Origin of the sequence: Nocardiopsis oceanisediminis (genome assembly GCF_048595525.1) — a bacterium.
GTDB classification, from domain to species: Bacteria; Actinomycetota; Actinomycetes; order Streptosporangiales; family Streptosporangiaceae; genus Nocardiopsis_A; species Nocardiopsis_A oceanisediminis.
Genome location: NZ_JAFMZJ010000001.1, coordinates 2,376,199 through 2,837,571 on the forward strand (window position 1 = coordinate 2,376,199; position 461,373 = coordinate 2,837,571).

The 461,373-nt window shown below is 75.4% G+C and carries 374 protein-coding genes, 8 tRNA genes, 4 pseudogenes and 3 riboswitches (2 of these 389 cut by a window edge); of the genes and pseudogenes, 229 read left to right on the plus strand and 157 right to left on the minus strand.

The window, feature by feature from the left end; genetic code table 11:
* From J0910_RS10640 to J0910_RS10675, 8 genes and pseudogenes are all read right to left on the minus strand, one after another.
* A protein-coding gene (locus J0910_RS10640) for an ATP-grasp domain-containing protein (protein ID WP_420161952.1) crosses the window boundary here: on the minus strand, positions 1-603 show its 5' portion. The gene continues 411 nt to the left of window position 1, outside the view; only the first 603 of its 1,014 coding nucleotides appear in the window; the start codon lies at positions 601-603; its stop codon lies beyond the left edge, outside the window.
* Between the two features lie 418 nt (positions 604-1,021).
* Positions 1,022-1,663: an HAD family hydrolase gene (locus J0910_RS10645; protein ID WP_420158346.1), complete on the minus strand. Its 642-nt coding sequence runs from the start codon at positions 1,661-1,663 to the stop codon at positions 1,022-1,024.
* A gap of 156 nt (positions 1,664-1,819) precedes the next feature.
* A complete protein-coding gene (locus J0910_RS10650) occupies positions 1,820-2,356 on the minus strand; it encodes a YbhB/YbcL family Raf kinase inhibitor-like protein (protein ID WP_420158347.1) in 537 nt (178 codons plus the stop codon).
* A gap of 148 nt (positions 2,357-2,504) precedes the next feature.
* On the minus strand, positions 2,505-3,224 hold the full coding sequence (locus J0910_RS10655; protein ID WP_420158348.1) for a PIG-L deacetylase family protein: 720 nt from the start codon (positions 3,222-3,224) through the stop codon (positions 2,505-2,507).
* Between the two features lie 223 nt (positions 3,225-3,447).
* Positions 3,448-4,740 (minus strand): cytochrome P450, encoded by a 1,293-nt coding sequence (locus J0910_RS10660; RefSeq protein ID WP_420158349.1) that lies wholly within the window; start codon positions 4,738-4,740, stop codon positions 3,448-3,450.
* A gap of 36 nt (positions 4,741-4,776) precedes the next feature.
* Positions 4,777-5,340, minus strand: a complete 564-nt coding sequence (locus tag J0910_RS10665) for a TetR/AcrR family transcriptional regulator (protein ID WP_420158350.1) — start codon at positions 5,338-5,340, stop codon at positions 4,777-4,779.
* Positions 5,341-5,451: 111 nt separating this feature from the next.
* Positions 5,452-5,832 carry a Clp protease/crotonase-like domain-containing protein gene (locus J0910_RS10670; RefSeq protein ID WP_420158351.1) on the minus strand — a complete coding sequence of 127 codons (381 nt, stop codon included), beginning with the start codon at positions 5,830-5,832 and terminating at the stop codon, positions 5,452-5,454.
* Between the two features lie 235 nt (positions 5,833-6,067).
* Positions 6,068-7,003, minus strand: a pseudogene (locus J0910_RS10675) (GlxA family transcriptional regulator); the annotation flags it as partial.
* 395 nt (positions 7,004-7,398) lie between these two features.
* On the opposite strand from J0910_RS10675, the gene J0910_RS10680 reads away from it, so the two are divergent.
* Together J0910_RS10680 and J0910_RS10685 are read left to right on the plus strand one after the other, a co-directional pair.
* Positions 7,399-7,866 carry a DUF2269 family protein gene (locus J0910_RS10680; protein WP_420158352.1) on the plus strand — a complete coding sequence of 156 codons (468 nt, stop codon included), beginning with the start codon at positions 7,399-7,401 and terminating at the stop codon, positions 7,864-7,866.
* Positions 7,867-7,868: 2 nt separating this feature from the next.
* Entirely contained in the window at positions 7,869-8,150 is a 282-nt protein-coding gene (locus J0910_RS10685; protein WP_420158353.1) for a hypothetical protein, read from the plus strand.
* 17 nt (positions 8,151-8,167) lie between these two features.
* Here J0910_RS10685 and J0910_RS10690 read toward each other — a convergent pair whose 3' ends face one another.
* The 4 genes from J0910_RS10690 to J0910_RS10705 all read right to left on the minus strand — a co-directional run bounded on the left by J0910_RS10690 (position 8,168) and on the right by J0910_RS10705 (position 9,523).
* Positions 8,168-8,980: an SAM-dependent methyltransferase gene (locus J0910_RS10690; RefSeq protein ID WP_420158354.1), complete on the minus strand. Its 813-nt coding sequence runs from the start codon at positions 8,978-8,980 to the stop codon at positions 8,168-8,170.
* Between the two features lie 268 nt (positions 8,981-9,248).
* Positions 9,249-9,325, minus strand: a tRNA-Val gene (locus tag J0910_RS10695).
* Positions 9,326-9,340: 15 nt separating this feature from the next.
* Positions 9,341-9,411 (minus strand) — tRNA-Cys (locus tag J0910_RS10700).
* Between the two features lie 39 nt (positions 9,412-9,450).
* Positions 9,451-9,523, minus strand: a tRNA-Gly gene (locus J0910_RS10705).
* A gap of 287 nt (positions 9,524-9,810) precedes the next feature.
* Here J0910_RS10705 and J0910_RS10710 point away from each other — a divergent pair.
* Both J0910_RS10710 and J0910_RS10715 read left to right on the plus strand, forming a co-directional pair.
* Positions 9,811-11,022, plus strand: a complete 1,212-nt coding sequence (locus J0910_RS10710) for a molybdopterin molybdotransferase MoeA (protein ID WP_420158355.1) — start codon at positions 9,811-9,813, stop codon at positions 11,020-11,022.
* Positions 11,023-11,148: 126 nt separating this feature from the next.
* Entirely contained in the window at positions 11,149-11,868 is a 720-nt protein-coding gene (locus J0910_RS10715; protein ID WP_420161953.1) for a GntR family transcriptional regulator, read from the plus strand.
* Between the two features lie 575 nt (positions 11,869-12,443).
* Here J0910_RS10715 and J0910_RS10720 read toward each other — a convergent pair.
* Entirely contained in the window at positions 12,444-14,030 is a 1,587-nt protein-coding gene (locus J0910_RS10720) for an MFS transporter (protein WP_420158356.1), read from the minus strand.
* A gap of 185 nt (positions 14,031-14,215) precedes the next feature.
* Here J0910_RS10720 and J0910_RS10725 point away from each other — a divergent pair, with 185 nt between their 5' ends.
* A complete protein-coding gene (locus J0910_RS10725) occupies positions 14,216-14,779 on the plus strand; it encodes a TetR/AcrR family transcriptional regulator (protein ID WP_420158357.1) in 564 nt (187 codons plus the stop codon).
* Here J0910_RS10725 and J0910_RS10730 read toward each other — a convergent pair.
* Complete coding sequence (locus tag J0910_RS10730; RefSeq protein WP_420158358.1) at positions 14,730-15,920, minus strand: helix-turn-helix domain-containing protein; 1,191 nt, start codon at positions 15,918-15,920, stop codon at positions 14,730-14,732. The two genes, J0910_RS10725 and J0910_RS10730, sit on opposite strands and share 50 nt — an antisense overlap.
* Positions 15,921-16,059: 139 nt before the next feature.
* Between J0910_RS10730 and J0910_RS10735 the strand changes: the two genes are divergently transcribed.
* Together J0910_RS10735 and J0910_RS10740 are read left to right on the plus strand one after the other, a co-directional pair.
* Positions 16,060-17,706, plus strand: a complete 1,647-nt coding sequence (locus J0910_RS10735; RefSeq protein ID WP_420158359.1) for an amidohydrolase — start codon at positions 16,060-16,062, stop codon at positions 17,704-17,706.
* Between the two features lie 590 nt (positions 17,707-18,296).
* On the plus strand, positions 18,297-19,631 hold the full coding sequence (locus J0910_RS10740; protein WP_420158360.1) for an MFS transporter: 1,335 nt from the start codon (positions 18,297-18,299) through the stop codon (positions 19,629-19,631).
* A gap of 447 nt (positions 19,632-20,078) precedes the next feature.
* Here J0910_RS10740 and J0910_RS10745 read toward each other — a convergent pair whose 3' ends face one another.
* Together J0910_RS10745 and J0910_RS10750 are read right to left on the minus strand one after the other, a co-directional pair.
* Positions 20,079-20,801 (minus strand): response regulator, encoded by a 723-nt coding sequence (locus J0910_RS10745; protein WP_420158361.1) that lies wholly within the window; start codon positions 20,799-20,801, stop codon positions 20,079-20,081.
* Positions 20,798-22,114, minus strand: coding sequence for a sensor histidine kinase (locus J0910_RS10750; RefSeq protein WP_420158362.1), 1,317 nt, complete (start codon positions 22,112-22,114; stop codon positions 20,798-20,800). Before J0910_RS10750 ends, J0910_RS10745 begins: the two co-directional genes overlap by 4 nt.
* Before the next feature lie 587 nt (positions 22,115-22,701).
* On the opposite strand from J0910_RS10750, the gene J0910_RS10755 reads away from it, so the two are divergent.
* Complete coding sequence (locus J0910_RS10755) at positions 22,702-23,706, plus strand: CPBP family intramembrane glutamic endopeptidase (protein WP_420158363.1); 1,005 nt, start codon at positions 22,702-22,704, stop codon at positions 23,704-23,706.
* A 48-nt stretch (positions 23,707-23,754) separates the two neighbouring features.
* Here J0910_RS10755 and J0910_RS10760 read toward each other — a convergent pair whose 3' ends face one another.
* The 3 genes from J0910_RS10760 to J0910_RS10770 all read right to left on the minus strand — a co-directional run bounded on the left by J0910_RS10760 (position 23,755) and on the right by J0910_RS10770 (position 25,878).
* Positions 23,755-24,255, minus strand: a complete 501-nt coding sequence (locus J0910_RS10760; RefSeq protein ID WP_420158364.1) for a GNAT family N-acetyltransferase — start codon at positions 24,253-24,255, stop codon at positions 23,755-23,757.
* A gap of 79 nt (positions 24,256-24,334) precedes the next feature.
* A complete protein-coding gene (locus J0910_RS10765) occupies positions 24,335-25,348 on the minus strand; it encodes a methylenetetrahydrofolate reductase (protein WP_420158365.1) in 1,014 nt (337 codons plus the stop codon).
* Entirely contained in the window at positions 25,345-25,878 is a 534-nt protein-coding gene (locus tag J0910_RS10770; RefSeq protein WP_420158366.1) for a methylenetetrahydrofolate reductase C-terminal domain-containing protein, read from the minus strand. The genes J0910_RS10765 and J0910_RS10770 overlap by 4 nt, the downstream gene beginning before the upstream one ends.
* A 330-nt stretch (positions 25,879-26,208) precedes the next feature.
* Here J0910_RS10770 and J0910_RS10775 point away from each other — a divergent pair, with 330 nt between their 5' ends.
* From J0910_RS10775 to J0910_RS10805, 7 genes are all read left to right on the plus strand, one after another.
* Positions 26,209-27,411, plus strand: a complete 1,203-nt coding sequence (locus J0910_RS10775; protein ID WP_420158367.1) for a glycine cleavage T C-terminal barrel domain-containing protein — start codon at positions 26,209-26,211, stop codon at positions 27,409-27,411.
* Between the two features lie 167 nt (positions 27,412-27,578).
* A complete protein-coding gene (locus tag J0910_RS10780) occupies positions 27,579-30,083 on the plus strand; it encodes a GcvT family protein (RefSeq protein ID WP_420158368.1) in 2,505 nt (834 codons plus the stop codon).
* A gap of 94 nt (positions 30,084-30,177) precedes the next feature.
* Positions 30,178-31,392 (plus strand): sarcosine oxidase subunit beta family protein, encoded by a 1,215-nt coding sequence (locus J0910_RS10785; RefSeq protein ID WP_420158369.1) that lies wholly within the window; start codon positions 30,178-30,180, stop codon positions 31,390-31,392.
* Between the two features lie 49 nt (positions 31,393-31,441).
* Positions 31,442-31,726, plus strand: coding sequence for a sarcosine oxidase subunit delta (locus J0910_RS10790; RefSeq protein ID WP_420158370.1), 285 nt, complete (start codon positions 31,442-31,444; stop codon positions 31,724-31,726).
* Positions 31,720-34,788 (plus strand): FAD-dependent oxidoreductase, encoded by a 3,069-nt coding sequence (locus tag J0910_RS10795; RefSeq protein WP_420158371.1) that lies wholly within the window; start codon positions 31,720-31,722, stop codon positions 34,786-34,788. Before J0910_RS10790 ends, J0910_RS10795 begins: the two co-directional genes overlap by 7 nt.
* Complete coding sequence (locus tag J0910_RS10800; RefSeq protein ID WP_420158372.1) at positions 34,781-35,461, plus strand: sarcosine oxidase subunit gamma; 681 nt, start codon at positions 34,781-34,783, stop codon at positions 35,459-35,461. The genes J0910_RS10795 and J0910_RS10800 overlap by 8 nt, the downstream gene beginning before the upstream one ends.
* A gap of 240 nt (positions 35,462-35,701) precedes the next feature.
* On the plus strand, positions 35,702-36,451 hold the full coding sequence (locus J0910_RS10805) for an IclR family transcriptional regulator (protein WP_420158373.1): 750 nt from the start codon (positions 35,702-35,704) through the stop codon (positions 36,449-36,451).
* A 20-nt stretch (positions 36,452-36,471) separates the two neighbouring features.
* Here J0910_RS10805 and J0910_RS10810 read toward each other — a convergent pair whose 3' ends face one another.
* Complete coding sequence (locus tag J0910_RS10810; protein WP_420158374.1) at positions 36,472-37,008, minus strand: gluconokinase; 537 nt, start codon at positions 37,006-37,008, stop codon at positions 36,472-36,474.
* A 130-nt stretch (positions 37,009-37,138) separates the two neighbouring features.
* Here J0910_RS10810 and J0910_RS10815 point away from each other — a divergent pair, with 130 nt between their 5' ends.
* Positions 37,139-37,876, plus strand: coding sequence for a FadR/GntR family transcriptional regulator (locus J0910_RS10815; protein WP_420158375.1), 738 nt, complete (start codon positions 37,139-37,141; stop codon positions 37,874-37,876).
* Here J0910_RS10815 and J0910_RS10820 read toward each other — a convergent pair.
* Entirely contained in the window at positions 37,860-39,239 is a 1,380-nt protein-coding gene (locus tag J0910_RS10820) for a GntP family permease (RefSeq protein WP_420158376.1), read from the minus strand. The two genes, J0910_RS10815 and J0910_RS10820, sit on opposite strands and share 17 nt — an antisense overlap.
* Positions 39,240-39,824: 585 nt before the next feature.
* Between J0910_RS10820 and manA the strand changes: the two genes are divergently transcribed.
* Together manA and J0910_RS10830 are read left to right on the plus strand one after the other, a co-directional pair.
* The gene (manA, locus tag J0910_RS10825) at positions 39,825-41,003 is read left to right on the plus strand and encodes a mannose-6-phosphate isomerase, class I (protein ID WP_420158377.1); all 1,179 of its coding nucleotides are present in this window, start codon (positions 39,825-39,827) and stop codon (positions 41,001-41,003) included.
* A 79-nt stretch (positions 41,004-41,082) separates the two neighbouring features.
* Positions 41,083-41,457: an FKBP-type peptidyl-prolyl cis-trans isomerase gene (locus J0910_RS10830; protein WP_420158378.1), complete on the plus strand. Its 375-nt coding sequence runs from the start codon at positions 41,083-41,085 to the stop codon at positions 41,455-41,457.
* Between the two features lie 150 nt (positions 41,458-41,607).
* Here J0910_RS10830 and J0910_RS10835 read toward each other — a convergent pair whose 3' ends face one another.
* Positions 41,608-42,783, minus strand: coding sequence for an acyl-CoA dehydrogenase family protein (locus tag J0910_RS10835; protein ID WP_420158379.1), 1,176 nt, complete (start codon positions 42,781-42,783; stop codon positions 41,608-41,610).
* Between the two features lie 234 nt (positions 42,784-43,017).
* Between J0910_RS10835 and J0910_RS10840 the strand changes: the two genes are divergently transcribed.
* The 11 genes from J0910_RS10840 to J0910_RS10890 all read left to right on the plus strand — a co-directional run bounded on the left by J0910_RS10840 (position 43,018) and on the right by J0910_RS10890 (position 68,337).
* Entirely contained in the window at positions 43,018-43,665 is a 648-nt protein-coding gene (locus J0910_RS10840) for a TetR/AcrR family transcriptional regulator (RefSeq protein ID WP_420158380.1), read from the plus strand.
* A 105-nt stretch (positions 43,666-43,770) separates the two neighbouring features.
* Entirely contained in the window at positions 43,771-44,844 is a 1,074-nt protein-coding gene (locus tag J0910_RS10845) for a choice-of-anchor A family protein (RefSeq protein ID WP_420158381.1), read from the plus strand.
* A 766-nt stretch (positions 44,845-45,610) separates the two neighbouring features.
* Positions 45,611-46,969 (plus strand): sensor histidine kinase, encoded by a 1,359-nt coding sequence (locus tag J0910_RS10850; RefSeq protein ID WP_420158382.1) that lies wholly within the window; start codon positions 45,611-45,613, stop codon positions 46,967-46,969.
* A gap of 106 nt (positions 46,970-47,075) precedes the next feature.
* The gene (locus J0910_RS10855) at positions 47,076-47,501 is read left to right on the plus strand and encodes a roadblock/LC7 domain-containing protein (protein WP_026119912.1); all 426 of its coding nucleotides are present in this window, start codon (positions 47,076-47,078) and stop codon (positions 47,499-47,501) included.
* Between the two features lie 90 nt (positions 47,502-47,591).
* On the plus strand, positions 47,592-47,954 hold the full coding sequence (locus tag J0910_RS10860; protein WP_017590933.1) for a DUF742 domain-containing protein: 363 nt from the start codon (positions 47,592-47,594) through the stop codon (positions 47,952-47,954).
* Positions 47,955-47,967: 13 nt separating this feature from the next.
* Positions 47,968-48,525 carry a GTP-binding protein gene (locus J0910_RS10865; protein ID WP_017590934.1) on the plus strand — a complete coding sequence of 186 codons (558 nt, stop codon included), beginning with the start codon at positions 47,968-47,970 and terminating at the stop codon, positions 48,523-48,525.
* 85 nt (positions 48,526-48,610) lie between these two features.
* Positions 48,611-49,864 (plus strand): styrene monooxygenase/indole monooxygenase family protein, encoded by a 1,254-nt coding sequence (locus J0910_RS10870; RefSeq protein WP_420158383.1) that lies wholly within the window; start codon positions 48,611-48,613, stop codon positions 49,862-49,864.
* Between the two features lie 352 nt (positions 49,865-50,216).
* Complete coding sequence (locus J0910_RS10875) at positions 50,217-57,800, plus strand: SDR family NAD(P)-dependent oxidoreductase (protein ID WP_420158384.1); 7,584 nt, start codon at positions 50,217-50,219, stop codon at positions 57,798-57,800.
* A 113-nt stretch (positions 57,801-57,913) separates the two neighbouring features.
* Complete coding sequence (locus tag J0910_RS10880; RefSeq protein WP_420158385.1) at positions 57,914-65,533, plus strand: SDR family NAD(P)-dependent oxidoreductase; 7,620 nt, start codon at positions 57,914-57,916, stop codon at positions 65,531-65,533.
* Positions 65,534-66,330: 797 nt separating this feature from the next.
* Positions 66,331-67,617: a haloacid dehalogenase-like hydrolase gene (locus J0910_RS10885; RefSeq protein ID WP_420158386.1), complete on the plus strand. Its 1,287-nt coding sequence runs from the start codon at positions 66,331-66,333 to the stop codon at positions 67,615-67,617.
* A 126-nt stretch (positions 67,618-67,743) separates the two neighbouring features.
* Entirely contained in the window at positions 67,744-68,337 is a 594-nt protein-coding gene (locus tag J0910_RS10890; RefSeq protein ID WP_420158387.1) for a hypothetical protein, read from the plus strand.
* A 132-nt stretch (positions 68,338-68,469) separates the two neighbouring features.
* Here J0910_RS10890 and J0910_RS10895 read toward each other — a convergent pair.
* From J0910_RS10895 to J0910_RS10915, 5 genes are all read right to left on the minus strand, one after another.
* Positions 68,470-68,543 (minus strand) — tRNA-Val (locus J0910_RS10895).
* A gap of 21 nt (positions 68,544-68,564) precedes the next feature.
* Positions 68,565-68,639: transfer RNA gene (locus J0910_RS10900), tRNA-Cys, on the minus strand.
* Positions 68,640-68,672: 33 nt separating this feature from the next.
* Positions 68,673-68,745, minus strand: a tRNA-Gly gene (locus J0910_RS10905).
* A 61-nt stretch (positions 68,746-68,806) separates the two neighbouring features.
* Positions 68,807-68,879, minus strand: a tRNA-Gly gene (locus J0910_RS10910).
* A gap of 132 nt (positions 68,880-69,011) precedes the next feature.
* Complete coding sequence (locus tag J0910_RS10915; RefSeq protein ID WP_420158388.1) at positions 69,012-69,443, minus strand: roadblock/LC7 domain-containing protein; 432 nt, start codon at positions 69,441-69,443, stop codon at positions 69,012-69,014.
* 442 nt (positions 69,444-69,885) lie between these two features.
* Here J0910_RS10915 and J0910_RS10920 point away from each other — a divergent pair, with 442 nt between their 5' ends.
* Positions 69,886-70,728: an aminotransferase class IV gene (locus J0910_RS10920; RefSeq protein WP_420161954.1), complete on the plus strand. Its 843-nt coding sequence runs from the start codon at positions 69,886-69,888 to the stop codon at positions 70,726-70,728.
* A 230-nt stretch (positions 70,729-70,958) separates the two neighbouring features.
* Here J0910_RS10920 and J0910_RS10925 read toward each other — a convergent pair whose 3' ends face one another.
* Complete coding sequence (locus J0910_RS10925) at positions 70,959-71,375, minus strand: SsgA family sporulation/cell division regulator (RefSeq protein WP_184398388.1); 417 nt, start codon at positions 71,373-71,375, stop codon at positions 70,959-70,961.
* A 437-nt stretch (positions 71,376-71,812) separates the two neighbouring features.
* On the opposite strand from J0910_RS10925, the gene J0910_RS10930 reads away from it, so the two are divergent.
* A tRNA-Val gene (locus J0910_RS10930) sits at positions 71,813-71,886 on the plus strand.
* Between the two features lie 311 nt (positions 71,887-72,197).
* Here J0910_RS10930 and J0910_RS10935 read toward each other — a convergent pair.
* Together J0910_RS10935 and J0910_RS10940 are read right to left on the minus strand one after the other, a co-directional pair.
* Positions 72,198-72,593: a PGPGW domain-containing protein gene (locus J0910_RS10935; protein WP_420158389.1), complete on the minus strand. Its 396-nt coding sequence runs from the start codon at positions 72,591-72,593 to the stop codon at positions 72,198-72,200.
* 96 nt (positions 72,594-72,689) lie between these two features.
* On the minus strand, positions 72,690-73,880 hold the full coding sequence (locus tag J0910_RS10940) for an FAD-dependent monooxygenase (protein ID WP_420158390.1): 1,191 nt from the start codon (positions 73,878-73,880) through the stop codon (positions 72,690-72,692).
* 221 nt (positions 73,881-74,101) lie between these two features.
* Between J0910_RS10940 and thrS the strand changes: the two genes are divergently transcribed.
* The 4 genes from thrS to J0910_RS10960 all read left to right on the plus strand — a co-directional run bounded on the left by thrS (position 74,102) and on the right by J0910_RS10960 (position 79,745).
* Positions 74,102-76,072 carry a threonine--tRNA ligase gene (gene thrS / locus J0910_RS10945; RefSeq protein ID WP_420158391.1) on the plus strand — a complete coding sequence of 657 codons (1,971 nt, stop codon included), beginning with the start codon at positions 74,102-74,104 and terminating at the stop codon, positions 76,070-76,072.
* Between the two features lie 162 nt (positions 76,073-76,234).
* Positions 76,235-77,473: a phospholipase D-like domain-containing protein gene (locus tag J0910_RS10950; RefSeq protein ID WP_420158392.1), complete on the plus strand. Its 1,239-nt coding sequence runs from the start codon at positions 76,235-76,237 to the stop codon at positions 77,471-77,473.
* A gap of 158 nt (positions 77,474-77,631) precedes the next feature.
* Positions 77,632-78,540, plus strand: coding sequence for an SDR family oxidoreductase (locus J0910_RS10955; RefSeq protein WP_420158393.1), 909 nt, complete (start codon positions 77,632-77,634; stop codon positions 78,538-78,540).
* Positions 78,541-78,959: 419 nt separating this feature from the next.
* Entirely contained in the window at positions 78,960-79,745 is a 786-nt protein-coding gene (locus tag J0910_RS10960) for a class I SAM-dependent DNA methyltransferase (RefSeq protein WP_420158394.1), read from the plus strand.
* Here the strand turns inward: J0910_RS10960 and J0910_RS10965 are convergent.
* On the minus strand, positions 79,729-80,373 hold the full coding sequence (locus J0910_RS10965) for a TetR/AcrR family transcriptional regulator (protein ID WP_420158395.1): 645 nt from the start codon (positions 80,371-80,373) through the stop codon (positions 79,729-79,731). The two genes, J0910_RS10960 and J0910_RS10965, sit on opposite strands and share 17 nt — an antisense overlap.
* Before the next feature lie 227 nt (positions 80,374-80,600).
* Here J0910_RS10965 and J0910_RS10970 point away from each other — a divergent pair, with 227 nt between their 5' ends.
* From J0910_RS10970 to J0910_RS10985, 4 genes are all read left to right on the plus strand, one after another.
* Positions 80,601-82,208 carry an amidohydrolase gene (locus tag J0910_RS10970; RefSeq protein WP_420158396.1) on the plus strand — a complete coding sequence of 536 codons (1,608 nt, stop codon included), beginning with the start codon at positions 80,601-80,603 and terminating at the stop codon, positions 82,206-82,208.
* Between the two features lie 153 nt (positions 82,209-82,361).
* Positions 82,362-83,423 (plus strand): ATP-binding protein, encoded by a 1,062-nt coding sequence (locus J0910_RS10975; RefSeq protein ID WP_420158397.1) that lies wholly within the window; start codon positions 82,362-82,364, stop codon positions 83,421-83,423.
* Positions 83,420-85,222 carry a vWA domain-containing protein gene (locus tag J0910_RS10980; protein ID WP_420158398.1) on the plus strand — a complete coding sequence of 601 codons (1,803 nt, stop codon included), beginning with the start codon at positions 83,420-83,422 and terminating at the stop codon, positions 85,220-85,222. The genes J0910_RS10975 and J0910_RS10980 overlap by 4 nt, the downstream gene beginning before the upstream one ends.
* A 43-nt stretch (positions 85,223-85,265) precedes the next feature.
* The gene (locus J0910_RS10985) at positions 85,266-85,754 is read left to right on the plus strand and encodes a GNAT family N-acetyltransferase (protein WP_420158399.1); all 489 of its coding nucleotides are present in this window, start codon (positions 85,266-85,268) and stop codon (positions 85,752-85,754) included.
* Positions 85,755-85,796: 42 nt separating this feature from the next.
* On the opposite strand, the gene J0910_RS10990 is transcribed toward J0910_RS10985, so the two are convergent.
* The 6 genes from J0910_RS10990 to J0910_RS11015 all read right to left on the minus strand — a co-directional run bounded on the left by J0910_RS10990 (position 85,797) and on the right by J0910_RS11015 (position 93,219).
* Positions 85,797-85,928, minus strand: coding sequence for a hypothetical protein (locus tag J0910_RS10990; protein ID WP_420158400.1), 132 nt, complete (start codon positions 85,926-85,928; stop codon positions 85,797-85,799).
* Positions 85,929-86,033: 105 nt separating this feature from the next.
* Positions 86,034-86,921: a hypothetical protein gene (locus tag J0910_RS10995; RefSeq protein WP_420158401.1), complete on the minus strand. Its 888-nt coding sequence runs from the start codon at positions 86,919-86,921 to the stop codon at positions 86,034-86,036.
* Between the two features lie 84 nt (positions 86,922-87,005).
* On the minus strand, positions 87,006-87,866 hold the full coding sequence (locus tag J0910_RS11000; protein WP_420158402.1) for an alpha/beta fold hydrolase: 861 nt from the start codon (positions 87,864-87,866) through the stop codon (positions 87,006-87,008).
* A gap of 332 nt (positions 87,867-88,198) precedes the next feature.
* Entirely contained in the window at positions 88,199-89,368 is a 1,170-nt protein-coding gene (locus J0910_RS11005) for an acyl-CoA dehydrogenase family protein (protein ID WP_420158403.1), read from the minus strand.
* Entirely contained in the window at positions 89,365-91,566 is a 2,202-nt protein-coding gene (locus tag J0910_RS11010; RefSeq protein WP_420158404.1) for an ATP-binding protein, read from the minus strand. Before J0910_RS11010 ends, J0910_RS11005 begins: the two co-directional genes overlap by 4 nt.
* Positions 91,567-91,593: 27 nt before the next feature.
* Positions 91,594-93,219 carry a carboxyl transferase domain-containing protein gene (locus J0910_RS11015; protein ID WP_420158405.1) on the minus strand — a complete coding sequence of 542 codons (1,626 nt, stop codon included), beginning with the start codon at positions 93,217-93,219 and terminating at the stop codon, positions 91,594-91,596.
* Between the two features lie 158 nt (positions 93,220-93,377).
* Here J0910_RS11015 and J0910_RS11020 point away from each other — a divergent pair, with 158 nt between their 5' ends.
* Positions 93,378-93,968, plus strand: coding sequence for an SACE_7040 family transcriptional regulator (locus J0910_RS11020; protein ID WP_420158406.1), 591 nt, complete (start codon positions 93,378-93,380; stop codon positions 93,966-93,968).
* A 96-nt stretch (positions 93,969-94,064) separates the two neighbouring features.
* Here J0910_RS11020 and J0910_RS11025 read toward each other — a convergent pair whose 3' ends face one another.
* The gene (locus J0910_RS11025) at positions 94,065-94,580 is read right to left on the minus strand and encodes a hypothetical protein (RefSeq protein ID WP_420158407.1); all 516 of its coding nucleotides are present in this window, start codon (positions 94,578-94,580) and stop codon (positions 94,065-94,067) included.
* A gap of 358 nt (positions 94,581-94,938) precedes the next feature.
* Here J0910_RS11025 and J0910_RS11030 point away from each other — a divergent pair, with 358 nt between their 5' ends.
* Positions 94,939-96,306 carry an NAD(P)/FAD-dependent oxidoreductase gene (locus J0910_RS11030; protein ID WP_420158408.1) on the plus strand — a complete coding sequence of 456 codons (1,368 nt, stop codon included), beginning with the start codon at positions 94,939-94,941 and terminating at the stop codon, positions 96,304-96,306.
* 210 nt (positions 96,307-96,516) lie between these two features.
* On the opposite strand, the gene J0910_RS11035 is transcribed toward J0910_RS11030, so the two are convergent.
* The 6 genes from J0910_RS11035 to J0910_RS11060 all read right to left on the minus strand — a co-directional run bounded on the left by J0910_RS11035 (position 96,517) and on the right by J0910_RS11060 (position 101,877).
* Positions 96,517-96,723: a heavy-metal-associated domain-containing protein gene (locus tag J0910_RS11035; protein WP_420158409.1), complete on the minus strand. Its 207-nt coding sequence runs from the start codon at positions 96,721-96,723 to the stop codon at positions 96,517-96,519.
* Positions 96,724-96,772: 49 nt separating this feature from the next.
* Positions 96,773-97,060, minus strand: coding sequence for a metal-sensitive transcriptional regulator (locus tag J0910_RS11040; protein ID WP_420161955.1), 288 nt, complete (start codon positions 97,058-97,060; stop codon positions 96,773-96,775).
* A 188-nt stretch (positions 97,061-97,248) separates the two neighbouring features.
* Positions 97,249-97,908 carry a class II aldolase/adducin family protein gene (locus J0910_RS11045; RefSeq protein ID WP_420158410.1) on the minus strand — a complete coding sequence of 220 codons (660 nt, stop codon included), beginning with the start codon at positions 97,906-97,908 and terminating at the stop codon, positions 97,249-97,251.
* A gap of 83 nt (positions 97,909-97,991) precedes the next feature.
* On the minus strand, positions 97,992-99,437 hold the full coding sequence (locus tag J0910_RS11050) for an FGGY family carbohydrate kinase (protein ID WP_420158411.1): 1,446 nt from the start codon (positions 99,435-99,437) through the stop codon (positions 97,992-97,994).
* A gap of 314 nt (positions 99,438-99,751) precedes the next feature.
* The gene (locus tag J0910_RS11055) at positions 99,752-100,384 is read right to left on the minus strand and encodes a histidine phosphatase family protein (RefSeq protein WP_420158412.1); all 633 of its coding nucleotides are present in this window, start codon (positions 100,382-100,384) and stop codon (positions 99,752-99,754) included.
* A complete protein-coding gene (locus J0910_RS11060; protein WP_420158413.1) occupies positions 100,381-101,877 on the minus strand; it encodes an FGGY-family carbohydrate kinase in 1,497 nt (498 codons plus the stop codon). Before J0910_RS11060 ends, J0910_RS11055 begins: the two co-directional genes overlap by 4 nt.
* A 215-nt stretch (positions 101,878-102,092) precedes the next feature.
* Between J0910_RS11060 and J0910_RS11065 the strand changes: the two genes are divergently transcribed.
* Both J0910_RS11065 and J0910_RS11070 read left to right on the plus strand, forming a co-directional pair.
* Positions 102,093-102,347 carry a DUF2630 family protein gene (locus tag J0910_RS11065; RefSeq protein WP_420158414.1) on the plus strand — a complete coding sequence of 85 codons (255 nt, stop codon included), beginning with the start codon at positions 102,093-102,095 and terminating at the stop codon, positions 102,345-102,347.
* A 675-nt stretch (positions 102,348-103,022) separates the two neighbouring features.
* Complete coding sequence (locus J0910_RS11070) at positions 103,023-103,643, plus strand: DUF4126 domain-containing protein (RefSeq protein WP_420158415.1); 621 nt, start codon at positions 103,023-103,025, stop codon at positions 103,641-103,643.
* 162 nt (positions 103,644-103,805) lie between these two features.
* Here J0910_RS11070 and J0910_RS11075 read toward each other — a convergent pair whose 3' ends face one another.
* Entirely contained in the window at positions 103,806-105,791 is a 1,986-nt protein-coding gene (locus J0910_RS11075; protein ID WP_420158416.1) for a Xaa-Pro dipeptidyl-peptidase, read from the minus strand.
* Between the two features lie 148 nt (positions 105,792-105,939).
* On the opposite strand from J0910_RS11075, the gene J0910_RS11080 reads away from it, so the two are divergent.
* A complete protein-coding gene (locus J0910_RS11080; RefSeq protein WP_420158417.1) occupies positions 105,940-106,614 on the plus strand; it encodes an HAD family hydrolase in 675 nt (224 codons plus the stop codon).
* A 105-nt stretch (positions 106,615-106,719) separates the two neighbouring features.
* On the opposite strand, the gene J0910_RS11085 is transcribed toward J0910_RS11080, so the two are convergent.
* From J0910_RS11085 to J0910_RS11135, 11 genes are all read right to left on the minus strand, one after another.
* The gene (locus J0910_RS11085; protein ID WP_017590973.1) at positions 106,720-107,334 is read right to left on the minus strand and encodes a superoxide dismutase; all 615 of its coding nucleotides are present in this window, start codon (positions 107,332-107,334) and stop codon (positions 106,720-106,722) included.
* A 340-nt stretch (positions 107,335-107,674) separates the two neighbouring features.
* Positions 107,675-111,832, minus strand: a complete 4,158-nt coding sequence (locus J0910_RS11090; protein ID WP_420158418.1) for a TIGR02680 family protein — start codon at positions 111,830-111,832, stop codon at positions 107,675-107,677.
* Between the two features lie 157 nt (positions 111,833-111,989).
* Entirely contained in the window at positions 111,990-113,249 is a 1,260-nt protein-coding gene (locus J0910_RS11095) for a TIGR02678 family protein (RefSeq protein WP_420158419.1), read from the minus strand.
* Between the two features lie 170 nt (positions 113,250-113,419).
* Positions 113,420-114,997, minus strand: a complete 1,578-nt coding sequence (locus J0910_RS11100) for a DUF2397 domain-containing protein (RefSeq protein WP_420158420.1) — start codon at positions 114,995-114,997, stop codon at positions 113,420-113,422.
* 119 nt (positions 114,998-115,116) lie between these two features.
* Positions 115,117-117,114: an NAD(P)-binding protein gene (locus J0910_RS11105; RefSeq protein ID WP_420158421.1), complete on the minus strand. Its 1,998-nt coding sequence runs from the start codon at positions 117,112-117,114 to the stop codon at positions 115,117-115,119.
* Positions 117,115-117,409: 295 nt separating this feature from the next.
* Complete coding sequence (locus J0910_RS11110) at positions 117,410-117,865, minus strand: MaoC family dehydratase (RefSeq protein WP_420158422.1); 456 nt, start codon at positions 117,863-117,865, stop codon at positions 117,410-117,412.
* 296 nt (positions 117,866-118,161) lie between these two features.
* Positions 118,162-118,590, minus strand: a complete 429-nt coding sequence (locus tag J0910_RS11115) for a hypothetical protein (RefSeq protein ID WP_420158423.1) — start codon at positions 118,588-118,590, stop codon at positions 118,162-118,164.
* Positions 118,591-118,763: 173 nt separating this feature from the next.
* Positions 118,764-119,921 (minus strand): enolase C-terminal domain-like protein, encoded by a 1,158-nt coding sequence (locus J0910_RS11120; protein ID WP_420158424.1) that lies wholly within the window; start codon positions 119,919-119,921, stop codon positions 118,764-118,766.
* A gap of 96 nt (positions 119,922-120,017) precedes the next feature.
* Positions 120,018-120,617: a class I SAM-dependent methyltransferase gene (locus J0910_RS11125; RefSeq protein ID WP_420158425.1), complete on the minus strand. Its 600-nt coding sequence runs from the start codon at positions 120,615-120,617 to the stop codon at positions 120,018-120,020.
* A gap of 141 nt (positions 120,618-120,758) precedes the next feature.
* Positions 120,759-121,880 carry an alanine dehydrogenase gene (ald, locus tag J0910_RS11130; protein ID WP_420158426.1) on the minus strand — a complete coding sequence of 374 codons (1,122 nt, stop codon included), beginning with the start codon at positions 121,878-121,880 and terminating at the stop codon, positions 120,759-120,761.
* A 129-nt stretch (positions 121,881-122,009) separates the two neighbouring features.
* Positions 122,010-123,266: an amidohydrolase family protein gene (locus tag J0910_RS11135; protein ID WP_420158427.1), complete on the minus strand. Its 1,257-nt coding sequence runs from the start codon at positions 123,264-123,266 to the stop codon at positions 122,010-122,012.
* 620 nt (positions 123,267-123,886) lie between these two features.
* On the opposite strand from J0910_RS11135, the gene J0910_RS11140 reads away from it, so the two are divergent.
* A complete protein-coding gene (locus J0910_RS11140; RefSeq protein ID WP_420158428.1) occupies positions 123,887-125,923 on the plus strand; it encodes a bifunctional copper resistance protein CopD/cytochrome c oxidase assembly protein in 2,037 nt (678 codons plus the stop codon).
* Between the two features lie 75 nt (positions 125,924-125,998).
* The gene (locus tag J0910_RS11145; protein ID WP_420158429.1) at positions 125,999-126,916 is read left to right on the plus strand and encodes a TIGR03621 family F420-dependent LLM class oxidoreductase; all 918 of its coding nucleotides are present in this window, start codon (positions 125,999-126,001) and stop codon (positions 126,914-126,916) included.
* A gap of 18 nt (positions 126,917-126,934) precedes the next feature.
* On the opposite strand, the gene J0910_RS11150 is transcribed toward J0910_RS11145, so the two are convergent.
* The 6 genes from J0910_RS11150 to J0910_RS11175 form a co-directional block, all read right to left on the minus strand.
* Positions 126,935-127,348: a hypothetical protein gene (locus J0910_RS11150; protein WP_420158430.1), complete on the minus strand. Its 414-nt coding sequence runs from the start codon at positions 127,346-127,348 to the stop codon at positions 126,935-126,937.
* Positions 127,345-128,166 (minus strand): AAA family ATPase, encoded by an 822-nt coding sequence (locus J0910_RS11155; RefSeq protein ID WP_420158431.1) that lies wholly within the window; start codon positions 128,164-128,166, stop codon positions 127,345-127,347. The genes J0910_RS11150 and J0910_RS11155 overlap by 4 nt, the downstream gene beginning before the upstream one ends.
* 319 nt (positions 128,167-128,485) lie before the next feature.
* Positions 128,486-131,503 (minus strand): AAA family ATPase, encoded by a 3,018-nt coding sequence (locus J0910_RS11160; RefSeq protein ID WP_420158432.1) that lies wholly within the window; start codon positions 131,501-131,503, stop codon positions 128,486-128,488.
* The gene (locus tag J0910_RS11165; RefSeq protein ID WP_420158433.1) at positions 131,503-132,651 is read right to left on the minus strand and encodes an exonuclease SbcCD subunit D; all 1,149 of its coding nucleotides are present in this window, start codon (positions 132,649-132,651) and stop codon (positions 131,503-131,505) included. The genes J0910_RS11160 and J0910_RS11165 overlap by 1 nt, the downstream gene beginning before the upstream one ends.
* Positions 132,652-132,764: 113 nt before the next feature.
* The gene (locus J0910_RS11170; protein ID WP_420158434.1) at positions 132,765-133,430 is read right to left on the minus strand and encodes an O-methyltransferase; all 666 of its coding nucleotides are present in this window, start codon (positions 133,428-133,430) and stop codon (positions 132,765-132,767) included.
* Positions 133,431-133,494: 64 nt separating this feature from the next.
* Entirely contained in the window at positions 133,495-134,208 is a 714-nt protein-coding gene (locus J0910_RS11175) for a metal-dependent hydrolase (RefSeq protein WP_420158435.1), read from the minus strand.
* A 260-nt stretch (positions 134,209-134,468) separates the two neighbouring features.
* Between J0910_RS11175 and J0910_RS11180 the strand changes: the two genes are divergently transcribed.
* The 5 genes from J0910_RS11180 (at position 134,469) to J0910_RS11200 (ending at position 140,524) form a co-directional block, all read left to right on the plus strand.
* Entirely contained in the window at positions 134,469-136,340 is a 1,872-nt protein-coding gene (locus J0910_RS11180) for an ABC transporter substrate-binding protein (protein ID WP_420158436.1), read from the plus strand.
* Positions 136,341-136,421: 81 nt separating this feature from the next.
* Positions 136,422-137,471 (plus strand): ABC transporter permease, encoded by a 1,050-nt coding sequence (locus J0910_RS11185; protein ID WP_420158437.1) that lies wholly within the window; start codon positions 136,422-136,424, stop codon positions 137,469-137,471.
* Positions 137,468-138,373 carry an ABC transporter permease gene (locus tag J0910_RS11190; protein ID WP_420158438.1) on the plus strand — a complete coding sequence of 302 codons (906 nt, stop codon included), beginning with the start codon at positions 137,468-137,470 and terminating at the stop codon, positions 138,371-138,373. Before J0910_RS11185 ends, J0910_RS11190 begins: the two co-directional genes overlap by 4 nt.
* Entirely contained in the window at positions 138,370-139,341 is a 972-nt protein-coding gene (locus J0910_RS11195; protein WP_420158439.1) for an ABC transporter ATP-binding protein, read from the plus strand. Before J0910_RS11190 ends, J0910_RS11195 begins: the two co-directional genes overlap by 4 nt.
* Positions 139,342-139,483: 142 nt before the next feature.
* Complete coding sequence (locus J0910_RS11200; RefSeq protein WP_420158440.1) at positions 139,484-140,524, plus strand: ABC transporter ATP-binding protein; 1,041 nt, start codon at positions 139,484-139,486, stop codon at positions 140,522-140,524.
* A 307-nt stretch (positions 140,525-140,831) separates the two neighbouring features.
* Here the strand turns inward: J0910_RS11200 and J0910_RS11205 are convergent, their stop codons facing one another.
* A complete protein-coding gene (locus tag J0910_RS11205; RefSeq protein ID WP_420158441.1) occupies positions 140,832-141,713 on the minus strand; it encodes a diacylglycerol/lipid kinase family protein in 882 nt (293 codons plus the stop codon).
* 162 nt (positions 141,714-141,875) lie between these two features.
* Here J0910_RS11205 and J0910_RS11210 point away from each other — a divergent pair, with 162 nt between their 5' ends.
* A complete protein-coding gene (locus J0910_RS11210; protein WP_420158442.1) occupies positions 141,876-142,115 on the plus strand; it encodes a FitA-like ribbon-helix-helix domain-containing protein in 240 nt (79 codons plus the stop codon).
* Positions 142,112-142,579: a type II toxin-antitoxin system VapC family toxin gene (locus tag J0910_RS11215; protein WP_420158443.1), complete on the plus strand. Its 468-nt coding sequence runs from the start codon at positions 142,112-142,114 to the stop codon at positions 142,577-142,579. The genes J0910_RS11210 and J0910_RS11215 overlap by 4 nt, the downstream gene beginning before the upstream one ends.
* On the opposite strand, the gene J0910_RS11220 is transcribed toward J0910_RS11215, so the two are convergent.
* The gene (locus tag J0910_RS11220; protein ID WP_420158444.1) at positions 142,542-143,018 is read right to left on the minus strand and encodes a MarR family winged helix-turn-helix transcriptional regulator; all 477 of its coding nucleotides are present in this window, start codon (positions 143,016-143,018) and stop codon (positions 142,542-142,544) included. The genes J0910_RS11215 and J0910_RS11220 overlap by 38 nt on opposite strands.
* Positions 143,019-143,116: 98 nt before the next feature.
* On the opposite strand from J0910_RS11220, the gene J0910_RS11225 reads away from it, so the two are divergent.
* Positions 143,117-143,773 (plus strand): class I SAM-dependent methyltransferase, encoded by a 657-nt coding sequence (locus J0910_RS11225; RefSeq protein WP_420158445.1) that lies wholly within the window; start codon positions 143,117-143,119, stop codon positions 143,771-143,773.
* Positions 143,774-143,938: 165 nt separating this feature from the next.
* Here J0910_RS11225 and J0910_RS11230 read toward each other — a convergent pair whose 3' ends face one another.
* Positions 143,939-145,741 (minus strand): endonuclease/exonuclease/phosphatase family protein, encoded by a 1,803-nt coding sequence (locus J0910_RS11230; protein ID WP_420161956.1) that lies wholly within the window; start codon positions 145,739-145,741, stop codon positions 143,939-143,941.
* A gap of 678 nt (positions 145,742-146,419) precedes the next feature.
* Between J0910_RS11230 and J0910_RS11235 the strand changes: the two genes are divergently transcribed.
* Both J0910_RS11235 and J0910_RS11240 read left to right on the plus strand, forming a co-directional pair.
* The gene (locus tag J0910_RS11235; RefSeq protein WP_420158446.1) at positions 146,420-147,280 is read left to right on the plus strand and encodes an alpha/beta hydrolase; all 861 of its coding nucleotides are present in this window, start codon (positions 146,420-146,422) and stop codon (positions 147,278-147,280) included.
* Positions 147,281-147,381: 101 nt separating this feature from the next.
* The gene (locus J0910_RS11240; protein ID WP_420158447.1) at positions 147,382-147,981 is read left to right on the plus strand and encodes a hypothetical protein; all 600 of its coding nucleotides are present in this window, start codon (positions 147,382-147,384) and stop codon (positions 147,979-147,981) included.
* A gap of 41 nt (positions 147,982-148,022) precedes the next feature.
* On the opposite strand, the gene J0910_RS11245 is transcribed toward J0910_RS11240, so the two are convergent.
* Positions 148,023-148,235, minus strand: a complete 213-nt coding sequence (locus J0910_RS11245) for a hypothetical protein (protein ID WP_420158448.1) — start codon at positions 148,233-148,235, stop codon at positions 148,023-148,025.
* 146 nt (positions 148,236-148,381) lie between these two features.
* On the opposite strand from J0910_RS11245, the gene map reads away from it, so the two are divergent.
* The 10 genes from map (at position 148,382) to J0910_RS11295 (ending at position 160,413) form a co-directional block, all read left to right on the plus strand.
* The gene (gene map, locus J0910_RS11250) at positions 148,382-149,233 is read left to right on the plus strand and encodes a type I methionyl aminopeptidase (protein ID WP_420158449.1); all 852 of its coding nucleotides are present in this window, start codon (positions 148,382-148,384) and stop codon (positions 149,231-149,233) included.
* Positions 149,234-149,368: 135 nt separating this feature from the next.
* Positions 149,369-150,202 (plus strand): M55 family metallopeptidase, encoded by an 834-nt coding sequence (locus J0910_RS11255; protein WP_420158450.1) that lies wholly within the window; start codon positions 149,369-149,371, stop codon positions 150,200-150,202.
* A gap of 81 nt (positions 150,203-150,283) precedes the next feature.
* Positions 150,284-151,639: a M20/M25/M40 family metallo-hydrolase gene (locus J0910_RS11260; RefSeq protein WP_420158451.1), complete on the plus strand. Its 1,356-nt coding sequence runs from the start codon at positions 150,284-150,286 to the stop codon at positions 151,637-151,639.
* 48 nt (positions 151,640-151,687) lie between these two features.
* The gene (locus J0910_RS11265; protein ID WP_420158452.1) at positions 151,688-153,694 is read left to right on the plus strand and encodes a S9 family peptidase; all 2,007 of its coding nucleotides are present in this window, start codon (positions 151,688-151,690) and stop codon (positions 153,692-153,694) included.
* A complete protein-coding gene (locus J0910_RS11270) occupies positions 153,691-154,632 on the plus strand; it encodes a S66 peptidase family protein (RefSeq protein WP_420158453.1) in 942 nt (313 codons plus the stop codon). Before J0910_RS11265 ends, J0910_RS11270 begins: the two co-directional genes overlap by 4 nt.
* A 199-nt stretch (positions 154,633-154,831) precedes the next feature.
* Positions 154,832-155,185, plus strand: a complete 354-nt coding sequence (locus J0910_RS11275; RefSeq protein WP_420158454.1) for a hypothetical protein — start codon at positions 154,832-154,834, stop codon at positions 155,183-155,185.
* 673 nt (positions 155,186-155,858) lie between these two features.
* Positions 155,859-156,545 (plus strand): NADPH-dependent F420 reductase, encoded by a 687-nt coding sequence (npdG, locus tag J0910_RS11280; RefSeq protein WP_420158455.1) that lies wholly within the window; start codon positions 155,859-155,861, stop codon positions 156,543-156,545.
* 511 nt (positions 156,546-157,056) lie between these two features.
* Positions 157,057-157,824, plus strand: coding sequence for an SGNH/GDSL hydrolase family protein (locus J0910_RS11285; RefSeq protein ID WP_420161957.1), 768 nt, complete (start codon positions 157,057-157,059; stop codon positions 157,822-157,824).
* A 247-nt stretch (positions 157,825-158,071) separates the two neighbouring features.
* Positions 158,072-159,457, plus strand: a complete 1,386-nt coding sequence (gene dctA / locus J0910_RS11290) for a C4-dicarboxylate transporter DctA (RefSeq protein WP_420158456.1) — start codon at positions 158,072-158,074, stop codon at positions 159,455-159,457.
* Between the two features lie 176 nt (positions 159,458-159,633).
* Positions 159,634-160,413: an SDR family NAD(P)-dependent oxidoreductase gene (locus tag J0910_RS11295; protein ID WP_420158457.1), complete on the plus strand. Its 780-nt coding sequence runs from the start codon at positions 159,634-159,636 to the stop codon at positions 160,411-160,413.
* A gap of 37 nt (positions 160,414-160,450) precedes the next feature.
* Here the strand turns inward: J0910_RS11295 and J0910_RS11300 are convergent, their stop codons facing one another.
* Positions 160,451-161,068: an ATP-binding protein gene (locus J0910_RS11300; protein WP_420158458.1), complete on the minus strand. Its 618-nt coding sequence runs from the start codon at positions 161,066-161,068 to the stop codon at positions 160,451-160,453.
* A gap of 217 nt (positions 161,069-161,285) precedes the next feature.
* Here J0910_RS11300 and J0910_RS11305 point away from each other — a divergent pair, with 217 nt between their 5' ends.
* Positions 161,286-162,158 carry a helix-turn-helix domain-containing protein gene (locus J0910_RS11305; RefSeq protein ID WP_420158459.1) on the plus strand — a complete coding sequence of 291 codons (873 nt, stop codon included), beginning with the start codon at positions 161,286-161,288 and terminating at the stop codon, positions 162,156-162,158.
* Positions 162,155-162,448 carry a DUF397 domain-containing protein gene (locus tag J0910_RS11310; RefSeq protein ID WP_420158460.1) on the plus strand — a complete coding sequence of 98 codons (294 nt, stop codon included), beginning with the start codon at positions 162,155-162,157 and terminating at the stop codon, positions 162,446-162,448. Before J0910_RS11305 ends, J0910_RS11310 begins: the two co-directional genes overlap by 4 nt.
* Here the strand turns inward: J0910_RS11310 and J0910_RS11315 are convergent.
* The 4 genes from J0910_RS11315 to J0910_RS11330 form a co-directional block, all read right to left on the minus strand.
* On the minus strand, positions 162,420-163,136 hold the full coding sequence (locus tag J0910_RS11315; RefSeq protein ID WP_420158461.1) for a gamma-glutamyl-gamma-aminobutyrate hydrolase family protein: 717 nt from the start codon (positions 163,134-163,136) through the stop codon (positions 162,420-162,422). The genes J0910_RS11310 and J0910_RS11315 overlap by 29 nt on opposite strands.
* A gap of 151 nt (positions 163,137-163,287) precedes the next feature.
* On the minus strand, positions 163,288-164,052 hold the full coding sequence (locus tag J0910_RS11320) for a 3-oxoacyl-ACP reductase (protein ID WP_420158462.1): 765 nt from the start codon (positions 164,050-164,052) through the stop codon (positions 163,288-163,290).
* 131 nt (positions 164,053-164,183) lie between these two features.
* Positions 164,184-165,566, minus strand: a complete 1,383-nt coding sequence (locus J0910_RS11325; RefSeq protein ID WP_420158463.1) for an aldehyde dehydrogenase family protein — start codon at positions 165,564-165,566, stop codon at positions 164,184-164,186.
* Positions 165,567-165,650: 84 nt separating this feature from the next.
* Positions 165,651-167,024, minus strand: a complete 1,374-nt coding sequence (locus tag J0910_RS11330) for a glutamine synthetase family protein (RefSeq protein WP_420158464.1) — start codon at positions 167,022-167,024, stop codon at positions 165,651-165,653.
* 312 nt (positions 167,025-167,336) lie between these two features.
* Between J0910_RS11330 and eat the strand changes: the two genes are divergently transcribed.
* On the plus strand, positions 167,337-168,788 hold the full coding sequence (gene eat / locus J0910_RS11335; RefSeq protein WP_420158465.1) for an ethanolamine permease: 1,452 nt from the start codon (positions 167,337-167,339) through the stop codon (positions 168,786-168,788).
* A 54-nt stretch (positions 168,789-168,842) separates the two neighbouring features.
* On the opposite strand, the gene J0910_RS11340 is transcribed toward eat, so the two are convergent.
* A complete protein-coding gene (locus J0910_RS11340) occupies positions 168,843-169,598 on the minus strand; it encodes a FadR/GntR family transcriptional regulator (protein ID WP_420158466.1) in 756 nt (251 codons plus the stop codon).
* 297 nt (positions 169,599-169,895) lie between these two features.
* Here J0910_RS11340 and J0910_RS11345 point away from each other — a divergent pair, with 297 nt between their 5' ends.
* The gene (locus tag J0910_RS11345; RefSeq protein ID WP_420158467.1) at positions 169,896-170,297 is read left to right on the plus strand and encodes a DoxX family protein; all 402 of its coding nucleotides are present in this window, start codon (positions 169,896-169,898) and stop codon (positions 170,295-170,297) included.
* 243 nt (positions 170,298-170,540) lie between these two features.
* On the opposite strand, the gene J0910_RS11350 is transcribed toward J0910_RS11345, so the two are convergent.
* The gene (locus J0910_RS11350; RefSeq protein WP_420158468.1) at positions 170,541-171,578 is read right to left on the minus strand and encodes an LLM class F420-dependent oxidoreductase; all 1,038 of its coding nucleotides are present in this window, start codon (positions 171,576-171,578) and stop codon (positions 170,541-170,543) included.
* Between the two features lie 204 nt (positions 171,579-171,782).
* Positions 171,783-172,625 (minus strand): 3-methyl-2-oxobutanoate hydroxymethyltransferase, encoded by an 843-nt coding sequence (panB, locus tag J0910_RS11355; protein ID WP_420161958.1) that lies wholly within the window; start codon positions 172,623-172,625, stop codon positions 171,783-171,785.
* 337 nt (positions 172,626-172,962) lie between these two features.
* Here panB and J0910_RS11360 point away from each other — a divergent pair, with 337 nt between their 5' ends.
* The 3 genes from J0910_RS11360 to J0910_RS11370 all read left to right on the plus strand — a co-directional run bounded on the left by J0910_RS11360 (position 172,963) and on the right by J0910_RS11370 (position 177,154).
* Positions 172,963-173,145, plus strand: a complete 183-nt coding sequence (locus J0910_RS11360) for a hypothetical protein (RefSeq protein WP_420158469.1) — start codon at positions 172,963-172,965, stop codon at positions 173,143-173,145.
* Positions 173,146-173,209: 64 nt separating this feature from the next.
* On the plus strand, positions 173,210-176,182 hold the full coding sequence (locus J0910_RS11365; RefSeq protein ID WP_420158470.1) for a helix-turn-helix transcriptional regulator: 2,973 nt from the start codon (positions 173,210-173,212) through the stop codon (positions 176,180-176,182).
* Between the two features lie 234 nt (positions 176,183-176,416).
* On the plus strand, positions 176,417-177,154 hold the full coding sequence (locus J0910_RS11370; RefSeq protein ID WP_420158471.1) for a response regulator: 738 nt from the start codon (positions 176,417-176,419) through the stop codon (positions 177,152-177,154).
* A gap of 81 nt (positions 177,155-177,235) precedes the next feature.
* Here the strand turns inward: J0910_RS11370 and J0910_RS11375 are convergent, their stop codons facing one another.
* The gene (locus J0910_RS11375) at positions 177,236-178,597 is read right to left on the minus strand and encodes a glutamine synthetase family protein (RefSeq protein WP_420158472.1); all 1,362 of its coding nucleotides are present in this window, start codon (positions 178,595-178,597) and stop codon (positions 177,236-177,238) included.
* Positions 178,598-178,816: 219 nt separating this feature from the next.
* Between J0910_RS11375 and J0910_RS11380 the strand changes: the two genes are divergently transcribed.
* On the plus strand, positions 178,817-180,571 hold the full coding sequence (locus tag J0910_RS11380; protein WP_420158473.1) for an NAD+ synthase: 1,755 nt from the start codon (positions 178,817-178,819) through the stop codon (positions 180,569-180,571).
* A 60-nt stretch (positions 180,572-180,631) separates the two neighbouring features.
* On the plus strand, positions 180,632-181,357 hold the full coding sequence (locus tag J0910_RS11385) for a TIGR03086 family metal-binding protein (protein ID WP_420158474.1): 726 nt from the start codon (positions 180,632-180,634) through the stop codon (positions 181,355-181,357).
* A gap of 155 nt (positions 181,358-181,512) precedes the next feature.
* On the opposite strand, the gene J0910_RS11390 is transcribed toward J0910_RS11385, so the two are convergent.
* Together J0910_RS11390 and J0910_RS11395 are read right to left on the minus strand one after the other, a co-directional pair.
* Entirely contained in the window at positions 181,513-184,548 is a 3,036-nt protein-coding gene (locus J0910_RS11390) for a helix-turn-helix transcriptional regulator (protein ID WP_420158475.1), read from the minus strand.
* 188 nt (positions 184,549-184,736) lie between these two features.
* The gene (locus J0910_RS11395) at positions 184,737-184,955 is read right to left on the minus strand and encodes a hypothetical protein (protein WP_420158476.1); all 219 of its coding nucleotides are present in this window, start codon (positions 184,953-184,955) and stop codon (positions 184,737-184,739) included.
* A 418-nt stretch (positions 184,956-185,373) separates the two neighbouring features.
* On the opposite strand from J0910_RS11395, the gene J0910_RS11400 reads away from it, so the two are divergent.
* Both J0910_RS11400 and J0910_RS11405 read left to right on the plus strand, forming a co-directional pair.
* The gene (locus J0910_RS11400; protein WP_420158477.1) at positions 185,374-186,003 is read left to right on the plus strand and encodes a hypothetical protein; all 630 of its coding nucleotides are present in this window, start codon (positions 185,374-185,376) and stop codon (positions 186,001-186,003) included.
* Positions 186,004-186,237: 234 nt separating this feature from the next.
* Entirely contained in the window at positions 186,238-186,576 is a 339-nt protein-coding gene (locus J0910_RS11405) for a hypothetical protein (RefSeq protein ID WP_420158478.1), read from the plus strand.
* Between the two features lie 145 nt (positions 186,577-186,721).
* On the opposite strand, the gene J0910_RS11410 is transcribed toward J0910_RS11405, so the two are convergent.
* Positions 186,722-189,736 (minus strand): bifunctional [glutamine synthetase] adenylyltransferase/[glutamine synthetase]-adenylyl-L-tyrosine phosphorylase, encoded by a 3,015-nt coding sequence (locus tag J0910_RS11410; protein ID WP_420158479.1) that lies wholly within the window; start codon positions 189,734-189,736, stop codon positions 186,722-186,724.
* Positions 189,737-189,941: 205 nt separating this feature from the next.
* Between J0910_RS11410 and J0910_RS11415 the strand changes: the two genes are divergently transcribed.
* The 5 genes from J0910_RS11415 to J0910_RS11435 all read left to right on the plus strand — a co-directional run bounded on the left by J0910_RS11415 (position 189,942) and on the right by J0910_RS11435 (position 193,043).
* Positions 189,942-190,268, plus strand: a complete 327-nt coding sequence (locus J0910_RS11415) for a DMT family transporter (protein WP_420158480.1) — start codon at positions 189,942-189,944, stop codon at positions 190,266-190,268.
* Complete coding sequence (locus tag J0910_RS11420) at positions 190,265-190,855, plus strand: TetR/AcrR family transcriptional regulator (RefSeq protein ID WP_420161959.1); 591 nt, start codon at positions 190,265-190,267, stop codon at positions 190,853-190,855. The genes J0910_RS11415 and J0910_RS11420 overlap by 4 nt, the downstream gene beginning before the upstream one ends.
* A 389-nt stretch (positions 190,856-191,244) precedes the next feature.
* Positions 191,245-191,841: a hypothetical protein gene (locus J0910_RS11425; RefSeq protein WP_420158481.1), complete on the plus strand. Its 597-nt coding sequence runs from the start codon at positions 191,245-191,247 to the stop codon at positions 191,839-191,841.
* Between the two features lie 81 nt (positions 191,842-191,922).
* Positions 191,923-192,546 (plus strand): SCO family protein, encoded by a 624-nt coding sequence (locus J0910_RS11430; protein ID WP_420158482.1) that lies wholly within the window; start codon positions 191,923-191,925, stop codon positions 192,544-192,546.
* Positions 192,546-193,043 carry a copper chaperone PCu(A)C gene (locus J0910_RS11435; RefSeq protein ID WP_420158483.1) on the plus strand — a complete coding sequence of 166 codons (498 nt, stop codon included), beginning with the start codon at positions 192,546-192,548 and terminating at the stop codon, positions 193,041-193,043. The genes J0910_RS11430 and J0910_RS11435 overlap by 1 nt, the downstream gene beginning before the upstream one ends.
* 492 nt (positions 193,044-193,535) lie before the next feature.
* Here J0910_RS11435 and J0910_RS11440 read toward each other — a convergent pair whose 3' ends face one another.
* Both J0910_RS11440 and J0910_RS11445 read right to left on the minus strand, forming a co-directional pair.
* Complete coding sequence (locus tag J0910_RS11440; RefSeq protein ID WP_420158484.1) at positions 193,536-193,967, minus strand: hypothetical protein; 432 nt, start codon at positions 193,965-193,967, stop codon at positions 193,536-193,538.
* Positions 193,968-194,167: 200 nt separating this feature from the next.
* Positions 194,168-195,070, minus strand: a complete 903-nt coding sequence (locus J0910_RS11445; protein WP_420158485.1) for a TIGR03619 family F420-dependent LLM class oxidoreductase — start codon at positions 195,068-195,070, stop codon at positions 194,168-194,170.
* Positions 195,071-195,371: 301 nt separating this feature from the next.
* Here J0910_RS11445 and J0910_RS11450 point away from each other — a divergent pair, with 301 nt between their 5' ends.
* A complete protein-coding gene (locus J0910_RS11450; RefSeq protein ID WP_420158486.1) occupies positions 195,372-196,325 on the plus strand; it encodes a hypothetical protein in 954 nt (317 codons plus the stop codon).
* Between the two features lie 157 nt (positions 196,326-196,482).
* Here J0910_RS11450 and glnA read toward each other — a convergent pair whose 3' ends face one another.
* Positions 196,483-197,907, minus strand: coding sequence for a type I glutamate--ammonia ligase (glnA, locus tag J0910_RS11455; protein WP_420158487.1), 1,425 nt, complete (start codon positions 197,905-197,907; stop codon positions 196,483-196,485).
* 291 nt (positions 197,908-198,198) lie between these two features.
* Between glnA and J0910_RS11460 the strand changes: the two genes are divergently transcribed.
* On the plus strand, positions 198,199-198,633 hold the full coding sequence (locus tag J0910_RS11460) for an RDD family protein (protein ID WP_420158488.1): 435 nt from the start codon (positions 198,199-198,201) through the stop codon (positions 198,631-198,633).
* Positions 198,634-198,733: 100 nt separating this feature from the next.
* Here J0910_RS11460 and J0910_RS11465 read toward each other — a convergent pair whose 3' ends face one another.
* The 3 genes from J0910_RS11465 to lipB form a co-directional block, all read right to left on the minus strand.
* The gene (locus J0910_RS11465; RefSeq protein WP_420158489.1) at positions 198,734-199,459 is read right to left on the minus strand and encodes a DUF4191 domain-containing protein; all 726 of its coding nucleotides are present in this window, start codon (positions 199,457-199,459) and stop codon (positions 198,734-198,736) included.
* A gap of 157 nt (positions 199,460-199,616) precedes the next feature.
* Entirely contained in the window at positions 199,617-200,561 is a 945-nt protein-coding gene (lipA, locus tag J0910_RS11470) for a lipoyl synthase (RefSeq protein ID WP_017591052.1), read from the minus strand.
* A gap of 70 nt (positions 200,562-200,631) precedes the next feature.
* Complete coding sequence (lipB, locus tag J0910_RS11475; RefSeq protein ID WP_420158490.1) at positions 200,632-201,360, minus strand: lipoyl(octanoyl) transferase LipB; 729 nt, start codon at positions 201,358-201,360, stop codon at positions 200,632-200,634.
* A 207-nt stretch (positions 201,361-201,567) separates the two neighbouring features.
* On the opposite strand from lipB, the gene J0910_RS11480 reads away from it, so the two are divergent.
* A complete protein-coding gene (locus J0910_RS11480) occupies positions 201,568-202,203 on the plus strand; it encodes a hypothetical protein (protein WP_420158491.1) in 636 nt (211 codons plus the stop codon).
* Positions 202,200-202,805 (plus strand): hypothetical protein, encoded by a 606-nt coding sequence (locus J0910_RS11485; RefSeq protein WP_420158492.1) that lies wholly within the window; start codon positions 202,200-202,202, stop codon positions 202,803-202,805. The genes J0910_RS11480 and J0910_RS11485 overlap by 4 nt, the downstream gene beginning before the upstream one ends.
* A 342-nt stretch (positions 202,806-203,147) precedes the next feature.
* On the opposite strand, the gene J0910_RS11490 is transcribed toward J0910_RS11485, so the two are convergent.
* The 7 genes from J0910_RS11490 to J0910_RS11520 form a co-directional block, all read right to left on the minus strand.
* Positions 203,148-204,038 carry a TIGR01777 family oxidoreductase gene (locus tag J0910_RS11490; protein WP_420158493.1) on the minus strand — a complete coding sequence of 297 codons (891 nt, stop codon included), beginning with the start codon at positions 204,036-204,038 and terminating at the stop codon, positions 203,148-203,150.
* A 53-nt stretch (positions 204,039-204,091) separates the two neighbouring features.
* Positions 204,092-204,664, minus strand: a complete 573-nt coding sequence (locus J0910_RS11495; protein ID WP_420158494.1) for a 3'-5' exonuclease — start codon at positions 204,662-204,664, stop codon at positions 204,092-204,094.
* Between the two features lie 261 nt (positions 204,665-204,925).
* The gene (sucB, locus tag J0910_RS11500) at positions 204,926-206,326 is read right to left on the minus strand and encodes a 2-oxoglutarate dehydrogenase, E2 component, dihydrolipoamide succinyltransferase (RefSeq protein ID WP_420158495.1); all 1,401 of its coding nucleotides are present in this window, start codon (positions 206,324-206,326) and stop codon (positions 204,926-204,928) included.
* 198 nt (positions 206,327-206,524) lie between these two features.
* A complete protein-coding gene (gene lpdA / locus J0910_RS11505) occupies positions 206,525-207,901 on the minus strand; it encodes a dihydrolipoyl dehydrogenase (protein WP_017591059.1) in 1,377 nt (458 codons plus the stop codon).
* 99 nt (positions 207,902-208,000) lie between these two features.
* Positions 208,001-209,503, minus strand: coding sequence for a leucyl aminopeptidase (locus tag J0910_RS11510; protein ID WP_420158496.1), 1,503 nt, complete (start codon positions 209,501-209,503; stop codon positions 208,001-208,003).
* Between the two features lie 321 nt (positions 209,504-209,824).
* Complete coding sequence (locus J0910_RS11515) at positions 209,825-210,577, minus strand: adenosylcobinamide-GDP ribazoletransferase (protein WP_420161960.1); 753 nt, start codon at positions 210,575-210,577, stop codon at positions 209,825-209,827.
* Positions 210,578-211,032: 455 nt separating this feature from the next.
* A complete protein-coding gene (locus J0910_RS11520) occupies positions 211,033-212,130 on the minus strand; it encodes a bifunctional adenosylcobinamide kinase/adenosylcobinamide-phosphate guanylyltransferase (protein WP_420158497.1) in 1,098 nt (365 codons plus the stop codon).
* Positions 212,131-212,686: 556 nt separating this feature from the next.
* Between J0910_RS11520 and J0910_RS11525 the strand changes: the two genes are divergently transcribed.
* Both J0910_RS11525 and J0910_RS11530 read left to right on the plus strand, forming a co-directional pair.
* Positions 212,687-212,893: a hypothetical protein gene (locus J0910_RS11525; protein ID WP_420158498.1), complete on the plus strand. Its 207-nt coding sequence runs from the start codon at positions 212,687-212,689 to the stop codon at positions 212,891-212,893.
* 3 nt (positions 212,894-212,896) lie between these two features.
* Positions 212,897-213,070: a hypothetical protein gene (locus J0910_RS11530; RefSeq protein WP_420158499.1), complete on the plus strand. Its 174-nt coding sequence runs from the start codon at positions 212,897-212,899 to the stop codon at positions 213,068-213,070.
* 249 nt (positions 213,071-213,319) lie between these two features.
* On the opposite strand, the gene J0910_RS11535 is transcribed toward J0910_RS11530, so the two are convergent.
* Positions 213,320-214,324: an aldo/keto reductase family protein gene (locus J0910_RS11535; RefSeq protein ID WP_420158500.1), complete on the minus strand. Its 1,005-nt coding sequence runs from the start codon at positions 214,322-214,324 to the stop codon at positions 213,320-213,322.
* 101 nt (positions 214,325-214,425) lie between these two features.
* Complete coding sequence (locus tag J0910_RS11540; RefSeq protein WP_420158501.1) at positions 214,426-215,064, minus strand: DUF3043 domain-containing protein; 639 nt, start codon at positions 215,062-215,064, stop codon at positions 214,426-214,428.
* A 119-nt stretch (positions 215,065-215,183) separates the two neighbouring features.
* Between J0910_RS11540 and J0910_RS11545 the strand changes: the two genes are divergently transcribed.
* From J0910_RS11545 to rpsD, 8 genes are all read left to right on the plus strand, one after another.
* Positions 215,184-215,975: a PspA/IM30 family protein gene (locus J0910_RS11545; RefSeq protein WP_420158502.1), complete on the plus strand. Its 792-nt coding sequence runs from the start codon at positions 215,184-215,186 to the stop codon at positions 215,973-215,975.
* On the plus strand, positions 215,972-216,256 hold the full coding sequence (pspAA, locus tag J0910_RS11550; RefSeq protein ID WP_420158503.1) for a PspA-associated protein PspAA: 285 nt from the start codon (positions 215,972-215,974) through the stop codon (positions 216,254-216,256). Before J0910_RS11545 ends, pspAA begins: the two co-directional genes overlap by 4 nt.
* Positions 216,257-216,497: 241 nt before the next feature.
* Entirely contained in the window at positions 216,498-217,418 is a 921-nt protein-coding gene (gene htpX / locus J0910_RS11555; RefSeq protein WP_420158504.1) for a zinc metalloprotease HtpX, read from the plus strand.
* 60 nt (positions 217,419-217,478) lie between these two features.
* Entirely contained in the window at positions 217,479-218,051 is a 573-nt protein-coding gene (gene pspAB / locus J0910_RS11560) for a PspA-associated protein PspAB (RefSeq protein WP_420158505.1), read from the plus strand.
* A 114-nt stretch (positions 218,052-218,165) separates the two neighbouring features.
* Positions 218,166-219,278 (plus strand): glycerate kinase family protein, encoded by a 1,113-nt coding sequence (locus J0910_RS11565; protein WP_420158506.1) that lies wholly within the window; start codon positions 218,166-218,168, stop codon positions 219,276-219,278.
* A gap of 160 nt (positions 219,279-219,438) precedes the next feature.
* A complete protein-coding gene (locus J0910_RS11570; protein ID WP_017591072.1) occupies positions 219,439-219,792 on the plus strand; it encodes a HesB/IscA family protein in 354 nt (117 codons plus the stop codon).
* A 166-nt stretch (positions 219,793-219,958) separates the two neighbouring features.
* Positions 219,959-220,927 carry a carbohydrate kinase family protein gene (locus J0910_RS11575; protein ID WP_420158507.1) on the plus strand — a complete coding sequence of 323 codons (969 nt, stop codon included), beginning with the start codon at positions 219,959-219,961 and terminating at the stop codon, positions 220,925-220,927.
* Positions 220,928-221,308: 381 nt separating this feature from the next.
* Positions 221,309-221,920 carry a 30S ribosomal protein S4 gene (gene rpsD / locus J0910_RS11580; protein WP_420158508.1) on the plus strand — a complete coding sequence of 204 codons (612 nt, stop codon included), beginning with the start codon at positions 221,309-221,311 and terminating at the stop codon, positions 221,918-221,920.
* A gap of 158 nt (positions 221,921-222,078) precedes the next feature.
* On the opposite strand, the gene J0910_RS11585 is transcribed toward rpsD, so the two are convergent.
* On the minus strand, positions 222,079-222,342 hold the full coding sequence (locus J0910_RS11585) for a sulfurtransferase TusA family protein (RefSeq protein WP_420158509.1): 264 nt from the start codon (positions 222,340-222,342) through the stop codon (positions 222,079-222,081).
* 420 nt (positions 222,343-222,762) lie between these two features.
* Here J0910_RS11585 and ctaC point away from each other — a divergent pair, with 420 nt between their 5' ends.
* From ctaC to J0910_RS11605, 4 genes are all read left to right on the plus strand, one after another.
* Positions 222,763-223,860 carry an aa3-type cytochrome oxidase subunit II gene (gene ctaC / locus J0910_RS11590; protein ID WP_474646591.1) on the plus strand — a complete coding sequence of 366 codons (1,098 nt, stop codon included), beginning with the start codon at positions 222,763-222,765 and terminating at the stop codon, positions 223,858-223,860.
* Positions 223,860-225,536: an aa3-type cytochrome oxidase subunit I gene (gene ctaD / locus J0910_RS11595; RefSeq protein ID WP_420158511.1), complete on the plus strand. Its 1,677-nt coding sequence runs from the start codon at positions 223,860-223,862 to the stop codon at positions 225,534-225,536. Before ctaC ends, ctaD begins: the two co-directional genes overlap by 1 nt.
* A gap of 10 nt (positions 225,537-225,546) precedes the next feature.
* A complete protein-coding gene (locus J0910_RS11600; RefSeq protein WP_420158512.1) occupies positions 225,547-225,972 on the plus strand; it encodes a cytochrome c oxidase subunit 4 in 426 nt (141 codons plus the stop codon).
* Positions 225,973-226,196: 224 nt separating this feature from the next.
* Positions 226,197-227,492: a L,D-transpeptidase gene (locus J0910_RS11605; RefSeq protein WP_420158513.1), complete on the plus strand. Its 1,296-nt coding sequence runs from the start codon at positions 226,197-226,199 to the stop codon at positions 227,490-227,492.
* Positions 227,493-227,902: 410 nt separating this feature from the next.
* Here the strand turns inward: J0910_RS11605 and qcrB are convergent, their stop codons facing one another.
* Genes qcrB through ctaE form a run of 4 tightly spaced genes read right to left on the minus strand, consistent with a single transcriptional unit; the run spans position 227,903 to position 232,246 of the window.
* The gene (qcrB, locus tag J0910_RS11610) at positions 227,903-229,570 is read right to left on the minus strand and encodes a cytochrome bc1 complex cytochrome b subunit (protein WP_420158514.1); all 1,668 of its coding nucleotides are present in this window, start codon (positions 229,568-229,570) and stop codon (positions 227,903-227,905) included.
* A 3-nt stretch (positions 229,571-229,573) separates the two neighbouring features.
* Positions 229,574-230,695, minus strand: coding sequence for a cytochrome bc1 complex Rieske iron-sulfur subunit (qcrA, locus tag J0910_RS11615; protein ID WP_420158515.1), 1,122 nt, complete (start codon positions 230,693-230,695; stop codon positions 229,574-229,576).
* Entirely contained in the window at positions 230,688-231,602 is a 915-nt protein-coding gene (gene qcrC / locus J0910_RS11620) for a cytochrome bc1 complex diheme cytochrome c subunit (RefSeq protein ID WP_420158516.1), read from the minus strand. Before qcrC ends, qcrA begins: the two co-directional genes overlap by 8 nt.
* A 17-nt stretch (positions 231,603-231,619) precedes the next feature.
* Positions 231,620-232,246, minus strand: coding sequence for an aa3-type cytochrome oxidase subunit III (gene ctaE / locus J0910_RS11625; protein ID WP_169558442.1), 627 nt, complete (start codon positions 232,244-232,246; stop codon positions 231,620-231,622).
* A gap of 333 nt (positions 232,247-232,579) precedes the next feature.
* On the opposite strand from ctaE, the gene J0910_RS11630 reads away from it, so the two are divergent.
* Both J0910_RS11630 and trpD read left to right on the plus strand, forming a co-directional pair.
* Positions 232,580-233,050, plus strand: coding sequence for a DNA-binding transcriptional response regulator (locus tag J0910_RS11630; RefSeq protein ID WP_420158517.1), 471 nt, complete (start codon positions 232,580-232,582; stop codon positions 233,048-233,050).
* 318 nt (positions 233,051-233,368) lie between these two features.
* A complete protein-coding gene (gene trpD / locus J0910_RS11635; RefSeq protein ID WP_420158518.1) occupies positions 233,369-234,433 on the plus strand; it encodes an anthranilate phosphoribosyltransferase in 1,065 nt (354 codons plus the stop codon).
* A gap of 130 nt (positions 234,434-234,563) precedes the next feature.
* On the opposite strand, the gene J0910_RS11640 is transcribed toward trpD, so the two are convergent.
* The 3 genes from J0910_RS11640 to J0910_RS11650 form a co-directional block, all read right to left on the minus strand.
* Positions 234,564-234,839 carry an Lrp/AsnC ligand binding domain-containing protein gene (locus J0910_RS11640; protein WP_017591087.1) on the minus strand — a complete coding sequence of 92 codons (276 nt, stop codon included), beginning with the start codon at positions 234,837-234,839 and terminating at the stop codon, positions 234,564-234,566.
* Positions 234,840-234,944: 105 nt separating this feature from the next.
* A complete protein-coding gene (locus J0910_RS11645; RefSeq protein ID WP_420158519.1) occupies positions 234,945-235,700 on the minus strand; it encodes a rhomboid family intramembrane serine protease in 756 nt (251 codons plus the stop codon).
* Between the two features lie 24 nt (positions 235,701-235,724).
* Positions 235,725-237,488: a DEDD exonuclease domain-containing protein gene (locus tag J0910_RS11650; protein ID WP_420158520.1), complete on the minus strand. Its 1,764-nt coding sequence runs from the start codon at positions 237,486-237,488 to the stop codon at positions 235,725-235,727.
* Between the two features lie 152 nt (positions 237,489-237,640).
* Here J0910_RS11650 and J0910_RS11655 point away from each other — a divergent pair, with 152 nt between their 5' ends.
* From J0910_RS11655 to J0910_RS11675, 5 genes are all read left to right on the plus strand, one after another.
* A complete protein-coding gene (locus J0910_RS11655; RefSeq protein WP_420158521.1) occupies positions 237,641-237,895 on the plus strand; it encodes a hypothetical protein in 255 nt (84 codons plus the stop codon).
* Entirely contained in the window at positions 237,895-239,259 is a 1,365-nt protein-coding gene (locus J0910_RS11660) for an NYN domain-containing protein (protein WP_420158522.1), read from the plus strand. The genes J0910_RS11655 and J0910_RS11660 overlap by 1 nt, the downstream gene beginning before the upstream one ends.
* A 553-nt stretch (positions 239,260-239,812) precedes the next feature.
* Positions 239,813-240,811, plus strand: coding sequence for a C40 family peptidase (locus J0910_RS11665; RefSeq protein ID WP_420158523.1), 999 nt, complete (start codon positions 239,813-239,815; stop codon positions 240,809-240,811).
* Between the two features lie 404 nt (positions 240,812-241,215).
* Positions 241,216-242,271, plus strand: a complete 1,056-nt coding sequence (locus J0910_RS11670) for a C40 family peptidase (protein ID WP_420158524.1) — start codon at positions 241,216-241,218, stop codon at positions 242,269-242,271.
* Positions 242,272-242,411: 140 nt separating this feature from the next.
* Entirely contained in the window at positions 242,412-243,560 is a 1,149-nt protein-coding gene (locus J0910_RS11675) for a glycosyltransferase family 4 protein (RefSeq protein ID WP_420158525.1), read from the plus strand.
* A 97-nt stretch (positions 243,561-243,657) separates the two neighbouring features.
* Here J0910_RS11675 and J0910_RS11680 read toward each other — a convergent pair whose 3' ends face one another.
* Positions 243,658-245,460 (minus strand): AMP-dependent synthetase/ligase, encoded by a 1,803-nt coding sequence (locus J0910_RS11680; protein ID WP_420158526.1) that lies wholly within the window; start codon positions 245,458-245,460, stop codon positions 243,658-243,660.
* Between the two features lie 299 nt (positions 245,461-245,759).
* Here J0910_RS11680 and J0910_RS11685 point away from each other — a divergent pair, with 299 nt between their 5' ends.
* The 3 genes from J0910_RS11685 to J0910_RS11695 all read left to right on the plus strand — a co-directional run bounded on the left by J0910_RS11685 (position 245,760) and on the right by J0910_RS11695 (position 248,029).
* A complete protein-coding gene (locus J0910_RS11685) occupies positions 245,760-246,218 on the plus strand; it encodes a hypothetical protein (RefSeq protein WP_420158527.1) in 459 nt (152 codons plus the stop codon).
* A gap of 105 nt (positions 246,219-246,323) precedes the next feature.
* Positions 246,324-247,274 carry an ROK family glucokinase gene (locus J0910_RS11690; RefSeq protein ID WP_420158528.1) on the plus strand — a complete coding sequence of 317 codons (951 nt, stop codon included), beginning with the start codon at positions 246,324-246,326 and terminating at the stop codon, positions 247,272-247,274.
* A 50-nt stretch (positions 247,275-247,324) separates the two neighbouring features.
* Positions 247,325-248,029: an endonuclease/exonuclease/phosphatase family protein gene (locus J0910_RS11695; RefSeq protein WP_420158529.1), complete on the plus strand. Its 705-nt coding sequence runs from the start codon at positions 247,325-247,327 to the stop codon at positions 248,027-248,029.
* 93 nt (positions 248,030-248,122) lie between these two features.
* Here J0910_RS11695 and J0910_RS11700 read toward each other — a convergent pair whose 3' ends face one another.
* The gene (locus J0910_RS11700; protein WP_420158530.1) at positions 248,123-248,926 is read right to left on the minus strand and encodes a lysophospholipid acyltransferase family protein; all 804 of its coding nucleotides are present in this window, start codon (positions 248,924-248,926) and stop codon (positions 248,123-248,125) included.
* Positions 248,927-249,176: 250 nt separating this feature from the next.
* Here J0910_RS11700 and J0910_RS11705 point away from each other — a divergent pair, with 250 nt between their 5' ends.
* The 13 genes from J0910_RS11705 (at position 249,177) to J0910_RS11765 (ending at position 264,351) form a co-directional block, all read left to right on the plus strand.
* Complete coding sequence (locus tag J0910_RS11705; protein ID WP_420158531.1) at positions 249,177-249,944, plus strand: alpha/beta hydrolase; 768 nt, start codon at positions 249,177-249,179, stop codon at positions 249,942-249,944.
* The gene (locus J0910_RS11710; RefSeq protein ID WP_420158532.1) at positions 249,941-250,759 is read left to right on the plus strand and encodes a hypothetical protein; all 819 of its coding nucleotides are present in this window, start codon (positions 249,941-249,943) and stop codon (positions 250,757-250,759) included. Before J0910_RS11705 ends, J0910_RS11710 begins: the two co-directional genes overlap by 4 nt.
* A 765-nt stretch (positions 250,760-251,524) precedes the next feature.
* On the plus strand, positions 251,525-252,727 hold the full coding sequence (gene macS / locus J0910_RS11715) for a MacS family sensor histidine kinase (protein WP_420158533.1): 1,203 nt from the start codon (positions 251,525-251,527) through the stop codon (positions 252,725-252,727).
* Between the two features lie 77 nt (positions 252,728-252,804).
* Positions 252,805-253,419, plus strand: coding sequence for a hypothetical protein (locus tag J0910_RS11720; protein WP_420158534.1), 615 nt, complete (start codon positions 252,805-252,807; stop codon positions 253,417-253,419).
* Positions 253,416-254,204 carry a hypothetical protein gene (locus J0910_RS11725; protein ID WP_420158535.1) on the plus strand — a complete coding sequence of 263 codons (789 nt, stop codon included), beginning with the start codon at positions 253,416-253,418 and terminating at the stop codon, positions 254,202-254,204. Before J0910_RS11720 ends, J0910_RS11725 begins: the two co-directional genes overlap by 4 nt.
* Before the next feature lie 33 nt (positions 254,205-254,237).
* Positions 254,238-255,095 carry an ABC transporter ATP-binding protein gene (locus J0910_RS11730; RefSeq protein WP_420158536.1) on the plus strand — a complete coding sequence of 286 codons (858 nt, stop codon included), beginning with the start codon at positions 254,238-254,240 and terminating at the stop codon, positions 255,093-255,095.
* Positions 255,096-255,725: 630 nt separating this feature from the next.
* Positions 255,726-255,905, plus strand: coding sequence for a gallidermin family lantibiotic (locus J0910_RS11735; RefSeq protein ID WP_420158537.1), 180 nt, complete (start codon positions 255,726-255,728; stop codon positions 255,903-255,905).
* A gap of 210 nt (positions 255,906-256,115) precedes the next feature.
* Positions 256,116-258,104, plus strand: coding sequence for a lantibiotic dehydratase family protein (locus J0910_RS11740; RefSeq protein ID WP_420158538.1), 1,989 nt, complete (start codon positions 256,116-256,118; stop codon positions 258,102-258,104).
* 81 nt (positions 258,105-258,185) lie between these two features.
* The gene (locus J0910_RS11745) at positions 258,186-259,184 is read left to right on the plus strand and encodes a thiopeptide-type bacteriocin biosynthesis protein (protein ID WP_420158539.1); all 999 of its coding nucleotides are present in this window, start codon (positions 258,186-258,188) and stop codon (positions 259,182-259,184) included.
* Entirely contained in the window at positions 259,181-260,596 is a 1,416-nt protein-coding gene (locus J0910_RS11750) for a lanthionine synthetase C family protein (protein WP_420158540.1), read from the plus strand. Before J0910_RS11745 ends, J0910_RS11750 begins: the two co-directional genes overlap by 4 nt.
* 39 nt (positions 260,597-260,635) lie before the next feature.
* Positions 260,636-261,217 carry a flavoprotein gene (locus J0910_RS11755; protein ID WP_420158541.1) on the plus strand — a complete coding sequence of 194 codons (582 nt, stop codon included), beginning with the start codon at positions 260,636-260,638 and terminating at the stop codon, positions 261,215-261,217.
* On the plus strand, positions 261,214-262,113 hold the full coding sequence (locus J0910_RS11760) for a DUF6895 family protein (protein ID WP_420158542.1): 900 nt from the start codon (positions 261,214-261,216) through the stop codon (positions 262,111-262,113). The genes J0910_RS11755 and J0910_RS11760 overlap by 4 nt, the downstream gene beginning before the upstream one ends.
* 555 nt (positions 262,114-262,668) lie before the next feature.
* Complete coding sequence (locus J0910_RS11765) at positions 262,669-264,351, plus strand: ABC transporter ATP-binding protein (RefSeq protein WP_420158543.1); 1,683 nt, start codon at positions 262,669-262,671, stop codon at positions 264,349-264,351.
* A gap of 32 nt (positions 264,352-264,383) precedes the next feature.
* Here the strand turns inward: J0910_RS11765 and J0910_RS11770 are convergent, their stop codons facing one another.
* From J0910_RS11770 to J0910_RS11805, 8 genes are all read right to left on the minus strand, one after another.
* Entirely contained in the window at positions 264,384-265,100 is a 717-nt protein-coding gene (locus J0910_RS11770; protein WP_420158544.1) for an ABC transporter ATP-binding protein, read from the minus strand.
* On the minus strand, positions 265,097-265,903 hold the full coding sequence (locus J0910_RS11775) for a hypothetical protein (RefSeq protein WP_420158545.1): 807 nt from the start codon (positions 265,901-265,903) through the stop codon (positions 265,097-265,099). The genes J0910_RS11770 and J0910_RS11775 overlap by 4 nt, the downstream gene beginning before the upstream one ends.
* Positions 265,900-266,913: an LLM class flavin-dependent oxidoreductase gene (locus tag J0910_RS11780; protein WP_420158546.1), complete on the minus strand. Its 1,014-nt coding sequence runs from the start codon at positions 266,911-266,913 to the stop codon at positions 265,900-265,902. The genes J0910_RS11775 and J0910_RS11780 overlap by 4 nt, the downstream gene beginning before the upstream one ends.
* Before the next feature lie 4 nt (positions 266,914-266,917).
* Positions 266,918-267,721 (minus strand): ABC-2 family transporter permease, encoded by an 804-nt coding sequence (locus J0910_RS11785; protein WP_420158547.1) that lies wholly within the window; start codon positions 267,719-267,721, stop codon positions 266,918-266,920.
* A gap of 182 nt (positions 267,722-267,903) precedes the next feature.
* Positions 267,904-268,761: an ATP-binding cassette domain-containing protein gene (locus J0910_RS11790; protein WP_420158548.1), complete on the minus strand. Its 858-nt coding sequence runs from the start codon at positions 268,759-268,761 to the stop codon at positions 267,904-267,906.
* A gap of 42 nt (positions 268,762-268,803) precedes the next feature.
* Complete coding sequence (locus J0910_RS11795; protein ID WP_420158549.1) at positions 268,804-269,712, minus strand: anti-sigma factor family protein; 909 nt, start codon at positions 269,710-269,712, stop codon at positions 268,804-268,806.
* Positions 269,713-270,261, minus strand: coding sequence for an RNA polymerase sigma factor (locus J0910_RS11800; RefSeq protein WP_420158550.1), 549 nt, complete (start codon positions 270,259-270,261; stop codon positions 269,713-269,715).
* Positions 270,262-270,321: 60 nt separating this feature from the next.
* Positions 270,322-270,924: a molybdopterin-dependent oxidoreductase gene (locus J0910_RS11805; RefSeq protein WP_420158551.1), complete on the minus strand. Its 603-nt coding sequence runs from the start codon at positions 270,922-270,924 to the stop codon at positions 270,322-270,324.
* Positions 270,925-271,232: 308 nt separating this feature from the next.
* On the opposite strand from J0910_RS11805, the gene aroF reads away from it, so the two are divergent.
* A complete protein-coding gene (gene aroF / locus J0910_RS11810) occupies positions 271,233-272,273 on the plus strand; it encodes a 3-deoxy-7-phosphoheptulonate synthase (RefSeq protein ID WP_420158552.1) in 1,041 nt (346 codons plus the stop codon).
* 72 nt (positions 272,274-272,345) lie between these two features.
* Here the strand turns inward: aroF and thiI are convergent, their stop codons facing one another.
* Both thiI and J0910_RS11820 read right to left on the minus strand, forming a co-directional pair.
* Positions 272,346-273,626: a tRNA uracil 4-sulfurtransferase ThiI gene (thiI, locus tag J0910_RS11815; protein WP_420158553.1), complete on the minus strand. Its 1,281-nt coding sequence runs from the start codon at positions 273,624-273,626 to the stop codon at positions 272,346-272,348.
* Positions 273,627-273,879: 253 nt separating this feature from the next.
* Positions 273,880-274,905, minus strand: a complete 1,026-nt coding sequence (locus J0910_RS11820; RefSeq protein ID WP_420158554.1) for a 6-phosphofructokinase — start codon at positions 274,903-274,905, stop codon at positions 273,880-273,882.
* Positions 274,906-275,203: 298 nt separating this feature from the next.
* Between J0910_RS11820 and glpK the strand changes: the two genes are divergently transcribed.
* On the plus strand, positions 275,204-276,682 hold the full coding sequence (glpK, locus tag J0910_RS11825; protein WP_420158555.1) for a glycerol kinase GlpK: 1,479 nt from the start codon (positions 275,204-275,206) through the stop codon (positions 276,680-276,682).
* Between the two features lie 54 nt (positions 276,683-276,736).
* On the opposite strand, the gene J0910_RS11830 is transcribed toward glpK, so the two are convergent.
* From J0910_RS11830 to thiO, 6 genes are all read right to left on the minus strand, one after another.
* Entirely contained in the window at positions 276,737-277,318 is a 582-nt protein-coding gene (locus tag J0910_RS11830) for a Uma2 family endonuclease (RefSeq protein WP_420158556.1), read from the minus strand.
* A 57-nt stretch (positions 277,319-277,375) separates the two neighbouring features.
* On the minus strand, positions 277,376-278,014 hold the full coding sequence (locus tag J0910_RS11835; RefSeq protein WP_420161961.1) for a response regulator: 639 nt from the start codon (positions 278,012-278,014) through the stop codon (positions 277,376-277,378).
* A 107-nt stretch (positions 278,015-278,121) separates the two neighbouring features.
* On the minus strand, positions 278,122-280,059 hold the full coding sequence (gene pknB, locus J0910_RS11840; RefSeq protein ID WP_420158557.1) for a Stk1 family PASTA domain-containing Ser/Thr kinase: 1,938 nt from the start codon (positions 280,057-280,059) through the stop codon (positions 278,122-278,124).
* 11 nt (positions 280,060-280,070) lie between these two features.
* Positions 280,071-280,892, minus strand: coding sequence for a thiazole synthase (locus J0910_RS11845; protein WP_420158558.1), 822 nt, complete (start codon positions 280,890-280,892; stop codon positions 280,071-280,073).
* A gap of 4 nt (positions 280,893-280,896) precedes the next feature.
* Complete coding sequence (thiS, locus tag J0910_RS11850; protein WP_420158559.1) at positions 280,897-281,097, minus strand: sulfur carrier protein ThiS; 201 nt, start codon at positions 281,095-281,097, stop codon at positions 280,897-280,899.
* Positions 281,098-281,120: 23 nt separating this feature from the next.
* Entirely contained in the window at positions 281,121-282,302 is a 1,182-nt protein-coding gene (gene thiO, locus J0910_RS11855; RefSeq protein ID WP_420158560.1) for a glycine oxidase ThiO, read from the minus strand.
* Positions 282,300-282,411: riboswitch (TPP riboswitch) on the minus strand. (Overlaps the previous gene by 3 nt.)
* A 148-nt stretch (positions 282,412-282,559) precedes the next feature.
* On the opposite strand from thiO, the gene J0910_RS11860 reads away from it, so the two are divergent.
* Positions 282,560-282,919: an Rv2175c family DNA-binding protein gene (locus J0910_RS11860; protein WP_420158561.1), complete on the plus strand. Its 360-nt coding sequence runs from the start codon at positions 282,560-282,562 to the stop codon at positions 282,917-282,919.
* An 89-nt stretch (positions 282,920-283,008) separates the two neighbouring features.
* Here the strand turns inward: J0910_RS11860 and J0910_RS11865 are convergent, their stop codons facing one another.
* Complete coding sequence (locus tag J0910_RS11865) at positions 283,009-284,211, minus strand: MFS transporter (RefSeq protein ID WP_420158562.1); 1,203 nt, start codon at positions 284,209-284,211, stop codon at positions 283,009-283,011.
* A 100-nt stretch (positions 284,212-284,311) separates the two neighbouring features.
* Here J0910_RS11865 and J0910_RS11870 point away from each other — a divergent pair, with 100 nt between their 5' ends.
* From J0910_RS11870 to J0910_RS11880, 3 genes are all read left to right on the plus strand, one after another.
* Positions 284,312-284,704: an ArsR/SmtB family transcription factor gene (locus J0910_RS11870; RefSeq protein ID WP_420158563.1), complete on the plus strand. Its 393-nt coding sequence runs from the start codon at positions 284,312-284,314 to the stop codon at positions 284,702-284,704.
* A complete protein-coding gene (thiE, locus tag J0910_RS11875; protein ID WP_420158564.1) occupies positions 284,701-285,375 on the plus strand; it encodes a thiamine phosphate synthase in 675 nt (224 codons plus the stop codon). Before J0910_RS11870 ends, thiE begins: the two co-directional genes overlap by 4 nt.
* 326 nt (positions 285,376-285,701) lie before the next feature.
* On the plus strand, positions 285,702-287,327 hold the full coding sequence (locus J0910_RS11880; protein WP_420158565.1) for a long-chain fatty acid--CoA ligase: 1,626 nt from the start codon (positions 285,702-285,704) through the stop codon (positions 287,325-287,327).
* A gap of 233 nt (positions 287,328-287,560) precedes the next feature.
* Here J0910_RS11880 and J0910_RS11885 read toward each other — a convergent pair whose 3' ends face one another.
* From J0910_RS11885 to J0910_RS11895, 3 genes are all read right to left on the minus strand, one after another.
* A complete protein-coding gene (locus tag J0910_RS11885; protein WP_420158566.1) occupies positions 287,561-288,445 on the minus strand; it encodes an SDR family oxidoreductase in 885 nt (294 codons plus the stop codon).
* Positions 288,446-288,638: 193 nt separating this feature from the next.
* Positions 288,639-289,901: a DUF418 domain-containing protein gene (locus J0910_RS11890; protein ID WP_420158567.1), complete on the minus strand. Its 1,263-nt coding sequence runs from the start codon at positions 289,899-289,901 to the stop codon at positions 288,639-288,641.
* 381 nt (positions 289,902-290,282) lie between these two features.
* Positions 290,283-291,353: a polyprenyl synthetase family protein gene (locus J0910_RS11895; protein ID WP_420158568.1), complete on the minus strand. Its 1,071-nt coding sequence runs from the start codon at positions 291,351-291,353 to the stop codon at positions 290,283-290,285.
* A 99-nt stretch (positions 291,354-291,452) separates the two neighbouring features.
* On the opposite strand from J0910_RS11895, the gene metF reads away from it, so the two are divergent.
* Positions 291,453-292,403 (plus strand): methylenetetrahydrofolate reductase [NAD(P)H], encoded by a 951-nt coding sequence (gene metF, locus J0910_RS11900; RefSeq protein WP_420158569.1) that lies wholly within the window; start codon positions 291,453-291,455, stop codon positions 292,401-292,403.
* Here the strand turns inward: metF and J0910_RS11905 are convergent.
* Both J0910_RS11905 and bldD read right to left on the minus strand, forming a co-directional pair.
* On the minus strand, positions 292,324-292,929 hold the full coding sequence (locus tag J0910_RS11905) for a GNAT family N-acetyltransferase (RefSeq protein WP_420158570.1): 606 nt from the start codon (positions 292,927-292,929) through the stop codon (positions 292,324-292,326). The genes metF and J0910_RS11905 overlap by 80 nt on opposite strands.
* 425 nt (positions 292,930-293,354) lie before the next feature.
* Positions 293,355-293,849: a transcriptional regulator BldD gene (gene bldD / locus J0910_RS11910; RefSeq protein WP_017591133.1), complete on the minus strand. Its 495-nt coding sequence runs from the start codon at positions 293,847-293,849 to the stop codon at positions 293,355-293,357.
* Positions 293,850-294,426: 577 nt separating this feature from the next.
* On the opposite strand from bldD, the gene pyrR reads away from it, so the two are divergent.
* From pyrR to metK, 13 genes and pseudogenes are all read left to right on the plus strand, one after another.
* Positions 294,427-295,032 carry a bifunctional pyr operon transcriptional regulator/uracil phosphoribosyltransferase PyrR gene (gene pyrR / locus J0910_RS11915; RefSeq protein WP_420161962.1) on the plus strand — a complete coding sequence of 202 codons (606 nt, stop codon included), beginning with the start codon at positions 294,427-294,429 and terminating at the stop codon, positions 295,030-295,032.
* Positions 295,029-295,958 carry an aspartate carbamoyltransferase catalytic subunit gene (locus tag J0910_RS11920; protein WP_420158571.1) on the plus strand — a complete coding sequence of 310 codons (930 nt, stop codon included), beginning with the start codon at positions 295,029-295,031 and terminating at the stop codon, positions 295,956-295,958. The genes pyrR and J0910_RS11920 overlap by 4 nt, the downstream gene beginning before the upstream one ends.
* Positions 295,959-296,064: 106 nt before the next feature.
* On the plus strand, positions 296,065-297,384 hold the full coding sequence (locus J0910_RS11925; RefSeq protein ID WP_420158572.1) for a dihydroorotase: 1,320 nt from the start codon (positions 296,065-296,067) through the stop codon (positions 297,382-297,384).
* On the plus strand, positions 297,381-298,559 hold the full coding sequence (carA, locus tag J0910_RS11930; RefSeq protein WP_420158573.1) for a glutamine-hydrolyzing carbamoyl-phosphate synthase small subunit: 1,179 nt from the start codon (positions 297,381-297,383) through the stop codon (positions 298,557-298,559). Before J0910_RS11925 ends, carA begins: the two co-directional genes overlap by 4 nt.
* A gap of 11 nt (positions 298,560-298,570) precedes the next feature.
* Positions 298,571-301,870 (plus strand): annotated as a pseudogene (gene carB / locus J0910_RS11935) (carbamoyl-phosphate synthase large subunit); the annotation flags it as partial.
* Positions 301,871-301,907: 37 nt separating this feature from the next.
* The gene (locus J0910_RS11940) at positions 301,908-302,807 is read left to right on the plus strand and encodes a dihydroorotate dehydrogenase electron transfer subunit (RefSeq protein WP_420161963.1); all 900 of its coding nucleotides are present in this window, start codon (positions 301,908-301,910) and stop codon (positions 302,805-302,807) included.
* 41 nt (positions 302,808-302,848) lie between these two features.
* Positions 302,849-303,814, plus strand: coding sequence for a dihydroorotate dehydrogenase (locus J0910_RS11945; protein ID WP_420161964.1), 966 nt, complete (start codon positions 302,849-302,851; stop codon positions 303,812-303,814).
* 298 nt (positions 303,815-304,112) lie between these two features.
* Entirely contained in the window at positions 304,113-304,817 is a 705-nt protein-coding gene (gene pyrF, locus J0910_RS11950) for an orotidine-5'-phosphate decarboxylase (protein WP_420158574.1), read from the plus strand.
* 411 nt (positions 304,818-305,228) lie between these two features.
* Entirely contained in the window at positions 305,229-305,549 is a 321-nt protein-coding gene (mihF, locus tag J0910_RS11955; protein ID WP_017591142.1) for an integration host factor, actinobacterial type, read from the plus strand.
* Positions 305,550-305,857: 308 nt separating this feature from the next.
* Positions 305,858-306,469: a guanylate kinase gene (gene gmk / locus J0910_RS11960; RefSeq protein WP_420158575.1), complete on the plus strand. Its 612-nt coding sequence runs from the start codon at positions 305,858-305,860 to the stop codon at positions 306,467-306,469.
* Between the two features lie 167 nt (positions 306,470-306,636).
* Positions 306,637-306,903, plus strand: coding sequence for a DNA-directed RNA polymerase subunit omega (gene rpoZ / locus J0910_RS11965; RefSeq protein ID WP_017591144.1), 267 nt, complete (start codon positions 306,637-306,639; stop codon positions 306,901-306,903).
* A gap of 122 nt (positions 306,904-307,025) precedes the next feature.
* Positions 307,026-308,216: a bifunctional phosphopantothenoylcysteine decarboxylase/phosphopantothenate--cysteine ligase CoaBC gene (gene coaBC, locus J0910_RS11970; protein WP_420161965.1), complete on the plus strand. Its 1,191-nt coding sequence runs from the start codon at positions 307,026-307,028 to the stop codon at positions 308,214-308,216.
* 364 nt (positions 308,217-308,580) lie between these two features.
* Complete coding sequence (metK, locus tag J0910_RS11975; protein WP_420158576.1) at positions 308,581-309,774, plus strand: methionine adenosyltransferase; 1,194 nt, start codon at positions 308,581-308,583, stop codon at positions 309,772-309,774.
* A 428-nt stretch (positions 309,775-310,202) separates the two neighbouring features.
* Here the strand turns inward: metK and J0910_RS11980 are convergent, their stop codons facing one another.
* The 5 genes from J0910_RS11980 to J0910_RS12000 form a co-directional block, all read right to left on the minus strand.
* Positions 310,203-311,471, minus strand: coding sequence for a DUF418 domain-containing protein (locus J0910_RS11980; RefSeq protein WP_420158577.1), 1,269 nt, complete (start codon positions 311,469-311,471; stop codon positions 310,203-310,205).
* A gap of 283 nt (positions 311,472-311,754) precedes the next feature.
* The gene (locus J0910_RS11985; protein ID WP_420158578.1) at positions 311,755-312,219 is read right to left on the minus strand and encodes a nitroreductase/quinone reductase family protein; all 465 of its coding nucleotides are present in this window, start codon (positions 312,217-312,219) and stop codon (positions 311,755-311,757) included.
* A gap of 66 nt (positions 312,220-312,285) precedes the next feature.
* Positions 312,286-313,476 carry an acyl-CoA dehydrogenase family protein gene (locus J0910_RS11990; protein WP_420158579.1) on the minus strand — a complete coding sequence of 397 codons (1,191 nt, stop codon included), beginning with the start codon at positions 313,474-313,476 and terminating at the stop codon, positions 312,286-312,288.
* 88 nt (positions 313,477-313,564) lie between these two features.
* Positions 313,565-314,863, minus strand: coding sequence for a CaiB/BaiF CoA transferase family protein (locus J0910_RS11995; protein ID WP_420158580.1), 1,299 nt, complete (start codon positions 314,861-314,863; stop codon positions 313,565-313,567).
* Between the two features lie 18 nt (positions 314,864-314,881).
* Entirely contained in the window at positions 314,882-315,262 is a 381-nt protein-coding gene (locus J0910_RS12000; protein ID WP_420158581.1) for a DUF3870 domain-containing protein, read from the minus strand.
* Positions 315,263-315,610: 348 nt separating this feature from the next.
* Positions 315,611-315,739, plus strand: a riboswitch (SAM riboswitch).
* An 89-nt stretch (positions 315,740-315,828) separates the two neighbouring features.
* Between J0910_RS12000 and J0910_RS12005 the strand changes: the two genes are divergently transcribed.
* Complete coding sequence (locus J0910_RS12005) at positions 315,829-317,145, plus strand: aminotransferase class V-fold PLP-dependent enzyme (RefSeq protein WP_420158582.1); 1,317 nt, start codon at positions 315,829-315,831, stop codon at positions 317,143-317,145.
* Between the two features lie 526 nt (positions 317,146-317,671).
* The gene (locus J0910_RS12010) at positions 317,672-318,424 is read left to right on the plus strand and encodes an SAM-dependent methyltransferase (protein WP_420158583.1); all 753 of its coding nucleotides are present in this window, start codon (positions 317,672-317,674) and stop codon (positions 318,422-318,424) included.
* Between the two features lie 703 nt (positions 318,425-319,127).
* Here the strand turns inward: J0910_RS12010 and J0910_RS12015 are convergent.
* Positions 319,128-319,916, minus strand: a complete 789-nt coding sequence (locus tag J0910_RS12015; protein WP_420158584.1) for a nucleotidyltransferase domain-containing protein — start codon at positions 319,914-319,916, stop codon at positions 319,128-319,130.
* Between the two features lie 857 nt (positions 319,917-320,773).
* A complete protein-coding gene (locus tag J0910_RS12020; RefSeq protein ID WP_420158585.1) occupies positions 320,774-323,329 on the minus strand; it encodes a primosomal protein N' in 2,556 nt (851 codons plus the stop codon).
* Positions 323,330-323,556: 227 nt separating this feature from the next.
* Between J0910_RS12020 and fmt the strand changes: the two genes are divergently transcribed.
* The 14 genes from fmt (at position 323,557) to J0910_RS12090 (ending at position 338,629) form a co-directional block, all read left to right on the plus strand.
* On the plus strand, positions 323,557-324,495 hold the full coding sequence (gene fmt, locus J0910_RS12025) for a methionyl-tRNA formyltransferase (RefSeq protein ID WP_420158586.1): 939 nt from the start codon (positions 323,557-323,559) through the stop codon (positions 324,493-324,495).
* Positions 324,496-324,911: 416 nt separating this feature from the next.
* The gene (locus J0910_RS12030) at positions 324,912-326,369 is read left to right on the plus strand and encodes an RsmB/NOP family class I SAM-dependent RNA methyltransferase (protein WP_420158587.1); all 1,458 of its coding nucleotides are present in this window, start codon (positions 324,912-324,914) and stop codon (positions 326,367-326,369) included.
* A 617-nt stretch (positions 326,370-326,986) separates the two neighbouring features.
* Complete coding sequence (gene rpe / locus J0910_RS12035; RefSeq protein WP_420158588.1) at positions 326,987-327,655, plus strand: ribulose-phosphate 3-epimerase; 669 nt, start codon at positions 326,987-326,989, stop codon at positions 327,653-327,655.
* A gap of 263 nt (positions 327,656-327,918) precedes the next feature.
* On the plus strand, positions 327,919-328,908 hold the full coding sequence (locus J0910_RS12040) for a phosphatase PAP2 family protein (RefSeq protein ID WP_420158589.1): 990 nt from the start codon (positions 327,919-327,921) through the stop codon (positions 328,906-328,908).
* 176 nt (positions 328,909-329,084) lie between these two features.
* A riboswitch (FMN riboswitch) is annotated at positions 329,085-329,215 on the plus strand.
* 122 nt (positions 329,216-329,337) lie between these two features.
* Positions 329,338-329,964 (plus strand): riboflavin synthase, encoded by a 627-nt coding sequence (locus tag J0910_RS12045; RefSeq protein ID WP_420158590.1) that lies wholly within the window; start codon positions 329,338-329,340, stop codon positions 329,962-329,964.
* Positions 329,964-330,632 (plus strand): nicotinamide riboside transporter PnuC, encoded by a 669-nt coding sequence (gene pnuC, locus J0910_RS12050; protein ID WP_420158591.1) that lies wholly within the window; start codon positions 329,964-329,966, stop codon positions 330,630-330,632. Before J0910_RS12045 ends, pnuC begins: the two co-directional genes overlap by 1 nt.
* A 62-nt stretch (positions 330,633-330,694) precedes the next feature.
* Positions 330,695-331,993 (plus strand): bifunctional 3,4-dihydroxy-2-butanone-4-phosphate synthase/GTP cyclohydrolase II, encoded by a 1,299-nt coding sequence (locus J0910_RS12055; protein ID WP_420161966.1) that lies wholly within the window; start codon positions 330,695-330,697, stop codon positions 331,991-331,993.
* A gap of 95 nt (positions 331,994-332,088) precedes the next feature.
* Positions 332,089-332,589 carry a 6,7-dimethyl-8-ribityllumazine synthase gene (ribH, locus tag J0910_RS12060; protein WP_420158592.1) on the plus strand — a complete coding sequence of 167 codons (501 nt, stop codon included), beginning with the start codon at positions 332,089-332,091 and terminating at the stop codon, positions 332,587-332,589.
* A 41-nt stretch (positions 332,590-332,630) separates the two neighbouring features.
* A complete protein-coding gene (locus J0910_RS12065; RefSeq protein WP_420158593.1) occupies positions 332,631-333,125 on the plus strand; it encodes a PH domain-containing protein in 495 nt (164 codons plus the stop codon).
* Between the two features lie 76 nt (positions 333,126-333,201).
* Positions 333,202-333,324 (plus strand): hypothetical protein, encoded by a 123-nt coding sequence (locus tag J0910_RS12070; protein WP_420158594.1) that lies wholly within the window; start codon positions 333,202-333,204, stop codon positions 333,322-333,324.
* A gap of 945 nt (positions 333,325-334,269) precedes the next feature.
* Positions 334,270-335,310 (plus strand): AAA family ATPase, encoded by a 1,041-nt coding sequence (locus J0910_RS12075; protein WP_420158595.1) that lies wholly within the window; start codon positions 334,270-334,272, stop codon positions 335,308-335,310.
* Positions 335,311-335,371: 61 nt separating this feature from the next.
* Positions 335,372-336,520: a vWA domain-containing protein gene (locus J0910_RS12080; protein WP_420158596.1), complete on the plus strand. Its 1,149-nt coding sequence runs from the start codon at positions 335,372-335,374 to the stop codon at positions 336,518-336,520.
* Entirely contained in the window at positions 336,513-337,655 is a 1,143-nt protein-coding gene (locus J0910_RS12085) for an XdhC family protein (RefSeq protein ID WP_420158597.1), read from the plus strand. The genes J0910_RS12080 and J0910_RS12085 overlap by 8 nt, the downstream gene beginning before the upstream one ends.
* 335 nt (positions 337,656-337,990) lie before the next feature.
* Positions 337,991-338,629 carry a nucleotidyltransferase family protein gene (locus J0910_RS12090; RefSeq protein ID WP_420158598.1) on the plus strand — a complete coding sequence of 213 codons (639 nt, stop codon included), beginning with the start codon at positions 337,991-337,993 and terminating at the stop codon, positions 338,627-338,629.
* A 1,155-nt stretch (positions 338,630-339,784) separates the two neighbouring features.
* Here the strand turns inward: J0910_RS12090 and J0910_RS12095 are convergent.
* From J0910_RS12095 to J0910_RS12105, 3 genes are all read right to left on the minus strand, one after another.
* Entirely contained in the window at positions 339,785-342,436 is a 2,652-nt protein-coding gene (locus J0910_RS12095) for a protein kinase domain-containing protein (protein ID WP_420158599.1), read from the minus strand.
* Positions 342,437-342,631: 195 nt separating this feature from the next.
* Positions 342,632-342,901 carry a DUF2470 domain-containing protein gene (locus tag J0910_RS12100; protein ID WP_420161967.1) on the minus strand — a complete coding sequence of 90 codons (270 nt, stop codon included), beginning with the start codon at positions 342,899-342,901 and terminating at the stop codon, positions 342,632-342,634.
* A 181-nt stretch (positions 342,902-343,082) separates the two neighbouring features.
* Positions 343,083-343,637: a YceI family protein gene (locus tag J0910_RS12105; protein ID WP_420158600.1), complete on the minus strand. Its 555-nt coding sequence runs from the start codon at positions 343,635-343,637 to the stop codon at positions 343,083-343,085.
* A gap of 284 nt (positions 343,638-343,921) precedes the next feature.
* Here J0910_RS12105 and J0910_RS12110 point away from each other — a divergent pair, with 284 nt between their 5' ends.
* From J0910_RS12110 to J0910_RS12155, 10 genes are all read left to right on the plus strand, one after another.
* Positions 343,922-344,626 (plus strand): SseB family protein, encoded by a 705-nt coding sequence (locus J0910_RS12110; protein WP_420158601.1) that lies wholly within the window; start codon positions 343,922-343,924, stop codon positions 344,624-344,626.
* Between the two features lie 90 nt (positions 344,627-344,716).
* Positions 344,717-345,544: a prepilin peptidase gene (locus J0910_RS12115; RefSeq protein ID WP_420158602.1), complete on the plus strand. Its 828-nt coding sequence runs from the start codon at positions 344,717-344,719 to the stop codon at positions 345,542-345,544.
* A 62-nt stretch (positions 345,545-345,606) separates the two neighbouring features.
* Positions 345,607-346,785 (plus strand): chorismate synthase, encoded by a 1,179-nt coding sequence (gene aroC, locus J0910_RS12120; protein ID WP_420158603.1) that lies wholly within the window; start codon positions 345,607-345,609, stop codon positions 346,783-346,785.
* Positions 346,786-346,831: 46 nt separating this feature from the next.
* Positions 346,832-347,356 carry a shikimate kinase gene (locus tag J0910_RS12125; RefSeq protein ID WP_420158604.1) on the plus strand — a complete coding sequence of 175 codons (525 nt, stop codon included), beginning with the start codon at positions 346,832-346,834 and terminating at the stop codon, positions 347,354-347,356.
* A complete protein-coding gene (gene aroB / locus J0910_RS12130) occupies positions 347,353-348,438 on the plus strand; it encodes a 3-dehydroquinate synthase (RefSeq protein ID WP_420158605.1) in 1,086 nt (361 codons plus the stop codon). Before J0910_RS12125 ends, aroB begins: the two co-directional genes overlap by 4 nt.
* 189 nt (positions 348,439-348,627) lie before the next feature.
* A complete protein-coding gene (efp, locus tag J0910_RS12135) occupies positions 348,628-349,191 on the plus strand; it encodes an elongation factor P (protein WP_420158606.1) in 564 nt (187 codons plus the stop codon).
* Between the two features lie 43 nt (positions 349,192-349,234).
* On the plus strand, positions 349,235-349,648 hold the full coding sequence (gene nusB, locus J0910_RS12140) for a transcription antitermination factor NusB (RefSeq protein ID WP_420158607.1): 414 nt from the start codon (positions 349,235-349,237) through the stop codon (positions 349,646-349,648).
* A 205-nt stretch (positions 349,649-349,853) separates the two neighbouring features.
* A complete protein-coding gene (locus J0910_RS12145; RefSeq protein ID WP_420158608.1) occupies positions 349,854-350,645 on the plus strand; it encodes a methyltransferase domain-containing protein in 792 nt (263 codons plus the stop codon).
* 58 nt (positions 350,646-350,703) lie between these two features.
* Positions 350,704-352,029: a DNA polymerase IV gene (locus J0910_RS12150; protein ID WP_420158609.1), complete on the plus strand. Its 1,326-nt coding sequence runs from the start codon at positions 350,704-350,706 to the stop codon at positions 352,027-352,029.
* Positions 352,030-352,364: 335 nt separating this feature from the next.
* Positions 352,365-352,751, plus strand: a complete 387-nt coding sequence (locus tag J0910_RS12155) for a DUF3040 domain-containing protein (RefSeq protein ID WP_420158610.1) — start codon at positions 352,365-352,367, stop codon at positions 352,749-352,751.
* Between the two features lie 410 nt (positions 352,752-353,161).
* On the opposite strand, the gene J0910_RS12160 is transcribed toward J0910_RS12155, so the two are convergent.
* From J0910_RS12160 to J0910_RS12170, 3 genes are all read right to left on the minus strand, one after another.
* The gene (locus J0910_RS12160) at positions 353,162-355,498 is read right to left on the minus strand and encodes a transglutaminase TgpA family protein (RefSeq protein WP_420158611.1); all 2,337 of its coding nucleotides are present in this window, start codon (positions 355,496-355,498) and stop codon (positions 353,162-353,164) included.
* The gene (locus J0910_RS12165; RefSeq protein WP_420158612.1) at positions 355,495-356,682 is read right to left on the minus strand and encodes a DUF58 domain-containing protein; all 1,188 of its coding nucleotides are present in this window, start codon (positions 356,680-356,682) and stop codon (positions 355,495-355,497) included. Before J0910_RS12165 ends, J0910_RS12160 begins: the two co-directional genes overlap by 4 nt.
* Positions 356,683-356,758: 76 nt before the next feature.
* The gene (locus tag J0910_RS12170) at positions 356,759-357,751 is read right to left on the minus strand and encodes an AAA family ATPase (RefSeq protein ID WP_420158613.1); all 993 of its coding nucleotides are present in this window, start codon (positions 357,749-357,751) and stop codon (positions 356,759-356,761) included.
* Positions 357,752-358,125: 374 nt separating this feature from the next.
* Here J0910_RS12170 and mraZ point away from each other — a divergent pair, with 374 nt between their 5' ends.
* From mraZ to J0910_RS12270, 20 genes and pseudogenes are all read left to right on the plus strand, one after another.
* On the plus strand, positions 358,126-358,557 hold the full coding sequence (gene mraZ, locus J0910_RS12175) for a division/cell wall cluster transcriptional repressor MraZ (RefSeq protein WP_420161968.1): 432 nt from the start codon (positions 358,126-358,128) through the stop codon (positions 358,555-358,557).
* A 214-nt stretch (positions 358,558-358,771) separates the two neighbouring features.
* Complete coding sequence (rsmH, locus tag J0910_RS12180; protein ID WP_420161969.1) at positions 358,772-359,758, plus strand: 16S rRNA (cytosine(1402)-N(4))-methyltransferase RsmH; 987 nt, start codon at positions 358,772-358,774, stop codon at positions 359,756-359,758.
* A 35-nt stretch (positions 359,759-359,793) separates the two neighbouring features.
* Entirely contained in the window at positions 359,794-360,231 is a 438-nt protein-coding gene (gene ftsL, locus J0910_RS12185) for a cell division protein FtsL (protein WP_420158614.1), read from the plus strand.
* An 82-nt stretch (positions 360,232-360,313) separates the two neighbouring features.
* Entirely contained in the window at positions 360,314-362,245 is a 1,932-nt protein-coding gene (locus J0910_RS12190) for a peptidoglycan D,D-transpeptidase FtsI family protein (RefSeq protein ID WP_420158615.1), read from the plus strand.
* Between the two features lie 102 nt (positions 362,246-362,347).
* Positions 362,348-363,997, plus strand: coding sequence for a UDP-N-acetylmuramoyl-L-alanyl-D-glutamate--2,6-diaminopimelate ligase (locus tag J0910_RS12195; protein ID WP_420161970.1), 1,650 nt, complete (start codon positions 362,348-362,350; stop codon positions 363,995-363,997).
* A gap of 1,256 nt (positions 363,998-365,253) precedes the next feature.
* Positions 365,254-366,690 (plus strand): UDP-N-acetylmuramoyl-tripeptide--D-alanyl-D-alanine ligase, encoded by a 1,437-nt coding sequence (locus J0910_RS12200; RefSeq protein WP_420158616.1) that lies wholly within the window; start codon positions 365,254-365,256, stop codon positions 366,688-366,690.
* A 50-nt stretch (positions 366,691-366,740) separates the two neighbouring features.
* Positions 366,741-367,745 carry a phospho-N-acetylmuramoyl-pentapeptide-transferase gene (gene mraY / locus J0910_RS12205; RefSeq protein ID WP_420161971.1) on the plus strand — a complete coding sequence of 335 codons (1,005 nt, stop codon included), beginning with the start codon at positions 366,741-366,743 and terminating at the stop codon, positions 367,743-367,745.
* 70 nt (positions 367,746-367,815) lie between these two features.
* On the plus strand, positions 367,816-369,273 hold the full coding sequence (murD, locus tag J0910_RS12210; RefSeq protein WP_420158617.1) for a UDP-N-acetylmuramoyl-L-alanine--D-glutamate ligase: 1,458 nt from the start codon (positions 367,816-367,818) through the stop codon (positions 369,271-369,273).
* 194 nt (positions 369,274-369,467) lie between these two features.
* Positions 369,468-370,907 carry a putative lipid II flippase FtsW gene (gene ftsW / locus J0910_RS12215; RefSeq protein WP_420158618.1) on the plus strand — a complete coding sequence of 480 codons (1,440 nt, stop codon included), beginning with the start codon at positions 369,468-369,470 and terminating at the stop codon, positions 370,905-370,907.
* Positions 370,904-372,067, plus strand: a complete 1,164-nt coding sequence (murG, locus tag J0910_RS12220) for an undecaprenyldiphospho-muramoylpentapeptide beta-N-acetylglucosaminyltransferase (protein ID WP_420158619.1) — start codon at positions 370,904-370,906, stop codon at positions 372,065-372,067. Before ftsW ends, murG begins: the two co-directional genes overlap by 4 nt.
* On the plus strand, positions 372,064-373,494 hold the full coding sequence (murC, locus tag J0910_RS12225; RefSeq protein ID WP_420158620.1) for a UDP-N-acetylmuramate--L-alanine ligase: 1,431 nt from the start codon (positions 372,064-372,066) through the stop codon (positions 373,492-373,494). The genes murG and murC overlap by 4 nt, the downstream gene beginning before the upstream one ends.
* 40 nt (positions 373,495-373,534) lie before the next feature.
* Positions 373,535-374,344: a cell division protein FtsQ/DivIB gene (locus J0910_RS12230; protein ID WP_420158621.1), complete on the plus strand. Its 810-nt coding sequence runs from the start codon at positions 373,535-373,537 to the stop codon at positions 374,342-374,344.
* 419 nt (positions 374,345-374,763) lie between these two features.
* A complete protein-coding gene (gene ftsZ, locus J0910_RS12235) occupies positions 374,764-376,215 on the plus strand; it encodes a cell division protein FtsZ (RefSeq protein WP_420158622.1) in 1,452 nt (483 codons plus the stop codon).
* A 126-nt stretch (positions 376,216-376,341) separates the two neighbouring features.
* Complete coding sequence (gene pgeF / locus J0910_RS12240) at positions 376,342-377,067, plus strand: peptidoglycan editing factor PgeF (RefSeq protein WP_420158623.1); 726 nt, start codon at positions 376,342-376,344, stop codon at positions 377,065-377,067.
* 46 nt (positions 377,068-377,113) lie between these two features.
* Positions 377,114-377,854, plus strand: a complete 741-nt coding sequence (locus J0910_RS12245; protein WP_420158624.1) for a YggS family pyridoxal phosphate-dependent enzyme — start codon at positions 377,114-377,116, stop codon at positions 377,852-377,854.
* Positions 377,855-377,978: 124 nt separating this feature from the next.
* A complete protein-coding gene (locus J0910_RS12250; protein ID WP_420158625.1) occupies positions 377,979-378,500 on the plus strand; it encodes a cell division protein SepF in 522 nt (173 codons plus the stop codon).
* A gap of 36 nt (positions 378,501-378,536) precedes the next feature.
* Entirely contained in the window at positions 378,537-378,836 is a 300-nt protein-coding gene (locus J0910_RS12255; protein WP_420158626.1) for a YggT family protein, read from the plus strand.
* 129 nt (positions 378,837-378,965) lie between these two features.
* Positions 378,966-379,850: a DivIVA domain-containing protein gene (locus J0910_RS12260; RefSeq protein ID WP_420158627.1), complete on the plus strand. Its 885-nt coding sequence runs from the start codon at positions 378,966-378,968 to the stop codon at positions 379,848-379,850.
* Between the two features lie 52 nt (positions 379,851-379,902).
* On the plus strand, positions 379,903-381,504 hold the full coding sequence (locus J0910_RS12265) for a hypothetical protein (protein WP_420158628.1): 1,602 nt from the start codon (positions 379,903-379,905) through the stop codon (positions 381,502-381,504).
* Positions 381,505-381,631: 127 nt separating this feature from the next.
* Positions 381,632-381,907: pseudogene (locus J0910_RS12270) on the plus strand (leucine zipper domain-containing protein); the annotation flags it as partial.
* A gap of 399 nt (positions 381,908-382,306) precedes the next feature.
* Here J0910_RS12270 and ileS read toward each other — a convergent pair.
* Positions 382,307-385,483: an isoleucine--tRNA ligase gene (gene ileS, locus J0910_RS12275; RefSeq protein WP_420158629.1), complete on the minus strand. Its 3,177-nt coding sequence runs from the start codon at positions 385,481-385,483 to the stop codon at positions 382,307-382,309.
* Between the two features lie 411 nt (positions 385,484-385,894).
* Between ileS and J0910_RS12280 the strand changes: the two genes are divergently transcribed.
* From J0910_RS12280 to J0910_RS12295, 4 genes are all read left to right on the plus strand, one after another.
* Positions 385,895-386,152, plus strand: a complete 258-nt coding sequence (locus tag J0910_RS12280) for a hypothetical protein (protein WP_420158630.1) — start codon at positions 385,895-385,897, stop codon at positions 386,150-386,152.
* Between the two features lie 339 nt (positions 386,153-386,491).
* Positions 386,492-386,887, plus strand: a complete 396-nt coding sequence (locus J0910_RS12285) for a TraR/DksA family transcriptional regulator (protein WP_420161972.1) — start codon at positions 386,492-386,494, stop codon at positions 386,885-386,887.
* A gap of 86 nt (positions 386,888-386,973) precedes the next feature.
* Complete coding sequence (gene lspA / locus J0910_RS12290; RefSeq protein WP_420158631.1) at positions 386,974-387,501, plus strand: signal peptidase II; 528 nt, start codon at positions 386,974-386,976, stop codon at positions 387,499-387,501.
* Positions 387,498-388,424, plus strand: coding sequence for an RluA family pseudouridine synthase (locus J0910_RS12295; protein WP_420158632.1), 927 nt, complete (start codon positions 387,498-387,500; stop codon positions 388,422-388,424). The genes lspA and J0910_RS12295 overlap by 4 nt, the downstream gene beginning before the upstream one ends.
* A gap of 112 nt (positions 388,425-388,536) precedes the next feature.
* Here the strand turns inward: J0910_RS12295 and J0910_RS12300 are convergent, their stop codons facing one another.
* Entirely contained in the window at positions 388,537-389,559 is a 1,023-nt protein-coding gene (locus J0910_RS12300) for a DMT family transporter (RefSeq protein ID WP_420158633.1), read from the minus strand.
* 73 nt (positions 389,560-389,632) lie between these two features.
* Between J0910_RS12300 and J0910_RS12305 the strand changes: the two genes are divergently transcribed.
* The gene (locus J0910_RS12305) at positions 389,633-390,556 is read left to right on the plus strand and encodes a LysR family transcriptional regulator (RefSeq protein ID WP_420158634.1); all 924 of its coding nucleotides are present in this window, start codon (positions 389,633-389,635) and stop codon (positions 390,554-390,556) included.
* Between the two features lie 176 nt (positions 390,557-390,732).
* On the opposite strand, the gene J0910_RS12310 is transcribed toward J0910_RS12305, so the two are convergent.
* The 3 genes from J0910_RS12310 to J0910_RS12320 all read right to left on the minus strand — a co-directional run bounded on the left by J0910_RS12310 (position 390,733) and on the right by J0910_RS12320 (position 394,580).
* Entirely contained in the window at positions 390,733-392,430 is a 1,698-nt protein-coding gene (locus J0910_RS12310; RefSeq protein WP_420158635.1) for a thiamine pyrophosphate-dependent enzyme, read from the minus strand.
* Between the two features lie 1,074 nt (positions 392,431-393,504).
* Positions 393,505-393,822 carry an AzlD domain-containing protein gene (locus J0910_RS12315; RefSeq protein ID WP_420158636.1) on the minus strand — a complete coding sequence of 106 codons (318 nt, stop codon included), beginning with the start codon at positions 393,820-393,822 and terminating at the stop codon, positions 393,505-393,507.
* The gene (locus tag J0910_RS12320; protein ID WP_420161973.1) at positions 393,819-394,580 is read right to left on the minus strand and encodes an AzlC family ABC transporter permease; all 762 of its coding nucleotides are present in this window, start codon (positions 394,578-394,580) and stop codon (positions 393,819-393,821) included. Before J0910_RS12320 ends, J0910_RS12315 begins: the two co-directional genes overlap by 4 nt.
* A 280-nt stretch (positions 394,581-394,860) precedes the next feature.
* Here J0910_RS12320 and J0910_RS12325 point away from each other — a divergent pair, with 280 nt between their 5' ends.
* Positions 394,861-397,449, plus strand: coding sequence for a hypothetical protein (locus tag J0910_RS12325; RefSeq protein ID WP_420158637.1), 2,589 nt, complete (start codon positions 394,861-394,863; stop codon positions 397,447-397,449).
* 22 nt (positions 397,450-397,471) lie between these two features.
* Here J0910_RS12325 and J0910_RS12330 read toward each other — a convergent pair.
* A pseudogene (locus tag J0910_RS12330) lies at positions 397,472-397,966 on the minus strand (leucine zipper domain-containing protein); the annotation flags it as partial.
* 116 nt (positions 397,967-398,082) lie between these two features.
* Here J0910_RS12330 and J0910_RS12335 point away from each other — a divergent pair.
* The 3 genes from J0910_RS12335 (at position 398,083) to J0910_RS12345 (ending at position 401,391) form a co-directional block, all read left to right on the plus strand.
* Entirely contained in the window at positions 398,083-398,550 is a 468-nt protein-coding gene (locus J0910_RS12335; protein ID WP_420158638.1) for a GNAT family N-acetyltransferase, read from the plus strand.
* A 228-nt stretch (positions 398,551-398,778) separates the two neighbouring features.
* A complete protein-coding gene (locus tag J0910_RS12340) occupies positions 398,779-399,441 on the plus strand; it encodes a PaaI family thioesterase (protein ID WP_420158639.1) in 663 nt (220 codons plus the stop codon).
* Positions 399,442-399,558: 117 nt separating this feature from the next.
* Positions 399,559-401,391 (plus strand): AMP-dependent synthetase/ligase, encoded by a 1,833-nt coding sequence (locus tag J0910_RS12345; RefSeq protein ID WP_420158640.1) that lies wholly within the window; start codon positions 399,559-399,561, stop codon positions 401,389-401,391.
* A 70-nt stretch (positions 401,392-401,461) separates the two neighbouring features.
* Here J0910_RS12345 and J0910_RS12350 read toward each other — a convergent pair whose 3' ends face one another.
* Positions 401,462-401,788 (minus strand): CU044_2847 family protein, encoded by a 327-nt coding sequence (locus J0910_RS12350; RefSeq protein ID WP_420158641.1) that lies wholly within the window; start codon positions 401,786-401,788, stop codon positions 401,462-401,464.
* A 230-nt stretch (positions 401,789-402,018) separates the two neighbouring features.
* On the opposite strand from J0910_RS12350, the gene J0910_RS12355 reads away from it, so the two are divergent.
* Entirely contained in the window at positions 402,019-402,327 is a 309-nt protein-coding gene (locus J0910_RS12355; RefSeq protein WP_420158642.1) for a DUF397 domain-containing protein, read from the plus strand.
* A 15-nt stretch (positions 402,328-402,342) separates the two neighbouring features.
* Here the strand turns inward: J0910_RS12355 and fxsT are convergent, their stop codons facing one another.
* From fxsT to J0910_RS12375, 4 genes are all read right to left on the minus strand, one after another.
* On the minus strand, positions 402,343-406,872 hold the full coding sequence (gene fxsT, locus J0910_RS12360; protein WP_420158643.1) for an FxSxx-COOH system tetratricopeptide repeat protein: 4,530 nt from the start codon (positions 406,870-406,872) through the stop codon (positions 402,343-402,345).
* Positions 406,869-407,984 carry an AAA family ATPase gene (locus tag J0910_RS12365; RefSeq protein WP_420158644.1) on the minus strand — a complete coding sequence of 372 codons (1,116 nt, stop codon included), beginning with the start codon at positions 407,982-407,984 and terminating at the stop codon, positions 406,869-406,871. Before J0910_RS12365 ends, fxsT begins: the two co-directional genes overlap by 4 nt.
* Before the next feature lie 13 nt (positions 407,985-407,997).
* Positions 407,998-409,989: a VMAP-C domain-containing protein gene (locus J0910_RS12370; RefSeq protein ID WP_420158645.1), complete on the minus strand. Its 1,992-nt coding sequence runs from the start codon at positions 409,987-409,989 to the stop codon at positions 407,998-408,000.
* A gap of 521 nt (positions 409,990-410,510) precedes the next feature.
* Positions 410,511-411,947: an aldehyde dehydrogenase gene (locus J0910_RS12375; protein ID WP_420158646.1), complete on the minus strand. Its 1,437-nt coding sequence runs from the start codon at positions 411,945-411,947 to the stop codon at positions 410,511-410,513.
* 246 nt (positions 411,948-412,193) lie between these two features.
* Here J0910_RS12375 and dnaE point away from each other — a divergent pair, with 246 nt between their 5' ends.
* Positions 412,194-415,718 carry a DNA polymerase III subunit alpha gene (dnaE, locus tag J0910_RS12380; RefSeq protein WP_420158647.1) on the plus strand — a complete coding sequence of 1,175 codons (3,525 nt, stop codon included), beginning with the start codon at positions 412,194-412,196 and terminating at the stop codon, positions 415,716-415,718.
* Positions 415,719-415,769: 51 nt separating this feature from the next.
* On the opposite strand, the gene J0910_RS12385 is transcribed toward dnaE, so the two are convergent.
* A complete protein-coding gene (locus J0910_RS12385) occupies positions 415,770-416,222 on the minus strand; it encodes a mycothiol transferase (RefSeq protein WP_420161974.1) in 453 nt (150 codons plus the stop codon).
* A 204-nt stretch (positions 416,223-416,426) separates the two neighbouring features.
* On the opposite strand from J0910_RS12385, the gene J0910_RS12390 reads away from it, so the two are divergent.
* A complete protein-coding gene (locus J0910_RS12390) occupies positions 416,427-417,107 on the plus strand; it encodes a hypothetical protein (RefSeq protein WP_420158648.1) in 681 nt (226 codons plus the stop codon).
* Between the two features lie 914 nt (positions 417,108-418,021).
* Here J0910_RS12390 and J0910_RS12395 read toward each other — a convergent pair.
* The 3 genes from J0910_RS12395 to J0910_RS12405 all read right to left on the minus strand — a co-directional run bounded on the left by J0910_RS12395 (position 418,022) and on the right by J0910_RS12405 (position 421,786).
* The gene (locus J0910_RS12395; RefSeq protein ID WP_420158649.1) at positions 418,022-419,128 is read right to left on the minus strand and encodes a TIGR04222 domain-containing membrane protein; all 1,107 of its coding nucleotides are present in this window, start codon (positions 419,126-419,128) and stop codon (positions 418,022-418,024) included.
* A gap of 1,462 nt (positions 419,129-420,590) precedes the next feature.
* On the minus strand, positions 420,591-421,103 hold the full coding sequence (ybaK, locus tag J0910_RS12400) for a Cys-tRNA(Pro) deacylase (protein ID WP_420158650.1): 513 nt from the start codon (positions 421,101-421,103) through the stop codon (positions 420,591-420,593).
* Positions 421,104-421,216: 113 nt separating this feature from the next.
* Positions 421,217-421,786: a ferritin gene (locus J0910_RS12405; RefSeq protein WP_420158651.1), complete on the minus strand. Its 570-nt coding sequence runs from the start codon at positions 421,784-421,786 to the stop codon at positions 421,217-421,219.
* 307 nt (positions 421,787-422,093) lie between these two features.
* Between J0910_RS12405 and hisD the strand changes: the two genes are divergently transcribed.
* From hisD to hisF, 7 genes are all read left to right on the plus strand, one after another.
* Positions 422,094-423,404, plus strand: a complete 1,311-nt coding sequence (gene hisD, locus J0910_RS12410) for a histidinol dehydrogenase (RefSeq protein WP_420158652.1) — start codon at positions 422,094-422,096, stop codon at positions 423,402-423,404.
* A gap of 65 nt (positions 423,405-423,469) precedes the next feature.
* Positions 423,470-424,552, plus strand: coding sequence for a histidinol-phosphate transaminase (locus J0910_RS12415; protein WP_420158653.1), 1,083 nt, complete (start codon positions 423,470-423,472; stop codon positions 424,550-424,552).
* 104 nt (positions 424,553-424,656) lie between these two features.
* Positions 424,657-425,250 (plus strand): imidazoleglycerol-phosphate dehydratase HisB, encoded by a 594-nt coding sequence (gene hisB, locus J0910_RS12420; RefSeq protein WP_420158654.1) that lies wholly within the window; start codon positions 424,657-424,659, stop codon positions 425,248-425,250.
* Positions 425,250-425,414 (plus strand): hypothetical protein, encoded by a 165-nt coding sequence (locus J0910_RS12425; RefSeq protein WP_017591234.1) that lies wholly within the window; start codon positions 425,250-425,252, stop codon positions 425,412-425,414. Before hisB ends, J0910_RS12425 begins: the two co-directional genes overlap by 1 nt.
* Positions 425,415-425,464: 50 nt before the next feature.
* Entirely contained in the window at positions 425,465-426,100 is a 636-nt protein-coding gene (gene hisH / locus J0910_RS12430) for an imidazole glycerol phosphate synthase subunit HisH (protein WP_420158655.1), read from the plus strand.
* Positions 426,101-426,179: 79 nt separating this feature from the next.
* A complete protein-coding gene (priA, locus tag J0910_RS12435; RefSeq protein WP_420158656.1) occupies positions 426,180-426,920 on the plus strand; it encodes a bifunctional 1-(5-phosphoribosyl)-5-((5-phosphoribosylamino)methylideneamino)imidazole-4-carboxamide isomerase/phosphoribosylanthranilate isomerase PriA in 741 nt (246 codons plus the stop codon).
* The gene (gene hisF / locus J0910_RS12440; RefSeq protein ID WP_420158657.1) at positions 426,917-427,684 is read left to right on the plus strand and encodes an imidazole glycerol phosphate synthase subunit HisF; all 768 of its coding nucleotides are present in this window, start codon (positions 426,917-426,919) and stop codon (positions 427,682-427,684) included. The genes priA and hisF overlap by 4 nt, the downstream gene beginning before the upstream one ends.
* A 666-nt stretch (positions 427,685-428,350) precedes the next feature.
* Here hisF and J0910_RS12445 read toward each other — a convergent pair.
* Positions 428,351-430,219, minus strand: coding sequence for a glycosyltransferase family 4 protein (locus J0910_RS12445; protein ID WP_420158658.1), 1,869 nt, complete (start codon positions 430,217-430,219; stop codon positions 428,351-428,353).
* Between the two features lie 314 nt (positions 430,220-430,533).
* Between J0910_RS12445 and J0910_RS12450 the strand changes: the two genes are divergently transcribed.
* The 3 genes from J0910_RS12450 (at position 430,534) to J0910_RS12460 (ending at position 435,204) form a co-directional block, all read left to right on the plus strand.
* Positions 430,534-431,112, plus strand: coding sequence for a peptidoglycan-binding domain-containing protein (locus J0910_RS12450; RefSeq protein WP_420158659.1), 579 nt, complete (start codon positions 430,534-430,536; stop codon positions 431,110-431,112).
* A 325-nt stretch (positions 431,113-431,437) separates the two neighbouring features.
* Positions 431,438-433,360 (plus strand): ABC transporter ATP-binding protein, encoded by a 1,923-nt coding sequence (locus J0910_RS12455; RefSeq protein ID WP_420158660.1) that lies wholly within the window; start codon positions 431,438-431,440, stop codon positions 433,358-433,360.
* On the plus strand, positions 433,357-435,204 hold the full coding sequence (locus J0910_RS12460; protein ID WP_420158661.1) for an ABC transporter ATP-binding protein: 1,848 nt from the start codon (positions 433,357-433,359) through the stop codon (positions 435,202-435,204). The genes J0910_RS12455 and J0910_RS12460 overlap by 4 nt, the downstream gene beginning before the upstream one ends.
* Before the next feature lie 52 nt (positions 435,205-435,256).
* Here J0910_RS12460 and J0910_RS12465 read toward each other — a convergent pair whose 3' ends face one another.
* Entirely contained in the window at positions 435,257-436,246 is a 990-nt protein-coding gene (locus J0910_RS12465; RefSeq protein WP_420158662.1) for a sugar isomerase, read from the minus strand.
* A 175-nt stretch (positions 436,247-436,421) separates the two neighbouring features.
* On the opposite strand from J0910_RS12465, the gene hisI reads away from it, so the two are divergent.
* The 13 genes from hisI to J0910_RS12530 all read left to right on the plus strand — a co-directional run bounded on the left by hisI (position 436,422) and on the right by J0910_RS12530 (position 448,197).
* Positions 436,422-436,820 carry a phosphoribosyl-AMP cyclohydrolase gene (gene hisI / locus J0910_RS12470; RefSeq protein ID WP_420158663.1) on the plus strand — a complete coding sequence of 133 codons (399 nt, stop codon included), beginning with the start codon at positions 436,422-436,424 and terminating at the stop codon, positions 436,818-436,820.
* Complete coding sequence (locus tag J0910_RS12475) at positions 436,817-437,524, plus strand: Trp biosynthesis-associated membrane protein (protein ID WP_420158664.1); 708 nt, start codon at positions 436,817-436,819, stop codon at positions 437,522-437,524. The genes hisI and J0910_RS12475 overlap by 4 nt, the downstream gene beginning before the upstream one ends.
* Positions 437,524-437,847, plus strand: a complete 324-nt coding sequence (locus J0910_RS12480) for an HGxxPAAW family protein (RefSeq protein ID WP_420158665.1) — start codon at positions 437,524-437,526, stop codon at positions 437,845-437,847. Before J0910_RS12475 ends, J0910_RS12480 begins: the two co-directional genes overlap by 1 nt.
* Positions 437,848-438,207: 360 nt before the next feature.
* Positions 438,208-438,621: a CD225/dispanin family protein gene (locus J0910_RS12485; RefSeq protein ID WP_420158666.1), complete on the plus strand. Its 414-nt coding sequence runs from the start codon at positions 438,208-438,210 to the stop codon at positions 438,619-438,621.
* 143 nt (positions 438,622-438,764) lie between these two features.
* Positions 438,765-439,301, plus strand: a complete 537-nt coding sequence (locus J0910_RS12490; RefSeq protein ID WP_420158667.1) for a DUF2752 domain-containing protein — start codon at positions 438,765-438,767, stop codon at positions 439,299-439,301.
* A gap of 215 nt (positions 439,302-439,516) precedes the next feature.
* Positions 439,517-440,323: an indole-3-glycerol phosphate synthase TrpC gene (gene trpC, locus J0910_RS12495; protein WP_420158668.1), complete on the plus strand. Its 807-nt coding sequence runs from the start codon at positions 439,517-439,519 to the stop codon at positions 440,321-440,323.
* A gap of 154 nt (positions 440,324-440,477) precedes the next feature.
* On the plus strand, positions 440,478-441,716 hold the full coding sequence (gene trpB / locus J0910_RS12500; protein ID WP_420158669.1) for a tryptophan synthase subunit beta: 1,239 nt from the start codon (positions 440,478-440,480) through the stop codon (positions 441,714-441,716).
* Positions 441,713-442,540 (plus strand): tryptophan synthase subunit alpha, encoded by an 828-nt coding sequence (trpA, locus tag J0910_RS12505; protein ID WP_420158670.1) that lies wholly within the window; start codon positions 441,713-441,715, stop codon positions 442,538-442,540. The genes trpB and trpA overlap by 4 nt, the downstream gene beginning before the upstream one ends.
* 249 nt (positions 442,541-442,789) lie before the next feature.
* The gene (locus J0910_RS12510; RefSeq protein ID WP_420158671.1) at positions 442,790-443,326 is read left to right on the plus strand and encodes a MauE/DoxX family redox-associated membrane protein; all 537 of its coding nucleotides are present in this window, start codon (positions 442,790-442,792) and stop codon (positions 443,324-443,326) included.
* A gap of 113 nt (positions 443,327-443,439) precedes the next feature.
* A complete protein-coding gene (locus J0910_RS12515; protein ID WP_420158672.1) occupies positions 443,440-444,492 on the plus strand; it encodes a DsbA family protein in 1,053 nt (350 codons plus the stop codon).
* 9 nt (positions 444,493-444,501) lie between these two features.
* Positions 444,502-445,713 carry a prolipoprotein diacylglyceryl transferase gene (gene lgt / locus J0910_RS12520; RefSeq protein ID WP_420158673.1) on the plus strand — a complete coding sequence of 404 codons (1,212 nt, stop codon included), beginning with the start codon at positions 444,502-444,504 and terminating at the stop codon, positions 445,711-445,713.
* Between the two features lie 68 nt (positions 445,714-445,781).
* Positions 445,782-447,050, plus strand: a complete 1,269-nt coding sequence (locus tag J0910_RS12525) for a hypothetical protein (RefSeq protein ID WP_420158674.1) — start codon at positions 445,782-445,784, stop codon at positions 447,048-447,050.
* Between the two features lie 115 nt (positions 447,051-447,165).
* A complete protein-coding gene (locus J0910_RS12530; protein WP_420158675.1) occupies positions 447,166-448,197 on the plus strand; it encodes a hypothetical protein in 1,032 nt (343 codons plus the stop codon).
* Positions 448,198-448,338: 141 nt separating this feature from the next.
* Here the strand turns inward: J0910_RS12530 and J0910_RS12535 are convergent, their stop codons facing one another.
* Positions 448,339-449,973, minus strand: a complete 1,635-nt coding sequence (locus J0910_RS12535; RefSeq protein WP_420158676.1) for a bis-aminopropyl spermidine synthase family protein — start codon at positions 449,971-449,973, stop codon at positions 448,339-448,341.
* Between the two features lie 651 nt (positions 449,974-450,624).
* On the opposite strand from J0910_RS12535, the gene gltB reads away from it, so the two are divergent.
* From gltB to pyk, 5 genes are all read left to right on the plus strand, one after another.
* The gene (gene gltB / locus J0910_RS12540) at positions 450,625-455,220 is read left to right on the plus strand and encodes a glutamate synthase large subunit (protein ID WP_420158677.1); all 4,596 of its coding nucleotides are present in this window, start codon (positions 450,625-450,627) and stop codon (positions 455,218-455,220) included.
* A 30-nt stretch (positions 455,221-455,250) separates the two neighbouring features.
* Positions 455,251-456,711, plus strand: a complete 1,461-nt coding sequence (locus J0910_RS12545; RefSeq protein WP_420158678.1) for a glutamate synthase subunit beta — start codon at positions 455,251-455,253, stop codon at positions 456,709-456,711.
* Positions 456,712-456,892: 181 nt separating this feature from the next.
* Positions 456,893-457,303 (plus strand): DUF2784 domain-containing protein, encoded by a 411-nt coding sequence (locus J0910_RS12550; RefSeq protein WP_420158679.1) that lies wholly within the window; start codon positions 456,893-456,895, stop codon positions 457,301-457,303.
* 123 nt (positions 457,304-457,426) lie between these two features.
* Positions 457,427-458,320, plus strand: a complete 894-nt coding sequence (locus J0910_RS12555; RefSeq protein WP_420158680.1) for a prenyltransferase — start codon at positions 457,427-457,429, stop codon at positions 458,318-458,320.
* 273 nt (positions 458,321-458,593) lie between these two features.
* The gene (gene pyk, locus J0910_RS12560) at positions 458,594-460,024 is read left to right on the plus strand and encodes a pyruvate kinase (protein WP_420158681.1); all 1,431 of its coding nucleotides are present in this window, start codon (positions 458,594-458,596) and stop codon (positions 460,022-460,024) included.
* Positions 460,025-460,542: 518 nt separating this feature from the next.
* Here the strand turns inward: pyk and J0910_RS12565 are convergent.
* Positions 460,543-461,373, minus strand: partial view of a DUF1266 domain-containing protein gene (locus J0910_RS12565; protein WP_420158682.1) — the 3' portion only. The gene runs 210 nt beyond the window's last position; 831 of the gene's 1,041 nt are visible here — the last part of the coding sequence; its start codon lies off the right edge, out of view — the gene reads right to left on this strand; it ends in the stop codon at positions 460,543-460,545.

Here is a 461,373-nt window from a genome sequence, read left to right on the forward strand (position 1 = left end):
CTCCTTGGGCACCACCGCCTGCACCTCGCCGTCGCGCCAGACCACCACGGAGACGGTGAACTCCTTGCCGGGAACGCGCTCCTGGACGATCAGGTCCTCGGAGGCGTAGCCGCTCTCGGTGAGCAGCCCGCCCAGCTCCTCGGTGGAGGCGCACACCGACACCCCGCGGCTGCCCCTCCCGGAGCGCGGCTTGACCACCACCGGCGCCTCCGGGGCGCCGGTCCACTCAGCGGCCAGCGCGGTCTGCGGGACCGGCAGGCCCGCTTCGGCCAGGCGCCGCATCAGCGCGTACTTGTCCAGGCAGGTCGCGATGAACTCGGTGCGCGGCAGCAGCACGTGCAGCCCTTCCAGGGCGAGTTCGCTGGCGGCCAGCAGCTCCTCGTCGACCAGGGGGACCAGCGCGATCGCGTTCTCCTTGGCGCAGATGCCGCGGAGCTCGGGCACGAACTCGGGGCTGGTCCCCGGGGGCACCAGATGGCACTCGTCGGCGAGGTACAGCCCCGGCGCGGTGGCGTCGATATCGGTCGCGATGACCCGGTACCCCAGGCGCCGCAGGTGGATGATGGTGCCGGATGTCGCCGCCGATCCCGCGGTCGTTATCACCACGGTCGGCCGCTCGGAAGACTGTGCAGCGGTCACCGATGAACCTCTCCGCTCGGTATGGGTGTTGTGATCGGCACGGAACCGGCGTGGTGTTCGATCGGGACCGCGGCGGTTCCTCCTCGCGAAGGGCCGAAGCGGCGGGCCCGGTCCAAAGGGGATGGTCGATGTCCGTCCCTCAACGAGCGTAGGACGCCACCGGGCGCCATGCCCGCACTTGGCCGGTTCCGGTTTCCAGGACAACCGGAGACCCGGCGTGGGCGTGCTCCCCGCGCCCGCGCGCGCGGGCCGGCCCCGGAACCCCGGCGAGGCGCTCTCCTCCCTTCCACTGCGGCATCCGGGCCGGGCGCCCGCGCGCCCGGGCCCCGGATCCGCCCGCCCCCAACACTGTCCGTTCCCAGTTCAGAACGGTGCGAGACCACTAAGGTTCGGCGTGTCGGCCCGGCTCCGCGCCGAGCCGCTCCGCCAGGAACGCCCGGAACGCCGCGAAACCGGTGTAGTGGTGGGCGTCGATGCCGTGCTCCGCGGCGGCGAGCACGTTCTCCTTCCGGTCGTCGACGAACACGGTCTCGGCAGGGGCGGAGCCGAGCGCCTCCAGCACGTGCCGGTAGACGCCCGGTTCGGGCTTGCAGGCGCCCAGGTCGCAGCTGAAGAAGAGGTGCTCCATGGCGGCCAGGGCGGGGGAGTGCCGCAGCGCCCCCGCGATGTCGGCGGGGGCGTTGGAGAGCAGGGCGGTGCGCACGCCCCGCCCGGCCAGCTCGGCCAGCAGGTCCGCGACCCGGGGGTCGGGGCGCAGCCAGGAGGCCACGTCGGCCGCCCACAGCCGCTGCGTCCGGGCGGCGTCCCAGTCGGCCCCCGCCCGCAGGGCGACGCGGCCCCAGTACTCGGCGGCGGTCAGGCCGCGGTCGTACTCGCGGCGCTCGCCCCAGTAGGCCTCCCAGAACGCCCCGGCGTCCGTGCCGGACAGGCCCTCGAGGGCGGCGCGGTCCTCCGCGGAGGGCGGGAGGGAGACGACCTCGCCGTAGTCGAAGACGATGACGGGGCCGGAACATTCGATGGTCATGTTCGTACGCACCTTTCTTCTGTTCGATTCTCTTCCTTCGTGACGGATGATATGTGCGATCCCGGTGCGGGGGAACGCGAAGGGGCGGCCGGCACCGGACGTCCGGTGCCGGCCGCCCCTTCGGAGCGGTCCGCCGCCCGCGGGCGGCGGGCGGCCTCACTTCTGCTCGTAGACCGGGGTGACCACGGCGCGCGCCAGCGTGTTGAAGAACAGGTTGAACCCGAGGAACGCCGGGCTCGCCGAGGAGTCCACCTCCAGGGCCGGGACGCCGACCGCGTGCACCGCGAAGATGTAGCGGTGCGGGCCGTGCCCGGCGGGCGGCGCCGCGCCGATGTAGCGGTGCCCCCCGGCGTCGTTGCGCACCGTCACGGCGCCCTCGGGCAGCCCGGGGCCGCCCTCGCCGCCGGCCCCGGCCGGCAGCGACACCACGCCGGCGGGGATGTTGCAGACCGCCCAGTGCCAGAAGCCGCTGCCGGTGGGCGCGTCGGGGTCGAAGCAGGTGACGGCGAAGCTCCGCGTCCCCTCGGGGAAGCCGCTCCAGGACAGCTGCGGCGAGACGTCCTGGCCGCCCGCCCCCATGATCCCGCTGACCTGGGCCGCGGACAGGGTGACCCCGTCCGCGACGTCGTCGCTGGTGACGGTGAAGGACGGGACCTCGGGCAGGAAGTCGTAGGGAGATGGCGGCTTGGCCACGGAGTGCCTCCTCGTGATCGTGGGACGGAGCGGGGCGCGCCCGGACCGGACCGGCGGGCGGCCGTGCTCCGCGCCGCCCCTCGCGCGCCTCCGCCCGTGTCTATCGTGTCCGCCCGGCCCGTGGCCAACCGGCGCCCGGCGCAGGGGGTCAGCGGGTGTCGACGTACCGGAAGGCCTCGGCGAGCCGGCCCTCGGGGAGGCCGGCGCGGGCGGCGGTGGCGGAGAGCCACGAGCGCAGCCCCTGCTCCAGGGCCGCGGGGTCGGGGATCTGGCTCCCGTGCGCGGAGAGGGCGGCCATCTTCTGCGCGAAGACCTCGGTGACGTCGGGGAACCGGTCCGGGTCCGGGCCGCCGGTGAGCCACACCTCGGGCACCGTCCACGGGGCCAGGCCCTCGTCGCGCAGCAGCTCGGGGTGGGCGTGCGGGTTGCGGGCGTCGGGGAAGACCGCGCAGATCGCGGCCTCGCCGACGGCGAGGTGGTCGGGGTGGCTGGGGTGGATGCGCGTCCAGTCCCGCTCCGGGCTGGGGATGACCATCCGCTCCGGGCGCACCCGCCGGATCACCCGGGCGATGTCCCGGCGCAGCTCCAGCGAGGCCGTCACCCGGCCGTCGGGGCGGCCCAGGAAGCGCACGTCGTGCACGCCGACCGCCTCGGCGGCGCGGCGCTGCTCGGCGCGGCGCAGCTCGGCCGTCTCCGCCGCGCCCGCGGTCCGGTCGTCCCCGCCGGCCTCGCCGTCGGTGACCAGCAGGTAGGTGACGGCCGTCCCGGCCCGGGTCCACAGCGCCACCGTCCCGGCGCATCCGAAGTCGGCGTCGTCGGGGTGGGCCATCACGACCAGGGCCCGCTCCACGGTCTCCTCGACCGGCATCGCGCGCTCTCCTCTCCGCTCGGTTCCCGGGGCGGGTCCGCACGCCGGATCCGCCCGGGGACGGCGTTCCCCGGTGCGCCCGGCGGGAACCGCCGCATCCGCCGCGGCGGTGCGGGCGCGGTGGCCTCGGCCGTATCGGGAGGCGGCGGGGGAGGAGCGGGCCAGGGGACGCGGAGGCGCCCCCGGGTCGGCCGACCGGCGCCCGCGGGCGCGGCGGGCCCGCTCAGCGCGGGGTCCGGTGCAGGACGCGGACCGGGAGGCCGCCGCGGGGGCGCATCGTGGTCAGGCCCGAGGGGGCCGGCGGCGGGCCGGCCGGGCGCAGGTCGGTGCGGAGGGCCAGGCGGGCGAGCATCACGGCCAGCTCGGTGGTGGCCAGCGCGGAGCCGATGCAGCGGTGGGCGCCCCCGCCGAACGGCAGGAACTCGTCGGGGGCCGGCCGCCGGCCGTCCGACCAGCGCTCCGGGCGGAAGGCCGCCGGATCCTCCCAGACCCCGGGCAGCCGGTGCGTGGCGTAGGGGCTGTAGACGACCAGGGCGCCGGCGGGGACGCGCCGCCCGGCGAAGGAGAACCCCTCGTTCGCCCGGCGGGCGCTGATGGGCGCCGGCGGGTGCAGCCGGAGCGTCTCCTGCACGACGCCGTTCAGGTAGGGCATCCCGGCCAGGGCCGCGGCGGTGGGCGGGCCGGCCGCCGCGGCCTCGGCCCGGACCGCCTCCCAGGCCCCCTCGGTGCGGATGAGCCGGTGCACCGCCCAGGCCATCGCCGCGCCGGTCGTCTCGTAGCCCGCCGCGATCAGGGTGATCGCCTGGTCGCGGACCTCCTCGTCGGTCAGTCCGGTGCCGTCCTCGCCGCGCCCGTGCACCAGGGCGGCCAGGATGTGGCCGTCCTCCTCCGCGGGGCCGGCGCGCAGCCGGTCGATCTCGGCGAAGATCCGCGCGTCCGCGTCGGCCTTGGCCGCCATCGCCCTGCGCCAGGCGGGCGTGCCCAGCCTGCGGTGCAGCCGGACCAGCTGCGGCAGCCGGTCGATCAGGTCGAGCATGGGCTGCAGCCGGGCGCCGAAGAAGTCCGCGTCGGCGGCCAGCCTCGGGCCGAACAGCGACCGCACGGTGCTGCGCCGGACGGCGGCGCGGAAGACCTGGTAGGCGTCGGCCGTCCCGCCGGCCGGCAGCGCGTCCACGGCGGCGTCGGCCTCCTCGGCGATGGTCCGCACGTACCCGGCGACCTGCCGGCGGTGCAGGGCGGGGCGGACCAGCCGCCTCCGCCGGGTGTGCTCGGCGCCCTCGCTGACCAGCAGCGAGGTGGGGCCGTCGATGGCGGCGAGGGAGTCGAAGACGTCGCGGGTGCCGAACAGGTGGCCGTTGGCGAAGATGAACCGGTTCGCCTCCGGGCCGATCAGGTAGACGTACCGGTGCCGCCCGGCCCCCAGGGAGAAGACCGGGCCGTGGCGCCGGTGGAGGGTGATCAGTGCGTCGTAGCGGTGGCGCGCCAGTTCGGCGGCGATCGCGGCCTGCTGAAGCATCCGGCCTCCAGGTTGCTACATCCGTAGCGCCCTATGCTACAGGCGTAGCGAGGCGAGGGCGGCGGAGACCGCGCCGCGCAGCCAGGCGCGGTCCGCGGGGCCGTAGAAGGGGCGCGCGACCGCGTCGAAGACCACCCCGTCGAGCTGGGCGATGAGCAGCCGCGCCGCGCTTTCCGGATCCGGGGCCCCCGCGGCGGCCAGCCCGTCCCGGGCCCGGTGCAGGAAGCGCAGGCTCGCCTCCTCCAGGTGCGGGCGGAGCTCGGGGTTGCGGGCGGCGTCCAGGTACAGCTCCATCCGGGCCCGGGTGCGCTCGCGGGCCGGGCCGGTCCAGTGCTCCAGCAGGGCGGTCAGCGCCTCCAGGGCGGCCTCGGCGTCCCCTGCGGGGAAGGCGAACCCGGCCAGCGCCGCCTCGTCCAGCTCGGCGATCCGGTCCAGCGCGGCCCGCTGCAGCGCCAGCCGGGTCCGGTAGCAGCTGCTGGTGCTCCCCGGCGGCAGCCCGGCCCGCGCGTCCACCGCTCGGTGCGTCAGCGCCCGCAGCCCGCCCTCCGCGATCACCTCGACGGCGGCCTCCGCCGCGCGCGCCTTGCGTGGTCTGGTCATACGCCCAACCATGCCAGCCCGCCGGAGCCGGGCGCCCGCCGCCGGGCGCCCGCCGCCGGGCGCCCCCGGCGGCCTCTTCGGCCTCTTCGGCCGCCGCCCCGGCCCCGAGGGTCAGCGGCCGGTCCACTCCGGGCGGGCGCCGGTGCCGAAGGCGCGGACCGTGGTGGCGAAGTCGGCGCTGCCGAAGGCGGCCTCGACCACGTCGGAGTCCTCGGGCAGGCCCGAGCGGCGCAGCCGCCGGGTGATCTCCTTGGCCGCCCACATCGTGACCGGCGCCTGGGAGAGGAACCGGCGCACGGTGTCGGCCACCGCCTCCTCCAGCTCCTCCGGAGCGGTGACCGCGGAGACGAAGCCGGCGGCGCGGGCGTCCTCGGCGCCCAGGAAGTCGGCGCGGAGCAGCAGGTCCAGGGTGCGCGCCGCGCCCAGCCGCTGGTGCAGCAGGGACATGGTGTCGGCGGAGAGGCAGTTGCCCAGGGTGCGGGCGATGGGCACGCCGAACCGGGCGGCCGCGTGCGCCGGCGGGTCAGCGGGGGGCGGGTCAGTGGGCGGCGGCCGCCGGGATGCGGCCGTAGGCGGCGAACGGGTCGGCCCCGGCGGTGCCCGCGCGGGTGGCCGCGGTGCTCCCGGAGGCTCCGAGGGGGCCGGCGGCGCTGAGCGTCCCGTCGCCGGCCCGGCCGGGCCGGTCCGCGGAGGCCGTGACCAGCGTGTGCGGACCGGGGCGGCCGCTGCGGAAGGAGGCCCGGTAGGCCCGGGGCGCCACCCCGACGACGCGCCGGAACCGCTCCCGGAAAGCGGCCGGCGAACCGAAGCCGGCCCGCACCGCGATCCGCTCGACGCCCTCGTCGGTCGTCTCCAGCAGGAGCTGGGCGCGGCGCACCCGGGCGCGCAGCAGCCACTGCAGCGGCGTGGTCCCGGTCTGCTCCCGGAACCTGCGGCCGAAGGTCCGCTCGCTCATGCCGCAGCGCGCGGCCATCGCCGCCAGGGTCAGCTCCGCGTCCAGGTTCTCCTCGATCCAGGAGAGCACCGGCTCCAGCTCGGACCCGGCGGGCACCGGCGGCCGCGCCTGCGCGACGAACTGCGCCTGCCCGCCCTCCCGCTCCAGCGGCACCACCATCGTCCGCGCCGATTCGGCGGCCACCGCCGAGCCCAGGTCCCGCCGGATCATGTGCAGGCACAGGTCGATCCCGGCGGCCGCGCCGGCCGAGGTCAGCACCGGCCCGTTGTCCACGTAGAGCACGTCCGGGCGCACGTCGACCCGCGGGTACAGCTCGGCCAGCCGGTCGGCGGCCAGCCAGTGGGTGGTCGCGCTCAGCCCGTCCAGCAGCCCCGCCTCGGCCAGCACGAACGCGCCGACGCAGACCGAGGCGATCCGGGCGCCGGCCGCCGCGGCGGCGCGCAGCGCGTCGAGCACCGGCTCCGCCGGGGGAGCGGCGTGCGGCGCGCACCCGGGGACGACGACGGTGTCCGCCCGCCGCAGCGCGTCCAGGCCGTACGGCGCGGTCAGCGCGACGGCGTCCCCCGCCACCTGCGGTGACGCCGCGCACACCTGGACCCGGTACGGCCGGCCGCCGTCCGCCAGCCGGACGCGCCCGAACGCGTCGATCGGGATCGCCAGGTCGGAAACGACCACATGGTCCAGGGCCAGGACCGCCACCGTGTGCATGCCGCCACGGTAGAGCAGGCCGCGCCGGACCGGTCCGCGGGGCCGGGAACGCGCCGGGGCACCGGATGGCGGGAATCCGTTGGAAAACGTCGTTTTCGCCTCTGGGAGCCGGTGCCGCACCGCCCTAGCGTTTCCTACCGTGCCGGTCCGGCGCACGGCCGCGAGGCGCGCCGCGCACGCCCACCGGGACGGCGGGACGCCCGCCCCCGGACCGGGCCGCCGCGGCGACCGCGGCCGGGTCCTCGGGCGCGGCCCCGCCGCCGTCCGGCGGAGCCCCCGGCGCACGCGAAGGAACCCAGAGGAGAGAGCACGACCGCTATGCCCACCACCGAGACCACCCGTCCCCCGATCCCCGCGGCCCTGCCGGCCGCCCGCTCCGAAAGGAGGAGCGGGTGATGGCGAAGCTCCTGCTCTCCCTGCACGTACTGGCGGCGGTCATCGCCGTCGGTCCGGTCACCGTGGCCGGCAGCATGTTCCCGGCGGCAGCCCGCCGGGCCGCGGCGGCCGGGCCGGACGCCGCGGCCCTGGCCCCGGTCCGGCTGCTGCACCGGATCTGCCGCGTCTACGCCTTCGTCGGCATCGCCGTCCCGGTCTTCGGCTTCGCCACCGCGAGCGCCATGGGCGTCCTCACCGACGCCTGGCTGCTGGTCTCGATCGGGCTCACCGCCGCCGCGGCCGGCGTCCTGGCGCTGCTGGTCCTGCCCGGCCAGCAGGCGATGCTGGACCGGCTGGACGGCGGAGAGGGCGGGGCGGAGCGCCGCACCACCGCGCGGCTGGCCATGCTGACCGGCGTCTTCAACCTGCTCTGGGCGGTGGTGACGGTGCTGATGATCGTCCGCCCCGGCTCCACCACGGGGGCCTGACCGTGGACCCCGCCGGAAGAGCGCTGCGCGTCGCCGCCGCCGTCGAGCTGGGCTCGCTCGCCGTGCTGCTGGCCAACCTGGCCACGCTGCACCTGCCCGGGGTCGCGTCCCTGGCCGGCCCGGTGCACGGCTGCGCCTACCTGTTCGTCATCGGCGCCGCCGCCCGCCACCCGCACCGCCGCCCCGCGGCCCTCCTCCAGGCCCTGGTCCCGGGCATCGGCGGCCTGCTGGCCGTACGCACCCTGGGCCGGGCCCGCCCGCCGGAACCGGCCCCGGGCGGCTGAGCGGGCTCCGCCCGGGATCAGCCGATCCGGCCGACGCCGCCGAACAGGTAGACCTCGGGCGGGAGCCCCGGGCCGGAGGGCTCGGGGCGCCAGCGGGAGCAGGAGACCACGCCCGGGTCGAGCAGCTCGGTCCCGTCGAAGTAGCGCTCGATCTCGGTGCGGGTCCGCGCCGTGATGGGGGTGCCGCCGCGCTCGTTCATCTCGCGCATCGCCTCCAGCATCGGCTCGCCGTGCACCTCGGCGGTGGAGTGGGTCAGCACCAGGAAGCTCCCGGCCGGCAGGGCGCCGGTGAGCCGGGACACGGCCGCGCGGGACTCCTCGGTGTCCAGGATGTGGTTGACCACGCCGAGCAGCATCAGCCCGACGGGGCGGCCGAAGTCCAGCGTCTTCGCACTCTCGGCCAGGATGGCCTCAGGGTCGCGCAGGTCGGCCTCGACGTAGGCGGTCGCGCCTTCGGCGGTGCCGGTCAGCAGCGCCCGGGCGTGCACCATGACGAGCGGGTCGTTGTCCACGTAGACGATGCGGGCCCCGGGCGCCAGGCGCTGCGCCACCTCGTGGGTGTTGTCCATGGTGGGCAGGCCGGTGCCGATGTCCAGGAACTGCCGGACCCCGGCCTCCTGCACGAGGTGGCGGACGGCCCGGACCAGGAAGGCCCGCTCGGCTCGGGCCCCCGCCGGGATGTCGGGGATGCGGGCCGACACCGCGTCGCCGGCCTCCCGGTCGGCCGGGTAGTTGTCCTTGCCGCCCAGCCAGTGGTTCCACACCCGGGCCGAGTGCGGCACCGTCGGGTCGATCGCGTGCGGGGAGGGACGGCTCACGGCGGGCTCCATGCTGTCGGGGATCGCGGACCCCGACGATTCCGCGTGGCCCGGCCGCGGTCAACCCCGCCGCCGCGCACCGGCCCCCTCGGCGGGCGCCCGGGCCGCGTCGCAGGCCATGGCGGTGCACAGGGGCGGTGTGCACCGGAGCGGCCCCGGGCGGAGTGCGCTGCGGCCGGAGTCCCCCCGGGAACGAGGAAAGCGGGCCCCCGGGGGAGCCCGCTGAGAAGGCGGCCGAAGCCGAACGGGCCGGAGATGATCCTCCGGCCCGCGGTGATACTGGTGGGCGATACAGGATTCGAACCTGTGACCTCTACCGTGTCAAGGTAGCGCTCTAACCAACTGAGCTAACCGCCCGTGTTCCCTCATGAGAGGTGGAGACGGGATTCGAACCCGTGTTGACGGCTTTGCAGGCCGCTGCCTCGCCTCTCGGCCACTCCACCGGACTCAGGCCCCGGTGCGCCAGGCGCCCCGGTTCTCCGAGCGGACGACGGGATTCGAACCCGCGACCCTCACCTTGGCAAGGTGATGCTCTACCAGCTGAGCCACGTCCGCGTGCCGCTCCGGCCCCGTTCCCCCCGGCTTCCCGGTGGGCCCTGCGCCGTGCTGCGGTTAGAACTTTAGCGGAATCTCCGCAGGTGGCAAATCGACCGGGAAGCGGCGGGCGGGAGACCCTTCCGCCCATTTCGTATTCTGTATACGATCAAGGGCGGCGGATAGGCTCGGAGCAGCGGGCGAGTCGGGGCCTGCGCCCGCGGAGGCGCGGATATACAGGTCCTGTGCGAGCAGAGCCTGTGCGAGCAGAGGTGGCGGCCGGGGCCGCAGCGGCGCGAGGAGCGGTGATGGGCCGAGGGGAACGGACGCCGGCGCCGTGGGAGCGGGCCCGCTCCGCGGCGCGGGCGCTGGGGGAGAGGTGCGGGCCGCCCGCCGCCCGGACCGTCCCGCTGGCCGAAGCGCTCGGCGCCACCCTCGCCGCCGACGTCCCCGCGCTGGTCGGCATCCCGGACTGCGACACCTCGGCGATGGACGGCTACGCGGTGGCGGGCCCCGGGCCGTGGACCGTCGCCGGGCGGGTGCTGGCCGGCGCCGCGCCCCGCACCGCCCCGCTCGCCGCCGGCACGGCGGTGGAGATCGCCACCGGGGCGCCGGTCCCGCCCGGGGCCGACGCGGTGCTCCCGCTGGAGCAGGCGGTGCGCACCGCGGAGGGCGCCGTCGCCGCGGCCGCCGGGCCGCCCGCCCCCGGAAGGCACATCCGCCGGGCGGGGGAGGACACCCGCCCCGGCGACATCGTGGTCAAGCAGGGATCCCCGGTCGCCCCCGCGGTGCTCGGCCTGGCCGCCGCGCTCGGCCACGACACGCTCTCGGTCCGCCGGCCGCGGGTCGCGGTGCTGGTCACCGGGGACGAGGTGGTCCCTTCCGGGGTGCCGGCCCCCGGTGCGGTCCGGGACGCGATCGGCCCGATGCTCCCCGGGGTCGCCGCCTGGGCCGGAGCCCGGGCCGACCCGCCGGTGCGGGTGCGGGACCGGCTCGACGGCACGGTGGGCGCGCTGCGCGCGGCGGCCGCGTCCGGGGCCGACGCCATCGCGGTGTGCGGCGCCTCCTCCAAGGGGCCCGCCGACCACCTGCGCGCGGCCCTGGCCGCGCTCGGCGCCGAGGTCGTCGTGGACGGCGTGGCGTGCCGCCCCGGCCACCCGCAGCTCCTCGCACACCTCGGCCCGCCCTCCGCGCCGGGCCCCGCCGTGGTCGGCCTGCCCGGCAACCCCAACGCGGCCCTGGCCGCCGCGCTCACCCTGCTCGTCCCGGTGCTGGCGGCGATCGGCGGGCGGCCGGATCCGGCCGCGGCGGAGCCGGCCCGCGCCGAAGTGCTGGACGAGATCGACCCGCACCCCCGGGACACCCGGCTGGTCGCGGTCCGGGCGGGCGCGGACGGAGTCCGCCTGATCGGCCACGACCGGCCGGGAAGCCTGCGCTCCCCGGCCGCCGCCGACGCCTACGCGGTGATCCCGCCGGGGTGGCGCGGGCCCGAGGCGGAGCTGCTCCGCCTGCCGCGCTGAACCTCCGCGGCTCCGCCGGAGTGCGGCCCCGAGGGGGCGGCGCCGATTACACTGCTGGCACCAGGAGGGCCGATCCCGCCCAGGCATCGCCGACACCGCCGCGACGAAGACGGAACCCGATTGACGATGGCGCCAAGCCCGCTCGACAAGAACCTGCTCACCACTCCGGTCCGGCGTCCCGTGCCGCTGCGCGAGAGCGTCTACGAGACGCTCCTGGAGCTCATCACCGTGCGCAGGCTGCCTCCCGGGCAGCATCTGGTGGAGAACGAGCTCGCCGAGCGGCTGGGCGTGTCCCGCCAGCCCATCCGGGAGGCGCTGCAGCGGCTCAGCAACGAGGGCTGGGTCGACCTGCGCCCGGGATACGGCGCCTTCGTGCACCACCCCGGCGAGGACGAGGCCGAGCAGCTGCTGGCGGTGCGCGGGCTGCTGGAGGGCGAGGCGGCCCGGCTCGCCGCGGGGAACGCCGGCGCCGCCGGGGTCGCCCGGCTGCGCGCGCTGTGCGCCGAGGGCGAGGCCTGCCTGGAGCAGGGCGACGCGGAGCGGACCGTCGCGCTCAACGCCGACCTGCACCGGCTGGTCACCGAGCTGTCCGGGAACGAGGTCCTGGCCGGGCTGGCGGCCCAGGTCGCCCGGCGGGTGCGCTGGTACCACGGCCTGGTCGCGGTCCGCCGGGGCCGCGACTCCTGGCGGGAGCACGCCCGGATCATCGACGCGATCGAGGCCGGCGACGGCGGGGAGGCCGCCCGGCTGATGCGCGAGCACACCGACACCACCCGCCGGATGTACCACGAGATCTCCGCCGAGCAGGAGGCCGAGCGGTCGGAGGAGCCGCCGGAGGGGCGGTAGCCCGCTGCGGCGCCCCCTCGGAGCGGAGCCTGCCCGGTTCCGCGCGCCGCGCTCTGCCGGGGCCGCTGCTCCCTCCCGTCCCCGCGTCGCGCGGCGGAGCGGGTTCTCCGGTGCCGCCGCCTCCGCCGGCGGGAAAAGCCGGGGAGGGCGGTTCCCCGGGGCGCGGCGGCCGGAGGGGACCCCCGACGGCGAGCCCGGACGCCCTGCGCGGCCGGGCGGGCCGCGCTCCCGGCCGGGCTCCCGGACCGCCGCCGTGCGCGGGGAGGGGGCCGGCCGCCCGGTCCCCGGGACCGGCGGAGCGGGTCCGGCGGAGGAAAAGGCGCGCGATGTCTGGCGCGCGGGGGAGGCAGCGGCCAGAATGTGTGACCGGCCTCTCTTTCGGGGCCGGCGGGCGCACCCGCTGAACCCCTGTGGTCGGCTCGACCGCGCCCGTCCGCTCCGGGGCCGGATCACCCCTGGGTCCGGTCCCGGAGCCCGTTCCGCCCCGCGCCGCGCCGAGAACGCGGCGGGGCGCCCCCGGGATCCGGAGGCGCCCCTGCTCAGCGCGGTCGCCGTGTCCGCTCCGCTCGGCGCGGTCAGTGCGAGGCGGTCGCCTTCTCCGGCTCCGCGGCGGCGGTCGCGGCGGCCGGGGTCCGCTCCCGGCGGAGCAGGAACCAGGCCTGGGCCGCGGCGGCCAGCACGATCGCCGTGGCGATGGCGCTGGTCAGGTGCATGCCGTCGGTGAAGGCCGCCTGGGCGGCGTGCAGCAGCGCACCGCCGGCCTCGGCGGGCAGCCCCTCGGCGACGGTCGCCGCGCCGCCCAGGGTGTCCCGGGCCGCCTCCATCTCCGGGCCGGGCACCGACGGGACGTCGCCCAGCCCGACCCGGTAGGCCGCGGTGAGCAGGCTGCCGAGCAGCGCCACGCCCAGCGCGCCGCCGAGCTCGTAGGCGGTCTCGGAGATGGCGGACGCGGCGCCGGCGCGGGCCGGCGGGGCGGCGCTGAGGATCGCGTCGTTGGTCAGCGTCTCGGCCAGGCCGATGCCGGTCCCGATGAGGACGAACGCCACCGCGATCGCGACCGCGCCCTGATCCGCGGAGGCCAGGGTGACGGAGGCGAACCCGGCCGCCACCAGAAGCAGGCCGATGACCAGGGCGGCCGCCAGGCTCAGCCGGCGCGCCGCGGCCACCGCCGCGAAGCTGGCGGCGACCGACAGGACCAGGCCGGGCACCAGGACGAAGCCGGCGCGGATCGGGCTCATGCCCAGCACCAGCTGGAGGTACTGGGTGAGGAAGAACAGCGACGCCACCATCGAGAAGACCAGCATCAGGTTGGTGGCCACGGCCACGCTGAACCGGCGGATCCGGAACAGCCGGATGTCGATCAGCGGGTGCTCCAGGCGGAGCTGGCGGCGGACGAACAGCGCCCCCATCAGCAGGCCGAAGAAGAGCAGCGCCAGCGGCAGCGGCTGCGGCCCGTACTCGGCGGTCTTCTTGATGCCGTAGACGGCGGGCAGCATCGCGGCCATCGACAGCAGCACGCTCAGCGGGTCCAGGCGGCCCGGGTTCGGGTCGCGGGACTCCTTGACCAGCCACGGGAGCAGCACCAGCAGCACCGCCAGGACCGGCAGGTTGATCAGGAAGACCGAGCCCCAGTGGAAGTGCTCCAGCAGCCAGCCGCCGACGATCGGGCCGAGCGCGCTTCCGGCGGAGAAGCCGGAGGCCCACACCGCGATCGCCATCATCCGCTGCCGGTCGTCCAGGAACAGGTTGCGCAGCAGCGACAGGGTCGACGGCATCAGGGTGGCGCCGGCCAGGCCGAGCAGGGCGCGCGCGGCGATCAGCATCTCGGGCGTGGTGGAGAAGGCGGCCAGCAGCGAGGCGCCGCCGAAGCCCAGCGCGCCGATCATCAGCAGCCGGCGGCGGCCGATCCGGTCTCCCAGCGAACCCATGGTGACCAGCAGTCCGGCCAGCATGAAGCCGTAGATGTCGATGATCCACAGCAGCTGGCCGCCGGTGGGCCGGAGGTCCTCGGTGAGGTAGGGCACGGCGAAGCCGAGCACCGTCATGTCGATGGCGATCAGCAGCACCGGCAGGACCAGCACGGCCAGGCCGAGCCACTCGCGGGCTCCGGCCTTGGGGACAGTGCGGCCGGTCGGCTGCCGGCCGGTCACTGCGGAAGTCATGTTCCCTCTACTTCGTCGTCGGCTTTCGGGCGGGTGCGGGGAGTCGCGGAGGTCCGGGGCGGCCCGGAGCGGGCCGGAGCGGGCCGCGCACCTGGAGGCAACGGGTCATCGGATGAATCGATTCCCGTCCGCCATTCTGAACCGTCCAGACGGTACAGTACCGTCCAGCCGGTACAGTGTCAAAGGTGAGTGCAACCACAACGCGCGACCGCATCCTCGACGCGCTTCAGGACATCCTGATCGAGCAGGGCTTCTCCGCCGTGACCCTGGAAGGGGTCGCCGCGGCGGCCGGGGTCTCCAAGGGCGGGCTGCTCTACCACTTCCCGAGCAAGGCGGCCATGATGGAGGGCCTCATCCGGCGCCTCTCCGACCTGGCGGAGTCGGAGTTCCGCGAGGCGGTGGAGAGCGGCGAGGGGGTGGTCCGGGTCTTCCTGCGCACCTCCCTCCCGCAGTCCGCGGAGGAGGCCGACGCCTACGGGGCCATCCTCGCCGCCCTGCGCAGCAAGGAGGGCATGTCGGAGGCCTCCCGGGAGCTGGTCCGGCACTTCTTCGAGGAGTGGTCCCGCCTGCTCCACCGGGAGCTGGACGACCCGGTGCTGGCCGAGACCATCCGGCTGGTCGGCGACGGGCTGTACCTGTCCGCGGTGGTCGGCCTGCCCCAGCCCGAGCCCGAGGTGCTCCAGGCGGTGATGGACCGCCTCATCGAGCAGGCGGACGCGGTCCGGAACCGCACTCCAGAGCAAGGATGAGCGCCGCCGCCTCGGCCGGCCGGGTCGGCCTGCACCCGGTCAGCTCGGCCAGCCGGGCCAGCCGGTTGAGCACCGTGTTCCGGTGGCAGAACAGCTCCCGGGCGGTCTCGCCGACCGACCCGGTCGCGGCGTAGCGGCGGAACGTCTGCACCAGCCGGTCCCGCTCGTGCACGGGCAGCGCGCGCACCCCCTCCACCAGCGCGTCGGCCAGCACCGGCGCCAGCTCGCCGAGCCGGGCCGCGGCCACCGGCGCCCAGGCGTCGGCCAGCGGGACCGGCCGCTCCGCGTCGGCCGGGAGCACCGCGGCGACCGCGGCGGCCACCCGCAGCGACGCGGGCACCCGGTCCAGCCCCCCGGCGACCGGGCCGAGCGCGCACGGCACGCCCTCCAGCCAGCCGGGAACCGCCCGCTGCCCCCGGGGCAGCTGCGCCACCAGGACGGTCCACCCGTCGTGCTCCTGCACATGCGCCGGGCCGGCCGCCGCGGCCGCGGCGGCGCGCAGCCGCTCCCGCCCCCCGGCCGGCGCCGCGGCCACCGCGAACCGCGCCTCGGGGGAGAACCGCAGCGCCGTCGCGGCCTGCTCGACCAGCCGCCGGTCGTTGCCGTCCGAGGCGAGCAGCCGGCCCAGCAGCACGGCGCGCTGCTGCTCGCGCTCGCGGGCCAGCACAGCGGTCTCGTTCAGATACCCGGTGTGCACGCGCACCGTGTGGAACTCCACCGATTCCCAGAGCCGCACCGCCTCCCGGGTCAGCTCGGGCAGCTCCGCGGCGGTCACCCGGTCCAGCAGCGCCGTCCACAGCAGCCGGAAGTCCAGCCGCACCGCCTGCACCAGCTCCTCCAGCGGAACCCCCTGGTGGACGCGGCGGCGGCCGAGCTCCTCGGAGATCCCCTGCAGCCGGTCGGGCACCGGAAGCCCGCCGATGATCCTGAGCAGCAGCTCCAGCGAGGCGTGCGCGGTGGCGCGCAGGTCGTCCAGGGGGACGGTGTCCCGGTAGCCGCCGAACCCGGCCACCTCGGCGGAGTAGACGCCGACCAGGTCGTCCAGGTCGTCCAGGCATTCGCGTACGGCGCGGCGGAGGGCCTCGGACGGCGGCGGCAGGTGCAGCGGGCCGGCTTCCCCGCCAGGAACGGAGCTGTGCATATGCCCATTATCCGCCGCCGACTTCGCTGCGAATCGTCATTGTGTCCCAGGTCGCTCCGGCTGCACGCTGGACCGGACGCCCGCCGCCCCGCCGGCCGGGCCGCACCGAACGCGAGACCACCGAGGGAACCACCGCCCGATGCTGGACCTGAAACTGACCAACGCGCGGATCCGCACGGTCGACGACGACCGCCCCGCCGCCACCGCGCTCGGCGTGTTCGCCGGCCGCATCGCCGGGCTCGACGGCGACATCGCCGACCTGCCCGCCCGCACCACCGTGGACTGCGGGGGAGCGGTGGTCGTGCCCGGGTTCGGCGACGCGCACAACCACATGGCGTGGTTCGGCCAGTCGCTGTCGGAGGTGGCCCTGGAAGAGGCCGCCACCCTGGACGAGGTCTACGCCGCGGTCGCCCGCCGCGCCGCCGAGACCCCGGACGGCGCCTGGATCGTCGGCTCCGGCTACGACGACACGGTGCTCGGCGCGCACCCCGACCGGGCCGGCCTGGACCGCGCCTCCGGCGGCCGCCCGGTCTGGCTCAAGCACCGCTCCGGGCACATGTGCGCGGTGAGCAGCGCGGTGCTGGAGGAGGCCGGCGCCGCCACCGCGGCGGTGCCCGACCCCGAGGGCGGCGTGATCGTCCGCGACCCCGCCGGGACCCCCACCGGGCTGCTCCAGGAGCGGGCCCAGGAGCTGGTCACCGCCCTGGTCATGCCCTACCCGGCGGCGGAGCTGGCCGAGGCCGTCGGCCGCGCCTCGCAGGTGTACGCGGCGGAAGGGCTCACCCACGTCACCGAGGCCGGGATCGGCCGCGGGCTGATCGGCCGCACCCCGGTCGAGGCCGCCGCCTACCAGCTGGCCCGCGAGCGCGGCCTGCTGCGCACCCGGGTCCAGCTGATGGTCGCCGCGGACAACATGCACCCGCTGCACGGCCACCCCGAGGACGGCATCGAGACCGGCATCGACCTGGGGCTGCGCACCGGCTTCGGGGACGACGTGCTGAGCCTGGGGCCGATGAAGATCTGGCTGGACGGGTCGCTGATCGGCCGCACCGCCGCGGTCACCGAGCCGTTCTGCGACCACGGCCACGGCACCGGCGTCTACCAGAACGACCCGGAGGAGATGCGCGCCCTGGTCGTCGCCGCGCACCGGGCCGGCTGGCGGGTCGCCGCGCACGCCATCGGCGACGACGCGGTCGACCTGGCCCTGGACGCCTTCGAGGAGGCCCAGCGCGCGCTGCCCCGGCCCGGTGCGCGGCACCGCATCGAGCACGCCGGGGTGGTCCGCCCGGACCAGCTGCCCCGGCTGGCCGCGGCCGGCGCGGTCCCGGTTCCGCAGCCGCACTTCCTGTACACCGTCGGCGACACCATGGCCGCCGCGCTCGGCCCCGCCCGCCGGGACTGGCTCTACCGGCACCGCTCCTTCCTCGACCACGGGCTGCGCGTCCCCGGCAGCTCCGACCGGCCGGTCGCCCCGGGCGCGCCGCTGCTCGGCATGGAGTCCATGGTGGAGCGGGTCAGCAGCGGCGGCACCGTGCTCTCCCCGGACGAGCGGGTCCCCGCCGAGACCGCGCTGCGCGCCTACACCCTGGACGCGGCCTGGGCCGCCCGCGACGAGCACCGCCGCGGCAGCCTGACCCCGGGAAAGCTCGCCGACCTGGTGGTACTGGACCGGGACCCGGTCACCGAGGGGCCGATCGGCTCCGCCCGGGTGCTCGCCACCCTGGTCGGCGGCGCGTGCGTGCACGGCGCGGGCGCCCTGCCCGGCCTGGAGGCCGCCGCGGGCTGACCGCCCCGAGCGGACCGCCGGATGCGCCGGCGATCGCGCGGTCCGGTGGGCGGGGCGCCCGCGCCGCCGCCCCGGCCGGGAGGCGGCCGCCGGAACCGTGCGGGCGCTCCCGCCGGTCTCCGCGCCGCGCGGCCGCGGCGAGGGCACTCCACCCGCCCGGCACGGCCGGGTGCGTATCCGTCGGTCTCCCGGCCGGAGAGAGAGGAGGACCTTCCGATGAGCGTGCCGAGCCGCCCCCGGGCGGCCGGTGCGGATCCCGGCCGCCGAGCGGCGGCCCCGCTTCGGCCCGCCCGCCCTCCGGCCGGGGCGGCGGCACCGCGTGCGGGCGCCGGCCCCGGCACCGGCCCGGGGCAGAGGCCCGGCGCGCCGGACCGTACCGCCGCGGCCGCCGGACCTTCCGGCGCCTTCTGCTGCGCCGCTCCGCGCGACCGCCTGTTTCCGCAGGTCGAATAGGAAGGGAGGAACGAGACCCGGTGCGGCCGCAGTGCCGCGCCCGCACCGCGGGACCGCGCCTCCCGCTCCGCAGTACCCGCATCCCCCGAAAGTCCCGCGTCCCTGCCGGCGCGGGCGGCGAATAGGAGAACGACGACATGAGTGATCTCGACCCGGCGGCCCCCGGCGCGCGCTCCGCGCCGGAGGCACCGGTGGTGAGCGGACGGGAGTCCGGACGGATCGCCTTCGCCGCGTTCGTCGGCACGGCGCTGGAGTGGTACGACTACTTCCTCTTCGGCACCGCCGCGGCGCTGGTGTTCAACCGGCTCTACTTCACCACCCTCGACGCGACCGCGGCCACGCTCGCCGCGTTCGCCACCTTCGGCGTCGGGTTCGTGGCCCGCCCGATCGGCGCCGTGCTCTTCGGCTGGATGGGCGACCGGATCGGGCGGCGCCCGGCGCTGCTCCTCACCGTGGTGGCGATCGGCGCGGCCACCGGCCTGATCGGCCTGCTGCCGGACTTCGCGAGCATCGGGATCGCCGCACCGCTGCTGCTGGCGCTGCTCCGGCTGGTGCAGGGCGTGGCGGTCGGCGGCGAGTGGGGCGGCGCGGTGACGCTGGCCGTCGAGCACGCCCCGCCGGAGAAGCGCGGCCGCTACGCCGCCCTGCCGCAGATCGGCTCCCCGGTGGGCACCCTGCTCTCCTCGGGCGCCTTCGCCCTGGTGCTGCTGATGCCGGCCGAGCAGTTCGACTCCTGGGGCTGGCGCCTGCCGTTCCTCGCCGCGTTCCCGCTGCTCCTGGTCGCGGTCTACATCCGCCGCAAGGTCGAGGAGTCGCCGATCTTCGAGGAGCTGGAGAAGCGCGAGGAGCGCTCCAAGGTCCCCGCGGTCGACGTGTTCCGCCAGGCATGGGGCCGGCTGCTGGTCGCGGTGGCCTCCGCGCTGCTGGGCGTCGGCGGGTTCTACATCATGACGACCTTCGCCATCAGCTACGGCGCCGACACCCTCGGCATGTCGCGGAGCCTGATGGTCAACTCCACCCTGGCCGCCGCGGTGGTGCAGATCGGCGTGATCGTGGTCGCCGGCCGGCTCGCCGAGCGGCTCGGCCCCGGCCGGATGACCATGTGGGGCGGGCTGGCGACCGCCGCCGTCGCCTTCCCGGTGTTCTGGATGATCGACACCACCTCCCCGGTGCCGGTGGTGCTCGCGGTCGCCGCGGGCGTGGGCGTCCTGTCCATCGCCTACGCGGTCTCCGGGGCGCTGCTCACCGAGCTGTTCCCGGCCCACCTGCGGTACAGCGGCGTCGCCCTGGCCTACAACATCGCGGGCGCGCTCAGCGGGTTCCTGCCGTTCATCGCCACCGCCCTGATGGACGGCGCCGACGGCGCCTCCTGGGTGGCGTCGCTGCTGCTCGCCGGGGTCGCCCTGATCACCGCCCTCGGCGGGTTCTACGGCGAGCGGCTGCGGGTGCGGGACAACGTGGTCGTGCGCTGACCGCCCCGGCGCACACCCGGGCCCCGGCGGTTCACCCGCCGGGGCCCGCGCCGCTCCGCGGCCCGGCCCGCATCGGCCCCGGCCCGCGGGCGGCCGGGGCCGGGACGTCCCCGCCCGGCCCCGGAAGGGGCGCCGCCCCGCTCCGCCCCCGCGAAGGGGAGGAGCGGGGCCGGGGAAGGGCGGCCGGTCGTGCGCGGCGTTCCGCCGGACGCGGGGCGGGGGGACCCGCGGACGGGGCGCCCGTGCGGTCCGCGTGCCGTTCGCGGTGTCGGGCGGGGCGGAGGCGCCGCCCCTGGAGGCGTTTCCGGGGCGGGCGTCCGGGGCCGCGCGGAGGACAAGCCGCTCGGCCGGTCCGCGGTGCCGCCCGCGGCGCCGGGCAGGGCGCAGGGTTCCGTCCTCGGAGGTGTTGCCGGAACGGGGCGCTCGGGCCTGCGCGGGGGCGCGGGGTCAGGACGGGCGGTCGGGCGGGGCGGTCAGGCCGGAGCGGCCGACCCAGACGGCGAGCTGGGTGCGGTCGCGCAGGCCGAGTTTGCGCAGGATGCTGGAGATATGGTTCTTGGCGGTGCCCTCGGTGATGAACAGGCGGCGGGCGATCTGCCGGTTGGTGGCGCCCTCGCCGACCAGGCGGGCGACCTCGGCCTCCCGCTCGGAGAGCGGGGAGGCCGGCGGCTCGGGGGCGGCCGGCGCGGGCTGCGCGGCCGGGGGCGCCGGAGGCGCCGAACCGGGGGAGCGGACCAGCTCCACCAGCCGGGCGGCGGCCGCGTCGCCGAGCACCGTCTCCCCGCGAGCGGCCCGGTGCAGCGCGGACACCAGTTCCTCCGGCGGGGTGTCCTTGAGCAGGTAGCCCTTGGCGCCGGCGCGCAGCCCGCCGAAGATGTAGTCGTCATCGTCGAAGGTGGTCAGCACGACGGCGGCCACCCGCGGGTGCTCGGCGGCCATCCGGGCGATCAGCTCGACCCCGTCCATCCTCGGCATCCGGGCGTCGACCAGGGCCACGTCGGGGCCGGGGTCGGTCCGGGAGAGCAGGTCCAGGGCGGCCACCCCGTCGGCGGCGTCTCCGACCACTTCGACGCTCTCCTCGATCTCCAGCAGTTTGCGCAGGCCCTGGCGCATCAGCACCTGGTCGTCCACGATCAGCACCCGCACCGGGCGCGGCCCGCCGCCGCTCATCGGGCCGCCTCCGCCCGTGCGGCCCCGCCGCGCGGTCCGGCCGCGCCGGGGCGGACCGGCAGCACCGCGCGGAGCTCGAAGCCGCCGCCGGCCCCGTCGCCGGCCTCCAGGGCCCCGCCGACCGCCTGCACCCGCTCGCGCAGGCCGCGCAGGCCGAACCCGCCGCTCCCGGAGCGCTCCGGGTCGCCGCCCACCCCGTCGTCGGCCACCGACAGCTCGATCCGCTCCCCGGTGCAGGCCAGCCGGACCCCGATGTGCGCGGCCGCCGCGTGCCGGGCCGCGTTGGTCAGGCCCTCCTGGACGACCCGGTAGCAGACCAGCTCGGCCTCCTCGCCGGGGTCGGGCCAGTCGCCCTCCTGGGTGAAGGAGACCTCGGGGTCGTCCTTGCTCCCGGAGAAGGCCGAGGCCAGGGCGCGCATCGCGTCCGGTCCGGCGCGGCCCTCCAGGCGCAGCGGCCGCAGCGCGCGCACCCACCGCCGGGTGTCGGCGAGCGCCTCCTGGGTGAGCAGCCGGGCGTCGCGCACCTCGTCCCAGGCCGCCTCGGGGCGCGCCCGGCGGAACCGCTCCGCGTTGGCCAGGCCCATGTTGATCACGGTCAGGTAGTGGCCGACCGAGTCGTGCATCTCCCGCGCCATCCGGGCCCGCTCCTCGGCGACGGTCAGCTCCCGGGTGCGCTCGGCATAGCGGCGCAGCTCCGCGTGGGCCTCCTCCAGCTCGGTGAGGAGGGAGCGGGTCCGCTCCGCCTGCCGCCGCGCGGAGATCAGACCGCTGAACACCAGGATCATCATCACGCCGAGGAAGAGCACGATGCCGGCCTCGAACACGCCGCGCAGCACCGGCCCCCCGGTCAGCGCGAACAGGGGGACGGGGGTGAGCGTGGCCAGCAGGGTGCAGGCCACCGCCGCGCGGGTGCCCAGCACCAGCACCACGTTGCCGATCGCGATGCTGGACATCACGAACACCAGCGAGCCGCCCGAGGTGAGCATCAGCAGGTGCACCGCGGTGAAGAAGACGACGCTCAGCACCGCCGCCCGGCGCGGCAGCGGCTGCGGCGCCCAGTACAGGAACGGCCAGCACAGCGCGGCGACCGGCAGGGCGGCCAGGTGCGCCAGGCCGAGCAGGCCGGCCACCGGGTCCGGGGGCGGCGGCGGGGCGAAGGCGGCGTAGAACGCCACCGCCCCGGCGTCGAGGAGGAAGACGCCCCAGAACATCAGCGCCAGCACCAGCGGCGCCCGCCCGCGCCCGTCCAGCGCCACCCATCTGCCCAGGTCTCGCACGCCGCCTCGCTCTTTGTCCGGTTCGTCCCTGCTCATGCGCAGAAGCTAGCACCGCTCCGGCGCACCCCGGCCGCGCAGCGGGTCATGGAGGGGTCATGTCCGGACCCATGACCAGAGGCATGGTGGAGCCCCGCATCCGGCCCGGGGCCCGCCCGGGGCGGCCCCTCTTCCTCCCCGCCGGCCCCGGGGCCGCCGGGTCGGGGTAGAGCGGCGGCCGAGTGGGGAGCACGGCCGGCGCCTTGGCGGAGCGGCAGGTCCGGGAGGCCGGCCGGGGCCGCCCGAGCACCCGGCGGCCGCTCTTCCCCCTCTTCTTTTTCCTCCTCTTCCCTCCTGCGGGCCTCGGGCCGCCGGTCCTGATCTGCGGGCCCGCACCGGCCTGCGGGTCCGGAGGGAGCGGCGGCCCCGGGTGCTCGGCCGGGGCGCCCGGGCACCCGCCGACCCCTCCTCGGATCGCCGGTGGGGGCGGCCGCCGCAGGACGACGGCGGGGAACGGGGGTTCTCCGGTGCTCGCCTCTTCTTCGCGCCGCCGGTATCGGCTGCCGCCGCGCGCCTCCGGCGGAGGTGACCGTCATGTGCCCGCAGGGCGATGCCCGGGCCCGGGGCGCGGCCGTAGCTTCCTCGGCATGGCTACCACCACCGAGCGCCGCCGCACCCCCGGCGACGCCTTCATCGCGGCGGGCGCATCGGGCGCCCGCACCACCCACCCGCTCGCCACGGTCCCGCTGACCCAGGTCTTCTACCTGATCGGCCTGGTGCCGGCGGTGTTCCTCCTCGCCCCCGCCCTGGAGCGGCTCTCCGCCGGGAACGAGGCCCTGGCCGGGATGGCCAACGTGCTGGCGGTGCCGTTCAACTACGCCTTCCCCTACGTGGTGCTCTGGCTGTGGCTCCGCTACTACGAGCGGCGCTCCTTCTTCGCCTCGACCGGGTTCGGCTTCGGCCGGCGCACCCTGCCCGGCCTGGGGTGGGGGACGCTGCTCGCCGTCGGCTACATCCTGGCCTGGATCGGCGTCTCGCTGGCCGCCGGGACCGCGCGCTTCGACCGCGCCCTCGACTTCGAGGGCGGCGGCGGGGCTGCGGGCGTGCTGCTGATCGGCACGCTGGTCCTGGTCATGCGGGTGGTCATGGTCGGCATCGAGGAGCAGCTGTTCCGCGGCTGGATGCTGCAGGCCGTCGGCGCCCGCTGGGGCAGGACCGCGGCGGTGCTGCTCTCCTCCGCCTGCTTCGCGCTGTTCCACTTCTTCTTCATCGGCAACCTCGTGCTGCCCGGGACGACGCCGCACGAGCCGCACTGGGTGCTGATGCTCAACATCTTCCTCTGGGCGGTGTTCGCGGCCCTGCTCACCCTGCGCACCGGAAACCTGTGGGCGGCCACCGCCTTCCACGCCGCCGTGCTGATCCTGCCCGGGTTCCTGCTCACCGTCGCGCTGCCCGAGGGCGCCGGCCGGGGCTGGCCCGCCACCGGCGACGCCTTCGGCCTGCTCATCGTCACCGTCACCGACCCCTCGCACTACACCGGCGGGGCGGGTTTCGCGGGCCTGTTCGAGGGGCTGCCGGCCACCGCGGTGCTCGCCGCGCTGATCGCCGCCGCCTGGCTGCGGCTGCGCCGGGCGGAGCGCACCGCGGCCTGAGCACGGCGGACGCGCGGGGCGGACGGACGGGCCGCCCCGCGCCTCCCGCTACACCCGGTCCTCGAAGACCTGGACCGCGGTGCCGCGGACCGGGACCCGCTCGGTCGGGGTGAAGCCCCGGGACCGGTAGTACTCGACGAGCGCGCCGTCGCCGCCGGCCCAGCAGTCCACCCGGAGCAGCGCGACGCCGCGCTCCCGGGCCCGCTCCCGGGCGAAGCCGAGCAGCCGGCCGCCGATGTCCTGCCCGGCGAACCGGCGGTCGGTGACCAGCAGGTCGATGTAGAGCTCCGGTTCGGGCGCCGGGGCGACGTAGGGCAGCGGCTCCCCGCCCAGCCCCAGCGCCCCGGCCGAGGCGCCCCCGGCCTCGGCGATCCACAGCCGGCCGCCGTCGGCCCGCTCCCGGATCATCCGCACCCGCTCCGGGATCTCCGACCAGGGGACGCTTCCCCACTGGTCGGACCGGCCCCGGGCGGCGAGCCAGCGCACCGCGCCGTCCAGCATCGCCATGACCGCGGGGACGTCGCCGGCCCCGCCCTTCCTGATCCGCATCGCGTTCCTCCTCGGAGGAAGTCGACCACGGACCGGCCGGGGTTTCCACCCCTGGCGCCTCCGGGCCGCGGGAGCCGGCTCACCGGGCCAGGGAGTTCTCCCCCGGGGCGGCCCGGCCCGCGGGCAGCCCCAGGTCGGCGGCGAGCCGGGCGACGGAGGCGTCGTGCCGGAAATCGGCCAGGTGCAGGCCGCGGACCCCCGGCTGGGCCAGCGCGTGCCGGGCCTGCTCCAGGGCCAGCAGGTAGGCGGCCTCGCGCTGGTCGGAGGCGCCCTCCACCCGGTCGACGGTCTCCTCGGGCACCGCGATGCCGGGCACGTGGGCGTCCATGAAGCGCAGCGCGCGGGCCCCCTTCACCAGCGCGATGGTGGGCAGCAGCGCGGTGCGGCGGGTCAGCCCGGAGGCCTCGGCCAGTGAGCAGAACGCCTCCAGGTGCTCGGCCCGGTAGCAGATCTGGAGCTGGAGGAAGCGGGCGCCGGCCGCGGCCTTCTTCAGCGCGCGCCGGACCCGGTACTCGTACGGCGGTGCCGCGGGGTTCTCCGCCGCGCCGATGAGCAGCGGGAGCGGCGGGTCCAGCGGCCGGCCGGAGAGGAACCGCCCGTGCGCCAGCGAGGCGGCGGCGCGGATCAGCTGCGGCCCGTCCAGGTCGAACACGCGGCGGGCCTCGGGCTCGTCGCCGGCGGTGACGTCGTCCCCGGTCATGCAGGAGACCGCGGTGACGCCGTGCAGCGCGGCGCCGACGATGTCGGACTGCAGGGCGAGCCGGTTCTTGTCCCGGCAGACCACTTGGAGGATCGGCTCCACGCCCAGCCCCTTCAGCGCGATCGCGATGGCGACGTTGGAGGCGTGCGCGTGCGCGGCCGGGTTGTCGGTGGCGTTCAGCGCGTCCACGTAGGGCGCCAGCCGGGCGACGCGCTCCGCGAGCGCGGCGACGCCGCCGGTGTCGACCACCGGGCACTCGGCGGTGAGCACCGGGCGGGCCGGGTCCGCCGCGGTGAGCAGTTCGGCCAGGGGCGAGACCGGGCGCGGGGCCGGCGCGGGCGGTTCCGCGCCGGAGCGGCCGGGAGGGGCGCCGGGGCGGGGCGGGGCCGTCATCGGACGGCCTCCGCCGCGCCGCCGGCGCCGTCCTCGGTCTCCTGGAACTCCGGGTCCCCGGGGCCGGGCGCGGCCGGGACGCCCAGGCTCAGGGTGCGCAGCTCGTCCTCCTCCGGGTCGGTGCCGGCGGCGGGCGCCTCCGGCGGCGGGGCCTGGCCGGCCCCCTCCGGGTCCCCGGCCGGCCAGCCGGCCGGGACCGCCCGGTCCCGCCCGGTCAGCAGGTTGGCCCAGGAGGAGGTGCCTTCGAGCCGCTTGTCGACCGGGGCGCGCATCTCGTCGATGCCGGTGCGGAGCGGGCCGGGGAGGCGGTCGGCGCGGGTGCAGGCCTTGAGCCAGACGCAGCGCATGGACGGGTCGACCTCGCAGGAGCCGTCCTCGCGGACCCCGCCGCAGGGGCCGTTGCGCAGGTTCTTCGGGCAGGTCATCGGGCAGGTGAAGCCGGTGGAGTGCAGGACGCACTGGCCGCACATCCGGCAGCCCCAGACGGGCTTCTTGACGGCGTGTTCGATGGTGGCGAGAACCGTGGCCATGGTCAGCCTCGTTCCGTGAGCCGGTCGGCGGCCGCCCGCCGGGACGGGCCGCGCGGCCGCCGGGGACCGCGGGGCGGGGCCGGTGCGGTCCGTCGGAGCGGGCCCGGGACACCACCGGCGATCGAGTTGCTCTATGTGCAACAAGGCGCATATCAGGGAACATCTTCAGATGAGCACAGCGTAGAATCGGCCGATTCGTTGCGTCAATGGATCCTCGTTGCGAAAGGCGGAACGAATCCGCCCGCGCACTCCTTGACAGCCCCCGAGGCGCCGGGGGACGCTCTGTTGCGCATGGCGATCCTCGTTGCGCATCGAGTGGTGGAGGTCCAGATGCCCGTTAACGAGAGCCCGGAGATCCTGCTCTACCCGCGGATCAGGAAGTCGCCGTTCTTCTACGCCTCGCGCAGGCACGGCGTCGCCAAGTACAGCGTCTACAACCGCACCTACCACCCCCGCCACTACGGCGACCCGGTCGCCGAGTACTGGCACCTCCTCAACGGCGTGACCCTGTGGGACGTCGGGGTGGAGCGGCAGGTCGAGATCACCGGACCGGACGCCTTCGCGTTCACCGACATGCTGGTCCCGCGCGACCTGAACAAGTGCGCGGTGGGGCAGTGCAAGTACGTGTTCGTCACCGCGCCCGACGGCGGAATCGTCAACGACCCGGTCCTGCTCCGCCTGGGGGAGAACCACTTCTGGCTCTCCCTGGCCGACAGCGACGTGCTGCTGTGGGCCCAGGGGCTGGCGCACGGCAGCGGCATGGACGTCACCGTCCGCGAACCCGACGTGGGCCCGGTCCAGGTGCAGGGCCCGCTCTCCCGCGAGGTCATGAAGGACCTGTTCGGCCCCTCCGTGCTGGACATCGGCTACTACCGGTGCGCCGAGTACGGGCTGGACGGCATGGACGTCGTCGTCTCGCGCACCGGCTACACCTCCGAGATCGGCTTCGAGATCTACCTGCGCAACGCCTCGCGCGACGGCGTGCGGCTGTGGGAGACCGTGCTGGAGGCCGGCCGGCCGCACGGCATCGAGGTCATCGGGCCCTGCCACATCCGCCGCATCGAGGGCGGCATCCTCGCCTGGGGCAGCGACATCGGCCTGGACACCAACCCGTTCGAGGTGGGCTACGGCTACGAGGTCAGCTGGATGGTCGACCTCGACCAGGAGGCCGACTTCATCGGCAAGGCCGCGCTCACCCGGATCCGCGACGAGGGCGTCCGGCGCAAGCTGGTCGGGGTGGAGATCGGCGGCTCCCGGCTGGGCAGCTACAACGACGGGTCGATGATCGACGCCTTCCCGGTCTACGCGCCCGGCGGCGACGCGCCGATCGGCAAGGTCACCTCGGCCTGCCACTCGCCCCGGCTGGACCGCAACATCGGGTTCGCCATGGTCCCGATCGGCTCCGCGGAGATCGGCACCGAGCTCCGCGTCGGCCGCCCCGGCGGGACGGTCCCCGCCACGGTGGTGGAGAAGCCCTTCGTCGACCCGCGGAAGACGCTGCCCAAGCAGGACCTGCGCGCCCCGGTCGGGTGAGGCGCCGCCCCCGGCCCCCGGTCCGCGACCGGCACCGGCGGGCCGGCGCCCGCCCCGCTCCGAGGGGCGGGGCGCTCCCTTGACAGCACGGAACGCACGGCGGACCCTGTTGCGTGAAACGCCGAGCGTTGCGCAGAACGAAACGACGAGGCGAAGGCAGGGCTGCCATGGCCGCTTCTCCGACCGTCCCCCGCACCCGGTCCGGGAGGCCGCCCCGGATCGTGGTCATCGGCGCCGGCATCGTCGGGTGCGCGCTGGCCGACGAGCTCACCGCCCGCGGCCGCACCGACGTCACCGTCGTCGACCAGGGGGACCTCTACCGCACCGGAGGGTCCACCTCGCACGCGCCCGGCCTGGTCTTCCAGACCAACCCGGCCAAGGCCATGGCCGACTTCGCCGCCTACACCGCCGCCAAGTACGCCCGGCTCCGGGTGGACGGCCGGCCCTGCTTCTCCGCGGTGGGCGGCCTGGAGCTCGCCACCGCCCCCGACCGCCTGGACGAGCTGCACCGGCGGTGCGGCTGGGCCCGCTCCTGGGGGATCCCGGCCCGGGTGGTCGGCCCCGAGGAGTGCGCCGCCGCCCACCCGCTGGTCCGCGCCGACCGGGTGCTGGGCGGCCTGCACACCCCCACCGACGGGCTGGCCGACGCGCTCGGCGCCGCCCGCGCCCAGGCCGAGGCGGCCCTCTGGCGCGGCGCCCGCTTCCTGGCCCGGCACGAGGTCACCGGGATCGAGGTGGAGGGCGGGCCCGGGGCGGCCGGCCGCCGGGTCACCGGGGTCCGCACCGACCAGGGGCGGATCCCCGCCGACATCGCGGTGCTGTGCGCCGGGATGTGGGGGCCGCGGCTCGCCGCGATGGCCGGGGAGGCGCTGCCGCTGCTGCCGCTGGCCCACCAGTTCGGCCGGACCGGGCCGACCGCGGCACTGGCCGGCAACGGGCCGGACGCCGCCCCGCACCCGATCCTCCGCCACCAGGGCCGCGACCTGTACTACCGGGAGTACGGCGACCGCGTCGGCGTGGGCTACTACGGGCACCGCCCGATGCCGGTCCCCGCCGACGAGATCGGCACCCCCGACGGAACGCCCGACCTGCCCATGCCGTCCATGCGCCCGTTCACCCCGGAGGACTTCGCCCCGGCCTGGACCGACACCCTCGCCCTCCTGCCCGACCTCGCCGACACCAAGATCGAGGACGCCTTCAACGGGCTGTTCTCCTTCACCACCGACACCATGCCGCTGCTCGGGGAGTTCGCCGGAACCCCCGGCCTGTGGGCGGCCGAGGCGGTGTGGATCACCCACTCGGCGGGCGCGGCGCGCGCCGTCGCCGAACTGATCACCGAGGGCGCGTCAACCGTCGACCTGCACGCCTGCGACGTCAACCGGTTCCAGGAGCACCAGCTCGCCCCGGCGTTCGTCGCCGAGCGCGCCTGCCGGAACTTCATCGAGGTCTACGACGCGATCCACCCGCAGCAGCCGATCGAGCGGCCGCGCCCGATGCGCGTCGCCCCGTTCCACGTCCGCCAGCGCGAGCTCGGCGCGTTCTTCCTGGAGGCCTCCGGCTGGGAGCGCCCCTACCACTACGCCGCCAACGCCGAGCTCCCCGAGGCGCAGGGGGCGCCGCGCCCCGGGCCGTGGGCGTCCCGCTACTGGTCCCCGGCGATCGCCGCCGAGGCGCGCGCCACCCGGGAGCGGGTCGCGCTGTACGACATGTCCTCGCTGATGCGGCTGGAGGTCGCCGGCCCCGGGGCGGGGGAGTTCCTGGACCGCGTCACCACCGCCCGCGCCGGGCGCCCGCCCGGCGCCGTCTCCTACAGCCTGATGCTCGACGGCCGCGGCCGGCTGCTCGGCGACATCACCGTCGCCCGGGTCGCCGACGAGCTCTTCCAGCTCGGCGTGAACAGCCGGCTGGACCTGGCCCGGCTGGCCGGGCTGGCGCCGCCCGGGGTGGCGGTCCGCGACATCACCGGCCAGACCGCCTGCATCGGGGTGTGGGGGCCGCGCGCCCGCGACCTGGTGCAGCCGCTCACCGGCCACGACCTGGGCAACGGCGGCCTGGACTACTTCCACTGCGCCCGGATGCACATCGGCGAGGTCCCGGTGCTGGCGATGCGCGTCTCCTACGTCGGCGAGCTCGGCTGGGAGCTGTACACCAGCCCCGAGCTGGGGCTGCGGCTCTGGGACACGCTCTGGGAGGCCGGCCGCGGCCTCGGCGTGCTCGCCGCGGGCCGGGGCGCCTTCGACAGCCTCCGGCTGGAGAAGGGCTACCGCGCCTTCGGCGCCGACATGACCGCCGAGCACGACCCCTACCAGGCCGGCCTCGGGTTCGCGCTGCGGCTGCGCACCAAGGGCGGGTTCACCGGCCGGTCCGCCGTCGAGGCGCTCGACCCGGAGAACCCGGGGATCCGGCTGACCTGCCTGACCACCGGCCCGCCGGAGAACACCGTGCTCGGCGGCGAACCCGTCCACCCGCCCGGCTCCGACACCGCCGCCGGGTACGTCACCAGCGCCGCCTACGGCTACACCGTCGGCACCGGCATCGCCTACGCCTGGCTCCCCGCCGGGCTCTCCGCCCCGGGGACCCCGGTGGAGATCGGCTACTTCGACCGGCGGGTGCCGGCCACCGCCGCCGCCGAGCCGCTGTTCGACCCCGGCATGGAGCGGGTGAGGTCATGACCGGACGCCCCGCCCGGCGCACCGGCGGCGGGCACCGCACCCCCGGGCCGCGGCCCGCCCGGGTCCGCTCCGCGGCGGAGGAGGCCGATCCGCGATGAACCCCGACCACCGGGACACCGGCCGGCTGTGGCGCTCGCCCGAGCCGCGCGCCGGATACGACGCGGTCATCGTCGGCTCCGGCGGCCACGGCCTGGCCACCGCCTACTACCTGGCCGCCGAGCACGGCATGACCGACATCGCGGTGCTGGAGCGGAGCTGGCTGGCCGGCGGCAACATGGCCCGCAACACCGCGATCATCCGCTCCAACTACCTCTGGCCGGCCAGCGCCGCGATCTACGAGCACGCGCTGCGCCTGTGGGAGGGGCTGGAGGAGGAGCTCGGCCGCGACCTGCACTTCAGCCGGCGCGGCGTGCTCAACCTGGCCCAGTCCACCCACGAGGTGCGCGAATCGGTGCGCCGGGTCGACGCCGACCGGCTCAGCGGGATCGACGCCGAATGGCTGGAGCCCGAGCAGGTCGCCGAGCTCGTCCCGATCCTGGACACCGGGCCGCACGTGCGCCACCCGGTGCTGGGCGCCACCTACCAGCCGCGCGCCGGCATCGCCGACCACGACCTGGTGGCCTGGGCGTTCGCCGCCGAGGCCGACCGGCTCGGCGTCGACCTGGTCCAGGACTGCGAGGTCACCGGGTTCCTCCGGGACGGCGGCCGGGTCACCGGGGTGCGCACCTCCCGGGGGGACATCGAGGCGCCCCGGGTCGCGCTGTGCGCCGCCGGCCGCACCTCCCGGCTCGCCGCCGAGCTGGGCCTGCGCCTGCCGCTGCAGAGCCACCCGCTGCAGGCGCTCGTCTCCCAGCTGCTGGAACCGGTGCTGGACACCGTGGTGATGTCCAGCGCCACGCACGTCTACGTCAGCCAGGCGCCCAAGGGCGAACTGGTGCTCGGGGCGGGCATCGACGCCTACAACGGCTACGGCCGGCGCGGCTCGTTCCGCACGGTGGAGGACCAGGTCGCCGCCGCCGTCGAGCTGTACCCGGTGTTCGCGCACGCCGACGTGGTCCGCACCTGGGCCGGGATCGTCGACGTCACCCCGGACGCCTCGCCGGTCATCGGCCCGGCCCCGGTCGAGGGGGTCTACCTCAACTGCGGCTGGGGCACCGGCGGCTACAAGGCCACCCCCGGTGCCGGTCAGGTGCTCGCCGACACCGTCGCCCGGGGCCGGGCGCACCCGCTGGCCGAGCCGTTCGGCCTGGACCGGTTCACCACCGGCGCCCTGGTCGACGAGCACGGCGCGGCCGCGGTGGCGCACTGAGCGGGCCGGGCGGCCCGGAGGAGCGGAGAAGACGGGAGGAGGAACCGCGATGCTGCTCATCCCGTGCCCCTGGTGCGGGCCCCGGGACGAGTGCGAGTTCCGCTACGGCGGCCAGTCGCACATCGCCCACCCGGCCGCGCCGGCGTCGCTCACCGACGCCGAATGGGCCGACTACCTGTTCTTCCGGGACAACCCGGAGGGGCTGTTCACCGAGCGCTGGTTCCACGCGGCGGGCTGCCGCCGCTGGTGCGACGTGGTCCGGCACACCGCCGACTACCGGGTGCTCACCTCCGCCCCCTGCCGGGGCGGCCCGTCCGGGGGAGGCGAGTGGTGACAGGGCGGCGGATCAGCGGAGAGCCGGACACCTCGGTGCTCTTCGGCGGGCGCGAGCTGCCCGCGGTGCGCGGGGAGCCGCTCTCCGCGGCGCTGCTCGCCGCCGGGGTGCGCACCGCCGCCGCGGGCGTGCGCACCGGCCGGCCGCGCGGGGTGGTCGGCATCGGCACCGCCGAACCCGGCGCCCAGGTCCGGGTGGAGGCCCCGGAGTTCCGGGCGCTGGCGCCCGCCACCGGGGTGGAGGTCCGGGACGGCCTGGCCGCCGCCCCCGCGGCGGGACTCGGCCGCCTGCCCGTCGCCCGCCGCCCCCGGCCGGGGCTCCCCGTGCCCCCCGGCCGCACCCCGCCCCGGGGCGACGCGCGCTGGGCCCACTGCGATGTGCTCGTGGTCGGTGCCGGGCCGGCCGGCCTGGCCGCCGCCGCGGCCGCCGCGCGGCAGGGCGCCCGGGTGATCCTCGCCGACGAGGCGCCCCGGCCGGGCGGCGACGCGCGCGGCCTGGACCCGGCGACCGACCGGTGGATCGCCGGGACCGCCGCCCGGCTGGCCGGCGCCCCCGAGGTCCGGCTGCTCACCCGGACCACCGCCACCGGCCACTACGACCACGGCGAGCTGGTCGCGCTGGAGCGCCGCCCGGACGGAACGCACCTGCTCTGGCGGATCCGCGCCCGGCGCACCGTGCTCGCGTCCGGCTCCGTCGAGCGGCCGTTCGCCTTCGCCGGGAACGACCTGCCCGGGGTGATGCTCGCCGGCGCGGCCGCGGCCTACCTCCGCCGGCACGGCGTGCTGCCCGGGGAGCGGATCGCGGTCTCGGGCTGCCACGACGAGGCGCTGCTGGCCGCCGCCGCGCTGCACGACGCCGGCGCGGACGTCGCCGCGGTCGCCGACGCCCGCCCGGAGCCCGGCGCGGACGCGCTGGCGGAACTGGCCCGGCGCGGCATCGCGGTGCGCACCGGGACCGCGGCCGCCGGGACGGTCCCCGACGGCCGCGGCGAACTGGCCGCGGCCCTGCTCGCCCCGGTCGCGGCGGACGGGGCGGTGACCGGCCCCGCCGAGCGGGTCGACTGCGACCTGCTCGCGGTCTCCGGGGGCCACGACCCCGCGGCCGCCCTGGCGGTGCAGGCGGGCGGCCGGCTCCGCTGGTCGGAGGGGAGCGCCGCGTTCCTGCCCGAAGGGCTCCCGGCGACCACCGCCTGCGCCGGGGCGCTGACCGGGGTCCGCTCCGTGCGCGCCGCCGCCGAGCAGGGGGACCGGGCCGGCCGCGCCGCGGCGGCCGCGGCCCTGGCCGAGGGGGACGTTCCGGCCGCGATGTCGGCCCGCGGCGCCCCGGCCGCCGGCGCCGCTCCGGAGTCCGATGCCGCCTCGGACGCGGGCGCCCCTTCGGGCACCGATGCCGCCTGGGAGGCCGGCGCCGTCCCGGATGCGAGCGCCTCTTCGGGCGCGGGTGCCCTCTCGGGCGCCGGCGCCGCCTCGGACGCCGGCACCGGCCCCGGGGGCCTGCCGCCCGTGGGGCGGCCGGGCGTCGCGGGCGCTCGGACGGCGCCGCCGATGGCGCTGTTCACCGCGGTGCGGCCGGAGGCCGATGCCGCCGAGGTCTTCATCGACCTGCAGCGGGACGCGGCGCTGGACGGCGTCCGGGACGCCGTCGCCGCCGGGATGCGCTCGATCGAGCACATCAAGCGGTACACCACCGCCGGGACCGGCCCGGACCAGGGCCGGACCTCGGCCACCGTGCTGATCGGGGCCGTCGCCGGCCTGCTCGGCCGGGGTATGGACGAGGTCGGCGGGACCGCCCCGCGGCCGCCCTGCACACCGGTCCCGTTCTCCGCCCTCGCCGGGCGGGCCCGCGGCGAGCTGCTGGAACCCCTCCGGCGCACCCCGATGAACGCCTGGCACGAGGAGCACGGGGCGGTCTTCGAGGACGTCGGCCAGTGGCGCCGGGCCCGCTACTACCCCCGGGACGGGGAGGACATGCGCGCCGCGGTGCTCCGCGAGTGCGCCGCGGCCCGCGGCTCGGTCGGGATGCTGGACGCCTCCACGCTCGGCGCGATCACCGTCGCCGGCCGGGACGCCGGCGCCTTCCTGGACCGGATCTGCACCGGCACCCTCTCCACCCTGCGCCCGGGGCGCTGCCGGTACGGCGTGATCTGCACGGCCGACGGCATGGTGCTCGACGACGGGGTCGCCACCCGGATCTCGGAGGAGGAGTACCTGGTCAGCACCACCACCGGCAACGCGGAGCGGGTGCTGGAGTGGATGGAGGAGTGGGCGCAGACCGAGTGGCCGCACCTGTGCGTGCACCTGTTCAACGCCACCGACCACTGGGCGGTGGCGAGCCTGGTCGGGCCCGCCTCCCGGGACGTCATGCGGGAGCTGGCCCCGGACATGGACGTCTCGGCCGAGGGGTTCCGGTTCATGTCGGCGCGCGAGGGGACGGTGGCCGGGATCCCGGCGCGGGTGCTGCGGGTCAGCTTCACCGGCGAGCTGACCTACGAGGTCAACGTGCCCGCCTGGCACGGTCTCGCGCTGTGGGAGGCGGCGATGGAGGCCGGCCTGCGGCACGGCATCACCCCCTACGGCACCGAGGCGATGCACGTGCTCCGCGCGGAGAAGGGGCTCATCGTGGTGGGGCACGAGACCGACGGCGCGGTGACCCCGCTCGACCTCGGCATGGACTGGGCGGTCGCCAAGCACAAGGAGTTCGTCGGGAAGCGCTCGCTGACCCGGCCGGACACCGCCCGGCCCGACCGGGAGCAGCTGGTCGGCCTGCTCCCGGAGGACCCCGGGCTGCTCCTCACCGAGGGGGCCCAGCTGGTCGCGGAGGATCCGGGGCCCTCCGGAGCGGGTAGGAGAGGAGCCGGGGAGCGGACCGCCGCGCCGATCGGCCGGGTGACCTCCGCCTACGACAGCGCGGCGCTGGGCCGGACCTTCGCGCTCGGCCTGCTGCGCTCCGGGCGGGAGCGGCACGGCGAGCGGCTGTACGCGGTGCACATGGGGGAGGCGGTCCCGGTCCGGGTCGCCGATCCGGTCTTCTACGACAGGGAAGGGAGTCGGCGCGATGGCTGACCCGGAGGGTCCGGCGGAAGGCGGCGGGGGCGCGCCGGTGCGCGTGCCGGGGCAGCGGCCGGGGCGGCGCAGCCCCGCCGCCCACTTGGAGCGGCTGATGGCGGAGGCGGGGTCGCCCGGCACCGCGGTGCTGCGCGAGCTTCCGTTCCTGGCGCAGGTGGAGATCAGGGTCGATGAGGAGGAGACCGCCGCGGCGTCGCGGATGGCCGAGGGGTTCCTCGGCTGCGCGCTGCCCGCGCCGGGCCGCTCCTCGGGCACCGGCAGCCCGTACGTGCTGCACTGCGGACCGGGCTGGTACCTGGTGGTGGACGCCGAGGCGACCGGGCCGGGCCTGGCGGCCGGGCTGCGCGCCGCGCTCGGCGGGGAGTACGGCGGGCCGTGCGCCGCGGTCGCCGACCTGTCGGCGCAGCGGGCCGTCTTCGAGCTGCGCGGCCCGCAGGCGGCGGAGGTGATCGCCCGGGGGTGCCCGCTGGACCTGCACCCCCGGGCGTTCGGCACCGGGGGCTACGCCCAGTCGCTGCTGGGCCGGGCCGCGGTGGGGGTGCACCGGACCGGCCCGGAGGGCGGGGTGCCGGAATTCCGGCTGCTGGTCCGCGCCTCCTTCGCCGAGTACCTGGCGCGGTTCCTGGCCGACGCGCTGCACGGCGCGGCCCCGCCGCACCGGGTCGGCTGAGCGGCGCCCCGGCCCGGCCGTCTTTCAGGGCCGCCGGGCCCGGGGTGAGCTGCGAGGACACCGGAGCGGCCGCGCCCCGCCCGGGGCGGCGGAGGATACGGCGTTATCTTTGTGGGCATGGCTTCCAACGACCACCGCGCAGTAAAGAGTCGGAGCACCACGGCAACGGAACGGACGGAGCGGGGGTCGAGTGGTGGAGAGGGGCCGGTGAAGTCCGGCCCCGGGAAGGACGGTGCACCCGTGCAGTCGGTCGATCGCGCCATCACCGTGCTGGAGATCCTCGCCCAGCACAAGGAGGCCGGGGTCACCGAGATCGCCGCGGAACTGGGCGTGCACAAGTCCACTGCATTCCGACTGGTCGGCGCGCTGGAGCGGCGGGGCCTGGTGGAGCAGCCGGGACTGCGCGGCAAGTACCGGCTGGGGTTCGGGGTCATCCGGCTGGCCGGGACCATGGCGGCCGGCCTCGACCTCACCCAGCAGAGCCGCAGGGTCTGCGAGGACCTCGCCTCCGACCTGGGCGAGACGGTGAACATCGCCATCCCCAGCGGGGACATGGTGGTCAACATCGACCAGGTCCGCGGCTCCTCGGCGGTGGTGAGCCAGAACTGGATCGGCCGGCAGAACCCGATCCACTCCACCTCCAGCGGCAAGGTCCTCCTCGCCCACATGCGGCCCAACGACCAGAAGCGCATCCTCCGCGGCAGGCTGGAGGAGGTCACCCCGGCCACCGTCACCGACCCCGAGGAGCTGCGGGCCGAGTTCCAGGAGATCCTGGACCGCGGCTTCGCCACCGCGGTGGAGGAGCTGGAACCCGGGCTGAACGCGGTCGCCGCGCCGATCCGCGGGCTCACCGGCGAGGTCATCGCGGCGATCAGCGCCTCCGGCCCCTCCTACCGGATGGAGGAGGAGAAGCTGGACGGCATCGGCGAGGCCGTGGCCGAGGCGGGGATCGAGATCTCCACCCGGATGGGCCACATGGACCAGCACTGAGCCGCCCCCGCGCGCCGGGGTCAGCGCAGCGCGGTGGGCGCCGCGCCGCCCTGCCCGGCCAGCGCGGCGCGGACCAGGCCGACCGCCTCCTCGACCAGCTCCTCCACCGGGGCGGACACGTCGAGGACCGACCCGGCCTCATCGGCGCCGAGCGGCTCCAGCGCGGCGCGCTGCGAGGCGAGCAGCCCGGCCGGCATGAAGTGGCCGGTGCGCCGCGCCAGCCGCTCGGCGATCACCTCGTCCGGGCCGTCGGCGTGCAGGAACCGCACGTCCGGGGCGCCGCCGCGGAGCAGGTCGCGGTAGGAGCGCTTCAGCGCCGAGCAGGCCATCGCGCTGTGCCGCCCGGCCCGCTCCCGCTCGGCGATCCACTCCGCCAGCGCGAGCAGCCAGGGCCGCCGGTCCTCGTCGGACAGCGGGACGCCGGCCGACATCTTCGCGATGTTGGCCTCCGGGTGGAAGGCGTCGGCTTCGGCGAAGGGCAGCCCGAGCCGCTCGGCCACCGGCCGGGCGATGCTGCTCTTGCCCGAGCCCGAAACGCCCATGAAGACGAAGTGCATGTACTGTTTCCCTCCCCGTGGCGCGGCGCCGGAGCACATCGGCCCGGCCCCGCGGAACAATAGTGTTATCAATGAGGCGGAGCGGCACCGGGGCGGCCCCCGGCCGCCCGCCGCAGCGCCGAGGAGCCCGATGACCGCCGACGCCGACCACCGCACCCTGCACAACCGGGTCCTCGCGGAGCTCGGACCGGCGATCGCGGCCGGCGACTACGGCCCCGGGCACGTCTTCACCCTGGAGAGCCTGGCCCGCGACTTCGGCGTCTCGCGGACCGTGGCCCGCGAGGCGGTCCGCGTCCTGGAATCGATGCGGCTGGTCCTCAGCCGCCCCCGCACCGGGATCACCGTCCGCCCCGCGGCCGAGTGGAGCGTCTACGACCCCCAGCTCATCCGGTGGCGGCTGGCCGGGCCGGGCCGGATGGCCCAGCTGCGCACCCTCACCGAGCTGCGCGCCGCCGTCGAGCCGCCGGCCGCGGCCGCCGCCGCCCGGCGGGCCACCCCCGCCCAGCGCAGGGCGCTGTCCGAGCTGAACGAGGTGATGGCAGAGACCGGGCGCCGCGGCGACCTGGACCGGTTCCTCGCCCTCGACACCGAGTTCCACCGGCGCATCCTGGAGCTGTCCGGCAACGAGATGTTCGCCGGGCTGTCCGGGGTGGTCGCCGAGGTCCTCGCCGGCCGCACCCAGCACCGGCTGATGCCGGTCCGGCCCCGGCCCGAGGCGCTCTGCCTCCACGCCCACGTGGCGTCGGCCATCGAGGGCGGCCTCCCCGAGGTGGCGGAGGCCGCGATGCGCTCGATCGTGCGCGAGGTGGTCGAGGCGCTGGACGAGGCCGGCGGCCACGGCCCGCCCGGTGCTACAGCAGCAGGCTGATCCCGAAGGCCAGCGCGAAGCCGACCAGGCCGATCAGCGTCTCCATCACGGTCCAGGTGCGCAGCGTGGTCGCCACGTCCATCCGGAGGAACCGGCCGACCAGCCAGAACCCCGAGTCGTTGACGTGCGAGAGCACGGTGGAGCCGCAGGCGATCGCGATGACCACCAGTGCCAGTTCCACCCCGCCCATGTCCGGGGAGGCCTCCACCGCCGGGGCGACCAGCGCGGCGGCCGTGGTCAGCGCCACCGTGGCCGAGCCCTGCGCGACGCGGAGCGCCGCGGCGATCGCGAAGGCGGCCACGATCACCGGCAGGCCGGTGGACTCCAGGGAGGAGGCCAGCGCCTCGCCGATGCCGCTGGCGCGCAGCACCCCGCCGAACATGCCGCCCGCACCGGTGATCAGGATGATCGAGCAGACCGGGCCGAGCGCCCCGTCGACGAGCCGCTGGACCCTGTCCTTGGAGAACCGGCCCCGGCCCAGCACCGCCATCGCGACCAGGGCGGTGGCCAGCAGCGCGACCGGCGCCTGGCCGATCAGCTGGAGGGCCTGCACCCAGGCCGCGCCGCCGTCCAGCACGCCCGCGGTGGCCAGGGTGGCGGTGCCGGTGTTGAGGAAGACCATCGCCATCGGCATGAGCAGCAGGCCCACCACGGTGAGCAGGTGCGGCGGGCGCTCCGGGCCGTCCTCGGCGGCGGCAGAGGCGCCGTCGTCGGGGACCGGCAGCTCGAACCGGCGCCCCGCGTACACCGAGTACAGGTAGCTGCCGATGTACCAGGTGGGGATGGCCAGCACGGTGCCGACCAGCAGCGTGGTGCCCATCGGCGCGCCGAGCATGTCGGCGGCGGTGACCGGCCCGGGGTGCGGCGGCACGAAGGCGTGCATGACCGCGAAGGCGCCCGCGGAGGGCAGCGCGTAGTACAGCACCGACCCGCCGAGCCGGCGGGCCACGCTGAACACGATCGGCAGCATCACGATGAGCCCGGCGTCGAAGAAGATCGGGAAGGCGAACAGCAGCGAGGCGACGCCCAGCGCCAGCGGGGCGCGCTTCTCGCCGAACGCCCGCACCAGCGCGTCGGCCAGCACCGCGGCGCCGCCGGTGACCTCCAGCATCCGGCCGATCATCACGCCCAGGCCGACCAGCAGGGCGACGTTGGCCAGGGTCGAGCCGAAGCCGTCCAGCAGGGTCGGCATGATGTCGGCGGCGGGGATGCCGGTGGCCAGCGCGACCAGCAGGCTGACCAGGATCAGCGCGACGAACGCGTGCAGCCGCACCTTCATGACCAGGAAGAGCAGCACGGCGATCGCGCCGGCCGCGATCCCCAGCAGCGGCCCTGTGCCGTAGGCGGGTTCGATGGTTTCCACGGGGCCTCCGGACGGGAGAGAGCACGGCCCGGCCGCGCCCTTCGGCGTGGCCGGGGTAACATTCAGGCAATGGTAATACCATTTGTGAGGTTCTGTTGGCACCCCCGTAAAGAGCTGTGAACCCGGCGGAGACCCCCGCGCCCGCTGCGGCCGGGCGGGTGTGAAGATCCGAAGGCCCCGCACATGTGACCCGATCGATACCGGCCCCGCGCCCGCTCCGCCCGCCCCCGGGCGGGGGCCGCCCCGCGGAGGGCCGGCCCCGGGCCCCCGGGCCGGACCCCTTCTCCCCGGGGCCGCTCCGGACGCCGGCCCCCGCCCGCGCCGCGGCCCGGCCGCCCCCGCCCTCCGAGCGGCCCGCCGCCCCCGCCGGCCGGCGGCCGGGATCCGGGGCGGCCCAGGCTGGACAGGATCGGGGGATCCATGTAAACCAATCGGTAACTTCGTGGCGCCGGGGTCCGGCGGCGGGGCAGGGTAGGGCCCGCACCACCCGTGCAGGTAGGGATCGCAGTGCAGACGGACCGGGGCCGCCTCCGGGAGACTGGGGGGCGACGGCGCGGCGGACGGGAACGGGAAGAAGCAGGGCGGATGCACAGGCTGATCAACCAGGTACGCCCCTACGCCTGGGGAGACACGGCGGCGATACCCCGGCTGCTCGGCGTCGAGCCCGACGGCACCCCGCAGGCGGAGCTCTGGATGGGCGCCCACCAGGCCGCCCCCAGCTCGCTCGCCACCGACGAGGGGCCGCTCGGCTTCGAGGAGTACATCGCCGCGGCGCCCAAGGAGGCGCTCGGCCGGCGGACCGTGGACCGCTTCGGCGAGCGGCTGCCCTTCCTGCTCAAGGTGCTCGCCGCGGACGCCCCGCTCTCCCTGCAGGCCCACCCGGACGAGGCGCGGGCGCGCGCGGGCTTCCTCGCCGAGGAGGAGGCCGGCATCCCGATCGACGCCGGGCACCGCAACTACCGGGACCCCTTCCACAAGCCCGAGCTGGTGCTGGCGCTGGAGCCGTTCGAGGCGCTGTGCGGCTTCCGCGACCCGGTCTCCGCCCTCGGCGACCTGGCCGGGATCCGCTGCGAGCTGGCCCGGCTGATCCGCGCCGACCTGGCCGCCGCCGACCCGCACCTGGCGCTGCGCTCCGCGATGACGCACCTGCTCACCCTGGACGAGGCCGACCGCCCCCGGCTGCTCGGCGAGTTCATCGGGGAATGGGCCGAGCGGGGCGGGGGCGGCCACCACGCCACCGTGCTGGAGCTGTACCACCGCTACCCCGGCGACCCGGGCGCCGTCGCCGCCCTGCTGCTCAACCGGATCACCCTGCGCCCCGGCGAGGCGCTCTTCCTGCCCGCCGGCAACGTCCACGCCTACCTGCGCGGCACCGCCGTGGAGGTGATGGCCAGCTCGGACAACGTGCTGCGGGCCGGCCTGACCGGCAAGCACGTCGACGTGGCCGAGCTGCTCGCGGTGGTCGACTTCTCGGTGCTGCCCATCCCCTACACCCGGCCGGTGCCGGTGCAGGGGCGGCGCGAGTACCGCCCCGGGGTGGAGGACTTCGCGCTGTCGGTGCTGGGGCCCGGGAGGGTCTCGGCCGAGCTGCCCGGCGGGGCGCCCTCGGTGGTGCTCGCCCTGGAGGGCGGGGCGGAGCTGAGCGCGGAGTGCGGCGCCCGGGTGGCGCTGCGCCGCGGGGAGTCGGTCTTCGTCCCGGCGCGCAGCGGGGCCGTCGCGGTCGAGGGGGAGGGGCACCTGGTCGCGGCGACCGTCGGCCTCTGAACCCTCGGAGATATCTCCCCAAGAGTGCCGATACGCTGGTGCACCGTTGCCTGGAACCGCTTACGGGGAGAACGAAGAGATGGCGCTCGAACGTCCCGAGATCGACTTCATCGGCGGCCCGCCGCCGGCCGAGCTGCAGGTCGAGGACATCACCATCGGCGAGGGCGCGCAGGCCGTGCACCGCTCGCGGCTGGCCATGCACTACGTCGGGGTCGCGCACTCCAGCGGGGAGGAGTTCGACGCCTCCTGGAACCGGGGCGAGCCGCTCCGCTTCCAGCTCGGCGTCGGCCAGGTCATCCCCGGCTGGGACCAGGGCGTCCTGGGCATGCGGGTGGGCGGCCGCCGCAGGCTGGTCATCCCGCCGCACCTGGCCTACGGCGACCGCGGCGCCGGCGGCGTGATCAAGCCGGGGGAGACCCTGGTCTTCGTCATCGACCTGGTCGAGGTCGGCTGACCGGTCCCGGAGTGCTCTGCACCGTGCTCCGCACCGGCGGAGCGGCGGGGCGCGGCGTCCGCCCGGGCGCCGCGCCCCCGCCTTTCCCGGGCCTCCCGGGATCCCCTCGGCCCCGGGAGGCCCCGCGCACCGGGCGGTGCGCGGCCGGGGTCAGTCCAGCGAGGAGCCGACCTTCACCCGGCCGGTGAGCAGGTCGCGGGCGATGGTCCGGCGCTGGATCTCGTCGGTCCCCTCGTAGATGCGGAGCAGCCGCAGGTCCCGGTACCAGCGCTCGATGGGCAGCTCGCGGGTGTAGCCCATGCCGCCGTGGATCTGCATGACGCGGTCGACGATCTCGTTGGCCTTCTGGCCGCCGTAGAGCTTGGCGATGGACTGGTGGTGCCGGGAGTCGAGCCCCCGGTCGACCTGCCAGGCGGCGCGGAGGACCAGCAGCCGCAGCGCCTCGGTCTCCATCTCGGAGTCGGCGATCATCCACTGGACGGCCTGGCGGTCGGCGATCGGGGCGCCGAAGGTGCTGCGCTCGTTCGCGTAGCGGACCGCCATCTCCAGCAGCCGCTCGCAGGCGCCGATCGCGCGGGCGGGCAGCAGGTAGCGGCCCTTGCCGATCCACTGCATGGCCAGGGCGAAGCCCTTGCCCTCCTCGCCGAGCACGGCGGAGTGCGGCACCCGCACGTCGGAGAAGACCAGCGAGGCGGGGCGGCGCTCGCCCATGGTGTCGATCGGCTCGGAGGTCCAGCCCGCCTCCCGGTCCACGATGAAGCAGGTGACGCCGGCGTCCGCGCCCTTGTCCGGGTCGGTCACCGCGAACACCAGCGCGAAGTCGGCCTCGTCGCCGCCGGTGATGAAGGTCTTCTCGCCGTTGATCACCCAGTGGCCGCCGTCGCGGACCGCGCGGGTCCGGATCGCCTTGGCGTCGGAGCCGGCCCCGGGCTCGGTGATGGCGAAGCAGGACCTGCGGGTGCCCTCGATCGTGGGGACCAGGTACTCCTCGCGCTGCTCCGGGTCGGCATGGAAGAGGATGTTGTCCGCCTCGCCGCCGAACTTGAAGGTGATGAAGGTGCGGCCGAGCTCGGCCTCGATGACGGCCGCGGTGACCGCGTCCAGCCCCATGCCGCCGTACTCGACCGGCGTCTGCACCCCCCAGAAGCCGGACGTGCGGGCCAGCGCGCGCAGCTCGCGGTTCTCCTCGGCGGTCAGCCCCGGGGCGGCGCCGTCCCGCTCGCGGCGGAGCACCTCGTTCTCCAGGGGCATGATCTCGCGCTCGACGAAGGTGCGCACCCAGTCCCGGACGTCCTTCTGCTCCTCGGTCAGTGCGAAGTCCACCATGCTGTCGGCTCCGTTCCGCGTTCCGCTCCCGGCCGCCCCGGCGGGGGCGGTGCCCGGACCTGGAACCTAACGTTGTTCGGTTAATGTGACCATAGGCCGCCCCGGCCCCGGCCGCAAGAGGGCCCTGCGAACCCCGGCGGAGCGTGGTTAGATCGCCTCACGGCCGGAGCGCCCGGAGCCGCCGCGGCTCGGCGGGCGCGCCGGCGGAGCAGCAGTCGGAGCAGAGAGGCAGCCGTGGCCCGTCCCAAGACCCCGATCCTGAACCGGCGGGGGATCCGCGCCGCCGCGCTCGCGCTGGTGGACCGGGACGGCCTGGAGGGGCTGTCCATGCGCAAGCTCGCCCAGGAGCTGGAGGTGCAGGCCGCCTCGCTCTACAGCCACTACCGGACCAAGGACGAGCTGCTCGCCGACATCGCCAACGAGATCATGGCCGACGTGGACGTCTCCGGCTTCGCCGGCGGCGACTGGCGGCACGGCCTGGTCGCCTGGGCGCGCTCCTACCGTGCCGCGCTGGCCGCCCACCCCAACCTGGTCCCGGTCATCGCGGTCGGCCCCGGCCTGCGCGACCAGGCCCTGCGGCGGGCCGACGCGATCCACGGCGGCCTGGTCGCGGCCGGCTGGCCGCCCCGGCACGCCACCATGATCGGCGCCTCCACCAAGTACCTGGTGGTCGGCGCCGCGATCAACTCCTTCTCCCGCGGCTTCTCCGACGACGTCCAGGTCTACCGGGACCGCTACCCCAACCTCTTCCAGGCCCACCGGCTCGCCGAGCACGCCGCCGAGATCGACGCGGAGAGCTTCGAGCTCGCCCTGGAGTCCTTCCTGGCCGGCCTGGACCTGCTCTACGAGAAGGTCCGCGAGGAGCCCGCCGGGCAGGGGTGAGCCGGGCCCGGCCGGGCCCGCGGCCCCGGGGTCTGTAGGGAGCGTTTACCGGGCGTTGGCGCTTCGCACTCGATTTCGGAGCGTGACCGGTGTGATGCTCTCGGTATGGAAACGAAGGGTGGGTTCACACGGAGCCGGCCGCGCCGGCGGCCCGGTGCGCTGGCCGCCTGCGGGGCCGCGGGGGCGCTCGCGCTGGCGGGGCTGTGCGCGGGGGCCGGAGCGGCGGAGTCCCGGAGCGACCGGCCCGGATGCCGGGCCGAGTCCTGCGCCGGCGACTCCGCGCAGAAGGGGAGCCACCCCGTCGCGGTCCAGGACGACGGGGTCAACGTGTTCGTCGGCGGCGACTTCCGGGTGCGCGAGGGCGCGGCCGGGGCCGAGGGCAAGGTGATCGTCCTCGGCGGCTTCGACATGGACAAGGGGGGCGAGGGCCGCCGGGACGCCTACCGGGTGGGCGGGGCCGGGCCGAACTCGCGGTACCGGCCCGAGGCCGGATCGGACTTCATGACCGTCGGCGCCGACGTCGCGGTCGCCGACGGGCAGCGCCTCCTCGCCGAGCAGGACGAGGTGCGCGGCGTGGTGCGCTACGCCGGCGCGCTGGCCGGCGCGGTCTCGCCGAGCGCGGTGCACGACCCGGAGGCGGCCGCCCCGTTCCGCGGGCTCCTCGGGCGGGTGGAGGAGGCCAGCGCCTGCTACGCCTACCCGGAGGGGCGGCTGCGCGAGCCCACCGGGACCGCCCTCGACGCCGGCGCGGCCACGGTCTTCACCGGCGACGGGGCCTCCCGGCTGCAGGTGTTCAACGTCGACTTCGACCTCTCCGACACCGGCGGGCGCCCGCAGCGCATCGTGTTCCGGGAGATCCCGCCGGAGGCGACCGTCCTGGTCAACGTGGTCGGCGAGGACCCGGTCGTGGACACCTACAGCGGCTCGCTCCCCGGCGGCCTGCGCGGCAGGCTGCTGTGGAACTTCCCGGACGCCTCGGCGCTCCGGCTCAAGGGCAGCGGGCAGTTCCAGGGGAGCGTGATGGTCGGCGAGCGGGACAGCGTCACCCGCCTCTCCCTCCCCGGCACGAGCGGCCGGCTGTTCACCGCCGGGTCCCTGGTCCACGCCTCCGAGGGCGGGGGCGGCGGCCAGCGCATCCACGCCCACCCGTTCGAGGGCGACCTGCCCGACTGCCGCTGAGCCCCGCCGGGTCCGGCCTCCGGCCGGGCCCGGCGGAGCCCTCCGGGCGGCGGGCCCGGCCCCCGCCCGCCTCTTTTCCCGCCCCCGTGCGCCCGCGCCCCTTTCGCCCTCCCCTCCGCCCTCCGGGCGGGCGGCTGGGCGGTACATATCAGAGCGGTCCCCCGCGATTCCGCTGAAACCCCCACTGAGCGGCTTATTCCTAAAATGCTTAGTAGGGAATGCGCGGCCCCGGTCTGCTTTGCGAGCTGCGCCGGGGAGGCGTTCCGGAAAAACCGGGCATTCTTCTCTACTGTCCCTCTGGTCCCCTCTGGCCTGGGGTTTTGCAAGGTTCCACTGAATTCGTCGGTTTTCCTGAGCGGCGATTGTCGCTTTGCTAGTGTGGGCCATCGAATCGGTGGAACATCGACGGTTCGACCGAAACGCCGAGTTCACCGTGGAGATAAAAGCCCATGCGATCGGAGGCTCTATTCCCGCCCGGGGTGAGCGGTGAACCCCAGAAAGGGGCGCCGGGACCACAGGCCGCGCAGACCCCTGAGAAGCAGGACGGGGCCGGCGGCGGATCCGCGCCGGAGCGCGGGTTCCGGCCGGAGCACCGGGCGCGCCGCGCTCCGGTGGCCGGAACCGAGGTCGCCGTCCGTCCCCCACCCGATCAAGGAGACGTGTTGTGGCACACGCGCCGTCACCGCCAGGTCGCGATGGAAGCCCGTTAGCGCACATGATGACGAACGAGAACGCACGCCACCGGCAGCCCGGAAGACTCCGGCGAATGATGTCCCGGATCGGCCTCGCCCGCCGGAGCCCGGAGACCGCTCCCCGAACCCCCGCCCCCCAGGAGCAGGAGCCCGCTCCGCACGCCCCGGAGGGGCACGGGCAGGACCCCCGGCAGGGCGACCGCGCCGCCGGGCCCGCGGCGCCCGGCCGCGATCCGCACGGCCCGCAGCACGGACCGCCCCCGGGAGGGGCGGGGCAGGCGCCCCCGGCGCAGCCCTCCCCCTACGCCCGCCCGCAGTCCCCGCCGCACCGCTCCGGCCAGCCCGAGGCCCGGGTCGCCGCGCCCGCCGGCCAGCACGCCGGCGGCGAGGCCCCGCGCCGCCAGGACCGGGTGCTGATGACCGACGTCGTGGCCGGAATGGCCATGCGCGACCTCAACCTGGTCGACGCCCTGCTGGGCACGGTCGAGGAGCTGGAGGACAGCGCGGACGACCCGGCCCTGATGGACAAGCTCTTCGAGATCGACAACCTGGCCACCCGGATGCGGCGGCACAGCGAGAACCTGCTGCTGCTCACCGAGCAGAGCGCCACCGACCCGGACGAGGAGCCGGTGCCGGTGCTCGACGTGGCCCGCGCGGCGATCTCCGAGATCAAGGACTACGCCCGGATCCAGGTGGGCCGGCTGCCCAACGGCTACGTGCTCGGCACCGCGGCCGACGACATCAGCCACCTCCTCGCCGAGCTGCTGGACAACGCCACCGAGCACTCCCCGGAGCACGCCCAGGTGGTGATCAGCGCCCAGCCGATGGCCGACGGCGGCCTGCTCTACGTGGTCGAGGACGAGGGGATCGGCATCCCCCGGGAGGAGATCGCCGACCTCAACGCCCGGCTCAGCGGCCCGCCGGTGCTCGACCAGCGCGCGCTGCGGCACATGGGGCTCTACGTCGCCAGCCGGATCGCCTACCGGCACGGGCTGACCGTGCAGCTGGAGGCGCGGGCCTTCCGCGGGGTGAGCGCCTACGCGGTGGTTCCGGCCCGGCTGCTCACCGACCGCGGGCCGCGGCCGGAGCGCGGGCGCGGCGGCATGTCCGCGAGCCGGAACACCCCGTCGCTGCCGCCCAAGCCGCTGCACCCGCCGGCGCCGCCCGTCCCGCCGCCGTCGGCGCCGCTCTCCCCGGGGGCGGCGGTCACCGCGGCGGGGCTGCCCCGGCGCAGCGCCCACCGGGACCCGGCGAAGGCGGCGCTGCTCGCCCAGATCAGCCAGGACCTGGCCGCGGAGGACGAGTCCCGGTCCGGCCGGGGCCGCCGCGCCCCGGAGGCGAACGGCTCGGTCGAGGACCGCGCCGCCACGATCCGCGACGAGCTCGGCGGCTTCCTCGAGGGCGAGCGGGCCGCCGGCCGGGAGTTCGAGTGAAGGGGCGGGTGCCCGCGGGGCACGCACCGCCCAGGGCTCCGGCCCCCGGCGGCCCGCCCGCGCAGGACCTCCCCCACACCACCGCTAGCAAGAGGCTGGTAGATCCATGAACGAGCAGTTGAATGTGACCGCCGATGATTTCTCCTGGCTCGTCTCCAACTTCGTCCGGGACGTGCACGGAGCCGAGCACGCGATCGTCGTGTCATCGGACGGGTTGCTGCTGACCGCCTCCCGGGACTTCCCCGAGGAGCACGCGGAGCAGCTCGCGGCCATCGCCAGCGGCCTGCAGAGCCTCGCGCTGGGCGGCGCGAAGCTGTTCGGCAAGGGGGAGTGCCAGTCGCTCATCATCCGGATGCGCCAGGGGCACCTCATCGTCATGGCGATCAGCGACGGCTCCTCCCTCGCCGTGCTGAGCGACAAGCGGGCCGACATGAAGGTCGTCGCCTACGAGATGACACGCCTGGTGGAGCGCGTCGCGCACGCTCTCACCCCGCAGCTCCGGTCCGAGCTGCGCGAGGTGATCGGGAAATGAGCCCGCGGTCCGCCGCCCCGCTCCGGCCCGGGCCGACCGGATCATTCGGATCATCCGAGTCATTCGGATAGTGAAGAGGACGCCACAGTTATGAGCTACCGCAGGCGCAGGAGCAGCACGCGTATCCGGTCCTTCACCTTCACCGGTGGGCGGACCCGGTCGCGGCACCCGCTCATGGTGCAGACCCTGGTCTCCACCGCGGACCCGGGCCACGACCCGCCCGAGAACCTGATGCCGGAGTCCCAGGACATCTACCTGCTGTGCCGCGAGACGCGCTCCGTCGCCGAGGTCTCCGCCGAGCTGAAGATCCCGCTGGGGGTCACCCAGGTGCTGCTCAGCGACCTGGCCGAGCTGGGCCTCGTCTACATCCACCCGACCATCACGGGTAACAGCCCGTCGGAAAACCAGGTTCTGGAGAGGGCTCTTCGTGGTCTCGAACGACTTTTCCAGTGACGCCCAGACGAAGATGTCGACCAAGATCGTCGTGGCCGGCGGTTTCGGCGCCGGAAAGACGACCCTGGTCGGCGCCGTCAGCGAGATCCCTCCGGTGACCACCGAGGCGGTGATGACCGAGGCCAGCCTCCCGCACGACGACACCAGCGTGACGCCGACCAAGGTCACCACCACCGTGGCCATGGACTTCGGCCGCATCACCGTGGATCAGCAGCTGGTCATGTACATGTTCGGAACCCCGGGGCAGTCCCGGTTCTGGTTCATGTGGGACGACCTGATCCGCGGCGCGGTGGGCGCCGTGGTCGTGGTCGACTGCCGGCGGCTCGCGGACAGCTTCGACGCGGTCGACTACTTCGAGACGAACCGGAGGATCCCCTACATCGTCGCGCTGAACCGGTTCGACGGCCGGCTGGAGTACACCTCCGAGCAGGTGCGCGAGGCGCTGGAGGTCGGCGCGACGGTGCCGATCATCGACTTCGACGCCCGGGACCGCACCTCAGGCGGAACGGTGCTCAAGACGCTGCTCCGCTACTCCCTGCAGGCCGGGGCCGAGGCCGAGCCGGTCGGCTGACGGCGGTCCGGGCCGGCGTGCCGCCCCGCCGAGCCGGCGGCGCGGGCGCCGGGCCCGCCGACCTTTCGAGAAGGAAACACTTCAGATGCGCAAGATCCTCATCGTAGGAGCGGGGCACTCGGGCCTCCAGCTCGCCCACGGCCTGCTGAACAACGGCTACGACGTCACCGTGATCACCGGTCAGACGTCCATCGAGATCCGCACCAACCGGCCCGCCATCACCCAGCTCACCATGCCCACCGCCCTGGAGCTCGAACGCGAGCTGCACCTGGACTTCTGGAGCGCCCAGGCGCCCAGGATCGAGAAGTTCAAGATCGGGCTGTTCCCGCCCGGAGCGCCGCAGACCATCATGGCGAGCAGCTTCGAGGACGGCGGCTACGGCATCGCGATCGACCGCCGGGTGAAGATCGCCGACTGGCTGGAGTACTTCGAGGACTGCGGCGGCAAGGTGGTCATCCACGGGGTGACCGTCAGCGACCTCGACTACTTCTCGCGCATGTTCGACCTCATCGTCATCGCCGTGGGCCACGGCGAGCTGGGGGCGCTGTTCGACCACGACACCAGCCGGTTCAGCGCGGCGCGCAAGCGGGCGCTGGCCCAGGCCAACATCTTCGACGTCGCGGTCGACCCGGGGGAGAAGGAGAGCGTGGGCTGGGCCGGGACCGCCCCCGACCTGGGCTGCTTCTTCCTGGTCCCGTTCCTCACCCGGGAGGGGCCCTGCCACGCGCTGTTCATGAGCGACCGGCCGGGCGGCTCGATGGGGGCCTGGCCGGCCCGGCCGCGCCCGGACGACCAGTTCGCCTGGATGCAGGAGCTGCTCCGCAAGTACGCGCCGCCCTACTACGAGCGGGTGAAGGACGCCGAGCTGGTCGACGGGCGGAGCACCATCGCCGGGATGCTCCAGCCGCAGGTGCGCAATCCGGTCGGGGTGCTGCCCTCCGGCGGGCTGGTTCTGGGCATCTCCGACGTGGTCATCTCGATGGACCCTTACGTCCTGCAGGGGTGGAACCACTCCGCACGGTGTGCGAAGAGCTACCTGGAGAGCATCCTGGCGCACGGGGACAAGCCCTTCGACCGGGACTTCCTGGAGCGCACCTTCGAGGACTTCTGGGAGTACGGGCACACCGCGCAGCACTGGTCGGAATGGGTCTCCACGATGTGGGAGCAGCGGCTGCCGGACTGGGTGCAGGAGATCTTCGGGATGATGGCGGAGGTCCCCGGCGTCGGAGACCGGCTGCTCAAGGGGTGGAATTACCCGCCTGACTTCTTCACCTGGCTCTACGACGAGCAGGGCGGAAAGAAGTGGTTGGAAGAACTGAAGGCGGCCCGCGGCCGCTGACCGGGGGCGGTGCGCGCGGGGCGCCGCATACCGACAACATACGCAAAACGGATGCCATGGGGTCCGGATGTCGAAACAGTCGACATCCGGACCTTTTTCGTTCTCCGTATCGGAGGAGTGGCGTTCGGTGCCTCGTGTTGCCCGTGTTCTTATGCGAAGAAGGTGAGAGTCCGAAACGAACCTGCATATTGCCGTGCTTATGCATGGGAGTTAGGATCGCCGCACGTCGTCACGAGGGGGGCAATTGTGTCGATTCATGTCGAATGGGCTTTTTGACGGGTCGCTTTCCCGGTTCTCCCTCGCCTTGAACGGCTGATCAGCGACGGACGGCGCGATCCTGGAGTGATTCCCGATGCGGTCGACGGTTCGGCTTTCCGATGTCCACCTCGATGAGGCGATCGCCGTGGTCGGCGTGGCGTGCCGCTTCCCGGGGGCGGCGGGGCCGAGAGCCTTCCGCGGACTCCTCACCGGGGGTCGGCAGGCCGTCACCGGTGTCCCGGCCGACCGGCTCTTCGCCGGCGACCCGGCCGCCGGCCCGGCCGGCCGGTACGGGGCGTTCATCGACGGGGCCGACCTGTTCGACGCGGACCTGTTCGGGTTCTCCCCGCGCGAGGCCGCCGAGACCGACCCGCGCCAGCGCCTCATGCTGGAGCTCGGCCGGGAGGTCCTGGAGGACGCCCGGATCCCGGCCGACGCGCTCCGGTCCACCTCCACCGGGGTGTTCGTCGGCGCCTCCGGCGACGACTACGCGCTGCTCCGGCAGACCCGCGGCGGCCCGCCGGCCCACCACACCATGACCGGCCTGCACCGCACCATGATCGCCAACCGGCTCTCCTACACGCTGGGCGCGCACGGCCCCAGCGCGGTGCTGGACACCGGCCAGTCGTCGTCGCTGGCCGCGGTGGTCCAGGCGGTGCAGAGCCTGCGCGCCGGGGCCTGCGGCGCGGCGATCGCGGGCGGGGTCCACCTCAACCTCGCGCCGCACGCGGCCGCCGCCGAGGCCGGGTTCGGCGGCCTCTCCCCGGACGGCCGCTGCTTCGCCTTCGACCGGCGGGCCAACGGCTACGTGCGCGGCGAGGGCGGCGGCGCGGTGCTGCTCAAGCGGCTGGCCGATGCACTGGCCGACGGCGACCGGGTGCAGGCGCTGATCCTCGGCGGCGCGGTCACCGGCGACGGCGCCACCCCCGCGCCGGCCTTCCCCGGCCGGGAGGGGCAGGAGCGCGCGCTCCGCGCGGCCTGCGCCGACGCCCGGATCGCGCCCGGGCGGCTGGACCACGTCGAGCTGCACGGCACCGGGACCCCGGTCGGCGACCCGGTCGAGGCGGCCGCGCTGGGCGCGGTGCACGGCGCCGCCCGCCCCGCCGGCCGGCCGCTGCCGGTCGGCTCGGTCAAGACCAACATCGGCCACCTCTCCGCCGCCGCGGGCATCGCGGGCCTGATCAAGACGGTGCTCGGGCTCTCCTCCCGGGAGCTGTTCCCCAGCCTGAACTTCACCGCACCGCCCGAGGAGATCCCACTGGAGCGGCTGGGCCTGCGGGTCCAGACCGAGACCGCGCCCTGGCCGTCCGGCGGGCACCCGGTGGCGGGGGTCTCCTCCTTCGGCATGGGCGGCACCGACTGCCACGTGGTCCTGGCCGCCGCACCGCCGACCGCGCAGCCGCAGGCCTCACCCGGCACACCGTCGAAGGCGCCGAGGACCACGACGTCGGGCACGCCGCCGGGAGAGCAGCCGGGCACGCCGCCGGAGGGATTGGGAGCCGCGCCGTCGGCCGCGCCGCCGGGGGGCCGGTCGGGCGCGCCGCCGTCCGCGCCGCCGAGGATCCCGCCGGGCACATCGCCGGAGGCGCCGTCGGCCGCGCCGCCGGGTGGACCGCGGACCGCGCCGCCGACCGGCCGGAGGCTGTGCTGGATCGTCTCCGCGGCCTCCGCCGAGGCGCTGCGCGCGCAGTGCGCCCGTCTCCGCGCGCACGTCGAGGCGGACCCGGCGGCCGACCCGGCCGACATCGCGCACTCCCTGGCGACCACCCGGGAGCGGCTGCCCTACCGGATCCACCTGTACGGGAGAGGCCGGGAAGAGCTGCTCCGCGGGCTGGCCGCGGCCGAACGCGGCGACGGGCCCACCGGCGCCGTCCGCACCGGCCCGGACCGCCCCGGCACCGCCGAACCGCCCGACCCCGGCCCGATCCCCGGGGCGCGCACCGTCGACCTGCCCGGCTACGCCTTCCAGCGGAGCCGGCACTGGTTCACCGAACGGGCCGGAGCGGACGCGGCGCCGCCCGCCGCCCCGAACGCACCGGTGCCCGGGTCCCCCGGCACGGCGGCGCCGGCCGCATCCGTGCCCGCTGATCCGGCCGCGCCGGCGTCCACCGCCCCGGATGCGCCGGCGCCCTCCGCCCCTCCCGGTGCGGGGGCCGGGGACGCCCGTCCCGCCCCGCGGCTGTCGGCCGGCGGTGCGCTGGACCTGGTCCGCGGGCACGCGGCCGAGGTGCTCGGCCATTCCGGACCCGACCGGGTCCGGGCCGAGCGGACCTTCCGCGACCTGGGGTTCGACTCGGTGATGGGGACCGAGCTGCGCACCCGGCTGGAGCGGGCCACCGGGCGGCGGCTCCCCGCCGGCCTGGTCTACGACCACCCGACGCCGGCGCTGCTCGCCCGCGCCCTGGAGCGCGGCCCGGAGGCGGACCGGGGGGCGGCGGAGGCGCCGCCGGCCCCGGGAGGGCCGGCCGAGCCGGTCGCGATCACCGCGATGGCCTGCCGGTTCCCGGGCGGAGCGGACGGCCCCGAGGCGCTCTGGCGGCTGCTGGAGGAGGGGGCCGACACGGTCTCCGGGTTCCCGGTGGACCGGGGCTGGGAAGGCGGTTCCGGCGGGGTGCGGCTGGGCGGGTTCCTGTACGGCGCCGCGGACTTCGACGCCGGCTTCTTCGGGATCTCCCCGCGCGAGGCGGCCGCCATGGACCCCCAGCAGCGGATCCTGCTGGAGCTGGCCTGGGAGGCCGCCGAACGCGCGGGCATCGCCCCCGACCGGCTGGCCGGCACCCGCACCGGGGTGTTCATCGGCGCCACCGCGTCCGGTTACGGCGGACCGGGCCCGTTCCGGAGGGACGGCCACGAGGGCTACCTGATGACCGGGGCGGCGCCGAGCGTCGCCTCCGGCCGGATCGCCTACCTCCTCGGACTCGGCGGGCCCGCGCTCACCGTGGACACCGCCTGCTCCTCCTCCCTGGTCGCGGTGGACCGGGCGGTCCGCTCGCTGCAGCGCGGCGAATGCTCGGCGGCGCTGGCCGGCGGGGTGTGCGTGCTGGCCACCCCGGAGATGTTCACCGAGTTCGGCGCGCAGGGCGGGCTGGCCCCGGACGGCCGGTGCAAGCCGTTCGCCGCCGCGGCGGACGGCACCGCCTGGGCCGAGGGGGCGGGCCTGCTGCTGCTGGAGCGGCTGAGCGACGCGCGGCGCAGCGGCCACCCGGTGCTGGCGGTGATCCGCGGTTCGGCGGTCAACTCCGACGGGGCGTCCAACGGGCTGACCGCGCCCAGCGGCCCGGCGCAGCAGAGGGTGATCCGGGCGGCGCTGGCCGACGCGGGGCTGGAGCCGGGCGAGGTGGACGCGGTGGAGGCGCACGGGACCGGCACCCGGCTGGGCGACCCGATCGAGGCCGGGGCGCTGAGCGCGGTCTACGGCGCGGACCGGGACCGGCCGCTCCGGGTGGGGGCGCTCAAATCCGTCATCGGCCACACCCAGGCCGCGGCGGGGGTGGCCGGGGTGATCAAGACCGTGCTCGCGCTCGGGCACGGGGTGCTGCCGGCATCGCGCAACCTCGACGAGCCCACCCCGGAGGTGGACTGGGCGCGCAGCGGGCTGGCCCTGCTGCCCGCCGCCGAGCCGTGGACGCGGGGGGAGCGGCCGCGCCGGGCCGGGGTCTCCTCGTTCGGGATCAGCGGCACCAACGCCCACCTCATCCTGGAAGAGGCCCCGGAGGAGCCGGTCCGGGCCGCCCCGCCTGCGGCGCGCCGCCCGGCCGGGCACGGCCCGTCCGGTGCTTCGGCGGAGCGGCCGCTTGCGCAGGGCTCTCCCGGGGAAGCGGACCGGGAGGACTCGGCCGCCCGCCCGAGCACGGAGGAGCGGGCCGGGGGCGTCCCGTCCGGTTCCCCGGCGGTCCGGCCGCCTTCGCCGGGATCCGCTGCGGAGGCGGATCGGGGCGGTCCGGATCCGGTCGCCCGCCTGACCGGGGGAGAGGCCGAAGAAGAACGGTCCGGGGCGGCTTCGGCCGAGGGGCGCACTCCCGCCGCGCGCGGCCGGTCCGATGCCTCGGCGGGGCGGCCGTCCGGGCAGGGCCCTGCTGCGGCGGACCGGGACGAGCCGGGCCCGCTGCTGCCCTTCGTGCTCTCCGCCGCCTCCCCGGAGGCCCTCCGGGACCAGGCGCTGCGGCTCACCGACCACCTGGAGCGGGACGAGGGCACCCCGATCGCCGAGGTGGCCCGCGCCCTGGCCACCACCCGGGCGGTGCTGGAGCACCGCGCCGTGGTGCTGGCCGCCGACCGCCCCGCCCTGCTCACCGGGCTCGCCGGCGTCGCGGAGGGCGGCACCCGGGTCTTCGGCGCCCCCGGGAGCGGGGCGGAACCGCCCGGCCCGGCCGGACGGGGGAGGGGGGCGCCCGCACCGCCCCCGGCGGCCGACCCGGACGGGCCGGTGTTCGTCTTCCCCGGGCAGGGCACCCAGTGGCCGGGGATGGCCGCCGAGCTGATGCGCGGCTCGGAGGCGTTCCGCCGCACCGCCGCCGAGTGCGCCGAGGCGCTGCGCCCGCACGTCGGCTGGGACCCGCTGGCGGTGCTCCGCGGAGACCCCGGAGCAGCCCCGCTGAGCAGGGTCGACGTCGTCCAGCCGGTGCTGTGGGCGGTGATGGTGGCGCTCGCCGAGACCTGGCGCTCGTACGGGGTGCGGCCGTCCGCGGTGGTCGGCCACTCCCAGGGCGAGATCGCCGCCGCCTGCGTCTCCGGGGCGCTGACCATCGCGGACGGGGCCGCGGTCGCCGCGCTGCGCAGCGCCGCGATCACCGGGATCGCCGGCAGCGGCGCGATGGCCGCGGTCGCGCTCGGCGAGGCCGAGACGGCCGAGCGGATCGCCGCCCTCGGCGGGGACGTGCACGTCGCCGCGGTCAACGGCCCCTCCTCCACGGTGGTGTCCGGCGCACCGGAGGCGGTGCGCGCACTGGTGGAGCGCTGCCAGGCGGAGGGCGCCGACGCCCGCCGGGTGGACGTGGACTACGCCTCGCACTCCCCGCACGTCGAAGCGGTGCGGGAGCGGGTGCTGACCGCCCTCGCCGGGGTGGCGCCGGCCGAACCGGCGGTCCCGTTCCACTCCACGCTGCTCGGCGGACCGCTCGGCGGGACGCCGCTGGACGCCGGCTACTGGTACGCCAACCTGCGCTCGACGGTGCGCTTCGCCCCCGTGGTGCAGGCCCTCGCCGAAGCGGGCCACCGAACGTTCATCGAGGTCAGCCCGCACCCGGCGCTGACCGCGGCGGTCACCGCCGCGATCGGGCGGGCCGGTGCGGAGGGCACCGCGACCGGTACCCTGCGCCGCGGGGCGGGCGGGCCGGAGCGGATGGCGGAGGCGCTCGGCGAGGCCCTGGCCCACGGCGGCCTCGGCCTGGACGGGGCCTCCGGGCCCCTGCTGGCCGCCGCGGCCCGCGCGTTCACCGAGGGCGCCCCGGTCGACTGGCGCGGCCGGTTCGCGGACCGGCCCGGCGCGGGCCCCCCGGCCGCCCTGCCCACCTACCCGTTCCAGCGCCGCCGGTACTGGCTGGACGCCCCCGCCGCGCCGGCCGTCCCGGACACCGCGGAGGACGATCCCGCCCTCTGGTCGGCGGTGGAGGCCGGCGACGCCGGCCGGGCCGCCGCCGAACTCGGCGTGGACCGCGCGGAACTCGCCCCCGTCCTGCCCGCCCTCGCCGAGCGGCGCCGCCGCCGGCGCGCGGACGCCGAGGCCGACCGGCTCCGCTACCGCGAGACCTGGGTGCGGGTTCCGGCCCCGGACCGCCCCCGGCTCACCGGAACCTGGCTGCTGGTCGCCGGCGGGGACGGGGGGACCGGGGCGCTCGCCGCGGCGGCCGCCCGCCGGATGGCCGCCTGCGGGGCCCGGGTCGTCCCCGTCGCCGCCCCGCCGGGGGCCGACCGGGCGGCGCTCACCGCGGCGCTGTCCGCCGCGGCCGCGCCCGGGGAGCCCGCCACCGGGGTGCTCTCCCTGCTGGCCTGCGCGGACGCCGAACCGCTCGGGCCGGACACGCCGTCGGTGCCGCGCCCCCTCGCCGAGACGGCGGCGCTGGTGCAGGCGCTCGGCGACGCCGGCGTCGGCGCCCCGCTGTGGTGCGCCACCCGGGGCGCGGTCGCCGCGGTCCCGGAGGACGCGGTCACCGACCCGCGCCGGGCCGCGGTCTGCGGGCTGGCCCGGGTGGCCGCCCAGGAGCACCCGGCGCGCTGGGGCGGCACGGTGGACCTCCCGCCCGAGCCGGGCGAACGGGACCTGGGGCTGCTCTGCGCGGCGCTCGGCGCCCCCGGAGGAGAGGACCAGACGGCGGTCCGGGCGCACGGGCTGCTGGCCCGGCGGCTGGAGCGGGCCCCGCTGGGCGGTGCGCCCGCGCGGCACCGGATCCGCCCGGGAACGGTGCTGGTCACCGGCGGTACCGGTGCGCTGGGGGCGCAGGTCGCCCGGCGGCTCGCCGCCGAGCCCGAGCCGCCGCACCTGCTGCTCGCCGGGCGGCGCGGCATGGCGGCGCCCGGCGCCCCCGCCCTCGTCGAGGAGCTGCACCGGGCCGGGGCGGAGGTCACCGTCGCCGCCTGCGACGCCGCCGACCACGGCGCACTGCGCGGGCTGCTCGATTCCGTCCCCGCCGACCGGCCGCTGCGCGCGGTGCTGCACGCCGCGGCCGCACTGGACGACGCCCCGGTGCACGCGCTCACCCCCGCCCGGATGGAGCGCGCCCTGCGCGCCAAGGCCACTGCGGCGCTCCACCTGCACGAACTCACCCTCGACGCCGACCTCGACGCGTTCGTGCTGTTCTCCTCGGCGGCCGGGCTGGTCGGGGTGGCCGGGCAGGGCAACTACGCCCCGGGCAACGCCGTCCTGGACGCGCTGGCCCGGCACCGCCGCGCCCTCGGCCTGGAGGCCACCTCCGTCGCCTGGGGCGCCTGGGCCGGCCCGGGCATGGCCGCCGAGGCGGCCGGCGACCGGCTGGCCCGGCACGGCCTGCCCGGAATGGACCCGGGCACCGCGGCCGAGGCGCTGCTCCGCGCCGTGCGGAACCGCGACACCGCGGTGGTGCTGGCCCGGTTCGACTGGTCCCGCTTCCCCGCCGCCTTCACCGCGGTCCGCCCCGGCACCCTGCTCGACCGGATCCCCGAGGCGGTTCCGGACCCCGCCGCCGGGGCCGCCCCGGCGGCGCCGGCCGCCGGAGAGGACCGCGGCCGGGCCCTGCTCGACCTGGTGCGCCGGGAGACCGCCGCGGTCCTCGGCCACGCCTCGGCCGACGGGGTCGCCGACGGCCGCGCCTTCAAGGAGCAGGGCCTCGACTCGGTCACCGCCCTGGAGCTGCGCAACCGGCTCGCCGCCGTGCTGCGGCTGAAGCTGCCGGCCTCGGCCGCCTTCGACCACCCCACCCCGGCCGCGCTCGCCGCGCACTTGGAGGCCGCGACCGGCCCGAAGGGGCCCGCCGGGCCGGCGGAACCCACCGCGGAGGAGCGGCTGGACACCGCCCTGGCCCAGGTCGAGGCCGCACTCTCCGCCGCGGGCCCGGCCGCGCTGGAGCGGAGCGGCGCGGTCGGGCGGATCCGCGCCCTGCTCGGCGGGGAGGAGCACGGGCGACCATCGGGCGACGCCGAGGTCGACGACGCGACCCCCGAGGAGCTGCTCGCCCTCATCGATGCGGAGCTCGGCGGGGCCTGACCTCCGACCTCCGGCACATCCGCGGTGCCGCTCCCCAGGCACCGGACGGGGCCCGACCGCAGGGCCCGATCGGCACCATCGCCGGACACTCGCCCCCTGACAGAGAGGCCGTGATGGCGGACGACCGGAAACTCCTCGATTACCTCAAACGCACCACCGCCGACCTGCGCCGGATACGCGCCCGGCTGCGGGAGGCCGAAGCAGCCCGCCGGGAGCCGGTCGCCGTCGTGGCGATGGGCTGCCGGTTCCCCGGCGGCGCGGACACCCCGGACCGGCTCTGGGACCTGCTCGCCGGGGAGACCGACGCCGTCTCCGGATGGCCGTCCGACCGGGGCTGGGACACCGAGCGGCTCTACCACCCGGAGCGCGGGCGGGCCGGCACCTCCTCCACCCGGGAGGGCGGGTTCCTGTACGGCGCCGCGGACTTCGACGCCGGCTTCTTCGGGATCTCCCCGCGCGAGGCGGCCGCCATGGACCCCCAGCAGCGGATCCTGCTGGAGCTGGCCTGGGAGACCGCGGAACGGGCCGGGATCGACCCGGCTGCGCTGGCCGGCACCCGCACCGGGGTGTTCGCCGGGATCGGCAACCACGACTACGCGGCCGACGCGCTCGGCGCCACCGAGGAGGCCGGCGGGTTCTGGACCACCGGCACCTCCGGCGCCGTCGCCTCCGGCCGGATCGCCTACGCCCTGGGCCTGCGCGGCCCGGCCGTCACGGTCGACACCGCCTGCTCCTCCTCCCTGGTCGCGCTCCACCTGGCGGTGCGCAGCCTGCGCGGCGGCGAATGCACGCTCGCGCTGGCCGGAGGGGCCGCGGTGATGGCCACCCCCGCCCTGTTCGTCGAGTTCTCCCGGCAGCAGGGGCTCTCCTCCGACGGCCGGTGCCGGGCGTTCGACGCCGGCGCCGACGGCACCGGCTTCGCCGAAGGGGCGGGCCTGCTGCTGCTGGAGCGGCTGGACGACGCGCGGCGCAGCGGGCACCCGGTGCTGGCGGTGATCCGGGGGTCGGCGGTCAACTCCGACGGGGCGTCCAACGGGCTGACCGCGCCCAGCGGCCCGGCGCAGCAGGCGGTGATCCGCGCGGCGCTCGCCGACGCCGGGCTGGAACCCGGAGACGTGGACGCCGTGGAGGCGCACGGCACCGGCACCCGGCTGGGCGACCCGATCGAGGCCGAGGCGCTGAACGCGGTCTACGGTGAGGGCCGGGACCGGCCGCTGCCGATCGGCTCGGTCAAGTCCAACATCGGCCACACCCAGGCCGCGGCGGGGGTGGCCGGGGTGATCAAGACCGTGCTCGCACTCCGGCACCGGCTGCTCCCCGCGTCGCTGCACATCACCCGGCCGACCCCGCACGTCGACTGGGACGGTTCGGCGCTCCGGCCGCTCAGCGCCGCCGAACCCTGGACGCGGGGGGAGCGGCCGCGCCGGGCCGGGGTCTCCTCGTTCGGGATCAGCGGCACCAACGCCCACCTCGTCCTGGAGGAGCCGGCCGCCGCCGGACCGGCCGCGGACGGCGCCCCGGAGGCCCCCGCCGCGGGGCGGGCCGCACCGGCCGAGCGCCCCTTCGCCCCCGGAGGCCCGGTGCCCTGGACCGTCGCCGGGCGCACCCCGGAGGACGTCCCGGCGCAGGCCCGCGCGCTCGCGGAGTACCTGGACGGCCACTCCGCCGAACCGGGCGTGCTGGAGGGCGCCGGGCGCGCGCTGGCCGGGCCCCGCGCCCGGCTGGGGCACCGCGCCGCAGTTCTGGCCCGCACCCCCGGCGCCCTCGCCGACGGGCTGCGCGGCCTCGCCGGAGGGCGCGCCGGCGCCGCGCACGGGCCGGCCGACCGGGTGCGGATCGTGCCGCCCCGGCACGCCCGCCCGCTGGAGCAGACCGTGTTCGTCTTCCCCGGGCAGGGCTCCCAGTGGGCGGGCATGGGCGCCGCGCTGCTGGAGGAGTCCCCGGTGTTCGCGGCGCGGGCGGCCGAGTGCGAGGCGGCGCTGCGGCCGCACGTCGACTGGTCCCTGACCGACGTGCTGCGCGGCTGCGGCGGCCCCGGACTGGACCGGGTCGACGTGGTGCAGCCGGCGCTGTTCGCGATGATGGTCTCGCTGGCCGCCGTCTGGCAGGCCTGCGGGGTCCGCCCCACGGCGGTGGTCGGCCACTCCCAGGGCGAGATCGCCGCCGCCGCGGTGGCCGGGGCGCTCACCCTGGAGGACGCGGCCCGGCTGGTCGCGGTGCGCAGCAGGGCCGCGCTGCCGCTGGCCGGCCGGGGCGCCCTGGTCTCGGTCGGGGCGCCGGCCGAGCGGCTGGACGCCTGGCTGGCCGGCGCGGACCGGGGCCTCACCGTCGCGGCCCGCAACGGCCCGGCCGCAGCGGTGGTCGCCGGGGCCCCGGACGCGCTGGCCGAGCTGGAGGCGTGGTGCGCGGCCGAGGGGCACCCGGCGCGGCGGGTACCGGTGTCCTACCCCGCGCACAGCCCCGCCGTCGACGGGATCCGCGCGGACTTCCTGGCCGCGCTGGGCACCGTGCACCCCGGACCGGAGCAGGTCCCGATCCACTCCACGGTCACCGGGGCCCCGGTGCGCGGCACCGGACTGGACGCCGGCCACTGGTTCGACAACCTGCGCAGGCCGGTGCTGTTCGAACCGGTCATCCGCGACCTGGCGCGGCGCGGGCGCACCGCGTTCATCGAGGTCAGCCCGCACCCGGTGGTCACGGACGGGATCGAGGCGACGCTGGAGGCGGCGGTCGGCACCCCCGCCGACCCGGGCGGCGCCGTCCTGTCCACCCTGCACCGGGGCGACGGCGGGCGGGACCGCTTCACCGAGGCGCTCGCCGAGGCGCTCGCCTCCGGCGTCGCCTACGACCGGGACCGGGTCTTCGGCCCCGGCGCCGCCCACCCGGCGGACCCGCCGGTCTACGCCTTCCAGCGGGAGCGGTACTGGCTCGTGCCGCGCCGCCGCGCCGGGAGCGACGCGCCCGCCGCCGCCCACCCGCTGCTCGGTGCGGAGCTCCCCCGGCCGGACGGCGCGGGGCCGCTGCTCACCGGGCGGCTCTCCCTGGCCGAGGAGCCCTGGCTGGCCGACCACGCCACCGACTCCACCGCCCTGCTCGCCGGGACCGCCCTGCTCGACCTCGCGCTGCACGCGGGGACCCGCTGCGGCCGCCCCGTCCTGGAAGGGCTGGAGATGCTCGCCCCGCTGGAGCTCCCCCCCGACCGGGACCTGCGGATCCAGCTCACCGTGGACGCCCCCGGGCCGGGCGGCGGCCGCGCGCTGCGCATCCACTCCCGCCCGGCCGAACCGCGCGGGGCGCGCGCCGAGCACACCGGCGGCGGGTGGACCCTGCACGCGGAGGGGGTGCTGGCCGAGCCCGGCCCCGCCGGGGAGCCGGCCGGGCCGCGCGCGTGGCCGCCCCCGGGCGCCGAACCGGTCCCGCTGGACGGCGTCTACGGGCGGCTGGCCGACCGGGGCTACCGGTACGGGCCGGCGTTCCAGGGGCTGCGCGCGGCATGGCGCACCGCGGACGCGGTCCACGCCGAGGTGGAGCTCCCCGAGGAGAGCCCGGACGGCGGCGGGTTCGGCCTCCACCCGGCGCTGCTCGACGCCGCCCTGCACGCGATGCTCGTCGACGGCGCCGGGGAGCCCCGGCCCGGGCTGCGGATGGCCTTCGCCTGGGAGGGGGTGCGGCTGCACCGCGCGGGCGCGTCCCGGCTGCGGGTCTCGCTCACCCGGACCGGCGGCGCGGAAGAGGAGGTCTACCGGGTCGAGGCGGCCCTGCCCGACGGCGCCCCGGTGCTCACCGCCGACGCGCTCACCGTGCGCGAGGCCACCGGACCCGGGGGCGGGGCGGGCCGGTCGCTGTACCGGCTCGACTGGGTGCAGACCGGGCCGCGGCCCGCCGGCCCGCCGCCGTCCGGCCGGTGGGCGCTGATCGGCGCCGACCCCGCGGCCGGAACCCTCGACGCCCTCCCCGCCCACCCCTCTCCGGCCGGCCTGGCCGAGGCGGTGGCGGCGGGCGCCCCCGCCCCCGAACTCGCGGTCGCCGCGGTGCCCGGCGCCGGGGAGGGCGCCGGGCCCGGGGCCGCCCGGGAGGCGGTCCGCGCCGCCCTGGACCTGGTGCAGCGCTGGCTCGCCGAGGACCGGCTGGCCGGCTCCCGGCTGGTGCTGGTCACCCGCGGCGCGGTGGCGACCCGGGCCGGGGAGGGCGTCGCCGACCCGGCCGGCGCCGCGGTCTGGGGGCTGCTCCGGTCGGTGCAGACCGAGCACCCGGGGCGGTTCCGCGCCGTCGACCTCGGCCCCGGTGAGGAGCGCCTGCTGCCGTGGGCGCTGGCCTCGGACGAGCCCCAGGCGGCGATCCGGCACGGCGAGCCGCTCGCGCCGCGGCTGGTCCCCGAGCGCGCCGACCCCGGGGCGCTCGCCGACCGGGGCTGGCGGCTGGAGCCGGACGGCAGCGGCCGCATCGACGGCCTGGCCCGGGTGCCGCACCCGGACGCCTCCCGCCCGCTGGGCGAGGGGGAGGTCCGGGTGGACGTGCGGGCGGTCGGCCTGAACTTCCGCGACCTGCTGCTCACCCTCGGCGCCTACCCGGGCAGCGCGAAGGTCGGATCCGAGGCCGCCGGGGTGGTCACCGAGACCGGCCCGGGGGTGCCCGGGCTGGCCCCCGGCGACCGGGTGATGGGCCTGCTCAGCGCGGCCGTCGGACCGGTCGGGGTGGCCGACCGGCGGCTGCTGGCGCCGATCCCGCCGGGCTGGGGCTTCGCCCGCGCCGCCACCGCCACCGGCGTCTACCTCACCGCCTACCGGGCCCTGGTGGACGTCGCCGGGCTGAGCCCCGGGGAGCGGCTGCTGGTGCACGCCGGAACCGGCGGCGTGGGGATGGCCGCCGTGCACCTGGCCCGGCACCTGGGGGCGGAGGTCTTCGCCACGGCGAGCCGGGAGAAGCGGCCGGTGCTGCTCCGGATGGGGCTGCCCGAGGAGAACGTCTCCGATTCCCGCTCCGCCGCCTTCGAGGACGACGTGCTGCGCGCCACCGGCGGCACCGGCGTCGACGTGGTGCTCAACTCGCTGACCGGGCCGCTGGTCGACGCCTCGCTGCGGCTGCTGGTGCGCGGCGGCCGGTTCGTCGAGCTCGGCAAGACCGACCAGCGCGACCCGGACCGGGTCGCCGCGGAGCACCCCGGCGCCGTCTACCACCCGTTCGAACTGCAGCAGGCCGGGCCGGACCGGACCGCCGAGATGCTCACCGAGATCATGGCCCTGTTCGACAAGGGGACGCTGCCCCTGCCGCCGCTCTCCTGCCTGCCGGTGGGGGCGGCGGGGGAGGGGCTGCACCGGCTCCAGCGCGGCCGCAACACCGGCAAGATCGCGCTGACCGTGCCCCGGCCCCTGGACCCCGGCGGCACCGTGCTGATCACCGGCGGAACCGGCGCGCTCGGCGGGCGGCTCGCCCGGCACCTGGCCGCCGAGCACGGGGTGCGCAGCCTGCTGCTGCTGAGCAGGCAGGGCCCCCGGGCCCCGGGTGCCGGCCGGCTCCGCGCCGACCTGGCCGCACTGGGCGCCGAGGCCGCCGTCCTGGCCTGCGACGCCGCCGACCCGGAGGACCTGGACCGGGCGCTGCGGGCGGTCCCCGAGGACCGGCCGCTGACCGCGGTGGTGCACGCGGCCGCCGTCATCGACGACGGGACCGCCGCCTCGCTCACCGCCGAGCGGGTCGACGCGGTGATGCGGGCCAAGGCGGACGCCGCCTGGGCGCTGCACGAGCGCACCCTCGACGCCGACCTGGCGGCGTTCGTGCTGTTCTCCTCGGCGGCGGGCGTGCTGGGCACGGCCGGCCAGGCCGGGTACGCGGCGGCCAACGCCTACCTGGACGCGCTCGCCGAGCACCGCGCCGCCCTCGGGCTGCCCGCCGCCTCGCTCTCCTGGGGGCTGTGGGAGGTCCGGGGCGCCGCGGCGCAGGAGCTGACCGGGACCGACCTGGCCCGGATGGGCCGGGCCGGGCTGCGCGCCATGCCGGTCCGGCTGGGCCTGGAGCTGTTCGACGCGGCCCTGGCCTCCGGCCGCCCGCACCTGGTGCCGGCCGCGCTCGACCTGCCGGGCCTGCGCGCCGCGGACGCCCGCGACGCCGCGCCGGTGCTGCGCGGCCTGGCCGGCGCCCCGGGCCGGGGCGACCGCGCCCCCGCCGCCGAGGTCGACCGGTCCGACCTGCTCACCCTGGTCCGGACCCGGGCCGCGGAGGTCCTCGGGCACAGCGGGGCGGGGGCGGTCCCGCCCGACGCCTCCTTCCTGGAGCTGGGCTTCGACTCGCTCACCGCGGTCGAGCTCCGCAACCGCCTCGGCACCGACCTCGGCACCCGCCTCGCCTCCGGCGCGGTCTTCGCCCACCCCACCCCGCGCCGCCTGGCCGGGCACCTGGAGGCGGCGGCCCCCGCCGCACCGACGGCGGGCCCGGAGCCGGGAACCGCCCCGGCGGAGCCGTCCTCCACCCTGCCCTCCACCGCTTCCGAGGCGCCCGCCGCACCGGGCGCGGAGGCGGGAACCGCTCCGGCGGCCCCCTCCTCCATCCCGCCCTCCACCGTCCCCGAACGGCCCGCCGCACCGGGTACGGGCGCAGAGCCGGAGGCCGCCCCGGAGATCCCGCCCTCCGTCGCCCCCGCGGGGCCCGCCGGATCGGGCGCGGGTGTGGAACCGGGCGGATCCGCCCCTGGTGCGGCCCCGCCTTCCACCGCCCCCGAAGGGCCTGCCGCCCCGGTCGGTGCCGGGGCGGCCACCGGGGGAGCGGCCCCCGCACCGGAGGCCGGGGCGCCCGCCTCCGGCGCGGCCGCGCCCTCCGCTCCGCCCTCCACCGCGCCCGACCCCGCGGACGGCGGCCTGGTCGGCCTCTTCCTGGAGGCCTGCCGCACCGGGCGGGCCGCGGAGGGGGCCGCGATGCTGCGCGCGGCGTCCGTGCTGCGGCCGGTGTTCAGGTCGGCCGCGGAGCGCGGGGAGCCGGTGCGCCCGGTCCGGCTGGCCCAGGGCGCCCCGCCGGACGGGCGGGCCCTGCTGGTCTGCTTCCCCTCCCTGGTGATGGCGGCCGGGCCGCACGAGTACGCCCGGTTCGCCGCGGAGCTGCGCGGGAAGCGGGACGTCGCGGCCCTCCCGCACCCGGGCTTCGAACGCGGGGAGGCGCTGCCGGCGGGCCTCGGCGCGCTGGCGGAGGTGCACGCGCGCGCGGTCCTGGAGTACGCGGCGGGGCGGCCGTTCGCCCTGCTCGGCCGCTCCTCCGGCGGGTGGGCGGCGCACGCGGCCGCCAAGCGCCTCGAAGAGCGGGGGGCGCGCCCCGAGGCGCTCTTCCTGCTGGACACGCCGGCCCCCGGGGACGACCGGACGCTCGACGTGGTGGGTGCGGGGATCGCCGCGCGCGAGGCGGAACTCGGCCTGACCGACCCGGTCCGGGCCACGGCCGGCGGCGGCTACCTGCGGCTCTTCTGGGAGTGGACGCCGCCGGAGGTCGCCGCGCCCGCCGTCTTCCTCCGCCCGGAGGAGCCGCTGCCGGGCCTGGACGGGGCGCCGATGCCCGCGGAGGAGTGCCGCTTCGACTGGCCGCTCCCGCACACCGAGGAGCGGGTCCCCGGCGACCACCTCACCATGCTGGAGGAGCACGCCGCAGCGGCGGCGCGGGCCGTGCACGCCCGGCTGGCGGGCACGGAGGCGGCCCGGCCCCCCGCCCCGGTCCCGGCCCAGTGCGGGAGGGGGGAGCGGGAGCACGCATGACCCCGCCGGGGCCGGAGGAGACCGCCGGCCCCGCCCGTCCCCGGAGGGAACAGGGCGCGCCGTGCCGCACTGCGCCGCGCCGTGCCGGGGCGCTCGGCGTCCGGGACCGCGGCTCCCGGGACGCCTGGGGAAGGGCGAGCCCGACGCCGGCATCGCCGGGCGGCCCTTCCCCGCCGGGGCCGCTCGCCGACCGGCCCGTCAGGCGGTGAACTCGCCGTTCTCCATGATCTGGGCCAGGCCGGGGGCCCGTGGCCGTCCACCGCGGCCGCGCCGATCTCCTCCGGCGGCCGGTACCGCCGCTCGTAGAGGGCGCAGGAGCCCTCGGGGCCTGGCGCGTACCGGAGGTGGATCGCCTTGACCGCGGCCCGCTCGCCGCGCCTGCCGAGCGCCCCGTGGACCGCGCCCATGCCGCCCGTGCCGATCCGGCCCGCCACCTGGAACGGGCCGATCCCCCCGGGGGGCGCCGGGCGCAGCGGGGCGGAGCCGCCGGGGAGCCGCGGGCCGCCCGAGGGGCAGGGGGTGCTGCATCGGGATCCTCCACGGGGAGGGAGCGGGGCCGGGCAAGGGAGGGGTACCGGCCGGCGTCGTGCCGCTCCGGAGAGCGGACCAGGGGCGGCCGCCCGGCCCGGGCGGCCGGTCCGCACCGTTCCGCGCCGATCGGGTCCGCGCCGCCGTCCACAGATCGGAGCACGGGTCGGCGCGGGCCGGCGCCGCCGGTGTATGTTGCGTTCTGATCACGGGTGGACGCACAGGGTGATCGGTCCCGGGAGCGCCACCGCCGAGTGACGGAGGAGCACATGCGCATCCCAGCACGGATCGGTGCGGCGGCCCTGGCCGCCGCGATCGCCTGCGCGGGGCCCGGGGCCGCCGCCGCGGAGGCCGGGCGGGCCGCGAACGGCCGCTGCCCGACCCTCTCGGAGGACCTGGAGTGGTACGGCGACAACCGCGCCGAACTGCAGCGGGTCATCGACGAGCTGGGCATCTGCGGTGAGAGCGGCGAGGGCGGCGGACGCGGCGGCGAACGGCCGGTGGCCGCCTTCGACTGGGACGGCACGGTCACCAAGAACGACGTCACCGACGCGACGCTGGTCTGGGCGCTGCAGCACGACGAGATCCTCCGCCCGGCCGACTGGAGCGGCGTCAGCCCGTGGCTGACCCCGGCGGCCGACCGGGCGCTGACCGAGGCGTGCGGGACGGACGTGCCGGTCGGCGAGCCGCTGCCCACCTCCACCGAGGCCGACTGCGCCGACGAGATCTTCTCCGTCCGCAGCGAGGCGCGGACGATGAGCGGCGAGCGCGCCTTCGAGGGCCGGTGGAACCACCGCCGCACGGTCCCGGAGTACGCCTGGGTCCCGCAGCTGTTCGCCGGGCGCACCCCGGCAGAGGTCCGCCGGATCACCCTGGCGGCGCGGAAGCGCGCCCTCGCCGCCCCGGTCGGCGCCGTGCAGCGGGTCGGCACGCACACCGTCCCCGGCTACGTCCGCTACTACCCGCAGCAGCGCGACCTGATCCGCACCCTGCGCCGGGCCGGGTTCGACGTCCACGTCGTCTCGGCCGGCTTCGAGCCGATCACCGAGACCTGGGCGGCCGGCGTCGGCGTCCCGCCGTCGCACACCATCGCGATCCGGAGCGTCCTGGACGGCGGCCGGATCACCACCCGCAACGAAGGGTGCGGCGGCACCGAGGGCGGCCGGGGCGAGGCCATCCCCTACATCGAGGGCAAGCGCTGCTGGGTCAACCAGGAGATCTTCGGCGTCGAGGGCCCCGAGGCCTGGGAGCGCCAGGACGCCGGCCGCCGCATCGCCCTGGCCTCCGGCGACTCCGACACCGACGTCTCCTTCGTCTCCGACGCGACCCACGCCCGCCTGGTCGTCAACCGCAACCGCACCGAGGCCATGTGCCGCGCCTACGACGACGCCGACGGCGCCTGGCTGGTCAACCCGATGTTCATCGACCCGCTCCCACGGCGGACCGACCCCTACCCCTGCTCCACCACCGGATACACCCGCCCCAACGGCACCACCGCCCCGGTCCTCCGCGACGACGGCACCCCCATCCCGGACCAGCGGGACACCGCCTTCTGACCCGGGTCCCCGGCGGACCGGGGAGAGGGGACCGGGCGCCCCGGCTCCGCTCGACCGCCTTCCGTCACCACCGGCCGCTACATTCGGTGTTCGAACCTTCCCTGAACGTGACAGGAAAGAGGGAGAATGTCCTACAAACCCGTGGTCGTCGCGGTGCATCGGAACCGAGAAGTGGCACTGGAGCGGCAGCTGGACCTGGTCATGGCGCCCTTTCTGCACGGTTCCCGTCCTCCGGACGGCGGAGCCCAGTGCGATGAATGGTGGATCGGCGGATACTGGGCCGGCCGCTACCTGAGCACCGCCGACGGTCACCCCGACCTGATCGCTCCGCACAGGTTCCCCGCGGACAGCCCGCTGGCCGGCTGCGTCGCTTGCGACGGAGGCCCCAAACACCTGCTCGACCTGGGACGCTTGCGAGCGGCAGCGGCGGAGCAGGCCTGGCGGCGGTGGCCCGGCTTCCTCGCCGAGAACCGCGGCGGGAGCGGCCTGCGGCCCCCGGAGGAGAGGTCACCCGAGGCCCTCCGCGCGGCCTTCGACGAGCTGGTCCGAGCAGAGCGCGGACGGGCCGCCGCCGGCCCCAACCTGCTCACCTTGGACGGCGAATGGCTCGATGAATCCGACGTGGGCCCGGACCGCACCCCCCACTTCCGCCGCATCGGCGACTACGTCGACGCCCTGCCCGGCGACGCCTGGCTCGTCTGCCTCACGGTCCACTTCTGATCGGGGGCGCGAGACGGCGGAGCTGAGCGGTACGGACAGGGGATGAGGAGAGCCCCGGTCCCGAGTGGCGGTGCCCTCAGGGAGAAAAGAGAACGGCAGGCCAGAGGTGATCTCTGACCTGCCGTCGAGGTGTGGGCGATACAGGATTCGAACCTGTGACCTCTACCGTGTCAAGGTAGCGCTCTAACCAACTGAGCTAACCGCCCGGGTCTCCCCGGAACAAGGGGTGGAGGCGGAGACGGGAATCGAACCCGTGTACAGGGATTTGCAGTCCCTTGCCTGAGCCACTCGGCCACTCCGCCGCGAGCCTGTGGCCTCGCGCATGTCCCTCTCCGAGCGGACGACGGGATTCGAACCCGCGACCCTCACCTTGGCAAGGTGATGCTCTACCAGCTGAGCCACGTCCGCGTGATACGCAGGGGCGGACCCCTCGTACCCTGTCTTTGCTGCGAGCCGCCTGGCGGCTCAGAGCGGACGACGGGATTCGAACCCGCGACCCTCACCTTGGCAAGGTGATGCTCTACCAGCTGAGCCACGTCCGCACCGCTGTGAGGTCCTGGGCCGGTCTCCCGGCCGCCGCCCTCGCTGCGATGTGTTGAACTCTAGCGGACTTTCGGCGCGAGCGCGAAATCAAATCGCCCGCGGGGCCGCCGGGCGGGCCGGCCCGCCCGGCCTCACCGCTCGACGCGGGTCGGGGAGACCGGCATGTCCGGCCGGGGAGGGGCGGACAGGTACTGGCCGACCCGCTGGATCACCTTGTTCATCTCGTAGGCGATCAGGCCGACGTCGCTGTCGGTGTCGGAGAGCAGCGCCATGCACGCCCCCTCGCCCGCCGCGGCCACGAAGAGGAAGGCCCCGTCCATCTCGATGATGCTCTGGCGGATCTCTCCGGCGTTGAACTGGCGGCTGGCGCCGGCGGCCAGGCTGTGCAGGCCGGAGGCGATCGCGGCGAGGTGCTCCGCGGCGGACCGGTCCAGCCGGCTCGACGAGGCCATCAGCAGGCCGTCGGTGGACAGCACGATGGCGTGCTGTGTTCCTTGAGCCCGGGTGAGGAGGTCGTCCAGCAGCCAGCTCAGTTCGCCAGGGGCGGTGCTCCGAATGGTCATGACTCTCAAGATCTGTCGTGGGGTGGGGCGGGATCGATCGTCTGGCACGGGTTGCCGCGCCGGAGGGGGCGATCCCCGTAAGCGTTGCCCAGATGATAGCCATTCGTAACCCATGTAGCCGGATTTCCGGCCGGTGTCGGGGCGGCGGACGGGTGTCCGCAGCGCCCGGCGGCGCCGGTCACCTGTGCATACGGTGGCCGAGAAGAAGACCGGAAACCGCGGCGCGGCCACTGCCGGACACGGGGCTTGCGCGGCGCGCGGCGCGCCTCTAGGCCCCTCCGGGCCGCCCGGCGGAGGGCCGGGGAGCGCGCGGCGCCGGTCGGGCCGGTGCGGCCGCCGTTCCGCAGCGCTCCGCGCGGCAGGGCCGGTCGGCCCGCGCCGAGGCGGTCCGCGTGGCAGGATCGGTGCCAGATCGGAACCGTCGAATGGTGAGGTGAGAGCGATGCGGGTGTGGATCGCGGGCGCAGGGTACGGCCGCGGGGCGGTCGTGGACGCCGCGGAGGCCCGGATCCCGGCCCTGGACCACGGGATCACCGTGGGCGACGGGGTCTTCGAGACCGTCAAGGGGGTCGGCGGCCAGCCCTTCGCGCTCTCCCGGCACCTGCGCCGGCTCGCCCGCTCGGCGGCCGGCATCGGCCTGCCCGAGCCCGACCTGGAGCTGCTCGCCGACGGGGTGCGCCGCGCCCTGGACGCCGCCCCCGAGGTCCAGGCGGCGCGGATCCGGATCACCATGACCGGCGGCCCCGGGCCGCTCGGCTCCGAGCGCGGCGACGCGGAGCCGACCTACATCGTCGCGGCCGCCCCGATGCCGCCGATGGCGCCGTCCACCGGGGTCGCCGTGGTGCCCTGGACGCGGAACGAGAACGGCGAGCTGGCCGGGCTGAAGACGACCTCCTACGCCGGCAACGTGCGGGCGCTCGCCTACGCCAAGGAGCGGGGCGGCAGCGAGGCGATCTTCGCCAACACCGCGGGGAACCTCTGCGAGGGCACCGGCAGCAACATCTTCCTGGTGGTGCGGGGGCACCTGGTGACCCCGCCGCTCTCCGCCGGGCCGCTGGCCGGCATCACCCGCGAGCTGGTGCTGGAGTGGGCCGGCGGGGAGGAGACCGACCTGCCGATGTCCGCGCTGGAGGAGGCCTCCGAGGCCTTCCTCACCTCCACCGGCCGCGACGTGCAGCCGATCAGCGCGGTCGACGGCCGCGCGCTGCCCGCCGCGCCGGGCCCGGTGACCCGCAAGACGATGGAGGTGTTCGCGGAGCGCTCCGCCTCCGACATGGACCCCTGATCCCCGGCCCCGGAGGACACGGGGCCCGGGAAACGGCGAGTGCCGCGACTCGAATGGAGTCGCGGCACTCGTCCGTTTCCCGAGGGGGTCGGGGGATATGTCGCTGATGCGGTTTGTGCCGTGGAGTGCCGGGGTAAACCACCGGTGGTCCGTGCATGCTCAGCCGCCCCAGGCCGCGCAGCGGTGCGCCGGGGCCGCTCCCGTAGGCCCCGTGCCGGCGCGCGGGCGGGTCAGGAGAGGTGGCGCTCGATCTCGCTGTCCAGATCGATGTGGTCGGCCTCTTCGCCGGCCGGGACGATCTCGTAGGTGCGGTGCAGGAACTCGGCGAGCGGCGCCACCGGCGCGTCGAACTGGGCCTGGCCGAACGGCGAGGAGAGCGCGATGTTGACGGTGCGCTCGTCGCCGCCCTTGGAGGGCCACACCTGGACGTCGCCCTCGCCGACCGGGCGGACGATGCCGACGGTCAGCAGCTCGCGAGCGAAGATCCACTCGACCGGCTCGTCCTCGCCGGTGTGGAAGGCGACCTTGATCGCGTAGGGGTCGTCAGCGGTGTAGTCGAGCCGCGCGACCAGGGGGACCGAGGTGCGCTCCGGGACCAGGAGCTGCAGGCCCAGCTCGGCGCTGGCAGTGGTGCCGCTACTGTTCATGTTCGCCAAACCTTTTCTCGTCCGGCCCCGCGGCGCGGAACCGTATGCCGTCTCACCCGCTCCAACGCGGCCGTCCGCGATCTATGACGCGATGATCGCGGGACTTTTCGCTACCGGATCGCCAAGGGGTGTCCAAGTACGGCCTCTGCGATCCTCGGTCACTGTAATGAGCTGCGGAAACCAGGAATTTCCGGATCATGTGTGTGCCCCGTCACCCATCTGCGGGGGCTCCGGTGGCCTCGCCGCCGCCCGCCGTTCACATCCCCTTTGCCGAGGGGCTTTCACGTTTTACGCGTCTTTGAACGAACGGGGCCGGTCGGTGCTGAGACCTCGGTCACACCCTGTGCGGTCCTGCGGGGACGCGGGTTGCGCGAGCACCCCGTCGGATGCGCTAGAGTTCTCATTGTTCACCCCGCCGAGCAGGCGGGGAGGGACCAGGGCGATTAGCTCAGTTGGCTAGAGCGCGTCGTTCACACCGACGAGGTCACTGGTTCGAGTCCAGTATCGCCCACCTCTCGACAAGGTCGGCTCCGATCAACCGGAGTCGGCTTTTTTCGTTGGGGTTTCGGCCGGGCCCCGCCGCCGGGGCGGCACCCGGCGCCGGCCCCCGCCCGGGACCGGTGCCCTGCGCCGCCCGGCCGGAGCGCCCCGCTTTCTCCCCGTGCACCCTCTCGGACCAGTCCGGAAGGCGGAAGGTTCGGGCGCGCCGGGGTGAGCTGCACGACACCGCCGGGCCGCCGGGCCCGCGCATTCAGGGCGCGGTACGGCCGGTAAGAGGCGGTCCGATACCGGAACGCGGGGACAGGGCCCCGAGGCGGAGGCTCAGCGCCGGCCGGCCCTCTTCCGCCGCCGGCGCTCGCGCCGCCGCCGCTCCGCGGCGATCGCGGACTCCTTGGCCCGTACCGCGTGCGTCCGGGCCCGGCGGAGCAGGCCGTTCGCCCAGCCGAACTCGCTGGACAGGATCGCCAGGCCGAGGACGATCCCGGCGATCCCGGGGCCGGGGGTGACGCACATGACGAGACCCATGGTGAGCACGGCACCGCCGACCACGGCGACCACCGTTCGCCAGGTGACATGGAGAAGCGGATGGGACCGCATCCTCATCCGCCAGATGCGCATGCGGACCCGGATGCGGCGCCAGTACCGCTTGCGCGCGGGCGTGGCTCTGGATCCCGCCGGGTCCGGCCCTTCAGTGCCGGTCAGTGGGGTCTGAGTCATGGTGCACACAATATCGGGCGGATCAAGGTCGGGTATACGGGCGGAAACAGGGACGTCAACACCGGCATCGGGCGCCGCCCGGCGGCGGGCCCCGGGTCACCCGGGGCGGTGCAGCCTGCGCGCCCGGCGCGCGGCGTCCGCGCCGGCGTCGTGCCCGAAGATCCACTCGCTCTCGGCCCGCTCCAGATCGCCCAGGAGCGCGGGGCGGTCCTCCGGGGCGCCCTCGGCGCGCGGGGTGAACGCGCGCAGCGCCCGGCGCCCCAGCGCGTGGATCCGCTCCGTGCGCTCCCGGCGCGCCTCGGCGTACCCGGCCAGCGCCCGGCCGGCGCTGAGCGCGTCGGCGTGTCGGAGGAACTCGGCCAGCACCATCGCGTCCTCCACCGCTTGGTCGGCCCCCTGGGCGAAGTAGGGCAGCATCGGGTGCGCGGCGTCCCCGACGAGGACCACCCGGCCGGTGGTCCAGGCGGGGACCGGATCGTGCTCGCTCAGCTCCCACAGGCCCACCCAGTCGGCTTCGGGGACCTCTTCGAGCAGCCGAGGGTCCCAGTCGGTGAAGGCGCTCCCCAGGGCGGCGATCCGCCCCTCGGTGGTCCACGCCCCGGAGCCCGGGGGAGTGCTGGGCAGGGTCGCCGAGAAGCTGAGCCGGCCGCCCGAGACCGGGTAGTCGGTGAAGTTCCGGTCGGCCCCCACCCAGATCCGGATGCGCGGCTCGGCCTCGGCCCCGAGGCGCCGCTCCGCGGGCACCACCCCGCGGTAGACCGCCTGCCCCGAGGAGCGGTGCCGCTCGGGGCGGAGCAGGGCGCGCAGCGAGGAGTGCACGCCGTCGGCGCCGACCGCGACGTCGCCGTGGAACTCCCGGCCGTCGGAGCAGCGCAGCGTCACCTCGTCGCTGTTCTCCAGGACGTCGGTGATGTACCGCCCGGGGAGCACGGTCCCCTCGGGCACCGCGTCCAGCAGGATGCGGTGCAGGTCGGAGCGGAGCAGGGTGAGCAGCGGCGCGCCGTACCGCTTCTCCGCCTCCCCGCCCAGCGGGGTGCTGTGCAGCAGGCGGCCGTCGTCCCAGCGGAGGATGTCGCGGCGGAGCGGCCGGGAGGAGGCCGCGGTGAGCGCCGGGCCCAGGCCCAGGGCGGTGAGGAGGCGGGTCGCGTTGGGGGCGAGGCGGATGCCGGAGCCGACCGGGGAGAAGTCCTGGGCCTGCTCGACGATGACGCACCGGCGCCCCGCCCTGGCCAGCGCCGCGGCCAGGGTCAGCCCGGCGATCCCCGCCCCCACGATCACGATCCGCACCTGCAGTCCCCGTCCCCTCGCCCTCGTCCGGCCCCCGCGTTGTGCATACCCGTGTGGCCGAACGGTACCCGGCGGGCAGGGGAGGCGGAGGCGGTCCGGGAGACCCGCTCACCCGATAGCATCGGTGCAGGGAGGCCCGTCCGCCGCGCGGTCCGCCGGAGTGCGGACGCCCGCAGGGCGGTGTCCTCCGGACGATCCCGGAGAAGATTTGAGGAGTCACCGTGTCCGCCCAGCCTGAGCTGCACATCACCGTCGCAGGAACCGAGCGTGCGGTGGCGGCCGGCACTACGGCGGGCCAGGCGCTGGAGGCCGACGGCCGCACGGTCGTCGCCGCGAGGGTCGGCGGAGAGCTCCGCGACCTCTACCGGGAGCTGGCCGACGGCGACGTCGTGGAGCCGGTCGAGGTCGGCTCCGAGGACGGCCGCGCCATCCTGCGCCACTCCACCGCGCACATCCTGGCCCAGGCGGTCCAGGAGCTGTTCCCCGAGGCCAAGCTGGGCATCGGCCCGCCGGTGGAGAACGGCTTCTACTACGACTTCGACGTCGCCGAGCCGTTCACCCCCGCCGATCTCAAGGCCATCGAGAAGAAGATGCAGGAGATCGTCAAGCAGGGGCAGCGCTTCCAGCGCCGCGACGTCTCCGACGAGGACGCCCGCGCCGAGCTGGCCACCGAGCCCTACAAGCTGGAGCTGATCGGGCTGAAGGGCGGCGCCTCCGACGCCGAGGGCGCCTCGGTCGAGGTCGGCGCCGGCGGCCTGACCGTCTACGACAACATCCACCCGCGCACCGGCGAGCTCTGCTGGAAGGACCTCTGCCGCGGGCCGCACCTGCCCACCACCAAGGCCGTCCCGGCGTTCAAGCTGATGCGCACCGCCGCGGCCTACTGGCGCGGCAAGGAGACCAACCCGCAGCTGCAGCGGATCTACGGCACCGCCTGGGAGACCAAGGACGCGCTCAAGGAGTACCTGGCCTTCCTGGAGGAGGCGGAGAAGCGCGACCACCGCAGGCTCGGCGCTGAGCTGGACCTGTTCTCCATCCCGGACGAGATCGGCTCCGGGCTGGCGGTCTTCCACCCCAAGGGCGGCGTCGTCCGGCGGGAGATGGAGGAGTACTCGCGCAAGCGGCACGAGGAGGCGGGGTACGAGTTCGTCTACACCCCGCACGCCACCAAGGGGAAGCTGTTCGAGAAGTCGGGCCACCTCGACTGGTACGCGGACGGCATGTACCCGCCCATGCAGCTGGACGGCGGCATCGACTACTACCTCAAGCCGATGAACTGCCCGATGCACAACCTGGTCTTCGGCGCGCGCGGCCGGTCCTACCGGGAGCTGCCGCTGCGCATGTTCGAGTTCGGCACCGTGTACCGGTACGAGAAGTCGGGCGTGGTGCACGGCCTGACCCGGGCCCGCGGCTTCACCCAGGACGACGCGCACATCTACTGCACCAAGGAGCAGATGGCCGATGAGCTGGACTCGCTGCTCACCTTCGTGCTGGACCTGCTCCGCGACTACGGCCTGAACGACTTCTACCTGGAGCTGTCCACCAAGGACCCGGAGAAGTCCATCGGCTCCGACGAGGTGTGGGCCGAGGCCACCGAGACGCTGCGCCAGGCGGCCGGGAAGCAGGGCCTGGAACTGGTCATGGACCCGGGCGGCGCGGCGTTCTACGGGCCGAAGATCTCGGTGCAGGCCCGGGACGCGATCGGCCGGACCTGGCAGATGTCCACCATCCAGGTCGACTTCAACCTGCCGGAGCGCTTCGACCTGGAGTACACCGCCGCGGACGGCACCCGGCAGCGCCCGGTGATGATCCACCGCGCGCTGTTCGGCTCGATCGAGCGGTTCTTCGCGGTGCTGCTGGAGCACTACGCGGGCGCGTTCCCGGCGTGGCTGGCCCCGGTGCAGGCGGTGGGCATCCCGATCGCCGCCGAGCACGTCCCGCACCTGGACGGGGTCGCGCGGCGGCTGCGCGCCGAGGGCATCCGGGTCGAGGTGGACGCCGGCGACGACCGGATGCAGAAGAAGATCCGCAACGCCCAGAAGCAGAAGGTCCCGTTCATGCTGCTGGCCGGGGACGACGACGTGAGCAAGGGCGCCGTCTCCTTCCGGTACCGCGACGGGTCGCAGAACAACGGCGTCCCGATCGACGAGGCCGTGCGCGAGATCGCCGAGGCGGTCCGCGAGCGGAAGTAGCCCCGCACCCGGCTCCGGCCCGGAGCCGGCCCCGCCCGCGCCCCCTCCGCCCCGCGGCGGGGGCGCCGCCGTGTCGCACCGTACGGCGCCGGGGGCGCGCGGAGGGTAGCGTGGGGGGCCGTCCGGCACGGGTCGGGCGGTCCGCGGACCGGAGACGACGGAATGCTTCGAAGAACGACCATCATCACCGCCGTCAAGCGCCTGATCATCGGCCTCTTCACCGCTCAGGCGGCCGCGATCATCGGCCTGATCGGCATCGACCTGTGGCGCAAGCGGGTCCGCCCCAAGCGCGCCCGCTTCCCGCGGACCGCGCCCAAGGAGCTGCCGGTCGGCGAGAACCTCGTCACCACCTACACCTACGGCGAGGACCTCTTCTCCGACATGCTGGACGCGATCAGGGGGGCGCGCCGGCGCATCCTGTTCGAGTCCTACATCGTCAAGGGCGACCAGACCGGGCGGGAGTTCAAGCGCGAGCTGATCGCCGCCGCCGAGCGCGGCGTGGAGGTCCACGTCGTCTACGACGGCTTCGCCAACCTGGTGGTGCCGCGCTCCTTCTTCCGCTTCCCGCCCTCGGTGAGCGTGCTGCGCTTCCCGGTGGTGCACCCCGGTGTGCTGCTGCTGGACGTCCGCAAGATCGGCCGGGACCACCGCAAGATCCTCACCGTGGACGGCGAGGCCGGCTTCGTCGGCGGCTACAACGTCGGCAAGGCCTACGCCACCGAGTGGCGCGACACCCACCTGGGCATCTCCGGGCCGGCCGTGTGGGAGCTGGAGAACGCCTTCTGCGAGTTCTGGAACCGGCACCGCCGGGCGGGCCAGCCCCGGCTCACCGCGATCGGCGAAGCGCAGTGGACGCCCGCGATCAAGGCCCAGCGCAACATGCCTGACCTGCTCGTCTACCCGATCCGCGGGATGTACCTGGACGCGATCGACCGGGCCCGGGAGCACATCTACATCACCCAGGCCTACTTCATCCCGGACCGGGAGATCGTCGAGGCGCTGGTGGCCGCCGCCCAGCGCGGGGTGGACGTGCGGGTGCTGGTGCCGGCCGAGTCCAACCACATCGTCGCGGACTGGATGTCGCGCGGGCTGTACGGCGCGCTGCTGCGCGGCGGGGTCACCCTGTGGCGGTTCCGCGGCGCGATGGTGCACGCCAAGACCGCCACCATCGACGGCCGCTGGTCCACGGTGGGCACCGCCAACGTGGACCGGCTCAGCCTCACCGGGAACTACGAGATCAACGTCGAGATCTACGACGACGGCGTGGCCGCCCACCTGGAGGAGGTCTTCGCCAACGACAGCACCAACGCGGTGCCGCTGACCGAGGCGGAGTGGCGCGGCAGGCCGCTGCTGGCCAAGCTCACCGAGCGCGTCATCGGGCCGCTCCGGCCGCTGTTCTGAGCCGCCGGCCGCGCGGCCGGAGCGGCCCCGGGCCCTTACGTTCCGCCCAAGCGTTTGTTAGAAAAAGGGGATACCGGGCGGGTCCGGTGTGCGGCCGGTGCGGGACGGGACCGGCCGCACACCGGGCCCCGGAGCGCGCGGGCGGACCGGGAGGCGGAATGGGCGGGATCTGCGAAGGCCGGGTGGCGCTGGTGACCGGCGCCGGCCGGGGGCTGGGCCGGGCCCACGCCCTGGAGTTCGCCCGGCAGGGCGCCCGGGTCGTGGTCAACGACGTCGGGGTGGAGCTGGACGGCGCCGGCGGTTCCGCGGCCCCGGCCGAGGAGGTCGCGGCGGAGATCCGCGCGGCCGGCGGCGAGGCGGCCACCGCCACCGGCGACATCGCCACCGCCGCCGGTGCGGCCGAGGCGGTGGACACCGCGCTGCGGGCCTTCGGCCGGCTGGACACCCTGGTGAACAACGCCGGGTTCCTGCGCGACCGGATGCTGGTCAACCTCTCCGAGGAGGAGTGGGACGCGGTGCTGCGGGTGCACCTCAAGGGGCACTTCCTGGTGCTGAGGCAGGCCGGCGCGCACTGGCGGGCGGAGGCGAAGGCGGGCCGGCCGCCGGTCGCGCGGGTGGTCAACACCTCCTCGGGGGCGGGGCTGCTGGGCAGCGTGGGCCAGGCCAACTACTCCGCGGCCAAGGCGGGGATCATCGGCCTCACCCTGGTCGCCGCGGCCGAGCTGGGCCGGTACGGGGTGGCGGTGAACGCGATCGCCCCGGCGGCGCGCACCCGGATGACCGAGGGGGCGTTCGCGGCGGAGATGGCCCGCCCCGGCGGCGCCGCGTTCGACGCGATGGACCCGGCCAACGTCTCGCCCCTGGTGGTCTGGCTGGGGTCGGCGGAGTGCGCCGGGGTCACCGGCAGGGTCTTCGAGGCCGAGGGCGGCCGGATCTGCCTGATGGACGGCTTCCGGCACGGCCCGGTCGCGGACCGGGGCGCCCGCTGGGACCCGGCCGACGTCGGCGCCGCCGTGCGCGGGCTGCTCCGCGGCGCCCCGGAGCCGGAGCCGGCCTACGGGGCCTGATCCCGCCTCCGGGCGCCGGGCCCCGCCGCCCGCTCTTCCCGGGGCCGCCGCTCCCGGTGCGGCGGTACGGCCGGAACCGGCCGGGCGCCCCGCGGCCGCCGGACCCGGGCGCGGACCGCCCCCGCCCGGGGAGCACCGTCCCCGGCGGGACCGGTCCCCCGGCACCGGTCGCCGCCGCTGCTCGGCGCGGCGGCCGGCGGCCCCGGGGCGGTGCGGGGCCGGAGCGGCCGCGGCAGGAGGCGATGCGCCGCCGGCGCCGGAGGGCCGGGACACGCGTACACCTTCCCGTCGCCGGATTCCTCACCTCCCGTCCGGAAGAAGTACCCTCGCGTCACCGGCGCGTGATGCCATTGCGCCTTCGATCGCCGGGCTCGCACCCCGGTCCCGGCGGAACGATCCCGAAACGGAAGAACCGAGCGATGCCGAAGAAGACGACCGCCTCGTTGAACGCGAACCGCTCCTCGCTGCCGCACAAGGTGCGCTACGCGCTGCGCAACCCGGGGAGGATCCTGCCCTACGTGCAGCGCTCCGCACGGGACCTGAAGTTCCGCCTGCTCCACCGGGACCACGTCTCCTACTACCGGGCGGTGATGGCCTCCGACGCGGCGCGGGACCCCAAGTCGGCGGTCGGCAGCCGGAACGAGGCGCGGTGGCTCGCGCTCGGCAAGATGCAGTTCGACTACCTGGTCGAGCACGGGCTCAAACCGGACCGGAGGATGCTCGACATCGGCTGCGGCAACCTGCGGGCGGGCTGGCGGTTCATCGACTACCTGGACGAGGGCAACTACTACGGCATCGACATCTCCCCGGACATCCTGATCGCGGCCAAGAAGGTGCTGGCCGAGCGCGGCCTGCAGGACAAGCTGCCGCACCTGACCATCACCCAGGACCTCACCTTCGACTTCCTGCCGGACGGCCGGTTCGACGTGGTGCACGCGCACAGCGTCTTCTCGCACTCGCCCATCGAGGTCATCGACGAGTGCCTGGCGCATGTGGGGCGGATCCTGGCGCCCGGCGGCTTCTTCGACTTCACCTTCGACCGGACCGAGGGCGCCGAGCACCACGTGCTGCGCGAGGACTTCTACTACCGGACGGGGACGCTCATCGCCCTCGCCGAGAAGCACGGCCTGCAGGCGCGGTTCATGGACGACTGGGAGAAGCGCCCGCACGGCCAGTCCAAGATCCGGGTCACCGCGGGGCCGTGACGCCCCCGCCGGCCTCCGCCGCGCCCTCAGCGGAGGGCGGTCCCAGCACCCCCTCGGCGTAGGAGAGGAGCAGGGAGAGCGCGCGCTCGCGGGTCAGCGACGCGTTCCCGCCGACGATGTGCACCCCGTAGGCGTCCTCCAGGGCGACCAGGTGCTCGGCGGCGGTCCCCGCGGGCAGGAGGGGGCGGAACACCCCGGCCCGGGCACCGCGCTCGATCAGCCGGGTGTACATCCCCACCTGGCGCAGCCAGAACTCCGTGGACAGCCGGGCGTGCCGCTCCTCGCGCCGGGCCGCGCCGAACAGCTGCGCGATCGCGCTGACCAGCAGGTCGTCCGGGCCGCTGGGCAGCCCGGCGGCGAGCAGCAGGGGCAGCGCCTCGGCGGGATCGGCGCACTCCTCGGCGATCCGCTCCCGGCCGACGCAGAACCGCCGCACCGCGTCGCCGCGGACCGCCGCGACCAGGTCGTCCATCTGCGGGAAGTAGTAGATGACCGCGGCCGGGGAGAGCCCCGCCCGCGCCGCCACCTGCCGCGCCGTCACACCGGAGGGGCCGGCGTCGGCGATCACCGCCATGGTCGCGTCGATCAGCGCCCGCCGCCGCCGCTCCTGGTCCTTGCGCCGGCCCATCGCCTCGGACTCAGCCCCCTCCCGGGTCCGCGCCGCGCGCCCTCCGCGCCGGCGGTGGCCAGTCTCTCGCACCGGGCCGGGCGGGGGGAGGCCGCGGGGCTCCTCCGGGAAGCCGCGCGGGCATTGTCCGGAGGGTCGCACCTCTGTACTCTGAACAACCGTTCAGGGAACGTCGATGGCGGGATCGCCGGAGACCGCCGGCGGTCACCGCGGTGCGGGAGGCGGCTGTGCGGGACGTGACGGTCTGGACCGGGGGAACCGTATGGACCGGTGAGGGCGGCGCCGGCGCGCTCGCCGCGGCGCACGGGCGGATCGTCGCCGTCGGCGCCGAGGCCGAGGCGCTCACCGGGGCGGCGGCCGAGGTCGTCGACCTGGACGGCGGCCTGCTCATGCCGGCCTTCGGCGACGGCCACGCCCACCCGCTCTTCGGCGGGCTGGAGGCGCAGGGCCCGCCCGTCCGCGACCTGGCCGACCCGGAGGCGGTGGCGGCCGCGGTGGGGCGCTGGGCCGCCGAGAACCCCGGGGCCGAGTGGATCGTCGGCGGCAGCTACGACCCCGCGATCGCGCCGCGCGGCGAGTTCGACGCCCGGGTGCTCGACGCCGCCGTGCCCGACCGCCCGGTCGTGCTGCACGCCTACGACTACCACACCGTCTGGGTCAACTCCGAGGCGCTGCGCCGGGCCGGCGTCACCGCCGGGACCCCCGACCCGGACGGCGGGACCATCGTCCGCCGCGCCGACGGCACGCCCATGGGCACGCTGCGCGAATGGGGCGCCGTCGACCTGGTCCTGGACCTGGTCCCCGAGGAGGCCGCCGGCGACCGGGTGCGCGCCCTCGCCGACGCCGGGCGGCGCTACCTGCGCTCGGGCATCACCTGGTACCAGGACGCCTGGGCCGACCCGCCGACCGTCGCCGCCTACCTGGAGGCCGCCCGGCGCGGCTCCCTGCTCACCCGGGCCGACCTGGCCCTGCGCGCCGACCCCGGCGAGTGGCGCGACCAGCTCTCCGCCTTCCCGGAACTGCGCGAGGAGGTCGGCGCCGAGCCCGCCGCGGCCGGGCTGCTCACCGTGCGCACCGTCAAGTTCTTCGCCGACGGGGTGATCGAGGGCGGTACGGCCGCCCTGCTGGAGCCCTACACCGACTGCCCGCACTCGCGCGGCATGCCGGTGTGGCCCGGGGCGGCACTGGCCGAGGCGGTGGCCGCCTTCGACCGGCTCGGCTTCGAGGTGCACATCCACGCCATCGGCGACGCCGGCGTCCACAGCGCCCTGGACGCGCTGGAGCGGACGGCCCGCACCAACCCGCCCCGGCCGCGCCGCCCGGTCATCGCGCACACCCAGCTCGTCGACCCGGCCGACCTGGAGCGGTTCGCCCGGGTCGGGGCGGTCGCCAACTTCGAGCCGTACTGGGCCCAGCTCGACCCGCTCCAGGTGGACCTGACCATCCCGCGCCTGGGCGAGGGCCGCGCCGCGCTGCAGTACCCGATGGCGACCCTGCTCCGCGGCGGCACCCGGCTGAGCTTCGGCAGCGACTGGCCGGTCAGCACCGAGCGCCCGCTGGACGGGATCCAGGTGGCCGTCACCCGCCGCACCTTCGACGGCGCCCCCGCCGAGGGCTGGATCCCCGAGGAGCGGCTCACCGCGGAGCAGGCCCTCACCGCCTACACCGCCGGCTCCGCCTACCAGGCCGGCGCCGAGCACCGCCGCGGCACCCTCCGCCCCGGCGCCGACGCCGACCTGGTCTGGCTGGACCGCGACCCGCGCGCGGTCGACCCGATGGAGATCGCCTCGATCGCCGAGCGCGGCACCTGGCTGGCCGGCCGCCGCGCCGCCTGACCCCGCACCGCGCGCCGGCCCGGTGCGGGCGGGACCGGGGGCCGGGGCGGGGGAAAACGGGTTGCCGCTCTTCTCCCCGCTCCGGCACCCTTGCAGGGAAACGGACAAAGCGCCCCTGCGCGCCCGTCCTCCCGACCCCGAAGGAGCCGTTGCGTGCAGGCAGCCGTCGCCGTGACCCCCGCCCGTGTCCCCGAGCTGCTGCTCGGGCTGGCCACCGTCCGCCCCGTCTTCCTCTGGGGCGCCCCCGGGATCGGGAAGTCGTCGCTGGTGCGGCGGTTCGCGGAGTCGCTGGGCCTGGAGTGCGTGAGCCTGCTGGGCACCCAGCTCGCCCCCGAGGACCTCATCGGGGTGCCGCAGATCCGCGACGGGCGGTCGGTGTTCTGCCCGCCGGAGGCCATCGCCCGGGACGAGCCCTACTGCCTCTTCCTGGACGAGCTCAACGCCGCCTCCCCGGACGTGCAGAAGGCGTTCTACTCGCTCATCCTGGACCGCCGCATCGGCGGCTACGAGCTGCCCGCGGGCAGCATCGTGATCGGCGCGGGCAACCGCGCCACCGACGGCGCGCTCGCCCGGCCCATGGCGTCCGCGCTGGTCAACCGGCTCACCCACGTGCACCTGCAGGCATCGGCCACCGACTGGCTCGCCTGGGCCGCCGACGGCGGCATCCACCCCTGGGTCACCGACTACATCACCGACCGGCCCGACCACCTCTGGTCGGCACCGCCCAAGACCGAGGAGCCGTTCTCCACGCCGCGCTCCTGGCACATGCTCTCCGACGCGCTGCACTCCTTCGGCCCCGGCGTGGACGAGGAGACCCTCGCCGCCATCGCGCACGGCACCCTCACCCCGGCGCACGCCACCGCCTTCTGCGGCTACGCCAAGGTGGTGCGCAGCCGGTACGGCCTGGAGGCCGTCATCAAGGGCGACGCCCGCTGGCCGCACCGCCCCGAGGACCGCGACCTGCTCTACTTCCTCGCCGACGCGTTCCGCGGCCGCCTGGTCAAGGAGCTCCCCGCGAGCAAGGAGCACGCCTCCCCGGCGGTGCTGCAGACCGTGCACCGCTCCAAGGCGCTGCTGGTCCAGCTCGCCGAGGTCTCGGTGGAGGTGGCGCGCTCGGTCATCGCCGACGGCCCCGACGGCGAACCGGTGCTGCCCTCCTGGTTCCTGGTCGAGGCGGCCCGGGACATGCCCCGGCTGGTCGAGGCGCGCCGGTGAGCCGGGGCGGGAAGCGCGGAAAGGGCAAGCGGCCCGACCCGGCCCGGGAGGCCTTCGAGCGGGGGGCCGCCGCGGCCGCGGCCCACCCGGTGCTCGCCGGCATCGAGGTGCGCTACTGCGCGGAGGAGTGCACGGAGGTCGCGCCGGGCGGAATGGCCGCGGTCGACTCCAACGGCACCGTGCACATCGACGCCTCCCGGCGGGCCGAGCCGGCCGAGTGGGCGTGGGCCATCGCGCACTGCGTGCTCCACCTGGGCTTCGGTCACGCGCCCGCGGCCGCCGGGGAACCGGAGCAGCCGGACGCCGCCCTGGCCGCGGCCAGGTGCGCCGCGGTCGCCCGGTTCCAGGCGGCCCTCGGCGGGCCCGGCACCCCGCCCGCGCACGTCCCCCCGGACTTCCCCGGAACCGACGAGGAGGCCCTCGCCGCGCGGTGGCGCCGCGACGGCGTCCCCGAGGAGTACGCCCACTGCGGCCCCGGCGGGTCCGGCCCCGACCACCGGCTGCTCCGCTGGCAGGGCTTCCAGCGGCCGCCGGACTGGCAGCGGGCGTTCGCGCACGGGCTGACCCGGACCATGTCCGCGGCGATGGAGCAGGCCGGCGGCAGGCCCCTGGGGCCGGACGGCCGCGTCCGGGAGAGGCGCCCCTGGGAGCGGGCGCTGGAGTGGTTCATCTCCTCCTACCCGCTGCTCGGCGGCATCGCCGCCGGGATGGAAACGGTCGCCGACCCGGACCTGGCCCGGACGCACGGCATCGCGATCGCCGCGGTGGACGCCTCCGCCGGCGAGATCTACCTCAACCCGTTCGCCTCGCACACCGACGAGGAGTGGCGGTTCATCCTCGCCCACGAGATGCTGCACGCCGCGCTCCGCCACGGGGACCGGTGCGGCCCGCGCGACCCCTACCTGTTCAACGTCGCCGCCGACTACGTGATCAACGGCTGGCTGCGCGAGATGGAGGTGGGCGCGATGCCGCACGGGGTGCTGCACGATCCGCGGCTGGCCGGCCTCTCCGCCGAGGAGGTCTACGACCGCATCGCCGCGGACGCGCGCCGGATCCGCCGGCTGTCCACCCTGCGCGGCAAGGGGGCCGGCGACGTCCTCGGCGAGCCCCTGCCCCGGCCGCCCAAGGACTACGTCGACCTGGACGGGTTCTACCGGCGCGGCCTGGTCCGCGGCCTGGAGCTGCACGACCGCGGGGAGCGCGGGCTGCTCCCGGCCGGCCTGGTGGAGGAGATCCGGGCGCTGGCCCACCCGCCGCCGCCCTGGGACGTCCGGCTGGCCCGCTGGTTCGACGAGTTCGTGCCCCGCCCGCAGGCGGTCCGCTCCTACGCGCGCCCGTCCCGGCGCCAGGCGTCCACCCCGGACATCCCGCGCGCAGGCCGCCACTTCCCGCCGGAGGAGGTGGAGCGGTGCACCTTCGGGGTCGTGCTGGACACCTCCGGCTCGATGGACGCCCGGCTGCTCGGCAAGGCCCTGGGCGCCATCGCCTCCTACGCCGAGGCCCGCGACGTCCCCGCCGCCCGGGTGGTCTTCTGCGACGCCGCCCCCTACGACGCCGGCTACCTCGCCCCCGCCGAGATCGCCGACCGGGTACGGGTCCGGGGCCGCGGCGGAACGGTGCTCCAGCCCGGCATCGACCTGCTGCACCGCGCCGGCGACTTCCCGGCCGCGGCGCCGCTGCTGGTCATCACCGACGGCCGGTGCGACACCCTGCGGGTCCGCCGCGAGCACGCCTACCTCCTGCCGCGCGGCGACCGGCTCCCGTTCCGCCCGGCCGGCCCGGTCTTCGAGATCCACTGACCCCGGCCGGGCGGCCGTCACCGGCGGGTGCTCGAATGGGGCCATGATCGTTCGCGACATGCTCCCCGAGGAGGCCGCCGAGGTCGGAGAGCTGCGGGTCGCCGCCTACCGGGCCGAGGACCTGCTCTCCGTGCACCCGCCCTACGCCGAGGTGCTGCGCCGCCTCGGGACGGGCGGCAAGGGCGAGATCCTGGTGGCCGCCGGCCCCGGCGGGGCGCCCGCGCTGCTCGGCACCGTCATGATCGAGCCCTGGACGCCCGGCAGCGAGGTCGCCCGCGGAGCGCACGAGGCGGAGGTCCGCGCCCTGGCGGTCTCCCCGGAGGCCCGCGGCCGCGGCGTCGCGCGGGCCCTCATGGCCGAGCTGGAGAAGCGCGCCGCCGCCCGCGGCGCCGACCGGGTCGTGCTCTCCACCCAGCCCGCGATGGCGGCGGCGCAGCGCCTCTACGCCTCCCTCGGCTTCACCCGCCTGCCGGATCGGGACTGGAGCCCGGTCCCCGGCTTCACCCTGCTGGCCTACGGCAAAGACCTCTGACCGCCCCGCGCCACCGGCACGGGGCGGCCGGATCCGAGCGGATCACCCGAACAGTTCGTCCGCGGTGTCGACGGTGGGGGCCCGGCGGATCCAGGTCTCCAGGATTTTGCGGTCGGCGCAGGAGGTGATGTGCTTGCGGGCCTGTTCGCCGACGGGGATGCCGCGTGCCTCCAAGAACGCGATGATGGCGCGCGCCTCACCCTCGGTGAGGCCTCTTCCGTGGTGCCTGCGGGCGAATTCGGTCCTGAAGGTGCTTCCGCTCTCCGCCATCAGCGCCTCTCAGTCGAACAGTTCGTCCGCGGTGTCGATGGTGGCGGCCCGGCGGATCCAGGTCTCCAGGGCCGTGCGGTCGGTGCAGGAGGTGATGCGCTTGCGGGCCTGTTCGCCGACGGGGATGCCGCGTGCCTCCAGGACCACGATGACGGCGCGCGCCTCGCCTTCGGTGAGGCCCTCGGCGCGGCCTTCGGCGCGGCCTCTTCCGTGGTGCCTGCGGGCGAATTCGGTCTTGAGGGCGCTTCCGCTCTCTGCCATCAGTGCCTCCCAGTGGGTCCGGGCCGCCGCCGAGAACTCGGCGAGCACGTAGTCATGGTAAACGGCGAAGCGATCGTCGGACACGGAACGCAGCGCCTCGGCGAAGGCGCGGAGCGTCTTCTCCTGATTCTCCTGATCGGAGCCGTGCGCGAGGGCCGAGAGGGCGGCCAGCTCCGGGTCGGCGCGGGCCTCCTCGGCCGAGGTGACCACCGGTATCTCGGCGGGGCCGAGGACGATGGGGCGCAGTACCCACTCCGGGTGCCCGATGTCGATCGGGGAGCGGGCCCAGCGGGCGGTCCGCTCGGTCCAGCAGATCACCAGGAGGAGCGCCGGGCATTCCAGCCGGGCCCGCACCGTGGCGAGGTAGACCGGCCAGCTGAACCTCTTGCGCTCGTCCCGGCCGCGCTGGACCTCCACCACGATGCCGAACCTGTTCTCCCCGGAGCCGTCCGCGAGGGCGACCACGGTGTCTCCCCGGTACTCCTTCGGCTGGAGGTCGTTGCAGTCGGACGAGGCGGCTCTCGCGGAGGCGTACTCCGGAAGCGGGTGGTCGAATACGGATTCGAGGAGGAAGGGGGCGAGTTCCGGCCGGTTCCGGAAGAACTCGGTCCGGAGCTCGTGCTCAGGGCTGGGCATGCTGGGACGGTAGCGGCGAAGTCTCCGCAACCGGGGGAGAAGCAGGGAAAACCGCGTCTGCTGGAATTCCAGGTCGCGGAGGGGTCAGCCGGCGGCGAGGCGCTCGGCCGCGGCGGCGGTGCGGGCGATCTCGGCGGCGACCAGGCGCGGGGCGTCGGCCATCGGGATGTGGCCGCAGCCGAGCAGGGTGACCAGGCGGGCGTGCGGGATGCGGCGCAGCGCGCGCGGTGCGCCGGACGGGGGGAGGAGCCGGTCGCGGTCGCCCCAGGCGATGGTCACCGGGCAGGGGACCGGGGAGCCGAACCGGTAGGACGCGATCCGCGGGACCAGCCGGACGAACGGGGAGTCCGCGCTGACCAGGGTCGCGTCGAAGGCGAGGTGCGCGGCGGCGGGGGAGGCCGGGTCGCCGCGCAGCACCCGGCGGGCGATGGCGCGGGCCGGCGGGCTGGTCGCGGCGGCCACCCGGACCGGCTCGGGGACCCGGCCGGCCGCGCGGGCGCCCGCGGCCAGCAGCCGCAGCCCGGCGTGCGTGGCGGCCGGGGCGAACCCGGCGGGGGAGAAGGCGGTGACCGAGGCGGCGAACCCGCGCGCGCCCAGCTCCAGCGCGAGCGCCCCGCCCAGCGAGTTGCCGGCCAGGTGCGGCCGCTCGAAGCCGAGCTCGGAGCAGATCCGCTGCACCGTGTCGGCCAGCGAGGCGACGTCGTAGCGGGCGCCGGGCGGCGGGGCGTCGGAGGCGCCGAACCCGGGCAGGTCCGGTGCGAGCAGCCGGTGCGCCCCGGCCAGCTCCCGCATCACCGGGTACCAGGTCTGCCGCCGGTGCCCCAGGCCGTGCAGCAGCACCACCGGGGTGCCCGATCCGGCGAGGTCGTAGACGACCGCCCCGCGGCCCTCCGGCGCGGGGACGGCCGCCCTTCTCCGGCGGCGGGTCGGCGTCGGCGCGCTCACCTCGGTCCTCCCCGGGGTCGTTCGCGGTCCGGTCGGGACAACGGTACCGGCCGCCCGGGAAGCGTCCGCGGCCGGAGCCCTTCCCGCGCCGGTGCCGGGGGCTCCGATGGCCGGTGCGGGCAGGGCGCCGCCTTCTCCGCGGACGGAGGCGGAACGGCGCCCGTCCCGGTGGAGCCCCCTCCGGCGATCTCATGGCGGGCGCTCCGCGGCCGCCGCCCCCAGGCCTCCGCGCCGGCCGGGAGGGCGGCGGCTCGGGCAGGGGCGGCCCGCCGGCCGGAGCGGCTCGGCGGGCCCGGGGCCCTGTCCGGAGGGGAGCAGCCGGACCGCGCGGGTCAGGCGGGCAGGCCCAGCTCCCGGGCGATGAGCATCTTCTGCACCTCGGAGGTGCCCTCGCCGATCTCCAGGATCTTGGCGTCCCGGTAGAACCGGCCGACCGGGTACTCGTTCATGAACCCGTAGCCGCCGAAGACCTGGGTGGCGTCCCGGCTGTTGTCCATGGCGGCGTTGGACGCCACCAGCTTGGCGATCGCCGCCTCCTTCTTGAACGGCTCCCCGGCCAGCATCCGGGCGGCGGCGTCGTAGTAGGCCAGCCGGGCGGTGTGCGTGCGGGCCTCCATCTCCGCGATCTTGAACTGGATCGCCTGGTAGCCGCCGATCGCGGAGCCGAACGCCTCGCGCTCGGCCGCGTAGCGCAGGCTCTCGTCCACGCAGCCCTGGGCCAGTCCGACGGAGAGCGCGGCGATGGCGATCCGGCCCTCGTCCAGGATGCGCAGGAACTGGGCGTAGCCGCGCCCGCGCTCGCCGACCAGGTTGGCCTCGGGCACCCGGACGTCGTCGAAGGAGAGCTCGCGGGTGTCCGAGGCGTTCCAGCCGACCTTGGAGTACTTCCTGCCGACGGTGAAGCCGGGGGTGCCGGAGGGGATGAGGATCGCGGAGATCTCCGGGCGGCCGTCCGGGCGCTCCCCGGTCACCGCGGTCACCGTCACCAGTGAGGTGATGTCGGTTCCGGAGTTGGTGATGAAGCACTTCGACCCGTTCACCACCCACGCGCCGCCCTCCAGCCGGGCGGTGGTCCGGGTGGCGCCCGCGTCGGAGCCGCCGCCCGGCTCGGTCAGGCCGAAGGCGCCCAGCGCCTCGCCCGAGCAGAGCCGGGGCAGCCAGGTCTTCTTCTGCTCCTCCGAACCGAACCGGTGGATCGGCATGGCGCCCAGCGACACCCCGGCCTCCAGGGTGATCGCCACCGAGGAATCGACCCGGGCCAGCTCCTCCAGGGCCAGGCAGAGTGCGAAGTAGTCGCCGCCCATGCCGCCGTGCTCCTCCGGGAACGGCAGCCCGAACAGGCCCATCCGGCCCATCTTGGCGACGATGTCGTAGGGGAACTCCCCGCGCTCGTAGAGGTCGCCGATGACCGGCGCCACCTCCTCGCGGGCGAACGCCTCGACGGTGGCCCGCAGCTCCTCGTGCTCGGCGGACAGGGCGGTGGATCGGGTCATCGCGGTCATTCCTGCTCCTCGGCGGGTTCGTCCGGTGCGGGCTGGTCGGGGGCGGCGGATCCGGCGCCGCCCGGCGGGGCCGGGGCGGGGGTGTCCGCGCCGGCGGGGGCGATGGTGGCCAGGACCGCGTCCATGGCCACCGCGTCTCCGGGGCGCACCGCCAGGTGGGCGACGGTCCCGTCGACGGGGGAGGCGACCGAGTGCTCCATCTTCATCGCCTCGACGACGACGACCGGCGCCCCGGCCCGGACCTCGTCGCCGACCGCGACCGGCACCGCGAGCACGGTCCCGGGCATCGGGCTGCGCAGCGGCCCGTCGTCGGCGGCGGCCGGGCCGCGCATCGGGGCCACCGACGGGGCGTCGGAGAACGACCAGGCCGCGCCGGCCAGGCCGAGCCAGAGCTCGCCGCCGCGGGCGGCCCGGGCGTAGCGCTCGGTGCGCCCGGCCAGGGCCACGGTCAGGGTGCGGCCGTCGGCGGAGCGCGCGGCGGAGGCCTCGGCCGGCTCCGCCCCCTCGACCCGGACCCGGTAGCGCCGGGCGCCGCCGGCAGCCGCACCGGGCTCGGCCGGGCCGAGCCGGTGCACGTCCACCGCGACCGGGTCCCGGCCCGGCGCCCGCAGCCGCCAGGTGGTCCACTCCCGGCCGCCGACCCGCCACCCGCTGGGCACCTCGAACGGGTCGGCTCCGGCGCCCTCCGGCTCCAGGCCCAGCTGGTGGTCGAGGGCGGCCGCGGCGTACACCTCCTCGGGCACCGCGCGCTCCGGGGAGGGGACCAGCTCCGGCCGGACCTGCTCGGTCAGGTCGGTGCTCAGGTCGCCGGCGGCGACCGCCGGGTGCGCCAGCAGCCGGCGCAGGAACGCGACGTTGGTGCCGCAGCCGAGCAGGGTGTAGCCGGACAGCGCGGCCGAGGCCCGGTGCAGCGCGGAGGCCCGGTCCGGCGCCCAGGCGACCACCTTGGCGAGCATCGGGTCGTAGGCGGAGGTGACCTCGGTGCCCTCGTCCAGCCCGGAGTCGACCCGGACGTGCTCGCCGGCCGGCTCGTCCAAGCGCAGCACGGTCCCGCCGGTGGGCAGGAAGTCGCGGGCGGGGTCCTCGGCGTAGACCCGGCACTCCACCGCGTGCCCGGTCAGCTCCACGTCGGCCTGGCCGAACGGCAGCGGCTCGCCCTGCGCCACCCGGAGCTGGAGCTCGACCAGGTCGATGCCGCGCCGCCCGCGGATCGCGACGGCCTCCTCGGTGACCGGGTGCTCGACCTGGAGCCGGGTGTTCATCTCCAGGAACGCGTACTCCGGGGCGGAGCCGCCGGGCCCGCCCTGCACGATGAACTCCACCGTGCCCGCGCCCACGTACCCGCAGGCCTTGGCCGCGGCGACCGCGGCCTCGCCCATCGCGGCGCGCAGCGCGGGGTCGACCAGCGGGGACGGCGCCTCCTCCACGATCTTCTGGTGCCGCCGCTGCAGGCTGCACTCGCGCTCGCCCAGGTGCAGCACGGTGCCGTGGCCGTCCGCCAGGACCTGCACCTCGATGTGGCGGGGCCGCTCGACGTACCGCTCGACCAGCAGCGTCGCGTCGCCGAAGGCGGCCCGGGCCTCGCGGCGCGCGGCCGCGGCGGCGCCGGCCAGCTCCTCGGGGGAGCGGACCAGCCGCATGCCCTTGCCGCCGCCGCCCGCCGACGGCTTGATCAGCAGCGGGTATCCGGCCTTGCCGGCGGCGGCGGCGAGGGCGGCGTCGTCCAGCGGCGCGCCGGGCTCCTCGGCGAAGCCGGGCAGCAGCGGCACCCCGGCCGCGGCGACCGCGGCCTTGGCCCGGATCTTGTCGCCCATGGCCTCGATGGCCTCCGGCGGCGGGCCGACGAACACCAGGCCCGCCGCGGCGCACTCGCGGGCGAAGCCGGCGTTCTCGGAGAGGAACCCGTAGCCGGGGTGGACCATGGAGGCGCCGGCGGCGCGCGCGGCCCCGACGATCGCCGGGCCGTTCAGGTAGCTGTCGGCCAGTGCGGCGCCGCCGAGGCGGACGGCGGTGTCGGCCTCCCGGACGTGCCGGGCGCCGGCGTCGCCGTCGCCGTGCACCGCCACCGACCGCATGCCGAGCCGGCGCAGCGTGCGCATGATCCGCACCGCGATCTCGCCCCGGTTGGCGACCAGTACCGCGGGGGGCTCGCCGGTGCGGCAGCCGGGGGCCTGCTCTCGGGGGCCCGTCGTCGTCATCGTCAACCTCTCATCCGGCACGGTGGCTCACATCCTGAAGACGCCGTAGCCCACGGGCTCCAGCGGTGCGCGGCGGGCGGCCGACAGGCCCAGGCCGAGCACGGTGCGGGTGTCCGCGGGGTCGATCACGCCGTCGTCCCACAGCCGGGCGGTGGAGTAGTAGGGCTCGCCCTGCTCCTCGTACTGCTCGCGGACGGGCGCCTTGAAGCGCTCCTCCGCCTCGGCGGCCCACTCCTCGCCGCGGGCGGCCATCTGGTCGCGGCGGACCGTGGACAGCACCGAGGCGGCCTGCTCGCCGCCCATCACCGAGATCCGGGCGTTGGGCCACATCCACAGGAACCGGGGCGAGTAGGCGCGGCCGCACATGCTGTAGTTGCCGGCGCCGAAGGAGCCGCCGATGACCACGGTGAACTTGGGGACCCGGGCGCAGGAGACCGCGGTGACCATCTTCGCGCCGTGCTTGGCGATGCCGCCGGCCTCGTAGTCGCGGCCGACCATGAACCCGGAGATGTTCTGCAGGAACACCAGCGGGATGGAGCGGCGGTCGCACAGCTCGATGAAGTGCGCGCCCTTCATCGCCGACTCGGCGAACAGGATGCCGTTGTTGGCGACGATCCCGACCGGGTGGCCGTGCAGGTGCGCGAAGCCGGTCACCAGGGTGGAGCCGTACTCGGCCTTGAACTCGGTGAACTCGCTGGCGTCGACGATGCGGCCGATCACCTCGCGCACGTCGTAGGGGGTGCGGGTGTCGGTCGGCACGATGCCGTACAGCTCGTCGGGGTCGAGCGCGGGCGGCCGGGACTCGCGCCGCTCCCAGGCGGGCTCCGGGCGCGGGCCCAGGGTGCCGGCGATGCCGCGGACGATGGACAGCGCGTGCGCGTCGTCGTCGGCGAGGTGGTCGGTGACCCCGGAGACGCGCGCGTGCAGGTCGCCGCCGCCCAGCTCCTCGGCGGTGACCACCTCGCCGGTGGCAGCCTTCACCAGCGGCGGCCCGCCGAGGAAGATGGTGCCCTGCTCGCGGACGATGACCGCCTCGTCGCTCATCGCCGGGACGTAGGCGCCGCCGGCGGTGCACGAGCCCAGTACCGCGGCCAGCTGCGGGATGCCCAGCCGGGACATGGTGGCCTGGTTGTAGAAGATCCGGCCGAAGTGCTCGCGGTCCGGGAACACCTCGTCCTGCATGGGCAGGAACGCGCCGCCGGAGTCCACCAGGTAGACGCAGGGCAGCCGGTTGTGCAGCGCCACCTCCTGGGCGCGCAGGTGCTTCTTCACCGTCATCGGGTAGTAGGTGCCGCCCTTGACGGTGGCGTCGTTGGCGACGATGACGGCCTCGCGTCCGGCGATCCGGCCCACGCCGGTGATGATGCCCGCCGCGGGGGCGTCGCCGCCGTCCTCGCCGTACAGGCCCCAGGCGGCGAGCGGGGACAGCTCCAGGAACGGCGACCCGGGGTCGAGGACGGCCCGGACCCGGTCCCGGGGGAGGAGCTTGCCGCGTTCGACGTGGCGGATGCGGGTCTTCTCCGGGCCGCCGAGTGAGGCCGCGGCGATCCGCTCCCGCAGCCGGGCGGCGAGGGCCCTGTTGGCCTCGGCGTTCGCGGTGAACGCGGCGCCGCCGGTGTCGACCGCGGAGGAGAGCGCGGGTGCCCTGCTCATCGATTCCCCTCTTGGTTAATGACCGCTAACATGGCTGATGTTAATGATGATTAACATCGGTGTCCAGGGTCACATCGGCCGGGGCGGTGCGGTTCCGCGCCGGTGCCCCGCGGCGGGGTGCGGACCGGCGGAGGCCGGGGAGGACGAGGGGAGCGCCGATGGCCAACCGGGCCGCCGGAGCGCGCCGCGCGGAGATCCTGCGCGCGGCGGCCGAACTGTTCGCGGCGCGCGGCTACCACGGCGCCTCGATCGAGGAGCTGGGGCGGGCGGTGGGCACCAGCGGCCCCGCGCTCTACCGGCACTTCCCGGGCAAGGAGGCGCTGCTCGGCGCGATGCTGCTGGAGATCAGCGAGCGGCTGGCCGCGCAGGGCGCCGAGCTGGCCGCCGCGGCCGCGGGCCCCGGGGCCGCGCTGGACGCCCTGCTCCGCGGGCACATCGACTTCGCGCTGAACGAGCCGGCCCTGATCACCGTGCACGACCGGGAACTCGGCAACGTCCCCGAGCCGGACCGCCGCCGGATCCGCAGCCTGCAGCGCGGCTACACCGAGCGGTGGGTCGCGGTCCTGGCCGAGCTGCGCCCCGGCGTCCCCGCGGAGACCCTGCGGGCCGGCGTGCACGCGGTCTTCGGGCTGCTCAACTCCACCCCGCACAGCGCGGGCCGGCTCGCCCCGGAGCGGATGTCGGCCCTGCTGTTCCGGATGGGGCGGGCCGCCCTGCTCTCCTCCGCGGAGGACGCCCCCGCCGGCTGAGCGCGCCCGGGGGCGGCGCGCCGGCGCGCCGCCCCCGGGGAAAGGCCGGCGGCCGGCCCGCGCACCGCGGGCCGGCCGCCGGGTCCGGTTCTCGGGTCAGCCCCGCCCGGGAGCCGCCGGAGCGGACTCCACGTCCAGGAGCTTCTTCTCCGCGGCCAGGTCGCAGAGGCGCTCGACCTCGGCGTCCACGCTCGCGGCCGGGGCCGCCTGCGGGTTGCCGGGCAGGGCCTCGGCGGCCTCGCCGGGGGCCCCGGGCACCGGCGCCCCCTCTTCCGCGGGGGCCTCTGCGGGGGCTTCCGCAGGGGCCTCCCCGGGCGCTTCGCCGATCCCCTCGGGAAGCTCCGCGGGGGCCTCCCCGGGGGCCTCGGGCAGCTGCCCCTCCGGGGGCTGCGGCTCGGGGTCCTGGGCGCCGGCCACCGGGTTCTCCGGCGGGCTCGCCGCGGACTCGCCGCTCCCCTGGGAGGCGCTCCCAGCGGCCTCGCAGACGGCGGCGATGGCCTCGCGCAGTTCGGGGTCGGGCGGCGCGGCGGCCGCCGCGGAGGAGGCGAACCCCGCTCCGACGAGACCACCGGTCATGAGGACGACGGCCGCCGCCTTGCTGGCACGGTGCATGGTCTTTCCTTCCTCGGGTCGACGACGTCTCGCCCGGTCTCGGGGCCCGGCGTTCACGGGGACGACGGGAGCCCGAGCCGTCGATCACGCTCTGACCAACAAGCGTAACTATCTGTGATTTCTTTAAGGGTCAGCGCCACACGGGCGCCGGGTATCGGAATCCGGGCGGAAGGCAAATCCCCGGCCAAAGGAGGGCCTGGACCGGGCGCGTCCCCCGGGGTCCCGGCCCTGCCCGGCGCTACGTTTGGGGCGAGGCGGACCGGGCAGCCCGTCCCTGAACCAGGGGCCGCCGCGTCGGCGCCTGCCGCCGGGCGGAGGCCGGGGCGGTGCCGGGGCGGCCGAAGGGGGAGGTACGACCATGGCGCGTCCCAATGCGGCACGTCCGAGAATCGTGGTGATCGGCGCCGGGTTCGCCGGCCTGCACACGCTGCGCAGGCTGGAGCGGCGCGTCCCGCGCGGAGCGGCCGAGATCGTCCTCGTCGCTCCCAACGACTACATGCTCTACAGCCCGCTGCTCCCGCAGGTGGCGTCCGGGCTGCTCACCCCGCAGTCGGTGGCGGTGTCGCTGAACAGGGTGCTGCGCCGGACCCGGATGGTCCCCGGAACCGCGGTGGGGGTGGACACCGAGGAGCGGGTGGTGGTGATCGAGAAGATCAACGGCGAGTTCACCCACCAGCGCTACGACCGCCTGGTGCTGGCGCCCGGCAGCCTCACCCGGGCCTTCGACATCCCGGGGCTGCGCGACCACGCCTTCGGCAACAAGAACCTCGCCGAGGCGGTGGTCCTCCGCGACCACGTGCTGGCCCAGCTGGAACTGGCCAACGCCAGCCACGACCCGGTGGAGCGCGAGGAGCGCTGCCGGTTCATCGTGGTGGGCGGCGGCTACAGCGGCACCGAGACGGCGGCCGCGCTGGAGCGGCTCACCCAGGACATGGCGCGCCGCTACCCGGAGCTGCGCCCGCTGATCAGCTGGCACCTGGTCGACGTCGCCCCGCACATCCTGCCCGAGCTCGGCCCCAAGCTCGGCGACGAGGCGCTGGACCTGCTGCGCGGCATGGGAATCGAGATCAAGCTGGGGGTCTCGGTCAAGGAGGCCACCGAGACCCGGGTGACGCTGACCGACGGCCGGGTGCTGCCCTGCCGCACCCTCATCTGGACCGCGGGGACCACGCCCAGCCCGCTGATGGGCGCGCTCGGCGGCGAGGTGGACCGGGGCAGGCTGGTGGTCGGCCCGGACATGGCCGCGCCCGGCCTGCCCGGGGTCTTCGCGCTGGGCGACGGCGCGGCCGTCCCCGACCTGTCCCGGGAGGAGGGGAGGTACTGCCCGCCCACCGCGCAGTACGCGCAGCGGCAGGGCGCCGTCGCCGCGGACAACGTCGTCTCCTCGCTGCTGGGCCGGCCGCTGCGCGAGTTCCACCACAAGGACCTGGGGCTGGTCGTCGACCTGAGCGGCAAGGACGCGCTGGCCCGGCCGCTGGGGTACGAGCTGACCGGCCTGCCGGCGCTCGGCGTGACCCGCGCCTACCACCTGATGGCGGTCCCCTCCGCGCCGTCCCGGGCCCGGGTGCTGGCCAACTGGGCGATCGACACCCTGCTCGGCGGGGAGGTCGCCCGCCTCGGCTTCCACCACGGCAAGCCGTCGGCCTTCGTCGACATGGAACAGGACCACTACCTGGCGGCCGACGCGGTCAAGAAGGAGGCCGCCCGGCTGACCCGGGGCGAGTGAAAGCCCGGCGGGAAGGCGGTACCCGAGACCGCCCCTGACCGGAGGCCGGCTCCGCGCTGCCGCACGGACATGGGTCCCCGTCCGCACCGGAGCCGGCCCTGCGGCGGCCCCGACGCACGTGCTCCGCGGGCGGGGCCGGAGCGCCGGGAGCGGAGGAGGGAGGGGCGGCCCGGACAGGCCGCCCCTCCCTCCTTCCCCGCGCCGCGGGACTCAGCCGGCGATCTCGTAGCCGGCCTCGTCGATCGCGGCCCTGAGCCGCTCGCCCGGGATCGGCTCGCTGCTCGCGATGTCCACCCGGCCGCTGCCGAGGTCGACGTCGACGGAGGTGACCCCGGGGATCTCCGAGACCTCCTCCTTCACCGAGCGGACGCAGTGCTCGCAGGTCATGCCGGTGACCGTGATGGTGGTGGCTGCCACTGGCGGCCTCCCTTTCCGTTGCCGTCTGCCTGGTATCGGGGCCCTTCGATCAGGAGCGCACCAGGCGCGCGATCGCCTCGGAGGCCTCGCGCACCTTCTCCTCGGCCTCCTCGCCGCCGCTGGCGACGGCGTGCCCGACACAGTGCTTGAGGTGCTCGTCGAGCATGGAGAGGGCGAAAGAGCGCAGCGCCTTGTTCACCGCGGCGGTCTGGGTGAGGATGTCGATGCAGTACTCGTCCTCCTCGACCATCCGCTGCAGACCCCGGACCTGGCCTTCGATCCTGCGCAGCCGGTTGATGTGGCTCTGCTTGTCGTCGTGGTAGCCGTAGGTCGCCATCCGGGTGCTCCCCTGGTCTTCTGGTTCCGCAGCCATCAATATACCCCCTGCCGGTATTCAACCACCGGCGGTTCGCCGGGATTCCCGGCGAACCGCCGGGCACGCGGAAGAGGGGCGCCCCGCGGACGGGGCACCCCTCGAGTATCGGGGCAGAACGGGCCGGGCGGAACAGAGCGGCCGCGCGGCCGCTACCGCTCCGGCGCGCGCTGGCCGTAGCCGCCGATCCGCGCGCCGACCTCGGCCATCTCCTCGGCGGACAGCGCCCGGAAGGGGCGGCCCGCGCCCAGTACGCGCAGTGACACCTCGCACAGCCACTCCAGGTGCCGCGCGCGCTCCAGGGCCTGGCCCAGGTCGGCGCCGACGGTCACCGCGCCGTGGTTGCCCAGCAGGCAGCCGCCGGCCCCCTCCAGCGCGCCGGCCGCGGCCTCCGCCAGTTCGGCGGAGCCGTAGGGGGCGTAGCCGACCACCGGCACCCGGCCGCCGAACAGCGCCAGGTAGTAGTGGACCGGGGGGACCTCCTCCACCAGCACCGACAGGGCCACGGCGGAGGGGGAGTGGGTGTGCACCACCGCGCGGGCCGGGGTCCGGGCGTAGACCTCCAGGTGCATGCCCATCTCGCTGGTCGGCGCCAGCGGCGCGTCCACCGCCGCCCCGTCCGGCCGGTGCAGGCCGACCAGGTCCGGGGTCATCGCCGCGTAGTCCAGGCCGCTGGGGGTGACGGCGACCAGCGCGTCCTCCCCGCCGCCGGTGCGCACGCTCACATTGCCCGCGGTCCCGACCACCAGCCCCTCGGCCACCAGTGTCCGGGCCGCGTCCACCACCGCCCGGCGCTCCCGCCCGCACCGCATCGGCGCCTCCGTCTCTTCCGTCTCTTCCGGCTCCTCCGGCGCGGCGCCGGCGCGCCGGGCCGCTCCGCCTCCTCCCGCTCCGCTCACCGGGCGCCTCCGGCCCACAGCGGGCGCACCGCCTCCAGGTGCTCGCGGTAGCGGAGGTAGCCCTCCTCGTACAGCCGGACCGACTCCGGGTCGGGGGCGGCGGTGCGCGGCGTCCGGGTCCAGGCCTCCTCGTCGGCCGGCCCGCCGATGGCGTCCAGGCCCGCCAGCACCGCGCCGCGCGCCCCCACCTGGGCGCCGGCCTTCACGGTCACCGGTACGCCCATCACCCCGGAGAACACCTCGACCCACTGCGGGCTGCGCGATCCGCCGCCGCACAGCACCAGCTCGCCGTCGAGCCCGGCCGCCTCCAGGCAGTGCCGGGCGGCGTAGGCGATGCCCTCGCACAGCGCCCGCACCACGTCGGCGGGCCCGTGGTGCAGGCTGAGCCCGCCGATCTCGCCCCGGGCGAACGGGTCCACGAACGGGGCGCGCTCCCCGGAAGGGGCCAGGTAGGGCAGCATGTGCACGCCCCGGGCCCCCGGCGGGGACGCGGCCAGCAGCCCCTCCAGGTCGCCGATGCTCCGCCCGGTGGTGCGCAGCGCCCAGTCCAGGCCGGCGGTGCCGACCATCGCGGGCATCGCCCGCAGGAAGGCGCCGCCGCCGGTGGCCAGGGACATGCCCGAGGGCTCCCCGGCGGTCTGCGGCTTCTCCCGGGCCACCTGGCAGGCCAGCGTGGTGCCGATGATGACCATCCCGTCGCCGGGCCGCCGCACGCCGGAGCCGCGGGCGCAGGCGGGCAGGTCGAACGGGCCGGAGGTGACCGGGGTGCCCGCGGGCAGCCCGACGGCCTCGGCGCCGGCCGCGGTCAGCGGGGCGGCGGGCGGCCCGTCGTGCACCGGGGCGAGCAGGCCGGCGCGGTGCTCCAGGCCGGTGGCGCGCAGCGCCGCGGAGCTGTAGCCCTCCGGCCCGCCGCCGAACGGGAGCGAGGCGTCGGAGGGGTCGGTGGCGCGCACTCCGGTGAGCCGCTGGAAGACCATGTCCTTGCAGTAGCCGGCGGTCGCCGCCCGGTCCAGCTCGCCGGGGTCCTCGGCGTCCAGCCAGGCCAGCAGGGCGGCCGGGGCGCCGGGGAAGAGGGTGTTGCCGGTGGCGCGGAACACCTCGCCGGGGACGCCGGAGGCCTCCCAGCGCCGGATCAGGCCGGCGGCCCGGCCGTCCATCCAGGACAGCGCGGTCCGGGTGGGGCGCCCCCGGTCGTCCAGGAGCCACAGCCCGTCGCCCTGCCCGGTCAGCGCGAGCAGCAGGACCGGTTCGCCCAGCCGGGCCGCGAGCCGCCCGACCACGGTGCCGACCGAGGCGAACACCTCGTCGGCGTCCTGCTCCACCCGCCCGGGGGCGGGGTGCAGCAGCCGGGTGGCGACCGACTCGGTGCCGGCCTCGCGCCCGTCGGCGTCGAAGGCGACCGCCTTGGTCAGGGAGGTGCCGATGTCCACTCCGATGTACATGCGCGGCGCCTCCGCTCTCAGGGCCGCCGGCCGGAGCGGCCGCGGGGGAGCGGGGGAACGGGGGTCCGGGGGTGCGCCATCGAGCCTCCTCAGCCTCCCGCCGGGCCGGTGCTACCCGGCGGGCGGCTCGGGGGAGCGCCCGCGGGACGCGCGGAACGGTGGGGAGGCGACATGGGAAACCACGCGGGAGCGTGGATTTAACATCTGAGAATGTTTTCTTATCATTTTTTACGGTTATATGTCATGCCCCGTCAAGGGGCGAGGGGGAGCGGACCCGGCCGGGCCGCGCGGCGGCCCGGCCGGAGGGCGCCCGGTCAGCCCGCCGGCGGCGCGGCCAGCTCCTCGTTGAAGGAGAGCAGGCCGACGTCCCCGTCCCCGCGCCAGCGCAGCCGAGCGCCGCGGCAGTTGCCCACCTTCGGGAACGCGCGGCGGTACCGGCCCAGGTCGATGCCGAGCAGCGAGCACAGGGCCAGCCGGATCAGCGTCCCGTGCGCCACCACGAGCACCCTGCCGCCCGCCCCGGCCAGGGCGGCGTCGGCCAGTGCGGCCCGGCCCCGCTCGACCACCTCCATCGGGTCCTCGGAACCGGGGATGGGGTTGCGGAACGGGTCCATCTCGAACCGCTCCCGCGCGCCGTCCAGCCGCTCGCGCATCTCCTGCGCGGTCAGCCCCTCGCCGTCGCCGAAGTCCTGCTCGGCCAGGCGCGGGTCGGCGGTGACCGGCAGGCCCGCCGCCCGCCCCGCGGGCCCGGCGGTGCGCCCGGCCCGGGACAGGGTGGAGCAGTGCACGGCGCTCAGCCCGGCCCCGGCGGCCCAGCGCGCCAGCGCGGCGGCCTGCTCCTCGCCGGCCCGGGTCAGCGCGATGTCGCTGGACCCCGCGTACCGGTTCTCCGCGTGCCACACCGTCTCGCCGTGGCGCACCACGATCAGCTCGGCCGCCTCCGTCATCGGACACCCCTCACGTTCGCCGTCCGCGCCGCCGCGGGCTCCCCGGCCCCGGCGGTCCAACCCCGCTCCGCCAGCTCCCGCACCAGGCGCCGGTAGGAGCCCAGGAGTCGCTCGCCCACCTCCGGGCGCGGTTCCACTCTGGACCGGACGCGCACCATCCGCGCCACCGCCTCGGAGAGCGGTGTGTCGGAGGCGGCCGCCAGCACCGCCATGCCGAACGCGGGCTCGGCGTTCTCCGGGACCTCCAGCGGCCGGCCGAGCACGTCGGCGCGGAGCCGGGTCCAGGCCGGGCTGGCGACGGCGCCGCCGGTCACCCGCAGCGCGCCGCGCACCTCGGCGCCGAGCTCGGCCAGCCGCTCCAGGCAGAGCCGCTCCAGGAACGCCACGCCCTGCAGGGTCGCGGCGTACCGGTCGGCCTCGTCCCGCGGCGCGCCGAGGGTGAACCCGGCCGCCTCCGGTGCGGTGAAGGGGAACCGCTCGCCCCGGCCCGGCAGCGGGTAGACCACCGCGGAGGCCGGTCGCTCCAGGTCCGCGGCGGCGTCCATGGCGGCCAGGTCGGCGCCGGGGAAGGCGGAGGTGAGCACGCCCGCGCCGGAGCTGGAGGCGCCCCCGGGCCACCACCGGCCGTCCGGGGAGCGGTGGCTGTAGACGCCGGCCTCCGGGTCGCCGATCCGGTGCTCGGCGGCGCCCTTGAGGACCAGCGTGGTGCCGAGCACCGAGTTCCACCGCCCCGGTTCCAGCGCGCCGGCCGCCAGCTGGGCGGCGCACCCGTCGGTCATCCCGGCGACGATCGGGGTGCCCTCCGGGATGCCGGTGTGCTCGGCGGCCGCGGCGCAGACCGCGCCGATCGGGGTGCCCGGCGCGACCAGCTCGGGCAGGGTGCCCGGCGGGGCGCCGAGGGCCGCCGCGACCTGGTCGGGCCAGGCCGCGGCCAGCGGGTCCGCGCCGGACTTCAGCGCGTGGCTGGTGTCCGCGGCCACCGGGCCGCCGTTGAGCCGGCCGGCGAGGAAGTCGGACTGGTGCAGCACCAGGTCGCCCCGGCCGGGGCGGAGGGCGGTGCGCACCAGGTGGGCGATGCGGGCGAACGCCCAGTGCGGCTGGGGGCGGGAGCCGACCCGCTCCCAGGTCGCGTCGTCCACGGCGGCGGCCAGGGCCGGGGCGGCGCCGGCGGCGCGCGCGTCGTCGTACATCAGCGCCGGCCCGACCGGGTTCAGCCGCCGGTCCGCGACCAGCGCGGTGCCCGAGGTGGCGCAGACCGCGACGGCCCCGACCCGGCGGGGGCCGGAGGCCTCGGCCATCGCCTCGCGCGCGGCCCGTCCCGCCGCGGCCCACCACTCCTCGGGATCCTGCTCGTGCCGCCCGTCACCGCGCGAGCTGCGCAGCGGCGCCGATCCGCGGCCGGCCACGCCGCCGTCGGGCGCGGCGGCGACCGCCTTGACCCCCTGGGTCCCGATGTCGATCCCGACCCACAGCGGGTCCGCTGCACCGGACATGCCCACCCCCTTGTGTTATGAGGAATGTTAACTTCTCATTGCTTATGGTTCGAGGCGACCCTACTCGGCGCCCCGGAGGGCGGCGCAACGCGGGCGGCGGCCGCGCCCGCGGCGCTCCGGGAGCCCCGCCGGAGCCGGGGCGGACCCGTGCCCGCCTGCGCGGACACCGGTGGGGGCGCTTGCCGCTCCGGGGCGGCCCGCCGATCATGGGACCCATGAACGACGACAGGCGAGCGGAGAAGGACATCTTCGGCCGGATCAGCCGACTCGTCCAGGAGGAGAGGGCGCTGCGCGAGCAGAGCGAGCACCGCCTCACCGCCGGCGAGCGGGCCCGGATGCGCGAGGTCGCCACCGAACTCGACCAGTGCTGGGACCTCCTCCGGCAGCGCCGCGCCCGGGAGGAGTACGGGGAGGCCGCCCCCGAGCCGAGGGTCCGCTCCGCCCAGGAGGTCGAAGGCTACTGGAGCTGACCGCCCCGGCCTGAGGGCGGCCGGCGGGCCCCGGCCCCGCGGCCGTACCCGCGGACGCGCCGGGCCCGACCGGCGCGGGGCCCGGGGAGCAGCGGCCGGAGGCCGCCGGAACCGCCGCGGCGGACCCGGGCGGCGCCCCGCGAAACCGCCGGCGGCCCTTCCGGAAGCCGGTCCGGGCCGCCGCCCGCACGCTGCCGGCCCGCGTCCGAGCCGCCCGTGCCCGGAGAGCCCGCACCCGAGCGGAGCGCGGGGCGGTGCCCGTACGGGGCCGGGCGGGAGGCGCCCGGCACGGCAGGGCCGGCGGGGAGGAGCGGGCCGCCGGACCGGGAACGGGCGGCCGCGGTGCGGTCCGCGGCGGATCCGGGCGGAGCGCCGGGACCCGCGGGGCGAGCGGTGGGCCGGGCTCCCCGGCGGGGCCCGCGCCGCACGGAAGGGCTCGGGCCGGGCCCGCCCCCCGCGGCCGTCCCAGAGCGCGGGGAACCCGGTCGGAGGGGAGGCCGGGCAGGCCGGACCCGGGGCCGGGGACCGGGCGGTCCGCCGCTCCGCGGCCGCCTGTGGCCATCCCGGGCGGCTCCTCCGGGACGGTGCCGGCCCGCGGGTTCCCGTAGCCTCTCTCTGCGCGCCCGCCGGGCGCGCCGCGCCGGGGCGGCGCGGAGGGCCATGGGAAGACGGGGAATGCTCGCAACGCTGTCCGGGGCCGGGCTCGCATCGGCCGCCGGTTTGAACGCCTACATCCCGCTGCTCCTCGCGGGGCTCCTCTCCCGCTACACCGGCCTGCTGGACCTGGGGTCCGGCTGGCAGTGGCTGGAGCACCCGGTGACGCTGGTGCTGCTCGGCGGACTGCTCCTGCTGGAGCTGGTCGCGGACAAGGTCCCCGCCGTCGACAGCGTCAACGACGTGGTGCAGACGGTGGTCCGGCCGACCTCGGGCGGCATCACCTTCGGGGCGGGGAGCACCGCCTTCACCCCCGACCTGCAGTCCGCCGACGGCACCTCGTGGGGCGGGATCGTCGCCGGGGTGCTCATCGCCCTGGTGTTCCACCTGCTGAAGGCCGCGGCGCGGCCGGTCCTCAACACGGTCACCTTCGGCGCCGGCGGCCCGGTGGTGAGCACCCTGGAGGACATCGCCAGCGCCTTCATGTCCGTGATCGCCATCGTGATCCCGATACTGGTGCTGGTCGTCCTCCCGGCCACCCTGGGCCTGGGCGTCTGGGCGTGGCGCCGCCGGCGGCGCAGGAAGCGGCGCGAGGCGGAGGCCCGGCGGCTCCCCGGCGCCGCCGGGCCTCCGGACGGGTGAGCGCGCGGGCCGGCCCGTCCCGGCCGGGGCGGCAGGGCGTGCGCTCGGCCGCGCCGGGCACGCCGCCGAGCGGAGGCCGCCCGGCCCGCCGCCCGCCCGCAGACCCCGGGCGGGCGGCGGGCCGCGCCGGCCCCGGTCTCCCGGGACCGGCGCGGCCCCGGCTCACCCCCGCAGCGCCCCGCGGCCGGTCGAGACGGGGAGCTCGACGACGGCCCCGCGGGTGTCCAGCTCCACCTCGGTGCCGGACGGGTAGCGCTGGGTGTAGTCGTGGTCGGTGGAGATCAGCGCGATCCCGATCCGGTGGCCCTTCTCGAACACGTAGTCCTGGGCCTGCAGATCCCAGGAGAAGGTGTACTCCCGGCCGCTGACCACCGGGCGCTGCCGCCACTCCGAGCCGCGGTTGCGGGCGTCCAGCCAGCCCCGGGTGACGATCTTGTACGGGCTCTCCTCGGTGACGTGCATCGTCGGGTAGGTGCAGCCCGGGTCCTCGGGGACACCCTCGCCGTAGCAGACCTCGGTCTCGGTGTCGTACCGCACCCGGCCGGTGGCGCGGGTGTCGGTGCCGTAGTCGACCAGCACCGCGGTCAGGTAGGGCGACGCGCCGTCCATCGAGGCGCGGAAGGTGACCCGGGGGACGCCGCTGACCCGCACGTCCTCGGTGAGTTCGGCGGTGCGGTAGACCAGGGCGCCGTCGGAGCCCTCGTCGGGCGAGGCGACCAGCTCGTCCGCGGTCGCGGTGCGCCCGCCGTCGGTGAAGCCCTCCACCGCGCCGCGCCGGGGCCGGCCGGGGGTCAGCCCGCCGTCGCCGTCGCCGCCGCCCGGGGTCGGCCGCAGCTCCACCGTCCGAGTGCCCTTCGCGGGCCACGAGTCCTGGGTGTCCCAGACCAGGTCGCTGCGCTCGATGTCGACCGCCGGTCCGTCGTCCGCGCCGTCGCCGATCCCGTACAGCTCGTGGTCGAACCAGCCGTGCAGCCGGTCCAGCCAGGCGTCGATGCGCAGGTTCATCGGGTCGCTGTGCCCGCCCTGGTGCAGCCAGAGCCGGCGCTCGACGCCGTGCTCGCCCAGCTCCTCCCAGAGCCGGAGCGCCTGGTCGGTCTTGACGTTCCAGTCGTTGAGCCCGTGCGCCAGGAAGACGCTGGCGGTGAAGTCCCCGGCGGAGCGCCGGTAGTCGCGCTCGGCCCAGAACCGGTTGAAGTCGCCGCTCTCCCGGTCCTGGCCGGCGGTGACCTCGTCGATCACCGGTCTGCACACCTGGTCGTCGGCGCGGGTGTAGACGACCTCCGCCAGCACGTCGGCGTCCTCGCCCTGGTAGCCGCCGGGGGCGACCACCCCGCCGCCGGCCCGGTAGTAGTCGTACCAGGAGGAGATGGCGCCCTGCGGCACGATGGTGCGCAGCCCCTCCACGCCGCTGCTCGCCGCGGCCACCGGCAGCGTGCCGTTGTAGGAGATGCCGGTCATCGCGACGTCCCCGGTGGACCAGTCCTCCGCGGTCACCTCCCCGCCCTCCGGGGTGCGCCCGGAGACCCGGCCGTTCAGCCAGTCCACGGCGGCGGTGACGCCCAGCGTCTCGTTCTTCCCGCCGCTGGTCGGGCAGCCGGTGGAGTCGCCGCTGCCCAGGCTGTCCAGCTGCGCCACCGCGTAGCCGCGCGGCAGGAAGTAGTTGTCGTAGTAGTTCGGCATGGTGGCCGGGCCGCCCCCGGCCCGGCCCGCCTCGCCGTCGACCGCGGCGGCCATCGCGGCGGCGGACCCGGCGCCCCGGCCGCCGCGCGGGACCGTGCCCGCGCCGTCGTCGTCCAGGTCGACCTCGTACATGTCGGCCTCGTGCGTGCCGGCCCAGTACGGGCTGGGCTCCAGCACGGTGGCGACGCGCAGCCCCTCCTCGGTCTCCCTGGGGCGCATCAGGCGGAGCCGCACGGTGTCCGGTTCGCCGTCCCGGTCGCTGTCGGCCTCGGTGGGGATGTCGACTTCCTGGTAGATCGCCTCGGCGTAGTCGAACACCGGCTGGGTGCGGCCGTCCTCGACGGACAGCCCGGGCACCCGGTCCGCGGCGGCGGGGGCGGGCAGCCCGGTGCCGGCCAGCAGCGCGGCGGCCGCCAGCGCACCGGTCCGGAGCGCACCGCGGGCCGGGGCCCTCTCGGGGTCTCGCATGTGCACGGGGTTCCTCACGGGGATGCGGGGGATCAGGACCCTGCAATCTCACCTGACCGGTCCCGCGGAGTCCAGAGCCCCCCGTGCGCGTCCGGTGACCGGATCCCTCCGGGGCGCCGTGGGATGAGAGGGCGTCTAGCATGCGGGAGTGGCACAGAACAGATCAGAACACCTGGACGGGGTCCGGCACATCGTCTGGGACTGGAACGGGACCCTCCTCGACGACAACCACGCGAACCTCACCGCGCTGAACCGGGCCTGCGAACCGCACGGGCGCGGCCCCGTCGACCTGGACTACTGGCGGACCGTCTTCCGGCGCCCGCTGCTCGACTGCTACGAGGAGCACCTCGGCAGGCCGATCGCCCCCGAGCTGTGGGCGCGGATCAACGAGGACTACGACCGGCACTACAAGCAGGCGCTGCCCCGGTGCCCGCTGGCCGACGGCGTGCCGGACGTGCTGCACGAATGGGCCGGGGGCGGGGGGACCCAGTCCCTGCTCTCCATGGCCTCGCACGGCCACGTGGTGCCGCTGGTCGCCGAGCGCGGCCTGGACGGCCACTTCACCCGGGTGGACGGCCGCAAGTACGACTCCCGCTCCGACTCCAAGGCCGAGCACCTCGTCGAGCACCTGACCGGGCAGGGCATCGACCCGGCGACGGTGGTGCTCATCGGGGACATCGACGACGACGCCCGGGCCGCCCGCGAGGCCGGCGCCCGCGCCGTGCTGGTGGCGAGCGGCATGATGAGCCGGGAGCGGCTGGAGGCCACCGGCCACCCCGTGGTCGGCACCCCCTCCGAGGCGGTTCGCTTCCTGGCCGGCTGAGCCCCCGCGGACGGCGCCCGGCCCCCGCGCCCGGGGCCGCGGGACGCAGGGAGGGGCGGTGCCGGCCGGCACCGCCCCCCGCCCCGTCCCCGTGCGCCGGGGGTACTAGCCGAGAACGACCTTGCGCGCGTCGTCGAAGCGCTTCTGCACGTCGGCCCAGTTGACGACGTTCCAGAAGGCCTTGACGTAGTCCGCCTTCACGTTCTTGTACTGCAGGTAGAAGGCGTGCTCCCACATGTCCAGCATGAGCAGCGGGTAGGAGCCGGCGGCCAGGTTGCCCTGGTGGTCGTAGAGCTGCTCGATGATCAGCTTCTGGCCGAGGGCGTCCCAGGCGAGGATCGCCCACCCGGAGCCCTGCACGCCGGTCGCGACCGCGCTGAAGTGCGCGCGGAACGCGTCGAAGGAGCCGAACTGGTCGTCGATCGCGGCGGCGAGCTCGGCCTCGGGCTTGTCGCCGCCGTCCGGCGACAGGTTCGGCCAGAACACGGTGTGGTTCACGTGGCCGGCGAGGTTGAACGCGAGGTTCTTCTCCAGCATGTTGACGGTGCCGAAGTCGCCCTTCTCGCGGGCCTCGGCCAGCTTCTCCAGCGCCGTGTTGGCACCGCCGACGTAGGCGGCGTGGTGCTTGTCGTGGTGCAGCTCCATGATCTGCCCGGAGATCCACGGCTCAAGCGCCGCGTAGTCGTAGGGCAGCTCGGGAAGCGAGTAGGGCGCGGACATGTACGCACCTTTCCTTGACACGTCTGGTGATTGGCTGTGAGCGATCTCGAACCGCTGGGCACGAACTTATCAGCAGAGGCCCAGGCGGCCTCGTGTAGCCCTTGCTACATGGGACTTCGGGAATAAACCGCACCCGCTCCGAGCCGGAGCGGCACCGGACCCGGAGTGGATCCGGAGCAGAGCCGGAGCGGACCCGGACCGGGCGCGGCGCCTCGCGGGCCCGGGGTTCAAGCGGGCGCCGTGCCCGGCCGAGGCGCTCAGCCCCGTCCCTGCCTCCGCCGCCGGTCCGAACCTGCACCCACTGAGGCGCCGTGCCCGATCGGGGCCTTCTCCCGGGCTCTCAGGCCGCCCGCTCGAAGCCGTTGCCGGTCCAGGTGGTGCGGGCGCAGGCGACGCCCCAGGCGCCCTTGCGCTTGAGGATGTCGTAGATGTGCATCCGGTCGATCCTGGGCGAGACGCCGTAGCCGGAGGGCCAGGTGATGGCCCAGTCCATGTCCAGGTCGACGAGGAGCTCCAGGAGGCGGGCGATGGTGGGGTCGTCCAGCCGCTCGAAGGCCTCGTCGAGCAGGACCAGGCGGAGCGGGCCGTCGAGTTCGCTGCGGAGCGCGTCGTAGAAGGCGGCGCTGGCGGCGAAGAGGGTGACGTAGGAGACCAGCCGGGTCTCGCCGGAGGAGAGCTGGCGGACGCGGCGGTCGCGCGGGTTGCCGTCCGGGCCGGTGTCGTGGATGCGGACCCGGTAGGCGAACCAGTCGCGGTAGTCCAGGGCGGCGCCGAGGACCTCGGCGTAGCCGCTGCTGCGGCCCTCGGCGCGGGTGGCGCGGATCCGGTCCATCAGGGCGCGGCGCAGCCGGTCGCTCTCCTCCGGGGAGCGCTCCGCCACCGACTTCTTGGCCAGGGCGAACGCCGACCGCTCGGCCGGGTCCAGGTGCGGCGCCGGCTCCCAGGCCAGCTCCACCCGGACGCCCTGGCTGGAGTGCGCCCCCTCCAGGACCGTGTTCATCCGCCGGGTCAGCGACTCCGCGGCGCGGATCTGCCGGTGCAGCTCCTCGGCCACGTCGCCGAGGAGGAACTCCTCGAAGATCCGCTCCTCGCCGGAGGTGAGGTTCTCCTCGGCCTGGGCGAGCCGGGCCGCGGTCAGCCGCGCGGTGGAGGCGACCGGAGCGGTTCCGGTCTCGTCGCTCACCGTGACGGTCAGCACGTCGGAGTCGGGCAGCCGGTCCGCCTGGACGTCGTGGGTGCCGGCGAGCGCGGTCTGCAGCGCCTGGATGCGGTTGATCAGATCGCGCTCCAGGGACGCCGAGGTGCCCGCGCCGCCCGCTTCGGCGAGCGCGCCGGCCAGGGCGGAGCGCAGGTCGGCCCGCTCGAAGGGCACCTCGACCAGCCCGGTGGCCGCCTCCCAGACGCCGGGCACCTCGGCGGTGTCGGTCAGCGCGTCCTCGCCGTCGGCCAGCGCGGCCTGCGCCTCCCGGAGCCTGCCCTCGGCCTCCTCGACCCTGCCCTCGGCCCCGGTCAGCGCCGCGATCCGGTCCTCGACCCCCTTCTGCGCGGCGGGGGCGGCGTCGCGCAGCCGGGTGCGCTCCTCGGCCAGCCCCCGCACCCGGGCGCCGACCTCCTCGGCGTCGCGGCCCAGCGAGGAGCGGAGGGTGGCCAGCACGGCGTGGGCCTCGGCGTAGGAGCGGTGCGTGCGCGCCGCCTCCTCCTCGGCCCCGGCGCGGGCGGCCGCGGTGCGCGCCAGGTCCTGCACGGCCGCGGAGAGCGAGCGGAGCGCCTCCGGGTAGTCCTCGCGCAGCCGCCCGGCGATCCGCTCCAGCTCGGCCACCGCGCCGCGGGCCCGCTCGCACAGCTCCCGCAGCGCCTCGGCGCCGTCCGGGACGCCCAGGTCGCCGCAGGTGCGCACGTGCTCGGTCCGCTCCGCGGCGAGCCGGGCCCGGGCCCGCGCGTGCTCGGCCTCGGCGGTCTCCGCGTCGGCGGCGGCGCGGGCCGCCGCCGAGCGGCGCTGCCGCGTCTCCACGTGCTCGGCCAGCACCGGGGCGAAGTCGGGGAAGGAGTCCAGACAGACGTTCCACTGGTGCTCCAGGGCCTGCGCGGCCTCCAGCGACGCCCGCAGCGAGGCCTCCCGGGACGCCGTCTCGGCCAGGGCGGACTCGGCCTCCCGGATGCGCTTCTTGCGCGCCCGCTCCCGGGCGCCGGCCCCGATGTGCTCGGCCTCCTCCTTGCCGTGCCGGCCGAGCAGCGCCCCGGCCGACCAGCGCCCGTCCAGGCCGATGGAGAGCGGCGCGGCCCCGCCGGCCGCCCCCTCGGCGGCGCCGGGCAGCAGGGGGACCGAGCGGAGCAGCCCGGCGACGGCCCCGGCCGGCACCGGGGAGCCGTCGTCGCCGGCCGGCACCAGGGCGTCGGCCAGCGAGGGCCCGCCGGCGGGCGGCCCCGCCGCTGCCCAGGTCTCGTCGCCCGCCGCGGACGCCGCGCCGTCCGCGGCCACCCAGGCGGTGAGCAGGCCGCTCGCGCGCAGCGCGGCCTCCAGGCCGGCGCGCTCCGCCTCCCCCAGGTGCTCGGCGAAGTCCACCAGCCGGAAGAACGGCGCGCCCGCGGCCGGGTCGCGCTCGGCCGTGCTGTGCGCCGGCGCGGGCGGCTCCACCTCGGCGGCCCCGCGCAGCCGGTCCAGCTCGGCCTCCAGCCGGGCGCGCTCCGCGCCCGCCTCGGCCAGCCGCTGCTCGGCGGCGGCGACCGCCCGCTGGACCGCGCGGACCCGCGGCTGCAGCGCGGACCGGACCCCCTTGTGCGCGTCGCGGTGGGCGGCCGGGTCGAGCAGCACCGCGTCGGCCCCGGGAAGCTCCGGCAGCTCCCCCTCCTCCGGGCGGTCCCCGGCGGGCAGCGCCTCGTCGTGCCAGGTCCGCACCGCCTCGGCCCAGCGCGCCGCCGCGCCGGCCAGCCGCTCCTCGGCCTCCCGGGCCCGCCGGTCGGCCCCGGCCGACTCCTCGGCCGCGGCCTCCGCCCGCTCGGCGAGCCGGTCCACCCCCGCCTCGGCCTCGGCGAGCCGCTCGGCCTCGGCGCGCAGCCCGCCGAGCAGCCGGCCGCGGTCGCCCGCGGCCCGGCCCGCCGCCTCGACCCGACCGGCCGCCTCCCCGGCGGCGGAGGCCAGCGCCTCGACGTCCGGTTCCGGCGCGACCGGGCGGCGCACCTCCTCCGGCCGGGCGTCCGGCGCGGCCGAGCGGAGCACCCGCTCCGCGGCCTCGCCCCGCTGCGCGTCGGGCACCAGGCCGGGCAGCGCGCCGAGCGCCGGGCCCAGCCCGATGGCGTGCAGCGCCTCCCGGGCGTCGGCCGCGCCGGAGGCCGCCGCGGAGCCGATCCGCGCGGGCACCGCCGCGGACCGCTCGATCGCGTCGACCGCGTGCTCCTCGGAGGCGCGCAGGTCGGCGGCGGAGCGCAGCGCGGCCTCGGCGTGCCTGCGCTGCGAGGCCACCGCCTCCTCCTTGTCCTCCAGGTCGCCCAGGGCGCCGTAGGCCGGGGAGGCCTTCAGCGCCTCCAGCTCGCCCTGGACGGCGTCCTGCCGCTCGGTGAGCGCGTCCCGCTCCTCGACGGCGGCGCGGTGCGCCTCCCGGGCGGCGTCCCGCTCCGCGCGCCGCTTCTCCAGCTGCGCGCGGGCGCGGCCGGCCGCCTTCTCCGCCTTCTCCAGCCGGGACGAGCGGTCCGCGAGCACACCGCGCGCGTAGCCCCGGTACCCCTCCAGGAACTCCTGGAGCGCGGAGTCGGCGCGGCGCAGCCGGGCGACGTTGCGCCGCACCCCCTCCAGGTTGTCCAGGCCGGTCGCGGTCCGGGTGATGACGCCGGGGTCCACCGGCGGGAGCGCGTCCGACAGCAGCTGCTCCAGCTGGCCCTGGAGGACCTTCAGGCCGATGTCGGGGTTGCGCAGCGTGCGCTGCAGGTGCAGCAGGTCGGGGTAGCGGTTGCCGCCGCTGATCCCGTACACGGTCTCGGCGACCCGCTGCTGGAACGCCTCCTGGCCGCCGGGGACCGCGTCCTCGCCGAGGTGCTCGCGCAGCCGGGCGGAGGTGATCGGCCGGTCCTGCTCCAGCAGCGCGAAGTCCCGGTTGACCCGCAGCGGGGTGATGAACCTCCAGGAGTCGCTGATCTGCCGCCCGGACGCGCTGGCCTTCACCCCGATCCCGCAGGTGCAGAAGTCCTCGGTGCCGTCGGCCAGCACCCGGCGCAGCTCGATCCAGGCGTAGCCGAGCCGCACCGTGCCCTCGGCGTAGTCGTCCAGCATCAGCCGGCTCATGCTGACCGTGTCGAAGCCCTTGCAGCCCATGTTGCGCAGGTCGCCGTCGAGGCAGAGCGGCAGCAGCAGCTCCAGCGTCCGGGACTTGCCGGAGCCGTTGGTCCCCTTGAAGATCACCCGGCCGCCGGAGAGGTCGAACTCCTCGTCCCGGTACTGCCAGATGTTGACGACGCCTCCCCGGTGCAGGCGCCAGCGGCTTCGGAGGTCGGTCTTGGGGTCCACTTCTGAGGTCCTCACGTCGTTCGGGTGCGCGCGGGGCGCGGGCGGTGCCGCCGCTCCGGGGCGGCGGCGCGGGCCGGTCCGGGGGCCATCGGCGGTGCTCACCTCGCTCCCGGTGCTCGCGGGTCGGGTCGGGGCGCCGCCGCCCGGTGCGGCGGGGTCAGGGCCCGAACAGGGACTCCTGGCCCTCGCCGGGGGCGGGGGCGGCGGGTTCGGGGGCGGGCTCCCCGCCCTCCTCGTCCGGGCCGTCCGGGCGGGGCCGGTAGCGGGCGGCGGCCGGGCTGATCTCCACGGTCTCCGCCGCCCCCTCCGCGGCCGGGCCGGTCCGGGCGAGGCCGGCCTGGACCAGGGTCTGCGCGACCGACCGGGCCAGCCGCCCGGTGTCCCGCACCGCCTCCTTCGACCAGGCCTTCGGGTAGCGCTCCGCGATCGCGGCGGCGGTCTCGCCCAGCCGGTCGAGCGGGACCGGGACCCGGCCGCCCTCCGCGGCCGGTGCGCCCGGCGCCCCGGGGCCGACCAGCTCGTCCGCGGCGAGCAGGGCGATCCGGGAGAGCGTGCCGTGGCCGGGGTAGAGCAGGTCGCTCAGGTAGCCGTCCGGGTCCACCGCGAGCACGCCCTCGGAGCGCACCTCCAAACAGAGCCCGAACAGCTCCTCCAGCAGCTCGGCCTCGGCCCGCAGCCGGGTGCGCAGCCAGTCGCGCTGCTCGGCGGAGAGGTCGGCGGTGAGCACCACCGGGTCCTCGACGATGCGGCGGCGCACCCGGTGCCGTTCGTCCTCGCCGGCGGGCGGGCCGCCGCCGGCGAGCTCGCCCGCGGAGGAGGAGCGCCCCAGCGGCGCCGCGACCAGGTGCCCCAGCAGCTCCACGTCCACGGTGAGCAGCGCCTCCCGGCCGGCGTCCTCGGCCCACGGGCCGACACTGCCGTCGGTCTCGGCCAGCACCCCCAGGTCGATGAGGTGCCGCAGCGCCGCCACCAGGGCGCGCCGGTCCACGATGCCGGTGCCCAGCTCCAGGCCGGCCTCCGCGCCGGCCGCCCGCACCTCCGACACCAGGCCGGACAGGAGCACCTGGCCGCCCGAACCGGTCAGCGCGGCCAGCACCAGCGCGAGGTAGGCGTAGGCGCGCGGAGTGAACGGCGCCCCGTTGGCCTTGTGCGCGCCGCGCACCCCGTCGGGGGTGCGGCCGGCCTTGTACAGCCGGGCGAACCCGGGCTCCACCACCAGGCGGTAGCCCAGGTAGCCGGCGAACAGCGCCTGCAGCCGCTCGGTGTAGCGCCGCACCGCGGGCAGCACCTCGCCCTCCGGGCCGTCGGCGCGCAGCAGCGGGCGGCGCAGCAGCACCCGCGCGCACCGGCGGACCTGGGCGGCCTCGATCGAGTCCAGGCCCTCCAGGACGGTGGCCTCTGCCCGCCCGTCGCCCACCCCCGCCCTCAACGGAGGCCCTGCGGGCCGCTGTCCTTTCCGCCCGTCGCCCGCCCCCGCCCTCAACGGAGGCCCTGCGGGCCGCTGTCCTTTCCGCCCGTCGTCTACCCCCGCCCTCAACGGAGGCCCTGCGGGCCGCTGTCCTGCGGGCCCCGGGTTCGCTCGGCGGCTCATCGGGCGCCCTCCGCGACGGTCAGCTCCACCTCGGCGCCGTGCAGCTCCAGGGTGCCGAAGACCGAGCCGACCCGGTCCGCGGCGCCGTCCGGCCGGGGGCGAACGACCAGGGTCAGCCCGGACACCGGGTCGGACGCGGTGCCCTGCTCGGCGGGGGCGTCCCGGGAGGCCCCGGCCAGGGTGAGCAGCTCGCAGAAGAGGTCCAGGGCGTCCGCGGAGAGCCGGGCGCCGGCCAGGTTCGCCGACGCCGCGGCGAGTTCGCCGACCGCGGCGGACCTGCGCTCCCGGCGGCGCGCCTCCTCCTCCAGCAGCGCGGCGCGGCCCAGCGGGTCGTCGCCGACCCGGGGGACCTGCCCGCCGGGGGCGCGCTCGCCCTTGCTGCGCACGTTCACCCCGACCGGCACCCCCTCTCCGCCGGCCCAGGTCGAGGCGGGGTCGGGGGCGCCGTCCTCCGGCGCGAGCGCCAGGTGGCGCGCGGAGAACAGGCCGAACGCGGCGGCGTACATGTCGTGTGCGGCGGCCGGCTCGGCCCCGTCGAACCACGAGGCCAGGGTGAGCAGGTCGCGGCGGCGGCCCGGGTCGACCCCGCCGCTGCCGGTCGAGCGCTTGACGTTGCCGAGCAGCGCGCTGATCGCCCGGCTGGTGGCGTCGCGCACCTCGTCGACCTCGGAGGGGCGGCCCGGGCGGCCGAGGAACCAGTCGGCCAGGCCGTCCCAGTCGGCGGGGGTGCGGCCGGGGGCGCGCTCCATCAGCTCGGTCTGCCCGACCACCGAGGTGTTGGGGGTGAAGGCGTCCTGGCCGGTGCCGAGCAGTGCGAGCAGGTCGCCGCGGCGGGCCTCCAGCGAGCCCAGCCGCTCCACGATCGTCCCGGAGTGCCGGAGCACGTCCTGGGCGATCAGGTCGACGTACTCCAGCAGCATGTGCTTGAACCCGGAGGTCTCCTCCGGGCCCAGGTCGTAGCGGGCGATCACCGAGCCGAGGTAGGCGTAGAAGTCGCGGACCGCGGCGGCGAACTCGCCGTGCTGCAGGAAGACCGTGGTGACCTGCTGGGCGAGGCGCTCGCGCAGGGTGCCCGCGGAGGCGTCGCCGGGCCCCCGGCCGCGCTCGGCGGCGTCCAGGTCGCCGAGGGTCCGGGCGATGTCGGCCAGGCCGCGGGCGATCGCGGGCAGCAGCTCCCGGGAGACCTCCCGGGCGCCCTCGGCGACCCGGAGCATGTCGTCCACGTCCCGCTGCACCCGCATGGCCAGCTTGGACACCTGGTAGCGGACCCGGCTGCGGGTGAACTCGGCGATGGTGGCGGCGGGCTCGCGCCGCCCGGGCACCAGGTTCCCCCACCGGGCCAGCCGGTCCAGCCGGTCGGCCACGGTCTCCAGCCGGGACTCGCCCTCGTCGACCTCGCCGCGCCGCTCGGCGGCGGCCAGCGCCGCGGCGACCTCCCCGGCCCCCAGGTCGGCCAGGAGGGTCCCGGTGAACAGCCGCATGACGGCCAGGTAGGTGCGTCGCTCGGGGGCCGACAGGTAGGCGTAGAGCCGCAGCCGCTCGAGGTCGTCCGGTTCGGAAGGCGTGTAGGGCATGACCCGCACCAACTTAGCGCCTGGAGCCGACACTCCCGGACCGAACGCGAGGTGACGCGCCTCGCCCGCGGGGAGGGGCGGCGCCCGCACCGGGCCCGCCCCTCCCCGCGGGGCGGGGATCAGAGCTCGTCGAACTCCTCGACGGCGCGGTGCGCCTGGTCGATCGCGGTGTCGGTGTAGGCGTTGGGCGCCGCGTCGGAGTTGGCGATGGTGATCCGCCCGAGCCGCTTGCGGGCGGTCTCGGCGGGGGTGGGGCCGTTCGGCCAGAACGAGTCCCAGCGGCGGGTGTACTCGCGGGCGTAGCCGTGGCCCCAGCGGTTCACGGTGATCGCCTCGATGTCCCGGGCGGCGTCGAACCCGCCGTCGCCCAGGGCGCGGTTGAGCGTCTGGCGGATGCTCCGCTCGAAGCTCTCGAAGGGGCGCCGGAGCAGCTCGTGCCGGGCGTGCACGGCGCCCTGGCGCAGCGACAGCTCACCGGGGGAGGGCGCGCTGATCATCTGGATGATCATCGGCTCGGCGGGGTCCTTGGGGTGCTCGTAGCCGCCCATGCTCACCGGGTAGTCCAGCTGGGCCACCGCCCAGTCGCCGCCGGTGAACCGGATGTGCCGCGTGCCCAGCTCGACCCAGGGCCGCCAGTTGCGCACCACCACGTTGGCGTAGACCAGCGGCTGCTTGGAGGCGTCGGTCATGGCCCGGCGCTGGGAGCTCGGCAGCTCCTGCATCAGGTACTTGCCCATGACGTGCCAGGCGGCCATGACGACGTGGCCGGCGGTGACCCGGTGCAGCGCGTCGTCGTGGTGGTAGGTGACGAACACCCGCTCGGCGCTGGAGGGGGCGCCGTCGTGCGCCAGCCCGGTGCACGGCGACTGCAGCCGCAGCCGGACGTCCTGCCCCTCCTCGTCCAGCTTGGAGTAGTCGAACTCGGCGAGCACGACGCTCTCCATGTCGAGCTCGTCGGCGCCCGGGACGGAGCCGGGGATCAGGGAGTGCACCAGCAGCCGGGCGATGCTCGCGTTGCCGTCCGGGAAGTGGTGGATGTAGGGGTCGTCGAACTTCCAGAACCGGCGGAGCGAGTAGCAGTTGTACTCCGAGGCCTCGGAGTCGTCCAGGCCGATGCCGGCGAAGCCGGGCAGCCCCTCGCCCCAGGCGTCGATCGCGCCCCAGGTGGAGGCGGGCACCGCCCACTCGTCGCTGGTGATGGTCTCCATGAAGGCCAGCACCTCGTCGTTGCAGCCCAGCACGTCGCGGAGGTAGTCGATGTAGGTCAGCCGGGACAGCCGCTCCTGCTTCTCCTGCGCGGACAGCCCGGGCATCGGGTCGTCGCCGGAGTCGGAGTACAGGGCGGCGATCTGCTCCACGGACTCGGGCTCCAGCGGGGCGCCGGACAGCCACTCGCGGACCGGCATGCCCTTGGTGCGCACCGCGAGGTGGTCGGTGCGGAACTCCTCGGCGCGGAGGAAGACCGTGTCGCCCTCCTCGGCCAGCTTCCACTTCTCGTAGAACTTCTGGTCGAAGAAGTCCTTGAACCGGTCGACCTCGATGCCGAGGTCCTTGAGCAGGCCCATCGCGGTCTTGCTGTAGGCGGAGGGGGTGTCGATCGCCTGGGTGCCGCCGTAGCCGATGAGGACCTGGTCGCGCCCCTCGGGGGTGAACTCGTTGCGCCGGGCGTGCCCGCCGAACTCGTCGTGGTTGTCCAGGATGAGGATCTTCGCCTCGGGGTGCTTCTTCTTGTAGAAGTGCGCGGCGGACAGGCCGCTGATGCCCGAGCCGATGACGACCAGGTCGTAGTGCTCGTCCAGGTCGTTGACCCGGGTGGTGTTGACGACGCTGCCGAGCCGGCCGTCGCGGATGCTGTGCGGGATGCTCAGCGCCTGCTGGGTGTTGCCGCGCAGGCCCTCCATGCTCGGCGGGTAGTCGGTCCCGGCGGGGGCCGACGCGGGGTGCGCGGGACTGGCGGCCCAGTCCCGGTCCCCGGGCGCGCAGCCGGCCAGGACCGCCGCGGCGATTCCGCCGACCGCCGCCGCGCTCGCCCCGTCGAAGAAGTCGCGCCGACTGATCCGGCGGTCCATGCCGAGCTCGCTGTCGGAAGGCCGGGGGCGTCGTCGCTGATCGGACATTGGTCTCCTCGTCGTTCCCGGCGTCCCGGACTTGAGGACCACAAGAGCATGCGGGGGAGCGGGCGACGCGGAGGCGTGGCGGGGGTGCGCCTGAGTCTTTGCCGTGTGCGGTGTGTCTTTTGGGGTGCGGAACGACCGGTGTCGTACTTGCCAGGTGAACGGGTCCGCGGGGGAGTCCGCCGCGAACTCGGCCATCTTACGCCCGATATTTTGTTAATGAGACGTTTTGTCGGATTTTCACCCGGTGGTCGGATGTCCGTTCGCGCACGCCCCCGCCGGCGGGGGCGCCCCCGGGTCAGGGGACCATCAGCGACAGCGCCTCGGCGACCAGTGCCGGGCGCTCGGCCCCCTCGATCTCCACGGTGTGGGCCATGGTGAACAGCAGGCCCTTGCCGGTCTCCTTGGCCTCGACCAGGCGGACCGCGTCGCGCACCCGGGACCCCTCGGCGACCGGCTGCAGGAAGCGGACCTTGTTCAGGCCGTAGTTGATGCCCATCGACGGCGCCTTCTCCAGGGTGAACACCTGCGGGCCGAAGTAGGCGAGCAGGGACAGGGAGAGGTAGCCGTGCGCGATGGTGGTGCCGAACGGGCCGCTCGCCGCGCGCTCCCGGTCGACGTGGATCCACTGGTGGTCGCCGGTGGCGTCGGCGAAGGCGTCGATCCGGTCCTGGGTGACGGTGAGCCAGTCGGTTCGGCCCAGCTCCTCGCCCTGGGCGGCGGCGAGCTCGTTGACATCGGCGAAGGTACGCATGAGCGGCACTTTCCTTTCGGCCGGGAGGGGACCTCGGCACGACTCTAGCGTCAACCGACCGTTCAGTATGTAGTGGCTCGGGAAAAACCCGGACGGGGCGGTCGGCCGCCCCGGCCCGCCCGGTCCGGCGCCCGGGACCGGGCCCCGCCGCGGCCCGGAGCGCGCCCGCCCTGGGGCGATGATCTTGACGTTGCGGGGCCGTCAGGGCCCTCTGATGGCCCCGCAACTCCAAGATCACCGGGGGAAGGGGGAGGGAGCGGGGTGTTCTTCTGCGCCCGTCGCCTTTTCCCACCGATCTAGGCGGACGGCTCCGCGCCGGACGGCTCGGACGCCTCGGGTCCGGAAGGGGGGCGCTGCGCCGGTGCCGCCGCGCCCTCGGCGGCCAGCGCGTGCAGCCGGGGCAGCGGCACGCCCAGCAGGCGGGCGGCGTCGTCCTCGTCGACCCCGGCCTCGGCCAGCCGCCGCATCGCGCCGCGGACCGCCCCGGCCGCCGAGCGGCGCGCGGCGTCCGCCCCGTCCACCGCCCCGCGGGCGTCCAGGATCAGCCGGTCGGTCTCCTCGTCGACGGTGGGGACGACCTCCACCCGGGCGCCGGGGTCCCCGACGAACGCCCGCGCCCGGGAGCAGGCCTGCGCCAGGTCGGGCGACCAGGTCACACCGGCGCCGACGATCCGCAGCTCCCAGCCGTCCTGCCATCTCCGGGCATGCACGATGAACGGGCCCATATGCCTACATTACGCACGGGAGCGCCCCGCTCCGGGGAGAACCGCCGTACCGGACGGAACCGGTTCATACCTGTGGCGACCTGGGCGGATTCCGCTCTCGGCGGCGCCGGGCGGACGCCGGAGCCGCGGTCGCGCCGCGGCGGCGCGCACCGGGCCCCGCCCCCGGGAAGGGGTCAGCCCGAGCGCTCCGGCTCGGTCGGCCGGGACCGCTCCAGGACGGCGGTCTCCACCGCCATCGAGCGCAGCGCGCCGGCGTCCACGTCGTGCCCGAGACCGGGCACGGTGAGCGGCACCGGGGCGATCCCGTCGTGCGCCCGGACCGGCGGGTCGACCACTTCGCGGGCCGCCCGCACGCCGGCGCCGGGCATCTCGCTGGGGAAGGTGGTGCCGGGCAGCGACGCCAGCGCCACCCGGGCCGCCCGGCCCAGGCCCGTCTCCCCCTCCGAGCCGCACCAGACGTCCCAGCCGGCGTCGGCGGCGCGGTCGTGCACCCGGCGGGCCTGGGTCAGGCCGCCCAGCCGGGACACCTCCAGCCGGACCGCCCCGCCCGCCTCCGCGCGGACCGCCTCCTCCAGGCTCTCCGGCGAGTCCACCGACTCGGCCAGCGCGACCGTGGTCCCCAGCTCCCGGGCGAGCCGCGCGTGCGCGGCCAGGTCCGGGGCGGGGAACGGCTGCTCCAGGCAGAGCAGCCGGTACTCGTCCAGCGCGCGCAGCGCGTCCAGGTCGGCCTCGGACTCGGTGTACCGGCCGCCCGCGGCGGCCTGCAGCGCCAGGTGCGGATAGCTCTCCTGGGCGGCGCGGACCGGCTCCACGTCCCACCCCGGCCCGATCTCCAGCCGGACCGCCCGGAACCCGGCACCGACCTGCCGGTTCACCTCGGCGACCAGGGACTCCACGGACGGCTGGCGGCCGATGGTCACCCCCGCGGTGATCGCGGTGCGCGACCCGCCGAGGGCGTGCGAGAGCGGAGTGCCGCGGCGGCGGCTCCACAGGTCCCAGCAGGCGGCGTCCAGCGCGGCCGCGGCCGGCGGGCAGGGCGCCAGGTCGGCCCAGGCGTCCTGGGCCTCGGTCGGCCGGTTCCAGGCGTGCCGGAGCAGCGCCGGGGCGAACTCCTCGACCAGGGTCCGCCAGCGCTCCGGGCCGGCGTCGGGCATCTCCCCCCAGCCGCTCGTCCCGGTGCCGTCGCTGACCCGGACCAGGGCGTGCCGGACCATGCGCGGCGGGCCGCCGGCCCCCCGGCGCCGGGTGCGCGGCACCGGCGCCGGCAGCCGGACCAGCATCGCCTCGATCCCGGCCAGGCCGGCCCCGATCGCCGATCCGGTACGTGACACGCGCGCTCCGCCTTCCCCGAGTCCGCTTCCGCCGCCTGGGCGGCGCCCCTTCACGACGGTATCCCCTCGGGGCGGGGCCGACCACCGGACGGCGGATCAGGGCCGTGCGGCGAACACCACGCTGTGCCGCAGATCCGCGGTCCGGACCTCGCCGAACCGCGCCCGCAGCGCGGCGGCCGCGGTGCCCCGCTCCGCCGCGGAGAGCGCGAACCCCCGCGGGCGCAGGTGCCAGAAGAGCAGCAGCCGGCCGCCGGGGCGCAGCACCCGGCGCAGCTCGGCGGCGGCCGGCTCCAGCCGCGGCCACAGCGCGACGGTGTTCACCGAGACGACCAGGTCGAAGGAGGCGTCCGGGGCGCCGGTGCCCGCGGCGTCGCCGAGGCGGAGCCGGACCCGGCCGTCCCGGACCGCGCCGGCGTTGCGCCTGCGCGCCGCCCGGACCATCTCCGGCGACGGATCGACCCCGGTCACCGTCCCGGCGCGGCCGGCGAGCAGCCCCACCAGCACACCGGGGCCGTGCCCGACCTCCAGCACGTCCTCGCGGGGACCGGGGTCGGCGTAGAGCAGCGCCTCGGTGTTCTGCACCCGGTTCTCCCAGGCCATCACCGCCCCGGCCAGCCGCCCCAGCGCTCCCCGGGGCAGCGCGAACGGGTTCGCCCCGCACGGCCGCCCGTCCCACAGCCGCCGCCTCGACGCCATCGGCCGCCTCCCCTCGCTCGCCGCGGTGCCCCCGCCCGGCACCGCGCCGGCCGTTTCCCGCCGGAGAACGGAACCGGGCGGGCACGACCCCGTGACAGGGTCCTGCCCGCCCGGGAGGCGGTTCGATCAGGCGCCGCGGGATCAGGCCCCGGCCAGCGCCTCGGAGACCGGGATCGCCTTGAGGCCGTGCGCCTCGGCCACCGCGTCGTTGGTGAGCGCGCCGTCGACGGTGCTCAGCCCGGCGGCCAGCGCGGCGTCCTCGCGCAGCGCGTCCTTCCAGCCCTTGCCGGCCAGCGCGACCGCGTAGCGGAGCGTGTCCTTGGTGAGGGCGTGGGTGGAGGTGTTCGGCACCGCGCCCGGCATGTTGGCCACGCAGTAGAACACCGTGTCGTGCACCTCGAAGGTGGGCTCGGCGTGCGTGGTGGGACGCGAGTCCTCGAAGCAGCCGCCCTGGTCGATGGCGATGTCCACGAGCACCGCGCCCGGCTTCATCCGGGACACCAGCTCGTTGGAGACCAGCTTGGGCGCCTTCGCGCCGGGGATCAGCACCGCGCCGATCACCATGTCGGACTCCAGCACCGCCCGCTCCAGCTCCAGCGCGTTGCTGGAGACGGTGCGGACCCGGCCGCCGTAGACCTCGTCGGCGTGGCGCAGCTTGCCCACGCTGAGGTCGAGCAGGGTCACGTCGGCGCCCATGCCGACCGCGATCCGGGTGGCGTTCATCCCGGAGACGCCGGCCCCGATCACGGTCACCTTGGCCGGGCGCACGCCCGGGACGCCGCCCATCAGCACGCCGCGCCCGCCGTTGGGGCGCTGCAGCGTGGCGGAGCCGACCTGCGGCGCCAGCCGGCCGGCCACCTCCGACATCGGGGCGAGCAGCGGCAGCGAGCCGTCCGGCAGCTGCACCGTCTCGTAGGCGATCGAGGTGACCTTGCGGTCCAGCAGGGCGTCGGTGCACGGACGCGACGCCGCCAGGTGCAGGTAGGTGAAGAGGGTCTGGCCGGGCTGCATCCGGTGGTACTCCTCGGCCACCGGCTCCTTGACCTTCAGGACCAGCTCCGCCTCGCCCCAGACGTCGTCCGCACCCTCCAGGATGCGGGCGCCGGCCGCGGTGTACTCCTCGTCGGTGATCGAGGAGCCGATGCCGGCTCCGCGCTCGATGGCGACCGAATGCCCGCGGCTCACGAGCTCATGGACGCCCGCGGGAGTGATGGCCACCCGGTATTCGTGGTTCTTGACTTCGCGGGGCACGCCGACGCGCACTTGGGTCCTCCTTGCATCCTCGTTGACACCCCTTCACTGTGACGCGCCCCATCGCGGCGGAACATCTCCAACATGGACAGTCATCCCTGGTCATGTTGACACCGTGTAAGGGGCCCGGTCGGGCGCGGGTCACCCGGGCGCCGGGAACACCCGGCGGCCGGCGATCCAGGTGCCGACGACCCGGCCGGTGAGCCGGCGGCCGGCGTAGGGGCCGGGATCACCGGACGGCACCGCGTGCGGCGCATCGCCGTCGAAGGCGACCAGGTCGGCGTCGGCGCCGGGGGCGATCCGGCCCTTGCCGGCCAGGCCGAGCAGGGCCGCCGGCTCGGTCGAGGTCCACCGGGCGACCCGGTCCAGCCCCAGGCCGCGGCGGCGGGCGGCGGTCCACAGCGCCGGCAGCGTCCAGGAGACCGCGGAGACCCCGGTGCCCGGCCGGTGGCCGGAGCCGATGGTGCGCACCGCGCTGTCGGAGTCGGAGAGCAGCGCCGACCACAGGGCGTCCCGGTTGGCCGCCGAGCGCAGCGGCGGCCGGCAGCGGAACGCCGGGGCGTCGTCCGGGACCTGCTCGGCGGGGAGGCAGAGGTAGTGCGGGCAGGTGTGCGCGGTCAGCGGCGCCCCGATCGAGCGCGCGGCGCCCAGCAGCGCGGCGCACTCGGCCGCGGTGAACGGTGTGACGTGGGTCCGGGTGCCGGCCACCCGCATGGCGGCGATCACCCGCTCCAGGCCGCGCCGCTCCGCGCGCGGCGGGCGGGCGGCGAGCAGCGCGCCGTTGCCCGGGGAGTCCGGCGCGGTCAGCTCGGCCGGGTCCTCCGCGTGCACCAGCATCGGCGCGCCCATCGCGGCCGCCTCCACCATCGTCTTGAGCAGCTGCCCGTCGCCGATCGGGGCGGCCGACTCCGCCCCGCCGTCCGACAGCGAGCAGTGGAAGCCCGCGACCCCGGCGGAGCGCAGCTCGGCCAGGTCGGCCGAGCTGCTGCGGTCGGTGACCGCGCCCAGGAACGCGACGTGCACCCCGATCCCGGCGGCCGCCGCCTGGTGCGCCTTGAGCGCGGCCTCGCCGGTGATCGCGGTCGGGGCGCCGCGCGGCCCGGTGCCGCCGCCGGGGGCGACCGCGATCGACGTCACCCCGCCGCGCACCGCCGCCGCTTCGGTCTCCAGGTAGCCCTCGCGCAGCGGCTGCCCGGGGGCGTGCACGGCCACGTCCGCGTCGACCAGGCCGGGCAGCAGCGCGACCCCGCCCAGGTCGATCTCGGCCGCGCCGGGGAGCGGGGCGCCGTGGTCGCACACCGCGGCGATGCGGCCGCCGCGCAGGCCGACCGAGGCGGGGATCACGCCCTTGGCGGTGACCACCCGGCGGGAGCGGATGACGGTGTCGATCTGGGGCACGGGATCCCCTTCATGCTCGGAGTGCCGTTCGCGCGGGCCGGGGCCCGCCGTTCCCCGCCGGTTCCGCGCTGCTTCCCGGAGGTGCGCTGGAAGCGGGATCCGGGGCGGGTGGGTGCGCATTCGGTCCGTCGACCGTATCGCGATCGGCCCCGAAAAGAGGGCGTTACGCCCTTCTTTCCCGGCCTCCACCTGCGCTTTCCCGGCCCCGTCGGCGCACCGGCCGGTTCCGGGGGCGCGTCGCGGGAGCGCGCCCGGGGAGCGGGCGGCGGAGAACCGCGGAGCGGCGGAACGGAAGCGCCGTGCGCGGGGGCGTACCGCACGCGATCCGGAACCCGGCCGGTCCGCCGGAGTCCCCGGCGCTCCCGCCGTTCCGGCCGGCCCGGAACGGCGGGACCGGTGCGGCGGGGGACGGGTCCGGCCGATGCGGCCCGGGTACGACATGTCGTAGTAGTGGGATTACCCTGGTGCCCGGTGGTGGACGCGCACGGCCCCCGCCCTCCCCGGCCGCTGCGGAGCCGCCCACCGGGCCCGCCCCAGGGCTCCGGGGAAGGGGCGGAGCGGTGCGGCGGACGCCGCCGGTTCCGACAGCAGGCAATCCCGACCACGACGGAGTGGCACCCGTGGCTCCCCCTGAGACCCGGCAGAGCGGCGGCGCGCGCGGGCGCGGCGTCGAGACGGCCGCCATCATCGCGGTGACCGCGGCCGCGGTCTGCGCGATCACCCTGATCATCGCCCTGGTGGCCGGCGGCGCGGTCACCGCGCAGGTCATCCCCGGCCTGCCGGACGCAGGCTCGCTGACCCGGTGGGGCCTGCCCGTCTCCCGGGTGCTCGGCAACCTGGCCGGGGCGCTCACCGTCGGCCTGCTGCTGCTCGCCGCGGTCCTGCTGCCCTCCGCCAAGGGCGCGATCGGCTCCCAGGCCACCGGGTACGTGCGGGCCGCCTCCTGGACCGCCCTGGTGTGGGCGGCCGCCTCCGGCGCCCGGCTGGTCTTCGAACTCTCCAACATCATGGGCCAGGTGCCCTCGCAGATCATCGGCAACGAGCTCACCAGCTACGCCGGGCAGATCGCCGAGGGCCGCTCGCTGATGTTCGTGATCCTGCTGGCCACCGCGGTCGCGCTGTTCGGCCGCACGGTCGAGTCCGCGGCCGGCGCCATGCTGCTGCTCGGCGCCGCGCTGTTCGGCCTGCTGCCGCCCGCGCTGACCGGCCACGCCGCCGCCTCCGGCAACCACGAGCTGGCCGTCACCGGCCTGGCACTGCACCTGGTCGCGATCTCGGTGTGGGTCGGCGGCCTGGTCGCGGTCACCTTCCACGGCCTGCGCGCCGCCCCGGACGACGCGCCGGTCGCCGCCGAGCGGTTCAGCCGGATCGCGCTCTGGGCCTACATCGGCGTCGCGATCAGCGGCACGGCCAGCGCGCTCAGCCGGCTCTACGGCCTCGAGCAGCTCTTCACCACGCCCTACGGGCTGATCATGCTCACCAAGATCGCGCTGTTCGCGCTGCTCGGCGCGATCGGCTGGGCGCACCGCCGCCGCACCGTGCACCGGATCGGGGAGGGCGCCGGGCGGCTGCTCTTCGCCCGGCTGGCCGGGGTGGAGATCGCGGTGATGGGCGCCGTGATGGGGCTGTCCACCGCGCTCAGCCGCACCGCGCCGCCGCCGGTCGACGAGAGCGCCGTCGACCCGGCCACCGCCATCCTCGGCTTCCCGGTCCCGCCGCCGATGAGCGTTGGGACGCTGCTCACCCTGTGGCGGCCGGACCTGTTCTTCATCATGCTGGCGGTGGTGCTCGGCGGGCTGTACGCGGCCGGGGTGGTCCGGCTCCGCCGTCGCGGCGACTCCTGGCCGTGGGTCCGGGTGGTCTCCTGGTACGCCGGCCTGGCGGTCATCGTCGCGTCGCTGCTCAGCGGGTTCGCCACCTACGCCATGGTGCTGTTCAGCTCGCACATGCTGCAGCACATGGCGATCTCCATGCTGGTCCCGGTGCTGCTGGTGCTGGGCGGGCCGGTGACCCTGGCGCTGCGCGCGCTCAAGCCGGCCGCCCGCCGCGGCGACCGGGGGCCGCGCGAGTGGATCAACGCCTTCCTGCAGAGCCGCTTCTCGCACATCGCCACGCACCCGGCGGTGGCCACCGCGCTGTTCGTGCTCAGCCCGTACGCGCTCTACTTCTCCCCGCTGTTCGGCACGCTCATGAACAACCACACCGGGCACCTGTTCATGAACGTGCACTTCCTGCTCTCCGGGTTCCTCTTCTACTGGATCATCATCGGCGTCGACCCGGGCCCGCGGAAGATGCCCTACCTGCTGCGCATCGTCCTGCTCCTGCTGGCCATGGGCATGCACGCCTTCCTCGGCATCGGCATCATGATGCAGTCGGAGCCGATCGCGATGGACTACTACGGCAACTTCGACATCCCGTGGAGCGAGGACGTCGGCGACGACCAGTACCGGGGCGGCGGCATCGCCTGGGCGGTGGGCGAGATCCCCACCCTGCTCGTCACCATCGCGCTGGTCCGGCAGTGGGCCAAGGACGAGGAGCGCACCGAGCGGCGCCGCGAGCGGCACAGCAGGCGCGGCGGCTCCGACGATGCCGACCTCGACGCCTACAACGCCTACCTGCAGGAGCTGGAGCGCCGCTCCAAGCGGCAGGAGGGCTGAGCCGGCCCGGCCCGGGGCTTCTGCGCCTGGCAGAAACCCTGGAACCGGGCGGCCCCGGTGCGGTTTCCTCGTCCCATGACCAGACGAGGAATCCGGTTCGGCGTCAACTTCCGGGGCGCCGACCTCGCAGAGTGGCCGCGGTACTGCCGGGAGACCGAGCGGATGGGCTACGACGTGCTGCTCGCCCCCGACCACCTCGGCCACCCGGCGCCGTTCGGGATGCTGGCCGCGGCGGCCGCCGCCACCGAGCGGATCCGGCTCGGCACCATGGTGGTCAACAACGAGTTCTGGAACCCGGCGCTGCTCGCCCGGGAGGCCGCCACCGTGGACCGGCTCTCCCGAGGGCGGCTCGAACTCGGCGTCGGCCTGGGGCACATGAAGTCGGAGTCGGAGACCGCGGGCATCCCCTGGCGCGGCCACGCCGACCGGCTGGCCGCGCTGGAGCAGGCCCTGGACGGGCTGGACCGGTTCCTCGCCGACGGCGGGCCGGGCCACGGCCCGGTGCAGCGCCCCCGACCGCCGCTGCTCATCGGCGGCCACGGGGAGGGCACCCTCCGGCTGGCCGCCCGCCGCGCCGACATCATCGGCTTCGGCGGCCTGGTGCAGCGCCGCGGCGCGCCGATGGGCACCTTCCGGGTGGAGGGCCCGGAGGACATGCTGCGCCGCGTCGGCTTCGTCCGCGAGCAGACCGGCGAGCGCCTCCCCGGCCTGGAGTTCAACATCCTGGTCCAGACCGTGGCCGTCACCGACGACGCGGAGCGGACCGCGGCCGGCCTCGCCGCGGAGTACGGTGCCGGATCCGGGCTGGAGACCGCGGAGGACGTCCTGGCCAGCCCGATCATCCTGGTGGGGACGGTCGGCGAGATCGCCGCGGAGATCATCGCCAACCGGGACCGCTACGGGTTCGGCTACGTGTGCACCCACGGCGAGCACCGGGACGCGCTCGCCCGGGTCATCCCGGAGGTGCGCCGCCTGGAGGAGGCGGGCGGCTGACCGCGCCGGCGGCCGGCCTCAGGGGACGAGCGCGGCGATGCCGGTCCCGACCAGCGCGAGCAGGGCGCAGCTGACCAGGCCGCCGATGAGCGGGACGGGGGAGAAGGGGGACGGCAGCGGGCCGGTCACCCCCTGCGCGGCCGCCGCGCGGCGCACCACCGCCGGCATCAGCGCCAGGTTCGCCGCGAAGATGATCACCTCGACGCCGAACGCGGTGGCCAGGGCCATCGCGAAGCCCTGCCCGGCGCCCAGCGCCTCGGCGGCGGCCAGGGCGGGGACGGCGACCAGCAGGACCGTGGAGGCGACGCCGAACACGGCGCGCAGCCCCGGGCCCTGGGAGCGGCCGGTGGTCAGCAGCATGAGGCCGAGCAGCGCCGCCAGCATGACGGCCCCGACGACCCCGAAGAGAACGATGTCGACCAGCGAATTCACTCCGACATTGTGTCAGCTCCGCGGAGCGCCGCCGCACCGGGAGCGGGCCGCGCGGATGTGAGGTCCGCGCCCCGCAGGGCCGGCGCCGGGCCGTGCGGCGGCGGTGCGGGGCGGTGCTCCCCGCCCCCGGCCGGGGACGCCCCGGGGCCGGGGGCGAACCGCATCCAGGCCAGCTCCCGCGCCCGGCGCCGGTCGATCGAGAGCAGGCTGCGCGCTCCCGGCACGAACGCCGTCGGCCCGTTCCGGGCGGCCGCGCGCAGCCGCCGCCAGCGCCGCGAGTGCGTCCGGTGGCTGCGCGCCGTCACCCGCCGCCCCCGGGCGTACTGCCCGCTCCGCGCCTCCTCCGGGGTGGCGTCGATCATCAGCACGTGCACCTCGTACCGGCGGAGCCGGCAGAGCAGGGCGAGCAGCACCCGGACCGGGCGCCGGGTCCCGCTCTCGTGCACCACCACCGGGTCGCCGCCGCGCAGCGCCGCGGCCACCCGGAGCAGGTGCAGCACGTGCACCACCCAGCGCCACAGCGGGTAGGGGATCCGGCCGAGCACCGGTCTCAGCCGGTAGCGCGACTGCAGCGAGTCGACCACCCGCACGCCGCCCTCGGCGACCACCGTCCCCGCCTCGTCCCCGCGGAGCCCGAACAGCCGCCGCAGCAGGGTGCTCTTCCCGGCCCCGGGCACCCCGGCGACCAGCACCAGCGACCGCCGGGGGTAGACCGCCCCGCGGCCCTCCGCCGCGGCGCGGCCGGCCGGGGGCCGCGAAGAGTGCGAGGGGGACGGCGGCGCCGGTCGGACCGGAGGGGGAAGAGGAGGGCTGGTCATGCCAGAGCTTATGCCCCGCCGCACTAAAGCAGGGGTTAAAGGGCGGGCGAGAGAGGTCTCACACGCCTTTCGGGAACTCCGCCCGGGCGGACCGCGCGCCCCCGGCCCCACCCGCCCCGGGCCGCCCGCCGACACCGAGGCGCCCGTTCCCACCTGCAGCGGCCTCCGATCAGGCCGCCCCGCCCGCGGCTTCGCGGCGGGCGCCGCGGGGCGGGCGGAAGGGCGCGCCCCCGGACGGCGGAAGAGAAAAAGGGTTTCGGTCGGCGCGAAGACCGGCCCCGGCCCGGGCGGAGTCCGCGCACGCGCCCGCGGACGCCGCTCAGCCGGTCTGCTCCAGGCGGGAGCCGGAGGGGGACTTGAGCACCCGGAGCTTCGCCGGGATGCGGGAGCGGAGGTCGGCGACATGGCTGACCACGCCCACCGCGCGGCCGCCGTCGCGGAGCCGGTCCAGGACGTCCAGCACCTCCTCCAGGGTCTCCTCGTCCAGGGTGCCGAAGCCCTCGTCGATGAAGAGGGTGCCGATGTCGGTGCCGCCGGACTCCTCGCCCGCCACGTCGGCCAGCCCCAGGGCCAGCGCCAGCGAGGCGATGAACGTCTCGCCGCCGGACAGGGTGGCCGGGTCGCGCTCCTGGCCGGTCCAGGCGTCGATGACGCGCAGCCCCAGGCCGCCGCCGGAGCGGGTGCGGTCCCCGGCCGCCTTGTCCACGGTGTGCCGGAGCTCGTAGCGCCGCCCCGACATGGTGGCGAGCCGGTCGTTGGCGGCGGCCACCACCAGCTCCAGCCGGGCGGCCAGCACGTAGGAGGAGAGCGGGACGCTCTCCCGGTTGGCCGGGGAGGTCCCCGCGGCCAGCCGGGCCAGGCCGTCGGCGACCCGGTGCCGCTCCCGGGCCGGCCGGGAACCGGTGAGCCGCCGGTCCAGCTCGGCACGGAGGTCGGCCAGGTCCCGGGCGCGCCGCTGCAGGCGGTCCCGCCAGGACACGGCGTGGTCGGCGGCGGCCTCGGCGGCCTCCAGGGCGGCCCGCAGCGCCGCGGCATCGGGCTCGGGGGCGGCCCAGGCCTCGGCGGTGGCGGGGTCGGCCAGCACCGCGCGGACCGCGGCCAGCTCGTCGTCGTGGCCGCGGGCGCGCTCCCGGACGGCCCGGCGCTCGGCCTCGGTCCGCTCGGCGGCCCGCACCGCGGCGGCGTCGGGGAACCCGGCCTCCTCGCGGGCGCGCCGCGCCTCGGCCTCGGCGTCGTGCAGCTCGCCGGCGGCGGCGGTGCGCCGGTCCAGCGCCTCGGCGGCCGCGTGCAGCAGCCCGGCCTCCTCCTCCAGGCGGGCCACCCGGGCGGGCAGGTCCGGGTCGTCCCCCCGGGCGGCGTCCAGCCGGGCGGCGATCCGCTCGGCCTCGGCGCCGCGCGCGGCGCGCCGCTCGGTGAGCTCGGCCAGCTCCCGGTCGAGCCGGGCCTCCTCCGCGCGGACTCGCTCCAGCTCGGCGTCGAGCGCGGCGATCCGCTCCGCGGTCCGGGCGGCCTGCGCCGCGGCGGCCTCCAGCTCGTCCAGCGCGGCGCGGCGGGTGCGCACCCGCTCCTCGGCGCCCTGCGCGTCCAGCCCGCCGGCCAGCTCCCGCGCGGCGGCCAGCCGCTCGGTCAGGGAGGACTCCAGCCGCTCGGCCTCGGCGCGGCCGGAGTCCGCCGCGTCCGAGCGCGCCTGGGCCCGCTCCTCGTCCTCGGGGGAGGGGCGGCTCGGCCCGCCCTCGGCGGGCGCGGGGTGCTCCACCGAGCCGCAGACCGGGCACGGGGAGCCGGAGCCCAGCTCGGCGGCGAGCTCGGCGGCCATCCCCTCGATCCGCAGCCGCCGCAGGTCGAGCAGGGCGTCCCGGGCGGCCTGGGCGGCGTCCACCGCCGCGGTGCGGCGCCGCACCGCCTCGGCCAGCTCGGCGGAGAGGCGCTCGGTGTCGGCGGCCGCCCGGTGCCGGCGCCGGGCCGCCTCCAGCGCCTCGACCGCGGCCTCGCGCGGGCCGGTGCGGGCGCGGAGCTCCTCGAGCCCGGCGGCGAGTTCGGCGCGGCGGCCGGGGAGCTCGGCGGTCCGGGCGGCCAGCCGCTCCCGGTCCCGGCGGGCCCCGGCGGCCCGCCCGTCCAGCCCGCGGACCTCGCCGCGCAGCGCGGTGAGCCGCTCGGCGTCGTCCAGCAGGTGCTTCAGCCGGGCGATCTCGTCCCGGCGGCCCCGCTCGGCGGTGCGCAGCCGGTCGGCGTCGGAGGCCGGCACGGACCCGGCGGGCTCCGCCGCCGGGCGGGGCTCCGGGGCGCCGGCGAGACCGCCGGCCAGGGAGGTCCGCTCCGCCGCGGCGAGCTCGGCCTTCTCCAGCTCCACCCGCCGGTTCTCGGCGGCGCGGAGCAGCGGCGCGACCGGGGCGGCGCGCTCCGCGGCGGCGAGTTCGGCGTCCCAGGCGGCGCGCTCGGCGGCGCGGGCGGCCAGCTCGGCCTCGCGGGCGGCGGCCGCGGCCCGCCGCCGGCGCCTCTCCAGCACCGACCGGCCCTGCTCCAGGGCGGTGCGGGCGCGGTCCCGGGCGGCCACCGCGCCGGCGGTGATCGGGGCGGCGTCGCGGGCGTCGGCGGCGGTGGCGGAGGCCAGCTCGGCGGCCCACGGGACGAGGGAGTCCGGGTCCTCCTCGGCCGCCTCGGGCAGCGGGCTCCGGGCCGCCTCCGCGAGCAGCCGGGCGGTGTTCAGCACCGAGGCCTCGGCGCTCCCGGCGGCGCGGCCGAGCGCGGCGGAGTGCTCGGCCAGCCACTTCTCCACGTCGGTGAAGACGCCGGTGCCGAAGATCTGCTCCAGGGAGTCGCGGCGCTCCCGGGCGGGGGCGCGCAGGAACCGGGCGAACTCGCCCTGCGGCAGCAGGACCACCTGGCAGAACTGCTTGAGGTTGACCCCGAGCAGGTCGGAGACGAACTGGCCGGCCTCGTCCGGGCGGAGGGTGATCGGCCGCCAGGTGCCGCCGGTGTACTCGGCGACGGTGACCTTGGCCTTCTCCTCGGTGGTGCCGGAGCCGCGCTTCTTCGGCCGGCGCCAGGCGGGCGAGCGGGTGATGCGCAGCCGGCGGCCGCGCACGGTGAACTCCAGCGCCGCCTCGGGCCGGAGCGAGGGCGGGGCGTGCGTGCTCTGCAGCGACCGGGCGGCGCCGCGCACCCCGGGGACCCCGCCGTACAGGGCGAAGCAGACGGCGTCCAGCACCGAGGTCTTCCCGGCGCCGGTGGGGCCGTGCACCAGGAACAGCCCGGCGGCGCCGAGCCGGTCGAAGTCGACCTCCTCGGCGCCGGCGAACGGGCCGAAGGCCTGGACGGTGAGGCTGTGCAGCCGCATCAGGCGGAGGCCTCCCTGATCCGCAGCTCCTCCAGCGCGGTGCGGACCAGCGCCCGCTCCTCGCCGGAGGCGGGGGCGCCGCGCGCCCAGTCGACGAAGTCGAACACCAGGTCGGGCTCGGTCCGGTCGGCGGGGCGGGCCCACGGCCGGTCGCCCGGGTCCGGGGCGCCCTCCGGTTCGAAGACCAGGTGCAGGGTGTGCGGGAAGCGCTCGCGGATCCGCTCCATGGGCCGCTCCGGGCGGACCGGGTCGGTCAGCGCGACCTCCAGCCAGTGCCCGGTGCGCGGTTCCAGCGCGGGGTCGGCGAGCAGGTCCTCCAGCCGGCCGGAGACCCGGGAGACCGGGCGCTCCACCGGGGCCTCGGCGAACTCGGCGCGCACCGCGCCGCCCCGGTCCAGCTCCACGATCCAGGAGCCCTTCACCTGGTGCTCCTCGGAGAAGGAGTAGGCGATCGGGGAGCCGGAGTAGCGGACCCGCTCCGACATGCGCTGGCGGCCGTGCAGGTGGCCCAGGGCGACGTAGTCCGCCCCGTCGTAGAGCGACGCGGGCACGTGCGACGCCCCGCCGACGGAGATGTCCCGCTCGCTGTCGGAGGGGGCGCCGCCGGTGACGAAGGCGTGCGAGAGCACCACCGAGCGGGTGCCGGCCGGGCGGGCGGCCAGGTCGGCGCGGACCAGGTCCATGGCGTGGCCGAGGACGGCGGGGTGGCCGCGCTCGGAGAGCCCCCAGTGCGGGCGGGCGAGCTCCGGCTCGAGGTAGGGGATGCCGTAGAAGGCGACCGGGCCGTGCCCGTCCTCGACCAGCACCGGGGAGCCGATGCCCTCCAGGGAGCTGCGCAGGTGCACGCCGGCGGCGTCGATCAGCCCGGAGCCGTAGTCGAGCCGGACCATGGAGTCGTGGTTCCCGCTGATCAGCACGGCCCGGGCGCCGGTGTCCCGGATGCGGCGCAGCGCCTCGTCCAGCAGCCGGACCGCGTCGACCGGGGGGAGGGCGCGGTCGTAGAGGTCCCCGGCGACCGCGACCACGTCGACCCGCTCGGCGCGGACCGTCTCCACCAGGTGGTCGATGAAGGCGGCCTGGGCCCCGAGCAGGCTCTCCCGGTGGAAGGTGCGCCCCAGGTGCCAGTCGGAGGTGTGCAAGATCCGCATGATCCGCGAGCGTACTGCAGTTCCGCCCGTCCCGGCGGGGAACCCGGGGCCCTGCGGGCGGCGGGCGGTGCGGGGGCGGGACGCCGCCCGGCGCCCCGCCCCCGCCGGCGGGCTCAGCCGGTCAGCCGGGCCATCGTCAGGCCGTCGCCGATGGGCAGCAGGACCACCTCGACCCGCTCGTCGGCGAGGACGTGGTCGTTGAAGTCGCGGATGCCCTGCACCGCGGCGGAGGTCTCGGCCGGGTCGACGACGCGCCCGTGCGAGAGGGTGTTGTCGGCGAGCAGCACGCCGCCCGGCCGCATCCGGGGGAGCAGCTCCTCCCAGTAGCCGATGTAGCCGCTCTTGTCGGCGTCGATGAAGGCCAGGTCGAACGCGTGCCCGGAGGGCAGCGCGCGCAGGGTCTCCAGGGCCGGGCCGATCCGCAGGTCGATGCGGCCGGACAGCCCCGCGCGCTCCCAGTAGCGGCGGGCGATGCCGGTCCACTCCTCGCTGATGTCGCAGGCGAGCAGCGCGCCGGGGGAGTCCGGCAGGGCGCGGGCCAGGCAGATCGAGGAGTAGCCGGTGAAGGTGCCGATCTCGACGGCGCTCCGCGCGCCGAGGACCTGCGCCAGCATGGTCATGAACCGCCCCTGCTCGGGGCCGATCTGCATGCCGGCCTGCTCGGGGAGGGCGCGCAGCGTCTCCTCGGCGAGGTCGCGCAGGACCGGGTCGACCGGTGTGCTGTGCGCGACCAGGTAGTCGTGGAGCTCGGGCGTCATGGACTCGGTGGTTCTCGTCACAGGGGCAATGCTAGCCCCGCGCGGCGCACCGGTCCCGGGACGGCGCTCCCCGGCGCCGCCGGGGTCAGACCTCGGGCAGCAGCTCCGGCCAGTCGAACAGGTAGAAGGCGTAGATGACGATGGCGATGGTCAGCCCGGGGGTGACCACGTTCCGCTCGATCTTGCCGTCGGTCTTGAAGCCGATGTTCTGGCCGACCCGGTAGCCGGTGAACGGCCACAGCAGCGGGACGCCCATGTGCGTGGCCATGTCGCCGATGAAGTGCAGCAGGCAGCCGAAGGCCACCGCGGCGCCCATCCAGGTGTAGTCGGTGCCGGCGCTGTACAGCGAGAGCGTGACGCCCGCGGTGAGCAGCGCGTTGATCACCCCGGCCGCGGTGCGGTTCTTGTCCAGGCCCAGTCCCAGGCCGTTGAAGGCGATGCCGACCAGCAGGAACACGAAGATCTGCACGGCCATTTCGGACCAGAGCGCCAGGCCCTGCGCGACGGCGCCCATGAGCGCGGCGAACAGCAGCGAGTGGGTGCCGTTGCGGTGGCCGCCGAAGACCCAGTTCATGAAGGCGCCCAGGGTCTGGGTGAAGGCCCCGTAGGTCTGGGTGATGGTGGCGCTCTTGTGGTCGAGGTCGGGGATGAGCGCGGCGCCCGCGCACACCAGCGCGCCCGCGATGATCTCGCCGGGACCCATGTGGAAGGTGGTGCCGAGTATTTCGGCGCCGTCCAGCAGAGGAACGACAGCCATCCAGCCGACCGCGCCGCTCAGCGCGTGAGAGTGCCCCATCATGAGCGGAAACGGTAGCGGCCGTCCGCATTTCTGGCGAATCACGGCCGATTATGGCGATTCTTCGGCGGTGTTTCCGTACGGCTGAATCCGCGCACCGGAATGATAGACCCGCGGCGCGGGGAACGGGGGAGAAGGATCGTGAACATCCTGTGACGAGGCGGGTGTAAGTCGTTGACGCTTTTCTGTGCACGCTGGTAGACAACCAACCTAACGGGTTTGAGGTCCCCCCGTTTTCCCAGCGTGAAGAGGGGTTGCCGACCATGTCCACCGTAATCCCCCCGACCGCGCCCCCTCCGGGCGCGGACGGTGTGCCGGGCGCACCCCGCGTGCGCCGGCGCGCCGCCATGAGACTCCTCGCCGGCGCCGCCTCCCTCGGCCTGGCCGGCGCCCTGCTGCCCGCCGGGGCCGCCGCGGCCGAAGCCGAGCAGGACACCATGACCGTCGCGGTCTCCCAGCCGGTCGACTCGCTGAGCCCCTTCCTCGCCCAGCGCCTGATCAGCACCAGCGTGCACAAGATGGTCTACGAGGGCCTCGTCGGCTACGACCCGGAGACCAACGAGCCCCACCCCATGCTCGCGGAGTCCTGGGAGCCCTCCGAGGACGGGCTCACCTGGACCTACACCCTCCGCGAGGGGATGAAGTGGAGCGACGGGGAGCCGATCACCGCCGATGACGCCGCCTGGACCTTCACCACGATGATGGAGGACTCCGCCGCGGCCACCGCCAACGGCAACTACGTGGAGAACTTCGAGAAGGCCGAGGCGCTCGACGAGCGCACCCTGGAGGTCGCCCTCAAGGAGCCCCAGGCCACCATGCTCTCCATGGACGTGCCGATCCTCCCCGAACACGTCTGGTCCGAGGTCGGCGACTACGGCGACTTCAACAACGACGAAGAGTTCCCGGTGGTCGGCAGCGGGCCGTTCACCATCACCGGGTACGAGCCCAACCAGTCGGTCACCATCGAGGCCAACCCCGAGTACTACGGCGGCGCCCCGGAGTTCGAGAAGGTCGTCTTCCGCTACTTCGCCGACCAGGACGCGCAGGTCGAGGCGTTGCGCAAGGGCGAGGTCTCGCTGGTCTCCGGCCTCACCCCGGCCCAGGCCGACTCGCTGGAGGGCCAGGAGGGCATCACCGTCAACAAGGCCAGCGGCAAGCGCTTCCAGGCGTTCACCGTCAACCCCGGCGCCGAGACCCAGGACGGCGAGGAGTTCGGCGACGGCCACCCCGCGCTGGAGGACAAGACCCTGCGCCAGGCCATCATGATGGCCATCGACAAGCAGGAGCTGGTCGACACCGCCTACGGCGGCTACGCCGAGCCGGCCGAGGGCTACATCCCCTCCCGCTACCCGGACTACTACTGGGAGCCCGAGGGCGACGACCGGCTCCCCTTCGACCCCGGCGCCGCCAACGCGATGCTGGACGAGGCCGGCTACGAGAAGGGCGAGGACGGGGTCCGCGAGTCCCCCGACGGCGACCGGCTCGAACTGCGCATGCACACGCACAACGACCGGCCGGACTACGTCGCCATGGCGCCGATCATCGTGGAGCGGCTCGCCGACATCGGCGTCAAGGTGGAGAACAAGGAGGTCGACCCCGGTGTGCTCAGCGACGCGCTGCACAGCGGCGAGTACGACCTCATCTGGACCGGCTGGTCGGTCAACCCCGACCCGGACTACGTGCTGGGCATCCACACCTGCGACGCGCTGCCCGAGGAGCCGGGCACGATGCGCGGCGACGCCTACTTCTGCGACGAGGAGTACGACGAGCTCTACGCCGAGCAGCTCGCCGCCTACGACGACCCGGAGGGGCGGGCCGGGACCATCAAGCGGATGCAGGCCATCCTCTACGACGAGGCCGTGGTCGACGTGCTGACCTACGCCGACACCCTGGAGGCCTACCGCTCCGACCAGATCGCCTCGATGCAGCCCCAGCCGGACCCCGGCGGCAACCTGTGGGGCCAGGACGGCCACTGGAGCTTCTCCGGCGCGGTCCCGGCCGAGGGCACCTCCGGCGGCGCCGGCCTGTCCGGCGGCGCGATCGCCGGTATCGCCGCGGCCGTGGTGCTGGTCGTCGGCGGGGCCGTGTTCCTGCTGGTGCGGCGCCGCTCGGCGACCGCAGACGACCGCGAATAGCCGAGGCGGCCGCGAACGACTCGGCCGCGCGCCCCGCCCGGCCCCGCCGGGGGCCGGGCGGGCCCGAGTGAAAGGCCTCCGTTGACCGATACCCAGACCGCCGGGGCGGCGCCGCCCGCCCCGGACGCCGCGCCCGGCCCCCGGCCCAGGGCCGGCCGCGTCCTGCGCTACCTGGGCGGCCGCCTGCTGACCGCCGCGGTCTCCCTGGCCGCGGTGATGGTCACCTCGTTCTTCCTCTTCCGCATCCTGCCCGGCGACCCGGTCGCCGCGATGACCGAGGGCCGCGAGGTCAGCGTCGAGCAGATGGAGGCGCTGCGCCGCGAGTTCGGCCTGGACCAGCCGCTGTGGCAGCAGTTCCTCGACTACTGCGCGCGGATGCTCCGCTTCGACCTCGGCGTCTCCTACGAGTTCCACCGCCCGGTGGCCGAGCTGGTGGCCGAGCGGATCGGCCCCACCGTGCTGCTGGCCGGCACCGGCACCCTGATCGCCGCCGTGCTCGGCCTGGTGCTGGGCACCCGGGCCGCCTGGCGCCGCGGCTCGGCCGGCGACCGGGTCGGCTCCGCGGTCGCCCTGCTGCTCTGGTCGGTGCCGTCGTTCTGGCTGGGCCTGCTGCTCATCGTGGTGCTGGCCTCCGGGACCGGCTGGCTGCCCGGCCTCTTCCCCACCTCCGGGATGGTCTCGCCGGGCACCGCCGGCGCGCTGGACACCGCGGTCGACGTCGCCCACCACATGGTGCTGCCGGTGGCCACCATGGTGGCCGTGGTCTACGCCCAGTACCTGATGATCATGCGCTCCTCGGTGCTGGACGAGATGGGCGCGGACTACCTCACCACCGCGCGGGCCAAGGGGCTCCGCGACGACCTGGTGCTGCGCCGGCACGCGGTGCCCAACGCGCTGCTGCCCACCGTCACCCTGATCTTCCTCAACCTCGGCCGGGTCTTCGGCGGCGTCATCCTCATCGAGACCGTCTTCGCCTGGCCCGGCCTGGGGTCGCTGTTCTACTCCGGGCTCAAGGTGCCCGACCTGCCGCTGGTGCAGGCGCTGTTCGTCATCTTCGCGAGCGCGGTGATCATCATGAACCTCCTGGCCGACCTGGTCTACCCGCTCCTCGACCCGCGGGTGCGGACGTGACCGCCCCGGCGGCGTCGCGCCGCGCGGTGGTCCGGGCCCGCCGCCGGGCGGCCCTGCGGAAGTACGCCCGCTCCTACGCGGAGAACAGGGCCGGGCTGTTCGGCCTGGCCGCGCTGGTGCTCGCGGTCCTGGTCGCGGCGGCCGCCCCGCTGTTCATCCCGCCCGAGGCGCTCAGCGTCACCGGTGCCCCGGGCGAGCGGTTCGAGCGGCCGAGCGCGGAGTTCCCGCTGGGCACCGACACCTTCGGCCGCTCCGTGCTCGACCTGGTGGTCTGGGGCGCGCGGATCTCGCTGACGGTCGGCTTCCTCGCCGCGTTCGTCTCGGTCGCCCTGGGCACCGTGATCGGCGTCATCGCGGGCCACTTCGGCGGCCTGGCCTCCAACGTGCTGATGCGGATCACCGACTGGTTCCTGGTGCTGCCCGCCCTGGTCATGGCGATCGCCCTGGCCGCGGTCCTGGAGCGCAGCACGCTCACCATCATCATCGCGATCGGCGTGACCTCCTGGCCGTCCACCGCCCGCATCGTCCGCGCGCAGACGCTGTCGGTGGAGGCCCGGCCCTACATCGAGCGGGCCCGCGCGCTCGGCGGCGGGCACCTGCACGTGATGCTCAGGCACGTGCTGCCCAACGTCATGCCGGTGGTGATCGCGCAGACCACGCTGCTGGTCGCGGAGGCGATCGTGATGGAGTCCACGCTCTCCTTCCTCGGCCTGGGCTCGCCGGGGGCGATCTCCTGGGGCGGCGTCCTGCAGGACGCCCGCAACGCCGGGGCGATCAGCTCCGGCATGTGGTGGTACATGGTCCCGCCGGGGCTGGCCATCGCCCTGGTCGCCCTCTCCTTCACGCTGTGCGGGCGCGCCCTGGAGGGCGTGTTCAACCCCAGGCTCCGGGAGCGCCGATGACCCTGCTCGAAGTCGAGGACCTGACCGTCTCCTACCGCATCGCCGGAGGCGAGGCGCCCGCGGTGCGCGGCGTCTCCTTCTCCGTGGAGCCCGGCAGCAAGCTGGGCGTGGCCGGGGAGTCCGGGTGCGGCAAGTCCACCGTCGCGCTGGCGCTGCTGCGGCTGCTGCCCAAGACCGCCCGGATCGGCGGGACCATCCGGGTGGACGGCGAGGACGTCATCGGGATGCGCTGGGGCCGGCTGCGCGCGGTGCGCTGGGCCGGCGCCTCCATCGTCTTCCAGGGCGCCATGCACTCGCTGAACGCGGTGCGCAGGGTCGGCGACCAGATCGCCGAGCCGATCCTGCTGCACGGCACCGCCCCCCGGGCGGAGGTCCCGGAGCGGGTCGGCGCGCTGCTGGAGCGGGTCGGCCTGCCCCGCTGGCGGGCCCGCTCCTACCCGCACGAGCTCTCCGGCGGCCAGCGCCAGCGGGTGATGATCGCGATGGCGCTGGCCTGCGAGCCGAAGCTGATCGTCGCCGACGAGCCCACCACCGCCCTGGACGTGATGATCCAGGCGCAGATCCTCCGGCTGATCGACGAGCTGGTCGGCGGGCAGGGCATCGGCATGCTGATGATCAGCCACGACCTGGCGGTACTGGCCGACACCTGCGACCGGCTGGCGGTGATGTACGCCGGCCGGATCGTCGAGGAGGGGCCGGCGGCCGCCGTCGTCGCCGACGCCCGGCACCCCTACGGCGCCGCGCTCAGCGCCGCCTTCCCCAGGATCGGCGACCCGGCGTCCCGCCGCGCCCCCCGCGGCCTGCCCGGCGACCCCCCGGACCCGGCCGACCTCCCCGGGGGCTGCTCGTTCCGCCCGCGCTGCCCGGTCGCCGAGGAGCGCTGCGCGGAGGTGGACCCCGTGCTGTACCCGGTGCCGGGCGGCCGCAGCGCCGCCTGCGTCAAGGTGCGGGCGGAGGAGCCGGCGTGACCCGCCGACCGCCGCGGGCGGTACGGCGGCCGGCCCGGTCCCCCTCCGGCTCCGGCGGGCCGGAGGGGGCCGGTGCCCGGTGGTCCCCGGCAGGGCCGGCGGAGACCGCAGTGACCAGGGGCGGGGCAGAGGAGGAGACCGGATGACGGTCCGATTGCACAACGAGGGCGCCGAGGCGGCCGGGGAGACGGCGGTACCGCCGGTGCTCGCCGCGGCCGGGCTGCGGGTCGCCTTCCCCGGCAGGGGCGGGCGGGGCACCGCGCGCGCCGTGGACGGGGTCGACCTGGAGGTCGGCGCGGGCGAGATCGTGGCGCTGGTCGGCGAGTCCGGCTGCGGCAAGTCGACGCTGGCCCGGGCCCTGCTCGGGCTGGTCCGCCCGACCGAGGGGCGGGTGCTGTTCTCCGGCGAGCCGCTGGACTACCGGAGCCGGGCGCTCAAGCGCTACCGGCACCGGGTCCAGCTGGTCCAGCAGGACCCCAGCGGCTCGCTCAACCCCCGGCACACCGTCTACGAGGCGGTCGCCGAGGGGCTGCGCATCCACGAGGGCGCCACCGCGGAGGAGGAGCGGCGGGTCGCCGACGCGCTGTCCCGGGCCGGGCTGCGCCCGCCGGAGCGCTTCTTCACCCGCTACCCGCACGAGCTCTCCGGCGGGCAGCGGCAGCGCGTGGTCATCGCCGGGGCGCTGATCCTGGACCCCGAGGTCATCGTCGCCGACGAGCCGGTGGCCTCGCTGGACGCCTCGGTGCGCGGAGAGATCCTCCGGCTGATCCTCGACCTCCGCGCCGAGCTGGGGCTCTCCGCCCTGGTGGTCACGCACGACCTCGGCCTGGCCTGGAACATCGCCGACCGGGTCGCGGTGATGTACCTCGGCCGGGTGGTGGAGGTCGGTACGGTCGAGGAGGTGCTCTCCGAGCCGCGCCACCCCTACACCAAGGCGCTGCTGTCGGTGCTCCCCGAATCCGGCGCGGGCGAACCGGAGGTGCTGGCCGGCGAGCCGCCGGACCCCACCCGGATCCCGTCCGGCTGCCGGTTCCACGCCCGCTGCCCGGTGCTCGCCTCGGGCGAGGCGGAGCGGGAGGGCATCGCGGACCGCTGCCGCACCGAGGACCCCGGCATCCTGCCCGCGTCCGGCGGGGAGCGGGCCGCCTGCCACCACGCCCGCCTGCACCACCGGGACGGGTAGTACCGGGCCGCCCCGCTGGGACGGAGACGGAGGGACGGGGGGCCGCCCGGTCCGGGCCCCACCGGCGGGTGCCGCGGCGGCCGCCGGCCGCGCGCTCCATGCGCTCTACCGGCGGCTCCCCGCTCCCAGGCGGCAGCGGTACGGCCTCCATCGGAGGGCGCCACCGGTACCGCGCCCCCGCCCCTGCGCTCCGGCACGGACGCGGTGCCGCCCCCGGCCGGGGCCGCCGCCGGGCGGAGCGGGGCACCGCAGGGCGCCCGCCCCGCCGGAGCGCGGGCCCTTCCCGCTCGGAGCGGCCTCTCCCCGCTCAGCGGCGGGAGCCGCTCCCTCCCAGCGGGACCAGGAAGTTCCACGCCCCGGGGAGCACCCGCCAGGTGCGCGCGGTGACGCCCTGGCGGACCTCGCCGTCGGAGCTGGTGTTGGCCGGGTCGGTGCGGACCGAGACGGTCCGGGCGCGCAGGTGGCGGACGTCCGGCTCGGCGATGTGCGAGGCGCTGGCCAGGCGCAGCGCATAGCGGATCCGGCGGCGGAAGCGCAGCGCCCGGGAGACGATCAGGTCCATCATGCCGTCGTCGGGGAGGCTCTTCGGGGAGAGTTCGGCGCCGCCGCCGATGTAGCGGCCGTTGGCCACCGCGACCATCAGCACCTTGCGGTCCTTCAGCACGGTCCGCCCGTCGGCGGCGATCCGCACCCGGTGCCCGCGGGTGCCCAGCCCGGCCTTGATCGTCCCGGCCGGGTAGCCCGCGGGGCCGAGGAGGGTCTTCCACGCCTCGGCGGCCAGCGTGGAGTCGGCCCCGGCGCCCAGGTGCACGGCGTTGACGGTGATCTCCCCGGCGTCGTCGGCGATCAGGTCCAGCCGCCGCTCGGCGCCCTCCCGGAGCAGCGCCGCGGCCCGCACCGGGTCCTCCGGCAGCCCGAGGGTGCGCGCGAAGTCGTTCCCGGTGCCCATCGGGATCAGGCCGACGGTCCGCTCGGCCAGCTCGCCCCGCCGGTGCAGCGCGTTGGCCAGCGCGTGCAGGCTGCCGTCCCCGCCCGCGGCGACCACGGTGCCGTGGCCCAGCTCCAGCGCGTCGTCCAACTCCTCCGGAGACGAGCAGTGCGCGACCTCGGCCCCGCCCAGCTCCGCGGCGGCCGCCTTCACCAGGCCGTCGTCGCTGCCGCCCGCGGCGGAGTTGGTGATGACGAGCATGCGCGCTCCCTGGTCTCAAGGCCCGCAGGGCAGGGGCCGTCGGTCAGTCGAGCATATGCGGGTCCGTCCCCCGCTTCTCCCGAGGCGCCGTCCGGCGGCCGGGGCGCATATCGATGGTCCGCGTGCAAGCAGAATGCTTGCGTTTCGAGGAGTCTCTGTTCCATGGCCGTCATTCACGTGCGGGACGTTCCCGAAGAGACCCTGGAGACCCTCAAGCGGAGAGCCGCGCGATCGGGGCAGTCGCTGCAGGCCTATGTCCTGCGGGTGCTCGTAGGAGAGGCCGAGACCCTCTCCTCGGAGGAGGCCGCCGAGCGGGCGCGGGCGCTCGCGTCAGGGACTTCGGTGACCGCCGCCGACGTCACCGACGCGCTCGCCGCGATGCGTGAGGAGCGCGGAACGTGATCGTTCTCGACGCCTCCGCGCTGGTGGAGTTCCTCGTCGGGGCCGACGGCGCGGCGGAGCGGGTCCGCGCCGCCGTCGCGGGGCGGAACCCGGCGGTTCCCTGCGCGGCCGACCTGGAATGCACTTCTGTCCTCCGAGGTCTGGTGAGAGGGGGGAGACTCGAAGAAGAAGAGGCGCGGAGCGCTCTGGAGCTCTTGGGGCGCATGGGCCTCCGCCGGTACGACCGTCTTCCGCTGCTCCCGCGGGTCTGGGAGCTGCGGCACGATATGCGGCCCTATGGCGCCGTCTACGCGGCCCTCGCGGAGGTCCTCGATGCCGACCTGGTGACGGTGGACGCCGAGCTCTCGACCGTGCCGGGTTGCGGTGTCGGGTGCGCGACCTCCGCTGAGGCGGACGCGGTCCGCGCGATCCCTTCCTCGGCGAGGGTCAGCGGATGGGGGCCTCCTCCTGGTCCTCGTGCATGACGCGGATCAGGGCGGGGAGGCCGAGCAGGAGCGCGTCGAGTTCGGCGGGGGCCATGCGGGAGGTCCAGGCGTCGAAGCGGGCGTTGAAGCCGGAGGCCAGGCGGGCGCGGAGGGCGAGGCCGGCGTCGGTGATGCGCAGGAGCAGCACGCGCCGGTCGGCGGGGTCGCGGTCGCGCTCGACGAGCCCCTGGGCCTGGAGGTCGGCGGCGATCCGGCTGACGCTGCTCTTGTCGAGGCGGAGCCGCTCGGAGAGCGCGCGCTGGGAGAGCGGCCCGGAGACCTCCAGCTCGTGGAGGGCGAACCCCTGGGAGAGGGTGAGCGGCCGACCGGGGAGGGCCGCCTGGTCGGGGTCGAGGAATCCGCCGGTGCGGACCAGGTCCATGACGAGGGCGTGCAGCCGCGCGGAGGCGGGTCCTCCGGCCGTTTCCTTGTCGGGCATGTCGGGGCTCCCTGGAGGGCAGGGCCGAAAAGGTTGTGTGGCGCAACCAATTGGCGTACCGTCAAAACAGTTGCACCATACAACTTTTTGGAGGCGCCATGCCGTCGACGACCGGAACCGAACCGTCCGGCGGGACCGCCGCTCCCGCCACCTCGACGCGGGCCCGGCACCATGCCGACGACATCCTCTTCGGCGAGCGCGGCAGCAGGATCTACGCCGTGCTCGCCCCGCGCCTGGTACGCGGGGTGTACCGCAGGTTCGCCGAGGACGTCGCGGACACGGCGCCGACCGGCGGGCGCCTGCTCGACGTGGGGACCGGGCCGGGCACCGTGCTCGGGCAGATCGCCCGCTACCGCCCGGACCTGGAGCTGCGCGGGGTGGACCCGGCGCCGGGGATGGTGGCCGAGGCGGGCCGCCGACTGGGGGCGCTGGGCGCGGGGGCCCGGGTCCTCCAGGGCTCCTCCGGAGACCTGCCGTTCCCGGACGCCTCGTTCGACGTGGTGCTGTCCACCTTCAGCCTGCACCACTGGGGCGATCCGGCCGCGGCCGTGCCCGAGCTCCACCGGGTCCTGCGGCCCGGCGGCCGGCTGGTCGTCTACGACGTTCCGCAGGCCCCGTTCCGGATCCTCGACCGGGCGGCGAAGGAGCAGGGGCTGTTCACCGGCGGTACGGCCCGGAGCACGCTGATCCGCACCTCGAACCCGTTCGCCCCGGCCGTCGTCCGGTTCGTCCGCACCGCCGTCCCGCTGGACTGACGCCCGGCGCGGACCGGCCCCGGGCCGGGGGAGCGGCAAGGGCGGAGGCGGCGGGACCGCCCTGTGCCCACCGGGCGTCCCCGAGGCCCGGGAGCGCCCCGGCGGCCGCGCCGCCGGAGGAGCGGACGGGGGCGGCCCCGGCCTGAGCGGCCGGGGCCGCGGGGGTCAGGAGCCGCCGCTCCCCGCGGCGCCGCCCGGGGTGAACCGGAGGACCTGCGGGTCGTGGTCGCTGACCTGGTCGTAGAACTCGGAGTTGATCCGGACGATCTCGTACTCGGCGGTGCCGGCGGAGGCCCCGCCGACCAGGACGTGGTCGAGCGACTGGGAGTTGCCGTCGAACACGTAGTTGTACCGCTCCTCGGCGGGCAGCTCCTCCATCGGGTTGCGCAGGCCGCCGCCGGTGAGCGTGGCGAGGGTGTCGGAGAACCAGAAGTCGTTGAGGTCGCCCATCACCACGACGTCCGCCCCGGGGTCGGCCGCGTGCAGCTCGTCGGTGAAGGAGCGGACCAGCTCGGCCTGGGCGTGCCGCTGCTCCTCGGTGGTCCGCCGCGGCGGCTGGGTGAGCCCGTGCAGCGGCTGGTCGCCGCCCTTGGAGGAGAAGTGGTTGGCCACCACGAACACCCGGCGCCCCTCGAACTCGAACTCGCCGACCAGCGGCTTGCGGCTGTCCTGCCATGCCTGGTCCGCGGGGGCGATCCGGCCCGGGGAGACGCTGAGCTCCGGGCCGCCGGCGCCGTCCACCACCTCCACCGGGGTGGCGGCGTCGCCGCCCTCCCGGTCGGTGAAGGAGACCCGCTCGGGGTCGAACAGGAAGACGTTGCGGATGTTGCCGCCGGGCTGCCCGCCGTCCGCGCCGTCCTCCGGGTCGATCTGCCGCCACCGGTAGTCCGGGCCGCCCGCGGCGGAGACCGCGTCGGTCAGCCGCTTCAGCGTCGCCTCGGGCGTGACGGTGCCGTCGTCGTCCGGGCCGCTGTCGTCCTGCACCTCCTCCAGGCCGACCACGGCGGGCGCGGCGAGGTTGTCCACGATCCCCTCGGCGAGCCGGTCGAACACCTCCTGATCGGCGCCGGCCGACAGGTTCTCCACGTTGTAGGAGGCCACCGAGAGCTGCCCGTCCTCCGGCTCCCGGGCGCGGGTCCGCTCCAGGCCGCCGTCGACGTGCTCGCCCACCTCGGCGGCCTTCACCAGGTAGCCGCCGTAGGCGGAGTAGTACAGCGGCCCCCGGGTCGTCCCCGCCAGCCCGTCGCCGACGTCGGCCTCGGGCACCTCGTCCGGGGCGAGCGGTTCGACCTTGAGCCGGCCGCCGTTGGGGTCGTCATAGGAGCTGTAGGCGGTCCCGCCGCGCGGCGTCGGGTTCTGCTCCGGCTCGGTGGTCACCCACAGGGCGCCGTAGGAGTCGGTGGGCCCCACCACCCGGGCGTCGGCCACCTCGACGACCATGTGCTCGGAGGACTCCCAGAAGTCGAGGGCGTAGGCCTCCGGGTCGAGCTCCAGGCCGCCGATGTCCTCGCCCTCGGGGGCGTAGGCCTCCGGGAGGGTTCCGGGGCCGAGCGGAACCGCGGCCGGCGGCTCGGCGCCGCTCCCGAGGACCTCCCATTCGGCCCGGGAGATCTGGGTGACGGTCTGCGCGCCCTCGGCGGGGGAGTACTCGTCGACCGTCCCGGTCACCGCGACCTCGTCCCCGGGCGAGACGTCCGGGGCGGTGTCCCCGGTGTAGGCGAACAGCGCCTCGCTGGTCCGCGGGTCGCCGTCGCCCTCGGTGTCCTGGAACCAGAAGCCGCGGACCGGGCCGGAGGCGGCGACGGCGGTGACCACCCCGGGCACGCCGGACACCTGCCGGTCGGCGTAGGGCGAGGTGCGGGTGGTCCCCTGGACGTCGTGGATGCGCACGTCCGCGGTGTCGGCCGCGGCGGTTCCGGCGGGCGCGGCGAGGGCGGCGGCCGCCGCGACCGCCGCACCGGCGCGCAGCGCGCGGCGCCGGCCGGGGGGAGGTGTGAGGCGGGAGAGGGGGAGGAAGGGAAGCGCGGTTCTCAGTGAGCGGGACACTCCTGCGCCTTTCCGGTTGCGGTCGAAGGGCGGTCCGATGATGCCGGAACCCCGTTGCCGCCGGGAAGACCGGGAGTGAACGCGTCTTCCCCCGGAGCCCGCCTCCGGGGCCGGAGAGCCGGCGGAGGCCGAGGCCGGGCGGTCGGCCGAGGGCGGATTCCAGATCCTGGAACCGGTTCTCTTCGGGGAAGCGCGGGGGACCGGAGCGCGGTCCGCCGCCCCGGGGCGGCGGTTCCGGAACCGGGCGCCCGGCGGCGGGAACCGGGCCTGCCGGCGCCCCGGGCGCCGGAGCGCCGAGCGGGCCGGATGCACCGGCCGGAACGCGGGCCTCGGCCTCCGGTGCCTCCGGGCCGGGCGGCCTTCCGGAGGAATCCGCTCCGCCCCTGTTCGGGCCGCGCGGCCGAGCCGGGGCCGCCCCGCGAGGCCGGGGCGGGAACCGCGCGGGCCGATCGGGGCGGGACGGGGCCCGCGCCGGGGCGGAAACGGGGGCGCGGGGCCGCCGCGGCCTTGCCTCCGGCGCCCCTGCCCGGTGATCGTGGAGGAGCGGAGTGCCGGCCCGCGCGGGCCGGCGCGGGCCGCGGGCACAGTGAGGAGGAGGGCGTGGGCGGATCCTCGGCGGGGGCGTGGAGCGCGCTGCCGCGCGTCGCGGTGGTCCTGCCGGTCGCCTTGGTGCTGGCCGCGGCGCTGGCGGTCGGGGCGGTCTACGCGTTCCAGCGGTCGGTGATCTACTTTCCCGACGACCGGCCGGTCCCGCCCATCGCCGGGCGCGTCGCCGGCGCCCGCGACGTCGAACTGCGCACCGGGGACGGGCTGCGGCTGGGCGCCTGGTTCCTGCCCGCGCGGGGCGCCGGCCGGGACACCGCGGTACTGGTCGCCAACGGCAACGCCGCGGACCGGGAGAACCGGCTTCCGCTGGCCGAGGCGCTCACCGCGGAGGGCTTCTCCGTCCTCCTCTTCGACTACCGCGGCTTCGGCGGCAACCCGGGCAGCCCGTCGGAGGAGGGGCTCGCCGCCGACGCGCGGGCCGCGCAGCGCGCGCTCGAAGAGGAACTGGGCTTCCCGCCGGAGCGCACCGTCTACTTCGGGGAGAGCATCGGCACCGGCGTCGCGTCCCGGCTCGCGGTCGAGCGGCCGCCGGCCGCCCTGCTGCTCCGCTCCCCGTTCACCGACCTGGCGGCGCTGGGGCGGCACCACTACCCGCTGGTCCCGGTGGGGCCGCTGCTCCGGGACCGCTACCCCGTCGCGGAGAACGTCGCCGCGCTGGACGCGCCGGTGACCGTCGTCTACGGGGAGGAGGACGCCGTCGTGCCGCCGGAGCAGAGCCGCCGGGTCGCGGCCTCCGCCGCCGAGCCGTACGCCGAGGTGGCGGTGGCCGGGGCCGGCCACAACGACCCGGTGCTCTTCGACGGAGAGGAGCTCATCGCGGCGGTGGTCGCGCTGGCCGACCACGCGGTCCGCTGAGCCGCCGCACGGACCGCCGGCGCGGGGCGGCGCGGGGCGGCGCGCTCCGGCCGCCCCCGATCGGGGCGAAGCGCTGCGCGGACGGGCGGCCGTGCGGCACCATGGGACGGGTGGACGCCCAACATGTCGCACTGCTGCGCGAGCTCCTGGCCTCGACGCCGTGGGTCGAGCGCACCGAGGACTTCGCCCGCGCGCTGCGCCGGACGGACGCGCCCGGCGGGCTGATGCTGCTGGGCACCCCGGCGGAGGAGCCGTGGCACCTCGCCGCCCACCTGGGCGATGAGGCCCGCTTCTCCGGTCTGCCCCAGCTCGCCCCCAGCCTGGTCCGGTGGAACCCGCCGCCCGGTGCGCCGCCGCACCTGGCCATCGGCCTGGACCGGCTGACCGACGCGGGCCGGGGCCAGACCCTGTTCGTGGTCAACGACGCGCCCGAGGCGCCGATCCCGCTCCTGGAGCGGGTGGACGACGCCCGCCGCTCCGGCGCCACCGTCCTCGCCCTCGACCACGGCGACCGCGAACTGGAGACGCTGGCGCACGATGCGATCAGCCTGGAGCCGGGGCGCTCCCCGGTCACCTTCGAGGGGCTGCAGCACCTGGTGAGCACCGCCGCCGGGCGCGTCGAAGACCGCCGCAAGGGCGGTTTCCGGGAGCGGCTCTCCCGCTTCCTCGACGTGGTGAGCGGCCCCCGGCACCCGGACTGACCCCTTCCGCGCCGCCCGGCGGCGCCCGGTCCGGCCCGCGGCTACCAGTCGTCGCGGTTCTCCGCTTCCCCGCCGTCGTCCCAGGCCTCGTTCCGCTCGGCGACGGTCTGCAGGGCGCGCACGGCGGAGTCCTCGTCGGCGTAGGGGCCGAGGCGGTACTTGTCGGGGCAGCCGGGGCCCTTCTCCGGGGCGTCGTGCTTCAGGCAGTACCACCAGCGCTCTTCATCGGGGAGATCCATCGGGTTCGCAGGCATCGTCACGCTCCCAACCGAGATGAGGACCCCATCGTCTCGCACCGGACCGGAGCCGGGCGCACCTCGTTCCTACCCGGGTCTTCCCCCGGTCCGGCGATACCATGCCCGGTCACGGGGGCCCAGAAGCCGAACTAGACTTCACGACCATGACCACTCCTCTTGTTCCCGGCCGCATCTCCCCGCAGCGCTCCGTCCCCGCCTCCATCGAGCGGCCGGAGTACGTCGGCAAGAAGAGGCCGGTCGAAGGGGTGCTCGGGGACGTGCAGACCCCGGAGACCATCGAGGCCATGCGGGAGGCCGGCCGGATCGCCGCCCAGGCCCTGGAGGAGGTCGGCAAGCACATCGCGCCGGGCGTCACCACCGACGAGCTGGACCGGATCGGCCACGAGTTCCTCCTGGACCACGGCGCCTACCCCAGCACGCTGGGGTACAAGGGCTACCCCAAGTCGCTCTGCTCCTCGCTGAACGAGGTCATCTGCCACGGCATCCCCGACGACACCGCCGTCTCCGACGGCGACATCGTCAACATCGACATCACCGCCTACTACAAGGGCGTGCACGGCGACACCAACGCCACCTTCCTCGCCGGGGACGTGAGCGAGGAGGCGCGCCTGCTGGTGGAGCGGACCCGCGAGGCGACGATGCGCGCCATCAAGGCGTGCCGCCCCGGCCGGCGGATCAACGTCATCGGCCGGGTCATCGAGTCCTACGCCAAGCGGTTCGGCTACGGCGTGGTCCGCGACTTCACCGGGCACGGCGTCGGGCCGGAGTTCCACTCCGGGCTGATCGTCCCGCACTACGACGACCCGCGCGCGGACACCGTCATGGAGCCCGGCATGACCTTCACCATCGAGCCGATGATCACCCTGGGCGGCATCGAGTACGACGTATGGGACGACGGCTGGACCGCGGTCACCGCGGACCGCAAGTGGACCGCGCAGTTCGAGCACACCCTGGTGATCACCGAGGACGGCGCGGAGATCCTCACCCTGCCCTGACCCGGCGGGCCGGCGCCCCTCCCCGCGGGGAGGGAGCGGTCCCGCGGGGCGGCGGAAGGCGGGCCGCGGAAGAAGCGCGAGCGGGTCCTGTGCGGCCCTGGCGGCTCCTGCGGCGTACCGGATAGTGTCGCCCCCGTGAGGGTTCTGATCTCCGCAGACATGGAAGGCGCCACCGGCGTCACCTGGCCCGCCGACGTCGAGCCCGGCACCGAGCAATGGCAGCGCTGCCGGTCGATGTTCACCTCCGACGTCAACGCGGCCATCGCCGGGTTCCACGCCGGCGGCGCCGACGAGGTCCTGGTCAACGAGGCCCACGCCACCATGCGCAACCTGCTGCTGGAGCGGCTGGACGAGCGGGCCGAGATGCTCACCGGCCGGCACAAGGACCTCTCCATGGTGGAGGGCGTGCAGCGCGGGGACATCGACGCGGTCGCGTTCGTCGGCTACCACTGCGGGGCGGGCGAGGAGGGCGTGCTCGCCCACACCTACCTGCCCAACTCGGTCACCGGGGTGTGGCTGGACGGGGAGCCGGCCGGCGAGGGGCGGCTCAACTCCTACGTGGTCGCCGAGTACGGCGCCCCCGTCGTCCTGGTCACCGGGGACGACCGGGCCTGCGCCGACGCCGCGGGGTACGCGCCCCGCGCCCGCACCGTGGCGGTGAAGGACTACGTCTCCCGCTACGCGGCCGTGTGCCGGCCGCCGGGCCGCACCCACGCGGCCATCGCCGAGGCCGCGGAGTCCGCGATGGAGCTGGCCGGCCGGGTCGAGCCGGTCCGGCACGGCCCCCTCACCGTGGAGGTCGAGGTCGACTCCGCCCACCTCGCCGGGGCCGCGGCGATCGTGCCCGGGGTGGAGCAGATCTCGGAGCGGCGCGTCCGCTATGCCTCGCCCACCGCTTATGACATGATCCGCTGCTTCAAGGTGGTCACCACGCTCATCTCCAACGCGGTGGAGAAGGACTACGGGTGACCCGGCAGGGCCGCGGGCCGCAGGGCGGCCGCCGCGGTCCGCGGGGCAGCGGAACGCAGACCGAGAGCAGAAGGGCGCCTCGTGCGCGACACCGAAGACTGGGCCGCCGCCGGTGAAGAGGTCGTGCGGTTCACCTCCGAGCTGATCCGGATCGACACCACCAACGGCGGCGGAGGCGAGGGGAACGAGAGACCCGCGGCGGAGTACGCCGCCGGGCTGCTGGCCGAGGCGGGCCTGGAACCGCGGGTGCTGGAGTCCGCGCCGGGCCGGGCCAACGTGGTGGCCCGCATCCCCGGGACCGACCGGGAGGCCCCGGGCCTGCTGGTCCACGGCCACCTGGACGTGGTCCCCGCCGACCCGGCGCTGTGGAGCGTGCACCCGTTCTCCGGCGAGGTCCGGGACGGCATGGTGTGGGGCCGCGGCGCCATCGACATGAAGGGCTCCGTCGCGATGATGATCGCGGTGGCGCGGCACTGGGCCCGTACCGGCGTCCGGCCCCGCCGCGACATCGTGCTCGCCTTCACCGCCGACGAGGAGGACAGCGCCGCCTACGGCGCCGAGTGGCTGGTGCGGATGCACCCGGAGCTGTTCGCCGGGTGCACCGAGGCCGTCGGGGAATCCGGCGGGTACACCATGCACGTGCGCGCGCCGGACGGGCGCGACCTGCGCGTCTACCCGGTGGGCGCGGGCGAGCGGGGCAGCGCCTGGCTGAAGCTCACCGCGAACGGCACCGCCGGGCACGGATCGAAGGGCAACCCGGACAACGCGGTCGGCGCGCTCGCCGCCGCCGTGGCGCGGATCGACGCCCACGAGTGGCCCTACCGGCTCACCCCGGTGACCGCGGCGGCGCTCGTCGAGCTCGGCGCCGCGCTCAACGTCAAGATCGACCTGGACGCCCCCGGCTTCGACCCGCAGCGCGACCTGCCGCCGCTGCTGGACCGGATGGGCGACGCGGCCAGGCTGGTCCGCGACACCCTGCGGGAGAGCGCCAACCCGACCATGCTGGACGCCGGCTACAAGGTCAACGTCATCCCGAGCACCGCCACCGCGGGGGTGGACGGCCGGGTGCTGCCCGGCGGCGAGGAGCTGTTCGCCCGCACCATGGACGAGCTCACCGGACCCCGGGTGGAGTGGGAGTACGCCCACCACTCCCCGCCGGTGGAGGCGCCGGTGGAGTCCGCGGTCTTCTCCGCGATGCGCGCGGCCCTGCTCGCCGAGGACCCCGGGGCGCACGTCGTCCCGGTCTGCCTGACCGGCGGCACCGACGCCAAGCAGTTCGCCGAGCTCGGCATCGCCGGGTACGGCTTCACCCCGCTGCTGCTGCCGCCCGGCTTCGACCACGGCGCGCTCTTCCACGGCGTGGACGAGCGGGTCCCCGAGGAGGCGCTGCGCGCCGGTGTCCGGGTGCTGTCCCGGCTGCTCTCCGGGGTGGAGTGAGCCGACCCCCCGGAGCCGCTCCGATCCACCGACAACAGAAGGGACGCGGTGACCGCCGTGCCGATCCTCCCCTACGGGGCCTGGCCCTCGCCGATCGACGCCAAGAGCGTCGCCCGCGCCGACGGTGCGCCGGGGTGGCCCGCCGCCTTCGGCGACGAGGTGTGGTGGACCGAGCCCCGCCCCCTGGAGCAGGGCCGGGTCACCCTCTGCCGGGCCCGCCTGGACGAGCCCGACGAGGGGCCGAAGGAGATGCTGCCCGCGCCGTGGAACGCCCGGTCCCGGGTGCACGAGTACGGCGGCCGCCCCTACCTTCTGCTGGACGCCGGGGGCGGCGCCACCGCGGTGGTCTTCACCGAGTTCGGCGACCAGCGGCTCTACCTCTACCGGCCGGGGGACCGGACCGGCCCGGTGCCGCTGACCCCGGCCCCCGCGACCCCGTCGGCACTGCGCTACGTCGAGCCGGTGGCCGGCAAGGAGGGGGAGGTCTGGTGCATCCGGGAGGAGCACACCGGGCCGGCCCCCACCGACGTCGAGCGCGCCGTCGTCGCGGTGCCGCTGGACGGCTCCGCGGCCGAGGACCCCGGCGCGGTTCGGGTGGTCGCCTCCGGGCGCCGCTTCCTGGCCTGCCCCCGGCTCTCCCCGGACGGGCGCCGGGCCTCCTGGATCGGCTGGGACCACCCGGACATGCCCTGGGACTCCACCTTCCTCACCGTCGCGGCGCTGGACGGGGAGGGCGCCGCCGCCTCCATGCACGACGTCGCCGGCGGCCCCGGGGAGTCGGTGGTGCAGGCCGAGTGGGCCGATGAGAACACCCTCTACCTGGTCTCCGATGCCTCCGGCTGGTGGAACCCCTACCAGCTGACCCTGGAGCCGGACGGCACCGCGCGGGCCCCGGTCGCGCTCGCCCCGCTCACCGAGGAGTTCGGCGGCCCGCTGTGGCAGCTCGGCCCGCGCTGGATCCTGCCGCTGCAGAGCGGCCTGATCGCGGCGGTGCACGGCACCGCGAGCACCCGGCTGGCGATCCTCTGCCCCGACTCCGGGGCCCTGGACGACGTGGACACCCCGCACACCGAGTGGTCCCCGCGCCTGGTCGCGGCGGATCGCGCGGGCGGGACGGTGGTGACCGTCGCCGCATCGCCGGACCTGGCCCCCGAGGTCGTCGCGGTCTCGGTGGCAGACCGCTCCTGGCGCGCGCTGAGCCGCACCTCGGGCGGGCCCGAGGTGCCGCCCGAGTACGCCCCCCGGCCGGAGGAGCGGGTGTTCGCCGGTCCGGGCGGGCGGGAGGTGCACGCCACCGTCTACCGGCCGCGCAACCCGGAGGCGCAGGCCGCCGACGCGGAGCGCCCGCCGTACGCGGTGTGGGTGCACGGCGGCCCCACCGGCCGCGCGGTGAGCGTCCTCGACTCCGAGATCGCCTACTTCACCAGCCGGGGCATCGGCGTGGTCCAGGTCAACTACGGCGGATCGACCGGGTTCGGCCGGGCCTACCGGGAGCGGCTCCGCGGCGAGTGGGGCGTGGTCGACGTCGAGGACGCCGTCGCGGTGGCCCGCGCCCTGGCGGAGGAGGGCGGCGCGGACCCGGAGCGGCTGGCGATCCGGGGCGGCAGCGCCGGCGGCTGGACCACCGCCGCCGCACTGGCCTTCTCCGACGTGTTCGCCTGCGGGGTGATCCAGTACCCCATCGTCGACCTGGTCGGCTGGCGGACCGGGGAGACGCACGACTTCGAGTCGCAGTACCTGGAGAGCCTGATCGGGCCGTGGCCGCAGGCCCGCTCCCGCTACGAGGAGCGCTCCCCGGTGAACCGGGCCGACGGCATCTCCGCCCCGTTCCTGCTGATGCAGGGCGACGAGGACGAGATCTGCCCGCCGGTGCAGGCCCGCCGGCTGCTGGAGCGGGTGGGCGAGGTCCCGCACGCCTACCTGGAATTCCAGGGTGAGCAGCACGGGTTCCGCAAGGCGGAGACGATCCGCGCCGCGCTGGAGGCGGAGCTCTCCCTGTACGCCCGGGTGTTCGGCTTCGACGCGGGGGTGCCCGCGGTGGAGCTGCGGCCGTGACCCGGCGGTGGCGTCCCCGGGCGCTGCGCCGCGGCGACCTGGTCGCGGTGGCCTCACCGTGCAGCCCGCCCGACCCGGAGCGGCTGGACGCCGCGGTCCGGGTGCTGGAGGGGTGGGGGCTGGAGGTGCGGGTGCAGCCGCACGCCCGGGACCGCCACCCCGACCTGGGCTACCTGGCCGGATCCGACGCCGACCGGGCCAAGGACCTCCAGGACGCCCTGGCGGCCCCGGACGTCGCGGCGGTGTTCTGCGCGCGCGGCGGGGACGGGGCGCACCGCACCCTGGAGCGGCTGGACCTGGGCGCGCTGCGCGGCGCCGAACCCAAGGCGTTCATCGGGTTCAGCGACGTCACCGCGCTGCACGAGGCGCTCTCGGTGGAGCTGGGCGCGGTCACCCTGCACGGCCCGGTGGTGGGGACCGCCTACTTCGCCGGCGACCCCGCGGCCGAGGAGGACCTGCGGGCGCACCTGTTCGAGCCGGAGTCGCGGCTGCGCATCGCCCCGCCCGGCGCGGAGCCGCTGGTCGGCGGCTCGGCCCGGGGCGTGCTGATCGGCGGCAACCTCAGCCTGCTCTCCGACGGGCTGGCCACCCCGCACTCGCGCCCCTCCGCCGAGGGCGGCCTGCTGCTCCTGGAGGACGTCGGCGAGGACGTCTCCCGGCTGGACCGGATGCTCACCCAGCTGCTGCGGAGCGGCTGGCTGGACGGGGTGCGCGGCGTCCTCCTCGGCTCCTGGGCGGACTGCACCCCCGGACCGGGGGAGATCCGCGCGATGATGCTGGACCGGCTCGCCCCGCTGGGCGTCCCGGTGGTCGACGGGTTCGGCTTCGGCCACATCCCGGCCCAGCTCACCATCGCGCTGGGGGCGGCCGCCGCCCTGGACGCCGACGCGGGCACGCTGGTCCTGGACGAACCGGCCCTGGAACCCGCCGCGGGGTGAGGGGCGGCCGCCGGCCCCGCCCCCCGGGAGGGGCCGGCACCCCGGACCTTCGTCGGTGCGCTTCCGGGGGCGTCCGCCTTTCGGACCAACGGGATTCCGACCTCGCGGCCGATGTCCTCTTACCTTCCCGTGCCCATACTCGGAGCAGGACGGTCGGAAGAACCGCCGTTCGGCACCGCGGAGGGAAGGGGGATCCCCGATGGCCACCGTCGACGCAGGCACGGCAGGACCCGGAGCGCTCACCCGGGAGAGGAGCGGGCGCACCCGCGCCGGCCGGCTGCTGCACGCCGCCGGAGGGCTGCTCCGGGCGCTGTCCGACGGCGCCCGGGTCCTCCCGGAGGCCGAGCCGGCCGAGATCCGCCGGCTGCTCATCGAGACCGGGCACCTCGACCCGGGGGCGCTCCCCGGTGTCCGGCCGGCCGCCCTGGCCCGCTTCCAGCACGAGGCAGGGCTCCCCGGGACCGGGGCCGCCGACCCGCGCACCGTCTCCCGCCTCGCGGCCGAGGCCGCCCGCATCCGGGAACTCCGCGAGCTGGGGCTCCCGGTCGGCTGAGAGGCCGCCGGGCGCGCGCTCCCGGCGCGGCGGGCGGAGCCGCCGCCCCAGCCCGCCGCGGGGTGCGGCCGCCCCGGGACGGCCGGCCGGCGCCCGCCGGTGAGCCCCGGGCCGGGGAGCCCTCCGCCGCCCCGGCGCCCGCCGGAACCGCCGCGCACGCGGGCGGAGGGGCGGGGCCCCGGACCCCCGCTGCACACCCGGAGCCCGGCCCGCCCCGGGCCCGGCCGGCGGTGGTGGCCGACCCGGGGCGGGAGCGGTACCGGCGGAGCGTCGCCGGGAGGCGCGGCCGGTCGGCCCGCCGGCGCCTTCCGCGGCCGCGTGCGGGGGAGCAGGGCGCGGAGGGCACGGCGGAGGAGGGCGGCGAGGGAGACGGTGCGGCCGAGGGGGCCGGTTCCGGGCGGGGGTGCGTCCACGGGGGACCTCCGAGCACGGTGGAGAGCGGGTGGGGCAGGGGTGTCCCGGCCGGTCGGCCGGGTCTCCGGTGCGGCGCGCATTCCCTCGGGGCCCTGTCCGTTCTCCGTGCTCTCGGCCCTTCGCCCGCCGGCCGCGACCGGTCGCCGACCACGGTAGGCGCCCGCCCGGCCGCGCGCCACCCCGGTTTTCCACAGCCCCGCCGTGCACAGGGGCGGATCCGCCGCGCCGGCGGGCGGCCGCGGGTGCGATGATCGGAGCCATGGCAGACCAGAAGACTCCCCATGACCTCCCGGACGTGTCCGGGCTGAGCGTCGCCGTGCTGGGCGGCACCGGAGACCAGGGCCGCGGGCTGGCCCGCCGGCTGGCGATGGCCGGCACCGAGGTGATCATCGGCTCGCGCAGCGCGGAGCGGGCCCAGGCCGCCGCGGAGGGCCTGGGCACCGGGCTCGCGGTGCGCGGCGCGGACAACGAGGCGGCGGCGCGGGCGGCCGACGTCGTCATCGTCGCGGTCCCCTGGGAGGGCCACCGCGCTCTGCTCGCCTCCCTGGAGGACGCGCTCGCGGACAAGATCGTGGTCGACTGCGTGAACCCGCTCGGCTTCGACGAGAAGGGCCCCTACGCCCTGCCGGTGGAGGAGGGCAGCGCCGCCCAGCAGGCCGAGGCCGTGCTGCCGCGCAGCCGGGTCACCGCCGCGTTCCACCACGTCTCCGCGGTCGTCCTGCTCGACCCGGAGGTGGACGAGGTCGACCTGGACGTCCTGGTCCTCGGCGACGACCGGGAGGCCACCGGCATCGTGCGCGCCCTGGCCGCCCGTATCTCCGGGGTCCGCGGCATCTACGGCGGCCGCCTGCGCAACGCCCACCAGGTCGAGGCGCTCACCGCCAACATCATCGCCGTCAACCGCCGCTACAAGGCCCACGCCGGCCTGCGCGTCACCGACATCTGATCCACCCGGCGCGCTCAGGGGGGAGGGGCCTGCCCGATCACGCGAACGTGACGCTCCGTGAGACCGCAGGCCGTTCGCCCCTCCCCATCGCTCTGCTCACCGTGCACGGCCCTGACCGGGGCATCGGGCGGGACGGGGGCGGCCCCGGCTCCCGGAACGACCCGCCCGCGTTCGGGCGCGCTCCCGTCCGACCTCCGCCGATGCGCTCCGCGCGTGCCGGATCTGCCCGGGGGCGAGCGGGGCGGACGGGAGCCGGGCAGGCCGCGGGCGGCAGGGCGGGGGCGAGGCCGCTCAGCCCCGCGGAACGTGCACCGGTGGCGGCCGGGCTCCCCGCTGGATCATCGGGGGAAGGGGAGGGAGCGGGGTGTTCTTCTGTGCCCGCCGCCTTTTCCCGGCAACGGCTCAGGGGCAGGAGGCCTCCGGAGGAGAGAAGTGATGGCCGCCCCTTTTCCTATTCGATTTTTTGAGTGATATCGATGGGGCCGGGAGACGGCGGGAGAGCGGGGGCACGGTGTTCGAGCGCTACGTGGCACTGGGCGACAGCCAGACCGAAGGGCTCAACGACGGCGACGACGTCCGGGGCCACCGCGGCTGGGCCGACCGGCTCGCCGAGCACATCGCGGCCGCCGAGCCCCGGGTGCGCTACGCCAACCTCGCGGTGCGGGGGCGCCGGGCCGGGGAGATCCGAGCCGGGCAGCTGGACGCGGCGCTGGCGCTCCGGCCCGACCTGGTCACCTTGATGGCCGGGATGAACGACCTGATCCGCCCCTCCTGCGACGCCGAAGCGGTCGCCGCCGACATCGACGCGATGCTCGCCGCCCTCACCGCCTCCGGGGCGCGCGTGCTCACCTTCACCTTCCCCGACGTCGGCCGGATCGCGCCGGCGGCCCGCGTGCTCCGCGGCCGGGTGGCCGCGCTGAACGCCCGGATCGCGGCCTCGGCCCGCCGACACGGTGCCGACCTGCTGGACACCGCGGGGCACCCCGTCGTCACCGACCCCCGGCTGTGGAGCGCCGACCGGCTGCACGCCTCCCCGGTCGGCCACGCCAGGATCGCCGCGGCCGCCGCGGAGGCCCTCGGCCTGCCCGGCGCAGACGGGTCCTGGGCGGAGCCGCTTCCCCCGCTCGCGGCGGCGGGGCCGGTCCGCCGCACGGCCGCCGAACTCCGCTGGGCGGCCCGCTTCCTCGGCCCGTGGATCGCCCGCCGGGTCCGCGGCCGCTCCTCGGGCGACGGCCGCACGGCCAAGCGCCCGGAGCTGCTTCCGGTCCGCAGCGGCTGAACAGGGCGGTCCCGGTCCGGTTTCCCTCCGCCTCTTCCGGGGCGGGCCGTCACGCGCTGCCGTGCGGAGCGTGACCACGGGTCTCCGCACCGGGGGCAGGTCAACGGTGCGGAAACACGAAAAGTCGTGAGGCCTTGCGGTTCGGATGTGGCGCATATTACCGTTGCGCCGCACTGATGTTTCGCCATGAGGAAAAAGCTTTTCAAATGGTGAGACGCCCCCCTGTGGTTCTGAGGAAGGCGCGCCCATGGCCAACGACGCGGCGGACGGCCCCCCGCTCACCCCCCGGCCCCGGAAGCGGTTCTACCGCTCCCTGTTCTTCCAGGTCATCGTCGCCGTCATCGCCGGCGTGCTGATCGGGCACCACTGGCCGACCATCGGCGAGGCCCTCCGCCCCCTGGGCGACGGCTTCATCCGGCTGATCAAGATGGCCATCGCCCCGCTGATCTTCTGCGTGATCGTCACCGGCATCGCCAAGGTCGGCGACCTCCGCTCGGTCGGCCGGATCGGTGTGAAGGCGCTGGTCTACTTCCAGGTGGTCACCGCGTTCGCCCTGGTCTACGGCATGGTGGTGGCCAACGTCGTGCGCCCCGGCGCCGGGTTCGACGTCGACCCCGCCCAGCTGGACGCGTCCGCGGTCGACGAGGCGACCCACGGCGGGGAGCTGCCCGGTGCGGCGCAGTTCCTGATGGACGTCATCCCGGAGAGCCTGGTCTCCGCGTTCGCCGAGAACGCCCTGCTGCAGGTGCTGTTCTTCTCGGTCTTCTTCGCCCTGGCCCTGGCCTCGATGGGGGAGCGGGGCAAGCCGGTCCTCGACCTGATCGAGCGGGTCAACGAGGCGATCTTCGTGATCATCGGCTGGATCATGCGGATCGCGCCGGTCGGGGCGTTCGGCGCGATGGCGTTCGTGGTCGGCTCCTACGGGCTGGAGTCGCTGAGCAGCTTCGGCATGCTCGTGCTGGCCTGCTACGGCGCGGCGGTGCTCTTCCTGTTCGTGCTGGCGCTGATCGCCAAGGTCTTCGCCGGGGTGAGCCTGTGGAAGTTCCTCCGGTACACGAAGGACGAGTTCGCGCTGGCCATCGGCGCCGCCTCCTCCGAGGCCGTGATGCCGCGCATCATGCAGAAGCTCACCGCGGCCGGCTGCTCCAAGGCCACCACCGGCCTGGTCATCCCCACCGGGTACTCGTTCAACCTGGACGGCGCCGCCATCTACCTGTCCATCGCCGGGATCTTCCTCGCCCAGGCGTTCGGCGTGGACATGTCCATGACCGACCAGCTGATGATGGTGCTCATCCTGCTGCTCACCTCCAAGGGCATGGCGGGCGTCCCCGGCTCGGCCTTCCTCGCCCTGTCCGCCACCGCGACCGCGCTGGGCGCCTTCCCCGCCGCCGGCGTCGCCCTGCTGCTCGGTGCCGACCGGCTGATGGACACCATGCGGGTCTCCATTAACCTGCTCGGCAACTGCGTGGCGACCTTCGTCGTGGCCCGCTGGGAGGGCCAGCTCGACATGGACCGGATGCGCGCGGCGCTGGACGGCCGGGCCGCACCGGAGCCCGCCGCCGAGGGCGGTGCGGAGGCGGCGCCGAGCGCCCGCCCCGGGCAGCGCGCCCCCGCCGAGGACCCCCGGCCCTGACGACGCGCCGCGGGGCGGGCGGAGCGCTCCGCCCGCCCCGCGGCCTTCCGGACCCGGGGAGGGAGGACCCCGGGGAGCGGCCGGGCCGCGCCCCTCGGCGGGCGGGCCCGGCCGGTTCCGCGGGAGCCCCGGGATGACGGCTTGCCCCGTCCGCAGGGCACCGACAGTGTGGAGCCATGATCGATACCGGACTCGCCGGGAAGACGGTGCTCGTGACCGGCGCGAGCGGAGGGATCGGCGCGGCGATCGCCCGCGCATTCGCGGTGCAGGGGGCACGGGTGGCCGTGCACTACCTGGAGAGCCAGGATCCGCCGCCGCCCGGGACCCGGTGGGAGCACGCCGTTCCGGGCGGAGAGGCCGCCCGGGCGCTGGCCGCCGGACTGGACGGCGCGGTCGCGGTCTCCGCGGACCTGTCCGGCCCGGACGCCGCGGCGCACCTGTTCGACCAGGTGGAGGCGGCCCTGGGCGCGGTCGACGTGCTGGTCAACAACGCGGCGCACTGCGAGTCGCCGGACACCGTGGACACTGCCACCTACGCCGCGCTGGACCGCAGCTACAAGGTGAACGCGATCGCGCCGATCCTGCTCACCTCGGAACTGGCCCGCCGCGGCCGGCCCGGCGGCGGCGCCTGCGTCGTCAACATCTCCACCGACGCGGCCCGGGCCTTCCCCGGCCAGATCGGCTACGGCACCTCCAAGGCCGCCCTGGAGGGCTTCACCCGCGGCGCCGCCCTCGACCTGGCCCCCTCCGGCATCCGGGTGAACGCGGTCGCCCCCGGCCCGGTGCAGACCGGGTGGCTCTCCGAGGAGGAGGCCGAGGAGGTGCGCGGCATCGTGCCGCTCGGCCGGGTCGGCGAGCCCGAGGACATCGCCGACGGGGCCGTCTTCCTCGCCTCCCGCCAGGCGCGCTGGATCACCGGCCAGGTCCTCCAGGTGGCAGGCGGGCACGCGCTGTGAGGCGGCCGGCCGGGGGCCGCCCGCCCGGCCGGTCCGCTCAGGCCGACGCCGCCGCCGAGGACTCGGGGGACGCGGAGGACGTGCGGGGCGCGGGCCGTGCGGTGCGCCAGGCGCTGCCGGCCAGATCGTAGGCGAGGAAGAACCAGACCTGGCGGTAGTCCGGGACGCCGTTGTCGCCCCACTCGCTGGCCAGCCGCTCGACCAGGGCGAGCCCGCGCCCGCACTCGGTGTCGGGGGAGAGGGCACCGGGGCGGGGGGAGAGGTAGGAGCGGGCGCGGGCGTCCCACCGGCCCGTGTCGGCCCTCCCGCCGTCGCGGCAGGTGAGCGTGATGCCGGCGGCGGAGCGCTCGGCGAGCAGGGTGAACACCCCGCCCGGCCCGCCGGAGCGGCTGTGCCGGATGGCGTTGGTGGCGAGTTCCGAGCCGAGCAGGGTGAACAGGTAGCGGTAGTCGCCGTCCCGCCGGGCGGCGCAGGTGTCCAGGAACGCGCGGACCAGCGGCATGAACTGCGGGTGGCCGTTGAAGTCGAACCGGCGCCGCCGGTAGGGGCGGTCGGGCGAGCCGTTGAAGTAGTGCCGCGTCCCGGGCGGGATGAACCGGTTGAGCGGGACGGTCACCTCGGGCAGCGGCGGCACGGGGGCGAGAGTGGAGCGCATGGCGAATACACCTCACGGCATGAGGAAGAGGACTGGGATTCGGGCGCCCGCGGATTCAGCGGAAGCAGGGACGGCGCGTGCGGGTGCCCCGTAGCCTGACCTGTGTAGACGCTGAGTGATGAGCTGGTCACCGGCTACGCTCCAACAGTAACTCGACAATGTCGAGAGTCAAGTGATTTTCCGACATTGTCGAGAAAACATGTTCTAGACTCCGAGCATGCGAGACCCTCACAGCCCCACACTCCGGCTCCGTCGGCTGGCCGCAGAGCTGAAGCAAGGCCGAGAGAAACAGAAGCTGACCGTCGCTCAAGCCGGGAAGGCGCTGGGCTGGACGGCCTCGAAGATCAGCAAGATCGAGACGACGGAGACGCGCAGGATCGTCCCGGCGGACCTCGACAGGCTGATGGACCTCTACGAGATCACCGACCCGCAGAAGCGGGAGGCGATGCAGGCGCTGGCCCGCGATGCGAAGCAGCGTGGCTGGTGGACGAAGTACCGTGAGGTCTTCGGGGATCAGGCCCTGCCGGATTTCGAAGCAGAGGCGTCGGTGATCCGCTCGTTCGAAGGACTGGTGATCCCTGGGCTGCTCCAGATGCCCGAGTACGCTCGCGCTTTGTTCGAGGGCGGGCGCTACACAGGAGTGGAGGACATCGAGCGCCGAGTCGAGGCCCGGATGGCCCGGCGTGAGATCCTCACTCGTTTCGAGCCCGTTCATTTGCGAGTGGTGATGGACGAGGCAGCCCTGCGTCGCCTGATCGGTGATGCAGAGGTCATGGCCAAGCAGCTGCGACACCTGCTTTACATGGCCAAGCTGCCGAACGTGGACATCCAGCTGCTGCCTTTCTCAGCCGGCTCGCACGCCGCACTGGTGGCGCCGTTCAGCATCCTTGAGTTCCCTGGGCATCTCGACCCGCCGATCGTGCATGTCGGGACGGTAACCGACTCAGTATTCTTCGAGCAGCCAGGCGATGTTGAGCGCTATAGCGCTACGTTTGGTGATATCCAAGGCGCGGCCATCAGTACTGCGCAGAGCGCTCGGTTCATCGCTGAGGTGCTCAACACTCTAGAGAGCGGACAGAGCGGACAATGATCGACAAGCTGGTTTTCCGTAAGAGCAGTTACAGCGGGCAGGAGCCCAACTGTGTTGAAGTAGCTCACTTCCGGAAGAGCAGCCACAGCGGCCAGCACCAGGAGTGTGTCGAGGTCGCAGGCTTCCGCAAGAGCAGCTACAGCAGCGACCGGGTGGAGTGCGTCGAGGTGGCCGACACCGCCTTCGGCGCCGCCGTCCGGGATTCCAAGTACCCCGGGGCCGGGCACATCTCCTTCCCCTCCGCCGAGTGGTCCGCCTTCCTCAGCGCGGCTCAGCGCGGGAGGCTGTAGCCACCAGCCAGTCGAACAGCGCGGGGTCGTCGCCCATCTCCGGGTGCCACTGCACGCCCAGCACGTGCGGCGTCCCCGCGTACTCGATCGCCTCGATCACGCCGTCCTCGGCCCAGGCGGTGGCGGTGACGCCCTCGCCCGGCTCGGCGATGCCCTGGTGGTGGTAGGAGGGCACGTCCAGGACGGTGCGGCCGAGGACCTCCGCCGTCATGCTCCGCGGGTCGACCTTGACCGGGTGCGGATCGAATGCCGCCGTGCGCCGCCGGTGCAGCCGGGTGCCGACGACCGGCGGGAGGTGCTGGTGCAGCGTTCCGCCCCGGGCCACGTTCATCACCTGCATGCCCCGGCAGATGCCGAGCACCGGGAGCCCGCGCTCCAGCGCCGCCTCCAGCAGTGCGAACTCCGCCGCGTCCCGCGCCTCCCGCACGCCCGCCGTCTCCTCGGCGCGCGGGGCCGCGTAGCGGGCCGGGTCGATGTCGCCGCCGCCGGCCAGGACCAGCCCGTCCAGGCCGGCCACCGCGTCGGCGATGCCGCCGACCGGCGGCAGCATCACCGGTGCACCGCCCGAACGCGCCACCGAGTCGACGTAGGCGCGGGGCAGCAGCGCGGCGGGCAGGTCCCACGCCTCGCCCCAGCGGGCGCGCTCGGCGTAGGCGGAGATGCCGATGATCGGGCGGGCGTGGGGCATCGATACTCCTTGCCGTCGAAGATCCTCGCCGGGCCCGCGGACCCGGCGCCACCGCGGAGGAAGAAGAGGAAGAAGAGGAGGGGGAAGGGGAGGGGAGGGCGGCGGGAGTCGAGGGGCCGCCGCCCTCCCCGGCACTGCGGCGGGGCCGGCCCTACAGCGGGGTCACGTAGGCGCCGGAGATGCCGCCGTCGACCAGGAAGTTGCTCGCCGTGATGAACGAGGCGTCGTCACTGGCCAGGAAGGCCACCGCGGAGGCCAGCTCCTCCGGTTCGGCGAATCGGCCGAACGGCACGTGCACCAGGCGGCGCCGGGCGAGCTCCGGGTCCTTGGCGAACAGCTCCTTGAGCAGCGGGGTGTTCACCGGTCCGGGGGAGAGCGCGTTCACCCGGATGCCCTCCCGGGCGAACTGCACGCCCAGCTCCCGGCTGAGCGCCAGCACGCCGCCCTTGCTCGCGGTGTAGGAGATCTGCGAGGTCGCCGCGCCCATCGTCGCCACGAACGAGGCGGTGTTCACGATCGCCCCCTTGCCCTGCTCGCGCATGTACGGCAGCGCGTACTTGCAGCACAGGTAGACCGAGGTCAGGTTGGTCTCCTGCACCCGGCGCCAGGCGTCCAGGCCGGTCTCCAGAACGGAGCCGTCCTCGGGCGAGGTGATCCCGGCGTTGTTGAACGCCACGTCGACCGACCCGTAGGCATCCGCGGCCGCCGCGAAGGCGTCGCGGACCTGCTCCTCGCTGGTGACGTCGGCGACCACGGAGATCCCGCCGGTCTCCTTGGCGATCTGCGCGCCCGCCTCGGCGTCCAGGTCGACCGCGACGATCCTGGCGCCCTCCGAGGCCAGCCGGAGCGCCGTGGCGCTCCCGATGCCGCTGCCCGCGCCGGTGATCACCGCGACGCGCCCCTCGAACCGCTGCATGTGCTGCTCCCCTCCCTTGAACCGGATGAAGACAGGGGCCGTCCGGCACCGGGCGGCCCCGGCGCCGGTGTCCGCGCCCCTCCTGCTCCGCGCCGCGCCCTGGCCCCGACCGGCCCGGGGCGCGCCCGCGGTCAGCCCCGCGGGCCGTCGGAGATGAAGACCGTCTTGGTGTCGGTGAACGCGTCCAGCGCGTCCGGCCCCAGCTCCCGGCCGATGCCCGACTCCTTGAACCCGCCGAACGGGGTCCAGTAGCGGACCGCGGAGTGCGAGTTGACCGACAGGTTCCCGGCGGTGACCGCGCGGGAGACCCGCAGCGCCCGGCCGACGTCGCGCGTCCACACCGAGCCGGCCAGGCCGAACGCGGTGTCGTCGGCGATGCGCACCGCGTCCGCCTCGTCCTCGAACGGCAGCACCGACACCACCGGGCCGAAGATCTCCTCGGTGAACGCCCGGTCGTCCGCGGAGGGCGGGACGAGCACGGTCGGCGGGAACCAGAAGCCCCGGCCGGACGGCGCGGAGCCGCGGAACGCCACCGGTGCGCCGTCGGGGACGTAGGAGGCGACCTTCTCCCGGTGCTCCGCGGAGATCAGCGGGCCCATCTCGGTGGCGGGGGAGTGCGGGTCGCCGACCGCGACGCCCTTCACCGCCGGCTCCAGCAGCTCCATGAACCGGTCGAACACCGACCGCTGGACCAGCAGCCGGGAGCGCGCGCAGCAGTCCTGTCCGGCGTTGTCGAACACCCCGTAGGGCGCAGCCGCCGCGGCCCGCTCCAGGTCGGCGTCGGCGAAGACGATGTTGGCGCTCTTGCCGCCCAGCTCCAGGGTGACCCGCTTCAGGTCGCCGGCGCAGAGCGCCATGATCCGCTTCCCGACCGCGGTGGAGCCGGTGAAGGCGATCTTGGCGACGCCGGGGTGGCGCACCAGCGCCTCACCGGCGACCGGGCCGGCGCCCGGCAGCACCTGGAGCACGCCCTCCGGGACCCCGGCCTCCAGGGCCAGCTCGCCCAGGCGGATCGCGGTCAGCGGGGTGAGCTCCGCGGGCTTGACGATCACCGTGTTCCCCGCGGCCAGCGCCGGGGCGGCCCCCCAGGAGAAGACCGGCATCGGGAAGTTCCATGGCACGATGACCCCGACCACGCCCAGCGGCTCGGCGAAGGTGACGCTCCACCCGCCCGGCACCGGGATCTGCCGCCCGCAGGCCCGCTCCGGCGCCCCGGCGAAGTACTCGAACACGTCGCGCACCATGGCCGCCTCGCCCCGGGCCTGGCCGACCGGGTGGCCGGCGTTGCGCACCTCCAGGTCGGCGAGTTCGGCCCGGTGCGCGTCGACCCGGTCGGCGAAGGCGCGCAGGATCCGGGCCCTGTCCCCCGGGGCGAGGGATCTCCAGGCCGGGAAGGCCGCGCGGGCGCGCGCGACCGCCGCGTCCGCCTCCTCCGCCGAGGCGAGCGGGACGGCCGTGATGACCTCCTCGGTCGCCGGATCGATGACATGCTGCTGCGACGGTGCGCCGGCCATCACTGCTCCCCCCTGGCTCGGTCGGTCCTGCGGCACCCGGCGGCGGTCGGCGGAAGCCCGCGCCGCCGGGTGTGGAAAAAGCGGTCAGAGCCGCTCGAAGCCTCTTCGGAGCTCCCAGTCGGTCACCGCGGAGTCGTAGGCGGCCAGCTCCACCCGGGCGTAGTTGGCGTAGTGCTCCACCACCTCGTCGCCGAAGGCCTTGCGGGCCAGCGGGCTGTCCTCCCACAGCGCCAGGGCGTCGCGCATGGTGGCGGGGACGCTCGGCGCGTCGCCGGCGTAGGCGTTGCCGGCGCAGGCCTCCCCGGGCTCCAGCTCCCGCTCGATGCCGTCCAGGCCGCCCGCGATCAGCGCCGCGACCGCCAGGTAGGGGTTGACGTCGCCGCCGGGCACCCGGTTCTCCACCCGCAGGCTCGGCCCGTGGCCGACCAGGCGGAGCGCGCAGGTGCGGTTGTCCACCCCCCAGGCGACCGAGGTCGGTGCGAAGCTGCCCGGCGCGTACCGCTTGTAGGAGTTGATGTTCGGCGCGAGCAGCAGGGTGAGCTCGCGCAGCGAGGCCAGCTGCCCGGCGAGGAAATGCCGCCCGGTGGCGGAGAGCCCGTGGGGGGCCGACCCGTCGGCGAGCACCGGGGCGCCGCCCTCGCCGCGCAGCGAGATGTGCACGTGGCAGGAGTTGCCCTCGCGCTCGTCGGGCTTGGCCATGAAGGTGATGGACATGCCCTCCTGATCGGCGATCTCCTTGGCGCCGTTCTTGTAGATCGCGTGCTGGTCGCAGGTGGTCACCGCGTCGTCGAAGCGGAACGCGATCTCGTGCTGGCCCAGGTTGCACTCGCCCTTGGCGGACTCCACGTACATCCCCGCGCCGGCCATCTCGTTGCGGACGCGGCGCAGCAGCGGCTCCACCCGCGCCCCGCCCAGCACCGAGTAGTCGACGTTGTACCGGTTGGCGGGGGTGAGCTCGCGGTAGCCGCGGTTCCAGGCCTCCTCGTAGGAGTCCCGGTAGACGACGAACTCCAGCTCGGTGCCGACCATCGCGGTCCAGCCGCGCTCGGCCAGCCGCTCGGTCTGCCGCTTGAGGATCTGCCGGGGCGAGACGGCGACGTCCGCGCCGTCGGTGCGCAGCAGGTCCGCGGTGACCATGGCCTGGCCTTCCTGCCAGGGGGTGAGGCGCAGCGTGTCCAGGTCGGGGCGGAGCACGAAGTCGCCGTAGCCGGTCTCCCAGGACGACATGGCGTAGCCGCCGACCGTGTTCATCTCGACGTCCACCGCGAGCAGGTAGTCGCACGCCTCGGTGCCGTGCGCGAGGACCTCGTCCAGGAAGAAGCGCCCCGAGATCCGCTTGCCCTGCAGCCGGCCCTGCATGTCGGTGAAGGCGACCAGCACGGTGTCGACCGCCCCCGCGCGGATGTCGGTGCCGAGCCGTTCCACCGTCAGGGGGTGTCCGCCGTCGTTCGATCGCACCGGAGGTCTCCTTAAGGTTCAGTACCAGACCTCTGCCGCATGGAAGCAGCCAGGGCCGGGGGTGTCAATCCCCGGGCGCGGGTAAATCCGCCGGAAACCCCTGTGTCCAGGGGGAAAACCGGGAGCGACCGGACCTGTCGGGCCTGCTGGGCCCCTCTTGACAAGGCATGTCGCGGCGGCGCATCATCACCGGTCACCACCGAAAAGGATCGGCGGTATACCTTTTCGGACGGCCGGTGGCCCGGAGGCGCCGCCCGGTGAGCGGAGGCGGCCCCCGGCGGAGCACGACATTCCCGAGCGAGGGGAACACCGTTGTCCGATCGACCGCGTGCACACGTCCAGGGCGCCGAGTACGCCCGAGCGGGAGCCGACTACCTGGAGCGCCGCACCCTGCGGCGCGGCGCCGCCGGGTGGCTGCTCCTCGCCGGGCTCGGCGTCTCCTACGTCATCTCCGGCGACTTCGCCGGCTGGAACTTCGGCATCGCCGAGGGCGGCTGGGGCGGCCTGCTCATCGCCACCGTCCTGATGGGCGCCATGTACCTGTTCATGGTGCTGGGGCTGGCCGAGATGGCCTCCGCGCTGCCGACCGCCGGCGCCGGCTACGGCTTCGCGCGCCGCGCCCTGGGCCCGCTCGGCGGGTTCGCCACCGGCACCGCCATCCTCATCGAGTACGCGATCGCGCCCGCCGCGATCGCGGTGTTCATCGGCGGCTACGTGGAGGCGCTGGGGCTGTTCGGCCTGACCGACGCCTGGCCCGTCTACCTGGTCTGCTACCTGGTCTTCGTCGGCGTCCACCTGTGGGGCGTGGGCGAGGCGCTGCGGCTGATGTTCGCCATCACCGGGGTGGCGGTGGTGGCGCTCGCGGTGTTCGCCGCGGGCATGGCGCCCGCGTTCGACCCGGCCAACCTGTTCGACATCGCCCCCACCGACGCGGTCGGGGCCAGCCCGTTCCTCCCGTTCGGCTTCGCCGGGGTGCTCGGCGCCTTCGTCTTCGGCATCTGGTTCTTCCTGGCGGTGGAGGGCGTTCCGCTGGCCGCGGAGGAGGCCCGCGACCCCGCCCGGGACATGCCGCGCGGCATCATCGCGGCGATGGCGGTGCTGCTGGTGACCGGGTTCGGCGTGCTGCTGCTGGCGCCCGGCGGCGCGGGCGCGAGCGTGATGGCCGACTCCAGCAACCCGCTGCCGGAGGCGCTGCGCGAGGCCTACGGCGGTTCCGCGGCCATCGCCGACATCGTCAACTACGTGGGCCTGGCCGGGCTGGTGGCGAGCTTCTTCTCGATCATCTACGCCTACTCCCGGCAGCTGTTCGCGCTCTCCCGCGCCGGGTACCTGCCGCGCTGGCTGTCGCTGACCGGGCGGCGCAAGACCCCCTACACCGCGCTCATCGTGCCCGGCACCATCGGGTTCGCGCTGGCGGCGGCGGTCGGCGACGGCGACAGGCTGATCAACATCGCGGTGTTCGGAGCGACCGCCTCCTATGCGCTGATGATGGTCTCGCACATCGTGCTGCGCCGCCGCGAGCCCGGCCTGGAGCGGCCCTACCGCACCCCCGGCGGCGTGCTGACCACCGGCATCGCCCTGGTGCTGGCGCTGTGCGCGGTGGTCGCCACCTTCATGGTCGACATGGCCGGGGCCGCGGTGGCCGCCGGGATCCTGGCCGTCTTCCTGGCCTACTTCTGGTTCTACTCCCGGCACCGGCTGGTCGCCGACGCCCCGGAGGAGGAGTTCGCCCTGGTCCAGGAGGCCGAGTCGGAGCTGAAGTAGCACCGGACGGCGGCGCGGGCGCCGCGGTCCGCGCCGCCGCCCGGGGGCGCCGGGTCAGCCGAGGAAGGCCCGCAGCAGCGCGGCGGTGCCGTCCAGGTGCTCGCCGACCGCCCGGCGCGCCCCCTCGGGGTCGCCGGCGCGGACCGCGGCGGCGATGGCGCGGTGCTGCCGGCTGCTGTGCTCCAGGTTGCGGGCGAGGATGGGCATGGCGTTGAGCAGGTCGTTGATCCGCATCCGGGTGTCGGCCAGGGCCGAGGTGAGCGAGGCCGAACCGGTCAGCTCGGCCAGGGTCAGGTGGAAGACGGTGTCCAGGCGGCGGTAGTCGTCGGTGCAGGCGGAGTCGACCGCCTCCAGCCGGGCGCTCAGCAGCCGCCCGCCCTCCTCGTCCAGGCCGTCCTCGGCGAGCCGGACGGCCGCGCCGACCTCCAGCGCCCGCCGGAAGGTGAACAGGTCGTCCAGGGGGGCGTCCATCCGCTCCAGCACCCGCTGCGCCTCGGCCCTGCTCGGGCGCGGCGGGATGTAGGTGACGAAGGTGCCGCCGGCCCGGCCCCGGCGCGACTCCGCGTAGCCCGCCTCCTGCAGCGCGCGGATGGCCTCGCGCAGGGTGATCCGGCTGACCCCGAGCCGGGCGGCGAGCTCCCGCTCCGGCGGGAACCGCTCGCCGCGGGCGACCACGCCGAGCTTGATCGCGGACAGCAGCCGCTCCACCGTCTCCTCGAAGGCGTTGCCGGTGCGCACCGGGCGGAAGACGGCCTCGGCCGCGGTCGCGCCGAACCCGGCGGCCTCCGGCGGGACGTCCGGCTGGGACAACGTTCACCTCGCTGATGGGGAGTCTCGGGACGGGGGGTGGGGGCCGCCGCGGGCGGCCGCTTCCAGCCTAGAACCGGATCGGAGGGCGCCGGCGCGGACCGGGCTCCGACCGCGCGTCGAGTACGCGCCGAGGGTGCGCCGAGCACGCGTCGAGCACGCGTCGAGCGTGCGTCGACGGTGGCGGAGAGAGGGCCCTCCCGCGCGGCGGCGCGGCATGCGAGCATGGCGCCAAGGACCGGGCGGAGCCGGCCCGCCCGCGGCGGAGCGGGGGCGCCGGCCTGGGGAAGCGAGGCCACGATGGAACGGACCGAAACGCACCCTGCGGCGGGGAGGGCGACCGCCCTGACCGTGCTGGCCTGGGTCCTCCAGGTGCTCTGCTTCGCCGCGTTCATGATGGTCGGATCGGGCAAGCTGGCGGGCTGGCCGGATCACGTCCAGGTCTTCGAGCAGATCGGCGCGGGGCAGTGGCTGCGCTACGCGGTGGGCGCGGCCGAGGTGGCCGGAGCGCTCCTGCTGCTGGTGCCCAGAGTGGCCGGGCTCGCCGCGGCCGGCCTGGCGGTGATCGTGGTGGGCGCGGTCCTCACCCACCTGTTCATCCTGGTCGACTCCGGCTGGGCCATGCCCGCGGTGCTCACCGTGCTCCTGCTGGCCATCGCCTGGATCCGCAAGCGGGAGACGCTCTCCTTGATCGGGCGCTGAGCCCCGCCCCGCCGGTTCCTCCGCCGCGCCCGGGCCTTTACCACCGGGCGCGGGCGGGGCGCGCCACCGCGATCGCCGACGGAGGCGCCGGCCGCGCGGCGACTTCGGCGGGACCGGGCGGAGGGCGCCCCGCCCGCGCCCGGCCCGGAGCGCCGCGGGCCGGGAGGCGCCGGCCGCCGCCGGGGCCCGCGCACCGGAGCCGGCCGGGGCGGCCCCGGACGCCCCGGGCCCCGGGGGAGGGGGTCAGAGCCAGCTCTTCACCTTCTCGATCAGCGCGACCGGGTCGTCGCCGACCGGGGTGACGTTCAGGTCGGTGACGCCGGCGGCGCGGAACGCCTCGACCCGCTCGCGGACGTAGGACTCCGGGCCGACCAGGTTGGTCAGCTCCAGCATCTCCTCCGGGACGGCGGCGGCCGCCTCGTCCTTCTTCCCGGCCAGGTAGAGGTCCTGGATCTTCTCCGCAGCCTCCTCGTAGCCGTACCGGCGGGCCAGGGTGTTGTAGAAGTTCCGGCCCTTGGCGCCCATGCCGCCGACGTAGAGCGCGATCATCGGGCGGACGAAGTCCAGCAGCTTCTTGGTCTCCTCGCCCTCGCCGATGGCGAGCATGCCGCCGGCGGCGATCTCCAGCGGGGCCAGCGAGGGGTCCCGGTCGGCCGCGCCGGCGCGCAGCGACTCGCCCCACACCGCGTCGGCCTTCTCCGGGATGAAGAAGATGGGCAGCCAGCCGTCGGCGATCTCGGCGGTCATCCGCACGTTCTTCTCGCCGAGCGAGGCGAGGTAGACCGGGACCGCGCTGCGCACCGGGTGGTTGATGATCTTCAGCGGCTTGCCCAGCCCGGTGCCCTGCTCCGGGGGGAGGGGCAGGGTGAAGATCCGGCCGTCGTGGCTGAGCCGCTCCTCGCGGGCCCACACCTTGCGGCAGATCTCCACCACCTCGCGGGTACGGGCCAGCGGCTTGGTGTAGGGGACCCCGTGCCAGCCCTCGATGACCTGCGGCCCGCTGGCGCCCAGGCCGAGCACGGCCCGCCCGTCGGAGAGGTAGTCCAGGCCGGCGGCGGTCTGCGCGATCAGGGTGGGGGTGCGGGTGTAGACCGGGAGGATCGCCGCGCCGATCCGGACCCGCTCGGTGCGCGCCGCGATGTAGCCCATCAGGGTGGGGCTGTCGTAGCCGTAGGCCTCGGCCACCCAGACGGTGTCCAGCCCGGCCTTCTCCAGCTCCGTGATCTGCTCGACGGACTGCTTCGGGTCGCCGGCGTACTGCAGCGGCATGGAGATGCGCATGGTGCCTCCGTTGGTCGTCTCGCCCGGGTCGGCGAAACTCTACAACCGAGTAGCGTTCGGTTCCGTGACCGGGGTGGGGCGGCGCGGTGCCGGCGGCGACGGCCTGACCTGGCGGGTCCGGCGGATGAAGAAGGGCGCCGCCCCGCGGCGGGGGCGGCGCCCGGCCCCGGGCGCCTCAGCGGTGTGCGCCCGGGGGGTCGGAGGTCAGGCGTAGGAGTGCGCCTCGTCGGGGAAGGCGCCGGAGACGACCTCCTCGGCGAAGCCGCGGGCCGCCTCGGCCAGCGTCTCGTTCAGCGCGGCGTAGGTCTTGACGAACTTGGCCACCCGCGGGCTGAGGCCGGCCATGTCCTGCCAGACCAGCACCTGCGCGTCGGTGCCCGGGCCGGCGCCGATGCCCACCGTGGGGATGTTCAGCTCACCGGTGATCCGCTCGGCCACGGCGTTGGGCACGCACTCCAGCACGACCGCGAACGCCCCGGCCCGCTCCAGCTCCTTGGCGTCGGCCAGCAGCTCGGCGGCCTGCTCGTCGCTGCGGCCCTGGACCCGGTAGCCGCCCAGGGTGTTGACCGACTGGGGGGTCAGGCCGAGGTGCCCCATCACCGGGACGCCGGCCGAGACCAGCGTCTCCACCTGGGGCACCATCCGGCGCCCGCCCTCCAGCTTGACCGCGTGCGCGCGGCCCTCCTTCATGAACCGGGCGGCGGTGCCCAGGGCCTGCTCGGGCGAGGCCTGGTAGGACCCGAACGGCAGGTCGGCGACGACCAGCGCCCGGGAGGTGGCCCGCTCCACCGCGGCGGTGAGCGGGACGAGCTCGTCGACGGTGACCGGGAGCGTGGACTCGTAGCCGTAGACGACCATCGCCGCGGAGTCCCCGACGAGCAGCACCGGGATCCCGGCCTCGTCGAAGACGCGCGAGGAGAGCGCGTCGTAGGCGGTGAGCATGGGCCAGCGCTCGCCGCGGGCCTTGGCGGCGGCGATGTCGCGCACGGTCACCCGGCGGGTGGACGCGCCCCCGTACAGGGCGGGGGCGGACGTGGTGCTCATTATGCGTTCCTCCACTGTCTCGAAGCGCCTCTCGGCGTCCCCGGACGTTGTCGGTAACTTGTCGGCTCATCCTCGCACGGGCGGGTATGCCGCTCTCCTTCCGGGGCAACGCATTCGCCCCTTTCGCCCATCCCGTCCGGCGCCGAGCGGACGGTCACACCCCTCCGCCCGCCCGCAGGCCGCCCGGGAGGGCGCCCTAGGGATGCCCGAGCTGCCCGACCGCCTCCCTAAGGCGCCTCTGAGCAGGAAAGATAGGGCGGTTTCCGGATGGCGGGCCCGGTGCCTCCGCGCAGATCCTGGTTCCCGAGAGCACACCGCGGACCGAGTGAAAGGGGCCGGTATGGCCTTCCACCCCGACCAGATGGCCGAACTCGCCCGGCAGAGCCGCGAGCGCGCCGAGGCCGAGGCCGCCGCCGAGCGCGCCCGCCGGGAGCGGCGCCGCGAGGCCGCCCGGCACGGGGGCCCCGGGACCGCGCCGGCCCGGCGCGGCCGGGGGCGCCCCGGCCACGGGAAGGCGGCGTGACGGCCCGCCCCGGAGGGAAGGCGGCGTGAGCGCTCCGCCGGCGGCGGCCGGGATACTGGGCGGCATGGACAGAACCGACCGGCAATCCGCCTTCGTCGGCCGGCAGGCGGAGCTGGCGGCCCTCCGCGCCGACGCCCGGCGGGCGCTGCGGGGCGGCGCCACCGCCGTGCTCGTCGCCGGCGAGGCCGGGGTGGGCAAGTCCCGCCTGGTGCGCGAGTACGCCGCCGGCTCGCCGATGCCGCGGACCGTCGCCGGGGGCTGCCCCGAGCTGGGCGTGGACGGGCTCCCCTTCGCGCCCTTCGCCACCGCGCTGCGCCGCCTGGTCCGGGAGGGCGCGGTCGAGACCGGGCCGGGCCCCGGTGAGCTGGCCCGGCTGCTGCCCGAGCTCGGCCCGGCCCCGGAGGCCTCCGGCGAGGGGCGGGCCCGGCTGTTCGAGGAGGTCCTGGTCCTGCTGGAGAAGGCGGCCGGCTCCGGCGGCCTCACCCTGGTCCTGGAGGACCTGCACTGGTCCGACGCCTCCACCCGGGACCTGCTCGTCTTCCTGCTGGGCAACCTGGGCGCCGCCCGGGTCCAGCTGATCGCCACGGTCCGCACCGACGACCTGCACCGCACCCACCCGCTCCGCCGCCTCCTCCCCGAACTGGAGCGGCTGGACCCGGTCACCCGGCTCGACCTGGCCCCGCTCTCCCGGGACGAGGTCGCCGACCAGGCCGCCGCGCTGCGCGGCGGGGCGCTCTCCGCCGGCGACCTGGACCTGGTCTACCAGCGCAGCGGCGGAAACCCGCTGTTCGTCGAGTCCTTCCTGGACCGGCCGGACCTGGCCGGGGCCCCGGTCCCGGCCGGCCCCCGGGAGATGCTGCTCGGCGCGCTGCGCCCGCTGGACCGGACCGCGCTCGCGGTGCTCAAGGCGGCCTCGCTCACCGGGGACCGGGCCGACCACGCCCTGCTGGAGGCCGTCTGCGAGCTGCCCGCGGACCGGTTCGACGCCGCGGTGCGCGCCGCGGTGGACGCCAACGCGCTGCATCCGCTGGCCGAGGGGTACAGGTTCCGGCACGCGCTGCTCGCCGAGGCGGTCCAGGAGGACCTGCTCCCCGGCGAGCGCATCCGGCTGCACCGCCGCTACGCCGACGCGCTGGCCGCCGGCGTCCCCGGGATCGACGGCGGGCGCGCCGCGGCGATGCTCGCCCACCACGCCTACGCCGCCCACGACCTGCCGCGGGCGCTGGAGAGCGCCTGGCGCGCCGCCGAGTCGGCCCGGCGCGCCGCGGCCGCCCCCGAGCGGCTCGCCCTGCTCGACCGGGTCCTGGAGCTGTGGGAGCAGGTCCCCGACGCCGCGGAGCGGATCGGCCGGTCCCACGCCGAGGTGCTCTGCGCCGCCAGCGAGGCCGCGAAGGCGCTGGACAACCCGCGGCGCGCGCACGACTACGCCGACACCGGACTGCGGGCGTACACGCGGTGGCTGGGCACCGGGATGTGCCGGGTGCGGGTCTCCCGCGAGATCCCGGAGAAGGACGCGGTGGCCATGGGCATGCTGCTCTACGCCCGGGGCGAGGCGGCCCGGGAGATGTCCCGGGACGGGGCCCTGGAGGACTTCGGCGAGGCGCTGACCGTCCTGCCCGACCGGCACCGGCTGCGCCCCGCGGTCACCGCGGCGATGGCCGCCACCCTGGTGGTGCGCGGGCACGACGAGGAGGCCGAGCGCACCGCCTCGGCCGCGCTGCGGCGCGCCCGCGAGGCCGGGGACGCGCACACCGAGGCCGACGCACTGATCACCCTGGGCGGGTCCCGCTCCCGCGGCCCCGACGCCGACCGCGCCCTCGACTCGCTGCGCCGGGGCACCGCGCTGGCGCGGAGCAGCGGGGACATGCCCACCGAGCTGCGCGGGCTGAACAACACCGCCGCGGCCCTGGCCGACGCGGGCCGCATCGCCGAGGCGATGCAGGTCAACCGGGCGGCGCTGGAGCGCGCCGCCGAGCTGGGGGTCTCCCGCACCCGCAGCGGCGGCTTCCAGAACGGGCTGGCGATCGGGCTGCTCAACTCCGGGCGGGTCGGCGAGGCGGCGACGCTGCTGCGCAGCGCGCCCCCGGCCGCCAACCCGCGCACCCAGGGGCGCCGGCACGACCTGCTGGCCCAGATCGAGCAGGTGCGCGGTTCGGTCTCCGGGACCGCCCGCGAACTGGACGCCTTCCACCGCTGCTATCCGGCGGAGGCGGCCGCGGAGATCGAGTTCACCGGGGTGCGGCTGCTCCGGGCGTGGGTCGACGCCGAGGAGGGGAACGCCGAGCGCGCGGCCGAGGCGGTCACCGCGCTGATGGAGCGGGAGCGGCCGTGGATGCGCGGGTTCCGGTTGGCCGTGTGGCTCTTCCACGCGGTCGAGGTCTGGCTGGTCCTCGACGGCGGTGCGCGCGGGGGCGGCGGGGCGGCGGGCCGGCTCCGAGAGCTGCTGCTGAAGCGCGCCGCCTCCCTCGGCGGCGGCGCCGGCCTGGGGCTGTTCGGCCGGATCTCGCTGGGGCTGGCGCTGAGCCTGCTCGGCGGCGGGTCCGGTGAGGACGACGCGCTGCGGCGCCGCACCGTCGACCTGCTCCGCTCCTCCGAGCTGCGGCTGTGGCTGGTGCCCGCGCTGCTCTGCCGGGCCCGCCACCTGCTCCGGGACGGTGCGCTGGAGGAGGCCGGGCCCCTGCTCCTGGAGGCGCACGCGCTCGCCGCGGAGATGGGCGCGGGCCGGTACCTGCGGGACGCCGTGCGGCTGATGGAGGAGTACGGGACCGCCTTTCCCGCGCCGCCCGAACCGGAGGAGGCGGGCGTTTCCGAGCGGAGCGCCGCGGAGTCCGGCGCCGGTCCGCTCGCCGCGCTCACCCCGCGCGAGCTGGAGGTCCTGCGGCTGGTCGCGCGCGGCCGGACCAACAGGGAGATCGCCGCGGAACTGGTCATATCCGCCAAAACCGTGAGCGTCCACGTTTCGAACGTGCTGGCCAAGCTCGGTGTTTCGAATCGGAATGCGGCCGCCCTGAAAGCGCGCGATTCCGGACTGGAGTGAACGGGGAAGCCAATTGTCCCTTTCAAAGGGGTGCGGGTCGGAACCGGCCGCGCCGTTTCCAGGGTAGGGTGTAGCGCTCCGGGAGGTCCCCGGATTTCCCAGCTCCAAGCGGTCGAGAGTGCCGGTCCGAGCCCCCTGTGACTTGCGCGCCGAATGCAATAGGCTGTTCTGGCGATGGTGGCAGGGTTCGATTTCCTTGACCCGGGACGACTTGCGCCAGGAAGGAATTCCGCAGTGAGTGGGCACCCCCCCGATATGACCGAGGTGCCGGTTCCCCGACCGGCCGATCACGGCGGTGCCGCGGAGCGCGGCGGGCCCATCCGCACCATGCTCGTCGACGACCACGCCTTCTTCCGGCGCGGGCTGGCCTCGGTGCTGGAAGAGGAGCCCGACATCGACGTCGTCGGGGAGTGCGGCGGCGGGGAGGAGGCCGTCGGCCGGGCCGCGGCGCTCGCCCCCGACGTGGTGCTGATGGACGTGTGGATGCCGCGCGGCAACGGGATCGAGGCCTGCGCGGCCATCCGGCGGCGCCTCCCCAGAGCCAAGATCACCATGCTCACCATGAGCGACGAGGAGGACGACCTGTTCCAGGCGCTCAAGGCCGGCGCCGACGGCTACCTGCTCAAGGAGATCTCCGTGGACGAGCTGCCCGACGCGGTCCGCGCCATCGCCGACGGCCAGTCGTTCATCAACGCCTCCATGGCCACCAAGCTCATCGGGGAGTTCACCCAGCTGGCCAAGCGGGACGCCGCCGCGGCCCGCCCCGCGGCCCCGCAGCTGACCGCCCGGGAGACCGAGGTGCTCCGCCTGGTGGCCAGGTGCCTGAACAACCGCGAGATCGCGGACGAGCTCTTCATCTCCGAGAACACGGTCAAGAACCACATCCGCAACATCCTGGAGAAGCTCCAGCTGCACTCGCGCACCGAGGCCGCGGTCTACGCGGTCCGGGAGAAGGTCGTCGAAGCGGAGTGACCGGACCCGGCCGGAACCCCGCCCGAAAAGGGTTCCGGCCCGCGCCTTCACGGTGCCGCGGCGCCGCCGCGGCACCGGCCGTCACAGCGTCGGCAGGTAGCGCTGGAGCTCGTAGGGCGTCACCTGGCGGCGGTAGGACTCCCACTCCGCCCGCTTGTTGCGCAGGAAGAAGTCGAAGACGTGCTCGCCCAGGGTCTCGGCGAGCAGCTCACTGCTCTCCATCGCGCGGATCGCCTCGTCCAGGCTCTGCGGCAGCGGGGCGATGCCCATCGCCCGGCGCTCGGCGTCGGTCAGCGCCCACACGTCGTCCTCGGCGCCCGGAGGCAGGTCGTAGCCCTCCTCGATGCCCTTCAGGCCGGCGGCCAGGATCACCGCGTACGCCAGGTAGGGGTTGCACGCGGTGTCCAGCGAGCGGAACTCGATCCGGCTGGAGTTGCTCTTGGTGGGCTTGTACATCGGCACCCGCACCAGCGCGGAGCGGTTGTTGTGGCCCCAGCAGATGTAGGCGGGCGCCTCGCCGCCGGCGCCGGCCGAGGCGGCGGCGTTGTCCCACAGCCGCTTGTAGGAGTTGACCCACTGGTTGCACACCGCGGTGATCTCCGCGGCGTGCCGCAGCAGCCCCGCGATGAAGCCCCGCCCCACCTTGGAGAGCCGGTACTCCGCCCCGGGCTCGTGGAACGCGTTCCGCTCGCCCTCGAACAGCGACATGTGGGTGTGCATGCCCGAACCGGGGAACTCGGTGAACGGCTTGGGCATGAACGTGGCGTAGACGCCCTGCTCCAGCGCGACCTCCTTCATCACCAGCCGGAACGTCATGATGTTGTCCGCGGTGGTGAGCGCGTCGGCGTAGCGCAGGTCGATCTCCTGCTGGCCCGGGCCGCCCTCGTGGTGGCTGAACTCCACCGAGATGCCCATGGCCTCCAGCATGTTGATGGCGTTGCGCCGGAAGTCGTGCGCGCTGTTGTGCGGGGTGTGGTCGAAGTAGCCGCCGGAGTCGTTCGGCTCGGGCAGCTCGCCCGGGCCGGGCATCTTCTTCAGCAGGTAGAACTCGATCTCGGGGTGGGTGTAGAAGCTGAACCCGAGGTCGGAGGCCTTGCTCAGCTGGCGCTTGAGGACGTGCCGCGGGTCGGCGTAGCTGGGCGAGCCGTCCGGCATCAGGATGTCGCAGTACATCCGCGCGGTGCCGTGCGGCTCGTTCCGCCACGGGAGCACCTGGAACGTGGTCGGGTCCGGCTGGGCCAGCATGTCGGCCTCGTAGACGCGGGCGAAGCCCTCGATCGCCGACCCGTCGAAGCCGATGCCCTCGGTGAAGGCGGCCTCCAGCTCGGCCGGGGCCACCGCCACCGACTTGAGGTAACCGAGCACGTCGGTGAACCACAGGCGGACGAACCGGATATCGCGCTCCTCCAGCGTCCGGAGCACGAATTCCTGCTGTCGATTCACGGTTCACCTTCCTCGTCGATCGTCGGTGCCGGGCCGCGCGGCCCCCGGTCCGGGCCCCGGCGGGACGGCACCCCCTCCAGTCTGCCGGGTATACGTTTCCGGCGCATTAACGCAGGTAGGCAATGTGGAAAGGGGGCCCGTCGGCATTATCACAGGCCCCGCGGGAAACGTGCGACACCGCGCCCGGCCGGCCGGGCGCGCGCCGGGTAGGCTCAGGTCGTGGCACAGCTGAGAATCGCATTGGCTCAGGTCAACCCGGTGGTCGGCGACCTGGAGGGCAATTGCCGCCTGGTGGTGGACACCGCCCATGAGGCGGCCGTCGCCGGTGCGCACCTCGTCGTCTTCCCGGAGATGGTGGTCACCGGCTACCCGGTGGAGGACCTGGCGCTGCGCAACTCCTTCGTGTCCGCCTCGGTCAAGGCGGTGCACGCGCTGGCCGCGCGGCTCGCCGAGGAGGGCCTGGGCGAGCTGCCGGCCGTGGTCGGGTTCCTCAACCGCCGCGAGGGCGTGGGCGCCCGGTTCGGCCAGCCCGCCGGCGCCCCGCAGAACTCCGCCGCGCTGCTGCACGGCGGCGAGGTGCGGCTCATCTCCGCCAAGCACCACCTGCCCAACTACGGGGTCTTCGACGAGTTCCGCAACTTCGTGCCCGGCGACGCCCTGCCCGTGGTGCGGGTGCGCGGCGCGGACATCGCCTTCGCCATCTGCGAGGACCTCTGGCAGGAGGGCGGCCCGGTCACCGCGGTGCGCGCGGCGCGGGCCGGGATGCTCATCACGCTCAACGGCTCGCCCTACGAGCGGGCCAAGGACGACGTCCGGCTGGAGCTGTGCCAGCGCCGGGCCCGGGAGACCGGCGCGGCGGTGGGGTACGTGAACATGACCGGCGGCCAGGACGAGCTGGTCTTCGAGGGCGACTCGCTCATCGTCGACGCCGACGGCGAGCTGGTGGCGCGCGCCCCGCAGTTCACCGACGCGCTGCTCGTCACCGACCTGCGGCTGCCCGACGCCCCCGACCCCGCCCCGGAGGCGGACCGGGTGGACGGCGTCCGCATCGTCCGGCACACCGTCTCCGCCCGCCCGGTGCCGCCCTACGAGCCGGAGCCGCCGCTGGTCGCGCCCCGCCCCGACCCGCTCTCCGACACCGGCGAGGTGTACCGGGCGCTCGTCACCGGGCTCCGCGACTACGTGCGCAAGAACGGCTTCCGCAGCGCCCTGGTCGCGCTCTCCGGCGGCATCGACTCGGCGCTCACCGCGACCATCGCCGTCGACGCCCTGGGCGCGGGGAACGTGCACGGGCTGCTGCTGCCCAGCAAGTACTCCAGCGGCCACTCGGTCGCCGACGCCGAGGAGCTGGCCGCGCGGCAGGGCGTGCGCACCCGCACCCTGGCGGTGCAGCCCATCGTGGACGCCTTCGGCGAGGCGGTCGGGCTGGACGGGCTCGCCGCGGAGAACCTCCAGGCCCGGGTGCGCGGCACGCTGCTGATGTCGCTCTCCAACCAGGAGGGCCACCTGGTGCTGGCCACCGGCAACAAGAGCGAGCTGGCCACCGGCTACTCCACCCTCTACGGCGACTCGGTCGGCGGGTACGCGCCGATCAAGGACTGCTGGAAGTCCCTGGTCTGGGAGCTGGCCGAATGGCGCAACGAGCAGGCCCGCGCCGAGGGCGCCGCCCCGCCGATCCCGGAGAACTCCATCGCCAAACCGCCCAGCGCCGAACTCCGCCCGGACCAGCTGGACACCGACTCGCTGCCCGACTACGGGCTGCTCGACGCGCTGCTGGACGCCTACATCGGCACCGACAAGGGGCTGCGCGAACTGGTCCACGACGGGTTCGACCCGGCGCTGGTCGAGCGGGTGATCCGGCTGGTCGACCGGGCCGAGTACAAGCGCCGCCAGTACCCGCCCGGCACCAAGATCAGCTCCCGCAACCTCGGCCGGGACCGCCGGCTGCCGATCACCAACCGCTGGACGCCTTAGACCGCCGCTGGGAGAAGCCCGCCCCCGGGCGATGATCTCGACGGCCATCAGAACGCTCTGATGGCCGTCGAGATCATCGGGAAAGAGCGGGCGGCGGGCACCGGCGAGGCCCGGCCGGACGGGGCCGCCGCCTGCGCCACCGCCTGGCGCCGAGGGCGCGGCGGTGCCAGACTTCCCGGTATGACCGCCATCGCGCAGCGCTACCGGGGCCGGGCCGACGCCTTCCAGCGGAGGATCGAGGGGACCGGGGACGGGCAGTGGCACCGGCCGTCCCCGTGCGAGGGGTGGTCGGCGCTGGACGTGGTCGGCCACGTCGTCGACATGCACGAGGCCATGCTGCGGCCGCTCGGCCGCAGGCTCGGCCCCGCGCCCGCCGCGGCCGACGACCCGCTCGCCGCCTTCCTGGCCGCCCGCGCCGACGTCGAGGCCGTGCTCGCCGATCCCGCGCTCGCCGCGGCCCCCTGCGACACGCCCGCCGGCACGGTGTCCGCGGAGCGGCACATCGACGAGGTGCTCAGCGACGACATCGTCCTGCACTGCTGGGACCTGGCCAAGGCCACCGGGCAGGACGCCGACCTCGACCCCGGCGACGCGGCCGCGCTGTGGGCGCGGGTGAACGCGGTCCCCGCCGAAACGATGGAACGGCTGCGGACGCCGGGGGCCTTCGGCGCGGGCGTCGAAGTGTACGGCCCCGAGGTGGGGGTCCCCGGGGAGGCGTCCCTGCAGGACCGGCTCCTCGGCGCGCTCGGCCGGGACCCGGACTGGTCGCCGGGGCACGGCGGCTGACCGGTCGGCCGCTCCCGGCCCGTTTCCGTCCGGCCGGACCCCGGATCGTTGCCGGGAGAAACCGCCCCTGAGCGATGATCGTGACGCTGCGGCCCCATCGGAGTGCTCCGATGGGGCCGCAGCGTCACGATCATCGGGGAGAGGCGGGGACGGGGTCAGCCCGGCGCGCCCTGCGGCTCGCCCAGGCCCAGTTCGCGGGCGCGGGCGCCGGCGGCGGCCCGGTTGGCGACGTCGAGCTTGGCGAGGATGTTGGACACGTGCACGCTGGCCGTCTTGGCGCTGATGAACAGCTCGGCGCCGATCTCGGCGTTGGTGCTGCCGCGGGAGAGCAGGCGCAGCACCTCGACCTCGCGGGGGGTGAGCCCGGAGGGGCGGGCCGGGAGCGCCCCGGAGGACGCGTCCAGCGGCAGTCCCAGGCGCCGGGCCAGGTCCTCGGCGCGGTTGCGCAGCACCGGCGCCCCGCAGGCCTTGGCCAGGTCGGCGGCCTCGCGCACCTCCTCGGCGCTGCGGTCCCGGTCGCCGTCGGCCGCGGCCCGCGCCTCGGCGGACCGGATCAGGGCGTCGGCCAGCCGCAGCCGCAGCGGCAGCGGGCGCCACAGCCGGACGGCCTCCTGCCACAACCGGGCCGACTCGGCCGGGGAGGCCCCGGACACCTCGCTCAGCCGCGCCGCGACGGTGGCCTGCCTGGCCCTGGTCACCGGGCCGCGGAGCGGCATCACCCCGATGTTCCGGTCGACCACCGCGCGCAGTTCCGCCTTGCCGTCCGCGGTGACCCTCCGGTCGGCGGCGGAGACCGCCAGCACCTCGGCGAACAGGTCGAGCATCTCCCAGCCGTAGCCGGGCGAGGTGGTGAAGTCGCCGCTGGAGAGCGCGGTCCGGGCCAGCTCCGCGGCCTCGGCGGCCTCCCCCTCGGCCAGCAGCAGCTCGACCCTGGCGGTCACCGAGAGCTGGACCGCCTGCATGTGCGGCTGGCCGAACGGGTCGAGGTCCTTCAGCAGGACGCCCGCGCGGCGCGCCGCCGCCAGGTCGCCCCGGGCCAGGGCCGCGCGGACCTGCGAGGTGGCCAGGTAGATGCGGATCTTCGGGGGAGGGGAGAGCGCCTCGCCCCTGCGCGCCCACCGCTCGCACTCGGCCAGGTCGCCGGTCTCCCAGTAGGTCTCGGCCAGGTTGGAGGCGGCGAACGGGGCACCGCTGTTGGACTGCCCCATCCGGTGCAGCCGGTCCAGGGTCTCCAGCAGCACCTCCACCGCTTCGCCGTGCCGGCCGAACTCGCGCAGGTAGTGCGCGAGCACCGAGTGGTTGCTGGTCTCCACGGCGGACTCGCCCAGCTCGCGGGCGAGCATGGCGCCGCGCTCCATCGCGCTCCGCCCGGCCTCGAAGTCGCTCTCGTTGAACAGCGCCGAGCCGATCGAGCTGAGCGCGTCGGCCTCGGCGCAGCGGTCCCCGGTGCGCCGGGCGGCGTCCAGCGCGGCCTGCGCCAGCGCGTGCTGGGAGAGGCGCAGCCGCCGGTTCCCCGCGGGGTCATCGGCCCCGCCCCGCTCGGGGACGTCGAGCACGCGGCGGAGCACCGGGTGCTCGGCGGGGTCGACGTCGGGGGCGCGCATGCATCCGCGGGCCAGCAGCGAGAGCAGCATCGCGTAGCCGGGGGCGTCCGGCGGGAAGATCTCCAGCGCGGTGAACAGGTCGTCCATCGCCCTGCGGTCGGCGGCGTCGTACCGGGCCTGGGCGCGGCGGCGCAGCAGCAGGCCGCGCTTGGCCTGGATCCCGGTGCCGCCCTCGGCCGGCAGGTCGCGCAGGCCCTCCTCGCACAGCTCGATGGCGCGCAGCGGATCGCCCTTCTCCAGAGCGGCGTCGGCGGCCCGGTTGAGCACCGCGAACCGGTCGTCGCCCTCGGTGCGCTCGGCGGCGTCGGGCACCCGGTCCCACAGCTCCAGCACCCGCTCCAGCATCCGGAGCTCTTCGGCGTGGGCCAGCTTGCGGCCGGCGTAGACGGCGGCCCACCAGGAGGCGCTGAGCGCGCGCGGCAGCTCGTGCGCGGCGTGGTAGTGGTGCGCCTGCTCGGCGGCGAGCCGGTGCGCGGGGACCGCGTCGGGCAGGGCGTCCAGCGCCTCGGCGAAGGCGAGGTGCAGCCGGGTGTGCCGGCCGGGGAGCAGGTCGGCGTGGATGGCCTCGCGCAGCAGGGCGTGCCGGAACCGGAACCCGCTCTCGGTGGGGTGCAGCACGTTGGCGTCGACCGCGCTGCGCAGCGCCGCGTCCAGTTCGCCGTGCGGCAGCCCGCAGACGTGCGCGAGCAGCTCGTGCTCGACGTGCCCGCCGCTGACCGCGCCCACGCTGGCGGTGCGGACCACGTCGGAGGCGCGCTCGTCCAGCCGGCGCAGCGCGGAGAGCAGCAGCTCGCGCGGGCGCTCGGGCACCGGGGAGTCGAGCAGCATCGGCTGCTCGGCCAGCGACTCCACGAACAGCGCGTTGCCCTGGGACCGGGAGTAGAGCGCCTCGGCCTCGGCGCCGCTCAGCGGGGCGCCGCGGATCGCGCCGGCCAGCTCGGCCGCCTCCTCCGGGGTGAGCGGGGCCAGGTCCAGCCGCTCGACGTCGGGCAGCCGCTCCAGCTCGGGCAGGAGCGGGCGGAGCGGGTGGTCGCGGTGGAGCTCGTCGCTGCGGTAGGTGGCCACGATCTGCACCGGCGCGGTGTCCAGGCTGCGCACCAGGAAGACCAGCAGGTCGCGGGTGGCGCTGTCGGCCCAGTGCAGGTCCTCCAGCACGATGGTGAGGCCGTCGGAGCCGGCGGCCGCGGTGAGCAGCAGCAGGACCTGCTGGAAGAGCAGGCCGCGGGCGTCGCGCCGGTCGTCGGGGACCGCGCCGAGCTCCGGGAGGAGGCGGGGCAGCTCGCTTCCGCCGCCCGCGGCGGCGGTCAGTTCGGGGCCGTGCATCCGGAGCAGCTGCCGCAGCACGGTGACGAAGGGGGCGAACGGGAGGCCGTCGACGCCCAGCTCCAGGCAGCCCCCCGCGACCAGCCGGCCCTCCGGGACGTGCCGGGCGAACTCGGTGAGCAGGCGGGATTTGCCCATCCCCGCCTCGCCGCCGACGATGATCGTCCCGGTCTTGCCGGAGCGGGTGCGCTGCGCGTGGTCGAGCAGGATGCTGAGTTCCGCTCGCCGGCCGACGAGCTCGTGGCGGACGCCAGGGGTGGACATGATGCCCATTATGGCGTTCGTGTTCGGTTTCGTGCCGGATTTTTCGTTCTGCGACGGGGAGAGCCGGGCCGCTCCGCCGAGCGGTGCGTCCGAACCGCTGGAACGGGGCGGCCGGACGGGCCGTGCGGGCCCGTCCGGCCGGATTTCCGCCGGGGCTCCGGCCGCCGCCGCGGCGGCCGCGCGGCCGGTCACTTCTCCGAAGGGGTGCGCGGGGCCGGCGTCCAGCTCTCCGCGGCGCCGGCGCCGCCCAGGTAGCGCAGGAGCCTCTCCAGCCCGGCGCGGGGCCGGCCCCCGCCGGGCCCGTCGCCGGCGGGCTCGCGCACCGCGGGCTCGGTCCGCCGCGCCTCGCGCAGCAGGTCGGCGACGCGCTCGCGGGCCAGGTCGTTGATCAGGTCGCTGTGGATCACGGTGGTCCCTCCCGGTCGGAGCGGCGCCTCTCGCCGTTCCGGTGTGGTCCCAGACTCGTTCTAAGACGGGGGGAGGGGCATCGGACGGATGCCTTATATCCGGCCGGGAGCGGCCTGAGGCGGCGGCTAAGACGCCCGGACCGCTAAGAGGCCGTCGGGTGTGCGAGCGGTCGCCCGGAGTTCTCGGCAGCGGCCCGCCCCGCAGGGGCCGTTGATCTTGGAGTTGCGGGGGTATCAGGGCGCCCTGATACCCCCGCAACTCCAAGATCAACGGGGAAGTGGGACGGCGGCCGATGCGGGCCGCCCGGGCGTGTCACTCTCCGTCATGAACTCGTTGTGAGTACTTATCGAGTGTGCAGGTCCGCCGAGTCGGAGGCGGCCCATGCTCCGAGAGGGTGTGGCGAGGGTGGCCGAACGGGTGCGAAGGATCGCCGTCCGCGGGATGGCGGCGCTGGTGGCAGCAGTGGCGGCAGGGGTCCCCGGAGGAGGTGCGGCCTGGGCGGACGTCGGTTCGGAGGCGCTCTCCGTGGATGTCACCGACCGGGTGGACCGGTTGGAGCCGGGCGACGAGGCCGAGTACGTCGTCACGCTCCGCAACGAAGGCGGGGAGGCGGTGGAGGACGTGCTGCTCTACCTCACCCTGGCCCCGGAGCTCGAATTCGTGGAGACCGACGGGGAGCGCCCCTCCGACTCCGGGCGCCCCGCGGACGGCGTCGCGCTCTGGCGGGTCGACCTGCAGCCGGGGGAGAGCGCCACCGGCCGCGTCACCGGGAGGCTGGACCCGGCGGAGGGCGCCTCCTGGCGGATCGCGACCACGGCCTGCGCCGGCCTCGACCGGAACGCCCCGCCGCTGGCCTGCGCCACCGACGCCGACCTCCGGCCCGACCCGGCGAAGGCCGGCGCCGCCGCGGCCCCGTCCGGGCCGGGCCGCCCGGGGCTCGAGGAGGCCGTCGTCGGCGGCGCCTCCATCGCCTTGCTGGCCATCGGCGCGGTCGGCTACGCCCTGTGGCGCCGCCGCGAGCTGAAGAAGTTCGACGAGGGGTGGTGACCGCCCCGAGGCCGGGCCCCGGCTCCGCGCAGGGGCCTTGGAAGCGCCCGCGGCCCCGGGCCGCGATCGGCGGGGCGGTCGCGGCCCGGGGCCGGCGGGCGGGAACTCCGCGCCGGTCTCCGGCGTCGTGCCTCATGGCGCCCCCGCGGGGCCTGCGCGCGGGCCCCGCGCCGTTACCCGGCCGTGCCTCTGTCACGACGTTTTGCCACTACAAGGTGTAGTAGCGTCTGGGGCATGGATCTCATTCACTCGCTCCTCGTGTTCCTCCACCTCCTCGGTATGGCGGGGATCATCGCCGGCTTCCTGATGCAGGTCATCACCGACAGCGCGAAGGCGCCCAAGGTGATCCTGCACAGCTCGCTGCTGCAGCTGGTCACCGGGCTGGTGCTGGTCGGGCTGGCCGAGATGGGCGGCGACGCCGTCGACCACGTCAAGATCGGGGTCAAGCTGGTCGTGGCGCTCGCCGTGACGGCCGTGGCGGTGCTCAACGCCCGCAAGCCCGCCGCCCGCCTCGGCATCGCCGCCGGCGCGCTGGCCGTGCTGAACGTCGCCGTCGCCGTCTTCTGGCAGTGACGTCCGCCCTCTCCGCGCACGCAGAAAGGCTCCGCCCGGAACCGGCTCCGCCGGGACCGCGCACCGGAGGAGCCCCCCGAGGCGCCCGCCCACCGGCGGGCGCCTCGGTCATGCCGGGGGGAGCGGCGCTCCCCGCTCCCGGCCCTCAGTCGTCGTAGAAGACCCGCTCCATCACCGTGCGGGCGCGCCGGGTGGCCTGGCGGTAGTCCTGCAGCAGCAGGGCGGCGGGGCCCTCCCCGTCCTCGTCGCCGCCGTAGCCCAGGGCCCCGGCGAGGACGGCCACCTCCCGGGTGTCGGCGGGGATCGAGTCGCCCGCGCGCCCCCGGACCAGCATGATCGCGCCGCGCACCCGGGCCGCCAGCCGCCAGGCGACCTCCAGGGTCCCGCAGTCCTCCGGGTCCAGCAGCCCCTCGTCCACCGCGGCCTGCAGCGCGGGCAGGGTGCCGGTGGTGCGCAGCGCCGGAACCCGGTGCGCGTGCCGCAGCTGCAGCAGCTGCGCCACCCACTCCACGTCGGACAGCCCGCCCCGGCCCAGCTTGGTGTGGAGCGCGGGGTCGGCGCCGCGGGGCAGCCGCTCGGCCTCCATCCGGGCCTTGAGCCGCCGGATCTCCAGCACCTCCGCGTCGCCCACCCCGTCCTTCGGGTAGCGGACCGGGTCCACCAGCTCCATGAAGCGCCCGCCCAGCTCGGCGTCGCCCGCGACCGGCTCGGCGCGCAGCAGCGCCTGCCACTCCCAGGCCGACGCCCACCGCCGGTAGTAGGCGGCATAGGAGTCGAAGGTGCGCACCAGCGGACCGCTGCGGCCCTCCGGGCGCAGGTCGGCGTCGACCGCCAGCGGCGGGTCCGCCGCGGGCATCTCCAGCAGCCGGCGCAGCTCGCGCACGAGCATCTCGGCGTGCCGGCCGGCGACCGCCGGATCGGCTCCGGGCAGCGGGTCGTGCACGAACATCACGTCGGCGTCGCTGGCGTAGGTCAGCTCCCGGCCGCCGAACCGGCCCATGCCGATCACCGCCATCCGGGTCCGCGGCTCCTCGCCCAGCTCCTCGGCGACCACCCGGACGGCGGCCTGCAGCGCGGCGTCGACGGTCACCCGGGCGATCGCGGTCAGCGCGTGCCCCACGGAGTCGATCCCGGAGACCTCCAGCAGGTCGGCGGCGGCGGTGCGGAACAGTTCCCGGCGGCGCAGTGCGCGCACCGCGGCGACCGCGGTCTCCATCGAGTCGTGCCGGCGCAGCGCGGCGGCGGCCTCGGCCTGCAGCAGCTCGGTGGGGCGCTGCTCCAGGTCGGCGTCGTCGTCCAGGATCGCGACCGCCTCCGGGGCGCGGAGCAGCAGCTCGGTGGCGTACCGGCTGGTGCCCAGCAGCCACGCCATCCGCTCGGCGACCCGCACGTCGTCGCGGAGCAGCCGCAGGTACCAGGGCGTGGTGCCGAGGGCCTCGCTGACCTGCCGGAACCCCAGCAGGCCGGCGTCCGGGCGGGGCGCGTCGGAGAACCAGCCGAGCATCACCGGGAGCAGGGTGCGCTGGATCGCCGCCCGCCGGGAGACCCCCGAGGTCAGCGACTCCAGGTGGCGCAGCGCGCCCGCCGGGTCGGCGAAGCCCAGCGCCTCCAGCCGCTGCCCGGCCTGCTCGGCGGTGAGCCGGACGCCGTCCTCGGGCAGCCGCGCCACCGCGTTGAGCAGCGGCCGGTAGAACAGCTTCTCGTGCAGCCGCCGGACCTCGCCCGCGGTCCGCCGCCAGGCCGCCGTCACGTCGGTCACCGGGTTCGAGGTGTGCCCCAGCGCCCGGCCCAGCCGGCGCAGCGCGGCCTGCCCGGCCTCGGTCCGCCCGTCGGGCAGCAGGTGGGTGCGGCGCAGCCGGTGCATCTGCAGCAGGTGCTCCACGTCCCGCAGGAAGCGGTAGGAGGAGGCCAGCCCGGCGGCGTCGGCGCGCCCCACGTAGCCCCCGGCGGAGAGCGCCTCCAGCGCGGACAGGGTGTTGCCGGAGCGCAGCGTCTCGTCGGCCCGGCCGTGCACCAGCTGGAGCAGCTGGACGCTGAACTCGATGTCGCGCAGGCCCCCGGGCCCGAGCTTGAGCTCCCGGGACGCCTCGGCGGCCGGGATGTGCGCGACGACCCGCCGCCGCATGGCCTGCACGTCGTCCACGAAGTTGGGTCGGCCCGCCGCGCTCCACACCATCGGCGCGATCGCCTCGGCGTAGGCGGCGCCGAGGGCGGCGTCGCCCGCGATCGGGCGGGCCTTGAGCAGCGCCTGGAACTCCCAGGTCTTGGCCCACCGCTCGTAGTAGGCGATGTGCCCGGCCAGCGGGCGGACCAGCGGGCCGTTCCGGCCCTCCGGGCGCAGCGCGGGGTCCACCTCCCACAGGGTGCCCTCGCCGTCGGTGTCCGCCGGGATCGCCATCATCCGCGAGGCCAGGCGGGTGGCGGAGGCCATCGGGTCGCCGTCCCCGGGGGCGTCCTCGGCGGGCTCGGCGACGAACACCACGTCGACGTCGCTGACGTAGTTCAGCTCCCGGCCGCCGCATTTGCCCATGCCGATCACCGCGACCCGGCAGGCGGCGGCGTCCTCGGGCGCCTCGGCGCGGGCGATGGCCAGCGCGGCGTCCAGCACCGCCGCCGCCAGGTCGGCCAGCTCCGCGCCGACCTCGGCGACGTCGGCCGCCCCGGTCAGGTCGCGCCCGGCCAGCCGGAGCACCCGGCGGTGGTAGGCGGCGCGCAGCGCGGGGGCCGGCCCCTCGGTTCCGAACGCCTCCGGGTCGGCGGCGGGGGCGGCGGAGCTGGGCTCGGCGCCCACGGTGTGCAGCAGGCCGGCGCGGAGCTCGGTGGGGGAGGGGGCGCGCGCGGCGTCCGGGCCGCACAGCTCCCGCCAGTCGCCGGGGTGGCGCACCAGGTGGTCGGTGAGCGCGATGCTCGCCCCGAGCACCGCGGTCAGCCGGGCGCGCAGGTCCGGATCGGCGGCCAGGGCCTCCAGCAGCCCGGAGTCCTCCGGGAGGTTCTCGATGATCCGGGTCAGCCCGGTCAGCGCCTGGTCCGGGTCGGCGGAGGCGCCGAGCGCCTCCACCAGCTCGGGGTGGTCCCCCGGGTCGATCCCGGCACCGGAGAACAGGCGCAGTGCCCGCGCCCCGTCCCCGAAGCCCTGCCGGGCCAGGGCACCCGCCGTCATTGAGAGTCCGTCGCGCGTCGCCACGGCACAACGTTAGCCCGTCGGGGCCGGACGGAGGCGGGGCGGCCCGCCCCCGCCGCCGAGGCGGGAGCCCCCGGGGCCGGCCGCACGGCGGAATAGAGTAAGTTGAACTTCTGTTCAACTAGTCGGCCGGCGCCGGTGCGCCGAAAGCCGTGCCGCCAGAGGATGAGGGAGAGGAGGGGCCGTGCCCCCGCTGCTGCTGCTCGCCGTCGCGATCGTCGCCGAGGTCACCGGGACGATCTCGCTGAGGTTCTCCGAGGGCTTCACCAGGCCGCTGCCGTCGGTCGTCACCGTGCTGGCCTACGGGGCCGCGTTCTGGATGCTCGGGGCCGCCCTCAAGCAGGGGATGCCGGTCGGGGTCGCCTACGGGATCTGGGCGGCCGCCGGGGTGTCCCTGGTCGCGATCATCGGCGCGGTCTTCCTGGGGGAGAGCCTCAGCTGGATCCAGGTCGGCGGGATCGCCCTGGTCATCGCCGGGGTGATGGCCCTGGAGACGGGCGGTGCGCACTGACGGGCGGGGCGGTCGACGGCCGCCGGGCCCGGGGCGAGCGGCGGCGCGCGGAGCTGCTCGCGGCGACGCTGCGGGTGGTCGCCCGGGACGGCGCGGCCAAGGTCACCCACCGGGCGGTCGCCAAGGAGGCGGGCGCGCCGCCGAGCTCGGCCGTCTACTACTTCGACACCATCGACGACCTCCTCGTCGCCACCCTCACCGAGGCCACCGGGGACTACCTCCGCCGCCTCCGCGAGGCGCTGCGCGCCGGGGACGACCCGGTGGAGGCGCTGGGCGGGGTGCTGTCCGACGGCTGCCGCCCCGGCGGCCGGGAGCGGGTCCTCGCCGAGTTCGAGCTCTCCCTGCTCGCGGCCCGCCGGCCCTCGCTGCGCCCCGTCGTCCGCTGCTGGAACGACCTGGTGGCCGACGTCGCCCGCCGCTACACCGCCGATCCGGTCGCGGTCCGGGCCGCGGTCGCCGCCGCCAACGGCCTCTCCATGGAGGCGCTGCTCGCCGAGGAGGACGTCTCCGCCGGGGAGATGGCCGCGGTCCTGCGGCACGTGCTGGGCGCCGGCGGCCCCGCGCCGGAGGAGCCCGGCGCGGACTGACCCCGACCGGCGCCCTCCGGCCCGCCACCGGATCGCGTCCCTCTCTCCCGCGGGCCGGGACGGCGGCGGGCCCTGCGGGCGGTCCAGGGCCTCCGCCGGGCCGCCGGCTCCCCGTCCGGTGCCGGCGATTCGGCGATCGGGCACCGTCCGCACCCCACCGCGCGGGTACGCGGGGCCGCCGTACGCCGCCCCGGCCGGCGGCCCCGGTCCGGCGGATCTGGGCTCTGGCGCCCCGCGGGCGGGCGGGCCCCGGCCGGGGCGCCCGCGGCGGCCGTCCGGAGCCGGGGCGTACCGGCGGGCGCGCGCCGCCACCCGGGCGGAGGTCACACCCGTCCGGCGCCCCACCCCGGCGGAGCGTGCCGCCGGGGGCTGAGATGATGTTCCACGCCATGTCGGACGCCCGGTACCCGCTCGCCGTAGCCGTGCCCAGGGCCGCGATGTTCGCGGCCGTGTGCACGGCCGTCGCGCTGCTCGGGCACGTCGCCGCCGGGGCGCCCGGACCGGACGCCGGGGTCTTCGCGGCGGCCTGGGCGGGCCTCGCGGTCCTCGCCACACCGCCGGCCCGGGCACCGCGCTCGGCCCCGGTGCTCATCGCCGGCGTCCTCGGCGCCCAGCTCCTGCTCCACCTCTTCTTCACCCTGGCCGCGGGCCCGCTGCCGGCCGGCGGGCTGCTCCCGGCCGCCGAGCACATGTGCTCCGGCGGGGCGGAGCACGGCGGCGGCACCGGGATGCTCGCCGCCCACCTGTGGGCCGCTCTGGTCACCGGCTGGTGGCTGGCCGGCGGCGAAGAGGCGCTGTGGACGCTGCTGCACCGGCTCCGGGCCGCGCTGGACGCGCCCCCCGCCGCCCCGGCTCCGCTGCTCGCCGCCCCCGCGGTGCGCGCCCTCCCGGCGCCGGTCCCGGGACTGCGCCCGCGCATGCTCCGGCACGCCCTGGACGGGCGCGCGCCGCCGCTCGCGCTCCGGCCGCCCCGCGCGGCCCGCTGAGCGGTCCCGACCCCACGGGCCCCGGCCTCCGCCGACCGCGCGGACGCGCCGGCGCGCCCGCACGAGCACGAGAGAACGAGCATGCGCACAACCCTGACCACCGCCGCGGCGGGCGCGGCGGCGGCCGTCCTGCTGGCCGGCTGCGGCCCGCAGGCCGCCACCGGCGACGACTCCCCCTACAACGGCAGCGAGGTGAAGGGCGCCTTCACCCTGCCCGACGCCGACTTCACCGACTCCAAGGGCGAGGAGTACAACCTCAAGGAGGACTCGGCCGGCGCCTACACCGCGGTCTTCTTCGGCTTCACCAACTGCCCGGACATCTGCCCGACGACCATGGCCGACATGGCGCAGGCCGTCGCGGAGCTGGACGAGGCGGAGCGGGACCGGCTCAACGTGGTCTTCGTGACCGCCGACCCGGACCGGGACGACCCGGAGCTGCTCGACATGTGGCTGAGCAGCTTCGACCCCTCCTTCACCGGGCTCAGCGGCGACCTGGAGACCACCGACGCCGCCGCCGCGGAGCTGGGCATCTCCCTGGACCGGCCGGAGAAGGAGGACCGGGAGGGCGACTACCAGGTCGGCCACGGCAGCCAGGTGCTGCTCTTCTCCCCGGAGGGCGAGTCGGAGCTGATGTGGCGCTACCAGACCGGCCCGGACGCCATCGCCGAGGACCTCGGTTCGCTGCTGGAAGCGGAGGGCGCCTGATGCCCGCCGCCACCGCCCGCACCGCCGCCGCGGCGGCCGCCGCCCTGGCCGCGGCCCTGCTGGCCGGCTGCTCCGGCGGGGCCCCGGAGATCACCGCGACCGGCGCCACCGTCCGGGTGCCCAGCAACCCCGGCGTCACCGCCGGCTACCTGACGGTCGAGAACACCGGCGGCGCCGACGACATCCTGACCGGCGTCGCCACCGACGCGGCGGAGGAGGTCCAGATGCACGCCACCGTGGAGGAGGACGGCACCACCTCCATGGAGCAGCGCTACGAGGTCCCGGTCCGCGCGGGCGAGAGCGTCGAGTTCGCCTCCGGGGGGATGCACCTGATGCTGATGGAGCCCGACGGGCTGGAGGCGGGTGACACGGTGCGGCTCACCCTCTCCTTCGCCGAGTCCGGCGACGTCACCGTCGACGCCGAGGTGGAGGACGTGATGGGCGGCACCGGCGGGGGCGGCATGGAGGACATGGACCACTCCGGCCACGGAGGCTGACGGCCGGCCGCGCCGACGGCCGCCGGCACCGCCGCCCGTGCGCTCCCGGGGCCTGGACCGGGACCGCGCGGGCGGCGGACCGGCAGGAACGCCGGCCCCGCCTCCGAGCGGCCGGTTCCTCCAGCGCCATCGGCACGGCCCCGAGCGCCCTGCGGCGCACCCCGCCGAGGAGAGCGGCTCCGTCGGCCCCGCGCGGGGCGCACCGCCCCGCCGGTCCCCGTTCCGCCGCCGCGGCCCTCCTCCCCGCCATCGCGATCGCGCCCGGCCCGGTCAGGACGCCTCACCGCGGCGGTCCGGCCGCCGGGGCGCCGCCCGCTCCGGCCGCGATGAACACGGACGCCGTCGACGGCAGGCCTTGGTCGACGGCGAAGACCTCCGGTGCGGTGGGACCACCGGGTCGCACACCGCACGGAGCGGTCCCGCCCCACCGCGGCACCCGCTCGGCCGCCCGGGCGCCGGAGAGCAGGCGCGGCGCCCGGACCGCAGGGGCGGTCACATCCGCTCGGCGGGCGGGGCCGGGGCGCCGGTGACCGGGCAGGGGAGGTCCTCCCAGCGGTTGGGGCAGCAGACCACCGCGGCGGTGAACCCGTCGCCGTCCTGCAGCCAGTGCGCGCACACCAGGTCGGTGCCCCGGCCCAGGGAGTCCAGCCAGAAGCCCCTCCGGGCCCGCGGCGCGTACCAGTCCGGCCGCTCGGTCCGGATCCGGGGGAAGACCGCCTCGTACCGGGCCGCCAGCCAGGCGACGGCCTCGGCGGGCTCCTCCCAGGTCCCCTCGACCATCGACGCCGGCTTCAGCAGCCACCAGCAGACCCGCTGCGGCGGCAGCGGCGACAGCCCGAAAGCGGGGTGGTCGGGGTAGGTCTCCGGGACCCGGTACTGCCGCTCCTCCCCGGACCCCTGCCAGAGATAGCCGTGGTAGTGCATGCGACGCCCGCCTCAGCGGGGCCCGGGGGCGGGCCCCTGCTCGGGCCCGGCCTCCGCGCCGGCCGGGCCGTCCCGTTCCGCGGAGGGCGTCCCGGGCGCGGCCGCCGCGCGGCGCGTCCGGGACGCCCCATATCTCCGTTCTCACCCCTCGGGGCGGCGGCCAACCCCGGGACGCCGCGGGACGGCCGGCGGAACCGGGGTCACCGCGCGCCGGTCTTCTCCAAGAGCCGGTCGGCCAGCTCCAGCATCCGGTCGGTGTCCTCGGTGAGGTACATCAGGTCGACGAAGGCGTGCTCCACCCCGGCCTCCTGCTCGGCGGCGAGCGCGGCCTCGGCGATCTCCGACACCGAGACGGACGGCGCGGCGTTGATCCGCAGGACCGCGCCGACGGCCGACGGGTCGCGCCCCTGCCGGGCGGCCTCCTCGCGGATGGCGGCCAGCGGCCCGGCCACCGCCTCGACGGGGTCGGCGCGCCCGGGCAGCACCGCCACCGGGAGCCAGCCGTCCGCCCGCCGGGCCACCCGCCGCAGCGCAGCGGGGGCGAAGGCGCCCAGGTAGATCGGCGGGCGGGGCCGCTGGACCGGTTTGAGGTCGACGTGGCTCTCCGGGACCTCCCACAGCTCGCCCCGGTACTCGGCCGGACCGTCGGACCAGAGCTCTTCCAGCGCGTCCAGGCACTCGTCCAGGCGCCGGCCGCGCTCGCCCATCGGCACCCCGGCGGCCCGGTACTCCTCCGGCGACCAGCCGGTGCCCAGGCCGGGGAGGAGGCGGCCGCCGCTGATCCGGTCGATCGCGGTGAGCGAGCGCGCGAGCAGCGCCGGCGGGTACCACGGGGCGTTGAGCACGCTGGTGCCCAGAAGCGCCCGCTCCGTCGCGCCTGCGGCGGCCGTCAGCAGCACGAACGGGTCGAGCGCCGAGCGGAACTGCGGCGGCAGGGCGTCCGAGCCGCCGTAGCCGACGCTCGGGTGCACCGGGGCGAGCAGCCGGTCGCCGGCCCACAGGCTGGCCGCCCCCATCCCCTCCGCCTCCCGGGCGAACCGCGCGGCCTCCTCCGGCCGGTGCGCGGCGGCGCCGAACTGGGGGAGGGCGAATCCCAGTCGCATGTGACTCTCCTCGGTGATCCGGTTACCGTACGCGGCAACCGTACGCGCGGCGCCCGGCCGCCCGCCCGGCGGGCCCCGCGCCCCGGCGGCCCGCCGGCGCGGCCTGCGGAGGAGGTGCCGAGGCGCGCGGGGCGGGGCGGCGGAGCGGCACGCCCCCGGCCGGGAAGGGGCCGCCCGGCCCGCTTGACCCTGCCACCGTGTCATGCCCTGCACTGGGGAGCGCCACGTCCGCCGCCGGCGGTCCCGGAGCCGGCCGGCGCGTTCGGCCCGCTCCGGCCCGCCGGCCGACCGAAGGACCCGCATGCCCGCCTACACCGGCTCCGGCCCCTACTGCTACACGCACTCCCTGCGGATGGTGATCGGACCCTCCGCCCCTCCGCCGGGCATCGTCGAGACGCTGACCGGCTCACCGTTCGGCGCCCAGCTGATCGGCGGGGCCCTGCCGTTCTTCGACCCCTGCGGCTGGGACCCGGAGATCGGCCTGGACACCGCCATCGGGCTGCTCGGATGGTCCTGCGAGCGGAGCGCCGGAGGGACCGCGGAGGAGGCCCTGGCGCGGCTGCGCGCGGCGTGCGCGCGCGGCCCCGTCCTGGCCGGGCCGGTCGACATGGGGCTGCTGCTCTACCGGCCCGGCACCCCGTCCCCCGGCGAAGGGGACCACTACGCCGTGGTCCTCGCGGCCGACGCCGGCACCGTGCTGCTGCACGACCCGCACGGCCACCCCTACGCCACCCTGCCGGCCCGGGCGTTCGCCGGCGCCTGGCGGGCGGAGTCGGTCGACTACACCGGCGAGCCGTACGTGATGCGGGCCGGCTTCACCGAAGAGCGCGCCGCGGACCCGGCCGCCGCGCTGCGCGCCTCGCTGCCGGGCGCGGTCCGGTGGCTGGACGGGCCCGGCGACCGGCCGGTGCCCCGGGGGACGCTCGGCGGGGCGGCGGCGCTCGAAGCCCTGGCCGCGCAGGTCGAGCAGGGCCTCGACGCGCGGGTGCGCGACCTGCTGGCGGAGTTCGGCGTCCGCCTCGGCGCCCGGCGGCTCGCCGACGCGGCCGGCTGCCTGTCCCTGATCGGCCTGGAGAGGGCCGCGGCCGCCGCGGACGGGCAGGCCCGGGCCGTGGGGGCCCTGCAGTACCCCCTGGCCACCGGGGACGACGAAGGGCTCGCGGCGGGCCTGCGCCGGGCGGCGCCCGGCTACCGGCGGCTCCGCGACGCCCTCACCGCCGAAGCGGGGCCGGGGCTGCCCGGACCCCGGGGCTGACCCGGCCGACCGGGCGCGGGGCGCGTCCCGGGAGCCGGCTCCCGGGACGCGGGGCGGCCCTGGAAAGCGCGAAGGGCCGCCGGCGCGCCCGAGCGGCGGCCGGCGGCCCGCAGCCGGTCTTCAGCGGCGATGGCGGCCGCTCCGACCCGCGGTGCTCTTAGATGTCGTAGTAGAGCTCGAACTCGCGCGGGTGCGGGCGGAGCCGCAGGGAGTCGATCTCCTCGGTGCGCTTGAAGTCGACGTAGGTCTCGATCAGGTCCGAGGTGAAGACGCCGCCCTCGAGGAGGAACTCGTGGTCGGCCTCCAGCGCGTCCAGCGCGGCCTCCAGGGAGGCGGGCACGGTCTTGACCGCGGCGGCCTCCGCCGGGGGCAGCTCGTAGAGGTCCTTGTCCAGCGGCTCCGGCGGCTCGATCTTGTTCTTCACGCCGTCGATGCCGGCCATCAGCATGGCGGAGAAGGCCAGGTAGGGGTTGGCCGACGGGTCCGGGACGCGGAACTCCAGGCGCTTGGCCTTGGGGCTCGGGCCGGTCAGCGGGATGCGGATGCAGGCCGAGCGGTTGCGCTGGGAGTAGACCAGGTTGATCGGGGCCTCGTAGCCGGGAACCAGGCGGTGGTAGGAGTTGACCGTCGGGTTGGTGAAGGCCAGCAGCGCGTCGGCGTGCTTGAGCAGGCCGCCGATGTAGTACCGGGCGGTGTCGGAGAGCTGGGCGTAGCCGGACTCGTCGAAGAAGAGCGGCTCGCCGTCCTTCCACAGGCTCTGGTGGCAGTGCATGCCCGAGCCGTTGTCGCCGAAGAGCGGCTTCGGCATGAAGGTCACGGTCTTGCCGGCGGCGTTGGCCGTGTTCTTCACGATGTACTTGTAGAGCTGCACCCGGTCGGCCTCCTGGAGGAGGGTGCCGAACTTGATGCCGATCTCGGCCTGGCCGGCGGTGCCGACCTCGTGGTGCTGGAGCTCGACCTCCAGGCCCGCGTCGATCAGGTTGCGGACCATCCGGGAGCGCAGGTCGCTGTAGTGGTCGACCGGCTCGACCGGGAAGTAGCCGCCCTTGTAGCGGGGGCGGTAGCCCAGGTTGCCGCCGTCCTGTGCGGAGCCGGTGTTCCAGGCGCCCTCGATCGAGTCGATCTGGTAGAAGCCGGCGTTGGCCCTGGTCTCGAACCGGACGTCGTCGAAGATGTAGAACTCGGCCTCGGGGCCGAAGAAGGCGGTGTCGGCGATGCCGGTGCTCTTCAGGAACGCCTCGGCCTTGCGGGCCACGTTGCGCGGGTCCCGGCTGTAGGACTCCAGCGTCAGCGGGTCGTGCACGAAGAAGGTCATGTTCAGCGTCTTGAACTCGCGGAACGGGTCCAGGACGGCGGTGCTCAGGTCGGGCAGGAGCAGCATGTCCGACTCGTGGATGGCCTGGAAGCCGCGGATCGAGGAGCCGTCGAACATCTGGCCCTTGGTGAACGTGTCCTCGTCGACGTTCTCCACCGGGAGCGTGACGTGGTTGACGCCACCGAAGAGGTCGGTGAACCGGACGTCGAGGAACTTCACGTCCTCGTTGCGGATGAAGGCGAGGGCCTCATCGGCGCTGCTGAACAAGACATACCTCCGAGCAGATGTGAGAAGCGGCCCGCGGGTGGGCTCCGTCGTCGGGACTTCGCTGTCCGCGCCACCTCTCCGGCCACGGTCCCGAAGCTATGACCAGGCCGTTTCTTGGCAATGTCTCCAATGTTTCCTCCGCGTTACGCTCCCCGGGGTTTTCGCCGCCGATCCGGGCGTGTCCGGATGAACCCCCGCCGAGCAGTGAAAACGGGCACGGCGGAGGGTGCGGCCGGGGCCCGGAGGGAAGCCCGGAACAGGGGCCTGCGCGGCGCCGATACCGTTGTCCTCATGGAGAGAGAACGCGAGACCGGAGCGGGCGACGACGCCTTCGCCTACCGGGGGAACCGGCTGGGGATGCCGGAGACGGGGCCGGGGTCGGTCCCCGGCGTGGGGCGCAGGCTGCTGGCCCTCGCCCTGGACTGGGCCCTCAGCCTGGCCCTGGCCTACGGCCTGCTCGGCGCGGACCCGCAGCGCGAGCAGTGGGCCCCGGTCCTGGTCTTCGCGCTGATGACGGCGGTGCTGCTCTGCCTGTTCGGCACCACCCTGGGCAAGCGGATCACCGGGATCGGGCTCGCCGCCACCGGCGAGCGCGGCTTCCCGTGGCCGCTGGCGGTGGTCATCCGCACCGCCCTGCTCTGCCTGGTCATCCCGGCCGTCGTCTACGACCGGGACCAGCGCGGCCTGCACGACCGGGCGGCCGGCACGGTCAGCCGGCGGCTGTGACCCCGCCGCCCCGCGGGGCGGCGGACGCGGAACGGCGCCGCCCGGATCGGATCCGGGCGGCGCCGTCGTCACGTGTATGGCGAGAAGCTCGGCCGGGGCCTCAGCCCCGTCCCTGCGCCTTGGGCCCCTTCGGCATCTTGACGCCCTTGGGCATCGGCCCCTTGGGCATCTGCGCCGAGGCGGGCAGTGCGCGGAGCCGGTAGCGGACCTCGGCGACCTCGGTCTTGTCCAGGTTCCGCGGCAGCTTCATCATGTGCTTCTGCAGGTCGCCGATCTTGACCTGGTCCTCGCCGTTGCCCACGACCACGTCGTAGATGGGCATGTTGTAGGCCACCCGGGCGACGCGCTTCTTCTCCGCGCCGATGACCTTGCGGAGCCGGTTCGGGTCGCCCTCGCCGACCAGGACGATGCCGGGGCGGCCGACGACCCGGTGCACCACGTCCATCTGCCGGGTGGCGCCGACGCCGGGGTCCACGGTCCAGTCGCCGCGCATGTTCTCCAGCACCGCCATGCCCGCGCCGAGCTGCCCGTCCAGCATCTTGTACTGGATCTTCTGGGCCGAGCGGGTGAAGAAGATGAACCCGGCGAGGAAGCCGATCGGGACGCCCAGGCTCATCCAGTAGAGCCAGCCGCCGGTGAGGACGGCGCCGACCACGGAGAGCGCCACGATCCCGAGGAAGATCGCCACCGCGATCGGGATGCTCTTCGGGCTCTGCTGGTGGACGACCTTGGCGACCATGCCGATCTGCTTGAACCGGCCCGGCTTCTTCTGCCCGGCGGCGTCGGTGGCCTGGGGCGTCTTGGTTTCCTTGGGCTTCTTCGCCATGCTTCCAGGATATGGGGAACGGACGAGCGGACGTGAAACGGCGGCCGACGGCCGCCGTTTCAGCTTGATTACTTTGCCGCCTTCGTCCCTTCGGCGGCGCCGGCCCCCGGGCCGCCCCCGTGTCCGGGACGGCCCGGAGATCCGGTTCGAACGCAGGTCAGAGCTTCGCGGCCACGTCCAGGCCGCGCTTCTCCGCGGCCTGCCGGTACAGCCGGCCGGCCCGGTAGGAGGAGCGGACCAGCGGTCCGGACATCACCCCGGCGAAGCCGATCTCCTCGGCCTCGGCGGCCAGCTCCACGAACTCCTCCGGCTTGACCCACCGGTCGATCGGGTGGTGCAGCTTGGAGGGGCGCAGGTACTGGGTGATGGTGAGCAGGTCGCAGCCGGCCTCGTGCAGGTCCCGCATGGCCTGGGAGATCTCCTCGCGCTCCTCGCCCATGCCCAGGATCAGGTTGGACTTGGTGACCAGGCCGTCCTCGCGGGCGCGGGTGATCACCTCCAGCGAGCGCTCATAGCGGAAGCCGGGCCGGATCCGCTTGAAGATCCGCGGCACCGTCTCCACGTTGTGCGCCAGCACCTCCGGCCGCGAGCCGAACACCTCGGCCAGCTGGTCGGGGTCGGCGTTGAAGTCGGGGATCAGCAGCTCGACGCCGGTGCCGGGGTTGAACTCGTGGATCTTGCGGACCGTCTCGGCGTACAGCCACGCCCCGCCGTCCTCCAGGTCGTCCCGGGCCACACCGGTGACCGTGGCGTAGCGCAGCTCCATGGTCTGCACCGACCGGGCGACCTTGGTCGGCTCCATCCGGTCCAGGGCGGTCGGCTTGCCGGTGGCGATCTGGCAGAAGTCGCACCGCCGGGTGCACTGGTCGCCGCCGATCAGGAAGGTGGCCTCGCGGTCCTCCCAGCACTCGTAGATGTTGGGGCAGCCGGCCTCCTGGCAGACGGTGTGCAGGCCCTGCTTCTTCACCAGCGAGTGGAGCTCGGTGTACTCCGGGCCCATCTTCGCCTTGATCTTGATCCAGGGCGGCTTCTTCTCGATGGGGGTCTGGCTGTTGCGGGCCTCGATCCGCAGCAGCTTGCGCCCCTCGGGAGCGATGGTCACGCGGACCCTTCCTTTCCTCGTCCCTTGTGGGGAGGTCGTCGTCGTGCCGGTACGCCGGAGGGCGTCGGGGTCAGGCGGAGGCCGACTCCACCGGGGCGGCGGCCCCGGGGAAGTGCGCCGGAACCCCGTCGCTGCGGCTGCGGCCGGTCGCACCGAGCACGTCGGCCAGGTGCCGCTCCACGGCGGGCAGCACTTCGGCCACGGTCACGTCCCGGCCGACCTCGCGGGAGATGCTGGTGACATCCCCCTCGCCGGACGGGATGCCGCACGGGACGATCCTCTGGAACCACGAGAGGTCATTGTCGCAGTTGAGGGCGAACCCGTGCATACCCACCCCGCGGGAGATCCGGCAGCCGATCGCGCCGATCTTCCGCTCGATCAGGCCCCGCCCGGGGTCGGCGTCCAGCCACACCCCGGTCTTGCCCTCGATCCGCCGCCCGGCCAGGCCGTACTCGGCGATGGTGCGGATCATCGCCTCCTCCAGCATCCGGACGTAGGCGACGACGTCGATCGGGTCGGCCAGCTTGACCATGGGGTAGCCGGTGAGCTGCCCCGGACCGTGCCAGGTGATCTTGCCCCCGCGGTCGATGTCGACGATGGGGGTGCCGGGAACGGTCTGCCGGCGGTCCCACTCGCCGGTGCGCTTGCCCGCCGTGTAGACGGGCTCGTGCTGGAGCAGCAGCACGGTGTCGGGGATGAGGTCGGCGACACGGCTCTGGTGGAGTCGCTTCTGGAGATCCCAGCCCTCCTGGTAGGGGACCGGATCGTCACCGAGCCACGCGAAGACGAGCTCACTCATACATCCCACCTTAAAGCCTGGGACACTCGCCGGTCGCTGCCGGGTGATGCAGGCCACCCCGCCGGAAAAGGGGCGGAATAAACCGTTCCACCGGGATGTTCGCCGCCGGCCGGTGGCCGGGGCGGGCCGTTCCCGTTTGGCCGCGGCCGCGGGCGGCAATGGACGTTGCGAGCCCCGCCTCCTCCCCGGGGCCGCAGGAGGTGCCGCGTGGTCACCGGAGCCGTCCTCGCCGCGCTCGCCGCGGCGGCCGTCGTCGCCGTCGCGCTATGGGCCGCCGGGGCGCGGCGCGGCAGAGCCCTCGCCGAGCGCTTCGGGCCCGAGTACGACCGGGCCGTCCGGGCCGGCGGCGAGCGCGCGGCCCGGCGCGAGCTGGCCCGCCGCCGGCGGCGCCGGGCCGGGATCGAGGTCCGGCCCCTCACCGCCGAGCGGCGCGCGGCGCACGCCGAGGCCTGGGCCGGGATCCAGCGGGGCTTCGTCGACGACCCCTCGGAGGCGGTCCGCGCCGCGCACCGCCTCGTCGAGAAGGCCGCGACCGAGCGCGGCTACCCGGACGGCGAGCGGCGGGAGGACGACCTCTCCGTCGACCACCCGCACGAGATCGGCGGCTACCGGCGGGCCTGCGGCACCGTCCGCCGGGACCGGGAGGGCGGCGCAGGGACGGAGGAGCTCAGGGAGGCGATGGTCGGCTTCCGCGGCCTCCTCGCCGGGCTGCTGGGCGGCATCGATCCGGTACCGGGGCGGCCGGAGGGCGGGGACGCGCCCCGCCCGCGCGGAGCGGACGGCGCCGGCCTGCGCGGAGCGGCGGACGGAGCGGGCGGAGCAGGAGAGGAAGGGACGCGGTGAAGCGGGAAGAGCGGCAGGCGGGGGAGGCCCCCGGGGCGGAGGCGCAGGACGCGGCCGAGCGCGAGCGGCGCGAGGCGCGCTGGGACTTCCGGATCCGCGAGCGGCGGCGCTCGGCGGAGGCGGCCCGCTCGCGGCCGGTGCCGCCGCGGACCGCCCCGGAGGAACCGGTGCCCGCCGCCGAGCGGGAACCGGAACCGGAGCCGGAACACGGGGTGCAGGGCGCGGAGCGGCCGCCCGCGGCCCCGCAGCCGCCCCCGGACGAGCCGGTGGAGGACCCGGAGGCCGAGCCGGCGGCGGAGCGGGCGCCCGCACCGGTCCCGCCGCCCCGGGCGCCCGCCGGCCCGGGGATCGACGCCCCCGGGATCCGGGCCCGCTGGCGGGAGGTGCAGGGCGGCTTCGTCGACGACCCGGGGCTCTCCGTCCGCGACGCCGACGACCTCGCCGAGGAGGTCACCGCCGCGGTCATCGCCGGCATCCAGGCCCGCCGCACCGCACTGCGCGGCGCCTGGCAGACCCCGGCCGACCCGGACACCGAGACCCTCCGCCTCACCCTGCGCGAGTACCGCGCCTTCATCGACCGGCTCCTGGACGGGCACCCCTGACCCGGCCCCCGGGGCGACGGGCGGCCGCCCCGCACGCCGCCCCGCACGCCGCCGCGCGCGGGGCCGCCGGGAGCACGCACCGCTCCGGGCGGAAGGGGCGGGGCCGGTCACCGGTCCGGGACCTCCCCGGAACGACAGGGGATCCGCCTCCCGCCGCCGGCGCCGCGAACCGCGGAGGGGCCGCGTCCCGCCTGCGCCCGGGGTGCGGCCGCCGCGCCGCCCGCGCCCCTTCCCCCGCGGGGATCCGGTGCCGAGCGTGCCGGGCCTGGAAGGCGGACCGGGCGGGGCCGCCGGGGCGGCCGCCGCTCCGGTGGGGCCGGGCCGAGGGGCGTCCCGTCCAGGTCAGAACAGGTCGGCCAGGGCGCTGTCGATGTCGGGGTGGCGGAAGGAGAAGCCGGCCGCGGTGAGGCGGTCGGGGACGGCCCGCTGGTCGACCAGGGCCGCCTCGTCGGCGAAGCCGCCCAGGGCGGCGCGGATCGCGAAGCCGGGGACGGCCAGGACCGCCGGCCGCCGCAGCGCACGCGCGACGGCCTCGGTGTAGGCGGCGTTGGTGACCGGCTCCGGGGCGCAGAGGTTCACCGGGCCGGTGATCTCGGGGTGCTCCACCAGGAAGCGGAGCCCCGCCACCTCGTCGTCCAGGCTGATCCAGCTCATGTACTGCGCACCGGAGCCGAGCCGGGCGCCGAGCCCCAGCCGGAACAGCGGGAGCACCGTCCCCAGCAGCCCGCCGGAGGCGGACAGCACCACCCCGGTGCGGGAGTGGGCCACCGGGATCCCGGCCTCGGCGGCCGGGGCGGCCGCCGCCTCCCAGTCGCGGACCACGTCGGCGAGGAAGCCCGTGCCGTGCGGCCCGTCCTCGCCGACCGGCTCGCCCCCGGTGTCGCCGTAGTAGCCCACCGCCGAACCGCAGACCAGCCGGGCCGGCGGCCGGTCCATCCGGGCCAGCGCCTCGGCCAGCACGCGCGTCCCGCGGACCCGGCTGCCCCGGATGGCCGCCTTGCGGGCCCGGGTCCACCGGGCCGGGCCGAGCGGCGCGCCGGCCAGGTGCACCACGGCGTCCGCGCCGGAGAGCGGACCGGTGTCCACGGTGCCGCCGACCGGGTCCCAGCGCGCCTCGGCGAGGGTGCGGGCCGGCCGCCGCACCAGGTGCACCACCTCGTGCCCGTCCTCGGTCAGCGCCCGGCCGAGCGCCGACCCGATCAGCCCGCTCGCCCCGGAGATCGCGATCTTCATCCTGGCCCTCCGTGTTCGCCTCTCCGGCCTGTATGCCCGTTCCGGGCCGCCGATCACGGCGCGGGCGGCGGCCCGGTGCGCCAGGCGCCCCGGGCGTTCAGCGAGAGCACCAGGGCGGCGATGTTCCACGCGTCGTCCTCGCCCCGGTGGTGCCGCCCCTCCAGCGGGAGCCCGGCGACGCGCAGCGCCTGCGCCATGCCGGTGCGCCTCCGCAGGCCGTGTACCTGGTTGAAGAGCGCCTTGGCGTTGGTGTGCCGGCTCCCGAACGGGTAGGGGGCGCCGGTCGCCGCGCACTGCCGCTCGAACTGGAGGCGGTCGTAGTCGCCCCAGGAGGCCCAGGGCAGGGCGCCGGCCCGGTGCTCGGCGGCCAGGATCCGGCAGGCCTCGGCGAAGTCCGCGCCGCTCTCCGCCTCGGCCGGGGTGATCCCGGTCAGCTCGGTGCAGAACGCGCTGACCGAGGAGCGCGCCGGGCGGACCGTGATCCGGTGCCGGGAGACCCGCTCCCCGGCCTTCAGGTCGACCACGGCCAGCCCGATCTCGATGATCTCGCTGACCTGGCCGGGCGGCGGGGACCCCTCCCAGCAGGTCGCCTCGACATCGACGACGTTCAGCAGTCTCCTCTTCACGGCGGACGAGCCTAGGCGGGCGGCGCCCGGTCCGCACCGGGTTTTTCCGCCGAACGCCTGCGCGGCGGGCCCGCACCGGCATACCGTGGAGGCATCCGGAGCCGGAGCACGGCTACCGGAGCCGACCTTTGGTGATGGGGATCACCAGGGGGATGGTGAATGGTGGGGTAACAAGGTGGGGCGGCACCCGTTCGGGCGCCGCCCCACCTCATGTCCGGACCTGTCCGGGCCCGGGGGTGCGCCCCCGGGCCCCGCGGCCGGTCAGACCAGGCCCAGCTCCGCCTCGAAGGAGCCCTCCTCCAGGCGCTCCCGGACGGTCTGCAGGAACCGCCCGGCGTCGGCGCTGTCGATCAGCCGGTGGTCGTGGGTGAGCGCCAGGTAGGCCATCGAGCGGACCGCGATGACCTCGCCCAGCTCCGGGTCCTCCACGACGACCGGGCGCTTGACCACGGCGCCGGTGCTCAGGATCGCCACCTGCGGCTGGTTGATGATGGGCGTGTCGAAGAGCGCGCCGACCGCACCGGTCTCGGCCAGGGTGAAGGTGCCGCCGCTCAGCTCGTCCGGGGCGAGCAGGCCGGTGTGCGCCCGCTCGCTCAGGTCGGCGATCTTGCGGGCCAGCCCGCCCAGGTTGAGGTCGCCGGCGTCCTTGATGACCGGGGCCAGCAGGCCGCGCTCGGTGTCCACCGAGATGGAGAGGTTCTCCAGGTCGTGGTAGGTGACCTCGTAGCTCTCGCTGTCGATGACCGCGTTGAGCTTCGGGTTGGCCTTGAGCGCCTCCACGGCGGCCACCGCGAAGAACGGGAAGAAGCCCAGCTCGACGCCCTCCCGGGCCTCGAACTCGGCGCCGGCCAGGCCGTGGAGCCGGGCGATGTTGGTCATGTCGACCTCGATCACCTGGGTGACCTCGGCCGAGATGCGCAGCGACTCCGCCATCTGGTCGGCGATGTGCCGGCGCAGCGGGGACATCTTCTCGGTGCGCCCGCGCAGCGCGCTGTCGACCGGGCCGGGGGCCGGCTTGGCGGCCTTCGCGGCGGCCGGAGCGGCGGCGCGCTGCTCCGCGGCGGCCGCGGCGGCGTCCTGCACGTCCTGCTTGCGGATCCGGCCGCCCACCCCGGTGCCGCGCACCGAGGACAGGTCGACGCCGTACTCCGCGGCGAGCTTGCGGACCAGCGGGGTCACGTAGGCCTCGGTGACCGCGTCGGTGCCGGACGCCTTGCCGGTGCCGCTGATGGTCTCCACGTCCACCGGCGGGGTGCGGTCCTCGCGGCTGGCGCGGGCCGGCTCGGGGGCCGGGGCGGGCTCGGGCTCCGGCGCCGGAGCGGGCTCCGGCTGCGCGGCGGGGGCCGGGGCGGGCTCGGGCTCGGGCTCCGGTTCGGGCTGCGCCTCCTTGGCCGCGGGCGCACCCTCCTCCGCAGGGGCCTCCCCGGACTCGCTGATGACGGCGATCTCGGCGCCGATGTCGACCGTCTCATCCTCGGCGACGAGGATCTTGGTCAGTACCCCGGAGACGGGAGAGGGGATCTCGGTGTCGACCTTGTCCGTAGAGACTTCGAGCAGCGGCTCGTCGGCCTCGACGGTGTCCCCCTCCTGCTTCAGCCACTGGGTGACGGTGCCCTCGGTGACGCTCTCGCCCAGGGCTGGCATTTCAACTGAAGTCGGCATGGGTCCTCTTCGTGAAGAAGCAGAGAAGCTTGGTGAACCCTCCCCCTCGGCGGCGAAGGGGATTCCCGGCCCGAGCGGCTCGCCCGCTCCCGGAGCGGGCGAGTCTTACGCGGTCGGCGCCGGCCGGGACGGACACGGCCCGGAAGCGGTGGACGCGAAAGGCGGCGGGGCGGGCGCCGGCCCGCCCCGCTCGGTGCGTCAGTCGTGGACGTGCAGCGGCTTGCCCGCCAGGGCGAGGTGGGCCTCGCCGAGCGCCTCGGACTGGGTCGGGTGCGGGTGGATCAGCTGGGCGACCTCCGCGGGCAGGGCCTCCCAGTTGTAGATGAGCTGCCCCTCGGCGATCAGCTCGCCGACGCGGCTGCCGACCATGTGCACGCCCAGGACCGGGCCGTCCTTCTCGGCGATGATCTTGACCGCGCCCTGCGTCTGCAGGATCTGGCTCTTGCCGTTGCCGGCCAGGTTGTAGTTGGTCTCGATGATCTCGAGTCCGCGCTCCTTGGCCTTGGCCGAGGTGATGCCGACCGAGGCGACCTCCGGCTCGCTGTAGGTGATCCGCGGGACGCCGTCGTAGTCGATGGCCGGCGGGTTGAGCCCGGCGATCCGCTCGGCGACGAAGATGCCCTCGGCGAAGCCGACGTGCGCCAGCTGCAGGGTCGGGATGAGGTCGCCGACCGCGTAGACGTTGCCGACACCGGTGTGCAGGTTCTCGTCGACCTGGACGAAGCCGCGCTCCATCCGGACGCCGTTCTCCTCGAAGCCCAGGCCCTCGGAGACCGGGCCGCGGCCGATGGCGACCAGCAGCACGTCGGCCTCGAGCGTCTTGCCGCCCTTGAGGGTGACGACGACGCCGGAGTCGGTGGTCTTGACGCTCTCGAACGGGGTGCCCAGCTCGTACTTGATGCCGCGCTTGCGGAAGGCCCGCTCCAGCAGCTTGGAGCTGGACTCCTCCTCCACCGGCACCAGGTGCGGCAGGGCCTCGACGATGGTGACCTCGGCGCCGAAGGACCGCCACACGCTGGCGAACTCCACACCGATCACGCCGCCGCCCAGCACCACGGCCGAGGACGGGACGCGCTCGTCCTTCAGGGCCTGCTCGCTGGTGAGCACCTTCTCGCCGTCGATGTCCAGGCCCAGGGTCTTCGGCTGGGAGCCGGTGGCCAGGACGATGTTGCGGCCCTTGTAGACCTTGCCGTCGACGGTGACCTCGTCGGCGCCGGTCAGCTTGCCCTCGCCCTGCACGACGGTGATGCCGCGGGACTTGATCAGCCCGGTCAGGCCCTTGTGCAGGCCGCCGATGACCTTGTCCTTGTAGGCGTGCACCGCGGGCATGTCGATGCCGTCGAAGCTGGCCTTGACACCGAACTTCTCGCTCTCCTTGGCGGAGTCGGCGACCTCGGCGGCGTGCAGCAGGGCCTTGGTCGGGATGCAGCCCTGGTGCAGGCAGGTGCCGCCCAGCTTGTCTTTCTCGATCAGGGCGACGCTCATGTCCAGTTCGGCCGCGCGCAGCGCCGCCGCGTAGCCGCCGCTGCCGGCGCCAAGAATGACGAGGTCGAAGGTGCCGCCGCTCTCACTCACGGGAAGGACACTCCTTGGTGTGGATGTGATGGTGTTCGTCCGTCGGTGTGACGGTTCAACGCGGCCGGATGCGTGTCTCATCCGGCCGCGTCGGGTGATTCAGTTCTCTGCCAGGTCCTCGGCGATCCGCACCAGGGTGCGGGTGGCCGAGCCGGTGCCGCCCTTGGGCGTGTAGCCGAAGGGGGCGCCCTGGTTGAAGGAGGGCCCGGCGATGTCCAGGTGGGCCCAGCGCTGCCCCTCGGAGATGAACTCCTTGAGGAAGACGCCGGCGCTGAGCATGCCGCCCCAGCGCTCGCCCGCCACGTTGGCGATGTCGGCGACCGCGGAGTCCAGGCCCTTGCGCAGCTCCTCGGGGAGCGGCATCGGCCAGGCGGCCTCGCCCGCGGCCGCGGCCGAGGCGGCGACCGACTCGCGGGTCTCGTCGTCGCCGGCCATCACCGCGAAGACGCGGGTGCCCAGCGCGACCAGCTGCGCGCCGGTCAGCGTGGCCACGTCCACGACCAGGTCGGGCTCGTCCTCCTGGGCGCGGACCAGCGCGTCCGCCATCACCAGCCGGCCCTCGGCGTCGGTGTTGAGCACCTCGACGGTCTTGCCGCCGTACATGGTCAGCACGTCGGAGGGGCGCTGCGCGGTGCCGCTGGGCATGTTCTCCGCGATGGCCAGGTAGCCGACCGCGTTCACCTTCGGCTTGAGCAGGGCCAGCGAGCGCATCGCGGCGAGCACCGCGGCGGCGCCGCCCATGTCGGACTTCATCCAGTCCATCGCCCCGGCCGGCTTGAGCGACAGGCCGCCGGAGTCGAAGGTGATGCCCTTGCCGACGAAGGCGATGGTGGAGGAGGCCTCGGGGTGGGAGTAGGCCAGCCGGACCAGCCGCGGCGGGTTGACCGAGCCCTGGCCCACACCGAGGATGCCGCCGTAGCCGCCCTCGGCGAGCTCCTTCTCGGTGAGGGTCAGCACCTCCATGCCGGTCTCCCGGGCGACCTCCTCGGCGACGCCGGCCAGGTCCTCGGGGACCAGGTCGGCCGGGGCGGTGTTGACCAGGTCGCGGGTGAGGTTGACCGAGTCGGCGACGGTCTGCGCGCGCTCGGCGGCCTGCTCCGCGCCCTCGGCCGCGGAGACCAGCAGCAGCGCCTCGGCCGCCGCCTTCTCCGCGCCCTCGCCGGTGCGGTAGCGGGTGAAGGAGTAGTCGCCGAGCAGCGCGCCGGTGGCGACGGCACCGGCCTGCTCGGCGGTCTCGGCGGGCAGCGCCAGGGCGACGCGGGCCTGCTTGGCGCCCCGCGCGCGCAGCGCGGCGCCGGCCGCGCGGGCCAGGCGGTCGGGGTCGGGGGCGGTGCCCTGCCCGGGGGCGGGGCCGAGGCCGACGGCGACGACGAGCGGAGCGGTGAGCGCTCCGCCGGAGGGGACGTTGTGCACCTCCTCAAGGGCGCCGCTCGCCCCCAGCAGCGACAGGGTCCGGGCGAGGCCGCCGGTGAAGGCGGCGTCGACATCGTGAGCGCCCGACGCGGGCTCCGGGCCATCGGCTCCGGAGTGGTAGCCGACGACAACCGCGTCGACGTCGAGCGAACAGGGGGATTCCGTAATGACTGACAGCGACGTGCTCACGGGACCGATGCTAGTCCTTATGCGGGCCGCGCGGGCACGCGGAACGCCCTCCGCCTGCCCCGGGGCCCCGGCCCCCGCCGTTGCACCGAACGTGAAGAAGTACGTTTCTTCCCCCGCTTCGGGTGCGGAACCGCCCGCTGGGTGACGATCTCCTTTTCTTCTGTCACCTGCGGCTTCACCCCGCTCACCGGTGGTCGGCCCGGCCTGCGGCGGCGCCGTGTGAAGAAATGTGATGATGCTGACAGGCGCGGTCACCGGGCGCGGCGCCCCGCCGCTCCCGTGACGGCCCCCACCCCGCCCCGCCGGCCGCCGGGGCGGAGGTCAGAGCAGGACCGCGGCGGCGGCCAGCGCGGTGGCCGAGGCGGTCTCGCAGAGCGCGCCCAGCACGTCCCCGGTGATGCCGCCCAGCCGCCGCCGGGCCCGGGCGAGCAGGGCGAGCGCGGCGCCGGCGCCCAGTGCCGCGGCCGCGGGCAGGGCCAGTGCCGCACCGGCGGAGTGCGCCAGGCCGCAGAGGGCCGCCAGGGCGAGCACCCCGGCCGCGGCGGCCGCCGCGGCCGGCCGGGAGACGCTGCCCGCGACGAACGCGCCCAGGCCGTCCGGGCGGGCCGGGGGGATCCCCGGGGTGCAGGCCGCGGTGATCGCCAGCCGCCCGGCCGCGGCCGCCGCCACCAGCCCGGCCGCCGCGGGCCAGAGGCCGGTCTCGGCCAGCCGCACCAGGGCCGCAACCTGGACCAGCACCGCGAACACCAGCGCGACCACCCCGAACGGCCCGATGTCGGAGCGCTTCATCACCGCCAGCGCCTCCTCGGCCGGGCGCCCGCTGCCCAGTCCGTCGGCGAGGTCGGCCAGCCCGTCCAGGTGCAGCGCCCGGGTGAGCAGCGCGAGCAGGCCCAGGGCGAGCACCGCGGACAGGAGCCCGCCGGCCCCGAGGAGCAGGCCGGCCGCGAGCACGGCCGCCCCGGCCGCCCCCACCCCGGCGCCGACCAGCGGGGCGAGTGCCATCGCCCAGCCGGCCACCGCCCTGTCCACCCGCTCCACCCGCACCGGGACGACGGTGAGCGTGCCCACCGCCATCCGCGCCCCGTCCACCGCGTCGCGCACCGCTCCGCACACCCCCTTCACCGGCCCTCCGACCGCCCGGCGACCGCTCCCACCAGTCTGTCGGACACCGGGCCGGAGAAGAGCCGCCACCGGATCGGGGCCGGACGCGCCCTTCACGGAGGCGAGTGCCTGCCCGCCGTGCCGCCGCCTCCATGGCGTGCGCCGGTGCAGCGGACAAGGGGAGGAGCCACCGCGCTCCGGCAGGGCCGCGCCACCGAGATCACCGGAGGAGGGGGAGGGGCGAGCGCTCTTCCGCCGGACCGTCGACAGGAGAGGGCGGCGGGCGCAGAAGAACACCCCGCTCCCTTTCCCTCCCCCGATGATCTCGGCGTTGCGGGCCCATCAGAGCGCTCTGATGGGCCCGCAACGCCGAGATCATCGCGCAGGGGAGTTCTCCCGTCGGCCTTCCTTTCTCTCCTCGGAGAGGCTCAGGGGAGCTCGGTGATCCGGCCTGCGGCGGCGAGGAGGACCTCCTCGGAGGCGGCGGCGAGCCGCTGGTTGAGGCGGCCGAGGAGGTCGCGGAAGAGGCCGCCGCTGCGGGTGGCGGGGACCACCCCGGAGCCGACCTCGTTGGTGACCGCGACCAGCAGGCCCGGGAAGCGGTCCCAGGCGGCGAGCAGTCCGGCGGTGCGCTCCTCCACCGCCCGCTCGGCACCGGCGGGCGGGGCCTCCTCCCACATGCCGCACTCGCCCATCACCCCGGCCAGCCAGGTTCCCGCGCAGTCCAGCAGGACCGCGGAACCGGAGGCCGCCGCGCGGTCCAGGGCCCCCGCCGCGTCCAGCGTCTCCTCCGTCCCCCACCAGGGCGGGCGGCGGCCGCGGTGCGCGGCGACGCGCGCGGCCCAGTCCGCGTCGCCCTCGGGGGCCGGGCCGGTGGCGACGTAGACGACCTCGGGCTCGGCGAGCAGCCGCCGCTCGGCCTCGGCGGACTTCCCGGACCGCGCCCCGCCGGTGACCAGGACGCGGTGCGGGCGCGCGGTCACCCCCCGCTCCGGGCGGCCGCCCGGAGCCTCCCCGGCGGATCCGCCCGGGAGGACGTCCAGGGCGTCGCCGTCGGCCACCGCCGCGGCCCCCCACAGCGCGGCCCGCCGGGCGAACTCGGCGGGGGAGTGCACGCCGTGCCCGCCGCCGACCACGGCCACCCCGGATCGGGCGTCCAGCGCCCCGGAGCGGCGCAGCGCGCCGATCAGCTCCGGGCGGGCGGCGTCGACCAGGGCCAGGTCGGCCCGGCCCCCCGGGACATCGGAGAGGCCGAGAAGGCCGGAGCCGGCCTCCTCGGCGGGCGCGGCGCACAGCAGCCGGGCGCCGTCCGGGCCCTCCAGGAGCGTTCCGCAGGACAGGGGGACGGCGCGGTAGCCGGCGGGCGGCGCGCCGGAGGGGCCGGACGGGCCGATCGGGACGACCCCGTCGACCAGCGCCTCCAGCGGGCGGCGCGGCGCATCGGCGGCGCGGTTGCAGGAGGCGCAGCGGCACCCCGGCGCAGGCCAGCCCACCGCCCCCGCGGTTCCGGTGAATCTGATTCGCACGGGCGCCAGTCAACACCATCGCGGCGGCCCTTCACCCACCCCTCCGGGCCCGCCGCTTCCCGCGCCTCCAGCCGGGGAGCCCCCGCCGGGAGGGCCCCGGCCCTGGAGTCCCCGGGGAGAGGGCCGGCGGGACGCGGCCCTGACCGCCGCCCTGACCGCCGTCCGGGGCGCTTCCGCCGGCCTCGTGAACCGCGGACTCCGGTCCGGGCCGCTCGGTGATCGGGACGGGCGGCTCGCCGCGCCGGCGGGGGTGCGTGCGGAACGGCTCCCGTGCGGGCGTTTCCCCCTCCCCCCCCGGCGGCCCCGGCCGCATGGCCGGCCGTTCCCGGGGCCGCCGGCGGAGAAGAGGCGTCCGAGCGGCCGGGGAGGGGCCGGGCGCTCCTCCTCTCCGGGAACGGGGAAGGCGTCGGGCGGGCCGGGGCGGTGGGGCCGGAAGGCGTGCACCGGGTAGGGGAAGGGGCGGTGAGGTCCGCGCCCGTCCGGGCGGCGGAGAGTAGGCTCGGCCGCACCCGGCGGAGGCCGGCCGGAGCGGGCCGGCGCGAGGAAGGGAGCCCCCATGGCGTGGAGCTGGCGCTACGAGAAGGACGACGGCGAGGTGCTGCGGGACGAAGAGCTGCCCGCAGAGGTGTTCACCTCGCGCGGGGACGCCGAGTCCTGGCTGGGCGAGGAGTGGCGCGGCCTGGCCGAGGCCGGGGTGGGCCGGGTGAGCCTGCTGGAGGACGAGCGGGTGCACTACTCGATGCCGCTCTCCGAGGAGGTCTGAGCGGTGGCGGCGGGGGCGCGCGCCGCCGCCCGCCGCGCCGCCCGCGCGGTGCCCCCGGCGCGGCCCGCCGCCCTGGCCCGCAGGGTGCTGCGGCCCTGCCGGGCGCTCCTGTCCGCCCCGGAGTCCCGGACCGGCCGTGGCCGCTCCGCCTCCCGCTGGACCGCCCGGCTGCGCTGACCGGTACGGGCTTCCGCAGCTCCCGGCCCCCAGGCGGATCGGAGGCCTCTGCCGGTGCGCTCCCGCCGAGCGGACGGGCCGGGGCGCCCGCCCCGCCCGAGCAGTCGGGGCGGCGCCCCCGGCGCGGGAGTACCCCCTCGCCCGATCCGGCCGCCTGCGCGGGCGTACGTCCCGGAGCCCGGAGCGGACCGGGGCGGGGCGGCCGCGGCTCCGGGCCGGAAGCGCGGCCGCCGGAGCGGACCCCCGGGGTCAGGGGCGGACGGCGGGGCTGACGGTGCGGGCCGGGTCCCGCTCGACCTTGTCGCCGAGGATCCCGTCGATCCGGGAGAGCACGTCGGGGGAGAGGACGACACCGGCGGCGCGCACGTTGTCCCGGACCTGCTCGGGGCGGCTGGCGCCGATGATCGCGGAGGAGACCGCCGGGTTCTGCAGCACCCAGGCCACGGCGAGGGCGGCCATGCTCAGCCCGACCTCCTCGGCGACCGGCTTGAGCCGCTGCACCCGGCGGAGCAGCTCGCCGTCGGAGACGAGGTGGGCGATGTCGCTCGCGCCGCCGTGCGGGTCGGTGGCCCGGGAGCCGGCCGGCGGGGCCTCGCCGGGCAGGTACTTGCCGGTGAGCACGCCCTGCTCGATCGGGGACCAGACGACCTGGCCGAGCCCCTCCCGCAGCGAGGCCGGGACCACCGCCGACTCGATCACCCGCCAGAGCATGTTGTACCTCGGCTGGTTGGAGACCAGCCGGTCGAACCCCATGTCGTCGGCGATCCGCACGGCGCGCTCGATCTCGTCCGCGCGCCACTCCGAGACGCCCACGTAGAGCACCTTGCCCTGGCGGACCAGGTCGTCGAAGGCGCGCAGGGTCTCCTCCAGCGGGGCGGAGTGGTCGAACCGGTGCGCCTGGTAGAGGTCCAGGTAGTCGGTGCCCAGCCGGCGCAGCGAGTCCTCGCAGCCGCGGACGATGTGCTTGCGGGAGAGCCCGCGGTCGTTCCGGCCCTCGCCCATCGGCCAGTAGACCTTGGAGAAGATCTCCAGGCCGTCCCGGCGCTCGCCCTTCAGCGCGCGGCCCAGCACCTCCTCCGCGCGGCCGCCGGCGTAGACGTCGGCGGTGTCGAAGGTGGTGATGCCCGCGTCCAGGGCGGCCCGCACGCAGGCGGTGGCGGAGTCCTCCGCCACCTGGGAGCCGTGGGTGATCCAGTTGCCGTAGGAGATCTCGCTGACCATGAGGCCGCTGCGGCCCAACCGCCGGTGTTCCATGCGGGCACCCTAACCGCGGCGGGCCCCGATCCGGGAGGGATCGGGGCCCGGTCGCGCCGGCGTTCCGGTGGGGGATGCGGGGCGGTGCGGCCCCGGGGGCGTCAGCGCTTGGCCGACTCGACCGGCTGGCCCGGCTTGAGCCGCGGCTTGGGCAGCCGCAGGCGGCGGATCTGCAGCTGGCGGGTGGCGGCGTAGAGGCCGATGCCGCGCACGTTGTCGTCGTTGGGGAAGTGCTCGGCGACGTGCTTCTTGACCTGCCGGGAGACGAAGATCCCCTCGACCACGATGGTCACCATCATCAGCGGCCAGGCGATGTAGGTGACCGGTGCCTGCATCTCAGGGGGCAGGCCGATCAGCAGCACGATGATCAGCAGCGAGAAGTAGAGGAAGAACTCGCTGGCGCTGCGCCGGGAGTCGACGAAGTCCCGGGCGTAGGCGCGCGCGGGCCCGTAGTCCTGCGGGCGGAAGTAGCGCTCTTCGCCCTTGGGGGCCCCGGACTTGGCCGCGCTGCGCTGCTGATCGCGCGCGCGGCGCTCGCGGAACTGCTGGTACGCCTCCTTGCGGGTGCGCGGAGCGTTCAGCGGGCGGCGCAGATCGGCCTGGCTTTCGCGGCGTTTAGGGGTGGGGACACCCTTTTTGGGGGTGTATCCCTTGTCCTTGGGGGCTTCAGTAGTCTCATTACCGGCAGAGCCGGCAGCGGCCGGCTCTTTGGATGCGGAAGCGGAGCGACGTCGGAACACATCCTTCAGGGTAGCCGCTCCCCGCTTCATGGCGACCGCTTGCCAGAGCGCGTAGGGTTGTTAGACAGCGCCCGCCGGGAACAGCCGATGTACGGACCGAGAAGGGGACGGCCACGCCGATGAGCGTGTTTCAGCGACTTTCCATGATCTTCAAGTCCAAGGCCAATAAGGCCCTGGACTCCGTCGAGGACCCGCGTGAGACCCTCGACTACTCTTACCAGAGGCAACTGGAACTGTTGCAGAAGGTCCGGCGCGGGGTGGCCGACGTCGCCACGTCCCGCAAGCGCGTCGAGCTGCAGATCCAGCAGCTGGACCAGCAGTCCGACAAGCTGCACACCCAGAGCCGGGCCGCGCTGCAGCAGGGCCGCGAGGACCTGGCCCGCGAGGCGCTGACCCGCCGCTCCGGACTGCAGTCCCAGATCGACGGCCTCAAGCAGCAGCACGAGCAGCTGCAGGGCGAGGAGCAGAAGCTGACCCTGGCCGCCCAGCGGCTGCAGGCCAAGGTGGACGCCTTCCGGACCCGCAAGGAGACGATCAAGGCCACCTACACCGCGGCCCAGGCGCAGACCCAGATCAGCGAGGCCTTCTCCGGCATCTCCGAGGAGATGGGCGACGTCGGCATGGCGGTGCAGCGGGCCGAGGACAAGACCGCCGAGATGCAGGCGCGGGCCGGCGCCGTCGACGAGCTGCTCGCCTCCGGCGCGCTGGACGACGTCACCGGCACCTCCAAGGACGACATCCAGTCCGAGCTGGACAGGATGGCCAGCACCAGCGGCGTCGAGCTGGAGCTGGAGCAGATGAAGCAGGAGCTGGGCCAGGGCGGCGGCTCCGCCCCGCAGATCGAGGGCGGCTCGGCCGCCGGCGGCCAGAACAACCAGGTGCAGCCCTACCGCCAGGGGGAGGGCGCATGATCGTCCGGATCATGGGGGAGGGCCAGATCGACCTCAGCGAGGCCGACATGGCGCTGCTCAACGAGGTCGACCGGACCCTGGAGCAGGCCATCGAGTCGGGCAGCGAGGACGTCTTCCGCTCGGCCCTGACCGACCTGCTGGCCAAGGTCCGCGAGCACGGCGAGGCCCTGCCGCTGGACTCCCTGGAGCCCTCCGACTTCATCCTCCCCCCTGAGGACGCCACCATGGAGGAGGTCCGGGCGATGCTCGGCGACGAGGGGCTCATCCCCGACGTCTCCTGAGCTCCGGTGGCTCTCCCGAGCGAGCGCGCTTCCCCCGGTCCAGGGGGCGGAAGGCCGCCGCGGCACGGTGCCGCGGCGGCCTTCCGCGTGTCCCGGCCTTCTCTCACCCGGCTCTCACCATGGAATGCCTAGACTGGGAGGTACCGGGGCAAGCCGGGAACGGCCCGGCGCCCGCACCCCGTCCCGGACCCCGCGCCGGTGCGCGGACCGGGAGGTGCCCCCGGTCGGAGGAAGGCGCGCTGTGGCTGGTTCGAAGTTCGCTCCCGACCGCGGCCTGACCGCCCGCATGGTCAGCACGATGGCCCTGCTCGGCATCGTCTACGTCGCGTTCATCATCGCCCTGATCCTGGTCGGCCTGCCCTGGCCGGTGGTGCTGCTGGTCGTCGTCGGCTTCGCGCTGTTCCAGTACTTCACCTCGGACAAGCTCACCCTGTACGCGATGGGCGCGCACGAGGTCACCCCCGAGCAGGCCCCGCAGCTGCACGCGGTGGTGGACCGGCTGTGCGCCATGGCGGACATGCCCAAGCCGCGGGTGGCCGTCGCCGACACCGACGTGCCCAACGCCTTCGCCACCGGACACAGCGAGAAGAACGCGGTGGTCTGCGCCACCACCGGTATCCTGCGCCGGCTGGAGACCGAGGAGCTGGAGGCGGTGCTGGCGCACGAGCTGTCGCACGTGGCCCACCGGGACGTGATGGTGATGACCATCGCCGGCTTCCTCGGCGTGGTCGCGGGCTTCCTCACCCAGATGGGGCTGCGCTTCGCCGCCTTCGGCGGCGGGGGCAACCGGAACGGCAACGGGCCCTCCCCGGCGGTGATCGCGCTGGCCGTGGTGGTGGTCAGCGCGGCGGTCTGGGCGCTGAGCTTCCTGCTCACCCGGATGCTCTCCCGCTACCGCGAGCTCTCCGCCGACCGCGCCGCCGCCTACCTGACCGGGCGCCCCTCCGCGCTGGGCAGCGCGCTCACCAAGATCACCGGCGACATGGCCCGCATCCCCAGCCGGGACCTGCGCCAGGCCGAGCCGTTCAACGCGTTCTTCTTCACCCCGGCCTTCTCCAAGAGCGGGTTCACCATGGGGCAGCTGATCGCCACCCACCCGCCGGTGGAGAAGCGCCTGGAGCAGCTGGCGGCGATCTCCCGGCAGCTGGGCACCGGGGCGTAGGCTCGCGGTGCACGGACCCCCGCCGCCGCGGCGGGGCAGCAGCAGTGAGGAGCCGCCGCAGTGAGTTTCTTCCGGGCCCTGCTGGGCCGCTCGAAGCCGGTCCGCCCCGACCTGGACGCGCTGTTCGGGCTCCCCTCGGCGGCGGTGACCCTGGAGGCCGCGGCCGGCTTCCGCCCGACCGGGACCGGGTCGGTGGCGTTCCGCGCCGCCGAGGGCAAGGCCTTCGCCGACCTGGAGCGGGAGGTCACCGAGCTGCTCAACGCCGACGACGGCCCGGCGGTGGAGCCGGCGGAGGACGAGTACGGCTACACCTGGCTGGTGCTGCGCGCCCCCGCCGACGGCGGCCTGGCCGACCTGGTGACCGACGTCCACGCGGTCAACTCCTCGCTGGAGGCGGCCGGGTTCGGGCCGTCCCTGCTCTGCTCGCTGGCGGCCTTCGCCGACGGGCGGGGGCGCCGCGCGGCCCTGGTCTACCTCTACAAGCGGGGCACCTTCTACCCGTTCGCACCGCTCGGCGGGGAGCGCCGGGACAACGCGCTGGAGCTGCAGCTGGCCGCCTCGATCGGCGGGGACCTGCCGATCGAGAAGGACAAGGGCCGCTGGTTCCCGGTCTACGGGGCGCCGGGGCTGTGAGAAACACCCCGATCCGCGATTGAATTTCGCATAGAGGAAACTAATTATCGGAAAGCGGATAATTTTGCCGCTTCCCCCTGGCCTGCGCGGCCCCGGGCGGGCAGACTGGGGCACGTGCGTATCGTTATCGCCCCAGACAAGTTCGCCGGCACCCTGAGCGCGATCGAGGCCGCCGAGGCCGTCGCGCTGGGCTGGCGCGACAGCCGTCCCCAGGACGAGGCGGCCACCGTCCCGCTCTCCGACGGCGGACCGGGCTTCGTCGAGGTCCTGCACGCGGCCCTCGGCGGCAAGACCGCCACCGAGCGCGTCACCGGCCCGCTCGGCGAGACCGTCACCGCCGACTACCTGCTCGACGGGGAGACCGCCTACATCGAGAGCGCCCAGGCCTGCGGCCTGCACCTGGTCCCCCAGGACCGGCGCGACCCCGGCCGCACCACCAGCCGCGGCGTCGGCGAGCTCATCGCCCGCGCGGTGGCCGCCGGCGCCCGCACGGTCGTGGTCGGCCTCGGCGGCAGCTCCACCAACGACGGCGGCGCGGGCATGCTCGCCGCGCTCGGCGCGGCCCCCGGCGACTCCCTGGACCGGGGCGGCGCCCCGCTCTCCGAGGTCTCCGAGGTCGACCTGGAACCGGCCCGCCGGGCCGTGCAGGGGGTCCGCCTGGTCGCCGCCACCGACGTGGACAACCCGCTGCTCGGCGAGCACGGCGCGAGCGCGGTGTTCGGCCCGCAGAAGGGCGCCGACCCCGGGCAGGTGCGCGCCCTGGACGCCGCCCTCACCGCGTTCGCCGAGGCCACCGACCCGCTCGGCGGGCTGCGAGTGGAACCGGGAGCGGGCGCCGCGGGCGGCCTCGGCTTCGCCCTGCTGCTGCTCGGCGGGACCGTCGAGTCCGGGGTGGCCCGGGTGCTGTCCGCCGTCGACCTGGACGGCCTGGCCGCCCGCGCCGACCTGCTGATCACCGGTGAGGGCTCGTTCGACTTCCAGTCGCTGCGCGGCAAGCTCCCGCACGGTGTGGCGCAGGTCGCCGCCGCGCACGGGCTGCCCTGCGTGGTCACCGCCGGGGCGGCCTCGGTCGACCCGGAGGAGGCCGCCGCGGCCGGCGTCACCGCCACCTACTCCCTGGTGGAGTCGGCCGGCTCCAAGGAGGCGGCGATGGCCCGCTCCGCGGAGGAGCTGCGCGCCCTGGCCGCCGCCATCGCCTCCGGGGCTCCGGAGAGCCTGGGCGGCTGATGGCGGGGCGGCCGGAGAGGACCTAACCTGGATGGAGCACCACGGCGCGTCCCGCGTGCCGCCGCGGGCGGGAATGCCTTTCCGGGCCGCGGTGTTGAGGAACGCTGAGGAGCACCAGGCCGCCTCGGCGGCCGCCCACGCCTTTTGGAGGAGCTAGCAGATGACGGTTAAGACCGACGAGGCCACGGCGCAGGGGATCATCCTGACGGACGACGCGTCGGGCAAGGTCAAGGCCCTTCTCGACCAGGAGGGGCGCGACGACCTGCGGCTGCGCGTGGCGGTCCAGCCCGGGGGCTGCTCCGGCCTGCGCTACCAGCTGTTCTTCGACGAGCGCGAGCTCGACGGCGACGTGGTGGCCGACTTCAACGGCGTCGAGGTCGTCACCGACCGGATGAGCGCGCCCTACCTCATCGGCGCCACCATCGACTTCGTGGACACCATCGAGAAGCAGGGGTTCACCATCGACAACCCCAACGCCACCGGCTCCTGCGCCTGCGGCGACTCCTTCAACTAGCCGGTCCACGGCAGCACAGGGCCCGCGCCGCCGAGCGCGGGCCCTGCTGCGTGCGCGCACCCCCTATTCCGCGCCCGGCCCCGGACGGGGCCCTCCCTGGGGGCGCCGGAGGCTATGTAGGGTGGTTCACCGTCCAGAATCTCCCCGACTGCAAGGAGCACTTCGAGTGCGCATCGCGGTTACCGGTTCGATCGCCACCGACCACCTGATGACCTTCGAGGGGCGTTTCGCCGAACAGCTGATCGCCGACCAGTTGGAGCAGGTCTCCCTGTCGTTCCTGGTCGAGGAGCTGGATGTGCGCCGCGGCGGTGTCGCGGCCAACATCAGCTTCGGCATGGGCCGCCTCGGGCTCAGGCCGCTGCTCGTCGGATCGGCCGGCGCCGACTTCGACGAGTACCGGGCCTGGCTGGAGCGGCATGGAGTGGACACCGCCTGCGTCCGCATCTCGGACCGCAGGCACACCGCGCGCTTCGTCTGCACCACCGACCGCGACCAGAACCAGATCGCCTCCTTCTACGCGGGCGCGATGGCCGAGGCGCGCGAGATCGACCTGGCCGCCCTGGCCGAGGAGAACGGCGTCGAGCTGGCCCTGATCGGCGCCGACGACCCGCAGGCGATGCTCCGGCACAGCGACGCCTGCCGGGACCGCGGCCTGCCGTTCGCCGCCGACCCCTCCCAGCAGCTGGCCCTGATGGACGGCGAGGACGTCCGCCGCCTCATCGAGGGCGCCGCCTACCTGTTCACCAACGAGTACGAGAAGGCCCTCGCCGAGCAGAAGACCGGCTGGAGCGACGAGGAGATCCTGGACCGCGTCGGCATCCGGGTGACCACCCTGGGGGCCAAGGGCGTCCGCATCGACCGCAAGGGCGAGCCGCCGATCAGCGTCGACGCCGCCGAGGTCGCCGTCAAGGCCGACCCCACCGGCGTCGGCGACGCCTTCCGGGCCGGTTTCCTCGCCGCCACCGCCTGGGGCCTGCCCCTGGAGCGCGCCGCGCAGGTCGGCAACGCCACCGCGGTGCACAGCCTGGAGGTCAACGGGCCGCAGGAGTACGAGCTGACCAAGGCCGGGCTGCTCGCCCGGATCTCGGCCAGCTACGGCGAGCAGAGCGCCGCCGAGGTCGAACCGCACCTGTGACCGGCCCCGCCGGAACCGCCGCGGCCCCCGCCCCGACCGGGCGGGGGCCGCGCCGTTTCCGGGGCCGCCCCGGTGCACGGCGCCCGGAGTGGTCGGGGCACGCCCCGCGACCGCGTAAAGTGGAGGCTCGACCCGCATGCCCGGACCGAACGCCGGCCGCCTCACGGCGGACGGCCGCGCCGCGCGTGCACGACCAGGCCCCGCGCTGAGATGCGCGGCGGCTTCCAGTCAACGCCAATGCCGCCGCGGCGGGGGTCGGCCGCGCCGGCGCGGGAACGGCGCCGCCCCTCGGGCGGCCGGGGCCGTCGTCCGACGCCTCCCAGAACTAGGCGAGCCTTACCTGGGATTCCCTACGCAAGCAATCCAGTACGGAGGACTTCAATGCGCTACACCGGACCTAAGGTGCGGTTGTCCCGGCGCGCGGGTACCCCGCTGACCCGTAAGGCGGTCAGCTACTTCGAGAAGCGCCCTTACCCCCCGGGTGAGCACGGCCGCCGCGTCCGCCGCTCCACCAGCGACTACGCGGTCCGCCAGGCGGAGAAGCAGAAGCTGCGCTGGTACTACGACCTCTCCGAGAAGCAGCTGGCCCGCGTCTACGAGACCGCCAAGAAGCGGACCGGGCGCACCGGTGAGGAGATGATCGCCGAGCTGGAGCTGCGCCTCGTCACCGTGGTGCTCCGCTCCGGCCTGGCGCCGTCCGTCTACGCGGCCCGCCAGTTCGTCACGCACGGCCACATCACCGTGGACGGCAAGAAGGTCGACATCCCGTCCTACCGGGTGAAGCCGGGCCAGATCATCTCGGTCCGCGAGAAGTCGCGCCAGATGGTCCCGTTCGTCGAGGCCTCCGAGGGCGTGCACGCCGACGACAAGATCGCCGGCTACCTCGCGGTGAGCCACAAGGACCTGCGCGTCGCGGTCGTCGACCGCCCCAAGCGCGACCAGGTTCCGGTGCCCTTCGACGAGCAGCTCGTCGTCGAGTACTACGCGCGCTAGAGCCGGAGGCTCTGCCGCGGCGGGGGCCGCGTCCCGGAAGGGGCGCGGCCCCCGCGCCGTTCCCGGGCCCCGCGCGGCCGGGCGTGACGACGAACGTCACCATGGTCACGGAACGGCCACGGCTCCGGGCCGCGCGGCGCGGAGCCCGGCCCGCGGGCTCAGTAGGCCCGCCGGATGAGGAACGCGCTGCCGCGCTCCAGGGGCACCTCCGCGACGAAGCCGTGCAGCTTCAGCCTGCACCACGCCGGGATGTCCGCGGCGGCGGCCGGATCGTCCGCGGTCACGGCGATCACCGAGCCGATCGGCACCTCGTGCAGCCGCGCCGCGAGCATGATGATCGGGATCGGGCACTTCCGCCCGACGGCCTCCACCGTCACCAGCGGCCGCTCGTCCGCCTCCGGTCTCCTGTGCCTGCCGGCCATACGCCTCCCGCCCGGGGCGCGGCCAGGGGCGCCGCGCCTGTCGTATCCCAATCTTTACCCCCGCCCCCGGCAAAGGGGCACCCGGTTAAGGGTGCTGTAAAACCAGCGATACTCTCGCCTTAGTCCGCGCCCTGTCCGACCGGGAAGGCCTGACGGAGCGGGGACGGGGAACGGCGGAAACGTCATCGTGACCGCCGCTCCCGGCCGTACGGACCGCGCTGGCGGGACGGGGGCCGGGGACGACGGAGAGGCCGCGCGCACCCGCGGGGAGGCCGCTCGGGACGGCAGCGGAGACACGCTGGCCCGGCAAGCCCGTGACCGGTGGAGCGAACGGTCCGCGATAATGTTTCCCCTTGACAAGCTTTGGATATACGACCGCCCGCGCTTCGGCTGCGGGCATCACCGCTGGGAAGGCAATCCGTGAGTCCGACCCGCCATAGGAATCGGCGCGCCGCACTGCGCCGATGGGCACCACGTGGCGCCGTGCTCGCCGCGTTGGGACTGGCCGCGACCGGGTGCGCGTCGAACGAGTTCACTCGTTTGGGTGTGCCTGAGCCGATCACCGAGCAGGGGCAGCGCGTCCTCGCGCTGTGGCAGGGCTCGTGGGTGGCGGCGTTCGCGGTCGGCATTCTCGTGTGGGGGCTGATCATCTGGTCGATCATCTTCCACCGCAAGCGCTCTGAGCAGCTGCCGCCGCAGGTGCGGTACAACATGCCCATCGAGGCGCTCTACACCGTGCTCCCGATCGTGGTGATCGCGGTGCTCTTCTACTTCACCGCGCGCGACCAGACCTACCTGCTGGAGACCGACGAGAAGGCCGACACCAACGTCGAGGTCGTCGGCTTCCAGTGGAGCTGGGAGTTCAACTACCTGGACCAGTCCAAGGCCGAGGCCCTGGAGGAGGCGGAAGCCGCCGCCGAGGCCGAGGGCGGGGAGGCCGCCGAGGTCGACGCCGAGGAGGCCCAGCCGGAGACCCTGTTCTCCGAGGTCGGCACCCCGGACCAGATGCCGACCCTCGTGCTGCGCGAGGGCGACGTCGTCCACTTCGACCTGCACAGCCCGGACGTCATCCACTCGTTCTGGATCCCGGCGTTCGCCTTCAAGATGGACGTCATCCCGGGCCACGACAACGAGTTCCAGGTCAAGGTCAACGAGGGCACGGCCGGCACCTACATGGGCCGCTGCGCCGAGCTCTGCGGCGTCGACCACACCCGGATGCTCTTCAAGGTCGAGGTCATGGAGCCCGAGGCCTACGACGCCTGGTACGCCGAGCAGCAGGCGGCGGCCGAGGCGGAGGCCGCCGAGCAGGCCGAGCAGGAGGCCGCCGACCAGCGGGCCTCCGAGGAGGCCGCCGAGGAGGCCGCCGAGGCCGCCGGCTCCGAGCAGCAGGACGGGGGCCAGCAGGGCCGGGACGAGGAAGAGGACGCCCAGAGCGCCTCCTCCGAGGAGGAGCGGCAGGACGGCTCCGACTCTGCCGGCCAGGCCGAGGGCTCCCAGAACGAGGAGGCAGGCCACTGATGGCTACGGCTACCCCGACCTCTCAGGCCGTCAAGCGGCCGACGACCCGCAAGGGCTCGATCCTCGTCAGCTGGCTGACGTCGACCGACCACAAGGTCATCGGGTACATGTACCTGATCACCTCGTTCGGGTTCTTCATCTTCGGCGGCATCCTGGCGCTGCTCATGCGCGCCGAGCTGTTCTACCCGGGACAGCAGGTGATGTCGTACGAGCAGTTCAACCAGATGTTCACCATGCACGGCACGATCATGCTGCTCATGTTCGCGACGCCGCTGTTCGTGGGCTTCTCCAACATCATCATGCCGCTGCAGATCGGGGCGCCCGACGTGGCGTTCCCGAGGATCAACCTGTTCGGGTACTACCTGTACCTGTTCGGTTCGCTGATCGCGGTCGGCGGCTTCCTGACCCCGGGCGGCGCGGCCAGCTTCGGCTGGTTCGCCTACACCCCGCTCTCCGACGCGGTCCGCTCCCCGGGCCTCGGCGGCGACCTGTGGATCCTCGGCCTGGCCGTCAGCGGTCTGGGCACCATCCTCGGTGCGGTCAACTTCATCACCACCGGGCTGTGCATGCGCGCCCCCGGCATGACGATGTTCCGGATGCCGATCTTCACCTGGAACACGATGCTCACCAGCGTGCTGGTGCTGATCGCGTTCCCGGTGCTGACCGCGGCGCTGATCGCGCTGGGCGCCGACCGGATGATCGGCACCCACGTCTACGACCCCGCGCACGGCGGCGCCATCCTCTGGCAGCACCTGTTCTGGTTCTTCGGCCACCCGGAGGTCTACATCATCGCGCTGCCGTTCTTCGGCATCGCGACCGAGATCCTCCCGGTCTTCAGCCGCAAGCCGATCTTCGGCTACAAGAGCCTGGTGGGCGCGACGATCGCCATCGCCGGCCTGTCGGTCACCGTGTGGGCGCACCACATGTTCCCGACCGGTGCCGTGCTGCTGCCGTTCTTCTCCTTCATGACGTTCCTGATCGCCGTCCCGACCGGCGTGAAGTTCTTCAACTGGATCGGCACCATGTGGCGCGGCCAGATCGTGATGGCCACGCCGATGCTGTTCACCATCGGGTTCCTGGTGACCTTCCTGTTCGGCGGTCTGACCGGCGTCCTGCTGGCCTCCCCGCCGATCGACTTCCACGTCACCGACTCCTACTTCGTGGTGGCCCACTTCCACTACGTGGTGTTCGGCACCGTGGTCTTCGCGATGTTCGCCGGGTTCTACTTCTGGTGGCCCAAGTTCACCGGCAAGATGCTCAACGAGGGCCTGGGCAAGCTGCACTTCTGGGGCCTGTTCCTCGGGTTCCACATGACGTTCCTGGTGCAGCACTGGCTGGGCGCCGCGGGCTTCCCGCGCCGCTACGCCGACTACCTGCCCACCGACGGGTTCACCGAGCTGAACCAGATCTCCTCCATCGGCGCCTTCATCCTGGGCATCTCGACCCTGGTGTTCTTCTGGAACATGTGGGTCACCCACCGCAAGGCCGAGAAGGTCGAGGTGGACGACCCGTGGGGCTACGGCTGCTCGCTGGAGTGGGCGACCTCCTGCCCGCCGCCGCGGCACAACTTCACCTCGCTGCCGCGGATCCGCTCCGAGCGGCCGGCCTTCGACCTGAACCACCCGCACGCGGCGGCCCCTGGAGCGGCCCCCGCAGCAGCAGGATCCGGGAAGTAGGGCGCACACCATGAAGATGCAGGCATATCTGTTTATGGGCGTCTCGACCTTCTTCGGCCTGGCGGCGGCGCTCTACGGCTACTGGGGCTGGGCCGCCGAGGGGAAGATCGAGTGGACGGGCTTCGTCGCCCTGCTCGTCTCGATCGGCTTCGGCTGGATGATCGGCTTCTGGCTCTGGCAGTCCGCCCGCCGCAGCGAGCGGTTCCACGGCCTGCCGCCGGAGGAGCGCCTGGACGGCGACATCGCCGAGAACGCCGGCGAGTACGGGTTCTTCAGCCCGCACAGCTGGTGGCCGCTGTTCGTGGCGCTCGCCGTGGCCTTCACCGCGGTCGGCGTGGCGATCGGCTGGTGGATGGTCTTCCTCGGCTTCTTCGCCATCATCCTCACCGCGATCGGCTGGGTCTTCGAGTACTACCGCAAGGAGTTCCAGCACTAGCGGCGCGCTCCGTGTGACCAACCCCGGCCCGTCCGCTCCCCCTGTGCCACAAGGGGAGGGGGCGGGCCGGGGTATTCTTTTCGGACGGCCCGTCGACCGTCGACCGCAGGAGTCCGGTACGGGCCGCTTCGACCACCCGGTTTCGGAACTTTCTCGTCGGCGCGGACGTCTCACCCGGATGTGCGTGGGGTGTTTCCGTGCGCGAGAGTCTGGAGGGCGTACCTGTGAAGCTCACTGCGAACCCGTCCGCGGCACGCGGGCTCGGCGCGGGACTGGCCGGGACCGTGCTGCTGCTCACGGCCGCCTGCTCGGGGTCGGAAGGCGCGGACCCGGCCGGGGCGGGGAGCGGTGCCGACTCGGTCGAGGTCACCATCACCCCCGAGGACGGCAGCGCCGACGTCCGCCCCGACCTCCCCCTCAAGGTCGAGGCCGAGGGCGGCACCATCAGCGACGTCAAGGTCGAGCAGAAGGTCGCCGGCGGTGAGCAGGAGGAGGAGCCCACCGAGGCCGACGAGGTCACCGGGGCGCTGAACGAGGACGAGACCGCCTGGGTCGCCGACTGGACCCTCACCCCCGGCGCGGAGGTCACCGTCACCGCGGTGGCCAAGGACGGCGACTCGGGCGAGGAGAGCGAGTTCACCTCGGAGTTCACCACCCTCCAGGCCGAGGAGGGCTCCCGGCTGGAGCTCCAGTCCAACTTCCCCACCAGCGGGGACACCGTCGGCGTCGGCATGCCGCTCATCATCGACTTCGACCTGCCGGTGCAGAACAAGGCGCGGGTGGAGAACTCCATGGAGGTCGTCTCCGAGCAGCCGAACGAGGGGTCCTGGGCCTGGCTGGACGACCAGACCGCGGTGTTCCGCCCCAAGGAGTACTGGGAGCCGAACCAGAAGATCCGGGTCAACCTGCGGCTGGCCGGCGTGGAGGCCGCGGACGGCGTGTACGGGGTCGAGAACCACCAGCTCAACTTCGAGGTCGGCCGCGAGCAGATCAGCACCATCGACAGCGACACCCACCGGATGGTGGTCGAGCGGGACGGCGAGCAGGTCAAGGACTTCCCGGTCAGCATCGGCCGGGCCGACACCCGCGCCTACACCACCACCAGCGGCACCCACCTGACCATGGAGAAGTACGAGGAGCTCGTGATGGACTCCTCCACGGTCGGCGTCCCGGTGGACAGCCCGGAGGGCTACAAGCTGGACGTGGACTACGCGGTCCGCTTCTCCGACAGCGGCGAGTTCACCCACTCCGCCCCGTGGAACAACTCCCTCGGCGAGGCCAACCTCAGCCACGGCTGCCCGAACATGGCCCCCGGGGACGCCAAGTGGTTCTACGAGAACTCCTACATGGGCGACCCGCTGATCGTGGAGAACACCGACCGCGAGGTCGAGTGGGACAACGGGTGGAGCTACTGGCAGCTCTCCTGGGAGGAGTGGCAGGAGAAGAGCGCGACCGGCGAGCCGGACCGCACCGACGACACCGGCACCCCGGGCGAGGTCCACGGCGACCCGCAGGAGTGACCCCCGGAGCCCCCGGGCCCGCATGAGCCCCACAGGCCCCTCACCGCGCGGTGAGGGGCCTTTTCCGTGCGCGGCGGCTTCCGGGGTGTCCGGCGGGCCCGGGGGCGGCAGAGGGCGGCTCAGTGCGGCGCACCGGGATCGCGGGGAGGAGGGGCGTCCGGAGGGGAGCGGGGCGCGGGGGCGACCGGGGGAGAGGGGCGGAGCGGGGAAGGGGGCGCGGCGCCCGAGGGGCCCGGGGCGGATCCGGGCGTCCGGGCGGGGGAAGGGCCGCGGAGCGGCTCCAGGGGCCCCTGCGGGCGTCCGGCGCGGCGGCGGGGGCGGACGCCGAGAGGCCCGGCCCCCTGTTCGGGGACCGGGCCTCTCGGACCGTGCGCGCGGGCGGGGCCGGAGCCCTGCCCGCCGGGCCGCGCTCAGTGCGCCTGAGCGGGCTCCTTCTCTTCTGCGGCGCCGTGGTGCAGGTGGTGGCCGGTGTGGGCCTCCACCCCCTCGAAGGAGACGTTGTCCTTCGTGTACCAGTGGGCGAGCTTGGCGCGCAGCCGGCCCTTGAGGCCGCGGGCGGCCGGGGCCTCCACGCCGTTGGCGTCGGTGGCCGCCTCGACCGAGGAGATGGTCTCCGCGTCGATCCGGTCCACCTCCTCCTTGCTCTCCAGCACGTGCACGGTCTCCGCCGAGGACTCCTTGTGGACCTCGATGAACTCACCGCTGGGCAGCTGCTGGATGGTGCCGCTCTCGTAGCCGTGCTCCAGCGTCTCCCGGTCCCGGCGCTGCAGGCCGAGGCAGATCCGCTTGGCGACGACGAACCCGATGATCGGGCCCACGATCACGGCGACCCGGAAGAAGTAGGTCGTCCAGTACAGGCTGATGGAGAACGTGTGCGACAGGATGTCGTTCGACCCCGCCAGCCAGAGCAGGCCGTAGAACACGATGCCGGCGACGCCGACGCCGGTGCGGACCGGCGCGTTGCGCGGGCGGTCGGCGACGTTGTGCGCACGGTGGTCCCCGGTGATCCAGCGCTCGATGAACGGCCAGGCGCCCAGCCCGCCGAAGATCAGGCCCGGAACGACCAGGCCCGGCACCAGCACGCCGATCGGGACCGCGTAGCCGAAGATCTGGAAGTCCAGCCAGTTCGGGAAGATCCGCAGCGAGCCCTCCATGAAGCCCATGTACCAGTCGGGCTGGAGGCCCGAGGTGATGGACGTCGGCGTGAACGGGCCGAACAGGTGGATCGGGTTGATCTGCACGAAGGCGCTGAGGCCCACCGTCACCGCGAACACGAAGAAGAAGAACCCGCCGGCCTTCACCGCGAAGCCCGGGAACATCGGGGTGCCCACGACCTTCTTGTTGGTGCGGCCGGTGCCCGGGTACTGGGTGTGCTTCTGGTGCCACAGGATCATGAAGTGCGCCACGATGAGCGCCAGCAGGATCCCCGGGAGCAGCAGGATGTGCAGCATGTACAGCCGGGAGATGATGTCCTCGCCGGGGAACTCCCCGCCGAACAGGAACATCGAGACGTAGGTCCCGACCAGCGGCAGCGCGAGCATGACGCCCTGGAGGATGCGGACGCCCATGCCGGACGGCAGGTCGTCGGGGAGCGAGTAGCCGAAGAGGCCCTCGAGCATCGCCAGGGTGAAGATGCCGACGCCGATCAGCCAGTTGATCTCGCGCGGCTTGCGGAACGCCCCGGTGAAGAACACCCGCAACATGTGCACCACCAGCGAGGCGACGAAGATCAGCGCCGCCCAGTGGTGGATCTGCCGGACCAGGAAGCCGCCCCGGACACCGAAGTCGATGTGCAGGGTCGAGGCGTAGGCCTCGCTCATCAGCACGCCGTTCAAGCGCTCGTAGGGACCGTCGTAGACGATCTCCTGCATGCTGGGCTTGAACCACAGGGTCAGGAAGACGCCGGTGATCAGCAGGATGATGAACGAGTACAGCGCGATCTCGCCGAGCATGAACGACCAGTGGTTCGGGAAGACCTTGCGCAGGTTCTTCTCACCGGTCTTGGCGAGGTGGAAGCGGTCGTCGATGAAGTTTCCGACGCCGCGGAGCGCCTTGGGCGCCTGAGAATCGGTGCTCATCGCCTAGTCCCCCTTCTCCGCGTCCCAGAACGTGGGGCCGACCGCACTGGAGAAGTCGCCCTTGGCGATGAGGTACCCCTCGTCGTCGACGCTGATGGGCAGCTGCGGCAGCGGCCGGTGCGCCGGGCCGAAGACGACCTTCGCGCCGTCGGTGGCGTCGAACGTCGACTGGTGGCACGGGCACAGGATACGGTGCGAGCCCCGCTCGTACAGGGCCGCAGGGCAGCCCACGTGCGTGCAGATCTTGGAGTACGCGACGATCCCGTCGTGGGTCCAGTTCATCTGCTGCTCGCTCATCCCGGGCTTGAAGTCGCCCTCGGGGATCTTGATCAGCATGATGACGGTCTTGGCCTGGTCGTTCAGGCTGAGGCCGTGCGGGTGCTCCTCGTTGTGCGGGTACTCCGGGAACGCCGTGACCATGGAGCCGTCCTCGGCGAGGTCGGACGCCTTGATCAGCTGGTTGGTCCCTTCGACGACCATCCGGGTGCCGTCTTCCCACAGCGTCTTCTTCAGCTTGTCGCCGGGGAGCGGGCCGGTGTCGCGGAGCAGCACGATCGGGGCCAGGCCCAGCGGCACCATGGAGAGCAGCAGCGTCCGCCGGAGCAGCGGCCGCTTGGTGAAGCCGCTCTCGTCGGCGCTCTTCATGAAGAACTCGCTGAACGAGCCCTTCTCCTCCGGGGAGGAGGGGAGCTCGTCGTAGGGCGAGGAGACCTCGTAGTGCGGCATGATCCGCCGCGCCCACACCGTCATGCCGGCGCCGATGCCGAACAGCGACAGGGCGAGCGTGCCGCCCAGCGCCATGTTCGAGTACTGCGCGATCTGCGGGTCGGCGATGGCCTGCTCGCCCTCGGCGTTCGGCCCCCACGCGAAGTAGGCGACGAAGAAGCCGATACCGGCCAGGAAGGCGATGAGGAACCAGACGGCGGCGGTCTTCTCCGCGCGCCGCTGCTCCTCCTCGCTGTGCTTGTGCGTCTCCTCCGCGGGATAGGGCCCCGCGTGCTCGCGGCGGGGCTCCTCCGCGCCGGAGACGATCGTCTCGCCCTCGGCGGAGGCGGGGGTCCCGATGACGCGGTCGTCGGGGCCGCCGGAGGCTCCGGAGGCGTTGGTGTCGTTGTTATCAGTCATGGGCTCGCTGCTTCGCGGTGATCCAGATCGCGCACGCGATGATCAGGGTCAGACCGACCGTCCAGCCGATCAGGCCCTCGGCGACCTGGCCCACCCGGTTCAGGGCGAAGACGCCGCCGGCGTCCGGCTCGGCCTGGAGGTCCTTCACGTAGGCGATCAGCTCCTGCTTGTCATCGGGGTTGATCGCCAGGTCGTTGAACACGGGCATCTGGCCCGGGCCGGTGACCATGGCCTCGTAGATCTGGCGCGGCGTGGCGTCGGTGAGCTCCGGGGCCCAGTGGCCCCCGGTCAGACCGCCGCCGGCGCCCGACCACGAGTGGCAGTGCGCGCAGTTGGCGAGGTAGAGCTTCATGCCGGCCTCGACGTCGTCGGCGCCGGCGATGTAGGCGTCGTACTCCGCCTGGTACTCCTCGGAGGCCTTCTCGTAGGCCTCTTCGCTCTCGAAGTCCTCGCGGAGCGGGGCGTCGCCGGGGACGTCCGTCGGGACCGCGGGGCCCTTGCCGATCTCCTGATTGTAGAACGCGATCAGGTTGTCGATCTCGGAGCGGGAGAACGCGGGGTACTTCCGGGGCATCTGCGAGTCGGGGTCGCTCGACGGCATGCGGCCGGTGCTCACCTGGAAGTCGATCGCGGCGCCGCCGGAGGTGGTGATGTCGGGAGCGTTGCCCGACCCCCCGCCGGTCTCGCCGTGGCAGCTCGCGCAGCTGCGGTTCCAGATGTCCCTGCCCTCGGAGATGTCGACGGCCCCCTCTTCGGGGCCGCTGCTCTGGGCGGCGAGGACCTGTGCTTCAGCCCGTTCGGCGTTGGGGGCCAGGGCGGCGTACCCGACGCCGAACACGGCGAGCGCGAGTAGGACGACGACGTACCCCGCAAGGGGATGCCGTCGCCGCGCGGTAATCCATTTCACGGTTTCCCCGTTTCGGGTTACTGGATGAAGTAGATGGTTGCGAACAGAGCGACCCAGACCACGTCGACGAAGTGCCAGTAGTAGGACACAACGATGGCGCTCGTGGCCTGCTGGTGGGTGAAGCGCTTCGCGGCGTACGTACGTCCGAGCATGATCAGGAACGCGATCAGACCGCCGATGACGTGGAGGCCGTGGAAGCCGGTGGTCAGGTAGAACATCGAGCCGTAGGCGCTGGACTGCAGAGTCAGGCCCTCGTGCGCGATGAGCTCGTAGTACTCGTAGGCCTGCCCCAGAACGAAGACGAGGCCCATGAGGAACGAGATGAAGAACCACTTGCGGAGCTTCCGGACATCACCGCGCTCAGCGGCCCAGACGCCGAACTGAGCGGTGAAGCTGGAGGCCACCAGGATGACGGTGATGGTCAGGGCCCACGGCACGTTCAGGTGAGCGGCTGGCCACTCGCCGAGGTCCGGGTTGCCCTTGGTCACCGATCGGATGGTGTAGTACATCGCGAACAGCGCTGCGAAGAACATGAGTTCGTTGGCCAACCACACGATGGTGCCAACGCTCACCAGGTCAGGACGCTTGGCCGCACCATGTACTGGTGTCGGTGCTGTTTCTTGGTTCGCGGTTGCTGTCGCCACGCCTGCATTATTGCGGCATCTGGCGGGGGTTGGTGCACGACCCCCCGTAAGGCGCGGGTTCGGCGCTGAACTGCGGCGCGGCCCGCCGCCGGACCGTGATGCCCCCGTTATGTCCCGCGGCCCCGAAACGGGGGCGGAAGCCCGGTTCGGGCGGGTTCGCGGCCTCCGGTGGTCTCATCTGTGTCACGGAGGGGCTTTCGCGGGCGCTCCCGGCGTGGCCCGGATCGCACGGACGGTGGCATCCTGTCGTGTCGAAGGTCTCAAGGCAATAGGCTCGGTCACAACCGCGGTGTGGCGAAGAACCGCCACGCGACAAGTGAGGGACGGTCCGATATGGGTAACGCCGCCAGCTCCTCCACTCCAGCGGACGGCGCGGCCGCCGCGCAGGGCCCCGCGATGCGGGTGCTCGTCTACAGCGACAAGGCCGATACGCGCGAGCAGGTCCGCCTCGCCGTCGGCCGGCGCCCGGCGGCGGACGTGCCCCAGGTCGAGTTCGTCGAGTGCGCCACCGCGGCGGCGGCGCTCAAGCGGCTCGACGACGGCGGCGTCGACGTGTGCGTCTTCGACGGCGAGGCCGCCCCCACCGGCGGCATGGGCCTGTGCCGCCAGGCCAAGGACGAGATCTACCGCTGCCCCCCGGTGCTGCTGCTCATCGGCCGGCGCGACGACGGGTGGCTCGCCACCTGGTCGCGGGCGGACAAGGTGGTCAGCCACCCGATCGACCCGGTCGCCCTGGCCGAGTCGCTGGCCGAGCTGATGCGCGGCCGGTCCGCCGGGCTCGCGGCGGCGCAGGGCCGCCGGTAGGCTCGTGGCCGGGCCCCGGCGCGCCGGGGCCCGATCCGCAGATCCACGGAACGGACTCCGATCTCCGATGCACCGATACGCCCCCGCCGTGCCCGGACACGGCGGTTCGCCCCTCCGCTTCCCCTCCTGCTCCAGCGGTGCCCGGCACCGCGGCGCGGACCTCGCCCGATGGCGATGGCGCACCGGTACGCCGTCCGCACGGCGCTGACGACCAGACGGGAGCGGCGCCCCGCCGGCGCGGCCGGTGGGCCCTGCGGGCCCTGAAGCCGGCCGGCCCGGGGCGGCCGAGGAGCAGCGAGCACAGAGCGTGAGAGCATCGTGAACACAACCGCGAACAGCACCCGGCGGACCTGGTCCGCGCTGATCAACGCCCTGCTCGGCGGGGAGTCGCTGAGCTCCGCCGACACCGGCTGGGCGATGAACGAGATCATGTCCGGAGCCGCCAGCGACGTGCAGATCGCCGGCTTCGCCGTGGCGCTGCGCGCCAAGGGCGCCGGCGTCGACGAGGTGGTCGGCCTGGCCGAGGGCATGCTGGACAACGCGGTGCGGATCGAGGTCCCCGGCCGCACCGTGGACATCGTCGGCACCGGCGGCGACCAGGCGCACACCGTCAACGTCTCCACCATGGCGGCGATCGTCGCCGCGGCGGCCGGGGCCAAGGTGGTCAAGCACGGCAACCGCGCGGCCTCCTCCTCCTGCGGCACCGCCGACGTGCTGGAGCGGCTGGGCGTGGTGATCGACCTGCCCCCCGAGGCGACCGCGCGGGTCGCCGAGGAGGCCGGCATCACCTTCTGCTTCGCCCCGCTGTTCCACCCGGCGCTGCGCCACGCCGCCCGGACCCGGCGCGAGCTGGCGGTGCCCACCGTCTTCAACTTCCTCGGCCCGCTGACCAACCCGGCCGCCCCCCGCGCCGCCGCGGTCGGCGTGTTCGACCAGGGCATGTGCGCCACGGTCGCCGGGGTGTTCGCCCGGCGGGGCGTGTCCGCCCTGGTGTTCCGGGGCGACGACGGGCTGGACGAGCTCACCACCACGACCACCTCCTCGGTGTGGATCGCCCGCGGCGGAGAGGTGCGCGCCGAGCGCCTGGACCCGCGCGACCTGGGCATCCCCCGCGCGCTCCCGGAGGACCTGCGCGGCGGCGACGTCGAGGTCAACGCGCGGGTCGTCCGCGACCTGGTGCGCGGGGAGCGCGGCCCGGTGCGCGACGCGGTGCTGCTCAACGCGGGCGCGGCCATCGCCGCGGTGGAGGAGCTGCCCGGCTCCCTCGCCGAGATGCTGGAGCAGGGCGTGGCCCGGGCCGCGGCGGCGGTCGACGACGGCCGCGCCGAGACCCTGCTGGACCGCTGGGTCGGGGTCAGCCAGGAGCACGCCAAGCGCGGCTAGGACGGGAGAAGGCCCCGCTCCGGCGTTCCGGAGCGGGGCCCTCGCCGTTCCCCGCGGCGATGATCTCGACATTGCGGGCCCATCAGAGCGCTCTGACGGGCCCGCAACGTCGAGATCATCGGAATCAGGGCTAGATGCCGAGCGAGAAGGCGGCCTCCAGGTCGTGCTGGGAGTAGGCGTCGAACGCGATGTGGGTGTCGGAGGAGCGCACCCCCGGGATCTTGTTCACCCGGCCGGGGATCACCTCGGCGAGCTCGTCGTGGCGCCGCACGCGGACCAGGGCGATCAGGTCCACGTCGCCGGTGACCGAGTAGACCTCGCTGACCCCCTCGACCTCGGCGATCTCCTCGGCGACCTCGGGGATCCGGTCGACGTCCGCCTTGATCATGACGATCGCGGTGATCACTGTTGCCCTCCTGGGGTGCTCGGGTGCGGATCGGAAGCGGCGGCCGGGCGCGGGTCCGCGCGCCCGCCCGCCGGAGCGCCCGTGCGCGGCCGGGCCGCACGCGGGTCAGTACATGTCGGACAGGCGCGTTCCGGAGCGCCAGCGGACGCGGTGGATCAGCAGGCCGCCGAGGACGCCGGCGATGAACCCGTAGACGTGCGCGGCGTAGGCGACGCTGTCTCCGCCGGGTGCGGACGGCATGCCGATGTAGAGAACATATTGGAGCACGAAGTAGGTGCCCACGAGAGCCCAGCCGGGCAGCCGGACCGGGAAGACCAGCACCAGGGTGATCACCCTGCTGCGGAACTGGACCACCAGGTAGGCGCCGAGCACCGCGGAGATCGCCCCGGAGGCGCCGACCAGCGGCGACTGCCCCGCAGGGTCGGTCAGCGCGTGGGCGTAGACCGAGACGAGCCCGCAGACCAGGTAGAGCGCCAGGTAGCGGAGCCGGCCCAGGCGGTCCTCCACCACCGGGCCGAACACGAACAGGTACACCATGTTGCCGAGCAGGTGGGCCACCCCGCCGTGCAGGAACATCGAGGTGAACGCCGAGATCCACGGCGCCTTGGCGTAGTCGCCGCCGGGGCACTCCGAGGGCGGGGCGACCTGCCCGCCGCCCAGCAGCTCCACCGGGATCGCCCCCCACCGGTGGATGTACAGCTCGACGGAGCAGAGCCGGGCGGGCAGGTCGCCGCCGTACCAGACCGCGATGAGCGACATCGGGGAGAGCAGGTAGATGAGCACGTTGCCGGCGATCAGCAGGTAGGTGGCGACCGGGATCCGGCGCACCGGGTAGTCGTCGCTCAGCGGGATGCCTGCCATGGGTGCCTGGTCCGTTCAGCTCGGTCAGAAGTCGTCGGCCATCGGGGCGCGGGCCCAGTCTGTCAGGTCGCGGTGGCGCTCCGCCCCGTCCGCCGGGCATGTCCACGGGTGGTCCAGCTCGACCAGGCGCACCCCGGGCCGGTCCAGCCACTGCAGCACGCATTCCATCTCGGCGGCGGTGGCGCGCGGGGCGGGCCCGGGGCCGGGCGGGACGGTCTCGGCCGCGGCGGTCAGCGCGGCGACGAAGGCGTGCGGGTCGGCGCCGCGCGGCATCACGGCGCCGCCGGCGAGCCGCCCGTGCCGCACCGCGTGCACCTCCCAGGCGCCCGGCTCCGCCTCCGCCGGGCAGGCCGCCACCAGCTGCGGGATCGCCGAGAGCGCGCCGAGCCGCTGCGCCCGGGCGGCGCCGCGCAGGAAGGCGGTGAGACGGTCGCGGCGGACGGCGGCCTCCTCGTAGCGCTGCCGGGCGGCGAGCGCTCCGATGGCGGCGCGCACCGCGTCGACCACCGGGGACGGGTCGCCGGTCATCGCCGCGGCGGCGGCCCGGGCGTGCACCGCGTACTCCTCGGGCGACTCCCGCCCCTCGCAGGGGGCGCCGCACCGGCCCAGGTCGGCCAGGACGCAGGCGGGGACCGGGCGGGCCGGGGAGAACCGGTGCGTGCACCTGCGCAGCGGGAACGCCTCCAGGATCGCCTCCCGGGCGAGCTCGGCCTGGTGCACCGAGGGGAACGGGCCGAGGTAGGGGGAGCCGTCGTCGCGGACCCGGGCGACCCGGGACAGCCGGGGGTGGGCGTCGGAGGTGAGGGTGAGCCAGACGGCCCGCTCGGCGTTGCGGGACCGCCGGTTGTAGGGCGGCTTGCGCTCCGAGATCAGCCGGATCTCCCGGACCTCGGCCTCCAGGCCGGTGGCGCAGACGATCGGGGTGACCGCCTCGACCAGGCCGATCATCTCCCGGACCCGGCCGCGGGTCTCGGCCGCGGTGAAGTAGGAGCGCACCCGGCGGCGGAGCCGCTTGCTCTTGCCGACGTAGAGCGTCTCGCCGCGGGCGTCGGTGAACAGGTAGACGCCGGGCGCGTCGGGCACCCCGTCGGCCAGGTGCCGCTTGCCGCGCTGCGCCGGGGTGGGCGCGGTGCGGAAGGTGAGCAGCTCCTCGACGCTGTGCACGCCGATCGGGCCGAGCCGCTCGAACAGGTCGTGCAGCACGCCGACGGTGGCCCGCGCGTCCTGCAGGGCGCGGTGCGAGGGCCGGTCGGCGACGCCGAAGAACCGGGCCAGCGTGCCCAGCTTGTGGTCGCGGACCTCCTCCCGGTTGAGCAGCCGGCGGGCCAGCGGAAGGGTGTCGGCGACCCTGGGGGAGGGCCAGCGGCGGCCCTGGGCCGCGCAGGCGGCCTTGAGGAAGCCGATGTCGAACGGGGCGTTATGCGCCACCAGCACGTTCTCCGGCGCGTCCCGGTCCAGCCCGGCGAACGCCAGGAAGTCGGGGAGCACCGCGCCGATCGGCGGCGCGGTGGCCGTCATCGCCTGGGTGATGCCGGTGAGCAGGGTGATGCTGGGCGGGATCGGCATCCCCGGGTTCACCAGCGAGGAGAACTCGCCGAGGACCTCTCCGCCGCGCACCTTGACCGCCCCGATCTCGGTGATCGCCGCGGCCCCGGAGCGGCCGCCGGTGGTCTCCAGGTCGACCACGACGAAGGTCCCGTCGGAGAGCGGTGTGCCCATCTCGTCCAGGGAGATCTGGACCGGTTCCGCCTCCGCGGCGCGCCGACCCGTTCCGTCGTTCACCCGCACAGCGTAAACGCGACCGCCCCCGGACGTGGAAAGATGGCCGGAACCATATTTCCTACCGGACCGGATGGGACGGGATTCGGGGGAGCCGCCCGTGTCGGCCGGCGGCCTCCGCGTGCCCGGGACCTAGGGTCGAGGGAGAAGGAGGACGCGAAGTGAGCATCGAGGCCCCGACCGGCGACCGGCGCTGGCGCTGCGCCCAGTGCGGCAACCTCACCCGCTTCGACGTGGTGCGCACCGTGCGCTCGCGCGACTACCTCCACTTCGAGCTCTCCGGGGAGAGCCGGGTGGAGGAGCGCGAGGTGCTGGAGGAGCGGATCGAGCAGGTCCGCTGCCGCTGGTGCGGCGCGGTGGACGCGGTGGAGTCCGTGCGGCGCCCGGACTCCGCGGAAAGCGGCGCGGGGGCCTGATGGGCTCGCAGGGCGGGGGGAACCCGGGGGAGGAGCGGGGCGCGCGGCCGGACCCGCCGGGCGGCGGCGCGGACCGGCCGCTGCCGGAACCGGTGCGCACCCGGATCATCGAGTACGGCTCGGACGTGCTCGGCGGCCTGCCCGCCGCCGAGGTCCCCGCCGCGCTGCGCCGCGTCGCCCGGTTCGAGCCGCGCCGCCGGGCCCGGCTGGCCGGCCCGCAGATCGCCGCGCAGCTGGAGACCGACGGCGCCTTCCGCGGGCTGGTCGCCGAGCGCGTCGAGCAGGTCTGGCCGGAGCTGGCCGAGGGGCTCCGCCGCGGGGTGCTGCCGCCCGCGGCCGACCCGGTGGTGGTGGCGGCCGCCGCCTACCTGCTGCGCCCCGAGGGCTGGGAGGAGGTCGTCGGCCGGGTCCACGGCGAGCTGGAGCGGCAGGAGACGGCCAAGGAGGCGGACGAGGCGGCCGAGGCGCTGGCCGGGCTGCGGGCCCGGCTGGAGGAGGAGCGCGCCGAGCACCGCAAGGAGCTCAACCGGCTCCGCGGCGAGCTGCGCGAGTACCGCAGCGAGGTCGCCGACCTGCGCCGCCGGGTGCACGGCGAGCGGAAGCGGGCCAAGGAGGCCCAGCACCGGGCCGAGCAGGCCGAGGAGCAGGCGCGCGGCCTGTCCGAATCGGCCTCGGTCCGGCTCGGTTCGGCGGAGGCGGAGAACCGCCGGCTGCGCGGCCGGCTGGCGGCCGCGGAGGCCCAGGTCGAGGCGGCCCGGCGGGCGGTGCGGGCCGAGCGCAGCTCCGACGACGCCCGGCTGAGAGTGCTGCTGGACGTGCTGGTGGAGTCGGCCCACGGGCTGCGCCGGGAGCTCGCCCTGCCCACCTCCATCGAGACCCCCGCGGAGCTGGTCGCCGAGGACCGGGCCCGCTCCGGCGCCGGCCGGGGCGTCGGAGACCTGGGGCTGCCCGGGGACGATCCGGCCCTGGTCGACCGGCTGCTCGCGCTGCCCCGGGTGCACCTGCTGGTCGACGGCTACAACGTGACCAAGGCCGGCTACCCCACGCTGCCCCTGGCCGACCAGCGCACCCGGCTGCTGAACGCGCTGGACGGGCTCGCGGGGCGGAGCAAGGCCGAGATCACCTGCGTGTTCGACGGCGCCGACGTGGACGCCCCGGCGGTGCAGGGACGGCGGACCCGGGTGCTGTTCAGCGCGCCGGGGGAGACCGCCGACGAGCTGATCGTGCGGCTGGTGCGCGCCGAGCCGCCGGGCCGCCCGCTGGCCGTGGTCACCGCGGACAAGGAGATCATCGCCGCGGTGCGCGCCGAGGGGGCCCGCGCGGTCCCCTCCGAGCTGCTGCTGCAGCGGCTGGCCCGGGTCTGAGCCGGCGCCCGCGGGGCGGCCGGGCGCGCGGGGCCGGGGCCCGGCCGGGGCCGTTCGCCCCCCGGGCGTCGCCGGCCCGCCGCGCTTCCTGATAGCGTCACGGGGCCGCCCGTGTACGCGGTGTGGCCCATCTGTGATCTGTGTGACCCATCTGTAATGCAGGCCCTGCCGGGGCGGGATCAGCCGACTGGGCAGGGAGAACGCCCCTGTTGCGGGGGCGCCTCCCGTTACCGCTTCGTTGTTGTGGTTGAGCCTGCTGGGAGGGTCCGCTAGTTTTTCCCAGGAGCTTGACCGCCCCGCGCACCCCAGTGCAGGAGGCGGGCCCCGGCAGGGTCGACACTTCCGGGTCCGCCGCCGGCAGGCGCGGGGCTCCCCGATGAACCCCAGCGGGAGCGCGCGGTCGTGCTGCCGTGTCGAACGGATGCCCGAGCGACTCTTCGCGACCGCGGTCCCCGCTCCCCGGTCCGAGTGCGCCGATCCGCAGCACTGACCCCGTCCCCCCGTCCCCAGTCCCCATCAAGCGGGGATCGACCAGCAAGGAGCGTGGACCGCCATGGCGAACAACGGTGGTCGGCGCACGGCCCGCCGGGTAGCGACCGGCCTCGGGGTCGTGGCGGCCGGCAGCCTGATCGCGTCCACCGGTGCCGGCGTGGCCAACGCCGAGCCGGAGCAGAGCAAGGAGGACGTCCAGGAGAAGCTGGACGAACTCAACGAGCAGGCCGGCAAGGTCGTCGACGAGTACAACCAGGCCAACGAGGACTACAAGGCCGCCAAGGCCAAGGCCGACGAGCTCGACGAAGAGGTCGGCGACGAGAAGGAGCGCTACGAGGAGCTCCAGGACCAGGTCTCGGAGTTCGCCAGCGCCGCCTACCAGGGCCGCGACCTGGACTCCACCGCGGTCGTGCTGAGCGTCGACGACCCCTCCGACCTCCTCGACCAGTCCGCGGACGTCAGCAAGCTCTCCGAGGACCAGCAGGCCAAGCTGGACGAGTTCACCGACTCCTCCGAGCGGCTGTTCAAGCTCAAGGACGAGGCCGACGAGGCGCTGGAGAAGGCCAAGGACGAGAAGGAGGCGGCCGAGGAGAAGAAGGAGGAGGTCGAGGAGAAGATCTCCGACCAGGAGGAACTCCTCTCCCAGTTCCCCGACGCCGACGCCTCCCCCGAGGGGGAGTCCTCCGGCGGCTCGGCCGCCGGCGCCTCGGGCAACGCCCGCACCGCCCTGGACTTCGCCCTCAGCCAGGTCGGCAAGCCGTACGTGTACGGCGCCGCCGGCCCGGACGGCTACGACTGCTCCGGCCTGGTCATGCGCTCCTGGGGCGCGGCCGGCGTGAGCCTGCCCCGCACCACCTACGGCCAGGCCGAGGCGGGCACCCGGGTGGGCCGCGACGCGCTGCAGCCCGGCGACATCCTGTTCTTCAGCGGGCTGGGCCACGACGGCCTCTACCTCGGCGACGGCCAGATGGTGCACGCCCCGCGCACCGGCAAGAACATCGAGGTCGTGCCGCTGGCCGGCTACTGGGACGGCCAGTTCATGTACGGCGTGCGAGTGTAGCGAGCGCCATATCGGCGGTGCGCCGCCCGACCTCCGCTCAGTGCGGAGGCGGGCGGCGCGGCCTTTTTCCGGGTTTCGGTCAGGTCATAAATCGGGCGCTAAGGTAACGAAATGGTTGAGAGTGGGTCGAGGATCGGCTAGTGTTGCGCGCCGAACCGGATCGTTCCTCTCGCCGCCATCGGGGCGGCTGCGATCCGCACCCGCCGTACTCCGCCGCGCAGGCCCCCGCCGCGGCCAGGAGACCGGAGGACCGCACGCGCGCCGCCCCTGCACCGCAGCGGCACCAGGCCGCGCCCCCCGGCGCGCGCGTCCCAGCGCTCCTTCGCCCAAAGGCATGGCGCCCTGACGGGCGCCCCTCATGTCCTTCCGGTAGGCGGACCACGGGAGAAAGGTGGGCCACCACCGTGGACCAACGACGCGAGCGCGGCGCGCACCGCCGCACCTTCGCGACCGTCGGCTTCATCGCCGCCGGCGCCCTGCTGGCTTCTACCGCCGTCACCGGGACGGCGTTCGCCGACCCGTCCGCGGACGACGTCCGCAGCAGGATCGAGAAGCTCCAGGAGGAGTACGCGGGACTCGCGGAGGCCTACAACCAGGCCAAGGAGGACCACGACGCGGCCAAGAGCAAGCTGTCCGACATCCGCGACGAGCGGAAGAAGGTCCAGGAGAAGCTCGAGGACATGCAGTCGGGCGTGCGCGAGCTGGCCACCGCGGCCTACTCCGGCTCCGACTACGGCTCCGTCCCCTTCCTGGCCTCCTCCTCCGGTCCGGAGGACGCCCTGGCGCAGGCCTCCGACCTCGGCTACCTCTCCCAGAGCCAGCAGGACAAGCTGGGCAACTACACCGAGGAGAAGGATAAGCTCGACAAGCTCGAGGCCGAGGCCGACGACACGGCTGACGAGGCCAAGGAGAAGCTGAAGGAGTCCAAGGAGGCCAAGAGCGACGCCGAGGAGAAGATCGCCGAGCAGGAGGAGATCCTGGACGGCCTCACCGAGGACGAGCGCGCCGAGGCCACCGAGGGCGTCGACGGCGGCTCCTCGGGCGGAGGCTCCTCCTCGTCGGGAGGCGGCTCCACCGGCGGCGCCTCCTACAACGGCTCGGCCAGCGGGAACGCCAGGACCGCGATCGACTTCGCCTACGCCCAGATCGGCGACTCCTACAGCCTCGGCGCCAACGGCCCCGACGTGTGGGACTGCTCCAGCCTGGTCCAGGCGGCCTGGCGCGAGGCCGGGGTGAGCCTGCCCCGCACCACCTACGACCAGATCAACGCCGGGACCTCGGTCTCCTACGACAACCTGCAGCCGGGCGACCTGGTCTTCTTCTACAGCGGACCGTCCCACGTCGGGCTGTACGTCGGCGACGGCAAGATGGTGCACGCCTCCAACCCGTCCAAGCCGGTCGCGGAGGTGCAGATGTCCCCCTACTGGAGCGGGCAGTTCACCGGCGCCATCCGCCCCTGACCCCGGGGCGCCCGACCTGAGCGGGCGCACCGCCCCCCGCCGCGGCGCATCCGGCCCTGTCCCGGGTGCGCCGCGGCTTCTCCGTGCCCGGCCGCCGGTTCGCCGCGCGCCGCCCCCGGCGAGGTCCTAGACTCGGCCGGATGTCGCGCACTCTCATCGTCACCAACGACTTCCCCCCGCAGACCGGCGGGATCCAGGCGTTCGTCCATGAGCTGGCGGTGCGCCGGCCGCCGGAGTCGGTCGTCGTCTACTGCTCGGAGCCGGGCGGGCGCCGGGTGCCGCGCGGCGAGGTCGAGGCGTTCGACCTGGCCCAGCCGTTCCCGGTGGTGCGGGAGCGGACGCCCGCGCTGCTCCCGGTGCCGCGGGTGGTGGACAGGGCGTGCCGGATCGCCCGCCTGGAGGGCTGCGACACCGCGCTGTTCGGCGCGGCCGCTCCGCTCGGCCTGATGGGCGGCGCCCTGCGCCGGGCCGGGGTGCGCCGCTCGGTCGCGCTGACCCACGGCCACGAGGCCGGCTGGGCGCTGCTGCCGGGGGCGCGCTCGGCGCTGCGCCGGGTCGGCGACTCGGTGGACGTCCTCACCTACCTGGGGGACTACACCGGGGCCAGGATCGGGCGCGCGCTCTCCCCGGCGGCGGCCGCCCGGATGCGCCGGCTCGCCCCCGGCGTCGACACCGGGCGCTTCCGCCCCGGGGCCGGCGGCGAGGAGGTCCGCGAGCGGCACGGGATCGCCGGGCGGCCGGTCGCGGTCTGCGTCTCCCGCCTGGTCCGGCGGAAGGGGCAGGACACCCTGGTGCGGGCCTGGCCCCGGGTGCTGGCCGACGTGCCCGACGCGGTGCTGCTGGTGGTCGGCGGCGGCCCGGACCGGGCCCGGCTGGAGTCGCTGGCACGGGAGAGGCGCGTGGCCGGGTCGGTGGTCTTCACCGGCGACGTCCCGGCGGAGGAGCTGCCCGCCCACTACGACGCGGGGGACGTCTTCGCGATGCCCTGCCGCACCCGCAACGGCGGCCTGGACGTCGAAGGGCTGGGCATCGTCTTCCTGGAGGCCTCGGCGGCCGGCCTCCCGGTGGTCGCCGGCGACTCCGGCGGCGCCCCCGACGCGGTGCTGGACGGCGAGACCGGCCTGGTCGTCGACGGCACCCTCCCCGGACCCGCCGCGCGGGCCCTGATCCGCCTCCTGAGCGACCCGGAGGCCGCCGCCCGGATGGGGGCGCGGGGCCGCGAGTGGGTCCGGCGGGAGTGGAGCTGGGACCGGACCGCGGACCGCCTCGGCGAGCTGCTCGGGCCCTGAGCCTCCCGGAGGACGGGAAAGGCCCCGGCGGGCCCTTCCCCGTCGGGGGAGGGGCGGCCGGGGCCTTCCGCGGGGGCGGCGGCGGGGTCCGCCGGGGTCAGGCGCTCTCTTCGTAGATCTTCTCGATCTCGGTGCCGAACTGCTTGGCGACGACGTGCCGCTTGATCTTCAGGGAGGCGGTCATCTGGCCGCCCTCCTCGCTGAAGTCGACCGGGAGGATGGTGAACTTGCGGACCGACTCGGCGCGGGAGACCGCCTTGTTGGCGTCGTCCACGGCCTCCTGGACCGCCGCGACCAGGTCGGGGTCGTCCACCATGGAGGGGATGTCGCCGCTCTTGCCGTTCTGCTTCTTCCAGAACTCGAAGGCCTCGGGGTCGACGGTGATCAGCGCGGAGACGAACTTGCGGTTGTCGCCCACCACCATGCACTGGCTGACCAGGGCGTGGCCGCGGATCCGGTCCTCGATCACCGCGGGGGCGACGTTCTTGCCCGCCGCGGTCACGATGATCTCCTTCTTGCGGCCGGTGATGCTCAGGTAGCCGTCGTCGTCGAGGGAGCCCAGGTCACCGGTGCGGTACCAGCCGTCCTCGTCGAAGGCGTCCCGGGTGGCGGCCTCGTTGTTCCAGTAGCCGCGCATGATGTGGTCGCCCTTGCACAGCACCTCGCCGTCCTCGCCGATCCGGATGGAGACGCCGGGGAAGGGGCCGCCCACCGTGCCGATCTTGTTCAGCGACGGGGTGTTCACCGCGGTGGGCGCGGAGGTCTCGGTGAGGCCGTAGCCCTCGATGATGGTCAGGCCCACGCCGCGGAAGAAGTGGCCGAGCCGCTCGCCCAGGGCGGAGCCGCCGGAGACCGCGTGGCTGGCCTGCCCGCCGACCGCCGCCAGGATCTTGCCGTAGACCAGCTTGGCGAAGAGGGCGTGCTTGAGGCGGAGCCCGAACGGGACGCTCCCGGTGCCCAGCGCCCTGCTGTAGGCGACGGCGGTCTCGGCCGCGGCGGTGAAGATCCTGCCGCGCCCCTCCGACGTGGCCTTCTGCTCCGCCTTGTTGAAGACCTTCTCGAACACCCGCGGCACCGCGAGCAGGAAGGTCGGCTTGTACACCGCGAGGGTGTCGATGAGCTCGGGGCCGGTGGTGGGGAAGTGGCCCAGCACCGTCCGGGACTCGATGCAGCCGATCTGGATGACGCGGGCGAAGGAGTGCGCGAGCGGGAGGAAGAGCAGGGTGGACCGGCCCTCCAGGGTGAAGACCTCCTCCAGCGGGCCCCGGATCACGTTGAGGATGGTGAACAGCAGGTTCCGGTGGGTCAGCTCGCAGCCCTTGGGGCGGCCGGTGGTGCCCGAGGTGTAGATGAGGGTGGCGAGCTCGTCGGCGCCGCCCGCGGTGCGGCGCTCCTCGACCTCGGACTCCTCGACCCCGGCGCCGGTCGCGGTGAACTCGGCGACCCCGCCGTTCTCGATCTCCCACACGTGGGCGAGCTCGGGGAGGTCGGCGCGGATCTCCTCGATGCGCGCGGCGTGCTCGGCGGTCTCCACGAACACGGCCCTGCTGCCGGAGTCGCCGAGGATCCACTGCACCTGCTCGGCGGAGGAGGTCTCGTAGACCGGGACGGTGACCGCGCCGACCGACCAGATCGCGTAGTCGATCGCGGTCCACTCGTAGCGGGTGCGGGCGATCAGCCCCACCCGGTCGCCGTGCCCGATGCCGGCGGCGATCATGGCCTTCGCCAGCGCGACCACGTCGTCGCGGAACTCCTTGCAGGTGACGTCCCGCCACTGGCCGGACTCCTGGCGGCGCAGGGCGACGGTGCCCGGCTCCTCCGCGGCGCGCGCGAAGACGGTGTCGGGAAGGCGCGCTCCCGGGGAGATCTCGACTTTGACGGGCCGGCTGAATTCGCGCACGTGGTGCTCCTGGGCGAACGGGGTTCTTCAGACGAGGGAACGTGACGACGGTAACAACAAAGGCTACCCGCGGGTAGAATCCGTTCTCCTTCGGTATCCGATAGTGACCCGACCGGCGGGGGAGCACCGGACCCGCCCCCGCCATCATCGCACCCGGCCGGCGGGCGGAGCGGGGCGCCGCGCGCGCGGCGCCCCTGAACCCTCTCCGGGTTTCCCCCGGTTCCCGCCCCCGCGGGCACCCCGGCGGCCGCGGCCTCGTTAACGTGGCGGTAGATCCGGAAGAACAGGGGCAGCAGACCATGGCAGAGCCGAACGGGCGCGACACCGGCGCGGGTGCGCGGCGCAGCGGGGAGGACCGGGAGAACACGGCCTCCGCCGACATGATCGACGACGCACTCCGCCTGGTCGACGCCTTGCAGCGCAAACTCATCGTGGCGGGGGTGCGCAAGGGCGTCTCCGCGGCGACCTCCCCGCCCCCGCGCACCGGCGACGTGTGGGAGGAGGCCATCCGGGCCGAGCAGCCGCAGCCGGAGGAGCCGCCGCTCGACCGCTTCGTCGGCGTGGTCCGCACCGCCGCGCCGGAGATCGCCGGCCACCTGGGCCGCGCCGGGGTCGCGCTGTTCGGCGCGCTCGGCGACACCTGGCGCATCGTGGAGGGCGAGTTCGAGCGGCAGCGCCGGGAGGGCGGGGCCCGCGGGGAGGACGCCGGGCAGGGGGACCGCCCCCGGCCCGAGGTCGGCCCCGGCGGCCGGGGCTGACCCGGGCGGCCCCGGCCGCGATGCCGGGGCCGCGTCGCGGATTGGTCCGGACCTTTGGTTTACTCCAATCGTCTGATTCGGTCCGGACCTGCAGAGGAGTCCCCCATGGCGTTGACGATCGGCGTCGACATCGGCGGAACCAAGATCGCCGCGGGCGTCGTCGACCCGGAGGGGCGCGTGCTGCGCCAGGCCAAGCGGCCCACCCCCTGCGGTGACGGCGAGCGGCTCGCGGAGGCCGTCGCCGAACTCGTCGGCGAGCTGCGCAAGGAGGGCGACGGCGAGGAGATCGCCGGGATCGGCGTCGGCACCGCGGGGTTCGTCGACGAGAACCGCTCCCGCATCGTGCTGGCCGGCAACCTCGGCCTGACCGCCGACCCGGTCCGGGAGCGCATCGCGCGCCGCGTCGACCTGCCCGTGGTGGTGGAGAACGACGCCAACGCCGCGGCCTGGGCCGAGGTCCGGTTCGGGGCCGGCCGGGGCTGCCGGGACGCCGTCGTCGTCACCCTCGGCACCGGGGTGGGCGGCGCGATCATCATGGACGGGGAGCTGCGCCGCGGCCGCTTCGGCGCCGCGGGCGAGATCGGCCACTACCGGATGGTGCCCTTCGGCCGCCGGTGCGCCTGCGGCAACCAGGGCTGCTGGGAGCAGTACGCCAGCGGCCGCGCCCTGGTCGCCGAGGCCCGCGACCTCGCCGCCGCCGACCCGGACCGGGCCGCCCGGCTGCTGGAACTGGCCGGCGGCGACCCCGGGCGGATCGAGGGCCCGGAGATCACCCGCGCCGCCCGTGAGGGCGACCAGGGCGCGATCGACTGCTTCGCCGCGGTGGGCGCCTGGGTCGGCGCCGGCCTGGCCGACCTCGCCGCGATCCTCGACCCGGAGTGCTTCGTCATCGGAGGGGGCGTCTCCGAGGCCGGAGAGCTCCTGCTCGCCCCCGCCCGGGAGGCCTACGCCCGCGGGGTCACCGGACGCGCCACCCGCAGGAAGGCCGAGGTCCGCGCCGCCGAGCTGGGCTCCGCCGCCGGCATCATCGGCGCCGCCGACCTGGCCCTGCGCTGACCCGCCCCGGCGGAGGGGTGGCGGCCGCCCGGGCCGGGTAGGCGGACCGTGTGCCGGTACCCGAGGTGAGGCTGGTCAGCTACAACGTGCGCGCGCTGCGCGACTCCGCCGCCGCGGTGGCCAGGGTGGTCCGGGCGTGCGACCCGGACGTGCTCTGCCTGCAGGAGGCGCCGCGGCTGCTGCTCTGGCGGCACCGGAGGCGGCGGCTGGCCCGGGACACCGGCCTGGTGCCCGCGGTCAGCCGGCGGCCCGGCGGGCTGGCGGTGCTGGTCCGCCCCGGCGTGGCCGTGCTGGAGGCGCGGCACCGGAGGCTCAGCCGCCGCCCCGGCCTGCACCTGCGCGCGGTCTCGGTGGCGGTGCTGGACATCGGCGGCCGCCGCCTCGCGGTCGGCTGCACCCACCTGGACCTGGAGGAGCGCGCCCGGCTGGCGCACGCCCGGGAGGCGCTGGGCCACCTGGACCGGGCGGCGCTGCGGCACGGCGCGCCCGCGGTGCTGGCCGGCGACGTCAACTGCGGCCCGGACGGCGCGGCGTGGCGCCTCCTGGCCGGCGGCCTCGCCGACGCGGCGGCGGCCGCCCCGCTCGGTGAGGCCGCCACCTTCACCTCGCGCCGCCCGCGCATCCGGATCGACGGGGTCTTCACCGGCCCCGGCATCGAGGTGGCCGGCGCGGGCGTCCCGGTCGGCCTGGCGCGCCCCGAGGACATGGCGGCGGCCAGCGACCACCGCCCGGTCCTGGCGCTCCTCCGGCTCTGAGCGGCCGCCGGGCGCGCCTCCCCGCCCCGGAAACGCCGGCGGCGGCCCCGCGGGATGCGGGACCGCCGCCGGCCGGTGCCCGCGGGCGCCGGGTCAGTCCTTCTTCGCGGCGCGCTTCTCGCCGCGCCGGGCCTTCCGCTCGCCCTTGCGCTTGGCCCGGTCGGCGCGCCGCCGCTCCTTGGCGTCGGCGTGCTGCTCCTTGCGCTCCTCCTTGGCCGCCGCCTCCAGCTCGCGCTTGACCGACTGGGCGTAGCGGTCCACGTACTCCTGCCCGGAGAGGGCCATCAGCGCGTACATGATCTCGTCGGTCACCGCGCGCAGCACCCGGGGGTCCTTCTCCATGCCGTGGTAGCGGGAGAAGTCGAGCGGCTCGCCGAACACGACCTTGGGGCGGATTCCCAGCTTGGGCACGGTCTTCCCGGGCGGCATGATCTTCTCCAGGTTGATCATCGCCATCGGCACGACCGGGGCCCGGGACTCCAGGGCCAGCCGGGCCACGCCGGTGCGCCCGCGGTAGAGCCGGCCGTCGGGGGAGCGGGTGCCCTCGGGGTAGATGCCCAGCAGCTTGCCCTGCTTGAGCACCTTCAGGCCGGTGCGCAGCGCCCCCTCACTGGCCTTGCCGCCGGAGCGGTCGATCGGGATCTGCCCCACACCGCTGAAGAAGAGCCTGCTGACCAGCCCCTTGACCCCGGTGCCGGTGAAGTACTCGGCCTTGGCCAGGAAGGTGATCTTGCGGGGGAGGGGCAGCGGACCGAAGAAGTGGTCCGAGAAGGACAGGTGGTTGCTGACCATGATCGCGGGGCCCTGCCGGGGGACGTTCTCGACCCCGTAGGCGCGCGGTTGCCACAGCACCGCCAGCACCGGGCCCAGAATCGCCTTCACAACCCAGTAGAACACCGAGAATCACCCCCGCACCCGCGGGTGGTTTCCGGACATGGATGTCGGTTCGCCTTCCCGCTACCACGAACAATCGGGGACATCTTCGCATTGCTCGGGGCCGACTACCAATGTCGGGCGCCCGCGCGGGGGCCCGGAGGGGAGCCGGGGGTGCCCCGCGGAGGGTCGGCGGGTTAGGTTCGAGGCCCGGCCCCCGGCGCGTTCCGCCCCCTGGGGCCGGCGCGGAGACGGCGATGACGAGGAGTCCCCCATGCCGCTGCTGCCCGGAGCAGAACCGCTCAGCCGCACCGGCGGCCCCACAGGGGTGCTGCTCTGCCACGGGTTCACCGGATCACCCCGCTCGATGCGGCCGTGGGCCGAGCACCTCGCCGGCGCCGGGCTCACCGTGGAGCTGCCGCTGCTCCCCGGGCACGGCACCACCTGGCAGGAGATGAACCTCACCGGCAGCGCGCAGTGGCTCGCCGCGGTCGAGGCGGCGCTGCTGGACCTCCGGGACCGGTGCGACGAGGTGTTCGTGATGGGCCTGTCCATGGGCGGCTGCCTCGCCCTGCGCCTGGCCCAGCTGCACCCGGGCGCGGTGGCCGGGGCGGTCCTGGTCAACCCCTCGCTGGCGCTGGAGAACCCGCTCCTCCTCGCCGCCCCGCTGCTCAAGCACGTCCTGCCGTCCACCAAGGGGCTCGCCGACGACATCAAGCGGCCCGGCGTGCGGGAGGGCGGCTACGACCGGGTGCCGACGGCGGCCGCCGCGACACTCCCGGCGCTGTGGCGCGCGACGCGGCGGGGCATGGCCTCGGTGCAGGCGCCGGTTCTGGTCTACCGAAGTCCGGAAGATCATGTCATCGGGCCGCAGAGTCTGCGTATCCTCACGAGTAGGGCGGTCTGTGCGGAGGTCACCGTCCGCTCGCTGGACAACAGCTACCATGTCGCCACCCTGGACAACGATGCGGCCGTGATCTTCGAGGAAAGCCTCGGGTTCGTGCGCGAGCACAGCAGAAGCGGGGAAGGAAGACAGCGATGACGAATCGCCGCGGGAACGGGCTGCTCGCGGACGCCTACGTCCCGCTCATCCTGCTTCCCCCCGCAGCGGCCGACCTCATGCTGGAGGCGCTGGGGCGCTCCGGCATAGCGGCCTACGCGGTGCGCCTGGAATCCGATCCGCTGGACTCCGCACCGGAGGCCGCCGACGCCCCGATCGACCACCTCTACGTGGACGAGTCCGAGCGCGACGCCGCCGAGCGGGTGCTCCGCGCCGAACTGCCCGAGATCGGTGACGACCTGTCCGTCCCCGGCCTGGGCGCCCCCGCCGCGGAGGGCGGGGAGGACGGCGGGGCCGCCGCCCGGACCGCGGCGGACGGCACCGGGGACGACGTCTGGGCCGACCTGGTCGCCCGCTTCTACGAGTCCGACCCGGAGGGCCGGCCGGCCTGGCCGGACGCGGAGAACGTCTCGGCCGACGAGGAGGGGCCGGCGGAGCGCCGCCCCGCGGTCGGCGGCGACCTGCTCGCACCCGACTACGAGGCCGCCGACGAGGCCGCCGAGGAGCGCGAGCGCGCCTCCCGGACCGACGGGGAGGACGGCGCGGACCAGGGCGACCACTACGTTCCGCCTCCGCCGCCCCCGCTGCCCCGCGGAGACATGATCGGCCGGCTGGCCTGGGGCGGCCTGTTCGGCGGCCCCGCCGTCCTGCTGGCCTCCATGCTGGTCGGCGCCCGGCCGGGCTGGCTGGCGTTCTGCGCGGTGGCCGCGTTCATCGCGGGGTTCGTGGTGCTCGTCGTCCGGATGGGCGACCGCGCCTCCGGCGACAACGGCCCGGACGACGGCGCGGTCGTCTGACCGGGGCCCGAGCACACCGCCCACGGCGGAGCGGGCGCGCCGCCGAGAGCGGCCCCGCGAGGTGCCCGCCCGCGACCCCATACCCCCGGCCGCGCCCCGCCGCCGGCGCCGAGCGCGGCCCGCGCGCCAGCCGTCCGGAAGGGGCCAGGCCCCCGCCTGAGTCCTCCTCGCTCCCAGGCCGCCGCAGCCCGTCCGTTCCGTGTCCGGACACCGGTGGTAGGGCGCTCCGGGCGTTCCGCCTTCCCGTTCCGGCTCTCGGAAGGGCCGCGTGCCCGAGCGATGAGGGCGGAGAGGCGCGGGCGCCCGCCCCGCCGGCCCGCCCGTACTCCGGCCGGAGCGGAGGTGTTCCCTCCCGGGCGTCCGGCGCGGTCTTCCGGCTGGGCCGAGCGGAACCGGTGGCCTGTGCACTCGGCCCGTGTGCGGCCGCCGCCGGCCTGCGGGGCCCGCCGGGGCGGGCTGTGAGCCGCCCGATCCCCTGGTCCAACGGGGGACCGGAGCCGCCTCCCGGGGTGCGCGGGACGGGCGGTGCGGCCGCATCGGGACCCCTCCGGGGCCGGCACGCCCCCCTCAGGACACCTCGGCCCCGGCCGCCGCGTGCGGCCGCCGATGGCGCGGCAGTGCGCCCCGGCGGCGGAGCGGTGTCCGCTCCGGCGGCCCGCGACCGCCCGGCCCGCGTTCCGCCGCGGATCCGGCGTCCGGGAGACTGTGCTGTGCGCGGCCCGCGTCCTGCGGGTGAGGGGCGGAGACCGGGAAGGGGAGCGGGCGGTGGGTTTCGAGGCGGCGGTGTGGCGCGCCATAGCGGTGTTCCGCGCGGCCTCCCTGGCCTACGCCTTCTACCAGGTTTTCACCCACCGCGAGCTGCTGCTCCACCCGCTGGGGGCGGCCGCGGTGCTGGCGGTGATGGCGGCCTGGACCGGGTTCGCGGGATACGCCTACGGGCGGGGGCGGTTCGCCGAGCGGCGGCTGGCCGCGGCCGACGTCGCCATCGCGTTCGGCTGCATGGCGGCCACCTACGCCGTGGTGGAACCGGGCTACCTGCGGATGGCGCCGCCGCTGACCACCACCTGGTTCGCCGGCGCCGCGCTGGCCTCGGCGGTGGTCGGAGGGCGCCGGTGGGCGCTCTGCGTCGCCCTGGGGCACGGCGTCGCCGACATCGCCGGCCGGGTGCTGCTCGGCCTGGACATCACCGCCGCGGTACCGCGCGGCGTCGTACTGCTGCTGCTGGCCGGGTACTCGATGGGCTACCTCGCGCACTACGCGCTCCGCGCCGAGCGGCGGCTCGCCGAGGCGGTCGCGATCGAGGCCCGCACCTCCGAGCGGGAGCGGCTGGCCCGGTCCATCCACGACTCGGTGCTGCAGGTACTGGCGATGGTGAGCCGGCGCGGCGCGGAGATCGGCGGAGAGGCCGCGGAACTCGGCCGCCTCGCCGGCGAGCAGGAGGTCCGGTTGCGCACCCTGATCAGCAGCGGCCCTGCGGCCCGGCCGCCCGGGATGGAGGGCGCGGCGCCGCCGGCGGGCGGCAGGGTCCCGGTCCGCCCCGGCGGGGGCGGGGGCGCCCCCGGCGGCGCCGGCGACCTGCGCGCCGCCCTGGCCGGCTACGAGTCGGCGCGGGTCACCTTCTCCGCCCCGGCCGACCCGGTCCCGCTGCCCGCCGACGCCGTCGAGGAGATCGCCGCGGCGGTGGGCGCGGTTCTGGCCAACGTCGAGCGGCACTGCCCGCCGGAGACCCGCGCCTGGCTCCTCCTGGAGGACGAGGGGGAGGCGGTCACCGTGACCGTCCGCGACGACGGGCCGGGCATGCCGCCCACCCGCCCCGCCGAGGCCGAGGCCCAGGGGCGCCTCGGGCTCGCCCAGTCGGTCCTCGGCCGCATCCGCGACCTCGGCGGCGAGACCGAGATCACCACCGCCCCCGGCGAGGGCACCGAGGTCGAGATGCGCGTCCCGCTCTCCCCGGACACCCGGGGCTGAACCCGACCCCGGAGCGTGGAGCCGGAAAAGTCGGCCGGAAAGTGAACCGTTCGGAGAACGGCCGCTACGTACCCGGCATGGCGGATCCGAGCGTGTGGGTGTACGAGGCCGGGAGGGCCGGTCCGGCGGCGATCGCGGCGCCGGCCGGCATCGCGGTGCTGATCGCCGCCGCGACCGCCGGGGCCGGCATCGATTGGGGGCCGCTCGGGGTGTGGGGGGCGAACGCAGTGGTCGCCCTGGCCGCCGGGATGGCCGCGGTCGCGGCGGTGGGACGCGAGCACGCGCTCGAACTGCAGCTCACTCTTCCGGTCTCCTATCGGGTGACCGTACTGCGCAGGCTCGTTCCGGTGGCCGCCGCGGCCCTGGTCGGCGGAGCGGTGGCCGCGGCCGCCGTGGCGGCAGGGCACCCCCGGATCGGGTCGGCCGAGGCGGTGCTCGGCGCGTGCGGCTTCATCCTGCTGACGATCGGTGCGGGGAGCTGGGGAGCGATCCGCACGGGGTCGGCCGCAGGCGGGTCCTCCCTGGTACTCGGGGCGTGGGTGGTGAAGCTCTTCTTCCTGGACCGGCTCGCCGGGCCGCCCGCTCTCCAGACGGTGTTGTTCGGAGCCGGTGCGGCGCTGCTCATCGGCCTCGCCGTGCGGCGGCTGGGGGATACGGAGGCACTGATGGAGAAGGGGCGGCGGGACGAATGACTGTACTTTCGGCGCCGGGGACGTTCGGCACACTGCGCTACGAGGCGCTGATGGCAGTGCGGCGGCGGATCCTCTGGTACGCGATGGCGCCGCTGTCGCTTCTGGCCCTGATGGCGGTCACGAACCTACCGGGCTCCATCGACGACGGCGTCCGGCACGCGGGGAACGCCGCTGTGACGGCCGCGATGATCTGTGTGCCCGGAGTCGTGGTCGCATTGGCCGACCGCCTGGCCGAAGGGACGCGGGCGGGTATGGGGGAGCTGGTCGCGGCCGCGCCGTGCAGCGGGGCGGCCCGCCTGGCGGCGATGCTCGCGGCACCGCTGGGGGTCGCGCTGCTGCCGCCGCTGCTGGTCGTGCTCAGTGCCGGCCTCATGGGGGCGCTGGCCGACGGGGGACCTGTACCGATCGGGGCTGCCCTGCTCGCCTTCGGAGTGGTCCTGCTGCCGGGAGCGGCCGCGGCCACCGCGTTCGCCGCGCTGCTGGGCCTGCTGATGCCCCCGGTCCTGGCGAGGGTGGCCGCCGCGCTGGTCTGGTTCTGGAGCACCATCGCCACACCGCAGCTGAGCCCGGTGCCGACCCCCACGGGAACTCTACTCTCCCCGAGCGGCGGTTATCCGGCGGCGGCCTGGGCGGGACAGCCCGAGGTCCTGGCGCACAGGTTCCTGGACGGCCCGCTGAGCCCGCCGGCCAGTACCGGGTGGGCCCTGGTCAACCTGGCGATCGTCGGCGGGATGACGGTGCTGTTCGTGGTCCTTTCCGGCCTGGCCATCGCCGGGCGCCGGTGATCGGGAGAGAGAACGAGAGGCGACAGGAGCACCGTGCACATCGAGATCAGCGGATTGACCAAGGTGTTCAAGGGCGGGCACCGGGCGCTGGACGGCGTCGACCTGCGCATCGACGGGGGAATGCTCGGCCTGCTCGGCGCCAACGGCGCCGGAAAGACGACTCTGATGCGCATTCTCACAGGGACCGTGCGGCCCACCTCCGGACGGGTCGTCATCGGCGGCCATGATCTCGCCACCGGTGCCGGCCGTACCGCGGCCAAGCGGATGATCGGCTATTTGCCCCAGGAGCTCACCCCCTACCCGGACCTGACCGGTCGGGAGTTCCTCGACTACCTGGCCCTGCTCAAGGGAGTCGGCGACAAGCGCATGCGCCGCGCCCAGATCGACGGCCTGCTCGTTCAGGTCGGCTTGGAAGAGGAGGGCGGCAGACGCATCGCAGGGTACTCGGGCGGCATGCGGCGTCGGATCGGCATAGCGCAGAGCCTGCTGGGCGACCCGCGCCTGATCATCGTCGACGAGCCGACCGCGGGGCTGGACCCCGAGGAGCGTATGCGGTTCCGCTCGCTCCTGGCCTCCCTGGGACGGGAGCGCACGGTCCTGCTCAGCACGCACATCCTCGACGACGTGGGGCAGAGCTGCCCGCACGCCGCGGTACTGGACCGGGGGCGGGTGGTGTTCCAGGGGCGCACCGGGGAGCTGACCGGGGCGGCCACCGGGCGGACCTTCGAGGTTCCGGCGGACGTCCCGCTGGCTTCCGGCGTCGCGCTGGTGAACACCGCGGGCGCGGTGCACCGGGTCATCGCGGCGGAGCCCCCGCCGGGTGCCCGCCCGGTCGAGCCGACCCTGGAGGACGGCTATGTCGCTCTACTCCGGGGGGTTCGCGGAGAGTGATCGGAGGGGGCGCACCGGAGTGAGAGGAGGGGGAGAGGGGGATGAAACGGGCCTCGGGGCATGCCCGGGGCCGCTGGGCGGCGAAGTGAAAAGTGCTCCGTATCGGGCCCCGGTGGTAATTGTTCCTCTTTTTCGGGGTCCGTTCTCGCCATGCCCTTTTTCGGAGGGCCGGCCTGCCGAATGCGGGTGAGTGAAAAGGGGGTTCCGCGGCCCGAACAATGGTTTTGAGAATGGTGCGCTGTTTCTCACGTCCGTTTGCATCTGCCAGGGAAGTGGAGGGGGTGGCCAGAGTCGGTCACCGGCTTCGCCGCTGGTCTTTGGCTTATTTCATTCTATTCCGACTTGAAAAGTGGGGTTCCGTGCAGAGGGGTGGGAAGAGGTGGTGTGCGCGTGCTCTGGGGGTGTCCGAGATCGGACAGCGTTGACGGCGCCCTTCTGACGTGCAATTTCATTGCCGTTTCCGGTCTTTGGGCGGCGGGTGGGCGAATTTTTTGTCTCATGCTCCTTGCGGGGTTGAGGGGGGTGGGTTTCATGGTTTTTGGTCGGGCCGCGGCCGACTTGGCAGGGAAATCGGTGTGCCACTCCCTGGTCGCCGATAGTGAAATTCCATCTGATAGCAGGAGGGTATTGATGAACAGCGACCTGATCGCCGAGAAGTACGACGGTGCTGCCGGTGGCGACATGTTCGACCTGGACCTCGAGGTCAGCGTCGAGGCCACCAGCGTCAGCCCCGCGGTGAGCAGCAACTTCCTGTGCACCCCGGGCTGCACCAGCCCGGGCGGCGGCAGCTTCTGCAGCTACTGCTGCTGACCTTCCGAACCGGCCGGGGCCGCTCTGGGAGCGGTCCCGGCCCCTTTGCGGCGATCGCCGACCGCGAAGAGGAACGCACAGACAGGACGGAGAAGCATGCCGGAACCGTTGTTCGAGGGGTGAGACATCTGCCTCGTCAGGGCTCCGCTGTCCGAAAGGATCACCTCGCTCGGGGCGTCGGTCTCCGCGGAGCCGCGTAGCCGGGAGGGGATGCTGGCCCTGCTGCAGGCCGCAGTGGCCGATCCTTTGCTGGTGGAGGCCGTGGCACTGGCCTCGTCGAGTCTTTCCGGGGTATTGGACCGGGTGGCCTCCGGGAACGCCGGAGGGCTCTCCGACAAGCGGTTGCGGAAAGCCGTGCTCTCCGTGCAGCGCTACGACGTCCGGCTGCGTACCCGCCCGACCCCCTTCGGGGTCTTCGCCGGCGTGTGCGCCGGCAGGTTCGGCCCTTCGGCGAAGATCGCCCGGGGGAGGCGGCACCGCACCCGGACCCGGATGGACATGGAGTGGCTGCAGAGCATCGTGCACCGCCTGGAGCGCGATCCGGCGGTGCTCCGCGGGGTGCGCGTCCAGTCTCACCAGGCCCTGGTGGTCAGCGGAGGGCGGGTGGTGCTGCCCGCGCCTTCCACCCAGGGGGCGCCCGTCGACGCCTCGGCTCCCAGCCGGGTCTCGGTCCGAGCCTCGGCGCCGGTCCTGCTGGCCGTGGAGCGGGCGGTCAGGCCGCTGCCCTTCAGCGAGCTGAGCGCCCTCGCGGCCGAGCGGTTCCCCGGAACCCCCATGCCGCGGATCGAGGGCCTGCTCACCGCGCTGATCGGTCAGGAGATCCTGATCACCTCGCTCCGTCCGCCCCTGAACGGGAGCGATCCCTTGGACCACCTGCTCGCGGTACTCCCCGCGGAGGGGAGCCTGGACGGCGATAGCGGAAGAATCCATGGCGAACTGGTCGAACTCGACCGGATGCGCAAGGAGTACGACGAGACCCCGGTCGGCTGCGGCCATCGCGAGCTGGTCGGCCTGCGTACCCGGGCCGAAGCGCTGGAAGCGGCCGCGACACCACTGCACATCGACACCGGACTCGACGCCGAAGTGCGCTTCCCCGAGGAGGTCCGGCGCGAGGTCGAACGGACCGCCGAAGTGCTCTGGAAGCTGTCCACGCCACGCCTGGGCATGCGCTCCCTGCGCTCCTACCACGCCTGGTTCCTGGAGCGCTACGGCGTGGACCGCATGGTCCCGCTCCTGGAGCTGCTGGACGAGAACCGCTCCCTGGGAGCCCCGCCCGGGTACGACTGGCCGCCTTCGGAGCGACCGGAGGAACAGCCGGAGGAGGCGTACCACGCCCGCCGCGACCGGGCGCTCGCCCGCCTGGTCGCCGATGCGCTCCGGTACGGCCTGCGTGAGGTGCGCATCGACGACGAGGTGCTCGCCGAACTCGTCCGGGATCGGGCGGACGAGGCGGACCTGCCGAACTCCTGCGAACTCTACGTGCACGTCGTGGCGCCCTCGGAGCAGGCCATGGAGTCCGGCGAGTTCCGCGTTGTCCCCGCCCCCAACCCCGGCTCGCATCATGCGGGGGCGACCCTGGGGCGCTTCGCCGACCTGCTGGGGCCGGTCCAGGCGGAGTTCGAGGTCCTGCGGAGCTCGGTTCCCGGACACGTCCGCGGCGCCGTGACGGCGGATCTCTCCTTCACCCCCCGCTCGGGCAAGGCCGCCAACCTGGCCCATGTGGCTCCGCACACCGGGGCCCGCATCGCCTCCGGGCTCCCCGACGTCACCGGGCCCGAGGAGCTCAGACTCTCGGACCTAGCGGTCGGTGCGACCTTGGAGCGGTTCTGCGTCGTGCATGTACCCACCGGCCGCGAGGTCCTGCCGGTGCTGCCGAGCATGATCAGCCCGGAGGCGCAGGCCTCTAATCCCGTCCGCTTCCTGCACGAGGCGGGCAACGAAGGACAGCGGCTGTGGGAGCCGTGGGACTGGGGGCCGATGGCGAACGCGCCTTTCCTGCCGGGCGTCCGGTACGGACGCACCCAGCTCGCTCCGCCCACGTGGCGGCTGGATCCGCTCTGCGCCACGGCCGCCTCCCAGCCGAGCGCCGAGGAGTGGGGGAGAGCACTGGACGCCTGGCGCGAAGAATGGAGACCGCCGCGCCGGATCCTCGCCCTCAGCACCGACCAGCGGCTGATGCTGGACCTCGACGACCCCTGAGACCGGGACCTGCTCTGCGACGAGCTCCGCAGAAACCCCGAACTGCTCGCTCGGGAGATACCTGGTGAGGGGGAGGGGTGGTTGGACGGCGGGGTCGGCGGCCACCTCATGGAGGTGGTCGTCCCCTTGGTGCGGCGCCGCTCCGAACCGTCCCGGGTGCCTTATCAAGGGCGGATCGAACCGAGGCGGACCAGGCACGGGCTCGGCGGGCCCTGGCTCTACCTCAAGCTGCGGACCGCCCGCCGCACACAGGACGACCTGGTCCGGGGCCGCCTCGGAGAGCTCGTCGAGGCCGCCGCCTCGGCCGGCGCCGAACGCTGGTTCTTCATCCGCTACACCGAGGGGGGCGAGCACTGGCTGCGGGTCCGCTTCGGCGGCCCACCGGACATCTTGTGGTCCGCGGTCGCCCCCGCAGTGGGGGCGGTCCTCGCGGAGTGGGAACGGAACGGCGTCGTCGCCGGCCACCTCGTGGACCAGTACGACCCCGAGGTGGAGCGCTACGGCGGCCCGGCGGTCCAAGCGGCGGCCGAACGGCTCTTCCAGGAGGACAGCACGGCGACCGTGCGGCTGCTGCGGATGCTCCGGGACGCGGATGCGGTCTCTCTGGACCGGGAGGAGGCGGCGGCGGTCTCGCTCGCCTCGCTCGCGCACGCTTTCGGCCCGCCGGCCCCGGGGCAGTCGTGGGTGGCGGAGTTCGCTGACGATCCCGCGGCCGCCTGGCTGTCGGTGACCGGGACGCACCGGGAGGTCCCCGACCGCTATCGGGCGGACCGGGAGGCATGGCGCGCCCTGCTCGACCCGGTCGGCGGATGGCCCGGGCTCCGCTCCCGCCTGGGCGGGGAGTCACTGCTCGAGGCGCTCGCGGAACGCGACGCGGCGGCCGCGGAGTACGGGACGCTGCTCCGGGACGCAGCCGCCCGAGGAGAGGGCGCCACCCCCCAGGCGAGGGTCGCGGGAAGCCTTATGCACATGACCTGCAACCGCCTCTTCGGCGGTGACTCCGACCGGGAGCGCGACCTGCTCGGCATCGTCCGTGCCGCGGTGCACGACAACCGGAAGCGCAGGAGGTACACGCGATGACGACGGTGCAGAGTGGACGGCGCGAGGAGGCGGGGGACCGGGAGCGCCTCGCCGCCGAAGCGGTCCGGGCCGCAGAGGACGTGGCGGAAAGGCTGGCCGACCCGGAACGGGTGGCGGCCGTGGCTGGGCGGGACGGCAACAGGGAACCGGTGTACGGTGCGCCTGTCTGGGAACCCACCACACTCTCCCACGGTCACCCGGGCATCGCTCTCCTCCACGCGGAGCTCTCCGCGGTCGACGGAGGCTGGGCCGAGGTCGCGCACCGGCACGTTCGGGCGGCGGCCGAGAGGTTGTCGTCCTCACCGAGCGTGGGACTGTTCGGCGGACCGGCCGCCGTGCTCGCCGCGACCCAGGCGTGCGCCCACCGGGTACCGGGCAGTTACGTGAAACTGCGCCGTCGGCTCGCCGACTGGCTCGCCCGGGACCAGACGGAGCGCCTGGCGGCGGCGTCCGCTCGCCGCGAGGCCGGTGAGGTCGGTGTCGGATGGCACGACTACGACGTGATCAATGGACTCTCCGGGACCGGGCGCCTGCTCCTGGAGGCCGCGGACGACCCGGTGGAGCGCGGCCCCGACACGGAGGCCGCGCTGGAGGGGACGCTGCGGCATCTGGTCCGCATCACCGAACCGATCCGGCACGGCGGGCGCGAGCTTCCGGGCTGGTGGGTTCCGAACGGGCGGCAGCCGGTCGAGCAGGACCGCCGAGACTACCCCGACGGCGATTTCAACCTCGGCCTGGCCCACGGGATCCCGGGGCCGCTGGCCCTGTTCGCGGCCGCGCTCGACCGCGGGCGGGAGGTTCCGGGGCAGCGGGAGGCGATGCGGCGGATCGCCGAATGGCTGCTGTCCTGGCGCCTGGAGGACGGCGCCGGGGCCTACTGGCCCTGCCGGGTGAGTCTGGAGGAGCAGTGCTCGCCGGAGCGCCCCGGCACCGCTTTCACTCGGACGGCTTGGTGCTACGGGGCTCCCGGAGTGGCGAGTGCCCTGTACCGGGCGGGCCTCGCCGCGGGCGTCCCGGGATGGTGCACGGCGGCGACCGATGCGCTGCGCTCGGCCCTGGAGCGGGATGAGCGCCTCTGGCGGCTGGAAGGAACGACCGTCTGCCACGGACTGGCCGGCTTCCTGCACGTCCTCTGGAGGGTGGGGAGCCGCTCCGGGGACCCGGTGCTCCTAGAGGGGGCCGCGCGCCTGGCACGCGATGTGCTCGGGCGGCAGGACGGGGCGGCCGCGTTCCTCTTCCCCCACCTGGTCCCGGATTCACCCGAGGGATGGCGGGACGAGAGCGCCTCGGTCCGCCCCCTGGACATCGCCGGAGTACTGGAAGGCGCGGCGGGCACCGCGTGCGCGCTGCTCTCCTTTGCCCGGCAAGGGGAGGCGGACCCGGTCTGGGACCGCTGCCTGGCGCTGAGCTGACGGAAAGGAACGCCGACTGAGATGAAGGAGGAGACAGCCGTGGCGGACGGTTCCGACGGCGGGGCGGCCGTGCCGAAGAGGCTCCTGCTGGGGGTGAGCGGATCCATCGCCCTGCTGGCCCTCCCCTCCTACCTGTACGCTTTCCGGGCAGCGGGGGTGGAGCAGATCGCCGCAGTGTTCACCCGCACGGCAGAGCGGATGCTGCCGGCGGCGGGGATGCGCGCGATCTGCGAGGGCGTTTACACCGAAGACGAGCACGGCAGGGGACACGTCGCCCTTGGCCGGTGGGCCGACCGGATGCTGGTGCTCCCGGCGACGGCCCACACCCTCGGCTGCCTCGCAGGCGGACTGGCCCCCAACCTGCTCTGCTCGGTGGCACTGGCAGCCGAATGCCCGGCCGTGCTCGTGCCCGCGATGAACCCGGCGATGTGGCGCAAGGCCGCGGTGCGGCGCAACGTCGCCCGCCTCCGGGAGGACGGCTACGACGTGGTCGACCCCCTTCCAGGGACCACCTACGAGGTGGCCACGCATTCGCTGGTCCAAGGGCTTGCGCCGCCCCCTCCCGAAGAGATATTGCGCCGCCTGTCACCCGGGCCCGCCGGCGTCCGGGAGGCCGGGTGAAGGCGGCAGGGGCATCGTCGGACGGCCTGCTGGAGTGGTTGGAAGCCAACCTCGAGTGGTTCGACCCCGAACGCTGGGCCCGCTACCTCCCGGTGCGGCGCTTTCCGGGGACGCCGGTACTGGAGCTGCTGTCCGTCCTGCGGGCACTGCGGCGCGGACCGCGTGCGAACGATGTGGAACGCCTGGTCCCTCCTGTGCTGGAGTTGGCCGAAGCGGTGGCGGGAAGCGCCTCCTTCGACGCCCGGATGCGGAGGGCGGACGACTCGTTCGCCTACCACGTGTGGCTGCTGGCGCTGATCGAGGAGCTGGGCGGGTGCGCGGAGTCCGGCCGCGCTCAGGCCCGGCGCCTCCTCGAAGTCGGAGCCGGGGACGTCGCCGGCCGGTACCGGCCCCCGGCCGGGGCCCTGGAACTGGGGTACGTCCTGGAATTGGCCGGGATCGACGCGGGGCTGCCCAGGACCGCCGAGCTCTACCGGCGCTGCGCACCGCACTTCTCCGCGGACCCGGTGCACCTCACCGACGGTGACGCCTACGGAATCACTCACATCCTGTTCTACGCGACCGACTTCGGAGCCCAGCGTCCGGACGGCCCGGACCGCGGCAGAACCGTGCTCCGCCTGCTCGGCACCTATCTGGCCGAAGCCGACTTCGATCTCTCCGCGGAGCTGCTGTTCTGCGGGCGGATCCTGGGGCTGGACGGGCACCGGTTCGTCGAGCACGGGCACCGGTCGCTGGCCGCCGCCCAGCACACCGACGGCGCCATGCCCAGCCGCCTGTTCGACCCGGTTACCGCGGCTGGGGCCACCGGCGAGCGGGCCCGGGCCTACGTGTTCGGCACCTGCTACCACCCGACGATCGCGGCGGCCCTGGCAGTCGCCGGAGGAGGCCCCGGATGATGTGGCTGAGGCCCGATCTGCTGGCCGAGGCGTCCGACCGGCTGCGCGCCTCGGCGTCCCCCGCCGCCCCGGTGGAACGGGCCGTGGACGGTGGCCCGTGCGACCCGCTCGACCTGCTGGGAGCGGATCCCGGGAGCGCCGCCGAGCGGCTCGCGGCGCTGCCCGCCGGGGAGATCCGGGACGAAGACAGGGAACTGTACGGCGTCGCCCTGGAGTCCGCGGTGGCCGTTGCGGTCCGGGCGGGCGATCTCGCGGCCGCGGCCGCGCTCGCCCGCGCCGCTGCGCGCCTTGGCCCGGAGGGGGCGGAGGCGGCGGTGGGGGAGCAGCGGCATTCATCATCGCCAGGCAGCTTCCGGACGGCGGGTTTGGGCCGGAAGCACCGCCCGGCGCGGCGGCTGCCTGCGCGGATGCGCTCGACGAGGTCCTCGCCGCGGTCGGCGGCGGGAGGGAAGGAGGCGGTGAGCGGTGACGATGGCCGACGAAGAGGCAGCCGTACGGCCGAGGGCAGGCAGTCCGCTGCGTACTCTGTGGGGGCATGCCCTCCGTCACCGGTGGATGCTCCTCGCGGGAGGCGGGCTCGCCCTGGCCGGCGGGGCGACCGGACTGGCGCAGCCGCTGGTCGCCAAGGCGGTGATCGACGGAGTGGCCGAGGGGACCTCGCTGGCCCGCCCGCTGGTCCTGCTGGGCCTGCTGGTCGTGGGCGGTGCACTCGTCCAGGCGTGCGGGGTCTACCTGCTGGAGCGCACTGCCCAGCACATCGTTCTGGGGGCCCGCAGCCGGTTGTTCACGGGGATGCTGAGCCTGAAGGTGGGCGAGGTGGACCGGCTCAAACCCGGTGACCTGGTCTCCCGGGCCACCGCGGACACCACGCTGCTGCGTTCCGTGGCCACCAGCGGGTTCTCCCAGGCCGCGTCCAGTGTCCTGCTGATGGCCGGGGCGATCGTCCTCATGGGCCTTTTGGACCCGGTCATGCTCACCGTGGCGCTGGGAGCGCTGCTGGGCCTGGTCGCCGTGATGGGCCTCGTCCTCCCCAGGATCGGGCGCGCCACCGTCGCCGCCCAGGAAGCGGTCGGGGACATGGGGGCGCGGCTCGAGCGGGTGTTCGGAGCCTTCCGCACGGTCAAGGCGAACGGCGGGGAGAAGGCGGAGGGGGCGGTGCTGGAGCGGGCGGCCCGGCAGGCCTGGCGCAGGGGCGTCGACGTCGCCGGCTGGACCGCGGCCTCGATGACCGTCTCCGGGCTGGCCATGCAGGTGTGCTTCCTCGCGGTCCTGGGGGTCGGCGGCGCCCGGGTGGCCTCCGGAGCCCTGGAGGCGTCCTCGTTGATCGCCTTCCTGCTGCTGCTCTTCTACCTGTCCTCCCCAATCTCCACCCTGGTCGACGCGGTGACTGCGCTGCAGGCGGGGCTGGCGTCAGTGCAGAGGATCGAAGAGGTGCAGGCGCTGCCCAAGGAGCGTCAGGAGGGACGGGCGCCGCACGCGCCGCCGGAATCGGGGGCGGATCCGGGGAGCGTCTCCTTCGAGGGCGTCTCGTTCCGCTACAGGCCGGACCTCCCGCCGGTGCACAGCGGGGTGGACTTCGCCGCGCCCGGACGGGGCCTGACCGCGCTGGTGGGTCCTTCGGGGGCGGGGAAGACGACGGTGTTCTCCCTGATCGAGCGGTTCTACGATGCCGAGGCGGGAACCGTCCGCTTCGAGGGGGTGGACGTGCAGGACTGGCCGCTGGCCGAGCTGCGCGGGGCCATCGGCTACGTGGAGCAGGACGCGCCGGTCCTCGAGGGTACCCTCCGGGAGAACCTGACGCTGGGGCGCGCCGCAGACGAGGAGGAACTGGCCGAGGTGGTCCGGAGGACCCGCCTCGAGCACCTGGTGGCCGGGCTGCCCGACGGCCTGGACGCGCCGGTCGGCCACCGGGGGACGACGCTGTCGGGCGGGGAGCGCCAGCGGATCGCGATCGCGCGGGCGCTGCTGCGCCGGCCCCGTCTGCTCCTTCTGGACGAGGCGACCTCACAGCTGGACGCAGCGAACGAGACCGCTTTGAAAGAGGTGATCCTCGATGTCGCGAAGGAGACCGGCGTCATCGTGGTGGCCCACAGGCTTTCGACGGTGACCAGCGCGGACCGCATCGTCGTCATGGACGCTGGGCGTGTCCGGGCGACGGGGAGCCACCAGGAGCTTCTGCGGGGGGACGAACTCTACCGGGACCTCGCAGCGGCCCAGCTGATCACCGCGGGGGACTGAGGAGGCCGGAGCCCGGGAGCTCCGGCCTCCCCTCAGCGGACGCCGCTGGACGTCTGCTCCACCAGGGAGAAGAAACCACTCTCCAGGTCGCCGTCGCGGGCCAGGCCGTCCAGCGGTCCCTCATAGCGGGTGCGGCCGTGCACCAGGACACCGACCCGGTCGCAGGTGCGGGAGATCTGGTCGAGCTGGTGGCTCGAGACGAACACGGCGGTTCCGGCGTCTGAGAGCCGGCGTAGCAGGCCGCGGATGTCGCGCATGCCGATGGGGTCGAGCCCGTTGGTCGGCTCATCGAGGATGAGTAGGCCGGGTGAGCCGATCAGGGCGATCGCGATCCCCAGGCGCCAGCGCATGCCGAGGGAGTAGGCGGAGACCCTGCGGTCGGCCACCTGCTCCATCCCGACCAGCGGCAGCAGTTCGCCGACGGCCAGATCGGGGGAGACGCCGCGCAGCTTGGCATGCGCACGGACATGCTGGCGGGCGCTCATCCGCGCCCACAGTCCCGGGCCGTCGACCAGCGCTCCGATGCCGCGCAGGGAGTCCCGGGTGAACGGGCGGCCGGCGACCTCTACCGTCCCGGAATCGGGGACGAGCAGCCCGGAGATGCACTTCATCAGGGTGGTCTTGCCCGCCCCGTTCGGGCCGAGCAGGCCGTACACCTCGCCTTGCGCGACCTCGAGGTCGACCCCCTGCAGCGCCTGATTGCGGCCGAGCTTCTTGGAGAGCGCGCTGATGCGCAGTGCCGGTGTCATGAGAGCTCCTTGCGGTTGACGTGGCGGGCGGCAACGGCGACGAGCACCGCGGCGAGCCCTGCTGACAGTGCGATGACCAGCGGGAGGACCCCGGTGGAGGCCAAAGGGTCCCCAGGTGCCAGGGGGACGCCGCTCGCCTCGATCCCGGCCAGCGGGACGACCGCGCGCATCGGCCATACCGGCGGAACGGCCCACCAGAACGGCTGATCGGCCACGGTTCCGGCGAGCACCATGCCGACGACACCGATGGCGGCGGTCACCGGAAACCCCCACTTCTCGGCGGTGAACAGGCACAGGGCGAGAGTGCCCGCCCCCGCCACCCACGGAATCAGCACCCCGCCGGGCACCTCGGCCACCGCGCTCGCCCCGCCGAGCGCCGCAGCGGCCGCGGCGAGCAGCAGCGCCAACAGGAGCGCGCTGGCCAGGCCGACCGCGAGCAGGGCGCAGTACTTGGCCGTGAGCAGGCGGTGCCGGGGAAAGGCGTAGCCGTACAGCAGGCGCCGGGCGTCCCGGTCGGCGCGGATCGACATCGCGCTGTAGAGGGCGCAGCCCATGGGCTGGAACACCCCCCAGAAGAGCAGTGTGACGCTGAACCACACCCCCCAGACGTCGCCGCCCTTGCCCTCCGGGGAGAAAGCCGCGATCAGTCCGAGCGGCATGACCAGGACCAGGGGCAGGAGCAGCGCCATCCAGAACGGGAAGCCGCGGCGGAGGCGGCCGAGCTCCAGAGCGATGACGGTGAGGAGGGAAGGATCGTCCCTGGCGGTGTGGCGGGTGCCGGTTCCGGGGCCAGTGGCGGTCATGTGGTCCTCGATTCCTCAGACTGGGCGTCGGACGGGTGGAGAAAGCGGTCGGTGTCCGCCACGGACAGCACCGCGGCGATGTCGGAAAGGGTCTCGGCCTCGGACCGGACGGCCGCCGTGGCGCCGAAGTAGAGGGCCACCTCGTCGGCACCGGCCTCGAAGTAGTGCCTCACTCCCTCAGAGATCTCCTCGGGCGATCCCCATAGGAAGAGGCCGGAGTCGACCAGCGCCGCGGCCGAGGCGTCGGGGTCGGCCGGATCCACGGGGACCCCGGCCTCTGCGAGCATGGCCCGGTAATGCGCCCCTTGGAAATGGCCCTGATGAGCGATTCGGGCCAGGCGGACCGGATCGGCCCCCGGCGCGGCGACGGCCGCCGAGACCGCGCAGACCGTTCGGGGGACGGGGCGCCCGGAGCGCGCAGCGCCCTGCTCGATGGCCGGGCGGAGCGCGCCCCGGAGATGGTCGGGAGGGACCAGCCAGGTGATCGCGGCGTCGGCTGACTCGCCGGCGACCTCGGCCATGCCCTGGCGCAGGACGCCCACGGCGACCTCCACCGGGGGGTGCGGTGCCGGAGGGAGGGCGCCGTGCATGGAGAAGTACGTTCCGTCGAGGTCGACCGCCTCCCCCCGCACCAGGCCCCGGGTGATCGCCAGGTACTCGCGCACCGCGGTCAGCGGACTTCGGTAAGCGCGGCCGGCGAGCAGGCGCTGGAACTCCGGGCTGCCAGGACCGAAGCCCGCGATGAAGGGCTTCCCGGTGGCGACGGCGGTGGATCGGGCCCGCATGGCCGCCTCCATCGGGTGGGACAGCGGCATCAGCGCCACCCCGGTCCCTGCGGGGACGGGGTGGCCGGACCGGGCGGCGTGCGCGATCCCCAGGTGCGAATCGAAAGAGAAGGATTGCGCCGCCCACAGGCGGGCGGCCCCGTGGCGTGCCGCCAGTGCGGCGTAGGGCGTGAACCGCTCCGCCCGCTCGGGAGAGACGGGCAGGTAAATGGAGAGGAGTGTCATCGGGTCAGAGCTCCCGCCGGTCGATGTAGAAGGATCCGAACAAGAGGAGGAGGGCGGTCAGCGCCAGGGACATCAGTGCGATGACAGGGAGTACCGAGGTGTCGAGGAGCGGGTGGCCGTCCGGGAGGGCGCCGCCCAGCAGCGGGGTCTCGCCCAGCGGCAGGGCCGACCGCGTCGGCCAGGAGGGCGGGAAGAACCACCACACGGGCTTGTCCCCGAGCAGCGCCCCGAAGAGCGTTCCGGCTACACCCGTGCAAGCGGCTCCCGCGACTCCCCACGCCTCGGAGGCGAGCAGGCACAGCACGAGGGTCGGGAAGGCGGCGAGCACGGGGATGAGGGCCCCTCCGAACGCCGCCGGGACGTCCGCCGGCGCGTTCATCGCCAGCGATGTCACCGAGACCAGGGAACCGAGGATCAGGGCCGAGGCTGCCCAGATGAGGATGATGGCGGTGAACGTCCCGAAGAGCAGCCTGCGCCGGGGGAACGCGTAGCCGTACAGCACCCGCCTGGCGTCCTCGTCGATCTGACCGGCCGAACCCGCGTACAGTGCCCCGCACATCGGTACCAGCAGAGACCACAGGAAGACGGTGAGGCCGAACCAGTGGCCGTAGACGAAGTCCCGGGTGCCGGCGGGCTCCATCAGCACGGTGGCGGCGAACAGGGCGCCGAGAGCGGCCGGCAGCAGAAGGCTGAGCCAGAGGGGAAGCCCGTGGCCCAGCCGTACCAGGGCGAGCGCGGATACGGTGGCCGCCGAGGGGTCGTCCCGGACAGGGGCCCCTCGCTTCGAAGGCGTTCCCGCGGTGGACATGGTGCATTGCTCCCTCGTGTCTCCGACGCTGTTCCGGGCAGTACGTAGCGGAGCGGAGGGCACCGGTTCACAGGGAGTGTCGGCCGATCGCGGGTGAGGGGCCCGGGGCCGGTTACCAGCCTCTTGGAGAGGGCGCTGCGCCCCGGGCGCGCCGACGGGGGCGGGACGTCCGGACTCCCGGGTCAGCTCGGTCGGGGCGGGTTCTCCGGCGGTTCTGCGCGATCGGTCCGCAGATCGGCCATCAGCGCCGCATAGCCGTCCTCCAGAGACGGGGCGGTCGGGCGGGCACCCGGCGGGGGCATGTCGGTGACGATCCGCCGCTCGGGCGCGCCGCCGGTGCCGGGGAGCAGGAAGACCCGGTCGGCGGCGATCTCGGCGAGGCCGGCGGCGGGGCCGCTGTAGGCGGTCCGGCCGCCGGCCAGCACGGCCACATCCGGGCAGAACGCCGCGGCGTCGTCCAGCAGGTGGGTGGAGAGCAGCACGGTCCGCTCCGCGCCGAGGCCGGACAGCAGGCCGCGCAGCCGGATCCGCTCCTCCACGTCCAGGCCGGCGGTCGGCTCGTCCAGCAGCACCAGCTCCGGATCGCCCAACAGCGCCTGGGCGATGCCGACCCGGCGCCGGGTCCCCGCGGACAGTGAGCCGATCCTGCGGTCGGCCTCGAACACCAAGCCGAGCCGGTCCAGCAGCTCACCGGTGTGGCGGCGGCGCTCCCGCGGGGCGTCGATCCCCTTGAGCAGGCCTATGTGGTCGAGGAAGTCCCGCGGTGTCAGATCGGGGTAGAGCGCGGCGTTCTGCGGCAGGTACCCCAGGGCACGGCGGAGCGCCCGCCTACCGGCCCGGGTGCGCAGGTCCAAGCCACCGGCGCTGACCCGGCCAACGCGCACCCGGAGCACCCCGGCGAGCAGCCGGATCAGCGTGGTCTTCCCGGCGCCGTTGGGGCCGAGCAGACCGAAGACGCCTGGCCCGAACTCCGCGTCGACGCCGTCGAGCACTCGGCGGCGCCGGAACGAGTGGGCCAGGCCGCTGATCGCGACGTGCACGCGGCGGCTCCCCGAACCAGGTCTGGCGGGGCCGAGCCCGGCTCAGCCCTCCGGAAGGGCGCGGTCCTCCCGGGCGACCAACCGCGCCGCCCAGGCCAGCAGGGCCGCGGCGAGCAGCAGGCTCACCGGCCCGGTGGACCACACCGGGCCGATGGTATCGGTCAGCGGCCCCAGAGGTCCCCGGGTCGCCGGTCCCGCCCCCGCCGCGAGCGTGGAGAGCAGCCATGAGGAGGCGCCCAGCACCGCGCCGACCACCGGCGAGCGCCAGACCGAGCCGAACACGGCCAGCGCGGACCCGAGCAGCGCGGGCCCCAGCCAGGATGCGACCAGCACCGCGGCGTCCCCCGGCCCGCCGTGCATCAGCCCGGCCGCCAGCGAGACCGCGCCGGCCACCGCAAGGTCCGCGCCGAGCACCAGGGCCAGCCGGGACAGCCACACCGCCACCGGCGGCACCCGCATGGTGCGCATCAGCTCCATCCGCGGGTCGCGCCGCGGCTCGCATGCGGCCAGCGCGCCCACCGTCACCAGCAGGGTCGCCCCCGGCCCTAGGAACAACGCGCCGAGCCCCGGGGACGGAGCCTTCAGAGCGGCGGCGAGCAGCACCGCGAACCCCACCGCGGACAGCGGCCACAGCAACCGGGGGACCATCCGGGCCTGCCGTGCCACCAGCCCCGCGACCAGCCGTAGCGACGCCCGCGCGGAGAGCCCGGGGGCCGCCGCGGGGCCGCGTGCGGACCGTTCCGCGGCCAGGGCCGGGGCGATCAGCGCGTCGAAGGAGGGCGGGCGGGGCTCTGGTCCGTCCGCGCGCAGCACCGCGCCGAGCCGTGCGGTCCCGGCGACCCGGGCCGCGCACTCCGGGCAGCCGTTCAGGTGACCGCGGGCGCCGGTCTCCAGATCGCCGGACCCGCGCCCGCCGGCCAGCCGGATCTGCTCCTCGTTGAGATGGGTCATTCAGTTCACCAGCCCTCGGCGGAGCGCGCCGGCGAGGCGCGCGCGGGCCTTCGACATGCGGCTCTTCACGGTACCGACGGGGATGCCGAGCACTTCGGCGATCTCCGGGTAGGGCAGCTCCTCGACCAGGGCCAGGTGCACCACTTCGCGGTGCCTGCGGGGTAGCGCGCCGATCGCGGTGAGGATCTCCCGGTGCCCGGCCGCAGCCAGCACCTCTGCCTCCACATCGGCGCCGGCGTCGGCCGGGTCCGGGGCCTCCTCGCCGTCCAGCGTCACGGTGGCCGGTTCGGCTCGGCGCAGCCGGTTGTGCGCCTGGCGCCGGGCCACGCCGAGGATCCAGCCGCGCACCGAGGAGGCGCCGCGGAAGGTGCCCGCGGAGCGCCACACGGCGAGCCAGCTCTCCTGCATGATCTCCTCGGCGGCGCCGGCGTCCGAGGTGAGGCGGCGCAGCAGCCGCAGCATCGCCCCGGCGTGCCGGTCGTACAGTTCGCGTAGGGCGCCCTCGTCGCCCTGGGCGACGGCAGCCAGCGCTCGGTGGTCGGGATCCACGCCGGGTACGTAGCGGGCGAGGCGCGGAAGGTTCACTTCTTCTGCTCCGGGGCGCGGGGGTCAGGCCAGGGGCGGGCCCTGGCCGGGTTCTTCCTGGTAGGAGTAGCGCTGTTCGGACCAGGGGTCGGCGATGTTGTGGTAGCCGCGCTCCTCCCAGAAGCCGCGGCGGTCGCCGGTGAGGTACTCGATCGCGCGCAGCCACTTGACGCTCTTCCAGCCGTACAGCTGCGGGACGACCAGGCGGAGGGGATGGCCGTGCTCGGGGGTGAGCGGGGCGCCGTCGCGGTGGGTGGCCAGCAGCACGCCCTCGGCCAGGAAGTCGTCCATCCGGACGTTGGCGCTGTAGCCGTACTCGGCCCAGACCATGACGTGGGTGGCCTCCGGTGCGGGGGGCGCCAGCGCGACCAGCTCGGCGGCGGGGACGCCGCTCCACCGCACCCCCGGCAGGGTGAACCTGGTCACGCAGTGGAAGTCGGCGGCCACCTCGGTCCGGGGGAGGGCGGAGAACTCCTCCCACCTCCACCGGTGGCCCTCCGGTCTCTCGGTCGCCCCGTAGACCCGGAAGTCCCAGCGGTGCGGGCGGAACCGGGGCACCGGGCCGTAGTGCACCGGCGTGTGGTCACGCGGGATGTACTGCCCCGGTGGCAGCCGCTTCTCCGGCACTGTGTCCCCTCCGTCCGCCTCCCGCCATCCTGCCAGCCCCCGCCGGCGGGTGCTCCGCGCGCCCCCGGTGTGACCGGCGCCGCACGGAACCGTCGCCGGTGTGCGCTATAGTCGCTGCCATGCAGCAGAGCTTTTGGCGCTTTTATGGCTACCGGCCCACGGGATGGACGGTCGCCCGCCGAGCGCTGCTCTAGACGGACGAACCTCGAAAAGCCCCGGGCCGGCAGGCCCGGGGCTTTTTCGTGGTCCCGGACCGAAGCCTCCACCGCCCGGTTCCACACACCCCGATCGCCGAAGGAACCCGATTCATGGTCATCGTCATGGCGCCCGACGCCACCTCCGACAACATCGACAGCCTGGTCGATCTGGTCGCCACCGCCGGGGGTGAGGCCTACGTGACGCGCGGCGTGAGCCGCACCATCATCGGCCTGGTCGGCGATGTCCGGCAGTTCGAGACCCTCGACCTGCGGGCGATGCCCGGGGTCAGCGACGTGCTCCGCATCTCCGCCCCGTACAAGCTGGTCAGCCGGGAGAACAACGCCGAGCGCTCGATGGTGAGCGTGCGCGGCGTGCCGATCGGCGGCGGCCACAACACGGTCATCGCCGGCCCCTGCGCGGTGGAGACCCCGGAGCAGACCCTGGAGGCCGCCCGGATGGCGCAGGCCGCCGGCGCGGCGCTGCTCCGCGGCGGCGCCTACAAGCCGCGCACCTCCCCCTACGCCTTCCAGGGCCTGGGCGAGGCGGGCCTGAAGATCCTCTCCGACGTGCGCGACGAGACCGGGCTGCCGATCGTCACCGAGGTGGTGGACGCCGCCGACGTGGAGCTGGTCGCCGGCTACGCCGACATGCTCCAGGTCGGCACCAGGAACATGCAGAACTTCGCGCTGCTCCAGGCGGTCGGCGAGTCCGGCCGGCCGGTGCTGCTCAAGCGCGGCATGAACGCCACCATCGAGGAGTGGCTGATGGCCGCCGAGTACATCGCCCAGCGCGGCAACCTCGACATCGTGCTGTGCGAGCGGGGCATCCGCACCTTCGAGAAGGCCACCCGCAACACCCTGGACATCAGCGCGGTGCCGGTCGCGCAGAACCTCTCGCACCTGCCGGTCATCGTCGACCCGTCGCACTCCGGCGGCAAGCGCGAGCTGGTCCTGCCGCTGACCCGGGCCGCGCTGGCGGTCGGCGCCGACGGCGTCATCATCGACGTGCACCCGCGCCCGGAGACCGCGCTGTGCGACGGCCCGCAGGCGCTGGTCCAGGGCGACCTGCCCGAGCTGCGCGACATGGCCTCCACGCTGACCGCGCTGCTCGGGCGCACCCTCACCGCCGCGCCGCAGCCGCTGGCGGTCTGAGGCGCCGGAGCCGACCGGAGGGGAGCCGCGGCGCCGCCCGGGGGAAGGGGCCCCCGGGCGGCGCCGCGCGGGTCAGACCTCGGCCGGCGCGGCGCCGCCCAGGAAGCTCGGCTTGTGCAGCTGCGCGGTGGAGACCAGGTGCTCGGCGACCTCCTCCACGTCCAGCCGCTTCTCGATCTGGCGCAGGTCGGGGATCTTGGCGGCGGTCTCCACCTGGCGCGGGGTGAGCAGCGTGCAGCAGTCCTCGTCGGGCAGCTCGGAGATGGACAGGGTGCCGATCCGGCGGGCCTGGTCCATGATCTCGGTCTTGTCCATCCCGATCAGCGGCCGCAGGATGGGCAGGTCCACCGCGTCGTCCAGCGCGGTCAGGTTCTCCATGGTCTGGCTGGAGACCTGGCCCAGGGCGTCGCCGGTGATCAGCGCCTGCGCCTTGAGGTCGTCGGCCAGCGCCTCGGCGGTCTTCAGCATCAGCCGGCGCTGCGCGACGATCTGCAGCCGCTCGATGCCGGAGCTCTTCAGCTGCTGCTGGGCCTTGCCGAACGGGATCACGAACAGCCGGGAGCCGACCTGGAACCGGTCCAGCTGGCGGACCAGGCTGTAGGCCTTGTAGATCGACTCCGGGCCGGTGAACGGCATCCCGGAGAAGTGCAGGAAGTCGACCTTGAGGCCGCGCCGCATCATCCGGTGCGCGGCGACCGGGGAGTCGATCCCGCCGGACATCAGCACCAGGCCGCGGCCGCTCATCCCGACCGGCAGCCCGCCCTGGCCGGGGATGCCGTCGTTGAACACGAACACCTCGTCCTTGTCGACCTCGACGAAGACGGTGTTGTCCGGGCGCTTCAGGTTCACCGGGAGGCCGTGCACCTCCTTGATCCGGGCGCCGATCGAGCCGGCGATCTCCGAGGAGGTCATCGGGAACCGCTTGTCGCGGCGGCGGGCCCGGACCGCGAAGCTGCCGTCGCGGCCGGCCAGCGAGCGCACCGCGATGTCGGTGACCGCGTCCAGGTCCTTGGCGACCCGCCGCACCTGGTGCACCCAGACGACGCCCATCACGTTGCGCATCCGCTCGGCGAGCTCGGCCACCTCCAGGTCGGAGGCGCCGGGCATGCGCAGGATGATGACGCCGGCGCCGCGCTGGGTCAGCCGGATCTCGCCCAGCCCGCGGGCGGCGTTGCGGATGTTGTTGTGCAGGCGCCGCTCGAAGAGCTTCCGGTTGCTGCCCTTGAGGACGATCTCGCCGAGCTTCATCAGCACGCACAGTTCGCCCAGCCCGGACTCGGACGCCGCCGGGCCGGGGGCGGCGCCCGCGGACACGGTCGCGGTGTCGGAGGCGGAGTCGGACGTGACTGCCATCGCGGCATCTCCAGATATTGCGTCGGGTGGTGCGGTCGAGGGGGCGGGGCCTCGCACACGGGGGCCGCCGTTCCCGGATCCCTCCAGTATCGGCCACCGCCGATACCGGTCGGAACGCATTTTCCGGGAGGGCGGGCGCGCCTCCCGGGGCGGTGCGCCGGGCGCGCCGCCGACCGCGCCCCGGACGTGCGAAAGGCCCCGCGGAGCGCGGGGCCCGGCGCCCGGAGGGCGCGACCGAGGGGGACCGCCCGGGTCAGCCGAAGAAGACCTCGGCCTCGGCGTAGCGCTCCGTGGGCACGGTCTTGAGCTCGTCGGTGGCCTCGGCCAGCTCCACCCGGACGATGTCGGTGCCCTGCAGGGCGACCATCTTCCCCCAGTCCCGGTCGTGCACCGCGGAGATGGCGTGCACGCCCAGGCGGGTGGCGAGCACCCTGTCGAACGCGGAGGGGGTGCCGCCGCGCTGCACGTGGCCCAGGACCACCGAGCGGGCCTCCTTGCCGGTGCGCTTCTCGATCTCGTCGGCCAGCCGCTGGCCGATCCCGCCGAGGCGGACGTGGCCGAAGGAGTCGGTCTCCCCGGTGGCCAGCTCCATCTGCCCGTCCTTGGGGTGGGCGCCCTCGGCGACGACGATGATCGGCGCGTACTGGGTCTTGAACCGGCTCTCCACCCAGCCGACGACCTCGTCGATGTCGAACGGGCGCTCCGGGATCAGGATGGCGTTGGCCCCGGCCGCCATGCCGGAGTGCAGCGCGATCCATCCGGCGTGCCGGCCCATGACCTCCACGACCAGGGCCCGGTGGTGCGACTCGGCGGTGGTGTGCAGCCGGTCGATCGCCTCGGTGGCGATGTTCACCGCGGTGTCGAAGCCGAAGGTGTAGTCGGTGGCGTTGAGGTCGTTGTCGATCGTCTTGGGGACGCCGACGACGTTCACCCCGCGCTCGGTGAGCCGCGCGGCCACGCCCAGGGTGTCCTCGCCGCCGATGGCCACCAGGGCGTCGATGCCCAGCCCGGCCAGGTTGTCCTTGACCCGCTCGACACCGCCCTCGATCTTCATCAGGTTGGTCCGCGAGGAGCCCAGGACGGTCCCGCCGCGGGGCAGGATCCCGCGCACCGCGGCGCGGTCCAGGGGCATGGTGTCGCCCTCCAGGGGGCCGCGCCAGCCGTCCCGGAAGCCGACGAACTCGTACCCGTAGTCATTGATGCCCTTGCGGACGACCGCCCGGATCACGGCGTTCAGTCCCGGGCAGTCGCCGCCGCCGGTCAGCACCCCGACTCGCATGCGCCTAACTCCTCGATGTCGTATGGGAAGGTCGTGTGGTTCCGGGGTGCGGGCGCGGAGCCCAGACCCGGTGCGGCGGAGCGCGCCGCCGTTGAGAACACTTGACCTCGGGGCCCGCTCCCGTCAGCCTAACGGCATTGATGTGACGGGCATCACGGTGCGTCCCGTGCCGTGCGTTCCACCTCCGTCGCCGAGGGGTAGATCCCAGCGGTGACGGCCGGAGCGAGGGAGGAGACGACTCCCTTCCGCCGCCCACATGGTCTAGACCATAGTCGCCCGAAGCACTGGAGGCCAATACATGTCCGTGCTGACCATCGACGCCGGAACCACCGGCGTCACCGCCCTCGTGGTCGGTGAGAACGGCCGCGTTCTCGCCCGGGGATACCAGGAGTTCGCCCAGCACTATCCGGAGTCGGGATGGGTGGAGCACGTCCCCGAGGAGATCTGGCAGGCCACCCTTGCCGCGTGCCAGAGCGCCCTGGACGCGGCCGACGAGGCCCCCACCTGCATCGGGATCACCAACCAGCGGGAGACCGCGGTGCTGTGGAACCGCCGCCGCGGCTCCTCGCCGCGCCGGGCGATCGTCTGGCAGGACCGCCGCACCGCCGGCATCTGCACCGAGCTGCGCGACGCCGGGCACGAGCCCAGGGTCACCGAGCTCACCGGGCTCCGCCTCGACCCCTACTTCACCGCCACCAAACTCACCTGGATGAAGCGGAACGACCAGCGCGCCTGGGCCGGGGTGGAGGAGGGCGAGACCGCGATCGGCACGGTCGACTCCTACATCATCTCCCGGCTCACCGGCGGGGCCCGGCACGTCACCGACGCCAGCAACGCCTCGCGCACCCTGCTCTACGACATCCGTGCCGGCGAATGGTCCGAGGAGCTGTGCGAGCTGTTCGGGGTGCCGAAGTCGGCGCTGCCCGAGGTGGTGCCCTCCTACGGCGTGGTCGGCGAGTCGGTCCCCGAGGAGTTCCTCGGGCTGCGGCTGCCCATCGCCGGCATCGCCGGCGACCAGCAGGCGGCCATGTTCGGGCAGAACTGCTACACGCCCGGCTCCTCCAAGTGCACCTACGGGACCGGCTCGTTCGTGCTGCTCAACACCGGCGGCGAGGCGGTCGCCCCGGAGCACGGCCTGCTCAGCACGGTGCTGTGGCAGCACCCGGACGGCCGCCTGGAGTACGCCCTGGAGGGGGCGATCTTCGTCACCGGCGCCGCGGTGCAGTGGCTCCGCGACGGCCTGGGCCTGATCGACACCGCGCCGCAGTCCGAGGCGCTGGCCGCCAGCGTGCCCGACTCCGGCGGCGTGGTCTTCGTGCCCGCGCTGACCGGCTTGGGCGCCCCGGACTGGGACCCCTACGCGCGCGGCGCGATCTTCGGCATCACCCGCGGCACCGGCCGCGCCCACCTGGCCCGGGCCACCCTGGACGCGATCGCCTTCGAGGTGCGCGACGTCGCCGAGTCGATGGCCCGCGCCTCCGGCACCAGCCTGCCCGAGCTGCGGGTGGACGGCGGCGCCTCCGCCAACGACCTGCTCTGCCAGATCCAGGCGGACCAGCTCGGCGTCTCCGTCGCCCGCCCGGAGGTGCAGGAGACCACCGCCCTCGGCGCCGCCTTCCTGGCCGGCCTGGGCACCGGCGTCTGGTCCTCCACCGAGGAGCTCGCCCGCACCTGGAAGCTGGACCGCAGGTTCGAGCCGGGCAAGCGCGACGAGACCCACTACAAGCGCTGGCGCACCGCCGTCGAGCGCTCCAAGGGCTGGGCCGAACTCGGCTGACCCGCCCCGCCCGGCGCCGCGCGCCCGCGCGGCGCCGGGCGGTCGGTACGCCCGTCAGTACGCCCGGAAGGCACCGGTGTCCAGGGTGAATCCGAACGGCTCCGGGACGTCCAGCGGCTTGCCGAAGACCACCGCCTCCGACTCCCGGTACTCGCCGCCCTCCGGGGTCGCGTACAGCGTCACGGCTCTGCGGAGCGGGTCGACCAGCAGATAGAGCGGGATCGCGGCGGCGGGGTAGATGCCGGGCTTGCGGCCCCGGTCGTGCTCTCCGCTGCCGGGCGAGACCACTTCGGCCGCCAGCAGGACCTCCTCCGGCGGGACCCAGTGCTCCGGGGTGGCCAGTACGTCCACCGGGGCCACGAACAGGTCGGGGATCACGCTGCGGCCGATTCCGGACATCCGCACTTCGAGGCGGCCCTCGGTGCGGGTGCGGGGCGGGAGGTGCGGGTGCAGCAGTCCATCGAGCCGCCAGACGTTGTGCTGGTGCAGCCCGCTGGGGGGAGGGGACAGCACGATGCCTTCGTCTCCCAGGATCTCGGCCCGGTACCCCGGAGGGGCGTCGAGTCCGTCCAGAGCCTCGAAGAGCCGGTGGCCTCGCCGCTCGGCGATCGCCGGCATGTCGTGCCTCCGTGCCATGAGGCGCCGTCCCCTCGATCCTGGCGCACCGTGCGCCGGTGCCGCACGGATTCCAGACTACTCGTCCAGCTTCCGCTCGATCGCGTAGCGGACCAGCTGGGCGCGGTTGTGCAGGTGGAGCTTGGTGAGCGTGTTCTGCACGTGGTTCTGGACCGTGCGGTGGGCGATGCCCAGGCGGGAGGCGATCCGCTTGTACTCCAGGCCCTTGGCGACCAGGCGGAGGACCTCGGTCTCGCGCGGGGTGAGCTCGGGGGCGGCGGGCTCGGCGGCGGCCGGGGCGGGGGAGGCGGCGAGCCGCCGGTACTCGCCGAGCACCAGGCCGGCCAGGCCGGGGGTGAACACCGCCTCGCCGGCGTGCACGCTGCGCACCGCGTCCAGCAGCTCCTCGCGGCCGGCGGACTTCACCAGGTAGCCGGTGGCCCCGGCCTTGACCGCGTCCAGCACGTCGCGGTGCTCGCCGCTGGCCGACAGGATCAGCACCCGCGGGGGCGCTCCGCTCGCCAGCAGCCGGCGGGTCACCTCGACCCCGGTGGTGTCCGGAAGCTGCAGGTCGAGCAGGACCACCGTGGGGCGGGCGGCCGGGGCGACGCGCACCGCCTTGGCGCCGTCGCCGGCGGTCGCCACCACCTCGAACCCGGCCTCGGCCAGGTCGCGGGCGACCGCGTCGCGCCACATCGGGTGGTCGTCCACGACCATGACGCGGATCCCCGCGTCGCCGTCCGCGCTCCGCCGCGCGCCGCCGATACCGTCCGTCTGCTCCATGGGCGGCACCCTACTGCGGCCGGGCGGCGGCGGTCAGGCCCTCAGTCGCGGTCCCGGTCCCCGCGGCCCTGCCCGCCGTTCCCCCGGCCGCCGAACGGCGTCACGATCAGCTCGACCTCGTCGCCCTTGCGGACCTTGCCCTTGGGCTTGTAGTCGGTGACCCGGTCCCCGCCGAGGACGACGGTGACCTTCACCTTCAGGCCGAGGTCCGTGAGCTCCTTCTCGGCCTCCGCGACGGTCATCCCGCGCACGTCGGGGACCTCGAACTCCTCCTTGCCGTCGGAGACGGTGAGGGTCACCGTGTCGCCCGGACCGACCTGGGCGCCCTCCTCGGGGTCCTGGGAGATGACGGTGTTCTTCTCCACGTCGTCGCTGAACTCCCGGACGACCTCGACCGCGATCCCGGCCTCCTCCAGCTGCTCGCGGGCCTCGCCGGCCTTCTGCCCGGTCACGTCGGGGACCGGGATGCCCGCGCTGACGGTGAGCGTCACGGTGCCCTCCCGGTCGGCCTCCGAGCCCTGCTCGGGGTCGGAGGAGAGCACGGTGCCCGGCTCGGTCTCGCGCGAGTCGGCCTCCTCCACCTCGATGTTGGTGAAGCCCTCGTCCTCCAGGGCCTTGCGCGCGTTCTCCACCGGCTCGCCCACCACCTCGGGCAGCTCGACGCTGCGCGGGCCCTTGGAGAGCGCGACGGTGACCGTCTCGCCGGGCAGGATGCTCTCCCCGGCCTCCGGGGAGGCCTGGGCGACCTCGCCGGTGGCGGCCTCGTCGCTGTAGACCTCCTTCTCCGACACGCGCAGCCCCAGGTCGGACTCGGAGAGCAGCCGGGCCGCCTCCTCGCGGTCGGTGCCGACCAGCTCGGGCACCTCCGCGTAGCGGCCGAAGAAGACCCACCAGCCGGTGCAGAGCAGCACCACCGCCAGCACGCCCGCGGCGGCGGCGAGCATCCGCCGGTTCCGCCACCACGGCTCGCCCGCCCCGGGGTAGCCGTCGTCGGGGTCGTCGTCCGGGTCGAGCACCGGCGGCAGGTCGACCACGACGGTGCGGTTCTCCCCGGCCGGCTCGGGGCCGGGGACCCCCGGTTCGGTCGGGGCGGCGGCGAAGGCCAGCGAGGCGTTCGGACCGGAGTCCGGTGCGCCCCCGCTGACCTGGAGCACCGCGGAGAGGAACTGGCCGGCGTCCCCGGGCCTGTACCGCGGGTCGCGCTCGGTGGCCCGGGTGACCAGCCGGTCCACCTCGGGCGGGATGCCCGACACCACCCGGGAGGGGCGCGGGACGTCCTCGTTGACGTGCTGGTAGGCGACGGCGATGGTGCTGTCGCCGGTGTGCGGCTGGGACCCGGTCAGCAGCTCGTAGAACATGACGCCGGCCGCGTAGACGTCGCTGCGCGCGTCGGAGACGCCCCGCTCGATCTGCTCCGGCGCGAGGTAGGCCGCGGTCCCCATCAGGGTGCCGGTCTTGGTCAGCCCCTGCCCGGACGACTCCACCGCCCGGGCCAGGCCGAAGTCGGCGACCTTCACCCCGCCGTCGTCGGTGAGCAGCACGTTCTCCGGCTTGACGTCGCGGTGCACCAGACCCGCCTGGTGCGCCGCGCTCAGCGCGCCCAGCACCGCGGCCATCACCTGGAGCGCCTCGCGCACCCCGAGCCGCCCCATGGCGGTGAGCATGTCGCGCAGGGTCCGCCCCGGGACGTACTCCATGGCCAGGAAGACGTGGCCCTGGTCCTGCCCCTGGTCGAAGACCTGGACCACGTTGGCGTGGGAGAGCCGGGCCGCGGAGTGCGCCTCGTTGATGAAGCGGCGCACGAAGTCCGGGTCGGTGGCCAGCGACGGATGCATCACCTTCAGCGCCACGGGCCGGTCCAGCCGGAGGTCGTGGGCGAGGTAGACGGTCGCCATGCCGCCGCCGGCGACGCGCGACTCGACGGAGTAGCGGCGGTCGAGCGTCGCACCTATCAGCGGGTCGGCAGTCGTGAAGTCCACGGGAGGGGAGTCTACGGGTGTTCGGCGGGAGGGGAAGACGCGTGGGCGTGTCGGCGCACCGGGATCCGCCCGGCCAGCCGCGCCGCGCGCCCGGCCCGCACCGCGTCCCGCATCGCCCCCGCCATCAGCACCGGGTCCTGGGCCCGGGTGACCGCCGTGGCCAGCAGCACCGCGTCGCAGCCCAGCTCCATGGCCTGCGCCGCCTCGCTGGCGGTGCCGATCCCGGCGTCGATGATCACCGGCACCGAGGCCTGCTCGACGATCAGCTCGATGTTGTGCGGGTTGCGGATGCCCAGACCGGAGCCGATCGGCGCGGCCAGCGGCATCACCGCGGCGCAGCCCAGCCGCTCCAGCCGGCGCGCCAGCACCGGGTCGTCGTTGGTGTAGGGCAGCACCGTGAAGCCCTCGTCGACCAGGCGCTCGGCGGCGTCCAGCAGCTCCACCGGGTCGGGCAGCAGGGTGCGCTCGTCGGCCACCACCTCCAGCTTGACCCAGTCGGTCTCCAGCGCCTCCCGGCCCAGCCGGGCGGTGCGCACCGCCTCTGCGGCGGTGAAGCACCCGGCGGTGTTGGGCAGCGGCGCGATCCCGTTCCGCTGCAGCACGTCCCAGACCGACCCCTGGGTGCCGGGGGCGACCCTGCGCATGGCGACGGTGGTCAGCTCGGTCCCGGAGGCGATCAGCGCCTCCTCCAGCACGCTCATCGACGGCGCGCCGCCGGTGCCGGTGATCAGCCGGGAGCCGAACGGGCGCCCGGCGATGACCAGCGGGTCCGCGGCCGGCCGCGGCTCCCGCGCGGCCCCGGTCCCGGTGGCTTCGGTGGTCTCGGCGGACATCGGATCAGCCTCCCTGGACGGCGGTGAGCACGTCCACCCGGTCGTTCTCGGCGACCGGGGTCCCGTCCCAGCCGCCCTTGGGCACCACTTCGTCGTTGACCGCGGCGGCGACGCCGCTGCGCGCCCCGGTGAGCGAGCGCACCACGTCGCCCACGGTGCTGCCGGGGGCGACGGTGCGCCGCTCCCCGTTGACGATCACGTCCACTGCGTTCTCCTCTCGGTACCGGCTCAGTGCCGGCCGCCGCCGGCCGGCCCGAACCGGGCGGCCGCGAACCTGCGGGCGAAGTCCGGCAGCGCCCCGCCGGCCAGCACCTCGGCCATCGCGTCGGCGGTGCCCGGGGTGAGCAGCACCCCGTGCCGGAAGTGCCCGGTGGCCAGGTGCAGCCCGGCCGGGCCCAGCGGCCCCAGGAGCGGCTCGTTGTCCGGAGAGCCGGGGCGCAGCCCGACGCAGGCCTCGGCGATCTCCAGCTCCCCGACGCCCGGGACCAGCTCGTGCGCGTCGCGCAGGATCTGGTGGACGCCGCCGGCGGTGAGCCGGGTGTCCGGCCCCATCTCCTCCTGGGTGGCGCCCAGCACGATCTCGCCGTCGGCGCGCGGCACCAGGTAGACGGGGGTCCCCTTGACCAGGCCGCGCACCGTGCGGGAGACGATCGGCTCCTCGCCCGCGGGGGTGCGCAGCCGCAGCAGCTGGCCCTTGACCGGGCGCACCGGCGGGAGCAGCCCGTCGGGGAGGCCGCCGATGGAGGGGGTCCACACCCCGGCGGCCAGCACCACCTGATCGGCGCGGACCTCCGCGCCGCCGGCGGTGCGCACGCCGCGCACCCGGCCGCCCTCGCAGAGCACCTCGGCCGCGCGGTCGGCGGTGAAGTCCGCCCCGCGCGCCGCCGCGGCCAGCCGCAGGGCGCGGGCCAGCCGGCGCGGGTCGACCGAGTGGTCGTCGGGGACGTGCACGCCGCCGCGCACCCCGGGGGCGAGCATCGGCTCCAGCCGGCGGCACTCCCGGGAGGTGATCCGCTCGGCCTTCAGCCCCAGCCGGGACTGGAGCTCGCCGAGCTCGGTCAGCCGGGACAGGTCGTCGGTGTCGAAGGCGATCTGCAGGGTGCCGCGCTCCCGGTAGCCGGCGTCCTCGCCGGAGTCGGCCTGCACGTCGCGGACGAAGCCGGGGTAGCGGTCGCGGGAGTCGGCGCCGAAGCGCATCAGCTCCTCTTCGCCGAACATCGCCTCGGTGGCCGGGGTGAGCATGCCCGCGGCGACGCCGGAGGCCGCGCCGGAGTCGCCGGCCGGGGCGAGGACGGCGACCCGCAGCCCGCGCCGGGCGGCGCGCCAGGCGGTGGCCAGGCCGATCAGCCCGCCGCCGACGACGGCCGCGTCGTAGCCGCCGCGGTGGGCGGGGGTGTCTGCTGCACGCATGGCGGAGACGCCACTCCCTTCGCCGGCATGACCCGGATCAGGTTCGTGCGGTCGGGGGCCGGCAGCCCCCCTCTCAGCCGGGTCCCACCCGGCTCCCGCGGGAACGTTCGCTTCGCGGATCCGTACCCGGTGGTCGGATCCGTCCCCCCATCCTAGCGACGCCCGCGCGCGGGCGGCCGGAGAGGTCGGACCACCGGACGGCGGGGCGGCGGCGCGCAGAGCCGCCGAGCAGGGGCCGAATATGGCACATTGGGGGTGTGAACGAGAACGACAACCGCATCGACGCCCTGGTCGGCGACTGGATGACCGTCAAGGACGCCGCGGCCGCCCTCAACGTCTCCCCGAACAGGATCAAGCAGTTCATCCGGGACCACCGCCTGGCCGGCGTGAAGCGCGGCGGCGAGCTGAAGATCCCGGCGGCCTTCATCACCGGCGGCGACGTCCTCAAGGGCCTCCCGGGGACCCTCACCGTGCTGGACGACTGCGGCTTCACCGAGGAAGAGTCACTGCAGTGGCTGTTCACCCCGGACGAGACGCTGCCCGGGGCGCCGATCGACGCGCTGGCGCAGAACCGCGGCACCGAGGTCCGCCGCCGGGCGCAGGCCATGGCCCTCTGATCCCGGCCCGCTGACCCCGCACCCTCCGCCGCGGCCCGGCCGCGGCGCCTCCGGGCCGGGGCGGACCGCCTCCGCCCCGGCCCCGGTCCTCACCCGCGCCGCCGCTCGGCCCAGAGCAGCGCCAGCGCGGGAACGAGCAGGGCGGCGCCCAGGTAGCCCAGCTGCGCGGGGTCCAGCCAGGCCAGCGCCGCGCCGCCGGTGATCCCGCCCAGCGACATCCCGCCGTACAGGGCGGAGCTGTTCAGCCCGATCAGCACCGGCGCGGAGGACGGGTCGACCTCGACCGCCCGCTGCTGCTGCGGCACCGCCACCAGCCAGCCGAACGCGCCGTAGAGCAGCATCCAGGCGAACGCCCCGGGCAGCGTCGCGGCGGCCGGCTCGACCAGCAGGAAGAGCGCGATCAGCACCGGCAGCGCGACCGCCATCACGGTGCGCGGCCCGCGGGCGTCGGAGGCCCGCCCGGCGGCCAGGTTGCCCGCCACCGAGGCCAGCCCCCACACCCACAGCAGCGCCGCGCCGACCGCCCCGCCTCCGGTGACCGGGGCGAACACCGGGGCGATGTAGGCGAACACGGTGAAGCTGCCCCAGAAGACGAGCAGGGTCTGCGCGGTGACCGCCAGCAGCCGGGGGCGGCCCAGCGCGCGCAGCCGCTCGGCGAGCCCCGCCGAGGGGAGCCGGACCCCGCCGGGCAGCAGCGCCATCCCGGCCAGCGCGGCCAGCGCGGCGAGCACCACCATCCACAGCGCGGCGCGCCAGCCCAGCGCGGTGCCGAGCCAGGTGCCCAGCGGCACCCCGAGGGCGGTGGCCGCGGTCATCCCGCCGAGCACCACCGCCATCGCCCGGCCCTGGAACCGGGGCGGGCTGAGCACCGAGGCCATCACCGCGGCGTTGGGCGTGTAGAGCGCCGCCCCCGCCGCGGCCACCGCGCGCGAGGCGATCAGCACCCCGAAGGACGGGGCGAGGGCGCCGGCGGCGCTGCCGGCGGTGAACAGCAGCAGCCCGCCGATGAGGACGGCGCGCCGGTCCATCCGCCCGGTGAGCGCGCCCAGCACCGGGGCGAGCACGGCGTAGGCGAGGGCGTAGGCGGTCACCGCCTGCCCGGCGGCGCCGGTGCCGACGCCGAGGCCCTGGGCGATCTCCGGCAGCACGCCGGAGGTGACGAAGGTCGCCGTGCCCATCGCGAACGCGCCGGCGGCCAGCGGCAGGATGCGGGCGGCGGAGTAGTCCTGCGGCGGTTCCGGAGGGCCGGCGGCTCCGGGACCGGAGGGAGAGGCGAGCGGGGAAGCGGCCATGCCGGCCTCCAGAATCGTTGGATGTGTGTCAAACGATCGGAAGGCTGGCATGATGGTTTGAAGATTGTCAAACCGTTCTTCGGGGGTGACGGTGGAGCCCATGTCCCGACTTCCCCAACCGGACCGCGCCGAGCTGCGGCTCTCCGCCGTCCTGGACGCCCTCGCCGACCCCGTGCGGCTGCGCCTGCTCGCCGACCTCACCGCCGATGGCGTCGAGGTCGACACCGAGCGCAGCTGCGGCATCGAGGCGTGGAGCGTGGCGGTGCACAAGTCCACGCTCTCCCACCACTTCAAAGTGCTCCGGGAGGCCGGGGTGATCAGCACCCGGGTCGAGGGGCGGAACCGGTGGATCCGGCTGCGCCGCGACGACCTGGAGGCGCGCTTCCCCGGCCTGCTCGGCGCGGTGCTGGCCGCACTGCCCGAGGAACTGGAGCGGGCCGGGGCGCCCCGGCCCGAGGGGAGCGGCGGGCAGGCCGCTAATCTGGCCCGATGAGCCAGCCGCAGAGCCAGCCGCAGAGCCTGCGCGAGCGCCTTGAGAGCGCCCGCCTCTACCTGTGCACCGACGCCCGGACCGAGCAGGGCGACCTCGAGGAGTTCCTGGACGCCGCCCTCGCCGGCGGCGTGGACATCGTCCAGCTCCGGGACAAGGGCCTGGAGGCCCGCCAGGAGCTGGAGGCCCTGGAGGTGATGCGCGCGGTGTGCGAGCGGCACGGCGCGCTGCTGTCGGTCAACGACCGCGCCGACGTCGCCCGCGCGGCCCGCGCCGACGTGCTGCACCTGGGCCAGAACGACCTGCCGGTGCACCACGCCCGGGAGATCATCGGCGACGGGCCGCTGATCGGCCGGTCCAACAACACCCCCGAGGCCGCCGCCGCGTCCGCCGAGGAGAAGGGGGTCGACTACTTCTGCACCGGCCCCACCTGGGCCACCCCGACCAAGCCGGGCCGCCCGGCGGCAGGTCTCGACCTGGTCCGCCGCGCCGCCGCGCTCGCCGGCGGCCGCCCCTGGTTCGCGATCGGCGGCATCGACCTCGGCAACCTCGACGAGGTCCTCGCCGCGGGCGCCCGCCGCGTGGTGGTGGTCCGCGCCATCACCCGGGCCGACGACCCCCGGGCCGCAGCGGCCGAGTTCTCCCGCCGCCTGGCCGACGCCGCCCGCTCCTAGCCCGTCGTCGGGCAAGGGGCGGCGCCGCGGAAGAACCCCGCCTCCGCCCTCCGCGATGATCTTGGCGTTGCGGGGGTATCAGGGCGCCCTGATACCCCCGCAACGCCAAGATCATCGGGGCCTTTCCCCCGCCGTCCGCCGGGCCGCCGCATCCCTGGGCTCCGAGGGCGCCGCCGCGCCGGTGCCCCGGACCCGGCGAGGCCGGCTCTCCTAACACTGTTAGGTAACGATCGCCGTGACCGCCTTCACCCCCGCGGGCGCGTCTCCTAGTTTCGGTGGCACCCATCACACCGGCGCAGGCCGGGCGGCGACGAGGGGACACGCGCATGCGCAGCACCATGCAGGACGCACCGCTGTCGATCGGAGACCTGGTCCGCTACGGGACCACCGTGCACGGGGACGCCGAGGTCGTCACCTGGACCGGGGGCGAGCCCCGGCGGGCGGCCTTCCGGGAGGTCGGGCGGAGGGCGGCGCGGCTCGCGCACGCGCTGCGCGAGCTCGGCGTCACCGGCGACCAGCGGGTGGCCACCTTCCAGTGGAACGGCCAGGAGCACCTGGAGGCCTACCTCGCGGTGCCCGCGATGCGCGCGGTGCTGCACACGCTCAACATCCGGCTCCACCCCGACCAGATCGCCTACATCGCGAACCACGCCGAGGACCGCGTGGTCATCGTCGACGCCGACCTGCTGCCGCTGTTCGAGCCGCTGCTGCCCCGGCTGGCCACCGTCCGGCATGTGATCGTGGCCGGCGGCGACCCCGGCGGGCTGGCCGCCGAAGGCGTCCGGGTGCACCGCTACGAGGAGCTGATCGCCGGCCGGCCGGACGCCTTCGACTGGCCCTCCGGCGACGAGCGGGACGCCGCGGCCATGTGCTACACCTCCGGCACCACCGGGGACCCCAAGGGCGTCGCCTACAGCCACCGCTCCATCTGGCTGCACTCCATGCAGGTGTGCATGACCGACGGCAAGGGGCTGCGCCAGTCCGACACCGCGCTGGCCGTGGTCCCCATGTTCCACGCCATGTCCTGGGGCCTGCCCTACGCCGCCCTGATGGTCGGCGCCTCGCTCCTGCTCACCGGCCGCTTCCTGCAGCCCGCCGCGCTCGCCGACATGATCCAGGCCGAGCGGCCGACGTTCGCCGCCGCGGTGCCCACCATCTGGCAGGGCCTGCTGCAGGAGATCGAGGCGAACCCGCGCGACATGTCCTCGCTGCGCAGCGTGGTCGTCGGCGGGGCCGCCTGCCCGCCGGCGCTGATGCGGCGCTTCGAGGAGCTGTGCGGGGTGCCGGTGGTGCACGCCTGGGGCATGACCGAGACCTCGCCGCTGGGCAGCGTGGCCAACCCGCCGGCCGCCGCGGAGGGCGAGGAGCGCTGGTCCTACCGGCTCTCCCAGGGCCGGCTGCCCGCCTCGGTGCAGGCCCGGCTGGCCGGCGACGGCGGGGCCGAGGTGCCGCACGACGGCGAGAGCGTCGGCGAGCTCCTGGTCCGCGGACCGTGGATCACCGGCTCCTACCACCGGGACCCGGCGCCGGACAAGTTCGAGGACGGCTGGCTGCGCACCGGCGACGTCGGCTCGCTGAGCCCGGACGGCTTCCTCCGCCTCACCGACCGGGCCAAGGACGTGATCAAGTCCGGCGGGGAGTGGATCTCCTCGGTGGAGCTGGAGAACCAGGTCATGGGGCACCCGGCGGTCGCCGAGGCCGCGGTCGTCGCGGTGCCCGACCCGCGCTGGGACGAGCGGCCGCTGGCGGCGGTCGTACTCGCCGAGGGGGCCTCGGCCGGCGCCGCCGAGCTCCGCGCCTTCCTGGCCGGCCGGGTGGCCCGCTGGCAGCTGCCCGAGCGGTGGGCCTTCATCGACGAGGTGCCCAAGACCAGCGTCGGCAAGTACGACAAGAAGGCGCTGCGCGCCCGGTACGCCGAGGGCGGGCTGGAGGTGGTCGAGGCCCGGGACTGAGCGGCCCGCCGCGCCGGGCGGCCCTGAGCGGACCCGCCGCGGTCCCGGCCCGCTCTCCGCGAGGCCCCGGCGCAGGGCGGGAAAGCGCGGGTCCCGTGCCGCCCGCCCCCGCACCGAGCGGGCACCGCCCGGTGCGGTCCCGGGGCCCGCCTCGCCGCCGGTGCCGCCCAGGGGCGGCGGGCCCTGCCCGCCGCCCCCGCACGCCCGCCGGACGCGCCGTCAGCGGCCGGCGGTCAGGCGTCCACGTGCGACAGGGCGCTGGGGTGGCGGCGCAGGAAGCCCTCGATGGTCTGCGCGGGATGGCCGGTGATGTCGGGGACGGCGGGGGAGACCAGGTCCAGCTCGCCCGCCGCGATCGCGGCGTAGGAGCTGGCCCACCCCTCGATCTCCCACTCCTCGGCGCCGGAGGGGCGGCGCGAGGCCAGCGCCTCCTCCCAGGTCTCCGGGACGTAGCGGACGGTCCTGCCGGTGAGCAGGGAGAGCCGCCGCGCGGTCTCGCCCAGGGTGACGGCCTCGGGGCCGGTCAGGTCGTAGCTCCGGCCGTCGTGCACGCCGGGGGAGAGCAGCACCTCCGCGGCGACGTCGGCGATGTCGTCCCGGGACACCCAGGCGACCCGGCCGCTGCCGGCCGGGCCGCGCACCACGCCGGCCGGGTCGACCCAGCGCGGCAGCAGGTCCAGGTAGAGGCTGGGGCGGAGGAAGGTGTGCTCCACCCCGGTCGACCGGATGTGCGCCTCGGTGAAGAAGTGGTCCCGGGCGAAGGTGAAGACCGCGGCCGGCCCGGCGCCGAGGAAGGACAGGTAGACGATCCGGGAGACGCCCGCCGCCACCGCCGCGTCCACCGCCGCGAGGTGCAGGTCCACCCGGTCGGCCGACTCGGTGGCGGAGACCAGGAAGAGCGTCTGCGCGCCGCGCAGCGCCCGCTCCATGCTGCGCGCGTCCTCGTAGGCGGCCATCGACGCGGACGCCTCCGGCAGCTCCGGGGCCCGGTTGAGGTCCCGGACGATGAGCCGCAGCGCGGCGCCCTTCCGGGCCAGCCGCGCGGCCACCCGGCCCCCGACGGCACCGGTGGCTCCGGTGACCGCGATGGAGTGCGTTATTGCCTGATCGTCACCCATGCTCGACATTGTCACCGGAACCCGGGCCCGGCGCACGAACCGGTCGCCCAGCGCGTCGTGCCGGAAGGCGGGGCCGGGTCCGATCGTCTCCCCGGACCCGCGCCCGGTGGGCGAGGCGCGTGCTCGGCGCGTCGTGCCGGACGGCGGGTCCGATCCACCGCCGGGGCCCGGTTCCGGCGGGCGGACCGGCCGTTCAGCGCGCCGTTCCGGGGGAGCCGCCGGGCTCGGCGGCGGCCGGGCGGCGGTAGGCGAGCCGGCGCAGCGCCGCCTCGGCCGGCCCGCGCCGGCCGGACCGCTCCAGCCCCACCGCGAGCAGGACCGTGGCCAGCCAGACCCCGGCCGCGAACAGCGCCATGCCCGCGCTGCCCAGCACGCCGCCCAGCCCCAGCCCCCAGGCGCTCAGCAGCGGCGCGCACAGCACCGACTGGGCGAGGTAGCAGGTGAGCGACCGCTTGCCCACCGCGGCCACCGCGCCGCCCACCGGCCCCGGCGGGCGCCCGTGCAGCCGGGCGCCGATCAGCCCGAACAGGGCGACGTAGCCGAGGCCGCAGAGCAGCCCGGTGGACATCTGGGTGAGCGCGAAGACCCAGTCGGCGCTCGCCGGCACGTCCACCGCGCCGACGTGGTCCAGGGCGTACGGCAGGCCGCCGAGCCAGCCGACCGGGATGCCGACCGCGGCGGTGGCCCGGAGCAGCCGGAGGTGGTTCCACGGCTCCTCCAGGACCCGCCGGCGGGCGGCCCAGAAGGCCAGCAGGATCGCCACCGGGACGGTCAGCCCGAGCAGCCCCTGCCCGAGGACGACCACCGGCCAGGTGGAGATGCGCAGCAGCGCCGCCTGCAGCGGGTCCTCCGCGCCGGCGCTGGCGGTCAGGAAGGCGGTCGGCCCGGTCTCCTCGGGGGCGGGCGCGCCGCCGGCGGCGGCGAAGTAGGCGCCGACCGCGCCCAGCGCCGTCATGGCGGCCAGCAGCGCGCCGCCGATCCCGGCCCACACCAGCAGCGTGCGGTCGGCGCGGCGGATGAAGAGCCAGGCCAGCACCAGCCCGGCGAGCCCGTAGGCGCCCAGCACGTCGCCGGCGAAGAGCAGCAGCGCGTGCACCGCGCCGAAGGCCAGCAGCCACAGGTTGCGCCGGCGCAGCAGCGCCCGCGCGTCCCGCTCGGAGGCCCCCGAGGCCCGCTGCCGGGCCAGGAGCTGCACCATCCCGTAGCCGAACAGGAACGCGAACATCGGGTAGACCCGCAGGTCGACGCCGGTGATGATGACGGCCTGGACCACGCGGTCGGCCACCGTGCCGTCGAGCGGGTGGAACCCGACCGAGCCGTACTCCCGGCCCCACAGGTAGAAGGGGGTGTTGGCGAGCGCGATCAGCAGCAGCATGGCGCCCCGGGCGAGGTCGGGCGCGGGCGCCCGCTCCCCGGCGCGCACCGGGCCGCGCAGCGGCGTGCGCGTGTCGTCCATGGGCCAGGGCCTCCTTCGGTTCGGGGCGGCGGTCGGCGGCCCCGCCCCGATCATCCCCCGGCCCGCCGCGGGGAGGTATCCGCCCGGAGGGGGAGCCCCGCCCCTCCTGCGGGGGAGGCCCTCTCCTCCTCCGGAAGAAGGAGCCGCTCGGGCCCGCCCGGGGCGCTTCCCCGCGCCGGAGCGCCGGCGGAGAGGGCGATCCGACCGCCCCCGCAAGAGGGGGCGGGTCCGGGACGCCGGCGGGAAGAGGGCCGCGGGCGGGAAAGGCCGCCCGCCCCTTTCCGCCGGCGCTCCGCGGAACCCCTTCCGGACCGGGCGGTGCGGCCCGGAGGAGGGGGCGCGCCCGCCGGGCCTGTGCGGCCGGGACCCGGCCGCCCGGGGTCAGAACTTGCGGGCGGTGGCGGCGACGATGAGGTCGGCCAGGGCGGAGCGGGCCTCGGCGGCGATCAGGTCGCTCTCCAGCGCCTCGGTGGCCTGGGCGACGTGCTCGTCGATCAGGCGCTCGCAGGCGGCGAGCGCGCCGGAGTCCTCGGCGAGGCCGCCCATCCAGGCGATGGTCTCCGGGGACAGGTCCGGGTCGCCCAGGTGGCGGCGGAACTCCGCGGCGTCGGCCGCGCCCGCCCGGGACAGCGTCTCGGCGACGAGCACGGTGCGCTTGCCCTCGCGCAGGTCGTCGCCGGCCGGCTTGCCGGTCCGCTCCGGGTCGCCGAACACGCCGAGCAGGTCGTCGCGGAGCTGGAAGGCCAGGCCCAGCGGGCGGCCGTAGGCGGTGTAGACGGGGGCCAGGTCGTCGTAGCGGCCGGCCAGCGCCGCGCCCAGGTGCAGCGGGCGCTCCACGGTGTACTTGGCGGACTTGTAGTCCATCACCCGCAGCGCGGCCTCCGCGGTCTCCCCGTCGCGCACCTGCTCCAGGGTGTCCAGGTACTGGCCGGCCATCACCTCGGTGCGCATCGCGTCGAACGGGCGGCGGCCGGCCGCGAGCGCCTCCGCGGGCAGCCCGCTGCCCTGGTACATCTCGTCCGACCAGGCGAGGCAGAGGTCGCCGATGAGGATGGCGGCGCCCTGGCCGAACTCCTCGGCGGAGCCGCTCCACCCCGATTCGCGGTGCAGCCGGGCGAGCCGCCGGTGGGTGGAGGGCAGGCCGCGCCGGGTGTCGCTGTTGTCGATGACGTCGTCGTGGATCAGCGCGCAGGCCTGGAGCAGCTCCAGGGCGGCCGCCGCGGTGAAGATCTCCGGCACGTCGGTGCCGCCGGCGCCGCGCCAGCCCCAGAAGCAGAACGCGGGGCGGAGCCGCTTGCCCCCGCTGAGCATGGCCTCCAGGGCGTCGGCGGCGGGGGCCAGCTCGGCCCCGATCTCCAGCAGCAGGGCCCGGTGGTCCCGGATGAACCCGTCGAGCGCGGCGTCCACCGCAGGACGGACATAGGAGACGGGGGAGGAAGGCGAGGACGTCATAGGAGGAAGGGTATCGGGCGTGTGAGCAGGCGGATAACGGCCCTGTGGAACCCGGATCCGAGCGATGCCCACCGAACCGGTGGGCTTAGAGTGGGGGCCATGTTTGGCTCACCGACACGCACCGGACCCGCGTTCGAGGCCGCCCCGCGGCCCAAGCGCATCGGAGACCTGCTCAAAGCCGGCGAACCGACATTCTCCTTCGAGTTCTTCCCGCCCAAGACCCCGGAGGGGCAGCAGCGGCTGTGGAAGGTCATCCGGGAGATCGAGGCGCTGCGGCCCTCCTTCGTCTCGGTCACCTACGGCGCGGGCGGCGGGACCCGCGACCGCACGGTGGAGATCACCGAGCGGATGGCCACCGACACCACCCTGCTGCCGGTCGCCCACATGACCGCGGTCGACCACTCCGTGCGCGAGCTCCGCCACCTCATCGGCCGGTTCGCCGCCGCCGGGGTGACCAACATGCTCGCGCTCCGCGGCGACCCGCCCGGCGACCCGCTGGGCGAGTGGGTCAAGCACCCCGAGGGCCTGGAGTACGCCGACGAGCTGGTCAGGCTGATCAAGGAGAGCGGCGACTTCTCGGTGGGCGTGGCCGCCTTCCCCTACAAGCACCCGCGCTCGGTGGACGTCGACACCGACGCCGAGTACTTCGTGCGCAAGTGCCGGGCCGGCGCCGACTACGCCATCACCCAGATGTTCTTCGACGCCGACGAGTACCTCCGGCTGCGCGACCGGGTCGCCGCCAAGGGCTGCGACGTGCCGATCATCCCCGAGATCATGCCGGTGGTGAAGACCAGCACGATCGAGCGCTCCGAGCAGCTGTCCGGCGCCCCGTTCCCGCGCCACCTGGCCGCGGAGTTCGAGAAGGTGGCCGACGACCCGGAGGCGGTCCGGCGGCTCGGCCTGGACCAGGCGCACCGGATGTGCGAGCGGCTGCTCGACGAGGGCGCGCCGGGCATCCACTTCATCACCTTCAACCAGTCCACCGCCACTCGCGAGATCTACCAGCGGCTCGCCGCGGGCCGCCCGGTAGCGGCAGCGGCGCGGCCATGATCGCGAACGGGCGGTCCGGGCTGCCGGGGAAGGCGAACTCCGGCAGCACGTCGGCGAACCCGCACGAGGCGTAGAGCCGCCGCGCGACGGTCGGCCCGATCGGGGTGGACAGCACCGCGGTGCGCTCCGGTCGGGCCTCGGCCAGCAGCTCCAGCAGCCTGCGCCCGGCGCCCCGCCCCTGGTGGGCGGGGTGGACGTGCACCTCGGCGATCTCGAAGGAGTCGGTGAACCAGCGGCGCAGCGCGTCGGGGTCGGAGCGCTTCAGCTCCGCGGTGACCACGTCGTGCCACCACTGCCCGGAGCGGCCGTGGAAGCCGTAGGCGAAGCCGGCCGCGCCGCCGTCGGGGGCCAGGGCCAGCACCGACCGGAACCGGGGGTAGCGGGAGTGCTGCTCCATGATGCTGCGCCGCCCGGGGAGCTGCTCGGGCGCCGGTTCCATCGCCGCGGTGTAGACCTCCAGCAGCGCCGGCAGGGCGTGGACGAAGGAGGGAGCGGTCAGCTCCCGCAGCTCGATGTCGGTGCCCACGCCGCCACCCTACGCCCCGGGGGCGCCGCCGGCGGGAGGCCTGCGCGGCGCGGCCTCCTTGACGGAGAGTGCCGGGGTGGGGTTAACTTGGCCTTGTTCGTACACCAGTTCGAACCGGGTGGGCGGAGCTCTCCGGCGTCCCGAGGCGGTGTGGAACACGTGTCCGGGCGCTGCCCCCGTGGCGGCCGGACGCCGGCGGTCGGGCGGAGGAGGGGAAGCCTCTTGCCCGGCCGCCCCCCTTGCGCGGCGGGGGCGGGCCGTGCGCCGCCCGGTGCATCGCGCCGCGCCGCAGGGGCGCGCGGCCGCACCGGCGCGGCCGGGCCCTCTTCGCCCTCGCTCCCGGAGCGCCCGGCCCCTGGGGCAGGGGAGCCGGGGCGGGAGCGGGCGGAGGCGGATCCCCGCGGGCCGGTGTGCGCGGAGCGGCGCTAGAAGGCGTCCACGGCGCGGCGGGCCTCAGGGTCGAGCACGCCCCAGTTGATCAGCTCCTCGGTGAGGTCGCCGGGCGAGCGGTCGTAGATGACCGCCAGCGACCGCAGGTCCTCCTGGCGGATGGAGAGCACCCGCCCGTTGTAGTCGCCGCGCTGGCTCTGGATGGTGGCCACGTAGCGCGCCAGCGGCCCGGCCTTCTCCTGGGGCAGCTGCTGCATCCGCTCCAGGTCGATGACGAGCTTGGGCGTCGGCCCCAGCGGCGTCGGGGCCGCGCCCCCGGGCAGCAGCTCCGACATCGGGACGCCGTAGAAGTCCGCCAGCTCGGCGAGCTTCTGGACGGTCACCGCGCGGTCGCCGCGCTCGTAGGAGCCCACCACGACGGCCTTCCAGCGGCCGTGGGACTTCTCTTCCACCCCGTGCAGGGAGAGCCCCTGCTGGGTGCGGATGGCGCGCAGCCGCGCGCCGAGGGACTTCGCGTATTCGGATGGCATCTTCTTCGTCGCTCCCCGGCCGTGAGGTGGCTGGTGCGGGGCCCGCCGCCCCGGGGTGAGCCCCGGCCGCCGCGGCCCCGCGCCGTGCGTCGCTTCGGGGGGGCACGGCGCGGCTCCAGCCCATTTTGGTTACGGACAGTGACCGTAAGGCCGTGGCCGCGCCAGGTCAAGCCGTTGGGCGGAAACGCGACGATTCAGTGGCCAAACCGTGCGTAAGTGAGAGGTCTCTCATTACGGGCCGTCGCGCCCGTGCGGCGGGTGGTGAAGAGTGCGGGAAGCCCGTAACCGCCGGAAGTTTCACATTTCTCCGGTGAGCGGACCGGATGATTTCCGGCGAACCGGACGCTGAGTATCCGATTGCTGTCAAGGGGTCAATGTATGACGAGAGTCACAATATGGCGATGTTTGTCGGGGAGGTGTGAGCGGTTCGCGGGGGCGCCGCTGGTAGCGTTGAGCCGATCGACATCCTTTTAACGTCCTGTTCAGTGAGGCAGGGAAGGGGGTCATTACTTTGTGTGCACAGAAGAGCGCGGAAGGTGATCCGTCCGCGGGCCCGCCCGGGAACGGCGCCGGGGAGCTGCGGGCCGTCCTGGAGGGCCCGGAGATCCGGCGCGCGCTGACCCGGATCGCCCACGAGGTGCTGGAGCGCACCAAGGGCGCCGAGGACGTCACCCTGCTGGGCATCCCCTCGCGCGGCGCCCCGCTCGCCCGCCGGCTGGCCGAGCGCATCGAGCGGGTGGAGTCCCGGACCGTGCCCTGCGGCGCCCTCGACATCACCATGTACCGGGACGACCTGCACCTGGCGCCCGCGCGCGCCCTGGGCCGCACCGACATCCCCCAGCAGGGCATCGACGGCCGCGTCGTCGTCCTCGTCGACGACGTGCTGTTCTCCGGGCGCACCGTGCGCGCCGCCCTGGACGCCCTCAACGACCTGGGCCGGCCGCGCGCCGTGCAGCTGGCCGTCCTGGTCGACCGCGGCCACCGCGAACTGCCCATCCGCGCCGACTACGTCGGCAAGAACCTGCCCACCTCGCTGCGCGAGACGGTACGCGTGCAGCTGGAGGAGACCGACGGCCGCGACGCCGTGCTCCTGGGCCCCGCGGGCGGCCCGGGGACCCCGGCGGAGGCCCTCCGCCGCTCCGCGGAGCGGCGCGGCCCCGGCAGCGAGGAGGAGAACCGATGAGGCACCTGCTCTCCACGGCCGACCTCGGCCACGACGAGGCCGTCCTGATCCTGGACACCGCGCGCGAGCTCGCCCAGATCGGCGAGCGGTCCGTGAAGAAGCTGCCCACCCTGCGCGGGCGCACCGTGGTCAACCTCTTCTACGAGGACTCCACCCGCACCCGGACCTCCTTCGAGCTGGCCGCCAAGCGGCTCTCCGCCGACGTCATCAACTTCTCCGCCAAGGGGTCCAGCGTCGCCAAGGGCGAGAGCCTCAAGGACACCGCGCTGACCCTGCAGGCGATGGGCGCCGACGGCGTCGTCGTCCGGCACGGCGCCTCCGGCGCGGCGCACCGGCTGGCCGGCTGGGTCGACGGCTCGGTGCTCAACGCCGGCGACGGCACCCACGAGCACCCCACCCAGGCGCTGCTGGACGCCTACACCATGCGCGAGCGGACGGGCCGGCTGGCCGGGCTGCGCGTCGCCATCGTCGGCGACGTGCTGCACAGCCGGGTCGCCCGGTCCAACGTGCAGCTGCTGCACACGCTGGGCGCCGAGGTCACCCTGGTCGCCCCGCCGACCCTGGTCCCGGTCTCCGTGGGAACCTGGCCCTGCCAGGTCTCCTACGACCTGGACGAGGTGCTGCCCAAGAGCGACGTGGTGATGATGCTGCGGGTGCAGGCCGAGCGGATGAACGAGGCGTTCTTCCCCACCGCGCGCGAGTACAGCCGGCGCTACGGGCTGGACCGGGACCGCTTCGCGCTGATGGGCGAGGACGCCATCGTGATGCACCCCGGGCCGATGGTCCGCGGGATGGAGATCTCCGCGGAGGTCGCCGACTCGCCGCGGGCCACCGTCACCCGGCAGGTCGCCAACGGCGTCAGCGTCCGGATGGCCGTGCTCTACCTGCTCCTGGGCGGCTCCGAGCCGGCCATCGGGCAGCCCTAGCGCGGCGCAGGCGCAGGCGGCCGCCGGGACGCGGCCGCAGCAGACTTCCGCACGGTGCCGCGGCCGGCGCGCCGGGGCGACCGAAGGACGAAGGGAAAAGCGGGCAATGCCCAATGAGAACGAGAGCGGCGGCACGGACTGCCTGATCCGCGGGGCGCGGCCGCTCGGCGGGGAACCGGCCGACATCCTGGTCCGCGGCGGCGAGATCGCCGCCGTCGGCCCGCAGGCCGCGGCGGAGGCCGGCGCGTCGGCCCGGACCGTGGAAGCGGACGGGGCGATCGCCCTGCCGGGCCTGGTCGACCTCCACACCCACCTGCGCGAGCCGGGCCGGGAGGACGCCGAGACGGTGGCCAGCGGCTGCCGCTCGGCCGCCATGGGCGGCTTCACCGCGGTGCACGCCATGGCCAACACCGACCCCGTCGCCGACACCGCCGGCGTGGTCGAGCAGGTGTGGCGGCTGGGCCGCGACTCCGGCCGCTGCGACGTGCGCCCGGTCGGCGCGGTCACCCGCGGCCTGGCCGGCGAGCGCCTCGCCGAGCTGGGCGCGATGGCCGACTCGGTGGCCCGGGTGCGGGTCTTCTCCGACGACGGCATGTGCGTCTCCGACCCGCTGCTGATGCGGCGCGCCCTGGAGTACGTCAAGGCCTTCGACGGGGTGGTCGCCCAGCACGCCCAGGACCCCCGGCTCACCCAGGGCGCGCAGATGAACGAGGGCGAGGTCTCCGACCGGCTCGGCCTGGCCGGCTGGCCCGCGGTCGCCGAGGAGGCGGTCATCGCCCGCGACTGCCTGCTCGCCGAGCACGTCGGCTCCCGGCTGCACGTCTGCCACGTCTCCACCAAGGGCTCGGTGGAGATCATCCGCTGGGCCAAGCAGCGCGGCTGCGACGTCACCGCCGAGGTGACCCCGCACCACCTGCTGCTCACCGACGACCTGGTGGAGGGGTACGACCCGATCTACAAGGTCAACCCGCCGCTGCGCACCGCCGCCGACGTGCACGCGCTGCGCGAGGGGCTGGCCGACGGCACGATCGACTGCGTGGCCACCGACCACGCCCCGCACCCGATCGAGGCCAAGGAGACCGAGTGGGCCAACGCGGCCATGGGCATGCTCGGCCTGGAGACCGCGCTCTCGGTGGTCCAGCACACCATGGTCGACACCGGCCTGCTGGACTGGGCCGCGGTCGCCGACCGGATGTCGGCCGCGCCGGCCCGGATCGGCCGCCTCACCGGCCACGGCCGGCCGCTGGCCGCCGGGGAGCCCGCCAACATCGCGCTCTACGACGCCTCCGCCGAGCGGCTGGTCGACCCCGCGGCGATGGAGTCCAAGAGCACCAACAGCCCGTATCGGGGCATGCGCCTGCCGGGACGCGTCACCGGCACGTTCCTGCGCGGCGTCCCGACGGTCCTCGATGGGAAGATCCAGTGACTGAACAACCGACCGGTCCCGAAACCGTCCCCGCCACCCTGGTGCTGGAGGACGGCCGCGTCTTCCGCGGCCGCTCCTTCGGCGCGCACGGCGAGACCTTCGGCGAGATCGTCTTCAACACCGGCATGACCGGCTACCAGGAGACGCTGACCGACCCGTCCTACCACCGCCAGATCGTCACCATGACGGCGCCGCACATCGGCAACACCGGGGTCAACGACGACGACCCCGAGTCCGGCCGCGTCTGGGTGGCCGGCTACGTGGTGCGCGAGCCCGCGCGGGTCCCCTCCAACTGGCGCGCCCAGCGGACCCTGGACGAGGAGCTGCGCCGCCAGGGCGTGGTGGGCATCGCCGTCGACGGCACCCGGGCGCTCACCCGGCACCTGCGCGACCGCGGGGCGATGCGCGCGGTGATCAGCACCGAGGAGCACGACCCGGCCCGCCTGCTGGAGAAGGTCGCCGCCTCGCCGAAGATGACCGGCGCCGACCTGTCCGGCGAGGTCACCACCGCCGAGCCGTACACCGTGCGGCCGCCGGAGGGGACGCCGGTCCGGTTCACCGTCGCAGCGGTCGACCTGGGCATCAAGGCGATGACCCCGCAGCGCCTCGCCGAGCGGGGCTGCGAGGTCACCGTGCTGCCCGGCACGGCCACCGCCGAGGAGATCCTGGCGCTCGGCACCGACGGGGTGTTCTTCAGCAACGGCCCCGGCGACCCGGCCACCGCGGACGCCAGCGTCGAGGCGCTGCGCGCCGTGCTGGAGGCCCGCAAGCCCTTCTTCGGCATCTGCTTCGGCAACCAGATCCTCGGCCGCGCCCTCGGCCTGGGCACCTTCAAGCTGCGCTTCGGCCACCGCGGGGTGAACCAGCCGGTGCAGGACGTGCACACCAAGCGGGTCCACATCACCAGCCACAACCACGGCTTCGCGGTCGACGCCCCCACCGGCGGGCCGTTCGACACCCCGTTCGGGCGGGCCGAGGTCAGCCACGTCGACCTCAACGACGGGGTGGTGGAGGGGCTGCGGCTCCTCGACCGGCCGGCGTTCAGCGTCCAGTACCACCCGGAGGCCGCGGCGGGCCCGCACGACGCCGCCGACCTGTTCGACGCGTTCTGCGACCTGATGGAGGCCGAGCGGGCCTCCGCGGGCACCCCGCAGACCAACCGGCACGATCAGTAGTAGAGGGAACCATGCCGCGCCGTAGTGATCTGTCATCCGTACTCGTGGTCGGCTCCGGTCCCATCGTGATCGGGCAGGCCGCCGAGTTCGACTACTCCGGGACCCAGGCGTGCCGCGTGCTCAAGGCCGAGGGCCTGCGCGTCATCCTGGTCAACTCCAACCCGGCGACCATCATGACCGACCCGGAGATCGCCGACGCCACCTACGTCGAGCCGATCACCCCGGAGATGGTCGAGAAGATCATCGCCAAGGAGCGCCCCGACGCCCTGCTGCCCACCCTGGGCGGCCAGACCGCGCTGAACACCGCGATCGCCCTGCACGAGGCGGGGGTGCTGCAGAAGTACGGCGTCGAGCTCATCGGCGCCGACGTCGACGCCATCCAGGCCGGCGAGGACCGGGAGACCTTCAAGGGCATCGTGGAGCGGATCGGCGGCGAGTCCGCCCGGTCCCGGATCTGCCACTCCATCGAGGAGTGCCTGGAGGCCGCCGGCGACCTCGGCTACCCGGTCGTGGTCCGCCCCTCCTTCACCATGGGCGGCTCCGGCTCCGGCTTCGCCCACGACGAGGCCGAGCTGCGCCGCATCGCCGGGCAGGGGCTCACCCTCTCGCCGACCACCGAGGTGCTCCTGGAGGAGTCCATCCTCGGCTGGAAGGAGTACGAGCTGGAGCTGATGCGCGACGGCAACGACAACGTGGTCGTCGTCTGCTCCATCGAGAACTTCGACCCGATGGGCGTGCACACTGGCGACTCGGTGACCGTGGCCCCCGCCATGACCCTCACCGACCGCGAGTACCAGCGGATGCGCGACGTCGGCATCGCGGTCATCCGCGCGGTCGGCGTGGACACCGGCGGCTGCAACATCCAGTTCGCGGTCAACCCGGACGACGGCCGGCTCATCGTCATCGAGATGAACCCGCGGGTCTCCCGCTCCTCGGCGCTGGCCTCCAAGGCCACCGGCTTCCCGATCGCCAAGATCGCCGCGAAGCTGGCGGTCGGCTACACCCTGGACGAGATCCCCAACGACATCACCCGGGAGACCCCGGCCAGCTTCGAGCCCAGCCTCGACTACGTGGTGGTCAAGGTCCCGCGGTTCGCCTTCGAGAAGTTCCCCGGCGCCGACCCCGGCCTGACCACCACCATGAAGTCGGTGGGCGAGGCGATGGCCATCGGCCGCTCCTTCCCCGAGGCGCTGCAGAAGGCGATGCGCTCGGTGGAGAAGAAGGGCACCGGCCTGACCTGGGCCGGCGAGCCGGGCGACAAGGAGGGGCTGCTCCGCGCCGCGGCGACCCCGGGCGAGTACCGGCTCCGCCAGGTGCAGCAGGCGCTGCGCGCCGGCGCCACCGTGCGCGAGCTCTACGAGGCCACCGGCATCGACCCGTGGTTCCTCGACCAGATGCTGCTGCTGGAGGAGACCGCCCGCAAGCTGGCCGCCGCGCCGCAGCTGGACGCCGGGGCGCTGCGCGGCGCCAAGCGGCTGGGCTTCTCCGACCTGCAGATCGGCGAGATCACCGGCAAGTCCGAGGAGGTCGTCCGGGAGCTGCGCGGGGCCCTGGACGTGCACCCGGTCTACCTGACCGTGGACACCTGCGCGGCGGAGTTCGCCGCGCGGACGCCCTACCTGTACTCCAGCTACGACGAGGAGACCGAGGTCCCGCAGGGCACCCGCCCCAAGGTGATCATCCTCGGCTCCGGCCCGAACCGGATCGGCCAGGGCGTCGAGTTCGACTACAGCTGCGTGCACGCCTCCTTCGCGCTCTCCGAGGCGGGCTACGAGACCGTCATGGTCAACTGCAACCCGGAGACGGTCTCCACCGACTACGACACCAGCGACCGGCTCTACTTCGAGCCGCTCACCCTGGAGGACGTCCTGGAGGTCGTCCGGGCCGAGCAGCTCACCGGCACCGTGGTCGGCGTGGTCGTGCAGCTGGGCGGGCAGACCCCGCTGGGCCTGGCGCGCCGCCTCAAGGAGGCCGGGGTGCCCATCGTCGGCACCAGCCCCGAGGCGATCGACCTGGCCGAGGACCGCGGCGCCTTCGGCGAGGTGCTGGAGCGGGCCGGGCTGCCCGCGCCCAAGCACGGCACCGCGTTCTCCTTCGACGAGGCGCGCCGGGTCGCCGACGAGATCGGCTACCCGGTGATGGTCCGCCCCTCCTACGTGCTGGGCGGCCGCGGCATGGAGATCGTCTACGGCGAGGCCATGCTGGCCGACTACATCGAGCGCAACGCCGAGGTCAGCCCGGACCACCCGGTGCTCATCGACCGCTTCCTCGACGACGCCATCGAGATCGACGTGGACGCGCTCTACGACGGCGAGGAGCTCTACCTCGGCGGCGTGATGGAGCACATCGAGGAGGCCGGCATCCACTCCGGCGACTCGGCCTGCGCGCTGCCCTCGATCACCCTGGGCGGCGAGGACATCGAGCGGATCCGCTACTCCACCGAGGGCATCGCCCGCGGCACCGGGGTGCGCGGCCTGCTCAACGTCCAGTACGCGCTCGCCTCCGGCGTGCTCTACGTGCTGGAGGCCAACCCGCGGGCCTCGCGCACCGTGCCGTTCGTCTCCAAGGCCACCGCGGTGCCGCTGGCCAAGGCCGCGGCCCGGGTGATGCTCGGCGCCTCCGTCGCCGAGCTGCGCGCCGAAGGGATCCTCCCGGCCTCCGGGGACGGGGCGACCCTGCCGATGGACGCGCCGGTCGCGGTCAAGGAGGCGGTGCTGCCGTTCAACCGGTTCATCGACCGCCAGGGCGAGGGCGTGGACACCGTGCTCGGCCCGGAGATGCGCTCCACCGGCGAGGTGATGGGCCTGGACGCCGACTTCGGCGCGGCCTACGCCAAGTCGCAGCAGGCCGCCTACGGCCCGCTGCCCACCCGGGGCACGGTCTTCGTGTCGGTGGCCAACCAGGACAAGCGGCACATGATCTTCCCGGTCAAGCGCCTGGCGGACCTCGGCTTCGAGATCCTGGCCACCGAGGGCACCTCCTGGGTGCTGCGGCGCAACGGGGTGCCCGCCCGGGCCGTGCGCAAGCACAGCGAAGGTCCCGGCCCCGAGGGGGAACCCACTATCGTGCAACTGATCCACGACGGCGCGGTGGACCTCATCGTCAACACCCCGTTCGGCGGTGCCGGGCAGTCCGGCCCCCGGCTGGACGGCTACGAGATCCGCACCGCCGCGGTGGTGCGCGGCGTCCCCAGCGTCACGACGGTGCAGGGGCTGGCCGCCGCGGTGCAGGGCATCGAGGCGCTCGCGCGCGGGGAGATCGGGGTCCGCTCCCTCCAGGAGCACGCCGAGTCGCTGCGCGGCGCCCGCCGCGCCCGCCCCAGTGTCGCAGTGAGGCAGGACGACAAGGTTGAGCGACTTCGGTCCGTTGCAGATGCGCTGCCCGGTGCTGACCGTGCGGAGGGTGGACGCCTACTACGCGATCACCGTGGTCGCCCCGGGGATCGCGGAGCGCTTCCGGGCCGGGCAGTTCGTCGCCGCCGCGGTCGGCGGCGAGCAGTCCAGCATGCTGCTGCGCCGGCCGTTCGCGGTGCACGACGTCAAACCGGACTACGGCGGCACCGTGGAGTTCCTGTTCTCGGTGCGCGGCGCGGGCACCGCCTGGCTCGCCGAGCGCCGCTCCCGGGACCTGCTCGACCTGGTCGGCCCGCTGGGCCGGCCCTTCCCGCTGCCCCGCGACCCGGTCAACTGCGTGCTGGTCGGCGGCGGCTCGGGCAGCGCCCCGCTGTTCCCGCTGGCGCACGCGCTGCGCCGCCGCGGCTGCCGGGTCGACGCGGTGCTCGGCGGCGCCTCGGCGGACCGGGTGTTCAGCGCGATCACCGCCCGCCGCATCGCCGAGACCGCGACCTTCACCACCGACGACGGCTCGTTCGGGGTGCGCGGCCCGGTCACCGCGCCGCTGGGCCGGGTGATCGAGGAGGCCCGCTCGGACGTGGTCTACGCCTGCGGTCCGATGCCGATGCTGCGCGAGGCCACCGCGGTCGCCGCCGAGCACGGCATCCCGATCCAGGTGGCGGTGGAGGAGACGATGGCCTGCGGCACCGGGGTCTGCATGGCCTGCGTGGTCCCGGTCTCGGGGGAGGACGGCATCACCCGGATGGTCCGCGCCTGCGTGGACGGCCCGGTCTTCCGCGGCGAGCGGGTGCGCTTCGACGACGTCGGCACCATCCCCTTCGACGCGCTGGGCGCCCCCGGATGGAAGCCGGCGGCCGACGCCGCCGTGGACCCGGCCGACCGCGAGGCCGGATGAGCCCGCCCCCGCCGGGCGGGCCGGGAGAGCGAGGAGGCTGGATGGGCACCGACCTGCGGGTCCGGCTCAAGGACGTGGAGTTGGCCAACCCGGTGCTCGCCGCGGCGGGCTGCGCCGGGACCGGCCGGGAACTGGCCCAGTTCTTCGACCTGGCCGGGATCGGCGCGCTGATCACCAAGTCGGTGACGGTGGAGCCGCGGGCCGGCCACCCGGCGCCGCGGATCGCCGAGACGCCCAGCGGGATGCTCAGCGCCACCGGCCTGCAGGGGCCGGGGATCGAGGTCTTCCTCCAGCGCGACCTGCCCTGGCTGCTCTCCCGCGGGGCCCGGGTCGGGGTCTCGCTGGCCGGGAGCGGGGCCGCGGAGTACGGCGAGCTGGCCCGGCGCCTCTCCGAGGCGTCCGGGGTCTCCTTCGTGGAGGTCAACCTCTCCTGCCCGAACCCCTCCGACCGGGGGCGGCACTTCACCGACGACCCGCGGGAGGCGGCCCGGGTGGTGCACGCGGTCCGCTCGCACACCCGCTCCGACATCCCGGTCTTCGCCAAGCTGGCCGCCGACGTGCCCGACCCGGTGGACCTGGCCGAGGCCTGCGCGCAGGCCCGCGCGGACGGCCTGTCGCTGATCAACACGGTGCGCGGGATGGCGATCGACCCGCGCACGCTGCGCCCGGCGGTGGCCGGCGGCATGGGCGGGGTCTCCGGGCCGGCGATCCGCCCGATCGCGGTGGGCTGCGTGCACCGGGTGCACGCGGCCCTGCCCGAGCTGCCGATCATCGGCAGCGGCGGGGTGCGCACCGGGGGCGACGTCCTGGAATTCCTGGCCGCGGGCGCCACGGCGGTCGCGGTGGGGACGGTGACCTTCCACGACCCCTCGGCCTGCGTGCGCATCGTCCGGGAGCTGGAGGAGGCGCTCGCCGAGCACGGAGTGGACCGGGTCCGCGACGTGGTGGGCGCGGCGCACCGCCCGCTCGGTGCGGCGGCCGGCGCGGGACCGCTCCCGCGCGGCTGAGCACCGGGCCCGCCCGCCCTGAGCAGGGGCGGCCGGGCCTGTGAGACAGCCTGTGGCGGCGCGGACACGCTCCCGCGTCGCCGGGCTTCCGCCGGCGGCTCCCGGGGCCGCTGGGGCCGTTTCAGGGCCGGGAAGGCGCGTCGTGCCCCGATGGGCGCGACGTGCATGAACCGGCCGATGCAGGGAACCTGCACGGTGCAGTGGACCAGGTCGCCGCGCCGCCCGTGCGGTTCGCCCTCCCGCAGCCGCCCGGCGGCGGGAGATCCCCGCTCAGTTCCGCTCACGAAGGAGAAGGATCGTGGCCGCGCCCATCGCAGTAGCCATCGACGCACCCGAGATCGAGACCGCGGCCCGCTGGGCGTCCGCGGTCGCCCCGCACGTCAGCACCGTCAAGGTCGGGCTGGAGCTCTACCTGCGCTACGGGCCCGAGGTGATCGGCACGGTGCGCGGGGCCAACCCCGTCTCGGTCTTCCTCGACCTGAAGCTGCACGACATCCCGGCCACGGTGGCCGGGGCCGCGCGCAACGTGGCCCGGCTGAAGCCGTCCATCCTGACCGTGCACGCGGCGGGCGGGGCGGACATGATCAAGGCCGCGGTGGAGGCGGCGCCGGACACCCGCATCGCCGCGGTCACCGTGCTGACCTCGCTGGACGACACGGCGCTGGAGGCCATCGGGATGCGCGGACCGGCGGCCGACGCGGCCCGCCGGCTGGCGGTGCTCGCGGTGGGGGCCGGCGCGCAGGCGCTGGTCTGCTCGCCGCACGAGGTGCCCGCGCTCCGCGCCGAGGTCGGCCCGGACGTGCAGCTCATCACGCCGGGCGTGCGCCCGGCCGGCGCGGACCGGGGCGACCAGGCCCGGGTGGCGACGCCGGAGGAGGCCCTGGCGGCCGGCGCGGACCTGCTGGTCGTCGGCCGGCCGATCACCCGGGCGGCGGACCCGGGCGCGGCCGCGGCCTCGCTGGCGGCGGCGCTGCGCCGGGCGGAGGCGGCCGGCCGGTCCTGAACCGGCCGGAGGAGCGAGACGAGGGCGGGTCCCCGCGGCACGGCGGGGCCCGCCCTCGGGCGTGTCCGGGGCCGGCCGCACGGCCTTCTCGTGCCCCACAGTATCCGATTGCGGACGCAAGGTGCCGCCGTATTCAGGTGTCCGAAATCCGGAGGTCCGGACCGGGCGCGACCGGTTCCGGCCCAGGAGGGGAGCGGTTCGCGGGAATGAGGCGTCCGCGGTGCGGAGGGCCAAAAGTCCTGAATTCAACCGCACAGCGCAATCGAGCGAGGACAGAGCGTGATTAATTGGATGAATTGCCGCTCTATTAGCGCTCGAAGGGCCACTTTGCGTTGCCGAACAGGGTCGGAACCTACTAACTTGCGCAGGCGTCCGCCCTCCACGAACGAGAGAAAACCGAGGTGACCCGGCGTGGCCCTTCCTCCCCTCACACCCGAGCAGCGCGCCGCGGCTCTGGAGAAGGCCGCTAAGGCCAGAAAAGAGCGCGCGGAAGTCAAGAACCGCCTGAAGCACGGCGGCGTCTCCCTGTCGGAGGTGCTCGCCGACGGCCAGACCGACGACGTCATCGGCAAGATGAAGGTCTCGGCTCTGCTGGAGTCGCTCCCCGGCGTCGGCAAGGTCCGCGCCAAGCAGATCATGGAGCGGCTCAACATCGCCGAGTCGCGCCGCGTCCGGGGGCTGGGCGCCAACCAGCGCGCCTCCCTGGAGCGCGAGTTCGGCGGCGCCAAGTAAGGCGGTCGATCCAGCCGCCCCAAGCGGCCCCGCGCTGACGGGGCCGCGCCGGAGCCGCCCGGCCGCCCGCATCCAGCGGAGGCGGCCGGCGGCGCCGGGGGCGGAGGCATGAAGCGCCGCGGTCCGGCATGACCCGCCGCACACCCCGCTCAAGGGGGGTGCGGACGGGCCCGCCGGGCCGCGGCGCGGTGGTATAAAAGACCAATCATCACCGGCCCGGGGAAGCGTCCCCTCGTGCGGACCGACCGGAGCCGGGCGCCTCCGGCGCCAAGCCAGCCCCAGCGTCGCACCGAGAGTTCGAACACCACGTGCCTACCGATCGCGAAGACCGGCCCGCAGCGGGGCCGGAGGACACCGGCGCCCCGGAGCGGCGGCTGACGGTCCTCTCCGGCCCCTCCGGGGTCGGCAAGAGCACCGTCGTCAAGGAGCTCCGGGCCCACCACCCCGAGGTGTGGCTCTCGGTCTCGGTCACCACCCGCGCCCCCCGCCCCGGAGAGACCGACGGGGTGGAGTACTTCTTCGTCGGCTCCGACGAGTTCGAGCGGATGATCGCCGAGGGCAGCCTGCTGGAGTGGGCCGAGTTCGCGGGCAACCGCTACGGCACCCCCCGCGCCCCGGTCGAGCGGCGGCTGCGGGCAGGCGTCCCGGTCCTGCTCGAGATCGACCTGCAGGGCGCCCGCCAGGTCCGCGAGTCCAAGCCCGACTCCTTCCACGTCTTCCTCGCCCCGCCCTCCTGGGAGGAGCTGGTCCGCCGGCTCACCGGCCGCGGGACCGAGGCGCCCGAGGTGGTCCGGCGCCGGCTGGACGCCGCCCGGGTCGAGCTGGCCGCGGAGAAGGAGTTCGACGCGACGCTGGTCAACACGTCCGTCGAGAACGTGCGCGACGAGCTGCTAGCGTTGGTCCTCGCGCCGAAGGTGTGACCGCCGGCGCCTTCCCGGCTCCGGACCCGGGCACCCGCGGCGCGGATATCCTGGAGGTTCCGCGGGCCCCGCGGGCTCCGCGCAGGCCGCGCAGCGCGCGGCCACCGCACCATCCGTCAACGCAGGCCCCGCACGCAGGGGGCCGCCGACCGTCCAGGGGGACGCACGTGGCAGGCACCGAGCCCGTCGCCGAAGGCATCACCAACCCGCCCATCGACGACCTCCTCGAGCTCGTCGACAGCAAGTACAGCCTGGTCACCATGGCCTCCAAGCGGGCCCGGCAGATCAACGCCTACTACGCCCAGCTGGGCGAGGGCCTGCTGGAGTACGTCGGCCCGCTGGTCGAGACCCAGGTCCAGGAGAAGGCCCTGTCCATCGCCCTGCGCGAGGTCAAGTCCGGACTGCTCACGGCGGAGCCCTACGAGGGCAACTGAGCGCCGAGGGACGGAGGCGCGGTGCGCCCCCGGGCACGGCCCGGGGCGGCGCCGGCCGCCGCCCCCGCCTCGGCTAGGGTCCGAACGTGAACACACCGACTGACGACGGCGCCGCGCCCGAGGTGGTCCTCGGCGTCGGCGCGGGCATCGCCGCCTACAAGGCCTGCGAGCTCCTCCGCCGCTTCACCGAGTCCGGCCACGGCGTGCAGGTCGTGCCCACCGCCGAGGCGCTGCGCTTCGTGGGCGAGCCCACCTGGGCCGCGCTCTCCGGCCGCCCGGTGGCCACCGGCGTCTGGGACGCCGTGCACGAGGTCCCGCACGTGCGCATCGGCCGCCGCGCCGACCTGGTCTTCGTCGCCCCGGCCACCGCCGACCTGCTGGCCCGGGCCGCGCACGGGCTCGCCGGCGACCTGCTCACCAACACCCTGCTCACCGCGCGCTGCCCGGTCGTCTTCGCCCCCGCCATGCACACCGAGATGTGGGAGCACCCCGCGACCCGGGCCAACGTCGCGCTGCTGCGCGAGCGCGGCGCCATCGTGCTGGAGCCCGCGGTGGGCCGGCTCACCGGCGCCGACACCGGCAAGGGCCGGCTGCCCGACCCCGAGGCCCTGTTCGAGGCGGGCCGGGCGGTGCTGCGCCGCGGGAGCCTCCCCGCCGACCTGGCCGGGCGGCGGGTGGTGGTCTCGGCCGGCGGCACCCGCGAGGCCATCGACCCGGTCCGCTACCTGGGCAACCGCTCCTCCGGGCGGCAGGGGTACGCGCTGGCCGCCACCGCGCTGGCCCGCGGCGCCCGGGTCACCCTGGTCAGCGCCGCCACCGGGCTGACCGCCCCGGCCGGCGCCGACCTGGTCCCGGTCGAGTCCGCGGTGCAGATGCGCGAGGCGGTGCTCGAGGCCCGGCGGGGCGCCGACGCGGTGGTGATGGCCGCGGCCGTGGCCGACTTCCGCCCGGCCGAGCAGGCCCCCGGCAAGATCAAGAAGACCGGCGCCGGCCCCGAGCCGATCGGGCTGGTGGAGAACCCCGACATCCTCGCCGAGCTCTCCCGCGAGCGGACGGCCCCCGGCCAGGTGGTGGCGGGCTTCGCCGCGGAGACCGACGACGTGCTGGCCAACGGCCGGGCCAAGCTCGCCCGCAAGGGCTGCGACCTGCTGGTCGTCAACCAGGTGGGCGAGGGGAAGGCGTTCGGCACCGAGGACAACCAGGCGGTGATCCTGGACTCGGACGGCGGCTCGGCGGAGGTGCCGCACGGCCCGAAGAGCGCGCTGGCGGACCGGGTCTGGGACCTCGTCCGCGACCGGCTCCCGCGAGTGTGAAAAGATCCCCTCCGGTGTTGCGCGTGCGGCGACCCCGTTTCGCTGTACGCTACGGAAATCCCAGCGCATGGGCATGATCGGTTTCGACCGTGGAACTTTTCCTGTGTCATGCGTCACACTTGGTCCGTGAGCGCCTGAAGTGGCGTTCCGCGGACCGGCGGCGGGCGACCGCCGCCGAACGAAAAGCTGGAGCGGACCCGACAGAGCCGCACGCCCCGGGCGCGACGGACAGGGCACCACTACAGTGGAGCAGGAAACCAACCCCGCGGGTTCGGTGAAGCCCGGTGGAACCCCACCTCCCCGGCGCGGAGCCGTCCTGCAGAGACAACTGTCAGCCAGCAGCCGCTGCAAGGAGTCACTCAACGTGTCCCGTCGCCTTTTCACCTCCGAGTCGGTCACCGAGGGCCACCCCGACAAGATGGCCGACCAGATCAGTGACGCGATCCTCGACGCGATGCTCAAGGACGACCCGTCCAGCCGGGTCGCCGTGGAGACCCTGATCACCACCGGGCAGGTGCACATCGCCGGTGAGGTCACCACCAAGACCTACGTCGACATCCCCGCGATCGTCCGGAAGAAGATCCTGGAGATCGGGTACGACTCCTCCGCCAAGGGCTTCGACGGGGACTCCTGCGGGGTCTCGGTCTCCATCGACCAGCAGTCGCCGGACATCGCCCAGGGCGTCGACACCGCCTACGAGGCGCGGGTCGGCGGCGAGGACGACGCGCTGGACCGGCAGGGCGCCGGCGACCAGGGCCTCATGTTCGGCTACGCCAACCGCGAGACCCCCGAGCTGATGCCGCTGCCGATCAAGCTCGCGCACGCGCTCTCCCAGCGCCTCTCCCAGGTGCGGCACGACGGGACCGTCCCCTACCTGCGCCCGGACGGCAAGACCCAGGTGACCGTCGAGTACGACGGGGCCACCCCGGTCCGGCTGGACACCGTGGTCGTCTCCAGCCAGCACGCGCCGGACATCGACATCAACGAGCTCCTCACCCCGGACATCAAGGAGCACGTGATCACCCCGGTGGTCGCCTCCTACGGGCTGGAGGCCGACGACTACCGGCTGCTGGTCAACCCCACCGGCCGGTTCGAGATCGGCGGCCCGATGGGCGACGCGGGCCTGACCGGCCGCAAGATCATCGTCGACACCTACGGCGGCTACGCCCGGCACGGCGGCGGCGCCTTCTCCGGCAAGGACCCGTCCAAGGTCGACCGCTCCGCCGCCTACGCGACCCGCTGGGTGGCCAAGAACATCGTCGCGGCCGGCCTCGCCGACCGCGCCGAGGTCCAGGTCGCCTACGCCATCGGCAAGGCCCACCCGGTCGGCGTCTTCATCGAGACCTTCGGCACCGAGCAGGTCGCCCCGGACGTCATCGAGAAGGCCGTCAAGGAGGTCTTCGACCTGCGCCCGGCCGCCATCGTGCGCGACCTGGACCTGCTCCGCCCGATCTACTCCGGCACCGCGGCCTACGGCCACTTCGGCCGCGAGCTCCCCGAGTTCACCTGGGAGTCCACCGAGCGCGCCGCGGCCCTCAAGGCCGCCGTCGGCGCCTGAGGCCCCGACCGCCCGAGCGGAACCGGACCACCGGCGGCCGCCCCCTGCCCGGGGGGCGGCCGCCGCCGTCTTCCCCGGAGGTCCCGCCGGGGGACCGCTCCGCCGCCCAGGCCCCGGCGGGCGCGCACGGGTCCATCGCCGCCGGGCCCGGCCGGCGGTCGGCGCGGTGTACGGGAAGCCGGAGCGGAAGCCGCGCCGCCCGGGCGGGGCCGCCTCGGACAGGCCAGGGGCGGCGTACTCGCCGCCGACCGGGACGCCCTGGCCCGGGAGGGCCGGGCCGGCACCGGCAGGGTCGGGGCGGCCGCACCGATCAGGGTGCGGCCCGGGGGCGGCGCGGTCACCATCAGGGGCACCGGCAGGGTGGGCGCCGGATGCCGGCCGCAGCGGTCGGCGTACCGCCCGGGCGGCCGGCTCCGGGGCCGCCGGGGTCAGCCGCGGCCCGCCCGGGACAGCGCCGCCTTCTGCACCGCCTCCAGCGGCCCGGTGTCGAACCGGCGCAGCCAGAGCGCGCTCCCGGCGACCAGGACGGCGCAGAGCGCGGCCCACAGCCCGAGCACCCACCACGGGCCGGTCCCGGCGAAGCGGGAGGCCAGGCCCAGGCCGAAGCCGTAGCAGACCAGCATCGCCAGTACGTTCTGCAGCACGTAGCCGCTGAGCGCGGTGCGGCCCACACCGGACAGCGCGGCGGTCACCGGGCCGGTGCGGCGCATCCGGTCGTAGACCAGGCCGACCAGGCCGGCCAGCCCGATCGCCGCGATCGGCGCGCCGATGTACCGCTCGACCAGCAGGAACTCGGCGCCGGCGAGCGAGGCCGCGGCCTTCAGCGGCAGCCCGGCGCCCAGCCCCCAGGCGGCCATCCGGGCCCGCAGCCGCCGCCCCCCGGCGCCGGGAGAGAACGCGCCCGCCCGGAGCAGCGCCGCGCCGGCCAGGAAGAGCACCAGCAGCAGCCCGAAGGAGAGCACCGGCTCGATCCGCAGCAGCAGGAGGTTCTCCAGCCGGAAGGCGACCTGCTCCGGGTAGCTCCCCTCGGCGTAGAGCCGCACCGCGCCGGGGTCGACCGGGACCCCTTCGCCGGCCTGCGCGGCCGCCGACAGCAGCGCGGTGCCCGCCGCCATCAGCAGCAGGTGCAGGGCCCCGGCGGTCCAGGCGGCGGCGGCGCGCAGCCGGGGGCCGCGGGCCAGCAGCCAGGCGGTGACCAGCGCGGTCACCGCATAGCCCATCAGCACGTCCCAGGCGAAGACCAGGGTGAAGTGGACCAGCCCCTCGAAGAACAGGAAGAGCGCCCGCCACTTGTACGGGCCGGGCCAGCTCTGCCCGCGCTTGGCCGCGGAGCGGAACTGGATCGCCAGCCCCGCGCCGAACAGCAGGGTGAGCAGGGAGAGCGAGGTGCCGTTGGCGGCGAACCGGAACAGCGCCTCGGCGATGACCGCGGGCACCGGGTCGGCCGGGATCGAGGCGAGCGAGGGCGCGCCGCCCCCGCTGAGCATGCCGATCTCCGCCCCGGGCGCGGTGAAGACCCAGATGTTGGTACCGAGCGTGCCCATGATCGCCAGGCCGCGCAGCACGTCGAGCAGGGGCAGCCGGCCGGCGCGCCGCCCTTCGGGCGCCGGCCGCGGTGCGGCCTCCGCCCCTCCGGCCGGCGCCGCGGCCGCGGTCCCGCCCCGCCGGGCTCCGGTACCGGGCGCGGTCTCGTCCATGGTCTGCGGCTCCGTCCCCGTGGTCCACCCCGCCGCTGCGGCGGGCACCGGTCGGGGGTCCCCGCCCCGGCGGCTCCACCATGGCGCGGATCGCCCCCTGCGGTCCTCCTGCGCGCTGCGGAAAGGGGGGTGGTGCTTTGGATGTAGCCGGCGCGGCCCCCGGCCGCCCGCCCGGCCCCCGGCACGGACCCGGTCCCCGGCACGGACCCGGCCCCCGGCACGGGAAAGGGCGGCCCCGATCGGGACCGCCCTCACCGGAAAGGCGCCGCCGGCGCGCCCGGACTCAGATCCGGACCGTGGTGCTGCGCACGATCTCGAACACCGGGTGCCGGTGCGCCTCGTCGCGGAACCACTCCACCGGGGAGTCCGGCGCGGCCTGGAAGTAGGGGCCGACCACCGCGACCCGCGGGTGCTGCAGGTACTCCCTGAGCACCGGGGCGGCGCGCTCCGGGCCGACCTCGACCACGCTCACCAGCTCCAGCCAGCCGCCCTGGCGCAGGGTCGCGAAACCGTCCTTGCGGATGTTGCGCACCCAGCCGACCTCGCCGTAGGGCGCGACGAGGAACCGGCCCTGCTCGTTCTCGAGCAGGTTGATCGGGGTCGAGCGGAGCAGCCCCGAGGTGCGGCCGCGCGTGGTCAGCACCCACACGTCGGACGGGACGCACCCGTACTTGGCCAGGCGCTCCACCAGCGCGTCGAAGGTGTGCCGGAGCCTGCCGGCCCGGAACACCTTGGGTTCGTTCCCCATCGACAACTCCCTCACTCGGTTCACCCCCATTGTGCTGGGTGCGCCGGCGCCCGGGCGACGCCCGGGTCAGCGGAACGCCGAGACGCCGGTCACCGCCTGGCCGATGCTCAGCGCGTGGATCTCCTCGGTGCCCTCGTAGGTGGCCACCGTCTCCAGGTTCACCATGTGCCTGATCACCGGGTATTCCAGCGTGATGCCGTTGGCGCCGTGCACCGAGCGGGCGGTGCGGGCGACCCGCTGCGCCGCCGCCACGTTGGCGAACTTACCGAAGCTGACGTGGTTGTGGTGGCAGGCGCCGTCGTCCTTGAGCCGGCCGATCTGCAGCGCGGTCAGACCGGCCTGGTTGACGTCGACCACCATGTCGGCGAGCTTGCGCTGGGTGAGCTGGAAGGCGCCGATCGGCCGGCCGAACTGCTCCCGGGTGCCGGCGTAGTCCAGCGCGGCGGCGTAGCAGGCGCGCGCGGCCCCCGCCGCGCCCCACACGATGCCGAAGCGGGCCTCGTTCAGGCAGGACAGCGGTGAGCCGAGCCCCTTGGAGCCGGGCAGCAGCGCATCGGCGGGCAGCCGCACCCCGTCCAGCACCAGCTCGGAGGTGATCGAGGCGCGCAGCGACAGCTTGTGGTGGATGGTGCCGGCGGTGAAGCCGGGGGTGCCGGCCGGCACCAGGAACCCGCGGACGCCCTCGTCGGTCGCGGCCCAGACCACCGCCACGTCGGCCACGGAGCCGTTGGTGATCCACATCTTGGTGCCGTCCAGCACCCAGTCGGTGCCGTCCCGGCGGGCGCGGGTCCGCATCGACCCGGGGTCGCTGCCGGAGTCGGGCTCGGTCAGCCCGAAGCAGCCGATCGCCTCGCCGGCCGCCATCCGGGGCAGCCACTCCTGCTTCTGCTCCTCGGAGCCGAACCTGTGGATCGCGGTCATCGCCAGCGACCCCTGGACCGAGACGAAGCTGCGCAGCCCGGAGTCGACCGCCTCCAGCTCGCGGCAGGCCAGGCCATAGGAGACCGCGCCGGCCCCGGTGCAGCCGTAGCCCTGCAGGTGCATGCCGAACACGCCGAGCCCGCCGAAGCGCTCGGCCAGTCCGCGCGGGTCGGGGATGGTCCCGGCCTCGAACCACTCGGCGACGTTGGGCGCCAGTTCGGCCTCGGCGAAGGCGCGCACCGCGTCGCGGATGTCGCGCTCCTCGGCGGTGAGCGAGCGGTCCACGGCCAGGAAGTCGGCCGGGTCGGGGGCGGGGGCCCTGTGCTGGTCGGTCATCGGGAACTCCTCGGGATACGGCCTCCGGCGGAGGCCGGGAGGCGGCTGCGGTCGTCGGGACGGGCGGACGGGTGCGGGCGCGCCGGTGTCACGGCCGCTCCGCGGCGGCCGGGCCCCGCGGGTCGGCCTGGTGCACGGCGCCCCGCTCGATCAGGGCGGCGATGCGCTCCTCGGGCAGCCCGAGCTCGCGCAGGACCCGCACCGAGTGCTCGCCCAGCAGGGGCGGCGGCAGCGGAGGGCCGGCCGGCGCCCCGGCGCCCTCCGGGTCGGCGAGCAGCCGGAAGCCGGCGCGGACCGTCTCCAGCGGCCCGGCGGTGGGGTGGTCGACCCGGACGGTGACGTCGTCGCCGGCGGCGCCGGCGGCGCGGATCGCGTCCAGCACGCCGCGCACCCGGCCCACCGGGACGCCCGCGGCCAGCAGCAGCTTCAGCCACTCGGCGGCGGGGCGGGAGCGGAGCGTCCGGGTCAGCTCGCCGACCAGCGCCTCCCGGTGCCGCACCCGGTCGGGGTTGGTGCCGAACCGCGGGTCGGCGGCGAGGTCGGGCCGGTCCAGGGCGCCGCACAGCTTCTGGAACAGCGCGTCGTTGCCGGCCGCGACGACCAGGTCCGCGTCGGCGGTGGGGAACACCTGGTAGGGCACGATGGTGGAGTGGGCGTTGCCCATCCGGGGCGGTTCGGCGCCGGTCACCAGGGCCTGCTGGGCCAGGTTCACCAGGCCGGACAGCGCGGAGTTGACCAGGGTCGCCTCGACCTGGGAGCCCTGCCCGGTGGCGCGGGCGCGCAGCAGCGCCCCGAGCACCCCCACCGCGGCGTTCAGCCCGGTGAGCACGTCGGTGATGGCCACGCCGACCTTGAAGCCGGGGCCGCCGGGGTCCCCGGTGGCGCCCATCAGGCCGCTCTCGGCCTGCACGATCACGTCGAAGCCGGGGCGCCCGGCGGGGTCGTGCTCCGGGCCGAAGCCGCTGATGGAGCAGTAGACCAGGGCCGGGTTGCGCTCCCGCAGCGCGTCGAAGCCGAGGCCGAGCCGCTCGGCGACGCCCGGCCGGAAGTTCTGGACGACCACGTCGGAGCGGGCGCACAGCTCCTGCACGGCGGCCCGGCCCCCGGGGTCCTTCAGGTCCGCGGCGAGGCTGCGCTTCCCGCGGTTGACGGCCAGGTAGTAGGCGGCCTCGCCGCCGGCGTGCGGCGGCCCCCAGGCGCGGGTGTCGTCGCCGCGCCCGGGGTGCTCGACCTTGACCACCTCGGCGCCCATGTCGGCGAGGAGCATGGTGGCGTAGGGCCCGGCCAGGACCCGGGAGAGGTCGGCGACGCGGACCCCGGCGAGCGGTCCGGGCGCGGGGGAGGGGGGCGCGGGCTCCGCGCCGGTCGTGGACGGGGTCTCGGTCATGGCGGCGTGCACTGCTCCCTACTCGGCGCCGCGGCCGTCGCGGTCGCCGCGCTCGTCTCGGAGTTGGTGGTAGGTCTCCAGGCAGCGGCGGAGCGCGGTGGTGAGCGCAGCGCCGGACTGGCCGGCGTACCTGGTCCTGACCCGCTCGGCGATCTCGGGGAGGTCGTCGTCGACGGAGAGCCCCTCGACCAGGGCGCGGAAGAACTCCTTGGCCAGGTCGGTGAGGAGGGTGGTGTCGGCCGCGACGACCACCCCGTCGGACAGGCGCACGGCGAGCACCACGCCGAGGCGCTCGTACTGGGAATGGCTCGCGACCGCGTCGGGCAGCCGGGCGTAGCCCGAGACCAGGACGGTGTCGGGGTCGCTGAGCAGGCCCCGGATGTCAACGTGTCCGTACACGCGGATGACCCTTCCGTTTTCAGGCAGCCGAAGAACTCCGTCGACTGGAGTCTCGCGCCTGGCAGGGCGACCCGGGAAGAGCGGGGCGCCCTCAGCGGGAGGGCAGACGCCCCAAGTATTCCCGAACCGGGTGGTCGGTTGTCAACGCCGCCGCGGCCGCGGCGCGGACGGTCCGTCTCGGATGCCGAGACATCCGGTGCGGCCGCGAGAACGTGTGAGGCAGCGCACAGCTGCGGCTCCACCCCAGCTGGCGAGGGGTTTTCCGGCGGGACCGGCGCAGCGGGCGGCCGCCGCCGCGCGCCGCCCTCCTTGCGCTGAACCGGACATCGTGAGCTATAGTCCCGCACAGGTCATGAGCGCCAGCGACAAGCCCCGGCTAGCTGGCCGGCAACCCTCCTTCCGCGGTGGGGTGCCCCGGGTGAGGACCAGGTCGAGACACGACCGCTTTTTCGTAACCGTGTCAGGCAAGCGCGGACCCCCGCGGGTTCGAGTCGGACGCACCCTGTGCGCAGCGATGCCGCTGGGGGTCCTTCTCCGGGGTCCCGATGACCTCAAGAGGAGAAGCGATGACCACCGCAACCGCCCCCGCCGCCCGCCCCGCCGAGCCCCGCACCGCCCCGCCCGCCGTGGTGGGCGCCGGAGCGCTCATCCCGCTGGCCGACGGGACCCGGACCGACTACGCCAACTTCGACTACGCGGCCAGCGCCCCGTGTCTGGAGGCGGTCCGGAGCGCCCTCGACGAGGCCCTGCCGCTCTACGCCAGCGTGCACCGCGGCGCCGGCTACCTCTCCCAGGTGAGCACCGCCGCCTACGAGCGCGCGCGGCGCGCCGTCGCCCGCTTCACCGGCGTCCGCGACGACGACGCCGTGGTGTTCGTGCGCGGCACCACCGACGCCCTCAACCTGCTCGCCCGGTCGCTGCCGGAGGGCTGCACCGTGGTCGTCTCCTCCGCCGAGCACCACGCCAACCTGCTGCCCTGGGAGCACGCGGGGAGCAGGGCGGCGCGGGTGGTCCGGCTGCCGCTGCCGGCCTCGCCGCGCCAGGCCGTGGAGGACGCCCGCGCGGCGCTGCGCGATGCCCCCGACGGCCCGAAGCTGCTCTGCGTGACCGCCGCCTCCAACGTCACCGGTGAGATCTGGCCGGTGCGCGACCTGGTCGAGGCGGCGCACGCCGAGGGGGCGCGGGTCGCGGTGGACGCCGCCCAGTACGTCCCGCACCGCCGCTTCGACCTGGCCGGCTCCGGAGCCGACTACGTGGCCTACTCCGGGCACAAGCTGTACGCGCCGTTCGGCGCGGGCGTGCTCGCCGGGCGCACCGACTGGCTCCGCGACGCCGCCCCCTACCTGGCCGGCGGCGGCGCCACCGGCAGCGTCACCGAGGACGACGTGCGCTGGAACGACCTGCCGGCGCGGCACGAGGCGGGCAGCCCCAACGTGCTCGGCGCGGTCGCCCTCGCCGCCGCCTGCGACGCCCTCACCGAGGCCGGCCAGGAGGCGCTGCACGAGCGGGAGGAGCGGCTGCTGCGCCGGCTGCGCGCCGGGCTCGCCGCGATCCCCGGCGTGCACGACCTGTCGCTGTGGGAGCCGGAGCACCCGCGGGTCGGCATCGTGTCGTTCGTGGTCGACGGGGTGCCCGCGGGGCTGCTGGCCGCGGCGCTCTCCGCGGAGTACGGCATCGGCGTCCGGGACGGCCTGTTCTGCGCCCACCTGCTGACCCGCTGGCTGCTCCCGGAGGGGCACGCCCAGGCGGTCCGGGCCAGCCTGGGCCTGGGCACCACCGAAGAGCACGTGGACCGGCTGCTCGCCGCGGTCGCCCGGATCGCCGAGCACGGCCCGGAGCTGGAGTACCGGGACGACGCCGGCCGCCTGGTGCCGGCCGGGTAGGGCGGGCCGCTCCGCTCGCGCCGCGCGGCCGCGCGCGGCTCCGGCCACGGCCCCGCGGGCTTCCGCGGGGCCGTTCCCGTGCCCGGGGCGCGGCCGCCCGCCCCGCGCGGGGGAGGGGGGAGAACGTCCCGAAGAACCTCCCACCAACGTCGTGAACGGGCGAAAACAAGCAAATAGAGTGACAAAGCGGTGCAATTTCCGCTGATTCTCCGGTGCGGGCCGCTGACCGCGATCAATGGCGCATCCGGCGGTCGGCGCACTCCGCCGGGAGGCCGCGGAACGCGGTGCCGCGGGACGCGGCGGCCGTCCGCCGGACGCCGTGCGGACACTCGGCCGTTCCCGGCGTCTGTGCAGGTGAAGCCGGGTGGAGGGGAATCCGGGGGGAGGATGTCCGGGGTGGGTCAAATAGCGGCGCCTTCCACTCCGGCGGAAAACCCGCGTTTATTAGCGGTGAATTTATCCCCGGGTGAATGATGTGGCTCACACCAGGTAACATCGGTCGGCAACGGACCCCGGGAGCGCGATCGTGACTGATGAGTGGCCGGTACCGCACCTCGTCGAAGACCCGATGGCCGTCGGCGTCCCCCGCCCGCGCGTCGTCGGCCTCGACGGCAGGCCCGTGGGCAGGGCCGACGGGGCCGCGCCGCCCGGACCGGCCACCGCTCCCGCCGACCGCGCCCGCCTGGCCTTCGCCGCTCGGGCGGCCCACTACCTCGCCGCCGACGCGGGGATCCGCCAGTTCGTCGACTTCTCCTCCGCCCTGCCCACCTGCGACACCCTGCACGGCGCGTTGGGGGAGCGCTCCCCGGCGGTGCGCACCGCCTACGTCGAGGCCTCCTGCGGGACCGCCCTGCACCCCGGGGCCTCCCCGCACCCCGGGGTCTCCCCGCACCGGGCCGCCGCCCCGGTGCTCTCGCTGCGCGGCCGGACACCGGAGGCGGCCGCCGCGGAACTGGCCGCCAGCGGCCTGGTCGACTTCGGCGAGCCGGTCGCGGTCCTGCTGCTGGACACCGCGCCGCAGCACCGCGTACCCGGCGCGGCCGGCGCGCTGCTGCGCGCCCTGCACCGGGAGATGGCCCCGGGCGGCCACGTGATCGCCTCGTTCGGCCCGCGCGCCGTACGCGCCGCCGGATCGGGACCGGACCCCGCCCGGCTGCTCGCCCCGTTCACCCCGCTGGACCCGGGCGCCGCCGACATCACCCGGTGGCCCTACCCGGACGACGCGGCCGCCGCCGAAGGCATCGGCATCGTCGGCGGGGTCGCCCGGCGCGACCCCTGAAGGGCGCGGCGGACACCCCCGAAACGCCCTTTCCGAAACGCGCCGGCTCCAGCGCCATGGTGCATGCATGATGAGGCCATGGGTGTTGTGATCACGGTCAGAGACGTTCCGGAGCAGGTGCGCGACGCCTTGGCGGATGAGGCTCGCCGCCAGGGGGCGGGGCCGGGCCCGAAGCCCCCGACGCGGCCGGCCCGATCAGAGCCGCCCGTCCGGGAGAAGGCGGTACGGAGGGCGGCTGACCAGGTGGGGGAGGAGCCGCGTGATCGTCGCGGACGCCCCCGTCCTCACGAACATGCCCATCTGCCGTGGGGGCGGGGCGCGGAGCACGTCCGCACCCGGGAGGGACGTCCACCGGGCGGCGCCGGAGCACTGGAAGGCCGAGGTCTTCTCCGCGGTGCGCGGTCTCCACTCGGGGCGGAAGGCGGATGAGGCGCAGGCCCGCCGCGCGGTGGAGCGCATCTCCCGCCTCGGAGCCGGAACAGTGCCGCTGGAAGCACTTCTCCCGCGCATGCGGCGGTTGAGGTACGCGGTCGGTGCCTACGACGATGCGGCCTGCGTCGCACTGGGCGAGAGCCGCCCGGCGGAGCTCGTCACGGCCGATGCCCGGCCGGCCCGGGTCGCGGTCGCTCATCGCAGGGTGGACCTGGCCGGCCGACCCGGGCGGGACGGCGGTCGGATCGACCCCGCCCGCCCGGGCCGGCGGTCAGACCGGGAGCAGTCCGCGCCGCGCCCAGGACCGCCGGTAGGCCTCGGCCAGCCAGGCGTCGGCCCAGGCCCGGTCGGGCTCCTCCGGGAGCGGGGAGGTCTCCAGCAGCCGGGTGAGCCGCTCCTCCTGCTCGGCCGCGGCGTCCAGGGCCTCCTGCATGGTGTGCTCGCCGCGGCGCAGCTCGCGCAGCCACTCGGCCCGCGGCTCGGGCATCGGCAGGGTGAGCCGGCCGGTCTCCAGCAGCTCGGCGCCCTGCACCCCCAGCCGCACCATGTGGTAGGCGAACTTCACGTCGAACCCGTACAGCTCGATCAGCTCGGGGCGGTTGGTGTGCCGGCCGCCCCGCCGGCCCAGCATGCTGTCCCGCTGGGCGCGCAGGTAGCCGAGGAACCGGCGGCCGACGTTGCGGGAGAGGATACGCCCGGCGGAGGCGCGCAGCTCGCGGCCGATCGGCTCCTCCCGGACGATCTCCTCCTCCGGGACGAACAGCGGCAGCAGCACGGTCGGGTTGCCGTCCAGGGCCAGCCGCATCCACTTGCGCAGCGAGTACACGGTCAGGTCGAGGTCGCCCGGACCGGACCGCACGCCTTCAGGCCGGGTGCGGAAGATGTACTGCTCGAAGCGGCGGAGCCCGATCACGTACTCCGGCGGCTCGACGCAGATCCCCATCTCGTCCCGGTCGTCCTCGTCCTTCACGGTGATCCCGTGCACGCCCGACCCCACCTGGCACTGGAGGATCGTTCCCTGCTCGGCGACCGCGGCGAACTCCGGAGCGGAGTGGTCCATCGTGTCTCTCCCGTTCGGCCCCTCGGGGCCGGTGTCCGTGGTGCGGCGCCCCGCACCGGGGACTTCCCGCGGGAGGGAAGTCGATCAACGTACCACGGGCGCCCGCCCGCGGCGGACCGGTTCTCCGGCGCCGCCGGCGCCCCGCGGGCCGGGCCGCACGCGGCGGGGAGAGCGGTGGGCGGCGCGGTCCTGCACGGAAGGGAGAGAGCGGGACAGGGGCGCGGACCCGGCGGCGCCCCTCCGCGCCCGGCAGACCCCGGGAGCACCGGGAGGAAGGCGGGACCGGCGCTCGGAAGTCCGCCTGAGCTTGTTCTTCGACCTCGGGGGCGGCCGGAGCATCGAGGCGGCCGACGGGTGGACCTGGCCTGTGACCGCCGCCCGCACCCGGCTCCGCCCGGCCCGCCCCGGCCGCCGAGAACCTGCCCCGCCCCCGGGAGCCGCCCCGGCCACCGGTGCGCCCGGCAGCGGACCGCCCCGTTGATCTTGGAGTTGCGGGGGTATCAGGGCGCCCTGATACCCCCGCAACTCCAAGATCAACGGGAAAGTGGCCTGGCGGCGCGCGGCCCGCAGCGGGCGCGGCGACGCCGGGCCCCCGATCCCCGCCTCTCCCGACCCGCGGTCGGACACTCCGGGCGACCGTTCGCAGGCCTGACAGTCTCTGAGAGCCTGCCGGTCATGCGGGCGGTCGCGCGGTTCGCCCCGCGCGGCGCCCGCTCCGCCCCGGAACGCCCCTGCCTCTCGTGCCGACCTCGGCGCTGCGGCCCTACCGGAGTGCTCTGACAGGGCCGCAGCACCGAGGCCGGCGGGGAAGGGGGCGGGTGAGGGCCCAGGGGCCGGCCGCATGCCCGACGGGCCTCTCAGACCACGTGCAGCGGGTCGACGCGGATCTGGGCCAGGTTGTCGTCCTTGCGGGCGCTGCGCCCCGCGGCCGCCGCCTTCAGCGCGGCGGTCAGCGCGTAGGCGTCGCGGTGCGGGACGCGCAGCAGGGCCCGCTCCACCGGGCCGGACGGCGTGCGGCCCCGGCCCTCGCGCGGGGCGACCGCCTCCGGGCCCTCCACCGGCACCGGGCCGAGCAGCTCCGCCGAGGGCGGCAGGGAGAGCGCGTCCAGCAGCTCGTGCACGTGCGCCGCCTCGCCGGTGACCGAGGCCATCGTCACCGCCGGCGGGAAGCCCAGCTCGCGCCGCTCGGCCAGCTCCCGCTCGGCGAACCCGGCGGGGTCCCAGCGGATCAGCGACTGCACGGCCGGCTCCCGGGCGTCGGCCACGACCACCACCTGCCCGCCGTCCCCGGCCGGGCGGACCAGCGCGGCCGCGCTGAACCAGCGGCGCAGCGCCTCCTCGGCGGCGCGCAGATCGGCCCGGCCGAGCAGCGCCCAGCCGTCGAGCAGCAGCGCCGCGGCGTATCCGCCCTCGGCGGCCGGCTCCGCGCCCGGCGTCGCCACCACCAGCGCGGGCTTCCCCGGCACCGAGGTCAGCACCTCGTCCCGGCCGGAGGTGCGCACCGGCAGCGACGGGAAGGCGCGGCCGAGCTCCTCGGCGGTGCGCCGGTCGCCCACCACCCCGGCGCGCAGCCGCCGGTGCCCGCAGTCGCCGCACTGCCAGTCGCCCGCGATCCGGCCGCACCACCGGCAGTACGGCATGGCGTGCGCGCTGCGCAGCGCCAGCGGACCCTGGCAGGACTCGCAGCGCGACGGGGACCGGCACAGCGCGCAGGCCAGCGAACCCAGGTAGCCGCGCCGGGGGACCTGCACCAGCACCGGGCCGTGCGCGGCGGCCTCCCGGGCGATGCGCAGGGCGACGCTGGGCAGCCGCGCCGAGCGGGCGGCCTCGTCCCGGGAGAGCTCGTGGTCGTCGCCGGCGGCGCGGATCCGGGGGGCGAGGCGGCGCACCGTCGGCCGGTCGCCGGCCAGCGCGCCCGCCCAGCCCGACTCCACCAGCCGGGCCCCCTCGGTGGTCCGGGTGAAGCCGCCGATCAGCGCGGCGGCGCCGGCGCGGTGCGCGCGCAGGGCAAGCACGGTCCGGGCGTTCGGGTAGGGGGCGTGCGGGTCGGTGTGCACGTCGTCGCCGTCGTCCCAGAGCACCACCAGCCCGAGGTCGCGCACCGGGGCGAACATCGCGGCCCGGGTGCCGACCACGATCGGCACCTCGCCGCGCAGCACGGCCAGCCAGCGGCGGTACCGCTCGGCCGGGCCGAGCTCGGCGGTGAGCGCCACGTGCCGCCCCTCGCCCAGGCGCTCCCGGAGCGCGGCGTCGACGGTGTCCACGTCCCGCCCGTCGGGGACGACGACCACGGTGCCCCGCTCGGCCGCCGCGGCGGTGCCGGCGGCCACCGCGACCGCCTCCGCCCAGCCCGGGCCGGGCAGCGCGGTCCACACCGCCCGCGGGGCGGCGCCGTCGTGCAGCGCCCTCAGAAACGGCTCCCCGGCGGAATAGTCCCGCCACGGCCCTGGCGGGACCGGCAGCGGCGGCGGAGCGCAGGCCTCGGCCTCGCCGACGGAGAAGATCGCCTCCGCCCCGTCCTGCTCCTCCTCCGCCCCGTCCGCCCCTGCACCGGCCTCGGCCGGGGAGGGGGCGCCGTCCCGGACGGCGGCCTCCTCGGGCCGGTCCGTCCCGTCTTCGGCGGGGGCGTCCGGGCCGCCGGGGGCGGGCTCGCCGACCGCTTCGCCGGCCTCCGCGCGGGAGAAGACCGCGGGGGCCTCCGCCGGGCCGCCCGGCCCGGCGGGCCCCTCCCCGGCCGCGCCCTCCGCGGGGCCCGGCCGGTCCGCTTCGGGGGCCTCCACCCGGTCGGCGGTGCCGGTGCGCTCCCCGTCCTCGGGGGCCTCCGCCCCGGCCGCCGCCGGGCCGCCGCCGGCCTCCTGTCCGGCCCGCTCCCGCTCCTTCCGCTCGCGCTCGGCCTTCTCCTTCTCCACGCGGGCGTGGCGCGGAGGGACGGCGAGCCGGAGCACGTCGCTGAGGGTGCCCGCGTAGCGGTCGGCGACCGCCCGGGCCAGCCCGCGGATCTCCGGGGTGAGCACGGGCTCGGCGGAGACCACACCGGAGAGGTAGGCCAGGGTCCCGGTGTAGTCGCTGCTCTCGGCCCGCTCGATGAGGAAGCCGCTCAGCGCCTGGCCGTGGAAGGGGACCCGGACCCGGCAGCCGGGGACGGCGTCGCCGGCCATCTCCTCCGGCACCCGGTAGTCGAAGAGCCGGTCCAGGTGGGGCAGCGGCGTCTCCACCGCGACCCGGGCGATCGGCAGCTCGGAGGCGGGCCGCCTGCCCCGCTTCGGCCCCTTCTTCGCGCCCTTCGCGGCCCCGCCTGACCGGGCGCCCCGTCCGGAACCGGAGGGCGCCGGGCCGCCTCCGCCGTCCCCGCCCGGCGGGGCCGGGGGCACGTCGAAGAGGGCCCCCGCGTCGGGGCCGGGCCGCGGACTCATATGCCCAGGTTTACCAGAGGGCACCGACCTTTCCGGTCCGGCCGCGGGGCGCGCCCGGACCGCGTACCGCGCGGCCTGCTGGTAGACAGGAGATCGCAGACGAAACCGGGCCCCGGGGGCGGCCGATCCGAGAGGGCCGCCCGGCGCCGAGCCGGCGCGAAGGGCCGGGCGGCGCCCCGGGTTCGGAGCGCGCCGACCGGGGCGGGGCGCGGGTGGAGAGGGTGCCGATGAAACTGGTCTTCGCGGGGACACCGGAGGTGGCGGTCGCGTCCCTCAAGGCCCTGCTGGAATCGGAGCACGAGGTCGCCGCGGTCGTCACCCGGCCCGACGCCACCGCCGGCCGGGGGCGCAGGGTCGCGCCGAGCCCGGTCGCCCGGCTCGCCGAGGAGGCGGGGGTCGAGGTCCTCAAGCCGGCCAAGGCGAGCGACCCCGCCTTCCTGGACCGGCTGCGCGAGATCGCCCCGGACTGCTGCCCGGTGGTCGCCTACGGGGCGCTGCTCCGCCGGGAGGCGCTGGACATCCCCCGGCACGGCTGGGTCAACCTGCACTTCTCCCTGCTGCCGGCCTGGCGCGGCGCCGCCCCGGTCCAGCACGCGGTGCTGCACGGCGACGACGTCACCGGCGCCTCGGTCTTCCAGATCGAGGAGGACCTGGACTCCGGCCCGGTCTACGGCACGCTCAGCGAGCCGATCGGCCCCCGCGACACCAGCGGCGACCTCCTGGAGCGGCTCTCCCGCTCCGGCGCCGGGCTGCTGCGGGAGGTCCTGAACGGCATCGAGGCCGGCGCCCTGGAGGCCCGCCCGCAGGACGGCGACGGCCTCTCCTACGCCTCGAAGCTCTCCCCGGAGGACGCCGAGGTGGACTTCACCGCCCCCGCGATGCGCGTGGACCGGCTCATCCGCGCCTGCACCCCGGCGCCGGGGGCCTGGACCGTCTTCCGCGGCGCCCGGCTCAAGCTCGGCCCGGTCACCCCGGTCACCGACACGGTCGGCGGCCCGGACCTCGCGGCCGGGGCGCTGGCCGTGGAGAAGAAGCAGGTCCTGGTCGGCACCGCCACCCACCCGGTCCGCCTGGGCGACGTCCAGGCCCAGGGCAAGCGGATGATGAGCGCCGTCGACTGGGCCCGCGGCGTCCGCCCCGGCCCCGACGAGCGCCTGGGCGGCTGACCGCCCCCGCCGCTGAGGCCGTCGGGTGTCCGGCAGGTCGCCGGGCGGGGCCGCCCCGCGCTTCCCCGCCCACCCGGCCGGCCCGCGCCGGAGGCGGACACCGCCCGTCCCCGTCGATCTCGGGGGTGCGGGGGCACCGGAGCGCTCCGGCACCCCTCGCGACACCAAGACCGGCGAAGGGGCGGCGCGGTACCCCGCCCGCCGCGGGGTCCGCCCCCGCGAGACCTCCCCGCAGCGGCCGCGGCGGCACCGGGCCCCGGGCCGGCGGCGAGCTGCGCCGGGGGCGGGCGGGACCGGCGCTATCCTCGGGAGAGGCGGTGCGCGCCGTGCGGGCGCGCCCGGGGCGGCGCGCCGGCGCAGTGCCCCGCCGCCCACCCGTTCCTCTCCACCCTTCTCCGACGCGAGGCGATGCCGACGTGACCGACCGCTCCCGCTCCCCGTACCGTTCCGGACGCCGAGGGCCCGGCAAGGGCGGCGGGCAGCCGGGCCGGCCGGCCCCCGCCCCCGGGACGGCGGTCCGCCGGGTCGCCTACGACGTGCTGCGGGCCGTGCAGGAGCGCGACGCCTACGCCAACCTGCTGCTCCCCGCCAAGCTCAAGGACCGCGGCCTGGACGGGCGGGACGCCGCCCTGGCCACCGAGCTGACCTACGGCACCCTGCGCCGCCAGGGCACCTACGACGCCATCCTCGACGCCTGCGTGGACCGCTCGCTCTCCTCGGTCGACGCCGAGGTGCTGCCGCTGCTCCGGCTCGGCGCGCACCAGCTGCTGTCCACCAAGATCCCGCCGCACGCCGCGGTGAGCGCCACCGTGAACGTGGCCCGCCGCGCCGTCGGGCAGCACCGGGCCCGGTTCGCCAACGCGGTGCTGCGCAAGGTCGGCGCGCGCGACCTGGAGGCCTGGACCGGCATCGTCGCCCCGGACCGGACCGCCGACCCCGCCGGCCACCTCGCCGTGGTGCACAGCCACCCGCGGTGGGTCGTCGAGGCGCTCGCCGCGGCCCTGGGGGACGACCTCGCCGGAGGCCTGGCCGAGACCGAGTCGCTGCTCGCCGCGCACAACGAGCGCCCCGGGGTCACCCTGCTGGCCAAGCCGGGCCGGGCCTCGGTGGCCGACCTGGTCGAGGGCGGCGCGCAGGCCGCCCGCTACTCGCCGCACGCCGCCTACCTCGCGGAGGGCGACCCGGCGCTGGTGCGCGAGGTCCGCCAGCGCCGCGCGGCGGTGCAGGACGAGGCCAGCCAGATGGTCGCGCTGGCGCTGGCCCGGGTCCGGGCCAAGGGCGCCGACGCCCGCTGGCTGGACGCCTGCGCCGGACCCGGGGGCAAGTCCGCGCTGCTGGCCGGGCTGGCCGGGCAGCGCGACGCCCGGCTGCTCTCCGCGGAGGTCCAGCCGGCCCGCGCCGGCCTGGTCGCCTCGGCGGTCGAGCGGTCGGTCCGCGACGCCGCCCGCGTGGTGGTGGCCGACTCCACCCGGCCCGCCTGGCGGGACGGCGCGTTCGACCGGGTGCTCGCGGACGTCCCGTGCACCGGTCTGGGGGCGCTGCGCCGCCGCCCGGAGGCGCGCTGGCGCCGCACACCGGAGACCGCGGGCGAGCTCGCCCCGCTCCAGACGGCCCTGCTGGAGCGCGCGCTGGACGCCGCCCGCCCCGGCGGCGTCGTCGCCTACGTGACCTGCTCCCCGCACCTCCCGGAGACCTCCGGCATCGTCGAGCCGGTCCTCGCGGCCCGCGCCGACGCCGAACTCCTGCGCGCCGCCGACCACCTCCCCGAGGTCGACGGCGTCGCCGCCGGCCGGGACGGCATGTACGCGCAGTTCTGGCCGCACCGGCACGGCACCGACGCGATGTTCCTGGCCCTGATCCGGAAGCGCGGCTGACCCCGCCCGGCTCTCCCCGGCCGGCGCCCGGTCGAGGCGATGGGGCGCCGGGACCGCCGGGGGTCGGCCCGCGAGGCACCCGGCCTCGGCCGGGGTGCGGTCCACGTCCGCCTCCCGGGTCCCCGAAGGACCCCGGGCGAGGGGGCGCGCTCCGCTCCGCCGAGAGGCGCCCGGACGCCGGGCGGTCCGGTGGACGCCGAACGAGTGGGCAGCGGACGCGCAGGCCGTTCGGGCCCCTCGGAGGTCCTAGCCGGTGCAGGCGGCCCCCTGTGCCCGGCGTCCGTCCACCGGTTCGCCGCGACGGCCCGGACGCCGACCAAGCGGTCTCTGCCCGACCAGGGCGGGCGGGTCCGTGCCCGCCTCCGGGGCGCCAGGGGAGGCACGGTCTCTCGCGGGACGCCGCGGGGGCGGCGCCCCTCCTGCCGAGGGGCGGTTCCGGGGCGCCCGCGCACGGTCCGCCGCGGGGCGCCGGACGCCGACCGGGCGGGCTCGGGCGAGCGGGCCCGTGTCCGCCCCGGGGCCGCTCGGAGGGGAGGCCCCGGCGGAGGACCGGACGCGGCGGCCGGCCGGTCCGGGGCGGGGGATGACCCCTCCGACGAGGATCTACACTCTGGGACGTGGCGATCCAGATCTCTCCCAGCATCCTGTCCGCCGACTTCGCGCACCTCGCAGACGAAGCGGCGGCCGTCGAGAACGCGGCCGACTGGCTGCACGTCGACGTCATGGACAACCATTTCGTGCCCAACCTGACCCTCGGCCTGCCGATCGTGGAGTCGCTGCTCAAGGCGGCGAAGCTGCCGCTGGACTGCCACCTGATGATCGAGGACCCGGACCGCTGGGCGCCGGCCTACGCCGAGGCGGGCGCCGGCAGCGTGACGATCCACGCGGAGGCGGCCAAGGCGCCGGTGCGCACGCTGCGGGCGATCCGCGCGGCGGGGGCGCGGGCGTCGCTCGCGCTCAACCCGGCCACCCCGCTGGAGTCCTACGCGGACCTCCTCCCCGAGGTGGACATGCTGCTGCTGATGACGGTGGAGCCCGGTTTCGGCGGGCAGAAGTTCATCGACCTGGTGCTGCCCAAGATCCGCAAGGCCCGGGAGCTGGTCGGCGGCCGCGACGCCGCGGTGTGGGTGCAGGTCGACGGCGGTGTCGCGGCCGACACGATCGAGCGCGCGGCCGAGGCCGGCGCGGACGTCTTCGTCGCCGGCTCGGCGGTCTACGGGGCGGAGGACCCGGCCGCCGCGGTCGAGTCGCTCCGCGCGGCCGCGGAGAAGGCCGCCGCGGGCTGACCGGGCGGAGGCCGTCCGGGCGGCGGGGCGCGCGCGGAGGCGTGGACTAGGATCCCTGGGAACCGCTTGGTCTGGAACCGGTGCCCGGCGGCGGGAACCGGGAAGGCGCGCTCCAGGCGACGGTCGGCCGGTGTCGGAACGGAAGGGGCCGCGGGAGCGCGCGGGCGTCCGATCGGGCCGGGGCGGACGGGGTGCCGGACCGCCCGGGGCCCGGTGCCGGACGGGCGTGCGCCCGGCCGCCCCGGAGTGCGCGGAGTGTGCGGATGGACGTGATGTGGGGCGCCGAATCGGGCGCCGTCCGGTGGGTGCAGGGATGGGGCTCCTGGCTGGAGCCCTTCATGCAGGCGGTCACCGCCCTGGGGTCGAAGGCGCTGTTCGTGGCGCTTCTCCCGCTGCTGTTCTGGAGCGTGCACGCCGGGCTCGGCGCGCGCCTGTCGCTGGTGCTGCTCGGGTCGGCCACCGTCAACTCCGTGGCCAAGGCGCTGCTCTACGCACCCCGGCCGTACTGGTACGACCCCGGGATCAGGCCGCTGTCCACCGAGTCGACGTTCGGCGCCCCCTCCGGACACGCCCAGCTCTCCGTGACCTTCTGGGGCTACCTGGCCGCGCAGTCCGCCCGGCGCGCGGTGTGGGCCGGGGCCGCGGTGCTGATCGCGCTGGTCTGCCTCTCCCGGCTCTACCTCGGGGTGCACTTCTTCAGCGACATCACGCTCGGCCTGGCGCTCGGCGCCCTGCTGCTCTGGGCGGCGCTGCGCTACGAGGACGCGCTGCTGCGGCGCTGGCGGGCGCTGTCGCTGCCGGTGCGGCTGCTGCTGGCGGTGGCGGCGTCCGCGGTGCCGGTCGGGCTGGTCGCGGCCTACCAGGCGGTGCTCCGCGCGGGCTGGTCGGTGCCGGAGGAATGGGCCGGGGCGGTGCCGCCGGACGTGACGGGGGAGGCGCTGGCGCACACCGGCGCGCTCGGCGGCGCCCTGCTCGGTGCGGTCGCCGGCTTCACCGTGCTGGACCGGCGCGGCTGGTACAGCGCGAGCGGGTCGCTGATCACCCGGGCCGCCCGCTACGTGACCGGTATCACCGGCGTCCTCCTCATCCTGGCGGTGGCCCGCCTCGCGCTGCCCGACACCGCCGGCGCCGCCGGCGAGTACGCCGTCTACCTGCTGGTCTCGCTCTGGGCGGCGCTCGGCGCCCCCGAGCTCTTCGTGCGGCTGCGGATGGCCGACCGGCCGGACGGCGACCGGGCCGGCGCGCAGGCCTGACCGGGCCCGCCCCGGAGCCCGGCGACCCCGCCGCCGCCGGGGCCCCGGGCCGGAGCCGGGGCCGGCGCACGGCCCGGTCGCCGCTGCTCCCGGCCCGCCCGGCCCGCGCACCGGGGCCCCGGTGCGCGCCGGGAATGCGCCGGCGTGGCAGACTGTTCGACCAAGACGTAGTCGAAACGCGTGCTCCGGGGTCGGTGAAAATCCGAACCGGCGGTGACAGTCCGCGACCCGGCCGAAGCCATCGGCCGGTTGAACCGGTGGAATTCCGGTACCGACGGTGAAAGTCCGGATGGGAGGCAGTACGCGTGGGACCGGTCTACCCTTCCCGGCCCGGCAGGGCCGGTGGCGGCGTACCGGTTCTTACAGCCGGCGGGTGGGCCCGCCGAGCCGAGAACCCCGGAGCCTGACAAGGTTAGGGGTTCGGACCGGATGTTCACCGGAATCGTGGAGGAACTGGGCGAGGTCGCCGAGATCACGCCCTTCTCCGACGCCCACGGGGAGTCGGCGCGGATCACCGTGCACGGCCCCCTGGTCACCTCCGACGCCGCGCACGGCGACTCCATCGCGGTCAACGGCGTCTGCCTGACCGTCACCGGGGCCTCCGGCGGTGCGTTCACCGCCGACGTGATGAAGGAGACGCTGGACCGCTCCTCGCTCGGCGCGCTGCGCACCGGCTCCCCGGTCAACCTGGAGCGCGCCGCCAGGGCCTCCGACCGGCTCGGCGGGCACATCGTCCAGGGCCACGTGGACGGCACCGCCGAACTGCTGGAGCGCACCCCCGCGCAGCGCTGGGAGACGCTCCGCTTCTCGCTCCCCGGCCCCCTCGCCCGCTACGTGGCGGAGAAGGGCTCGATCGCGGTCGACGGGGTGAGCCTGACCGTCGCCTCGGTCGAGGACGCCGCCTTCACGGTGAGCCTGATCCCCACCACCCTGGAGCTGACCACGCTGGGCCGCACCGCGGTCGGCGGCACGGTCAACCTGGAGGCCGACGTCATCGCCAAGTACGTCGAGCGGATCGCGTCGGCCGGCGCCGCCGCCGGAACGGGGCGTGCCTGATGGGCGGCGCGCACACCGGCGTGTGGTGGCTGGAATGGGCCTACGCCGGATTCACCCTCTTCGGCGAGCACGTCCGCTGGGCCGACCTGCTGGGCAACATCGCCGCCCTGGCCACCGTCGCGCTGGCGGTCCGCCGGTCGATGTGGACCTGGCCGGTGCAGCTGACCGGCGCGGTGCTGCTGTTCGCCGTCTCCATCGACGCCCACCTCACCGGCAACGCCCTCAAGCAGCTCATGTTCATCGGCCTGGTCGCCTACGGCTGGACCCGCTGGGCGCGGGCCACCAAGGGCGGCGCCGACCTGAAGGTCCGCCCGGCCACCGGGCACGAGCGCGGCCTGCTGCTCGGGCTGCTGCTCGGCGGGACCGTCGCGGTGGCGCTGCTCTTCCAGGCCACCGGGGCGTCCTGGGCGCCCTGGCCGGACGCCTTCATCTTCGTCGGCAGCGCGATCGCCACGTTCGGGCAGAGCCGCGCCCTGATCGACTTCTGGTTCGTGTGGATCATCGTCGACCTGGTCGGCGTCCCGCTGGCGCTGATGTCCGGGCTGTGGGTCAGCGGCCTGGTCTACAGCGTGTTCTTCGTGCTGGCCGCGTTCGGCATCCGCGACTGGGTCCGGCAGTACCGGCTGCTCCGCGAACCCGGCGCGGCCGGGGCGGAGGTGCGCGCATGACCCCGCCCCGCGCCGCCGAGGCGCTCCGCACCGAACCGCAGGCCCCCGCACCCGGAGGAACGATGACCACCGCCGCACCGGACGCCCCCGCGCCCGCCCCCGTCCGCCTGGACGCCATCGCCGACGCGATCGCCGACATCGCCGCCGGCCGCCCGGTCGTCGTGGTCGACGACGAGAACCGGGAGAACGAGGGGGACCTGATCTTCGCGGCCGAGGCCGCCACCCCCGAGCTGCTCGCCTTCATGATCCGCTACACCTCCGGCGTGGTCTGCGCCGCGATGGCCGGGGAGGACCTGGACCGGCTCGAACTGCCGCTGATGACCGCCGCCAACGAGGAGCAGATGGGCACCGCCTACACCGTCACGGTGGACGCCCGCACCGGTGTGACCACCGGGATCTCCGCGGCGGACCGGGCCCGCACCATCACCCTGCTGGCCTCGGCCCGCAGCACCGCCGCCGACCTGGTCCGCCCCGGCCACGTGCTGCCGCTGCGCGCCCGCCCCGGCGGCGTGCTGGTCCGCCGCGGCCACACCGAGGCCGCGGTGGACCTGGCGCGGCTGGCCGGCATGCGCCCCGCCGGGGTGATCGCCGAGGTGGTCAACGACGACGGCACCATGGCCCGGCTGCCCCGGCTGCGCGAGTTCGCCGACGAGCACGGGCTGCTCCTGGTCTCCATCGAGCAGCTCGCCGCCCACCTGGAGGAGACCGAAGGGGCGGTCCGCACCGCCGAGGCCCCGGCCGCCTCCCGCGCCCGCGAGGTGGAGCGCGCCGCGGAGACCCGGCTGCCCAACCGGCACGGCGTCTGGCGGGCGGTGGGCTACCTGGGCCGGGCCGACGGCGCCGAGCACGTCGCCCTGGTGATGGGCGAGGTCGCCGACGGAACCGGGGTGCCGGTCCGGGTGCATTCGGAGTGCCTCACCGGCGACGCGTTCGGCTCGCTGCGCTGCGACTGCGGCGAGCAGCTGGAGGCGGCGATGGCCGAGATCGCCGCGGCCGGCCGCGGCGTCCTGGTCTACCTGCGCGGGCACGAGGGCCGCGGCATCGGGCTGATGGACAAGCTGCGCGCCTACCGGCTGCAGGACACCGGCGCCGACACCGTCGACGCCAACCTGGAGCTGGGCCTGCCCGCCGACGCCCGCGACTTCGCCGCGGCCGCCGGGATCCTGGCCGACCTGGGGGTCCGCTCGGTCCGGCTGCTCAGCAACAACCCGGAGAAGGAGCGGGCGCTGGAGGCCGACGGCGTCCCGGTCCTGGAGCGGACCCCGATGCCCGCCGCCGTCACCCCGGACAACCTGCGCTACCTGCGCACCAAGCGGGACCGGATGGGCCACGACCTGCCCGGGGTCTCCGCCGCCGAATGACCTCCGGCGGCCCCGGGCGGAGGCACCGCCCGGCGCCGCCGGACCCGGAGCACCCGGGACACCGAGCCGGAAAACCGAGGAAGAGGACGGAAGCCATGAGCGTCACCGGACGCCCCGACGCCCAGGTGCCCGACGCGCCGGGCCTGACCCTGGGCATCGTCGCCGCGCGGTGGAACGCCGATGTGGTCGAACCCATGCTGGAGCGGGCGCTGGCCGCCGCCGAGGCGGCCGGCACCGAGCCGCCCACCGTGGTGCGCGTGGCCGGCGCGGTGGAGCTGCCGGTCATCGCCCAGGAGCTGGCCCGCGGCCACGACGCCGTGGTGGCGCTGGGCGCGGTGGTGCGCGGCGGCACCCCGCACTTCGACTACGTCTGCCAGGCGGTCACCCACGGGCTGACCGAGGCCGCGCTCCGCGAGTCCACCCCCGTCGCGAGCGGTGTGCTCACCTGTGATACGCAGGAGCAGGCGCTGGCGCGCGCCGGCCTGCCCGGCGGTATCGAGGACAAGGGGTGGGAGGCGGCCGCGGCCGCGATCGACTCCGCCCTGGCACTGCGCGCCCTGCGCGCCGGCGACCGGCGCGCGGCGGCGGCCCGCTAGCGCCCGAGAGCAGACAGCCGAGAGCGGAGAAGCACGAGAAGATGCCGACCAGCAGCAGTGGAGAGGCCGTTGTGGGCGAGGACACCGCCGGCGCGGGACCGCGGCTCCCCGCGGTGTACCGGCCCCGCAACATCAGGATCGTCGCCTACGGGTCGGCCGTGCTCCTCATCGCCACGATGACGGTGCTGGCCGCCATGCTGCCCCCGGACTGGAGGCTGCAGGACCGGGTGGGCCTGGTGCTGATGGGGGTGGTGTTCGCCGCGGTGCTGCACCTGCTCGGCCGGCCCCGGCTGATCGCCGCGGAGGACGGTGTGACGGTGGTCAACGGCATCCGCACGCACGTCCTGGAGTGGGCGGAGATCGTCGACATCGCGATGCGCGAGGGCGAGCCGTGGCCCTCGATGGACCTCTCCGACGGCTCCACCCTGGCGGTCATGGGGATCCAGAGCAACGACGGCCCCCGGGCCACCGCCGACCTGGAGGCCTTCAAGGGGCTCCTGGAGCAGCGCGGCGAGGCGCAGGAACCGGGCGCCTGACGGGGGCCGGGGGGAGCGCCGGGGAACCCGGTGCGGGCGGGCCGAACCGGACGGGTGCGCCGCGCGTCACACGGGTATGGACGTCCGGACCCGCAGAGGAAGCAAGTCCCGGCCCCGACGCAGCACCGCCGACCGGGCGAGCCTCGTGTTCTGGACCGCGGTCGTCGCCCTCGCGGTGATCGCGTTCCTGCTGACCTGAGGCGTCCGCACCGGCCGCGGCACTCCGCACCGACCGACCCGGAACCGACCGAACGGCCGGCCCCGCTCCCCGAGCGGGGCCGGTCCCGTTTTTCCCCCCGCCCTGCCCCGCCTCGCGGGGTCCCGCTCCGGCCGCGGGCCCCGCACGCCTCCGGCGGGGCCGGGGGACCGCGCTCCGGAGCCGCCGGATGCCCGGACGGCGGCCGGCCGGTGGAAGCCCTGGGCGATGTCGAATCCGGCCCAGGCGCTCAGCTTGTTCTTCAACCCGGGCGGGTGTGGTGCTCCTTCGGGCTCATGGTGCGTTCGGCCGCCTTTCCCGTGTCATGGCGCGGTGCCCGGCGCCGGTTCTTCGCCCCTCGGGGGGCGTCCGGGGCCCGGGGCCGGGGGGTTGGGGCGCACCGGCGGGACGGGCCGCCTCCGCGCGGGCGTTGCGAAGGCCCCGCCGCACCCGGGCCGGGCTCGACCGCCCCGGTGGCCGGGGCCGTTCCCGGGGGCGGGGCAGGTTCTCGGCGGCCGGGGCGGGCCGGGCGGAGCCGGGTGCGGGCGGCGGTCACAGGCCAGGTCCACCGGTCGGCCGCCTCGGTGCTCCGGCCGCCCCCGGGGGCGAAGAACAAGCCCAGGGCGCCCCTCCTGGCGGTCCGGGGTGCGGGGTGCGGCTCCTCCCGCCCGTCCCCGCCCTGCACGGCGATGGTCCGCGGATCCTGATCAGCGGTGTGGGAGAAGGCGCGGGACAGGGGGTCCCGCCTCCCGGGCCGTCGCGGGCGGCCGGGGTGGGAGCCGTCCCTGTCCCGCTCGCACGGCCCCATCGCCGCGACCGATCGGGCCGCACGCGAGAAGGCGGGGCCGGCGGAGGGCCGGGGAAATTCGGCGGGCCGCCGCCCCTCCCGTGTGTCGCAGGGCACATAGCCTGGGACATGAGTCCTCGACCGGGAGAGAGGGGAAGGGCATGGGCGCATTCGAGGCCCCCGACCGCCCGCGCGGCGCGGACGCGTCCGCATCCGCAGGCTCCTCCGGCGGGCCGGGCGGCGCCCCCGGGCCGGCGGACCCCGCCGCGCTCGCCGCCCTCCTCGGCGGGCAGGACTACCTCGCCGACGACGGCGCCGCCACCGCCTGCTTCCTCGCGCTGCGCATGGGGCGCCCGCTCTTCCTGGAGGGCGACGCCGGGGTGGGCAAGACCGAGCTGGCCAAGGCGCTCGCCGCCGTCCTCGGCTCCCCGCTGATCCGGCTCCAGTGCTACGAGGGCATCGACGCCTCCCAGGCCCTCTACGACTGGGACCACCCCCGCCAGCTGCTGCACCTGCGCGCGGCGCAGGCGGCCGCCCCCGGCGCCGGGGCGCCCGGCGGCCGGATCGCCGCCGAAGAGCTGGAGTCCGGCCTCTACGACCGCCGCTACCTGCTGGCCCGGCCGCTGCTGCGGGCCCTGGAGGCCGCCGCCGACCCGGCGCGCCCGGCGGTGCTGCTCATCGACGAGATCGACCGGGCCGACGACGAGTTCGAGGCGTTCCTGCTGGAGTTCCTCTCCGACTTCGCCATCACCATCCCGGAGCTGGGCGCCGTCCGCGCCCGGGTGCCCCCGCTCACCGTGCTCACCTCCAACCGCACCCGCGAGGTGCACGACGCCCTCAAGCGGCGCTGCCTGTACCACTGGATGCCGCACCCCTCCTTCGAACGGGAGGTCGCGATCATCCGCAGGCGCCGCCCCGAGGCGCCCGAGCACCTGGTTCGCGCGGTCGCCGCGGCCGCCCAGCGGCTGCGCGACCCTGAGCGGACCGGATTCGACCTGCTCAAACCGCCCGGTGTCGCGGAGACCATCGACTGGACCGCCGCGCTGGCCGCGCTGGGCGCCCCCGCCCTCACCCCCGACGCGGCCGCGCGCACCCTCGGCGCCGTCCTCAAGCACCGCGACGACCACGAGGCCGTCCGCCTCCGGCTGGACGCCCTGCTCGACGGGCGGCCGGAGCACGGCGCGGCGGAGGCGCCGCGATGACCGGGGCGGCGCGCCGCCCGCGCCCCGCGCCCCCGGCCGGCCCGGCCCCGCGGAGGCGGCGGTGAACGGCGCGGCGGTGCTCGGCGCGGACGGCGCGGCCGCCGCGATCGCCGGCTTCGCCCGCGCGCTGCGCGCCGCCGGCGTGCCCGCCGACACCGCGCGGACCGCGGCCTTCGCCGAGGCGCTGACCGCCGTCGACCCCGTCCGGGCCGGCGACGTGTACTGGGCCGGGCGGCTCACCCTCTGCTCCGGGCCGGACGACCTCGGCCCCTACGACGCCTGCTTCGCCGCCTACTTCGGCGGCGCCCGCCCGGCGGACGGCCGGCGCCGGCCCCCGCCCGGGCCGCCGCGCACCCCGCCCTGGGCCGCGGACGGCGGGGAGGACGCCGCCGGGAGGGGCGCCGTGCCGCACCCGGTCGCCGCCGACCGCACCGAGGTGCTGCGCCATGCCGACATCGGCCGGCTCTCCGCCGCGGAGCGCGCCGAGGTCGCCCGGCTCGTCTCGCTGATCCGCACCGGCCGCCCGCGCCGCCGGACGCGGCGGCGGGCCCCCGCCGCCCGGGGCGGCCTGGACCCCCGGCGCACCCTCGCCGCCGCCGCGCGCACCGACGGGGAGCCGATCCGGCTCCGGTACCGGGACCGCGCCGAGCGGCCGCGCCGGGTCGTGCTGCTGGTCGACGTCAGCGGCTCCATGTCGCCCTACGCCGAACCGCTGCTGCGCTTCGCGCACGCCCTGGTGCGCGGCCACCCGGCCGGTACCGAGGTGTTCAGCATCGGCACCCGGCTGACCCGGATCACCCGGGAGCTGCGCACCGCCGACCCCGGGCGGGCGCTGCGCGCGGCCGGCGCCGCCGTCCCGGACTGGCGCGGCGGCACCCGGCTCGGCACCGAGCTCAAGCGCTTCCTGGACGTGCACGGCGGGCGGGGCATGGCCCGCGGGGCGGTGGCGGTCATCGCCTCCGACGGGTGGGAGCGCGGCGACGCCGCCCTGCTCGGCGCCGCCACCGCGCGGCTCTCCCGGCTCGCGCACCGGGTGGTGTGGGCCAACCCGCACAAGGCCCAGCCGGGCTACCGGCCGCTCGCGGCGGGCATGGCGGCGGCGCTGCCGCACGTCGACGACTTCGTGTCCGGGCACAGCCTGGACGCGCTCGAACACCTGGCCGCCGCCATCGCCGGGGGCCGCCCCGAAGGAGGAGGACCACGTGCGTGACATCCGCTCGGCCGTCGCCGAGATGTACGCCGAAGGCGAGACGTTCGCCCTGGCCACCGTGATCGACACCTACAGCAGCTCGCCCCGCGAGCCCGGTGCGGCGATGGCCGTCGCCCCCTCCGGCGAAGTGGTGGGCAGCGTCTCCGGCGGCTGCGTCGAGGGGGCCGTCTACGAACTGGCCCAGCAGGTCATCGAGACCGGGCTGCCGGTGCGGGAGACCTACGGCGTCAGCGACGACGACGCCTTCGCCGTCGGCCTGACCTGCGGAGGAACCCTGCACGTCCTGGTGGAGCCGGTGGACCCCCACCGCTACCCGCGGCTCGGCGACGTCATCGCGGCCGTCGACGGCCACCGCCCGGTCGCGGTGGCGACCGTGGTCGGCGGCCCCGGCCCGCTCGGCGCCCGCCGCGTGGTGTGGCCGGACGGCGCCGAGGGGTCGCTGGGCGCGCCCCGGCTGGACGCGGCGATCGACGACGACGCCCGGGGGATGCTCGCCCAGGGCGGCACCGGGACCCTGCACTACGGCGCGGACGGCCAGCGGCGCGGCGACGAGCTGGAGGTCTTCGTCCAGTCTTTCGCGCCCGCGCCGCGGATGCTGGTGTTCGGCGCGATCGACTTCGCCGCGGCCGTCGCCGACATCGGCGCCTACCTGGGCTACCGGGTGACCGTCTGCGACGCCCGCCCGGTCTTCGCCACCTCCAGGCGGTTCCCGCGCGCCGAGGAGGTCGTGGTCAAGTGGCCGCACGCCTACCTCGCCGAGGTCGAGGAGGAGATCGACGAGCGGACCGCGATCTGCGTGCTCACCCACGACCCCAAGTTCGACGTCCCGGTCCTGGAGATCGCGCTGCGCACCCGCGCCGGCTACATCGGCGCGATGGGCAGCAGGCGCACCCACGACGACAGGGCGGCCCGGCTGCGCGAAGCGGGCGTCCCCCCGGAGCGGCTGGCCCGGCTGCACTCGCCGATCGGCCTGGACCTGGGCGCCCGCACCCCGGAGGAGACCGCGGTCTCCATCGCGGCCGAGCTGATCCAGACCCGGTGGGGCGGCAGCGGGCGGCCGCTCACCGACACCACCGGCCGCATCCACACCGAGCCGCTGGCCCGCCCGCTCGCGGCGGCCCGCAGGGACGGCTGACCCCGGAGCCCCCGGCCCGGCCGCCCCGGAACCGGGTCCCACCGGAACCGCGAACGGCCGACGGCCGGTCGGCGGACGGACGAGGCGGCCGGCGAACGGCCGGGCAGGACGGGAGGAAGGCCGGTCGGTGGGGAGGGGCGGCCGATGGCCGACCGGGCGGAACCGCGGCCGACCGGGTAGGGCGGGTGACGGACGGGACGGCGGCCGACGGACGGATGGGACGGCGGCCGGGCGGGACGACCGGCCAGGCCGGCGGACGGCCGACGGGCGGACGGCCGATCTGGGCGGCCGACGGAGTGAGTAGCGGACGGGCCGGCGGTGAGGAAGGGGACGGCATGTCCGAGGACCGACGCCCGCGGGTCGCCGGGCTGCTGCTGGCGGCGGGGTCGGGAAGCCGGCTCGGCCGCCCCAAGGCCCTGGTCGAACTGGCCGGGGAGCGCCTCGCCGACCGGGGGGCGCGGACGCTGCGCGAGGCCGGCTGCGCGCCGGTGCTGGTGGTCACCGGCGCCGCCGAGACCGCCGTCCCGGGCGCCTCGGCGGTGCACAACCCGGACTGGGCGAGCGGCATGGGCTCCTCGCTGCGGGCCGGACTGGACGCCCTGCCGCCCGGCGGCGCCGACGCGGTGGTGGTGGCCCTCGCCGACCAGCCGCTGGTCACCGCCGCGGCGGTCCGCCGGCTGATCGCCGCCGCCGAGGACGGGGCCGAGATCGCCGCCGCCTCCTACGCCGGGCGGCCCCGCAACCCGGTGCTGATCCGCCGGGAGCACTGGCCCGCCGTGCACGCCATGGCCGAGGGCGACGTCGGCGCCCGCCCCTTCCTCCGCGCCCACCCCGACCTGGTCACCCAGGTGGCCTGCGACGACGTCGCGTCCCCCGAGGACATCGACACCCCTGACGACCTGTACCGCCTGGAGGCCCTGCTCTCCGCCGCGCCCGCCGCCCGTCCGGAGGACGCGCCCTCCGATTCCCTCTGACCGGGGCGGAGGCGGTCGCCCGGGGGCGGCGTCTCGCGGGGTCGGGGTTCAGGCCGGCGGCGACGGCGAAGGAAGGGGCGGGGTGAGCACCCCGGCCGAGCGCGGCACCCCACGGGGCCGGGGTCCAAACCGGCGGCTACGGCGGGGAGGGGGACCGGCCGGTCGGTCGGGCACGGCGCCCCACGGGGCCGGGGTTCAAGCGGGCGGCGACGGCACAGGAAGGGCTGGGTGAAGGTGGTCGCCCGGGTACGGCGCCCCACGGGGCCGGGGTTCAAGCAGGCGGCGACGGCGGGGAGGGGGACCGGCCGGTCGGTCGGGCACGGCGCCCCACGGGGCCGCGGTTCAAACGGGCGCCGCGTTCACCGGCCCGGCGCGCGCTCCTGGCGGGAGAAGGCCGGGCCCGCCCCCGCCGAGCGGGGGGGTATGCCCGATATGCCGGGTAGTCGGTGCGGGGCGGGCCCGGGCGGGGCGGCCTGCGCACCCGGCGGCGGCCCGAACTACATCTACCAGCGAGTAGTAAGCCCGATCCCCCGCCCCGCCCCCTCGCCGGTCACTCAGAGTGGTGAAGGCGGGGCCTTGTGGGGGGACGAATGCGGCATCTCGCCCCCTCGCCGCGCCTCCCCGCCTTCCGGGCGGCCAGAACCCCCGATCACCCCCCGTTCGGGGCCATTCGGGCCCGGAACGGCCCGTTCCGGGCCCGGGATGCGCGCTCCGGAATCACCGGGGTGCTCTCGCGGTGCGCAGGGCGCCCCCCAGCGCCTTCACTCTCCGTGTTTGCCCAAGTCAGGAGGGTTGCGCTGGTCTCCGGGCGGCCGACCCCGGCACCCGGGGCAACGCCGGGGTGGCGATCTGGCCGCCCCGGCCCGCCCCGACCGGCTGGCCGGTGCCCCCTGCCTGCCGTCGCTGCCCGCTTGAACCCTCGCCCCGTGGGGTGCCGCGCTCGACCGGCTGGCCGGTGCCCCCTGCCTGCCGTCGCTGCCCGCTTGAACCCTCGCCCCGTGGGGTGCCGCGCTCGACCGGCTGGCCGGTGCCCCCTGCCCGCCGTCGCCGCCTGCCTGAACCCTCACCCCGTGGGGTGCCGCGCCCGGGCGACCGCCTTCGCCCCGGCTCCGTGGGCCGTTGCCGTGTGGAGCCGACCGTATCCCCAACGGCCTCTCAGCCGAGTAGGCCATCCAGCGGGATGAGGACGCCCGCGCCCAGGGTGAGCAGGCCGTTGGCGAGGAGCACGACGGCCATCGCCACGGAGCCGGCGACGGAGAGGCGGTAGGCGGCGAGCTGGGTGCGGGCCTTGCGCTTGCGGGAGGCGGCGGTGCGGCCGAGCAGGATCAGCGCCGCCCCGAGCAGTACCGGCAGCCACCACTGCGACCCGGCGCCGGCGGGCAGCAGGCCGGTCAGGCCGCTCGCCGCGTCGGCGATCGCGGAGACCGGCGGGCTCTCCCGGAAGTCGAGCAGGCCCTGGTAGGCGCCGAGCACCGCGGGGCTCTCCGGGAAGAAGCCCTCCGGCGGGAGCATCGACCGGCCCGCCCCGTCGACCAGGCCGAGCACCGCGGCGGGGTAGGCGAAGCGGCGGCACCGGCCCGCGCTCATCGCGCGCTCGATCTGCCGCATGCCCCGGTCCACCTTGCGCTGCTCGCCGGTGCGCGGCGGGACGCCCTGCGGCCGCCGGGCGGCCATCGGGTCGTAGGGGGCGTTCGGCGGCCGCTGCCGGTCGCCGGCGCCGTCCCGGGGGTCCGCGCCGCTGTGCGGCAGATGCTCGCGGACCTGGGTGAGCGCCGTCCCGGCCTTGGCCCGGGCGCCCTCCCAGCGGGCGCGGCGCCGGTCCCTGCCCTCGGCGATCTCCCGGCGGCGGGTCTCCGCGCCGACGGCGGTGGCCACCGGCATCAGCAGCGCCACCGTGACCAGTGCGGCGTTGGTCGCGATCTCCCCCGGGGCGCCCAGCGCCGTGCTCCGCTGGGCCCGCCACCACTCGGCGTGCCGGGCCGGGCCGCGCTGCGCCGGGTTCCACGCCTGGGCGCGCAGCCCGCGGCGCTCCCGGGGCGCCGCCTCGGGGTCCAGCACCAGCTCGGCGGCGTGCGCCCAAGCGCCGTCCCACACGTGCCCGCCGACGCCGGAGAAGTCCCCGGCGCCCTCCTCGGTGAGCCGCCGCACCGTGGCCTCGGCCTGCTCCATGATCAGCGGGACCTCGTGCTGCACCCGCTCCAGCAGGGCGCAGCGGCGGGCGCCGTCGTCGTGGCAGCCGGGGTGGTCGCACCAGTGCCGGGCGGCGTACTCCAGGGCCCCGCTCCGCACCGCCTCGCGCAGCACCGAGTGCCGGGACCGCTCGCCGGTGGCCAGCGCCAGCACCCCCTCGGCGCTGACGTCGTGCCCGCGGAACCGGGGCGTCATCCCCGGGATGAAGTGCGCGGCGAGCGCGCTGATCGCGGTGTGCGCCAGCTCCGGGCGGTCCTGCAGCGCGCTCAGCAGGGAGCGGTCGAAGGTGTAGTCGTTGACCTCGCGGTCCAGCCAGGTGCGCAGCGACGACCAGTGCGTGCGCAGCCACACCTCGCCCTTGTCGGACCGGTCCAGCAGGTCGAAGGCGAGGCTGGGCGGGTCGTGGTGGACCGCGTCGGCGAACACGATCGGGGCGTTGCGGCGGGCCCGCGCGACCACCGGCGCCTCGCCGTCCAGCCACTGCCGCACCTGGGCGTGGCCCCAGCGCTCGTCGGGCACCGGGGCGAGCAGGCCGCGGGCGAGCAGCCGCCACCGCTCGTCGGCGACGGCGGAGACGTCGATCTCCGCGCTCCGCGCGGTCAGCCAGTTCTCGCCGCGCGGCGGGCGCCTCCCGGCGGCCATCTCGTGCACGATCACGCCCAGCGACCACCAGGCGGCCGGGGCCTCCCTGCGGCCCTCGACCACCTCGGGGGCGGCGTACTCCTCGGTGATGGCGAGCCGCCCGTAGATCCGGCTCATCGTGGCCCGCACCGCGCCGCCGAAGTCGGTGAGCGCGTAGGCCGGCGGGTCCGCCGAGCGGACCAGCAGGTTCTCCGGCTTGACGTCGGTGTGGTTGTGCTGCAGCTCGGTCTGCCAGTGGTGCAGGCACTCGGCGACGCCGGCGAGGACGGCGCGGGCCTCCTCCTCGGGCAGCGGGGCCCGGTCGAGCACCGACCGCAGCGAGCCGTCGGGGAAGTACTCCTGCGCCTCCCAGGCGACCTCCTCGCCCCAGGCGCTGCGGGCGTGCCCGTAGCCGTGGATCGCCGGGGTGTGCGGGTCGGCCTCGCCCCGGGCGCGCAGCCGCTCCAGCAGCTCCCGGTTGATGTCGTGGCCGGGGCGGTAGACCTTCAGCGCGAGCCGGGTCCCGCCGCCCCCGCCGGAGCCGCCCCCGCCGTCCTTCGGCTCGGCCAGGTAGACGACGGCCTCGCCGCCGGAGCCGATGTGCCCGAGCACGGTGTAGCGCTCGCGGACCTCGGCCGGGACGGCGTAGTCCAGTTCGCCCGCGGGACCCACCACGGCCCGGGTGACCAGGCGGGCCGGGATCCCGGTGACGGCGCCGTAGGCCCGCCGCCACCACGGCGCCGGGCCGGTGCGGTCGCGGTGCACGGCGGTGGCGTCCAGCGGGCGCGGCGCGGTGCGGGTGCGGTCGATCCGGGCGGTGCGCTGCGGGGACGGGAGCACGCCGGTGGGCTCCGCGTCGCCCTCCTCCCGGGGGCGCAGCATCCGGGTGATCCGGTGCGTCCGCCCCGGCGCCTTGCCCTGCCCCGGGTCGAGCCGGGTGGTCGGCGCCGCCGGGTCGGAGGGGCGGACCGGGTCGGACTGGTTCGGATCGGCCATCGTGCGAGCGCTGTCCTTCGTTCGCGGTTCTTCGCCCGGGCCGGCCGGCGCGGACGGGGGAATGCGGACGGGAACGGGCTTGTGCCCCCTCCAGACTAGTCCGCCCGGGCGCGGCGGGCGGTGGGGCGGAACCCCCATTCTTCCCCTAAGTGATGTCCGGAACCGGTGGCGCCGGGAGGCGCGGTCCCGGCGGGGTCAGCCGTGCCCGCCGCGCCCGGCGTCCGGGTCGATGCCGAGTTCGACGCAGGCCTCGCGGTAGAGCCGGACCACCTCGCGGCGGATCTCGGCGCGCTCGGCCAGCGGGCGGCCCCAGGGGATCCGGACCGCGACCTCGGTGCCGCCGACCGTGGCGGCGTAGTCGCCGCCCTCGCCGTCCAGGCCGGTCATCCGCGCGGAGTCGGCGTCCGGGACGCCGCCCAGGGCGCGGCAGATCACCAGGGTGTCCTCCGGGTGGTCGCCGTTCATGTGCGCGGTCACCGCGCGCACGACGTCGGGGCCGAAGGGGTTCGGGGCGCTGGGCACGGAGTGCTCCGTTCCGGTCGGGGTCGGCGGGCGCGCGGAGGGCCGCGGGGCGGCCGCTCCGAGGGTATACGACGGAGCGTCGTGAAAGCGGGCCGGGGAGCGCGCCGCGGCCCTCCGGGGCGGCTCAGGCCGGGGCGAGGGTGAACTCCGCGTCGATCTCGATGCCGACCCGGTCGCCCACCACCACGCCGCCGCCGTCCATCGGCATCTCGATGTCGACCCCGAAGTCCTTCCGGTCGATCCGCCCCTCGGCGCGGAACCCGGCCCGCAGCGGCCCGTCGGCGCCCCGGCGGGCGCCGCTGAACTCCAGCGCCAGCTCCACCGGCCGGGTCCTGCCCTTGATGGTCAGGTCCCCGGTGAGGAGGAAGGCGTCGCCGTCGGCCCGCACCCCGGTGGAGGTGAAGGTCCACTCCGGGTACCGGGCCACCTCGAAGAAGTCCGCCGAGCGCATGTGGTCGTCGCGCTGCCGGCTGTGGGTGTTGATCGAGGAGGCGTCGATGGTGGCCCGCACCTGCGAGGCCATCGGGTCCTCCGGGACGGTCAGCACGGCGTCGAACACGTCGAAGCGCCCGCGCACCCTGCTGATCATCATGTGCCGCACGCTGAAGCCGACCTGCGAGTGCGCCGGGTCGATCCGCCAGGTTCCCGGGGCGAGCCAGGGCCCGGACGTCTCGGTCATCTGCCGACCCCCTGTTCCGGACGGTCCTCCGCGCGGCCGGTCCCGCTCCGGGGGGCGCCCGCGCGGCGCGGCGTCCGGGGACGGCTCCGGGAGGCGGGCGGGGGGATCGGCCGGTCGGTACCGATTCTGCTGGAGCGGTCCCCAACGGCGGGCAAGGGCCGGGCAACGGGAGCGCCACGCGCCGGCCGCGGGACCTGCCGCCGGGGTGACATCCGACTCGCCCGAAGGGGGCAAAGCCCGTTCCGGTCCCTGCCCGACCGTCCCGGTGGGTAGAGTCGCCAGACGTGACCAGACCGACCATCACCGGTGCTCAGCGCTTCCTCGACGACGACGGCTCGGCCGACCCCGAACTCGCCGCCCGACTGGAGAAGTACGCCCGAGGCGAGGTCGGGGACCGCCAGGTCCTCACCGCCCTCGCCCCGTCCCGCCTGCTCATCCCCGTGGTCGCCGTCCCGACCGAGGTGGAGGAGGGCGCCGGCGGCCTCAAGCGCGACAAGAAGAGCGAGGTCGCCACCCCGGTCATGGTCGGCAAGGACGGCCGCCGCGGCGTACTCGCCTTCACCTCGGTGGACGCGGTGAAGCGGTGGCGCGCCGACGCCCGGCCGGTGCCGGTCCCCGCCGCCGAGGCCTGCCAGGCCGCCCTGGACGAGGGCGCCGACGCCGTGGTCGTCGACGTCGCCGGCCCGGTCAACTTCGCGATCCAGGGGCGCTTCCTCACCGTGCTGGCCGAGGAGGGCCGGGTCCCCGAGCCCAAGGACGACCCGCAGGTCCTGGCCAAGATCTACCGGGTGACCCACACCGAGTTCGGCATCGAGCGGGTCCGCATCCACGAGTCCGAGCGCGCCGACATCGGCGTCCGCCTGGAGCTGGACAAGCGCGACGACTCATCCATGCGCCGGGTCGCCGACCGGCTCGCCGCCGAGCTCGCCCCGATCCTCCCCGGCGGCGTGGAGCTCAGCGCCGTGGTCCGCGCCCGCCGCGCGGACTGACCCCCGCGCCGGACCGGCGGGCGCCGGTGCCGCGCACAGGCCCGGAGCGCGGGGCGGACGGGCGCGGACCGGTCCGATAGGTTGCCGGGCATGCCCCCCTTCCCCTACTTCGACCTCGTCCTCGCGCTGGCGCTGGCCCCCCTCGGCGCCGCCGCGGGGGCGGCGCTCGGCCGCACCGTGGCGCTGTTCGGCCCGCACGACCCGGACCCGGGCGACGACTCCGGCCCGCCGCCGCCCCGCTGCCCGCACTGCGCCGCGGAGATCCCGTTCCTGCGCGGGCTGCCGCTGCCCGCGGTGCGCGGGTTCGCGCTCCGCGGCGCCTGCCCGTCCTGCGGCCGGACCGTGCCCGCCTCCGCCGCCACCGCCGTGCTGACCGCGGCGGCGTTCGCCGCTCTCGGCCACGCCTTCGGCGGCGGCCTGGGCGGGGGTTCCCCGGTCGCGCTGGCGGCGCTGCTCCTGCTCGCCGCGGTCGGGGTCCCGCTGGCGGTCATCGACGCCCGGGTGAAGCGGCTGCCCAACCCGCTGGTGCTGCGCTCCTACCTCCCCGCCGCGGCGCTGATCGCCGCCGCCGCGCTGACCACCGGGCCGGACTGGGGCGGGATGGCCGGCGCGCTGATCGGCGGCGCCGCGCTGTACGCCTTCTACTTCGTGCTCTGGTTCATCCACCCGGCCGGCATGGGCTGGGGCGACGTGAAGCTCTCCGGCCTGCTCGGCCTCTACCTGGGCTGGCAGGGCATCGGGAGCGCGGTCTCGGCCACCGTGCTCGCCTTCATCGCCTCCGCGCTGCTGGGCCTGGTGCTGATCCTGCTCCGCCGCGCGAACCGGAAGACCGAGATCCCGCTGGGCCCGTTCATGATCGGCGCGGCCCTGGCCGTCCTGGTCCTCGGCGACCCGCTTCCGCTGCTCATGGAGGCCTGAACCGGGCCCCGGCACCGGGTCCGGTGTCTCCCGCACCCCGGGGGCATGGGAGGATCATGGTCATGTTGCGCTGGCTGACCGCAGGGGAGTCCCACGGCCCGGCCCTGGTCGCGATCCTGGAGGGCCTTCCGGCCGGCGTGTCCGTCACCACGGACGACATCGCCGCCGCGCTGCGCCGCCGACGCGCCGGGTACGGCCGGGGCGCCCGGATGAAATTCGAACAGGACGCCGTCACCGTCATCGGCGGCGTCCGGCACGGCCGGACCCAGGGCGGTCCGATCGCCATCGAGGTGGCCAACTCCGAGTGGCCCAAGTGGGAGCGGGTGATGTCGCCCGACCCGGTGCCCGAGGAGGAGCTGGCCCAGGCGGCGCGGAACGCCCCGCTCACCCGGCCCCGGCCCGGCCACGCCGACCTGGTCGGCATGCAGAAGTACGGCCACTCCGAGGCCCGGCCCGTCCTGGAGCGCGCCAGCGCCCGGGAGACCGCCGCCCGGGTCGCCGTGGGCGAGGTCGCCCGCCGCTTCTGCGAGCAGGCGCTGGGCGTGCGCATCCTCAGCCACGTGGTCTCCATGGGCACCGTCTCCGTCCCGGAGGGCACCCTCCCCGGCCCGGACGACCTGGAGCGGATCGACGCCGACCCGCTGCGCGTGCTCGACCCCGAGGCCAGTGCGCGGATGGTCGCCGAGGTCGACGACACCAAGAAGTCCGGCGACACCCTGGGCGGCGTCGTCGAGGTCCTCGCCTACGGCCTGCCGCCCGGCCTCGGCAGCCACGTGCACTGGGACCGGCGCCTGGACGCGCGCCTGGCCGGCGCGCTGATGGGCATCCAGGCGATCAAGGGCGTCGAGGTCGGCGACGGCTTCCGCACCGCGGCCCGCCGCGGCTCGGAGGCGCACGACGAGATCGAGCCCGGCCCGGACGGGGTGCGGCGGCGCACCAACCGCGCCGGCGGGGTCGAGGGCGGGATGACCACCGGCGAGCCGCTGCGGGTGCGCGCCGCGATGAAGCCCATCGCCACCGTGCCGCGCGCGCTGGACACCGTCGACGTGGCCACCGGCGAGCCCGCGCAGGCGCACCACCAGCGCAGCGACGTCACCGCGGTGCCCGCCGCGGGCGTGGTGGCCGAGGCGATGGTCGCCCTGGTGCTCGCCGAGGCCGCGGTGGAGAAGTTCGGCGGCGACTCGGCGGCCGAGACCGCCCGCAACCTCCGCTCCTACCTGGACTCGCTGGCCATCACCTGAGACGCGCGGCGGCCGCGCCCCCGCGCGGCCGCCGGAGGAGAACCCGATGAGCACACCGATCACGGTCCTGATCGGCTCGCCCGGCGCGGGCAAGTCCACCGTGGGGCGGGCGCTGGCCGAGCGGCTGGGCGCCGCGCTGCTGGACACCGACGACGAGATCGAGGCCCGGGCCGGAAAGCCGGTCTCCGACATCTTCGTCGAGGACGGCGAGGAGGCGTTCCGCGCCCTGGAGCGCGCCGTGGTCGCCGAGGCCCTGTCCGGCTGGCCGGGCGTGGTCGCGGTCGGCGGCGGCGCGGTCGTGAACCGGGAGACCCGCGCCGACCTCGCCCGCCGCCACGTGGTCTACCTCCAGGTCGACTTCGACGACGCGGCCCGGCGGGTCGGCCTCAACCAGGCCCGCCCGCTGCTGGCCGGCAACCCGCGGGCCCGGCTCAAGAGCCTGCTGGAGGAGCGGCTCCCGATCTACGAGGAGCTGGCCACCGCCACGGTGTCCACCAGCGGCCTGCACCCGGAGGAGGTCGTCGACGCGATCGTCGCCCTCCTCCCCGAACGGGACGGGGGACGGGCGTGAGCACCACTCGGATCGGCGTGGGCGGCGGCGCGGAGCCCCGCTACGACGTGGTCATCGGCAGCGGCGTCTTCGGTGAGCTGCCCGCCCTGGTGGGCGAGGGGGCCGAGCGGGTCGCGGTGATCCACCCCGAGCCCCTGGGCGAGCTGGCCCGGCCGGTGATCGGCGCGCTGGAGGCGGCCGGCAAGCGGGTGCTGCCGCTGCCGGTGCCCGACGGCGAGGCGGCCAAGGACGCCGCGGTCGCCGCCGGGCTGTGGGCGCGCCTCGGGCAGGCCTCCTTCACCCGCAGCGACGCGGTGGTCGGGGTGGGCGGCGGCGCCGCCACCGACCTGGCCGGGTTCGTGGCCGCCACCTGGCTGCGCGGGGTGCGCGCGGTGCTGGTGCCCACCACGCTGCTGGCGATGGTGGACGCCGCGGTCGGCGGCAAGACCGGCATCAACACCGCCGAGGGCAAGAACCTGGTCGGCGCGTTCCACCCGCCGGCCGGGGTCCTGTGCGACCTGGCGACCCTGCCCGGGATGCCCGCCGCCGACTACATCGGCGGGCTCGCCGAGGTGATCAAGGCCGGGTTCATCGCCGACCCGGCCATCCTGGACCTGGTCGAGGCCGACCCGGAGGGCGCGGCCCGCCCCGAGGGCGCGCACACCCGCGAGCTGATCGAGCGGGCCGTGGCGGTCAAGGCCGAGGTGGTCTCCTCCGACCTCAAGGAGAGCGGCCGCCGGGAGATCCTCAACTACGGGCACACCCTGGGCCACGCCATCGAGCGCGCGGAGGACTACCGGTTCCGGCACGGCTACGCCGTCTCCATCGGGATGGTCTTCGCCGCGGAGCTGGCCCGCCTGGACGGCCGGATCGACGCCGCCCTGGTGCGGCGGCACCGCGAGATCCTCGCCTCGGTCGGGCTGCCCACCGGCTACGCGGCCGAGGCCTGGCCCGGCCTGCGCGACGCGATGCGGGTGGACAAGAAGGCCCGGGGATCGGTGCTGCGCTTCATCGTCCTCGGCGGCACCGCCCGCCCCGAGGTCCTCTCCGGCCCCTCCGCGGAGCTCCTCGACGCGGCCTACCGGGCGGTGGCCGCCGACTGACCGGGCGCTCCGCGACCCGGGGATGAACATCGGCACCCGGCGGAGCCACTAGACTTCGGTGTGCGGACCGGTGCCGATGCCGCACGCACGCCGGCACCCGCCGCGGAACGGACCGCCCGCACCGGCGGCCCGCCGCCGGCGCTCCGGTCCCCGCAGACCCTTTCTCGACCCCATGGAGAGACGACCGACGTGGCCACGACGAACGACCTGAAGAACGGCATGACCCTGAAGCTCGACGGCGGCGCGCTCTGGAACGTCCTCGAGTTCCAGCACGTCAAGCCCGGTAAGGGCGGCGCGTTCGTCCGCACCAAGCTGAAGAACGTCACCTCCGGCAAGGTCGTCGACAAGACCTTCAACGCCGGCGTCAAGGTCGAGGTGGCCAACGTCGACCGCCGCGAGATGGAGTACCTGTACCACGACGGCCAGTCCTTCGTGTTCATGGACACCTCCACCTACGACCAGCTCAACGTCCAGAGCGACGTCGTCGGCGGCAACGCCGACTACCTGCTGGAGAACACCAAGGTCACGGTCGCGGTGCACGACGGCAACCCGCTCTACGTCGAGCTGCCCGCCGCGGTCGAGCTGGTGATCTCCCAGACCGACCCGGGCGTCCAGGGCGACCGCTCCACCGGCGGCACCAAGCCCGCCACCCTGGAGACCGGCGCGGTCGTCCAGGTCCCGCTGTTCATCACCACCGGCGAGAAGGTCAAGGTCGACACCCGCAACGGCGACTACCTCGGCCGCGTCAACTGATGGCGGACGATCTCCGGCGGGGCGAGCGAGGGGCGGCGCACAGGTGAGCGGGGCACGACGCAAGGCGCGCAGACGCGCCATCGAGGTGCTCTACGAGGCGGAGCTGCGCGGCGCCTCGGTGGGCTCCGTGATCGAGCGGCGCCGCGCCCAGGCCGAGCCGCCGATCAACGAGTTCACCGAGCACCTGGCCGCCTCCGTGGACGAGCACCAGGAGCGGATCGACGATCTGCTCAACACCTACGCGATCGGCTGGACCCTGGAGCGGATGCCGGTCGTGGACCGCAACATCCTCCGGATGGGCGCCTACGAGCTGCTGTGGGACGAGGAGATCCCGGACGGCGTGGCCATCGCCGAGGCCGTCGCCGTGGCCAAGGAGCTCTCCACCGAGGAGTCGCCGACCTTCATCAACGGGCTGCTCTCCCGGCTGATGGAGAACAAGGCGGAGCTGTCCCTCTGACCTGCTCCGGGGCCCGCGCACCGCGCGCGGCCCCGGACCGGGCGGGGGCGCCGGACCGCCCCGCCGGCGGACCGGCCTCTGATATGTTGGCGCCGCCGGAGACCGCCCCGGACCGGCGGAAACGCGCTCGCGCGGGCGCCGCGCACCGGCCCGGGCCGAGCGGCCCGCCGCGCCGGGCCCCGGCGGGCGCTAGGAAGGGAACGTCGTGAGCGACAAGGGCGTCGGCACCGCCGGGCGAGCCCCGGCCGGCACCGCAGCGGACCCCGGACCCCGAACGGCGCGCAGCGCCGCGGTCTGGGAGGAGCTCCGCGCTCTCCTGGCCTCCCTGGCCGGCGCGGGCGAGGGCCCGCTGCGCATCGTCGACGCCGGCGGCGGCACCGGCGGCGCCGCGGTCCCGCTGGCCGCCCTCGGCCACGAGGTCACCGTCGTGGAGCCCAGCCCCGACTCGCTGGCCGCGCTGGAGCGCCGCGCCGCCGAGGCGGGCGTGCGGGTCCGCGCCTACCAGGGCGACACCCTCGACCTGCGCGCCCTGCTTCCCGAGGCCGAGGCGCACCTGGTCCTGCTGCACAACGTGCTGGAGTACGTGGACGACCCCGCCTCCGCCCTCACCGACGTGGTGGGCGTGCTGCGCCCCGGCGGAGCGGTGAGCGTGCTGGCCGCCAACGCCTTCGCCGCCGCCCTGCACCGGGTGCTGGCGGGCGGCGTCGCCGAGGCCCACCGGGTACTGGACGACCCGGACGGCCGGTGGGGCGAGGGCGACCCGATGCCGCGCCGGTTCACCGCCGAGGGCCTCACCGGCCTCACCGCCCGGGCGGGCCTGGTCGCCCCGCGGGTGCGCGGCGTCAGCGTCTTCGCCGACCTGCTCCCCGGCCGCTACGATGCGGGCCATGAGGAGGAGGGGGCCCTGGCCGCGCTGGAGCGGGAGGCGGCCCGCCGGCCGGAGCTCGCCGGGATCGCCACCCAGCTGCACGTGGTCGCCTTCCGCCCGGAGGGCTGACCCGACCCGCTCCTCTCCCGGGGGAGGACGCCCCCAACGATGACCCGGACGGGGAGCCATGAGCCGACGCCAGCTGGAACGCGGTGAGGCGCTGCGCGGGATGGTCGGCGCCGGCGGCATCCGGCCGCTGAGCGAGGCGGGACCGGAGGACGAGGCCGACTGCACCGTCCTCCACATCGACATGGACGCCTTCTTCGCCAGCGTGGAGCTGCTGGCCCGGCCGGAGGTGCGCGGCCGCCCGGTCATCGTCGGCGGCACCGGGCCGCGCGGCGTCGTCTCCTCCGCCGACTACCTGGCCCGCTCCTACGGGGTGCACTCGGCCATGCCGATGGCGCGGGCGCTGCGGCTCTGCCCGGACGCCGCGGTCCTCCCGCCCGACGGCCCGGCCTACCGGCGCGCCTCCGAGGCGGTGATGGACATCTTCCGGTCGGTCACCCCCGAAGTGGAGCCGGTCTCCCTGGACGAGGCCTTCCTGGACGTCTCGGGGGCCCGGCGGCGGCTGGGCGGACCGGTCCGCATCGCCGAGCTGATCCGCGAGCGGGTCCGCGCCGAGCAGCGCCTCACCTGCTCGGTGGGGGTGGCCGCGACCAAGTTCACCGCCAAGCTCGCCTCCACCCGGTGCAAACCCGACGGGCTGCTGCTGGTGCCGACCGCCCGGGTGCGCCCCTTCCTCGACCCGATGCCGGTGGGCGCCCTCTGGGGCGTGGGCGAGAAGACCGAGGGCTCCCTGGCCCGGCTGGGCCTGCGCACCGTGGGCGACGTGGCCCGGGCCCCGCGCGAGGCGCTCCGCTCCGAACTGGGCCGGGCCCTCGGCGACCGGCTCGCCGAGCTGTCCCGAGGCCGCGACCCGCGCCCGGTGGTGCCCGGCGCCCCGGACAAGAGCATCGGCGCGGAGGAGACCTTCCCGGTCGACGTCGCCGACCCGGGGGAGATCCGCCGGGAGCTGCTCCGGCTGGCCGAGCAGACCGCCCGCCGGCTGCGCGCCTCCGGGCAGGCCGGGCGGACCGTGGTGGTGAAGCTGCGGCGGGCCGACTTCTCCACCGTCACCCGCTCGCGCACCCTGCCCGACCCCACCGACCTCGCCCGGGAGATCGGTTCGGCGGCCCGCGCCCTGTACGCCGCCTCCGGCCTGGAGGGCGAGCCGCTGCGCCTGGTGGGCGTGCGGGTGGAGGGGCTGGCCGGCGCCGACCGGGCGCACCGGCAGCCGACCCTGGACGAGCCGGAGAGCGGCTGGCGCGAGGCCGAGCTGGCGATGGACGCGGTGGCCCGGAGGTTCGGCGCGGGCGCCATCAGACCGGCCAGTCTCGCCGGCCCCGCGGCCGATTCCGGCCGGGGCGGCGGGGCGGGTTCGGAAGGTGACCGGAATGACGGCCGCCGACGGTAACTTTTCCCCTCCCCGGTGCGTTGGAGCGGGTGTATGCGGCGGTGTGCGCACCGCTGCCCGGGGGGCGGGCGACCGCCTCCGGGGACCGGGGGAAGAATGGACGCACCCCGGAGGACGGGGCGGTGGAGAAACCGTTGGCCGCAAGGGTGGAAGCGGGGTTCGCGTAGCGGTGTTGAGGTTAGCCGGTGAGGGTAATGTGGCCGGTGTGGGACGGTCGCGGGCGTATCTCTACTTTCCAGTAGGCGCTAAGTCGCCGTATTCTGGGCATATCACTGACCAACAGACCGTCGTTCAGTACCCGTCACCCCAATCGGGGACTGTCATTGGGAGGCGCCGTGCCGCTCTCTGAACACGAGCAGCGCATGCTCGACCAGATCGAGCAGGCGCTGTATGCCGAGGATCCGAAGTTCGCGAACACCGTTCGCCAGACGAACCCGATGGTCCACTACAAGCGGTGGATCATCAAGGCGTCCATCGGTTTCGTGGTGGGCATCTGCGTCCTCATGGGCGGAATGATCCTCCAGCAGCCGGTGGTCGGCGCACTCGGATTCATCATCATGCTCGCCTGCGCCCTGCTGGGACTCTCCGGATGGCGCAAGGGCGCCGGCGGCGCCCAGGGGGCCGCCACAGCCAAGGGCTCCAAGCCCGCGCGGAAGGAGCGCCCCGGCATGATGCACCGCTTCGAGGAGCGCTGGCGCCGCCGCCAGGAGGGCGACGGCTGACACCCGGCGCCGCCGAGCGCCCGGCCCGGCCGGGCCGACCGGCCCCGGGGGGCGGTTACACGGACGACGAGGCAGCGCGCCCGCCGCGACGACGGCGGGCGCGCTGCCTTTTCCCGTTCCCGGGGCCCCGCTCCGCGGGGCGCCCCGCCCTTCCCCGGTGGTCCCGCCGCCCCGCGGCGCCGGGACCGCCGTGCGGCTCGGGGCGCCGGCTCTCCCGCCCGCGCCGGCACCGCTGCCGGACCAGCGGCCCAGGGCGCCGGACCGCTGATGGGAGAAGCCCGCCCCGGGCGATGATCGTGGAGTTGCGGGGCCGTCAGAGCGCTCTGACGGCCCCGCAACTCCACGACCATCGGGGGAGGGGGAGGGAGCCGGGTGTTCTGCTGCGCCCGCCGCCTTCTCCCCTCGAGGGTCTAGCCGCCCTCCGGGGAGAGCCGGGCGCCCGCCGGCCCGGCCGGCCGGGCCGGGAGGCGCAGCAGGGAGCGGGGCAGCAGGGCGGCGCGGGCCCGGGCCGCCGGGGGAGCCGAGCGGCGCAGGGCGACCGAGAGGGCGCGCAGGTCCGCGGGGAGGGACGGCCCGACGGCCGGCTCCGGCGCGTAGCGGGCCGTCTCCTCGGCGCGGGCGAGCCGGTCCAGGGCCTCCGCGGAGCCCTCGTCCAGTGCGGCGGCCGCGGTGACGCGCAGCGCCGCGGCGCGCGGGCTCTCCGCCCCGCTCCAGCCCAGTCCCAGGTCGAGGCAGAGGTCGCGGACCTCGGCCCAGGCCGCCTCCGCGGCGGCGGCCGGAGCGGCGGCTCCGGCGCGCACGGCCCGGGCCCGGCGCCGCGCGGCGCGCAGCAGCGCGGGCAGCAGCACCAGGACGGCGACCGCCGCCGCCGCGGCCAGGGCCGCGGCCGCCTGCGGGCCGCCGCCGTCCCCCGGAGCGGCCCCGCCGGAGTCGGGCGCCTCCCGGCCGGGGGCGGCGGCGTCCTCCCGGTCCGGCGCGTCGGCCTCGTCCTCCCCGGCGGCCTCGCTCTCCTCGGGGCCGGGGGAGGGGGACTCCGCGCTCTCCGGGTCCGACGGGGCGGAGGGGGCGCCGGTGGCGTACTCCGGAACGGAGGCGGTGCCCTGCCCGTCGCCCGGGGTGGGCTCGAAGCGCAGCCAGCCCTGGCCGGGGAAGTACAGCTCCGGCCAGGCGTGCGCGTCGGACTCGCGGACCAGCCAGCGCCCGTCGGCGGCCCGGGTGCCGGAGGTGTAGCCCACCGCGACCCGGGCGGGGATGCCGAGCTGGCGCGCCATCAGCGCCATCGACGCGGCGAACTGCTCGCAGTAGCCCACCCGGGAGTCGAAGAGGAAGTGCGCCAGCGGGTCGGCGCCCTCCGGCAGGGCCGGCGGGCTCAGGTCGTAGCGGAAGCCGCCCTCGCCGGTGAACCAGTCCTGCAGCGCCACCGCCTCCGCCAGCCGGCCGTCGGCGCCCTCGGTGATCGACCGGGCCAGCCGCGCCACCCGGTCGTCCACCCCGGAGGGCACCACCAGGAACCGCTCGTCCGGCGCGCCCGCCCCGGAACCGGTCAGCCGGGCCGGGTCCGGCCGCACGTCCAGGCCGACCACCCGGTACTCGGGGGCGGGGTCCTGCACCGAGGTGCCGAAGACCATCAGGCTGTCGGGGTCGGCGTACCACTCCCCGTCGAGGTCGAGCTCCCGGGCCGGGTAGGGCAGCGGGAGGAAGGCGCTCTCCTGGAGGTCCCGCATGAGGGTGATGTCGTAGCCGACCCGCTCGTGGTCGCCGCCGATCAGACCGGGCACCGGCGGCAGCGCCTCCCCCTCCAGCAGGTCGCCGTCGTCCAGCCGGACCGGCGACATGGTCCAGTCGGTGCCGTCGAACGCGTCCAGCACGAAGGTGCGCAGATAGGCGGGGGAGGGGGCGTCGGTGGTGTACTCCAGGACGACGGCGTCGGAGCGGGAGCCGAGGTCGTGGCGGAGCGAGACCAGCGGGTGCGAGGTGGTCACCGTCCGGTCCGGCCCCGGCGGCCCGGCCATCTCGTAGACCGAGCCGGACGCCAGGTTGGGCAGGGCCACCGGAACCAGCAGGGCCAGGGCGAGCGCGGCGGCGGCGACCCCGGCGGAGAGCAGCCCGTGGCGCAGCGCGCCGAGCGTGCGGGAGGCGGCCGCGCCGGCGTGCGGCGCCCACCCCGAGCCGCGCACCCAGCCGTCCACCGCGAGCAGCACCAGGTAGCCGCAGGCGGCCAGGGCGAACGCCCCGGTCCCGACCCCCTCGTCGTCCACGGCCAGCGGGATCAGCAGCATCGCGAAGAGCGGGACGCCGGTCAGCGCCGGGGTGCGGGCGGTCACCGAGAGGACGTCGCCGACCAGCCCGGCGGCGGCCGCGCCCACCGCGAAGACCAGCGCGATCGCGGCGCTGTCGGCCACCGGGGGCGGGTTCGCGTCGATCTCCCGGCGCCCCTCCAGGAGGAGCCGGCCCAGCTCGTCCAGGGACGCCGGGGTGGGCAGCAGCCCCGCCACCGCGGTCTGCGGGGCGAACACGGCGGTGACCAGCACCAGCGCGGTGAGCAGCTGCGCCGGCGGGACGAGCAGCGCCGCGCCCCGCGGCAGGAACCGCAGCCCGGCGCCGACCAGCGCCATCCCGGTCAGCACGGCGGCGGACGCGGGCCACCAGCCGCCCCCGGACACCAGCGGGGCCGGCAGCGACAGCCCGCACAGCACCGCCCCGGCCGAGGCCAGGGCCAGTACCGCGGAGCGGAGTCCGGACGTCATCGCGGGCCTCCCGCGGCCGGGGCGCCGCGCACCGGGGTCCCCCAGGCGGCGGGCAGGTCGGAGGGGCGGCCGATCACCAGCACGCGCCAGCCGGCCGAGGTGAGCGCGGCCGCCGCGCCCTCGGCGCCGGCCGGCCGGGCGGTGCAGAGCACCGCGGTGCGCGGCCCGGTGGCGCCGCGCGCCGCGGAGGAGAGCGCCTCCAGGTCGGCGGGGGCGAGGGCGCCCAGAACGGCGACCACCGGCCCGGAGCCGGCGGAGCGCAGCGGTTCGGCGCCCGCGGCCAGCCCGGTGCGGGCCGAGGCGGGCGCCAGCGCCAGCGCCTCCACCACCCCGGCGGGGCCGGCGGCGGGCACGCCCGGCTCACCGCCGTCGGTGAGCAGCCGCACCCGGCGGCCCTGGCCGGACAGGTGCACGGCGACCGAGGCCGCCGCGCTGACCGCGGTCTCCAGGGTGGACTCCGGGCCGGACCCGGTGTGCGCGGCGGCGCGCAGGTCCACCAGGACCGCCGCGCCGCCGTCGTGCCGGGCCTCCTCGCGGCGGACCATCAGCTCGCCGTGGCGCGCGGTGCTGCGCCAGTGCACCCGGCGCAGCTCGTCGCCGGAGCGGTAGGGCCGGGGCACCGGGTCGTCCTCCCCGGAGGCGGCCATCACCCGGGCGGGGCCGCCGCCCGGCTCGGCGGCGCCCGCGGGCGACCCGCCGCCGCCCAGCGGCACCACCTCCGGCGTCACCATCAGCACGGCGGGCGCGCCGAGGTCCCGAACGGCCCGGAAGCAGCCGAGCGGATCGCCCAGGGTGACCCGGAGCGGCCCGACCGGGTACAGCCCGCGCGCCGAGGCGCGGACCCGGTAGGCCAGGTCGCGGTCGCGGCCGGGGGCCAGCAGCCCGATCCGGAACCGGGGCGGCTCGCCCAGCGCCGGCGGCAGCAGGTCCTCGGCGAGCACCCCGCCCAGCGGGCGGAGCGCGCCGCCGTTGGAGACCCGCAGCGCCACCTCGGCCTCGGAGCCGACCGGGGCGCGGGCGGGGTGGAGCGCGCGGCCGTGCCCGATGCCGCGGAAGGCGCCGAGCAGGGACAGCCGGGACAGCAGCGGGAGCGCGAGCAGCAGCACGCCCAGCGCGACCAGGTCGCGCTCGCCGACGAACAGCCCGCCGGCCAGCACGGTCGCCCCGGCGAACAGCAGGCCCACGCCCCGGGGGGTGAATGCTCTCAGCGGTCTCACCTCGTTTCGGGGCGGTGCCGCCGGCTCCCGCCCGGGGCCGGGGTCAACGCGGGGCCGGGATCGGCAGCCGTGCCACCAGGTCGGCGACGACCTGCTCGGCGGTGCGCTGCTCCATCCGCGCCTCGGGGGCGAGCAGCAGCCGGTGCGCGAGGACGGGGACGGCGAGCGCCTGCACGTCGTCGGGGACGACGTAGCCGCGCCCCTCCAGGGCGGCGTAGGCGCGCGCGGCGCGGACCAGGTGCAGGGTGGCGCGGGGGGAGGCGCCCAGGCGGAGCAGGGGCGAGGTGCGGGTGGCGGTGACCAGGTCCACCACGTAGCGGCGGACGCCCGGCGCGACGTGCACGGTCCGCACGTGATCGGTCATCGCCCGCACGTCGGCCACCCCGGCGACCGGCGCCAGCCGGTCCAGCGGGGAGGCGGCGCTGTGCATGTCGATCATGTCCAGCTCGGCCTGCGGGGCGGGGTAGCCGACCGAGATCCGCGCCATGAAGCGGTCCCGCTGGGCCTCGGGCAGCGGGTAGGTGCCCTCCATGTCGCCCGGGTTCTGGGTGGCCACCACCATGAACGGCGGCGCCAGCGGGCGGGCGGTCCCGTCCACGCTGACCTGCATCTCCTCCATGCACTCCAGCAGGGCCGACTGGGTCTTGGGCGAGGCGCGGTTGATCTCGTCGCCGAGCACGATGTTGGCGAACACCGGGCCGGGGCTGAACTCGAAGGCGTGCCGCTCCTGGTGGTAGACGCTGACCCCGGTGATGTCGCCGGGCAGCAGGTCCGGGGTGAACTGGATCCGCTGCACCGTGCCGTCCACCGCCCGGCCCAGCGCCTTGGCCAGCATGGTCTTGCCGACGCCCGGGACGTCCTCGATGAGCAGGTGGCCCTCGGCGAGCAGCACGGTCAGCGCCATCCGCACGATCTCGGGCTTGCCCTCGATGACCGTCTCGATCGCCGTGCGGATCCGGAAGGCGTGCCCGAGGACCGGGTCGGCGCTCCCACCCCCCGGCCGGGGGGCGCCGTCGTGATGGGTGCCGAGTGACACGTGTCCCCTCATTCCCGTGGTTCCCGATGCTCCGCGGCCGGTGCTCCGCGCGGTCTTGAGCGGCCTCCGCGGAACCGAGGCTAGAAGGAAAAGGAGGGAAAGCAAACCTAAACGGCGCAATCCATGCCGGGCGGGCGCGGGCCCCGTCGGCCTCCCCGCGCCGGGGCCCGGGGCCCCCGCCGCGCCCGGCGGCGCCGCGCCCAACACGCGCCGCCACCCCGGCCCGCTCCGAACCTCCCTGTCTGACCTGCGAATTCGCCTGCCATGGCGGTTTCGTGGAACGCGCGATTCTGTTGACGGTGGGGAAGAGTGGAGTACAGTGGGGCATTGTGGAGGAAGAGGTCGCGGCGGCGGGACCGGGGGAGGTGGGGCCGATGTTCCTCGGCACCCATTCGCCGCGGCTCGACGCCAAAGGCCGGCTCTTCCTGCCCGCCAAGTACCGCGACGGGCTCTCCGGGGGACTGGTGATCACCAAGGGGCAGGAGCGCTGCCTCTACGTCTTTCCGCTGGAGGAGTTCCGGCGCGTCACCGAGAACCTCCGCTCGGCCCCGGTCACCGCGAAGGCCGTGCGCGACTACAGCCGCGTGCTGTTCGCCGGAGCCTCCGACGAGGTCCCCGACAAGCAGGGTCGCATCACCCTGCCCCCGGCGCTGCGCTCCTACGCCGGGCTGGAGCGGGACTGCGTGGTGATCGGAGCCGACACCCGCCTGGAGATCTGGGACGCCGCGGCCTGGGCGCAGTACGAGTCCGAGCAGGAGCAGGTGTTCGCGGAGCTGTCCGAGGAGGTGCTGCCGGGGGCGTCCTGACAGGGGCGCGCCCCGGGAAGGCCCGGGGCCGCCGGCGGGGACGGCACGGGACACGGCCTTCAGACGCGGATGGGGACACCGGCCGGCGCGACTTCCCCGGCGCCGGGCGGTACCGCGTCTGGAGGCCTCTCCGGGCCCCGGGCCCGGAGGGGAGCGGGAGCGGCGCAGGGGGCGCCGCCCCGGGGGAGAACGAGAAAGAGAGGGCAGTGTGCTGATGGGGGACACCGGGATCGGCGCGGACCCGGGGGCGGACGACCGCGCCGAGCACGTTCCGGTGATGCTCGACCGGATCGTCGGGCTGCTCGCGCCCGCGCTGCAGGAGCCGGGCGCCGTTCTCGTGGACGGCACCCTGGGCCTGGGCGGGCACGCGGAGGCGATGCTCACCGCGCTTCCCGGGCTGAGGCTGGTCGGCATCGACCGGGACACCAGCGCGCTGCGGCGCAGCCGGGCCCGGCTCGCGCCGTTCGCCGACCGCACCGAGTTCGCGCACGCCGAGTACGACGCCCTCCCTCGGGTGCTGGACGGGCTCGGCATCACCGAGGTCCGCGGGGTCCTGCTGGACCTGGGGGTCTCCTCGCCGCAGCTGGACGAGGCCGAGCGCGGCTTCGCCTACTCCTACGACGCGCCGCTGGACATGCGGATGGACCGCACCCAGGAGCTGACCGCGGCCGACGTCGTCAACGACTACTCCGCCGGGGAGCTCACCCGGATCCTGCGCGTGTACGGCGAGGAGCGCTTCGCCTCGCGCATCGCCCAGGCGCTGGTCCGCGAGCGCGCGTCCGGCCGGATCGACTCCACCCGCCGCCTGGCCGAGCTGGTCCGCGAGGCGATCCCGGCGGCCACCCGGCGCACCGGGGGCAACCCGGCCAAGCGCACCTTCCAGGCGCTGCGCATCGAGGTCAACGCCGAGCTCGGCATCCTGGAGCGCACCCTGCCCGCCGCGATCGACCGGCTCGCCGTCGGCGGCCGCATCGCGGTGCTCTCCTACCACTCCCTCGAGGACCGGATGACCAAGCGGGCCCTCGCGGACCTGGCCACCGACCGCACCCCGCCGGGGCTGCCGGTCCCGCTGCCGGGCAGCGAGCCCGAGCTGCGGCTGCTGACCCGCGGCGCGGAGGCGCCCACCGAGGAGGAGAACGAGCGGAACCCGCGGGCCGCATCGGCCCGGCTGAGGGCCGCGGAGCGGATCCGCCGGCACTGAGGCGGGGCCGACCGAGGGAGTAGGGAGGGCAGGACATGACCACCGAGACCAAGGGCTCCTCCCGAGGAGGCGGCACCCGCACCGGCCGCAGGACGGCCCCCCGGACCCGGCCTGCCGCCCCGCCGAAGGCGGCCCCCGGAAAGGCGCGGGCGCGCCGCCCCGCGGCGCCCCCCGCGCGGCCGCCGCGCATGCCGTTCGTGCTGCTGGTGCTCGGGCTGCTGGCGGGCGCCCTGGTCAGCCTGCTGGCGCTGCGCACCGTGCTGCTGCAGGACTCCTTCACCATCGCCCAGCTGCAGAGGGAGAACACCGAGCTCGGCTACGAGCAGGAGCAGCTCGGCGAGGACGTGGTCCGCCTGGAGTCGCCGGAGCGCATCGCGCGCGAGGCCGAGGAGATGGGCATGGAGCCCGGGGAGGCCCCGAAGTTCCTGGACGCGAGGGAGAAGCGGTTCAGCGGCGGGGGCGGCGGCGAATGAGGCGCGGTAGCGGACGGAAGGGACGTGGCAGAGGTGGCGAAGGCGGCCCCGCAGGCGGAGGGGGCGGAACGGGGGTCCGCGGTTGAGCGCGTCGCGTGACGGGCGTTCCAAGGAGCCGCGGCGCCCGGCCCGGGGGCCCGCCGCCCGCGGCGGCCGCCCGGACCGCCTCCGCCGCCCCGCCCGGGACGGGGAGCGGGGCCCGCGCCCCCGGCCGCCGGCCGGGGGCGGCACCAGGTCCCGCCGCCCCGCCCCGCCCCGGCCGTCCCCGCTGCTCCGCCGGCGCTTCCGGCGGGTCGACCCGCAGCGCAGGATCAAGTTCGCCCTGGTGCTGATGTCGGCGGTGCTGCTGCTGTTCGCCGGCCGGCTCGTCTACATCCAGGGGTTCAACGCCGCGACCTACGCCGAGGCCGCCTCGGACCTGCGGATGGCGACCATCGACATCCCCACCACCCGGGGCTCCATCACCGACGCCTCCGGTCGGGCCTTCGCGATGTCGGTGGAGGTGCGCACCGTCTTCGTCGACCCGGTCGAGATCGACGAGAAGGAGAGCGAGAAGGTCGTCGCCGAGCTGGCCTCCCGGTTCACCCTCGACCCCAAGGACGTGCGGGCCAAGGTCCAGGCCGAGCCGTCCCGCTACCAGGTGGTGAAGCGGAACGTCTCCCCCGAGGACTGGGAGGAGCTGGCGGAGCTCGGGCTGCAGGGCGTCGGCGCGGAGAAGGGCTACAAGCGCGTCTACCCGGACGAGACCGGCGCCGCCGACCTGGTCGGCTTCGTCGGCACCGACGGCGCCGGCCTGGAGGGGCTGGAGGCCGTCATGGACGACACCCTGGCGGGCAGGCCCGGCAAGCAGCAGGTGGAGACCGGCGCCAACGGCCAGCAGATCCCGATGGCCGGCGGCTACTCCCGGGAGCCGGTGCCCGGCCAGGACGTGCGGCTGACCCTGGACGCCGACGTCCAGTGGTACGCCCAGCAGGCCCTCGCCGAGCGGGCGGAGGAGCTGGAGGCCGACGGCGGCAGCGTCATCGCGATGCGCCCGAACGGGGAGGTCGTGGCGATGGCGGACTACCCCACCTACGACCCCGCCGACATCGGGTCCACCAGCGGCGAGCAGCGGAAGAACGGCTCGGTGGCGGAGGTGTTCGAACCCGGCAGCACCAACAAGGTGATCACCGCCGCCGGGGCCCTGGAGGAGGGCGTCACCACCCCGGAGACGGTCTATACCGTGCCCTACTCGATGCGGGTGCAGGACCGCACCTTCAAGGACTCCCACGTGCACGACACCGAGCGGATGACGCTCAACGGCATCATGGCCCAGTCCAGCAACGTGGGCACCATCAAGGTCGGCCGGCAGCTCGGCGCGCAGGGCCTCTACGACTACCTCTCCGCCTTCGGCTTCGGCCGGCCCACCGGGCTGGCCCTGCCCGGGGAGGAGTCCGGCGTGCTCCGCCACCCCGACGACTGGTGGGGCACCCAGCTCGCCTCGGTCTCCTTCGGCCAGGGCCTGTCGGTCACCGCGATGCAGATGGCCAGCGTCTACGCGACCATCGCCAACGGCGGGGTCCGGGTCGAGCCGACACTGGTCGCCGGCACGGTCGGCGGCGACGGGGAGCTGGACCCCTCCGAGGCGCCCAAGGAGCGCCGGGTGGTCAGCGAGAAGACCGCCGAGGAGGTGTCGCTGATGCTGGAGGCCGTCACCGGCGACCAGGGCACCGCGCAGCAGGCCCGGATCGAGGACTACCGGGTGGCGGGCAAGACCGGCACCGCCAACCGGGTCGACCCGGAGACCGGGAGCTACAAGACCGGCGGCTACACCTCCACCTTCGTCGGGTTCGCCCCGGCCGACGACCCCGGGCTGATCGTCCAGGTCGTGCTGCACAACCCGCAGAAGGAGTACTACGGCGGACAGGCGGCGGGCCCGCTCTTCACCGACGTGATGTCCTTCGGGCTGAAGACCCTGAAGATCCCGCCGACGGAGACCGAGGCGCCCAAGATCCGGCTGTTCGAGGACGACTGAGCGGGCCGCCGGGGCGGGTCCCGGAGAATGTGGGACACGCCCCGGTCCGCGGATTAACCTCGGGCTCCGCTCAGCCGATAGCCTCTCGGCGTGCCACCCGTGATGCGACCTGACCACAGACTTCTCCGCCAGCTCGGCGAGCTGGCCCGGTTCCTCGGCCCGGAGGCGCTCGTCACATGCGTCGACGACGGCCCCGGCGCCGCCCCGCTGCCCGGAGGGCGCGGGGCCGCCGAGCCCGAGGCTCCCGCCGACCCCGAGGCCGCGGTGATCACCGGGGTCACCCACGACTCCCGCGCGGTCCGGCCGGGCGACCTCTACGCCGCCCTGCCCGGCGCCCGCGTGCACGGGGCCGACTTCGCCGCCCAGGCCGCCGAGGCCGGGGCCGCGGCGATCCTCACCGACCCCACCGGCTACGACCGCGCCGCCGCGACCCGGCTGCCGGTCGTCACCCTCGCCGACCCGCGCGCCCGCCTGGGCGAGGTCGCGGCCTGGGTCTACGGGCACCCCGCCGATCGGCTGCTGCTCATCGGCACCACCGGGACCAGCGGCAAGACCACGGTGAGCTACCTGGTCGAGTCGGGCCTGCGCGCCGCGGGCGAGAAGACCGGGCTGATCGGCACCGTGGAGATGCGGGTCGGCGGCGAGCGCGTCGACTCCTCCCTCACCACGCCCGAGGCCACCGACCTGCACGGCCTGTTCGCGGTCATGGGCGAGCAGGGCGTGACCTCGGCCGCGATGGAGGTCTCCAGCCACGCCCTGGCCCTGGGCCGGGTCGGCGGGACCACCTACGACGTGGCGATCTTCACCAACCTCTCCCAGGACCACCTGGACTTCCACGCCGACCTGCGGGACTACTTCGAGACCAAGGCCCGGCTCTTCACCCCGGAGTACGCCAAGGTCGCCGTGGTCAACCGGGACGACCGGTTCGGCCGGGCGCTCGTCGACATGGTGGAGGGCCGCGGCGAGGTCCCGGTCACCACGTTCTCCTCCGAGGGCGACCCGGAGGCCGAGTGGCGCGCCGAGGACATCGTGCTGGGCCCCCGGGGCAGCACGTTCCGGGTGGTCGGACCGGGCGGCGTCGAGGCCGACGCCTCGGTGGGGCTGCCCGGCCCGTTCAACGTCTCCAACGCGATGGCGGCGATCGTCGGCCTGATCGAGGCCGGGGTGCACCTGCACACCGCGATCGAGGGCGTGGCCGCCGCCTCCGGCGTGCCGGGCCGGATGGAGCGGGTGGAGGCCGGCCAGGAGTTCACCGCGCTGGTCGACTACTCGCACAAACCCGGCGCGATCGAGGCGGTGCTCACCTCGCTGCGCGAGGTCGCCCGGGGCCGGCTCACCATCGTGGTGGGCTGCGGCGGCGACCGGGACCGGGGGAAGCGCCCGCTGATGGGCGAGGCCGCCGCGCGGCTCGCCGACGCCGTCGTCCTCACCGACGACAACCCGCGCACCGAGGACCCGGTCGCCATCCTGGGCAGCATGCTGGAGGGCGCCGGCAAGGTGCCCCGGGGGGAGCGCGCCCGGATCACCGTGGAACCGGACCGGGCCGAGGCGATCGACCTGGCGGTCCGCCGGGCCGGCCCGGACGACGTCCTGGTCGTCGCGGGCAAGGGGCACGAGCGCGGCCAGTACGTCCTCGGCGAGGTGCTGCCGTTCGACGACCGCGAGGTGCTCGCCGAGTCGATCCGCCGCCGCCTGGGCGTCCCGGACACCGCGGAGCAGGCCCCCGCCGAGCCCGCGGACGACGGAGCCTGACACCCCGGCCGCCCCGAAGCGGGCCCGCGGGGTGAAGGCCGCCGGGCGCCGAAGGACCTCCGCCTCCGGCCCGGCCGCCGGCCCCGGCGGCCCGAACGCCCCGGGGCGGCTCTCCCCTCCGCCCTCCGGGCCGGGGGCGCCGCGCCCGGTGCGGGCCCCGGCCGGGAGGGAGGGCGGCACCCCCAGGGCCGGTCGCGCGGTCCCCGCCCCGGCCGTGCGGAGCCGGTGGCCTTCCCGCCCGGCCGATGCGCCCCGGGGGCCACCGCCTGAGATCGCTGACGGGAGAAGGCGGCGGGCGCAGAAGACCCCCGCCCTCCGCTCCTCCGCCGCGATGATCTTGGAGTTCCGGGGCCATCAGAGCGCTCTGAATACCCCCGCAACTCCAAGATCATCGCCCGGGGACGAATCTCCCATCAGCGATCTGAGCCGCGGCCGGCGGGCCGGCCGGAGCGGGAGCCGGTCCGTCCCGCCCCGGTGCCGTGCCGCAGGTCCGGTACGAGGGCCGTCCCGGGCGGAGGGGCCGGCGGCCCCCGGAAAGGGACGGTGCCGGCGGCCCCGGGAAAGAGGCCGCGCCGGCGGCCACCTTTTGCATCTAATCCATTACGAAATGGGCAGAAGGCGCGGATGGGGCGGCCGCGGCGGGGGCTGCGGGGCCGCCCGGAGGCCGGGGCCCGGGGCGCGGAGGCGGCCCGCCGGGCGCCGCGAACCGGGCCCCGCCGCCGGACTCCGCCGCCGGGAAGGGGCCCGTGCGGCGTGTTGCGCCGCGCCCCGGCCCGAGCGGGTGTGTCCTGGTCGTGTCGGAGGCGCGTGCGCGGGTCGGGGGAGCGATGGGCACAGGCTGGAGGGGCCGGCGCGGCCCGGCCGGGCCGCCCGCCGCGGGCGCGGCCGCGGCGCCGCGGGATCGGAGCAGGCCGGGGCGGGCCCGGGAAGCGGGCGCGGGAGCCGGCGGCCGCAGCGGCCCACGCCGACCGGGACGCGTCCGCGGTGCCCCAACATGTTCTAAGGTAGGTCCGGCAATCGCTGCCCGGTCCCGTGGCGTGCCGATGCCGCCTCGCGGTCGACGAGCCCGGCGTGATCCCCGTATCCGGACGTTGAGACGTCACCCGACGCCGAGGTGCGCCGATGCGGCGGCGTCCCCTGGACGCCGTGGCGCCATCGGACGCGGAGTCGTCACCGGAGGCATGGGCCGCGCCCGTCCGAAACCCCGATCGAGGCGCCGGAAGCGCCCAGGACCGGGCCCGACATGAGGAGTGGATTTGATCGCGCTGACGCTCGATCGGATCGCTGAGATCACCCGAACACGGATGAGCGGATCCGCGCGCCCGACCGACGTCGTGGCCGGGCCGGTCGTCGTCGACTCCCGGGGCGCCGGTCCCGGCTCCCTCTTCGTCGCGCTGAGCGGCGAGCGGGCCGACGGCCATGACTTCGCCGCCGCGGCCGTCGAGGCGGGGGCCGCGGCCGTCCTGGGGTCGCGCCCGGTCGACGCGCCCGCGCTGCTGGCCGACGGCGGCGACGATGAGGTCGTGGCCGCCCTCGGCCGCCTCGCGCGCGAGGTCGCCGAGCGCATCTCGGCCGCCGGCGCCGACATCGTCGGCGTCACCGGCTCGTCCGGCAAGACCACCACCAAGGACCTGCTCGCCCAGGTGCTGGACCGGCTCGGACCCACGGTCGCCCCGGCCGGCTCGTTCAACAACGAGATCGGCCACCCGCTGACCGTGCTCCGCGCCGACGAGCGGACCCGGTTCGTGGTGCTGGAGACCGCCGCGCGCGGCATCGGCCACATCGCGCACCTGTGCCGGATCGCGCCCCCGCGGATCGGCGTGGTGCTCAACGTGGGCAGCGCGCACATGGGCGAGTTCGGCGGCAAGGAGGCCATCGCCCAGGCCAAGGGCGAGCTGGTCGAGGCGCTGCCTGGGGCCGAGGAGGGCGGTGTCGCGGTGCTCAACGCCGACGACCCCGCGGTGGCCGCGATGGCCGGCCGGACCCGCGCCCGGGTGGTCGCCTTCGGCACCGGCCCCGGCGCCGACGTGCGCGCCGCGGGCGTCCGGCTGGACGCCGCCGGCCGGGCCGAGTTCACCCTCGCCGTCGGCGGGGAGACCGCCTCGGTCCGCCTCGCCGTGGTCGGCGAGCACCAGGTGCACAACGCGCTCGCGGTCGCCGCGGTCGCCGCCGAGTTCGGCATGGGCGCCCGGGACATCGCCGCCGCGCTGGCCGAGGCCGGCCCGGTGAGCCGGTGGCGGATGGAGGTCACCGAGCTGGCCGACGGGACCACTCTGGTCAACGACGCCTACAACGCCAACCCCGAGTCCGTGGCGGCGGCGCTGCGGACCCTCGGCGCGATCGCCGGGGACCGGCGCTCCTTCGCCGTGCTCGGGCACATGGCGGAGCTGGGCGAGCGCTCGCGCGAGGAGCACGAGCGGATCGGCCGGCTGGCCGCCGAGGCCGGCGTCGACGGGCTGGTCGTGGTCGGAGAGGAGGCCGCCCCCGTCGCCGAGGGCGCGGCGGCCGTCGAAGGCTGGCGCGGGGACACCACCTCGGTCCCCGACGCCGCCGCGGCCGTGGCCGCGCTCACCGAGCGCCTGCGGCCCAAGGACGTCGTCTTGCTGAAGGGATCGCGCGTGGCCGGGCTGGAGCAGGTCGCCGAAGGGCTCTCCGCGGCCGGGACGGCGGCGGAGCAGGGGGAGGCCCAGTGAGCAACATCCTCATCGCGGCGGGCATCTCCCTCATCGTCTCGCTGCTCATCATGCCGAGCCTGATCCGGATCCTCTTCAGGTTCAAATTCGGCCAGGAGATCCGGGACGACGGCCCCGAGGGCCACAAGACCAAGCAGGGCACGCCCACCATGGGCGGCATCGTCATCATCCTGGGCGCGGTGCTCGGCTACTTCGGCTCGCACCTGGCGATGATGTCCAAGCCGACCGTCTCCGGCCTGCTGGTGATCTTCCTGTTCGTCGGGATGGGCTGCGTCGGCTTCCTCGACGACTTCATCAAGATCTACAAGCGCCGCAGCCTGGGCCTGCGCTCGGGCGCCAAGATGCTCGGCCAGACCATCGTGGGCGTCGGCTTCGCCGTCGGCGTGACGATGTTCCCCAACGGCTACGGCTACACGCCCGCCTCCCCCCAGCTGTCCTTCCTCCGCGACTTCGGCCCCCCGCTGATGCTGGGCGTCTTCGTGCTCTGGGCGCTCTTCCTGATCGTCGGGTTCTCCAACGCGGTGAACCTCACCGACGGCCTGGACGGCCTGGCCACCGGCGCGACCATCCTGACCCTGGTCTCCTACGTCATCATCGGCAACTGGCAGCTGCGGCAGAGCTGCAGCGAGGCGCTGCTCTCCCCGAACTGCTACCCGGTGCGCGACCCGCTGGACCTGGCCGTGGTCGCCGCCGCGGCGCTGGGCGGCTGCATCGGCTTCCTCTGGTACAACGCCCCGCCCGCCAAGATCTTCATGGGCGACACCGGTTCGCTGGCGCTGGGCGGCCTCATCGTGGGCCTGGCCATCACCACCCGCACCCAGCTGCTGCTGCTCATCATCGGCGGCCTGTTCGTGCTCATCACCGCTTCGGTGATGCTGCAGGTCAGCTCGTTCCGGCTGACCGGTAAACGGATCTTCCGGATGGCGCCGCTCCAGCACCACTTCGAACTCAAGGGGTGGGCGGAGACCACCATCGTGATCCGCTTCTGGATCATCCAGGGGCTGCTGGTCGGCATCGGCATCGGCCTGTTCTACCTGGAGTGGGTGCCGAGGTAGCCGCGGCGGAGCGGCGTGAGCGGAACGGGGCCGGGGCCGCCCGGCGAGAGCGACGAGTCGAGAAGTGGCGATGACTGAGAAGAACACCGCAGACCCGGTCCAGGGCGGCGTCCCCGCCGGAAGCGGCGGAACCGCGGTCCCGGCCGGCGGGCACGTGTGCGTCGCGGGCGTCGGGGTCTCCGGCCCGCCGGTGGTCCGCGCGCTGCTCGCCCGCGGCCTCCGGGTCACCGTCGTGAACAGCACCGACGACGAGCGGGCCCGCGCCGCCGCCGAAGGGCTGCGCGCCGCCGGCGCCGGGGTCGTGCTCGGCTCCGACGAGCTCCCCGAGGGGGCCGCGCTGGTCGTCACCTCCCCGGGATGGCGGCCGGACGCCCCGCTGCTCGCCGCGGCGGCGCGGGCCGGCGTGGAGGTCATCGGCGACGTGGAGCTGGCCTGGCGGCTCAAGCCCGCCGAGCAGGTCTGGCTCGCGGTCACCGGCACCAACGGCAAGACCACCACGGTGCGGATGCTGGAGGCGATGCTCCGCGCCGACGGGCGGAACGCGCTCGCGGTCGGCAACGTCGGCACCCCGATCATCGACGCGGTGCTCCCGGACGCCTCCGGCGCCGTCCCCGACGTGCTGGCCGTGGAGCTGTCCAGCTTCCAGCTGCACTGGTCGGAGTCGCTGCGCCCGCACGCCGCGGCGGTGCTCAACGTCGCCCCGGACCACCTCGACTGGCACGGCGGCTTCGACGCCTACGCCGAGGCCAAGGGCAAGGTGTACGCCCCGGGCACGATCCGGGTGGCCAACACCGCCGACGAGGTGTCGGTGCGGCTCGCCGCCGCCGGCGACGCCTCGGCCCCGCTGGTCGGCTTCGGCCTGGGCACCCCGCGCCCCGGCGAGCTGGGCGTGGTGGAGGACCTCCTCGTCGACCGGGCCTTCACGGCCGACCGGCGGAGCACCGCCGAGGAGCTGGCGTCGCTCTCCGACGTCCGCCCGGCCGCCCCGCACCAGGTCGCCAACGCGCTGGCCGCGGCGGCGCTGGCCCGCGCCGCCGGGGCCGCCCCCGGGGCGGTCCGCGCCGGCCTGGCCGCCTTCGGCCCCGAGCCGCACCGCATCGCGCCGGTCGCCGAGGTCGGCGGGGTGCTCTACGTCGACGACTCCAAGGCGACCAACACGCACGCCGCCGCCGCGTCGCTCTCCGCCTACGAACCGGTGGTCTGGATCGCCGGCGGGCTGCTCAAGGGGGCCGAGGTCGGCGACCTGGTCCGCGCGGCGGCGCCGCGGCTGCGCGCCGCGGTCCTCCTCGGCCGGGACCGGGACCTGCTCCGCAAGGCCCTGGAGGAGCACGCACCGGGCACCGCCGTGGCGGAGGTCGCCTCCACCGGGGCCGAGGCGATGACCGAGGTGGTGGCCGAGGCCGCCCGCCTGGCAGAGCCGGGCGACACCGTGCTGCTGGCCCCCGCCGCCGCCTCCATGGACATGTTCCCCGACTACAACGTCCGCGGGGAGCGCTTCGCCGAGGCCGTGCTGGCCCTCCCGCGCTGACCCCGGTGCCCGCCGCCCCGGTCCCCGCCGCACCCGGCGGGGGCCGGGGCGCGCCGCATGCGGGGCCGGTTCCGCCCCGGCCGGGTGAGAAAAACAGAAAGCGGTCCGACACGCGCGATATGTCCGCCGCCGCCGGTCCCGCTCCCGCCAGACTTGGTCGACGCTGGAGAACCGTGTCGCGGCGGAGGTGGGGAATGGCTGCGGTGCCCCGAGGGGGAGCGCCCAAGACACTCGGGGCGGCCAGGGGCGGAGCCGCGCGGCCCGCCGCGGCCGAGGGTCCGCGCGGGGGCGGAGGGCCGCCCGGGCGGGGCCCGGCAGGAGGCCGGCTCCGGCGCGTCCCGCAGCTCCTGGACCGCCCGATGACCTCCTACTACCTGATCTTCAGCAGCTGCGCGCTGCTCATCGCGTTCGGCCTGACCATGGTGCTCTCCTCGTCCATGGTCGACTCCTACACCGAGACCGGGTCGGTCTACAGCCTGTTCCAGAAGCAGGTGGTGGCCGCCTCGGTCGGGCTGCCGCTGATGCTGATCGCCTCGCACCTGCCGCTCAAGGTGTTCCGGGCGATCGGCTACCCGGCGATGCTGGTCTCGGTGGCGCTGCTGGTGCTCACCGTCTTCAAGGGCGAGGCCTACAACTCCGGCGCGGTGCGCTGGCTGGAGATCGGCGGCATCACCGTCCAGGCCTCGGAGCCGGCCAAGCTCGCCTTCGTGCTGTGGGGCGCCTCGGTGCTGGCCCGCAAGGAGGAGCTCAAGGAGCTCAAGGAGTGGCGCCAGCTGCTCTTCCCGCTGATGCCGGGCTGCGGCGTGCTGGTGCTGCTGGTGCTGCTCGGCACCGACCTGGGCACCACCATGGTGCTGCTGGCCATCTTCCTGGCCATGCTGTGGGTGGTCGGGGCGCCGGGCAGGCTGTTCGTCGGAATGTTCGGCCTGGTCGCCACCCTGGTCGCGATCATGATCGCGGTGGAGCCGTTCCGCATCGCCCGGGTCACCTCCTTCCTGGACCCCGAGGCCGACCCGACCGGGTCCGGCTTCCAGGTGCTGCACGGCCTGTACGCGCTGGGCACCGGCGGGCTGTTCGGGGTGGGCATCGGAGGCAGCCGGGAGAAGTGGGGTTTCCTGCCCCACCCGGAGAGCGACTTCATCTTCGCGATCATCGGGGAGGAGTTCGGTCTCGTCGGGACCCTCGTCGTCGTCGGACTCTTCGGCGTCCTCGGATACGCTGGTCTGCGCGTCGCGTCGCGCACCCGCGACCCGTTCGCGCGCCTGGCGGCCACCTCGCTCACCGTCTGGATCGTGCTGCAGGCCCTGGTCAACATCGGTACCGTGATCGGCCTGCTGCCGGTCACCGGCATCCCGCTGCCGCTGGTCTCGGCGGGAGGGTCGTCGCTGATCCCGACCCTGTTCGGGATCGGGGTGCTGCTGGCGCTGGCCAAGACCGAGCCGAAGGCGCGCCGGGCGCTGGCCGCGCGCGGTCCGGGCCGGGTGCAAAGGGCTCTAAGCTGGCTTGGCCTGGACGCCGCGCAGGGCGGACCCCGACCGGCGGGTGCGTCGCAGGCGCACACGCCGGCCGCGGGCGATCCGCGGCGCACGAAGGAACACGCGCAGGTCCAAGCGAGGAGGAATCGGCGACGATGAGGGTAGCCCTCGCCGGAGGCGGCACGGCCGGGCATATCGAGCCCGCGCTCTCCCTGGCAGATGCGCTGCGGCGCATCGACCCCGACACGCAGATCGTCTGCCTGGGGACCGAGAGGGGACTGGAGACCCGCCTGGTGCCCATGCGGGGGTACGACCTCGGGCTCATCCCGGCCGTCCCCCTGCCCCGCAAGCTCACCCCGAAGCTGCTCCAGGTGCCCGGCAAGCTGGCGAGCGCGATCAGCGCCGCCGGCGACCGGCTGGACGAGATCCAGGCCGACGTGCTGGTCGGCTTCGGCGGCTACGTCGCCACCCCCGGCTACCTGGCGGCCCGGCGCCGCCGCCTGCCCATCGTGGTGCACGAGGCCAACCCGCTGCCCGGGCTGGCCAACCGGCTCGGCGCGCGGCTCACCCCGCACGTCTTCACCGGCCACCCGCACACCGAGATCCGCAACGGCCGCTACGTCGGCATCCCGCTGCGCCACCAGATCTCCACGCTGGACCGGCTCGCCATGGGCGACAAGGCGCGCGCGCACTTCGGGCTCCGCTCCGACCTGCCCACCCTGCTGATCTTCGGCGGCTCCCAGGGCGCCCAGGCGGTCAACGAGGCCGCGTTCCAGGCCCAGCCGGCCTTCACCGCCGCCGGGGTGCAGGTGCTGCACGTCGTCGGCCCGAAGAACGCCGAGGAGCCGGAGGACCGCACCGTCGACGGGGTGCCCTACGTCGCGGTGCCCTACGTCGACCGGATGGACATCGCCTACGCCGCCGCGGACATGGCGATGTGCCGCTCCGGCGCGATGACCTGCGCCGAGCTCACCGCGGTCGGGCTGCCCGGCTGCTTCGTGCCGCTGCCGATCGGCAACGGCGAGCAGCGGCTCAACGCCGAGCCGGTGGTCGAGGCCGGCGGCGGCCTGCTCATCGACAACGCCGACCTGACCGCGCAGTGGATCGCCGAGGCCCTCATCCCGGTGCTCACCGACACCGACCGGGTCGTCGCCATGTCGGAGGCGGCCGCCTCGATGGGCCGCCGCGACGCCGACATGGAGCTGGCCCGCGAGGTCATGGCGATCGCCCGCGGCGAGCGCCAGGGCGAGGCGCCGGCCGTGCACGACTCCGACGACGAGGACGGCGCCTACCTCGACGACGGGAAGGACGCCCGATGAGCCTGGTCCCCCCCACGGAGCCGCTGCCCGTGGAGAAGCTCGGCCGGGTGCACTTCGTCGGGATGGGCGGCGTGGGCATGTCCGGCATCGCCCGGATCCTGCTGCAGCGCGGCACCGAGGTCTCCGGCAGCGACGCCAAGGACGGCCCGGTCCTGCGCGAGCTGGAGCGGCTCGGCGCGCGGGTGCACGTGGGCCACGCCGCCGAGCACGTCGGCTCCGCCGACACCGTGGTGGTCACCTCGGCCGCCCGCGAGGACAACCCGGAGCTGGCCGAGGCCCGCGCCCGCGGGCTGCGGGTGCTGCCCCGGGCCGCGGCGCTGGGCTCGCTGCTGCTCGACCGGACCGGGGTCGCGGTCGCCGGCACGCACGGCAAGACCACCACCACCTCCATGCTCACCGTGGTCCTGCAGCACCTGGGGGTCGACCCGGGCTACGTCATCGGCGGCAAGCTGGTCACCACCGGCCTGGGCGCCGACGCCGGCTCCGACGACGTGATCGTGGCCGAGGCCGACGAGAGCGACGGCTCCTTCCTGATGCTCTCCCCGCAGGTCGCGGTGGTCACCAACGTCGAAGCCGACCACCTGGACAACTACGGCGGCCTGGAGGAGATCGAGGCGAAGTTCGCCGCCTTCACCGAGCGGGTGGGCCGCGCGGTGATCGCCGGGACCGACGACCCGGGCGCCCGCGCCCTCGCCGAGACCGCGCGCGCCCGCGGGCTGCGGGTGCGCACCTACGGCGAGTCGCCCGACGCGGAGTTCCGGGTCTCCGGGATCACCGCGGACGGCTTCGCCACCCGGTTCACCCTCACCCCGCCCGGCGGCGACCCGCTGGAGTGCGCCCTGGCCGTCCCCGGCCGGCACAACGTGCTCAACGCGGCCGCGGCGATCGCGGTCGCCGACGAGCTCGGCCACGACCCGGAGGTCGCGGTCGCCGGCCTCGGCGACTTCACCGGCGCCGCCCGCCGCTTCGAGCTCAAGGGCGAGGCGGCCGGCACCGCGGTCTACGACAGCTACGCCCACCACCCCACCGAGATCGCCGCGGACCTGAAGGCGGCCCGCGCCGCCCTGGACTCCCGGGCCGGAGGGGAGGGCGGCGGCCGCGTGGTCGCGGTGTTCCAGCCGCACCTCTACAGCCGCACCCGGATCTTCGCCAAGGAGTTCGGCGAGGCGCTGACCCTCGCCGACGAGGCCGTGGTGATGGAGGTCTACGGCGCCCGGGAGGACCCCGAGCCCGGGGTCACCGCGGAGCTGATCACCGGCGCCGTCGGCCACCCGCGGGTGCACCCCGCCCCGAGCCGGCAGCAGGCCGTGGTCACCGCGGCCGCGCTCGCCGGACCGGGCGACATCGTGCTGACCATGGGCGCGGGCGACGTCACCGAGCTGGGCCCGCTGATCGTGGGCGCGCTGGAGGCGAAGGCGGCGGGCTGATCGCCCGGGCGGAACGGCGGACCGAGGGGGAGGGGCCGCGGTGGCAGGCGGCACGGTCGAGGGAGGCGCGGACGGGGCACCGCCGCGCCGCAGGGCGGACCCGTGGAAGGTCGCCTTCATCGTGCTGCTCATCGTGGCCCTCCTCGCGGCCGCCGGGTACCTGCTGCTCGGCTCCCGGTTGCTGGTGGTCCGCGAGGTCGCCGTCTCCGGCCTGCACCGGATCGACCGGGACGAGGTGGTGCGGGCACTGGCGGTGCCCACCGGCACCCCGCTGGCCCGGGTGGACACCGAGGCGGCGGCCCGGAGGGTGGAGGGCCTGCGCCTCGCCGAGTCGGTCCGGGTGGAGCGGGGCTGGCCCGCCGAGCTGCGGGTCCGGGTCGAGGAGCGGACGCCCGAGCTGGCCGTCGGCGCCGACGGCGGATACCGCCTGGTCGACCAGGACGGGGTGCGGATCTCCGACACCGAGGCCCTCCCGGAGGACTACCCGGTCGCCTCGGTCCGGGGCGAGGTGGAGGGGAACGAGGGGATCTCGGCGGCCGCCGGGATCGCCGAGGCGCTGGACGGCGCGCTGCCGGTCCGGCTCGCGCGCATCGACGCCAGGGACCCCGACGCCATCGTCCTGGAACTGGACGGCGGCGCCGAGGTCTCCTGGGGCGACGGCGGGGGCGCCGGGCACAAGGCCCGGGTGCTGGAGGCGCTGGCGGAGGAGCACCCTCCGGTCGAGGGGCGGCGCTACGACGTGAGCGCGCAGGACATGGCGGTGGTGGGGCGCGCCACGCCCTCCCCTCGGGAGAGCCCTTCGGCGGAGCCGTCGGAGAAGCCCTCCGGGGAACCGGAGGAGCGGGGCTGACCCCTCCCGCCCCGGCGGGGAGGGGAGGCGGGCCCCGCCGATCGGGGGCCGCCCGGAATCCGCCCGGCTTTCCAGATGCGACGCGCCGAGCGCCGCATCGCTTCCGGAGGCGACACGCCGTTAGGCTGATCCCCAGGTTGGTTGCCCGCTGGCTGGCCTCGGCCTACTGTCGGGAGTCGAACCTTTGGTTGACATAAGTATGGACTCGAAGCGTTAGGGGAGAAGGATCCGAAGTCCCCCCGGACTCGGAGGTCCCTCCCCAAGGTGGCCGGACCGGCGGCGGTCGGCGGGGCGGCCACCTGAAGTAAGACTGTAGAACCGGACAGCCGGTCCGCCCGACCGCCGCCGGGGAGCGGCCCACGCCGCGGCCGCGGCGGTTTCGGAGCGGTCGGCGGATGCGAGCGGAAAGGCCCCTCGTCGTGGCAGCACCGCAGAATTACCTCGCGGTCATCAAGGTCGTCGGCATCGGCGGCGGCGGCGTCAACGCCGTGAACAGGATGATCGAAGAGGGACTCAAGGGCGTCGAGTTCATCGCCATCAACACCGACGCTCAGGCGCTGCTCATGAGCGATGCCGACGTCAAACTGGACGTGGGCCGCGAGCTCACCCGGGGGCTGGGCGCCGGGGCCGACCCCGACGTCGGCCGGAAGGCGGCGGAGGACCACCGGGAGGAGATCGAGGAGGTCCTCAAGGGGGCCGACATGGTCTTCGTCACCGCGGGTGAGGGGGGCGGAACCGGAACCGGGGGCGCCCCCGTGGTCGCCAACATCGCACGCTCACTGGGCGCCCTGACGATCGGTGTCGTGACCCGCCCCTTCGGGTTCGAGGGCAAGCGGCGCGCCACCCAGGCCGAATCGGGGATAGCGATGCTCCGCGAGGAGGTGGACACCCTCATCGTGATCCCGAACGACCGGCTGCTGTCCATTTCGGACCGGCAGGTCAGCGTCCTGGACGCGTTCAAGGCCGCCGACCAGGTGCTGCTCTCCGGTGTCCAGGGCATCACCGACCTGATCACCACCCCGGGCCTGATCAACCTGGACTTCGCCGACGTGAAGTCGGTGATGCAGGGAGCGGGGTCGGCCCTGATGGGCATCGGCTCGGCCCGCGGCGACGACCGCGCCGTCGCGGCCGCGGAGATGGCCATCTCCTCGCCGCTGCTGGAGGCCAGCATCGACGGCGCCCACGGCGTGCTGCTCTCCATCCAGGGCGGCTCCGACCTGGGCCTCTTCGAGATCAACGAGGCGGCCCAGCTGGTCGCCAACTCCGCGGCGCCCGAGGCCAACATCATCTTCGGCGCGGTCATCGACGACGCCCTCGGCGACGAGGTGCGGGTCACCGTCATCGCCGCCGGGTTCGACGAGCCGCGGATCGAGGCGCCCAAGCCGCCGGCCGCGGCCGCGCGCCCGCCGGCACCGGTCGAGGCGCCGCCGCGCGCCCCGGAGCCGCAGCGCGAGCGGCCCGAACCGGCCCCGGCCCCGGCGCCCGAGCCGGTCCGCCCGGTCCAGGCCGACCCGCGGCCCGAGCCGGAGGCGGCCCGCCCGGCCGAGCCGGCCCCGGTGCACGAGGAGCCGCCGGCCCCGGAGGCCGCCGCCCCGGAGCCGCCCGCGCCCGCTCCGGAGCCGCAGGCCCCGGCCGAGCCGGAGGTCCGCGAGGCGCGCGCCGCCCAGTCCGCCCCGCAGCCGGCCCCGGAGGAGGACGAGGCCGCGCAGCGCCCCCGCCCGGTCCACCCGATCGGTGAGGGCGGCTACGGCCAGGGCCGCCGCACCGGGACCGACGGGGCCTTCTCCCGCGCCTCCGACGTGCCCACCCCGCGGCGCCGGGTCATCTTCGACGACCCCGACGACCTGGACGTGCCGGACTTCTTGAAGTGACGCGGCCGAAGTGACACGGCCGGAGTAGCGCGTACCGGACGCGCAGGCGTACCGGCGGCGGGGCATCCCGCCGCCGGTACGCTTTTTCGCGTCGCCACCCGCCCGACCGCTGGAGATGCCCCGAAGATGAGTGCCGCTTTCGAACTGGTGCCGGGAGTGCTCGCCGGCTTCACCGGCCGCTACGACGGAGGGGTGAGCGCCGCTCCGTTCGACACCCTCAACCTGGGCAAGGGCGTGCCCGACGACCCGGAGGCGGTGGACCGCAACCGGGCCGCCGCCGCGGAGCGGTTCGGCTTCGACCACCGCCGGGTGGTCTGGATGGACCAGGTGCACGGCGCCGACGTCGCGGTCGCCACCGGCCCCGGCACCGTCGGCAGGGTCGACGCGGTGCTCACCCGGGAGGAGGACCTGGTGCTGGCCGTGCTCGCCGCGGACTGCCTGCCGATCCTCGCCGCGGACCCGGAGGCCGGGGTGGTCGGGGCCGCGCACTCCGGGCGGGCCGGGACGCTGGGCGGGGTCGCCCCCGCGCTGGTCGCGGAGATGGTGCGCAACGGCGCCGAGCCGGACCGGATCTCGGTCGCGCTGGGCCCGTCCATCTGCGGCTCCTGCTACGAGGTGCCCGCCGAGATGCGCGACGAGCTGGCCGCGCACACCCCGGAGGGGGCCGCCACCACCCGGCGGGGCACCCCCGGCATCGACATCCGGGCCGCGGTCGCCGCGCAGCTGCGCGCGGCCGGTGTCGGCCAGATCACCGAGGACGGCCGGTGCACCTACGAGACCGAGGGGCTCTTCTCACACCGGCGCGGCGCGCCCACCGGGCGGCTGGCGGGCTACGTGTGGCGGGTCCGGTGAGCCGCGGACCGGCGGAAGAGCGCAGAGCGGAAGGGAAGAAGAGAAGATGAGCGGGGCAGTCCCGGAGGGGGACCGGCAGCGGCGCGAGCGCATCGCGGAGAACCTGCGCGCGGTGCGCGAGCGGGCCGCCAGGGCCTGCGAGAAGGCCGGGAGGCCCGCGCAGGATGTGACCATCATCGCGGTCACCAAGACCTACCCCGCCTCGGACGTGCGGATCCTCGCCGGGCTCGGCGTCACCGACGTGGGCGAGAACCGGGACCAGGAGGCTGCGCCCAAGGCGGCCGCCACCGCCGACCTCCGGCTCACCCGGCACTTCATCGGCCAGCTGCAGACCAACAAGGCCAAGTCGGTGGCGCGCTACGCCGACATGGTCCACTCGGTGGACCGGGAGCGCCTGGTCGCGGCGCTGGGCGCGCGCGCCCGGGTGGAGGGCCGGGAGCTGGGCTGCCTGGTCCAGGTCGACCTGGACCCGGGCTCCGCGGCGGGGGTGATCGGCCCGCGCGGCGGCGCCGACCCGCGCGACGTGCCCGCGGTCGCGGACCGGATCGCGGAGGAGGAGGGCCTCGCCCTGCGCGGCGTCATGGCGGTCGCGCCGCTGGGCGGCGACCCCGCGGAGGCCTTCGCCCGGCTCCGCACGGTCGCGGAGGACATCCGGGCTCGCTACCCTCAGGCGAGGGTGGTGTCCGCGGGGATGAGCGGAGACATGGAGGCCGCCATCGAGAACGGCGCGACACACCTGCGGGTGGGTACGGCGTTGCTCGGCGGTCGGGGGCCGAACGTGGGGTAATGTCCCCACATGGACCTTGGCGCCCATCTGTCGAGTTCGCCCGCCACGCGGGCATCGGCGGATCCAGGCGGACTCAATGAAGTCTTCTGCGGTGCCGCACCACAGGGACGACGGAGGACATGAGATGGCCGGCGCGATGCGCAAGATGGCGGTCTACCTCGGCCTCGTGGAGGACGACCGCTACGATCACCGCTATGCGGACGAATATGATGACTTCGACGACCTCGACGAGGCCGTCGAGGACAGGCGGGACCGGGAGACCGACCCGCATGGCGGCGACCCTCGCGCCGACGCCGTGAGCGACGGCGGCGACCAGGCCGCGCCCGGAGGCGAGCGCCGGGCCCCGGCGTCGTCGGCCAAGGCGGACCTGGCCCGGATCACCACGCTCCACCCGCGCACCTACAACGAGGCGCGTACTATCGGAGAGCACTTCCGGGAAGGCATACCGGTGATCATGAACCTCACCGAGATGGTCGACAGCGACGCCAAGCGGCTGGTCGACTTCGCGGCGGGGCTCATCTTCGGCCTGCACGGCGACATCGAGCGGGTGACGAACAAGGTGTTCCTCCTGTCCCCGGCTAATGTTGAGGTGACCGCTGAAGACAAGGCACGGATCGCTGAACGAGGGTTCTTCAATCAGAGTTAGACCGCAGCCGTACACAGATTGGGTCGGGGAACGACCGTGGCCATCGTCCTGAACACAGTCGCCATCATCCTGCAACTGTTCATGCTGGTGTTGATCGGGCGGCTGGTGTTCGAGCTGGTCCAGTCCTTCTCTCGGTCGTGGCGTCCGTCGGGCTTCTCGCTGGTGCTCGCCGAGACCGTCTACACGATCACGGACCCGCCGCTGAAGTTCCTTCGGCGGTTCATCAAACCGGTCAGGCTGGGCAGCGTGGCCCTGGATCTGAGCTTCACCGTGCTCTTCATCATCGTGGTGATCCTGCTCCAGGTCGCGCGTTCGGCGGCCGTGACCATGGCCTAGCCACTACTTCATATCGGACGGGTAAGCTCCGGATCCGATATGTGGTCTTGGTCATGATCCGGATTGCCGTAAGGTCACGATCAGGTAGCGTCCCTACGGATAAAGTCCAAGCGCGCCAAGGAGACGAACATGCCGCTGACACCCGCGGATGTGCGGAACAAGCAGTTCAGTACGACCCGGCTACGGCCGGGCTACGACGAAGAAGAGGTCGACGCCTTCCTCGACGAGGTCGAGTCCGAGCTGGACCGGCTGATCCAGGAGAACGAGGAGCTGCGCGGCAAGCTCGCCGAGTGCCTCCGCGGCAAGGTGCCCAACGCCGGCATGCAGGAGTTCCAGCAGCCGCAGGAGCAGATGCAGCCCGAGCCGCCGCAGCCCGAGCCCGCCCCGGCTCCGGCCCCGCCGCAGGTCGAGCAGCAGATGCCGGCGATGGCCGCGGCCAACATGGGCCTGCCCGGTTCCGAGGAGAACATGGACACCGCCGCGCGGGTCCTCGCCCTCGCCCAGCAGACCGCCGACCAGGCCATCTCCGACGCCCGACGCGAGGCCGACGAGACCCTGGGCCGCGCCCGGCACGAGGCCGACGACATCCTCGGCAAGGCCCGCCGCCAGGCCGAGCAGATCGTCAACGAGGCCCGCGCCCGCTCGGAGAACCTGGACCGGGACGCCCAGGAGCGCCACCGCCAGGTGATGGGCTCCCTCGTGCAGCAGCGCGAGGAGCTGGAGCACAAGGTGGAGGTCCTCAAGGACTTCGAGCGCGAGTACCGCGCCCGCCTGAAGGACTACTTCGAGCGCCAGCTGCGCGAGCTCGCCGAGGGCGGCAACGAGCCGGCCGCTCCGCCGAACCTGAACACCACCGGCGGGTTCCAGACGATGGCCGCGCCGACCGGCGGTGCTCCGGCCATGCAGCACGGCCCCGCGGGCGGCCCGGGCACCAACCCGTTCGCCCAGCAGCAGCCCGAGCCGGCCCCGCACGGCGGTTTCCACCCGGGTGAGGCCCCGCACGAGCGCCGCTAGAGCACGTGCAGCATTCGGATTCCCTGTGTAGGTAAGGCCCTCTCGACCCGTGTTGATCCTGTGCAGTCTCGCCGCTCTCGCAGCGGCGCTGCTTCTCATCGTGATCGCCGTCGTGCTCGCCGAAGTGAGCCTGGTGTACATCGCCATCGGCCTCGGCTGTGCGAGCGCGGTGCTGCTCGTCGCCGAGGCGGTCCGCAGCCGGAAGGCGCTGCTGGAACCGGCCGGGACCGGTGGGAGGATCGGCGCGGAGGCGCACAGCGCGCCCGCGGGCGCGGCCGTGCGTACGGACGGTTTGGGGAAGGCGTCCGTACCCGCGGCCGGCCAGGTGCCGGCCGCCGTGCCCGGGGCCGAGGGGCCCAGGGGATCCGTCCCGTCCGCGGGGCCGTCACCCGCGCCGGTCGATGCACCGGTGCGGGTGGCGACGCCCTCGGAGGCACCGGCCGACCAGCGCGTGCCGGCGCCCCGTGAGACGGGGGAGGCCCCGCCCGACCGGCCGGACTCCGGCCCGGCCGGTCGCGCGGACGATCCCGCCGGGCCCGGGGCCGCCGAGCCGGCCCCGGCCGCCCCCCGAGTTTCTCCCGCCCCCGGTGCCGACGGCGCCGCGGGCGAGGAGCCCCCGCTTCCCGAACCCGAGCCGCTCCCCGAGCTCGATCCGCTGCCGACCGCCCCGGACTCCCCGGAGGCCGGCCCCCGCACCGCCGAGGCCCCGGCCGAGGCGCCCGCGGAGCGCGGCGGAGAGCCGGAGGAAGAGGAATCGGAGCGGCCGGAGCAGCCGGCCCCGGAACCGCCTGGCGCGGACGCCGCCTCCGAGGCCGAGCCGCCCGCCCCCGAGGCCGGAGGGGACGGCCCCGAGGACACCCTGGACGGCGCCGCTCCGGAGGCCGCCTCCGAGACCGCCGAGGACACCGAAGGCCCCGAGGACGCCGAGGAGCCCGAGAAGGCCGCCCCGGCCGAGGCGGCCGCAGAGCAGGACGCCCCCGAGCAGGACGCCGCCCCCGCAGACCGGGAGGACCCCGAAGGGGCCGGCCCGGCCGGAGCGGACGCTGACGCCTCCGCCGTGGCCGCTCAGGAGGCCGCCCCCGCCGCCGAGAGGGAGGACGGGCAGGAGCCCGGAGACCCGGACGAGAAGCCCGAGGAGGGCCCCGAGACCGGGACCGAGGCGGAGCCGGAGAGCGCCGACACCGCCGACACCACCGGAGAGCGGGACGCCGCCGAGCGGACCGAGGACGCCCCGGCCGCCGAGCAGGCGGAGGAGGCCGACCGGGAGGAGCCGGCCGGGTCCGGGACCGCCGAGGACGCCGCCCCCGAAGAACCGGCCGGAGAGGCCGCCGGGACCGAGAAGGCCGGTGCGGACTCCGGAACCGCCGAGGAGCCGGAGGCTCCGGCCGCCCTGGAACCCGAGGCCCAGGCGGCCGAGGAGGCCGCAGAAGAGGGCGGTTCCGCGGAGCGGACCGGCTCCGGGCCCCGCGAGGCCGCGGACACCGCCGAGGACCGCCCGGAAGACTCGGAGAAGACCGAAGGAACGGCGGACAGCGCGGACAGTGCGGACGCCGGGAGCGGCGACGACTCCTTCTCGGCCTTCGTCGCCGGCCTCCGCGACAAGAACGGCGCGGACGGCACGGAGAACGGGAAGCCCACCTCCGACCCGAGCTGACCCGCCTCTTCCACGACCCCCTAGGTGTAATGGTCATGGGCGTTGTTGACACTGCTGTGGCCTTGAACACGGCGAAGACCTCCGGTGCGGTGGGAGCCGTCCGGGAACTCACCGCACGGAGGTCTTCGTGGCCCACCGCAATGCCCGACTGACCGTCTTCGGTAGGAGGCCGCTAGTCGAACGCGCCCGTTCAGGCCGCCCCCTCGCCCATGTCGCGGCCGAGACGGGGGTCTCGCGGACCACGGCCCACGAACAGATGCGCCGGTGGCGGGCCGAGGGCGGGGCCGGCCTGCACGACCGGTCCAGCCGGCCCCGCACGACACCGCACCGGACCCCGCCCGCGATGGAGGCGAAGGTCTGCGCCCTGCGCCGGGCCCGGAAACCGGGCCCCGCCCGGGGCGGGAGGACCGGTGCAGGGCCGGAGCGCCCATGCGTCGGCCCCGCTTCGACCGGGAGGGCGGGGCGGAGGGGAAAGAGCGCTTTTCTCCGGTCTCGCCTGCGGCCCGTCGCGGACCCGGCGGGAGGGGCGGCGGTCGCCCGGTCGCCCTGTGGGGGCGTCGGCCGGGGAAGGTGAAGCGAGGGCGCCGTTCCGGTCGAGGCAAGGCGGCCGGTGCATCCTCGGCGACCTGTGGGAGGGGACGGCCAGGGCCCGCTCCGCATCCCCGTGGGGTACGGCGGAGGGCGGCGGCCCGCCCGGTGCGCGCGGGGACGTCGGCGCACAGGGCCCGCCGCGTCTCTCTTCCCGGGCCGGGAAGTGCGGCGCCCGCCGCCCCCGGGCGGGGCGGCGGGCGCTCGGAGCGGGTCAGGCCTTGCGGATCCAGAAGGTCAGACCGAACTCCGCGGAGGTGACGGTGTGGCCGCCGTCCCCCTCGCCCTGGGCGAAGGAGGAGGCGAGGACCTCCGACGCGATGGAGCGGGCGTGCTCGGCGAGCGCCTTCGCGGTGACCGGGTCGGTCGCCGACCAGGTCAGCGAGATCCGGTCGGAGATGTCCAGGCCGCTGGACTTGCGGGCGTCCTGGACCAGGCGGACCACCTCGCGGGCCAGCCCGGCGCGCTGCAGCTCCGGGGTGATCTCCAGGTCCAGGGCGACGGTCTCGCCGCTCTCCCCGGCCACCGTCCAGCCCTCCCGGGGCTGCTCGGTGATGAGCACCTCCTCCGCGCTGACCTCGACCGGCTCGCCCTCGACCTGCACCTGGGCCCAGCCGGTGGAGCGGACCGCGTCCACCAGGCCCTTCGCGTCGGCCGCGCCGATCGCCCCGGCCACCAGCGGCGTGCGCTTGGCGAACCGCTTGCCCAGCGCCCGGAAGTTCGGCTTGACCGTGTAGTCCACCAGGTCCCCGCCGACCGAGGAGAGCGGGTCCAGCTCGCCGACGTTGAGCTCCTCGGTGATCTGCGCGCGCAGCTGCTCGGGCAGCGCCTCGAAGCCGGCCGCGCCGACCAGCGCCCGGGAGAGCGGCTGGCGGGTGCGGACCCCGGAGTCGACCCGGGCGGCGCGGCCCAGCTCGACCAGGCGGCGCACCAGGGCCATCTGCTCCGACAGGCCGGCGTCGATCAGCCCGGTGTCCGCCTGCGGCCAGGGGGCCAGGTGGACCGACTCCGGGTCGCCCTCCCGGCGCAGCGCGTTCCACACGTGGTCGGTGAGGAACGGGACCATCGGCGCGAGCAGCCGGGTGACGGTCTCCAGGCTCTCGTAGAGGGTCGCGAACGCGGCGGCGCCCTCAGGGGCGGCGGCGCCCGCCCAGAACCGGCGGCGGGATCGGCGCACGTACCAGTTGGACAGGTCGTCGATGAAGGCGTTCAGCCGGCGGCCGGCGCCGGCGGTGTCGAACGACTCCATGGCGGCGTCGACGTCGGCGACCACCTGGTTGAGCTCGGAGAGCAGCCAGCGGTCCAGCAGCGGGCGGTCGGCCGGGGCCGGCGCCTCGGCGAGCCGCTCCGGGCTCCACCCCTCCCCGGCGTTGGCGTAGAGGGTGAAGAAGGAGACGGTGTTGTAGTAGGTCAGCAGGACCTTGCGGACGATCTCCTCCAGCGCGGCGTGGCCCACCCGCCGGGCCGCCCACGGGGAGCCGCTGGCCAGCATGAACCAGCGCAGCGCGTCGGCGCCGTGCCGCTCCATCACCGAGATGGGCTCCAGCACGTTGCCCAGGTGCTTGCTCATCTTGCGGCCGTCCTCGGCGAGGATGTGCCCCAGGCAGACCACGTTCTCGTAGGAGGAGCGGCCGAACACCAGGGTGCTGACCGCCATCAGCGAGTAGAACCAGCCGCGGGTCTGGTCGATCGCCTCGCAGATGTACTGCGCCGGGAAGTTCTCCCGGAAGACCTCCTCGTCGCGGTGCGGGGCGCCCCACTGGGCGAACGGCATGGAGCCGGAGTCGAACCAGGCGTCGATCACCTCGGGCACCCGGTGCGCGGGGGAGCCGCACTCGGGGCAGTCCAGCACCACGTCGTCCACGTAGGGGCGGTGCGGGTCGAGCGCGCTCAGGTCGCGCCCGGCCAGCCCGCCCAGCTCGGCCAGCGAGCCGACCACGGTGACGTGCTCGTCGGCGCACTGCCAGACCGGCAGCGGGGTGCCCCAGTACCGGCTCCGGGACAGGGCCCAGTCGATGTTGTTCCGCAGCCACTCGCCGAAGCGCCCCTCCTTCACGTTCTCCGGGTACCAGGAGGTGTCCGCGTTCTGCGCCAGCAGCTCGTCCTTGATCGCGGTGGTGCGGATGTACCAGGACGGCAGCGCGTAGTAGAGCAGCGCGGTGTGGCAGCGCCAGCAGTGCGGGTAGCTGTGCTCGTAGGCGAGGTGCCGGAAGAGCAGGCCGCGCGCCTGCAGGTCGTCGACGAGCGCGGCGTCGGCCTTCTTGAAGAACTCCCCGCCGACCAGGTCGAGGTCCTCGGCGAAGGTGCCGTCGGCGCGGACCGGGTTGACCACCGGCAGGCCGTAGGCGCGGGCCACGGCCATGTCGTCGGCGCCGAACGCGGGGGACTGGTGCACCAGGCCGGTGCCGTCCTCCACGGTGACGTAGTCGGCGAGAACCACGAAGTGCGCCGGCTCGTCGAAGCCGACCAGCTCGAACGGGCGCTGGTAGGTCCAGCGCTCCATCTCGCCGCCCTCGAAGCGCTCCCCGGTGAGGGCCCACCCCTCGCCGAGGACCTTCTCGAACAGCGGCTCGGCCAGGATCAGCCGCTCGGTGCCGTCCGTGGCCACCACGTACTGCACGTCCGGGTGGACCGCCACCGCGGTGTTGGAGACCAGGGTCCACGGGGTGGTCGTCCAGACCAGCAGCGAGGTGGGCCGCTCGGGCGAGGCCAGCGGGCCGGAGGTGACCGGGAACCGGACGTAGACCGACGGGTCGGTCACCGTCTCGTAGCCCTGGGCCAGCTCGTGGTCGGAGAGCGTGGTGCCGCAGCGCGGGCAGTACGGGCTGATCCGGTAGTCGCGGACCAGCAGCCCCTTGCCGTGGATCTGCTTGAGCGCCCACCAGACCGACTCCACGTACTGCGGGTCCATGGTGCGGTAGGCGTCGTCCATGTCGACCCAGTAGCCCATCCGCCGGGTCATCTCGGAGAACGCGTCGACGTGCCGGAGCACCGACTCGCGGCAGCGCCGGTTGAACTCGGCGACGCCGTACTCCTCGATCTGCTTCTTGCCGCTGATGCCGAGTTCCTTCTCGACGGCGACCTCGACCGGGAGCCCGTGGCAGTCCCAGCCGGCCTTCCGGTCGACCCGGAAGCCCTTCATCGTCTTGAAGCGCGGGAAGACGTCCTTGAAGGCGCGCGCCTCGACGTGGTGCACGCCGGGCTTGCCGTTGCCGGTGGGCGGGCCCTCGTAGAAGACCCAGCTGGGGCCGCCCCGGGTCTGCTCCAGGGAGCGTTCGAAGACCTTCTGCTCCGACCAGCGCTCCAGGACCTCGCGCTCGACCGCGGGGAGGTCGATCTGCGCGGGCAGGGCCGGGAACGGGCGGGGGCCGGAGGGGTGATCTGGTGACACGTGCTGCCCTTTCCATCAGGATGCCGACCTGATGGAGGGACGAGGCCGAGGCCCCGCGGTACCACCCTCCTTGGGGGCGTACGCGGCCGCCCCCCACTTCGTTCTCCGCGGCGCGCGCCGCCGCGGTGCCGGTTCTACTGGGCCCCGCGAGGGGGCCGTTCTTCCGGCGGCTCAGGGGTGATCTTCGCGGCGGTCATGCCCCCGGGCTCGCACCGTCCCCGGGTCGCTTCGGGCTGTAGTCCGCCGGTACTCGTCCCCATCGAAGCCCGGCTCTGGAAGAGAGGATAGCCCACCGCGGGGGCGGGGTCCGGCCGTTCCGCCCGCGGGGGCGGGGCGCGGCGGCGCCGGGGCATACTGTCGGCCGGGGCGCCGCGCGCCGGGACGAGCGGAGAGAGCGGAGAAGGAGAGCGGATGGGCCGGGAACCTGAGGCCGTGCTGGTGACGCTGCACGACCGGGAGGACGCCGAGGAGCTGGCCGAGCAGCTCCTGGACCAGGGGTACGCGCCGTGCACGGTGCACCGGGACATGCTCGCCGGGGAGGACGACGCCGAGGACGCCGACTGGGTGATCGAGGTGCGGGTCGGCCCGCACGGCGGCTCCGCCCTGTTCGACGAGCCGCACCTGGCGCTGCTCGCCGAGGACTACGGCGGGTTCGCGGTCTCCGGCTGACCCGCCGCCGGGGCCGCCGCGGGCCGTTCCGGGCGGGCGCGGGGGGTCGCCGCCCCGGAACGGGGAACATATCGGGGAAAGAAACGCGATGCCGTGTTCCGCCGTGGTCGATTGATTCGTCCGGCGGTGCCGCCTAAGCTCCCTCCCACCGTGCGGGGCGTGCCCGTGCAGCGGGTGTCTTCGCACGTCGACAGGGGGGAACGACGGGCTCGGCGAGGCCGGGCCCGAAAGAGGGGGGAACCCATGGCGGCACCGACGGCGGCGGGGGCGGCGGTCGAGGAGGACGGTCCGGCGGGGAGCCGCGGGACCGGGGACGAGGAGCGCCGGGGCGTGACCGAGGTGAGGGTGCCGCCCGCGCGGTCGGGCGAGGACCCGTGGACCGCGGAGGAGCTGGCGGAGGTGCGGGCCTCCCTGGAGACCGATGTGGTCCGGCTGCGCGAGCAGCTCGCCGAGGCCCGGTCGGAGCTGGCCGAGTGGTCGGCCGACGCGGTCTCCAACGCGGGGGACGACCCCACGGACACCGGGGCCAAGGCCTACCAGCGCGAGCACGACCTCGCACTGTCCTACAATACTCGTGACCTGCTCGCCCAGAGCGAGCAGGCGATCGGACGGATGGACGCGGGGACCTACGGGGTGTGCGCCTCCTGCGGCCAGGCGATCGGCAAGGCCCGGCTCCAGGCCTACCCGAGGGCCCTGCTGTGCGTGACCTGCAAACAACGCGAGGAGCGTCGCTGACTGACGTAGAGCCCTCCGGGGACGAACAACGAACGGGGGACGCGCCCGCCGCGACGAAGCCGCGGCGGTTCGTCCTGGTACTGGCCGTGGCGGCCGTCTCACTGGCCCTGGACTTCGCCACCAAGGAACTGGTGCTGGCGCGGTTCCAGCCGGGCGAGCGGCTCCCGGTCGTCGGCGAGCTGCTGCAGATCACCCTGATCTTCAACCCGGGCGCCGCATTCTCCATCGGCACCGGGATGACCTGGGTCTTCAGCCTGATCACCATCGGCGTGGCCGGCTACATCATCGGCATGTCGCGGAAGCTGCGCAGCCTGCCCTGGGGGATCTCGCTCGGCCTGATCCTCGGCGGCGCGCTGGGCAACCTGGTGGACCGGCTGTTCCGCCCGCCGTCGCCGCTCCACGGCCACGTGGTCGACTGGATCCAGCTGCCGCACTGGCCGGTGTTCAACCTGGCCGACTCCAGCCTGGTGGCGGGCAGCGCCCTCGCCGTGCTGCTGGCCTTCCGCGGGATCAACATCGACGGCACCCGGGAGGGCGAGGCCGGGCCGGAGGAGAAGGCCGGGGCCGAGAGCGCTTCCGAGGAGACCTCGGAGGAGAAGGGGGACCGCCCGTGAGCGACCACCGCAGTATGCCGGTCCCCGACGGACTGGAGGGCGACCGCCTGGACGCGGCCATCGCCCGCATGTTCGGGCTCTCCCGGACCCGCGCCGCAGAGCTGATCTCCGCCGGCGAGGTCGCCGTGGACGGCGCCGCCGCGGCCAAGTCCGACCGGGTCCAGGCCGGGTCGTGGCTGGAGGTCACGCTGCCCCCGCCGCCGAGCGCCCCGGTGCCCCGCCCGGAGCCGGTCCCGGGCCTGAAGACGGTCTACGAGGACGCCGACATCATCGTGGTGGACAAGCCCATCGGCGTGGTGGCCCACCCCACCGTGGGCTGGACCGGCCCGTCGGTGCTGGAGGGCCTGCTGGCCTCCGGGGTCCGGCTGACCACCAGCGGCGCCGCGGAGCGCCAGGGCATCGTGCACCGCCTGGACGCCAACACCACCGGCCTGATGGTGCTGGCCAAGAGCGAGGCGGCCTACTCGGTGCTGAAGCGGGCGTTCAAGGAGCGCACCGTGGACAAGCGCTACCACACGCTGGTCCAGGGCCACCCCGACCCGCTGCGCGGCACCGTCGACGCCCCGATCGACCGGCACCCCTCCGGGGACGGCCGGTTCGCGGTGGTCGCCGGGGGCCGCCCGTCGGTCACCCACTACGACACGGTCGAGGCGTTCCGCGCCGCCAGCCTGCTGGAGATCAAGCTGGAGACCGGGCGCACCCACCAGATCCGGGTGCACATGTCCGCGCTGCGCCACCCCTGCGTCGGCGACCGCCTCTACGGCGCGGACCCGACCCTGGCCGAGCGGCTGGGCGTGCGGCGGCAGTGGCTGCACGCGGTCCGCCTCGGCTTCGACCACCCGACCGAGGGCCGGCCGGTCGAGTTCGAGAGCGGCTACCCCGAGGACCTGTCGGAGGCGCTGGACCTGCTCCGCGAGGACTAGCTCGCTGCTGGGAGACTCCGCCCCCGGGCGATGATCGTGGAGTTGCGGGGCCGTCAGAGCGCTCAGACGGCCCCGCAACTCCACGATCATCGGGGGAGGGGCGGCTCCGGGGTCACCCGGAGGGCGCCGGCGCCCGCTCCGGGCCCGCGGCGGGGGCGGCCTCCCGCGCGGGCAGCGGTTCCGGGGGCCGCCGCCGGGGCCGCAGCACCCCCTGGGTGAGCGCCGCACCGAGCAGGATCAGCACCGTGCCGGCCGGCTCGTTCCAGGAGAGCCGCTCGCCGAGCAGCAGCGTCCCGGCGGCGACGGCCACCACCGGCACCAGGTAGGTCACGGTGGAGGCGACGGTCGCCCCGGCGTCCGCGATGATCCGGTACTGCAGCACGTAGGCCAGGCCGGTGCCGAAGACGCCGAGCGCCGCCACGGCCAGCACCGCGCCCGCCGGGACCCGGGCCGGGGCCCCGTCCAGGACCGCGGTGGCGGCCAGCATCTGCGCCGTCCCGATGAGCAGCTGCGCGGCGGCCAGCTCCACCGGTCCGAACCCCGCGGCCAGGGCGGGCCGGGCCGGGCCGCCGGGCTCCGCCGGGGGCCGCCCGGTGAGCAGGGTGCGGCGCAGGTAGGGGGTGCCGATCCCGTAGCAGAGCGCGGCGCCCAGGGCGAGGAGCATGCCGGTGCCGTCCGCCCCGCCGAACCCGGCCCAGACCCCGAACACCACCAGCACCCCGGCGAAGCCGACGCCCAATCCGGCCAGCCGGAGCGGCCCGGGCCGCTCGTCGGAGAGCATCAGCATCGAGAACACCACGGCGAACAGCGGCGTGGCCGCGTTGCAGATGCCCGCGAGCGCCGACGGGATGTGCTGCTCGGCGTAGCCGAACAGGGTGAACGGGATGCTGTTCAGGAACAGGGCCGAGACCGCCAGGTGCAGCCAGATCCGGGGCGAGGCGGGCAGCCGCCCGCCGGTCAGCAGTACCAGGGCCAGCAGCGGCAGGGCGCCCGCCGCCATCCTGCCCAGGGTGATCTGCGCGGGGGTGAACGCGGTGGTGCCGATCTTGATCAGCAGGAAGCTCGCCCCCCACACCAGGGCGAGCAGCAGGAACCGCCACTGCCAGGAGGAGGGCGGCCGGAGAGCGGTCGTCATGGGATGTTTCTATCCCGCTCCGTCCGCTTAGGTCTACTTCAATCTCCTTAATGCCCCTGTTAGAGTGGCTTACATGCTGAGTGTGGAACGGATGCGGGTGCTGCACGCGATCGCGCTCAACGGGTCGCTCACCGGCGCCGCCGAGGAGCTGAGGGTCACCAACTCCGCGGTCTCCCAGCAGCTCAGCAAATTGGAGCGGGAGGTCGGCCAGCCCCTGGTGGAGCGGAACGGGCGCGGGGTCCGGCTCACCGAGGCCGCCGAGGTGCTGGTCGAGCACACCTCGCGGATCCTGTCCATGGTCCGCCAGGCCGAGGCCGACCTGGAGGCGCACCGCGACGCCGTCATCGGCCACCTGCGGCTCTCCGCGATCGCCACCGCCGCCCGCGGGCTGCTCCCGCAGGCCCTGGTGGCGCTCCGGGAGAACCATCCCGGCCTGGTCGTGGAGCTCGCCGAGCAGGAGCCGGACGAGAGCGTGCCGGCGGTCGCCCGCGGCGAGTCCGACCTGGCCGTGGTGGTCGACTGGATCGGCGCGCCGCTGCCGCTCTCCAAGGGGATGGCCCGCGCTCCGCTGATGGAGGACGTCGCCGACATCGCGCTGTCCGCCGGGCACCCGCTGGCCCGGCACGACCTGGTGGCGCTGGAGGACGTGCTGCGGCTGCCCTGGATCAGCTGGACCCGCGGCGGCACCTGCGACGAGTGGCTGCACGGCATGCTCCGGGAGCGCGGCGTCGAGCCCCGCATCGCGCACACCGCCGAAGAGCACCAGACCAAGATGGCGCTGGTCGCCGCGGGCCTGGGCGCCGCGGTCATCCCCCGCCTCGGCCGCGGCCCGGTCCCCGAGGGCGTCCGCCTGGTCCAGGTGCAGCCCGCCCTGGTCCGCCAGGTCTACGTGTTCTGGAACGCCGACGCCGCCCGCCGCCCCGCGATCCGGGCGGCGGTGCGCGCCCTCCGCGAGGCGGCCCAGGGCGTCTGCACGGTGGGGCGCCCGCCGGCCTGACAGGGGCCGGCGCCGTCCCGCCGCCGCACGGGCGGTGCGGAAGCGGCGCCGCGCCCCCCTCCGGCGGTCCGGCGGTCTCCGGCGGCCGGTGCGGGTGAGCGGTCCGGTACCGGCCCCGCACGGCCCCCGCCGGGGCGGGCCGGCACCGGTCGGTCCGGGCCGGCCCGCCCCCCGGGTCAGCCGCCGTGCCCGCCGAGCAGCCCGGAGAGGGTGGCGCCGGGGCTGATCACGTCCGGGTCGGTGCGCGCGTCGATCAGGGTGGGCAGATCGGAGCCGAGCGCCTCGGAGAGGGCCTTGGCGAACTCCTCGGGGGTGTGCGGGGTGGCGCCGCGGGCGCCCAGCGACCGGGCGTAGCCGGCCAGGTCCAGCGGGCCGCTGATGTCGGTCGCGGCGGTGCGGCCCAGCTCGCGGGCCTGGTGCATGGCGATGGTCCCGTACAGGCCGTTCTGGAACACCACGACGATGATCGCGGCGCCGGTGCGCACCGCCGTCTCCAGCTCCTGGCCGGTCATCAGCGCGCCGCCGTCCCCGGCCACCGCGACCACGGTGCGGTCCGGCTCCACCAGCTTGGCGGCGACCGCCGCGGGGACCGCGTACCCCATGGCGCCGCTGGTCGGCGCCAGCTGGGTGCGCGGCTCGTCGAACCGCCAGCCGCGGTGCAGGAACGCCGCGAAGTTCCCGGCGTCGTTGGCGAGCACCGCGTCCCCGGGGAGCACGGAGCGCATGGCCTCCACCACCGCCCAGGGGTGCAGCCGCCCGCCCGGGTGCGAGGCGGCCCCGGCGGGGGCGGCGGTACCGTCCAGCCAGGCCCGGTGCGCGGGGGCGAAGTCCCGGCGGGGCGCGGCCAGCGGGGAGTCGGCCAGGGCGCGCAGCGCCCGCCCGGCGTCGGCGACCGCGCCCAGCCACACCCCGGAGACCGCCCCGACCTGGTCCGGGTCGATGTCGATCTGGGCCACGGGGGAGTCGGCCGCCCGCAGGCCGGGCGCGGGGAACCGGTAGGCCTGGGTGGTGATCTCGCTCAGCCTGGAGCCCACCACCAGCACCGCGTCGGCCTCCTCCAGCGCGGCCAGCACCTGCGGCGGGCAGCCCAGCCCCAGGTGGCCCAGGTAGAGCGGGTGGCCGTTGGGGAAGACGTCCTGCCGCCGCCAGGAGGCGTACACCCCGGCCTGGAACCGCTCGGAGACCCGCACCAGTTCCTCGCGGGCGCCCCGCGCGCCGCCCCCGGCGATGATCACCGGCCGCTCGGCCCCGGCCAGCCACCGGGCGAGGCGGTCCCGGTCGTCCTCGCCCAGCGCGGGCCGGGGAGGGGCGGCCCCGGGCAGCAGCGCCGGCGCGCCGACCGGCTGCCCGAACAGGTCGCCGGGGACCGCGATCGCGACCGGGCCGGGCCGCCCGGAGACGGCGATGCGCAGGCCGCGCGCGGTCGCCTCGACCAGCCGGTCGGCCCGGGTGACGGTGGTGGACCACTTGGTGATCGGTGCGTAGAACGCGGTGAGGTCCACCTCCTGGAAGGCCTCGCGCCCCAGGTGGTCGGTCTCCACCTGGCCGAGGAAGACCAGCATGGGGGTGGAGTCCTGCATGGCGGTGTGCACCGCGACCGAGAGGTTGGCCGCGCCCGGTCCCCGGGTGGCCGCGGCGACGGCCGGGAGGCCGGTCAGCTTCCCCTCGGCCTCGGCCATGAACCCGGCCCCGCCCTCGTGCCGGGTGGACACGAGCGTCATGTCGCCGCGCCGGTCGACGGCGTCGGCGAGCTCCAGGAAGCTCTCGCCGGGGACGGTGTAGCAGCGCCGCACGCGCGCGGCGGCCAGTAGTTCGGCGACCGCCTCGGCGGCGGTGCGGCGGTCGGTGTCCGAAGGGGAGGTCTCGGGGGGCACGGCGGTCCTTCCATCATCGCAAGGAGCACGGTCGCGGGGGTGCCGCGAGAAGCGCGGCCGCGGGTCCCGGCGGGCGGACCCGCTCACCGGGCCCCGGCGGCCCTTCACCGGCTACCTGCCCCGGAGGAGGCCTCCCGTCACTTCCGCCACCGGAGCCGGGCCGCCCGGCCGGCCGCGCCCCGGTCCGCTCCCGATGGACGGCGGTCCTGCCGCCGGTGCGGATCGCGCGGGCGGTGCGGCGCGGGGCCAAGTCGGCGCTCCCGGTGGCCGGCGCTCCGGCCACCGGGGACAGCGGTGTCCGACCGGAGCGGTCGAGGCGGCGGGCTCCGGCCGGCGGCGTTCGGGCAGGACCGGAAAGGGGCGCGCGGCCGCCCTGCGCCGGCCGCTCTGCCCGGCGGCCGCCCGGAGTGCTCGGCAGCGAACCGCCCCGCAGGGGCCGTTGATCTTGGAGTTGCGGGGGTATCAGGGCGCCCTGATACCCCCGCAACTCCAAGATCAACGGGGAAGTGGGACGGCGGCCCGGCGGCGCACGGCCCGCAGCGGCCGCTGCGGGGAGGTTTCGCGGGGGTGGGCCGCACCGCGGGTGGGCGGAGAAGCGCGGGGCGGCCCCACCGGGTGACCGGCCGGATACCCGACAGCCTCTCAGCTTGTTCTTCAACCTGGGCGGGGGTGGTGCTCCTTCAGGCTCATGGTGCGTTCGGCCGTCTTTCCTGCGTCATGGCGCGGTGCCCGGCGCCGGTTCTTCGCCCCTCGGGGGGCGTCCGGGGCCCGGGGCCGGGGGTTCGGGCGCGCCGGCGGGACGGGCTTCCTTCGCGCGGGCGTCGCGAAGGCCCCGCCGCACCCGGGCCGGGCTCGACCGCTCCGGCGGCCGGGGCCGTTCCTGGGGGCGGGGCAGGTCTTCGGCGGCCGGGGCGGGTCGGGCGGAGCCGGGTGCGGGCGGCGATCACAGGCCAGGTCCCCCCGTCGGCCGCCTCGATGCTCCGGCCGCCCCCGAGGTCGAAGAACAAGCTCAGGCCCGGCCCCTGGCGGCCGCGGGGCTCCGGAGCCGCCCGGAACCCCGCGGCGTTCGCGCGTCTAGCCGAGCCCCGCCGCGCGCAGCAGCGCGGTCGTCCCGGCGGCCGCCAGGACCACCACCAGGAAGGGGGCGCGGAGCAGCAGGGCGGCGGCCGCCGCGGCCAGGCCGGCCAGCCGGGCGGCGTCGGCGATCAGCGCGGCCCCGCCGTCGGTGAAGGACTGCACCGCGACCAGCGCGGCCAGTAGCGCCACCGGAACGGTCAGCGCGAACCGGCGCACCGGCGGGGCGTCCAGCAGCCGGCGGGGCGCCGCCAGGCCGGCGAATTTCAGCAGGTAGCAGCCGAGAGCGGTCACGGCGATGGCGATCCACAGGGTCACGGCCGCACCTCCCGCCGGTCCGCGGTGCCGTCCGCCGCGCCGTCACCGCCGCCGGCCCCGTCCGGGGGGACCGGGCCGTCCTCGGGGCGGGCGGTGCCGGATCCGCCGCCGGCCGGCGCGTCCTCGGCGGGGGCCGGGCCGAGCAGCACCGCCGCGGCGGCGAGCAGCACCGGGACGCCCGGAGGGAGGAACGGCACCGCGGCCAGCGCGATCAGCGCGCCGCCCGCCGCGACCAGCCGGACCCGGCCGCTCTCGCGGAGGCGCGGCCAGAGCAGCGCGAGGAAGATCGCCGGGCCCACCGCGTCCAGGCCGAACGCGGACGTGTCGCCGATCCGCTCGGTGGCGACCGCGCCCAGCAGGGTGGTCGCGTTCCAGAACACGAAGAGCGAGGCGAAGGTGGCGATGAACGCGGTCCGGGACGCGGCCGGGGTCCGCTGGGCCAGGGAGGCCGCCGCGGTCTCGTCGATGACGCCGTGCGCGGCCACCGCCCGCCGGGCCCCGCGCCAGCCGAGGAGGTCGGCCATGCGCAGCCCGTACAGGGTGTTGCGCGCCCCGAGCAGCAGTGCGCCCACCGCGCCGGCGATCAGATTGCCGCCTCCGGCGACGACCCCCACCAGCGCGAACTGCGAGGCGCCGGTGAAGGCGAACAGGCTCAGGGCGCACGCCTGGGGCACGCTCAGCCCGGCGGCCACCGCCGCCGTGCCGAACGCCGTCCCGGAGACTCCGACCGCCACCCCGATGCCCAGCGCATCGCGCACCGGCGGAGAGAGAGGGAAGACTGGATTACTCACGCCCCTGAACCTAGGGCGCCGGAAGTGTCCCGTTCTTGAACGTTATTGCGCCTTCGCGGCGCCGAACGGAACCGGGCGGCCGGCCCTCGCTCCGGTCCGGGCGCGGGGCTCCTGCGCGCCGCCCTCCCCGCCCGCTCCCGTCCTCCCGCGCGGCCGGATATTCGCTGTACGCCGGGGCCGGGCGCCACTAGCGTTCCCTCATTCGCCGCCCCTGCGGCCGGAGCCGATGACGAGGAGACGGAGTGACATGCGCATACCGGGTCCGGCGGACGAGGGAGCGGGCGGGGCGTGCGGTGCCGCGTCGGCGGACCGGTCGGCGGAGCCGCAGGGGCGGGAGGCCGCCCGGCGCGGGTACTCCCGGATGCGCGACGCGCTGCGCGCTCTGGCCGCCGAGCGCTCGGCGGAGGCGGAGCGCGCCCTCCACTCCCGGATGGCCGACCGCCGCCTCGACCACTGGGGAGGCCTGGACGCCGGGCTGCCGCTGCTGGCCGCCGAGCCGGAGCGGGGCGACGCGGACGGCGGGTACGGGCTGCGGAACACGGTGCGCCACCTGGCCGCCGCCGGCCGGGACCGGGACGTGCACCGGCTGCTGGCCTGCGAGCGGCCCGCCGACCACCGCCCCGGCGCGGTGAACGTGTGGTTCGACGTGCGGGACCGGGCCGGCGACGTCGAGGGCTACCTCGCCGACCTGCGGACCGCCCGCGAACTGGCGCGCGCCGCCGCCCCGGCGGGCGGCCTCCCCGCACCCGGACTGGGGCTGGAGATGCGCTATGCCCTGATGGCGATCTGCGCGGAACAGGCCGCAGGACCCCGCTTCGCCGAGCCGGAGGAGTTCCCCGCCCTGCTGGTGGAGGCCGGGATCTGGGACACCGTCCGGGCGCTCTCCCGCGCCCGCGGCCGCGATCGGCCCGGCGAGCGCTGCCGCGCCCTGCTCGCGCTCCTGCCCCACCTGCCCGCCGCCGACCGGGAGGCGGCGGCGGAGGAGGCGATGGGCCAGGCCCTGGCGGCCGACGGCCCCCGCGAGGACCTGGTGGCGGGGGCCGCCCCGCCGCTGTCCGCCGGTGCCTGGCACCGGCTCTTCGACCGCATCGAAGAGGAGTACGCCGACGCCTACGGCTGCCACGAGGTGCTGCGCGACCTGGCGCCGCACCTGCCGGCGGCGGTCGCGGGCCGCGCGCTGGCGGTGGCCGCCGCCCGGCCGCCGGACATCGAGAGGGCGCTCGCCCTGGAGGAGGTCGTCCCGCACCTGCCGCCGGAGGCGGCCCTGGACGCCGTCCCGGCCGCCCGCGCCCTGCGCGATCCCGGGCACCGCGCGGACGCCCTGACCGCGCTGGTCCCCCGGCTGCCCGGGCACGCCCGGGCGGAGGCGCTCGCCGGGGCCCGCGCCGCCGTCGCGCTCCTCGATCCGGCCGCCGAGTACGAGGGCGCGGTCCGGCGCCGCTGGGCCGCGCTGATCCCGCTGCTGCCGGCCGCCGAGCGCCCGGCCGCGCTGGCGGAGGCCGGGGCGGGGGAGGACCCGCCGGGCCGGGCCGAGCTGCTGGCCGGCGTCGCCGCCGGGGTCCCCGCCGCCGAGCGCGGGCCGCTGCTGCCCGGCGCCCTGGAGGCGGCCCGGGCGGTGCCCGACCCGTCCGAGCGGGCCCGGGCGCTGCACGCGGTCGCGTCCCTGCTCCCCGCCGACGAGCGGGCACCGGTCCTCGCCGGGGCGCTGGCCGCCGCCCGGGCCGTCGCCGACCCCTACGACCGGGTGCGGACGGTGCTCTCCCAGGCGGAGGCGGTGCCCGAGGCGGAGCGGGCGGGGGCCGCAGGCGAGGCCCTGGCGCGGGCGCGCGGGCTCGCCGACCCCGACGACCGCGCCGAGATGCTGATCGGGGCCGCCCGCCTGCTCCCGCCGGAGGAGCGGCCCGCACCGCTGGCCGAGGCCGTCCGGGCGGCCCGCACGCTAGAGGACGAGGACCGCAGGTACACCCTGATGCTCGACGCCGCCGGGCTGCTGACCGGGCCGGAGCGCCGCGAGGTGCTGGCCGGGGCCCTGGAGATCGCCCTGGAGCACGTCGGCTACCAGAACTACTTCGCCTACGGCGTCCTGGACGAGCTCGCTCCGGTGCTGCCCGAGGACCTGATGGCCCGGGTGCTGGAGGAGGTCGAGGAGGACGGCCGCTCCGGCTACCTGGCCCGGGTCGTGACCGGCCGGGCCGAGCACCTGTCGGGGGCGTCCCTGGAGACCGCCCTGGCCGCCGTCCGCCGCCTCCCGGAAGGGCGCGACGGGCAGCGGGCCGCCGCGCTCACCGCGCTGTCGGACCGGCTGGACGGGGAGCGCCGCATCCGGGTGCTGGAGGAGGCGCTGGCGGCGGCCCGCGCCGCGCGGACCGACCTGACCCGGATCGCGGCGCGGCTGCCCGCGGACGCCGGGCGACGCCGGGCGCTCCTGATCGAGCAGCTCTGCCATCCCCGCCCCGCGTTCTTCTTCTACCGCACCCGGGAAGAGGCGTTCGCCGAGGTCGCGCCGTACGCGGAGGAGGGCGTGCGGCCGCCGGGCGCGCCGCGGGCGGCCCGGGGCGCCTCCGGGCCGGCGGCCTTCGCCGACGCGCCGATGCCGCACGGCGTCAGCCACCCCGAGCAGGCCCACGCCCTGCTGATCCGGGCCCAGGAGGCCTGCAAGGGAGGGGCGCCGCCCGAGGCCGTCCTCGACATGGTCCGCGCGGCCCTGGACCGCTACGCGGCGGGCGACGCCCCGGGGTCCCCGGTGCTGCTCGGCGCCGCCCGGGAACTGGGCGGCCCGGCGTCGGCCCGCGAGTACCTCGCCGCGCTGCGGGACGTCTACCGCTGGTGGCCCTGACCGGCCCGGGCGGTGCTCTCCCGCGGGGTCCGGCCTCGGTGTCGCGGCCCAGGACTCGATGGCCGCCGCCGTCGGGAATCCGGCCGAGCTTCTTGACGTCCACGTGGATGAGTTCGCCGGGCCGCTCGCGCTCGTAGCGGCGGATCACGGTGCCGGTGGGGCGGTCGATCCAGGCGAGGCGGTGCAGTCCGTGCCGGGTCAGGATCCGGTGCACGGTCGAGGCGGGCAGGCCCGGGATCGGTCCGATCCGGGCGGGGCCCGGTTTCCGGGCCCGGCGCAGGGCGCAGACCTTCGCCTCCATCGCGGGCGGGCTCCGGTGCGGTGTCGTGCGGGGCCGGCTGGACCGGTCGTGCAGGCCGGCCCCGCCCTCGGCCCGCCACCGGCGCATCCGTTCGTGGGCCGTGGTCCGCGAGACCCCCGTCTCGGCCGCGACACGGGCGAGGGGGCGGCCTGAACGGGCGCGTTCGACCAGCGGCCTCCTACCGAAGACGCTCAGTCGGGCATCACGGTGGGCCATGAAGACCTCCGTGCGGTGAGTTCCCGGACGGCTCCCACCACACCGGAGGTCTTCGCCGTGTTCAAGGCCACAGCAGTGTCAACAACGCCCATGACCATTACAACTAGGGTGCGGCCATGCGGAACGACGAGAGCGGTGGGCAGGCGCGGGGCGCGGTGGAGATCGGGCCCGCGGTGGGCGAGGCCGACCGGGCGGCCTGCTATGTGATCAGGGGCGCGGTCTTCGTCGCCGAGCAGGGGGTGTCCAGCGCGCTGGAGCCGGACGCGGAGGACCCGGGGGCCGAGCACCTGCTGGCCCGGGTCGGCGGGGTGCCGCTGGGCACGGTGCGGATGGTGGTCCGCGGGCGGACCGGGGTGCTGGGGCGGCTCGCGGTGCTGCCGTCCGCGCGCGGGACCGGGCTGGGCGCCCGGCTGGTCCGGGCCCTGGAGGAGCACGCCGCGCGGTGCGGTGTCGCCCGGATCGAGCTCCACGCCCAGCTGCACGCCCGGGACTTCTACACCCGGCTCGGCTACACCGCCTACGGGTCCGAGTTCACCGAGGCCGGGATGGCGCACGTCTCCATGGCCAAGGAGCCGGTCGGCTGAGCGGGGCGGCGCCGCGCGGTGGCGAGCCTCACGAAATACCGCGGGGCGGGACGCGGGTTGGAGAGAGCGGACGGCGGCTCCGGGCCGCGGGACCCCTCCCGCGCGGCCCCGGGACCGGCGCCGTAAGCTACTACCGAGTAAGATTCGGTTCGGGACCGGGCCCGAGAACCCGGCCCCGGTACGCGCATGCGCCGAGCGGCGCTGCGGATCGAGTCGTTGAAGGAAGACATGACGGTCGACGCACAGCCGGTGACGGAACTGCCGGATCCCGCCGACTACGGGTTCACCGTGGTCCCCGAGGAGGAGATCCCCGCCGAGCTCGCCTCGCTCGTGGAGCGGGTCCGCTCGCTGATGGACGCCGCCGCGCACACCGAGGCCCCGCCCGAGGCGCTCGCCGCGGCCGCCGACGCGGTGGCCAAGGCCGAGGAGCTGCTCCAGGGCGGGCGCCGGCAGACGGGCGCCATGGTCCGCTACACCTACCCCGACGACTCCATCGAGTACGGCACCCTCACCAACGGCGTCTCCGGGCCGGTCAACCCGCTGGCCCCGCCGCTGGCCCTGGAGAAGGACGGCGCGGGGGGCGTCCGCGGCGAGGTGCTGCTGAACGGGCTCTACCAGGGGCCTCCCGGGCTGGTGCACGGCGGGTGGCTGGCGGCCCTGCTGGACCAGGCGCTGGGCACCGCCTCCAGCGTCGCCGGCATGCCGGGGCTCACCGCCAACCTGGACGTGAACTACCGCGAGCCCACCCCGCTCAACGTGCCGCTGGAGATCAGCGCCCGGGTGACCGGGACCGAGCGGCGGAAGGTCTTCGTCTCCGGTGAGATCCGGCACGGCGGGAAGGTCACCGCCGAGGGCACCGCGCTCATGGTGCGCCTGTCGCTGCCCGGCTGAGGGGCGCGCGCAGGGGCGCGGGACCGCTCCGGGGGCCGGGGGAGTATGGCGTTTGTCATGCCGGGCCTCGGTGTCAAATGTTCGTATTTGTTACGAATGTCGGATAGACACGGGAGAGTGACCCACATCTCCACCCCCGCAGCGAGCGAGCCCCGCACCCACGGCGGCCTCGCAGAGGTCCTCTTCGAACGCGCGGACCTCCACCCCGAGTCCGCGATGCTCAGCCGCAAGGCCGACGGTTCGGGAGGCTGGCGCGACATCCCCGCGGCCGAGGTGCGCGACCAGGTCATGGCGGTCGCGAAGGGCCTGATCGCCTCCGGCGTCGCACCCGGCGACCGGATCGGCCTGCTCTCGGCCAACCGCTACGAGTGGACCATCGCCGACTTCGCCGCGTGGGCGGCGGGCGCGATCCCCGTGCCGATCTACCCGTCCTCCTCGCCCGAGCAGATCGCGATGATCCTCAACGACTCGGGCGCCGTCGGCTGCGTCGTCGACGGCGAGGCCGCGACCGCCGCGGTCGAGGGCGTCCGGGAGCAGGTCCCGGGCCTGCGCCGGCTGTGGACGCTGGACCCGCTGCGCGGCGAGCCCGGAGCCCTGGAGGCGCTGGCCGCCGCCGGGGCCGAGGTGGACGACGCGGAGGTGAAGGCGCGCCGCGAGGGCGTCTCCCCGTCCGACCCGGCCACCATCGTCTACACCTCCGGGACCACCGGCACCCCCAAGGGCTGCGTGCTCACCCACGCCAACTTCTTCGCCGAGATCGACGGCGCCACGCACGCCCTCTCGGTGCTCTTCGAGGGCGACCCGGGCGGCGACGACGCCCCCTCCACCCTGCTCTTCCTGCCGCTGGCGCACGTCTTCGGGCGGATGGTGGAGGTGGCCGCGGTGCACGCCGGCGCCAAGCTCGGCCACGCGGCCAGCGTCGCCGACCTCATCGCCGACCTGGGCACCTTCCGGCCGACCTTCCTGCTCGCCGTGCCCTACGTCTTCGAGAAGATCCACACCGGAGCACGCAAGCGGACCAGCGGGCTGTCCCGGCGGATCTTCGACGCCGCCACCGAGACCGCGGTCGCCTACAGCACCGCGCTGGACCGGCCCGGCGGCCCCGGCGCCCTGCTCAGGCTGCGCCGGCGCATCTTCGAACCGCTCGTCTACCGCAAGCTGATGGGCGCCCTCGGCGGCCGCTGCACCCGGGTGATCTCCGGCGGCGGCGCCCTGGACGTGCGGCTGCTGCACTTCTACCGCGGCATCGGCATCGAGGTCCTCGAAGGCTACGGGCTCACCGAGACCACCGCCGCGGTGCTGGCCAACACGCCGGGCCGGATCCGCCCCGGCACCATCGGGCACCCGCTCCCCGGCGTCGAGGTCAAGATCGCCGACGACGGCGAGATCATGGTCAAGGGCGGCCCGGTCTTCTCCCGCTACTGGAACCGGCCGGAGGCCACCGAGGAGGCCTTCCGCGACGGCTGGTTCGCCACCGGCGACCTCGGCGAGGCCGACGCCGACGGCTACGTCCGGGTCAGCGGGCGGAAGAAGGAGATACTGGTGACCGCCGGCGGCAAGAACGTCGCCCCGGTCCCGATCGAGGAGCGGATCTGCGCCGACCCGCTGGTCGAGCAGTGCATGCTGATCGGCGACGGGCGCTCCTTCGTCACCGCGCTGATCACCCTGGACGCCGAGGAGTTCGCCGCCTGGAAGCGGCGGGCCGGCCGGCCCGAAGAGGCCTCCGTCGCCGATCTCGCCGACGACCCCGGGCTCCGCGCCGAGGTGCAGCGGGCGGTGGACGCCGGCAACGGCGCGGTCTCCCGGGCGGAGTCGGTCCGCGCCTTCACCATCCTGGACCGCGCGTTCAGCATCGAGGACGAGACCCTGACGCCGACGCTGAAGCTGCGCCGCGCGCGGATCCTGGACCGCGAGTCCGAGGCGGTCGAGCGGATGTACGCCAAACGCTGATCCGGGCGGACCGGAAGGGGCGGCGCCGCCGCGGCCGACGGGGCCGGGCGCCGCCGCCCCGGTCCCGGGGTCAGCGGGGGGCCTCCCCCCGCCGCCAGGTGATCGTCACCTGGATGCTGCTCTCCCCGGTGGCCTTGGCCAGGAACACGTCGGCCTCGGCGCTGATCTTCATGCCCAGCTGGACGCTGAGCTCGTCGGCCTCCGCGGCGACGCCCCGCATCTCCCGGACGACCAGCGCGGACAGCTCGCGCACCCGCCCCAGGATCCGCTGGATCGTCTGGTCGGAATCGCGCAGGATGTCCCGCCCGCTCACATCGCGCATCTGCGGCGAGCTGCCGGCGGCCTCCACCAGGACCGCCGCGCCCTCCTCGTTGTCGAAACGGACGATCTCCGCCATTTGCCTCCCTCGGACCGGGTCCGGCACCGGAATCGGAAATGCCATGGTCACCTGGATCGCCACAATGCGTAAGGGAAATGTCCGGGACCGGTCGACATAGAGGTAAACGATCGGGGGATAACCACGCCGACCGGCGCCCAGTCGGGAATTTCGCCATGGGACGAGTGCGCCCACCGCCCGTACCCCGCGTACCGGGGCGCGTTCCCCCAGTGCACGGCCGAGAGGTCCCTATGAACGCTGATCCGACGGAATTCTGCGAGGAGGCCGGGGAACGGGCCGGCCCCGCCCCCGCGCCGCCGACCGGAGAGCGCGGCCCGGACGAGGAGCGGCGCCTCCGGCGGGGCCTGCACGACGGGCGAGGGTGGCGCACCCCGCGGAGAAGCGGGAACAACGGCCCGGACTGCGTGGAGGTCCGCCCCGCGGCGAAAGGCATCCGGGTACGGGACTCCCGCAACCGGGGCGCCGCCGAACTCGGCTTCGGCGGCGGGGACTGGTGCGCCTTCCTGGCGCTGCTGCGCCGCGGCGGGCAGGAGGGCTGACCCGGGCCCGCCGGTTCACATCAGGTTGAGGAACAGGTCGCAGTTGGCCCGTACGTCCTGGGCCGCCGACCGGGTGGCTGGGTGGTCGGGGCCGAACACCAGGGCGTACCGCGCCACGATCCGCTTCCTCTCCTCGGGGCAGGCGTCCCCGTGCACCGCGGCCCGGTCCAGCAGCAGGTTGCGCTCGGCCGCGAGGGTGAGCGGATGGTCCTCGCCCAGGGCCGAGCGGGACGTCCGCAGCGTCCGCTCGTCCAGCTCCAGCGCCTTGGCCGGGTTGCCGCCGACGAACAGGTCGCTGGCCAGGTTGACCGCGTTGGCGATGGTGCTCGGGTGCCTCGCGCCGATCCCGGCGTGCACCTCCAGCGCGGCCTCGTCGAGGGCCCGCGCCTCATCGGCCCGCCCGAGCAGCCGCAGGATCACCGCGTGGTTCAGCGCGGCGTCGGCGAAGGCCGGATGCCGGTCGCCGTAGGCCCTCCGGAGCCCTTCCAGCGTCTTCCCGGAAAGGGCGAGCGCCTGTTCGTGCTCGCCCGCCGCGCGCAGCGCCACCGAGTGGCAGCCGGCCGCCTGCAGGGTGGTGAACGCCTCGGGCATCCTCTTCCCGAGGTGGAGCCCGTAGGTCTGGGCGGACAGCTCCAGCGCCTCCTGGACGCGCCCCATCCGGCGCAGCAGGGTCGACTGCAGCAGCAGCAGGCTGAGGCGGAACTGGTTGTCCTCGGGATAGACCCGCTCGGCGGTGGCCCTGCCGTCCTCGATCAGGTCCAGCCCCTTGCCGAACTCGGCCCGCTCCATCAGGCACACGGCCAGGGTGTACCCGCTGGACAGGGTGCGGGGGTTCTCCGGCCCGAGGATCTCGGTCCTGCGCTGCAGGTTGTACCGGTTGATCGCGATGGCCTCCTCGAAGCGGCCCATCAGCCGCAGACCCACCGCGTGGATGTGGGCCGTCTGCAGGGTCAGCGGATCGTCCCGGCCGAGCACCCGCTCCTGGGCCTCCAGGACCTCCCCGCTGACCTCCAGCGCCTCATGGAACCGGCCGAGGTCGCGCAGCTGGAGCACCAGGTCCTGGCGGACCTCCAGGGTCTCCTCGTCGGCCGCGCCGCGCAGCCGGGTGAGCGTGTCGACCACGTGCAGGGTCAGCGCGTGCGCCTCCTCGAAGTCGCCGAGGGTGGACAGCAGAGCGGCGTACCGGGCGCGGGCGCGCAGCGTCTGCGGGTGCTCCGCGCCCAGGTGCCGGGTCCAGTGGTTGACGGTGGCCTCGGCCAGCGTCCGGGCCGCCTTCACCCGGCCCCAGGTGTGCAGGAACGAGATCTCGTTGAGCACCAGCTGCCGGCACCACGGGCTCTCGCAGTCCCACTGCTCGGTCTCCCAGATGTGCGGGAGCAGCTCGGCGTAGCGCGGCCAGTCGGCCACCGAGTCCGGGTCGCCGGGGTCGAAGTTGGCCAGCAGCTGGTGCGCGCAGTGCCGGTACTCGGCGCGGCGCTCGCCGTCCAGCGGCAGCTTCAGGGTCTCCTGGACCAGCTTGTGCAGCTGGAAGGTGGAGGTCCGGTGGTCCATCCGGGCCAGCGCGTACCGGTCGATCGCGCGCAGCACCCGGCCCAGCCGCACCGCCGGGTCGGAGAGGACCTCCTGCAGCTCCGCCGGGCCGTCGACGTTGCGCGCGTTGTTGAACAGCCGCCGCGGGACGGGCTGCGGAGCCAGGAACGCGCACACCTGGAGCAGCCGCAGCGCCGCCGGGTCGGTCTGCAGCAGCCGGTCCAGCGCCATGTTCATGGTGGCGCCCACCGTCCACGGGTAGTCCGGCGAGGGCGCCACGCCGCTCAGCAGCTCCGCCTGCTTCTCGTCGAAGACCTCCAGCCAGTCGGCGGGGTCCATCATCGTCTCGTACAGCCACACCGCGGTCTGCTCGACGGCCAGCGGCAGGTCGCCGAGCTTGTCGGCGATCAGGTCGGCGTCGGTGGCGGTCAGCGACTCCGGGCCGCGCCTGGCGAGCAGCTCCACGCTCTCCTCGCGGCGGAACACGTCCACCTCCAGCAGGCTGCCGCCGGCGTTGCGCCAGTCCGCCGCGCGCGAGGTGATCAGCACCTGGCCGGGGCCGCCGCTGGGCAGCAGCGGACGGATGTCCTCCGGCGCGGCGGCGTTGTCGTAGACCAGCAGCCAGTCCCGGTAGGGGTGGCCGGAGCGCAGCGTCTCCAGCACGGTGCGCGAGATGCTCGCCGGGTCGCGGTCGGCGTCGATGCCCAGCCGCGGGGCCAGGTCGATCAGGGCCTGCTGCACCTGGGTGGGGGTGTCCGCCGGGATCCACCACACCAGCTCGTAGCGGTCCTGGTTGCGCCAGGCGTACTCCAGCGCGAGCTGGGTCTTGCCCACCCCGCCCATGCCGCGCAGCGCCTGCGGCAGGATGTGCGTGTCGCCGGTGGTCAGGCGCCGGGAGAGCTCGTCCAGGAGCTCCTGGCGGCCGACGAACGCCGGGTTGCGCTGCGGGATCCGCCCCCAGACGTGGGGCCGGCTCCGGGAGAGCGGCCCGCGGACCGGGCCGGGCGGGGCCGGGAGCACCGCCGGCCGCTCCGCCGGGGCGGCCTGCTCGGGGACGGGGGCGCGCGAGGTCTCCGTGGCGACCTGGCGGCCGGTACCGGAGAAGTCGGGGTCTGCAGGGGTCACGTCTTCGTCTTTCTGCTCGGCTCGATCGTGGCCGGCGGCGGTCCGCACCGCCGGCGGGGCGCCCGCCGCCCCCGACCCGTCGGAGTCGGGGCGCGCCACGTCCCACAGTTCGGCGGCCCGGCGCAGCGGCCCGGGCAGGGCCCGCATGGCCGGCCGCAGCGCCCGCGCGGCGGGCGCCGTCTCGTCGTGCACCGGCGGCAGCGCCGGGTCGAAGGTCTCCCCGCGCAGCAGCGCCGCCAGCGGCCCGGTCCAGGGCAGCGCACCGAACCGCTCCACCGCGGTCTCCAGCAGCGCGCGGATCCTGGCGCGCCGGCCGCCGGCGGCGAGCAGCGCGGCGCGCACCCCCGGGCGGAAGCCCAGCGAGACCTGGTCGGCCCGGGTGACCGGGGCGCCGCCCGGCCGCCGCGCGATCAGCCCGGACCACAGCGCCTCGGCGGTGTCGGCGGTGGTCGCCTCCGGGACGAACGCCTCCCGCACCGCGTGTACCATCGGCATGTTCAGCGGCACCGCGGCCAGGCACACCGCCAGCTCGAAGGCGGCCGGGGAGGCCGTCTCGCGGAACGCGGCCACCAGCTCCCGCGGGTCCGCGGAGGAGCCCGGGTCCGGGGAGGCCTCCTCCGGCGGGCGGGTGCCGAACGGCTCGGCGGTCGGCTCGGCCCGCACCACCGACACCGGCAGCTCCGCCGCGGCCGGCGACTGCGCGACGAAGCCCGCCCAGCGCTCCAGGTCCGCGGTGCGCAGCGGCAGCACCGGGACGGGGACCGCGTCCGGGGAGCCGCCCTCGCCGGGCGGCGGGGGGAGGGCGCCCGCCGGGCTGCGGGCCCGGTAGCGCGCGTTGGGCGCCACCGCGCCCCCGGGGGCGGAGAGCACCAGCGGCTGCGCGCGCAGGCCGGTCCGCGGCCACTGCCGCCGGTCGAGCACCTGCAGCACGGCGACCGCCGCCCGCCGCCCCCACCGGGCCAGCCAGGTCTGCACGGCGCCGCGGTGCCAGCCCTCGCCCGCGCCGTCGGTGAGCACCAGCACGACCTCCGCTCCGGAGGGGGCGCCGGTGAACAGCTCGCGGGGGTCGGGCGCGGGCCCGTGCCCGGCGCGCAGCACGAGGTCGTCGGGCCAGGCCTTGTCGGAGTCGAAGCGGAGCGCACGGGTGCGGCGGAACAGCCGCAGCGGTTCGACCAGCGCCAGGAACTCCTCCACCAGCGGCTCGTGCACGAGCATCGGCAGCCCCGTGTCGACCAGCACGGTCAGCCGGCCCGCCGGGCGCCGCTCCGGGGTGAACCGGGGGATCAGCGGGGCGGGGCCCGGCCCCGCCGGGCGGCGCACCGCCAGGGCGCGCTGCGCGTAGGAGTCGGCGGTGGCGTACTCGTCGAGCGGTCCGGGCCCGGGCCCGGGGAGCCGCCGGCGCAGCCGGGACAGCGCCCGGACCAGGCCCTGCCGGTCGGCGAGCTCGGGGCGGGGGACGGGGGCCGCCGGCCGGGCCGCGGGCGGGCCGCCCGGTGCCGGGGCGGCGCCGGACGGCTCCGCGGGCGGCGGGAGCCCGGCCGGTCCGCCCGGCCGCACGGGCGGCGGCCCGGCGGGGGCGGCCGGCGGGGCAGCCTCCCCCGGCGGGGGGCCCGCGGCCGCGTCCTGCGGTCCGCCCGCGGTGTCGCCGCGCGCTCCCGCGGCCGCGTCCTGCGGTCCGCCCGCGGTGTCGCCGCGCGCTCCCGCGGCCGCGTCCTGCGGTCCGCCCGCGGCGTCGGCGCGCGCGGAGGCGCGGGCGGCCAGCCAGACCGCGTCGCCCACCTCCCACCACTGCGGGGAGGCGGCGCCGGGCAGCGGCGGGCCGGGGGGCGGCGGCTGCGCGGCCTCCCCCCGGTCGTCCCGGGGTCTTTCCTGGTCGTCGCGCCCGGTCACTCTCGGTCCGTTTCCGTGAGGCGTTGCCAGATCACATCGAGGACGTGCTGCCAGGCGTCCGAGTCCCAGGATGTGGCATGGTCCCGGACATCGGCACTAACGAGATGGACCGAGTTGAGTAGCTGGTCGACCGAGAGCCCGCCCTTGCCCGCGGACGCCTCCAGGAAGGAGCGGATCAGCTCCCGGTCGGCGCCGTGCTCGCGGGCGCCGAAGTGCGCGGCGACGATCTCCGCCAGCTGGTCGCGGTCGGGCGGGCCGAGCTCCACCGGCAGGCAGCGCCGGCGGAAGGCCGCCGGGAAGGGCCGCTCGGAGTTGCTGGTGATGACGGTGAACGGGAACTCGTGGCAGGCCACCGAGCCGTTCCGGACCACCGCGGTGCACCCGGGGTCGTCGGTGGGCACGGAGACCTCCGGCTCCGAGGAGCTCAGCCGGGCCAGCTCCGGGATCCGGTAGCCGCCGCTCTCCAGCACGTCGAGCAGGTCGTTGGCGAGGTCGGCGTCGCCCTTGTCGAACTCGTCGATGACCAGCGCCCGGGGCTGCGCCGAGGGCAGCAGCGCGGTGCCCAGCGGCCCCAGCCGCAGGTAGTCCCCGATGGGGCGGCGCGCGTCCGGGGAGCGGCCGGCGGGCGCCGCGGCCGCGTCGGCGGAGATGTCGTGGATCCGGGCCAGCGGGTCGTACTCGTACAGCCCGGAGGCGAGCGTGCTGCGGCTGGTGATCGACCAGCGCAGCACCCGGCCCAGGCCCAGCTCGCGGGCGACCCGGTGGGCCAGGCTGGACTTGCCGACCCCCGGCGGCCCGGTGACCAGCAGCGGCCTGCGGAGCAGCAGGGCGGCGTTGACCGCCGTGACGACGGCGGTCTCGGCGGGGGAGAGCGGGCGGGGCACGGCCGGCCGGGGCGGGCCGAGCACCCGCTCGGTCTCGGCCCGGTCCTCCGGAGGGGGAGCGGGGTCCGGCGCACCGGGGAACCGGCGCCACGGCGGGGGCGGCGGGAGGCGCTCGCGCAGCGGCGGGGCGTAGGGGCTGGGCGTCCCGGTGCCCCGGTAGATCCACCAGGAGGGCGCCGCGGCGGCGCCATCCGGCGTGCCGGGGCCGCTCCCCGGGTCGGACGTCATCGGCGGGACCTCCCTATTCGCTGTCCAGGAGCTCGTCTGGGGCGGAGATGGGCGCCGCCCCGGGGAGCGGCGCGCGCCGGGGCGGCGGCGCGGCGGGGGCAGGGCCGCTCCGCCCGGCGCGCGGTGGGGGGATGACGTCAGAACCGGCGGGGGCGGGGCGCCGCGCGGCGGTGGGCGGCGCGGCGTGATCGGTGAGCAGGGCGATGTCGAAGGGGTCGTCGTGCCCGGTGTGCATTGGGTCGGAAATGTCGGTGTCGGTGGAATCGATGCGCCACTCGTGCAAACGCCGCGGAAGATCACCGATCTCCGCAACGCTCAGTGAAAGGTCGCCGCGGTAAAACAACTTATCGAAAATCGGCGGCCCGTTCCATGGGAGCAGCGGCTCTTTCCCGCCACCTCCGCCACGCCTTTCCCGGGAGCCCTCCCGGCCCGCCCCCGCCCGGCCCGGCCCGGCACCGGGCCGGGCGGTCCGCCACACCAGCGTCGGCACCCCCGCCTCCAGCGCGGCGATCAGGGCATGCGCCGCACCGGCCCCGTCCGCACCGGCGCCCACCGCGCACACCGCGATCCGCGGGTCGGCCAGGGCGTCGTGCGCGCGGCCCGGCGGCGCCGCCGGGGGCAGGCCGCGCACCATCCCCGCCCCCCGCCGGGCGGCCTGCTCCAGCCGGCGCCGCATTCGCAGCCGCGCCCCGCTCCAATGCGGCGCGAATGATCTCTCATAGGAATGCAGGACGATGCGGTAAGCGCTGCCGAGCCGCTCCCCGTGCGGACTGGCGGGGGTCCGGACCCGCCAGCGCGCAATTCCTCCGGAAAGCAGCAGAGGGAGCGGAAGGTAGAAATCCAGCGTCATCGGCACCGGGGGCGGATAAGTCCCGCGGGCGAGGAGGGCCTCGGCCTCCCGGATGATCTCCAGCGCCTCGCCGGGCAGCTCCGCCTCGCCGACGCGCACGGTCCGCGCCGGGGTGGAGGAACCGCCCGCCCGGAGCCGGGAGCGCAGCTCGTAGCGGGGCCCGCGGCCGCCGGGCAGCGGCTCGGCGACGATCTCCAGCCGGGCCGCGGCCGGCGGGCGGGACGCGGGCCGGGCGCGCAGCCGCCGCAGCGCCTCCCCGGGCACCTCCTCCGGGCCGCGCGAGTCGGCGTAGCCGCGCAGCGGGCCCCGCGCGGCGGGCCGGAGCTTGGCGACCTCCTCGGTGAAGACCACCTCCGGCGGAAGCCCGTCCGGACCGGGCGCCAGCTCCCTGAGGTGGTCGAAGGCCTCCAGCGCGGTGCGGAAGCCGACCGGCTCCAGCGGGCGCTCCCGGGTCGCCGACCGGTAGGCCGGCAGCACCCCGGCGAAGGGCGTGCGGCCCAGGAAGGACTCCGCCTCGGCCAGCTCGGCGTCGGCGACCAGGTGGGAGATGGACGGGATGGACTCCACCGGGGTCATCGCGGCGAGCAGCCCGTCGGCGCCGGGGCCCGCGCCGAACAGCGAGCTGCGCACGATGCCCACCACCCCGCCGTCGTCGTCGGCGCGCACACCGCACCCGCTGAACCCCTGGGTGATCCGGACCGGCTGGTCCGGGGCCAGGTTCAGCTGCGCGGCCCCCTCGAACACGCCGTAGCCGACCACCCGGGCCGCGGCGACCAGCCCGTGCGGGGCCTGGTCGCCGAGGAGGGCGGGGTGGCCGCGGATCCGCACCGGCAGCGGCCGCCCGGTCCGCTCGATCCGGGACATCCGGGTGAGCAGCCGGGCGGGCTCGGGGTCGGCGCCGGCGCCGGGGGCGAGCCGGAGCAGGGCGGTGTCCCCGGCCGCGTCCCAGGCCTCCCCGATCAGGTGCGCGGTGCGCCGGGTGAAGCCGCAGGGGCCGGGGACGTCCACCTCCAGCGCGGTGCCGTCCGCGGGCGCACCGGCCCCCCGCGGCCGGAGCAGCGCGGCGTCGACCACGTGCGCGCAGGTGAGGATCGCGCCTCCGGGCAGGGCGACGCCGCCGCCCGCGACCGTCCCGTCGACGGCCGGGATCCGCACCTGCCAGGCGGGGGAGGGCAGAGGTGAGGAACGGAGGGTGGGAGAAGGAGAGGCCACCGTTGAGCGGTCACTTTCTTCGGTTGTCGGGGGTGATTCGGTTGGCTCCTAATTGTTCCCGCCGTTGGTGATGAATACGCTATGTAGGGGCGTCATCACCAGAAATTCACCACTGACATGCGACGGCGCCCCGCCCGGGCGCCCAGCGGCCCCGCCCCCGCGCGCTGGGCGCGGGCCCGGCCCCGCCGGGGCCGGGGTCCCGGAGGATCCGCCCGGCACCGGCGGCCGGGGGCGCTCCGCCCCGGTGCCGTACCGCCGCGCGGCGCCGGAGGGCGGCCCGTCCGCCCCGGACGGCGCTCCCCGCCCGCTCCGGCGGGCGGTTCCGGACGCTCAGGACGCGGCGCTCTCCGGGAAGGGCCGACCCCCCCCGCCCAGGCCGGCCGGGTTCGAGGGGCGGTTCCCGGAACGGGGGCGCGCCCGCTGCGGGCCCCGCGCGTCCGGCCGGGGGTCCGGGGCCGCTCCGGTCAGCCCAGGGTCACGATGGACTTGTGCTCCAGGTACTCGCCGAGGCCCTCGGGGCCGAACTCGCGTCCCAGGCCGCTGGCCTTGTAGCCGCCGAACGGGGTGTTCACGTCGATGTTGAAGACGTTCACCCCGAACGTCCCGGCGCGGATCCGGCGGGCCAGGGCCAGGCCGCGCTCGGGGTCGGCGGTCCAGACCGAGCCGGCCAGCCCGTATTCGCTCTCCTCCGCCAGCCGGACCGCCTCCTCCTCGCCGTCGTAGGGGATCACCGCCAGCACCGGGCCGAAGATCTCCTCCCGGGCGATGCGCATCCCGTTGTGCGCGTCGGCGAAGACCGTCGGCTCGACGTAGTGGCCCCGGTCCAGGCCGTCCGGGCGGCCGCCGCCGACGGTGATCCGGGCGCCCTCGGCGAGCCCCGAGGCGATGTAGCCCTCCACCCGCTCGCGCTGCCGCTCCGAGACCAGCGGCCCGATCTCGGTCGCCGGGTCGGCGGGGTCCCCCACGGCCAGCGCGGCGACCCGCTCGGTGACCGCTTCGACCACCTCGGCGTAGCGGGACCGCGGGGCGAGGATCCGGGCCTGGGCGATGCACGCCTCGCCGTTGTTGAGGAGCGCGGTCAGCGGCAGCATCGCGGTGTAGCCGGCCAGGTCGGCGTCGTCCAGGAGGATCGCGGCGGACTTGCCGCCCAGCTCCAGGCTGCACCCCTTGAGCGCTTCGCCGCAGAGCGCCCCGATCCGCCGCCCGGCCGCGGTGGACCCGGTGAAGGCCACGTGGTCCACCCCGGGGTGGGCGACCAGGTGCTCCCCGGCCTCCCGCCCGGCCGCGACGATGTTGAGCACGCCCGGCGGGACCCCGGCCGCCTCGGCCAGCTCGGCGAGCGGGTAGGGGTCCAGCGCGGTCTCGGGGGCCGGCTTGACCACCACGCTGCACCCGGCGAGCAGCGCCGGCGCCACCTTCGCCATGATCAGGAACTGCGGGACGTTCCACGGCACCACCGCCGCCACCACGCCGACCGGCTCCCGCTCGACGTGCACCGGGCCGAGCAGCCCCTGCCGGGTCTCCCGCCAGGTGAACCCCTCGGCCAGCCCCGCGTAGTAGGCCAGGGTCTGCTGCGGGACCGGCACCTGGGCCAGCCGGGAGAAGGAGATCGGGCAGCCCATCTCGGCGGTGATCAGCTCCGCGAGCTCATCCGAGCGGCCCAGGTACCCCTCGGCCAGGCGGGCCAGGACCGCGGCCCGCTCCGCGGGGTCCGTCCGCGGCCAGGGGCCGGTGTCGAACGCCCGCCGGGCGGCCGCCACGGCCCGGTCCATGTCCGCCGCGGTCCCCTCCGGGGCCCGGCCGACCGCCTCCCCGCTGTGCGGTGAGGCGACCTCGATCGTTTCGGCGGAGGCGGGCTCGGTCCACTCGCCGCCGATGTAGAGCCGGTCGTGTTCGCGCATCAGGCCTCCAAAGCAGAACGAGAACAGGTTTCAGTTTGCCTCGGAGGGGCGGAACCTGCCAGGGCCGCTCCGCCGCCGTCCGCCCGAACCGGTTCTGCCCTGCGGCCCGGCGCGGACCGGCCGCCGGAGAATGTGGCCGCCGCGACCGGGACCCGCGCTGCGAACACGCCGATCCACCGCCGGGAGCGGCGTAGGCTCGTGAGGCATCCTCTGTCCCACCGAGCCGCATAACGGGGTAACCGAGCCATGGCCGACTCCTTCGTCCATCTGCACGTCCACACCGAGTACTCGATGCTGGACGGGGCGGCGAAGTTGAAGAACCTGTTCGAAGTCGCCCAGCAGGAGAAGATGCCGGCGGTCGCGATGACCGACCACGGCAACATGCACGGGGCCAACGACTTCTACAAGCAGGCCAAGGCCGCCGGGGTCACCCCGGTCATCGGCGTCGAGGCCTACGTGGCGCCCGAATCGCGGTTCCACAAGAAGCCGGTCCGCTGGGGCGACCCCGGCCAGCGCAGCGACGACGTCTCCGGCGGCGGCGCGTTCAACCACATGACGATGTGGGCGCAGAACAAGGAGGGGCTGCACAACCTCTTCAAGCTCAACTCCCGCGCCTCCACCGAGGGCTTCTTCCGCAAGCCCCGGATGGACAAGGAGCTCATCTCCGAGCACGCCCGGGGCATCATCGCCACCACCGGCTGCCCCTCCGGCGCGGTGCAGACCCGGCTCCGCCTGGGCCAGGAGGCCGAGGCGATGGAGGTCGCCGCCGCCTACCGGGACATCTTCGGCAAGGAGAACTTCTTCGTCGAGCTGATGGACCACGGCCTGGACATCGAGCGGCGGGTGCGCGAAGGGCTGCTGCACATCGCCAAGGAGCTCGACCTGCGCTTCGTGGTGACCAACGACTCGCACTACACCTACGAGCGCGAGCGCGACGCGCACGACGCCCTGCTCTGCATCCAGACCGGCTCGAAGATCGCCGACGAGAACCGGTTCCGCTTCGGCGGCTCGGGCTACTTCCTGAAGAGCGCCGAGGAGATGCGCGCCATCGACACCTCCGAGGCCTGGCAGGAGGGGTGCCGGAACACCCTGGCCATCGCCGAGATGGTCGACACCTCCGGCATGTTCGACTACTACAACCTCATGCCGCAGCTCCCCTGGCCGGAGGGGGAGACCGAGGAGAGCTACTTCCACAAGCAGGTCATGCAGGGCCTGGAGCGCCGCTTCCCCGAGGGCGTCCCGGACAGCTACGTCACCCAGGCCGAGTACGAGGTCGGCGTCATCCTCCAGAAGGGCTACCCGTCCTACTTCCTGGTGGTCGCCGACTTCATCAACTGGGCCAAGGAGAACGGCATCGCGGTGGGCCCGGGCCGAGGCTCCGCCGCGGGGTCGCTGCTCGCCTACGCGCTGGGCATCACCGACCTCGACCCCATCCCGCACAGCCTGATCTTCGAGCGGTTCCTCAACCCCGAGCGCGAGTCCCCGCCCGACATCGACATCGACTTCGACGAGCGCCGGCGCGGCGACGTCATCCGCTACGTCACCGAGAAGTACGGCGAGGACAAGGTCGCCATGATCGCGACCTTCGGCACCATTAAGGCGAAGGCCGCCGTCAAGGACGCCTCCCGCGTCCTGGGCTTCCCCTACGCGCTGGGCGACCGCATCTCCAAGGCGTTCCCGCCCACCGTCATGGGCAAGGACATCCCGCTCTCCGGGATCTTCGACGAGAAGCACCCGCGCTACAACGAGGCCGGCGAGCTGCGCCAGCTCTACACCGACGACACCGAGGTCAAGCAGGTCATGGACCTGGCCCAGGGCCTGGAGGGGCTGATCCGGCAGACCGGTGTGCACGCCGCGGGCGTGATCATGAGCTCCGAACCCATCACCGACCACATCCCGGTGATGATGCGCGACTCCGACGGGGTGATCATCACCCAGTTCGACTACCCGACCTGTGAGTCGCTCGGCCTGATGAAGATGGACTTCCTCGGGCTGCGCAACCTCACGATCATGGACGACTGCATCAAGAACATCGAGGCCAACCGGGGCGAGAAGGTCGACCTGCTCGGCCTCGCCCTGGACGACGGGCCCACGTTCGAACTGCTGCAGCGCGGCGACACCCTGGCGGTCTTCCAGTTCGACGGCGGCCCGATGCGGGCCCTGCTCCGCCAGATGAAGCCCGACCACTTCGAGGACATCTCCGCGGTCGGCGCCCTCTACCGGCCCGGCCCGATGGGCGCCAACTCCCACATCAACTACGCGCTGCGCAAGAACGGGCAGCAGGAGATCACCCCGATCCACCCCGAGCTCGAAGAGCCGCTCAAGGACATCCTGGGCACGACCTACGGCCTGATCGTGTACCAGGAGCAGGTCATGCAGATCGCCCAGAAGGTCGCCGGGTACTCGCTCGGCGAAGCCGACCTGCTCCGCCGCGCCATGGGCAAGAAGAAGAAGGAGGTCCTGGACAAGGAGTTCAAGCCGTTCAGCGAAGGCATGAAGAAGGAGGGCTACTCCGCGGAGGCGGTCAAGACCCTCTGGGACATCCTGGTCCCCTTCTCCGACTACGCCTTCAACAAGGCGCACAGCGCCGCCTACGGCCTGGTCTCCTACTGGACCGCCTACCTCAAGGCCAACTACCCGGCCGAGTACATGGCGGCCGTGCTCACCTCGGTCGGCGACGACAAGGACAAGAGCGCGCTCTACCTCAACGAGTGCCGCCGGATGGGCATCAAGGTGCTGCCGCCCGACGTCAACGAGTCGGACGCGACCTTCACCCCGCGCGGGGACAGCGAGATCCGCTTCGGGCTGGAGGCGATCCGCAACGTCGGCGGCAACGTCGTCGACGGCATCGTCAAGGCCCGCACCGAGAAGGGCCGCTTCACCGGCTTCGCCGACTTCCTGGACAAGGTCCCCCAGCAGGTCTGCAACAAGCGGGTGGTGGAGTCGCTGATCAAGGCCGGCGGCTTCGACGAGTTCGGCCAGCCGCGCAAGGGCCTGGTCCTCGTGCACGAGCAGGCCATCGACGCGATCATCGGGCACAAGCGGGCCGAGGCGGCCGGCCAGGACTCGCTGTTCGGCGGCATCGCCGAGCCGGAGTCGGGCATCCAGGTGGTCCCGGACATCCCAGAGGGCGAGTGGGACAAGACCACCCTGCTCGCGTTCGAGCGCGAGATGCTCGGCCTCTACGTCTCCGACCACCCGCTGCTCGGCCTGGAGAGCATGCTGGCGTCCAACACCGACTGCTCCGTCGCCGACCTCGCCGAGCGCCCCGACGGGACCACGGTCACCGTCGGCGGCCTGCTCTCCGGGTTGACCCGGAAGATCACCAAGCAGGGCAACAGCTGGGCGATGGCCCAGCTGGAGGACCTCGGCGGCGCCGTGGACTGCATGATCTTCCCCAACACCTACCAGCTCTGCTCCCAGGTGCTGGCCGAGGACGCGGTGCTGTTCGTCAAGGGCCGGCTGGACCGCCGCGAGGACGTCCCCAAGCTCATCGCGATGGAGGTCATCCAGCCCGACCTCTCCCAGGTCGGCAAGGAGCAGCCGGTGGTGGTCTCGATGCCGATCTCCCGGGTGGAGAAGAACACCATCGGGGAGTTCCGCGACATCCTGGACCGCAACCGCGGCCAGACCCAGGTCCACCTCCAGGTGCACAACGGCCCGCGCACCACGGTCTTCGCCCTGGACGAAGGGCTGCGGGTCAGCCCGTCCCCGGCGCTGATGGGCGAGCTCAAGGCGCTGCTCGGCTCCAACTGCCTGGGCGGCGTCTGACCGCGGTGCCCGCTCCGCCCCCGCGGGGCGGGCACCGCCGCGCCGCAGGGGTCAGCCGGACACGGCGGCCCCCTGCGGCCAGGAGCGGAGGAGATCGAGCCGGCCGCCCTGCCGGGCGGTCTCCTCCAGCACGTGCAGCAGCACCCAGCGGAGCGTCACCCGGGAGCCGCCCGGCTGCACCACCCGGGCCCCGGCGCGCTGCTCCAACCTGGCGGTGACCGCCCGTGAGCGCGCGCACTGCGCGTCGTACTCGTCCAGCAGGACCGCGAGCGGGCGCGGCGGGCCGTCCGCCCGCCCGCCGCCCGCGCACCCCTCCGCCGGGCGCGGGACCCGGTCCGGGCGGCCCAGCATCACCACCTCGAACCAGTGGTGCTCCACCCAGGTGAGATGGGCCGCCACGGCGTGCGGGGAGAGCGGCGCCGGATGCGCCGGAGGCTGCTCGCCCAGCTCCGCGCAGAGCGCGCGGACCGCGGCGCGCTGCCGGTCCAGATAGGCCGAGACCATGGTCGCCTCGTCCGCGGCCGACGGCAGCGCGGAGCGGCGCGCCCGGCGCCGGGCGGCGGGGTTCGGTCGGAGAGGCCTCACATTGCTGTCCACCGGTGTGTTCATGCGGTCATTGTGAACACCGCCCCCGGCGGGGACCACTGGTTTTCCCGGTCGCGGGCCGGGATAGATTCGATGGAGCGGAACGGAAGGGGGCACCGGCCGATGGTGCGCAGACGGTGGACCGCGGGAGCCGCGGTCCTGGCGGCGGTCGCGCTTCTCGGCATCCCCCTCGGGGCGCTGTGGTGGGGGATCTCCCCGCGGCCCGAGGTCACCGTCGGTGACGGCGGGACGGTGCTGCCCTACCCGGCCACCGAGGCCTCCTTCGCGGTCCAGGGCCGCTACGCGCTCATCGCGGCCGGCGCCGGGATGGTCACCGGCTACTGCTCCTACCTGGCCCAGTACCGCCTGGCGCGGCGCGCGGCCGAGCGGCCGGGCGGCGGCCCCGTGCCGGACCTGCGGATGGCCTGCCTCATCGGCCTGACCGCCGGGTCGGCCGCCGGGGCGCTGCTGCTCTGGGGGACCGGGGTCCTCCTGGACGGGAACACCCTCGAACGGGCCCTGGCCGCCGCCGAGCCCGGCGACGCGGTCACCGACCGGATCCGCCTGGACGCGCTGGGCGCGCTGGTGGTCTGGCCGTTCGTCGCGGTGCTGCAGTACGGGCTCTTCGACGCGGTCAGCATCTGGCGCCGCGACCTGCCCACGGACGGGGTCTCCGCGCCGCCGCCCGCGCCGGAGGAGCCCGCCGTCCCGGCCGCGGAACCCGCCGCCGGGGAGGAGCCCGAGGCGCCCGGCCCGCCCGCGGAACCCGCCGCCGAGACCGGGGCCGAACGCTCCTCCTCCTGACCCGCCGGGCCCGGTCGCCTCGTCTGGCCGGCGGAACCGGCGGTCCCCGCAGCCGCCTCCCCGCCCCGGCGGGACCGGGGAGGCGTATCGGCCCGCCCGGGAGACCGCCGCCGAACGCCCTTCCCGACCGGCCGGGCCCGGTCGCCTCTTCCGCCGCTGCACGGGGCGGACCGCCCCCGGAGAAGGGCGCGCCGTTCCGATGCCCCCGCTCCGTTCCCGCCTCGGCGCGCCTCGACCGGCCGGCGCGGCCGGAACCGGGCCCCGGACCGCCGGCAGAGGAAGGGGCGCGGCACCGCAGGGGCGCCGATGCGTCCGCGCCCAGGCCTCCCGGGACGCTCAGCTTGTTCTTCAACCTGGGCGGGCGTGGTGCTCTTTCAGGCTCATGGCGCGTTCGGCTGCCTTCCCCCCGTCATGGCGTGGTGCCCGACGCCGGTTCTTCGCCCCCGGGGGGGCGTCCGGGGCCCGGAGCCGGGGGTTCGGGTGCACCGGCGGGACGGGCCGCCTTCGCGCGGGCGTTGCGAAAGCCCCGCCGCACCCACCGCCCCGGCGGCCGGGGCCGCTCCCAGGTGCGGGCCGGGCGAAGCCGGGGGCGGGTGGCGATCACAGGCCAGGTCCACCGGTCGGCCGCCTCGATGCTCCGGCCGCCCCCGAGGTCGAAGAACAAGCTCAGAGGCTGTCGGGCCTGCGGCCGGTCGGCTGGAGCGTCCGGCCGCGGGTCGGGAGAGGCGGGGTTCGGGGGCCCGGCGCCGCCGCGGCCGCTGCGGGCCGCGCGCCGCCGGGCCGCCGTCCCACTTCCCCGTTGATCTTGGAGTCGCGGGGGTATCAGGGCGCCCTGATACCCCCGCAACTCCAAGATCAACAGGGCGGTCCGCCGCCGAGCGCTCCGGGCGACCACCTGCATACCCGACAGTCTTTCAGTGCGGGCGGTGCCGGGACGCGGTGGTCGGGTCGCCGTCGCCGCGCCAGGTCCCGCTCCCGCCGTCCCCGGAGAAATCGCCGCCCAGGCCGCTGTCGGGCCGGCCGAAGCCGCGTCCGACGGCCGCGGCGAACGAGCGGACCAGCGCCAGCTCGCGCAGCTCCGGCGGGTCCGGGGCGTCGGCGCGGCGGCGCAGTGACCGGAAGCCCAGCAGGGCGGTGGAGCGCAGCGCCGACACGGGGCCGCCCTCCGGACCGGCGCGGCCCGCCTCGGCCAGCAGCGCGTCCCCGGCGAGGGTGCGCGGGCCGAGCCGCCCGCCGGTGGCCCGGTAGGCGCCGTGCACGGTGAACCAGCCGGCGTACAGCACGAGGGCGACCGGGGCGACCCGGGGCGAGGGCACCGCGGCCAGGGCGGTGCCGGCGGCGACGGCGCCGCACAGCACCGGGCCGCTGAGCGCGCCCACCGCGCGGCGGGACAGGTGCAGGTGGAACGGGTAGGTCAGGAGCAGCCCGGCGCAGAGCACCGACCAGACCCCCTCCGGGCCGGAGGACGGGTGCATCCCCACCACCAGCAGCGCCGGGCCGAGCACGGCGGCGGCCACCCCCAGCACGGTGTGCAGGCCGACGGCGGTGCACCTGGCCCGCCGCACCCCGCGCATCCGCTGCGGCGGGAAGAACAGCCCGAGGCGGCGGAGCCGCCACAGCACCACGGTCGCCTGGTCGCTCCGGGCGGCGGTGTTCACCAGCTCCTCGGCGCACATGCTGCGCTTGGGGCGCAGCCGGTCGGCCATCACGCGGGCCGGCGGGCTGAGGGTGCGGATCAGCCGGGCCGCGGCGGACGGCTCGGGGTCGGGGCGGGCCACCGAGCCGTGGCCGCGGGCGATCACCCGGCCGCCGAGGTAGAGCTCGGCCAGCGCGACCTCGCCCATCCGCTGCAGGCCGCCGGCGAGCGTGCCCAGCTCAATCGGGGCGAGCTCGTCCGCGCCGAGGACGGGGCGGCGCGGACCGGACCGGCGCAGCCGGGTGTGGGCGTGGCGCGAGGCGAGGAAACCGAGCAGGGTGAGCACGTGCAGGAGAACCGTGCCGAGCAGGATCGCCGGGATCATCGCGCCTCCTTCACGCGCCCCGCACCGTGTTGTGATGCAGACCACGTTAAAGCCGTCGGCGCGCGCTGAAAAGTGCCCGCTGGAAACAGATCGCCGCGAATTCGGTACGGAGGGTGACGTAAGCGGCGATGTGCTGCGCCGCAGAACCGCAGCGGGCGCGGACCCGTTCGGAGAACGGGCCGGGGCGCGGGTATCGGCCGGACGCCTCACAGGGCGCGGCGCCTCGTGGGGCGGGGCAGGCAGGCGGCGACGGCAGAGGTGGGGTCGGGGCGGAGGTGGTCGCCCGAGTACAGCGCCTCGCGGGGTGGGGGTTCGGGCAGGCGGCGACGGCGTAGGGAAGGGCGGGGCGCGGGTGTCGGCCGGGCGCGGCGTCTCGCGGGGCGGGGTTCAAGCGGGCGGCGACGGCACGGGTGGGGCCGGGGCGGAGGCGGACACCCGGGTGCGGCGTCTCGCGGGGCGGGGTTCAGGCGGGCGGCGACGGCACGGGTGGGGCCGGGGCGGAGGCGGACACCCGGGTGCGGCGTCTCGCGGGGCGGGGGTTCAGGCGGGCGGCGAGGGCGGGAGCGGGGCGGGGCGGCAGGTCGGGTGCGGTAGGGCGGTCGGGGCGGGCAGGGGCGGCGGGTTCACCGCGCCCGCGTTGCCCCGCCGTTGAGACCGGTCGCTCAGAGAGCAGTGGAACTCCCCTGACCTGGGTGAACACGGAAAGTGATGGTGAGGGGGAGTGCCCTGCACACGGCGAGAGCACCCCGGGGATTTCTGGGAGTGCATCCCGGGGTGGATCGGGCCGTTCGGGGCCCGAACAGCCCTGATCGGGGCGGTGATCGGGGGGTTCCGGCCGCCCGGAAGGCGGGAAAGAGAGGGCGGGGAACCGGGGAGGGGTGGTGAAGGGGCGAGATGTCGCTTTTGCCTTCCCGGTGGGCCCCGCCATCGCCACTCTGGGTAACCGATGGGGGGAGGGGTGGGGTCCAGGGCTTACTACTCGCTGGTAGATGTAGTTCGGCCTGCCGCAGGGGTGTGCAGGTCGCTCCGTCCCGCCCGCTCTCCACCGACGATCCGACATATCGGGCATAGCCCCTCTCGTGGTGGGGCGGGCCCGAGCCTTCGGCCGCCCCCGCCCCGTGAGGCGCCGTACTCGGGCGACCGCCTCCGCCCCGGCTCCACCCGTGCCGTCGCCGCCCGCTTGAACCCCGCCCCGTGAGGCGCCGTACTCGGGCGACCGCCTCCGCCCCGACCCCACCCGTGCCGTCGCCGCCTGCGTGAAGCCCGCCCCGTGAGGCGCTGTGCCCGGCTGGGGCCTGTGCCCCGTCCCTTCTTCCGCCGTCGCTGCTGGTTTGAGCCCTGGCATTGCGGGGCGCCGTACTCGGGCGACCGCCTCCGCCCCGGCCCCACCTCTGCCGTTGCCGCCCGTTTGAAGCCTCGCCCCGTGAGGCGCCGCGCCCGACCGGGGCGCCCGGTTCCGCCTCTATCGCCGCCGTCGCCGCTCGGCGATCGGGCCGGTGGCGGCTCCGGTCAGGCGGACCAGGTCGGCGGGGGAGAGCTCCATCTGCAGGCCGCGGCGGCCGGCCGAGACGTAGACGGTGCCGTGGTCGGCGGCGGAGGAGTCCACCACGGTGGGCAGCCGCTTGCGCTGGCCGAGCGGGCTGATGCCGCCGCGCACGTAGCCGGTGCTGCGCTCGGCGGCGGCCGGGTCGGCCATGGCGGCCTTCTTGCCGCCCGCGGCCGCGGCCAGGGCCTTGAGGCTCAGCGGTGCGCCGACCGGCACCACCGCCACGGTGAGGGCGCCGTCCACCTCGGTGACCAGCGTCTTGAAGACCCGGTCGTGCGGGACGCCGAGCGCGTCGGCCGCCTCCTCGCCGTAGGACGAGCCGCCGTCCCCGGCGGCCTCGTAGGGGTGCAGGGTGAAGTCGATCTTCGCTCGGGACGCGGCGACCGTGGCGGGGGTTCCCTTCCCGCCCTTTCCGCCCTTGGCGCTCATGCTGAGGGACGCCTCTTCTCCGGTTCCGTGGGACGGGGCCCAGAATAGCGGCGGCCGCCCGGCCGGGAAGGCCGGGCGGCCGGAGGGCAGGCTCCCGCCGAGCTCCGCGGAACTCAGACCGTCAGCGCGGGCCCCGCGGTCTCCGGGGCGTCGGCGTCGCCGCCGGTCTCGTCGGGCATCTCGCGGGCGAGCCACGTCTCCACCTCGAACAGGGAGCCGCCGGCGGCCCGGTCGAGGACGTCCAGGATGGTGGACATCTTGTGCTCCTCCTCGACCTGCTCCTTGAGGAACCACTGGAGGAACTGCTCACCGGTGTAGTCGTTCTCCTCGCGGGCGACCCGGGAGAGCACGTGGAACTGCTCGGTGACGCGCTGCTCCTGGGAGAGCGCGAGCGCGACCGGCTCGCGCGGCGACTGGAACTCGTTCTGGATCTCGTCCGGGCGCGGAATGGAGACCGGCACGTCGCGGTCGATGAGGTAGCGCACGATCATCATCGCGTGATCGCGCTCCTCCAGGGCCTGCCGGTAGAAGATCCGCGCGAACTGCGGCAGGTGGCGGTCGTCGTACCAGGTGGCCAGGGCGACGTACTGGTGCGAGGCGGTGAACTCGTGCCGGACCTGGTCCAGCAGGAGGCGGTGGAACTTGGAAAGGCCGTGCTCGGCGCTGTGTGTCGTAGAAGCCATGCCCCCACGGTAACGTCCGGCAAATCAATTGTCGAACAATGGCGCTGGCAATTCTCGTCACTTAGGAAAGCCTTTGCGAAATCAATTTAGGTTAGGCCTCCCAAAGTAAGGGCGCGCTAATTCAGTCCTTTTATGGTGAGGCTTCCCTAAAAAGGTGCGCACCGGGTCGGGAGGGGGCGGGCCCCGCCCCGGGCGGCCGGCCCCTCCCGCCGCCGGCGCCGGGTGCGCACCGCCCCTCCGCGGCGCGCCCCAGGTGAACGGGGCGACCGGAGGGGAGTGCGGGGCGGCGGGCCCCTAGAATGGGTGCGTGATCTCCCGAATCGACCTCCGAGGCACCACCGGCGACCCGCGGGACGCACTGCCCCGCGCCGAGACCGACGTCGAGGCCGCCGTGCAGAAAGTCCGCCCGATCTGCGAGGACGTCCGCCATCGCGGCGTCGAGGCGCTGATCGAGTACGGGAAGCGCTTCGACGGGGTCGACCTCGACGGCATCAGAGTCCCCGCCGAGGAGATCACCGCCGCCCTGCGCGACCTGGACCCCGCGGTGCGCGCCGCCCTGGAGGAGGCGATCCGCCGCACCCGCCTGGTCCACCGGGACCAGCGGCGCACCGACACCACCACCCGGGTCGTCCCGGGCGGCACCGTCACCGAGCGCTGGGTGCCGGTCGGCCGGGTCGGGCTGTACGTGCCCGGCGGCCGCGCCGTCTACCCCTCCAGCGTCGTGATGAACACCGTCCCCGCCCAGGAGGCCGGGGTCGGCTCGCTCGCCGTGGCCTCCCCGCCGCAGGCCGAGTTCGGCGGCCTCCCGCACCCCACCGTGCTGGCCGCCTGCGCGCTGCTCGGCGTCGACGAGGTGTACGCCGTCGGCGGCGCCCAGGCGGTCGCGATGTTCGCCTACGGTGCCGGCGAGTGCGCCCGCGCCGACATGGTCACCGGCCCCGGCAACATCTGGGTCGCCGCCGCCAAGCGCCTGCTCAAGGGGGTCATCGGCATCGACGCCGAGGCCGGCCCCACCGAGATCGCGGTGCTCGCCGACGACACCGCCGACCCCGGCTACATCGCCGCCGACCTGATCAGCCAGGCCGAGCACGACGTGGTCGCCGCCTCGGTGCTGGTCACCCCCTCCACCGGGCTGGCCGACGCGGTCGAGGCCGAGCTGCGCACCCGGGTGCCCGCCACCAAGCACGCCGAGCGCGTCGCCGAGGCGCTGTCCGGCCCGCAGTCCGGCATCGTGCTGGTCGACGACGTCGACCACGGCCTGGCGGTGGTCGACGCCTACGCCGCCGAGCACCTGGAGATCATGGTCCGCGACCCGCACGCCACCGCGGCGCGGGTGCGCAACGCCGGCGCGGTGTTCGTCGGCGACCACAGCCCGGTCTCCCTCGGCGACTACCTCGCCGGCTCCAACCACGTGCTGCCCACCGGCGGCTGCGCCTGCCACTCCTCCGGGCTGAGCGTGCAGACCTTCCTGCGCGGAATCCACGTCGTGCACTACGACCGGGACGCCCTCGCCGAGGCCGCGCCGCACGTGGTGGCGCTCGCCGAGGCCGAGGACCTGCCCGCGCACGGCGAGGCCGTCACCGCGCGGGTCGGCCGGCCCGCCGGGCATCGCGGCTGACCCCGGGCGCCGCGCAGCGCCCCCGCCGCACCGCCGAGAGACCGCCGGAACGGATTGACGACACAGTGAGCGAATTCGGCCTGCACGACCTGCCGCTCCGCGACGACCTGCGCGGACGCACCCCCTACGGTGCGCCCCAGCTGGACGTCCCGGTCGCGCTGAACACCAACGAGAACCCCTACCCGCCCTCGGAGCGCCTGGTCGCGGCGCTCGCCGAGGCGGTGTCGGCCGCCGCCCGCGGCCTGAACCGCTACCCCGACCGCGACGCCGTCCGGCTCCGCGAGGGCCTCGCCCGCTACCTCGGGCACGGCCTGGACGCCTCCCGGGTGTGGGCCGCCAACGGCTCCAACGAGGTGCTGCAGCAGATCCTGCAGGCCTTCGGCGGCCCCGGCCGGACCGCCATGGGCTTCGAGCCCTCCTACTCGATGCACCCGGTCATCTCCGAGGTCACCGGGACCCGGTGGGTCGCCGCCCGGCGCGGCGGGGACTTCTCCATCGAGACCGGCGCCGCGCTCGCCGCCATCGAGGAGCACCGGCCCGACGTCGTCTTCCTGACCTCGCCGAACAACCCGACCGGCACCGCGCTGCCGCTGGAGACCGTGGAGCGGATCGCCGCGGCCGCCCCGGGCGTCGTGGTGGTCGACGAGGCCTACGCCGAGTTCCGCCGGGAGGGCACCCCCAGCGCGCTCACCCTGCTCGCCGACCACCCGCGGGTCATCGTCAGCCGCACCATGTCCAAGGCGTTCGCGCTGGCCGGGGCGCGGGTCGGCTACCTCGCCGCGCACCCCGCGGTGATCGACGCGCTGAAGCTGGTCCGGCTGCCCTACCACCTGTCCGCGGTCACCCAGGCCGTCGCCGGGGTCGCGCTGGAGTTCTCCGACGAGCTCCTCGGCGGTGTCAAGCAGCTCCGCGAGGAGCGCGACGCCCTGGTCGAGTGGCTCCGCGGGCACGGCTTCCGGGTGGCCGACTCCGACGCGAACTTCGTCATGTTCGGGGAGTTCCCCGACCGCACCGCGGTCTTCCGCGGCATGCTGGAGCGGGGCGTGCTGATCCGCGAGGTCGGCCCGCCCGAGTGGCTGCGCGCCACCATCGGGACCCCCGAGGAAATGTCCGCCTTCCGGGAGGCGTTGCTCCAGGTGACGGGGTGAGCCCCGGAACCGGCCGGACCCCGGTCCGCGCCACCCCGCCCGGCCCGCCCGCGCCGGGCCGCACCACCCGACCATCCCAGCCAGCACCGGAGAACCCCACCGCCATGAGCCGCACCGGCCGCATCGAACGCACCACCAAGGAGACCAAGGTCCTGGTCGAGGTCGACCTCGACGGGACCGGGGTCGCCGACGTCTCCACCGGCGTCGGCTTCTACGACCACATGCTCGACCAGCTCGCCAAGCACGGGCTGTTCGACCTGACCGTGCGGACCGAGGGCGACCTGCACATCGACTCCCACCACACGATGGAGGACACCGCGCTGGCGCTCGGCGCGGCGTTCCGCCAGGCGCTCGGCGACAAGGCCGGCATCCGCCGCTTCGCCGACGCCAAGGTGCCGCTGGACGAGGCGCTGGCCGAGGTCACCGTGGACGTCTCCGGCCGCCCCTACCTGGTGCACACCGAGCCCGCGGGCATGGCCCCGGTGATCGGCCGCGACTACGACACCACGATGACCCGGCACATCTTCGAGTCGTTCGTCGCCCAGGCCCAGGTCGCGCTGCACGTGCACGTCCCCTACGGCCGCAACGCCCACCACATCGTGGAGTGCCAGTTCAAGGCGTTCGCGCGGGCGCTCCGCTTCGCCTGCGAGCGGGACCCCCGGGTCAGCTGGGTGCCCTCCACCAAGGGCGCCCTCTGATGCAGGACCTGTGGGCCGTGCTGCTCATCGCGCTGGGCGGGCTGCTCCTCGGCGGCGCGGTCTCCACCTGGAAGAACCTCCGCCTGCTCGCCGCGGCGCTGGCCGTGTGCGCGGTGCTCGCCGTCGCCTCCGGCGTGCTGCGGCTGGGCTACTTCAGCGGCTGACGGCCCGCCGGGCCGCCGCCGCGACCGACTGAGAAAGGGCACGGTCGAACGTGCAGCCACGAGTCGCCATCTTGGACTACGGGTCCGGAAACCTCCGCTCCGCGCAGCGCGCCCTGGAGCGCACCGGCGCCGCCGTGGAGGTGACCTCCGACCCGCACGCCGCCCTGGACGCCGACGGCCTGGTCGTCCCGGGCGTCGGCGCCTTCGCCGCCTGCATGGCGGGCCTGCGGGGCGTCGGCGGCGAGCGGATCATCGGCAAGCGCCTGGCCGGCGGCCGCCCGGTGCTGGGCATCTGCGTCGGCATGCAGGTGCTCTTCGAGCGCGGCGTCGAGCACGGCACCACCACCGAGGGCTGCGGCGAGTGGCCCGGCACCGTGGAGCGCCTGCGCGCCCCGGTCGTCCCGCACATGGGCTGGAACACCCTGGAGACGCCCGCGGGCAGCCGCCTCTTCGACGGTGTCGACCCGCAGGAGCGCTTCTACTTCGTGCACTCCTACGGCGTGCTCGACTGGGAGCTGGAGGTCACCTCCCCGCACATCGCGGCACCGCTGGTCACCTACGCGGTGCACGGCGAGCCGTTCGTCGCCGCGGTGGAGAACGGCCCGCTGTCGGCCACCCAGTTCCACCCGGAGAAGTCCGGCGACGCCGGCGCCCGGGTGCTCGCCAACTGGGTGCGCACGCTGTAGTACCCGCCCCTCCCCGCACCGGGGGAGGGGCCGCCCCGAACCGCTCCACCCGACCCGGAAGGCAAGGTCACCGAAAGCGATGTCCTCCACCCTCGAACTGCTGCCCGCCGTCGACGTCGCCGGCGGCCAGGCCGTCCAGCTCGTCCAGGGCAAGGCCGGCTCCGGCGGCCGCTACGGCGACCCGATGCAGGCCGCGCTGGCCTGGCAGAACGACGGCGCGGAATGGATCCACCTGGTCGACCTGGACGCCGCCTTCGGCCGCGGGAACAACCGCGAGCTGCTCACCGGCATCGTCGGCCGGCTCGACGTCAAGGTGGAGCTGTCCGGCGGCATCCGCGACGACGAGTCGCTGGCGGCCGCGCTGGCCACCGGCTGCACCCGGGTCAACATCGGCACCGCCGCGCTGGAGGACCCGGAGTGGTGCGCCAAGATCATCGCCGAGCACGGCGACCGGATCGCCATCGGCCTGGACGTGCGCGGCAGCACGCTCGCCGCGCGCGGCTGGACCCGCGACGGCGGCGACCTGATGACCACCCTGCAGCGGCTGGAGGCCGAGGGCTGCGCCCGCTACGTCGTCACCGACGTCAACAAGGACGGCACCCTCAAGGGCCCCAACCTGGACCTGCTGCGCACCGTGTGCGCGCACACCGACCGGCCGGTGGTGGCCAGCGGCGGCGTGTCCAGCCTGGACGACCTGCGCGCCATCGCCGGGCTGGTGCCCGAGGGCGTCGAGGGCGCCATCATGGGCACCGCGCTGTACGAGGGCGCGTTCACCCTGCCCGAGGCGCTGGCCGCGGTCGGAGAGGCGGGCCGGGCGTGAGCATCGCGGTCCGCGTCATCCCCTGCCTGGACGTCGACGCCGGCCGGGTGGTCAAAGGCGTCAACTTCCAGAACCTCCGGGACGCCGGCGACCCGGTCGAGCTGGCCGCCCGCTACGACGCCGAAGGCGCCGACGAGCTCACCTTCCTCGACGTCACCGCCTCCAGCGGCGACCGGGAGACCACCTACGACGTGGTGCGCCGCACCGCCGAGCAGGTGTTCATCCCGCTCACCGTCGGCGGCGGGGTGCGCACCCCCGAGGACGTCGACCGGCTGCTGCGCGCCGGCGCGGACAAGGTCGGGGTGAACACCGCCGCGATCGCCCGCCCCGAACTCATCCGGGAGATCGCCGAGCGCTTCGGCAACCAGGTGCTGGTGCTCTCCGCCGACGTCCGGCGGACCGCCGGCGAGCCCACCCCCAGCGGCTTCGAGGTCACCACGCACGGCGGGCGCCGCGGCACCGGCATCGACGCGGTGGAGTGGGTGCAGCGCGCCGCGGAGCTCGGCGCCGGCGAGATCCTGCTCAACTCGATGGACGCGGACGGCACCAGGGCCGGGTTCGACCTGGAGCTGATCCGGGCCGCCCGCGCGGTCGTCGACGTCCCGCTGATCGCCAGCGGCGGCGCCGGCGAGGTCGGCCACTTCCCCCCGGCGGTCGAGGCCGGCGCCGACGCGGTCCTGGCCGCCTCGGTCTTCCACTTCCGCGACTTCACCATCGCCGACGTCAAGGCCGAACTCTCCCGGCACGGCAACCCGGTCCGCTGACCCGCTCCTCTTCGGAAGAAGAGCACCCGGGCGGCCCCGGCCGGCGGTGAGGCCGCGCCGCCCGCCCGCCCCGGGGGCGGGCGGAACACCCCGCCCGCCCCCTTCCCGGCCGGGGCCCGGCCCGCACCCGCCCGCAAGCAGGCGCTCCGGCGGAGCGCCGACTCCTCGCCCGCCGGGCCGCGGGTTCCCGCTCCACAGGGAGAGGACCAGGGCCGGCAGAGGACCGGCCGCAGCCTCGAGCGGAGACGGGACGGCCTGGAGAACCCGTTCGGAGACCGCCGGACGCCCCTGCGGCCGTGCCCGGGGCGAACGCGGACGGGCCCGCACAGGCACCGCCGGGAGCGCAGCGGTTCCCGCCTTCCCGCCCCGGTCGGGAGGGGACCCCGTGGAGGTCTCTCCGGCCGTGCCCGGGGGCGAGCGCGGGCCGGTTTCCGGGTGGTGTTCCGGCCGGAGTCGTCGCCGGGACCGCTCGGCCCGACCGGCCGGTCCGCGGAGGACACCGCCGGGAGCCCAGCGGCCCCGCTCGGAGCACTCGGAGGCCGGCACCGCCCCGGCCGGGGCACCGAGGCCGTCCCGCCCGCCCCGCAGCCCGGTCGGACGGGCGGACCGGGACCGGACCGCCGGTCGAGACGGCCGAAGCGGTACGGTCCGCCCGGCCGGACCGGGTCAGCCGGACAGGCGGGTGTAGAGGTCCCGGTAGACCGCGGCCACCCGGGGCCAGGTGCGGCGCTCGGCCACCTCGGCGCGGCCCGCCGCGGACAGGGCCGCGCGGAGCCCGCCGTCCTCGCGGAGCCGCTGCAGCGCGTCGGCCAGCGCCCCGGGGTCGCCCGGCGGCACCATCAGCCCGGCCTCGCCGCCGCAGAGCAGCTCGCGCAGCGCGGGCAGGTCGCTGGCGACCACCGGCGTTCCCAGGGCCATCGCCTCCACCGGCTTCAGCGGCGTCACCAGCCGGCAGACCCGCTCGTCGGACCGGGGCACCACCAGCACGTCCAGCGCCGCCTGGGCGCGCAGCGCCTCGTCCCGGTCCACCCGGCCGGGCAGCACGCACAGCTCGGACAGGCCCAGCTCGCGCACGGTCGCCTCCACCTCCGGCCGGGCCCTGCCGTCCCCCACCAGCAGCAGGTGGGCCGGGACGCCCCGGTCGCGGAGGAGCGCCACCGCCCGCACCAGGGAGGTGAAGCCCTCGTAGCCGACGATGCTGGAGACCGAGCCCACCACGAAGTCGCCGGCCTCCAGGCCGTGCGCGCAGCGGAACGCGTCGCCGTCGGGGCGGGCGTCCAGCAGCGCCGGGTCCACCGCGTTGGGCGCCAGCACGATCCGGTCCTCGTCGGCGCCGCGCGCCACCAGCTCGGCCCGCATCGTCTCGGACAGCGTCACCACCGCGTCGGCCGCGCGGACCAGCGCCGACTCGCGCTCCACGATGAGCCGGTGCCGCTCGCCGCCGCGCGCCGCCTCCCCGGCCGCCGACAGCCAGGTCTCCTCCAGGAACCCGCGCACCTCATAGACCACGGGCAGCCCCAGCCGGGCCCCGGCGGCCACCGCGATCGAACCGTTGCGGTGGTCGGTCGCGGCGTGCAGCACCGACGGCCGCAGCTCGCGGGCGAGCGCGCACACCGCGTCGGCGCCCGCGTCGATCTGCCCGGCCAGCCCGCCCGGCAGCTCCCGGCCCGGGTGCACCCGGTGGTGGCCGATGCCGTCCAGCTCGTAGCGGTCGGGGGTCCCCGGCGGAGCGTCCAGCGGCCACCCGGGGAAGGCCACCACGCTCGGGTCGAGCCCGGCGTCGCGCTGCGCGGTGACGATCCGGTGCGTGCGCACCGTGTAGCCGGCCGAGGTCTTCGGCAGCGCGTTGGAGACCACGTGCAGCACCCGCCCGGGGACCGCGTCCAGCGGCGGCCCCTCCCGGGCGGGGAGCTCCGGCAGCGGACCGAGCGCGCGCCGCTCCCCGCGCAGCCGCTCGTACAGCAGCGCGGCGGTGCCGTGGCCGGCGGTGAACGGGCGCACCTCGGCCTCGGCCTCGGCCATCCTGCCCTGCTCGAACAGGAGCCGGGCGCGGCGCACCCCGACCGCGCCGCCCAGCGACACCGCGTAGGGCGGCGGCAGCGCGGGGAGGGCGCGCAGCGCCGACTCGGTCATCCGGGGCCGCTCCGCGGCGGACAGCACCGCGGCGATCCGGCGCGCCGCGCGCAGGCCGCGCCGGGTGGGCTCGCCCGCCTCCCCGGTCAGCCCCGGCATCCGCCGCCGGGCCTCGTCCACCTCCTCGCCGGCGGCGAGCAGCAGCAGGGCCAGCGCGGGGCGGCGGGGCCGCCGGTCGGCCGGCGCGTCCGGGCCGCCCTCCGGGTCGGCGAACCGGCGCACCCGCTCGGCCAGTCCGGGGGAGAGGCGGCGGGCGGTCCGCAGCCCGGCCCGGGCGGCGCCGTCCCGGATCCGGTCGGCGAGCGAAGGGGCCGCCGCGGCCTGCGCGGACGCGGCCTCGGCCGCAGGGCGCCGCGGCGCTGCGGGGCGGCTGGTCTGGGTGGGGGAGCGTCGGTCGGGCACCTTGCCGAGTCTGCTCCCACCGGTGCCCGGGCGGGACCCCGCACCCGTCTTCCTCCCGGTGAATTCCCCGGACCGAACACCTGCGTTCACCGGCGGTTCGCCGAGCGTCGCCGCGCGGACGCGCAGCGCGGCGCCCGGGTTCACCGGCCGAAGGGAAAGTGATCCCGGTCAGAAGGGGACGGGGTGTTTAACGCGGAGCGCTGAACTCCCGGCCCGAGCGGGGCGTCCCTTCTCATGGGAACGCGGACGACCGCGCGGACGACCGTCCGATGCGGGGGGACCAGGGAAAACGGGGGGATCACGTCATGTCTGTGATGAGCAGGGCGGCGGCCGTACTGGCTTCGGGGGCGCTGGCGCTGTCGATCGGCCTCAGCGGGGCGCCGGCGGCACTGGCCGACGGCCCGAACACGCCGCCCGGGGTCAAGGCCGAGGTGGAGTCCTGCGCCTGGCCGAAGTACAAGAAGGGCGACCGGGCCTGGCAGGTGTCCTTCGCCGGATACCTGCTGAGCGCCTACGGGTACGATCCCGGCGGCCACGGGGACCGCTTCGGCGGGAAGCTGGAGCGGGCGCTGAAGAAGTACCAGAAGAAGCGCGACATCCCGAGCACGGGCCGGCTCGACACCGAGACCTGGGCCGCGCTGCGCTCCGGCTTCGGCCTGGCCAAGCAGGGCGACCAGGGCGACAAGGTCAGGGCGGTGCAGAAGGCGCTGCAGTCCTACGGGTACGAGACCCGGGCCGCCACCGATCCGGACGGCATCTTCGGTCCGAAGACCAGGAAGGCCGTGATCGCGTTCCAGAAGAAGGTCGGCATCGACGCGGACGGCATCGTCGGCACCATCACCTTCCGGGCGCTGGTCACCGGAGCCACCTGCCACCGGCTCGGGCTGGTCTGAGCGGGTCCGGCGGAGCGGCGGAGGGCCGGCACCTCGATCCGGGGGTGCCGGCCCTCCGCCGCGCGCGGGGCGGTGAAGGGCCGGTCCGCGGGGAAGATCCCTGGGAGGGCGGTATGCAGCGGACCGGGGGGACCCGCCGTGATCAGGGAGGAATAGTCCACTGTGCCCGGGTGCTGAATAAAGCGCTGTCCCGGTGCCGCGCAGCGCAGTAGGTTGATCGAGCACATGCCGTCCCCAACCCGGATGGCATGTGCTTTTTCGGGCGTATGCCGCCGCCGGGGCGACCGATGATCCGACCGGTCGGCGCGACACGACAGGGGGCCGCATGCCGCAGGAAAGTCCCGACGACGCCGGGGCAGGGGGGCCGGACAGGAACCGGAAGGTCTTCCTGCGCGGTCTCAAGGTGCTGTGGGTCGCGATGCGCGGCGAACCCGCGGTGTTCGGCGTCGCCGTCTTCGGCGCCTCCCTGCACGCCGCGATCACCGTGGCCTCCTCCTGGGTGCTGGGCCGCATCACCGACCAGGTGATCCTGCCGGCGTTCGCCGACGGGCGCACCACCGCCGCCGCGCTCACCGCGGCCGCCGCCGCGATGCTCGCCGTCGGCCTGTTCAAGGCGATCGGCCTCGCCCTGCGCCGGCTCTACGCCGGCCTCATGCAGTTCCGCATGCAGGCCCGCTACCGCCGCGCGGTCGCCCGCAAGTACCTCAGGCTGCCGCTCTCCTGGCACCACCGCCACCCCACCGGGCAGCTGCTCTCCAACGCCAACGCCGACGTCGAGGCCGCCTGGCAGCCGCTGGCCCCGCTGCCGATGGTGGTCGGCAGCCTGTTCATGCTGCTGATCGCCGCGGTCGCGATGCTCATCACCGACCCGGTGCTGGCCCTGGTCGGCTTCGTCGTCTTCCCGCTGCTGTTCGCGATCAACGTCGTCTTCCAGCGCAAGGTGTCCCCGGTGGCCACCCGCGCCCAGGCGCTGCGCGCCCAGGTCAGCGAAGTGGCGCACGAATCCTTCGACGGCGCCCTGGTGGTCAAGACCCTCGGCCGGGAGGACACCGAGACCGAGCGGTTCACCGCCGCCGCGCACCGCCTCCGCGACGCCCAGATCCGGGTCGGCCGGATGCGCGGCATGTTCGACCCCGTCATGGAGGCCCTGCCCAACCTGGGCGTGCTCGCCGTGCTGCTGGTCGGCATGTGGCGGCTGTCCACCGGCGCGATCGACCCCGGCGAGCTGGTCCAGATGGCCTACCTGTTCACCCTGCTCTCGCTGCCCATCCGCTCCTTCGGCTGGCTCCTGGGCGACCTGCCGCGCAGCGTCGTCGGCTGGGACCGGGTGCAGGCCGTCCTCGCCGCGAAGGGCGCCATGCCGCACGGCGACGGCGCCCTGGGCGGCACCGGCGGCATCCGGCTCGCCACCGAAGGGCTCTCCTTCTCCTACGAGGACGGCTACACCGCCGACGGCGCCGGCAGCGACCTGGCCGACGCCCCGGAGGCCGCAGGCGAGCGCGCCCGCACCACCGTCCTGCACGACGTCGACCTGGAGATCGCCCCCGGCCGCACCGTCGCGATCGTCGGCCCCACCGGCTCCGGCAAGTCCACCCTGACCACCCTGCTGACGCGGCTGGTCGACCCGGACGCCGGCACCGTCCGCTACGACGGCGCGGACGTGCGCGGCCTCGCCAAGGGCGCGATCTCCGGCGTCGCCGCCCTCGTCCCGCAGACCACCTTCGTCTTCGAGGACACCATCCGGGACAACGTCGCGCTCGGCGCCGACGTCTCCGACGACGACGTGTGGGCCGCGCTGCGGCTCGCCCGCGCCGACTCCTTCGTCGCCGCCCTCCCCGCGGGCCTGGACACCCGGCTCGGCGAGCGCGGCACCAGCCTCTCCGGCGGCCAGCGGCAGCGCCTCGCCCTGGCCAGGGCCGTGGTCCGCCGCCCCCGGCTGCTCATCCTGGACGACGCCACCTCCGCGGTCGACCCGCAGGTCGAAGCCGAGATCCTGGCCGGGCTGCGGGACACCGAGCTGGCCGCGACCGTGGTCGTGGTCGCCTACCGCAGAGCCACCATCGAGCTCGCCGACGAGGTGGTCTTCCTGGACCGCGGCACCGTCACCGACCGCGGCACCCACGACGAGCTGCTGGCCCGCTCGCCCGGCTACGAGCGCCTGGTGACCGCCTACGAGCGGGCCGCGGCCGAGCGCGCCGCCGCCGCGCAGACCGAGACCTTCGCCGAGACCGAGGAGGCCGCCCGATGACCGCCCCGTCCACCACCCGGAAGGGGCGCCCCGCCCGCGACGGCGGCGGGGAGGGGCCGCGCGGCGCCGCCCCCGCCCTGCACCGCTCCACCGACTCCGCGCTCGGCACCATCCGGCGCGGACTGGAGCTCTCCCCGGAGTTCACCCGGGGCCTGGGCTGGACCCTGCTGTTCGCGGTGGTCGCCACCGCCGGCAAGGTGGTCGTGCCGCTGGCCGTCCAGCAGATCATCGACAACGGCGTCGGCACCGGCGGCAGCGGCCCCGACATGCGGTTCGTCGCCACCGCCGTCGGGCTGTGCACCGCGGCGCTGGCCGTCACCGCGGTCTGCTCCTACCTGATGAACGTCCGGCTCTACCGGGCCACCGAGTCCGGCCTGGCCACCCTGCGCCGCAAGGCGTTCCGGCACGTCCACGACCTGTCCGTGCTGACCCAGAACAGCGAGCGCAAGGGCGCCCTGGTCTCCCGGGTCACCGCCGACGTCGACCAGATCAGCACCTTCATGCAGTGGGGCGGCCTGCTGCTCATCGTCAGCTCCGGCCAGCTGGTCATCGCCACCGTGCTGATGGCCGTCTACTCCTGGCAGCTGACCCTGGTGGTGTGGATCTGCTTCCTGCCGCTGCTCTACGGCGCGCGCTGGCTGCAGGGCCTGCTCTCCAAGGCCTACCTCAAGGTGCGGGAGCGCACCGGCGACATGCTCGGCGCGGTCGGGGAGACCGTCACCGGCGCCGCCGTCATCCGCGCCTACGGCACCGAGGAGCGCACCGCCCGCCGCATCGACGAGACCGTGCTCGCCAACCGCGCCGCCCAGGTCAGGGCGCAGCGGCTGTCCATGGCGGTCTCCCCGTTCGCCGAGATGGTCGCCGCGGTCGGCAACGCCGCGGTGATCGTGGTCGGCGTGCTGCTGGGCGTCGGCGGCCAGCTCACCCCCGGCGAGCTCGTCGCCTTCCTCTTCCTGGTCACCCTCTTCATCCAGCCGATGATGATGGCCACCGAGATCTTCAACGAGGCGCAGAACGCCATCGCCGGCTGGCGCCGGGTGCTGGGCGTGCTGGACACCGTCCCGGACATCGCCGACCCCGGCGAGGCCGGCCGGGAGCTGCCGCGCGGCCCGGTCGAGGTCCGCTTCGAGGAGGTCCGCTACTCCTACCCCGAGGGGCCGGTGGTGCTGGACGGCGTCGACGAGGAGATCGCCCCCGGCACCCGGCTCGCCGTGGTCGGCGAGACCGGCTCCGGGAAGACCACCTTCGTCAAGCTGCTCACCCGGCTGATGGACCCCGACGCCGGCCGGGTCCGGCTGGACGGCGTGGACCTGCGCGAGGTCGCCTTCTCCTCGCTCCGCCGCCGCGTGGTGATGGTCCCCCAGGAGGGCTTCCTCTTCGACAGCTCGCTCGGCGACAACATCCGGTTCGCCCGGCCCGAGGCCACCGACGCCGAGCTGGAGGCCGCCATCGCCGAACTCGGCCTGGGGGAGTGGCTCGCCGGCCTCGCGCACGGCCTGGACACCCCGGTCGGGCAGCGGGGCGAATCGCTGTCGGCCGGCGAGCGCCAGCTCGTCGCCCTGGTCCGCGCCTACGTCGCCGACCCCGACCTGCTCGTCCTGGACGAGGCCACCTCGGCGGTCGACCCGCACACCGAGGTCCGCATCCAGCGGGCCCTGGACCGGCTCACCCGCGGCCGCACCTCGGTCGCGATCGCGCACCGCCTCTCCACCGCCGAGGCCGCCGACGAGGTGCTGGTCTTCGACGCCGGGCGGATCGTCCAGCGCGGCCCGCACGCCCGGCTGGTCGCCGAACCGGGCGTCTACGCCGACCTGTACGCCTCCTGGGTGCGCAGCTCCGCCTGACCCCGGTGAAAGCGGCAGGGGAGGGGCCGCCCGTGCGGGGCGGCCCCGCGGGTCAGCGCTCGCGGGCGGCCCACCAGTGCGCGGCCAGGACCTCCGCGACCAGCGGCTCGGTCAGCAGCGCGACGTCGGGATCGGTGTCGCCGAGGTAGCGCACCACCTCGGCGGCGCCGTCCACCGGGCGCCCCACCGCCACGAACCGCCCGCGCAGCTGCAGCAGGTGCTCGGCGAACCGCTCGTCGTAGTGCGAGCCGGCGAACAGCACCGCCCGGTAGTCGGAGACCGCCGCCAGGTGCCGCCCGGTGTGCGACCACTCCGCCGTCTCATAGGCCGAGGAGGCCAGCACCGGGCCCTGCCGCAGCGCCAGCGCGGCCTGCTCCGCCGACGCGACGCGCCCGGCCGGCGCCACCATGTGCACCGCACCCGAATCGCAGGCCAGCGCCGCGGCGGCCGCGGGCACCCAGGACCGGGCGCCCTCCAGCAGCTGCGCGCAGGCGTTCGAGGCACGGCGCAGCGTCGGCGCCAGCGTCGCCGAACTCCCCAGCGGCGGGGCGCCCAGCCGGTACCCCAGGTGCAGCAGGAGCGCCAGCGCCAGCTGGTGGCCGCGGCAGGCCAGCCCGCTCCTCTCCCGCTCCGCCCCCAGCGGCGCCAGCACGTCGGCGTAGCGGGCCGCGGGCGAGGCCGCGTCGTCGGTCACCACGATGATCGCCGAGGCGCCCACGTAGCGGTCGAGCGCGGTGCACAGCTCCCGCCGGCCCCCGCCGACGTCCACCGCCACCACCAGCGTCGCCGGACCCGGCGGCAGGGTCGCCTCGGCCGAGGGGAACTCCGCCACCGCGCTCAGCCCGGCCAGCCGCATCCGGAACGCCGCCGCGGCGCACGCCTGGCGCGCCGACCCGGTGCCCAGCAGCAGTATCCCCGCGGGCTCGTCCTCCACCAGGGCCGGCAGCGCCGCGAACGGGTCGTGGCGGTCCAGGCGGTCGGCGAGCGCGTTCAGCGCGGCGGGCTTGCCCGCGAGATCGGCGGAGAGCAGCTGGGCGGTCACGGAGCTCCTTCGTCGGGCGGCGGCATCGACCCGACGATACTCAGCCCGGCGGACCGGCGCCGACGCCCGCCGCACCCGGGCCCCGCGCCGGCTATGGCCATTCTCACCGCGCCCGCCCGCGCGCGCGGGGGCGACCCGGCGGAGCGGCGCCGGAGAGCGGCCATAGGCTGTGACCATGAGCGGCCGCCCACCCACCGAGGAAGCGGCGAGCGGCACCGGGCTGGACCCCGGCATCGCCGCCCGCCTCAAGCGCAACCCCGACGGCCTCGTCCCGGCCGTGGTCCAGCAGCACGACACCGGCGAGGTGCTGATGCTGGCCTGGATGGACGACGAGGCCCTCGCCCGCACCCTGCGCACCCGCGCCGGCACCTACTGGTCCCGCAGCCGCGGCGAGTACTGGGTCAAGGGCGCCACCTCCGGCAACGTGCAGCGGGTCGTCTCCGTCGCCCTCGACTGCGACGGGGACACCCTGCTGGTCAAGGTCGACCAGGCCGGCGGCGCCTGCCACACCGGCGACCGGACCTGCTTCGACGCCGACCCGCTGCCGCTGGACGGCACCGGGGGCCCGCGGTGACCGGGGCGGCCCGCGCGCCCCGGCGCGAGTACGCGCTCACCGCGCTCGCCGCGGCCGCCGGCGCGGCCGGCCTGATCGCCGCCACCGGGCAGACCTGGGCCGAGGGCACCGTCGCCATGCCCGGCCCGGTCGCCGACGTCTCCGTGCGCCTCACCGGCACCGGGCTGGCCCCGGCCGCCGCGGCCCTGGGCTGGGCCGGGCTGGCCGCACTCGCCGCGGTCGCCGCCACCGCCGGGCGCGCCCGGATCGCCGTCGGCGCGCTCATGGCGCTCTTCGGCGGTGCGGCGCTCGCCGTGCTGTGGACCGGGACCCGCCCCGGCCGGCTCGCCGCCGCCGTCGCCGAGCAGGCCGCCGCCACCGGCGGCGCGGCCGCCCCGCACCCGCTGTGGACCTGGCCCGCGGTGGCCGCGGCCGGTGCCGCGCTGCTCGCCGCCGCGGGGGCGGCGACCGCGCTCCGGGGCCCGTCGTGGCCCGGAATGAGCAGCAGGTACGATCGCCACAGCGCCCCCGCGAGGGGGCCGCGCAGCGGCCCGGCCGACCCCGCGGACCTGTGGAAGTCGCTCGACGGAGGCGACGACCCCACCCTGGACCCCGCGCCCGGAGCGGCCGGGGCCGCCGCCGGCCGGGGGCCCGCCGACCCTGAAACAGCAGAGCACGACCGCGCCCGCGTCACGGGCGCCCAGGCAGCACAGAAGGAGCCCTGATGGCCGACGCACACCACGAGGAGCACGAGGACCACGGCAACACCGTCGCCGCGTGGTTCCTCACCATCTCCTGGATCGTGGCCTGGTCCGTTGCGGCCGTGGGCATCATGATCGGCGGGGACATGGCCGCGTGGACCGGCATCGCCCTGGGGGCCAGCGTCGTCCTCGCGGTGATCGCCGGTGTGATGAAGAAGGCGGGCCTCGGCCGCAAGGAGCCCCGCCCGGTCCCGCCGACCCGCGAGGAGTGGGAGGCCGCCCGCACCTCCTCCGCCGCCGAGGCCGGCGCGGAGAAGGGCGAGCCCGCCCCGGCCGGAGCCAAGTAGCCTCCCTCCGCCTCCCCGGACGCCGCCCGGAACAGAACCCGTCGAAGGCGTCCGAAAAAGGCGGAACCGAACCGCGTCGCAGACCGTCGAAACGGTCTGCGACGCGGTTTTTTCGTACCGAGGGTGCAAAGATGCGCGCAGAGGGCCGCATATCTGGCATGATGCTGTCCGTTCTGCGGCGCATTGAGGCGAGCCACCCCCGGCCCTGAAAACCGCTGGCTCCCGAGCCGCCCCCGCCGCTGCGCGGCGCCGCGGTTTTTCATTGCCGTCTTCAGAAAGTTGTACGCTGACATGAGCTATGGACCTCCCCCCGGACCGCCCCCCGGTGGCGGTTACGGCCCCCCGCAGGGCGGTCAGCCGATGGGCGAGAAGCCCGATGTCGGAATCGCCGGTGTCATCTTCTCCCTGCTCTGCTGCTGGCCGCTGGGCATCCCGGCGCTGGTCTTCCAGCTGAAGATCGACAACCAGTGGGGCCAGGGCGACTTCCAGGGCGCCCAGGAGTCCGCGGACAAGGCGAAGAAGTTCCGCAACATCGCCTTCATCCTCGGCAGCATCTCCTACGGGCTCAGCCTCATCATCTGGATCATCTCCGTCTTCGTCCTCGGCGCGGCGGCCACCTCCGCCAACGAGGACATCCAGGAGCTCGAGCAGATGCAGGAGAGCTACGGGGACTACAACACCGAGGACCTCGACCAGATGAACGAGGACCTGGACCAGCTGAACGAGGACCTCGAGCAGGACCTGCAGGACCTCGAGACCTCCGGCGAATACTGATCGGCGCCCCGCCCGCCGCGGCGCGGGCGGAACCGGTCGGCACGGCGCCGCACACCCGGTGTGCGGCGCCGCGCGCTTTCCCCTTCCGGTACCGGGGCCCGGCCGGGCCCCGGTACCGGAGACCCTGACCTAAGGTGGAGGCCGTGGACGAGACGGCGAACAGAACCGAACCGCACCCCCCGCAGGGCGCCCCCGCGGGGCCGTTCCCGCGCACCCGGGCCCTCATCGGCCGGGTACACCCCGCGACCTGGCCGCTCCTGCTCGGCGCCGCCGGCCTGGCCGGGACCGTCATGGTGCACTTCGTCGACCCCAACGAGCCGGGCCACTACCCCACCTGCCCCTGGCTCACCGTCACCGGGACCTGGTGCCCCGGCTGCGGCACCATGCGCGCCGTGCACGCGCTGAGCAACTTCGACATCGCCGGCGCCCTGGAGATGAACGTCTTCCTGGTCGCGATGGTGCCCTACCTGCTCTACCACTACGCCACCTGGCTCTACGGGGCGTTCCGCCCGCGCACCCGGCCGCCCCGGCCGTGGACCCGCGGGCGCCGCATCCTCAACGCCGCCTGGCTCTGGTTCCTGCTCGTCGGGATCATCGCCTTCTGGGTCCTCCGCAACACCCCGATCGGGCTCTTCCTCGCCCCCGGCGGAGAGCCGGCCGTTTCGCCCCTGTCCGGGTAGGAACGCGCCCCGGGGAACCGCGGACCCCCGCCGCGGAACCGCAGGGCGGTGGCCGCTCCGCGACCCGGGGTGGATACGATCGGACGGAATCGGGGCCGCCGCCGCAGCAGCCCGGCGCCGGCCGGCCCGCGCCGCGGGCACCCGACCGCCCTGAGCCGCGGGCGGCGGGGCGCACCGGCGCCGGAACCACGACTACCTGGAGGGGGCAGGCCCACGTGAGCGTGCTCGACGAGATCCTCGACGGGGTGCGCGAAGACCTCGCCGCACGGCAGGCGGCCACGCCGCTGGAGAGCCTGAAGGAGAAGGCGGAGTCCGTCCCCCGGCCGCAGGACGTCGCCGCGGCCCTGCGCCGCCCCGGCGTCCAGGTCATCGCAGAGGTGAAGCGCGCCAGCCCGTCCAAGGGCGCCCTGTCCGCCATCGCCGACCCGGCGGCGCTCGCCCGCGACTACGCCGACGGCGGCGCCGCCCTGATCAGCGTGCTGACCGAGCGCCGCCGGTTCGCCGGCAGCCTGGAGGACCTGGCCGCGGTGCGCGCCGCGGTCCCCACCCCGCTGCTCCGCAAGGACTTCGTGGTCAGCTCCTACCAGCTCTGGGAGGCGCTGGTGCACGGCGCCGACGCCGTGCTGCTCATCGTCGCCGCCCTGGAGCAGGACGCCCTCGTCTCGCTGGTGGAGCGCGCCGGATCGCTCGGCCTGACCCCGCTGGTCGAGGTGCACACCGAGGCCGAGGTGGAGCGCGCGGTGGCCGCCGGCGCCACCGTCATCGGCGTCAACGCCCGCGACCTGACCACCCTCAAGGTCGACCGGGGCACCTTCGCCCGGGTCGCCCCCGCCATCCCGGACTCCGCGGTCAAGATCGCCGAGTCCGGCGTGCGCGGCCCGCACGACCTGCTCGCCTACGCCGGCTCCGGAGCCGACGCGGTCCTCGTCGGTGAGAGCCTGGTCATCGGGCGCCACCCGCGCGCCGCCGTCGCCGACCTGGTCACCGCGGGCGCGCACCCGGCGCTGCGGGACCGGCGCTGAGCCAGGGGGAGGAGCCGATGCGGCCGCCGGAGCGGGCGGGGTGGGGACGGCGCAGGCGATGGCCCTAGGGAGTCCGCGCCCGCGGCCTCCCGCCACCGATCCGCCCACGATCACGAACACGGCTCGGCCGGGCGAACCCGGCCAGGAGAACGACATGACAACCGCATCCGACCGCCCCGAGGCGGCGCCGGCGCAGCCCGACGCCCTCGGGCACTTCGGCCGCTACGGCGGCCGCTTCGCACCCGAGGCGCTCGTCGCCGCCCTGGACGAGGTCGCCGAGGCCTGGGAGAAGGCCCGCACCGACGCCGCCTTCCAGCGGGAGCTCGCCGACCTGCTGCGCGACTACACCGGCCGGCCCAGCCCGCTCACCGAGGCCCGCAACTTCGCCGAGCACGCCGGCGGCGCCCGCATCCTGCTCAAGCGCGAAGACCTCAACCACACCGGCTCGCACAAGATCAACAACGTGCTGGGCCAGGCGCTGCTCACCAAGCGGATGGGCAAGACCCGGGTGATCGCCGAGACCGGCGCCGGGCAGCACGGCGTGGCCACCGCCACCGCCTGCGCCCTGCTCGGCCTGGAGTGCGTCATCTACATGGGCGAGGAGGACACCCGCCGGCAGGCGCTCAACGTCGCCCGGATGCGCATGCTCGGCGCCGAGGTCGTCCCGGTCACCATCGGCAGCCGCACCCTCAAGGACGCGATCAACGAGGCGTTCCGTGACTGGGTGGCCAACGTCGACCGCACGCACTACCTGTTCGGCACCGTCGCCGGGCCGCACCCCTTCCCGGCCCTCGTCCGCGACCTGCACTTCGTGGTCGGCGCCGAGGCCCGCGAGCAGGTCCTCCAGCGCACCGGCCGGCTCCCCGACGCGGTCGCGGCCTGCGTCGGCGGCGGCTCCAACGCGATGGCGATCTTCGCCGCCTTCATCCCCGACGCCGACGTCGCCCTGTACGGCTTCGAGGCCGGCGGCGACGGGGCGGAGACCGGCCGCACCGCCGCCTCCATCACCGCCGGATCCCCCGGCGTGTTCCACGGCGCCCGCACCTACGTCCTCCAGGACGAGCACGGCCAGACCCTGCCCAGCCACTCCATCTCCGCCGGGCTGGACTACCCCGCCGTCGGCCCCGAGCACGCCCACCTCGCCGACACCGGCCGGGCCCGCTACGAGCCGGTCACCGACGCCGAGGCGATGGAGGCCTTCCGGCTGCTCTGCCGCACCGAGGGCATCATCCCGGCGATCGAGAGCGCGCACGCCCTGGCCGGCGCACGCCGGCTCGGCGAGAGGCTCGGCCCCGACGCCGTGGTCCTGGTGAACCTCTCCGGGCGCGGCGACAAGGACGTGGACACCGCGGCCGCCTACTTCGGCCTCGTGGACGAGGAGGGACAGGCGTGACCACCGCACTGCAGACCAGGCTGGCCGAGACCCGCGCGGCCGGCCGCGCCGCGCTGGTCGGCTACCTCCCCGCCGGCTTCCCCGACCCGGACTCCTCGGTGCGGGTCATCCGCGCGATGGTCGAGGGCGGCTGCGACGTGGTCGAGGTCGGGCTGCCCTACTCCGACCCGATGATGGACGGCCCCACCATCCAGCGGGCCGCGGACACCGCGCTGGCCGCCGGGACCACCCCGGCCGACGTGCTGCGCGTGGTCCAGGCCACCGCGGACACCGGCGCCGCGGCGCTGGTGATGTCCTACTGGAACCCGATCGAGCGGTACGGGGCCGACCGGTTCGCCGCCGACCTGGCCGCCGCCGGCGGGGCCGGCGTCATCACCCCCGACCTCCTCCCCGAGGAGGCGGGGGAGTGGACCGCGGCCACCGACGCGCACGGCCTGGACCGGATCTTCCTGGTCGCGCCCTCCTCCACCGACGAGCGGCTGCGGCTGACCACCGCCGCCTCCAGCGGCTTCGTCTACGCCGCCTCGCTGATGGGGGTGACCGGTACCCGGGCGCAGGTCGCGGGCACCGCGGAGAAGCTGGTGCTGCGCACCCGCGAGGCGATCGGCGGCACCGGGCTGCCGGTCTGCGTGGGCCTGGGCATCTCCACCGGGGCGCAGGCCGCCGAGGTGGCCGGCTACGCCGACGGGGTCATCGTCGGAGCCGGGTTCTGCAAGCGGGTCCTGGACGCCCCGGACCTGGACGCGGCCTGCGCCGCGGTCCGGTCCTTCGCCGAGGAGCTCGCGGAGGGGGTGCGCTCGGCGGGGAAGGCGGACACCCGGTGAGAATCGGGTAAGAGAGGCGTTTTCTTCCTGGGAAGAGGAATGCTCCGGGCGGCCGGTGGCGCTAGGGTTCGAGACGCCGCGGCGCACCGGCGGCGCGACGGGCCGGCCGGTGCGCGGCCCGATCCGCCGTGCACAGGACGGCGGGACCGGGGGTCGCGGCGCGGTCACATAAAGTAGGCTCCGCTTCGACCCCCGGCCCGGCGGTCCGCCGCCGGCCGCCGAGCACCGCCCGCCCTCAGGGAAGTTGACATGGACTCCACCGATAACCCGACCGAGACAGCGCCCGGCGGCCCCGCCGGGGACGCCCCCGCCCCGCGGTCGCGCTGGGCGGCCGTCCAGCCCTGGGTCACCCTCGCGGCCCGCGTCGCCCTGGCCGGCATCCTCGGCTACGCGGCCTACTCCAAACTGCCGGTCGCGCTCTCCATCCAGTCCGTCGAGGCCTACGACCTCTTCCCCGACCCGGTCAACGAGTTCATCGGCATCACCCTGCCGCTGCTGGAGTTCGCCCTGGCGCTGCTCCTGCTGGCCGGCCTGGCCACCCGGTACGCCGGCGCGGCCACCGGGCTGCTCATGGCGGTCTTCATCGTCGGCATCGTCTCGGCCTGGGCCCGCGGCCTCAACATCGACTGCGGCTGCTTCGGCACCGGGGGCCCGGTCGCCCCCGGGGAGACCGCCTACGGCGTCGACATCGCGCGCGATATCGGCTTCATGGCCCTAGCCGGTATCGTCATGGTCTGGCCGCGCTCGCCGCTCTCCCTCGACCGGTTCGCCGGACTCTACCGCTGAGCGGACCGGCGGCCCGGCCGCGCCCGCACGGGCCCCGGGCAGCGAGCACACCCACACGGCGCCCCGCAGCCGCGGGGCCGGCATCGAACCCGACGTAGAACGGTGAACGGCTGATGAGCAAGGCGGCGCGGCGCGAGGCCCGCGAACGGATCAAACAGCAGCGGCTCGCGGAGGAGCGCAAGCGCAAGCGGAACAAGGTCCTGGTCATCGGCGCGGCGGTGGTCGTCGTCGCGCTGATCCTGGGCGGCGGCTACTTCTGGTTCGCCTCCGACCGGGACGGCGGGGACACCGAGGTCGCCCTGCCCCCGCAGACCCTCCAGCAGGACGGCAGCGTGGTGCTGGCCAAGGAGGGCGCCCAGGCCCCGGTCGTCGAGGTCTACGCCGACTTCCAGTGCCCGGCCTGCAAGCAGTTCGAGACCGCGAGCGGCTCCACCCTGCAGGAGCTGGCCGCCGCGGGCGAGGCCGTGGTGCACTACCGGCCGGTGAGCATCTTCGCCCTCCAGCCCGACCCGATCAGCACCAACTCGCTGCGCGGCGCCGCCGCCGCCCGGGCCGCGGCCGACGCCGGGAAGTTCGTCGAGTACAACGACATCCTCTTCGAGAACCAGCCGGTCGAGGGCAGGCCCGGCTTCGCGGTCGAGGACCTCAAGAAGTGGGGCGAGGAGGCGGGCATCACCGACCCCGCCTTCGCCGAGCGGGTCGACGCCGAGGCCGCCGCCGCCGAGCGGTTCGCCAAGGAGTACGCGCCCGCCCTGGTCGAGGACGCCCGGAAGCAGATGTCCGACCAGCAGATCGGCGCCATGCCGGTCACCGACCTCATCGCCTGGGGCGACGAGAACGGCCACGACTCCTCCTTCCTGGACGACACCTACGTCCAGCAGGTCCTCCAGGCCACCACCGACGTCAACGGCCGCTACTCCGGCGCCAACGCGTTCAGCGGCACCCCCACCGTCTACCTCAACGGCCAGAAGATGGGCGACGAGATGTACTCCGCCTCCGGCCTGCGCGACGCCGTCGCCGCGGCCGGTCCGGGCGAGGTGCAGAGCGAGCCGCTGGAGAGCGGCGACGGGGCGGCGGCCGAGGAGGACGGCAAGGACGGCGGGAAGAAGGACGGCGACGCCGCCGAGGACGAGAACGCATCCGCATCCCCCGAGGCCAAGGAATAGCCAGCAGAGATGACCACCCCTGTGACCACCCTGCCCCACGCGGCCGCCGAGGGGGCGGCCGGGGCCGGCCGCACCCTCGCGGCGATCCCCAGCCCGCCGATGAGCGGCATCGAGATCGGCCCCCTCACCATCCACTTCTACGCGCTGTGCATCCTGGCGGGCGTCATCGCCGCCGTCGCCTGGAGCGAGCGCCGCTGGGCCGCGATGGGAGGCGAGAAGGGCACCATCATGGACCTGGCGGTGCCCGCCGTGATCCTCGGCCTCATCGGCGGCCGGATCTACCACGTCATCACCGACTACCAGCTCTACTTCGGCGAGGGCCGGGAACCGATCCGCGCCCTGTTCATCTGGGAGGGCGGTCTCGGCATCTGGGGCGCCGTCCCGCTCGGCGCGCTCGGCGTGTGGCTGGTCGCCCGGCAGCGCGGCCTGTCCATGTCCAAGCTCTCCTTCGCCATCGCGCCGGCCCTCCCGCTGGCCCAGGCCTTCGGCCGCTGGGGCAACTACTTCAACCAGGAGCTCTTCGGCGCCCCCACCGACCTGCCCTGGGCGCTGCACGTCTCCGCCGACAACGGCATCCCGGCCGGCTACATCCCCGGTGAGACCACCTACCACCCCACCTTCCTCTACGAGTCGCTGTGGTGCCTCGGGCTGGCCGCCCTGCTCGCCTGGCTGGGCCGGCGCCACACCGACCGGCTGGGCGGCGGGCGGCTCTTCGCGGTGTACGTCATGGGCTACTGTGTGGGGCGGTTCTGGATCGAATACCTCCGGGTGGACCCGGCCCACGACATCCTCGGCCTGCGCCTGAACAACTGGACGTCGATCCTGGTCTTCCTGCTGGCCCTGGCCTACTTCGTGTGGGCCGGGCAGCGGCTGGACCGCTTCTCCACCCGGGTCGTGCCCGTCGGCAGGGAGGCGGGCACCCAGGTGTTCGACACCGACCCCGCCTCCGGAGACCGGGACGGCGGCGGCACCGCTCCGGGAGCGGACGCCTCCGACCGGACCGAGCCCCCGGCCGGGGACTCAAACCGGGACGAGGAGCGTTCCTCCACCGGCGGGGAGGAGCCCGAGGAGCGGGAGCCCGCCGAGGAGCGCCCCTCCGCCGCCGGGGAGAAGCCCGGCGGGGCGGAGGAGGCCGAGACCGCGGAGAGCGGCACCGAGGACGCGGAGACCACCGCGAACGGGACCGCCGCCGGGGCCTCCGGAACCGAACGCGACGAATAGGCGCCGGCGCCGCCGCGGACAGGACGCGGGGGGCCCGGCGGCGCCGACGAGGATGAGTGAGAACCCAGGTGAGCAGATCCGACTCCGCGGGACGAGCGGGGCGCCGCCGGGCGAGCCGCGGCCGGCGCCACCGCGACGCCGCCCCCGCCGCCGGCGTCGCCTACCAGGAGGACGAGGAGCGCGGTTACGGCGGTGACCCCCGCGGAGGGGAGCCCTACCCGGACTCCTACGCCGAGCGGCCCGCCGAGGAGCCCTACCCCGGAGAGCCCTACGGCGACGCCTACGACGACGGGCCCTACGATGACGGGTCCTACGACGACGGGCCGGAGGAGGACGGCGCCCCCGCCGGGGCGGAACCGCTCTCCAAGGCCGAGAGGCGCGCCGAGAAGAAGCGCCGGAAGCGGGAGGAGAAGCGCGGCAAGAGCGCCGGCCGGTCCCCGCGCCGCGGCCGCCGCGCCGCGGCCGCACCGGCCGCCGCCGACCCCGTCTCCCGCTTCTCCGCCTCCGCGCTGCGCAAGGTGAGCGTCCTCGGCGACCGCCCCAACCAGGTGGTCAACAACCTCGCCGAGCAGAGCGTCCGCAAGCGCGGCACGGTCGTCCTCGGCGTCCTGCTCGCCCTCTTCGGCGTGGCCCTGGTCGCCCTGCTGGGCGTCCTCGCCTACCTGCTCGTCTCCGACTCGCCGATCGGCGGCGGCGACGAGCCCAGGCTGGAGATGCCCGAGGACGGCCACTCCACCCTGCTGCCCACCGTCTACCAGGGCTCCAGCGAAGAGCAGGAGATCTTCGACCCCATCGCCACCCGGGCCGAGGACGCACCGCCCCTGGAGGCGGAGAAGGTCTTCGGATCCGACGTGGAGAAGCTGGAGAAGGACGACTTCACCTTCGTCCTGGAGGACTCCGAGGCCACCGACACCTGCACCCAGTGGGTCTGGGGCGAGGACCTCGGCCAGTCCCTGGTCGACGCCGGCTGCACCTCCGCGGCCCGCGGCGTCTACCAGGACGAGAAGGGCGACTACGTGGCGCAGTTCACCCTGTTCGACCTCGCCGACGCCGACTCCTCCGCCGCCGTGGCCGAGACGCTCGACCCGCGCAACCTGGAGTCCGACCCCGGCTTCCTGGTGCCGATGCAGGAGGGCACCAAGGGCCTGCACGAGGGCTACAGCCAGGCCTCCGTCCAGGTCATGGGCCACTACCTGGCGGTGTTCTGGGTCGCCCGCACCAGCGGCGAGGAACCCGACAAGGACACCTCCATGGCCACCGCGGGCGTCGTCGCGATGGACGCAGCGGTCTGGGTCTACGAGGAAGTCAGCCGCGCCAAGGACGACGGAGGCGAGTGAACCGCGGGGCCGCCCGTTCCGCGGTTCCGGCTAGGATTCTCCCGCCGGGGCCCGAGGGACGCCTGCGCCCCGGTGGTCCACGTGAGCATCCCGATTCAGCGACCGAGAGGTTCCGGTGTCTTCTTCTGATTCGTCAGGCGCGGCCCCCCGGAAGGGCGGCCGGCGGAGGAAAACCGACGAGGCCGAGGGCTCCCCGGCGCCCGGTCGGCGCTCGGCGGGCTCCCGCCGCAGGCCCGAGCGGGGCGGCGCGGAGGACGGCGGCAAGAAGCGCGGCAAGGCCCTGCCGATCCTGCTCGGCGCCCTCGGCCTGGCCGTGGCCGCGCTGGCGGTCGTGCTCGTCCTCCAGTTCACCTCCTCGGGCCCCGAGGCCCCCGAGGACGCCCGCCCCTCCTCCTACACCATCGTCTACGAGTCCGAGCGGATGAGCGAGGTCCTCTCCGACCAGGAGGTCGACTCCCGCCCGCTCGCCGAAGGCGAGATGTTCGAGCGGGACAACAAGGAGATCGAGAGCCAGGGCATCACCTTCGCCCTCAAGGCCACGTCCCTGGAGGACGACTGCTCGGCCGCGGTCTGGGGCGACGAGGCCGCCGCCGCGCTCTCCGACGCCGGCTGCACCCAGGCCGCCCGGGCCGCCTACGACTCCGAGGACTACGTCGGGGTGGCGGCCCTGTTCAACCTGCGCGACGCCGAGGCGGCGCAGGCCGTCGCCGAAGCCCTGGAGCAGCCGAAGAGCCCGGAGGACAAGGGCCCCGGGTTCATCGCCAACCCCGGCGGCGAGGACCCGCTCACCCGGCTCGGCACCGGCTACAGCCGGGCGGAGGCCTCGGTCAACGGCCACTACCTGATGGTGGTCTGGGCCCAGGACAAGTCCTCCGAGGACCCGACCGAGCACCAGGACCTCACCTCGCCGCTGATCGCCCTCAACTCCTTCAAGGACCCGCTCTACCGCCGCCTGGGCGAAGTGGAGAGCAACATGGAGTTCCAGGGCGGCGGCCAGACCGGAACCGAGGGCGGTGCCGGGGCGGGCGCCGGAGCCGGGACGGGCACCGAGGGCGGTGCCGGAACCGGTGCCGGCGCGGGCGGCTCCGGAACGGACACCGGGGCCGGCGCGGGCGCCGGAACCGGAACCGGCCAGCCCGCCGGCTGACCCCGGCGGCCCCGCGTCGGGCCGCCGCGGCGGCGCCACCGCGCGTCGGACCGCCCGGACCGGCTGAGGCACCGGGCGAAGCCGCACGGCCGGAATGGGGACCGCGCGGATCGAGCGAGCCGGGGCGGCCGGGCGGCCCGGTCAGTCCTCCGCCGCGAGATCCGCGGCCGCCGCGGTCATCCCCTCGGCGGCCGCCCGCAGCTCCGCGAAGCGGTGGCCGGGCAGGTCCAGCAGAGTGCGGCCCGGGGCCCACGGCGCCCACCCGGCCACCAGGGACCGGGCGGTGCGCTTGTTCACCGGGGCGCCGTCCCGCCCGGTGACCGCGATCAGCCCCTCGCGCAGGGTGCGGGGGAGCGGGCCGTGCGCGCGCTCCTGGCAGTAGGCCAGCAGCCGCTCCGCCGCCGGGGCGCCGTCCCCCAGAGGAGCGGCGGACACCTCCACCACCGTCTCCCGGGGCCCCGGGCGGCCCTTGAGGAACCGCACCCGGAACCGCGGCTCCAGCAGCGCGCGCAGCGCCCGCTGCCCGGCGGCGTCCCGCACCTCCGGCGCCGACGACGGCACCACCGCGCGGATCCGCGGCGCCGTACCGGCCAGCAGGGCGCGGCCCAGCAGCGCCTCCCACCCGCCGGTCAGCAGCAGCACCGGATCCTCCGCCGGCACCGGCGACGCCAGCCAGGTCGCCAGCCGAACCCGGCGGGCCCCCTCGGGCAGCGCCGCCGCCGGCCAGTCGCCCACCGCCGTACCGCCGCCGAGCAGCTCCGCCGCGCCCGCGGCCCCCGCGGCGCCCGCCGCCTCCTTCGCGTTGCCGCCCTGGCTGTAGATCCGGGCCTGCTCCGCGCCGCCGCCCGGCGCGGTCCGCGACATCGGGCGCAGCACGTACAGGTCGCTGGCGGCGCCGATCGCCTCCGCGCCGAGGTAGCGGTTGAAGTCCGGCAGCACCGCCTCGAACACCAGGTCCAACCGGGCCAGCCGGGCCTGCGTCCTGGCCACCAGGCCCGGGGTCGCCCCGCTGGCGCCGTAGGCCACCAGCACCCGGCCGCGCCGCGGATCGGCCATCCCCTCCAAGCCCCGCCGGACGAACAGCTCCACCCCCTCCGGGGTGTACGGAGGGTCGGTGAAGACCAGGTCGCCCCAGCCCGCCACCGACGCGGGCAGCCCCGCCCGCAGGTCGGCGAAGTGGCAGCGCACCGACAGGCCGAGCCGGCCCGCCGCGCCGTCGATGTACTCCAGCATCCGCTCGTCCACGTCCACCACGGCGGCCTCCGCCTCCGGGCAGACCAGCAGCGCGGCCAGCGACGTCAGATCGTGGTCGCCCACGCACAGCAGCCGCCGCCCCGGCATCGCGAACCGGTCGGCCAGGTAGGCCCCGCGCCGCAGCGCGGTCCCCGGCGTCGCCGCGACATGGTCCAGATCGGTCCGCGACGGCGGCGCCTCCGCCACCAGCCGGCGCAGCTCCTCCGCGGCCCGCGGGTACCGGCCCGCCGCCTCGCCCGGGTCGGCCGGCGGACCGCCCGCCGCCCCCCGGAACCCCGCGTACTCCCCGGGCCGGGCCAGCCGCACCCGCTCCTCGGGCCCGCCGTCCCCCCGCTCCAGGTCGCCGCCGAGCGCGTCGAGCGCGGCCGCGACCAGCCGGTGCGGCACCGCGGTGGCCCGCACCAGCTCCCGGGCGCTCCACGGCTCCCCGCCCGCCAGCGCGCCGAGCACGCGGTGGATGAGGGCCGCATCGGCACCCTGCTCGTCCAGGAGTGCGGAAAGGTCGGAAGGAAGATCGCTCACCCCACGATCCTCCCACCCCGGGCGCCCGCGGCCGCCGCGCCCGGGGGGCCGCCCGGCCCCCCGGGCGGAGTGACATCTCCCACCCGCGCCCCGCCCGCCGGCCCGCCCCCCGCAGGGCGGAGCGCACCCCGGGGGGAACGGCCCCCCGGCCCGGTCCGGCCCGCGCGGGCCCGACCGGGCCGGGGCGCCCCGCGGCCACCGGAACCCGGTGGAAACACCCTCGTCAACGCCTTGTTACGCTGCCAAGAGAACGCTTCGCCCGGTGTGTCGATGTTTGGCCCCCCGGGCCGCTGGAAACACCTCCGCCAACCCGGTACCACCGGGAGGGGGCGACCGTCGTATCCTTGCCGAGGCGGGGAGCCGGCGCAGCGAACCGGGCCGCACCGTGGCGGCCCGCGGCCGAGACCTGGGATTCGCGTACCGCCCCGACCACGTTGTATAACCTGAATCACCCGAGCGGGCCCGACCAGGCGCGCTCCGCGGCGGTCACCACGAGGACGTGTACCCCCTGGACCGAGCGGAGCGGGCAGCGGCCCGCCCGCCCCCGGCACCGCAGCCGGACACAACCGAACCGAACACACCGCAGCAGGGCCAATGTCGTCCCGGATGCGCTTTCAACGAAGCCCATACGCACGACGACATGGAGGGTAGATGCCTGCTGGCCAGGTGCAGCGTCCGCTCGACCGCACGGACGCGGAACCCACCCGCAACGCGGCCACCCGCCCCGGCTCCGACCAGGGCCTCTACGACCGTTCCTTCGAGCACGACGCCTGCGGCGTCGGGTTCGTCGCCGACCTCACCGGCCGGCGCACCCACGACACCGTGGGCAAGGCCCTCACCGTCCTGCGCAACCTGGACCACCGCGGCGCCTCCGGCGCCGACCCCGACGACGGCGACGGCGCCGGGATCCTCACCCAGATCCCCGACGAGCTCTACCGCGCCACCGCCGGCTTCGACCTGCCGGAGGCGGGCGCCTACGCCACCGGCATCGCGTTCCTGCCCGCCGGCGAAGCCGACCGGGCCGCCGCCGTCGCCCGCATCGAGGCCATCGCCGCCGACGAGGGCCTGACCGTCCTCGGCTGGCGCGACCTCCCGGTGGAGCCGCGCTACTGCGGCCCCGCCGCCCGCGAGGCCATGCCGCACTTCGCCCAGCCGTTCCTCGCCGGCGCCGCCGGCGGCCCCGCCGCCGGGCTCACCGGCATCGACCTGGAACGGTACGCCTACTGCGTGCGCAAGCGCGCCGAGCACGAGACCGGCGTCTACTTCCCCAGCCTGTCGCCGCGCACCATCGCCTACAAGGGCATGCTCACCACGCCGCAGCTGGAGCCGTTCTTCCCCGACCTGTCCGACCGGCGCTACACCTCCGCGCTGGCCCTGGTCCACTCCCGGTTCTCCACCAACACCTTCCCGTCCTGGCCGCTGGCCCACCCGTTCCGCTACGTCGCGCACAACGGCGAGATCAACACCGTCAAGGGCAACCGCAACATGATGCGGGCCCGCGAGGCCACCCTCGCCAGCGACGTGCTCCCCGGCGACCTGTCCCGGCTCTTCCCGATCGTCGACCCCGAGGACTCCGACACCGCGTCCTTCGACGCCGCCCTGGAACTCCTCCACCTCGGCGGCCGGTCCCTGCCGCACGCCGTGCTGATGATGATCCCGGAGCCCTGGGAGAACCACACCGAGATGGACCCGCAGGTGCGGGCCTTCTACGAGTTCCACTCCATGCTCATGGAGCCCTGGGACGGCCCCGCCTCGGTCTCCTTCACCGACGGCACCCTCGTCGGCGCCGTCCTGGACCGCAACGGGCTCCGCCCCGGCCGCTACTGGGTCACCGAGGACGGCCTCGTCGTCCTCGCCAGCGAGGCCGGCGTGCTCGACATCGACCCCGCCACCGTCGTCCGCAAGGGCCGCCTGCAGCCCGGCCGCATCTTCGTCGTCGACACCGCCCAGGGGCGCATCGTCGAGGACGAGGAGGTCAAGGCCGAACTCGCCGCCGAGCAGCCCTACGCCGAATGGCTCGCCCAGGGCGTGGTCCGCCTCGCCGACCTGCCCGCCGCCCCGGCCGAACCCGCCGCCGGCGACGACCTCCTCCGCGGCCAGCAGGTCTTCGGCTACACCGAGGAAGAACTCCGGATCATCCTCACCCCGATGGCCCGCACCGGCGCCGAACCCATCGGCTCCATGGGCACCGACACCCCGGTCGCCGCGCTCTCCAAGCGCTCCCGGCAGCTCTTCGACTACTTCACCCAGGGCTTCGCCCAGGTCACCAACCCGCCGCTGGACGCCATCCGCGAAGAGCTGGTCACCAGCCTCGGCGTCGCCCTCGGCGCCGAGGAGAACGTCCTGGCCGGCACCCCGGAGGACTGCCGCCGGATCGTGCTGCCCACCCCGATCCTGGACGACGCCGAACTCGCCGCGATCCGCGCCGCCGGCACCGCCGACGGCGACCCCGCCTTCCGGGTGCACGTCCTCAACGGCACCTACGAGGTCGACGGCGGCGGCACCGCGCTCTCCCGGCGCCTCGCCGAGATCTGCGCCGAAGCCGACCGCGCCATCGCCGACGGCGCCCGCATCCTGGTGCTCAGCGACCGCGGCTCCGGCCCCGGCCGCGCCCCGGTGCCCTCGCTCATGCTCACCGGCGCCGTCCACCACCACCTGGTCCGGGAGAAGACCCGCAACCAGGTCGGCCTGGTCGCCGAGGCCGGCGACGCCCGCGAATGCCACCACATGGCGCTCCTGCTCGGCTACGGCGCCTCCGCCGTCAACCCCTACCTGGCCCTGGCCACCGTGCGCGACCTCGCCGAGCGCGGCGTCATCGGCGGCATCGACGCCGGCACCGCGGTGCGCAACACCGTCAAGGCCTACGGCAAGGGCGTCCTGAAGGTCATGTCCAAGATCGGCGTGTCCACGGTGAGCTCCTACACCGGCGCGCAGATCTTCGAGGCCGTCGGCATCGGCCCCGAGGTCGTCGACCACTGCTTCACCGGCACCACCTCCCGGCTCGGCGGCGTCGGCTTCGACGTGCTCGCCGAAGAGGTGCGGATGCGGCACGCCGCCGCGCACGCCGCCAACCCGGCCGACCACCGCCGGCTGCCCGTCGGCGGCGAGTACCAGTGGCGCCGCGAGGGCGAACCGCACCTGTTCGACCCCGAGACCGTCTTCAAGCTCCAGCACTCCACCCGCACCCGGCGCTACGAGATCTTCAAGGAGTACACTTCCAAGATCGACCGCCGCGCCGGCGAGCTGATGACCCTGCGCGGGCTGCTCCGGCTCAAGGAGGGCGTGCGCGAACCGGTCCCCATCGACGAGGTCGAGCCGGTCTCCGCCATCGTCAAGCGCTTCTCCACCGGCGCCATGTCCTACGGCTCCATCTCCGCCGAGGCCCACGAGACCCTCGCCATCGCGATGAACCGCCTCGGCGGCAAGTCCAACACCGGCGAGGGCGGCGAGGACCCGCGCCGCTTCACCCCCGACCCCGACGGGGACCTCCGGCGCAGCGCCATCAAGCAGGTCGCCTCCGGCCGGTTCGGCGTCACCTCGCACTACCTCACCAACGCCGACGACATCCAGATCAAGATGGCCCAGGGCGCCAAGCCCGGCGAGGGCGGCCAGCTGCCCGGCCACAAGGTCTACCCCTGGGTCGCCCAGACCCGGCACTCCACCCCGGGCGTCGGCCTCATCTCGCCGCCGCCCCACCACGACATCTACTCCATCGAAGACCTCGCCCAGCTCATCCACGACCTGAAGAACGCCAACCCGCAGGCCCGGGTGCACGTCAAGCTGGTATCCGAGGCCGGCGTGGGCACCGTCGCCGCCGGCGTCTCCAAGGCCCACGCCGACGTGGTGCTCATCTCCGGCCACGACGGCGGCACCGGCGCGTCCCCGCTGACCTCGCTCAAGCACGCGGGCACCCCCTGGGAGCTCGGCCTCGCCGAGACCCAGCAGACCCTGCTCCGCAACGGGCTGCGCGACCGCATCACGGTCCAGGCCGACGGCCAGCTCAAGACCGGCCGCGACGTCATCGTCGCCGCCCTCCTCGGCGCCGAGGAGTTCGGCTTCGCCACCGCCCCGCTGGTCGTCTCCGGCTGCGTCATGATGCGCGTCTGCCACCTGGACACCTGCCCGGTCGGCGTCGCCACCCAGAACCCCGAGCTGCGCAAGCGCTACTCGGGCAAGGCCGAGTTCGTGGTCAACTTCTTCGAGTTCATCGCCGAAGAGGTCCGCGAATACCTCGCCGCCCTGGGCTTCCGCAGCCTGGACGAGGCCATCGGCGCCGTGGAGCTGCTCGACACCGCCGAGGCCGTCGACCACTGGAAGGCCGCCGGGCTCGACCTCGCCCCCGTCCTGCACAAGGTCGACCCCTGGGAGGGCGACCACGCCAAGCAGAGCCGCACCCAGGACCACGGCCTGGCCAAGGCCCTGGACAACACCCTGATCCAGCTCAGCGAAGGCGCCCTGGACTACGGCCAGAAGGTCTCCCTGGACCTGCCGGTGCGCAACGTCAACCGCACCGTCGGCACCATGCTCGGCCACGAGGTCACCAAGCGGCACGGCGCCGACGGCCTGCCCGACGACACCATCGACATCACCTTCACCGGCGCCGCCGGCCAGTCGTTCGGCGCGTTCGTCCCGCGCGGCGTCACGCTGCGCCTCGTCGGCGACGCCAACGACTACGTCGGCAAGGGCCTGTCCGGCGGCCGGATCACCGTCCGCCCGCCCGAGCAGGCCCCGATCACCGCCGAAGAGCACATCATCGCCGGCAACGTCATCGCCTACGGCGCCACCTCCGGCGAGGTGTTCCTCCGCGGCATCGTCGGCGAGCGGTTCTGCGTCCGCAACTCCGGCGCCCTGGCCGTCGCCGAAGGCGTCGGCGACCACGGCTGCGAGTACATGACCGGCGGCCGCGCCGTCGTCCTCGGCCGCACCGGCCGCAACTTCGCGGCCGGCATGTCCGGCGGCATCGCCTACGTCCTCGACCTCGACCCGCACCGGGTCAACCCCGAGATGGTCGACCTCGACCCGCTCGACACCGAGGACCGCGAATTCCTCCTCGACGTGCTCACCCGGCACGCCGAGCAGACCGGTTCCGCCGTCGCCGCCCGGCTGCTCGCCGACCCCGGCGCCGCCTGGCCCCGCTTCACCAAGGTCATGCCGCGCGACTACAAGCGCGTCCTCGCCGCCCAGGCCGAGGCCGAGGCGAACGGGACCGACGTCGACCAGGCCGTCATGGCCGCCGCCCAGGCATAGGGCCCCGCGCCGAAAGGAGGGATCAGAAACATGGCCGACCCCAAGGGCTTCCTCAAGATCACCGAGCGGGAGCTGCCCGCGCACCGCCCCGTCGACGTCCGCATCAGCGACTGGCGCGAGGTCTACGAGGACTTCGACCGCGGCACCGTCACCAAGCAGGCGTCCCGCTGCATGGACTGCGGCATCCCGTTCTGCCACAACGGCTGCCCGCTCGGGAACCTCATCCCGGAGTGGAACGACCTGGTCCACCGGCACGACTGGGGCGAGGCGATCGAGCGCCTGCACGCCACCAACAACTTCCCCGAGTTCACCGGGCGGCTCTGCCCCGCCCCGTGCGAGTCGGCGTGCGTGCTCGGCATCGACCAGCCCGCCGTGACCATCAAGAACGTCGAGGTCTCCATCATCGACCGGGCCTGGGAGGAGGGCTGGGTCCGCCCGCAGCCGCCCGCCGTGCGCACCGGGAAGAAGGTCGCGGTCATCGGCTCCGGCCCGGCCGGCCTCGCCGCCGCCCAGCAGCTCACCCGCGCCGGGCACGACGTCACCGTCTACGAGCGCGCCGACCGCATCGGCGGCCTGCTCCGCTACGGCATCCCCGAGTTCAAGATGGAGAAGCGCCACCTCGACCGGCGCCTGGCGCAGATGGCCGCCGAAGGCACCCGGTTCCGCACCGGGCTGGACATCGGCACCGACATCACCGCCCGCGAGCTGCGCGCGAACAACGACGCCGTGGTGCTCGCCGGCGGCGCCACCATCACCCGCGACCTGCCCGTCCCCGGCCGCGAGCTGGACGGCGTGCACCAGGCCATGGACTACCTCCCCGAGGCCAACAGGGTGCAGGAGGGCGACACCGACACCCCGGCGATCACCGCCGAGGGCAAGCACGTCGTGGTCATCGGCGGCGGCGACACCGGCGCCGACTGCGTCGGCACCGCCCACCGCCAGGGCGCCGCCTCCGTCACCCAGCTGGAGATCATGCCCAAGCCGCCGGCGAAGCGGCCCGGCTCCCAGCCCTGGCCGACCATGCCGACGCTGTACAAGGTCACCAGCGCCCACGAGGAGGGCGGCAAGCGCGTCTACTCGGTGAACACCCTGGAGTTCCTCGGCGACGACCAGGGCCGGGTGCGCGCGCTCAAGCTGGTCGACGTCGAGCGGACCGACAAGGGCTTCGAGCCGGTCCCCGGCAGCGAGCGGGAGATCCCCGCCGAACTGGTCACCCTGGCCATGGGCTTCACCGGGCCGCAGAAGGAGGGCCTGCTGGAGCAGCTGGGCGTCGAGTTCGACGGCCGCGGCAACGTGCGCCGCGACGAGGAGTACGCCACCGGCGTCGAGGGCGTGTTCTGCGCCGGCGACATGGGGCGCGGCCAGTCCCTCATCGTCTGGGCCATCGCCGAGGGCCGCTCCGCGGCCGCCGGCGTCGACCGCTACCTGGGCGCCGGGGCCCCGTCCTCGCTGCCCACCGCGATCCCGCCGACCGCCCGCCCGCTGGTCTGACCGGAGGCCGGCGCCGGCGCACACCGCCCGCCGGCCCGGGGCGCCCCGCCCCGGGCCGGCGGGCGGACCCGGTCGCGGGGCCGGCCCGGAGCGGCCGCGGACAGGGGCGGGATCTCCGGGCCCGCCGCCCGGACCCTTCGCGGCCCTGGGCGGGGCGGCCCGCCCGGGGTACGGTCCGGGCATGGGCTACCGGCTGCTCGCCGAGGCGGCGATGCTGGTGCACTTCGCCTTCCTCGGCTACGTCGTCGCCGGCGGGTTCCTCGCCTGGCGGTGGCCGGCCGCGCTGTGGCCGCACGCCGCGGCGGCCTGCTACGGGCTGGGCATCATCGCGATCGGCTGGGACTGCCCGCTCACCCACGTGGAGCAGTGGGCGCGGCTGCGCGCGGGGGAGAGCGGCCTGCCGCCGGGCGGGTTCGTCGAGCACTACCTGACCGGCGTGGTCTACCCGGCGGAGTACCTGACGGAGGTCCGGCTCGCGGCCGCCGCGGCGGTGCTCTGCTCCTGGGCCGGGGCGCTGGTCCTGGCCCGCCGCCGGCGCCGCGCGGCGGGCGGCCGGAGCGCCCGGCCGCCCGGAGGCGTTAAGGATGCGTGAGCATCTTTCGGCGGCGTTCGTCGCCGTTCATCCTCTTTGCCTGGTTATAGAAGTGGCAAAAACCGGCATAGCGTGCAAGTCGGTCAGGTTTGCGGGGCGGTCCCCAGGCGTAGATTCCGAGGCATGAAGACGGTCACCGCCGACGCGTTACACGCCGCAGAGCACTTCATCAGCCGCACCGCCCGACTCCTCGACCGGCGCCGCTACGACCACCTGTTCGCCTCCGGCCCCACCGAACCCGTCCGCACCGCCCTGGACGCCTACCGCAACATCGACGGAGGCTACGGCAACGGCCTCTACCCCGACCTGCGCGGACACCGGAGCGAACCGCTCGCCGTCGAATACGCCCTCCGCCACCTCCTCGAACTCGGCCCCATCCCGCCCGAAACCGCCACCGGCATCACCACCTACCTCACCTCCGTCACCGGCCGCGACGGCGGCGTACCACCCGTCACCCACGGCACCCGCTACACCGAAGCCGCCCCGCACTGGCGCAATGCCGACATCGGCCCCCGCGGCGCCCTGCGCCCCACCGCCGCCATCACCGGCCTCCTCCACCGCGGCCACGTCACCGGCCCCTGGCGCGACCGCGCCACCGCCTTCTGCTGGACCCGCATCGCCGCCCTGCACTGGACCGACCCCGACGAGGCCATGGCCGTGTGCACCTTCCTGCACCACGCCCCCGACCAGGCCCGCGCCGCCGCCGAAGCCGACCGGCTCGCCCCCATGATCCGCGCCGCCATCGAACTCGACGCCGACCGCCCCGGAGCCGTCCGCAGGCCCCTCGACCTCGCACCCACCCCCGAATCCCTGGCCCGGCGCATGTTCACCGACGCCGAGATCGACGCCAACCTCGACCTCCTGGAACGCACCCAGCAACCGGACGGCGGCTGGCCCACCGCCCGCCCCTACTGGACCGAGCGCGCCCGCGACGACTGGCGCGGCATGGCCACTATCCGCCGCCTCCTCATACTCCGCGCCTACGGCCGCATCCCCGGCCGCGCCGACGGCCCCTGAACCGGGCACGACCCGCCGCGCACCGGGCGGACGGCCCCCGGCCGCCCGCCCCGAGCCGACCGCCCCGGCGACGCGGGGCACCGGAGCGCCCCCGCACCCGCACCGCCGAGACCAGCGCCGGTATCCGCACGCGCACGGCGCGACCCCGGAGGGTCACACCCCGCCCCCTTCCCCCCGCGGCCGCGTCCACATACCGAGAAAGCCGCCGATCATACGCCCACTCGCAACCTGGTTTAGACCACTCCGGCCCCGAAAAGCTCTAGAGTGGGAAGAGTGACACGTCGAGCGAAAATCGTCGCGACCCTCGGCCCTGCCACCTCGAGTCCGGAGACCCTCCGCGAACTCGTCGACGCAGGGCTCGATGTGGCGCGGCTCAACCTCAGCCACGGAACCCACGACGACCACCGCGCGAACTACGAGAACGTCCGCGCGGCGGCCAAGGAGAAAGGACGCAACGTCGGCATCCTCGCCGACCTGCAGGGCCCCAAGATCCGCCTCGGCACCTTCGCCGACGGACCGGTCGACCTGACCCCGGGCGACCCCTTCACCATCACCACCGAGGAGGTCCCCGGCGACGCCCGCAAGGTGTCCACCACCTACAAGGGCCTCCCCGGAGACGTCCGCCCCGGCGACCGCGTCCTCATCGACGACGGCCGGGTCGTCCTCGAATGCACCAAGACCACCGGGACCGACGTCCACACCCGCGTCATCATCGGCGGCCCGGTCTCCAACCACAAGGGGCTCAACCTCCCCGGCGTCGCCGTCAGCGTCCCCGCACTCACCGACAAGGACGAGCGCGACCTGCGCTGGGCCCTCGCCCAGGGCGTCGACATGGTCGCCCTCTCCTTCGTGCGCAGCCCCGCCGACGCCGACGAGGTCCACCGCATCATGGACGAGGCGGGCGTCCGCGTCCCCCTCATCGCCAAGATCGAGAAGCCCCAGGCCGTCGAGCGCCTCCAGGACATCATCGAAGTCTTCGACGGCGTCATGGTCGCCCGCGGCGACCTCGGCGTCGAACTCCCCCTGGAGAACGTCCCGATGGTCCAGAAGCGGGCCATCGAGCGCTGCCGCGACAAGGCCAAACCGGTCATCGTCGCCACCCAGATGCTCGAATCCATGATCAGCGCACCCCGCCCCACCCGCGCCGAGACCTCCGACGTCGCCAACGCCGTCCTCGACGGCGCCGACGCCGTCATGCTCTCCGGCGAGACCAGCGTGGGCAAATACCCGGTCGAGACCGTCCGCACCATGGACCGGATCGTCGTCGCCGCAGAGCAGGAATCCCTGCGCGCCTCGCACATCCTCAACCGGGTCCCCGAGACCACCGGCGGCGCCATCGCCCGCGCCGCGGCCGAGGTCGGCGCCACCGTCGGCGCCAAGGCCCTGGTCGCCTTCACCATGTCCGGCGAGACCGCCCGCCGGCTGGCCCGCTACCGGTCGCCCATCCCGCTGATCGCCTTCACCACCCAGACCACCACCAAGGGGCGCCTCTCCCTCCAGTGGGGCGTGGACGCCTACTGCGTGCCCTGGGTCGACCACACCGACGAAATGGTCCGCCAGGTCGAGACCGAACTCCTCGACATGGGCATCTACCAGAAGGGCGACAAGGTCGTCGTCGTCGCCGGGAGCCCGCCCGGGACCCCCGGCTCCACCAACTCCCTGCGCGTGCACCGCATCGGTGACGCCATCACGCACGGGAAGTGACCCGCCGCCGGCGGAACCGATGAACCGGAACCGCTGAAGAACGGCACCGAAACGGCACGGGAACCGGAACGGGGCGACCAGCCACCGCCCCACCGACACCCCGGCCACCAGCCCCGGCCCCGGGAAGCGCGACCCCGCGCCACCCCGGGCGGGGCACGGGGAGCGGCGGATCGGCCAACGGGCGCCCAGCGCCCGCCGCCCGCTCCCTGGCCCCCGCGGCCCCCCCGACCGCACACCGCGAAGGCGGCACACCGTGAAGGCGGCACACCGCGGAGGACCGCCCCGAAGACGCCCCGGCGGACACAGGGCGAGAACCCCGGCCGCGGAACCGCGCCGCCCCACCGGACCGCCGCGACCGCTCCCGCCCCGGGAGGACGCGGAGAACCGCGAGAAGGAACGCCCCCCGGAGGCACCCGCCGCCCCGCAGCGGAACACGCGGACCGCAGACCGACCGGGACACCGCCCGAACGGACCAGCGGACCGGGCGGGAGAAGGACCCCCGCAGCGCCCCCGGCCCCTCAGGGATGCCGCGCCTGCGGCGGCGCACCCCCCACGGCCCCCTCCGGCCCCGACGCGGCCTCCCCCCGCCGGCCGTCGCTCGCCCCCGCCGACTCCGCCGCCGACCCCGGCGCAGCCTCATAAGGCGCCCGCTCCAGCGGCATGTCCCACGGCAGCAGGTTCCACGGGCTGTCCGGCGCGGAATCCAGCAGCCCCAGCGCCACCCACACCCGGTCCACCACGTCCCCGTCCGGACCCCCGCCGTGCCACAGCAGGTACCCGGCGTGGAACGCCTCCGCCAGCTGCTGCCAGCCCGAATAGCGCCGCTGCAGATCCGAGGCGACCCGGCGGAGCAGGTTCTGCGTCTCGGCCTGGCTCAGCCAGTCCAGCGTCGCGCCCCCGCACGCCAACCGGACCAGGTGCGCCGACTTCCACCACTCGTAGGCGCCGATGACCACCGTCTCGGCCCGGTCGTCGGCACCGGTCACCTCGCGCATCCGCCCCACCTGCTCGGGCGTGAGCAGCACCCGCTGCTCCCCGGCGCCCGCCGGAGCCCCCTCCGGAACCCGGGTGCGCGCCGTCCCGGTGCGCAGGTCCACCACCAGATCGGCGGAGGGGCCGGCGTGCAGCTCGGACCAGAGCCGGTCGACCGCGGCGAGCAGCCCGGCCCGGTCGGCCACGCCCCACTCGGCCTGCAGGACCTTGCGGTAGCGCCGGCGCAGCTGCGGCCGGACCACCACGTCCCACGGCTCGGCCACCGCGACCCGGAACGGCGCGGCGACCGCGGCCGCCCACCGCTCGGTGCTCAGCGGCCCGTCCGGGTCCTTGGTGCGCAGGGTCGGCGCCTCCCG

What these genes read in the sequence shown, in the direction of transcription:
- J0910_RS12455 (WP_420158660.1), top strand. Translation starts at nt 431,438, where the DNA reads ATGCCGCAGGAAAGTCCCGACGACGCCGGGGCAGGGGGGCCGGACAGG.
- murC (WP_420158620.1), top strand. Translation starts at nt 372,064, where the DNA reads ATGAGCCTGGTCCCCCCCACGGAGCCGCTGCCCGTGGAGAAGCTCGGC.
- J0910_RS11585 (WP_420158509.1), bottom strand. Translation starts at nt 222,342, where the DNA reads ATGGCCGGCAGGCACAGGAGACCGGAGGCGGACGAGCGGCCGCTGGTG.
- J0910_RS12075 (WP_420158595.1), top strand. Translation starts at nt 334,270, where the DNA reads ATGGGCGCATTCGAGGCCCCCGACCGCCCGCGCGGCGCGGACGCGTCC.
- thiI (WP_420158553.1), bottom strand. Translation starts at nt 273,626, where the DNA reads ATGGCAGTCACGTCCGACTCCGCCTCCGACACCGCGACCGTGTCCGCG.
- J0910_RS11675 (WP_420158525.1), top strand. Translation starts at nt 242,412, where the DNA reads ATGTCGCGCACTCTCATCGTCACCAACGACTTCCCCCCGCAGACCGGC.
- thiE (WP_420158564.1), top strand. Translation starts at nt 284,701, where the DNA reads ATGAGCCAGCCGCAGAGCCAGCCGCAGAGCCTGCGCGAGCGCCTTGAG.
- J0910_RS10665 (WP_420158350.1), bottom strand. Translation starts at nt 5,340, where the DNA reads ATGACCAGACCACGCAAGGCGCGCGCGGCGGAGGCCGCCGTCGAGGTG.
- J0910_RS12280 (WP_420158630.1), top strand. Translation starts at nt 385,895, where the DNA reads ATGGGCCGGGAACCTGAGGCCGTGCTGGTGACGCTGCACGACCGGGAG.
- J0910_RS11045 (WP_420158410.1), bottom strand. Translation starts at nt 97,908, where the DNA reads ATGCGGTGCGGGCGGGAGCGCCGGGCGGTGGTGGACGCGGCCCGGACA.
- J0910_RS11795 (WP_420158549.1), bottom strand. Translation starts at nt 269,712, where the DNA reads ATGACCCATCTCAACGAGGAGCAGATCCGGCTGGCCGGCGGGCGCGGG.
- J0910_RS12105 (WP_420158600.1), bottom strand. Translation starts at nt 343,637, where the DNA reads ATGACCGAGACGTCCGGGCCCTGGCTCGCCCCGGGAACCTGGCGGATC.
- J0910_RS10740 (WP_420158360.1), top strand. Translation starts at nt 18,297, where the DNA reads ATGAGTGATCTCGACCCGGCGGCCCCCGGCGCGCGCTCCGCGCCGGAG.
- J0910_RS11710 (WP_420158532.1), top strand. Translation starts at nt 249,941, where the DNA reads ATGACGAATCGCCGCGGGAACGGGCTGCTCGCGGACGCCTACGTCCCG.
- map (WP_420158449.1), top strand. Translation starts at nt 148,382, where the DNA reads ATGACCACTCCTCTTGTTCCCGGCCGCATCTCCCCGCAGCGCTCCGTC.
- J0910_RS10860 (WP_017590933.1), top strand. Translation starts at nt 47,592, where the DNA reads ATGAGCTACCGCAGGCGCAGGAGCAGCACGCGTATCCGGTCCTTCACC.
- J0910_RS11200 (WP_420158440.1), top strand. Translation starts at nt 139,484, where the DNA reads ATGACGGTCCGATTGCACAACGAGGGCGCCGAGGCGGCCGGGGAGACG.
- J0910_RS10815 (WP_420158375.1), top strand. Translation starts at nt 37,139, where the DNA reads ATGACCGCCGACGCCGACCACCGCACCCTGCACAACCGGGTCCTCGCG.
- J0910_RS12015 (WP_420158584.1), bottom strand. Translation starts at nt 319,916, where the DNA reads ATGGACCACTCCGCTCCGGAGTTCGCCGCGGTCGCCGAGCAGGGAACG.
- J0910_RS10995 (WP_420158401.1), bottom strand. Translation starts at nt 86,921, where the DNA reads ATGCCCAGCCCTGAGCACGAGCTCCGGACCGAGTTCTTCCGGAACCGG.
- J0910_RS12300 (WP_420158633.1), bottom strand. Translation starts at nt 389,559, where the DNA reads ATGACGACCGCTCTCCGGCCGCCCTCCTCCTGGCAGTGGCGGTTCCTG.
- J0910_RS12305 (WP_420158634.1), top strand. Translation starts at nt 389,633, where the DNA reads ATGCTGAGTGTGGAACGGATGCGGGTGCTGCACGCGATCGCGCTCAAC.
- J0910_RS11990 (WP_420158579.1), bottom strand. Translation starts at nt 313,476, where the DNA reads ATGACCGACCAGCACAGGGCCCCCGCCCCCGACCCGGCCGACTTCCTG.
- murD (WP_420158617.1), top strand. Translation starts at nt 367,816, where the DNA reads ATGACTGAGAAGAACACCGCAGACCCGGTCCAGGGCGGCGTCCCCGCC.
- J0910_RS10645 (WP_420158346.1), bottom strand. Translation starts at nt 1,663, where the DNA reads ATGACCATCGAATGTTCCGGCCCCGTCATCGTCTTCGACTACGGCGAG.
- manA (WP_420158377.1), top strand. Translation starts at nt 39,825, where the DNA reads ATGCACAGGCTGATCAACCAGGTACGCCCCTACGCCTGGGGAGACACG.
- J0910_RS11425 (WP_420158481.1), top strand. Translation starts at nt 191,245, where the DNA reads ATGTCGGACGCCCGGTACCCGCTCGCCGTAGCCGTGCCCAGGGCCGCG.
- J0910_RS11705 (WP_420158531.1), top strand. Translation starts at nt 249,177, where the DNA reads ATGCCGCTGCTGCCCGGAGCAGAACCGCTCAGCCGCACCGGCGGCCCC.
- J0910_RS12405 (WP_420158651.1), bottom strand. Translation starts at nt 421,786, where the DNA reads ATGGCTTCTACGACACACAGCGCCGAGCACGGCCTTTCCAAGTTCCAC.
- J0910_RS12350 (WP_420158641.1), bottom strand. Translation starts at nt 401,788, where the DNA reads ATGGCGGAGATCGTCCGTTTCGACAACGAGGAGGGCGCGGCGGTCCTG.
- J0910_RS12450 (WP_420158659.1), top strand. Translation starts at nt 430,534, where the DNA reads ATGAGCAGGGCGGCGGCCGTACTGGCTTCGGGGGCGCTGGCGCTGTCG.
- J0910_RS11325 (WP_420158463.1), bottom strand. Translation starts at nt 165,566, where the DNA reads ATGGCCGGCGCACCGTCGCAGCAGCATGTCATCGATCCGGCGACCGAG.
- J0910_RS11600 (WP_420158512.1), top strand. Translation starts at nt 225,547, where the DNA reads ATGAAGATGCAGGCATATCTGTTTATGGGCGTCTCGACCTTCTTCGGC.
- J0910_RS11300 (WP_420158458.1), bottom strand. Translation starts at nt 161,068, where the DNA reads ATGCGCTCCACTCTCGCCCCCGTGCCGCCGCTGCCCGAGGTGACCGTC.
- J0910_RS11780 (WP_420158546.1), bottom strand. Translation starts at nt 266,913, where the DNA reads ATGACACTCCTCTCCATTTACCTGCCCGTCTCTCCCGAGCGGGCGGAG.
- J0910_RS11525 (WP_420158498.1), top strand. Translation starts at nt 212,687, where the DNA reads ATGGCGTGGAGCTGGCGCTACGAGAAGGACGACGGCGAGGTGCTGCGG.
- J0910_RS10960 (WP_420158394.1), top strand. Translation starts at nt 78,960, where the DNA reads ATGCCGAAGAAGACGACCGCCTCGTTGAACGCGAACCGCTCCTCGCTG.
- J0910_RS12245 (WP_420158624.1), top strand. Translation starts at nt 377,114, where the DNA reads ATGAGCGGGGCAGTCCCGGAGGGGGACCGGCAGCGGCGCGAGCGCATC.
- J0910_RS11015 (WP_420158405.1), bottom strand. Translation starts at nt 93,219, where the DNA reads ATGAGCAGGGCACCCGCGCTCTCCTCCGCGGTCGACACCGGCGGCGCC.
- J0910_RS10755 (WP_420158363.1), top strand. Translation starts at nt 22,702, where the DNA reads ATGGCTACCACCACCGAGCGCCGCCGCACCCCCGGCGACGCCTTCATC.
- J0910_RS12510 (WP_420158671.1), top strand. Translation starts at nt 442,790, where the DNA reads ATGGACTCCACCGATAACCCGACCGAGACAGCGCCCGGCGGCCCCGCC.
- J0910_RS12020 (WP_420158585.1), bottom strand. Translation starts at nt 323,329, where the DNA reads ATGAGTCCGCGGCCCGGCCCCGACGCGGGGGCCCTCTTCGACGTGCCC.
- J0910_RS11665 (WP_420158523.1), top strand. Translation starts at nt 239,813, where the DNA reads ATGGCGAACAACGGTGGTCGGCGCACGGCCCGCCGGGTAGCGACCGGC.
- J0910_RS11535 (WP_420158500.1), bottom strand. Translation starts at nt 214,324, where the DNA reads ATGGAACACCGGCGGTTGGGCCGCAGCGGCCTCATGGTCAGCGAGATC.
- ctaD (WP_420158511.1), top strand. Translation starts at nt 223,860, where the DNA reads ATGGCTACGGCTACCCCGACCTCTCAGGCCGTCAAGCGGCCGACGACC.
- J0910_RS11775 (WP_420158545.1), bottom strand. Translation starts at nt 265,903, where the DNA reads ATGACCGCCACTGGCCCCGGAACCGGCACCCGCCACACCGCCAGGGAC.
- J0910_RS11885 (WP_420158566.1), bottom strand. Translation starts at nt 288,445, where the DNA reads ATGGGTGACGATCAGGCAATAACGCACTCCATCGCGGTCACCGGAGCC.
- qcrB (WP_420158514.1), bottom strand. Translation starts at nt 229,570, where the DNA reads ATGAGCACCGATTCTCAGGCGCCCAAGGCGCTCCGCGGCGTCGGAAAC.
- J0910_RS11145 (WP_420158429.1), top strand. Translation starts at nt 125,999, where the DNA reads ATGACCAGACGAGGAATCCGGTTCGGCGTCAACTTCCGGGGCGCCGAC.
- J0910_RS12100 (WP_420161967.1), bottom strand. Translation starts at nt 342,901, where the DNA reads ATGAACGGCGACCACCCGGAGGACACCCTGGTGATCTGCCGCGCCCTG.
- J0910_RS11405 (WP_420158478.1), top strand. Translation starts at nt 186,238, where the DNA reads ATGGATCTCATTCACTCGCTCCTCGTGTTCCTCCACCTCCTCGGTATG.
- J0910_RS10875 (WP_420158384.1), top strand. Translation starts at nt 50,217, where the DNA reads ATGCGGTCGACGGTTCGGCTTTCCGATGTCCACCTCGATGAGGCGATC.
- J0910_RS11690 (WP_420158528.1), top strand. Translation starts at nt 246,324, where the DNA reads ATGGCGTTGACGATCGGCGTCGACATCGGCGGAACCAAGATCGCCGCG.
- J0910_RS11020 (WP_420158406.1), top strand. Translation starts at nt 93,378, where the DNA reads ATGGCCAACCGGGCCGCCGGAGCGCGCCGCGCGGAGATCCTGCGCGCG.
- J0910_RS10985 (WP_420158399.1), top strand. Translation starts at nt 85,266, where the DNA reads ATGATCGTTCGCGACATGCTCCCCGAGGAGGCCGCCGAGGTCGGAGAG.
- J0910_RS11865 (WP_420158562.1), bottom strand. Translation starts at nt 284,211, where the DNA reads ATGGCCGCTTCCCCGCTCGCCTCTCCCTCCGGTCCCGGAGCCGCCGGC.
- J0910_RS11180 (WP_420158436.1), top strand. Translation starts at nt 134,469, where the DNA reads ATGTCCACCGTAATCCCCCCGACCGCGCCCCCTCCGGGCGCGGACGGT.
- J0910_RS11040 (WP_420161955.1), bottom strand. Translation starts at nt 97,060, where the DNA reads ATGGCGACCTACGGCTACCACGACGACAAGCAGAGCCACATCAACCGG.
- lgt (WP_420158673.1), top strand. Translation starts at nt 444,502, where the DNA reads ATGACCACCCCTGTGACCACCCTGCCCCACGCGGCCGCCGAGGGGGCG.
- J0910_RS11980 (WP_420158577.1), bottom strand. Translation starts at nt 311,471, where the DNA reads ATGGACGAGACCGCGCCCGGTACCGGAGCCCGGCGGGGCGGGACCGCG.
- J0910_RS12545 (WP_420158678.1), top strand. Translation starts at nt 455,251, where the DNA reads ATGGCCGACCCCAAGGGCTTCCTCAAGATCACCGAGCGGGAGCTGCCC.
- J0910_RS11110 (WP_420158422.1), bottom strand. Translation starts at nt 117,865, where the DNA reads ATGCGTACCTTCGCCGATGTCAACGAGCTCGCCGCCGCCCAGGGCGAG.
- J0910_RS12425 (WP_017591234.1), top strand. Translation starts at nt 425,250, where the DNA reads ATGCAGGACCTGTGGGCCGTGCTGCTCATCGCGCTGGGCGGGCTGCTC.
- J0910_RS11435 (WP_420158483.1), top strand. Translation starts at nt 192,546, where the DNA reads ATGCCCGCCGCCACCGCCCGCACCGCCGCCGCGGCGGCCGCCGCCCTG.
- J0910_RS11720 (WP_420158534.1), top strand. Translation starts at nt 252,805, where the DNA reads ATGGCGGATCCGAGCGTGTGGGTGTACGAGGCCGGGAGGGCCGGTCCG.
- J0910_RS11660 (WP_420158522.1), top strand. Translation starts at nt 237,895, where the DNA reads ATGGGCTCGCAGGGCGGGGGGAACCCGGGGGAGGAGCGGGGCGCGCGG.
- glpK (WP_420158555.1), top strand. Translation starts at nt 275,204, where the DNA reads ATGTCCGTGCTGACCATCGACGCCGGAACCACCGGCGTCACCGCCCTC.
- J0910_RS12340 (WP_420158639.1), top strand. Translation starts at nt 398,779, where the DNA reads ATGACGGTCGACGCACAGCCGGTGACGGAACTGCCGGATCCCGCCGAC.
- J0910_RS11175 (WP_420158435.1), bottom strand. Translation starts at nt 134,208, where the DNA reads ATGATGGGGCACTCTCACGCGCTGAGCGGCGCGGTCGGCTGGATGGCT.
- J0910_RS11275 (WP_420158454.1), top strand. Translation starts at nt 154,832, where the DNA reads ATGGCCACCGTCGACGCAGGCACGGCAGGACCCGGAGCGCTCACCCGG.
- J0910_RS12250 (WP_420158625.1), top strand. Translation starts at nt 377,979, where the DNA reads ATGGCCGGCGCGATGCGCAAGATGGCGGTCTACCTCGGCCTCGTGGAG.
- J0910_RS11125 (WP_420158425.1), bottom strand. Translation starts at nt 120,617, where the DNA reads ATGGCGTCGAGGCGGCGGCTGTGGGACGGGCGGCCGTGCGGGGCGAAC.
- J0910_RS10720 (WP_420158356.1), bottom strand. Translation starts at nt 14,030, where the DNA reads ATGACTTCCGCAGTGACCGGCCGGCAGCCGACCGGCCGCACTGTCCCC.
- J0910_RS11945 (WP_420161964.1), top strand. Translation starts at nt 302,849, where the DNA reads ATGGGCACCGACCTGCGGGTCCGGCTCAAGGACGTGGAGTTGGCCAAC.
- J0910_RS11995 (WP_420158580.1), bottom strand. Translation starts at nt 314,863, where the DNA reads ATGACCGAGACCCCGTCCACGACCGGCGCGGAGCCCGCGCCCCCCTCC.
- J0910_RS11310 (WP_420158460.1), top strand. Translation starts at nt 162,155, where the DNA reads ATGATCGACAAGCTGGTTTTCCGTAAGAGCAGTTACAGCGGGCAGGAG.
- J0910_RS11985 (WP_420158578.1), bottom strand. Translation starts at nt 312,219, where the DNA reads ATGGGGAACGAACCCAAGGTGTTCCGGGCCGGCAGGCTCCGGCACACC.
- J0910_RS11440 (WP_420158484.1), bottom strand. Translation starts at nt 193,967, where the DNA reads ATGCACTACCACGGCTATCTCTGGCAGGGGTCCGGGGAGGAGCGGCAG.
- J0910_RS11770 (WP_420158544.1), bottom strand. Translation starts at nt 265,100, where the DNA reads ATGACACCGGCACTGCGCATCAGCGCGCTCTCCAAGAAGCTCGGCCGC.
- ybaK (WP_420158650.1), bottom strand. Translation starts at nt 421,103, where the DNA reads ATGAGCGCCAAGGGCGGAAAGGGCGGGAAGGGAACCCCCGCCACGGTC.
- J0910_RS10890 (WP_420158387.1), top strand. Translation starts at nt 67,744, where the DNA reads ATGTCCTACAAACCCGTGGTCGTCGCGGTGCATCGGAACCGAGAAGTG.
- J0910_RS11050 (WP_420158411.1), bottom strand. Translation starts at nt 99,437, where the DNA reads ATGTACATCGGAGTGGACATCGGCACCTCCCTGACCAAGGCGGTCGCC.
- rsmH (WP_420161969.1), top strand. Translation starts at nt 358,772, where the DNA reads ATGGGGGACACCGGGATCGGCGCGGACCCGGGGGCGGACGACCGCGCC.
- J0910_RS11345 (WP_420158467.1), top strand. Translation starts at nt 169,896, where the DNA reads ATGGAACGGACCGAAACGCACCCTGCGGCGGGGAGGGCGACCGCCCTG.
- J0910_RS11920 (WP_420158571.1), top strand. Translation starts at nt 295,029, where the DNA reads ATGAGGCACCTGCTCTCCACGGCCGACCTCGGCCACGACGAGGCCGTC.
- J0910_RS11450 (WP_420158486.1), top strand. Translation starts at nt 195,372, where the DNA reads ATGCCCGCCTACACCGGCTCCGGCCCCTACTGCTACACGCACTCCCTG.
- J0910_RS11350 (WP_420158468.1), bottom strand. Translation starts at nt 171,578, where the DNA reads ATGCGCATCTCCATGCCGCTGCAGTACGCCGGCGACCCGAAGCAGTCC.
- mraZ (WP_420161968.1), top strand. Translation starts at nt 358,126, where the DNA reads ATGTTCCTCGGCACCCATTCGCCGCGGCTCGACGCCAAAGGCCGGCTC.
- J0910_RS11740 (WP_420158538.1), top strand. Translation starts at nt 256,116, where the DNA reads ATGCTGGCCCTGCTGCAGGCCGCAGTGGCCGATCCTTTGCTGGTGGAG.
- J0910_RS10870 (WP_420158383.1), top strand. Translation starts at nt 48,611, where the DNA reads ATGCGCAAGATCCTCATCGTAGGAGCGGGGCACTCGGGCCTCCAGCTC.
- murG (WP_420158619.1), top strand. Translation starts at nt 370,904, where the DNA reads ATGAGGGTAGCCCTCGCCGGAGGCGGCACGGCCGGGCATATCGAGCCC.
- J0910_RS11065 (WP_420158414.1), top strand. Translation starts at nt 102,093, where the DNA reads ATGAACGACGACAGGCGAGCGGAGAAGGACATCTTCGGCCGGATCAGC.
- J0910_RS12390 (WP_420158648.1), top strand. Translation starts at nt 416,427, where the DNA reads ATGGTGCGCAGACGGTGGACCGCGGGAGCCGCGGTCCTGGCGGCGGTC.
- J0910_RS12125 (WP_420158604.1), top strand. Translation starts at nt 346,832, where the DNA reads ATGAGCACACCGATCACGGTCCTGATCGGCTCGCCCGGCGCGGGCAAG.
- gltB (WP_420158677.1), top strand. Translation starts at nt 450,625, where the DNA reads ATGCCTGCTGGCCAGGTGCAGCGTCCGCTCGACCGCACGGACGCGGAA.
- J0910_RS10810 (WP_420158374.1), bottom strand. Translation starts at nt 37,008, where the DNA reads ATGCACTTCGTCTTCATGGGCGTTTCGGGCTCGGGCAAGAGCAGCATC.
- J0910_RS10710 (WP_420158355.1), top strand. Translation starts at nt 9,811, where the DNA reads ATGGGCCGAGGGGAACGGACGCCGGCGCCGTGGGAGCGGGCCCGCTCC.
- J0910_RS11075 (WP_420158416.1), bottom strand. Translation starts at nt 105,791, where the DNA reads ATGCGAGACCCCGAGAGGGCCCCGGCCCGCGGTGCGCTCCGGACCGGT.
- J0910_RS11105 (WP_420158421.1), bottom strand. Translation starts at nt 117,114, where the DNA reads ATGTCCGATCAGCGACGACGCCCCCGGCCTTCCGACAGCGAGCTCGGC.
- J0910_RS11430 (WP_420158482.1), top strand. Translation starts at nt 191,923, where the DNA reads ATGCGCACAACCCTGACCACCGCCGCGGCGGGCGCGGCGGCGGCCGTC.
- J0910_RS11750 (WP_420158540.1), top strand. Translation starts at nt 259,181, where the DNA reads ATGACGACGGTGCAGAGTGGACGGCGCGAGGAGGCGGGGGACCGGGAG.
- sucB (WP_420158495.1), bottom strand. Translation starts at nt 206,326, where the DNA reads ATGCCGACTTCAGTTGAAATGCCAGCCCTGGGCGAGAGCGTCACCGAG.
- J0910_RS12065 (WP_420158593.1), top strand. Translation starts at nt 332,631, where the DNA reads ATGCCGACCAGCAGCAGTGGAGAGGCCGTTGTGGGCGAGGACACCGCC.
- J0910_RS11630 (WP_420158517.1), top strand. Translation starts at nt 232,580, where the DNA reads ATGGGTAACGCCGCCAGCTCCTCCACTCCAGCGGACGGCGCGGCCGCC.
- J0910_RS11315 (WP_420158461.1), bottom strand. Translation starts at nt 163,136, where the DNA reads ATGCCCCACGCCCGCCCGATCATCGGCATCTCCGCCTACGCCGAGCGC.
- J0910_RS11870 (WP_420158563.1), top strand. Translation starts at nt 284,312, where the DNA reads ATGTCCCGACTTCCCCAACCGGACCGCGCCGAGCTGCGGCTCTCCGCC.
- priA (WP_420158656.1), top strand. Translation starts at nt 426,180, where the DNA reads ATGTCCTCCACCCTCGAACTGCTGCCCGCCGTCGACGTCGCCGGCGGC.
- J0910_RS11880 (WP_420158565.1), top strand. Translation starts at nt 285,702, where the DNA reads ATGCGCAGCACCATGCAGGACGCACCGCTGTCGATCGGAGACCTGGTC.
- J0910_RS11735 (WP_420158537.1), top strand. Translation starts at nt 255,726, where the DNA reads ATGAACAGCGACCTGATCGCCGAGAAGTACGACGGTGCTGCCGGTGGC.
- J0910_RS11820 (WP_420158554.1), bottom strand. Translation starts at nt 274,905, where the DNA reads ATGCGAGTCGGGGTGCTGACCGGCGGCGGCGACTGCCCGGGACTGAAC.
- J0910_RS10660 (WP_420158349.1), bottom strand. Translation starts at nt 4,740, where the DNA reads ATGCTTCAGCAGGCCGCGATCGCCGCCGAACTGGCGCGCCACCGCTAC.
- J0910_RS11445 (WP_420158485.1), bottom strand. Translation starts at nt 195,070, where the DNA reads ATGCGACTGGGATTCGCCCTCCCCCAGTTCGGCGCCGCCGCGCACCGG.
- J0910_RS10780 (WP_420158368.1), top strand. Translation starts at nt 27,579, where the DNA reads ATGGCCGCTTCTCCGACCGTCCCCCGCACCCGGTCCGGGAGGCCGCCC.
- J0910_RS12485 (WP_420158666.1), top strand. Translation starts at nt 438,208, where the DNA reads ATGGGCGAGAAGCCCGATGTCGGAATCGCCGGTGTCATCTTCTCCCTG.
- bldD (WP_017591133.1), bottom strand. Translation starts at nt 293,849, where the DNA reads ATGCCATCCGAATACGCGAAGTCCCTCGGCGCGCGGCTGCGCGCCATC.
- J0910_RS10790 (WP_420158370.1), top strand. Translation starts at nt 31,442, where the DNA reads ATGCTGCTCATCCCGTGCCCCTGGTGCGGGCCCCGGGACGAGTGCGAG.
- J0910_RS11060 (WP_420158413.1), bottom strand. Translation starts at nt 101,877, where the DNA reads ATGTCCGGTGCAGCGGACCCGCTGTGGGTCGGGATCGACATCGGGACC.
- J0910_RS12325 (WP_420158637.1), top strand. Translation starts at nt 394,861, where the DNA reads ATGCGCATACCGGGTCCGGCGGACGAGGGAGCGGGCGGGGCGTGCGGT.
- J0910_RS12385 (WP_420161974.1), bottom strand. Translation starts at nt 416,222, where the DNA reads ATGGTCTCGGCCTATCTGGACCGGCAGCGCGCCGCGGTCCGCGCGCTC.
- J0910_RS10955 (WP_420158393.1), top strand. Translation starts at nt 77,632, where the DNA reads ATGGGCGGGATCTGCGAAGGCCGGGTGGCGCTGGTGACCGGCGCCGGC.
- J0910_RS12480 (WP_420158665.1), top strand. Translation starts at nt 437,524, where the DNA reads ATGGCCGACGCACACCACGAGGAGCACGAGGACCACGGCAACACCGTC.
- J0910_RS11725 (WP_420158535.1), top strand. Translation starts at nt 253,416, where the DNA reads ATGACTGTACTTTCGGCGCCGGGGACGTTCGGCACACTGCGCTACGAG.
- J0910_RS12055 (WP_420161966.1), top strand. Translation starts at nt 330,695, where the DNA reads ATGACCACCGCCGCACCGGACGCCCCCGCGCCCGCCCCCGTCCGCCTG.
- J0910_RS11155 (WP_420158431.1), bottom strand. Translation starts at nt 128,166, where the DNA reads ATGACCAGCCCTCCTCTTCCCCCTCCGGTCCGACCGGCGCCGCCGTCC.
- J0910_RS10830 (WP_420158378.1), top strand. Translation starts at nt 41,083, where the DNA reads ATGGCGCTCGAACGTCCCGAGATCGACTTCATCGGCGGCCCGCCGCCG.
- J0910_RS11085 (WP_017590973.1), bottom strand. Translation starts at nt 107,334, where the DNA reads ATGTCCGCGCCCTACTCGCTTCCCGAGCTGCCCTACGACTACGCGGCG.
- qcrA (WP_420158515.1), bottom strand. Translation starts at nt 230,695, where the DNA reads ATGACTGATAACAACGACACCAACGCCTCCGGAGCCTCCGGCGGCCCC.
- J0910_RS11165 (WP_420158433.1), bottom strand. Translation starts at nt 132,651, where the DNA reads ATGCGGATCTTGCACACCTCCGACTGGCACCTGGGGCGCACCTTCCAC.
- J0910_RS12460 (WP_420158661.1), top strand. Translation starts at nt 433,357, where the DNA reads ATGACCGCCCCGTCCACCACCCGGAAGGGGCGCCCCGCCCGCGACGGC.
- J0910_RS10885 (WP_420158386.1), top strand. Translation starts at nt 66,331, where the DNA reads ATGCGCATCCCAGCACGGATCGGTGCGGCGGCCCTGGCCGCCGCGATC.
- J0910_RS11010 (WP_420158404.1), bottom strand. Translation starts at nt 91,566, where the DNA reads ATGACGACGACGGGCCCCCGAGAGCAGGCCCCCGGCTGCCGCACCGGC.
- thiO (WP_420158560.1), bottom strand. Translation starts at nt 282,302, where the DNA reads ATGCGTGCAGCAGACACCCCCGCCCACCGCGGCGGCTACGACGCGGCC.
- J0910_RS10865 (WP_017590934.1), top strand. Translation starts at nt 47,968, where the DNA reads ATGTCGACCAAGATCGTCGTGGCCGGCGGTTTCGGCGCCGGAAAGACG.
- pgeF (WP_420158623.1), top strand. Translation starts at nt 376,342, where the DNA reads ATGAGTGCCGCTTTCGAACTGGTGCCGGGAGTGCTCGCCGGCTTCACC.
- J0910_RS10920 (WP_420161954.1), top strand. Translation starts at nt 69,886, where the DNA reads ATGCGGGTGTGGATCGCGGGCGCAGGGTACGGCCGCGGGGCGGTCGTG.
- J0910_RS11225 (WP_420158445.1), top strand. Translation starts at nt 143,117, where the DNA reads ATGCCGTCGACGACCGGAACCGAACCGTCCGGCGGGACCGCCGCTCCC.
- J0910_RS12260 (WP_420158627.1), top strand. Translation starts at nt 378,966, where the DNA reads ATGCCGCTGACACCCGCGGATGTGCGGAACAAGCAGTTCAGTACGACC.
- J0910_RS11835 (WP_420161961.1), bottom strand. Translation starts at nt 278,014, where the DNA reads ATGGTCGTGGACGACCACCCGATGTGGCGCGACGCGGTCGCCCGCGAC.
- J0910_RS11220 (WP_420158444.1), bottom strand. Translation starts at nt 143,018, where the DNA reads ATGCCCGACAAGGAAACGGCCGGAGGACCCGCCTCCGCGCGGCTGCAC.
- J0910_RS11100 (WP_420158420.1), bottom strand. Translation starts at nt 114,997, where the DNA reads ATGCCCTACACGCCTTCCGAACCGGACGACCTCGAGCGGCTGCGGCTC.
- J0910_RS10855 (WP_026119912.1), top strand. Translation starts at nt 47,076, where the DNA reads ATGAACGAGCAGTTGAATGTGACCGCCGATGATTTCTCCTGGCTCGTC.
- J0910_RS12005 (WP_420158582.1), top strand. Translation starts at nt 315,829, where the DNA reads ATGACCACCGCAACCGCCCCCGCCGCCCGCCCCGCCGAGCCCCGCACC.
- J0910_RS12090 (WP_420158598.1), top strand. Translation starts at nt 337,991, where the DNA reads ATGTCCGAGGACCGACGCCCGCGGGTCGCCGGGCTGCTGCTGGCGGCG.
- J0910_RS10715 (WP_420161953.1), top strand. Translation starts at nt 11,149, where the DNA reads ATGGCGCCAAGCCCGCTCGACAAGAACCTGCTCACCACTCCGGTCCGG.
- ribH (WP_420158592.1), top strand. Translation starts at nt 332,089, where the DNA reads ATGAGCGTCACCGGACGCCCCGACGCCCAGGTGCCCGACGCGCCGGGC.
- J0910_RS12335 (WP_420158638.1), top strand. Translation starts at nt 398,083, where the DNA reads ATGCGGAACGACGAGAGCGGTGGGCAGGCGCGGGGCGCGGTGGAGATC.
- J0910_RS12150 (WP_420158609.1), top strand. Translation starts at nt 350,704, where the DNA reads ATGAGCCGACGCCAGCTGGAACGCGGTGAGGCGCTGCGCGGGATGGTC.
- pspAA (WP_420158503.1), top strand. Translation starts at nt 215,972, where the DNA reads ATGATCGTCCGGATCATGGGGGAGGGCCAGATCGACCTCAGCGAGGCC.
- J0910_RS10655 (WP_420158348.1), bottom strand. Translation starts at nt 3,224, where the DNA reads ATGCCGGTCGAGGAGACCGTGGAGCGGGCCCTGGTCGTGATGGCCCAC.
- J0910_RS11545 (WP_420158502.1), top strand. Translation starts at nt 215,184, where the DNA reads ATGAGCGTGTTTCAGCGACTTTCCATGATCTTCAAGTCCAAGGCCAAT.
- J0910_RS10925 (WP_184398388.1), bottom strand. Translation starts at nt 71,375, where the DNA reads ATGAACAGTAGCGGCACCACTGCCAGCGCCGAGCTGGGCCTGCAGCTC.
- mraY (WP_420161971.1), top strand. Translation starts at nt 366,741, where the DNA reads ATGCCGAGCCTGATCCGGATCCTCTTCAGGTTCAAATTCGGCCAGGAG.
- J0910_RS10845 (WP_420158381.1), top strand. Translation starts at nt 43,771, where the DNA reads ATGGAAACGAAGGGTGGGTTCACACGGAGCCGGCCGCGCCGGCGGCCC.
- ftsL (WP_420158614.1), top strand. Translation starts at nt 359,794, where the DNA reads ATGACCACCGAGACCAAGGGCTCCTCCCGAGGAGGCGGCACCCGCACC.
- J0910_RS11685 (WP_420158527.1), top strand. Translation starts at nt 245,760, where the DNA reads ATGGCAGAGCCGAACGGGCGCGACACCGGCGCGGGTGCGCGGCGCAGC.
- hisB (WP_420158654.1), top strand. Translation starts at nt 424,657, where the DNA reads ATGAGCCGCACCGGCCGCATCGAACGCACCACCAAGGAGACCAAGGTC.
- J0910_RS10690 (WP_420158354.1), bottom strand. Translation starts at nt 8,980, where the DNA reads ATGGAGCCCGCCGTGAGCCGTCCCTCCCCGCACGCGATCGACCCGACG.
- J0910_RS10770 (WP_420158366.1), bottom strand. Translation starts at nt 25,878, where the DNA reads ATGGCCACGGTTCTCGCCACCATCGAACACGCCGTCAAGAAGCCCGTC.
- J0910_RS11925 (WP_420158572.1), top strand. Translation starts at nt 296,065, where the DNA reads ATGCCCAATGAGAACGAGAGCGGCGGCACGGACTGCCTGATCCGCGGG.
- J0910_RS11465 (WP_420158489.1), bottom strand. Translation starts at nt 199,459, where the DNA reads ATGGCGAAGAAGCCCAAGGAAACCAAGACGCCCCAGGCCACCGACGCC.
- J0910_RS11305 (WP_420158459.1), top strand. Translation starts at nt 161,286, where the DNA reads ATGCGAGACCCTCACAGCCCCACACTCCGGCTCCGTCGGCTGGCCGCA.
- J0910_RS11365 (WP_420158470.1), top strand. Translation starts at nt 173,210, where the DNA reads ATGGACAGAACCGACCGGCAATCCGCCTTCGTCGGCCGGCAGGCGGAG.
- J0910_RS12070 (WP_420158594.1), top strand. Translation starts at nt 333,202, where the DNA reads ATGGACGTCCGGACCCGCAGAGGAAGCAAGTCCCGGCCCCGACGCAGC.
- J0910_RS11295 (WP_420158457.1), top strand. Translation starts at nt 159,634, where the DNA reads ATGATCGATACCGGACTCGCCGGGAAGACGGTGCTCGTGACCGGCGCG.
- J0910_RS10935 (WP_420158389.1), bottom strand. Translation starts at nt 72,593, where the DNA reads ATGACTCAGACCCCACTGACCGGCACTGAAGGGCCGGACCCGGCGGGA.
- J0910_RS10760 (WP_420158364.1), bottom strand. Translation starts at nt 24,255, where the DNA reads ATGCGGATCAGGAAGGGCGGGGCCGGCGACGTCCCCGCGGTCATGGCG.
- J0910_RS11385 (WP_420158474.1), top strand. Translation starts at nt 180,632, where the DNA reads ATGGCCGTCGAGATCATCGGGAAAGAGCGGGCGGCGGGCACCGGCGAG.
- J0910_RS12355 (WP_420158642.1), top strand. Translation starts at nt 402,019, where the DNA reads ATGAACGCTGATCCGACGGAATTCTGCGAGGAGGCCGGGGAACGGGCC.
- J0910_RS10730 (WP_420158358.1), bottom strand. Translation starts at nt 15,920, where the DNA reads ATGCACAGCTCCGTTCCTGGCGGGGAAGCCGGCCCGCTGCACCTGCCG.
- J0910_RS10965 (WP_420158395.1), bottom strand. Translation starts at nt 80,373, where the DNA reads ATGGGCCGGCGCAAGGACCAGGAGCGGCGGCGGCGGGCGCTGATCGAC.
- J0910_RS11070 (WP_420158415.1), top strand. Translation starts at nt 103,023, where the DNA reads ATGCTCGCAACGCTGTCCGGGGCCGGGCTCGCATCGGCCGCCGGTTTG.
- J0910_RS11570 (WP_017591072.1), top strand. Translation starts at nt 219,439, where the DNA reads ATGACGGTTAAGACCGACGAGGCCACGGCGCAGGGGATCATCCTGACG.
- J0910_RS10800 (WP_420158372.1), top strand. Translation starts at nt 34,781, where the DNA reads ATGGCTGACCCGGAGGGTCCGGCGGAAGGCGGCGGGGGCGCGCCGGTG.
- J0910_RS12375 (WP_420158646.1), bottom strand. Translation starts at nt 411,947, where the DNA reads ATGCGCGAACACGACCGGCTCTACATCGGCGGCGAGTGGACCGAGCCC.
- J0910_RS12395 (WP_420158649.1), bottom strand. Translation starts at nt 419,128, where the DNA reads ATGATCCCGGCGATCCTGCTCGGCACGGTTCTCCTGCACGTGCTCACC.
- aroC (WP_420158603.1), top strand. Translation starts at nt 345,607, where the DNA reads ATGTTGCGCTGGCTGACCGCAGGGGAGTCCCACGGCCCGGCCCTGGTC.
- npdG (WP_420158455.1), top strand. Translation starts at nt 155,859, where the DNA reads ATGGCAGACCAGAAGACTCCCCATGACCTCCCGGACGTGTCCGGGCTG.
- J0910_RS10950 (WP_420158392.1), top strand. Translation starts at nt 76,235, where the DNA reads ATGCTTCGAAGAACGACCATCATCACCGCCGTCAAGCGCCTGATCATC.
- J0910_RS11205 (WP_420158441.1), bottom strand. Translation starts at nt 141,713, where the DNA reads ATGCTCGTCATCACCAACTCCGCCGCGGGCGGCAGCGACGACGGCCTG.
- J0910_RS11515 (WP_420161960.1), bottom strand. Translation starts at nt 210,577, where the DNA reads ATGGCGGTGGGCACGCTCACCGTCGTCCCGGTGCGGGTGGAGCGGGTG.
- J0910_RS10880 (WP_420158385.1), top strand. Translation starts at nt 57,914, where the DNA reads ATGGCGGACGACCGGAAACTCCTCGATTACCTCAAACGCACCACCGCC.
- J0910_RS12550 (WP_420158679.1), top strand. Translation starts at nt 456,893, where the DNA reads ATGGGCTACCGGCTGCTCGCCGAGGCGGCGATGCTGGTGCACTTCGCC.
- J0910_RS10915 (WP_420158388.1), bottom strand. Translation starts at nt 69,443, where the DNA reads ATGACCATTCGGAGCACCGCCCCTGGCGAACTGAGCTGGCTGCTGGAC.
- J0910_RS11765 (WP_420158543.1), top strand. Translation starts at nt 262,669, where the DNA reads ATGCTCCTCGCGGGAGGCGGGCTCGCCCTGGCCGGCGGGGCGACCGGA.
- J0910_RS12040 (WP_420158589.1), top strand. Translation starts at nt 327,919, where the DNA reads ATGGACGTGATGTGGGGCGCCGAATCGGGCGCCGTCCGGTGGGTGCAG.
- J0910_RS11785 (WP_420158547.1), bottom strand. Translation starts at nt 267,721, where the DNA reads ATGTCCACCGCGGGAACGCCTTCGAAGCGAGGGGCCCCTGTCCGGGAC.
- J0910_RS11160 (WP_420158432.1), bottom strand. Translation starts at nt 131,503, where the DNA reads ATGCGGCTGCACAGCCTCACCGTCCAGGCCTTCGGCCCGTTCGCCGGC.
- J0910_RS12195 (WP_420161970.1), top strand. Translation starts at nt 362,348, where the DNA reads ATGCGACCTGACCACAGACTTCTCCGCCAGCTCGGCGAGCTGGCCCGG.
- aroF (WP_420158552.1), top strand. Translation starts at nt 271,233, where the DNA reads ATGGTCATCGTCATGGCGCCCGACGCCACCTCCGACAACATCGACAGC.
- fmt (WP_420158586.1), top strand. Translation starts at nt 323,557, where the DNA reads ATGAAACTGGTCTTCGCGGGGACACCGGAGGTGGCGGTCGCGTCCCTC.
- J0910_RS12160 (WP_420158611.1), bottom strand. Translation starts at nt 355,498, where the DNA reads ATGACGTCCGGACTCCGCTCCGCGGTACTGGCCCTGGCCTCGGCCGGG.
- J0910_RS11005 (WP_420158403.1), bottom strand. Translation starts at nt 89,368, where the DNA reads ATGACCGCGATGACCCGATCCACCGCCCTGTCCGCCGAGCACGAGGAG.
- J0910_RS12515 (WP_420158672.1), top strand. Translation starts at nt 443,440, where the DNA reads ATGAGCAAGGCGGCGCGGCGCGAGGCCCGCGAACGGATCAAACAGCAG.
- J0910_RS12555 (WP_420158680.1), top strand. Translation starts at nt 457,427, where the DNA reads ATGAAGACGGTCACCGCCGACGCGTTACACGCCGCAGAGCACTTCATC.
- J0910_RS12045 (WP_420158590.1), top strand. Translation starts at nt 329,338, where the DNA reads ATGTTCACCGGAATCGTGGAGGAACTGGGCGAGGTCGCCGAGATCACG.
- J0910_RS10850 (WP_420158382.1), top strand. Translation starts at nt 45,611, where the DNA reads ATGATGTCCCGGATCGGCCTCGCCCGCCGGAGCCCGGAGACCGCTCCC.
- J0910_RS11830 (WP_420158556.1), bottom strand. Translation starts at nt 277,318, where the DNA reads ATGGCACGGAGGCACGACATGCCGGCGATCGCCGAGCGGCGAGGCCAC.
- J0910_RS11195 (WP_420158439.1), top strand. Translation starts at nt 138,370, where the DNA reads ATGACCCTGCTCGAAGTCGAGGACCTGACCGTCTCCTACCGCATCGCC.
- dctA (WP_420158456.1), top strand. Translation starts at nt 158,072, where the DNA reads ATGGCCAACGACGCGGCGGACGGCCCCCCGCTCACCCCCCGGCCCCGG.
- J0910_RS10765 (WP_420158365.1), bottom strand. Translation starts at nt 25,348, where the DNA reads ATGACGGCCCCGCCCCGCCCCGGCGCCCCTCCCGGCCGCTCCGGCGCG.
- dnaE (WP_420158647.1), top strand. Translation starts at nt 412,194, where the DNA reads ATGGCCGACTCCTTCGTCCATCTGCACGTCCACACCGAGTACTCGATG.
- J0910_RS11410 (WP_420158479.1), bottom strand. Translation starts at nt 189,736, where the DNA reads ATGACGGCGGGTGCCCTGGCCCGGCAGGGCTTCGGGGACGGGGCGCGG.
- J0910_RS12365 (WP_420158644.1), bottom strand. Translation starts at nt 407,984, where the DNA reads ATGACGTCCGACCCGGGGAGCGGCCCCGGCACGCCGGATGGCGCCGCC.
- ftsW (WP_420158618.1), top strand. Translation starts at nt 369,468, where the DNA reads ATGGCTGCGGTGCCCCGAGGGGGAGCGCCCAAGACACTCGGGGCGGCC.
- lipB (WP_420158490.1), bottom strand. Translation starts at nt 201,360, where the DNA reads ATGAGTGAGCTCGTCTTCGCGTGGCTCGGTGACGATCCGGTCCCCTAC.
- J0910_RS11055 (WP_420158412.1), bottom strand. Translation starts at nt 100,384, where the DNA reads ATGACGGAGGCGGCCGAGCTGATCGTGGTGCGCCACGGCGAGACGGTG.
- J0910_RS10680 (WP_420158352.1), top strand. Translation starts at nt 7,399, where the DNA reads ATGGCGAAGCTCCTGCTCTCCCTGCACGTACTGGCGGCGGTCATCGCC.
- hisI (WP_420158663.1), top strand. Translation starts at nt 436,422, where the DNA reads ATGAGCGGCCGCCCACCCACCGAGGAAGCGGCGAGCGGCACCGGGCTG.
- J0910_RS12115 (WP_420158602.1), top strand. Translation starts at nt 344,717, where the DNA reads ATGCCCCCCTTCCCCTACTTCGACCTCGTCCTCGCGCTGGCGCTGGCC.
- J0910_RS12095 (WP_420158599.1), bottom strand. Translation starts at nt 342,436, where the DNA reads ATGGCCGATCCGAACCAGTCCGACCCGGTCCGCCCCTCCGACCCGGCG.
- J0910_RS11490 (WP_420158493.1), bottom strand. Translation starts at nt 204,038, where the DNA reads ATGAAGATCGCGATCTCCGGGGCGAGCGGGCTGATCGGGTCGGCGCTC.
- J0910_RS11890 (WP_420158567.1), bottom strand. Translation starts at nt 289,901, where the DNA reads ATGGACGACACGCGCACGCCGCTGCGCGGCCCGGTGCGCGCCGGGGAG.
- J0910_RS11460 (WP_420158488.1), top strand. Translation starts at nt 198,199, where the DNA reads ATGGAGAGAGAACGCGAGACCGGAGCGGGCGACGACGCCTTCGCCTAC.
- J0910_RS11320 (WP_420158462.1), bottom strand. Translation starts at nt 164,052, where the DNA reads ATGCAGCGGTTCGAGGGGCGCGTCGCGGTGATCACCGGCGCGGGCAGC.
- trpB (WP_420158669.1), top strand. Translation starts at nt 440,478, where the DNA reads ATGACAACCGCATCCGACCGCCCCGAGGCGGCGCCGGCGCAGCCCGAC.
- J0910_RS10750 (WP_420158362.1), bottom strand. Translation starts at nt 22,114, where the DNA reads ATGAGCAGGGACGAACCGGACAAAGAGCGAGGCGGCGTGCGAGACCTG.
- J0910_RS11240 (WP_420158447.1), top strand. Translation starts at nt 147,382, where the DNA reads ATGGGACGGGTGGACGCCCAACATGTCGCACTGCTGCGCGAGCTCCTG.
- pnuC (WP_420158591.1), top strand. Translation starts at nt 329,964, where the DNA reads ATGGGCGGCGCGCACACCGGCGTGTGGTGGCTGGAATGGGCCTACGCC.
- J0910_RS10735 (WP_420158359.1), top strand. Translation starts at nt 16,060, where the DNA reads ATGCTGGACCTGAAACTGACCAACGCGCGGATCCGCACGGTCGACGAC.
- J0910_RS11390 (WP_420158475.1), bottom strand. Translation starts at nt 184,548, where the DNA reads ATGTCCACCCCTGGCGTCCGCCACGAGCTCGTCGGCCGGCGAGCGGAA.
- metF (WP_420158569.1), top strand. Translation starts at nt 291,453, where the DNA reads ATGTTTGGCTCACCGACACGCACCGGACCCGCGTTCGAGGCCGCCCCG.
- J0910_RS11245 (WP_420158448.1), bottom strand. Translation starts at nt 148,235, where the DNA reads ATGCCTGCGAACCCGATGGATCTCCCCGATGAAGAGCGCTGGTGGTAC.
- J0910_RS11025 (WP_420158407.1), bottom strand. Translation starts at nt 94,580, where the DNA reads ATGCACCGTGCCAGCAAGGCGGCGGCCGTCGTCCTCATGACCGGTGGT.
- J0910_RS10745 (WP_420158361.1), bottom strand. Translation starts at nt 20,801, where the DNA reads ATGAGCGGCGGCGGGCCGCGCCCGGTGCGGGTGCTGATCGTGGACGAC.
- J0910_RS11030 (WP_420158408.1), top strand. Translation starts at nt 94,939, where the DNA reads ATGGCGCGTCCCAATGCGGCACGTCCGAGAATCGTGGTGATCGGCGCC.
- J0910_RS10775 (WP_420158367.1), top strand. Translation starts at nt 26,209, where the DNA reads ATGCCCGTTAACGAGAGCCCGGAGATCCTGCTCTACCCGCGGATCAGG.
- J0910_RS10835 (WP_420158379.1), bottom strand. Translation starts at nt 42,783, where the DNA reads ATGGTGGACTTCGCACTGACCGAGGAGCAGAAGGACGTCCGGGACTGG.
- J0910_RS11210 (WP_420158442.1), top strand. Translation starts at nt 141,876, where the DNA reads ATGGCCGTCATTCACGTGCGGGACGTTCCCGAAGAGACCCTGGAGACC.
- J0910_RS11645 (WP_420158519.1), bottom strand. Translation starts at nt 235,700, where the DNA reads ATGGCAGGCATCCCGCTGAGCGACGACTACCCGGTGCGCCGGATCCCG.
- J0910_RS11845 (WP_420158558.1), bottom strand. Translation starts at nt 280,892, where the DNA reads ATGTCCGCCGAGACCACCGAAGCCACCGGGACCGGGGCCGCGCGGGAG.
- J0910_RS10785 (WP_420158369.1), top strand. Translation starts at nt 30,178, where the DNA reads ATGAACCCCGACCACCGGGACACCGGCCGGCTGTGGCGCTCGCCCGAG.
- J0910_RS11360 (WP_420158469.1), top strand. Translation starts at nt 172,963, where the DNA reads ATGGCCTTCCACCCCGACCAGATGGCCGAACTCGCCCGGCAGAGCCGC.
- rpsD (WP_420158508.1), top strand. Translation starts at nt 221,309, where the DNA reads ATGCGCTACACCGGACCTAAGGTGCGGTTGTCCCGGCGCGCGGGTACC.
- J0910_RS11115 (WP_420158423.1), bottom strand. Translation starts at nt 118,590, where the DNA reads ATGGGCCCGTTCATCGTGCATGCCCGGAGATGGCAGGACGGCTGGGAG.
- J0910_RS11895 (WP_420158568.1), bottom strand. Translation starts at nt 291,353, where the DNA reads ATGACGTCCTCGCCTTCCTCCCCCGTCTCCTATGTCCGTCCTGCGGTG.